This is a genomic window from Blastococcus sp. TML/C7B (genome assembly GCF_016612845.1).
In the GTDB taxonomy this organism is placed as follows: Bacteria; Actinomycetota; Actinomycetes; order Mycobacteriales; family Geodermatophilaceae; genus Blastococcus.
Map to the genome: position 1 here is coordinate 846,963 of NZ_JAEOAA010000001.1, position 454,068 is coordinate 1,301,030.

General features: G+C 74.6%; 425 protein-coding genes, 4 tRNA genes, 3 rRNA genes, 32 pseudogenes and 2 riboswitches (1 of these 466 cut by a window edge). Of the genes and pseudogenes, 247 read left to right on the plus strand and 217 right to left on the minus strand.

What is annotated here, in order from left to right; genetic code table 11:
* Both JKP76_RS04100 and JKP76_RS04105 read left to right on the plus strand, forming a co-directional pair.
* Positions 1–1,810: the 3' portion of a BTAD domain-containing putative transcriptional regulator gene (locus tag JKP76_RS04100; RefSeq protein ID WP_255522570.1), read on the plus strand. The gene continues 431 nt to the left of window position 1, outside the view; only the last 1,810 of its 2,241 coding nucleotides appear in the window; its start codon lies off the left edge, out of view; its stop codon occupies positions 1,808–1,810.
* Positions 1,711–2,448 (plus strand): hypothetical protein, encoded by a 738-nt coding sequence (locus JKP76_RS04105; RefSeq protein WP_200491434.1) that lies wholly within the window; start codon positions 1,711–1,713, stop codon positions 2,446–2,448. Before JKP76_RS04100 ends, JKP76_RS04105 begins: the two co-directional genes overlap by 100 nt.
* A gap of 114 nt (positions 2,449–2,562) precedes the next feature.
* On the opposite strand, the gene JKP76_RS04110 is transcribed toward JKP76_RS04105, so the two are convergent.
* Positions 2,563–3,327, minus strand: coding sequence for an SDR family oxidoreductase (locus JKP76_RS04110; RefSeq protein ID WP_200489668.1), 765 nt, complete (start codon positions 3,325–3,327; stop codon positions 2,563–2,565).
* Positions 3,328–3,444: 117 nt separating this feature from the next.
* Here JKP76_RS04110 and JKP76_RS04115 point away from each other — a divergent pair, with 117 nt between their 5' ends.
* Together JKP76_RS04115 and JKP76_RS04120 are read left to right on the plus strand one after the other, a co-directional pair.
* Positions 3,445–4,662: an arginine deiminase gene (locus tag JKP76_RS04115; protein ID WP_200489669.1), complete on the plus strand. Its 1,218-nt coding sequence runs from the start codon at positions 3,445–3,447 to the stop codon at positions 4,660–4,662.
* Positions 4,663–4,673: 11 nt separating this feature from the next.
* Positions 4,674–6,119 carry a M20/M25/M40 family metallo-hydrolase gene (locus tag JKP76_RS04120; RefSeq protein ID WP_200489670.1) on the plus strand — a complete coding sequence of 482 codons (1,446 nt, stop codon included), beginning with the start codon at positions 4,674–4,676 and terminating at the stop codon, positions 6,117–6,119.
* Between the two features lie 67 nt (positions 6,120–6,186).
* On the opposite strand, the gene JKP76_RS04125 is transcribed toward JKP76_RS04120, so the two are convergent.
* Together JKP76_RS04125 and JKP76_RS23230 are read right to left on the minus strand one after the other, a co-directional pair.
* Positions 6,187–6,993: a DUF5926 family protein gene (locus JKP76_RS04125; RefSeq protein WP_309232951.1), complete on the minus strand. Its 807-nt coding sequence runs from the start codon at positions 6,991–6,993 to the stop codon at positions 6,187–6,189.
* 39 nt (positions 6,994–7,032) lie between these two features.
* A pseudogene (locus JKP76_RS23230) lies at positions 7,033–7,314 on the minus strand (hypothetical protein); the annotation flags it as partial.
* On the opposite strand from JKP76_RS23230, the gene JKP76_RS20295 reads away from it, so the two are divergent.
* The 4 genes from JKP76_RS20295 (at position 7,216) to JKP76_RS04140 (ending at position 10,574) form a co-directional block, all read left to right on the plus strand.
* Entirely contained in the window at positions 7,216–7,725 is a 510-nt protein-coding gene (locus JKP76_RS20295) for a cytochrome P450 (protein WP_242471927.1), read from the plus strand. The pseudogene JKP76_RS23230 and the gene JKP76_RS20295 sit on opposite strands and share 99 nt — an antisense overlap.
* On the plus strand, positions 7,611–8,417 hold the full coding sequence (locus JKP76_RS04130) for a cytochrome P450 (protein ID WP_309232839.1): 807 nt from the start codon (positions 7,611–7,613) through the stop codon (positions 8,415–8,417). The genes JKP76_RS20295 and JKP76_RS04130 overlap by 115 nt, the downstream gene beginning before the upstream one ends.
* A 91-nt stretch (positions 8,418–8,508) precedes the next feature.
* Positions 8,509–10,125 carry a long-chain fatty acid--CoA ligase gene (locus JKP76_RS04135; protein WP_200489671.1) on the plus strand — a complete coding sequence of 539 codons (1,617 nt, stop codon included), beginning with the start codon at positions 8,509–8,511 and terminating at the stop codon, positions 10,123–10,125.
* Between the two features lie 83 nt (positions 10,126–10,208).
* Positions 10,209–10,574 (plus strand): zf-TFIIB domain-containing protein, encoded by a 366-nt coding sequence (locus JKP76_RS04140; protein WP_309232840.1) that lies wholly within the window; start codon positions 10,209–10,211, stop codon positions 10,572–10,574.
* A 10-nt stretch (positions 10,575–10,584) separates the two neighbouring features.
* Here JKP76_RS04140 and JKP76_RS04145 read toward each other — a convergent pair whose 3' ends face one another.
* Positions 10,585–10,893 carry a rhodanese-like domain-containing protein gene (locus tag JKP76_RS04145; protein ID WP_309229371.1) on the minus strand — a complete coding sequence of 103 codons (309 nt, stop codon included), beginning with the start codon at positions 10,891–10,893 and terminating at the stop codon, positions 10,585–10,587.
* 79 nt (positions 10,894–10,972) lie between these two features.
* Here JKP76_RS04145 and JKP76_RS04150 point away from each other — a divergent pair, with 79 nt between their 5' ends.
* Positions 10,973–11,485 (plus strand): PH domain-containing protein, encoded by a 513-nt coding sequence (locus tag JKP76_RS04150; RefSeq protein ID WP_200489673.1) that lies wholly within the window; start codon positions 10,973–10,975, stop codon positions 11,483–11,485.
* The gene (locus JKP76_RS04155) at positions 11,482–12,987 is read left to right on the plus strand and encodes a PH domain-containing protein (protein ID WP_200489674.1); all 1,506 of its coding nucleotides are present in this window, start codon (positions 11,482–11,484) and stop codon (positions 12,985–12,987) included. Before JKP76_RS04150 ends, JKP76_RS04155 begins: the two co-directional genes overlap by 4 nt.
* A 183-nt stretch (positions 12,988–13,170) precedes the next feature.
* Here the strand turns inward: JKP76_RS04155 and JKP76_RS04160 are convergent, their stop codons facing one another.
* The 6 genes from JKP76_RS04160 to JKP76_RS04185 all read right to left on the minus strand — a co-directional run bounded on the left by JKP76_RS04160 (position 13,171) and on the right by JKP76_RS04185 (position 19,158).
* Entirely contained in the window at positions 13,171–14,811 is a 1,641-nt protein-coding gene (locus JKP76_RS04160; protein ID WP_200489675.1) for a cation acetate symporter, read from the minus strand.
* Complete coding sequence (locus tag JKP76_RS04165; protein ID WP_200489676.1) at positions 14,804–15,184, minus strand: DUF485 domain-containing protein; 381 nt, start codon at positions 15,182–15,184, stop codon at positions 14,804–14,806. The genes JKP76_RS04160 and JKP76_RS04165 overlap by 8 nt, the downstream gene beginning before the upstream one ends.
* Before the next feature lie 176 nt (positions 15,185–15,360).
* A complete protein-coding gene (locus tag JKP76_RS04170) occupies positions 15,361–16,890 on the minus strand; it encodes a cation acetate symporter (RefSeq protein WP_200489677.1) in 1,530 nt (509 codons plus the stop codon).
* 31 nt (positions 16,891–16,921) lie between these two features.
* A complete protein-coding gene (locus JKP76_RS04175) occupies positions 16,922–17,293 on the minus strand; it encodes a hypothetical protein (protein WP_200489678.1) in 372 nt (123 codons plus the stop codon).
* A 3-nt stretch (positions 17,294–17,296) separates the two neighbouring features.
* Positions 17,297–18,037, minus strand: a complete 741-nt coding sequence (locus tag JKP76_RS04180; protein ID WP_200489679.1) for a LytTR family DNA-binding domain-containing protein — start codon at positions 18,035–18,037, stop codon at positions 17,297–17,299.
* Positions 18,034–19,158, minus strand: a complete 1,125-nt coding sequence (locus JKP76_RS04185; RefSeq protein ID WP_200489680.1) for a histidine kinase — start codon at positions 19,156–19,158, stop codon at positions 18,034–18,036. Before JKP76_RS04185 ends, JKP76_RS04180 begins: the two co-directional genes overlap by 4 nt.
* A gap of 189 nt (positions 19,159–19,347) precedes the next feature.
* Between JKP76_RS04185 and JKP76_RS04190 the strand changes: the two genes are divergently transcribed.
* Positions 19,348–20,658 (plus strand): Rieske 2Fe-2S domain-containing protein, encoded by a 1,311-nt coding sequence (locus JKP76_RS04190; RefSeq protein ID WP_200489681.1) that lies wholly within the window; start codon positions 19,348–19,350, stop codon positions 20,656–20,658.
* Here the strand turns inward: JKP76_RS04190 and JKP76_RS22080 are convergent, their stop codons facing one another.
* Positions 20,659–20,793: a hypothetical protein gene (locus JKP76_RS22080; protein ID WP_255522505.1), complete on the minus strand. Its 135-nt coding sequence runs from the start codon at positions 20,791–20,793 to the stop codon at positions 20,659–20,661.
* A gap of 102 nt (positions 20,794–20,895) precedes the next feature.
* On the opposite strand from JKP76_RS22080, the gene JKP76_RS04195 reads away from it, so the two are divergent.
* The 5 genes and pseudogenes from JKP76_RS04195 to JKP76_RS04215 all read left to right on the plus strand — a co-directional run bounded on the left by JKP76_RS04195 (position 20,896) and on the right by JKP76_RS04215 (position 28,184).
* A complete protein-coding gene (locus JKP76_RS04195; RefSeq protein WP_200489682.1) occupies positions 20,896–21,426 on the plus strand; it encodes a copper chaperone PCu(A)C in 531 nt (176 codons plus the stop codon).
* Positions 21,427–21,501: 75 nt separating this feature from the next.
* Entirely contained in the window at positions 21,502–23,379 is a 1,878-nt protein-coding gene (locus tag JKP76_RS23235) for a response regulator transcription factor family protein (protein WP_200489683.1), read from the plus strand.
* Between the two features lie 197 nt (positions 23,380–23,576).
* Positions 23,577–24,336 (plus strand): annotated as a pseudogene (locus JKP76_RS23875) (ABC transporter ATP-binding protein).
* Positions 24,337–25,115: 779 nt separating this feature from the next.
* A pseudogene (locus JKP76_RS23880) lies at positions 25,116–26,810 on the plus strand (FtsX-like permease family protein); the annotation flags it as partial.
* 174 nt (positions 26,811–26,984) lie between these two features.
* Positions 26,985–28,184, plus strand: coding sequence for an MBL fold metallo-hydrolase (locus JKP76_RS04215; RefSeq protein WP_200489685.1), 1,200 nt, complete (start codon positions 26,985–26,987; stop codon positions 28,182–28,184).
* Between the two features lie 4 nt (positions 28,185–28,188).
* Here the strand turns inward: JKP76_RS04215 and JKP76_RS04220 are convergent, their stop codons facing one another.
* From JKP76_RS04220 to JKP76_RS04245, 6 genes and pseudogenes are all read right to left on the minus strand, one after another.
* Complete coding sequence (locus tag JKP76_RS04220) at positions 28,189–28,524, minus strand: hypothetical protein (protein WP_200489686.1); 336 nt, start codon at positions 28,522–28,524, stop codon at positions 28,189–28,191.
* A 64-nt stretch (positions 28,525–28,588) separates the two neighbouring features.
* Positions 28,589–28,918 (minus strand): annotated as a pseudogene (locus JKP76_RS23885) (glycosyltransferase); the annotation flags it as partial.
* Complete coding sequence (locus JKP76_RS04230) at positions 28,915–29,529, minus strand: SAM-dependent methyltransferase (RefSeq protein ID WP_200489687.1); 615 nt, start codon at positions 29,527–29,529, stop codon at positions 28,915–28,917. The gene JKP76_RS04230 and the pseudogene JKP76_RS23885, both read right to left, overlap by 4 nt.
* Positions 29,526–30,278 (minus strand): PIG-L deacetylase family protein, encoded by a 753-nt coding sequence (locus tag JKP76_RS04235; RefSeq protein WP_200489688.1) that lies wholly within the window; start codon positions 30,276–30,278, stop codon positions 29,526–29,528. Before JKP76_RS04235 ends, JKP76_RS04230 begins: the two co-directional genes overlap by 4 nt.
* On the minus strand, positions 30,275–31,252 hold the full coding sequence (locus JKP76_RS04240; RefSeq protein WP_200489689.1) for an acyl-CoA dehydrogenase family protein: 978 nt from the start codon (positions 31,250–31,252) through the stop codon (positions 30,275–30,277). The genes JKP76_RS04235 and JKP76_RS04240 overlap by 4 nt, the downstream gene beginning before the upstream one ends.
* Before the next feature lie 51 nt (positions 31,253–31,303).
* Positions 31,304–32,158 (minus strand): Fpg/Nei family DNA glycosylase, encoded by an 855-nt coding sequence (locus JKP76_RS04245; protein WP_200489690.1) that lies wholly within the window; start codon positions 32,156–32,158, stop codon positions 31,304–31,306.
* 233 nt (positions 32,159–32,391) lie between these two features.
* Between JKP76_RS04245 and JKP76_RS04250 the strand changes: the two genes are divergently transcribed.
* A complete protein-coding gene (locus tag JKP76_RS04250) occupies positions 32,392–33,753 on the plus strand; it encodes a deoxyribodipyrimidine photo-lyase (protein WP_200489691.1) in 1,362 nt (453 codons plus the stop codon).
* Here the strand turns inward: JKP76_RS04250 and JKP76_RS04255 are convergent, their stop codons facing one another.
* Complete coding sequence (locus JKP76_RS04255) at positions 33,754–34,221, minus strand: DUF309 domain-containing protein (RefSeq protein ID WP_200489692.1); 468 nt, start codon at positions 34,219–34,221, stop codon at positions 33,754–33,756.
* Between the two features lie 120 nt (positions 34,222–34,341).
* Here JKP76_RS04255 and JKP76_RS04260 point away from each other — a divergent pair, with 120 nt between their 5' ends.
* The 5 genes from JKP76_RS04260 to egtE are packed head-to-tail and all read left to right on the plus strand — an operon-like array spanning position 34,342 to position 38,356.
* Positions 34,342–35,160 carry a DUF4397 domain-containing protein gene (locus JKP76_RS04260; RefSeq protein ID WP_200489693.1) on the plus strand — a complete coding sequence of 273 codons (819 nt, stop codon included), beginning with the start codon at positions 34,342–34,344 and terminating at the stop codon, positions 35,158–35,160.
* Positions 35,161–35,173: 13 nt separating this feature from the next.
* On the plus strand, positions 35,174–35,827 hold the full coding sequence (locus JKP76_RS04265) for a class F sortase (protein ID WP_200489694.1): 654 nt from the start codon (positions 35,174–35,176) through the stop codon (positions 35,825–35,827).
* A gap of 47 nt (positions 35,828–35,874) precedes the next feature.
* A complete protein-coding gene (locus JKP76_RS04270; protein ID WP_309229368.1) occupies positions 35,875–36,471 on the plus strand; it encodes a sigma-70 family RNA polymerase sigma factor in 597 nt (198 codons plus the stop codon).
* Entirely contained in the window at positions 36,452–37,189 is a 738-nt protein-coding gene (locus JKP76_RS04275; RefSeq protein ID WP_200489696.1) for an anti-sigma factor, read from the plus strand. Before JKP76_RS04270 ends, JKP76_RS04275 begins: the two co-directional genes overlap by 20 nt.
* A gap of 30 nt (positions 37,190–37,219) precedes the next feature.
* Entirely contained in the window at positions 37,220–38,356 is a 1,137-nt protein-coding gene (gene egtE, locus JKP76_RS04280) for an ergothioneine biosynthesis PLP-dependent enzyme EgtE (RefSeq protein WP_200491261.1), read from the plus strand.
* A gap of 36 nt (positions 38,357–38,392) precedes the next feature.
* Here egtE and JKP76_RS04285 read toward each other — a convergent pair whose 3' ends face one another.
* On the minus strand, positions 38,393–38,701 hold the full coding sequence (locus JKP76_RS04285) for a DUF4333 domain-containing protein (protein WP_200489697.1): 309 nt from the start codon (positions 38,699–38,701) through the stop codon (positions 38,393–38,395).
* 159 nt (positions 38,702–38,860) lie between these two features.
* Here JKP76_RS04285 and JKP76_RS04290 point away from each other — a divergent pair, with 159 nt between their 5' ends.
* The 3 genes from JKP76_RS04290 to JKP76_RS04300 are packed head-to-tail and all read left to right on the plus strand — an operon-like array spanning position 38,861 to position 40,844.
* A complete protein-coding gene (locus JKP76_RS04290; protein ID WP_200489698.1) occupies positions 38,861–39,223 on the plus strand; it encodes a GntR family transcriptional regulator in 363 nt (120 codons plus the stop codon).
* Entirely contained in the window at positions 39,220–40,152 is a 933-nt protein-coding gene (locus JKP76_RS04295; protein ID WP_200489699.1) for an ABC transporter ATP-binding protein, read from the plus strand. Before JKP76_RS04290 ends, JKP76_RS04295 begins: the two co-directional genes overlap by 4 nt.
* Complete coding sequence (locus tag JKP76_RS04300) at positions 40,149–40,844, plus strand: hypothetical protein (protein ID WP_200489700.1); 696 nt, start codon at positions 40,149–40,151, stop codon at positions 40,842–40,844. The genes JKP76_RS04295 and JKP76_RS04300 overlap by 4 nt, the downstream gene beginning before the upstream one ends.
* A 426-nt stretch (positions 40,845–41,270) precedes the next feature.
* On the opposite strand, the gene rrf is transcribed toward JKP76_RS04300, so the two are convergent.
* The 5 genes from rrf to JKP76_RS04325 all read right to left on the minus strand — a co-directional run bounded on the left by rrf (position 41,271) and on the right by JKP76_RS04325 (position 49,939).
* A 5S ribosomal RNA gene (gene rrf / locus JKP76_RS04305) occupies positions 41,271–41,387 on the minus strand.
* Positions 41,388–41,494: 107 nt separating this feature from the next.
* Positions 41,495–44,613, minus strand: a 23S ribosomal RNA gene (locus JKP76_RS04310).
* A gap of 492 nt (positions 44,614–45,105) precedes the next feature.
* A 16S ribosomal RNA gene (locus JKP76_RS04315) occupies positions 45,106–46,624 on the minus strand.
* The 16S, 23S and 5S rRNA genes sit together here, the layout of an rRNA operon.
* Before the next feature lie 407 nt (positions 46,625–47,031).
* Positions 47,032–47,661 (minus strand): alpha-ketoglutarate-dependent dioxygenase AlkB, encoded by a 630-nt coding sequence (locus JKP76_RS04320; RefSeq protein WP_200489701.1) that lies wholly within the window; start codon positions 47,659–47,661, stop codon positions 47,032–47,034.
* A 61-nt stretch (positions 47,662–47,722) separates the two neighbouring features.
* On the minus strand, positions 47,723–49,939 hold the full coding sequence (locus JKP76_RS04325) for a RecQ family ATP-dependent DNA helicase (RefSeq protein WP_200489702.1): 2,217 nt from the start codon (positions 49,937–49,939) through the stop codon (positions 47,723–47,725).
* A 79-nt stretch (positions 49,940–50,018) separates the two neighbouring features.
* Here JKP76_RS04325 and JKP76_RS04330 point away from each other — a divergent pair, with 79 nt between their 5' ends.
* Positions 50,019–50,852 (plus strand): histidinol-phosphatase HisJ family protein, encoded by an 834-nt coding sequence (locus tag JKP76_RS04330; RefSeq protein ID WP_200489703.1) that lies wholly within the window; start codon positions 50,019–50,021, stop codon positions 50,850–50,852.
* Between the two features lie 3 nt (positions 50,853–50,855).
* Here the strand turns inward: JKP76_RS04330 and JKP76_RS04335 are convergent, their stop codons facing one another.
* The 4 genes from JKP76_RS04335 to JKP76_RS04350 all read right to left on the minus strand — a co-directional run bounded on the left by JKP76_RS04335 (position 50,856) and on the right by JKP76_RS04350 (position 53,664).
* On the minus strand, positions 50,856–51,434 hold the full coding sequence (locus JKP76_RS04335; protein ID WP_200489704.1) for a hypothetical protein: 579 nt from the start codon (positions 51,432–51,434) through the stop codon (positions 50,856–50,858).
* Positions 51,412–52,530 (minus strand): signal peptidase I, encoded by a 1,119-nt coding sequence (locus tag JKP76_RS04340; protein WP_200489705.1) that lies wholly within the window; start codon positions 52,528–52,530, stop codon positions 51,412–51,414. Before JKP76_RS04340 ends, JKP76_RS04335 begins: the two co-directional genes overlap by 23 nt.
* Positions 52,531–52,593: 63 nt before the next feature.
* Entirely contained in the window at positions 52,594–52,986 is a 393-nt protein-coding gene (locus tag JKP76_RS04345) for a hypothetical protein (protein WP_200489706.1), read from the minus strand.
* Positions 52,987–53,241: 255 nt separating this feature from the next.
* On the minus strand, positions 53,242–53,664 hold the full coding sequence (locus JKP76_RS04350; protein WP_200489707.1) for an organic hydroperoxide resistance protein: 423 nt from the start codon (positions 53,662–53,664) through the stop codon (positions 53,242–53,244).
* Positions 53,665–53,774: 110 nt separating this feature from the next.
* Here JKP76_RS04350 and JKP76_RS23890 point away from each other — a divergent pair.
* Positions 53,775–53,939 (plus strand): annotated as a pseudogene (locus JKP76_RS23890) (TetR/AcrR family transcriptional regulator); the annotation flags it as partial.
* 196 nt (positions 53,940–54,135) lie between these two features.
* A complete protein-coding gene (locus tag JKP76_RS04360) occupies positions 54,136–54,342 on the plus strand; it encodes a hypothetical protein (RefSeq protein ID WP_200491435.1) in 207 nt (68 codons plus the stop codon).
* 73 nt (positions 54,343–54,415) lie between these two features.
* Here JKP76_RS04360 and rpsD read toward each other — a convergent pair whose 3' ends face one another.
* On the minus strand, positions 54,416–55,018 hold the full coding sequence (rpsD, locus tag JKP76_RS04365) for a 30S ribosomal protein S4 (RefSeq protein ID WP_200489708.1): 603 nt from the start codon (positions 55,016–55,018) through the stop codon (positions 54,416–54,418).
* Between the two features lie 64 nt (positions 55,019–55,082).
* On the opposite strand from rpsD, the gene JKP76_RS04370 reads away from it, so the two are divergent.
* The 7 genes and pseudogenes from JKP76_RS04370 (at position 55,083) to JKP76_RS04395 (ending at position 59,801) form a co-directional block, all read left to right on the plus strand.
* Entirely contained in the window at positions 55,083–55,874 is a 792-nt protein-coding gene (locus JKP76_RS04370; RefSeq protein ID WP_200489709.1) for a DUF2470 domain-containing protein, read from the plus strand.
* Between the two features lie 49 nt (positions 55,875–55,923).
* Positions 55,924–56,331: a DUF4345 domain-containing protein gene (locus JKP76_RS04375; RefSeq protein ID WP_200489710.1), complete on the plus strand. Its 408-nt coding sequence runs from the start codon at positions 55,924–55,926 to the stop codon at positions 56,329–56,331.
* Positions 56,332–56,421: 90 nt separating this feature from the next.
* A complete protein-coding gene (locus tag JKP76_RS04380; RefSeq protein WP_200489711.1) occupies positions 56,422–57,849 on the plus strand; it encodes a uracil-xanthine permease family protein in 1,428 nt (475 codons plus the stop codon).
* A gap of 256 nt (positions 57,850–58,105) precedes the next feature.
* A pseudogene (locus JKP76_RS04385) lies at positions 58,106–58,375 on the plus strand (GAF domain-containing protein); the annotation flags it as partial.
* A gap of 253 nt (positions 58,376–58,628) precedes the next feature.
* Positions 58,629–58,952, plus strand: a pseudogene (locus tag JKP76_RS23895) (GAF domain-containing protein); the annotation flags it as partial.
* A 195-nt stretch (positions 58,953–59,147) separates the two neighbouring features.
* Entirely contained in the window at positions 59,148–59,522 is a 375-nt protein-coding gene (locus JKP76_RS23900) for a methyl-accepting chemotaxis protein (RefSeq protein WP_375335642.1), read from the plus strand.
* A gap of 114 nt (positions 59,523–59,636) precedes the next feature.
* Positions 59,637–59,801 (plus strand): hypothetical protein, encoded by a 165-nt coding sequence (locus JKP76_RS04395; RefSeq protein WP_200489712.1) that lies wholly within the window; start codon positions 59,637–59,639, stop codon positions 59,799–59,801.
* Between the two features lie 48 nt (positions 59,802–59,849).
* Here the strand turns inward: JKP76_RS04395 and JKP76_RS04400 are convergent, their stop codons facing one another.
* A complete protein-coding gene (locus tag JKP76_RS04400) occupies positions 59,850–60,614 on the minus strand; it encodes a hypothetical protein (RefSeq protein WP_200489713.1) in 765 nt (254 codons plus the stop codon).
* Positions 60,611–61,498 carry an ABC transporter ATP-binding protein gene (locus JKP76_RS04405; protein ID WP_200489714.1) on the minus strand — a complete coding sequence of 296 codons (888 nt, stop codon included), beginning with the start codon at positions 61,496–61,498 and terminating at the stop codon, positions 60,611–60,613. Before JKP76_RS04405 ends, JKP76_RS04400 begins: the two co-directional genes overlap by 4 nt.
* 183 nt (positions 61,499–61,681) lie before the next feature.
* On the opposite strand from JKP76_RS04405, the gene JKP76_RS04410 reads away from it, so the two are divergent.
* The 3 genes from JKP76_RS04410 to JKP76_RS04420 all read left to right on the plus strand — a co-directional run bounded on the left by JKP76_RS04410 (position 61,682) and on the right by JKP76_RS04420 (position 64,485).
* Positions 61,682–62,830, plus strand: coding sequence for a sensor histidine kinase (locus tag JKP76_RS04410; RefSeq protein WP_200489715.1), 1,149 nt, complete (start codon positions 61,682–61,684; stop codon positions 62,828–62,830).
* Entirely contained in the window at positions 62,827–63,483 is a 657-nt protein-coding gene (locus JKP76_RS04415) for a response regulator transcription factor (protein WP_200489716.1), read from the plus strand. The genes JKP76_RS04410 and JKP76_RS04415 overlap by 4 nt, the downstream gene beginning before the upstream one ends.
* A 597-nt stretch (positions 63,484–64,080) precedes the next feature.
* A complete protein-coding gene (locus JKP76_RS04420; protein ID WP_200489717.1) occupies positions 64,081–64,485 on the plus strand; it encodes a hypothetical protein in 405 nt (134 codons plus the stop codon).
* A 60-nt stretch (positions 64,486–64,545) separates the two neighbouring features.
* On the opposite strand, the gene JKP76_RS04425 is transcribed toward JKP76_RS04420, so the two are convergent.
* Positions 64,546–65,658 carry an alkene reductase gene (locus tag JKP76_RS04425; RefSeq protein ID WP_207147501.1) on the minus strand — a complete coding sequence of 371 codons (1,113 nt, stop codon included), beginning with the start codon at positions 65,656–65,658 and terminating at the stop codon, positions 64,546–64,548.
* Positions 65,659–65,702: 44 nt separating this feature from the next.
* Between JKP76_RS04425 and JKP76_RS04430 the strand changes: the two genes are divergently transcribed.
* Positions 65,703–67,064 carry an alpha/beta fold hydrolase gene (locus JKP76_RS04430; protein ID WP_200489718.1) on the plus strand — a complete coding sequence of 454 codons (1,362 nt, stop codon included), beginning with the start codon at positions 65,703–65,705 and terminating at the stop codon, positions 67,062–67,064.
* An 80-nt stretch (positions 67,065–67,144) separates the two neighbouring features.
* Here the strand turns inward: JKP76_RS04430 and JKP76_RS04435 are convergent, their stop codons facing one another.
* A complete protein-coding gene (locus tag JKP76_RS04435) occupies positions 67,145–68,644 on the minus strand; it encodes an MFS transporter (RefSeq protein WP_200489719.1) in 1,500 nt (499 codons plus the stop codon).
* Between the two features lie 84 nt (positions 68,645–68,728).
* Between JKP76_RS04435 and JKP76_RS04440 the strand changes: the two genes are divergently transcribed.
* Entirely contained in the window at positions 68,729–69,178 is a 450-nt protein-coding gene (locus JKP76_RS04440; RefSeq protein WP_200489720.1) for a helix-turn-helix domain-containing protein, read from the plus strand.
* Positions 69,179–69,280: 102 nt separating this feature from the next.
* Here JKP76_RS04440 and JKP76_RS04445 read toward each other — a convergent pair whose 3' ends face one another.
* The 5 genes from JKP76_RS04445 to JKP76_RS04465 form a co-directional block, all read right to left on the minus strand.
* On the minus strand, positions 69,281–70,210 hold the full coding sequence (locus JKP76_RS04445) for an oxidoreductase (RefSeq protein WP_200489721.1): 930 nt from the start codon (positions 70,208–70,210) through the stop codon (positions 69,281–69,283).
* A gap of 19 nt (positions 70,211–70,229) precedes the next feature.
* A complete protein-coding gene (locus JKP76_RS04450; protein ID WP_200489722.1) occupies positions 70,230–70,784 on the minus strand; it encodes a hypothetical protein in 555 nt (184 codons plus the stop codon).
* Positions 70,785–70,787: 3 nt separating this feature from the next.
* Complete coding sequence (locus JKP76_RS04455) at positions 70,788–71,924, minus strand: serine hydrolase (protein WP_200489723.1); 1,137 nt, start codon at positions 71,922–71,924, stop codon at positions 70,788–70,790.
* A 155-nt stretch (positions 71,925–72,079) separates the two neighbouring features.
* The gene (locus tag JKP76_RS04460) at positions 72,080–72,973 is read right to left on the minus strand and encodes a sensor domain-containing diguanylate cyclase (protein WP_309230026.1); all 894 of its coding nucleotides are present in this window, start codon (positions 72,971–72,973) and stop codon (positions 72,080–72,082) included.
* An 81-nt stretch (positions 72,974–73,054) separates the two neighbouring features.
* A complete protein-coding gene (locus tag JKP76_RS04465; RefSeq protein ID WP_304504699.1) occupies positions 73,055–74,545 on the minus strand; it encodes an ABC transporter ATP-binding protein in 1,491 nt (496 codons plus the stop codon).
* 65 nt (positions 74,546–74,610) lie between these two features.
* Here JKP76_RS04465 and JKP76_RS22925 point away from each other — a divergent pair, with 65 nt between their 5' ends.
* Together JKP76_RS22925 and JKP76_RS04470 are read left to right on the plus strand one after the other, a co-directional pair.
* On the plus strand, positions 74,611–74,769 hold the full coding sequence (locus JKP76_RS22925; RefSeq protein ID WP_304504700.1) for a hypothetical protein: 159 nt from the start codon (positions 74,611–74,613) through the stop codon (positions 74,767–74,769).
* Between the two features lie 220 nt (positions 74,770–74,989).
* Complete coding sequence (locus tag JKP76_RS04470) at positions 74,990–75,397, plus strand: MarR family winged helix-turn-helix transcriptional regulator (RefSeq protein WP_200489724.1); 408 nt, start codon at positions 74,990–74,992, stop codon at positions 75,395–75,397.
* Between the two features lie 53 nt (positions 75,398–75,450).
* On the opposite strand, the gene JKP76_RS04475 is transcribed toward JKP76_RS04470, so the two are convergent.
* Positions 75,451–76,233, minus strand: a complete 783-nt coding sequence (locus JKP76_RS04475; protein WP_200489725.1) for a helix-turn-helix domain-containing protein — start codon at positions 76,231–76,233, stop codon at positions 75,451–75,453.
* A 125-nt stretch (positions 76,234–76,358) separates the two neighbouring features.
* Between JKP76_RS04475 and JKP76_RS04480 the strand changes: the two genes are divergently transcribed.
* Together JKP76_RS04480 and JKP76_RS22085 are read left to right on the plus strand one after the other, a co-directional pair.
* Positions 76,359–76,736, plus strand: a complete 378-nt coding sequence (locus JKP76_RS04480) for a nuclear transport factor 2 family protein (protein ID WP_242471184.1) — start codon at positions 76,359–76,361, stop codon at positions 76,734–76,736.
* Between the two features lie 126 nt (positions 76,737–76,862).
* Positions 76,863–76,988 (plus strand): hypothetical protein, encoded by a 126-nt coding sequence (locus tag JKP76_RS22085; RefSeq protein ID WP_255522506.1) that lies wholly within the window; start codon positions 76,863–76,865, stop codon positions 76,986–76,988.
* 98 nt (positions 76,989–77,086) lie between these two features.
* Here JKP76_RS22085 and JKP76_RS04485 read toward each other — a convergent pair whose 3' ends face one another.
* A complete protein-coding gene (locus JKP76_RS04485) occupies positions 77,087–77,560 on the minus strand; it encodes a DUF1992 domain-containing protein (protein WP_200489726.1) in 474 nt (157 codons plus the stop codon).
* Between the two features lie 47 nt (positions 77,561–77,607).
* Entirely contained in the window at positions 77,608–78,180 is a 573-nt protein-coding gene (locus JKP76_RS04490) for an NADPH-dependent FMN reductase (RefSeq protein ID WP_200489727.1), read from the minus strand.
* A gap of 138 nt (positions 78,181–78,318) precedes the next feature.
* Between JKP76_RS04490 and JKP76_RS04495 the strand changes: the two genes are divergently transcribed.
* The 3 genes from JKP76_RS04495 (at position 78,319) to JKP76_RS23240 (ending at position 82,771) form a co-directional block, all read left to right on the plus strand.
* Positions 78,319–79,785 carry a SulP family inorganic anion transporter gene (locus tag JKP76_RS04495; protein WP_200489728.1) on the plus strand — a complete coding sequence of 489 codons (1,467 nt, stop codon included), beginning with the start codon at positions 78,319–78,321 and terminating at the stop codon, positions 79,783–79,785.
* 73 nt (positions 79,786–79,858) lie between these two features.
* Positions 79,859–80,872 (plus strand): ATP-dependent DNA ligase, encoded by a 1,014-nt coding sequence (locus JKP76_RS04500; protein WP_200489729.1) that lies wholly within the window; start codon positions 79,859–79,861, stop codon positions 80,870–80,872.
* A 30-nt stretch (positions 80,873–80,902) separates the two neighbouring features.
* Positions 80,903–82,771, plus strand: coding sequence for a sensor domain-containing diguanylate cyclase (locus JKP76_RS23240; protein ID WP_200489730.1), 1,869 nt, complete (start codon positions 80,903–80,905; stop codon positions 82,769–82,771).
* Between the two features lie 36 nt (positions 82,772–82,807).
* Here JKP76_RS23240 and JKP76_RS22930 read toward each other — a convergent pair whose 3' ends face one another.
* The 5 genes from JKP76_RS22930 to JKP76_RS04530 all read right to left on the minus strand — a co-directional run bounded on the left by JKP76_RS22930 (position 82,808) and on the right by JKP76_RS04530 (position 87,040).
* A complete protein-coding gene (locus JKP76_RS22930; RefSeq protein ID WP_200489731.1) occupies positions 82,808–83,812 on the minus strand; it encodes a sensor histidine kinase in 1,005 nt (334 codons plus the stop codon).
* 141 nt (positions 83,813–83,953) lie between these two features.
* Positions 83,954–84,439 carry a bifunctional 2-polyprenyl-6-hydroxyphenol methylase/3-demethylubiquinol 3-O-methyltransferase UbiG gene (locus JKP76_RS04515; protein ID WP_200489732.1) on the minus strand — a complete coding sequence of 162 codons (486 nt, stop codon included), beginning with the start codon at positions 84,437–84,439 and terminating at the stop codon, positions 83,954–83,956.
* Positions 84,440–84,777: 338 nt separating this feature from the next.
* Positions 84,778–84,930, minus strand: a complete 153-nt coding sequence (locus JKP76_RS04520) for a hypothetical protein (RefSeq protein WP_200489733.1) — start codon at positions 84,928–84,930, stop codon at positions 84,778–84,780.
* Between the two features lie 56 nt (positions 84,931–84,986).
* A complete protein-coding gene (locus JKP76_RS04525) occupies positions 84,987–86,108 on the minus strand; it encodes a class I SAM-dependent methyltransferase (protein WP_200489734.1) in 1,122 nt (373 codons plus the stop codon).
* A 5-nt stretch (positions 86,109–86,113) separates the two neighbouring features.
* Positions 86,114–87,040: a haloalkane dehalogenase gene (locus tag JKP76_RS04530; RefSeq protein ID WP_200489735.1), complete on the minus strand. Its 927-nt coding sequence runs from the start codon at positions 87,038–87,040 to the stop codon at positions 86,114–86,116.
* An 88-nt stretch (positions 87,041–87,128) separates the two neighbouring features.
* Between JKP76_RS04530 and JKP76_RS23245 the strand changes: the two are divergent.
* Positions 87,129–88,161: pseudogene (locus JKP76_RS23245) on the plus strand (NADP-dependent oxidoreductase).
* Positions 88,162–88,293: 132 nt separating this feature from the next.
* Entirely contained in the window at positions 88,294–88,677 is a 384-nt protein-coding gene (locus JKP76_RS04540; protein WP_200489736.1) for a rhodanese-like domain-containing protein, read from the plus strand.
* Here JKP76_RS04540 and JKP76_RS04545 read toward each other — a convergent pair.
* Positions 88,587–89,174 (minus strand): GNAT family N-acetyltransferase, encoded by a 588-nt coding sequence (locus JKP76_RS04545; protein WP_309230028.1) that lies wholly within the window; start codon positions 89,172–89,174, stop codon positions 88,587–88,589. The two genes, JKP76_RS04540 and JKP76_RS04545, sit on opposite strands and share 91 nt — an antisense overlap.
* Before the next feature lie 217 nt (positions 89,175–89,391).
* Positions 89,392–89,495: riboswitch (TPP riboswitch) on the plus strand.
* Here JKP76_RS04545 and JKP76_RS04550 point away from each other — a divergent pair.
* From JKP76_RS04550 to JKP76_RS04565, 4 genes are all read left to right on the plus strand, one after another.
* Positions 89,492–90,112 carry an ECF transporter S component gene (locus JKP76_RS04550; RefSeq protein ID WP_200489737.1) on the plus strand — a complete coding sequence of 207 codons (621 nt, stop codon included), beginning with the start codon at positions 89,492–89,494 and terminating at the stop codon, positions 90,110–90,112. Its footprint overlaps the riboswitch before it by 4 nt.
* Positions 90,113–90,150: 38 nt before the next feature.
* Entirely contained in the window at positions 90,151–91,557 is a 1,407-nt protein-coding gene (locus JKP76_RS04555; RefSeq protein ID WP_309230029.1) for an ABC transporter ATP-binding protein, read from the plus strand.
* Entirely contained in the window at positions 91,554–92,318 is a 765-nt protein-coding gene (locus JKP76_RS04560; protein ID WP_200489738.1) for an energy-coupling factor transporter transmembrane protein EcfT, read from the plus strand. Before JKP76_RS04555 ends, JKP76_RS04560 begins: the two co-directional genes overlap by 4 nt.
* A gap of 143 nt (positions 92,319–92,461) precedes the next feature.
* Complete coding sequence (locus tag JKP76_RS04565; protein ID WP_309230031.1) at positions 92,462–92,863, plus strand: ATP-binding protein; 402 nt, start codon at positions 92,462–92,464, stop codon at positions 92,861–92,863.
* Between the two features lie 7 nt (positions 92,864–92,870).
* Here the strand turns inward: JKP76_RS04565 and JKP76_RS04570 are convergent, their stop codons facing one another.
* Both JKP76_RS04570 and JKP76_RS04575 read right to left on the minus strand, forming a co-directional pair.
* Entirely contained in the window at positions 92,871–95,405 is a 2,535-nt protein-coding gene (locus tag JKP76_RS04570) for a SpoIIE family protein phosphatase (RefSeq protein WP_309230032.1), read from the minus strand.
* Positions 95,406–96,094: 689 nt separating this feature from the next.
* A complete protein-coding gene (locus JKP76_RS04575) occupies positions 96,095–96,946 on the minus strand; it encodes a hypothetical protein (RefSeq protein WP_200489741.1) in 852 nt (283 codons plus the stop codon).
* Positions 96,947–97,474: 528 nt separating this feature from the next.
* On the opposite strand from JKP76_RS04575, the pseudogene JKP76_RS22100 reads away from it, so the two are divergent.
* From JKP76_RS22100 to JKP76_RS04585, 3 genes and pseudogenes are all read left to right on the plus strand, one after another.
* Positions 97,475–97,993 (plus strand): annotated as a pseudogene (locus JKP76_RS22100) (amino acid permease); the annotation flags it as partial.
* Between the two features lie 101 nt (positions 97,994–98,094).
* Complete coding sequence (locus JKP76_RS22105) at positions 98,095–98,694, plus strand: amino acid permease (protein ID WP_309232841.1); 600 nt, start codon at positions 98,095–98,097, stop codon at positions 98,692–98,694.
* 94 nt (positions 98,695–98,788) lie between these two features.
* Positions 98,789–99,739, plus strand: a complete 951-nt coding sequence (locus tag JKP76_RS04585) for a nucleoside hydrolase (protein WP_200489742.1) — start codon at positions 98,789–98,791, stop codon at positions 99,737–99,739.
* On the opposite strand, the gene JKP76_RS04590 is transcribed toward JKP76_RS04585, so the two are convergent.
* Positions 99,736–100,422: a GAF and ANTAR domain-containing protein gene (locus JKP76_RS04590; RefSeq protein WP_200489743.1), complete on the minus strand. Its 687-nt coding sequence runs from the start codon at positions 100,420–100,422 to the stop codon at positions 99,736–99,738. The genes JKP76_RS04585 and JKP76_RS04590 overlap by 4 nt on opposite strands.
* A 130-nt stretch (positions 100,423–100,552) precedes the next feature.
* Here JKP76_RS04590 and JKP76_RS04595 point away from each other — a divergent pair, with 130 nt between their 5' ends.
* Complete coding sequence (locus JKP76_RS04595; protein WP_200489744.1) at positions 100,553–101,068, plus strand: ATP-binding protein; 516 nt, start codon at positions 100,553–100,555, stop codon at positions 101,066–101,068.
* 40 nt (positions 101,069–101,108) lie between these two features.
* On the opposite strand, the gene JKP76_RS04600 is transcribed toward JKP76_RS04595, so the two are convergent.
* From JKP76_RS04600 to JKP76_RS04625, 5 genes are all read right to left on the minus strand, one after another.
* Positions 101,109–101,747: a flagellar brake protein gene (locus JKP76_RS04600; RefSeq protein WP_200489745.1), complete on the minus strand. Its 639-nt coding sequence runs from the start codon at positions 101,745–101,747 to the stop codon at positions 101,109–101,111.
* Positions 101,748–101,845: 98 nt separating this feature from the next.
* Complete coding sequence (locus tag JKP76_RS04605; RefSeq protein ID WP_309230033.1) at positions 101,846–102,553, minus strand: NYN domain-containing protein; 708 nt, start codon at positions 102,551–102,553, stop codon at positions 101,846–101,848.
* Positions 102,554–102,687: 134 nt separating this feature from the next.
* Complete coding sequence (locus JKP76_RS04610) at positions 102,688–104,784, minus strand: EAL domain-containing protein (RefSeq protein ID WP_309232842.1); 2,097 nt, start codon at positions 104,782–104,784, stop codon at positions 102,688–102,690.
* A 124-nt stretch (positions 104,785–104,908) separates the two neighbouring features.
* Complete coding sequence (locus JKP76_RS04615) at positions 104,909–106,540, minus strand: acyl-CoA dehydrogenase family protein (RefSeq protein WP_200489747.1); 1,632 nt, start codon at positions 106,538–106,540, stop codon at positions 104,909–104,911.
* A gap of 61 nt (positions 106,541–106,601) precedes the next feature.
* The gene (locus JKP76_RS04625) at positions 106,602–108,320 is read right to left on the minus strand and encodes a competence/damage-inducible protein A (RefSeq protein WP_309232843.1); all 1,719 of its coding nucleotides are present in this window, start codon (positions 108,318–108,320) and stop codon (positions 106,602–106,604) included.
* Positions 108,321–108,435: 115 nt separating this feature from the next.
* On the opposite strand from JKP76_RS04625, the gene JKP76_RS04630 reads away from it, so the two are divergent.
* Positions 108,436–109,155 (plus strand): hypothetical protein, encoded by a 720-nt coding sequence (locus tag JKP76_RS04630; RefSeq protein ID WP_200489748.1) that lies wholly within the window; start codon positions 108,436–108,438, stop codon positions 109,153–109,155.
* An 18-nt stretch (positions 109,156–109,173) separates the two neighbouring features.
* On the opposite strand, the gene JKP76_RS04635 is transcribed toward JKP76_RS04630, so the two are convergent.
* From JKP76_RS04635 to efeU, 5 genes are all read right to left on the minus strand, one after another.
* On the minus strand, positions 109,174–110,514 hold the full coding sequence (locus JKP76_RS04635; protein ID WP_242471502.1) for a serine/threonine-protein kinase: 1,341 nt from the start codon (positions 110,512–110,514) through the stop codon (positions 109,174–109,176).
* A 269-nt stretch (positions 110,515–110,783) separates the two neighbouring features.
* The gene (locus tag JKP76_RS04640; protein WP_200489749.1) at positions 110,784–112,424 is read right to left on the minus strand and encodes a protein kinase; all 1,641 of its coding nucleotides are present in this window, start codon (positions 112,422–112,424) and stop codon (positions 110,784–110,786) included.
* Between the two features lie 250 nt (positions 112,425–112,674).
* Positions 112,675–113,976: an iron uptake transporter deferrochelatase/peroxidase subunit gene (gene efeB, locus JKP76_RS04645; RefSeq protein ID WP_200489750.1), complete on the minus strand. Its 1,302-nt coding sequence runs from the start codon at positions 113,974–113,976 to the stop codon at positions 112,675–112,677.
* Positions 113,973–115,127, minus strand: a complete 1,155-nt coding sequence (efeO, locus tag JKP76_RS04650) for an iron uptake system protein EfeO (protein ID WP_200489751.1) — start codon at positions 115,125–115,127, stop codon at positions 113,973–113,975. The genes efeB and efeO overlap by 4 nt, the downstream gene beginning before the upstream one ends.
* The gene (efeU, locus tag JKP76_RS04655; protein ID WP_200489752.1) at positions 115,114–116,019 is read right to left on the minus strand and encodes an iron uptake transporter permease EfeU; all 906 of its coding nucleotides are present in this window, start codon (positions 116,017–116,019) and stop codon (positions 115,114–115,116) included. Before efeU ends, efeO begins: the two co-directional genes overlap by 14 nt.
* Positions 116,020–116,204: 185 nt before the next feature.
* Between efeU and JKP76_RS04660 the strand changes: the two genes are divergently transcribed.
* Positions 116,205–116,996 (plus strand): enoyl-CoA hydratase-related protein, encoded by a 792-nt coding sequence (locus tag JKP76_RS04660; RefSeq protein WP_200489753.1) that lies wholly within the window; start codon positions 116,205–116,207, stop codon positions 116,994–116,996.
* Here the strand turns inward: JKP76_RS04660 and JKP76_RS04665 are convergent, their stop codons facing one another.
* The gene (locus tag JKP76_RS04665) at positions 116,997–117,272 is read right to left on the minus strand and encodes a hypothetical protein (protein ID WP_309230035.1); all 276 of its coding nucleotides are present in this window, start codon (positions 117,270–117,272) and stop codon (positions 116,997–116,999) included.
* Between the two features lie 59 nt (positions 117,273–117,331).
* Here JKP76_RS04665 and JKP76_RS04670 point away from each other — a divergent pair, with 59 nt between their 5' ends.
* A complete protein-coding gene (locus JKP76_RS04670; protein ID WP_200489754.1) occupies positions 117,332–117,970 on the plus strand; it encodes an MBL fold metallo-hydrolase in 639 nt (212 codons plus the stop codon).
* Positions 117,971–117,996: 26 nt separating this feature from the next.
* On the opposite strand, the gene JKP76_RS04675 is transcribed toward JKP76_RS04670, so the two are convergent.
* The 3 genes from JKP76_RS04675 to JKP76_RS04685 all read right to left on the minus strand — a co-directional run bounded on the left by JKP76_RS04675 (position 117,997) and on the right by JKP76_RS04685 (position 119,191).
* Complete coding sequence (locus tag JKP76_RS04675) at positions 117,997–118,263, minus strand: GlsB/YeaQ/YmgE family stress response membrane protein (RefSeq protein WP_200489755.1); 267 nt, start codon at positions 118,261–118,263, stop codon at positions 117,997–117,999.
* Positions 118,264–118,300: 37 nt separating this feature from the next.
* A complete protein-coding gene (locus tag JKP76_RS04680) occupies positions 118,301–118,576 on the minus strand; it encodes a GlsB/YeaQ/YmgE family stress response membrane protein (RefSeq protein WP_309230037.1) in 276 nt (91 codons plus the stop codon).
* A gap of 159 nt (positions 118,577–118,735) precedes the next feature.
* Positions 118,736–119,191 carry an SRPBCC domain-containing protein gene (locus tag JKP76_RS04685; protein WP_200489756.1) on the minus strand — a complete coding sequence of 152 codons (456 nt, stop codon included), beginning with the start codon at positions 119,189–119,191 and terminating at the stop codon, positions 118,736–118,738.
* 110 nt (positions 119,192–119,301) lie between these two features.
* Here JKP76_RS04685 and JKP76_RS04690 point away from each other — a divergent pair, with 110 nt between their 5' ends.
* Positions 119,302–119,862 (plus strand): TetR/AcrR family transcriptional regulator, encoded by a 561-nt coding sequence (locus JKP76_RS04690; RefSeq protein WP_200489757.1) that lies wholly within the window; start codon positions 119,302–119,304, stop codon positions 119,860–119,862.
* A 36-nt stretch (positions 119,863–119,898) separates the two neighbouring features.
* Here the strand turns inward: JKP76_RS04690 and JKP76_RS23250 are convergent, their stop codons facing one another.
* The gene (locus JKP76_RS23250; RefSeq protein WP_200489758.1) at positions 119,899–121,449 is read right to left on the minus strand and encodes a CYTH and CHAD domain-containing protein; all 1,551 of its coding nucleotides are present in this window, start codon (positions 121,447–121,449) and stop codon (positions 119,899–119,901) included.
* A gap of 132 nt (positions 121,450–121,581) precedes the next feature.
* Here JKP76_RS23250 and JKP76_RS04700 point away from each other — a divergent pair, with 132 nt between their 5' ends.
* Positions 121,582–122,367 (plus strand): DUF2382 domain-containing protein, encoded by a 786-nt coding sequence (locus tag JKP76_RS04700; protein WP_200489759.1) that lies wholly within the window; start codon positions 121,582–121,584, stop codon positions 122,365–122,367.
* Between the two features lie 2 nt (positions 122,368–122,369).
* Here JKP76_RS04700 and nhaA read toward each other — a convergent pair whose 3' ends face one another.
* From nhaA to JKP76_RS04735, 6 genes are read right to left on the minus strand one after another with little or no spacing between them, the layout of a single operon-like run.
* The gene (nhaA, locus tag JKP76_RS04705; RefSeq protein WP_309232844.1) at positions 122,370–125,780 is read right to left on the minus strand and encodes a Na+/H+ antiporter NhaA; all 3,411 of its coding nucleotides are present in this window, start codon (positions 125,778–125,780) and stop codon (positions 122,370–122,372) included.
* A 40-nt stretch (positions 125,781–125,820) separates the two neighbouring features.
* Positions 125,821–127,017 (minus strand): pyridoxal phosphate-dependent aminotransferase, encoded by a 1,197-nt coding sequence (locus tag JKP76_RS04715; RefSeq protein ID WP_200489761.1) that lies wholly within the window; start codon positions 127,015–127,017, stop codon positions 125,821–125,823.
* Entirely contained in the window at positions 127,014–128,453 is a 1,440-nt protein-coding gene (locus JKP76_RS04720) for an RNB domain-containing ribonuclease (RefSeq protein ID WP_200489762.1), read from the minus strand. The genes JKP76_RS04715 and JKP76_RS04720 overlap by 4 nt, the downstream gene beginning before the upstream one ends.
* A gap of 53 nt (positions 128,454–128,506) precedes the next feature.
* Positions 128,507–128,722 carry an RNA-binding S4 domain-containing protein gene (locus JKP76_RS04725; RefSeq protein ID WP_200489763.1) on the minus strand — a complete coding sequence of 72 codons (216 nt, stop codon included), beginning with the start codon at positions 128,720–128,722 and terminating at the stop codon, positions 128,507–128,509.
* 5 nt (positions 128,723–128,727) lie between these two features.
* Positions 128,728–129,453: an MOSC domain-containing protein gene (locus JKP76_RS23255; protein WP_200489764.1), complete on the minus strand. Its 726-nt coding sequence runs from the start codon at positions 129,451–129,453 to the stop codon at positions 128,728–128,730.
* Position 129,454: 1 nt separating this feature from the next.
* Entirely contained in the window at positions 129,455–130,372 is a 918-nt protein-coding gene (locus tag JKP76_RS04735) for an aldose epimerase (protein WP_200489765.1), read from the minus strand.
* A gap of 163 nt (positions 130,373–130,535) precedes the next feature.
* On the opposite strand from JKP76_RS04735, the gene JKP76_RS04740 reads away from it, so the two are divergent.
* Complete coding sequence (locus JKP76_RS04740; RefSeq protein WP_200489766.1) at positions 130,536–132,359, plus strand: NAD(P)/FAD-dependent oxidoreductase; 1,824 nt, start codon at positions 130,536–130,538, stop codon at positions 132,357–132,359.
* Positions 132,356–133,558: a cytochrome P450 gene (locus JKP76_RS04745; RefSeq protein WP_200489767.1), complete on the plus strand. Its 1,203-nt coding sequence runs from the start codon at positions 132,356–132,358 to the stop codon at positions 133,556–133,558. The genes JKP76_RS04740 and JKP76_RS04745 overlap by 4 nt, the downstream gene beginning before the upstream one ends.
* A 65-nt stretch (positions 133,559–133,623) precedes the next feature.
* Here the strand turns inward: JKP76_RS04745 and JKP76_RS04750 are convergent, their stop codons facing one another.
* A complete protein-coding gene (locus tag JKP76_RS04750; protein ID WP_200489768.1) occupies positions 133,624–134,082 on the minus strand; it encodes a GNAT family N-acetyltransferase in 459 nt (152 codons plus the stop codon).
* Between the two features lie 72 nt (positions 134,083–134,154).
* On the opposite strand from JKP76_RS04750, the gene JKP76_RS04755 reads away from it, so the two are divergent.
* The 3 genes from JKP76_RS04755 to JKP76_RS04765 all read left to right on the plus strand — a co-directional run bounded on the left by JKP76_RS04755 (position 134,155) and on the right by JKP76_RS04765 (position 137,956).
* A complete protein-coding gene (locus tag JKP76_RS04755) occupies positions 134,155–135,342 on the plus strand; it encodes an acyl-CoA dehydrogenase family protein (protein WP_200489769.1) in 1,188 nt (395 codons plus the stop codon).
* 91 nt (positions 135,343–135,433) lie between these two features.
* Positions 135,434–135,877, plus strand: coding sequence for a DUF1707 domain-containing protein (locus tag JKP76_RS04760; RefSeq protein ID WP_200489770.1), 444 nt, complete (start codon positions 135,434–135,436; stop codon positions 135,875–135,877).
* An 87-nt stretch (positions 135,878–135,964) separates the two neighbouring features.
* Positions 135,965–137,956: an acetoacetate--CoA ligase gene (locus JKP76_RS04765; RefSeq protein ID WP_200489771.1), complete on the plus strand. Its 1,992-nt coding sequence runs from the start codon at positions 135,965–135,967 to the stop codon at positions 137,954–137,956.
* A gap of 124 nt (positions 137,957–138,080) precedes the next feature.
* Here JKP76_RS04765 and JKP76_RS04770 read toward each other — a convergent pair.
* A tRNA-Leu gene (locus JKP76_RS04770) sits at positions 138,081–138,166 on the minus strand.
* A 212-nt stretch (positions 138,167–138,378) separates the two neighbouring features.
* On the opposite strand from JKP76_RS04770, the pseudogene JKP76_RS22130 reads away from it, so the two are divergent.
* The 10 genes and pseudogenes from JKP76_RS22130 to pknB all read left to right on the plus strand — a co-directional run.
* Positions 138,379–138,507 (plus strand): annotated as a pseudogene (locus JKP76_RS22130) (FhaA domain-containing protein); the annotation flags it as partial.
* An 82-nt stretch (positions 138,508–138,589) separates the two neighbouring features.
* Positions 138,590–139,153 carry an FHA domain-containing protein gene (locus JKP76_RS22135; protein ID WP_255522507.1) on the plus strand — a complete coding sequence of 188 codons (564 nt, stop codon included), beginning with the start codon at positions 138,590–138,592 and terminating at the stop codon, positions 139,151–139,153.
* A 76-nt stretch (positions 139,154–139,229) separates the two neighbouring features.
* On the plus strand, positions 139,230–139,691 hold the full coding sequence (locus tag JKP76_RS04780) for an FHA domain-containing protein (protein WP_200489772.1): 462 nt from the start codon (positions 139,230–139,232) through the stop codon (positions 139,689–139,691).
* The gene (locus JKP76_RS04785) at positions 139,688–141,145 is read left to right on the plus strand and encodes a PP2C family serine/threonine-protein phosphatase (RefSeq protein ID WP_200489773.1); all 1,458 of its coding nucleotides are present in this window, start codon (positions 139,688–139,690) and stop codon (positions 141,143–141,145) included. The genes JKP76_RS04780 and JKP76_RS04785 overlap by 4 nt, the downstream gene beginning before the upstream one ends.
* Positions 141,145–142,542, plus strand: coding sequence for an FtsW/RodA/SpoVE family cell cycle protein (locus tag JKP76_RS04790; protein ID WP_200489774.1), 1,398 nt, complete (start codon positions 141,145–141,147; stop codon positions 142,540–142,542). The genes JKP76_RS04785 and JKP76_RS04790 overlap by 1 nt, the downstream gene beginning before the upstream one ends.
* Positions 142,539–143,981 (plus strand): penicillin-binding protein 2, encoded by a 1,443-nt coding sequence (locus JKP76_RS04795; protein ID WP_200489775.1) that lies wholly within the window; start codon positions 142,539–142,541, stop codon positions 143,979–143,981. Before JKP76_RS04790 ends, JKP76_RS04795 begins: the two co-directional genes overlap by 4 nt.
* 65 nt (positions 143,982–144,046) lie before the next feature.
* Positions 144,047–144,496, plus strand: a pseudogene (locus JKP76_RS22140) (serine/threonine-protein kinase); the annotation flags it as partial.
* A gap of 82 nt (positions 144,497–144,578) precedes the next feature.
* Positions 144,579–144,701, plus strand: a pseudogene (locus JKP76_RS23260) (hypothetical protein); the annotation flags it as partial.
* 312 nt (positions 144,702–145,013) lie between these two features.
* Positions 145,014–145,727 carry a PASTA domain-containing protein gene (locus JKP76_RS23265; RefSeq protein ID WP_309232977.1) on the plus strand — a complete coding sequence of 238 codons (714 nt, stop codon included), beginning with the start codon at positions 145,014–145,016 and terminating at the stop codon, positions 145,725–145,727.
* Between the two features lie 148 nt (positions 145,728–145,875).
* Positions 145,876–147,843: a Stk1 family PASTA domain-containing Ser/Thr kinase gene (gene pknB, locus JKP76_RS04805; RefSeq protein WP_200489776.1), complete on the plus strand. Its 1,968-nt coding sequence runs from the start codon at positions 145,876–145,878 to the stop codon at positions 147,841–147,843.
* 169 nt (positions 147,844–148,012) lie between these two features.
* On the opposite strand, the gene JKP76_RS04810 is transcribed toward pknB, so the two are convergent.
* On the minus strand, positions 148,013–148,696 hold the full coding sequence (locus JKP76_RS04810) for an aminodeoxychorismate/anthranilate synthase component II (RefSeq protein ID WP_309232845.1): 684 nt from the start codon (positions 148,694–148,696) through the stop codon (positions 148,013–148,015).
* 34 nt (positions 148,697–148,730) lie between these two features.
* The gene (locus tag JKP76_RS04815) at positions 148,731–149,459 is read right to left on the minus strand and encodes a DUF881 domain-containing protein (protein WP_309230041.1); all 729 of its coding nucleotides are present in this window, start codon (positions 149,457–149,459) and stop codon (positions 148,731–148,733) included.
* A 149-nt stretch (positions 149,460–149,608) separates the two neighbouring features.
* Here JKP76_RS04815 and crgA point away from each other — a divergent pair, with 149 nt between their 5' ends.
* A complete protein-coding gene (gene crgA, locus JKP76_RS04820) occupies positions 149,609–149,884 on the plus strand; it encodes a cell division protein CrgA (protein WP_200489779.1) in 276 nt (91 codons plus the stop codon).
* 438 nt (positions 149,885–150,322) lie between these two features.
* Here the strand turns inward: crgA and JKP76_RS04825 are convergent, their stop codons facing one another.
* Positions 150,323–151,483 (minus strand): thiolase family protein, encoded by a 1,161-nt coding sequence (locus tag JKP76_RS04825; RefSeq protein WP_200489780.1) that lies wholly within the window; start codon positions 151,481–151,483, stop codon positions 150,323–150,325.
* Positions 151,484–151,771: 288 nt separating this feature from the next.
* On the opposite strand from JKP76_RS04825, the gene JKP76_RS20345 reads away from it, so the two are divergent.
* Positions 151,772–151,990, plus strand: coding sequence for a PH domain-containing protein (locus JKP76_RS20345; protein WP_309232952.1), 219 nt, complete (start codon positions 151,772–151,774; stop codon positions 151,988–151,990).
* Positions 151,991–152,155: 165 nt separating this feature from the next.
* Here the strand turns inward: JKP76_RS20345 and JKP76_RS20350 are convergent.
* From JKP76_RS20350 to dnaA, 16 genes and pseudogenes are all read right to left on the minus strand, one after another.
* Positions 152,156–152,749: pseudogene (locus JKP76_RS20350) on the minus strand (rhomboid family intramembrane serine protease); the annotation flags it as partial.
* 134 nt (positions 152,750–152,883) lie between these two features.
* Positions 152,884–153,417, minus strand: coding sequence for a peptidylprolyl isomerase (locus tag JKP76_RS04840; protein WP_200489782.1), 534 nt, complete (start codon positions 153,415–153,417; stop codon positions 152,884–152,886).
* Positions 153,418–153,469: 52 nt separating this feature from the next.
* Positions 153,470–153,964 carry a DUF1059 domain-containing protein gene (locus tag JKP76_RS04845; protein WP_200489783.1) on the minus strand — a complete coding sequence of 165 codons (495 nt, stop codon included), beginning with the start codon at positions 153,962–153,964 and terminating at the stop codon, positions 153,470–153,472.
* 149 nt (positions 153,965–154,113) lie between these two features.
* Positions 154,114–154,186 (minus strand) — tRNA-Ala (locus tag JKP76_RS04850).
* A gap of 25 nt (positions 154,187–154,211) precedes the next feature.
* A complete protein-coding gene (locus tag JKP76_RS04855) occupies positions 154,212–154,355 on the minus strand; it encodes a DLW-39 family protein (protein ID WP_200489784.1) in 144 nt (47 codons plus the stop codon).
* 74 nt (positions 154,356–154,429) lie between these two features.
* Positions 154,430–154,503, minus strand: a tRNA-Ile gene (locus JKP76_RS04860).
* Between the two features lie 50 nt (positions 154,504–154,553).
* Complete coding sequence (locus JKP76_RS20355) at positions 154,554–155,513, minus strand: DUF3566 domain-containing protein (protein WP_242471186.1); 960 nt, start codon at positions 155,511–155,513, stop codon at positions 154,554–154,556.
* A 105-nt stretch (positions 155,514–155,618) separates the two neighbouring features.
* Positions 155,619–158,087: a DNA gyrase subunit A gene (gene gyrA, locus JKP76_RS04870; protein ID WP_200489785.1), complete on the minus strand. Its 2,469-nt coding sequence runs from the start codon at positions 158,085–158,087 to the stop codon at positions 155,619–155,621.
* A gap of 86 nt (positions 158,088–158,173) precedes the next feature.
* Positions 158,174–160,209: pseudogene (gene gyrB, locus JKP76_RS04875) on the minus strand (DNA topoisomerase (ATP-hydrolyzing) subunit B).
* Between the two features lie 266 nt (positions 160,210–160,475).
* Positions 160,476–161,897 (minus strand): APC family permease, encoded by a 1,422-nt coding sequence (locus JKP76_RS04880; RefSeq protein WP_200489786.1) that lies wholly within the window; start codon positions 161,895–161,897, stop codon positions 160,476–160,478.
* 270 nt (positions 161,898–162,167) lie between these two features.
* Positions 162,168–163,130: a hypothetical protein gene (locus tag JKP76_RS04885; RefSeq protein ID WP_200489787.1), complete on the minus strand. Its 963-nt coding sequence runs from the start codon at positions 163,128–163,130 to the stop codon at positions 162,168–162,170.
* A gap of 24 nt (positions 163,131–163,154) precedes the next feature.
* Entirely contained in the window at positions 163,155–163,655 is a 501-nt protein-coding gene (locus JKP76_RS04890; protein ID WP_200489788.1) for a DciA family protein, read from the minus strand.
* A gap of 79 nt (positions 163,656–163,734) precedes the next feature.
* The gene (recF, locus tag JKP76_RS04895; RefSeq protein WP_200489789.1) at positions 163,735–164,898 is read right to left on the minus strand and encodes a DNA replication/repair protein RecF; all 1,164 of its coding nucleotides are present in this window, start codon (positions 164,896–164,898) and stop codon (positions 163,735–163,737) included.
* A gap of 50 nt (positions 164,899–164,948) precedes the next feature.
* Positions 164,949–165,947, minus strand: coding sequence for a phosphogluconate dehydrogenase (NAD(+)-dependent, decarboxylating) (gene gnd / locus JKP76_RS04900; protein ID WP_200489790.1), 999 nt, complete (start codon positions 165,945–165,947; stop codon positions 164,949–164,951).
* Positions 165,948–165,987: 40 nt separating this feature from the next.
* On the minus strand, positions 165,988–167,139 hold the full coding sequence (gene dnaN, locus JKP76_RS04905; protein WP_200489791.1) for a DNA polymerase III subunit beta: 1,152 nt from the start codon (positions 167,137–167,139) through the stop codon (positions 165,988–165,990).
* A gap of 1,027 nt (positions 167,140–168,166) precedes the next feature.
* The gene (gene dnaA, locus JKP76_RS04910; protein ID WP_200489792.1) at positions 168,167–169,900 is read right to left on the minus strand and encodes a chromosomal replication initiator protein DnaA; all 1,734 of its coding nucleotides are present in this window, start codon (positions 169,898–169,900) and stop codon (positions 168,167–168,169) included.
* 641 nt (positions 169,901–170,541) lie between these two features.
* Between dnaA and rpmH the strand changes: the two genes are divergently transcribed.
* The 8 genes from rpmH to JKP76_RS04950 all read left to right on the plus strand — a co-directional run bounded on the left by rpmH (position 170,542) and on the right by JKP76_RS04950 (position 176,232).
* On the plus strand, positions 170,542–170,679 hold the full coding sequence (gene rpmH, locus JKP76_RS04915; RefSeq protein WP_040338882.1) for a 50S ribosomal protein L34: 138 nt from the start codon (positions 170,542–170,544) through the stop codon (positions 170,677–170,679).
* Position 170,680: 1 nt separating this feature from the next.
* The gene (gene rnpA / locus JKP76_RS04920; RefSeq protein WP_200489793.1) at positions 170,681–171,070 is read left to right on the plus strand and encodes a ribonuclease P protein component; all 390 of its coding nucleotides are present in this window, start codon (positions 170,681–170,683) and stop codon (positions 171,068–171,070) included.
* Complete coding sequence (gene yidD / locus JKP76_RS04925; RefSeq protein ID WP_200489794.1) at positions 171,067–171,420, plus strand: membrane protein insertion efficiency factor YidD; 354 nt, start codon at positions 171,067–171,069, stop codon at positions 171,418–171,420. The genes rnpA and yidD overlap by 4 nt, the downstream gene beginning before the upstream one ends.
* Entirely contained in the window at positions 171,413–172,489 is a 1,077-nt protein-coding gene (yidC, locus tag JKP76_RS04930; RefSeq protein ID WP_200489795.1) for a membrane protein insertase YidC, read from the plus strand. The genes yidD and yidC overlap by 8 nt, the downstream gene beginning before the upstream one ends.
* An 80-nt stretch (positions 172,490–172,569) precedes the next feature.
* Complete coding sequence (locus JKP76_RS04935) at positions 172,570–173,175, plus strand: protein jag (protein ID WP_200489796.1); 606 nt, start codon at positions 172,570–172,572, stop codon at positions 173,173–173,175.
* Positions 173,172–173,846 carry a 16S rRNA (guanine(527)-N(7))-methyltransferase RsmG gene (rsmG, locus tag JKP76_RS04940; RefSeq protein ID WP_200489797.1) on the plus strand — a complete coding sequence of 225 codons (675 nt, stop codon included), beginning with the start codon at positions 173,172–173,174 and terminating at the stop codon, positions 173,844–173,846. Before JKP76_RS04935 ends, rsmG begins: the two co-directional genes overlap by 4 nt.
* A 111-nt stretch (positions 173,847–173,957) precedes the next feature.
* On the plus strand, positions 173,958–174,992 hold the full coding sequence (locus JKP76_RS04945) for a ParA family protein (RefSeq protein WP_242471187.1): 1,035 nt from the start codon (positions 173,958–173,960) through the stop codon (positions 174,990–174,992).
* Between the two features lie 25 nt (positions 174,993–175,017).
* Positions 175,018–176,232, plus strand: a complete 1,215-nt coding sequence (locus tag JKP76_RS04950; RefSeq protein ID WP_242471188.1) for a ParB/RepB/Spo0J family partition protein — start codon at positions 175,018–175,020, stop codon at positions 176,230–176,232.
* On the opposite strand, the gene JKP76_RS04955 is transcribed toward JKP76_RS04950, so the two are convergent.
* The 12 genes and pseudogenes from JKP76_RS04955 to JKP76_RS05000 form a co-directional block, all read right to left on the minus strand.
* Complete coding sequence (locus JKP76_RS04955; protein ID WP_242471189.1) at positions 176,172–177,068, minus strand: D-alanine--D-alanine ligase; 897 nt, start codon at positions 177,066–177,068, stop codon at positions 176,172–176,174. The two genes, JKP76_RS04950 and JKP76_RS04955, sit on opposite strands and share 61 nt — an antisense overlap.
* 96 nt (positions 177,069–177,164) lie before the next feature.
* Positions 177,165–178,589 carry a PLP-dependent aminotransferase family protein gene (locus tag JKP76_RS04960; protein WP_200489798.1) on the minus strand — a complete coding sequence of 475 codons (1,425 nt, stop codon included), beginning with the start codon at positions 178,587–178,589 and terminating at the stop codon, positions 177,165–177,167.
* Positions 178,590–178,871: 282 nt separating this feature from the next.
* Positions 178,872–179,567 carry an N-acetylmuramoyl-L-alanine amidase gene (locus JKP76_RS20360; RefSeq protein ID WP_309232953.1) on the minus strand — a complete coding sequence of 232 codons (696 nt, stop codon included), beginning with the start codon at positions 179,565–179,567 and terminating at the stop codon, positions 178,872–178,874.
* 61 nt (positions 179,568–179,628) lie between these two features.
* Positions 179,629–180,060: pseudogene (locus tag JKP76_RS20365) on the minus strand (peptidoglycan-binding protein); the annotation flags it as partial.
* Between the two features lie 140 nt (positions 180,061–180,200).
* A complete protein-coding gene (gene trxA, locus JKP76_RS04970) occupies positions 180,201–180,527 on the minus strand; it encodes a thioredoxin (RefSeq protein WP_089338036.1) in 327 nt (108 codons plus the stop codon).
* 86 nt (positions 180,528–180,613) lie between these two features.
* Entirely contained in the window at positions 180,614–181,594 is a 981-nt protein-coding gene (gene trxB, locus JKP76_RS04975; RefSeq protein WP_200489799.1) for a thioredoxin-disulfide reductase, read from the minus strand.
* A gap of 83 nt (positions 181,595–181,677) precedes the next feature.
* Positions 181,678–183,324, minus strand: a complete 1,647-nt coding sequence (locus tag JKP76_RS04980) for a protein kinase family protein (protein ID WP_200489800.1) — start codon at positions 183,322–183,324, stop codon at positions 181,678–181,680.
* A gap of 82 nt (positions 183,325–183,406) precedes the next feature.
* Entirely contained in the window at positions 183,407–184,510 is a 1,104-nt protein-coding gene (gene murJ, locus JKP76_RS04985) for a lipid II flippase MurJ (protein WP_309232846.1), read from the minus strand.
* Between the two features lie 118 nt (positions 184,511–184,628).
* Positions 184,629–185,093, minus strand: a pseudogene (locus tag JKP76_RS22145) (lipid II flippase MurJ); the annotation flags it as partial.
* A gap of 284 nt (positions 185,094–185,377) precedes the next feature.
* On the minus strand, positions 185,378–186,049 hold the full coding sequence (locus tag JKP76_RS22150) for a DUF6049 family protein (RefSeq protein ID WP_309232954.1): 672 nt from the start codon (positions 186,047–186,049) through the stop codon (positions 185,378–185,380).
* Positions 186,050–186,110: 61 nt separating this feature from the next.
* Positions 186,111–187,784 (minus strand): annotated as a pseudogene (locus tag JKP76_RS04995) (hypothetical protein); the annotation flags it as partial.
* Complete coding sequence (locus JKP76_RS05000; RefSeq protein WP_200489803.1) at positions 187,781–188,257, minus strand: NUDIX hydrolase; 477 nt, start codon at positions 188,255–188,257, stop codon at positions 187,781–187,783. The pseudogene JKP76_RS04995 and the gene JKP76_RS05000, both read right to left, overlap by 4 nt.
* A 105-nt stretch (positions 188,258–188,362) precedes the next feature.
* Here JKP76_RS05000 and JKP76_RS20370 point away from each other — a divergent pair, with 105 nt between their 5' ends.
* Positions 188,363–190,729 carry a CCA tRNA nucleotidyltransferase gene (locus tag JKP76_RS20370; RefSeq protein WP_309232847.1) on the plus strand — a complete coding sequence of 789 codons (2,367 nt, stop codon included), beginning with the start codon at positions 188,363–188,365 and terminating at the stop codon, positions 190,727–190,729.
* Between the two features lie 6 nt (positions 190,730–190,735).
* On the opposite strand, the gene JKP76_RS05015 is transcribed toward JKP76_RS20370, so the two are convergent.
* Entirely contained in the window at positions 190,736–192,076 is a 1,341-nt protein-coding gene (locus JKP76_RS05015; protein WP_309230049.1) for an MFS transporter, read from the minus strand.
* Positions 192,077–192,095: 19 nt separating this feature from the next.
* Here JKP76_RS05015 and JKP76_RS05020 point away from each other — a divergent pair, with 19 nt between their 5' ends.
* The gene (locus tag JKP76_RS05020; protein ID WP_309232848.1) at positions 192,096–192,743 is read left to right on the plus strand and encodes a YqgE/AlgH family protein; all 648 of its coding nucleotides are present in this window, start codon (positions 192,096–192,098) and stop codon (positions 192,741–192,743) included.
* A gap of 125 nt (positions 192,744–192,868) precedes the next feature.
* On the opposite strand, the gene JKP76_RS05025 is transcribed toward JKP76_RS05020, so the two are convergent.
* From JKP76_RS05025 to JKP76_RS05035, 3 genes are all read right to left on the minus strand, one after another.
* On the minus strand, positions 192,869–193,618 hold the full coding sequence (locus JKP76_RS05025; protein ID WP_200489805.1) for a hypothetical protein: 750 nt from the start codon (positions 193,616–193,618) through the stop codon (positions 192,869–192,871).
* Between the two features lie 129 nt (positions 193,619–193,747).
* Positions 193,748–194,827 carry an inositol-3-phosphate synthase gene (locus tag JKP76_RS05030; RefSeq protein ID WP_200489806.1) on the minus strand — a complete coding sequence of 360 codons (1,080 nt, stop codon included), beginning with the start codon at positions 194,825–194,827 and terminating at the stop codon, positions 193,748–193,750.
* Complete coding sequence (locus tag JKP76_RS05035; protein ID WP_309230052.1) at positions 194,815–195,507, minus strand: PadR family transcriptional regulator; 693 nt, start codon at positions 195,505–195,507, stop codon at positions 194,815–194,817. The genes JKP76_RS05030 and JKP76_RS05035 overlap by 13 nt, the downstream gene beginning before the upstream one ends.
* Before the next feature lie 232 nt (positions 195,508–195,739).
* Between JKP76_RS05035 and JKP76_RS23270 the strand changes: the two genes are divergently transcribed.
* The 3 genes from JKP76_RS23270 (at position 195,740) to JKP76_RS05050 (ending at position 200,440) form a co-directional block, all read left to right on the plus strand.
* Positions 195,740–196,150, plus strand: a complete 411-nt coding sequence (locus JKP76_RS23270; RefSeq protein ID WP_200489807.1) for a DUF5318 family protein — start codon at positions 195,740–195,742, stop codon at positions 196,148–196,150.
* Positions 196,151–196,330: 180 nt separating this feature from the next.
* Positions 196,331–198,895 (plus strand): transglycosylase domain-containing protein, encoded by a 2,565-nt coding sequence (locus JKP76_RS05045; RefSeq protein ID WP_200489808.1) that lies wholly within the window; start codon positions 196,331–196,333, stop codon positions 198,893–198,895.
* 87 nt (positions 198,896–198,982) lie between these two features.
* Positions 198,983–200,440, plus strand: coding sequence for a glycosyltransferase 87 family protein (locus JKP76_RS05050; protein WP_309230054.1), 1,458 nt, complete (start codon positions 198,983–198,985; stop codon positions 200,438–200,440).
* Here JKP76_RS05050 and JKP76_RS05055 read toward each other — a convergent pair.
* Positions 200,424–201,245, minus strand: coding sequence for a deoxyribonuclease IV (locus JKP76_RS05055; RefSeq protein ID WP_200489810.1), 822 nt, complete (start codon positions 201,243–201,245; stop codon positions 200,424–200,426). The genes JKP76_RS05050 and JKP76_RS05055 overlap by 17 nt on opposite strands.
* Positions 201,246–201,295: 50 nt before the next feature.
* Complete coding sequence (locus JKP76_RS05060) at positions 201,296–201,625, minus strand: hypothetical protein (protein WP_200489811.1); 330 nt, start codon at positions 201,623–201,625, stop codon at positions 201,296–201,298.
* On the opposite strand from JKP76_RS05060, the gene JKP76_RS05065 reads away from it, so the two are divergent.
* The 8 genes and pseudogenes from JKP76_RS05065 to JKP76_RS05100 all read left to right on the plus strand — a co-directional run bounded on the left by JKP76_RS05065 (position 201,615) and on the right by JKP76_RS05100 (position 209,066).
* Positions 201,615–202,406, plus strand: a complete 792-nt coding sequence (locus JKP76_RS05065; protein WP_200489812.1) for a hypothetical protein — start codon at positions 201,615–201,617, stop codon at positions 202,404–202,406. The genes JKP76_RS05060 and JKP76_RS05065 overlap by 11 nt on opposite strands.
* A gap of 218 nt (positions 202,407–202,624) precedes the next feature.
* On the plus strand, positions 202,625–202,912 hold the full coding sequence (gene rpsF, locus JKP76_RS05070; RefSeq protein ID WP_200489813.1) for a 30S ribosomal protein S6: 288 nt from the start codon (positions 202,625–202,627) through the stop codon (positions 202,910–202,912).
* 2 nt (positions 202,913–202,914) lie between these two features.
* The gene (locus JKP76_RS05075; RefSeq protein WP_200489814.1) at positions 202,915–203,415 is read left to right on the plus strand and encodes a single-stranded DNA-binding protein; all 501 of its coding nucleotides are present in this window, start codon (positions 202,915–202,917) and stop codon (positions 203,413–203,415) included.
* A gap of 39 nt (positions 203,416–203,454) precedes the next feature.
* Positions 203,455–203,692 (plus strand): annotated as a pseudogene (gene rpsR / locus JKP76_RS05080) (30S ribosomal protein S18).
* Between the two features lie 11 nt (positions 203,693–203,703).
* The gene (rplI, locus tag JKP76_RS05085) at positions 203,704–204,150 is read left to right on the plus strand and encodes a 50S ribosomal protein L9 (protein ID WP_200489815.1); all 447 of its coding nucleotides are present in this window, start codon (positions 203,704–203,706) and stop codon (positions 204,148–204,150) included.
* A gap of 619 nt (positions 204,151–204,769) precedes the next feature.
* A complete protein-coding gene (dnaB, locus tag JKP76_RS05090) occupies positions 204,770–206,140 on the plus strand; it encodes a replicative DNA helicase (protein ID WP_200489816.1) in 1,371 nt (456 codons plus the stop codon).
* Positions 206,141–206,205: 65 nt separating this feature from the next.
* Positions 206,206–207,183 (plus strand): DUF2804 domain-containing protein, encoded by a 978-nt coding sequence (locus JKP76_RS05095; RefSeq protein ID WP_200489817.1) that lies wholly within the window; start codon positions 206,206–206,208, stop codon positions 207,181–207,183.
* Positions 207,180–209,066 (plus strand): Ig-like domain-containing protein, encoded by a 1,887-nt coding sequence (locus JKP76_RS05100; RefSeq protein WP_200489818.1) that lies wholly within the window; start codon positions 207,180–207,182, stop codon positions 209,064–209,066. Before JKP76_RS05095 ends, JKP76_RS05100 begins: the two co-directional genes overlap by 4 nt.
* 69 nt (positions 209,067–209,135) lie before the next feature.
* On the opposite strand, the gene JKP76_RS05105 is transcribed toward JKP76_RS05100, so the two are convergent.
* Together JKP76_RS05105 and JKP76_RS05110 are read right to left on the minus strand one after the other, a co-directional pair.
* Positions 209,136–210,338, minus strand: a complete 1,203-nt coding sequence (locus JKP76_RS05105) for an acyl-CoA desaturase (RefSeq protein ID WP_200489819.1) — start codon at positions 210,336–210,338, stop codon at positions 209,136–209,138.
* A gap of 25 nt (positions 210,339–210,363) precedes the next feature.
* Complete coding sequence (locus JKP76_RS05110) at positions 210,364–211,473, minus strand: ferredoxin reductase (RefSeq protein ID WP_200489820.1); 1,110 nt, start codon at positions 211,471–211,473, stop codon at positions 210,364–210,366.
* A 92-nt stretch (positions 211,474–211,565) separates the two neighbouring features.
* Between JKP76_RS05110 and JKP76_RS05115 the strand changes: the two genes are divergently transcribed.
* Genes JKP76_RS05115 through JKP76_RS05130 form a run of 4 tightly spaced genes read left to right on the plus strand, consistent with a single transcriptional unit; the run spans position 211,566 to position 215,548 of the window.
* The gene (locus tag JKP76_RS05115; RefSeq protein ID WP_200489821.1) at positions 211,566–212,774 is read left to right on the plus strand and encodes a CdaR family transcriptional regulator; all 1,209 of its coding nucleotides are present in this window, start codon (positions 211,566–211,568) and stop codon (positions 212,772–212,774) included.
* A gap of 10 nt (positions 212,775–212,784) precedes the next feature.
* Positions 212,785–213,369, plus strand: a complete 585-nt coding sequence (locus JKP76_RS05120) for an alpha/beta hydrolase (RefSeq protein WP_200489822.1) — start codon at positions 212,785–212,787, stop codon at positions 213,367–213,369.
* Positions 213,366–214,670 (plus strand): CoA transferase, encoded by a 1,305-nt coding sequence (locus JKP76_RS05125; protein WP_200489823.1) that lies wholly within the window; start codon positions 213,366–213,368, stop codon positions 214,668–214,670. The genes JKP76_RS05120 and JKP76_RS05125 overlap by 4 nt, the downstream gene beginning before the upstream one ends.
* The gene (locus tag JKP76_RS05130; protein WP_200489824.1) at positions 214,667–215,548 is read left to right on the plus strand and encodes a hypothetical protein; all 882 of its coding nucleotides are present in this window, start codon (positions 214,667–214,669) and stop codon (positions 215,546–215,548) included. Before JKP76_RS05125 ends, JKP76_RS05130 begins: the two co-directional genes overlap by 4 nt.
* An 83-nt stretch (positions 215,549–215,631) precedes the next feature.
* Here the strand turns inward: JKP76_RS05130 and JKP76_RS05135 are convergent, their stop codons facing one another.
* The 3 genes from JKP76_RS05135 to JKP76_RS05145 are packed head-to-tail and all read right to left on the minus strand — an operon-like array spanning position 215,632 to position 219,162.
* Positions 215,632–216,237 carry a bifunctional 2-polyprenyl-6-hydroxyphenol methylase/3-demethylubiquinol 3-O-methyltransferase UbiG gene (locus JKP76_RS05135; RefSeq protein ID WP_200489825.1) on the minus strand — a complete coding sequence of 202 codons (606 nt, stop codon included), beginning with the start codon at positions 216,235–216,237 and terminating at the stop codon, positions 215,632–215,634.
* A 10-nt stretch (positions 216,238–216,247) separates the two neighbouring features.
* On the minus strand, positions 216,248–217,804 hold the full coding sequence (locus tag JKP76_RS05140) for an FAD-binding oxidoreductase (RefSeq protein ID WP_200489826.1): 1,557 nt from the start codon (positions 217,802–217,804) through the stop codon (positions 216,248–216,250).
* Positions 217,801–219,162: a DNA polymerase IV gene (locus tag JKP76_RS05145; RefSeq protein WP_200489827.1), complete on the minus strand. Its 1,362-nt coding sequence runs from the start codon at positions 219,160–219,162 to the stop codon at positions 217,801–217,803. The genes JKP76_RS05140 and JKP76_RS05145 overlap by 4 nt, the downstream gene beginning before the upstream one ends.
* Positions 219,163–219,192: 30 nt before the next feature.
* Between JKP76_RS05145 and JKP76_RS05150 the strand changes: the two genes are divergently transcribed.
* From JKP76_RS05150 to JKP76_RS05165, 4 genes are all read left to right on the plus strand, one after another.
* Positions 219,193–219,738, plus strand: a complete 546-nt coding sequence (locus JKP76_RS05150; protein WP_200489828.1) for a DinB family protein — start codon at positions 219,193–219,195, stop codon at positions 219,736–219,738.
* 269 nt (positions 219,739–220,007) lie between these two features.
* Complete coding sequence (locus JKP76_RS05155; RefSeq protein ID WP_200489829.1) at positions 220,008–220,373, plus strand: NfeD family protein; 366 nt, start codon at positions 220,008–220,010, stop codon at positions 220,371–220,373.
* A complete protein-coding gene (locus tag JKP76_RS05160) occupies positions 220,370–221,404 on the plus strand; it encodes a flotillin family protein (RefSeq protein WP_200489830.1) in 1,035 nt (344 codons plus the stop codon). Before JKP76_RS05155 ends, JKP76_RS05160 begins: the two co-directional genes overlap by 4 nt.
* Positions 221,405–221,574: 170 nt before the next feature.
* Positions 221,575–221,895 carry a flotillin domain-containing protein gene (locus JKP76_RS05165; RefSeq protein WP_200489831.1) on the plus strand — a complete coding sequence of 107 codons (321 nt, stop codon included), beginning with the start codon at positions 221,575–221,577 and terminating at the stop codon, positions 221,893–221,895.
* Positions 221,896–222,000: 105 nt separating this feature from the next.
* Here the strand turns inward: JKP76_RS05165 and JKP76_RS05170 are convergent, their stop codons facing one another.
* The 3 genes from JKP76_RS05170 to JKP76_RS05175 form a co-directional block, all read right to left on the minus strand.
* Positions 222,001–224,370, minus strand: a complete 2,370-nt coding sequence (locus tag JKP76_RS05170) for an SNF2-related protein (protein WP_309232955.1) — start codon at positions 224,368–224,370, stop codon at positions 222,001–222,003.
* Positions 224,330–225,253: an SWIM zinc finger family protein gene (locus tag JKP76_RS23275; protein WP_309232849.1), complete on the minus strand. Its 924-nt coding sequence runs from the start codon at positions 225,251–225,253 to the stop codon at positions 224,330–224,332. Before JKP76_RS23275 ends, JKP76_RS05170 begins: the two co-directional genes overlap by 41 nt.
* A gap of 126 nt (positions 225,254–225,379) precedes the next feature.
* A complete protein-coding gene (locus JKP76_RS05175) occupies positions 225,380–227,116 on the minus strand; it encodes a helicase (RefSeq protein ID WP_200489833.1) in 1,737 nt (578 codons plus the stop codon).
* Positions 227,117–227,185: 69 nt separating this feature from the next.
* On the opposite strand from JKP76_RS05175, the gene JKP76_RS05180 reads away from it, so the two are divergent.
* Both JKP76_RS05180 and JKP76_RS05185 read left to right on the plus strand, forming a co-directional pair.
* A complete protein-coding gene (locus tag JKP76_RS05180; protein ID WP_309230056.1) occupies positions 227,186–228,034 on the plus strand; it encodes an alpha/beta fold hydrolase in 849 nt (282 codons plus the stop codon).
* A 120-nt stretch (positions 228,035–228,154) separates the two neighbouring features.
* Positions 228,155–228,589: a DUF4190 domain-containing protein gene (locus JKP76_RS05185; protein ID WP_200489835.1), complete on the plus strand. Its 435-nt coding sequence runs from the start codon at positions 228,155–228,157 to the stop codon at positions 228,587–228,589.
* A 10-nt stretch (positions 228,590–228,599) separates the two neighbouring features.
* On the opposite strand, the gene JKP76_RS05190 is transcribed toward JKP76_RS05185, so the two are convergent.
* On the minus strand, positions 228,600–230,276 hold the full coding sequence (locus JKP76_RS05190; RefSeq protein ID WP_200489836.1) for a GGDEF domain-containing protein: 1,677 nt from the start codon (positions 230,274–230,276) through the stop codon (positions 228,600–228,602).
* Positions 230,277–230,408: 132 nt separating this feature from the next.
* Here JKP76_RS05190 and JKP76_RS05195 point away from each other — a divergent pair, with 132 nt between their 5' ends.
* The 5 genes from JKP76_RS05195 to JKP76_RS23905 all read left to right on the plus strand — a co-directional run bounded on the left by JKP76_RS05195 (position 230,409) and on the right by JKP76_RS23905 (position 235,150).
* Entirely contained in the window at positions 230,409–231,260 is an 852-nt protein-coding gene (locus JKP76_RS05195) for a helix-turn-helix domain-containing protein (protein ID WP_200489837.1), read from the plus strand.
* On the plus strand, positions 231,257–231,676 hold the full coding sequence (locus tag JKP76_RS05200; protein WP_200489838.1) for a VOC family protein: 420 nt from the start codon (positions 231,257–231,259) through the stop codon (positions 231,674–231,676). Before JKP76_RS05195 ends, JKP76_RS05200 begins: the two co-directional genes overlap by 4 nt.
* A 22-nt stretch (positions 231,677–231,698) precedes the next feature.
* Positions 231,699–232,034, plus strand: coding sequence for a YnfA family protein (locus JKP76_RS05205; RefSeq protein ID WP_200489839.1), 336 nt, complete (start codon positions 231,699–231,701; stop codon positions 232,032–232,034).
* Positions 232,035–232,216: 182 nt separating this feature from the next.
* Positions 232,217–232,903: a TetR/AcrR family transcriptional regulator gene (locus JKP76_RS05210; protein ID WP_200489840.1), complete on the plus strand. Its 687-nt coding sequence runs from the start codon at positions 232,217–232,219 to the stop codon at positions 232,901–232,903.
* A 219-nt stretch (positions 232,904–233,122) separates the two neighbouring features.
* Entirely contained in the window at positions 233,123–235,150 is a 2,028-nt protein-coding gene (locus JKP76_RS23905; protein ID WP_200489841.1) for an MMPL family transporter, read from the plus strand.
* 634 nt (positions 235,151–235,784) lie between these two features.
* Here the strand turns inward: JKP76_RS23905 and JKP76_RS23280 are convergent.
* Positions 235,785–236,819, minus strand: a complete 1,035-nt coding sequence (locus JKP76_RS23280; protein ID WP_309232850.1) for a sensor domain-containing diguanylate cyclase — start codon at positions 236,817–236,819, stop codon at positions 235,785–235,787.
* A 144-nt stretch (positions 236,820–236,963) separates the two neighbouring features.
* Between JKP76_RS23280 and JKP76_RS05230 the strand changes: the two genes are divergently transcribed.
* The 3 genes from JKP76_RS05230 (at position 236,964) to JKP76_RS05240 (ending at position 239,189) form a co-directional block, all read left to right on the plus strand.
* Positions 236,964–237,899 carry a hydroxymethylglutaryl-CoA lyase gene (locus JKP76_RS05230; protein ID WP_200489843.1) on the plus strand — a complete coding sequence of 312 codons (936 nt, stop codon included), beginning with the start codon at positions 236,964–236,966 and terminating at the stop codon, positions 237,897–237,899.
* Complete coding sequence (locus JKP76_RS05235) at positions 237,896–238,405, plus strand: flavin reductase family protein (protein WP_309230057.1); 510 nt, start codon at positions 237,896–237,898, stop codon at positions 238,403–238,405. Before JKP76_RS05230 ends, JKP76_RS05235 begins: the two co-directional genes overlap by 4 nt.
* A 67-nt stretch (positions 238,406–238,472) precedes the next feature.
* Positions 238,473–239,189 carry a hypothetical protein gene (locus tag JKP76_RS05240; RefSeq protein WP_200489844.1) on the plus strand — a complete coding sequence of 239 codons (717 nt, stop codon included), beginning with the start codon at positions 238,473–238,475 and terminating at the stop codon, positions 239,187–239,189.
* A gap of 32 nt (positions 239,190–239,221) precedes the next feature.
* On the opposite strand, the gene JKP76_RS05245 is transcribed toward JKP76_RS05240, so the two are convergent.
* A complete protein-coding gene (locus JKP76_RS05245; RefSeq protein ID WP_200489845.1) occupies positions 239,222–239,656 on the minus strand; it encodes a hypothetical protein in 435 nt (144 codons plus the stop codon).
* A complete protein-coding gene (locus JKP76_RS05250; protein ID WP_200489846.1) occupies positions 239,649–240,011 on the minus strand; it encodes a hypothetical protein in 363 nt (120 codons plus the stop codon). The genes JKP76_RS05245 and JKP76_RS05250 overlap by 8 nt, the downstream gene beginning before the upstream one ends.
* A gap of 187 nt (positions 240,012–240,198) precedes the next feature.
* Between JKP76_RS05250 and JKP76_RS05255 the strand changes: the two genes are divergently transcribed.
* The 9 genes and pseudogenes from JKP76_RS05255 (at position 240,199) to ngg (ending at position 249,362) form a co-directional block, all read left to right on the plus strand.
* Positions 240,199–241,215, plus strand: coding sequence for a siderophore ABC transporter substrate-binding protein (locus JKP76_RS05255; protein WP_200489847.1), 1,017 nt, complete (start codon positions 240,199–240,201; stop codon positions 241,213–241,215).
* Between the two features lie 37 nt (positions 241,216–241,252).
* The gene (locus JKP76_RS05260; RefSeq protein ID WP_200489848.1) at positions 241,253–242,272 is read left to right on the plus strand and encodes an ABC transporter permease; all 1,020 of its coding nucleotides are present in this window, start codon (positions 241,253–241,255) and stop codon (positions 242,270–242,272) included.
* Between the two features lie 181 nt (positions 242,273–242,453).
* A pseudogene (locus JKP76_RS23910) lies at positions 242,454–242,507 on the plus strand (hypothetical protein); the annotation flags it as partial.
* A 67-nt stretch (positions 242,508–242,574) separates the two neighbouring features.
* Entirely contained in the window at positions 242,575–243,273 is a 699-nt protein-coding gene (locus JKP76_RS20380; protein ID WP_200489850.1) for an iron chelate uptake ABC transporter family permease subunit, read from the plus strand.
* A complete protein-coding gene (locus JKP76_RS05275; protein ID WP_200489851.1) occupies positions 243,270–244,028 on the plus strand; it encodes an ABC transporter ATP-binding protein in 759 nt (252 codons plus the stop codon). The genes JKP76_RS20380 and JKP76_RS05275 overlap by 4 nt, the downstream gene beginning before the upstream one ends.
* Positions 244,029–244,199: 171 nt before the next feature.
* Positions 244,200–245,687, plus strand: coding sequence for a S8 family serine peptidase (locus JKP76_RS05280; RefSeq protein WP_200489852.1), 1,488 nt, complete (start codon positions 244,200–244,202; stop codon positions 245,685–245,687).
* Positions 245,688–245,813: 126 nt separating this feature from the next.
* A pseudogene (locus tag JKP76_RS05285) lies at positions 245,814–247,013 on the plus strand (N-acetylglutaminylglutamine amidotransferase); the annotation flags it as partial.
* Positions 246,959–247,600, plus strand: coding sequence for an asparagine synthase-related protein (locus JKP76_RS23915; RefSeq protein WP_375335643.1), 642 nt, complete (start codon positions 246,959–246,961; stop codon positions 247,598–247,600). The pseudogene JKP76_RS05285 and the gene JKP76_RS23915, both read left to right, overlap by 55 nt.
* Before the next feature lie 10 nt (positions 247,601–247,610).
* Entirely contained in the window at positions 247,611–249,362 is a 1,752-nt protein-coding gene (ngg, locus tag JKP76_RS05290; RefSeq protein ID WP_200489853.1) for an N-acetylglutaminylglutamine synthetase, read from the plus strand.
* 94 nt (positions 249,363–249,456) lie between these two features.
* Here the strand turns inward: ngg and JKP76_RS05295 are convergent, their stop codons facing one another.
* Positions 249,457–250,548, minus strand: a complete 1,092-nt coding sequence (locus JKP76_RS05295) for a CaiB/BaiF CoA-transferase family protein (RefSeq protein WP_200489854.1) — start codon at positions 250,546–250,548, stop codon at positions 249,457–249,459.
* 74 nt (positions 250,549–250,622) lie between these two features.
* Here JKP76_RS05295 and crcB point away from each other — a divergent pair, with 74 nt between their 5' ends.
* The 10 genes and pseudogenes from crcB to JKP76_RS05340 all read left to right on the plus strand — a co-directional run bounded on the left by crcB (position 250,623) and on the right by JKP76_RS05340 (position 263,002).
* Positions 250,623–251,075, plus strand: coding sequence for a fluoride efflux transporter CrcB (gene crcB, locus JKP76_RS05300; protein ID WP_309230061.1), 453 nt, complete (start codon positions 250,623–250,625; stop codon positions 251,073–251,075).
* Positions 251,072–251,431 (plus strand): CrcB family protein, encoded by a 360-nt coding sequence (locus tag JKP76_RS05305; RefSeq protein WP_200489856.1) that lies wholly within the window; start codon positions 251,072–251,074, stop codon positions 251,429–251,431. Before crcB ends, JKP76_RS05305 begins: the two co-directional genes overlap by 4 nt.
* 30 nt (positions 251,432–251,461) lie before the next feature.
* A pseudogene (locus JKP76_RS05310) lies at positions 251,462–252,514 on the plus strand (trehalose-6-phosphate synthase); the annotation flags it as partial.
* An 88-nt stretch (positions 252,515–252,602) separates the two neighbouring features.
* Positions 252,603–252,953 (plus strand): trehalose-6-phosphate synthase, encoded by a 351-nt coding sequence (locus tag JKP76_RS22945; RefSeq protein ID WP_304504720.1) that lies wholly within the window; start codon positions 252,603–252,605, stop codon positions 252,951–252,953.
* Positions 252,954–253,015: 62 nt separating this feature from the next.
* Positions 253,016–253,693, plus strand: coding sequence for a trehalose-phosphatase (gene otsB, locus JKP76_RS05315; RefSeq protein ID WP_309232957.1), 678 nt, complete (start codon positions 253,016–253,018; stop codon positions 253,691–253,693).
* 206 nt (positions 253,694–253,899) lie between these two features.
* Positions 253,900–255,504 (plus strand): methyl-accepting chemotaxis protein, encoded by a 1,605-nt coding sequence (locus tag JKP76_RS05320; RefSeq protein ID WP_200489858.1) that lies wholly within the window; start codon positions 253,900–253,902, stop codon positions 255,502–255,504.
* A gap of 264 nt (positions 255,505–255,768) precedes the next feature.
* Positions 255,769–257,415, plus strand: coding sequence for a methyl-accepting chemotaxis protein (locus JKP76_RS05325; RefSeq protein WP_242471191.1), 1,647 nt, complete (start codon positions 255,769–255,771; stop codon positions 257,413–257,415).
* A gap of 307 nt (positions 257,416–257,722) precedes the next feature.
* A complete protein-coding gene (locus JKP76_RS05330) occupies positions 257,723–259,318 on the plus strand; it encodes a methyl-accepting chemotaxis protein (RefSeq protein ID WP_242471192.1) in 1,596 nt (531 codons plus the stop codon).
* Between the two features lie 250 nt (positions 259,319–259,568).
* Complete coding sequence (locus JKP76_RS05335; RefSeq protein ID WP_200489860.1) at positions 259,569–261,179, plus strand: methyl-accepting chemotaxis protein; 1,611 nt, start codon at positions 259,569–259,571, stop codon at positions 261,177–261,179.
* Between the two features lie 224 nt (positions 261,180–261,403).
* Positions 261,404–263,002, plus strand: coding sequence for a methyl-accepting chemotaxis protein (locus tag JKP76_RS05340; protein ID WP_200489861.1), 1,599 nt, complete (start codon positions 261,404–261,406; stop codon positions 263,000–263,002).
* 32 nt (positions 263,003–263,034) lie between these two features.
* Here JKP76_RS05340 and JKP76_RS05345 read toward each other — a convergent pair whose 3' ends face one another.
* On the minus strand, positions 263,035–263,823 hold the full coding sequence (locus JKP76_RS05345) for a hypothetical protein (protein ID WP_200489862.1): 789 nt from the start codon (positions 263,821–263,823) through the stop codon (positions 263,035–263,037).
* On the opposite strand from JKP76_RS05345, the gene JKP76_RS05350 reads away from it, so the two are divergent.
* From JKP76_RS05350 to JKP76_RS05405, 12 genes and pseudogenes are all read left to right on the plus strand, one after another.
* Complete coding sequence (locus tag JKP76_RS05350) at positions 263,816–264,730, plus strand: methyl-accepting chemotaxis protein (RefSeq protein ID WP_375335625.1); 915 nt, start codon at positions 263,816–263,818, stop codon at positions 264,728–264,730. The two genes, JKP76_RS05345 and JKP76_RS05350, sit on opposite strands and share 8 nt — an antisense overlap.
* Before the next feature lie 224 nt (positions 264,731–264,954).
* Positions 264,955–266,553 (plus strand): methyl-accepting chemotaxis protein, encoded by a 1,599-nt coding sequence (locus tag JKP76_RS05355; protein ID WP_200489861.1) that lies wholly within the window; start codon positions 264,955–264,957, stop codon positions 266,551–266,553.
* A gap of 98 nt (positions 266,554–266,651) precedes the next feature.
* Entirely contained in the window at positions 266,652–268,289 is a 1,638-nt protein-coding gene (locus JKP76_RS05360; protein ID WP_200489863.1) for a methyl-accepting chemotaxis protein, read from the plus strand.
* A 149-nt stretch (positions 268,290–268,438) separates the two neighbouring features.
* A pseudogene (locus JKP76_RS20385) lies at positions 268,439–269,326 on the plus strand (Hpt domain-containing protein); the annotation flags it as partial.
* Between the two features lie 292 nt (positions 269,327–269,618).
* Entirely contained in the window at positions 269,619–270,911 is a 1,293-nt protein-coding gene (locus tag JKP76_RS20390) for a chemotaxis protein CheW (RefSeq protein WP_309232852.1), read from the plus strand.
* A gap of 1 nt (position 270,912) precedes the next feature.
* A complete protein-coding gene (locus JKP76_RS05370) occupies positions 270,913–271,377 on the plus strand; it encodes a chemotaxis protein CheW (RefSeq protein ID WP_200489864.1) in 465 nt (154 codons plus the stop codon).
* 150 nt (positions 271,378–271,527) lie between these two features.
* Positions 271,528–272,424 (plus strand): hypothetical protein, encoded by an 897-nt coding sequence (locus JKP76_RS05375; RefSeq protein WP_200489865.1) that lies wholly within the window; start codon positions 271,528–271,530, stop codon positions 272,422–272,424.
* A gap of 356 nt (positions 272,425–272,780) precedes the next feature.
* Positions 272,781–273,908, plus strand: a complete 1,128-nt coding sequence (locus tag JKP76_RS05380; RefSeq protein WP_200489866.1) for a chemotaxis response regulator protein-glutamate methylesterase — start codon at positions 272,781–272,783, stop codon at positions 273,906–273,908.
* Entirely contained in the window at positions 273,905–274,678 is a 774-nt protein-coding gene (locus JKP76_RS05385) for a protein-glutamate O-methyltransferase CheR (RefSeq protein ID WP_200489867.1), read from the plus strand. The genes JKP76_RS05380 and JKP76_RS05385 overlap by 4 nt, the downstream gene beginning before the upstream one ends.
* A gap of 50 nt (positions 274,679–274,728) precedes the next feature.
* Complete coding sequence (locus tag JKP76_RS20395; RefSeq protein WP_242471193.1) at positions 274,729–275,634, plus strand: response regulator; 906 nt, start codon at positions 274,729–274,731, stop codon at positions 275,632–275,634.
* Between the two features lie 35 nt (positions 275,635–275,669).
* Complete coding sequence (locus JKP76_RS05400) at positions 275,670–276,032, plus strand: response regulator (protein WP_200489869.1); 363 nt, start codon at positions 275,670–275,672, stop codon at positions 276,030–276,032.
* Complete coding sequence (locus tag JKP76_RS05405) at positions 276,029–276,520, plus strand: hypothetical protein (RefSeq protein ID WP_309230064.1); 492 nt, start codon at positions 276,029–276,031, stop codon at positions 276,518–276,520. Before JKP76_RS05400 ends, JKP76_RS05405 begins: the two co-directional genes overlap by 4 nt.
* Positions 276,521–276,582: 62 nt before the next feature.
* Here JKP76_RS05405 and JKP76_RS05410 read toward each other — a convergent pair whose 3' ends face one another.
* Positions 276,583–277,047: an ATP-binding protein gene (locus JKP76_RS05410; protein ID WP_200489870.1), complete on the minus strand. Its 465-nt coding sequence runs from the start codon at positions 277,045–277,047 to the stop codon at positions 276,583–276,585.
* A 185-nt stretch (positions 277,048–277,232) separates the two neighbouring features.
* On the opposite strand from JKP76_RS05410, the gene JKP76_RS05415 reads away from it, so the two are divergent.
* Complete coding sequence (locus JKP76_RS05415; protein ID WP_200489871.1) at positions 277,233–279,002, plus strand: SpoIIE family protein phosphatase; 1,770 nt, start codon at positions 277,233–277,235, stop codon at positions 279,000–279,002.
* On the opposite strand, the gene JKP76_RS05420 is transcribed toward JKP76_RS05415, so the two are convergent.
* Positions 278,999–279,373 (minus strand): hypothetical protein, encoded by a 375-nt coding sequence (locus tag JKP76_RS05420; RefSeq protein ID WP_200489872.1) that lies wholly within the window; start codon positions 279,371–279,373, stop codon positions 278,999–279,001. The two genes, JKP76_RS05415 and JKP76_RS05420, sit on opposite strands and share 4 nt — an antisense overlap.
* Before the next feature lie 45 nt (positions 279,374–279,418).
* Positions 279,419–279,748, minus strand: a complete 330-nt coding sequence (locus JKP76_RS05425; protein ID WP_200489873.1) for a hypothetical protein — start codon at positions 279,746–279,748, stop codon at positions 279,419–279,421.
* A gap of 375 nt (positions 279,749–280,123) precedes the next feature.
* Here JKP76_RS05425 and JKP76_RS05430 point away from each other — a divergent pair, with 375 nt between their 5' ends.
* Positions 280,124–281,335, plus strand: a complete 1,212-nt coding sequence (locus JKP76_RS05430) for a DUF222 domain-containing protein (RefSeq protein ID WP_309232853.1) — start codon at positions 280,124–280,126, stop codon at positions 281,333–281,335.
* A gap of 71 nt (positions 281,336–281,406) precedes the next feature.
* On the opposite strand, the gene JKP76_RS05435 is transcribed toward JKP76_RS05430, so the two are convergent.
* Positions 281,407–282,600: an ATP-binding protein gene (locus JKP76_RS05435; protein WP_200489874.1), complete on the minus strand. Its 1,194-nt coding sequence runs from the start codon at positions 282,598–282,600 to the stop codon at positions 281,407–281,409.
* 184 nt (positions 282,601–282,784) lie between these two features.
* Here JKP76_RS05435 and JKP76_RS05440 point away from each other — a divergent pair, with 184 nt between their 5' ends.
* From JKP76_RS05440 to JKP76_RS05450, 5 genes and pseudogenes are all read left to right on the plus strand, one after another.
* On the plus strand, positions 282,785–283,156 hold the full coding sequence (locus JKP76_RS05440; RefSeq protein ID WP_200489875.1) for a phage holin family protein: 372 nt from the start codon (positions 282,785–282,787) through the stop codon (positions 283,154–283,156).
* A gap of 79 nt (positions 283,157–283,235) precedes the next feature.
* Positions 283,236–285,410, plus strand: a pseudogene (locus JKP76_RS22165) (NAD-glutamate dehydrogenase); the annotation flags it as partial.
* A gap of 211 nt (positions 285,411–285,621) precedes the next feature.
* Positions 285,622–286,941: pseudogene (locus JKP76_RS22170) on the plus strand (NAD-glutamate dehydrogenase domain-containing protein); the annotation flags it as partial.
* A 226-nt stretch (positions 286,942–287,167) separates the two neighbouring features.
* Positions 287,168–288,211: a hypothetical protein gene (locus tag JKP76_RS22175; RefSeq protein WP_375335626.1), complete on the plus strand. Its 1,044-nt coding sequence runs from the start codon at positions 287,168–287,170 to the stop codon at positions 288,209–288,211.
* A gap of 99 nt (positions 288,212–288,310) precedes the next feature.
* Positions 288,311–290,014, plus strand: coding sequence for a DEAD/DEAH box helicase (locus JKP76_RS05450; RefSeq protein ID WP_200489876.1), 1,704 nt, complete (start codon positions 288,311–288,313; stop codon positions 290,012–290,014).
* Here the strand turns inward: JKP76_RS05450 and JKP76_RS05455 are convergent.
* From JKP76_RS05455 to JKP76_RS05470, 4 genes are all read right to left on the minus strand, one after another.
* Complete coding sequence (locus JKP76_RS05455) at positions 290,011–292,170, minus strand: SpoIIE family protein phosphatase (protein ID WP_309229984.1); 2,160 nt, start codon at positions 292,168–292,170, stop codon at positions 290,011–290,013. The genes JKP76_RS05450 and JKP76_RS05455 overlap by 4 nt on opposite strands.
* 165 nt (positions 292,171–292,335) lie before the next feature.
* Positions 292,336–293,082 (minus strand): peroxide stress protein YaaA, encoded by a 747-nt coding sequence (gene yaaA, locus JKP76_RS05460; RefSeq protein ID WP_200489877.1) that lies wholly within the window; start codon positions 293,080–293,082, stop codon positions 292,336–292,338.
* A gap of 3 nt (positions 293,083–293,085) precedes the next feature.
* On the minus strand, positions 293,086–293,889 hold the full coding sequence (locus JKP76_RS05465; protein ID WP_200489878.1) for an exodeoxyribonuclease III: 804 nt from the start codon (positions 293,887–293,889) through the stop codon (positions 293,086–293,088).
* A gap of 139 nt (positions 293,890–294,028) precedes the next feature.
* Complete coding sequence (locus JKP76_RS05470) at positions 294,029–294,979, minus strand: acyl-ACP desaturase (RefSeq protein ID WP_200489879.1); 951 nt, start codon at positions 294,977–294,979, stop codon at positions 294,029–294,031.
* A 200-nt stretch (positions 294,980–295,179) separates the two neighbouring features.
* Here JKP76_RS05470 and JKP76_RS23285 point away from each other — a divergent pair, with 200 nt between their 5' ends.
* Together JKP76_RS23285 and JKP76_RS20405 are read left to right on the plus strand one after the other, a co-directional pair.
* Positions 295,180–296,499 (plus strand): LCP family protein, encoded by a 1,320-nt coding sequence (locus tag JKP76_RS23285; protein ID WP_309232854.1) that lies wholly within the window; start codon positions 295,180–295,182, stop codon positions 296,497–296,499.
* Complete coding sequence (locus JKP76_RS20405) at positions 296,417–296,698, plus strand: hypothetical protein (RefSeq protein ID WP_242471194.1); 282 nt, start codon at positions 296,417–296,419, stop codon at positions 296,696–296,698. The genes JKP76_RS23285 and JKP76_RS20405 overlap by 83 nt, the downstream gene beginning before the upstream one ends.
* Here JKP76_RS20405 and JKP76_RS05480 read toward each other — a convergent pair whose 3' ends face one another.
* Positions 296,699–297,088 carry a VOC family protein gene (locus tag JKP76_RS05480; protein WP_200489880.1) on the minus strand — a complete coding sequence of 130 codons (390 nt, stop codon included), beginning with the start codon at positions 297,086–297,088 and terminating at the stop codon, positions 296,699–296,701.
* Positions 297,073–297,384, minus strand: coding sequence for a helix-turn-helix transcriptional regulator (locus JKP76_RS05485; RefSeq protein ID WP_200489881.1), 312 nt, complete (start codon positions 297,382–297,384; stop codon positions 297,073–297,075). Before JKP76_RS05485 ends, JKP76_RS05480 begins: the two co-directional genes overlap by 16 nt.
* Positions 297,385–297,455: 71 nt before the next feature.
* Here JKP76_RS05485 and JKP76_RS05490 point away from each other — a divergent pair, with 71 nt between their 5' ends.
* Positions 297,456–297,983: an N-acetyltransferase gene (locus JKP76_RS05490; RefSeq protein ID WP_207147069.1), complete on the plus strand. Its 528-nt coding sequence runs from the start codon at positions 297,456–297,458 to the stop codon at positions 297,981–297,983.
* 79 nt (positions 297,984–298,062) lie between these two features.
* Entirely contained in the window at positions 298,063–298,263 is a 201-nt protein-coding gene (locus tag JKP76_RS05495) for a hypothetical protein (protein WP_200489883.1), read from the plus strand.
* On the opposite strand, the gene JKP76_RS05500 is transcribed toward JKP76_RS05495, so the two are convergent.
* The 8 genes from JKP76_RS05500 to JKP76_RS05540 all read right to left on the minus strand — a co-directional run bounded on the left by JKP76_RS05500 (position 298,260) and on the right by JKP76_RS05540 (position 308,476).
* A complete protein-coding gene (locus JKP76_RS05500) occupies positions 298,260–298,856 on the minus strand; it encodes a TetR/AcrR family transcriptional regulator (protein WP_200489884.1) in 597 nt (198 codons plus the stop codon). The two genes, JKP76_RS05495 and JKP76_RS05500, sit on opposite strands and share 4 nt — an antisense overlap.
* Before the next feature lie 8 nt (positions 298,857–298,864).
* Positions 298,865–299,581: an ABC transporter ATP-binding protein gene (locus JKP76_RS05505; protein ID WP_200489885.1), complete on the minus strand. Its 717-nt coding sequence runs from the start codon at positions 299,579–299,581 to the stop codon at positions 298,865–298,867.
* Positions 299,578–300,723, minus strand: a complete 1,146-nt coding sequence (locus JKP76_RS05510; protein ID WP_200489886.1) for an FtsX-like permease family protein — start codon at positions 300,721–300,723, stop codon at positions 299,578–299,580. The genes JKP76_RS05505 and JKP76_RS05510 overlap by 4 nt, the downstream gene beginning before the upstream one ends.
* A 165-nt stretch (positions 300,724–300,888) precedes the next feature.
* The gene (locus JKP76_RS05515; protein WP_200489887.1) at positions 300,889–301,350 is read right to left on the minus strand and encodes a DUF4383 domain-containing protein; all 462 of its coding nucleotides are present in this window, start codon (positions 301,348–301,350) and stop codon (positions 300,889–300,891) included.
* A 132-nt stretch (positions 301,351–301,482) separates the two neighbouring features.
* Positions 301,483–303,147 (minus strand): carbamoyltransferase C-terminal domain-containing protein, encoded by a 1,665-nt coding sequence (locus JKP76_RS23290; RefSeq protein ID WP_200489888.1) that lies wholly within the window; start codon positions 303,145–303,147, stop codon positions 301,483–301,485.
* Positions 303,148–303,231: 84 nt separating this feature from the next.
* On the minus strand, positions 303,232–304,896 hold the full coding sequence (locus JKP76_RS05525) for an ATP-dependent DNA helicase RecQ (RefSeq protein ID WP_200489889.1): 1,665 nt from the start codon (positions 304,894–304,896) through the stop codon (positions 303,232–303,234).
* A 182-nt stretch (positions 304,897–305,078) separates the two neighbouring features.
* Positions 305,079–307,037, minus strand: a complete 1,959-nt coding sequence (locus tag JKP76_RS20420; RefSeq protein WP_242471195.1) for an HNH endonuclease signature motif containing protein — start codon at positions 307,035–307,037, stop codon at positions 305,079–305,081.
* Positions 307,038–307,183: 146 nt separating this feature from the next.
* On the minus strand, positions 307,184–308,476 hold the full coding sequence (locus tag JKP76_RS05540; protein ID WP_200489890.1) for a DUF2786 domain-containing protein: 1,293 nt from the start codon (positions 308,474–308,476) through the stop codon (positions 307,184–307,186).
* A 79-nt stretch (positions 308,477–308,555) separates the two neighbouring features.
* On the opposite strand from JKP76_RS05540, the gene JKP76_RS23295 reads away from it, so the two are divergent.
* The 14 genes from JKP76_RS23295 to JKP76_RS05610 all read left to right on the plus strand — a co-directional run bounded on the left by JKP76_RS23295 (position 308,556) and on the right by JKP76_RS05610 (position 322,392).
* Complete coding sequence (locus tag JKP76_RS23295) at positions 308,556–308,948, plus strand: molybdopterin-binding protein (RefSeq protein WP_200489891.1); 393 nt, start codon at positions 308,556–308,558, stop codon at positions 308,946–308,948.
* A 72-nt stretch (positions 308,949–309,020) separates the two neighbouring features.
* Entirely contained in the window at positions 309,021–309,779 is a 759-nt protein-coding gene (gene modA / locus JKP76_RS05550) for a molybdate ABC transporter substrate-binding protein (RefSeq protein ID WP_309232855.1), read from the plus strand.
* Complete coding sequence (modB, locus tag JKP76_RS05555; RefSeq protein ID WP_200489892.1) at positions 309,776–310,579, plus strand: molybdate ABC transporter permease subunit; 804 nt, start codon at positions 309,776–309,778, stop codon at positions 310,577–310,579. The genes modA and modB overlap by 4 nt, the downstream gene beginning before the upstream one ends.
* On the plus strand, positions 310,576–311,628 hold the full coding sequence (locus JKP76_RS05560; RefSeq protein ID WP_200489893.1) for an ABC transporter ATP-binding protein: 1,053 nt from the start codon (positions 310,576–310,578) through the stop codon (positions 311,626–311,628). The genes modB and JKP76_RS05560 overlap by 4 nt, the downstream gene beginning before the upstream one ends.
* A gap of 44 nt (positions 311,629–311,672) precedes the next feature.
* Complete coding sequence (locus JKP76_RS05565) at positions 311,673–312,266, plus strand: NTP transferase domain-containing protein (protein ID WP_200489894.1); 594 nt, start codon at positions 311,673–311,675, stop codon at positions 312,264–312,266.
* A complete protein-coding gene (locus JKP76_RS05570; protein ID WP_309229980.1) occupies positions 312,263–312,685 on the plus strand; it encodes a molybdenum cofactor biosynthesis protein MoaE in 423 nt (140 codons plus the stop codon). Before JKP76_RS05565 ends, JKP76_RS05570 begins: the two co-directional genes overlap by 4 nt.
* Positions 312,686–312,710: 25 nt before the next feature.
* On the plus strand, positions 312,711–313,589 hold the full coding sequence (locus JKP76_RS05575) for a MoxR family ATPase (RefSeq protein WP_200489895.1): 879 nt from the start codon (positions 312,711–312,713) through the stop codon (positions 313,587–313,589).
* Positions 313,582–314,745, plus strand: coding sequence for a VWA domain-containing protein (locus JKP76_RS23300; RefSeq protein WP_309229979.1), 1,164 nt, complete (start codon positions 313,582–313,584; stop codon positions 314,743–314,745). Before JKP76_RS05575 ends, JKP76_RS23300 begins: the two co-directional genes overlap by 8 nt.
* Before the next feature lie 11 nt (positions 314,746–314,756).
* Entirely contained in the window at positions 314,757–315,878 is a 1,122-nt protein-coding gene (locus tag JKP76_RS05585) for an XdhC/CoxI family protein (protein WP_200489896.1), read from the plus strand.
* Positions 315,879–315,998: 120 nt separating this feature from the next.
* Positions 315,999–316,475 (plus strand): (2Fe-2S)-binding protein, encoded by a 477-nt coding sequence (locus tag JKP76_RS05590; protein WP_200489897.1) that lies wholly within the window; start codon positions 315,999–316,001, stop codon positions 316,473–316,475.
* Positions 316,472–318,967, plus strand: a complete 2,496-nt coding sequence (locus JKP76_RS05595; protein WP_200489898.1) for a xanthine dehydrogenase family protein molybdopterin-binding subunit — start codon at positions 316,472–316,474, stop codon at positions 318,965–318,967. The genes JKP76_RS05590 and JKP76_RS05595 overlap by 4 nt, the downstream gene beginning before the upstream one ends.
* 28 nt (positions 318,968–318,995) lie before the next feature.
* Positions 318,996–319,868, plus strand: a complete 873-nt coding sequence (locus tag JKP76_RS05600) for a xanthine dehydrogenase family protein subunit M (RefSeq protein WP_200489899.1) — start codon at positions 318,996–318,998, stop codon at positions 319,866–319,868.
* 9 nt (positions 319,869–319,877) lie between these two features.
* Entirely contained in the window at positions 319,878–320,708 is an 831-nt protein-coding gene (locus JKP76_RS05605) for an SRPBCC family protein (RefSeq protein ID WP_309232856.1), read from the plus strand.
* Between the two features lie 76 nt (positions 320,709–320,784).
* Positions 320,785–322,392: a GAF domain-containing SpoIIE family protein phosphatase gene (locus JKP76_RS05610; RefSeq protein WP_200489900.1), complete on the plus strand. Its 1,608-nt coding sequence runs from the start codon at positions 320,785–320,787 to the stop codon at positions 322,390–322,392.
* Between the two features lie 16 nt (positions 322,393–322,408).
* Here JKP76_RS05610 and JKP76_RS05615 read toward each other — a convergent pair whose 3' ends face one another.
* The 4 genes from JKP76_RS05615 to moaA form a co-directional block, all read right to left on the minus strand.
* Complete coding sequence (locus JKP76_RS05615) at positions 322,409–322,921, minus strand: histidine kinase (protein WP_200489901.1); 513 nt, start codon at positions 322,919–322,921, stop codon at positions 322,409–322,411.
* 65 nt (positions 322,922–322,986) lie between these two features.
* Positions 322,987–323,190 carry a hypothetical protein gene (locus JKP76_RS05620; RefSeq protein WP_200489902.1) on the minus strand — a complete coding sequence of 68 codons (204 nt, stop codon included), beginning with the start codon at positions 323,188–323,190 and terminating at the stop codon, positions 322,987–322,989.
* A 98-nt stretch (positions 323,191–323,288) separates the two neighbouring features.
* Complete coding sequence (locus JKP76_RS05625; protein WP_200491282.1) at positions 323,289–323,531, minus strand: MoaD/ThiS family protein; 243 nt, start codon at positions 323,529–323,531, stop codon at positions 323,289–323,291.
* 2 nt (positions 323,532–323,533) lie between these two features.
* Positions 323,534–324,589, minus strand: coding sequence for a GTP 3',8-cyclase MoaA (moaA, locus tag JKP76_RS05630; protein WP_200489903.1), 1,056 nt, complete (start codon positions 324,587–324,589; stop codon positions 323,534–323,536).
* 153 nt (positions 324,590–324,742) lie between these two features.
* On the opposite strand from moaA, the gene JKP76_RS05635 reads away from it, so the two are divergent.
* On the plus strand, positions 324,743–325,996 hold the full coding sequence (locus JKP76_RS05635) for an MFS transporter (RefSeq protein WP_200489904.1): 1,254 nt from the start codon (positions 324,743–324,745) through the stop codon (positions 325,994–325,996).
* Between the two features lie 74 nt (positions 325,997–326,070).
* Positions 326,071–326,901: an aldo/keto reductase gene (locus tag JKP76_RS05640; protein ID WP_200489905.1), complete on the plus strand. Its 831-nt coding sequence runs from the start codon at positions 326,071–326,073 to the stop codon at positions 326,899–326,901.
* Between the two features lie 101 nt (positions 326,902–327,002).
* On the opposite strand, the gene JKP76_RS05645 is transcribed toward JKP76_RS05640, so the two are convergent.
* Both JKP76_RS05645 and JKP76_RS05650 read right to left on the minus strand, forming a co-directional pair.
* The gene (locus JKP76_RS05645) at positions 327,003–328,448 is read right to left on the minus strand and encodes a hypothetical protein (protein ID WP_200489906.1); all 1,446 of its coding nucleotides are present in this window, start codon (positions 328,446–328,448) and stop codon (positions 327,003–327,005) included.
* Between the two features lie 36 nt (positions 328,449–328,484).
* Positions 328,485–329,294, minus strand: coding sequence for a DUF3097 domain-containing protein (locus JKP76_RS05650; protein WP_200489907.1), 810 nt, complete (start codon positions 329,292–329,294; stop codon positions 328,485–328,487).
* A gap of 347 nt (positions 329,295–329,641) precedes the next feature.
* On the opposite strand from JKP76_RS05650, the gene JKP76_RS05655 reads away from it, so the two are divergent.
* Entirely contained in the window at positions 329,642–330,547 is a 906-nt protein-coding gene (locus JKP76_RS05655) for a DUF2382 domain-containing protein (RefSeq protein WP_200489908.1), read from the plus strand.
* 55 nt (positions 330,548–330,602) lie between these two features.
* On the opposite strand, the gene JKP76_RS05660 is transcribed toward JKP76_RS05655, so the two are convergent.
* A complete protein-coding gene (locus JKP76_RS05660) occupies positions 330,603–331,913 on the minus strand; it encodes a M18 family aminopeptidase (protein ID WP_200489909.1) in 1,311 nt (436 codons plus the stop codon).
* A gap of 62 nt (positions 331,914–331,975) precedes the next feature.
* Between JKP76_RS05660 and JKP76_RS05665 the strand changes: the two genes are divergently transcribed.
* From JKP76_RS05665 to JKP76_RS05685, 5 genes are all read left to right on the plus strand, one after another.
* The gene (locus JKP76_RS05665) at positions 331,976–332,575 is read left to right on the plus strand and encodes an MOSC domain-containing protein (protein WP_309229976.1); all 600 of its coding nucleotides are present in this window, start codon (positions 331,976–331,978) and stop codon (positions 332,573–332,575) included.
* Positions 332,576–332,602: 27 nt separating this feature from the next.
* Positions 332,603–332,947: a phosphotransferase gene (locus JKP76_RS22185; RefSeq protein WP_200489910.1), complete on the plus strand. Its 345-nt coding sequence runs from the start codon at positions 332,603–332,605 to the stop codon at positions 332,945–332,947.
* Positions 332,934–333,278 carry a phosphotransferase gene (locus JKP76_RS22190; protein ID WP_200489911.1) on the plus strand — a complete coding sequence of 115 codons (345 nt, stop codon included), beginning with the start codon at positions 332,934–332,936 and terminating at the stop codon, positions 333,276–333,278. The genes JKP76_RS22185 and JKP76_RS22190 overlap by 14 nt, the downstream gene beginning before the upstream one ends.
* 71 nt (positions 333,279–333,349) lie before the next feature.
* Positions 333,350–334,021 (plus strand): hypothetical protein, encoded by a 672-nt coding sequence (locus JKP76_RS05680; protein WP_200489912.1) that lies wholly within the window; start codon positions 333,350–333,352, stop codon positions 334,019–334,021.
* A gap of 100 nt (positions 334,022–334,121) precedes the next feature.
* On the plus strand, positions 334,122–336,005 hold the full coding sequence (locus JKP76_RS05685; protein ID WP_200489913.1) for an AAA family ATPase: 1,884 nt from the start codon (positions 334,122–334,124) through the stop codon (positions 336,003–336,005).
* A 22-nt stretch (positions 336,006–336,027) separates the two neighbouring features.
* Here the strand turns inward: JKP76_RS05685 and JKP76_RS05690 are convergent, their stop codons facing one another.
* Positions 336,028–337,158, minus strand: coding sequence for an NDMA-dependent alcohol dehydrogenase (locus JKP76_RS05690; RefSeq protein WP_200489914.1), 1,131 nt, complete (start codon positions 337,156–337,158; stop codon positions 336,028–336,030).
* 158 nt (positions 337,159–337,316) lie between these two features.
* On the opposite strand from JKP76_RS05690, the gene JKP76_RS05695 reads away from it, so the two are divergent.
* The 3 genes from JKP76_RS05695 to JKP76_RS05705 all read left to right on the plus strand — a co-directional run bounded on the left by JKP76_RS05695 (position 337,317) and on the right by JKP76_RS05705 (position 339,416).
* On the plus strand, positions 337,317–338,750 hold the full coding sequence (locus tag JKP76_RS05695) for a bifunctional 3-(3-hydroxy-phenyl)propionate/3-hydroxycinnamic acid hydroxylase (protein ID WP_200489915.1): 1,434 nt from the start codon (positions 337,317–337,319) through the stop codon (positions 338,748–338,750).
* A 146-nt stretch (positions 338,751–338,896) separates the two neighbouring features.
* Positions 338,897–339,160, plus strand: coding sequence for a hypothetical protein (locus JKP76_RS05700; protein ID WP_200489916.1), 264 nt, complete (start codon positions 338,897–338,899; stop codon positions 339,158–339,160).
* 58 nt (positions 339,161–339,218) lie between these two features.
* Positions 339,219–339,416, plus strand: coding sequence for a hypothetical protein (locus JKP76_RS05705; RefSeq protein WP_200489917.1), 198 nt, complete (start codon positions 339,219–339,221; stop codon positions 339,414–339,416).
* Between the two features lie 4 nt (positions 339,417–339,420).
* Here JKP76_RS05705 and JKP76_RS05710 read toward each other — a convergent pair whose 3' ends face one another.
* The gene (locus JKP76_RS05710) at positions 339,421–339,882 is read right to left on the minus strand and encodes a GNAT family N-acetyltransferase (protein WP_200489918.1); all 462 of its coding nucleotides are present in this window, start codon (positions 339,880–339,882) and stop codon (positions 339,421–339,423) included.
* A 115-nt stretch (positions 339,883–339,997) separates the two neighbouring features.
* Here JKP76_RS05710 and JKP76_RS05715 point away from each other — a divergent pair, with 115 nt between their 5' ends.
* Complete coding sequence (locus JKP76_RS05715) at positions 339,998–340,516, plus strand: hypothetical protein (RefSeq protein WP_200489919.1); 519 nt, start codon at positions 339,998–340,000, stop codon at positions 340,514–340,516.
* Between the two features lie 78 nt (positions 340,517–340,594).
* Here the strand turns inward: JKP76_RS05715 and mftD are convergent, their stop codons facing one another.
* Positions 340,595–341,833, minus strand: coding sequence for a pre-mycofactocin synthase MftD (mftD, locus tag JKP76_RS05720; protein WP_200489920.1), 1,239 nt, complete (start codon positions 341,831–341,833; stop codon positions 340,595–340,597).
* A gap of 132 nt (positions 341,834–341,965) precedes the next feature.
* Positions 341,966–342,565 carry a mycofactocin system transcriptional regulator gene (gene mftR, locus JKP76_RS05725; RefSeq protein WP_200491284.1) on the minus strand — a complete coding sequence of 200 codons (600 nt, stop codon included), beginning with the start codon at positions 342,563–342,565 and terminating at the stop codon, positions 341,966–341,968.
* 134 nt (positions 342,566–342,699) lie between these two features.
* On the opposite strand from mftR, the gene mftA reads away from it, so the two are divergent.
* The 4 genes from mftA (at position 342,700) to JKP76_RS05745 (ending at position 346,297) form a co-directional block, all read left to right on the plus strand.
* Positions 342,700–342,816 (plus strand): mycofactocin precursor MftA, encoded by a 117-nt coding sequence (gene mftA / locus JKP76_RS05730; RefSeq protein WP_200489921.1) that lies wholly within the window; start codon positions 342,700–342,702, stop codon positions 342,814–342,816.
* Positions 342,817–342,844: 28 nt separating this feature from the next.
* Positions 342,845–343,141 carry a mycofactocin biosynthesis chaperone MftB gene (gene mftB / locus JKP76_RS05735; RefSeq protein WP_200489922.1) on the plus strand — a complete coding sequence of 99 codons (297 nt, stop codon included), beginning with the start codon at positions 342,845–342,847 and terminating at the stop codon, positions 343,139–343,141.
* On the plus strand, positions 343,138–344,370 hold the full coding sequence (gene mftC, locus JKP76_RS05740) for a mycofactocin radical SAM maturase (RefSeq protein WP_200489923.1): 1,233 nt from the start codon (positions 343,138–343,140) through the stop codon (positions 344,368–344,370). Before mftB ends, mftC begins: the two co-directional genes overlap by 4 nt.
* Positions 344,371–344,464: 94 nt before the next feature.
* Positions 344,465–346,297, plus strand: coding sequence for a bifunctional diguanylate cyclase/phosphodiesterase (locus tag JKP76_RS05745; RefSeq protein WP_200489924.1), 1,833 nt, complete (start codon positions 344,465–344,467; stop codon positions 346,295–346,297).
* Position 346,298: 1 nt separating this feature from the next.
* On the opposite strand, the gene JKP76_RS05750 is transcribed toward JKP76_RS05745, so the two are convergent.
* Both JKP76_RS05750 and JKP76_RS05755 read right to left on the minus strand, forming a co-directional pair.
* Positions 346,299–346,778, minus strand: a complete 480-nt coding sequence (locus JKP76_RS05750; protein WP_200489925.1) for a pyridoxamine 5'-phosphate oxidase family protein — start codon at positions 346,776–346,778, stop codon at positions 346,299–346,301.
* Between the two features lie 53 nt (positions 346,779–346,831).
* A complete protein-coding gene (locus JKP76_RS05755; RefSeq protein WP_200489926.1) occupies positions 346,832–347,209 on the minus strand; it encodes a YchJ family protein in 378 nt (125 codons plus the stop codon).
* 40 nt (positions 347,210–347,249) lie between these two features.
* On the opposite strand from JKP76_RS05755, the gene mftE reads away from it, so the two are divergent.
* Positions 347,250–347,945, plus strand: a complete 696-nt coding sequence (gene mftE, locus JKP76_RS05760) for a mycofactocin biosynthesis peptidyl-dipeptidase MftE (RefSeq protein ID WP_200489927.1) — start codon at positions 347,250–347,252, stop codon at positions 347,943–347,945.
* Between the two features lie 22 nt (positions 347,946–347,967).
* On the opposite strand, the gene JKP76_RS05765 is transcribed toward mftE, so the two are convergent.
* The gene (locus JKP76_RS05765; protein ID WP_200489928.1) at positions 347,968–348,960 is read right to left on the minus strand and encodes an iron-siderophore ABC transporter substrate-binding protein; all 993 of its coding nucleotides are present in this window, start codon (positions 348,958–348,960) and stop codon (positions 347,968–347,970) included.
* 109 nt (positions 348,961–349,069) lie between these two features.
* Here JKP76_RS05765 and mftF point away from each other — a divergent pair, with 109 nt between their 5' ends.
* From mftF to JKP76_RS05785, 3 genes are all read left to right on the plus strand, one after another.
* Positions 349,070–351,808 (plus strand): mycofactocin biosynthesis glycosyltransferase MftF, encoded by a 2,739-nt coding sequence (mftF, locus tag JKP76_RS20435; RefSeq protein ID WP_309232857.1) that lies wholly within the window; start codon positions 349,070–349,072, stop codon positions 351,806–351,808.
* Positions 351,809–353,056: an MFS transporter gene (locus JKP76_RS05780; RefSeq protein ID WP_309229973.1), complete on the plus strand. Its 1,248-nt coding sequence runs from the start codon at positions 351,809–351,811 to the stop codon at positions 353,054–353,056. It begins immediately after the preceding gene.
* A gap of 76 nt (positions 353,057–353,132) precedes the next feature.
* A complete protein-coding gene (locus tag JKP76_RS05785) occupies positions 353,133–354,224 on the plus strand; it encodes an SRPBCC family protein (RefSeq protein ID WP_200489930.1) in 1,092 nt (363 codons plus the stop codon).
* 74 nt (positions 354,225–354,298) lie between these two features.
* Here JKP76_RS05785 and JKP76_RS05790 read toward each other — a convergent pair whose 3' ends face one another.
* From JKP76_RS05790 to JKP76_RS05800, 4 genes are read right to left on the minus strand one after another with little or no spacing between them, the layout of a single operon-like run.
* On the minus strand, positions 354,299–354,919 hold the full coding sequence (locus JKP76_RS05790; RefSeq protein WP_200489931.1) for an alpha/beta family hydrolase: 621 nt from the start codon (positions 354,917–354,919) through the stop codon (positions 354,299–354,301).
* Entirely contained in the window at positions 354,916–355,059 is a 144-nt protein-coding gene (locus JKP76_RS20440; protein ID WP_242471198.1) for a hypothetical protein, read from the minus strand. Before JKP76_RS20440 ends, JKP76_RS05790 begins: the two co-directional genes overlap by 4 nt.
* Positions 355,032–355,586 (minus strand): HAD family hydrolase, encoded by a 555-nt coding sequence (locus JKP76_RS05795; RefSeq protein ID WP_242471199.1) that lies wholly within the window; start codon positions 355,584–355,586, stop codon positions 355,032–355,034. Before JKP76_RS05795 ends, JKP76_RS20440 begins: the two co-directional genes overlap by 28 nt.
* Positions 355,583–356,260 (minus strand): DedA family protein, encoded by a 678-nt coding sequence (locus tag JKP76_RS05800; protein WP_200489932.1) that lies wholly within the window; start codon positions 356,258–356,260, stop codon positions 355,583–355,585. The genes JKP76_RS05795 and JKP76_RS05800 overlap by 4 nt, the downstream gene beginning before the upstream one ends.
* A gap of 304 nt (positions 356,261–356,564) precedes the next feature.
* Here JKP76_RS05800 and JKP76_RS05805 point away from each other — a divergent pair, with 304 nt between their 5' ends.
* The 3 genes from JKP76_RS05805 (at position 356,565) to JKP76_RS05815 (ending at position 358,557) form a co-directional block, all read left to right on the plus strand.
* The gene (locus tag JKP76_RS05805) at positions 356,565–357,632 is read left to right on the plus strand and encodes an amidohydrolase family protein (protein WP_309232858.1); all 1,068 of its coding nucleotides are present in this window, start codon (positions 356,565–356,567) and stop codon (positions 357,630–357,632) included.
* Between the two features lie 92 nt (positions 357,633–357,724).
* Positions 357,725–358,075, plus strand: a complete 351-nt coding sequence (locus JKP76_RS05810) for a metalloregulator ArsR/SmtB family transcription factor (RefSeq protein ID WP_309229971.1) — start codon at positions 357,725–357,727, stop codon at positions 358,073–358,075.
* Positions 358,072–358,557: an SRPBCC family protein gene (locus JKP76_RS05815; RefSeq protein ID WP_200489933.1), complete on the plus strand. Its 486-nt coding sequence runs from the start codon at positions 358,072–358,074 to the stop codon at positions 358,555–358,557. The genes JKP76_RS05810 and JKP76_RS05815 overlap by 4 nt, the downstream gene beginning before the upstream one ends.
* A gap of 141 nt (positions 358,558–358,698) precedes the next feature.
* Here the strand turns inward: JKP76_RS05815 and JKP76_RS05820 are convergent.
* Positions 358,699–359,346: pseudogene (locus tag JKP76_RS05820) on the minus strand (MBL fold metallo-hydrolase); the annotation flags it as partial.
* Here JKP76_RS05820 and JKP76_RS22195 point away from each other — a divergent pair.
* The 6 genes from JKP76_RS22195 (at position 359,288) to JKP76_RS05845 (ending at position 365,702) form a co-directional block, all read left to right on the plus strand.
* Entirely contained in the window at positions 359,288–359,416 is a 129-nt protein-coding gene (locus JKP76_RS22195; protein ID WP_255522510.1) for a hypothetical protein, read from the plus strand. The pseudogene JKP76_RS05820 and the gene JKP76_RS22195 overlap by 59 nt on opposite strands.
* A gap of 9 nt (positions 359,417–359,425) precedes the next feature.
* Positions 359,426–360,934: a TldD/PmbA family protein gene (locus JKP76_RS05825; RefSeq protein ID WP_200489934.1), complete on the plus strand. Its 1,509-nt coding sequence runs from the start codon at positions 359,426–359,428 to the stop codon at positions 360,932–360,934.
* Positions 360,931–362,319, plus strand: coding sequence for a metallopeptidase TldD-related protein (locus JKP76_RS05830; RefSeq protein ID WP_200489935.1), 1,389 nt, complete (start codon positions 360,931–360,933; stop codon positions 362,317–362,319). Before JKP76_RS05825 ends, JKP76_RS05830 begins: the two co-directional genes overlap by 4 nt.
* Positions 362,320–362,569: 250 nt before the next feature.
* Positions 362,570–362,875, plus strand: coding sequence for a hypothetical protein (locus JKP76_RS05835; RefSeq protein ID WP_200489936.1), 306 nt, complete (start codon positions 362,570–362,572; stop codon positions 362,873–362,875).
* A gap of 288 nt (positions 362,876–363,163) precedes the next feature.
* Positions 363,164–364,192 carry a C40 family peptidase gene (locus JKP76_RS05840; protein WP_309229970.1) on the plus strand — a complete coding sequence of 343 codons (1,029 nt, stop codon included), beginning with the start codon at positions 363,164–363,166 and terminating at the stop codon, positions 364,190–364,192.
* Positions 364,193–364,232: 40 nt separating this feature from the next.
* Entirely contained in the window at positions 364,233–365,702 is a 1,470-nt protein-coding gene (locus tag JKP76_RS05845; RefSeq protein ID WP_200489938.1) for an APC family permease, read from the plus strand.
* A 6-nt stretch (positions 365,703–365,708) separates the two neighbouring features.
* Here JKP76_RS05845 and JKP76_RS23305 read toward each other — a convergent pair whose 3' ends face one another.
* Positions 365,709–366,284: a YdeI/OmpD-associated family protein gene (locus JKP76_RS23305; protein ID WP_309229969.1), complete on the minus strand. Its 576-nt coding sequence runs from the start codon at positions 366,282–366,284 to the stop codon at positions 365,709–365,711.
* A 101-nt stretch (positions 366,285–366,385) separates the two neighbouring features.
* On the opposite strand from JKP76_RS23305, the gene JKP76_RS05855 reads away from it, so the two are divergent.
* Genes JKP76_RS05855 through JKP76_RS05870 form a run of 4 tightly spaced genes read left to right on the plus strand, consistent with a single transcriptional unit; the run spans position 366,386 to position 369,945 of the window.
* Positions 366,386–367,126, plus strand: coding sequence for a histidine phosphatase family protein (locus tag JKP76_RS05855; RefSeq protein ID WP_309229968.1), 741 nt, complete (start codon positions 366,386–366,388; stop codon positions 367,124–367,126).
* Entirely contained in the window at positions 367,107–368,018 is a 912-nt protein-coding gene (locus JKP76_RS05860) for an NAD(P)H-hydrate dehydratase (RefSeq protein ID WP_200489939.1), read from the plus strand. The genes JKP76_RS05855 and JKP76_RS05860 overlap by 20 nt, the downstream gene beginning before the upstream one ends.
* A gap of 37 nt (positions 368,019–368,055) precedes the next feature.
* Positions 368,056–369,405: an NADP-specific glutamate dehydrogenase gene (gene gdhA, locus JKP76_RS05865; RefSeq protein WP_200489940.1), complete on the plus strand. Its 1,350-nt coding sequence runs from the start codon at positions 368,056–368,058 to the stop codon at positions 369,403–369,405.
* 9 nt (positions 369,406–369,414) lie between these two features.
* A complete protein-coding gene (locus JKP76_RS05870) occupies positions 369,415–369,945 on the plus strand; it encodes a gamma carbonic anhydrase family protein (protein ID WP_200489941.1) in 531 nt (176 codons plus the stop codon).
* 96 nt (positions 369,946–370,041) lie between these two features.
* Here the strand turns inward: JKP76_RS05870 and JKP76_RS20450 are convergent, their stop codons facing one another.
* The 9 genes and pseudogenes from JKP76_RS20450 to JKP76_RS05910 form a co-directional block, all read right to left on the minus strand.
* Positions 370,042–370,527, minus strand: a complete 486-nt coding sequence (locus tag JKP76_RS20450) for an alpha/beta fold hydrolase (protein ID WP_309232859.1) — start codon at positions 370,525–370,527, stop codon at positions 370,042–370,044.
* A gap of 97 nt (positions 370,528–370,624) precedes the next feature.
* Positions 370,625–371,116 (minus strand): annotated as a pseudogene (locus JKP76_RS20455) (alpha/beta fold hydrolase); the annotation flags it as partial.
* A gap of 16 nt (positions 371,117–371,132) precedes the next feature.
* On the minus strand, positions 371,133–372,425 hold the full coding sequence (locus JKP76_RS05880; protein WP_200489942.1) for a bifunctional o-acetylhomoserine/o-acetylserine sulfhydrylase: 1,293 nt from the start codon (positions 372,423–372,425) through the stop codon (positions 371,133–371,135).
* A 44-nt stretch (positions 372,426–372,469) separates the two neighbouring features.
* A riboswitch (SAM riboswitch) is annotated at positions 372,470–372,588 on the minus strand.
* Between the two features lie 176 nt (positions 372,589–372,764).
* A complete protein-coding gene (locus tag JKP76_RS05885; protein ID WP_200491289.1) occupies positions 372,765–373,517 on the minus strand; it encodes an amino acid ABC transporter ATP-binding protein in 753 nt (250 codons plus the stop codon).
* A 38-nt stretch (positions 373,518–373,555) separates the two neighbouring features.
* Positions 373,556–374,509: an amino acid ABC transporter permease gene (locus tag JKP76_RS05890; protein WP_200489943.1), complete on the minus strand. Its 954-nt coding sequence runs from the start codon at positions 374,507–374,509 to the stop codon at positions 373,556–373,558.
* A gap of 17 nt (positions 374,510–374,526) precedes the next feature.
* Positions 374,527–375,450: an ABC transporter substrate-binding protein gene (locus JKP76_RS05895; protein WP_200489944.1), complete on the minus strand. Its 924-nt coding sequence runs from the start codon at positions 375,448–375,450 to the stop codon at positions 374,527–374,529.
* Between the two features lie 85 nt (positions 375,451–375,535).
* A complete protein-coding gene (locus JKP76_RS05900) occupies positions 375,536–376,066 on the minus strand; it encodes a hypothetical protein (protein WP_200489945.1) in 531 nt (176 codons plus the stop codon).
* Complete coding sequence (locus tag JKP76_RS05905) at positions 376,063–376,962, minus strand: mechanosensitive ion channel family protein (protein WP_309229967.1); 900 nt, start codon at positions 376,960–376,962, stop codon at positions 376,063–376,065. The genes JKP76_RS05900 and JKP76_RS05905 overlap by 4 nt, the downstream gene beginning before the upstream one ends.
* 87 nt (positions 376,963–377,049) lie before the next feature.
* On the minus strand, positions 377,050–377,856 hold the full coding sequence (locus JKP76_RS05910; RefSeq protein ID WP_200489946.1) for a thioesterase family protein: 807 nt from the start codon (positions 377,854–377,856) through the stop codon (positions 377,050–377,052).
* Positions 377,857–378,230: 374 nt separating this feature from the next.
* On the opposite strand from JKP76_RS05910, the pseudogene JKP76_RS22200 reads away from it, so the two are divergent.
* From JKP76_RS22200 to JKP76_RS22210, 3 genes and pseudogenes are all read left to right on the plus strand, one after another.
* Positions 378,231–379,007 (plus strand): annotated as a pseudogene (locus tag JKP76_RS22200) (BCCT family transporter); the annotation flags it as partial.
* Between the two features lie 91 nt (positions 379,008–379,098).
* Positions 379,099–379,500: pseudogene (locus tag JKP76_RS22205) on the plus strand (BCCT family transporter); the annotation flags it as partial.
* 67 nt (positions 379,501–379,567) lie between these two features.
* A complete protein-coding gene (locus JKP76_RS22210; protein WP_255522511.1) occupies positions 379,568–379,798 on the plus strand; it encodes a BCCT family transporter in 231 nt (76 codons plus the stop codon).
* 66 nt (positions 379,799–379,864) lie between these two features.
* Here the strand turns inward: JKP76_RS22210 and JKP76_RS05920 are convergent, their stop codons facing one another.
* Positions 379,865–380,869, minus strand: coding sequence for an ABC transporter substrate-binding protein (locus tag JKP76_RS05920; RefSeq protein ID WP_200489947.1), 1,005 nt, complete (start codon positions 380,867–380,869; stop codon positions 379,865–379,867).
* Between the two features lie 126 nt (positions 380,870–380,995).
* The gene (locus JKP76_RS05925; protein WP_200489948.1) at positions 380,996–382,471 is read right to left on the minus strand and encodes an MFS transporter; all 1,476 of its coding nucleotides are present in this window, start codon (positions 382,469–382,471) and stop codon (positions 380,996–380,998) included.
* A gap of 132 nt (positions 382,472–382,603) precedes the next feature.
* Here JKP76_RS05925 and JKP76_RS05930 point away from each other — a divergent pair, with 132 nt between their 5' ends.
* Positions 382,604–383,167 carry a TetR family transcriptional regulator gene (locus tag JKP76_RS05930; RefSeq protein WP_309229965.1) on the plus strand — a complete coding sequence of 188 codons (564 nt, stop codon included), beginning with the start codon at positions 382,604–382,606 and terminating at the stop codon, positions 383,165–383,167.
* Positions 383,168–383,176: 9 nt separating this feature from the next.
* Here JKP76_RS05930 and JKP76_RS05935 read toward each other — a convergent pair whose 3' ends face one another.
* From JKP76_RS05935 to JKP76_RS05965, 8 genes and pseudogenes are all read right to left on the minus strand, one after another.
* Positions 383,177–384,019 (minus strand): ABC transporter ATP-binding protein, encoded by an 843-nt coding sequence (locus tag JKP76_RS05935; RefSeq protein ID WP_200489949.1) that lies wholly within the window; start codon positions 384,017–384,019, stop codon positions 383,177–383,179.
* Complete coding sequence (locus JKP76_RS20460) at positions 384,016–384,558, minus strand: iron chelate uptake ABC transporter family permease subunit (RefSeq protein WP_309232958.1); 543 nt, start codon at positions 384,556–384,558, stop codon at positions 384,016–384,018. The genes JKP76_RS05935 and JKP76_RS20460 overlap by 4 nt, the downstream gene beginning before the upstream one ends.
* 70 nt (positions 384,559–384,628) lie before the next feature.
* Positions 384,629–385,051, minus strand: a pseudogene (locus tag JKP76_RS20465) (iron chelate uptake ABC transporter family permease subunit); the annotation flags it as partial.
* Positions 385,052–385,099: 48 nt separating this feature from the next.
* Positions 385,100–386,158, minus strand: a complete 1,059-nt coding sequence (locus JKP76_RS05945; RefSeq protein ID WP_200489950.1) for an iron ABC transporter permease — start codon at positions 386,156–386,158, stop codon at positions 385,100–385,102.
* A 78-nt stretch (positions 386,159–386,236) separates the two neighbouring features.
* Complete coding sequence (locus JKP76_RS05950) at positions 386,237–386,731, minus strand: glutathione peroxidase (RefSeq protein ID WP_200489951.1); 495 nt, start codon at positions 386,729–386,731, stop codon at positions 386,237–386,239.
* Between the two features lie 36 nt (positions 386,732–386,767).
* On the minus strand, positions 386,768–387,163 hold the full coding sequence (locus JKP76_RS05955) for a DUF2237 family protein (RefSeq protein ID WP_200489952.1): 396 nt from the start codon (positions 387,161–387,163) through the stop codon (positions 386,768–386,770).
* Between the two features lie 64 nt (positions 387,164–387,227).
* A complete protein-coding gene (locus tag JKP76_RS05960) occupies positions 387,228–387,728 on the minus strand; it encodes a hypothetical protein (protein ID WP_200489953.1) in 501 nt (166 codons plus the stop codon).
* Positions 387,725–388,072 carry a PadR family transcriptional regulator gene (locus JKP76_RS05965; RefSeq protein ID WP_200489954.1) on the minus strand — a complete coding sequence of 116 codons (348 nt, stop codon included), beginning with the start codon at positions 388,070–388,072 and terminating at the stop codon, positions 387,725–387,727. The genes JKP76_RS05960 and JKP76_RS05965 overlap by 4 nt, the downstream gene beginning before the upstream one ends.
* Positions 388,073–388,155: 83 nt before the next feature.
* Here JKP76_RS05965 and JKP76_RS05970 point away from each other — a divergent pair, with 83 nt between their 5' ends.
* The gene (locus tag JKP76_RS05970; RefSeq protein ID WP_309229963.1) at positions 388,156–390,117 is read left to right on the plus strand and encodes an acetoacetate--CoA ligase; all 1,962 of its coding nucleotides are present in this window, start codon (positions 388,156–388,158) and stop codon (positions 390,115–390,117) included.
* Between the two features lie 140 nt (positions 390,118–390,257).
* Positions 390,258–391,517: an acyl-CoA dehydrogenase family protein gene (locus JKP76_RS05975; RefSeq protein WP_200489955.1), complete on the plus strand. Its 1,260-nt coding sequence runs from the start codon at positions 390,258–390,260 to the stop codon at positions 391,515–391,517.
* A gap of 150 nt (positions 391,518–391,667) precedes the next feature.
* On the opposite strand, the gene JKP76_RS20470 is transcribed toward JKP76_RS05975, so the two are convergent.
* From JKP76_RS20470 to JKP76_RS05985, 3 genes and pseudogenes are all read right to left on the minus strand, one after another.
* Complete coding sequence (locus JKP76_RS20470; RefSeq protein ID WP_309232959.1) at positions 391,668–391,952, minus strand: DUF3459 domain-containing protein; 285 nt, start codon at positions 391,950–391,952, stop codon at positions 391,668–391,670.
* 310 nt (positions 391,953–392,262) lie between these two features.
* A pseudogene (locus JKP76_RS20475) lies at positions 392,263–393,405 on the minus strand (alpha-glucosidase); the annotation flags it as partial.
* A gap of 17 nt (positions 393,406–393,422) precedes the next feature.
* A complete protein-coding gene (locus tag JKP76_RS05985) occupies positions 393,423–393,812 on the minus strand; it encodes a VOC family protein (protein WP_200489956.1) in 390 nt (129 codons plus the stop codon).
* 136 nt (positions 393,813–393,948) lie between these two features.
* Here JKP76_RS05985 and JKP76_RS05990 point away from each other — a divergent pair, with 136 nt between their 5' ends.
* The 3 genes from JKP76_RS05990 to JKP76_RS06000 all read left to right on the plus strand — a co-directional run bounded on the left by JKP76_RS05990 (position 393,949) and on the right by JKP76_RS06000 (position 395,653).
* Positions 393,949–394,341 carry a VOC family protein gene (locus JKP76_RS05990; RefSeq protein ID WP_207147471.1) on the plus strand — a complete coding sequence of 131 codons (393 nt, stop codon included), beginning with the start codon at positions 393,949–393,951 and terminating at the stop codon, positions 394,339–394,341.
* A 78-nt stretch (positions 394,342–394,419) separates the two neighbouring features.
* The gene (locus JKP76_RS05995) at positions 394,420–394,797 is read left to right on the plus strand and encodes an FKBP-type peptidyl-prolyl cis-trans isomerase (protein WP_200489958.1); all 378 of its coding nucleotides are present in this window, start codon (positions 394,420–394,422) and stop codon (positions 394,795–394,797) included.
* A 157-nt stretch (positions 394,798–394,954) separates the two neighbouring features.
* Positions 394,955–395,653 carry a DsbA family oxidoreductase gene (locus JKP76_RS06000; protein ID WP_200489959.1) on the plus strand — a complete coding sequence of 233 codons (699 nt, stop codon included), beginning with the start codon at positions 394,955–394,957 and terminating at the stop codon, positions 395,651–395,653.
* 73 nt (positions 395,654–395,726) lie between these two features.
* Here JKP76_RS06000 and JKP76_RS20480 read toward each other — a convergent pair whose 3' ends face one another.
* The 3 genes and pseudogenes from JKP76_RS20480 to JKP76_RS06010 all read right to left on the minus strand — a co-directional run bounded on the left by JKP76_RS20480 (position 395,727) and on the right by JKP76_RS06010 (position 396,949).
* Complete coding sequence (locus JKP76_RS20480) at positions 395,727–396,029, minus strand: hypothetical protein (RefSeq protein ID WP_242471928.1); 303 nt, start codon at positions 396,027–396,029, stop codon at positions 395,727–395,729.
* Between the two features lie 118 nt (positions 396,030–396,147).
* Positions 396,148–396,627, minus strand: a pseudogene (locus tag JKP76_RS20485) (NAD(P)H-dependent flavin oxidoreductase); the annotation flags it as partial.
* A gap of 127 nt (positions 396,628–396,754) precedes the next feature.
* On the minus strand, positions 396,755–396,949 hold the full coding sequence (locus tag JKP76_RS06010) for a hypothetical protein (RefSeq protein ID WP_200489960.1): 195 nt from the start codon (positions 396,947–396,949) through the stop codon (positions 396,755–396,757).
* A gap of 73 nt (positions 396,950–397,022) precedes the next feature.
* Here JKP76_RS06010 and JKP76_RS06015 point away from each other — a divergent pair, with 73 nt between their 5' ends.
* The 6 genes from JKP76_RS06015 (at position 397,023) to JKP76_RS06040 (ending at position 403,846) form a co-directional block, all read left to right on the plus strand.
* The gene (locus tag JKP76_RS06015; RefSeq protein WP_200489961.1) at positions 397,023–397,352 is read left to right on the plus strand and encodes a helix-turn-helix transcriptional regulator; all 330 of its coding nucleotides are present in this window, start codon (positions 397,023–397,025) and stop codon (positions 397,350–397,352) included.
* On the plus strand, positions 397,349–397,849 hold the full coding sequence (locus tag JKP76_RS06020) for an SRPBCC family protein (protein ID WP_200489962.1): 501 nt from the start codon (positions 397,349–397,351) through the stop codon (positions 397,847–397,849). The genes JKP76_RS06015 and JKP76_RS06020 overlap by 4 nt, the downstream gene beginning before the upstream one ends.
* Before the next feature lie 198 nt (positions 397,850–398,047).
* A complete protein-coding gene (locus JKP76_RS06025; protein WP_200489963.1) occupies positions 398,048–399,262 on the plus strand; it encodes an MFS transporter in 1,215 nt (404 codons plus the stop codon).
* Complete coding sequence (locus JKP76_RS06030) at positions 399,262–401,187, plus strand: acVLRF1 family peptidyl-tRNA hydrolase (protein ID WP_200489964.1); 1,926 nt, start codon at positions 399,262–399,264, stop codon at positions 401,185–401,187. Before JKP76_RS06025 ends, JKP76_RS06030 begins: the two co-directional genes overlap by 1 nt.
* A gap of 224 nt (positions 401,188–401,411) precedes the next feature.
* On the plus strand, positions 401,412–401,591 hold the full coding sequence (locus JKP76_RS06035; protein ID WP_200489965.1) for a hypothetical protein: 180 nt from the start codon (positions 401,412–401,414) through the stop codon (positions 401,589–401,591).
* Positions 401,592–401,791: 200 nt separating this feature from the next.
* A complete protein-coding gene (locus JKP76_RS06040; RefSeq protein ID WP_200489966.1) occupies positions 401,792–403,846 on the plus strand; it encodes an AAA family ATPase in 2,055 nt (684 codons plus the stop codon).
* Between the two features lie 10 nt (positions 403,847–403,856).
* On the opposite strand, the gene JKP76_RS06045 is transcribed toward JKP76_RS06040, so the two are convergent.
* Together JKP76_RS06045 and JKP76_RS06050 are read right to left on the minus strand one after the other, a co-directional pair.
* Complete coding sequence (locus tag JKP76_RS06045) at positions 403,857–404,687, minus strand: YhjD/YihY/BrkB family envelope integrity protein (protein ID WP_200489967.1); 831 nt, start codon at positions 404,685–404,687, stop codon at positions 403,857–403,859.
* A 28-nt stretch (positions 404,688–404,715) separates the two neighbouring features.
* The gene (locus tag JKP76_RS06050; protein ID WP_200489968.1) at positions 404,716–404,889 is read right to left on the minus strand and encodes a hypothetical protein; all 174 of its coding nucleotides are present in this window, start codon (positions 404,887–404,889) and stop codon (positions 404,716–404,718) included.
* A 287-nt stretch (positions 404,890–405,176) separates the two neighbouring features.
* Here JKP76_RS06050 and JKP76_RS06055 point away from each other — a divergent pair, with 287 nt between their 5' ends.
* The 3 genes from JKP76_RS06055 to JKP76_RS06065 all read left to right on the plus strand — a co-directional run bounded on the left by JKP76_RS06055 (position 405,177) and on the right by JKP76_RS06065 (position 408,158).
* Positions 405,177–406,235, plus strand: coding sequence for a C40 family peptidase (locus JKP76_RS06055; protein ID WP_200489969.1), 1,059 nt, complete (start codon positions 405,177–405,179; stop codon positions 406,233–406,235).
* A 115-nt stretch (positions 406,236–406,350) separates the two neighbouring features.
* Positions 406,351–406,677, plus strand: a complete 327-nt coding sequence (locus tag JKP76_RS06060) for a DUF3817 domain-containing protein (protein WP_200489970.1) — start codon at positions 406,351–406,353, stop codon at positions 406,675–406,677.
* A 35-nt stretch (positions 406,678–406,712) separates the two neighbouring features.
* Positions 406,713–408,158, plus strand: coding sequence for a serine hydrolase (locus JKP76_RS06065; RefSeq protein WP_242471200.1), 1,446 nt, complete (start codon positions 406,713–406,715; stop codon positions 408,156–408,158).
* On the opposite strand, the gene JKP76_RS06070 is transcribed toward JKP76_RS06065, so the two are convergent.
* On the minus strand, positions 408,143–408,571 hold the full coding sequence (locus JKP76_RS06070) for a pyridoxamine 5'-phosphate oxidase family protein (protein WP_200489971.1): 429 nt from the start codon (positions 408,569–408,571) through the stop codon (positions 408,143–408,145). The genes JKP76_RS06065 and JKP76_RS06070 overlap by 16 nt on opposite strands.
* 341 nt (positions 408,572–408,912) lie before the next feature.
* Between JKP76_RS06070 and JKP76_RS23310 the strand changes: the two genes are divergently transcribed.
* The 7 genes from JKP76_RS23310 (at position 408,913) to JKP76_RS06105 (ending at position 416,208) form a co-directional block, all read left to right on the plus strand.
* Entirely contained in the window at positions 408,913–409,164 is a 252-nt protein-coding gene (locus tag JKP76_RS23310; RefSeq protein ID WP_309229961.1) for a DUF3253 domain-containing protein, read from the plus strand.
* Between the two features lie 185 nt (positions 409,165–409,349).
* Positions 409,350–410,513 (plus strand): pyruvate dehydrogenase (acetyl-transferring) E1 component subunit alpha, encoded by a 1,164-nt coding sequence (pdhA, locus tag JKP76_RS06080; protein WP_309229960.1) that lies wholly within the window; start codon positions 409,350–409,352, stop codon positions 410,511–410,513.
* Positions 410,510–411,514 (plus strand): alpha-ketoacid dehydrogenase subunit beta, encoded by a 1,005-nt coding sequence (locus JKP76_RS06085; protein WP_200489972.1) that lies wholly within the window; start codon positions 410,510–410,512, stop codon positions 411,512–411,514. Before pdhA ends, JKP76_RS06085 begins: the two co-directional genes overlap by 4 nt.
* A 1-nt stretch (position 411,515) precedes the next feature.
* Positions 411,516–412,928 carry a dihydrolipoamide acetyltransferase family protein gene (locus tag JKP76_RS06090; protein WP_200489973.1) on the plus strand — a complete coding sequence of 471 codons (1,413 nt, stop codon included), beginning with the start codon at positions 411,516–411,518 and terminating at the stop codon, positions 412,926–412,928.
* Between the two features lie 159 nt (positions 412,929–413,087).
* Positions 413,088–413,549 carry an SRPBCC family protein gene (locus JKP76_RS06095; protein ID WP_200489974.1) on the plus strand — a complete coding sequence of 154 codons (462 nt, stop codon included), beginning with the start codon at positions 413,088–413,090 and terminating at the stop codon, positions 413,547–413,549.
* A gap of 193 nt (positions 413,550–413,742) precedes the next feature.
* A complete protein-coding gene (locus tag JKP76_RS06100; protein WP_200489975.1) occupies positions 413,743–413,910 on the plus strand; it encodes a hypothetical protein in 168 nt (55 codons plus the stop codon).
* A 240-nt stretch (positions 413,911–414,150) separates the two neighbouring features.
* On the plus strand, positions 414,151–416,208 hold the full coding sequence (locus JKP76_RS06105; RefSeq protein WP_200489976.1) for a sensor domain-containing diguanylate cyclase: 2,058 nt from the start codon (positions 414,151–414,153) through the stop codon (positions 416,206–416,208).
* An 8-nt stretch (positions 416,209–416,216) separates the two neighbouring features.
* Here the strand turns inward: JKP76_RS06105 and JKP76_RS06110 are convergent, their stop codons facing one another.
* The 14 genes and pseudogenes from JKP76_RS06110 to JKP76_RS06160 form a co-directional block, all read right to left on the minus strand.
* Positions 416,217–417,047 carry a tyrosine-protein phosphatase gene (locus tag JKP76_RS06110; protein WP_309229959.1) on the minus strand — a complete coding sequence of 277 codons (831 nt, stop codon included), beginning with the start codon at positions 417,045–417,047 and terminating at the stop codon, positions 416,217–416,219.
* A 32-nt stretch (positions 417,048–417,079) separates the two neighbouring features.
* Positions 417,080–417,961: a 3-methyladenine DNA glycosylase gene (locus JKP76_RS06115; protein WP_200489977.1), complete on the minus strand. Its 882-nt coding sequence runs from the start codon at positions 417,959–417,961 to the stop codon at positions 417,080–417,082.
* A gap of 26 nt (positions 417,962–417,987) precedes the next feature.
* The gene (locus JKP76_RS06120; RefSeq protein ID WP_200489978.1) at positions 417,988–418,149 is read right to left on the minus strand and encodes a hypothetical protein; all 162 of its coding nucleotides are present in this window, start codon (positions 418,147–418,149) and stop codon (positions 417,988–417,990) included.
* 204 nt (positions 418,150–418,353) lie between these two features.
* Positions 418,354–418,566, minus strand: a complete 213-nt coding sequence (locus tag JKP76_RS20495) for an acyl-CoA dehydrogenase C-terminal domain-containing protein (protein WP_309232960.1) — start codon at positions 418,564–418,566, stop codon at positions 418,354–418,356.
* Between the two features lie 322 nt (positions 418,567–418,888).
* Positions 418,889–419,428, minus strand: a pseudogene (locus JKP76_RS20500) (acyl-CoA dehydrogenase family protein); the annotation flags it as partial.
* 46 nt (positions 419,429–419,474) lie between these two features.
* On the minus strand, positions 419,475–420,200 hold the full coding sequence (locus JKP76_RS20505) for an acyl-CoA dehydrogenase family protein (protein ID WP_242471202.1): 726 nt from the start codon (positions 420,198–420,200) through the stop codon (positions 419,475–419,477).
* Between the two features lie 154 nt (positions 420,201–420,354).
* Positions 420,355–420,723, minus strand: coding sequence for a LapA family protein (locus JKP76_RS06130; protein ID WP_309229958.1), 369 nt, complete (start codon positions 420,721–420,723; stop codon positions 420,355–420,357).
* The gene (locus tag JKP76_RS06135; protein WP_200489979.1) at positions 420,720–420,890 is read right to left on the minus strand and encodes a hypothetical protein; all 171 of its coding nucleotides are present in this window, start codon (positions 420,888–420,890) and stop codon (positions 420,720–420,722) included. The genes JKP76_RS06130 and JKP76_RS06135 overlap by 4 nt, the downstream gene beginning before the upstream one ends.
* A gap of 38 nt (positions 420,891–420,928) precedes the next feature.
* Positions 420,929–421,375 carry a hypothetical protein gene (locus JKP76_RS06140; RefSeq protein WP_200489980.1) on the minus strand — a complete coding sequence of 149 codons (447 nt, stop codon included), beginning with the start codon at positions 421,373–421,375 and terminating at the stop codon, positions 420,929–420,931.
* Between the two features lie 49 nt (positions 421,376–421,424).
* A complete protein-coding gene (locus JKP76_RS06145) occupies positions 421,425–422,051 on the minus strand; it encodes a TetR/AcrR family transcriptional regulator (RefSeq protein ID WP_309229957.1) in 627 nt (208 codons plus the stop codon).
* A gap of 163 nt (positions 422,052–422,214) precedes the next feature.
* Positions 422,215–422,349, minus strand: a complete 135-nt coding sequence (locus JKP76_RS22220; protein WP_255522513.1) for a hypothetical protein — start codon at positions 422,347–422,349, stop codon at positions 422,215–422,217.
* A 92-nt stretch (positions 422,350–422,441) separates the two neighbouring features.
* Positions 422,442–423,350 carry a metal ABC transporter solute-binding protein, Zn/Mn family gene (locus JKP76_RS06150; protein ID WP_200489981.1) on the minus strand — a complete coding sequence of 303 codons (909 nt, stop codon included), beginning with the start codon at positions 423,348–423,350 and terminating at the stop codon, positions 422,442–422,444.
* A gap of 70 nt (positions 423,351–423,420) precedes the next feature.
* Positions 423,421–423,570, minus strand: coding sequence for a hypothetical protein (locus tag JKP76_RS06155; protein ID WP_200489982.1), 150 nt, complete (start codon positions 423,568–423,570; stop codon positions 423,421–423,423).
* A gap of 84 nt (positions 423,571–423,654) precedes the next feature.
* A complete protein-coding gene (locus tag JKP76_RS06160; RefSeq protein ID WP_200489983.1) occupies positions 423,655–424,578 on the minus strand; it encodes a ribokinase in 924 nt (307 codons plus the stop codon).
* A gap of 154 nt (positions 424,579–424,732) precedes the next feature.
* Between JKP76_RS06160 and JKP76_RS06165 the strand changes: the two genes are divergently transcribed.
* Genes JKP76_RS06165 through JKP76_RS06180 form a run of 4 tightly spaced genes read left to right on the plus strand, consistent with a single transcriptional unit; the run spans position 424,733 to position 427,629 of the window.
* Positions 424,733–425,074: a DUF3140 domain-containing protein gene (locus tag JKP76_RS06165; protein ID WP_200489984.1), complete on the plus strand. Its 342-nt coding sequence runs from the start codon at positions 424,733–424,735 to the stop codon at positions 425,072–425,074.
* 10 nt (positions 425,075–425,084) lie between these two features.
* The gene (locus JKP76_RS06170; protein ID WP_200489985.1) at positions 425,085–425,876 is read left to right on the plus strand and encodes a methyltransferase domain-containing protein; all 792 of its coding nucleotides are present in this window, start codon (positions 425,085–425,087) and stop codon (positions 425,874–425,876) included.
* The gene (locus JKP76_RS23315) at positions 425,873–426,901 is read left to right on the plus strand and encodes a type III polyketide synthase (protein WP_200489986.1); all 1,029 of its coding nucleotides are present in this window, start codon (positions 425,873–425,875) and stop codon (positions 426,899–426,901) included. Before JKP76_RS06170 ends, JKP76_RS23315 begins: the two co-directional genes overlap by 4 nt.
* Positions 426,902–426,951: 50 nt before the next feature.
* Positions 426,952–427,629: a response regulator transcription factor gene (locus JKP76_RS06180; RefSeq protein ID WP_309229956.1), complete on the plus strand. Its 678-nt coding sequence runs from the start codon at positions 426,952–426,954 to the stop codon at positions 427,627–427,629.
* On the opposite strand, the gene JKP76_RS06185 is transcribed toward JKP76_RS06180, so the two are convergent.
* From JKP76_RS06185 to JKP76_RS06215, 7 genes are all read right to left on the minus strand, one after another.
* Entirely contained in the window at positions 427,626–429,266 is a 1,641-nt protein-coding gene (locus tag JKP76_RS06185) for a GAF domain-containing protein (RefSeq protein ID WP_200489987.1), read from the minus strand. The genes JKP76_RS06180 and JKP76_RS06185 overlap by 4 nt on opposite strands.
* A gap of 80 nt (positions 429,267–429,346) precedes the next feature.
* Positions 429,347–429,901, minus strand: coding sequence for a universal stress protein (locus JKP76_RS06190; RefSeq protein ID WP_200489988.1), 555 nt, complete (start codon positions 429,899–429,901; stop codon positions 429,347–429,349).
* A 174-nt stretch (positions 429,902–430,075) separates the two neighbouring features.
* Positions 430,076–430,146, minus strand: a tRNA-Gly gene (locus JKP76_RS06195).
* A gap of 71 nt (positions 430,147–430,217) precedes the next feature.
* A complete protein-coding gene (locus JKP76_RS06200) occupies positions 430,218–431,459 on the minus strand; it encodes a phosphotransferase (protein WP_200489989.1) in 1,242 nt (413 codons plus the stop codon).
* A 29-nt stretch (positions 431,460–431,488) separates the two neighbouring features.
* On the minus strand, positions 431,489–432,454 hold the full coding sequence (locus JKP76_RS22950) for a methyl-accepting chemotaxis protein (RefSeq protein WP_200489990.1): 966 nt from the start codon (positions 432,452–432,454) through the stop codon (positions 431,489–431,491).
* Position 432,455: 1 nt separating this feature from the next.
* Positions 432,456–433,034 carry a PAS domain-containing protein gene (locus JKP76_RS06210; RefSeq protein WP_200489991.1) on the minus strand — a complete coding sequence of 193 codons (579 nt, stop codon included), beginning with the start codon at positions 433,032–433,034 and terminating at the stop codon, positions 432,456–432,458.
* Positions 433,035–433,203: 169 nt separating this feature from the next.
* The gene (locus JKP76_RS06215) at positions 433,204–435,909 is read right to left on the minus strand and encodes a S8 family serine peptidase (protein ID WP_200489992.1); all 2,706 of its coding nucleotides are present in this window, start codon (positions 435,907–435,909) and stop codon (positions 433,204–433,206) included.
* A gap of 163 nt (positions 435,910–436,072) precedes the next feature.
* Between JKP76_RS06215 and dcd the strand changes: the two genes are divergently transcribed.
* Entirely contained in the window at positions 436,073–436,657 is a 585-nt protein-coding gene (dcd, locus tag JKP76_RS06220; protein WP_200489993.1) for a dCTP deaminase, read from the plus strand.
* On the opposite strand, the gene JKP76_RS06225 is transcribed toward dcd, so the two are convergent.
* The 3 genes from JKP76_RS06225 to JKP76_RS06235 all read right to left on the minus strand — a co-directional run bounded on the left by JKP76_RS06225 (position 436,654) and on the right by JKP76_RS06235 (position 441,686).
* Positions 436,654–437,958, minus strand: a complete 1,305-nt coding sequence (locus JKP76_RS06225; RefSeq protein WP_200489994.1) for an MFS transporter — start codon at positions 437,956–437,958, stop codon at positions 436,654–436,656. The genes dcd and JKP76_RS06225 overlap by 4 nt on opposite strands.
* 121 nt (positions 437,959–438,079) lie before the next feature.
* Entirely contained in the window at positions 438,080–440,377 is a 2,298-nt protein-coding gene (locus tag JKP76_RS06230; RefSeq protein ID WP_200489995.1) for a (Fe-S)-binding protein, read from the minus strand.
* Positions 440,378–440,684: 307 nt separating this feature from the next.
* A complete protein-coding gene (locus tag JKP76_RS06235; protein WP_200489996.1) occupies positions 440,685–441,686 on the minus strand; it encodes a type IV toxin-antitoxin system AbiEi family antitoxin domain-containing protein in 1,002 nt (333 codons plus the stop codon).
* 281 nt (positions 441,687–441,967) lie between these two features.
* Between JKP76_RS06235 and dnaK the strand changes: the two genes are divergently transcribed.
* The 7 genes from dnaK (at position 441,968) to JKP76_RS06270 (ending at position 448,914) form a co-directional block, all read left to right on the plus strand.
* Positions 441,968–443,830 (plus strand): molecular chaperone DnaK, encoded by a 1,863-nt coding sequence (dnaK, locus tag JKP76_RS06240; protein WP_200489997.1) that lies wholly within the window; start codon positions 441,968–441,970, stop codon positions 443,828–443,830.
* Complete coding sequence (grpE, locus tag JKP76_RS06245) at positions 443,827–444,522, plus strand: nucleotide exchange factor GrpE (RefSeq protein WP_200489998.1); 696 nt, start codon at positions 443,827–443,829, stop codon at positions 444,520–444,522. Before dnaK ends, grpE begins: the two co-directional genes overlap by 4 nt.
* Before the next feature lie 22 nt (positions 444,523–444,544).
* Complete coding sequence (dnaJ, locus tag JKP76_RS06250) at positions 444,545–445,759, plus strand: molecular chaperone DnaJ (RefSeq protein WP_200489999.1); 1,215 nt, start codon at positions 444,545–444,547, stop codon at positions 445,757–445,759.
* A gap of 92 nt (positions 445,760–445,851) precedes the next feature.
* Positions 445,852–446,205 carry a heat shock protein transcriptional repressor HspR gene (locus JKP76_RS06255; RefSeq protein WP_200491299.1) on the plus strand — a complete coding sequence of 118 codons (354 nt, stop codon included), beginning with the start codon at positions 445,852–445,854 and terminating at the stop codon, positions 446,203–446,205.
* Positions 446,202–446,681: a MarR family transcriptional regulator gene (locus JKP76_RS06260; protein ID WP_200490000.1), complete on the plus strand. Its 480-nt coding sequence runs from the start codon at positions 446,202–446,204 to the stop codon at positions 446,679–446,681. Before JKP76_RS06255 ends, JKP76_RS06260 begins: the two co-directional genes overlap by 4 nt.
* A gap of 104 nt (positions 446,682–446,785) precedes the next feature.
* Positions 446,786–447,274, plus strand: a complete 489-nt coding sequence (locus JKP76_RS06265; RefSeq protein ID WP_200490001.1) for a MarR family winged helix-turn-helix transcriptional regulator — start codon at positions 446,786–446,788, stop codon at positions 447,272–447,274.
* 53 nt (positions 447,275–447,327) lie between these two features.
* Positions 447,328–448,914, plus strand: coding sequence for an MFS transporter (locus JKP76_RS06270; protein WP_242471203.1), 1,587 nt, complete (start codon positions 447,328–447,330; stop codon positions 448,912–448,914).
* Positions 448,915–448,977: 63 nt separating this feature from the next.
* On the opposite strand, the gene JKP76_RS06275 is transcribed toward JKP76_RS06270, so the two are convergent.
* Both JKP76_RS06275 and JKP76_RS06280 read right to left on the minus strand, forming a co-directional pair.
* The gene (locus tag JKP76_RS06275) at positions 448,978–449,412 is read right to left on the minus strand and encodes an OsmC family protein (RefSeq protein ID WP_200490002.1); all 435 of its coding nucleotides are present in this window, start codon (positions 449,410–449,412) and stop codon (positions 448,978–448,980) included.
* A gap of 85 nt (positions 449,413–449,497) precedes the next feature.
* Positions 449,498–449,953 (minus strand): MarR family winged helix-turn-helix transcriptional regulator, encoded by a 456-nt coding sequence (locus JKP76_RS06280; protein WP_200490003.1) that lies wholly within the window; start codon positions 449,951–449,953, stop codon positions 449,498–449,500.
* A gap of 191 nt (positions 449,954–450,144) precedes the next feature.
* On the opposite strand from JKP76_RS06280, the gene clpB reads away from it, so the two are divergent.
* The 3 genes from clpB to JKP76_RS06295 all read left to right on the plus strand — a co-directional run bounded on the left by clpB (position 450,145) and on the right by JKP76_RS06295 (position 453,538).
* Positions 450,145–452,736, plus strand: a complete 2,592-nt coding sequence (gene clpB / locus JKP76_RS06285; RefSeq protein ID WP_200490004.1) for an ATP-dependent chaperone ClpB — start codon at positions 450,145–450,147, stop codon at positions 452,734–452,736.
* 86 nt (positions 452,737–452,822) lie between these two features.
* Positions 452,823–453,074, plus strand: coding sequence for a hypothetical protein (locus JKP76_RS06290; protein WP_200490005.1), 252 nt, complete (start codon positions 452,823–452,825; stop codon positions 453,072–453,074).
* A gap of 2 nt (positions 453,075–453,076) precedes the next feature.
* Positions 453,077–453,538 (plus strand): hypothetical protein, encoded by a 462-nt coding sequence (locus JKP76_RS06295; protein WP_200490006.1) that lies wholly within the window; start codon positions 453,077–453,079, stop codon positions 453,536–453,538.
* Here JKP76_RS06295 and JKP76_RS06300 read toward each other — a convergent pair whose 3' ends face one another.
* Positions 453,539–454,000: a hypothetical protein gene (locus JKP76_RS06300; protein WP_200490007.1), complete on the minus strand. Its 462-nt coding sequence runs from the start codon at positions 453,998–454,000 to the stop codon at positions 453,539–453,541. It abuts the gene before it with no gap.
* Positions 454,001–454,068 lie beyond the last annotated feature (68 nt).

The window sequence follows — 454,068 nt, forward strand, 5'->3', positions numbered from 1 at the left end:
CGCGATCGCCGAGCAGGTCACCGGCGGGCGTTCGGCGGTGGTCGTCGTGGAGGGCGAGGCGGGCATCGGCAAGACCCGGCTGGCCGAGGCGGTCGCCGACGGCGCCCGGCTGCTGGGCTGGCCGGTCGCCTGGAGCCGCTGCGCCGACGACGCCGGCGCACCCGCGCTGTGGCCGTGGACCCAGGTGCTCGAGCAGCTGGGCCAGCCCGAGCTCGACCCGGCCCCCGCCACCCCCGGGGACGACGCCGACGCCGCCCGGTTCCGGCTCTTCCAGGACCTGCGCGCCCGGCTCACCGCGGCCGCCTCCCGCCCGGTGCTCGTCGTCCTCGACGACCTGCAGGGCGCGGACACGACGTCGGTCGCGCTGCTCGGCCTGCTCGCCCGCCACCTGCCCCGCGCGCCGGTGCTGCTCGTCGTCACCGCCCGGACCGTCGGGGAGCAGCTGCCCGAGGCGGTCGCCGACTGCCTGGGCCGGCTGGCCCGCGAGCCCACCGCGGCGTTCCTGCGGCTGCGCGGGCTGGACGCCGAGGCCGTCGGCGCGCTGCTGGCCGCGCAGCTGGGCTCCCCCGGCGACCGGGCGCTGGCCGTCGCGGTGCACGACCGCACCGCAGGCAACCCGTTCTTCGTCGTCGAGCTGTCCCGCTGGATGGTCGGCGCCCACGACCTGCACCTGGACGACGTCCCGGTGCCGCCGTCGGTCGGGGAGGTGCTGCGCACCCGCCTGGCCCGGCTGCCCGAGGGCACCCGGGAGGTGCTGGAGCTGGCCGCCGTCGCCGGCCGGGAGGTGTCGCTGGACCTGCTCGAGGCGGCGGGCACCCCGGCCGAGGACGCGCTGGCCGCGATGGACTCCGCCCTGGCCGTCGGCCTGGTCGTGGAGGGCGGCCGGCCGTGGCGCTGGCGGTTCACCCACGCGCTGGTGCAGGAGGTGCTCGCCGGCGACCTGCCCGCGATGCGGCGGGCCCGGTTGCACGCGCGGATCGGGGAGGCGCTGGAGCGGCGGCTCGCCGGCACGACCGACGACGGCCTCGTGGAGCGGCTCACCCACCACTTCGTCGCGGCGCTGCCGGTGGTCGGGCCCGGGCCCGCGCTGCTCTACCTGTCGGCGGCGGCCCGCGCCGCCCGCGCCCGGCTGGCCCACGGCGAGGCGGCGGCGCACGGCCGGCAGGCCCTGGCGCTGCTCGACCCGGAGGCCCCCGACGCCGCGCGCACCCGGCACGACCTGCTCACCGCCCTGGGCAACGACCTGCTGCGCAGCGGCCAGCTCACCGAGGCGCGCGGAGTCGTGGCCGAAGCGATCGGGCTGGCCCGGCAGCTGGGCGACCGGGAGTGCCTGGCCGAGTCCGCGGCGGTCTGGGGCAGCGTGACGCTGTGGAACTGGCGGCCGCACGGCGTGGTCGACGCCGACATGGTGGGCGTGCTGGAGGACCTGCTCGCCGAGCGCGACGGGTACGACGACCCCACCACCGCGCGGCTGCTGGGGACCCTGGGCGTGGAGCTGGCGTTCGGCCCGGACGACCGCGGGGTGCGGGCGGCGGAGCGGGCCGTGGAGATGGCCCGCCGGATCGGCGCGACCCGGAGCTGCTCGGCCGCACGCTCAACAACTTCTGCCTCGCCGTGTGGGGGCGCCCGGGTGCCGCCGAGCTGCGGCTGGCCGCCACCGACGAGGCGCTGGCGCTCACCGGCCGGGGGCTGCCGCGGCGGACCGAGTTCATGGCCTACCTGCACCGGGCCGCGATCCGGCTGCACCTGGGCGACTCGGCCGGGTTCGAGGCCGACCACGACTCCGCCCGGCGGATGGCGGTCTCGCTGAGCGGCCCGGAGGTGCGCCCGCACGTGCTGTGGCAGGCCGGCGGGCTGGCCTGGCTGCGCGGCAACGCGGCGCGCGCCGAGGAGCTGACCACCGAGGCCTACGAGCTGTTCCGCCGCGTGACCCCGCACGCGCGGCACGCCTACGCAGCGCACCAGTTCACCCTGCGGCGGGCGGACCACCGCGAGGCCGACGCGCTGCCGCTGCTGGTCGAGACCGGCGACGAGGGCAACCCGCTGCTGCAGGAGATGGCGGTCCTGTCGGCCGCCGAGTCCGGCGACGTCGCCGAGGCCCGGCGGCTGCGCGCCCGCTGGGGGCGGACGCTGGTGCGCGACTGGGCCAGCGACGTCGCCCTCTACCTGCAGGCGGAGAGCTCGCTGTGGCTCGGCGACGAGCCGGACTGGGCGGCCGCCGCGGAGTCCCTGCTGCCCTACCGCGGCCGCCAGGCCGTGCTCGGGACGCCGTCGCTCACCCTGGGCGCCTACGACGAGCTGCTCGGCCGGATCGCCGAGCGGCGCGGGGACGTCGACGGCGCCCGGCGCTGGTGGGCCGCTGCGCGGGAGCAGGGCGAGCTGGTCGGCTGCCCCCACCAGGTCGCCCTGGCCGCGTCGCACCTGTCCCGCGTGCCCGCCCCCGCCTGACCCCCCCCGGTCCGCGCCACGATCAGGGAACCTGATCGTGGCGCGTCCTCCCTCACCGTGGGAGCTGAGGGAGGACGCTCGATGATCAGGTCACCTGATCATCGCGGGGGGCGCTCAGGTCGCGATGCCGCCGTCCACCGGGATGATCGTGCCGGTGAGGTAGGAGCCGGCGCGCGAGCTCAGGAAGACCGCGATGCCGGCCATGTCGTCGGGCCGGCCGATGCGGCCGAGCGGGACGCGCTTGTTCATCTCGTCGCCGGCGGCGGCCAGCGTGGCGGCCATCATCTTCGACTCGAACGGCCCGGGGGCGACGGCGTTGACGGTGATTCGCCGCGGCGCGAGCTCCTTGGACAGGTTGCGGGTCAGCTGGTGCACCGCGGCCTTGGAGGTCGAGTACGAGTAGGTGCGCGCCGCCGAGGGCTGCAGGCCGGCGATGCTGCCGATGTTGATCACGCGGGCCGGGTCCTCGTGCGAGGCGGCCTTCTCCAGCAGCGGCAGGAACGCGCGGGTCACGAAGAACGGCGCCTTCAGGTTCAGGTCGAGCACCTTGTCCCAGGCGGACTCGGGGAACTTCTCCAGGTCCTCACCCCACGTGGCGCCGGCGTTGTTGACCAGGATGTCGACCTGCTCCTCGCGCTTGCCGACCTCCTCGGCCAGGCGGAGGCACTCCGACTCCTTCGACACGTCGGCCGGGATGGAGATCGCGGTGCCGAACTCCGCCAGCTCGGCGACGGCGGCGTCGCCGGCGTCGGCCTTGCGGGAGCTGATGTAGACGCGGGCCGCGCCGGCCTGCAGGAAGCCCCGGGCGATCATCAGGCCGATGCCGCGGGTGCCCCCGGTCACCACCGCCACCTTGCCGGTCAGGTCGAACAGGTCCACGCCGCACCTCCGTCGTCGGGTCCCCGGCTGCGCTGCCGGCCCGTTCCGCACCCTAGCGAGGCGCTCCGGCGGCCTCCCGCGAGCGCCCGCGCGGAGGCGCTGTGCCAGCCTGCCTGCATGACCCCCGCTACGGGCGCGACCAGCGAGGTCGGCACCCTGCAGACGGTGCTGCTGCACCGGCCCGGCGACGAGCTGCGGCGGCTCACCCCGCGCAACAACGACGAGCTGCTCTTCGACGGCGTCCCGTGGGTGGACCGGGCGCAGGAGGAGCACGACGCCTTCGCCGCCGCGCTCACCGACCGCGGCGTGGAGGTGCTGCACCTCGACCGGCTGCTCGCCGAGATCCTCTCCTTCCCCTCGGCCCGGGCGGAGCTGATCGGCGCGGCGGTCGACGACCCGCGGCTGGGCGCCAGCCTCCAGCGCGCCGCCACCCGCCACCTGGCCTGGCTGGACCCCGACGCACTGGCCGCGACGCTGATCGCGGGCCTGGCGCACGACGAGCTGCACGGCGGCCGCGGGCTGGCCTACGAGGTCATGGACCGCTCGGACTTCGTCGTCCCCCCGCTGCCCAACCTGCTGTTCACCCGCGACTCCTCGGTGTGGATCGGCGACGAGGTCGCGGTCACCTCGCTGGCCATGCCGGCCCGGCACCGCGAGAGCACGATCACCGCGGCCATCTACACCCACCACCCGCGGTTCGCCGGCAGCGAGCAGCTCTACGGCGCGGACCTGGAGCACCTGGAGGGCGGCGACGTCCTGCTGCTGGCCCCGGGCGTGGTGGCCGTCGGGGTCGGCGAGCGGACGACGCCCGGCGGGGCCGAGCGGCTGGCGCGGCGGCTGTTCGCCCGCGGCCTGGCGCACACGGTGCTCGTCGTCCCCATCGCCCAGCAGCGCGCCACGATGCACCTGGACACCATCGCGACGATGGTCGACGTCGACGCGATGGTCATGTACCCGGCGGTCGCCGACTCGCTGCGGGCCTGGACCGTCACCGCCCCGGACGGCGTGGCCGACGACGCCGACCCGGTGGAGCTGGCGGTGCGCGGCCCGCGGCCGTTCGTCGAGGCGGCCGCCGAGGCGATGGGCATCGACAAGCTGCGGGTGATCGACACCGGGCTGGACCCGGTCACCGCCGAGCGCGAGCAGTGGGACGACGGCAACAACACCCTCGCCCTGGCGCCGCGGCTGGCCGTCGCCTACGAGCGGAACACCGTCACCAACGCCGCACTGGAGGCCGCGGGCATCGAGGTGGTCCGGATCGCGGGCTCCGAGCTCGGCAGCGGCCGCGGCGGCCCGCGGTGCATGTCCTGCCCCGTCGCCCGGGCGCCGCTGTGATCCACTCGGGCATGCGCGCATCCCTCGCCCTCACCGGGACGACGGCCCTCGCCGCGGCCGTCACCACCGCCGCGCGGCGGGTGTCCCGCTTCCGCCCGACCGCCGGCGCCGCCGAGCCGGTGGACCTCGCCGGTCTGGACGCCGACGCCGCGGCCGGCCGGCTCGCCGAGCTGATCCGCATCCCCACCGTCTCCTACCGCGACCGCGCGGAGGTCGACGAGGAGGCGTTCGCCCGCTTCCGCGCCCGGCTCGCCGAGCTCTACCCGCGCACGCACGCCGCGCTGGAGCGCGAGCAGCTGGGCGACGGCGCGCTGCTCTACCGTTGGCGCGGGACCACCGACGAGCCGCCGCTGGTGCTCATGGCGCACTACGACGTCGTCCCGGTCGAGGGCCAGGACTGGACCCGCGACCCGTTCGCCGGGCTGATCGAGGACGGCGTCGTGCACGGCCGCGGCGCGATCGACGACAAGGGCTACCTGGTCGCGATCCTCGAGGCCGTGGAGGCGCTGGTCACCGAGGGCTTCACGCCCCGCCGCGACGTCTGGCTGTCCTTCGGCAACGACGAGGAGGTCACCGGGGTCGGCGCGCAGCTCGCCGTCGCGGCGTTCACCGAGCGGGGCATCCGCCCGTGGGCGGTGCTCGACGAGGGCGGCGCGGTGGTGACCGGCATGTTCCCGGGCGTGCCCGGGCAGGTCGCCGTCGTCGGGCTGGCGGAGAAGGGCCGGCTGGACGTCGAGCTGGTGACCACCGATCCCGGCGGGCACGCGTCGTCCCCGACGCCGGGCGGGGCGCCGGCCCGGCTGGCCAAGGCGATCACGGCGCTCGACGAGCACCCCTTCCCGGCGCGGATGAACGACGTCGTCCTCGGCATGGTCGACGCCGCCGGCCGGTACGCCTCCGGGCCGCTGCGCGCGGTGTTCGCGCACGCCGGGTCGCTGGGCCCGGTGCTGGCGCGGGTCCTCGCCGGGGCGGGCCGGGAGGCGAACGCGCTGGTCCGGACGACGGTGGCGGTGACCCGGCTCGAGGGCAGCAAGGCCGGCAACGTGCTGGCCACGACCGCGAAGGCGCACCTCAACATCCGGATCGCGCTCGGCGAGACGGTCGGGACGACGGTGGAGCGGCTGCGGCGGGTGATCGGCGACCCGACGGTCGAGCTGCGGGTGCTGCCCGGCGGCGCGGACCCCTCACCGGTGTCCGTCGTCGGCAACGACGCCTACGAGGCGGTCGCCGCCGCCGCGCGGGCGGCCTACCCCGACGCCGTCGTCGCCCCGTACCTGATGGTGCAGGCCAGCGACTCGCGGCACTTCGCCGAGATCTGCGACAGCGTCTACCGGTTCATGCCGTTCGCCGTCACCCGCGAGGAGCTGGCGGCGCTGCACGCCGCCGACGAGCGGATCTCGATCGCGGCGCTGCACCGCGGCGCCGGCTTCGTCCGGCACCTGCTCCGCAGCATCTGAACGGCCCTCCGGTACCGGAGGGCCGGGCCGCCGGGGGACGTCCGGTACCGGACGTCCCCCGGGGGCGTCAGCGGATGGTGATCTGGCGGGAGAGCAGCCCGGCGCGGGCGCGGCGCTCGTCGGCGTTCAGCGGCTCGGTGACCGCGAGCGCCTCCTCGAGGCGGGCCTGCCACTGGGTGGCCGGCTCGATCCACTCCTCCGCGGGGGTGTCGGCGGGCAGGTCCCACACCGGCACGACCAGCCCGTGCGCCCGGAAGGCGCCGGCGTAGCGGGTGCCCTCGCCGAGCAGCATCGGCTCGCCGGCCGCCCGCAGCCGGGCCAGCGCGTCGAGCAGCTTCTCCTCGGGCTCGGGGCGGACCCAGCGCAGGTGGGCGCGCTCGTCGGTCGGCCGCACCCAGTAGGCGGCGTCCAGGCCGGCCAGCCGCACGGTCGGCAGGATCGCCTCGTTGGCGTGCTCCAGCCCGGCCTGCACCGCCGGGTTGGGGTCGGTGCCCTCCAGCCAGAAGCCGAAGTCGTCGTGCACGGTCACCTCGAAGGGCGCCGAGGCGTCCAGCAGCTCCTGCAGCCGGGGGCCGGCCGAGCCCGCGCCGCCGATCGGGCCCGGGTCCACCGGCGCGCCTGCCGGGGCCTCGAGCGCGGCGGCCAGAGCGGTGCCGAGGTCGCGGCTCACGTCGTCCGAGGAGGTCTGCAGCTGGACGCCGAGCATGATCTCGCCGCTGGCCCGCACCAGGGCGGGCGCGCCGCCGGGGAGGACGCTGGCCAGGGTGACGTCGCGGCCGTCCGTCGTCCTCAGCGCCGCGGTCGCCGCCGGCACCAGCTCGCGCAGCGCGACCCAGTCGGCCTCGCCGGGCAGCCCCTCGAAGGAGCGGATCACCGGGGGCGCGTAGCCCGAGCCGTGACAGTGCTTGTAGCGGCGGCCGGAGCCGCACGGGCACGGCGCCTTCGGGTGTGACGCCCTCCTGCGCGGCGGCGGGGGCGGGAGTGCGCTTGCGGGAAGCCATGCGGCCAGCGTAGGTGGGCCCCTCGAGCGCCCGCCCGCCCCGCCCGTGGACGGGTGTGACGGGCGTCGTTGCCCAGGCTTCCTAGGCTCGCGGGCGTGACCGCCGCACCACTCGACCTCACCGATCCCGCTGTCGTCGCAGACCCCTACCCGGCCTTCGCGCGGGCCCGGGCGCAGGCGCCCGTGCAGTGGCACGAGGGCCTGGGGCTCTGGCTGGCCTTCACGCACGCGGAGTCCAACGCGGTGCTGCGCGACCGGCGGCTGGGCCGGATCTGGCAGGACAAGGCGCCGGCCGAGCGGTTCGAGAGCTTCAACCTGATCCACCGCAACGCGATCCTGGAGATGGAGCCGCCGGCGCACACCCGGCTGCGGCGGCTGATCAGCTCGGCGTTCGCCCGCGGGCACGTCGAGCGGCTGCGCCCCTGGGTCGAGGAGCTCGCCCGCACGCTACGGTCGACGAGCTGGTCGAGCGCTCCGGCGGGAGCGAGCCGGTGGACCTGCTGGCCGGCATGGCCGAGCAGCTGCCGGTCGCCGTCATCGCCGAGCTGCTGGGCGTGCCCGAGGCCGACCGCCCGCTGCTGCGCCCGTGGTCGAACGCCATCGTGAAGATGTACGAGTACGGGCGGACGACGGAGACCGAGGACTCCGCCGAGCGCGCCGCCGACGAGTTCGTCGCCTACCTGCGCGACCTCGCTGCCGAGCGCCGGAAGGACCTGGGCGAGGACCTGGTCAGCCACCTGGTCTCCATGCGCGACGCCGACGGCGACAAGCTCACCGAGGACGAGCTGGTCACCACCTGCATCCTGCTGCTCAACGCCGGCCACGAGGCGACGGTGAACGTGAGCGGCAACGGCACCCTGGCCCTGCTGCGGCACCCCGACCAGCTGCAGCGGCTGCGGGAGGACCGCGCGCTGCTGCCGACGGCGATCGAGGAGTTCATGCGCTACGACTCCCCGCTGCAGCTGTTCGAGCGCACCGCCACCGAGGACGTCGAGATCGGCGGCGTCACCGTCGAGCGCGGCCAGAAGATCGCCGCCCTGCTGGGCGCGGCCAACCGCGACCCCGCCGTCTTCGACGCCCCCGACACCTTCGACGTGGGCCGCACCGACAACGGGCACATCACCTTCGGCGCCGGCATCCACTTCTGCATCGGGGCGCCGCTGGCCCGGGTCGAGCTGCAGGCGTCCTTCGGCGCGCTGCTGGACCGGACGACGACGTTCGAGCTGGGCGGCGAGCCGGTCCGCCGTCCCGAGTTCGTGATCCGCGGCCTGGAGACCCTCCCCGTCGTCCTCGGCTGAGCCCCATCAGGGCAGAAATGGCCATTTCTGCCCCGTCCGACCGCCGGGCCCCGGCTGGATCGTGAGCGCCGTCACTGGCAGGATCCGAGCCATGCGCGGCCTGATGCAGGACAGCCCCCTCACCATCGACACGATCTTCCGGCACGCCGAACAGCACTACGGCGACGTGCCGATCATCACCAACGGCCCGAAGGGCGTCACCCGCAGCACCTACGGCGAGTGGGCGGACCGCACCCGCCGGCTGGGTGGCGTCCTCGACACCCTCGGCATCAGCGCCGACGGCCGGGTCGGCACGTTCGGCTGGAACAGCCAGCGGCACCTCGAGCTGTACTTCGCCGCCCCGTGCACCGGCCGCGTGCTGCACACGCTCAACATCCGGCTCTTCCCCGAGCAGCTGACCTACATCGCCAACCACGCCGAGGACGAGGTCGTCTTCGTCGACCGCTCGGTCTTCGGCCTGTTCTGGCCGCTGGTCGACACGATGACCACGGTCCGGCACGTCGTGGTCATGGAGGACGGCGGCGACGCCGAGCTGCCCGACGACCCGCGGATCAGCGACTACGAGACCCTGCTGGCCGCCGCGTCCCCGGTCGACTTCGACGTCCGGGACGAGAACCTGGCCGCCTCGATGTGCTACACGTCGGGCACCACCGGCAACCCGAAGGGCGTCGTCTACTCGCACCGCTCGACGGTGCTGCACACGATGGCCGCGCTCTCCCCGAACGCGTTCGGGCTCAGCGTCCGCGACGTCGCCATGCCGGTCGTCCCGATGTTCCACGCCAACGCCTGGGGCATCGCGCAGGCCGCGCCGGCCGCGGGCGCCGCGCTGGTCTTCCCCGGCCCGATGATGCAGCCCGAGGCGCTGGCGAACCTGATCGTCGACGAGGGCGTCACCTTCACCGCCGGCGTCCCGACCATCTGGCAGGGCGTGCTGCCCTTCCTCGCCGGCAAGGAGCACCAGCTGCGCGAGATCGGCTGCGGCGGCTCCGCGGTGCCCAAGGCGCTGAGCGAGGCCTACCGCGAGCAGGTCGGGCTGCCGATCCTGCAGGCCTGGGGCATGACCGAGACCTCGCCGGTGGCGTCCTCCGGCGTGCTGCCCAGGCGCCTCCAGGACGCCGACGACGAGACCAAGGCCAACGTCCGCGCCCGCGCCGGCATCCCGCTGTTCGGCGTCGAGGCCCGCATCGTCGACGCCGACACCCTCGAGCCGCAGCCCTGGGACGACACCGCCACCGGCGAGCTGCAGGTCCGGGGCAACTGGTGCGCGAAGGAGTACTACAACCCCGACGCCGGCGTGGAGCTCTCCACCGCCGACGGCTGGATGAAGACCGGCGACGTCGCCGCGATGAGCGCCGACGGCTCGATCCGCATCGCCGACCGCACCAAGGACCTGATCAAGTCCGGCGGCGAGTGGATCAGCTCGGTCGACCTCGAGAACGCGATCATGAGCCACCCGAAGGTCGCCGAGGCCGCCGTCGTCGGCGTCCCGCACCCGAAGTGGGACGAGCGCCCGCTGGCCTGCGTCGTCCTCAAGCAGGGCGAGACGGCGACCGAGGAGGAGATCCTCGAGCACCTCAAGCCGCTGGTCGCCAAGTGGTGGCTGCCCGACGCCGTCGAGTTCATCGACGAGGTGCCCAAGACCAGCGTCGGCAAGTTCTCGAAGAAGGACCTGCGCGCGAAGTTCGCCGAGTACGAGCTGAAGGCCTGACCCCGGTTGATCATCGCCTGCGCGCCCGCGCCGGCGGCGCGTCACCCCATGTCGGGAGCACGCAGGCGATGATCAACTGACGGGTGGCCACTGCCGGTAGCCTCGGCGCCATGCAGCTGCTGTGCCCGAAGTGCCACAACGTCATGGCGCAGTACGAGCGCAACCGCGTGCTGGTCGACCAGTGCACCGAGTGCAAGGGCCTGTTCCTCGACCGCGGTGAGCTGGAGAACCTGATCGCGGCCGAGCGCGCCTACCTCGACGCCGAGGAGGGCCGCCCGGTCGCGCCCCCGCAGGCCGCCCCGCCGCCGGTGCGCGACCCGTACGACCGGGACCCCCGGTACTACGGCGAGCACCGCTACGACGAGCGCTACTACGGCCGCGGCTACGACGAGAAGTACGCGAAGAAGAAGCGCCGCAAGAGCATCCTCGAGGAGCTCCTGGACTTCTGAGCCGCGGCGGTCAGCGGACGAAGGGCTCCTCGCCGGTCTCGCTCACCATGGGCTTGCCGGCCGCCTGCCACTCGCCCATGCCGCCGGCGACGTTGACGGCGTCGTAGCCGTTCTGGTTCAGCCACGCGGCGACCCGCGCCGAGCGGCCGCCGCCGCGGCAGGTGACGTAGAGCGGGTCGCCCTCGGGCAGGTCGTCGAGCCGGCCGGGCACCTGGCCCATGGGGATGTGCGTCGCGCCCTCGATGTGGCCGTGCACCCACTCGTCGTCCTCACGGACGTCGAGGACCACGGCGTCCTCGGGCAGCTCGCTGACGGACACGGTCGGAACCTGCTGCGGCATCACGCCCTCCATCGTGGCACGGGCCGGCGCGCGGCCGCGGGCTGCGAGGATGGCCGCGATGACCGCCGCCCCCTCCCCCGTGCGGGAACCCGCCTGGTCGCTGCCCCGGTCCGCCGTCGGCCTGTGGCTGACCGAGAGCCTGATCACCGCGGCCGTCACCGTGGCGGTGGTGGTCGCGCTGCTGGTGTGGGTCCCCGACGACCTGGGCGGTCCGGAGCCGTTCCTGCGCTGGGCGGTGCCGATCGTGACGGCCCTCGACGTCCTGGTCGTCGTCGGGATCCGCCCCTGGTTCAAGCACCGCACCTACCGCTGGGAGGTGACCGCGGAGGCCGTGCACACCCGCACCGGCTGGCTGAGCCGGACCTGGACGCTGGTGCCGGTCTCCCGCATCCAGACCGTCGACGTCACCCGCGGGCTGCTGCAGCAGGTGTTCGGGCTGGCCAGCGTCGCGGTCTACACCGCCTCCAGCCAGGGCACGGTGCGCATCTGGCACCTCGAGCACGGGATGGCCCAGCGGGTCGCCGAGGACCTCACCGCCCGGGCCGAGCGCACCCGGGACGCCGCCACGTGACCGACCCGGCGCCGGCACCGCCCGCGCCCGCCGCGACGGCCCGCCGCACGTCGCCGCGGGTCGTCCTGGTGCACACCCTCACCTTCCGCCAGGCGCGGCGGCTGCTCCCCTACGCCATCCCCGCGCTGGCCGCGATCGGCCTGGGCGGCGGCCGGTGGACCGTCGCCGGGCTCGTCGTCGGCGTCACCCTCGTGTCCCTGGTGACGGCGGCGCTGTCCTGGTGGCGGTTCAGCTACCTGGTCGGGCCGGGCGCCGTCGTCGTCACCCGGGGGCTGGTGCAGCGCTCGGTGCGCGCCGTGCCCACCGACCGGATCCGCGGGGTCGAGGTCGAGGCGCCGCCGGTGCACCGCCTGCTCGGGCTGGTCCGGGTGCGCATCGACGCCGCCGCCGGCGGCACCGGCAGCTCCGAGGAGGAGCTGCTGGTCGACGGGCTGCCCCCGGCCGAGGGCGACCGGCTGCGGACGGCGGTGCTCACCCGGCGCGCGCGGGCGGCCGCCGGGCCGGAGGACGACGACGCGACCGCGCCCCCGGAGCCGGCCGAGGAGGAGTTCGCCCGCTTCGACAACCGCTGGCTGCTGTACGCGCCGCTGGTCGGGGGCTACCTCGCCGTGCCGCTGGCCGCGGTGGGCGCGCTGTCCCGGGTCGTCGACGAGCTGCCCGCCGGCACGCTGCCCGACGTGGACGGGCCGGCGCTGGACTCGGTCGGGGCGGCCGCGGTGGTCGCCCTCGTCGCGCTGCTGCTGCTCGCGGTCGGGGCGGTGGTCGGCGCCGCGGTGGTCAACTGGGGCTTCCGCCTGGTGCGCCGCGGCGACTCGCTGGTCGCGGTGCGCGGCCTGCTCACCCGCCGGCACACCGAGCTGGAGATCGACCGGATCCGCGGCGTGGCCGTCGCCGACGGCGCCGGGATGCGGCTGGCCCGCGCGGCACGGGTGAACGCGCTGGTCACGGGCCTGGGTGACGCCCAGCGTCGCGGCCAGCTGCTGCCGCTGGGTCCGCGCGCCGAGGCCGAGGCGCTGGCCCGCCGGCTGGTGCCCGACCCCGGCCCGCTGACCGCCCACCCGGCCGCGGCCCGGCGACGCCGGATCACGCGCGCGCTCACCGGCGGGCTGCTGGTCACCGCCGCCGGGGCGGTGCTGACGGCGACCTCCGGATGGTGGCCGCTGCTCGTCGTCGGCGTCGTCCTCACCGCGCTGGGCGTGCCGCTGGGGCTGGGGCGCTACGCCTCGCTCGGGCACGCGACCGGGCCGAGCTCCTTCGCCGTCCGGGTCGGGTGGCTGGTGCGCGAGCGCGCCGTCCTGGAGCGGCGGGCCGTCGTCGGCTGGCAGGTGAAGCAGTCGTGGTTCCAGCGGCGGGCCGGGCTGGCCTCCGTCGTCGCCTGCGTGGGTGCCGGCCGGGGCGGCTACATCGCACTCGACATGGCCGCCGACGAGGTCGCGGACTTCGCCGTCGCCGCTTCCGAGCCCTGGGCCGAGCAGCTCCTGCCCGCACCTCCCGCTCGTTGATCATCGTCATGTGGCTGCCAGCCACGCCGTGCGCGCGGGCCGGATGACGATGATCAACGAGGCAGGCGATCGGAGCGGATGCGCGCCGGCGTCCTCCCTCACCGCCGAGCGTCCTCCCTCACGGTGTGCGGTGAGGGAGGACGCTCGACGATCAGGTCACCTGATCCCAGCGGGATGCCGGGGTCAGTGCTGGACGGCCTTCTCCGCGCCGATGCCGGTGAACGCCCGCACCTCGAGCTCGGCGTTCTTCAGCTCGTCCGGGCGCTCCTTGGAGAGCCTGGACCCGAGCCAGCCGAGGAAGAACGACAGCGGGATCGAGACCAGGCCGGGGTTGTTGAGCGGGAACCAGGAGAAGTCGACGTCCTGGATGAGCGAGGTGCTCTTCCCGGTCAGCTCGTTCACCGGCGCCCCGGAGACCACCGGCGAGAAGATGATCAGGCCGATGCAGGCGATCAGCCCGCCGTAGATCGACCACAGCGCGCCCTGGGTGGTGAAGTCCTTCCAGAACAGCGTGTAGAGGATCGTCGGCAGGTTCGCCGAGGCGGCGACGGCGAAGGCCAGCGCCACCAGGAAGGCGATGTTGATGCCGGCCTGCAGCGCGAGGATGCCCAGCCCGATCGCCACCGCCCCGATGACGACGGCGGTGATACGGGCGACCCGCACCTCCCCGTTGGGCGGCACCTTGCCCCGCTTGATCACCGACGCGTAGACGTCGTGCGCGAACGAGGCCGAGGCGGTGATCGTCAGGCCCGCGACCACGGCGAGGATCGTGGCGAAGGCGACGCCGGCGATGATGCCGAGCAGCACCGTGCCGCCGAGCTCGAAGGCCAGCAGCGGCGCGGCCGAGTTCACCGCACCGGGTGCGGCGAGGATCTCCGCGGGGCCGACCAGCGCACCGGCGCCGTAGCCGATGACCAGGCTGAACAGGTAGAAGATGCCGATCAGCCAGATGGCCCACACGACCGAGCGTCGGGCGTCCTTGGCGGTGGGAACCGTGTAGAAGCGCATCAGCACGTGCGGCAGGCCCGCCGTGCCCAGCACCAGCGCCAGGCCCAGCGAGACGAAGTCCAGCTTCGAGGTGTCGGTCAGGCCGTACTGGGCCCCGGGCGCGAGCACGTCGCGGCCCTCGACGGCGAGGTCCTGCGCCCCGCCCAGCAGCGAGGAGAGGTTGAAGCCGTACTCGGCCAGCACCCACACGGTCATCACGAACGCGCCGGCGATCAGCAGCGTCGCCTTGATCATCTGCACGTACGTGGTCCCGCGCATGCCGCCGACCAGCACGTAGAAGATCATCAGCGCGCCGACGAGCGTCACGACGAGGGCCTCCGCGGCGTCACCGCTCACCCCCAGCAGCAGCGCCACCAGGCCGCCGGCGCCGGCCATCTGCGCCAGCAGGTAGAACAGCGACACCGCCAGGGTCGAGATGGCCGCCGCCATCCGCACCGGGCGCTCCCGCATCCGGAAGGCCAGGACGTCGGCCATGGTGAAGCGGGCCGTGTTGCGCATCAGCTCGGCGACCAGCAGCAGCGCCACGAGCCACGCCACCAGGAAGCCGATCGAGTACAGGAAGCCGTCGTAGCCGTAGACGGCGATCGCGCCCGCGATGCCCAGGAACGACGCGGCCGACAGGTAGTCACCGGCGATCGCCAGGCCGTTCTGGGTGCCGCTGATGTTGCGGCCGGCCGCGTAGTAGTCCGCGGCGCTCTTGTTGGTGCGGCTGGCACGGAACGTGATGAACAGCGTGACCAGCACGAACGCGCCGAAGATCGAGATGTTGACGGCCGGTTCGCCGATCGTGCTCTCGGCGGCGAGGAGGTCAGACACGGGTCGCCCCCCGGGTGTCGCCGGCGCCGGTCGCGTAGTCGTGCCGCTCGAGCCGCTCGCGCATCTCGTCGGCGATCGGGTCGGTGTTCCGGTTGGCGTGCGACACGTACAGGTGCGTGATCGCGAACGTGGTCACGAACTGGGCCAGGCCCAGCAGGACGCCCAGGTTCACGTTGCCGAAGACCTCGGTGGCCATGAAGTCCGGCGCGTACGTGGAGAGCAGGACGTAGAGCAGGTACCAGGCGAAGAACGCGAACGTCATGGGGAAGGCGAACCGCCGGAACCTGCGCTTCAGCTCGGCGAACTCGGGTGAGTTCTGCGCTTGCAGGTACTCCTCGGGCGTCAGCTGACGCCGTTCCGCGGGTTCGGTCACGGGGCGACCTCCAGGTCAGCGTGGGCGGGCGGTACACCCGGCAGGTGTGAGCCCCGTCACGGTAGGAGCGCGAGCCCCCGTCCGCGGACCGGAACCGCGCCGCTGCGCCGAGCGGTCACCGGCGCTCGCCGACCGGCAGGTCCGGCGGGACGAGCGGTCACCGCCGCGAGCGCGGCTCAGCGGGGCGGGGTGCCCCGGTCGAGCTGCACGGACTCGGGGGTGTGCAGCCGCACCATCGTGCGGGCGGCGTGCGGCGGCACCCGGCGGGGCGTGGCCAGCGACGCGGTCACCATCGTGAGGAAGGCCAGCGGGACGGTCCACGCCGCCGGCTGCGACAGCAGCGCACCACCCCAGCCCTCCGGGCCGACGCCGAGCAGCGTGGCCAGCACCGCCCCGCCCGCGCACCCACCGCCGACGAGCATCCCGGCGATCGCGCCGAGGTCGGTGAGCCGGCGCCACCAGATGCCCAGCACGAGCAGCGGGCACAGCGTGGAGGCCGCGAAGGCGAACGCCAGGCCGACCGCCTGCGCGACGCCGACCCCCTCGGTCACCAAGGCCAGGCCCAGCGGCACGAGGACGGCGACGACGGCGCCGGCCTGGAAGGCGCGCACCCCGCCGAACCGGCGGCCCATCACGTCCTGGCTGATCACGCCGGCCACCGCGACGGTCAGCCCGGAGGACGTCGAGAGGAACGCGGCGAACGCCCCCGCCGTCGTCAGGGCCGACAGCAGCTCGCCCGCCGTCCCGGCCAGCATCCGGGACGGCAGCTCGAGCACCACCGACTCCGCCCGCCCGGTGGCGACGAGGTCCGGCGCGTAGAGCCGGCCCAGGCCGCCGTACACCGGCGGGAGGAGGTAGAAGAGGCCGAGCAGCGCCAGCACGAACAGCGTCGTCCGGCGGGCCGCCGCCCCGTCCGGGTTCGTGTAGAAGCGGACGACGACGTGCGGCAGGCCCATCGTGCCGAGGAACGTGGCGATGATGATCGAGTAGGTCGTGTAGACCTCGTGCTCGCCGCCGGCCAGCGGCGACACCCACGAGTCGCCCGGGCGGGCGGGATCCACCACGTCGACCGACGCCGGCGAGACCGCGCCGTCGCCGAGCCAGATCGCGGCCATGAACAGCAGCGGGAACAGCAGCGCGGTCAGCTTGAGCCAGTACTGGAAGGCCTGGACGAAGGTGATGCTGCGCATCCCGCCGAACAGCACGTTGACCAGGACGACGGTGGCGACCAGCACCCCACCCAGCCACGGCCCCGTGCCCGTGGTCGAGGCCAGCGCGAGCCCGGCGCCCTGGAACTGCGGCATCAGGTACAGCCAGCCGATCGCCACGACCAGCAGCGCGGAGAGCCGGCGCACCCCGCGCGACTCCAGCCGGCTCTCTGCGAAGTCGGGCAGCGTGTACGCCCCGGAGCGGCGCAGCGGGGCCGCGACCAGCACGAGCAGCACGAGGTAGCCCGCCGTCCAGCCGACCGGGTACCAGAGCATCTCGGTGCCGAAGGCGAGCACCAGGCCCGCGACGCCGAGGAAGGAGGCCGCCGACAGGTACTCCCCGCCGATCGCCGAGGCGTTGAGCCCCGGCCGCACCGTGCGGGAGGCCACGAAGAAGTCGCTGGTGGTCCGCGAGAACCGCCAGCCGTAGGCGCCGACGGCCAGGGTGACGACGACGACCGCCGTCACGCTGACGACGCTGAAGCCCGCGGTGCTCATCCGCGCTCGGCGCCGCGACCCGCCGGCCGGGTCACGAGCGGTCCAGCACGTCGGTGAACGCCCGCTCGTTGCGCTCGGCGGCGCGGACGTAGAGCCAGCCCACCAGCAGCAGGAACGGGTAGGCGGCGAAGGCCAGCAGGAACCACGGCAGCGGCACGGCCAGCACCTCGACGTCGGAGAGGTCGGGGACCAGCCAGAACAGCAGCGGGATGCCGCCGACGAAGACCGCGAGGGCGGTGAGCGCGAGCAGCGCCAGCCGCAGCTGGGAGCGCACCAGCGAGGACATGTAGACCTCGCCGAGCCGGGTCTGGGCGTCGATCTCGCGGGCCGGCGGCACCCGCTGCGCGCGGGCGGCGCTGGTGCGCGGGCTGGTGACCCGCACGCGGCGGGCGGTCTCCGACACCGGTCACCCCCTGCCCGCGGTGCCGGGGCGGGCGCGGCGCACCAGCAGGTCGCGCAGCTCCCGGGTGTGCCGCCGGCTCACGCCCAGGTGCGTGCCGCCGACGACGACGGTGCACCGCCCGCCGTCCATCCGGACCTCCTGCACGTGCTGGAGCGCCACCAGCAGCGAGCGGTGGATGCGGACGAAGCCGGCGTCCTTCCACTCCTCCTCCAGGGTGGTCAGCGGCACCCGCACCAGGTGGCTGCCCGCGGCGGTGTGCAGCCGGGCGTAGTCGCCCTGCGCCTCGACGTAGCCGACGCTGGACCGGGGCACGAAGCGGGTCACCCCGCCGAGCTCGACGGCGATGTCGTCGTCCGCCACCGGGGGGACGCCGGCCCGCGCGCCCACGACCCGGCGGACCGCCTCGCCGAGCCGGGCCTCGCGCACCGGCTTGAGCACGTAGTCGACCGCCCCGAGCTCGAAGGCGTCGACGGCGGAGTCGTCGTGGGCGGTCACGAAGACCACCGGCGGCGGCGTCCGGAACCGGGAGAGCACCCGCGCCAGGTCGACGCCGCTGAGCCCGGGCATCCGGATGTCGAGGAAGACGGCGTCCACCCCGCGCTCCTGCAGCAGCCGCAGCGCCTCGGTCGCCGAGTCGCAGGTCAGCACGGCCTCGATCCGCTCGTCCCGCTCGAGCAGCCAGCGCAGCTCCTCCAACGCCGGTCGCTCGTCGTCCACCACCAGGACGGTCAGCCGCTCGCTCACGGGTGCACCCCCGGCGCGAACTTCGGCACCCGCACGCTCACCTTCGTCCCCACCCCCGGCGCGGTCTCGACGACGAGGCCGTAGTCGTCGCCGAACGCGGTGCGCAGCCGCGCGTCGACGTTGCCCAGGCCCACCGAGTCCACCGACACGTCACCGGCGAGCGCGCGGCGGACCTTCTCCGGATCCTCCCCGACGCCGTCGTCCTCCACCGAGATCAGGCACTCCCCGCCCCGGTCGGTGGCGATGATCGTGACGGTGCCGGTACCCGGCTTGTGCTCCAGCCCGTGCCGCACGGCGTTCTCCACCAGCGGCTGCAGGCACAGGAACGGCACCGCGACGGGCAGCACCTCCTGCGCCACCCGCAGCGTCACCTGCAGCCGATCGCCGAACCGCGCCTTCTCCAGCACCAGGTAACGCTCGATCGAGCGCAGCTCCTCGGCCAGCGTCGTGTACTCGCCGTGCCGGCTGAACGAGTAGCGGGTGAAGTCGGCGAACTCCAGCAGCAGCTCGCGGGCCTGCTCCGGGTCGGTGCGCACGAACGAGGCGATCGCGGTCAGCGAGTTGTAGATGAAGTGCGGGCTGATCTGCGCCCGCAGCGCCCGCACCTCGGCCTCCATGAGCCGGGTGCGGGAGGCGTCGAGCTCGGCGAGCTCCAGGTTCCCCGACACCCAGTGCGCCACCTCGGCCACCGCGCGGACCAGCCCCGCCGACGCCGAGGGGGTGAAGGCCTGCAGCGTGCCGACCACCCGGTCCTCGACCACCAGCGGGCTGACCACCACCTGCCGCAGCCCGCACCCGGGGTCGTCGCACGGGAAGTCGGCCCGGTCGCGGACCACCGTGCCCCCGGACTCGAGGACGGCGGCCGCCAGCGCGGCGGTGTCCCGCTCGTGGTGCCCGGAGCGGCCGTCCCAGGCCAGCGTCGCCACCGTGTCGGTGAGCGCGACCGCCGGCACCCCGAGCAGATCGCGCAGGTGCCGGCTCGCGCGCTCCGCCGACCCGCTGGTCAGGCCCTGGCGCAGCTCCGGCGCGGTGAGCGAGGCCGAGTGGAGGGTCCGGAACGTGGCGTGCTCGGCCTCGGTCCCGAGGTGGCCGCGGCGCAACCAGCGCAGTGCATCCCGCATGGCAGTCGGGGCGGTGCCCCAGCCTCCCTCCGCGAGCCGTGCCCGGCTGCTCCTGCCGGACCACGGACACGCGACCGTAGATCGTGAGAGCTGGCTCACACCAGCTCCTCGGTCGGCGGTTCCCCGGAACGTGCGCACCACGCCGCACGGGCGTAACCGCCGGGAAACCGGCCCCTGCTGCACTGCGGCATGCGTACGAGCGGAGAGAGCGCGGCCGGCTGGTTCCCGGTCGCCCGCGCCGACGAGGTGGGGACGACGCCGCTGCCGGTGAGCGCCGGGGGCCGGGCCTGGGTCGTCGTGCGGCTGCGCCACGGCGGGGAGGTGAGCGCGTTCCCCGCCCGGTGCCCGCACCGGCTGGTCCCGCTGGCGACGGCGGCGGTCGTCGACGGGCGGCTGCAGTGCGCGGCGCACGGCTGGCGGTTCGACGGCGAGGGCCGCTGCGCGGAGATCCCGTCGCTCGGGGCGGGGGGCACGCCGCCACCCCGGGCCGACCTCGCGGGCCCGTGGGCCGTGGAGGAGCGGGCCGGCTGGGTGTGGCTCGCCCCCGACCGGACGGCGCACCGCGCACCGGCCCGGCCCGGAGGCGTGCCCGCCGTCGAGCCGCGGCGCGAGCCGCCCGCCCCGGTGGGCCCGGTGTTCGGGAACCTCGACCCCTCGCTGGAGCACGCCTGGCACCCGGTGGCGCTGTCGACCGAGCTGCGCGACGGCGGCTGGCTGCAGGTCCGCCTCCTCGGCCGCACCTGGACGCTCTCCCGCCGAGCCGACCGGCTGGCCGCCGAGCCCCCGGCGGCCGGCGTCCGCGAGCGGCTCGGGCTGCTCTGGCTGGCACCGGCCGAGCCGCACGACGTCCCGCTCGAGGTGCCCGAGGCCGGCGACCGGTCCTTCGTGGCCGGGTGGCTGCCGCCCCTGCGCTCCCCCGGGCCGGCCGGGCCGCTCGCCGACACGTTCCTCGACGCGACGCACGGGCCGTTCGTGCACCCCTCGACCCTGGCCGCGCTGCCGGAGACAGGCCCGTACGAGCTGGTCCGCGAGCCCGGCGGCTTCCGCAGCGTGCAGGAGCAGGAGGTGGACAACCCGGTCGACCCGGGCGTCGCGACCGGCGAGCGCCCGCTGCGTCAGCGCCGGCGCACGACCTACGTGCACCGTGCGCCGTTCCAGCTGCGGCTCCGGCAGGAGTTCCTCGACTCGGGGGCGACGACGACCCTGCTCTACCTGCTCCAGCCCGAGGACGCCGACTCCACCCGGATCTACGTCCGGCTCATGCTCGCGGCCGGCCCGGGGCAGCGGTTGCCCGCGCCGGCCACCGTCGTCGAGCAGGTGGCACTGCAGCAGCAGGTGCTGGAGGAGGACATCCGCTCCCAGGCGGCCCTGCTGCTGCCCGGGCTGCCGCTGGACCCGCGCGACGAGGTGCACGTACCCGCCGACGCGCGCGGCGTCGCGTTGCGGCAGGCGCTCTGCGACTTCCTGGTCGCGGGCCGGCGGGGCCGGCTGGCCGCCTGATCAGTCGGCGGGCAGCAGCGCGCCGCACTCGGCGCAGCGCGTCGGCGGGTCCTCCTCGGCCAGCCGGCCGCACTCGGGGCACACCCGGCGCAGCCAGCAGGCCGGGTCGCCGCCCTCGTCGTCCGGTCCGGTCATGCGCGCTCCTGACGATCCCGTTGCGGTCCGGTGACACCGCAGTCGTCCCGTGCGCGCCCGGGTACCCCTCCCTCGCCCGTTCCAGACGAGAGGAAGTGCTCCATGCCAGCGCACACCCGCGCCGCGGCCGCGCTGCTCGCGGTCGGCCTGCCGCTGACCGCCTGCAGCGAGGCCACCCCGCTCGACGTCCCCGGCGAGGAGGTGCGCGGTGGCGCCGTCGGTCCCGACGCCGACGTCACCGACGACCTCGGACTGCGCCAGGTGCAGCTCGCGTGGCCGGCCGACGGTGTCTACACGCCCGGGGAGGACGCCGAGCTGTACCTGGCCGTCACCAACACCGGCAACCGCCCGGCGGAGCTGGTCGAGGTCCGGGGACCGGACTTCGACGACGCCGAGCTCCCGGGCGACGGCACGCTCACCGTCGACCAGCAGGACACGGTGTACGTCGGCGCCGAGGGCGCGCCGTCGATCGTCCTCGAGGACCTCGACCGCTCGCTGCGCTCGTCGCAGTCGATCCCGGTCACCTTCGTGTTCGAGGACGCCGGCACGGTGACCGTCGACGTGATGGTGGCCGCCGAGGGCCAGGAGGTCCGGCCGTTCGACTTCGCCGACCCCGCCGAGGACCCCACCTGATCAGACCAGGGGTGGAGACACTGTTCCCTCCTGAGGACGACGAGACCGCTCCCGGCGCTGCCTAGGCTCGACGCCGTGGAGAACCCCCTCGACCGCCCGGGCGACCGGGTGCGCCGGCACCCGTTCGCGGTCGACGCGGCGTTCGCGGGCGCGGTGTGGTTCTTCGCCGTCCTGCTGCCGGTGGACGCCTACTGGCAGTCGCGGGGCACGGCCCTCCTCGTCGGCACCTTCCTGGTGGTCCCGCTCGCCTGGCGCCGCCGCGCCCCGGTCGCGGCCGGCGCGGCCGTGGTGGCCGTCGGGCTGCTGGAGCTGGTGCTCTCCCCGGACTTCCTGGCCGCCAACGTCGCGGTGCTGATGATGATCTACGCGCTGGCCGCCTACGCGCCGCGCTGGGCCGCCTCGGCCGGGATCGGTGCCGGACTCGTGGGGGCCCTGCTCGCCTCCCTGCGGTACTGGAACTACGACATGACGACGTCGTTCGTCCCCGTGGCACTGGCGATCGGGGTCTCCGTCGTCGCCGCGTGGGCGCTGGGCAACCTGCGGCGGGCCCGGCTGGAGCAGGTGGCCGCCCTCGAGGAGCGGGCGCAGCTGCTCGAGCTGGAGCGGGACCAGGAGATGCGGCTGGCCGCCACCACCGAGCGGGCGCGGATCGCCCGAGAGCTGCACGACGTCGTCGCCCACTCGCTGTCGGTGGTCATCGCCCAGGCCGACGGCGGTCGCTACGCGGGACGGACCGATCCGTCCGCCGCCACCGACGCCCTGGAGGCGATCGCCGCCACCGGCCGCCAGGCGCTCACCGACATGCGCTCGCTGCTCGGCGTGCTGCGCGAGGGCGGCGGCGAGGAGTACGCCCCGCAGCCCGACGTCGCCGCCATCCCCGCCCTGGTCGAGGACGTGCGGGCCAGCGGCCTGGACGTCGACCTGATCGTGGAGGGCGAGCCGCAGCCGCTGCCGGCCGGCCCGCAGCTGGCGGCCTACCGGATCGTCCAGGAGTCCCTGACCAACGTGCTCAAGCACGCCGGCCCCGCGTCGCGGGCGTGGGTGCGGCTGCAGTGGCGGCCCGACGCGCTCGAGCTCTCCGTGCTGGACGACGGCCGGGGCGCGTCGGCGGCGATGGTGTCCTCCGACGGCGACGGGCCAGGGGCTGCGCGGCATGGCGGAGCGCGCCCGGCTGCACCGCGGGCGGCTCGAGGCCGGGCCGCGGCACGGCGGCGGGTTCGGCGTGCACGCCGCGCTGCCCTACGGTGCGGGGCGATGAGCGCACCGATCCGGGTCGTCGTCGTCGACGACCAGCAGATGGTCCGCGCCGGCTTCCGCATGGTCATCGACAGCCAGCCCGACCTCACCGTGGTCGGCGAGGCCGGCGACGGCGGCAGCGCGGTCCGGCTGCTCCGGGAGACCGCGGCCGACGTCGTCCTCATGGACATCCGCATGCCCGGCACCGACGGCATCGAGGCGACCCGGCAGGTCACCGCGCTGCCCGAGGGGCCGCGGGTCGTCGTCCTCACCACGTTCGACCTCGACGAGTACGTCGTCGCCGCGATCGGCGCCGGGGCCAGCGGCTTCCTGCTCAAGGACGCCCCGCCCGAGGAGATGCTCGCGGCGGTGCGCACCGTGCACGCCGGCGACTCGGTGATCGCGGCGTCCTCCACCCGGCGGCTGCTGCAGCACGTCGCGCCGATGCTGCGCGGCGCCCCGGCGTCCGCGCCGGGCGGGGGCGACGCCGCCGCCCTGGCCGAGCTCACCCCGCGCGAGCGGGAGGTGCTGGTGCAGATGGCGCTGGGTGCCTCCAACACCGAGATCGCGCAGACCTTCGTGGTCAGCGAGGCGACGGTCAAGACCCACGTCGGGCGGGTGCTGCACAAGACCGGCTCCCGCGACCGCGTGCAGGCCGTCGTCCTCGCCTACCGGACCGGCCTCGTGCAGCCGGCCGACCTCCTCCGCGACGCCTGACGCGCTCCCCCTCTCCGCTTCCGGTACCGGAAGTCCCGGGCTCCGCCCTGGGGATGACGGCGGGGTCCGCCCTGGGGAGCACCGGGGGCGACCGGGAGATGGCCCTGCGCTCCGACGCGGGGGGACGGCGCGGCGCGGGAGCGTGATCACCGTTGCCGCATCCCCCGCACCGGAGGTCCGAAGTGTCCGTTCCCGTCATGACCGTTCCCGGCGAGCCGCGCTCGGCCGGCACGAGCGCCGCCGTCCGCGCCACCGGGCTGCGCAAGACCTACGGCAGCGGCGAGACGGCGGTGCACGCGCTCGCGGGCGTCGACGTCGCCTTCGCCGCGGGTGAGTTCACCGCGATCATGGGGCCGTCGGGCTCGGGCAAGTCCACGCTCATGCACTGCCTGGCGGGTCTGGACACCGCCACCACCGGCGAGGTGTGGCTCGGCGACACCGCGCTGACCAGCCTGCGCGACGACCAGCTGACCACGCTGCGCCGCAAGCGGATCGGCTTCGTCTTCCAGGCGTTCAACCTGCTGCCGGTGCTCGACGCCCGCGAGAACATCGTGCTGCCCATGCAGCTGGGCGGGCTGCGGCCCGACCCGGCGTGGTTCGACGCCGTCATCGCCCGGCTCGGGCTGCGCGAGCGCCTGGGCCACCGCCCGCACGAGCTCTCCGGCGGCCAGCAGCAGCGGGTCGCACATCGCGCGGGCGCTGCTGCCCCGGCCCGACGTCGTCTTCGCCGACGAGCCCACCGGCAACCTGGACTCCCGCTCGGGCGCGGAGGTGCTCGGCCTGCTGCGCTCCAGCGTCAAGGAGACCGGCCAGACCGTCGTCATGGTCACCCACGACCCGTCCGCGGCCGCCTACGCCGACCGCGCGGTCCTCCTCGCCGACGGCCGGCTGGCCGGCGACCTCGCGGACCCCACCGCCGAGTCGGTGCTCGACGCGCTGCGCGGGCTGGGGGCCTGACCCCGATGCGCTCCGTCGTCCTCGCCCAGCTGCGCACCCACGCGGCCCGGCTGATCGCCTCCACGCTCGCCGTCGTCATCGCCGTCGGCTTCGTCGTGGCCACCCTGGTCCTCAACGAGACCTCCCGCAGCACCGTCCTGGACAGCGTCGGCGCCCGGTACGTCGACGCCGCCGCCGTCGTCAGCACGACCTGGGACCGGCCCTTCACCGACGACGACGTCGCAGCGGTCGCCGCGCTCGCCCCGGTCGGCGCCGTCGCCCCGAGCTACGAGGTAGGCGTCCAGGCCGCCCTCCCGGGGCGTCCGGGCGCCCAGTACGTGTCCGTGGAGTCCATCGCCGACGCGCCGCAGCTGCGCTGGCAGGAGCTGAGCGCCGGCCGGCTGCCCGCGGGCGACGGCGAGATCGCCGTCAGCGAGCGCGCCCGCGCCGAGGTCGGCGACGTCGTGTCCGTCTCCACGTACGACGGGGACGGCGAGCCGTCCGAGTCGGAGGCCACCGTCACCGGCATCGTCGACCTGCGGGGCGACCCCGAGGCCGGGCTCTACGCCCGGGGGTTCGTCACCGAGGAGCAGGCGCGCGCGTGGGGTGCGACCGACGTGATCGTCCTGCGCGTCGCCGCCGGCCCGGGCTTCTCCGCCGACCAGGTCTTCGACGAGGTCGCGACCGCCGCCCCCGACGGCACCGTCGTACGTACCGGGGAGGAGCAGGCCGAGAAGGCCGCCGCCGACCTGATGGGCAGCTCCACCGCGCTGGCCGCCGTGCTGCTCGTGTTCGGCACCGTCGCCGTGGTGGTCGCCGGGCTGGTCATCGCCAACACCTTCGCCGTGCTGCTCGCCCAGCGGACCCGTGAGCTGGCGCTGCTGCGCTGCGTCGGCGCCACGGCCCGCCAGGTCCGCCGCAGCGTGCTGGGCGAGGCGCTGGCCACCGGGCTGGTGTCCTCGGTCGTCGGCGTCGTCCTGGGCATCGGGCTGGCCGCGGGGGTCTCCGCGCTGGTCGGCAGCAACTCGGCCATCCCGCTGTCCGGCGTGGCCGTGCCCCTCTACGCGGTGCTGACCGGGACCGGCGTCGGCACCGTCGTCACCGTGCTCGCCGCGCTCGCCCCGGCGCGCGCCGCGACGAAGGTCGCGCCACTGGCCGCGCTGCGCCCGGTCGACGCCGCGCCGCTGCGCTCCCGCCCGGGCCTGCTGCGGCTGATCGCGGGCCTGCTGCTGCTGGTCCCCGGCGCCGGGCTGCTGGCCGCCGGCGTGCTCACCGCGTCGGTGCTGGTCGCGCTGCCCGGCGGGGTGCTCAGCTTCCTCGGCGTCGTGCTGCTCGCCCAGCGCGCCGTTCCGCCGGTCGTCGCGGCCGCGGGCCGGCTGGCCGGCCGGTTCGGCGGCGTGCCCGCCCGGCTGGCCGCGGGGAACGCCACCCGCAACCCCCGTCGGACGGCGGCGACGGCCACCGCGCTGCTCATCGGCGTGACGCTGACCAGCGCGTTCGTCGTCGGCGCGGCGTCGACCAAGGCCACCGCGCAGGAGGCCCTGGACGCCGAGTTCCCCACCGACGTCGTCGTGCAGAGCTACGACGCGGAACTGGAGCCGTCGGTGGCCCGCGCGCTCGCCGACCTCGACGGCGTGGACCGCGCCGCCACGGTCATCGGTGGCAGCGTCACGGGGCCCGACGGCGAGGAGGTGTTCGTGCAGGGGGTCGACCCGGCCGAGGCCACCACGGTGCTGCGGTCCACCGACAAGGTGGACCTGCCCTCGACCGGCGTCGCGGTGCTGCCGGAGTGGGCGTCCGACGCCTGGACGGTGCAGGACGGCGCGCCGGTCACCTTCGAGGTCGACGGCGCGAAGGTCACCCTGCAGGCGCAGCTCACGACGCTCGACCAGCCGCTGCTCCTGGAGGCCGACGCGCTGCGCTCGCTGGTCCCGGACGCCGGCACCGCCGAGCTGTGGCTGCTGCTGGACGCCGCCGATCCCGACGCGCAGACCGGCACCGTCGACGACGTCACCGACCTGGTGGCCGAGCGGGACCCGGAGGCGCAGGTCACCGGCATCGTCACCATGCGCGCCGAGCTCGACGAGGTGCTGGACATCCTGCTGCTCGTCGTCACCGGGCTGCTCGCCGTCGCCGTGGTCATCGCGCTGATCGGGGTGGGCAACACCCTCGCGCTGTCGGTGGTGGAGCGGCGGCAGGAGAACGGCCTGCTCCGCGCGCTGGGGCTCACCCGCCGGCAGCTGCGCGGGCTGCTCGCCTGGGAGTCGGTGCTCGTGGCCGGCGTCGCCGCGGTGCTGGGCGTGCTCATCGGCGGCGCCTACGGGCTGACCGGCGTCGCGTCGGTGCTCGGCGAGCAGGGGGAGATCGTGCTCGACGTCCCGTGGCTGCAGGTGGCCGCGATCGTCGTCGTCGCCACGCTGGCCGGGCTGCTCGCCTCGGTGCTGCCGGCCCGCACGGCCGCCCGCACCTCCCCGGTGGCCGCCATCGCCGCCTGACCCCTGGGCCTCCCGGCCACGATCAGGTGACCTGATCGTCGAGCGTCCTCCCTCAGCGCGCACCACGAGGGAGGACGCTCGCCGGTGAGGGAGGACGCCGCCCCCGCCCCGCCCCCCGTGTGAGGTTGCACGTGGAACCTCCGCCGCCCCGCCCGCGGCTGGGACACTGGACCCGTGCCCCTCCTCCGCCGTGCCGCCGTCACCGCCGCCGTCCTCGCCGGTCCGGTGGGCTGGCTGACCGCCGCCGCCTGGGGCCTGCCGACGGCGCTCGGCGCGCACCGCCGCCGGCTGCGCCCGGTGGTCGCCGGCTCGCCGCACTTCTCCGACGGCGCGTTCCGCAACACCCTGCCCACGCCCGCCCTCGCGCCCGCCAACACCCGCGACGGCCTGCTCCGGCAGTGGCACGAGGAGCGGCACGTCGGGCTGCCCGGCGGCCCGATCCCGCTGGTGCACGCCGAGCTCCCGGCCGAGGCCGCCGAGCTCGCCGTCACCTGGTTCGGCCACGCCAGCGCGCTGCTGGAGGTCGACGGGCGCCGGGTGCTGGTCGACCCGGTGTGGGGCCACCGCGTCTCGCCGTCCCCGGTCTTCGGGCCGACCCGCCTGCACGAGCCGCCGGTGCCGCTGGAGGAGCTGCCCCCGGTCGACGCCGTCCTGATCTCGCACGACCACTACGACCACCTCGACCTGCCCACGGTCCGGGCGCTGCTGCGCACCCAGACGGCGCCGTTCGTCGTCCCCCTCGGCATCGGCGAGCACCTGCGCACCTGGAACGTGCCCGAGGAGCGGATCGTCGAGCTCGACTGGGACGGCGTGCACGAGGTCGCCGGGCTGACGCTCACCTGCACCGAGGCCCGCCACTTCTCCGGCCGCTACCTGCACCGCAACACCACGCTGTGGGCGTCGTGGGCGATCGCCGGCCCGCGGCACCGCGTGTTCTTCGGCGGCGACACCGGCTACACGCCCGCCTTCGCCGCGATCGGCGCGCGACTGGGCCCCTTCGACCTCACGCTGCTGCCGGTCGGCGCCTACAACGACGCCTGGCACGCCATCCACATGGACCCCGAGGAGGCCGTCCGGGCGCACGGCGACCTCGGCGGGGCGGTGCTGCTGCCCATCCACTGGGCCACCTTCAACCTGGCGTTCCACCGCTGGGCCGAGCCGGTGCAGCGGCTGCTCGCCGCCGCCGGCCCGCGGGAGGTCGCCGTCGTCGTCCCCCGGCCCGGCGAGCGGGTCGACGTCCTCGCCCCGCCCCCGCTGCGGGACTGGTGGACGGCGGTCGGCTCGGCCGCCGACGGGCATGGCGACGCCGCCGGGGTGGGCAGCTCCGTGCTGGCCCGGACGCTCACGAGGCTCACCGCGCTCCTGCCGGGCTGACCGGTCACCCGGTCGCCGCGTCGGTGGCCAGCCGGTCCAGGTCGGTGCCGAAGCCACCCTCCGCGCGCGGGGCACGGCGCGACGAGGTGGCCACCGGGCTCACCGGGGTGCGGAGCACGACCCGTCCGGCCCCCACCAGGGCCTCGACCAGCGCCACGTCCTCGGAGACCGCCAGCGGCGGAAAGCCCCCGGCGGCGCAGTAGGCGCTGCCCCTCACCCCGAGGTTGGCGCCGTGCACGTGCGGGTGCGCGACGAGCCCCGCGCCCTGCCAGGCGTCGTAGGCGGCCAGGAAGCGCTCCGGCACGTGCCCGGGGAGGCCGGACCAGTCCGTCACCTCCACGGTGCCGACGACGGCGTCGACCCCCGACCGCGCCGCGGCCCCGCTGGTGCACCAGCCAGTCGCCGGGCACCCGGCTGTCCGCGTCGGTGCACGCCAGCCAGACGCGGTCGTCGGCCAGGCCGCGGGCGGCCGCCTCGTCCAGCACGGCCACCATCCCGGCGTGCCGCGCGGCGCCGACGTTGCCCGCGTCGGTGACCACGACGCGGGCGCCGGCCGCGCGGGCGATCGCGGCGGTGCCGTCGGTGCACCGGTCGGCGACGACGACCACCAGCACCCGCACGCCCGCCGCCTCCGGCTGCCGCGCGGCCAGCGCCAGCGCGTCCAGGCAGGCCGGCAGCAGCAGCGCCTCGTCCCGGGCCGGCACCACCACGCCGATCAGGACCGGGTCGCTCACCAGAGGTCCTCGGCCGCGGCCACCGAGGCGGCCCGGAGGTCCGCGGCCGGTGCCCGCACCCAGCAGTCGAGCAGGAAGTCAGGCTCCTCGTGCCCGGCGACGACGGGCCAGTCCAGGCCGGCACGCAGGGCGGCGTGCACCGCGTCGCCGGTCTGCGGGTAGCCGGCCACCTCGTGCCGCCAGTGCACGGCCAGCAGGGTGCCACCCGGCCGCACCGCGGCGCGCACCTGGCCGAGCAGCAGGTCGAGGTCGGCGGGGTCGAGGTAGTAGAGGACCTCGGAGAGCACGAGCAGGTCGACGGCGGGCAGCGCGTCGCCGGGGACCGCCCGGTGCTCGACGGTGACGCCCGGGAGGTCCGCCACGCGGCGGCCGGCGCGCTGCACGGCGGCGACGCTGGCGTCCCAGCCGGTCAGCCGGTCGCACCGGGACGCCAGCGCGGCGGTCAGCTCCCCCACCGAGCAGCCGACCTCCAGCCCCTCGAGGTAGCGCTCGCGCGGCAGCACCGCCGTCGTGAGGGCGTACTTGCGCCGCTCGTACCAGCGAGTACGCATCGACCAGGGGTCGTCGGCGTCGGCGTACATGCCGTCGAAGAAGGACGCGGGGAGGGTCATCTCCAGAGCACCTCGTGCGGTCGGCCGAAGTGCGCCAGGAACTCCGGGAGCAGGACGACGGCGTCCGCCGGGTCGGGACCCAGGGGAGCGATCTGCGTGGTGAAGCAGTCGATCGCGGTGCTCTTGGCGGCCCGCACCGCGCGCGGCAGCGCCACCTGGTGGGCACTATCCCAGGGGACCCGAGGATCGCCGGGGGCCGCCCAGTGCCAGGTCCACACCGGGTACTGCCAGACGGGCAGGCCCCGCCGGGAGCCGGCCACCACCGCGGCACGGCCGACCGCGTCGTGGTCGGGGTGCCCGTCCCCGCTCCAGGTGGTGAGGACGGCGTCGGCCCCCTCGAATGCGGCCGTCAGCGCGTCGACGAGCTCGGTCTCGTGCGCGGCGACGGCGCTGTCGGGCAGCCCCAGCCGGGTCGTCCGCGCGTCGCCCAGCCCGAGCGCGGCGAGCGCTCGTCCGGACTCGTCGACGCGGGCCCTGGCCAGGTCGGCCGGTGCCCTCACCGCGCTGCCGGGGTGGCTGGCCTCGCCGTCGGTGACCGCGACCAGGTGCACCCGCACGCCGGCGGCGGCGAGCAGCGCCATCGTCCCGCCGACGCCGAGCACCTCGTCGTCCGGGTGGGCGGCGCACACCGCCACCTCGCGCCATGCGGGGTCCCACGTCCACGCGGGCCAGGAGCGCCCCGGCAGCCACCCGGCCCAGGCCCCTTCCGGCGTGGCGTCGGGGCGGTGACCGGCCGCGGGGACGGTCACGAGCCGGCGCGCAGCAGGTCGGCCAGCACCGCGAGGTCGCGCTGCCCGTGGTGCTGGCGCAGGTAGACGGCCAGGTCCGCGGCGTGCGCCGCGTAGCGCGCGTCGTGGGCGGCCGGGCCGGCGCCGAGCGCCCCGGCGACCGTCTCGAGCACCTCGGTCCCGGCCCGCGCGACCAGGCCGCGCACCCGGTGCGCCCGCCGCGCGGCGGTGCCCGCGCCGTCCGCCGGATCGGCGTCGATCTCGGCGGCGGCGACGGCGAGCGCGGCCTCCATCCCGGACAGCAGGACGTCGACGGCGCCCCAGGCCGCGTCCCGGTACGGATCGGGCGAGGCGGCCACCACCGCCTCGAGGACCGCGGCGACGCCGGCCGCGCCGCCGGCCCACACCGCCGCCACCCCGATGCCGCCGTGCCAGAAGCCGGGCCGGTCCAGGTAGGCGCGCGGGCCGCCGATCTCCGACGCCGGGACGTCGTCCAGCAGCACGTCGGCGGTGTCGCTGCCGGCCATGCCGGGGGCGGCCCACCGGCCGGGTGCCGGGGCGACACCGGGCGAGGAGAGGTCGACGAGGAACAGCCGCCGCCCGTCGTCGGCGTGCGCGGTGACCAGGGCCGCGGTGCACACCCGCGCCCCCGAGCACCACTGCTTGCGCCCGTCGAGGCGCCAGCCGCCGGGGCCCCGGCGGGCAGTCACCCGGCCCGAGGGCGGCTCGGCGGCCCAGACGCCGAGGCGCTCCCCGCTCGTCACGGGCGGGCCGCCCAGCTCGGCGAGGACGGCCACGGCATCGGCGTGCCCCTCGGCGAGGCGGGCGAGGGGCAGGTCGGCGGCGCCCAGGTCGCGGAGGGCCCGCCAGCGCCCGGCCGTGTCGCCCGACCCCGGGAGCGGCAGGGACCAGCCGCCGTCGATCAGCGCCACGAAGGCCCCGGCCGTGGCCGCGACGGCCTCCTCGGACGACGCGGGGAGGGCGGCGGCGGTCACCGGGCACTGCTACCCCCGTCGTCGCCGCCTTCACGCATCGGGTCGGCGGCGTCAGCGCAGGAGCTTGGACATCCGCCGGTCGGCCAGCGGCTTGCCGCCGGTCTGGCAGGTGGGGCAGTACTGCAGCGAGGTGTCGGCGAAGCTGACCTCGCGCACCGTGTCGCCGCAGACGGGGCACGGCAGCCCGGTGCGCGCGTGCACCTGCAACCCGGAGCGCTTCTCGCCCTTCATCGTCGCCGCGCGCTGCCCGACCTGGCGTTCGAGCGCGTCGGTGAGCGTGGCGTGCACGGCATCGTGGAGACGGACCAGTTCGTCGTCCTTGAGCTTGTCGGCGCCCTTGAACGGCGAGAGCCGCGCGGCGTGCAGGATCTCGTCGGAGTAGGCGTTGCCGATCCCGGAGAGCAGCGTCTGATCGGTGAGCGCGCCCTTGAGCTGCCCCGACCGGCCGGCCATGAGGGCGGCGAAGGTCTCCCGGTCCACCTCGAGCGCATCGGGACCCAGCCGGGCGATGCCCGGCACCTCGGCCGGCGTGCGGACGACGTAGATCGCCAGCCCCTTGCGGGTGCCCTGCTCGGTGAGGTCGAACCCGTTCCCGTCATCGAGGTGCACGCGCAGGGCGAGCGGGCCCTTGCCCGGCTTGGGCGGCGCCGCCGGCAGGTTCTCCCGCCAGTGCAGCCACCCGGCCCGCGCCAGGTGGACGACGAGGTGCAGCCCGGAGACGTCGAGGTCGAGGAACTTGCCGTGCCGCGAGGCACCGGTGATCTCCAGCCCGCCGAGCGCGGACAGCGGCGGGTCGAAGGTCTTGATCGCCTGCACGGCGGCCAGGTCGGCGCGGGTCAGGACCCGGCCGACGGCGTTCGCGCGCAGGAAGGCGGCCAGCGCCTCCACCTCGGGCAACTCGGGCATCCCGCCATGATCGCCCGGATGTGCGCGCTCCGCCGTCGCCCGGTGCGCGGTTCGTGCACATACCGCCCCATCGGAGGACGACGGACGACGGTTCGTGCACATACCGCCCCATCGGAGGACGACGGACGACGGTTCGTGCACATACCGCCCCATCGGAGGACGACGGACGACGGTTCGTGCACGACACGCCGTTCGGGAAGCGGGTGGCGCACGACCTTCCTACGCTCGGCCGGGTGCCGACCTCGCTGCTGTGGTTCCGCCGGGACCTGCGGCTGCACGACCACCCCGCGCTGCTGGCCGCCCGCGACGCGGCGGGCCCGGACGGCGACGTCGTCCCCGTGTTCGTGTTCGACGACCGGCTGTGGGGGCCCTCCGGCGAGCCGCGCCGCCGGTTCCTGCTCGACTGCCTGGCCGCGCTGGACGCCGACCTCGACGGCGCGCTGGTGCTCCGCTCCGGGGACCCGGCCCGCGTCCTCCCGCAGCTGGCCCGCGAGGCCGGCGCGACCACCGTGCACGTCAGCGCCGACACCGGCCCCTACGGGCGGCAGCGCGACGCCGCCGTCGAGGGCGCGCTGGACGACGTCGGGCTGGTGCGCACCGGCTCGCCGTACCTGGTCACCCCCGGCCGGGTCACCAAGCGGGACGGCTCCCCGTTCCAGGTCTTCTCCCCCTTCGCCCGCGCGTGGCGGGAACACGGCTGGCGCGCGCCGGCCGGCCCGCCCGAGGGCGTCCGCTGGCGCACCGGCGTCCGCTCGGACGACCCGCCACCAGCACCGGAGACCACCGCCGACCTGCCGGACGCCGGCGAGCGGGCCGCGCTCGACGCCTGGGCGCGGTTCCGCGACGAGCGGCTCGGCGGCTACGCCGAGGGCCGCAACCTGCCCGGCACGAACGGCACCAGCCGGATGTCGGCCTACCTCAAGTACGGCTGCATCCACCCGCGCACGCTCGCCGCCGACCTGGCCGGCGAGCAGTCGGAGTCCGCGCGGCGCTACACCGACGAACTGGCCTGGCGGGACTTCTACGCCGACGTCCTGTGGCACCGCCCCGAGTCGGCCCGGGAGTACCTCAAGCCGGAGTTGCGTGCGATGGGCTACGACAGCGGCCCGGACGCCGAGGAGCTGGTGCGCGCCTGGCAGACCGGCCGCACCGGCTTCCCGATCGTCGACGCCGGCATGCGGCAGCTGCTCGGCGAGGCCTACGTGCACAACCGGGTGCGGATGATCGTCGCCTCGTTCCTGGTCAAGGACCTGCACCAGGAGTGGACGCTCGGCGCCCGGCACTTCATGCGGCACCTGGTCGACGGTGACCTCGCCAGCAACAACCACGGCTGGCAGTGGGTCGCCGGCACCGGCACCGACGCCTCGCCCTACTACCGCGTCTTCAACCCGATCACCCAGGGCAAGAAGTTCGACCCCGACGGCAGCTACGTGAAGCGGTGGGTGCCGGAGCTCCGCGACCTCGAGCCGAAGCACGTGCACGAGCCGTGGACGGCGCCCGGCGGCATCCCGGCCGGCTATCCCGAGCCGGTGGTCGACCACGCGCACGAACGGCAGGTCGCCCTCGACCGCTACGCCCGCGTCCGCGCCGGCTGATCAGCCGCGCAGGCGGGGCGCGGCGACGGCGGCGTCGCGCACGCCCGAGGGATCGGCAGCCAGGGCCCGGCCCCAGCCCACCAGACCGTCGACGTCGATCCCGTGCGGCGGCGCCCCGGCATAGGGGACGACGTTGCCGACGCCGCGCTCCAGCAGCGTCGTCGCGCCCCGGGCGTTGCCGCGCGCGGCGTGGGTGAGCCCGACGGCCAGCTGCGCCAGCCCGCGCCACAGCTGCCGCTCCTCCGGGACGGCGGACTTCCACGCGTCCTCGAGCACCTCGTGCGCGTGGAACGGGCGCCCGGCGTCGAGCAGCTCCTGCGCCTCGGCGAGCGCGACCAGCGGCTCTCGCACGATCCCCTCCGGCGCCCGCGGCTCGCCCACGGCGTCGTGCGGCAGCGGCCGGCCCAGCGCGTCCCGCGGGCGGGCGTTGCGGGCACGGCCCTCGGCGTCCCGGTCGCGGCTGGTCACGCGCCCATCCTGCACCCGACCGGGGGAACAGAAGAAGTTTCGCTCTCAACTGCATCCGGATCCCGGAGGGCCCGGGAAGTAGCGCATGACAGGCACCACCCCCCTCTGGAAGGACGATCCATGAGCACCCTGCGCACCCTCGGCAGCGCCGCCGGCGCGGCTGCCGTCGTCGGCGGTCTGGTCCTCGTCGCCACCCCGGCGACCGCGGCCGACACGGCCACCGTCTCGATCCTGCACGGCGTCCCGAACACCCCCGTCGACGTCTACGCCAACGGCGAGCGGCTGATCGACGACTTCCAGCCCGGCACCCTCACCGACCCGCTGACCCTCCCGGCGGGCGCCTACGACCTGGCCCTGTTCCCGGCCGACGCCCCCGACGGCTCCGGCGAGCCGCTGCTCAAGGCCGACGACGTCGCCGTCCCGGCCGGTGCGAACGCCACCGTGGTCGCCCACCTCAAGGAGGACGGCAGCCCGACGCTGACGCCGTTCGTCAACGACACCTCCGCCGTCCCGGCCGGCCAGGCCCGCGTGACCGTGCGGCACACCGCCGCCGCGCCCGCCGTCGACGTGCGCGCCGGTGGCACCCCGGTCGTCGAGGGCCTGACCAACCCCGACGAGGCCACCCTGACCGCGCCGGCCAGCACGATCACCGCCGATGTCGTGCTCGCGGGCACCGACACCGTCGCCATCGGCCCGGCCGACCTGACCCTGGCCGAGGGCACCTCGACCATCGTGTACGCCTGGGGCAACGGTGAGGCCGGCTACGACCTCGCCGTCCAGACCATCGACGGCATGCACTCGATGCCCGCCGGTGTCCCCGGTGGCTCGGCCGGCCTGGCCGACCAGGACAGCTCGCTGCCGGCGGTCGCCGCGCTCTCGGTGGCCGGCCTCGCCGTCGCCGGCGCCGGTGCCCTCCGCGTCGCCCGCAACCGCGGCTGACCGGGTAGATCCGATGCGACCCGCCGCCGCCTCCGCCGTCCTGGGCCTCGCCCTGGCCGTCGGCGCCCCCACCGCCTGGGCGCTGACCCGGCCGGAGGCGGCGGCGGGCATCCCCGTGGAGCAGGCCCTCCCCGCGCCGGCCGCCCCCGCCGGCGCGGGGGGCCTGCCCGCCCTCCCGACGGTCACCGCCCGGGACGCCGCCCCCGCCGCGGCCCGCACCGCCCCCGCACCGGTCCGCGTCAGCGCGCCGGCGTGGGGCGTGGACGCCCCCGTCGACGCCGTCGGCATCGCCGCCGACGGCCAGATGGAGCTCCCCGAGGACGTCGCGCGGGTCGGCTGGTACCGGTTCGGACCGGAGCCCGGTGCCGAGGGCTCCGCGGTGATCGCCGGCCACGTCGACGACCGGGAGCAGGGCGCGGGAGCGCTGTACCCGCTCCAGGACGCCGCGGTCGGCGACGAGGTCGCCGTCACCGACGCCGCCGGCGCGGTGACCCGCTGGCGGGTCGTCTCCCGCGAGGTCATCACCAAGCAGGCGCTGCCGCTGGACCGGCTGTTCGCCCGCGAGGGCGCGCCGCGGCTCACCCTGATCACCTGCGGCGGGCCGTTCCTGCCGGAGTTCCGCAGCTACCGCGACAACGTCGTCGTGGTGGCGGAGCCGATCCCGTGAGCGGGGCGCTGGCCCTGCGGGAGCCGATCATGGGTAGCGTTCAGGCCGTGGGACACGTACCGGGGACGCGCAGCGTCGTCGACCCGGACGACGCGGAGATCGGCCGCCGCTTCGCCGCGGGTGAGGAGCAGGCGCTGGCCTGGGCCTACGAGCAGTGGGCCGGGCAGGTGCACGGCATGGCCGTGCGCGCCTTCGGCCCCGGCCCGGACGCCGAGGACGTGACCCAGCAGGTGTTCGTCGCCGCCTGGACCGGCCGCGCCCGCTACCGCCCGGACGACTCGCCCCTGCCGGCCTGGCTCGTGGGCATCTGCCGGCACAAGATCGCCGACGCCTGGGCCAAGCGGGACAAGCAGCGCCGCGAGGCCGAGGCCGCCATGACCGAGGCGCAGGCCCGGCCCGGCGGCCCGGTGACCGCCGGCGTCGACGCCGCCGCCACCGACCGCGTGCTGCTGCTCGACGAGCTGGACCACCTCGGCCAGCCGCAGCGCGGCATCATCGAGCTCGCGTTCTTCGAGGACCTCACCCACGCGCAGATCGCCGAACGGACCGGCCTGCCGCTGGGCACGATCAAGAGCCACATCCGGCGCACACTGGAGCGCCTGCGGACCCGGTTGGAGGTGGACGGTGCAGCACTGCACGCCTGAGCAGCTGGCCCTCGCTGCCCTCCGGGAGACCCTGCCGGCCAACGAGGACGCCCATCTCGCCTCCTGCGGCTCCTGCCGCGCCGAGGTGACCGCGCTGCGTCGCGCCCCCGAGCTGCTCGCCGTCCCGCACCTCGCCGCTCCGGTCGACGACGTCCCGCCACCCCCGCAGGTCTGGCAGGCCATCGCCGCCGCGACCGGCGTGACCGCCACCCCCGCGGACCACTCGCCCGTCCGGGCCGCGCCGGCGACCCCGGCCGCGGACCCGGGGGGCACCGTGGTGCCGTTCCGCTCCCGCCGGCGACCGGTCCTGCTGACGGCGGCCGCCGTCGTCGCGGGTGCCGTGGTCGGTGCCGGTGCCGTCACCGCTGTGCAGTCGACGGGGGAGGACGGCGACTCCGTCACCAGCGTGGCGCTGGACCTGCTGCCCGAGGCCTCCGGCACCGCGGACGTCGTCGTCCGGGGCGACGGGTCGCGCGTGCTCCAGGTGGACCTGGACGCCCCGGCCCTCGAGGACGCGTACTACGAGGTGTGGGTGATCGACCGGTCCGTGCAGGGCATGCTCCCGCTCGGCGTCGTCACCCCGGGCACGCAGACGGTGGAGCTGCCCGACGGCCTCGACCTGTCCGAGTACCCGCTGGTCGACGTCTCGGTGGAGCCGCTGGACGGCGACCCCACCCACTCGGGCGTCTCGGTGGCTCGAGGGGATCTCGACGCCTGACCGGGCGGCTCGCCTAGCGTTGCCCCCGTGATGTCCTCGCCCGCCGGCTCCCTCCCGCACGACGACCTCGCCGCCGGCTGGCGGAAGGCGCGCCCGCGCCCCGCCGGACGGCACCTGGACAGCGCCGCCAGCGGCCGGCAGGGCTCCCGGGCGCTGGAGGCCGCGGCGCACCACGCGCGGCACGAGGCCGAGCTGGGCGGGTACGTCGCCCAGGCGGCCGCGGAGAACCTGCTGCAGCAGGGCCGCTCGGTGCTGGGCGGGCTGGTCGGCATGGCCGCCGCCGACGTCGCCTTCGTGGAGTCCGCGCGCGGGGCGCTCGCCGCCCTCCTCACCGGCTGGCGGCTGCCCGCCGGCACCAGGGTCGCCTGCCTGCCCGGGGAGTACGCGCCGAACATCGGGCTGCTGGGCGCTTACGCGCTGCGGCCCGAGCCGCTGCCGGTCGACGACCTCGGCCGCGCCGACCTCGAGGCCCTGGAGCGGCAGCTGGGCGCCGACCCGCCCCGCTTCGTGCACCTGGACCACGTCCCCAGCCACCGCGGGGTCCGGCAGCCGGCCGCGGAGATCGCCGCGCTGTGCCGCGCCGCGGGGGTGCCGCTGGTGCTCGACGCCGCGCAGGCGCTCGGCCACGTGGACACCGACGTGGGCGCCGACGTCGTCTACGGGACGTCGCGGAAGTGGCTGGCCGGCCCCCGCGGCGTCGGCGTGCTCGCCGCCCGGCCCGCGATCGCCGCGCAGCTGACGCCGGTGATGCCCGGCGCCGACGACCTGCCGCCGATGCGCGCCTTCGAGAGCGGCGAGGGGCACATCGCCGGGCGGATCGGGCTGATCGTCGCCGTCGGCGAGCACCTGGCCGCCGGCCCGGACCGGGTCCGCGAACGGCTGGCCGGGATCGGCCGGCACACCCGCGAGCTGCTCGACGGCCGGGGTGGCTGGACGGTGGTCGAGCCGGTGGACGAGCCGACGGCCACCACCACGCTGCGCCCGCCGGACGGGGTCGACGTCGTCGCCACCCGGGCACGCCTGCTGGCCGACCACGGGATCGTGGTCAGCGCCCTGGGCCGCGAGCGCGCACCGGGGGAGATGACCGGCCCCGTGCTCCGCGTCTCCCCGCACCTGGACGTCACGGTCGAGGACCTCGAGGCCCTGGCCGCCGCTCTCCCCGGCTAGGCCTCCCCGGGCCGGGCGGCCCCGGCTGGTCCTGGGCTAGTCGTCCTGGGGCTCGTCGTCCACCGTGACGCCGAGCTTCGTGTCGCCGTCGGTCGAGGTGACGGTGACCGTGACGCCGTACGTGGTGGGGTCGTCGCCGGCGGTCAGGGTGCACCGCGTCGACGCGCCCTCCTCCTTGTCGAGGGCGTCCGGGCACTCGATGTCCGGGCGGGTCCCGACCTCCCCCTCGAGCGCATCCTCGGCCGTCTCGGCGACCTGGTCCGAGGAGAGCGTCCCGACCCCGCAGGCGGACAGCACTGCCAGCGTCCCGCCCGCCACGAGGGTGAACAGCAGGCGACGGGCCACGGGGTCCTCCAGGGGTGTGCACGGGTGTTGCGGCGACCCTAGTGCGCGCCCGCCCCGACCCCTCCGGAGCCACCTACCTTGCGGAACCGCTCCCATCGCTTCTATGGTTCGTTACATGAGTAATGAACCCAGGGACCAGGCGTCCCGCGGGGTCGGCTCGTGAACGAGGAGGCCGGACCCATCTTCCGGCAGGTCGCGGCCGAGATCGAGAACGCGATCGTCGACGGCTCCCTCGCCGAGGAGAGCCAGGCCCCCTCGTCCAACGAGCTGGCCGCCTTCCACCGGATCAACCCCGCGACGGCGGCCAAGGGCCTGAACCAGCTGGTCGCCGACGGGGTCCTCTCCAAGAGACGAGGAGTCGGGATGTTCGTCGCCCCGGGCGCACGCGAGCAGCTGCTCAAGCGCCGGCGGACCGAGTTCGCCGACCAGTACGTCCGCCCGCTGCTGACCGAGGCGCAGAAGCTCGGCATCAGCACCGCGGAGCTCACCGCCATGCTGACCACCCCGGAGGACCCGCGATGACCGCGCCCCGCACCACGGCGGTGGCCACCGTCGACGACGTCACCATGCGCTTCCGCGGGCACACCGCCCTGGACGCCGTCACGACCGCCGTCGAGCAGGACTCGATCACCGGCCTGCTCGGCCGCAACGGCGCCGGCAAGACCACGATGATGCAGCTGCTCACCGGCCACCGCGTGCCGACGTCGGGCCGCATCGAGGTCTTCGGCGCGCAGCCGTACGAGAACGACGACGTCCTGCGCCGCACCTGCTTCATCAAGGAGGGGCAGCGCTACCCCGACCACTTCCGGGTCCAGGACGCCCTCGGCGCCGCGGCGATGGTCTTCCCCGAGTGGGACGACGACCTCGCAGCCTCGCTGCTGCGCGACTTCGACCTGCCCGTCAAGCGGCCGGTGAAGAAGCTCTCCCGGGGGATGACCTCGGCGGTCGGCATCATCATCGGGCTGGCCTCGCGCGCCCCGTTCACCCTCTTCGACGAGCCCTACCTGGGGCTGGACGCCGTCGCCCGGCAGCTGTTCTACGACCGACTGCTCGCCGACTACGCGGAGCACCCGCGCACGATCATGCTCTCGACGCACCTCATCGAGGAGATCGCGCCGCTGCTCGAGCGGGTGCTGCTCATCGACCGCGGCAGGGTCCTGCTCGACGCCGACACCGAGTCGCTCCGGGGCAGCGCCGTCACGGTCACCGGCCCGGTGGGCGCGGTGCAGGCCTTCGCCCGGCAGCACGACCCGCTGCACACGGAGACCCTGGCCGGCTCCAGCCGGGCGGTCGTCCGGATCGGCGGAGCCGCCGACCGCCGCGCGGCCGCCGAGCAGGGACTCACCGTCGAGCCCACCAGCCTGCAGCAGCTCGTGGTCGCGATGAGCCTGCAGACGCCCGCCACGCGCGCACCCATCCACCCCGTCGACCTCGAGGAGGTCTCCTCGTGAACCGCGTCCTCCGCGCCGGCCGCATGCACCTCGTCCACCCCCTGGTGATCCTCGGGATCCCCTGGCTGGTCGTGGGGATCAGCTTCGCGATCAACGTGGCGGTCTGGCACCTGACGCCAGCCGGCGAGGACGACGGCGGCTTCTCCGGCGGCATCCTGGCGCTCTACATCACCGTGCTGGTGGTCTACGTCCAGGCGGTGACCCAGCTGCTCCCCTTCTCGATGGGCATCAGCCTGAGCCGGCGCACGTTCTACCTCGGGACGGCGCTCGTGGCCGCGGCCCAGGCCCTGCTCTACGGCCTGTCGATCGCCGTCCTCGTGGCGATCGAGAACGCGACCGACGGCTGGGGCGCAGGACTGAGCTTCTGGGCACCGGGGGTCTTCGAGGTGGACGACGTGTTCCTGCAGATCCTCGCGTCGGGGGCTCCGATGCTGGCGTTCATGTCCGTGGGCATCGGGATCGGCATCGTGCACCAGCGGTGGGGTCAGACCGGCACCTGGGGCTTGATGATCGGCACGCTCGTCTTCTTCGGCGGCCTGGCGATCCTGATCAGCCTCCTAGAGGCGTGGCGGACGGTCGGCGACTGGTTCGCCGACCAGTCGACGCTCGCGCTCACCGCCGGCCTGCCGCTCGCCATCGCCGCCGTCGTGGCGCTGATCTCCTACCCCGGCATCCGCCGCGTCGTGCCGTAGCCGGACGTCACCGCACTCTCGAGCCCTCGTTCCGTCACCGTGACGGAACGAGGGCTCGCCACTGCGCCACGCGCGCAGCACGCGAGCAACGCCCGGCACCGGGGGAGCGCTCACCACTCTCTCGGAGCGGTGCTCCCCGCTCCCGACCCGCCCGTACTTTCGGTACCGAAAGTCCCCTCCCAGCCGGGACTTTATGTACCGAAAGTCCCCTCCCGGCCGGGACTTTCTGTACCGAAAGCCCCCTCCCAGCCGGGACTTCATGTACCGAAAGCCCCCTGGCGGCCGGGACTTTCTGTACCGAAAGTCCGCTGGCGGCCGGGACTTTCTGTACCGAAAGTCCCCTTCCGGCCCGAACGTGGTGCAGGGGTTTCCGGGGGACGACGAAGGGGCCCCAGCACGGATGCTGGGGCCCCTTCGGGAATGGTTGTCCGGCGGCGTCCTACTCTCCCACCCCGTCTCCAGGGCAGTACCATCGGCGCTGAGAGGCTTAGCTTCCGGGTTCGGAATGTTGCCGGGCGTTTCCCTCTCGCCATGGCCGCCGTAACTCTGTGAACTTGAACCATGCCTGGTTCGTGCGTTCAGAACCGCACAGTGGACGCGAAGCAATCTTGTTATCCGGCTCTTACTCACACAGGCCCGAGTGGGTGTGTGTGGTCAAGCCCTCGGCCTATTAGTACCGGTCAGCTCCACACCTTGCGGTGCTTCCACTTCCGGCCTATCAACCCGCTGGTCTGGGCGGGGGCCTTACCCGGTTGACCCGGTGAGAGACCTCATCTTGAAGCGAGCTTCCCGCTTAGATGCTTTCAGCGGTTATCCCTGCCGAACGTAGCTAACCAGCAGTGCACCTGGCGGTACAACTGGCACACCAGAGGTTCGTCCGTCCCGGTCCTCTCGTACTAGGGACAGCTCTTCTCAAGTCTCTTACGCGCACGGCGGATAGGGACCGAACTGTCTCACGACGTTCTAAACCCAGCTCGCGTACCGCTTTAATGGGCGAACAGCCCAACCCTTGGGACCTACTCCAGCCCCAGGATGCGACGAGCCGACATCGAGGTGCCAAACCATCCCGTCGATATGGACTCTTGGGGAAGATCAGCCTGTTATCCCCGGGGTACCTTTTATCCGTTGAGCGACACCGCTTCCACATGCCGGTGCCGGGTCACTAGTCCCAGCTTTCGCTCCTGCTCGACCCGTCGGTCTCACAGTCAAGCTCCCTTGTGCACTTGCACTCGACACCTGATTGCCAACCAGGCTGAGGGAACCTTTGGGCGCCTCCGTTACATTTTGGGAGGCAACCGCCCCAGTTAAACTACCCACCTGACACTGTCCCTGATCCGGATCACGGACCGAAGTTAGACATCCAATTCGACCAGAGTGGTATTTCAACGATGACTCCACGAACACTGGCGTGCCCGCTTCACAGTCTCCCACCTATCCTACACAAGCCGAACCGAACACCAATATCAAGCTATAGTAAAGGTCCCGGGGTCTTTCCGTCCTGCCGCGCGTAACGAGCATCTTTACTCGTAGTGCAATTTCGCCGAGCCTGTGGTTGAGACAGCTGAGAAGTCGTTACGCCATTCGTGCAGGTCGGAACTTACCCGACAAGGAATTTCGCTACCTTAGGATGGTTATAGTTACCACCGCCGTTTACTGGCGCTTGAGTTCTGAGCTTCGCCTTACGGCTAACCCGTCCCCTTAACGTTCCAGCACCGGGCAGGCGTCAGTCCGTATACATCGTCTTACGACTTCGCACGGACCTGTGTTTTTAGTAAACAGTCGCTTCTCACTGGTCTCTGCGGCCACCCACCGCTGCCCCGCGCAAGGCGGTTGACAGTAGATGGCCCCCCTTCTCCCGAAGTTACGGGGGCATTTTGCCGAGTTCCTTAACCACAGTTCGCTCGATCGCCTTGGTATTCTCTACCTGACCACCTGAGTTGGTTTGGGGTACGGGCCGCTCGGAACTCGCTAGAGGCTTTTCTCGGCAGCATAGGATCATCCAATTCGCCTCATTCGGCTATGCGTCAGGTCTCACCCTGTATGCGGGACGGATTTGCCTACCCCGCGGGCCACACCCTTGCACCGGTACTACCACTCACCGGTAGGACTACCTTCCTGCGTCACCCCATCGCTTGCCTACTACCAGTCCGGGTCCCAGCCTCCCCACACTCGCCTCACAAGTGAGGACCGGTGGATCGGGTGGTTAGCATCGCTGGGTTCAGCATGGGCGTTCCTTCGCGGGTACGGGAATATCAACCCGTTGTCCATCGACTACGCCTGTCGGCCTCGCCTTAGGTCCCGACTCACCCTGGGCGGATTAGCCTGGCCCAGGAACCCTTGGTCTTCCGGCGGGGGAGTTTCTCACTCCCCTCTCGCTACTCATGCCTGCATTCTCACTCGCGTGGCGTCCACGGCTGGATCACTCCGCCGCTTCGACCGCCACACGACGCTCCCCTACCCATCCACACACCTGGCCGGCCCACACAAGGACCGACAGGAAAAGCATGAATGCCACGGCTTCGGCGGTGTGCTTGAGCCCCGCTACATTGTCGGCGCGGAATCACTTGACCAGTGAGCTATTACGCACTCTTTCAAGGGTGGCTGCTTCTAAGCCAACCTCCTGGTTGTCTCTGCGACTCCACATCCTTTTCCACTTAGCACACGCTTAGGGGCCTTAGCCGATGATCTGGGCTGTTTCCCTCTCGACTACGAACCTTATCGCCCGCAGTCTCACTGCCACGCTCTCACTTACCGGCATTCGGAGTTTGGTTGACGTCAGTAACCTTGTGGGGCCCATTAGCCATCCAGTGCTCTACCTCCGGCAAGAAACACGTGACGCTGCACCTAAATGCATTTCGGGGAGAACCAGCTATCACCGAGTTTGATTGGCCTTTCACCCCTACCCACAGCTCATCCCCTCAGTTTTCAACCTAAGTGGGTTCGGTCCTCCACGCGGTCTTACCCGCGCTTCAACCTGGCCATGGGTAGATCACTCGGCTTCGGGTCTAGGGCACGCGACTGAATCGCCCTGTTCGGACTCGCTTTCGCTACGGCTACCCCCCACGGGTTAACCTCGCCACGTACCACTAACTCGCAGGCTCATTCTTCAAAAGGCACGCAATCACCCCGGACCGAAATCCTAAGGCTCTCACGGCTTGTAGGCACACGGTTTCAGGTACTATTTCACTCCCCTCCCGGGGTACTTTTCACCTTTCCCTCACGGTACTTGTCCGCTATCGGTCACCAGGGAGTATTCAGGCTTAGCGGGTGGTCCCGCCAGATTCACACCGAATTTCACGGGCTCGGTGCTACTTGGGATGACGCTCGGGAGAGCACATGTTTTCGTGTACGGGGCTCTCACCCTCTACGGCGACCCCTTCCAGAGGCCTTCCACTAACACGTGCTTTTCTCACTCCCTGAGTGCTCGGCAGAACACTCGGAACGGTCCCACGACCCCGACCACACAACGCCTGCCGGCTATCACATGCGATCGGTTTAGCCTCATCCGCTTTCGCTCGCCACTACTCACGGAATCACGGTTGTTTTCTCTTCCTGTGGGTACTGAGATGTTTCACTTCCCCACGTTCCCTCCACACGCCCTATGTGTTCAGGCGCGGGTCACACCACATGACTGGTGCGGGGTTCCCCCATTCGGAAATCCTCGGATCAACGCTCGGTTGACAGCTCCCCGAGGCTTATCGCAGCCTCCTACGTCCTTCATCGGCTCCTGGTGCCCAGGCATCCACCGTGTGCCCTTAACAACTTGGCCACACAAAAATCCCACACAACAGCGCCCGGAAGGACACCCGTCGTGCGGGCCTACAAGAACTCTCATGCAAATAAGAGTCAAAAAGATGCTCGCGTCCACTGTGCAGTTCTCAACGTACGACCAGACACCCTCCACACGACCCCGCCAGACCCGGCACCCCCACGAGGGGCCGGCGGTACGAGAAACAGGAAGGCCCTGACACGAAGAACCCGATCACCCCCGCGCACGGGGATGGTCCGCTCCCTCAGGACCCAACAGCGTGCCTACGACCAACCCACCACCACCACCCCGTTCCCCACACCCCTACCCGTCCCGAAGAACACGAAGAGATGCCGTACTAGGAGCAGCACCAGCTGCCGGCCGAACTGGTCAGCGTTCCACCCTCGAGCACCACCCAGGCACCCCGCGCACCCCCCGAAACTGGAGGGCACATCCTGGCCTGGCATGGCTCTGCACCGACAAGCTGATGCTTGCCGGCGAGTTGCTCCTTAGAAAGGAGGTGATCCAGCCGCACCTTCCGGTACGGCTACCTTGTTACGACTTCGTCCCAATCGCCGATCCCGCCTTCGACGGCTCCCTCCACAAGGGTTGGGCCACCGGCTTCGGGCGTTACCGACTTTCGTGACGTGACGGGCGGTGTGTACAAGGCCCGGGAACGTATTCACCGCAGCATTGCTGATCTGCGATTACTAGCGACTCCAACTTCATGGGGTCGAGTTGCAGACCCCAATCCGAACTGAGACCGGCTTTTTGGGATTCGCTCCACCTCGCGGTATCGCAGCCCTTTGTACCGGCCATTGTAGCATGTTTGCAGCCCTAGACATAAGGGGCATGATGATTTGACGTCATCCCCACCTTCCTCCGAGTTGACCCCGGCAGTCTCCTATGAGTCCCCACCATGACGTGCTGGCAACATAGAACGAGGGTTGCGCTCGTTGCGGGACTTAACCCAACATCTCACGACACGAGCTGACGACAACCATGCACCACCTGTGCACGGCCCTTACGGACCCACCATCTCTGGAGGATTTCCGTGCATGTCAAGCCTAGGTAAGGTTCTTCGCGTTGCATCGAATTAAGCAACATGCTCCGCCGCTTGTGCGGGCCCCCGTCAATTCCTTTGAGTTTTAGCCTTGCGGCCGTACTCCCCAGGCGGGGCGCTTAATGCGTTAGCTGCGGCACGGAACTCGTGGAATGAGCCCCACACCTAGCGCCCAACGTTTACGGCGTGGACTACCAGGGTATCTAATCCTGTTCGCTCCCCACGCTTTCGCTCCTCAGCGTCAGTTGTTGCCCAGAGACCCGCCTTCGCCACCGGTGTTCCTCCTGATATCTGCGCATTTCACCGCTACACCAGGAATTCCAGTCTCCCCTGCAACACTCTAGTCTGCTCGTATCGACTGCAGGCCTGAGGTTGAGCCTCAGGTTTTCACAGCCGACGCAACAAACCGCCTACGAGCTCTTTACGCCCAATAATTCCGGACAACGCTTGCACCCTACGTATTACCGCGGCTGCTGGCACGTAGTTGGCCGGTGCTTCTTCTGCAGGTACCGTCACTTTCGCTTCGTCCCTGCTGAAAGAGGTTTACAACCCGAAGGCCGTCATCCCCCACGCGGCGTCGCTGCGTCAGGCTTTCGCCCATTGCGCAATATTCCCCACTGCTGCCTCCCGTAGGAGTCTGGGCCGTGTCTCAGTCCCAGTGTGGCCGGTCACCCTCTCAGGCCGGCTACCCGTCGTCGCCTTGGTAGGCCACTACCCCACCAACAAGCTGATAGGCCGCGGGCCCATCCTCAGCCGATAAATCTTTCCACCACCAGACCATGCGGTCAGCAGTCACATCCGGTATTAGCCCCAATTTCTTGAAGTTATCCCAGAGCTGAGGGCAGGTTGCCCACGTGTTACTCACCCGTTCGCCACTGATCCCCCACCGAAGCGGGTTCACCGTTCGACTTGCATGTGTTAAGCACGCCGCCAGCGTTCGTCCTGAGCCAGGATCAAACTCTCCGTAGATGAATTTGAACCGGCTGAGAACCGAGAGCTAGCACTCTCGATATCAATCAACCAAAGGAATCCCAGCCGGAAACACAAAGCCCCCGGCACGGGGTATTACTTGGCACTGACTTTCGGCACGCTGTTGAGTTCTCAAAGAGCGGACGCGCACAAACTCGACCCTTCCGGGCTCCGTCTGCGGCTGGATGTCCAACACTACGCCGGTTTCCGTTGCCCCCGCCAGCGGCGGGTCCCGGTCCGGCGGAGCCTCAGCTCCGCGCGGCGCATGGAGAACACTACACGCCCTCCAGGGGGCCCTGCAGGGGGGGTCCCCCGGGGGTCCGTGGCGAGCCTCCGGGGACACCGGATCCCCGGGATTCCGGGCTTTCTGCCGTGCACGGACGTCGCGGAACGTGCTGGCGGAGGCGTCAGGCGACCCCTCGCGGGCGGAACTGGACGCTGACCCGCGGGCCCACCGGCTTGGCCGTCTTGGGGATGCAGTGCTCCCACGTGCGCTGGCAGGTACCGCCCATGACCACGAGATCGCCATGACCGAGGGGGAACCGGAGGCTCGGGCCGCCGGCGACCGGGCGCAGGAGCAACGGGCGCGGGGAACCGAAGGACACGATCGCGACCATCGTGCTGCCCGAGCGGCCGCGGCCCAGGCGGTCGCCGTGCCAGGCGACGCTGTCCCGGCCGTCCCGGTACAGGCACATGCCGGCACTGACGAACGGCTCGCCGAGCTCGGGTCCGTAGTGGACGTCCAGCGCCGTGCGGGCCGTGGTGAGCAGCGGGTGGGGCAGTACCTCGCCGGCGCCGTACCAGCGGAGCAGCCGCGGCACCGCCACCTCGCGCTCGTACATCTGGCGCCGGTCCTCGCGCCAGCCGATGTCCCCCAGCAGCACCTCGAGGACCTCGTCCGAGCCGGACACCCAGCCGGGCAGGTGGTCCACCCAGGCGCCGGCGCTCAGCTCGTGCCGCTGCACGCGGCCGGCCAGGGGTGTCAGCGTGGCCTCCTCGGCCACGTCCCACATCGACGGCTGATGGGCGAGCGTCATGCCCGGGACGCTACTCCGACTTTTCGCACATGTGTGCGAAAAGCTGTGGACGGACGTCCGGTCAGGCGGTGAGCGCGAGGGCGAAGGGCAGGACGGCCGACGCCCCGGCCCGGCGCAGCTCCCGGCCGGCCACGGTCATCGTCCAGCGGGAGTCGGCGAGGTCGTCCACGAGCAGCACCGGTCCGGAGAGCTCGGCCAGCCGGTCGCGGAGCTCGGGGCCGACGACGATCCGGTCCCACACGGCGGCCAGCCGGAAGGCGCTGTTCCCGCCGGGCTGGCCGGTCGGACCGCCGTGCGCCAGGGACAGCTCACCCAGGTAGTCCAGCCGGCCCATGCGGGCCAGCCCCTGCGCGACGCCGGTGACCAGCCGGGGCCGGCGGCGCGAGGGCACCGCGACGACGGCGACGGGGCGCTGCGCCCAGTCCCAGGCGGCGAGCACACGGGCGCAGGCGCGGAGCAGCTCCTCGTCCGGAGGGACGTCGGCGAGGTTGTGCTGCAGAGGCACGTCGAAGGCGGCGTCCGGGTCCTCCTCGATGCCCGGGGCCTCCAGGTCCACCACGCCGCCCACGCCGTCGTCACCGAGGAGGGTGCGCAGCCGCTGCCCCCAGCCCAGGTCGGTCAGCCGGGCCACGGCCCGGCCGGGCTCGAGCTGCTCGCCGGCGGCGATCTTGCCCTTGACGTCCACGCCCAGGCGGTCCGCGCCGGTGGGCCACTGGGCCCGCGGCGCGAGCTCCACGCCGGGCCGGTCGAGCGCCGCGGAGGCGGCCTCCGCGGCGGCCTCGGGCACGTCGGTCGAGTACCAGGGGCCGGCGCAGACGTCGCAGCGCCCGCAGGGGGCGGCCGTCGGGTCGTCCAGGGCGGACTGGAGGAAGGCCATCCGGCACTCGGCCTCGTCGACGGGCTTGGCGTAGGCGAGCATCGCCCGCTGCTCGGCCTCGCGCGTGCGCGTGACGCGGGAGTAGCGGTCGGCGTCGTACACCCACGGCCGCCCGGTGGAACGCCACCCGCCCTGCACCCGCTCGACCGCCCCGTCGACGGCCAGCACCTTGAGCAGCAGCTCCAGCCGGGAGCGGCGCACGTCCGCGACGGTCTCCAGCCGGGCCACCGACCAGGCCTTGCCGTCGGCCATCGCGCCGAGCACGGCGGCGGCGTGGTCCTCCCGCGGCATGGAGGACGTGGCGAACCACTGCCAGATCGCGATGTCCTCGGGCCCGGGGAGGAGCAGCACGTCGGCGTGTTCGACGGCGCGGCCGGCACGGCCCACCTGCTGGTAGTAGCTGACCGGCGAGGACGGCGCCCCCAGGTGGACGACGAAACCGAGGTCCGGCTTGTCGAAGCCCATGCCCAGCGCGGAGGTGGCGACCAGCGCCTTGACCCGGTTCTCGCGCAGCGCCTCCTCGGCGTCCTTGCGGTCGGCGTCGTCCAGCCGGCCGGTGTAGGCGCGCACCTCGTGGCCCGCGTCCCGCAGCAGGGCGGCGGTCTCCTCTGCCGCGGCCACGGTGAGCGTGTAGACGATCCCGCTGCCCGGGAGGTCGCCGATCCGGGCGGCCAGCCAGGCGAGGCGGGCGCGGTCCGAGGGCAGCCGCAGCACGCCCAGCCGCAGCGAGTCGCGGGAGAGCGGCCCGCGCACCGTCGTCACCTCGACCCCGCCGGCGCCCAGCTGCTCGGCGACGTCGTCCACCACGCGCTCGTTGGCGGTGGCGGTGGTCGCGAGCACCGGCGTCCCGGACGGCAGGGTGCCGAGCAGGTCGCGGATGCGGCGGTAGTCGGGCCGGAAGTCGTGGCCCCAGTCGGAGACGCAGTGCGCCTCGTCGACCACGACCAGACCGCAGCGGGCGACCAGCCCGGGCAGCTGCTCCTCGCGGAACCGCGGGTTCGTGAGCCGCTCGGGGGAGACGAGCAGGACGTCGACGTCGTCGGCGGCGAGGCGGGCGGCGATGTCGTCCCACTCGGTCATGTTGGCGCTGGAGATCTCCACCGCGCGGATGCCTGCACGCGCAGCGGCGGCCACCTGGTCGCGCATGAGCGCCAGCAGCGGGCTGACCAGCAGCGTCGGCCCCTTGCCGCGGCGGCGCAGCAGCGCGGTGGAGACGAAGTAGACGGCGGACTTGCCCCAGCCCGTGCGCTGCACGACCAGCGCCCGCTGCGAGCGCTCGACCAGCGCCGACACCGCGGCGTCCTGGCCCTCGCGGAAGACGGCGTCGGGGCGGCCGGTGAGCTCGCGGAGGACGGCCAGCGCCTCGTCGGCGATCTCGGACGTGGGCGCTGCGGTCGTCATGCCCCGACAGTAGGCACCGGGGACAACAGGACGGGCCCGCGAGCGGAACCGGTGGACAGCGGTGGAGAATCCACAGGCGATGGCACACCAGGGGCAGCGACCGCCGGACAACCACGTCCACACGCACTGGTCCTGGGACACCGCCGACTCCTCCACGATGCGCAAGGCCTGCGAGCGGGCCGTGCAGCTGGGCCTGCCGGCGATCGCGTTCACCGAGCACCTCGACTTCACCGTGTGGGACCCCGACGACCGGGCCACCGACGAGGGCCTGGTCGAGCGGCACGCCTCCCGGCACGCGGAGATCGACGTCGAGGGGTACTTCGCCGAGCTCGAGGACGTCCGCGGTCGGTTCCCCGAGCTGCGCATCCTGTCCGGCGTCGAGACCGGCGAGCCGCACCTGTTCGGCAGCAGCGTCGCCTCCTACCTGCGGCAGGCGCCGGTCGACCGCATCCTCGGCTCGCTGCACTCCCTCTCCCAGGGCGGCCGGCTGTACGGCGTCGGGCACCTGCTCTGGCAGGACGACGACGGCACGATGCGCCGCTACCTGGCCGAGCTGGTGGACATGGTGGAGAGCAGCGCCGTCTTCCAGGTGCTCGCGCACGTCGACTTCCCGCGCCGCTACTGGCCCGGCGGCACGCACCGGTACGTGGAGAAGGAGTTCGAGGAGGAGTACCGGGCCGTCTTCCGCGCGCTGGCCCGCTCCGGCCGGGCGCTGGAGATCAACACCAGCAGCCCGCTGGCCTCGGCCGACCAGATGCGCTGGTTCCACGAGGAGGGCGGCGAGGCGGTCAGCTTCGGCAGCGACGCGCACAGCCCGGCCGCCGTGGGGCAGAAGTTCGACCTGGCGGTCGACGTCGTGGAGGCGGCGGGCTTCCGTCCCGGTCGCGACCGGTTCGACTTCTGGCGGCGCTGAGCCTCAGGCGACGCGGGGCAGCGGCACCGTCATGGGCGCTGCCGCCCGGACCGGAGGGGGCGGCGGGGGCGGCGTCCGGGTGATCGCGGTGTCGGGAAAGACGAAGCGGTAGGTCGTCTCGTTGTCCTGGACGGCGAACACCTGGCCGTCGGGGCCCGCGTGGTGCAGCACGAGCCCGTCGACCCGCTCGGCGACGCGGCGCAGGGCGCGGGCGTCGGCGACGTCCACGACGCTGCGGCCGGCGCTGAGCCCGGTCACCGGCAGGATCCGCCCGGCGTTGCGGACGGCGAACTCGTCGGCGGCGTCGCCGGCGCGGGGCCGGCCGATCCAGCCGGCGACGGCGGTGACGACCACCGCGAGGACCAGGACGATGACGGCGATGAGTCGGGCGGCGCCGATGGGCAGGTCGACGCCGAGCAGGCCGAACGAGCGGGCGACCTCCGTGTCGACGGACACCGCGACGGTGCCGGTCGGGGCGAAGGAGCCCTCGGACGGCGGCCGCAGCGCCACGGTGTCCATGGCGAAGGTGAGCGGCGCCAGCTCGCCCGCGGTGAACTGCTCACCCTGCACCGTGCCGGTCACGTCGAGGACCGGGGTGACGAGGATGCTCGCGGAGCCGGCGGTGGCCCCGATCTCCGCGTTGTGCCGGCCGACGAGGGCGGCGGCGAGCGTGGGGTCCAGCTCGGCCGACGCGGTGGCCGTGCCGTCCAACGACCGGGGCCGGGCGGCCGCTGGCGAGGGGGGCGCTCCAGCCGTCGGAGGTCGCGACGGAGAGGTCCAGCCGCACGCTGCCGTCGACGGTGTCGAGGCCGGGGGCGTCGACGGTGTGCGCGAAGGACACCGTCAGCGCGTCGACCAGCTTGGTGTAGACCGGATCGCCCGTGGTGACGGCGCCGGTCGGGTAGGTGGTCCCGACCTCGGCCGGCCCGGCGTAGGTGAAGGTGCCCTGCTGGGTGACCGGCTGGCTGCGGGCCTCCGTCTCCGTGGACGGGAGGCCGAGCAGCAGCACGCCGGAGCCCGCGGCGAGCAGGGCGACGGCGCCCGCGCCCACGGCGACCTGGCGGGCCTGGGCGCGCGTCGGCATGGAGAAGGACGCCGGCAGGGCCGGCGACGCGGGGCGCGGGAGGGACGGTCGCGCGAGGGACGGCAGGGAGGGGAAGGACGGGAGGGCGACAGCAGGCAGGGCCCGGGCGGCGCGGTGCCGTGGGGCCTTGCGGCCCGGGCGCTTGCGTCGGTGGTTGCCGAACACCCCGAAGATGCCGGCGAGGACGAGGGCGAGGGACCACGGCGAGGCGATCGCGGCCAGGACCTTCCCGCCCTGGGGCACCTGGCGGAACAGCGTGCCGAGGAGCTCGTCGGCGGTCGGCCGGTCCTGGTCGAGCCAGTCGTTGTTGTCGCCCTGGAAGACGAACCGGTCCCCCTCGACGGCGACGATCCGGTGCATGACGACGGTGTCGAGGGTCTCCGAGTAGTAGGCCGCGACGTCGCCGACCTCGTAGGAGTCGGCCGGCCGGAGCACGGCGAGGTCACCGGTGGAGAAGCCCGGTTCCATGCTGACGCCGTGGGTGGTGACGTACGTGGTGGAGCCGCCGAGCTGTGCGGGCCAGAACAACCAGGCAGCCGCCAGCACCAGCGCGGCGATCGCGCTGGTGCTGGCGGCTCTGGTTGCGGCGTTCATGCTCGCTTCCGGCTCAGGGGACGTGCGGACGGCGTCGAGCCGCCCGGCCGGGCCGATCAGGGGTTACTTCGCGACCACGGTCAGGGCGACCTTCGTGATCTCCTCGACGACGACGTCGCCGGCCTCGCAGGTGACCAGGTAAGGCGCGGCGCCGCCGGCGGACGGGGTGCAGTCGAACGGCGTGGTGGCGATGCCGTCGCCGGTGATCGTCAGGTACGAGTTCGTGTCCTCGACGTCGGTGGTCACGGTGAAGACGACCTCGTGGAGCTTGGTCGCGTCCGTGGACAGCACGTTGTAGGCGACGTTGCTGACGGTCACACCGCTGACCGCGAGCTCGCCGTAACCGACCTGGTCGTCAGCCGTCGCGTCCGGGTTGAACGTGTTGCTGTTCGTGAAGGCGGAGGTGGCGATGCCGGCGGTGGCGACCGCGACGCCGGCGAGCAGAACGCGCGACATGCGCATGGGGAGTGTCCGTTCTCTCAATGGCGCAGATCCCCGCGCGGGTTCTCACCCGGTGTGGCGGTGCCTGTGCCCGTCATCCTTGACAGGGCACCTTTCGGCACGGGGTCGGTCCGTGTTAACTCCTGTCCCACAAGAAATCCGGAGTTCCCACGTCGACCCGACGGGGCGCTGACCAGCGCACGACGACAGGGGCCCGGGACCGATCGGTCCGGGGCCCCTGTCGTGCGGGAGAGCGGTGCCGCGTGGCGGTCAGGCGACGGTCGTCTCCAGGGTCACCGGGACGTTGCCGCGCGTGGCGTTGGAGTACGGGCACACCTGGTGGGCGGCCGCCACGAGCTGCTCCGCGGCGTCCTGGTCCAGGCCGCCGAGCTCGACGGAGAGCGTGATCTCGAGGCCGAACCCGCCGGCCTCGTTCGCGCCGATGCCGACGTCGGCCGTGACCGCCGAGTCGGTGAAGGCCACCCTCTTCTCGCGGGCGACCGCCTTCAGCGCGGAGTGGAAGCAGGCCGCGTAGCCGGCGGCGAACAGCTGCTCGGGGTTGGTCGCCCCGCCCGGGCCGCCCATCTCCTTCGGGATCGCCAGGTCGAGGTCGATCAGCCCGTCCGAGGAGCGGGTGTGGCCGTTGCGGCCCTCGCCGGTGGCGGTCGCGGTGGCGGTGTAGATGGCGGGCACGGGTCCTCCAGGACGTCGACGGGGCAGAACGGTCGTTCTGCCTCGGCTCCACCTGATCACGATGACGTCCAACCCGCAAGACAGAACGTTCGTTCTGCTAGCCTGGCCCCGTGACAGCCCCGGTCCGCAGCTCCGCCGCGCGCGACCGCCTGCTCGCGACCGCGTCCCGCACCTTCTACGGCGAGGGCATCCGCGGGGTCGGCGTCGACCGCATCGTCACCGAGGCCGGCGTCACGCGGGCCACCTTCTACCGGCACTTCCCCGGCAAGGACGACCTCGTCGTGGCCTACCTCGAAGCCGTCGACGTCGCCGTCCGCGGGCGGGTGGGCGAGGTCCCGGACACCACCGAGGGCGCCGCGGACCTGGTCCGGGCCCTCGCCGGCGGGATCGGGGACGAGCGTCTGCGCGCGCGGCTTCCGCGGTTGCCCCTTCATCAACGCGGCGGCCGAGTTCCCCGATCCGGAGAGCCCCGTGCACCGCGCCGTCGTCGTCCACCGGGAGTGGCTGGCGGGGACGGTCACCCGCGCCTTCGCGACCGCCGGTCACCCCGACCCGGCCGAGGCGACGCGGCGCTTCGTCATGCTCCGGGACGGCGCGATGGTCGCGGGCTACCTGGCGGACCCGGAGGCGGCGCGGGCGACGCTGCTCGCCGCCGTCGAGGACCTGCTGCCCGCCTGAGCCGCCACGAGATCTGCACACTCGGGGCTTTCCCCTCGGCCGGGACCCCGAGTGTGCAGATCTCGCGGAAGGGTCAGCGGGAGTAGTACTCCACGACCAGCTGCTCCTCGCAGATCACCGGGACCTCGTCGCGGCTCGGCGTCCGCTCGTAGCGGGCGACGAGGTCGGCGAGCGTGACGGTGAGGTACGCCGGCGGCTCGGCGTGCGCGCCGGAGGCGGCGACGACGAAGGGCTCCTTCGCCCGCGAGCGCTCGGCGATCTGCACGAAGTCGCCCGGCCGGAGGCGGTAGGAGGGCCGGTCCACCCTCGTCCCGTTGACCAGCACGTGCTGGTGGGTGACGAACTGGCGCGCCTGGTAGATCGTGCGGGCGAAGCCGGCGCGCAGGACGGTGGCGTCCAGCCGCGACTCGAGGTCCTGGATCAGCGCCTCGCCCGTCTTGCCACCCGACCGCTTGGCCCGGTCGAACGCCGCGCGGAGCTGGCTCTCGCTGATGTCGTACTGCGCGCGCAGCCGCTGCTTCTCCTTGAGCCGGGTGGAGTAGTCGCTGTCCTTGCGGCGCTTGCGGCCGTGCTCGCCCGGCGGGTACGGACGGCGCTCGAAGTAGGCGACCGCCTTGGGCGTGAGCGCGATGCCGAGGGCTCGGCTGATCCGGATCTTGGGCCGGGGAGTGTTCACGGGTACCTCCGTCTTTGGTTAGGCTAACCTTACTCACGTTCCCGAGAGTCATCGAGGTGCTCCCATGACGGCTGGTCCCAGGCCGAGCCGGTTCGCCGCCGGCACCCCCGCCCCGGTCACCGCCCCGCCCGGCGCCGGCGGGCAGCCCTCGCCGGCGGAGCGGGCGCGCACCGTCGCCGCCCGGTCCGCGGCCGCGCTGCACGTCCTCGGCACGGGGACGACGCCCGCCCTGGCCGCCACCACGACCGGGGACGGGCGCACGTTCGTCGTCGTCCCGACGTCGGGGCCGCTGGTGCGTGCGCTGGCCGGCTCCCCCGTCGGCGACCTCCCCGCCCGGTTGACCGTCACCGACCGGGCCCCGGCGGCGCTGCGCCGGCCGGTGCGGGCACTCGTGGAGCTGGCCGGGTGGCTCACGCCCGTCCCGGACCGCGACGTCGCCGCCGCCGTCCTCGCCTTCGCCGACAGCTGCCCGTGCGAGGCGCTGTTCGAGGTCGGGCTCACCGCGACGCTGCTGCAGCTGGACGTCGCCGACGTCGTCCTGCACGAGGCGCACGCCGTCGACCACGTCGAGCCCGAGGACTTCGCGGCGGCCGCGGTCGACCCGGTCACCGCGGCCGAGGCCGACCTGCTGACCGGGCAGGCGGCGGCACTGGCGCGGCTGCGTGCGCGGGTGCAGGCCTGGGCCGGGCGGCGGGACGACGTCGCCCTGCTCGGGCTGGACCGCTTCGGCGTCCGCTTCCGCGTGGAGTCGCTGCGCGGCGGCTACGACGTGCGGGTGGCCTTCCCCGAGCCGCTGACCAGCAGCGACGGGTTCGCCGACGCCGTCGGCGGGTTGCTGTGCTGCGCGCTGGACTGACCGCCCGCCCGCGCTGGTCGGGACGGCCCCGCTGTGCGACGGTCCTCCGATGACCTCCTCCGACGGCGGCCGCCGAGGCCTGCAGATCACCCTGAGCGCCCTCGCGGCCATCCCCCTCGCCTCCGGGCTCGCCGGCGCGCTGGTCGGGCCCTCCTCGATGCCGGGCGCCGCGGGCCCGGCGACGCCGGACGTCGAGAGCGAGTACCGCTACGCGCACGCCATCTACGCCGCCGCCGCGCCGCTGATCTGGTCGGCGGTGCCGCAGGTCGAGCGCCGGGGCGCGCTGGTGCGCGGCGTCTCCGGCGCCCTCTTCGCCGGCGGGGTGGTGCGGCTGCTCGCCTGGCGCCGCACCGGCCGGCCCTCCCCCGCCCTGGTCGGCGCGGCCGCCCTCGAGCTGCTCGGGACCCCGGTGCTGGTCGCCTGGCAGCACCGCGTGGCACGACGCGCCGGGCGCTGACCGACCGCGCGGAGGCCGCGGCCGGGGTGGTGCGACGATGCGCGTCGCCCGCACCGGTCGCGGGCGTCCGTGCAGGTCGAGGAGGCACCGATGGCGTTCGGCTGGAAGCTCTACGGGGACGGCAAGACCCTGCCGCTGGGTGAGGCGGTGGCCCCCGACGAGCGGTTGACCTGGCCGCGCACGGTGGGCATCGGCGCGCAGCACGTCGTCGCCATGTTCGGGGCGACGTTCGTCTTCCCGCTGCTCATGGGCCTGGACCCCAACCTGGCGATCATGATGAGCGGGGTCGCGACGATCCTGTTCCTGCTCGTCGTGCAGGGGAAGGTGCCCAGCTACCTGGGCAGCTCCGCCTCCTTCGTCGGCGGGGTGGTCGCGGTGCGCGCCGCGGGCGGCTCGGACTCCGACGTCCTGGGGGCGCTGCTGGTCTCCGGCGTCGTCCTCGCCCTGGTCGGCCTGGTCATCCACCTCGCCGGCGTGCGCGTGATCAACAAGGTGCTGCCGCCGGCGGTGACCGGCGCGGTCGTGCTGCTCATCGGGTTCAACCTGGCCCCGGTGGCGACGTCGACCTACTGGCCGCAGGACCAGTGGGTGGCGCTGGCGACCATGGCGTTCGTCGTCGTCGCCTCGCTGCTGCTGCGCGGCTTCCTGGCCCGGATCTCGATCCTGCTCGGCCTGGTCTTCGGCTACCTGCTGTCGATCCTGCTCGACTGGGCGGCCGGCCCGCTGAGCTCCACCGATGCCGACCGGGTGGACTTCACCGCGGTCGGTGACGCCTCGTGGTTCGGGCTCCCGGACTTCACCGCGCCGTCGTTCTCGGTGAACTACTCGCTGCTGGTGCTGCCCGCGGTGATCGCGCTCGTGGCCGAGAACGCCGGGCACGTGAAGGCGGTCGCCGAGATGACCCGCCGCGACCTGGACCCGGTCATCGGCCGCGCCGTCGCCGCCGACGGCCTCACCACGGTGCTGGCGACGGCGGTCGGCGGCTCCCCCACCACCACGTACGCGGAGAACATCGGCGTCATGGCCGCGACCCGCGTCTACTCGACGGCCGCGTACTACGTGGCGGCCGTCGTCGCGATCGGCCTGGGCCTGGTGCCGAAGTTCGGCGCGCTCATCAACGCGATCCCCGGGGGCGTGCTCGGCGGGATCACCGTCGTCCTCTACGGGATGATCGGCCTGCTCGGCGCGAAGATCTGGAAGGAGAACCGGGTCGACTTCGCCAACCCGATCAACCTCGTGCCGCTGGCCGCGGGCATCGTGATCGCCGTCGGCAACTCCGGCAACGCCGCTCCGCTGCTGCAGATCACCGACGACTTCTCCCTGGGTGGCATCGCGCTCGGCACGCTCGTCGCCGTCGTCGGCTGGCACCTGGCCCGCGCGCTGGCGCCCGCGGAGATGCGCGAGTCGCTCACCCTCGAGGGCCCGCACCCCGCCGCCGGATCGACCTTCGGGCACGTGCACGGCGCCGAGGACGACGGCGTCCGGCCGGCCGGTGGGGCCGGTCGCACGACCACCTGAGCGGCATCGCGTTGCGCGCCATGAACTAGCGCCCCGTCATTGGTACGACTCCACCCCCCGCCCGCCGATACCCGCTACGGCGGCGGGGGGCCCGGTCGCCTCCCGAGCCGAGAAGGACCGATGAGCCGACGCACGCGCACAGCCAGCCCCGCCGCGGCACCCGTGCCCGTCCCCCGCGACGTGGAGGCGGTCGAGGCGGTCATCGACGCCCTGGAGGGCGGGTGCTGCCGACAGCGCCGACGCGCACCGCACGATCGTGACCACGCTGGCCCGCGAGCTCGACCTGGACTACGGCGCCGCCTGGCTGGTCGACCCCGACCGGGGCTTCAGCCTGGTCGCCGAATCCGGGCGCTCGGCGCAGACGATGCGCGCCGCCCGGATCGAGCGGCTGATGCCCGGCGAGGGCCTGGCCGGCGCGGCCATCCGCACGCAGGACCCGGTGCTGGCGAACGAGACGACCGACCCGGCGCTGTGCGGGCGGTGGAAGGCGGCGCAGTCCGCCGGCGCGACGCGCGGCTGCGTCCTGCCGATCGCCGACGAGACCGGCCGGATCGTCAGCCTCTACGAGTTCTACAACGACCAGGAGCTGCCGTTCTTCGGCGGCCGGCAGTCGAAGTGGCGGGCCCTGCGCGGCCTGCTCGTGCACGCGCACCGGGCGGCGCTGGCCAAGGCCCACCTGCAGGAGACGCTGCACGACCGGCAGGCGGTGACGACCCGTCGTCACCGAGATCGGCGCGGCCACGAGCCAGGAGCAGGCGCTCCGGGTCGCCCTGGACACCGTGCGCAGCGCCTTCGGCTGGGCCTACGGCTCGTTCTGGGCGCTGGACGAGGAGTCCGGCGTCCTGCGCTTCCAGCAGGAGTCCGGCTCGGCCGGCGAGGAGTTCCGCGCCGTCACGCTGAGCGCCAGCTTCGCCGAGGGCGTGGGCCTGTCCGGTCGCGCCTGGCGGGCCCGCGAGCTGGTCTTCGTGCCCGACATCGGGCAGGTCACCGACTGCGTGCGCGCGCCCGCCGCGCAGCGCGCGGGCGTGAAGTCCGGCGTCTGCTTCCCCCTGATCGTCAACGGCCGCGTCATCGGCACCATGGACTTCTTCGTCACCGAGACCATCGAGCTGTCGGACTCGCGGCGGGCCTCGCTGCGCAACGTGCAGCAGCTGGTGTCGCAGCGGCTGGACGTGCTGCGCCGCAACGAGGAGAGCGCGGAGAACGCCCGCGAGCTGCTGGTCACCGTCGCGCGGCTGCGCGAGGCGGCGAACGAGGCCGGCCGGGTGGCGGAGAGCGCGGTCAGCCAGGCCTCGGCCATGACCGGCGACGTCGTCGCGCTGGACGAGGCGTCGGCCGCCGTCGGCGAGGTCATCCGGATCATCTCCGGCATCGCCGACCAGACCAACCTGCTCGCGCTCAACGCCACCATCGAGGCGGCGCGCGCCGGCGAGGTGGGCAAGGGCTTCGCCGTCGTGGCCAGCGAGGTCAAGGACCTGGCCCGGGAGACGGCGAAGGCCACCCAGCGGGTGGCCGACCAGATCGCCGGCATCCAGTCCAGCTCGAAGGCCGTCGCCGAGGGCATCCACACGACCGGCGAGATCATCGGCCGGCTGGACGAGGTGCAGCACCGGATCGGCGAGGTGCTCGGCGAGCAGGAGCGCATGGCGCAGCTGATCGAGGCCGCGGGCTGAACCGAGCCGGCGTCAGCCGCGGCGGGACGTCCAGCCCTGCTCGCGCAGCCGCTCGAAGCCGTCGAGCAGGACGTCGAGGGCGAACTCGAACTCGAACTGCTCGTCACAGCCGCCGTGCTGTTCGGCCTGTACGCGCAGACGTCCGCCGTCGCCCTGGTGGCCGCGATCCCCGTCGCGGCCTGGGAGCTGTGCCTGGCCGTCCGGCTGATCGTCACCGGCCTCGCGCCGACGGCGGAGCCTGCCCGGGAGCCGGCGCTGCCGGTTCCGGTGCCCGCATGAGCCCGGCGCCCATGGCCGGGGAGGAACCCCGGCCATGGGCGCGGTCGCTCACTGAACGGGCCGACGGGAGGTGAGCACCCAGCCGGCGACGGAGGCGACGACGACCCAGCCGGCGAGCACCGCGATCGAGCGCGCCTCGGCGTCCCCCTGCGCCAGCACCGTCGTCGCCTCGGCGGGGTCCAGCCACTGCGCCAGGTCCGGGTTCCAGATCCGCACCAGCGGCAGCACGCCCATGATCAGCAGGTACAGCGACGTGAGGGCGGCCGGCGTGTTCGCCGTCGCCGCCCCGGCACCCGCGCCGATCACCGCGAAGGCCGCGCCGGCCCCGACCGCCGTCACCAGCGCCTGACCGGTCCCGTCCCAGTTCAGGTCGTCCACGCCCACGGCGGCGATGACCGCCAGCGAGGACCCGGCGGACACCGCGGCGAGGGTGGCACCCAGCACGGCGACCGCGGCCGTCTTGGCCGCCAGCACCCGTCCGCGCTGCGGGACCAGCAGGAACGTCGTCTGCACGGTGCGGTGGGTCCACTCTCCCGCTGTCGAGATCACGCCGAGCGCCAGCAGCACCAGCCCGGTCATCGAGCCGACGATGCCGATCGGGCCGGCCGCCCAGCCGAACTCCGCATCCGTCGCGGCCAGCGCCACGCCGACCGGTCCGAGCAGGGCAGCGGACGCCGCGAACGCCCGGCCCGAGCGGTGCGACAACGATTTGCGCATCTCCAGGCCGACCAGGGTGGGCAGGGACGGACCGGTCCGGCGCGCCTCGACGGAGCTGCCGAGCGAGGGCGCGGGGGAGGTCAGGACGGTGGTCACGAGAGAGTCCCTTCGGGCCAGGTGAGCTGGAAGAACAGGTCCTCGAGGCCGCGCTGCACGGGGCGCAGGTCGAGGAGGACGTGGCCCCCGGCAGCAGCCACCGCGCCGATGTCGCCGGGCCGGGCGCCCGGGACGACGAGCGCGCCGTCGTCCCCCGGTTCCACGTGGAACCCGGCCGCCTCGAGGGCCGCACGGAGGGCGGCGGTGTCCCCGGCCCGGACGACCGCGCCGTCCGGGCCGAGCAGGGAGGCGACCGATCCGTCGGCGACGACGCGCCCCCCGCCGATCACCAGCAACCGGTCGACGGTGTGCTCGACCTCGCCGAGCAGGTGGGACGAGAGCAATACCGTGCCGCCGCGCGCCGCGTGCCCGCGGAGCAGGTCGCGCATCCAGCGGATGCCCTCCGGGTCCAGGCCGTTGACCGGCTCGTCGAACACCAGCACCGGCGGATCGGCCAGAAGCGCCCCCGCGATCCCGAGCCGCTGCCGCATGCCCAGCGAATAGCCGCCGACCCGCCGGCGGGCGGCGTCGGCGAGGCCGACCTGCGCCAGCACCTCCTCCGCGCGCTCCGCAGGCACGCCGAGGGCGGCGGCCAGGAGCCGCAGGTGCGTCCGCCCGGTGCGCCCCGGGTGGACGGCGGAGGCGTCGAGCAGCGTGCCGACGACGGCCCCCGGGTTGGGCAGCTCGCCGTACGGCCGGCCGTCGACGGTCGCCGAGCCGGCCGACGCCGGCACGAGGCCGGTCATCATCCGCATCGTCGTGGTCTTGCCGGCGCCGTTCGGGCCGAGGAAGCCGGTGACGGTCCCCGGTTCGAGGGTGAACGAGACGTCGTCGACGACCGTCCGGTCGCCGTACCTCTTGGTCAGTCCGCTGACCGTGATCATGGATTCCTCCGCAGCTCGTCGAGGTGAGGACGACGAATCTGCCGAGCCGGCGCCGTCTCCCGCGTCGGCCGCGGGCCGCGACCCCGGGTCCCCGGACGGCGCGACGCGGTCATCCGAAAGTCGACCGGGCCGGGGACTCGCGGGCGACCCGCCACGATCCGACCCGGATCTACGCTCCGCCGCATGAGCCTCCGCGACCGCCTGTGGCCGGGCCTCGGCGCGCGCGGGATCTGGCTCGAGGTGCACGTCGCGGCGACGTGCGCGGCGGTGGTGGCCTTCGAGGTCGCCGCCCTGGACCCCGGCCCGGTGGGAGCGCTCCTGCTGATCGTGATCGGCGTCGCCCTCGGCCTGCTGCTCCTCTTCCTGCGCCGGAGGGCACCGCTGGTCCCGTTCGCCGTCGGCGCCGCGCTGAGCACGATCGGCATCGCCACCGGACTGCTGATCTCGGCCTACGCCGTCGCGCGGTACGTCGCCTCGTGGCGCACCCGGGCGATCGCGGGCACGCTCGCGGCCGTCGCAGCCGCCCGGCCGTGGGAGGTCGACAGCGCGAACCAGGCCGTCGGCGCCGTGGGGACGGCCGCGCTGCTCGTCCTCCTCCCCGGCGCGCTCGGCATCTGGCAGCGCACCCGCGCGCAGCTGCTGGCCGCCCTGCGCGAGCGGGCGGAGCGCGCCGAGGCCGAGCGGGAGCTGCTGGCGCGCGACGCCGTCCTCACCGAGCGGACCCGCATCGCGCGCGAGATGCACGATGCCGTCGGGCACCGGGTCAGCCTCATGGTGCTGCAGGCCGGCGCGATCGAGATGGCGGCACGGGACCCCGACCGCGTCGGGCAGCTCGCCGGGCAGGTGCAGACCGCCGGACGCCGGGCGCTGGACGAGCTGCGGCAGATGGTGGGGGTGCTGCGCGCCGGCGACGTCGACGAGGAGGCGCCGCTGGGCCCCCAGCCCGGGCTGGAGGACCTGCCCCGGCTGGTCGCGCAGGCGCAGGAGGCGGGCATGGCGGTCGAGCTCGCGCTGCCCGACACCGATGTCGGCCCGCTCGCCGGCCGCGCCGCTTACCGGATCGTGCAGGAGTCGCTCACGAACGCCGGCCGGCACGCCCCCGGCGCCGCCGTCCACGTGACCGTGACGCGGACGGGATCCGAGCTCGCCGTCCGCGTGGTCAACGGACCGCCGGACGCTCCCGCGGCAGCGTCCGGCGACCACGGGAGGACGTCGGGCGGCGGCTTCGGGCTCGTGGGGCTGGGCGAGCGGGTGCGCACCCTGGGCGGCCGGCTGACGGCGGGGCCGCGGCTGGACGGCGGGTTCTGCGTCGAGGCGGTGCTGCCCGCGTGATCCGCGTCCTGCTGGTCGACGACGAGGAACTGGTGCGGTTCGGGCTGCGCACGGTGCTGGAGTCCGTCGGAGGCTTCGAGGTGGTCGGCGAGGCAGGCGACGGCGTCGACGGTGTGCGGGCCGCCCGCGAGCTGGCTCCCGACGTCGTCCTCATGGACATCCGCATGCCGCGGATGGACGGGCTCGCCGCGACCGAGCGGATCCTGGCGCTGCCGAGGCCGCCGCAGGTCGCCGTCCTGACGACCTTCTACCTGGACGAGTACGTGTACGCGGCCCTCGCGGCCGGTGCCGCCGGCTTCCTGCTCAAGGACACCCCGCCGCGGGAGATAGCCGCGGCGGTACGCGCCGTCGCCGACGGGACGGCCACGCTGTCGCCCCAGGTGACGGCGGCGCTGATCGAGTCCTACGTCCATCGCCGGGCCGCGCCGCGGCGGGCCGAGGCGTTGCGCCGGGTCGCCGAGCTGTCCGACCGCGAGCGGGAGGTGCTGGCGCTGCTGGGCACCGGCGACTCGAACGCCGAGCTCGGCCGGCGGATGTTCGTCAGCGAGGCGACGGTGAAGACCTACGTCTCGCGGCTGCTCACGAAGCTGGACCTGACCAACCGCACCCAGGCCGCGATCCTCGCCCACGAGGCCGGGTTGCTGGAGGGCTGAACCGGCGCGCGGCCTTGCCCCCCGCCCCCGGGAGCCCGACCATTCCCGGCAGGGGACGGGGGACGGCGATGAGGTGGGTGGAGCGGGTCGCGGACGGGCAGACACCCGGGCCGCCCCCGGCGCTGGCCGCTGTGAAGACCTACCGCTACCTGCGGCTGGCGATGGTCGCCGTCGTCGTCGGCCTGGGCGTCGCCGTCGTCCACGAGGTGCTCCGGGTCGAGGGCACCTGCTGGCAGACCTCGCTGAGCGGCTACTACTACACGCCGGTCCAGAACGTCCTGGTCGGAGCGCTCGTCGCCATCGGGCTGTGCCTGGTCGCGCTCAAGGGCAGCACCGACGTGGAGGACGTGCTGCTGAACGTCGCGGGCGTCTGCGCCCCGTTCGTCGCCGTGGTGCCGATCGCCGAGCCCGGATCGTGCGGGGTCGTCACGGACGGTCTGAACAGGAACCTGAACGTCGCGAACAACGTCACGGCGGTGCTCGCCGTCGTCGGCATCGCGCTGGCGACGCTCGCCGTCCTCTGGATGCGCAACCGGAGCCGGACGACGGAGGAGCCGCCCCCGACCCGGATCGAGCTGCTCGGGCTACGCGGGGTCGGTGCTGCTGTTCGGCGCGGCCGCCGGTGTCTTCGCGCTGCGAGCGGAGGCGTTCGACCGCTACGGGCACGCCGTCGCCGCGATCACGATGTTCGTGCTCGTCGTCGCCGACGTCGCCGTCAACGCGGTGAACCTGCACCGCGGGCGCCGGGGCACGCACGCGCCGGTCCGGCGGATGAACCGCTACGCCTGGATCGTGCTGGGCATGGTCGGCTTCGCGGCTGCCAGCGGAGTGCTGGGCCTGCTCGGCGTCGAGCACTGGCTGCTGGTCCTCGAGGCCGGCCTGATCGGCTGCTTCGGGGTCTTCTGGGGCCTCCAGACCGTCGAGCTCTGGAACCAGGGGTTGCGCCCCGCGCCGCCCGCCGCGCCGCCGGCGGAGGCTCCGACCGAGGCGAGCACGCACTGAGGGCGGTCCCGACCCGGTCGGGAACCGCCCTCAGTGCGTGCTGATCGAGGAACTGGCGGGTCAGCCGACCTGCTGGAGCGTCGGGTAGTCGTTGTAGCCCTCGGCGCCGTCGGCGTAGAAGAGGTGCGGCTGGGGCGCGTTCTCCGGGTGCTCGCCGGCCCAGCGCTCGACCAGGTCGGGGTTGGCGATGACCGGGCGGCCGACGGCGACGGCCTCGGCGTGCGCCTCCTCGATCAGGCCGATCGCCTCCTCGCGGGTGGTCACCGTGCCGAAGCCGCTGTTGGCGACGAGCGGCCCGCCGAAGCGCCGCCGCAGCTCCTGGACCAGGTCACCACCGGGCTCGGCGTGCAGCACCGACAGGTAGGCCAGGCCCAGCGGGCGGAGCTGGTCGAGCAGCGCGCCGTAGGTGAGCAGCACGTCGGCGGCGTCGGTCTCGAAGGCGCCCTGGATGTTGTGCTGGGGGGAGATCCGCAGGCCGACCCGGCCGGCCCCGATCGCCTCGGCCACCGCCGTCACCACCTCGACGACGAAGCGCGCACGGTTCTCGGGCGTCCCGCCGTAGGCGTCGGTGCGCTCGTTGGACGCCGGCGACAGGAACTCGTGCAGCAGGTAGCCGTTGGCGCCGTGCAGCTCCACGCCGTCCAGCCCGGCGGCGATCGCGTTGCGGGCGGCCTGCACGAACTCGTCGCGGAGCCGGCCCAGCTCGTCGCCGGTCAGCGCGTGCGGCACCGGGTAGGGCTGCTTGCCCGACGGCGTCCGGACCTCGCCCTCGATGGCGATCGCCGACGGCGCCTCGGCCTCGCGACCGCCGATCACGTCGGGGTGGGTCACCCGGCCGGCGTGCATGAGCTGCATGACGATCGTGCCGCCGCGCTCGTGCACCGCGTCGGCGACCGCGCGCCAGCCGGCGATCTGCTCGTCGGTGACGATGCCGGGCTGCCCCGGGTAGCCCTGCGACTGCGGGTTCGGCCAGGTGCCCTCGGTGATGATCATGCCCAGGCCCGCGCGCTGCCGGTAGTGCTCGGCGATCAGCTCCCCGGGCACGCCGGTCGCGCTCGCACGCAGACGGGTGAGGGGCGCCATGACGACGCGGTTGGCCAGCGAGAGGTCGCCGAGGGCGACGGGTGAGAACAGGTCCACACGGGGTCGAAGGCGGGTCCGCACGGAGCGCATTCCGTCGTGCGACCTTCGTCACCATCTGCCCTAGGGTGCAGCGCATGATCCACATCGCGGGCCGTCGCCCGCTGCTGGCCGTCGTCCTCGCGGCCGCCGTCGCGCTGACCGGCTGCTCGTCGGACGACGACGGCGGCGCGTCCCCGGCCGCCGGGTCCGAGCCGGCGCCCGAGGTGGTCGAGGGCACCGACCCGCTGCCGCCGCTGCCCGACGACGTCGCCCTGCCGATCGTGTTCGTGCACGGCTTCGCCGGCTCCGCGCAGCAGATCGAGTCCAACGCGATGCGGTTCGTGGCCAACGGCTACCCCGAGGACCGGATCGTCGCCTACGACCACGACGGCGCCGGGCTGGACATCCCCGCCTACGCCGCCGGCCTCGCCGAGGTCGTCGACGACACCCTCGCCGAGTTCGGCGTCGAGAAGGTCTACCTGATCGGCCACTCCCGGGGCACCTTCGTGTCGAACCTCTTCCTCGGCGATCCCGCGCAGGTGGCGAAGGTGGCCAAGTACGTCGCCATCGACGGCCGGCCCTGCCCCGAGCCGCAGCCCGTCCCCTGCATCGCGCCGGTGCAGCCCCAGTTCCCGGGGCAGTCGCACGTGGAGGTGGCGACGTCGAAGGAGTCCTTCGCCGTCCAGTACGAGTTCCTCGTCGGCGAGGCCCCCGAGGTGGTCGACATCGTGCCGCAGCGCGCGCCGGTGGAGATCTCCGGCCGGGCGGTCAACTTCCCGGCGAACACCGGCCGTGACGCGACGCTCGACATCTGGGCGATCGACCCCGGCACCGGCGCCCGCACCGGGGACGAGCCGCACGCCAGCACCGAGCTGGGTCCCGACGGCGAGTTCGGCCCGATCGAGCTCGAGAACGGCGCCCACTACGAGTACGCGCTGAGCTCCGGCAGCTCCCCCGTCGTCCACCACCTGTACCTGCAGCCCTACGTGCGGAGCAGCGCCTTCGTGCGGCTGCTCTCGTCCGAGCCCGACGGCCCGGTGCGGCAGAACACCAACGTCGGCGAGGACCACGTGGCGCTGGTGATCATGCGGATGCGCGAGTGGCACGCGGAGGGCGACGCCGACGTCCTCGAGCTGAGCGTCGACGGCGGCGAGCCGGTGGACGTGATCACCGACTACGTGGGCAACGCCGCGATCGGGCTGCACGTGCACGACGACGCCGCGACCCCCGGCGAGACGACGCTGGCGAAACTGCCCTACTTCGGCGAGCAGCCGTTCCAGAGCGGCATCGACGTCTTCCTGCCGGCCGCGCCCGACGCGTCCGGGACGGTGACCGCCCGCAACCTGCCCCGCGGCGACGCCGCCCGGCCGCAGACGCTCAACGTGCCGAACTGGCCCTCGTCCGGGCACACGGTGAGCCTCGTGTTCGCCGACTGGGCGGTCGACGGCGCGGCCTGACCGGAGCCGCCCCGGGCACGTCCTCCCTCAGCTCCGAGCGTCCTCCCTCGTGGTGCGCGGTGAGGGAGGAAGCGCTGGGATCAGGTTCCCTGATCCCAGCGCGGGCCCGGGACCCCGTCGGCCGGGGCGGGCGTGGGCGCGGGCACCGCGACCGGGGCGGGCACCTGCAGGTCGGCGTGGTGCCCGCGGCCGACGGCGAGCGCCAGCAGGCTGGAGACGAGGGCGAGACCGACGGTGAGCGCCCACCCGCGCTGGGCGCCGGCGAGCTCCCCAGCGCCCCCGGCCACCGCCGCGAGCAGGATCGAGACGCCCAGCGTGGCGCCGATCTGCCGGAACGCGCCGAAGGTCGCCGTCCCGGTCGCCAGGGACGCCGGCGGCAGCGACGACGACGCCGCGGCGGAGAAGTTGGTGAGCGTCAACCCGACGCCGATGCCGGTGAACACCTGCCCGGGCAGGAAGTCGGCGACGAACCCGCTCTCCGGGCCGACCTGGAGGATCCAGTACAGCGCGCCCATGGCGAAGATCGCCGTCCCCGCGGCGGCGACCGGCCCGCAGCCGATGCGCGCGCCGAGCCGGCCGGCGGGGATCGCGGTGATGGCGGCCAGGGCCGGGCCCGGGATCAGCGCGAAGCCCGCCTCGATCGAGGAGAAGCCCCAGCCCTCGGTCAGCCACAGCACGTTGCCCAGCAGCATCCCGCCGAAGCCGGCCATGAAGAACGCCATCGCCAGGTTGGCGAGGGTGTAGGAGCGGACCCGGAACAGCGCCAGCGGCAGCACGGGGACGACGCCGCGCGGCGCCCGGGCGGCACGCAGCGCGACCAGCGCCCCGGCGACGGCGGCCCCGGCGAACGCGCCGACGACGACGCGGCTGCCCCAGCCGCGGTCGGGCGCGTCGACCAGCGCGTAGGCGAGCAGGCCCACCGAGGCGACCAGCAGCACCGCGCCCACGAAGTCGGGTCGGCGGGTCTCGGTCTCGTCCTTCGACTCCGGGAGCACGCGCAGGCCCACGACCAGCGCGGCGATGCCGATCGGGATGTTGACCAGGAAGATCCAGCGCCACGAGAGCTCCAGCAGCAGCCCGCCGATCGGCGGCCCCAGCGCGGCGGCCACCCCGCCGACCATCGACCACACCGCGATCGCCGTCGCCCGCCGGGCCGGGGGGAAGGCGTGCAGGAGCAGCGCCAGCGACGTCGCCGTCACCATCGCCCCGCCGACGGACTGCACCACCCGGAACGCGACCAGGCTGGGCACGCCCCAGGCGAACGCGCAGCCCAGCGAGCCGGCCAGGAAGGTGGCCAGGCCGGTGAGGAAGACGCGACGCCGGCCGATCCGGTCGGCGATCCGGCCGGCCGGGGCGAGCAGCGCGGCGAACACGATCGTGTAGCCGTTGAGCACCCAGGACAGCGCGCCGGTCGAGCTCTCGAAGGTCTCCCCGAGCACCGGGAACGCGATGTTGACGATGAACAGGTCGAGCGAGGAGAGGAAGACCGCCGCCGAGACCACGAGCAGCACCAGCCCCGGGCTGCGCACGAGGGCTGCGCCCGCCGGCCCGGTCGTCGTCGGCTCGGTCGTCGCGCTCATGGCACCGCCCCGTCCTCGGTTCGCCAGCCGAACCGACTGCGCCGGACCGTACACGAGTCGGTTCGGTATGCGAACCTTGGAACTGTGACGAGCCGACTGGACGAGCTGCCGGGACGACGGTGCTCGATCGCGGGCGCCCTCGACGTCGTGGGCGACCGGTGGGCGCTGCTCGTCGTCCGCGAGGTGGCGCTGGGCGTGCACCGGTTCAGCGAGATCCGGCAGGGCACCGGCGCGCCGCGCGAGCAGCTCACCGCCCGGTTGAACGGCCTGGTCGAGGCCGGGGTGCTGGAGCGCAGGCAGTACTGCGACGCCCCACCGCGCTGGGACTACCACCTGACGACGGCCGGCCGGGACCTGTGGCCGGTGCTCCAGGGGCTCATGCAGTGGGGCGACCGCTACGTCGCCGACGAGCCGCCGGTCGAGCTGCGGCACGCCGGGCACCGCATCACCGCGTCGTGGGTCTGCGACGTCTGCGGTGAGCGGATCGGCCGGGACACCGAGCGGCACGTCCGGACGGCGCACGAGCCCGGCTGACGCCGTCCCCAGTACCTGACGCCGTCCCGCACGTGCGGGGAAACAGGCCCTCCCCGGGCCCCGCCAGGGCCAGGTTCCCCGCAGCTGGCCCCGGGCCGCCGGTCAGGCGGGCGGCACCTCCAGCGGGATCCCCGTCTCGCGCTCGGAGACCGCCCAGAGGACGTCGATCTGCTTCGCCAGGTCGAACCGGCGCAGGACCGGACGGCGGACCGGGGCCCCGTGCGAGCCGAACCGCGGGGCGTAGAGCTCTCCGCCGGCCGCCGCGGGGTCGGTGGCCGCCCGCAGCTGCGGCCGGGCGCCCTCGAGCGGCGTCATGCCCGAGCGCGCCGTGACCGCGTGCCCGAACGCGCCCGCCCAGCCCCCGCCGCCCTCGCGCACCGTGCGCGCCTGCAGGTCGGTGTTCGACAGCCCCGGGTGCGCGATCAGCGAGGCCGCCGCGACACCCGCCCGCGCGAAGCGCTGCTGCAGGCCCAGCCCGAAGTGGTAGTTGGCCATCTTGGCCCGCGCGTAGGAGCCCCAGGCCCGGTACCGCCGCGTCATGTGCGGGTCCGCCGGGTCCAGCGGGCCGCCCATGAACCGCGCGGTGCTGGTCACCGTCACCACCCGGGCCGCCGGCGCACGCAGCAGCGCCGGCAGCAGGTGCGCGGTGAGCGCCCAGTGCCCCAGGTGGTCGACGCCGAGCTGCATCTCGAAGCCGTCGGCGGTGGTGCGCTGCGGCATCGCCATGACGCCGGCGTTGTTCACGAGCAGGTCGACCCGCTCGTGCGCGTCGAGCACCGCCCGCGCCGCCGTCGCAACGACCGACAGGTCGCCCAGGTCCAGCGGCACCACCTCGAGCGAGGCCTCCGGGACGCGCTCGCGGATCCGCGCGGTCGCCGTCGCGGTCTTCTCCGGGTCCCGGGCGGCGACGACGACGTGCGCCCCCGCGCCGGCCAGCGCCAGCGCCGTCTGGAAGCCCAGGCCGCCGTTGCCGCCGGTCACGACCGCGGTGCGTCCGTGCAGGTCGGGGATGTCCTTCTCGGTCCAGGCCACGCGCCGATCCTTCCCCAGGTCAGCGCAGCCGGCCGGTCGCGCGCAGCTCGACGGCGGTGAGCACCTCCCAGCGCACCGCGGAGCTGCCCGGCCGGATCAGCCGCCAGTAGCGGGCGAACGCCCTCCGGCTGGCGTCGTCGGTGGCCCGCACGCGGGTCTCCGAGGCGAGCTCGGTGCCGTTGCCGCGGGGCGTGAGCCGGAAGTCCACGGCCGCGACCACCCAGCCGGGCTCGTCCCACGCCCGCAGCTGCGCGGCGTCGAGCGCGGGACCGGACTCCCCGCCGGTGAGGTGCCAGGGCTGCAGCAGCCCGCCGGCGACCACCGACGTCGGGGGCTCGGACGCGAGCAGCGGCACCGGCAGCGCGTCCAGGAAGGGCCGGTCGTGCAGCTGGCCCAGCCCGCGCCCGGAGAGCACCACCGGCAGGAACCGGGCGGCCGACAGCACGAGGGTCACCGGCAGCCCGGAGAGCCGGACGGCGTGCAGCGCGTCCCAGACCACCTCGGGCGGCGCGGCGATCCACCGCGCCTGCCGGGTGACGTGCTGCGGCCGCGGGACGACGTCGTCGAGCCGCACCGGTCAGGCCAGTGCGGCGTAGACGGCGCGCACGTAGGCCTCGCTGCGCGGCGAGCCGATCAACCCGCCGCCCATCCTGTTCATCATGTAGCTGATCGTGAGCCGGCGGTCGAGGTCCATGATCACCAGCGACCCGCCCCAGCCGCCCCAGAAGAAGGTGCGTCCCTCGGGCAGGTAGGGCACCGCTGGGGAGCCGAGGCAGAAGCCGGTGCCCCACCGGAAGGGGGCGCCGAGCACGAGGTCGACGCCGTCGGCCTGCTCGTCGAAGATCCGCTCGATGGTCGCCGGTGAGAGCAGCCGGACGCCGTCGGCCTCCCCGCCCAGGCTCAGCACCCGGAGCGCCTTCATCACGCCGCGGGCGTTGGAGTGCCCGTTGAGCGCGCCCAGGTCGGCGGCCCGCCACTCCGGCGAGTTCGCCGCGGCGGCCGAGGCCTTGGGCCCGGTGAACGTCTTCACGGCGACCGACTCCGGGTCCGGCGCAGCGCCGCCCCCCTCGGGCCGCGGCGGCGCGACGACGGGGGCGATGCGGGAGACCTCGGACTCGCGGGCGCCGATCTGGAAGTCCGCGCCCAGCGGGTCGGCGATCCGGTCGGCGACGAACTTCTTGAACGTGGTGCCGGTGATCCGGCGGATGACCTCGCCGACGAGGTGGCCCTGGTTGTTCGCGTGGTAGCCCGAGGCGGTGCCCGGCTCCCACCACGGCCGCTGCTGCGCCAGCCGCTCGGTGGCCGACGTCCAGTCGTACATGTCGCGGATCGAGAAGGGGCGCTCCCAGCCGGAGACGCCGGAGGTGTGCGAGAGCAGGTGCCGGACCAGCACGCCCTTCTTGCCCTTGGCCGCGAACTCCGGCCAGTAGTCGGCGACCGGCGCGTCCAGGTCCAGCTCGCCGCGGTCGGCCAGCATCAGCGCGGAGAGCGCGAGCACGCACTTCGTCGTCGACCAGACGTTGACGATCGTGTGCTCGGACCACTCCTGGGTGCGCTCGGCGTCGCGGTGCCCGCCCCAGACGTCGACGACGGTCTTCCCGTCCAGGTCGACGGCGATCGACGCGCCGAGCTCCTCGCCCGCGTCGAGCTGCTGGGCCAGCGCGTCCCGCACGCCGGCGAACCGCTCGTCCCACCGGCCGTGGACCTCGGCCATGCCACCTCCCGGTTCCCGGGACGGCGCCGCTGCCGTCCGCTGACCCATCCGACCACGGCACCCCCGGCACCGCGAGGCGCCCGCTCCCGGCCGACCGGGCGCACGGATGCGTCGTTCCCGGGGGCCGGATGACGCATCCCCGCGCCTGGAGGCGGTCAGTCGCGGGGGGTGCGGCGGCGGTGGTGGCTCTTGGCGCCGTACATCGCGCGGTCGGCGCGGGCGATCACCTCGTCGGGCGCCTCTCCCGGCCGGCCCACGGCGATGCCCACGCTCACCCCGACCGATTGCTGGGGCAGCCCGCGGAAGGGGGTCGGCACGGTGACCGCCACGTGCCGGGCCAGCTCGGTGAGGGCGTCCTCGTCGGCGGCGGGCCGGAGCAGCACGAACTCGTCCCCGCCGAAGCGGGCCACGAGGTCACCGGGCGAGGAGAGCTCCACCAGCCGGCCGGCCACCTCGGCGAGCACGCGGTCACCGACCTGGTGGCCGTGCTCGTCGTTGACCTGCTTGAACCGGTCGAGGTCGCAGAACAGCACGCCCACGTCGGGTCCGTCCGGGGTGTCCAGGGCGGCCTGCAGCGCGTCGAACAGCGCGGCCCGGTTCGGGATGCCGGTCAGCAGGTCGGTCTGCGCCCGGTGGTGCAGCCGCTCCTCCCGCTCCCGGTCCACGGTGACGTCGATGCCGATGGTGCCGATCGCGTAGGGGCGGCCGTCGTCGTCGAGGAGCACGGTGTTCCGCATCGCCACCCGCCGGCGCCCGCCCTCGCCGGTGATCCAGTCGGCCTCCTGCGGGTGCGCCTGCCCGGTCGCGATCGCGCGGGCGACGGCGTCCTGCGCGAGCTCCAGGTGCTCCGGGGCGACGTAGACCTCCCAGAAGCGCTGCCCGAGCAGCTGCTCGGGCGTGCGCCCGGTGAACCGCTGCAGCGCCGGGTTGGCGAACAGGATGCGGGTGTCGGCGCCGATGACGCAGACCAGCGCCTCGGTGGCGTCGATGAACGCCGCCACCAGCGCCGGCGCGCCGGCGCTCGCCCGCTCGTGCTCCTGCCCGGTCACCAGGCAATTCTTCCCTGGCGGACGCGCCCCGACACCCGGTTCCGGAACCGGGCACCCGTTCGGGGGCACCGGCCGTCGTCCTCAGCCGGCGAGGACGGCCTCCGCGCGGGCCAGGCCGGCCAGCCGGGCGTACCGCCCGCCGAGCGCCAGGAGCTCCTCGTGCGTGCCCTGCTCGACCACCCGCCCGGCGTCCAGGACGACGATCCGGTCGGCGTCGCGCACGGTCGAGAGGCGGTGGGCGATCGTGATCGTCGTCCGGCCGCGGCTGGCCTCGTCGAGCGCGGCCTGCACGGCCCGCTCGGTCTCGTTGTCCAGCGCGCTCGTGGCCTCGTCGAGCACCAGCACCGCGGGGTCGCGCAGCAGGGTGCGAGCGATGGCCAGGCGCTGCTTCTCCCCACCGGAGAACCGGTGGCCGCGGGCGCCGACGACGGTGTCGTAGCCGTCGGGCAGCGCGGCGATGACGTCGTGCACCTGCGCCCGGCGGGCCGCGGCGACCATCTCGTCGTCCGTGGCGTCCGGCTTGGCGTGCCGCAGGTTCTCCCGCACCGTGCCGTGCAGCAGGTAGGTCTCCTGGGAGACGACGCCGACGATGCGGGCGAGGTCGGCCAGCGCCAGGTCCCGCACGTCGACGCCGTCGACCAGCACGCGGCCGGTCGTCGGGTCGTTCAGCCGGGCGACGAGGGAGGCCAGCGTGCTCTTGCCCGAGCCGGTCTCGCCGACCAGCGCCAGCGAGGAGCCGGCAGGGACCACGAGGTCGACGTCGGCCAGCGCCGGGCGGAGCGCGTCGGGGTAGCGGAACCCGACGTGGTCGAACCGCACCTCGCCGCGGACGGCGGCGGGCTCGACGGCGACCGGCTCGTCGGGGTCGTCGATGTCGACGGGCAGTTCGAGGTACTCGAACACCCGGCTGAACAGCGCCATCGAGGCGGTGAGGGAGACGCCGATGTCGAGCAGCTGCATGAGCGGGCGGAACAGCGCGCCCTGCAGCGTCGTGAACGCGACCAGGGTGCCGATGGTCATGCCGCCCGACGTCGCCGGCAGCCCCGCCGCCAGGTAGATCAGCGCCGGGATGCCGGCGAACACGATGCTCATCGTGGCCATCCGCCAGCGCCCGGCCAGCTGGGAGCGCACCTCGAGGTCGACGAGGAACGCCGAGGTGCCGGCGAAGCGCTGCGACTGGGCCGGGCCCGCGCCCAGCGTCTTGCCGAGCAGCACGCCGCTCACCGACAGCCCCTCCTCGACCTGCGAGTGCAGGTCGGCGAGGTGCCGCTGGCGCTGGGCGGTGATCTCCCGGCGCATGCGGGCGACCCGGCGGGTGAGCCAGACGGCCGGCGGCAGGACGACGAGGGAGAGCAGCGACAGCCGCCAGCTCAGCACCGCCATGGCGACGGCGGTACCGATCACCGTGGTGGCGCTGGAGGCGAACGACGTCGCGGTCGAGGTGACGACGGACTGCATGCCGCCGATGTCGTTCATCAGCCGCGACTGGACCTCGCCGCCCTTGGTACGGGTGAAGAAGCCCAGCGACTGGCGCTGCAGGTGGGTGAAGACCGCCGTCCGCAGACCGTGCATGACCCGCTGGCCGACGGTGGTCGGACAGCCAGGTCTGGACGACGCCGAACACCGCCGTGAGCACGGTGACCGCGAGCATCCCGCCGACCGCCCACAGCAGCAGCGGCACGTCCTGCCGGGGGATGGCCTCGTCGATGACCAGCCGGATCAGGAACGGGGTGCCCAGCGCGACCACCGAGGAGGCGACGATCAGCGCCACCACGACGGCGAGCTGGGCGCGGTAGGGCCGGAAGAGCGCGGCCACCCGGCTCCACCGGACCGGCGAGCGCGCCAGCTGGGCGCGGTCGGCCGGGTCGGGCTTGCGGCCTCCGGGGCCGCCTCCGCCGGGGCCGCTCCCGCGGCCGCCGGTCATCATCATCGTCTCGCTGATGGCGACACCTCCTGAACAGTTGCTGAGGTTACCTCATGGTCTGGTAACCGCCGCACCTCCGCTACTGTTCCCCCGTGGCCGAGGACGCGACGGGCGAGCTGCTCCTGCAGGTGGCCCGCGCCCAGCGCCGGCGCTGGCGGGAGGCGCTGGCGCCCTGGGACCTCTCGCCGCACCAGGCCCGCGCGCTGGGCGTCGTCGTCGAGCGGGGCGGCGTCCGGCCCTCCGACCTCGCCGAGGCGCTGCACATCGCCCCCCGCTCGGCGACCGAGGTGGCCGACGGGCTGCAGGAGCGCGGGCTGGTCGAGCGCACCCGCGACCCCGGCGACCGGCGGGCGGTCGTCCTCCGCCCCACCGACGAGGGCCGCCGGATCCGCGCCGAGGTCGCTCGCGCCCGGGCCGCCGACACCGAGGCGCTGCTCTCCCGGCTCACCCCCGACGAGCGCGCCACCCTCACCCGCCTGCTGACCGCGCTGCTCGACTGATCCGCCGCCCCCCGACGTCGCCGTCCAGGGTTCCGGCCCCCGGGTGGTCGCGATCAGCGGCTGAGCGCCGCGGCGGTCGCGTCGTCGGCCGGGAGGAACGCCTCGACGCTGAGCTCGGCGGCGGTGAGGTCGACGGCGGTGCCGAACGTGGTGACCGTGCTGAGGAAGCTGAGCACGGCGCCGTCGTCGCCGGTGCGGAGGCGCAGCGGGACGGCGATGCCGTCGGGCGGGCTGCGGTCCAGGCCGCCGGGGAGGGTCAGCAGCTCGCGGTGCAGCGCGGCCAGCGCGAGGTCACCGGCGAGGTGCGCCTCGCGGCCCAGCCGGTGCAGCACGTGCCGCCGCCACTGCGGCAGGTTGAGGATCCGCGGCGCCAGCCCCTCGGGGTGCAGGCTCAGCCGCAGCACGTTGACCGGCGGCTCCAGCAGGTGCGGCGCGACGCCGTCGAGGAGCGCCGACAGGGCGCCGTTGGCGGCGACCAGGTGCCAGCCGCGGTCGACGGCGAGCGCCGGGAACGGCTCGTAGGCGGCGAGCACGCGGTCCAGCGCCTCGCGGACGACGGCCATGTCGGGATCGCCCAGGTCGCGGCGGCGGTAGGCGGGCGCGAACCCGGCGGCGGCGAGCAGCTCGTTGCGCGCGCCCAGCGGCACCTCGAGCTGCTCGGCCAGGTGCAGCACCATCTCGCGGCTGGGGCGGGCCCGCCCGGTCTCGACGAAGCTGAGGTGCCGGGCCGAGACGCCCGCCTCCACGGCCAGGTCGAGCTGGCTGAGCCGGCGGCGACGGCGCCAGGAGCGCAGCAGCTCGCCGACGGGGACCTCTCCTGCGACGGCGGTGGTCACGGCGCCGACGCTAGCGACGACGGCTGCGCGGTGTCCCTTACCTGGGAGGTAATCGCAGCACCTACCGCGGCGCGGCCACGGTGGTCCCGTTCCTGAACACCACCGCCCCGAGGAGCTGTTCTGCCATGACCGCCATGACCGTCACCACCGCCCACGCCGACCGCTACCTGGCCGCCTGGAACGAGACCGACCCGGCCGCCCGCCGGGCCATCGTCGCCGAGGTGTTCAGCGCCGACGTCCGCTACACCGACCCGCTGGCCGACGTCCGCGGCACCGAGGCCCTCGCCGCGACCATCGGCGCCGTCCAGCAGCAGTTCCCCGGCTTCGTGTTCCGGCTGCTCGGGCCGGTCGACCCCCACCACGACCAGCTGCGCTTCACCTGGGAGCTCGGGCCCGAGGGCGCGGAGGCGCCGGTTGTCGGGTCCGACGTCGCCGTGCTGGACGCCGAGGGCCGGATCAGCGCGGTGCTCGGGTTCCTCGACCGGGTGCCCGCCGCCGCCTGACGCCGTCCTCCCTGCCCGTAGCGCGTCCTCCCTCACCGCCCACCGCGAGGGAGGACGCGCTGGGATCAGGTTCCCTGATCCCAGCGGGCCGAGCGGGATGCCGGGCGGGGCGGCAGGATCGACGGCGTGACCGAGCCGCGTGAGGACGACGAGACCAACAACCTGCACCCGGGCCAGCACGACGAGGGCGGGCACGGGGGCATGGCCACCCGCGAGCACGACGCCAAGAAGGACGACGCCGACCAGGACTGACTGCGCCGGCACGTCCTCCCTCGCCGTAGCGCGTCCTCCCTCACCGCGCACCACGAGGGAGGACGCTCGACGATCAGGTCACCTGATCCCAGCGGGGATCAGCGGCGCCACCAGCGGCGGCGGGCCGGGGGCGGGGGTGGTGCGGCGACGGGCGGGGGCGGCGGCGGGCGGTCGCGGTGCCAGCCCGCGACCAGCGCCTCGACGTCGGCCAGCCCGGGGACGGCGGCCCAGCGGCTCTCCGCGGGCAGCCGCCAGAAGGCCTCGACGCGGGCGTTGTAGTCCTCGGCGACCGCCCGGACCTCCGCCTCGGTGGCCAGGCCGGCCACCCGCGCGGGCAGGTCGTCGCGCTCGCGCCGCAGCCGGAGCCCGGCCGGCAGCATCGCGCCGGTGTCCACGCCCTCGCGGCGGGCCTTGGCCAGGGCCCAGTCGTAGGCGGTCTCCTCGCGGTCGAGGTTCTGCAGCGGCCGGCCGGCGCCCGGCAGCCCGGTGAAGTCGCCGCGCTCCTGCGCCTGGGCGATCTGCCGGTCCACCCACGTCTCGAACGACATCCCCGGCGGCTTGCGCTCGGTCACGCCGACCATCGTCCCCGCGGCCGGGCCGGTCCCGCCACCGCCGGCGGTCAGGCGGTGCGCAGTGCCCGGAGCCCGGCCGTCACCCGCAGCAGCTCGTCCAGCATCGCCTTGCCACCGGCCTCCAGCTCGACGTTGGGCACGAAGACGTCCTCCTCGTCGATGAAGCGCGCGAAGAACGGCACCGAGACCGCCTCGACGACCGGCACCATCCGCAGCGCGCCCAGCACCGGCTTGAGCGCGGCCGAGGCCCGGAGCCCGGCCGAGGCGCCGCCGTAGGTGACCAGCCCCGCGGCCTTGTCGGCCCACTCGGCGGACAGGAAGTCGAGAGCGTTCTTGAGCGCTCCGGGGAAGGAGTGGTTGTACTCGGGCGTGACGAACGCGAACGCGTCCGCGCGGTCCACCGTCTCGCTCCAGGCGCGGGTGTGCGGCTGCTCGTAGCGGCGCAGGCGCGGGTGGTGCGGCTCGTCGAACAACGGGAGCCCGACCTCGGCGAGGTCGACGAGCTCGACGTCGAAGCCGCCGTGCTCCGCGGCCAGCTGCTCGATCCAGCGGGCGACGGCGATGCCGCGCCGGCCGGGACGGGTGCTGGCGGCGACGACCTGCAGGACGGGACGGCTCACGGGTGCTCCTCGCGGGGGACGGCGGTGACTCCGGGGGGAACGGCCGGGCGGCCAGACGGCTTCCCGGACCGTGCGTGACCCGTGACGCACCGTGCGCCCCGGCCGGGAGGCCCCTCCGGCGGGCAGGATGGGCGCACCATGCCGCTGCCCGCCCTCCGCGCCACCCGACCCGCCTGGCTCACCCCGCGGGTGGCCCGCACCGAGATCCTGGCCGGGCTGGTGGTCGCCCTCGCGCTCATCCCCGAGGTCATCAGCTTCTCCGTCCTGGCCGGGGTCGATCCCCGCGTCGGGCTGTTCGCCTCGTTCACGACGGCGGTCGTCATCGCGTTCACCGGCGGCCGGCCTGCGATGATCAGCGCGGCGGCCGGGGCGATCGCCCTGGTCATCGCCCCGCTGGTCGCCTCGCACGGGGTGGAGCACCTCATCGCGGCGGTCATCCTCGGCGGCGTCGTCCAGATCCTGCTGGGCCTGGCCGGCTTCGCCCGGCTCATGCGGTTCATCCCGCGCAGCGTGATGGTGGGGTTCGTCAACTCGCTGGCGATCCTGATCCTCAGCGCCCAGCTGACCCACCTGGTCGACGTGCCGTGGCTGGTCTACCCGATGGTCGCCGCCGGGCTGGCGATCATCTACCTGTTCCCCCGGCTGACCACCGCCGTCCCGGCTCCCCTGGTGGCGATCGTCGCCCTGACCGGCCTCGCCGTCGCCGCCGGGCTGGACCTGCCCGGCGTCGGGGACGAGGGCCGGCTGCCCGACGGCCTGCCGTCTCTCGTCCTCCCTGACGTCCCGCTGACCTGGGAGACGCTGCGGATCATCACCCCTTACGCCTTGGCGATCGCGTTCGTGGGGCTGATGGAGTGGCTGATGACGGCGAAGCTCGTCGACGACATCACCGACAGCCACTCCGACAAGACCCGGGAGACGTGGGGCCAGGGCGTGGCCAACGTGGTCACCGGCTTCTTCGGCGGCATGGGTGGCTGCGCCATGATCGGCCAGACGATGATCAACGTGAAGACGGCGGGCGCCCGGACCCGGCTGTCGACGTTCCTCGCGGGCGTCTTCCTGCTCGTCCTCGTCGTCGCCCTGGGCGACGTCGTCGCGGCCATCCCGATGGCGGCGCTGGTCGCGGTGATGATCTTCGTGTCGCTCACCACCTTCGACTGGCACAGCCTGCGGACGCTGCCCCGGATGCCGCGCAGCGAGACCGCGGTCATGGTCTCGACCGTGGCCGTCGTCGTCGCCACCTCGAACCTGGCCGTCGGCGTCGGCGTCGGCGTCCTCGTCGCCTGCGTGCTCTTCGCCCGACGGGTGGCCCACCTGGTCGAGGTCACCGCCACCACCGACGGGCGCGGCCGGCGGGTCTACGCCGTGCGCGGGGCGCTGTTCTTCGCCTCGAGCAACGACCTCGTCTACCAGTTCGACTACGCCGGCGACCCGGCCGAGGTCGTCGTCGACCTCTCCGGGGCGCAGGTGTGGGACGCCTCGACGGTCGCCGCGCTGGACGCCGTCACGCACAGGTACGCCACCCGGGGCAAGCAGGTGCAGATCGTCGGCCTCGACGAGCAGTCCGCCGTCCGCTTCGCGCGGCACACCGGCCGGCTGGGCTGAACCCCGCGCCCGATCGGGTGTGACCTCGCCCGGAGGGGATGCGCGCGGAAGGGCCGGAGGCCAGGCTGGTCCGGTGCCGCAGACCGCCCCCGGCCTCCCGGGCCTCCCGCCCGGGCTGACCGGGCCGGTGGGCGTGCAGCTGGCCAAGCCGGTGCGGGCGATCCCGCCGGTCAACGCGCTGCCCGGCGGCTGCCGGTACGAGCCCAAGTGGGACGGCTACCGGCTCGTGGTCGTGCGGACCGGGAGCGGCACGCGGCTGTGGTCCAAGCAGGGCCGCGACCTCACCGACCGGTTCCCCGACGTCGCGGCCGCCGCGCTCGCCCAGGTGCCGGCCGGCACGGTGCTCGACGGCGAGGTCGTCATCTGGCACGCCGACCGGCTGGACTTCGGCCTGCTCCAGCAGCGCATGGTGACCTCGGCCGGCCGGCTCGCCGCGCAGGTCGCCGCGCACCCGGCCTCCTACGTCGCCTTCGACGTACTCGCCCTGGGCGGCACCGACCTGCGCGAGCAGACCCTGGGCCGCCGGCGGGCCGAGCTGGAGACGCTGTCCGCGCGCTGGGCGCCGCCGATGCAGCTCTCCCCCAGCACCGCCGACCCGGTGCTGGCCCGCGAGTGGTTCGACGACTTCCGCGCCGCCGGCGTCGAGGGCCTGGTCGCGAAGGGAGCCGGCACGCGGTACGCCCCCGGCCGCCGGGAGTGGCTCAAGGTCAAGAGCTGGGAGAGCACCGAGGTGGTGGCCGGTGGCGTCATCGGCCCGCTGGACCGGCCGAGCCAGCTGGTCGCCGGCCGCTACCGGGACGGCGAGCTCGTGGTCGTCGGCCGGACCGTGCCGCTGGACCCCCGGCAGAGCGCAGAGCTCGCCGCCGTCCTCCGGCCCGCGGACGACGACCACCCGTGGCCCGACCGCGTCGGCACCGGCCGCTTCGGCGGAGGCCGGCTGTCGGTGCCGCTGACCCGCGTGCGCCCCGACGTCGTCGTCGAGGTGAGCGCCGACGCCGCCCTGCAGGCAGGGGTCTTCCGGCACCCGTTGCGGTACCTCCGCGTCCGCGCCGACCTCCGGGTCGAGGACCTGCCGCCGCTGGCCTGAGCCGCCCGGCGGCCCTCCTCCCCCTCGCGGGTGAAGCCGCACAAGATCATCTACCGGCGGGTCGATGGGATCGGCGTGAGGAACTCCGCCGACCCCGTCGCGCGCTCCGCCTGGCGGCACGCCGGTCTTGTCGCGATCGCCGTGGTCGTCATGATGGTCGTCGACCCCCGGGGGGCCTGGCGGGCGGCCGCCGAGGCCGCGTTCTTCGCCGTCGGCCTGACCGCCGTCCCGGTGGCCCTGCGCGTGCACCGCACCGGGGCCGTCGCCGCCTGGCTCGGCCTGGCCAGCTGCATGCTGCTCTTCGGGGTCAGCAGCCTCGTCGACATCCCCGTGTTCCTCGGCGGCCCCCCGTTCCTGGGCGTGATCGAGGTGTCCCTCGACGTCATCGCGTACGGCTGCCTGCTGGTGGCCGCGGTGGCCCAGCTCGTCGCCGGCCGGCCGTGGCGCCGCCTGGAGACCTGGGCGGACGCCCTCGGCCTGCTGCTCGGCGGGGCGCTCGGCGTGCTGGCGTTCGCCGGGACGACCGGGATCGACGGCGTCGGCGCCGGCCTCCCGCTGCTCACCGCCGTCGTCCTGCTGGTCGGCGTGCCGCTGGCCTTCTCGGGCTCCAGCCGCTCGACCAGCGCCCGGGCGCTGCTCACCGGCGGGCTGTGCATCGTCGTCGGGTTCGCCGTGCAGCTGGGCACCGGCGTCCCGGACGAGGCCACCGTCTTCGACGACGTGACCCTGTTCGCCATCGCCACGATCGTGCTGGCCGGCCGGCACCCGTCGGTCGCCCGGCTGGGCCAGCGGGCCGAGGTGGATGACGTCGTCACCACCGGCCGGGTCGTCAGCCTCGGCGCGACCCTGCTGGTCAGCCCGGCCCTGCTGCTCATGCTGGGCATCCACCACGGCGGGCAGGCCTACCTGCTCAGCGTGGGGAGCGCGGCGCTCACCGGGCTGGCGCTCTGGCGGGTCGCCGGGCTCACCCGGGAGCGCGAGCTCACCCGGGCCGCGCTCGCCGAGAGCGAGGCCCGCCTGCAGCTGCTGCTGGAGAACTCGGCCGACGTGATCGCGATCGTCGACGCCACCGGCGTGGTCACCTACATGAGCCCCGCCGTCCAGACGCTGCTCGGCCGGCCGCCGGCGCACTACGTGGGCCGCACCGCCGTCGAGCTGGCGCACCCCCGCGACCGGGCGCGGCTGCGCGACGCGGTGGCCACCGCCGGCCGGGCCGGATCCCCCGGCGCCGGCGCCGTGGACGCCGACCTGCGCCTGGAGCACAGCGCCGGCGGCACCCGCTGGGTGGAGATGCGGCTCAGCGGCCGGGTGGACGCCGTGAACATCAGCGGCTGGGTGGTGAACCTCCGCGAGGTGACCGACCGGAAGCTGTTCGAGGAGGAGCTCCGGCGCCAGGCGCAGACCGACCCGCTGACCGGGGTGCTCAACCGGGGGGCGTTCTCCGAGCGGCTGGCCGCCGCCACCGCCGCCATCGACCCGGCCGCGCCGCCGGCGGTGCTCTTCGTCGACCTCGACGACTTCAAGGCCGTGAACGACACCCTGGGTCACGCGGCCGGCGACGACCTGCTGCTCACCGTCGCCGCCCGGCTGGCCGGCGACGTGCGCGCCGAGGACGTCGTCGCCCGGCTGGGCGGGGACGAGTTCGCCGTGCTGCTGGTGGACGCCGACGACGCGCGCCTGGCCGAGGTGGCGCAGCGGCTGCTGGACTCGCTGCGCGCGCCCATGGCGCTGGGCGGCACCACGCTGACGGTCACCGCGAGCATCGGCGGCGCGCTCGGCAGGCCCGGCGACACCCCGGATCGGTTGCTGCACCGGGCCGACACCGCCATGTACGACGCGAAGCGCGCGGGCAAGGACTCCGCGGCGCTGCTCGGCGGCGAGGCGGCCCAGCCGGTCTGAGCCGGCCGGGCGCGTGCGGGATCAGCGCACGCGGGCTCAGCGCAAGCGGGAGGCCAGCCGCACCGTCAGGCCGGTCGGGCCGGGCAGCAGGTCGACGTGGTCGAAGAGCTTGCGGGCCAGCCACAGGCCCATGCCCCCGCGGCCGAGGTCCGGCCCGTGCGCGGGCCGGAAACCCGCGAGCAGGTCGGCGAAACCGGAGCCGTGGTCGGTGATCGTGACCACGAGGTCGCGGTCGTCGGCCCACACCCGGGCCGACACCGGGGGCCGGCCGTGCCGGAACGCGTTCGCCGCGATCTCGGCGGCGGCCAGCAGCGCGTCCTCCCGCTGGTCCCGGTCGCGCACCACCCGCGCGAGGACCGCGCCGATGTCGTGCCGCAGGCCGGCCAGGGTGGGGGCGTCCTCGATGACGAGGACCGGCGGCACGTCCTCGACCGGCTCCCTCGGGAGCGGTAGCGCCGGCACGTACTCGGCGGGGTCCTGGAACCGCGGGTTGGCCACCCACGCAGCGCCGTCGACGAGCAGCGGGTGGGTGGCGGCGGCGCTCTCCACGACGGCCGCCGGCAGGTACCGGCGGTCGTACAGGCAGAGCGACGCGAGCGGGGCGTCGGACCCCAGGACCCGGTTGGCGACGGACTCGAAGCGCTGCCCCTCGCGCCAGCCGGCCGGGTCGTCCCCGAAGTCGATCCCCGACAGCACCCGGAGCCGCCCGCTGCGGCTCGCGCTCGCGCGCTCCAGGTAGCTGATGCCGGTGCTGAACGCATCAGGGGCGCGGTTGCCCAGCAGCGTCAGCCGCGGGTCGTTCTCGACGTCCCGCAGCCGCTCGTCCAGTGCGCCGGCCACCACCTCGGCCATCTCCGGGCGGCAGCTCAGCACGACCAGGTCGCCCGCGCGCAGGCCGTTCTCCAGATAGGGGACGGCGACGGCGAGCAGGTCCGCGTCGGACCCGACGACGGCCGCCGCGTGCGTCACGGTCGTCGACGGCGGCGTGCGGGGGCCGGGCACCACGGGGTGCCGCGTCACCTCGCCCGCAGTGGAATCCACCGACCCTCACCCTGTCCGGGGCCGGATGTCGCCGGCCGCATCCGCCCAGTCTCGGCCATGCCCGCCGCCCGTGCGGACCCGGGGCACCCTAACCGCTCCGGCGCCCGCGCGCCGGGTGGTCGGACGACGGGGGGCAGCAGGTCAGCCCGGCACCAGCCGGTAGAACCGGAAGAAGTCGTGCTCGACGGGCAGCACCTCCACGTCGGCGAACCCGGTCTGCCGGGCGTAGCCGCGCGGGGTGGCCGGCCGCACCACGGTGGAGGTCTCAGCGACCCGCTCGTCGACCACCAGCACCGTCCCGTCCGGCCGCACCATGGTCCGCATCGCGGCGAGCACCGCGACCGGGTCGGCCAGGTCGTGCACGCACTCGAACGCCGTCACCAGGTCGTAGCTGCCGTCGCCGGTGCGCTCGCCCGCATCGGCGAGGGAGAAGGTGACGCGGTCGGCCACCCCGGCGGCGAGGGCGTTGCGCTGCGCCTGCTCCAGGGAGGGTGCGTCGACGTCGAAGCCGTCGACCCGCACCGCCGGACAGCCCCCTGCGATCCCGATCGAGGACCAGCCCAGCCCGCACCCGACGTCGGCGACCCGGCCGCCTCCGCGCAGCACGGCGTCGACCTCCGGCAGCACTTCGGCGACCAGGGGCCCGACGAAGAACGGCCGGTTCGCCGCCGCCTGGCCCTCGCGCGCCTCCGGGCCCTCTGGGCCCAGCTCAGCCCACCGCCGGTGCGGTAGACCTCGGCCAGCCGCGGCAGGTTGCGGGTGAAGGCCATGGCCAGCCTGGCCAGCGGCGCGGCGTACCCGGGGTCGTCGTCGTCCACCAGGACCGCGCGGTGCTCCTCCGGCAGCGCGTAGCAGCGGTCGTCCGGCGGCGCCGCGACGTGGTCCACCATCAGGTAGCCGGCGACGGCCTGCTGCTCCAGCCACTCGCGCGCGTAGCGCGGATCGGTGCCGGTGCGGGCGGCGAGCTACGCGGCGGTCGCCGGGTCGTCGGCGAGCGCGCCGTACCAGCCCAGCCGGCAGCCGAGGTCGACCGCGGCCGCCTCGAACGCACCGATCACCGCCGCGAGCAGCCGGTCGCCCAGCGCGGAGGGCGCGCTCAGCTCCGCCATGTCCGTCATGCCCCCACACCGTGCCTCGGGCACCCGCCGCCGACAAGGGGTCCGGCGGCGTGGGGTCAGCGCCGGGTGGACACCGTGACGGTGAACTTCGGCGTCTGCTCGGCGACCCGGGTGGGGCCGACGACGCGGGTCAGCGCCGGCTTGTAGCGCAGCGCGCTGTTGTAGACAGTCCACAGCTCCCCGCCCGGCCGCAGCACCCGCGCCGCGGCGGCGAACAGCCGGTCCGCGGCGGTCGTGACGACGGCCGCGCCCACGTGGAACGGCGGGTTGCAGACGATGAGGTCGACGCTGCCGGCGGGCACGGTCTCGGCCGCGTCGTCGCGGACCACCCGGATGCGGTCGCCGAGGCCGTTGGCGGCGGCGGTGGCACGGGCGGAGGCGACCGCGGCGGCGGACTGGTCGGCGGCGAGCACCCGCAGCGCGGGCCGGGCGGTGGCGAGCGCGGCGGCGAGCACCCCGGTGCCGCAGCCCAGGTCGAGGGCGACGTCGGCGCCGGGCGCCATGGCGTCGAGCCGGCCCAGCAGCGCCCGCGTGCCGATGTCCACGCGCGTCCCGGCGAAGGCGGCGCCGTGCGCGCACACGGTGAGCCCCAGGTCGGGGTGCTCCTGGCGGCGGGGGAAGGACGCCGTCCCGGGGCGCGGGCCGCGGGCGACGAGCACCCGCGACTTCTGCCGGGCGAGCGTCGCGGAGACCTCGGTGAACGAGTCGCCGAGGACGTCGTTCATCGCGCGGGTCATGTGCTTGACCCGGCCGCCGACGAGCACCGTCACGTCGGGGGCGGCGACGTCGGCGATCCGCTCGGCGATCTCGCGCAGCGCGTCCAGCGCCTTCGGGGCCTGCACCAGCACCACGCGGGCGCCGGCGGCGACCTCCTCGAGCGGCAGCGAGCGGTAGGTGCCGGCCAGGCCGGTGCGCTCGGCGTTGCGGGCCAGCGCCCGCTCCCCCACGAGCAGGTCCTGCGCCACCCGGACGTCGCGGGCGCCGTGCAGCGCCACCGCGCCGAGGGTGAGCGCCCCGTAGGCGTCGTCGACGACGGCGACCTCGCCCGGCCCGCAGAGCGCGAGCGCGGCCGCGCCCTCGTCCAGCAGCAGCCGGTCGGTCGCGTCGACGGCGACCAGCTCCGGCGCCTCGACGTCGGGCGCCCGCCGCAGCGCGGCGAACAGCTCGGGGGCGGACATGGCCACTACTGCCCCTCGGGGAGCGGGGTGGCGGCGATCAGGTCGGCGACGACGCGGGCGAGCTCCGGCCCGACGTCCTCCTGCAGGAAGTGGCCGCCACCGACCAGGGTCGGGTGGGTCCGCCCCTGGGCGCCCGGGACCAGCTTCTGGAACACCCGCTCGCCGCCGCGGGTGATCGCGTCGCCGTCGGAGAAGGCGGTGAGGAAGGGCTTGTCCCAGCGGGAGAGCACCTCCCACGCCGCGCGGTTGTCGGCGGCGGCCGGGTCGTCGGCGTCGGCCGGGACGAGGGCCGGCAGCACCCGCGGGCCGGCGGTGTACCGCTCGTCGGGGAAGGGCGCGTCGTAGGCGGCGACCACGTCGGCCGGCAGGTCGCTGGTGCAGCCGTTGCTCACCACCCGGCCGACCTGGAACTGCGGCGACTCCTGCGAGAACCGGCGCCACGCGAGGAACGCCTCGGTGACCGGGCGGTCGCCGGTGGGCAGCCCACCGTTGGCGATCACCACACGGGCGAAGCGCTCCGGGTTCTCGGCCACCAGCCGGAGGCCGATGAGCGCGCCCCAGTCCTGCCCGACGAACGTCACGTCGCGCAGGTCCAGCTCGTCGAGCAGCGCCTGCCGCATCCACGCCACGTGCCGGGCGTAGGTGTGGTCGGTGCGCTGCGCCGGCTTGTCCGAGCGGCCGAAGCCGACCAGGTCGGGGGCGACGACGCGCAGCCCGGCGTCGACCAGCACCGGGATCATCCGCCGGTACAGGAAGGACCACGACGGCTCCCCGTGCAGCAGGAGGACGGTCTCGCCGTCCGCCGGCCCCTCGTCGACGACGGCGACCCGCAGCCGGCCGCCCTCGCCGTCGTCGACCTCGACGTAGCGGGGCGCGTAAGGGAACTCCGGGAGGTCGGTGAACCGCTCCTCGGGCGTGCGCAGCGTCTCCATGCATCTCACCCTGCCAGGCGCCCCGGGCTCGCGCGGGGTCCCGCTCGAGCGGTCGCCCCCCGCGCGAGGCCGCGGGGCGGGCGCAGGCATGATCGCGGGTGTGTCCCTAACCACACGCGAGTGGCAGCTGGCGGCCCGTCCGCACGGTGAGCCGAAGCCCGAGGACTTCCGCCTGGTCGAGCTCGAGCGGCCCGACCCCACGGACGGCCAGGTCGTCGTCCGGATGCTGGCGATGTCCGTCGACCCGTACATGCGCGGCCGGATGAACGCGGGCAAGTCCTACGCCGCCGCGTGGGAGGTCGGCGAGACCATGCAGGGCGGCGCGATCGGCCGCGTCGTCGACAGCCGCTCCGCCGACGTCCCCGAGGGCGCGCTGGTCTCCACCAACGCCGGCTGGCGCGACATCGCCGTCCTGGACGCCCGTGCGGTCCAGGTCCTCCCCGAGCTCCCCGGCATCCCGCCGAGCTACCACCTCGGCGTCCTGGGCATGCCCGGGCTGACCGCGTGGGCCGGCCTCTTCCGGCTCCGCCGAGTTCAAGGCCGGCGACGTCGTCTTCGTCTCCGGTGCCGCCGGCGCCGTCGGCAGCATCGTGGGCCAGCTCGCCCGCCTGCACGGCGCCGCCGCCGTCATCGGCAGCGCCGGCACCCCGGACAAGGTGCGCTGGCTGACCGAGGAGCTCGGCTTCACCTCGGCGTTCGACTACCACGACGGCCCGGTCGCCAAGCAGCTCGCGCAGGCCGCGCCCGACGGCATCGACGTCTACTTCGACAACGTCGGCGGCGAGCACCTCGAGGCCGCGATCGGCGCCTTCAACGAGTTCGGCCGGGGCGCGCTGTGCGGGGCCATCTCCGCCTACAACGCCACCGAGCCGCCGCCCGGGCCGCGCAACATGAGCCTGATGGTCGGCCGCAAGCTGAGCCTGCGCGGGTTCATCGTCGGCGACCACTACGACATGCGCGACGAGTTCATCGAGAAGGTCACGCCACTGGTGACCTCCGGCGAGCTGGTGGTCCGCGAGACCGTCCGCGAGGGCCTGGACCAGGCCGCGGCGACCTTCATCGACCTCCTGCGCGGCGGCAACACCGGCAAGATGGTCGTCAAGCTGGCCGACGACGTCTGACCTGCTCGCCGGTCGCCCGCTCTGCGGGCCGGTTCCGGACGTTGCGGTCGCGATCGCGGCGGCAACGTCCGGAACCCACCGGCAGAGCGAGGCAGCATCGTTGCGGTCCTCGCATCCGGCGACCCCGGCTTCGTGCTGCCGGACAGCCGCGGCGCGCAGGCCTGGGCGCAGGGCCACGTGCCCGGCGCGGAGATCCCCCGCCGGGCCGCCACCGAGCTCGACCCGGCGGTGCCGGTCGTCGCCTACTGCTGGGGACCCGGCTGCAACGGCGCCACCCGGGCCGGCCTCGCGCTGGCCCGGCTCGGGTTCCGGGTGCGGGAGATGATCGGCGGCTTCGAGTACTGGGCCCGGGAGGGCCTGCCGGTGGCGACGGCGGACGGCGTGTCCGCGCGCCCGGCCGACCCGCCTCACCGCCCCGGCCGGGGTCAGCTGCGGCTGCTGAGCCCGGGTGCGGGGTCGTCGGCCAGCCGTGACCACAGCAGCTCGTCATGCGTCGCGCCGTCGCCGTACCGGTAGGAACGCCGCAGCCGGCCCTCGCGGGTGAAGCCGGCCTTCTCGGCGACCCGCCCCGAGGCGGTGTTCTCGACGGCGTGGCAGAGCTCGACCCGCTCGATCGGCAGCGTGGCGAACGCCCACCGGCACACGGCGTCGACGGCGACCGCCGCCAGGCCCCGCCCCCGCGCCGCCGGCGCCGTCCAGTAGCCGACCGAGGCGCCGCCGTGGAAGCGGTCGATCGAGTGAAGCGACACCGACCCGAGGACGACGTCGTCCCGGCCGGGCTCGACGAGCGCCCACGAGGCGTGGTCGCCGGAGCTCCAGTCCAGCCGGCGGCCCAGCAGCACGAGGGCGTCGGTGCGCGAGGCGACGCCGCCGCCGTTCCACAGCCGGATGTCGGGGTCCTGGAACGCCGTCCACACCTCGTCGACGTCGTCCTCCCGCCAGGGGCGCAGCCGCACCGGGCCGGCGGGGAGGACGACGGGCTCCAGGGGCTCGGGGAGCGGGGCTGCGGACACCTCCCGATCGTCGCCGCACCCCCCGCCCCGCAGCGACCCGGGGGACTTTCGGTACCGAAAGTCCGGGGAGGGAAGGGACTTTCGGTACCGAAAGTCCGGGGGGGAGGGACCTTCGGTACAGAAAGTCCGGGGAGGGGAGGGACTTTCGGTACAGAAAGTCCTGGTGGGGACGGCGCGCACGGGCTGGTCTACGCTCGGCGGCACAACTGAACACACACATTCACAGCAGGGGAGCGCTTCGGCGCTGAGAGTGCGGGATCCCGCAGACCCTCGAACCTGATCCGGGTCATGCCGGCGCAGGGAGTCTGGAGGAACACATGGCCGATCAGGCCGTCCACCCGTCGTCCACCGGTGCCGCCGATGGGCGGGGCACCAGTCGCTGGCGCACCGTCGACATCGTCGTCACCGCCGTCCTCGGCGTCGCCTTCGGCGTCGTCTTCTGGGCGTGGGGCCTGCTCTGGGCGGCGCTCGACGCGCCGTTCACCGCGTTCCCGCCCGGCCAGGCCGTCATGTACGGCGTCTGGCTGATCCCGGCGGTGCTCGCGCCGCTGGTCGTCCGCAAGGCCGGCGCGGGGCTCTTCGCCGAGTTCCTCGCCGCCGTCGTCTCCGCGCTGCTCGGCTCCGCGTGGGGCACGCTCGTGCTGCTCCAGGGCCTGGTGCAGGGCGTGGGCGGCGAGGTCGGGTTCGCCGCGTTCGGCTACCGCCGCTGGGGCTGGCCGCAGGCGCTGCTCGCCGCGCTCGGCGCGGGCGTGGCGGCGGCGCTGTTCGACCTCGTCAACTACTACGCCGACTGGTCGGCGACCTGGCAGCTGAGCTACGTGGCGCTGGTCGCGGCCAGCACCGTGCTCATCGCCGGCGTCGGCGGCACCTGGCTGCGGCGCTCGTTGGCCGCGACCGGCGCGCTCTCGGCCTTCCCGGCCGGCCGCACACGGGTCTGACCACGGACGGCAGCACGGCGGCCGCCGGGCCGGCCGCCGTGCGGCTGACCGGCTGGGGGTTCCGCTACGCCAGCCGGCACGCCTGGGCCGCGCGCGCGGTCGACCTGCGCGTGCAGCCCGGGGAGCGGGTGCTGCTCACCGGCGCCTCGGGCGCGGGCAAGTCCACCCTGCTGCACGCGCTCGCCGGGCTGCTCGGCGAGGAGCAGGGCGAGCAGGCCGGCGAGCTGGCCGTCGCCGGGCGGACGGCGTCCGAGGCCCGCTCGGGGACGGCGATCGTCTTCCAGGACCCCGACGCGCAGCTGGTCATGACCCGGGCCGGGGACGACGTCGCCTTCGGGCTGGAGAACGCCGGCCTCCCCGCCGACCGGATCTGGCCGGCCGTCGACGCCGCGCTGGCCGCCGTCGGCTTCCCGTACGGCCGCGACCGGGCCACCGCCGCGCTCTCCGGCGGGCAGAAGCAGCGGCTGGTGCTCGCCGGCGCGCTCGCCGGGCGGCCGGGCCTGCTGCTGCTCGACGAGCCGACGGCGCAGCTCGACCCGGACGGCGCGGCGATCGTGCGGGCGGCCGTGGACCGGGCGGTCGCCGACCGCGCCACCACGCTGCTCGTCGTCGACCACGACGCCGGGGCCTGGCTGCCGCTGGTCGACCGCGTCGTCGAGCTGCTGCCCGGCGGTGGCGCCGTCGAGCACGGGCCGGGCTGGGCGCCGGCCCCGCTGCGGGTGCCGGTCCGGACGTCCCGGGCGGCCGGGGAGGTGCTGCTGCGCGCCGAGGCCGCCGGCTTCACCCACCGCGGCGGCACCGCCCCCGCGCTCCCGCCCACCGACGTCGCGGTGCCCGCCGGCCGGACGCTGGCCGTCACCGGACCCAACGGCGCGGGCAAGTCCACCCTCGCGCTGCTGCTCGCCGCGCTGCGCGGCCCCACCACCGGGCGGGTGACCGCGGGGCCGTCCCTGACCGCGGGCCTGCCCCGGCCCGCCCGGCCGCCGCACCGCTGGCGGGCCGACCACCTCGTGCGGCGCATCGGCACGGTCTTCCAGCACCCGGAGCACCAGTTCCTCACCGGCCGGGTGCGGGCCGAGCTCGCGCTGGGCCCGCTGCGCAGCGGCGCCGGCGACGACGCCGCGCACCGCCGGGCCGACGAGCTGATGGAGCGGCTCGGCCTGGCCGCGCTCGCCGACGCCAACCCGTTCACCCTCTCCGGCGGCCAGCAGCGCCGGCTGTCGGTGGCGACGGCGCTGGCCACCGCGCCGTCGGTGCTGGTGCTCGACGAGCCCACGTTCGGGCAGGACCGGGACACCTGGAGCGAGCTGGTCACCCTGCTCGCCGAGCAGCAGGAGGCCGGCCGGGCCCTGGTGCTGGTCACCCACGACGCCGCGGTCGTCTCGGCCCTGGCCGACGACGTCCTCCGGCTGGGCCCGGCGGCGCAGGAGGTGGTGACCGCGTGAGCTCGCCGCTGGCTCTCGGCCCGGTGCGTCCGGTGCCGCTGTCCGCGATCAACCCGGTCGCCCAGCTGGGCGCGCTCGGCGTCGTCCTGCCCGTGCTCCTGGTGAGCGGGGACCTGCTCACCCCGCTGGTCCTGCTCGCCGCCGAGGTCTGCCTGCTGCCCGCGGCCGGCCTGGGCCGGCCCCGCGCCCTGCTCGCCCGCACCTGGCCGCTGCTCCTCGGCGCTGCGGGCGTCGCCTGGGTGAACGTGCTGTTCGGCGACGCGGACGCCGGCGGGTGGTCCTCGGCGGTCGCGCTGGCGGTGCGGGTGCTCGCCCTCGCGCTGCCCGGCGTCCTGCTGGTCGCCTCCACCGATCCGGTGCGGCTGGCCGACGCCCTCACCCTGCACTGGCGGGTCTCCACCCGGTTCGCCTACGGCGCGCTGGCCGCCCTCCGCCTGGTGCCGCTGCTGGCGACCGAGTGGCAGACGATCCGGCAGGCCCGCCGGGCACGGGGCATCGAGCCCGGGCGCAACCCCGTCGCGCACGCGCGGCTGTTCGCGGGGACGGCGTTCGGGCTGCTCGTCGGGGCGGTCCGGCGCGGCACGCGGCTGGCCACGGCCATGGATGCGCGTGGCTTCGACTCGGGGGTGCCGCGGAGCAACGCCCGCGGCTCGCGGCTGCGCGCCCGGGACGCGGCCTACCTGGTCGGCGCCGTCGTCGTCTGCCTGGTCGCCGTGCTGGTCAGCGTCCGGGCGGGCAGCTGGCACCCCGTGCTCGGCTGACCGGCCGACCCCTCGGGGTGACGTACGTCGCATCCAGGTTTGGCGGCGGACTGCCGAGCCCATACACAGGTGTTCGGCGAGCCATGTCCACGGCGGCCGAGGATGCGAGGGGTCAGCACGTGACGGGGCAAGCGGCAGATCGCGTGTGGCCGTCCGCTGCCCCTCCGGCAGCCGAACCCCTCCTGCACTGGCAGCTCGGCGAGGTCGCCGAGCTGCCCCGGATGCGGGCCGACGTCCGCGCCACCGTGGCCGACCAGGTCGAGCCGGACGTGCTGGACCAGCTCATCCTGGCGCTGGACGAGATGGCCTCGAACGCCCTGCGGCACGGCGGTGGCCGGGTCGAGGCGGCCGTCCGGCTCACCGACACCGGGTACCTCATCGAGGTGTCCGACTCCGCTCCCGCGCAGCCGCCCACCCCGGCGGTGGACCGCGACCCCAGCCAGGGCGGCCTCGGGCTGTACCTGATCGCCCGCATGGCGCTGCGCCACGGCTGGTACGCCGGCCGCAGCGCCAAGCACGTCTGGGCGCTGCTCCCCCGCGGCTGACCCGCGGTCAGCCGATGCCGGGCGGCAGCTGCTGCGGCCCGGCCTCCCGGGGACGCGGCCGGTCCTCCGGGTGCAGCCGGATCGCCACCAGCGCGACGTCGTCCTGCAGGCCCTCCGGGCGCAGCCGGCGGATCACCTCGTCGCACAGCTCGGCGAGCGGGCGGTCGGCGAGCTGCGCGAACGCCTCCCGCAGCCGGGCGATGCCCTCGTCCAGCGGCAGGTCCCGGCCCTCGACCAGGCCGTCGGTGTAGAGCAGGATCGTCGCCCCCCGCCGGACGGTGAGCACGGACTCGGTCCGGCGCGCGGTCGGGTCGACGCCGAGCATCAGCTCCGCCCGCTCGGTGGCGAGCTCCTCGATCCGACCGTCGGGGTGCAGCACCAGGGGCGGCGGGTGCCCGGCGTTCGACCAGCGCAGCCGGGTGAGGCCCTGCGCGCGCTCCTCGGGGGTCTGCTCCGCCCGGGCGATCGCGGCGGTCGCCATCGTCCCCATGCCGAGCCCCTGGATGGCGGCATCCAGACCGGTGAGGACGGCGGCGGGGCCGATGCCGTCCCGGTAGGCGATGCCGCGCAGCATGCCGCGGAGCTGGCCCATCGCCGCCGCGGCCGCGGTGTCGTGGCCGACGACGTCCCCGATGACCAGCACGGTGCTGCCGTTCGGCTGCAGGAAGGCGTCGTACCAGTCGCCGCCCACCTCGGCCGCCTCCACGGCGGGCAGGTACCGCACGACGATCTCGGCGTGGTCCGGCTCCGGCGGGTCGGTCAGCATGCTGCGCTGCAGGCCCTCGGCGAGCCGGCGCTGCTGCTCGTAGAGGCGGGAGTTGTCCAGCGCCAGTGCGACGCGGTCGGCGATGTCGCGCAGCGTGGCGACGTCGTCGGCGTCGGCCCGCTCGCGATCGGCCGACCGGTAGACGCTCAACGCGCCCAGGGTGCGCCCACGGGCGACGAGCGGCAGCGTGACGGCGGTCTTCGGGGCGAGCGCGTCCAGCACGTCCTTGACCTCGCCGGGCGGCAGGAAGCGGCCGACCGCCTGCTGGACGTCGGGCACCTCGCGCAGCTGCCCGGAGGCCAGCGCGCGGAGGATCGGGGCGTCGGGCGGCAGGGCGGCCAGCCGCAGCGCGGCGTACCTGCGGACGGCGCCCCGGAGCTCCGGGTCGCGGTGCCAGCCTGCGACGTCGCGCATCCGCCCGTCTGCATCGACCAAGCTGGCGATCACCCAGTCCCCGCTGATCGGGACGAGCGCCTCGGCCACCCGCTGGACCGCCTGCTCCTCACCGGCCCCGCTGGCCAGCCGCTCGGCCATCGCGCCGGTGGTCTCGGCGACCAGCCGCAGCCGCTCCGCGCCCCGACGCGCCCGTTCCTGCGCGGCCCGTCGGTCGGACACGTCGAGGAAGGAGACCGACAGCCCGTCCGGGCCGGGCCACGCGCGCACCTCGAACCACGCGTCGAGCGGTGCCGGGTAGTAGGCCTCGAAGACCTGCTCCCGGCCGGTGGACACGGCCTCGCGGTAGCGGCGGCCGAACTCCGCCTCTGAGGCGTCCGGGAAGGCGTCCCAGACGACGGCGCCCAGCAGCTCCTCGCGGGTCGTCTGCAGGACCCGCTCGGACTCGGCGTTGAGGTAGGTGAACCGCCACGCGCGGTCGAGGGTGAAGAACGCCGACTTCACCGACTCCATGACGCGGGCGACCCGCGCGTCCGCGGTCCGCTGCGCCGTCGTGTCGTACCCCGCCCCCACCACGCGGACGGCGATCCCGGCGTCGTCGGCCAGCGCCCGGCCGCGGCCCTGGATCCAGCGGGTCTCCCCGGAGGGCAGCACGACGCGGAACTCGGCGTCGTACTCCCCGACGCCGTCGATGGCCTCCTGCAGCGCCTCCATCGTCCGCTCGCGGTCGTCGGGGTGGCAGCGCTGGGCGAAGGCGTCGATCGTCTCGTCGAAGGAGTCGCGGTCGAAGCCCATCAGCTCCTTGAGCCGGTCGTCCCACACCAGCCGCCCGCTGACCAGGTCCCAGTCGAAGCTGCCGATGCCCGCGGCGTCGATGGCCAGCTCGAACGCCAGCCGGCTGGACTCCATCTCGCGCACCTCGGCGGCCAGCTGCAGCTCGATCGCCACCGAGTCACCGAGCTGGCGGAGCAGCGCGACGTCGGCGTCGCCCCACGGCCGCGGCTCGCGGCCGAAGGCGGACAGGGCACCCACCACCTGGCCCTCGAAGACCGTGAGCGGGATGCCCAGGTAGGCGCCCACCTCCCCGGAGGCCACCGGCGGCAGGGCGGCCAGCCGCGGGTCGCGGTGCGCGTCCGGGGCCACGACCGGGTCCGGCGAGGCGGCCGCGGTCACGCCGCAGAGGGACTCGGTCAGGGGCACGCGGATGCCCACGGTGCCCTGCGGGAGGCCGGTGCCGCCGAGGACCAGCTCGTCGTCACCGAAGAGCGACACCTGGGCGGCGTCGGCACCCAGCAGCTGCACGGCCAGCGCGGTGAGCCGCTGCAGCGCGGCAGAGCCCACGGCCGTCGCCTCGAGCCGGCGGACGGCGGACACCCGGTTCACGGCGGTGGTATCGACCGTGGGATCGACCGAGGTCACGTTCGTCGTCCCCCCTCGCCGGCATCCGTCCACGGCGCCGGAAGCGGCCCGCCGGGGGCCATTCTCCCCGGCGGGGCCGAACGGCGCGGACCCGGGACGCAGCAGAGCGGCGGGCACCGCCCGCGGAGGCGTTCCGGGAGGTGCCCGCCGCTCGGCGGATCGTGCGGGTGGTGCGAGCTCGTCGTCCTCCGCGGCGCCCGGGCCGGCTGCTCCCGGACCGCGCCGGTCGTGGTGCGGGGCCGGACCCGGGGCTGCATCGGCGCCGCCCGGCCAGGTGCTGCCGGTCAGAGACCCGTGCGGCTCACGCAGGCGGACGTGAGCGCACCGGGTACCGGCAGGGCCTGTTGGTCTCACCGCGGCGGATCCGGATCCGGCAGCCGGCCCCTCGTCGGTGCGCGCCTCCGGGGAGGGTCCGCGCGCTGCGTGCTGCAGTCGGCGGGGGATCGAGGCGCGGAACGTCGGGCGGAGCAGCGGCCGGCGCCCGGAGGGGCACCGTCGGGGTGGGCCAGGAGTGCGCCGAGGACGGCCCGGGAGGGTCGCACTCGGACGACCGAGGCGCGGTCGCGGTCCCCGGCATGAGGGGGACGGTCGCGGCGTGCTCGGGTGGAGCGGAGGACGGCGTCCACGGCCGGTTCTCCGTGGATCGCGCGGGGTCAGCCGGTCGCGGGAGGCGTCCGGCGGGGTTCGGCGCGGGAGGACGGGTCCCCCCGGGCGCGGGCCGGCCCGGCGCGCGCCCCACCCGCGGGCGAGCGGGCGGCGGGAACGGTCCGTCCCGCACCGGGTGTCGCGGTCCGGGCCACGGGCACCGGCCGGGCGACGGCGGCGGAGCGGGCAGGGGCGGGGGTGCGCCACGCCGGGGGCTGCGGCCAGCCGGGGGGCGGCGGTGCCCACCCGGGCCGGACGGGGCCCACCGGTGCGGGAAGCAGCGCCACGGCGGGGGAAGGCGCCGCGGGCCGGATCGTGGGGGTGCTGGGCAGCTCGCGCAGGACGACCGGGGCGTCGACCCGGGTCGGCGCGGGAACCTCCACGGGGGCCGGGCGGCCCCACGCGAGGTGCTCGCCGTGCGGGCCGGCACCCCAGTGGGCGGCCCGCCGGGTGAGGGCGTGCAGCCGCCGACGCAGGGACACCGACGGCGCGGGCTCGGGCGTGCGCCAGGCCAGGTGCTCGCCGTTCGCCCCGCCGCCCCACAGCGCGATCCGGCGGGTGAGGTCGCGCAGCCCCGCGACGGGGCGGCGCACGCGGTCGGGCACGACGGTCACGGTCGGCGTGCGCGGCGCGGGGACGACGGGCAGCCGGGCGGGCCGGGCCGAGGGGGCCAGCTGCATCGTGCGCAGCGGCACCGGGCGCACCGTCGCGCGGAAGGCGGCCGTGTGCACCGGCCGGGACCGCCGGCCCGCGTCGGCGCGGTCCAGCACGGCGACGAGGCCGGACAGGGAGCCGCCCGCGTCGGGAGGGAGCGCGCCCCGGCGTGCCAGCGCCATCGCGCTCGCCTCGCTGCTGCTCATGTCGCCTCCAGGTCGTCGTCCGCGACCGGGGAAGGTGTCGCGGACAAGGAGAAAGCTAGGCAGTCGGGCCGCGCGCGACGGCCGTCCGGGACACGTCCTGGAGGGCGCGTGACCGAATAGTTGCGCGGGGGTCCCGCGGCGGCCGGTGACCCGTCCCCCGGGCCGTGCCCTTGTCGACAAGCAGGCGGGTTCCGAGCGTGGAACGGCACACCGACCCCACCGGTCACTCCGGCGCGGGCCGCGCCGCGCCCGCGTGTCGCGGTACCGGGGCGGGCCGGTACCGGTGCCGCCACACCGCGCGGACGACGCCGCTCCCCCGATCGGGCCACCCGCCGAATTGCCGCCCGCGCGGCACGCTCCGAGACTCGGCCCGTGCATGATCACGAGCAGGGCGCCACGGCCACCTCCACCGAACCAGGGCCAGCGGGCGACGACACCCGCCTCAAGCGGTCGGTGACGGGGAAGCTGCTGTTCCTGTTCATCCTCGGCGACGTCCTGGGCGCGGGCATCTACGCCCTGTTCGGCGTGATGGCCGGCGAGGTCGGCGGCGCGGTCTGGGCCCCGATGCTGGTCGCCCTCGTGCTCGCCATGCTCACCGCGGCCTCCTACGCGGAGCTGGTCACGAAGTACCCCAGGGCCGGCGGCTCGTCGGTGTTCGCCGAGCGGGCCTTCGGCAGCCCGCTCGTCTCCTTCCTCGTCGGCTACTGCATGCTCGCCGCCGGCGTCACCAGCGCGGCCGGCCTCTCGCTGGCCTTCGGCGGTGACTACCTGGGCGTCTTCCTCGACGTGCCGGCCGTCCCCGCCGCCGTCGTCTTCCTCGTGGTCGTCGCGCTGGTCAACGCCCGCGGCATCAAGGAGTCCGTGCGGGCCAACGTGGTCATGACCGTCATCGAGGTGTCCGGCCTGGTCCTGGTGGTCATCCTCGGCGCCCTGGTGCTCGGTCGCGGCGACGGCGACGTCGGCCGGGTCACCGAGTTCCCCGACGGCGTCGGGGTCGCCTCCGGCGTGCTGGCCGCGGCGCTGATCGCCTACTACTCCTTCGTCGGCTTCGAGACCTCCGCCAACGTGGCGGAGGAGGTCCGCGACGTGCGGCGGGTCTACCCGATGGCGCTCTTCGGCGCGCCCTGCTGGTGGCCGGCGTCGTCTACGTGCTGGTCGGGCTCGCCGCGGCGGTCGTGCTGCCGGCCGACCAGCTGGCCGACTCCTCCGGCCCGCTGCTCGAGGTCGTGCGCGCAGCCGACGTCGGCGTCCCCGACGAGCTGTTCAGCGCGATCGCGCTGATCGCCGTCGCCAACGGCGCCCTGCTCACCATGATCATGGCCAGCCGCCTGGTGTTCGGGATGGCCGAGCAGGGGCTGCTCCCCCGGCCGCTGGCCCGGGTGCTGCCCGGCCGCCGGACGCCGTGGGTGTCGATCCTGGTGACGACGCTGGTGGCGATCGCGCTCACGCTCACCGGCGACCTGGGCGAGCTGGCCAACACCGTCGTCCTGCTGCTGCTGTTCGTCTTCCTCAGCACCAACACCGCCGTCCTCGTGCTGCGCAAGGACCGGGTGGAGGCCGACCACTTCCGGGTGTGGCCCGTCGTCCCGGTGCTCGCCGTCGCCTCCTGCCTGCTGCTGCTGTGGAAGCAGGAGGCCGGGACCTGGCTCCGCGCGGCGATCCTGCTCGCGGTCGGCGTCGTCCTGTACCTGCTGGCCCAGGCCCCGTGGTGGAAGGCGACGCACGAGCCGCTGCGCGACGAGAGCTGACGCGAGAGCGGGGTTCCCGGGGTCCGGCGAGCCGCGCGAAGCCCCGCGACCCCGCCCTCGGGGGAGGAGGCGCGGCCACTGGCAGGATGCGTCGGTGACCGCCCGCATCCCCCTGGTGATCGACACCGACCCCGGCATCGACGACGCGCTGGCGATCCTGCTCGCACTGGCCAGCCCGGAGGTCGACCTCCGGCTGGTCACCACCGTGCACGGCAACGTCGACCTGGCGCTGACGACGGAGAACGCGCTGCGGGTGCTGCACCTCGCCGGACGTTCCGACGTGCCGGTGGCCGCCGGGGCGCAGGCCGCGCTCATCCACCCGCAGCCGGAACGGGCGGGCCACGTGCACGGCGCCGAGGGCCTGGGCGGGGTGCAGCTGCCGCCGTCCCCCGCCCGCGTCGACCCGCGTCCCGCCGTCGTCGCGCTGGCCGAGCTGCTGATGAGCTCGCCGGAACCGGTGACCGTCGCGCCCATCGGGCCGCTCACCAACATCGCGCTGCTGCTGGCCGTCTACCCGGAGGCCGCCGCCCGCATCGGCCGGCTGGTCGTCATGGGCGGCTCGGCCGCGCGCGGCGGCAACGTCACCGCCGCGGCGGAGTTCAACATCTGGTCCGACCCCGAGGCGGCCGCCGCCGTGCTCGGCTCGAGCCTGCCCACGGTCATGGTCGGGCTGGACGTCACCCTGCCCACGGTGCTGACCGAGGAGGGCATCGCCCGGTTCGCCGCGGCCGGCCCGATCGGCGCCACGGCGGCCGCGATCCTGCAGCAGTACCTGGACCACGCGCGGGGCGCCTACGGCACCGCCGGGGTGGTCGTGCACGACGCGCTGGCGCTCACCGAGGCGATCGTCCCGGGCACGGTCGGCACCGTCCGCCGGGACGTCGTCGTCGACACCACCCTGGGCGCCGGTCGCGGGCAGACCCTCGTGGACCGGCGGGCGGTCGCGACCTCGCCGTCGGCGGTCGAGGTGGCCGAGACCGTCGACAGCGCGGCCGCCGTCGAGTTCCTCGTGTCGCGGCTGGCCCGCCTGGACGCGGGGGCCTAGCCCGCCCGGGTCGACGCCACGATGCCGACGGCGATCTCCCGCAGCTTGCGGTTGTAGCGCTGGGAGGCGTCGCGCAGGATCTCGAACGCCGCGTCGCCGTCGACGCCCCGCTGCGCCATGAGCACGCCCTTCGCCTGCTCGATGACCGCGCGCGACTCCATCGCGATCTGCAGGTTCCGGCTCTGCTCGGACAGCCGGTGGTGGGCGGTGGCGTTGACCACCGCCACCGCGATCGCCTCCGCGACCTCCCGGGCGGTGCGCAGCGATTCGTCCGGGAGGAAGGCCTCCGGCCGCGAGGAGTACACGTTCAGCGCGCCGATGACGGTGCCCTGGTAGGGCAGCGGGACCGACAGCGAGCTGCGGACGCCCTGCTCGCGCACGCGCGCGACGTAGCTGGGCCAGCGCTGCTCGGTGTGCGTGTCGTCGATCCGCAGCACCACCCCGCCGCGGCCGGCGTCCATGCAGGGCCCATAGCCCTCTTCGTACTGCAGCTCGTCGGCGGCCAGGGCCATCTCGCCGGAGTGGGCAGCGGTGAACGGCTTGTCGCCGCGGAGCAGCGTCGTGGAGACCGACTCCGCACCGGGTACGCCACGGGCTGCGATGACCGTGATCTCGCCGAGGGTCTCCTCGAGGGAGCGGTCGGCCAGCACCACCCGGCTCAGGTCGCGCATGAGGTCGTCCACCCCGGCATTGTGCCCCGGACCGCCCGGTGTTCCCCGCCCCCCTTCGCGCGTGGGGGCGTGATCGGTCAGGATGGTGGCGCTGCCGGGGGACCTCCCCGCGGCGCGTGCGCAGCAGACGCGAGGAGATGGCATGGGCGACGAGCCGGTCCGGGAGGCGTGGCCCACGGCGCCCGTCCCCTCCGTCCCCGGCGACGTCTGGCACTGGCAGCTCGAGGCGATGCACGTCGTCTCCCGCGTCCGCTCGGACCTCCGCGCCCGCATCGCCCACCCCTCGGTGGCCTCCGCGTCGACCGAGGACGCCCGCGACGGGCTGCTGCTGGTCTTCGAGGAGCTCGCCTCCAACGCCCTCCGCCACGGGGGCGGGGACGTCCGCGCCCTCGTCGTCGCCGGCGCGGAGGGCTGGCTGCTCGACCTGAGCGACGAGGCCCCCGAGAAGCCGCCCGTCCCGGCCATCGACCGCGACCCCGCCCTGGGCGGGATGGGGCTGCACCTGGTCACCCAGCTGTCCTCCAGCTTCGGCTGGGAGCAGCGGCCCGGGCGCAAGCACGTCTGGGCCCGGCTGCCGTCGGGTCGCGCCGCGGCCCCCGAGCAGGCGCAGCGCGACCGGCTCCCCGAGCCGCGCTCGGGTGACTCCCGCCGGGACTGAGCTCGAGCGGCGACCCCTCCGGGGCCACCTCCGCACGGCCTCACTCCACGGAGCGGGCGCGCTCCTCCCGCAGCACCTGGAACACGCGGCGGCGCACCCGGTCCTGGTCCTTCTCCTGGATGCCGACGAACCGGAGCGACATCATCCAGCGGGCACCCCGGGCCTGGGCGCGCACGACCTCGGCCTTGGTGCTGATCGCGCCGTCCTCCAGCTCGAACGCGAGGGTCAGCGTGGCGCCGGCCTCGGGGAGCATGCCGAAGCCCTCGAACCGCGCGCGCATGCCGTTCTCGCTGAGGTCCAGGGTCTCGCCGGTCAGGTCCAGCCCGCCGATGCCGGCGGTGACCTCGAGGCCCACCCGGCCGCGGACGGCGGTGCGGCGCTGGCTCTCCTCGGCCGGGCCGGTCACCCGGAGGCGCCAGCGCACCACCGTGCCGGTCTCGACCTCGATCACCTCGGCCGGCAGCGCGCGCCGGGTGGCGCCGGTCCTCCAGAAGACCTCGACGGAGTCACCCGGGCGGACGACGGACTGCTCCACGTACTCGCCCGCGGAGGGGCGGACGGTGACCACGCCGTCGCTCACGTGCTCCACCCGGGAGCTGATCGAGATGCCGTGTGCGGCGAGCGTGACGTCCGCCTCGGACTGCTCCTCGGAATGGTCGACACCGGGAACGCGCGCCATGGAAGTCTCCGTTCGTCAGTTGCGGACCCTGCGGACCCTCAACCGTGGACCGGACCCTTTCGCGAGAACGGTAACTGCCGTTCTCCGTACCCTCGGGCTCAGGGGCGGCGCGCCGCGTAGGAGCTGACGAACTCGCGCAGGCTGCGGGTGGGGCGCAGCCAGGCGCCGTCGGCGGGCAGCGCGTCCAGGCGCACCCGGTCCAGCGGCTCGACGAACGCGCCGGGGACGTCCTCGATGTCGATGAACTCCAGGACGTCGGAGCTGATCGCGTAGCCGGCCACCTCGCTGAACGCGACGACGACGACGTGGGTGCCCTGCCGCGCCAGCTGCTCCAGCGGCTCGGCGAAGTTCCGCCCGTCGCCGGAGAAGACGATCAGCCGGCGCAGCTGGTGGCTGTGCTCGCGGACCGCGATGTGGTCGAGCATGTCCTGGTCGATGTCGTCGTTCGGCTGGAGCTTGGGCCGGGCGAACACCGCGTACCCGAACCCGCGCAGCGCCTCGACGAACCCGCGCAAGGACCCGGGCTGCGGCGGGATGTTGGCGAAGACGCACGCCTCGACCTCGGGCACGGGGCCCGCGCCGTCCTCCGCGCCCGCGACGAACCAGGCGGCGATCGCGTCGAACCGGGGTCGCGAGTCCTTCGTGGGGCGCGCGCCGATGACCGTCGACAGGGTCATGTCGATGTTCGGGGCGTCCCAGATGAGCAGGTCCAGCGGCGGGCGGCGGCGACCGTCGTCGCTCGCGGCGCCCTCGGCGGGCAGCGGGGTGGCGACGACGTCGGCGGGGGCGGAAGGGCTGTCCGGCACGGGAGCAGTCTGCCCTTGCGGAGCTCGACCCGTCGCGGACGGCCCCGGCGACGGCGTTCCGGCGGGCGGGCGGCCGGGCGGGACGGACGGCGGGCCGGCCGGCGCCGTGGCCCGGCGGATGGTGCGGCGCACGTTCACGGGGCGGTCGGCACCGAGGTCGCGGCGGCGGCGATCGCGCAGGCGTCGCCCCCGGCCTCCTGCACCGACCGGACCCAGCGCGGGACGTCGTCCCCGGGCATGGCGTGCCCGAGCAGCCAGCCCTGGACCAGGTCGCAGCCGGCCTCGCGGACCATCCGCAGGTGCTCGACGGTCTCCACGCCCTCGGCCACCGACCGGATGCCCAGCGTGCGGGTGAGCGCGACGATCGCCGCGAGCACCGCGCCGCCCTCGCCGCCGGTGACCCGCTCGGCGGCGACCAGCAGCGAGCGGTCGATCTTCAGCGTGCCGATCGGCAGGGAGAACAGCTGGGCCAGCGACGACCAGCCGGTGCCGAAGTCGTCGATGGCGACCCGCACCCCGGCACGGCGGAGGACGGTGAGCTGGTCCTCGGCGCGGGTGGGGTCCTCGGCGATGCTGGTCTCGGTGAGCTCGAGGACGAGCTGGTCGGCCGCCAGGCCGGACTCGCGCAGCGCCAGGCGGACGTCGCGGACCAGGGTCTCGGCCGAGAAGTGCCGGGCGCTGATGTTGACCGCCATGCGCAGCGGCAGGCCTTCGGCGGCCCAGGCGGCGGCCCGCCGCGTCGTCTCCCGCAGCAGCCAGCGGGTGATCGGGATGATCTGCCCGGTCTCCTCGGCGACGGCGAGGAAGGTGTCCGGGGCGAGCAGGCCGCGCTCGGGGTGCTGCCACCGCACCAGCGCCTCGACGCCCTCCACCTCGCCGGTGTCGAGCCGGACCACCGGTTGGTAGTGGACGACGAGCTGGTCGATCGCCTCGTCCCGCAGGCGGGTGGCGACCTCCAGCCGCCAGCGCGCGGCCTCCCGCAGCCCGGGCGAGAACAGCCGCACCCGGTCGCGGCCCATGCTCTTGGCCGCGAACATCGCCGCGTCGGCGTCGCTGAGCAGCTGGTGGGGGTCGCGGGCGTCGGGCTGGGCGACGGCGACCCCGACGCTGGCCGAGAGCGGGACCGAGATGCCCGAGGCCGGGAAGGGCCGGGTGAAGGTGCCCTGGAGCCGGAAGGCGAGGTCCGCGGCATCGGAGGTGTGGCAGCGGTGCGCCAGCACGACGAACTGGTCGCTGCCCAGCCGCCCGACGGCGTCACCGGGCCGCAGCGCGCCGGCCAGCCGGTGGCCGACCTGCCGGAGCAGCTGGTCGCCGATGCCGTGGCCCAGTGAGTCGTTGATCGTCTTGAAGCCGTCGAGGTCGAGGACGATGAGCGCGGCCCCCGCGCCGTCGTCGTCCGGCCCGGCGGCCAGGGCCTCGGCGGTGAGGTCGAGCAGGGTGCTGCGGTTGGGCAGGCCGGTCAGGTCGTCGTGGCGGGCCCGCCAGGCGAGCGCCTGCTCGCCGCGCACCCGCTCGGTGACGTCGGTGTGCGTGACCACGACCCGCGTCGAGTGCTCGACCCGCGAGGCCTGCATGCGGAACCAGCCGGTGGTGGTCGGGGTCGACCGCGCGTACTCGTGCTCGAAGGTGTCCGCCCTCTCGGCCGGCGCGGCGACGAGCGCGCGGATGCCTGCGGCGATCGCCTCGGCGTCCGCGGGTGCCAGCCCGCGCTGCACGGCCGCGAGGTAGTCCGAGCCCGGGACGCCGAGGCCGAGCTCGGGCCGGGCGCGGCTGTCCATCCAGGCGCGGTTGCCGGTGACGATGCGCCCGCGCTCGTCGACCAGCACCGTCGCCGACGGCAGCGCCTCGAGCACGGAGGTGAGCCGGCCGAGCTCGGCCTCGCGCTCGGCGTCGGCGCGGTGCCGGGAGTCCACGTCCCGGAAGAAGACCGAGATGCCGGGTGGGTCCGGGAAGACGCGGATCTCGTACCAGCGGCCCTGCGGCTCGTAGAAGTAGTCGAACTCGCGGGCGACGCCGTCGCCGAGGGTCTGCTGGTACCGCTCCTCGGCGATGGTGTTCACCGTGGCCGGGAAGCAGTTCCGCGCCCGGCGCCCCAGCAGCTGGTCGGCACGCCGTTCCAGCAGCAGCTCGGCGGCCGCGTTGACGTAGGTGAAGCGGCCCCCGGCGTCGAGCCGGAAGACGGCGTCCGGCACCGCGGCGAGATCCGGCCGCGACCCGTCGTCTGAAGCCACGCTCCCCGCACTCCGTCCGCTGGCGCTCGATGGTCCGCGTATGCGGAGGTTACGGCACAGAACCGTCCCGGGCCGGGCCCAGGAGGCCGGGGTCCGACCCCCCGAGCCTACTGCCCCGAGCGCCTCAGCCGGGCGTTCCGATCGCCGCGCGGCTGACCAGCGCAGCGACGTCCGCGGACGCGGGGAGGGTGCCCAGCACCGCGCCCCAGTCGCCGCCGAGCCGGGACGCGCAGAAGGCGTCGGACACCGCTGCCGGGGCGTGCCGGAGGAGCAGCGAACCCTGGAGGCAGAGCGCGAGCAGGCCGGCGATCCGGCGGGCCCGCAGCGGCAGCCGCTCGGGGTCCCCGAGCTCCGCTGCGAGTCGCTTCACCGCGTCGTCGAAGCGCGGGTCCACCCCCCGGGCGAGGTCGATCTCCTCGATCACCGCGGCGAGCGACTCCGAGGAGCGGCCCACGGCCCGGAGGACGTCCAGGGCGATGACGTTGCCCGAGCCCTCCCAGATGGAGTTCAGCGGCGCCTGCCGGTAGAGCCGCGGCAGCCCGGAGTCCTCGACGTAGCCGTTGCCGCCCAGGACCTCCATCGCCTCCGCGACGACGCCGGGCGTGCGCTTGCAGACCCAGAACTTCGCCGCCGCGCCCGCCAGCCGCAGGAAGGCCGACTCCCCGGCGTCGACGGCGGCGGCGAGCCGGACGGCGAGCGCAGTCGCGGCCTCGCTCTCGACCGCGAGGTCGGCGAGCACGTTCTGCATGAGCGGCTGGTCGACCAGGAGCGCGCCGAAGGCGGCGCGGTGCCGGGCGTGGTAGCCGGCCTGGGTCAGGGCGGCGCGCACCGTGGCCGCCGAGCCGAGCACGCAGTCCAGCCGGGTCATGTTGACCATCTCGATGATGGCCGGGACGCCGCGGCCCGGTTCGCCGACGAGCCAGCCCGTCGTGCCGTCGAACTCGACCTCGCTGGAGGCGTTGGACCGGTCGCCGAGCTTGTCCTTGAGACGTTGCACGTGGAACACGTTCCGCGATCCGTCGGGGAGCACCCGCGGGACGAGGAAGCAGGAGACGCCCTCGTCGAGCTGGGCCAGCACGAGGAACAGGTCGCTCATCGGTGCGGACGTGAACCACTTGTGGCCGGTCAGCCGGTGGGTGCCGTCCGGCTGGGGCACCGCCCGGGTGGTGCCGGCCCGCACGTCGGAGCCGCCCTGCTTCTCGGTCATGCCCATGCCGGCGATCAGCCCGCGCTTGCCGGTGGGCTCGGCCAGCCCGAAGTCGTACTCCGTCGCCGTGAGCCCCGGCTCGAGCCGCGCGGCGAGCTCGGGCGCCCGGCGCAGGGCGGGGACGACGGCGTAGGTCATCGTCGTGGGACAGGCGTGGCCCATCTCCACCTGCGTCCAGCCCACGTAGCCGACCGCCCGGCGGACGTGGGCGTGCGCGTCCCCCTCGGCCGCGGCCCGCCACGGCGCCCCGGCGAGCCCGTTGCCGACCGCCGTGCGCATCAGCTCGTGCCAGGCCGGGTGGAACTCCACCTCGTCGATCCGGTGGCCGTAGCGGTCGTGCGTGCGCAGCCGCGGCGGGTTCTCGTTCGCCAGCCGCCCCCATTCCTGCGCCTGCTCGCTCCCGGCGAGCCGGCCCAGCCCGGCGAGGGAGTCCAGGGTGGCCCGGTCGGCGTGCCGCACGCAGGCCTCGGCCAGGGCGGCATCCCCCGCGATCGGGTCGTGCCCGACCAGCGGGGGCACCTGGTTGGTCACCTCGTGGGTGGCGGGCATGCCCGCACCGTAATCCAGCGGGCCGTCCGGCGGCGGCCCCCGACCGCTCGCCCGCGGGGGGTCAGGCGCGGACGAGGCGCCCGAGGGCCAGGCGGGCGGCCGGGGCGTACCCCAGGACCAGCGGAGCCGGCCCGGACAGCCGCAGCCCGGTCGTCGTCCCGCCGCCGGGGCCCTCGGCGACCCAGTGCAGCAGCCGCACGTGCAGCGGCCCGACGGCGACCCGCCACGACCACCGGCTGGCGGCCTCGTCGACGTCCTCGACTGCGAAGGGCGCCGACACCCCCAGGGGGCCGCGCACCCGGCCGGCGAGACCGGGGGCCAGCCGGCCGGCCGGGAACTCCACGCCGGTGATCTGCGGCGACCAGCCCGGCCAGCGGGCCGGGACGGCGTACCGCTCCCAGACCTCGGCGGGCGGGGCGGTGCCGGTCGCGTGCAGGGTCAGCGTCGTCACCGCCGGGATGTGCCCCGCGGGGGCGCGCCGGACACCCGCACCGTCAGGCCGGGGGACCGCCGACCAGCAGTTCGCGCGCAGCAGGTGCAGCGCCATCGTGACGGAGCGTTCCCGCACCGCCGTCCGCGAGCCGCGCAACCGCAGGGCGCGGGCGACCTGCCCGTCCGGGCCGACGACGCACACGTGCACGGTGCCGACCGGCTTGTCCGCGGTGCCGCCACCGGGGCCGGCGACTCCGGTGATCCCGACGCCGACGTCGGCACCGAAGCGGGCCCGGGCGCCCTCGGCCAGGGCCGCGGCCACCTCCGCGCTGACCGCACCGTGCGCCTCGATCAGCGCGGCAGGCACGTCGAGCAGGGCCTCCTTGGCGCTGTTCGCGTAGGCGGCGACCCCGCCGAGCAGGAACGCCGACGAGCCGGCGCGGGCGCTCAGCCGCCCGGCGAGCAGCCCCCCGGTGCAGGACTCCGCGGTGGCGACGGTGAGCCCCCGCTCGACCAGCGCGCCGGCCACGACCTCGTCGAGGTCCGGCCCGGTGGAGAAGATCGTGTCGCCGTGCCGCTCGGAGAGCACCGCGAGCAACCGGTCGTAGGCGGGCTGCGCGTCCGGGCCGAAGCGGGTGACGATCTCCAGCTCGCCCTCCCGCAGGCACGTGGTGATCTCCAGCCCGCCGAGCTCGTCGTCCGCGTCGCGCAGCGTGGCGGCCAGCTGGGCCTCGAGCGTGCCCCACAGCCGCACCGTCTCCTGGCGCAGCTCCGGCGCCCCGGTGAGCAGGGCGGCGACCGGCGCGGCGGCGAGCGCGGCGGGCCACATGCCGCGCAGCTCGCCCGGCGGGCCGGGGAGCACGACGACGACCGGGCCGGTCCGCCCCTCCGCGGGCGGGACGACGAGACCGGGCGCGGTGCCGACCGGGTCCAGGACCGTGGCGCCCGCGGGCACCCGCGCCTGCTTCCGGACGCCCTCGGCGGTCGACACCGGGTCGGCCCGCCAGCCGCGCAACGCCATGAGCCGGTCGACGACGGCGGCGATCCGCTGCTCGAGCTCGGGGTCCACGTCCGAGGGGCACCCCTGGTACGCGCCGACCACCTCGGCGGTCAGGTCGTCGGCGGTCGGCCCGAGCCCGCCGGTGGTGAGGAGGAGGGGGACGCCGGTGCCGGCGAGGAAGGCGAGGGCGTCGCGCAGGTCGTCGGGCCGGTCGCCCACCACGACGACGTGCCCGACGTCGACGCCGAGCTCCCGCAGCCGCTCGGCGAGCCACGGCCCGTTGGCGTCGGCGACGCGGCCGGTGAGGACCTCGGTCCCGGTGACGACGATGCCGGCGCGGATGCTCACCCGACCGACCCTAGGGCGCCGCCCTCCGGTGCGCCCGGGGCGCCGGGCGCCGGGCCCCGGTTACGGTGCGGGGGCGGCCGGCCCGACGGCCGACCGACGCCAGCGAGGAGGATCCGTGAGTTCGCCGACCGACCCCCAGCCGCCCGCCGAGCCCGCGGTCCCGGCCCCGCCGAGCACGCAGGAGATCCCGGTCGCGGCACCACCGGTCAGCGCGCAGACGCTGCCCCCGCACCCCGGCGCCACGACGCCCTCGCCGGTGCAGACGGTGCAGCCGACCGGCCCGGTCGGCCTCGTGCCCGGCCTGCCCGGGGCGCTGCCCCCGATCCCGCCGCCGGCTCCGGTCCCCGCCGCGACCGGCCCGGTGCCGCCCGTGGCGGAGGACCCCGCGGTCGAGGAGCTCCCGAGCGCGGTGACGCGGGAGGCGCCGGCCTCCGAGGCGCCGACCGAGGTCGTCGCCGACGCCCCGGCGACCCCGCGGGACCGGTCGGCGCTGATCGGGCTCGGCCTGGTGGCCGCCTCGCTCCTCGCGCTGGAGCTCGGCCTCGGGCTGCGCTTCGGCGGCGAGTCGTTCTGGTCGGACATCCCGCTGTGGTCGGCGTTCGCGACGGTCTGCGCGGTCCTCGGCCTGGCGGTGTCGGCCGCGCTGCTCCCGGGCAGCCGGCGGCCGAGTGCGGCGAGCAGCTGGCGGATCGCCGCCGGTGGCGTGGTCGGCCTCGCCGTCTTCTGGGTGCTGGTCGTGCTGCCCGTCGTCGCCACCGACCGCGGCTTCCTGCTCACCGCCGCCCTCGGCCTGCTGGGCGCGGCGGTCTGGACCGGGCCCGCCCGCACGGGCTGACCCCGCGGGCGGTCGCGCTCAGCCCTTGCCGCGCCCGGCGTTCCCGGGGCCGTCGCTGCCGTTGCCGTTGCCGTTGCCGTTGCCGTTGTTCTTCCCCGGGCCGCTCGGTGGCGAGCCCTGGGGACCGCCGCCGGACGCCGGCCCGCCCCCGGGCGCCTGGACGGCCGGGCCGGGCTCCGGCGCGGGCGGACCCGGGGCCGACGGCGGCGGAGCCGGGGTCGTCGCGCCGCCGGGGGCGGCCTCGGCGACCGGGCTCTGGGCACTCGCGGGCGCAGGCGCGGGACTGCTCGCCGCCACCTCCGTGACGACGGCGTCGTCAGGCAGCTGCTCCCGCCCCTCCGCGTAGGCCAGCGCCACGAGCGTGCCCCGCTCCACCGCACCGGTCGGGGAGACGCGGCTGACCGTGCCCGCCGCACCCGGCGCGAGCGGGTCGGCGGTCCGCTCCACCCGCAGCCCGAGCCGGCCGAGCTCGGCCTCGACGTCCTCGACCGGCCGGCCCAGGAGGTCGGCGGCGGCCAGCAGCACCGTGTCCGCGCTCTCCGCGGCCGCCGGTGCCGGCGGCACCCCGCGGTCGCCGGCCACCTGCAGGGCCGCGATCCCGATGCCCGCGCCGACCAGCAGCGTGGCCAGCGGGGCCAGCACGCGGGCCCGGCGCCGGGCGGCCCCGGCCGGCGCGACCGCCGCCAGCGGCGCGGTGACCGGGGGCGGGGGCGGCAGCGGGCGGCCCGCGAGCACGTCGTCGATCGCGGCCCGGAACGCGGCGCCGTCCCGCAGCCGCCGCTGGGGGTCCTTCACCGTGGCGTGCCCGATCAGCGCGCGGACCTGCTCGGGGACGTCGTCGGGCAGCGGCTCGGGCTCGTCCCGCAGCTGGCTGAGCGCGATCTGCACGGAGTTGTCCCCGTCGAAGGCGCGCCGCCCGGCCAGGCACTCGTAGCCGATCAGGCCGAGGGCGTAGACGTCGCTGGCCGCGCCCGCCCGGCTGCCGGCGGCCTGCTCCGGTGAGAGGTAGTGCGCGGTGCCGACGACCTGGCCGGTCTGGGTGAGCGGCACGCTGGACGCCGAGACCGCGATGCCGAAGTCGGTGATCTTGACCGTCCCGTCGCGTGCCACCAGGACGTTGCCCGGCTTGACGTCGCGGTGCACCAGCCCGGCGGCGTGCGCCGCCGCCAGCGCGTCCGCGGCCTGGCGCAGCACCGCGAGGGTGCGCGGCACGTCCAGCCGCTCCTCGCGGGCGAGGAGCTCGGCCAGGGACTCGCCCTCCACCAGCTCCATGACGAGGAACGCCATCCGCTCGCCGGTGAGGCCGTCGTCCAGCTCGCCGTAGTCGTGGAGGGCGGCGATGTGCCGGTGCGCGACCAGGGCGGCGTGCTGGGCCTCCGCCCGGAAGCGGGCGAGGAAGGTCGGGTCGCCGGGTGAACTCGCTGCGCAGCACCTTGACCGCGACGGCCCGCGACAGCACGGTGTCGCGGGCCCGCCACACCTGGCCCTGCCCGCCGGTGGCCAGCAGGACGTCCAGCTCGTAGCGGCCGCCGAGCAACCGCCGTCCGGGCTCCGCCACCGATGTCACCTCGCGTTCCGTCGTCCTCCTGTCGTACCCGGCCTCCGGGGACCCCGCGACCGGGGTACGTCTACGGGGTGACGGGATCCGTCGCGCCGGTCGTGGTGGGCGGCGCGGAGGTCGTCGTCGTCGGGGGCGGTGTCGACGACGACGGCGGCGTGTCCGACGTCGTCGGGGGCGTCGTCGGCGTCGTCGGCGTGGTCGTGGCGGTACCGCTCGTGCTGCCCGGACCGGAGGTCCCGGTCGTCGGCGCGGACGGCGCGGTCGTCAGCCCCGCCTGCAGCGTGGGCTCCGGGTCGCCGGTGCCGGCGACCGTGCCGACCTCGGTCACCTCGGCCGGAGCCGGTGCGTCGTCGGTCGGGTAGGCGTCGTCGGGGGTGGCCGGGCCGCCGACACCGGTGCTCGACCGCGGCGGCGGGACGGCGTAGCGGACGACGACGACGTCTCCGGCCCGCAGCTGCCGGCCGGTCGGGGACAGGCCGGTGACCTGGTCGCGCGCCACGGCGGCCGTGATCTCGGCCTTGAGCTCGACCACGAGGCCGAGCGCGGTCAGCTCCTCGGCCACCTCGCCGACCGGGCGGCCCACGTGGTCGGCCGCGGTGAGCAGCAGGCTGCCGCTGTCCCGGGTCTGCGCCGCCTCCGCGGTGCCGGAGGGCGGCCCGTCGGAGAACCCGCGCAGCACCCCGGTGGCGATGCCGGCGCCGGCGACGAGGGCGACCAGCGGGGCCAGCGCCATCGCCACCCGCCGGCCACGGCGGGGGGCCGGCGGACGCCGCACGCTCGCCTGCGTCGGTGGGCCGGCGAGCGCGCCCGGCGCGGGCGGCAGCGCGGCGAGGCCGGTCGTCGGCGGCGGCGGCAGGTCGGTCGGCTCGCCACCGGCCAGGACGTCGTCGACCGCGGCACCGAACGCGGCGCCGTCCGGGAAGCGGACGGCCGGGTCCTTGACCAGGGCGCGGGTGATCAGCGTTCGCAGACCGGGCGGCAGGTCGGCGGGCAGCGGCTCGGGGTCCTGCTGCACCTGCTTGAGCGCGATGGTGACCGCGTTGTCGCCGTCGAAGGCCGGGCGGCCGGTGAGGCACTCGTAGCCGATCAGCCCGAGCGCGTAGACGTCGCTGGCCGGGGAGGGGTGCCGGCCCTCGGCCTGCTCGGGCGAGAGGTACTGCGGGGTGCCGATCACCTGACCGGTGCGGGTGAGCGCGACGCTGCGGGCCGACCAGGCGATGCCGAAGTCGGTGATCTTCACGCTGCCGTCGGGGCGGACCAGGATGTTGCCGGGCTTCACGTCCCGGTGCACCAGGCCGGCGCGGTGCGCCTCGGCCAGGGCGAAGGCCGTCTGCTGCAGCAGCCGCAGCGTCGGCTCGGTGCCCAGGGCGCCCTCGCGGGCGAGCAGCGCCGAGAGGGGCTCGCCCTCGACGAGCTCCATGACCAGGTAGGCCAGCGTCTCGCCCGTGCCGTCCTGGGCGGTCTCCTCGCCGTAGTCGAAGACCGCGGCGACGTTCGGGTGGCTCAGCGAGGCCGCGTGCTGCGCCTCGGCCCGGAAGCGGGCCAGGAAGCTGGGGTCGCCGGTGTACTCGCTGCGCAGCACCTTGACCGCGACCGAGCGGTGCAGGGCGGTGTCGACGCCGCGCCAGACCTGACCCATCCCGCCCGCGGCGATCAGCCCGAGGAGTTCGTAGCGGTCACCCAGGCACCGTCGTCCTGGTTCGACCACGGGGGGTCACTCCTGTCCACGTTCCGCCGGCTGGTGCGGGGACACCGCACCACCGGACGGTTCGTCCGGGCACAGCTCCCCCGACCCTCCGGTGTCCAGACCGGGTCCGGTCTACACATGCGGAGGGGCGGCCCCATGATCGCCCGGGTGGAGAGCCGTTCCCCAGCACCGCCGAGGTGACCCGGACGACTCCCCCGGCGCGCCCGGCGTGCCCGTTGCTGCCCGTAGCCGGTGGATGACCGGTGTCGGTTCAGCCCTCGAAGAGCGCGCGCCCCCACCAGTCGTCGTCGCCCTGCACGCCCGGCGGGCAGGCGAAGACCGCCGACGACGTGTGCCGGATGTACTCGTTCATCGCGTCGAGCCGCAGGTTGCGCTGCACCTGGACGAAGCCGGTGGCGGGATCGCGCTGGTAGGCGATGAAGAACAGCCCGGCGTCGAGCCGGCCCAGCCCGTCCGAGCCGTCGACGAAGCTGTACCCGCGCCGCAGGATCGCCGTCCCCGAGTTCGTGGGGTGGGCGAGGAAGACGTGCGAGGTCTCCGGGATCGCGAACTCGCCGTCGACCTGCTTCGTGAAGTCGACCGGGTCGAACTCCGCCTGCTGGCCCAGCGGCGCGCCGCTGCCCTTGGTCCGCCCGATGGTCCGGTGCTGCTCGTCCAGCGACGAGGTGTCCCAGGGCTCGATGAGCATGCGGATCCGGCGGGTGACCAGGTAGGAGCCACCGGCGAGCCAGTCCGCGCCGCTGTCGCCGTCGGCCACCCACACGAAGCGGTCCAGCCCGGCCGACGCCTCGGCCTTGAGGTTGTTCGTGCCGTCCTTGAAGCCGAAGAGGTTGCGCGGGGTGTCCTGCCCGGTGCTGGTGGACGACGTCCGCCCGAAGCCGAGCTGGGACCAGCGCACGCTCACCACGCCGGCACCCAGGCGCACCAGGTTGCGGACGGCGTGCACCGCGACCTGCGGATCGTTCGCGCAGGCCTGGATGCAGAGGTCGCCGCCGCTGATCTCGGGCCGCAGCTGGTCGCCGGGGAAGGCGGGCAGCTCGGTCAGGGGGGCGGGGCGGCGGGCGGCCAGCCCGAACCGGTCGGTGCCGTCGGCCGCGGTGAACAGCGTCGGGCCGAACCCGATGGTCAGCGTCAGGCCCGAGGGCGGCAGCCCGATCGCCTCGCCGGTGTCGTCCGGGGGCGCGTACCGCTCGCCGTCCACCGCCCCGACCGGGCCGGCGTCCCGGCCCGCGGTCATGCGGCGGGCCGCGTCGGTCCAGGCCTTCAGCACCGCGACGAGCTCGTCGCGGTCGTCGGTGGTGACGTCGAGGGCGACGAAGTGCAGCCGGTCCTGCGCGGGGGTGACGATGCCGGCCTGGTGCGGGCCGGTGAAGGGGACGGCGTCGTCCGCGCGGGGGCCGCCCGGTGCCGGCTCCTGCGCCGTCGACCGGCCGATCAGCCCGCCGGTCGCCCCGGCCGCCACCACGCCGGCGGTGCCCGCCCCCAGCCAGCCGAAGAGCCGCCGCCGGGAGACCCCCGCCGGCTGCTCCTCCGGTCCCTGCTGCTCGGTCATCGCATCACCTGCGGGCGACGACCGCCGCGACCTGGCTGACCGACTCGGTCAGGGCGGTGATGCGGTCGCTGAGGCCCTTGAGCTGGTCCTGGGGTGAGCTGGTCGTGCAGCATCCAGCCGTCGCCGGCGCGGTACTGCCCGAGCTCGGCCTCGGTCTCGGCGAACCGCTCGTCGATCTCGGCGACCAGCTCGGGGTCGGCCTCCTCGAGGAACGGCCGCAGCGCCTGCACGGCGGCCTGCGAGCCCTCGACGTTGGCCGCGAAGTCCCACAGGTCGGTGCGCGAGTAGCGCTCCTCCTCGCCGGTGATCTTGCCGGTGGCGACCTCGTCGAGGAGCGCCTTCGCGCCGTTGGCCAGCTGCAGGGGCTCCAGCGTCGTCTCGTCCGCCAGCTCCACGACCCGCCGGACGTCGGCCAGGAGGTTGTCGGCGTAGGGGCCCATGGCGGAGACGTCGCCGGTCACCCACAGCGCCTGCTCGATGCGGTGGAAGCCGGTGAAGTCCTGGCCCTCCTCCTGGTCGCCCTCGCGGCCGTCGATCAGCGGGTCGAGGTCGCCGAAGATCTCCGCCACCGGCTCGATCCGCTCCCAGTAGGTGCGCGCCACGGGGTACAGCGCCTTCGCGCCCTCGACGTCGCCGGCCTTCACGGCGTCCACGAAGGCGGTGGTCTGCTCGATGAGCGCGCCGGTCTGGCTCTGCACGTAGCGCTGGTAGTCGACGCCGGCCTGGGCGAGGGACTCGTCCTCGGACAGCTGGGCCGCCTCGCCGGTGACGGTGAGCGGGTTGCGGATGCCGTCGCCGATCATCCCCGGCTTGCAGACGGTCTCGTACTCACCGGCCGGCAGCTCCACGAGCAGCGGCCGGCTCAGGCCGGGCGCGATGTTCTCGATCTCGGCCATCACGCGGTCGCCCTCGGCGTACACGTAGAACTCGGTGACCTTGCTGCCCTCGTTCGTGATCTCGAACTCGTGCGTCCCCGCGGGCAGCTCGTCGGCCTCGACGTCGCACGCGTCGTCGGACGCGGCGACGGGGATGGTGTCGGCCGGCGTGCCGCCGCCGCCGTCGCCGCCGTCGTCGGACCCGCCGCAGGCGGCGGTGAGGACGACGAGGGCCAGGGCCGGCAGGAGGGCGAGCCGGCGGTCACGCAGGGACATGCGGGGAGGTCTCCGAGTTCGTGGGGGTCGTTGCCGAGGAGGAGCCGGGGGCCGCACCGCCGCGGGGAGCGGCGGGCGTGCGCGCGGGCCAGAGGAAGAGGACCAGCACCGGCACGAGGTAGACCACGTAGGCGATCGTCTCGAGCACGGTCGGGGCCGCGGTGATGTTGAACATCCCGGCGAGGGCCGCGCCGTACCAGCTGCCGGGGTCCAGGACGCCGGAGATGTCGAACGCGATCACGTCCAGGCCCGGGAGGACGCCGGCCTCCTGGAAGTCGTGGATGCCGTACTTGAGGATGCCGGCCGCGACGAAGACCAGGAGCACCCCGCTGACGGTGAAGAACCGCTGCAGGTTCACCCGGATCGCGCCGGCGTAGAGCCCCGCGCCGAGGAGGATCGCGGTGAGGACGCCGAGGGAGATCGCGACCAGCGGGGTCGCGGTCGAGGAGGCCCCCTGGGCGGCCGCGTAGAACAGCAGCGCCGTCTCCAGGCCCTCGCGGATGACCGAGACGAACGCGATGCCGGCCACCGCCAGGGCGCCGGCGCCGACCGCCGTCTCGAGCCGGCCGGTGAGCTCGCCCTTGAGCCGGCGCGCCGTGCGGCGCATCCAGAAGATCATCCAGGTGACCAGGACGACGGCCAGCACCGAGGCCACCGCCTCGAACAGCTCGCGCGAGCGGTAGTCGGCCAGCAGCGAGGTCTCGGTGTAGGTCAGCAGGCCGCCGAAGATCACCGACAGCGCCACGGCGACGGCGACGCCGCCCCAGAGCGGCAGCAGCTCGCGGCGGCGACCGGACTTCACGAGGTAGGCCACGAGGATGCTGACGACGAGCGTCGCCTCGAGGCCCTCGCGCAGGCCGATCAGGAAGCTGGCGAGGAACGCCTGATCCATGCGGGAACCGATCGTCGACGGGCCGGCCCCGTCCGGACGGACGAAGGGCAGGCATACCTTAGTCCCGCCGGTTCCGTCGTGCACCACCCTGTGCCGGATCGGCCGAGGGCCGGGTGCGGTCGTGACAAGGTGGGCGGCGAGGGGCGCCCGGCCGCCCGACCACTGCGCGCGAGAGGCGGACGACGATGCCCGAGACTGTGACCAGGGAGGACTCCGCGGGAGTCGCCACGATCACCATGCTGCGCCCGGGGTTGTCCACCACGATGCGCCGGGAGCTGCTGGAGGTCGTCCGCGCCGTCGAGGCCGACGAGTCGGTGCGGGCGGTGCTGTTCACCGGGACCGGCCGCGCGTTCTGCGTGGGCCAGGACCTCCACGAGTCGCGCGCGCGCCGGGCGGGCGAGGAGCCCGAGGGCGATCCCGACGCCCCCCTGCCGGTGCTCGTCGAGGAGTACAACCCCCTGGTGCTGGCGCTCTCCGGGCTGCGGGTGCCGCTCGTCGTCGGCATGAACGGGGCGTGCGCGGGCGCGGGCCTCGGCCTGGCGCTGACCGGTGACCTCCGGGTGGCCGCCGCCGGCGCGAAGATCACCACGGCGTTCGCCGGCGTCGCGCTGTCCAGCGACTCCGGGGTGGCCTCACGGCTGGTGCACTGCGTGGGCGGGGCGCGCGCCGCCGAGCTGCTGCTCCTCCCCGAGCCGTTCCTCGCCGAGACGGCACTGCAGTGGGGGCTGGTGCACCGCGTCGTCCCGCCGGAGCAGGTGCACGCCGAGGCGTGGGCGCTGGCCGCGCGGCTCGCGGCCGGCCCGACGGTGGCTTACCGGGCGATCAAGACCGTCCTGGCGACGGCGGCGACCGACTCGCTCGAGGAGACGCTCGCGCTGGAGGCGCGGCTGCAGACCGGCGCCGGCCGGGCCGCCGACCACCGGGAGGCGGTCGAGGCGTTCCTGGCCAAGCGGCCGCCGGTCTTCACCGGCCGCTGATCAGCGGGCGAGGACGGCGCACACCGGGCACACGTCGGCGCCCGTGCGGGGCCAGTCCTGCGACCGGTCCACGCGCGCCAGCGACCCGCAGAGGGTGAGCTCGCAGGCCTCGTCGAGCTCGGCCACCGGCCGGTGCAGCTCGACGGCGTGCCAGAGCGCGGCGGTGGCGCCGTGGGCGCGGCTCTGGGCAGCGGCGTGCGCGGTGGTCTGCAGCATCATGCGGAGGACGTCGGCACCCGCGCGGGGCGGGGTGACGGCCCGGTGCGGCGCGCTCACCCGGAAGGGGGAGGGCGCCAGGGCACGCGCCGGAGCCCCGGCCGGGGCAGGATGCGGGCATGGAGCTGACCAAGCACGGCCACGCGTGCGTCGTCCTCGACGACGGCGAGCGTCGGCTGGTGATCGACCCGGGGGCCTTCACCGAGGACGCCGCGCTGGAGGGCGCCTCGGCCGTGCTCGTGACGCACGAGCACACCGACCACTTCGTCCCCGACCGGTTGCGGGCCGCGCTGGAGGCGGACCCCGCGCTGGAGATCTGGACCAACAAGTCGGTGGCCGCCCAGCTCGACGGGCCGGCCGGGCGGGTGCACGTCGTGGGCCACGGCGACGCCGTCACGGTGGCCGGCGTCGAGGTGCGGGTGCACGGGGAGCTGCACGCGGAGATCCACCCGGACATCCCGCGGATCGCCAACATCGGGTTCCTGGTCGGCGGGCTGGTCTTCCACCCCGGTGACGCGCTGACCGTCCCGGACGAGCCGGTGGCGACCCTCCTGCTGCCGATGCACGCTCCGTGGTCGCGCACGGCCGACCTCATCGACTACGTGCGGGCGGTGCACGCCGACCAGGCGTTCGCGGTGCACGACGGGCTGCTCAACGACACCGGCCTGGGTGTGGTGACCGGGTTGCTGGGAGAACGGGGGCCGGGGACGCCCACGCCGTTCAGCCGGCTGGCCCCGGGGGACACCGTCGAGCTCTGAGCCCGCCGGCGCCCCCCGGGTGCGCGTCAGCGGACGGCGCCGCGCTTCGAGCCGGCGGAGATGCGCTCAGCCACGCCGATGAGCAGCACGGCGGCGATGACCGCGAGCACGAAGCCCGTGACGTTGAGCTCCCAGATGTCGCCCTTGTTGAAGGCCTGGGCGATGAGGCCACCGATCAGCGAGCCGACCAGGCCCAGGGCGAGGGTCGCCAGGATCCCGAGGTGCTGCTTGCCCGGGACGATGAGGCGGGCCAGGGCGCCGATGATGAGCCCGGCGACGAGAAAGCCGATCATTCTTGTCTCCTCCAGATGCTGTCGGTTGGGCGCGGTGTCAGCGAACGGCGCGGTTCCTGTTCGACAGGGCCTCGGCCACACCCACTAGCAGGACCGCAGCAATGACGGCGATGATGAAGCCGACGACGTTGAGCTCGAAGATGCCGGTCTCGTCGTTGAAAAGACCGCCAATCGCTCCACCGATGAATGCGCCGACCACACCCAGCAGCAGAGTGGCGACGATGCTCATCCGCTGCTTGCCCGGCTTGATGAGGCGAGCGAGCGCTCCGATGACCAGGCCCACGACGAGCAAACCCAGAATGTCAACCAGCACGGCGATGTCTCCCTTGTTCGACCGTCCACGCGGTCCCGGCACGACGCCAGGTGCGGCTCCGGTGCACGGAGGAGCCGGTACCCCCGGAGTCGATCACTGATGCACCGTTCGCCCGATCGGGCGCCGATCGTGATCTGCCCGTGTCGCGGGCCGGGCCCGTCAGGAGCCGCGGGCGACCAGGGCCACGTGCGCCGGCACCTTGTCCAGCTCGGACTCCACCGTGCGGCGCACCATCGAGCGCGCCGCCCTGCCGAGCAGCCAGCGGGCCGGCCGGCTGCCCCGCCGGGGCCGGTGGGTGACGGTCATGGTCACCCGCGTGCCACCGGTCGCGGTGTCGGCCAGCTCGATCCGCGTCGTCCAGGTCTCGGGCGTCAGCTCCAGCTCGGTCCCGACCTGCCGGCCGGGCACCCACTCGACGATCCGGCCCCGGGGAGCCCCGGCGGGCGGCTCCCCCTCCAGCCGGCCGGCGACGGCGACGAACGTCGTCCGCCGGCCGCTGCCCTCGACCACGTAGGAGACGTCGCAGACCGGGCAGTAGGGCTGGAGGACCGCCAGCGCGCGCCAGACGTCGGCCCGCGGCTCGGGCACCTCGCGCGTACCGGTCGCCGTGCTCATGCGCCCGACCGTACCCGCCGGTAGCCCTGTGCCCCCTCGAGCACGGATCCGCAGGTCAGACGGCGGAGCGGCGGCTGGCAGATCCGTTCCCCAACCCGCACCATCGAACGATGACCGGGACAGAGGACTGGCGGGTACGCCGGTGGGCGGCCACCCACCGGCGCATCTTCACCGCTGCCCTCGCCCTGTTCGAGGACTTCGGCTTCGAGCAGGTCAGCGTCGGGCAGATCGCGACGGCGGCGTCGGTGTCCGTGCCGACGTTCTACGCGCACTACCCGAGCAAGGAGCACCTGATCATGGCGCTCCCCACCGCCGAGCAGGTGGAGGCGTTGCTCGCGAGCCAGCCGGGCGAGCTGTCGGTGGGCGAGAAGATCCGCCGGGCCGCGCCGCTGTGGTTCGCCTCGATGCCGCCGGACGAGTACGAGGAGACGCTGCTGCGGTGGCGGATCATCGCCGGCACCCCCTCGTTGCGACGCCGCGCCGCGGAGTTCGAGCGCGAGACGGCCGGCATGATCGTGGGCGCCCTGCCGACGTCGGGCACCGCGGAGGTCGTGCAGGCCGGCGCCTACCTGGCCGCCTTCACCACGGCCCTGCTGGCCTGGGCCGACAGCGGTGGCGAGCGGAAGCTGGACGAGGTCTTCGACGAGGCGTTCGGAGCGCTCGGCGGCTGACCCGGGCCCGATCGGGCGCGGGTCCGGCTGCCGGGGTCAGCCGCCCAGGCGTTCGGCGAGGGCCGGCCAGCGCTCGGCGAACACCCGCTCGGCGTCGCGGGCGCGCTCCTCCGCGCGGCCCAGCAGCAGGCCGTAGGTGAAACCGGGCTCACCGGCGGCGTGCGCGCTCACGGCCAGCTGCCGCGCGTGCGACGCGACGACGACGAGGTCCTGGAGGGCGCCGAGCAGCCGCTGGGTCCGCTTGGCCGTCCGCGCGACGTCGCGGGCCGGATCGCCGAGCACGGGCGCGAGGGCCTGCGCGGTGAACCGGGCCCGGCGGGCCCGGCGGCGGACGGCGTGCAGCTCCTCGGTGCGCTCCGCATCGGTCAGCGTCGTCGCGTGCGCCGCGGCCGAGCGCACCCGCCGGGTCTCCCGCCGCAGCACGGCGGGCAGCACCTCCACGGCGGGCCCCGAGGCCCGGGCCGTGAGCGGCGGCGCGGCGAGCAGGGCGTCCAGCGCGTCGAGCAGCTCGAGGTGCCGCCGCTCGGCCACGAGGTCCGCGGCCCGGGCGCGACCGCGCTCCGCGGCGGCGATCTCGCTCGCCTGCAGCCGGGCGGCCACCGGACCCAGCACCAGCTCCGGGGGCAGCTCCGCCACGGAAGCGCGCAGCCCGGCGAAGGCCACCTGCTCGTCCCGCGCCTCCGACAGCCGGGCGGCGAGCCAGCGGAGCTCCTCCCGCAGCGGGTCGGTGGCGGTGCGGTCGACCAGCGGGCGGAAGGCGGCGAGCAGCCCGCGCAGCCGGCGGCAGGCGATCCGCATGCGGCGCAGGCCGTCGTCGGCACCGGTGCGCAGCCCGACGTCCGCCAGCTGGAGCGCGCGCACCTCGTCGGCCAGCGCGGTCAGCGCCACCTCGCCGGCGGACGGTCCGGCGGGCCGGGCCGCCTTCCCCTTCTTCTTCCGCTTCGCCGGCCGCTCGTCCGCCGGCGGCTCGGGCTCGTCGTGCTGCCCGAGGGCCCGGGCCAGCTTGGAGGCCCGATCGGTGGTCGCGGCACCCGCGGCGACGAGGCGCTCCCCCACCCGCCCGAGCAGCGCGCGGTCCCCCTCGATCAGCTCGACCTCGACCTCCCGCCAGCTGCGCACCTCGGCCGTGCCGTCGGGGCCGCTGAGCCGGGTGGCGCTCACCGTGTCGTCGGCGACCTCGGCGAGGGGGCGGCCGTCGGCGTCCCGCAGCACGGTGACCACCCGGCGGGTGCGGAGCTGGGCCACCGGGCCCGGGACCGCCGAGCGGAGGACGCCGGCCAACGGCGCGGTCACCGCCTTGGGCGGGCGCCGGGTCGCCCGGCCGAGGGGCTGGTGCAGCTCCCTGCGGGCGCCCTCGGTCGCGGGCAGCTTCACGTGCCAGCCGGCGTCGGTCCCCCCGGTGCGCCGGCGCAGGGTGATCCGGGCCCGGGCCAGCCGCAGGTCGGCGGTGTCGAAGTACCGGGCCTCGAGCCGGTGCTCGACCGGCGCGTCCGCCGAGGCCACGCCCTCGACCCCGGCGAGCTCGGGGACGACGTAGGTCAGCGGGACGTCGAACTTCGTCTCGATCTCGAGCTGCTCGGCGGCCACCCGAGCACCGTACGGCGGGCGGGGAGGGCGCCGGAGACCGTCCTCCCCCGCATGTTCACCGGCCCGGTGCGCTGGGCACGCCTCCGGGACGCAGGCGCCCGCGAGGGGACGCCGCGCCCCGGGAGGTCGGCCATGGTCAGCGAACGAGACGTGTCGGCGGCGATCGGCAGCACCGCCTACGGCAGCGACGGCGAGCCGGTCGGCACCGTGGAGACCTTCTACGACGACGACCGCACCGGTGCGCCCAGCTGGGTGTCGATCGCCAGCGGACTGCTGGGCACCCGGCGGGCGCTGGCGCCGGCCGGGGACGCCACCTTCGCCGACGGTCGGCTGCAGCTGGGCGTGCCGGCGGACGCGGTGTCCCGCGCGCCGCGGCTGGGCGGCGAGCACCTCTCCCTCGAGGAGGAGGCCGAGCTGCGCGCCCACTACGCCCGGGCGCTCGCGGAGAGCACCGGCGCCGACGGGGCGGAGCCGGACGACGAGGCGCCCCGGCCGGACGAGGGCGGGATGGTGCGCGTCGAGGAGCAGCTCCGGGTGGGCACCGAGCGGACGGCGGCCCGCCGCGTGCGGGTCGTGAAGTACGTGATCACCGAGGAGGTGCAGGTGACCGTGCCGATCCGCCGCGAGGAGATCCGGATCGAGGAGCTGCCCCTGGACGCCGGCGGAGACGACGAGCTGGTGACCGAGGGCGAGTCCCTCGACGGCGGGGCCCCCGACGGGGGGCGCACGGCGCCGGCGGGCCTGCCCGACGAGCTGGTGCTGCACGCGGAGCGGCCCGTCGTCGGCGTCGAGGTGGTGCCGGTCGAGCGGGTGCGGCTGCGCACCGAGCTGGTCGAGGGGCAGGAGACGGTCTCCGGCACCGTCCAGCGCGAGCGCATCGCCGTCGACGAGGAGCGGACCCCGCGCGCCGGCCGCTGACCTCAGCCGGGGGGCCGGCCGCCCGCCACCCGCAGCAGCTCGTCGCCGCTCGGGTCGACGAGCACCCGGCCGTCGGGGGCGAGCACGACCGGGACGCCGTCCGGCGGCTCGAGCTCGTCGAGCATCGCCCGGGCCGCGGCGTCCTCCGCCGGGTCCAGCCAGGTGTGCCCGATGCCGTGGTCGGCCAGGACGTCGCGGAGCCGGTCGCTGGCCGGCCAGCGGCGGTCGCCGAGCACCCGCATGCCGGTAGCCCGGCCGATGAGCATGGCCCGCCGGATGAGCAGGGCGCGGGTGATCAGCTGGGAGAGCTCCCGGTCGCCGGCCATCGCGGCGCGCAGCCGGTCCACCGTCAGGGTCAGCACCTCACCGGGCGCCGCGCCGACGACCGAGCGGACGGCGGGCTGCCCGGCGAGCATGTTGAGCCCGCCGAGGAAGCGGTGCGGGCCGACGACCGAGACCACGCGCGGCCCCTCGTCGGCGCCGTCGGCGTCCTCGACGACGGCGACCGTCCCCGACAGGACGACGACGAAGTCCCACTCGGCGCTGCCGCCGCGCACCAGCACGTCCCCGGTCGCCGTGGGCCGGCGCCGCCCGTAGCGGCGCAGCACCGCCAGCTGCCGGTCGGTCAGCCGCGGCGAGGAGCCGTCGACGTCCGGGGTCTCCGCGGCACCGTCCAGCCGGGCCACCTCGGCGACGGCGTCCATCCGTACCGGCGGCGACCACGGCGGCGGGCCGGCCGGCGCCGGCGGGAGGGGCCGGCGCTCGGCCGGAGCGCCGCGCGGATCGGTCTCGAGCAGGGCGGCGGCCAGCGCGTCGGTGGTGGTCGGCCCGTCGTGCCGGACGCCGTTGACGAAGAACGTCGGGGTGCCGCGGACGCCGCTGGCCTCGGCGCTGGCGACGTCGTCGCGGATGCGCGCGGCGTGCGTCGCCTCGCCCAGCTCGCGGGTGAAGCGCTCCAGGTCCAGGCCGAGCGCGGCGGCGTGCTCGAGCAGGTCGGCCGCCTCCAGCCGGTCCTGGTGGGCGTACAGCCGGTCGTGCATCGCCCAGAACGCGCCCTGGGCGCCGGCGGCCTCGGCCGCCTCGGCGGCGAGCTCGGCGTGCGGGTGCACGTCGACCAGCGGGAGGTGGCGGAACACGTACTGCAGCTCGTCGGCGAAGCGCTGCCGCAGCTCGCCGACCACACCCGTGGCCCGGCCGCAGAACGGGCACTCCACGTCGCCGTACTCGACGAGGACGAGCGGCGCGTCGACCGGGCCGCGGACGTGGTCGACGGCGGGGTCGAGCAGCGTCGGCCGCGCCGGTCCGTCCGGGGAGGTCCGGCGGCCCAGCAGCCGGAAGACCAGAGCGCCCAGGAGGGTGGAGACCACCGCGGCGGCGAGGATGCCGATGGTCGCCTCCTCGCGCATCGCCTCGTCGTCGAAGGCCAGGTCGGTGACGAACAGCGAGACGGTGAACCCGAGGCCGGTGAGCGCGGCGCCGCCCCACACCGCGCCGAGGGTGACGCCGCGGGGCAGCGGGCCGAGCTTCAGCTTCACGGCCAGCGTGGCCGCCAGCCCCACACCCAGCAGCTTGCCGACGACGAGGCCGGTGAAGACGCCGAGCGTGACCGGCGAGGTCACCGCCCGCTCCAGCAGCTCGGCGTCCACCCGCACCCCGGCGTTGGCCAGCGCGAACACCGGGACGACGAGGTAGGTGGTCCACGGGACGAGGACCGCGCCGATCCGCTCGTTGGGCGAGACGGCGCGCTCGACCGACAGCTTCGCCTGCCGCGCGATGCCCGGGTCGGGCGACTGCCGGAAGGCGCGGGTGAGGACGCCGGCCTGCTCCACCTCGTCCCGACGCGGCGGGTAGGCGCTGACCAGCAGGCCGAGGACGACGCCGCCGATGGTCGCGTGCACGCCGGACTCGTGCATCGCCACCCACATGACGACGCCGACGGCGAAGTAGGCCGGCCCGCGCCAGACCTGCAGCTTGGACAGCCCGATGAACACCAGCACGCACAGCCCGGCCACGGCGAGGGCACCGAGGTCCAGGTCGTCGGTGTAGAAGACCGCGATCACCGACAGCGCGCCGATGTCGTCGACGACGGACAGCGAGAGCAGGAAGACACGCAATTGGATGGGGAAGTGCCGGCCGAAGACGGCCAGCGCGCCCAGCACGAACGCGGTGTCCGTCGCGATCGGGATGCCCCAGCCGTGCGCGCCCGGGCCCCCGGCGTTGAACGCGTAGAAGATCAGCGCCGGGACGGCGAGCCCGCCGACGGCGGCCAGCGCGGGCACGGTGAGCCGGCTGCGCTGGGCCAGCTCGCCCATCGACAGCTCGCGGCGGACCTCCATGCCGATGAGGAAGAAGAAGAACACCATCAGGCCGTCGTTCACCCAGTGCCGCAGGTCCTGGGTGATGCCGGCGTCCCCGAGCCGGACGGCGAACTCGGTGTCCCACAGCCGGTCGTAGGAGCCGCCCCACGGCGAGTTCGCCCAGAGCAGCGCGAGGACCGTGGCGAGGACGAGCAGGGCCGCGCCGGCCAGACCGGAGGAGATCAGCCGCCGCACGGAGCCGGACAGCTGGCCGCCGAGGTGGACGCTGCGGGACCGGCTGGCGCCGTCGGCGGGGGTGCTCACGACGCGGGCAGCGCGCCGGACCCGCCGTCCTGTTCCCGCCGGTCCGGCAGGAACCTGAACCGCTCGCGGGTGGCGGCGGACCTCGGCGGCGTCGACGTCGGCGAGCACGAGGGTTTCGACGCCGGCCGCCGTCGCCAGCAGCTCACCGGTCGGTCCGATGATGCGGCTGTCGCCGGCATGCTCGGTGCCGTCCCCGGCAGTGCCGACCCGGTTGCAGCCGACGACGTAGGCCTGGTTCTCGATGGCGCGGGCCTGGAGCAGCGCCGTCCAGTGCAGCCGCCGGGCCGCCGGCCAGTTGGCGGTGACCAGGTAGACGTCGGTCTCCGGCGCCGCGCGCCAGAACACGTCGGCGAAGCGCAGGTCGTAGCAGACGAAGGGGGTGATGCGCAGGCCGCCGATGGTCACGGTCAGCGGGCCCTCGCCGGCGCGGAAGCGCTCGTGCTCGCCGCCGTGGGTGAACGGGTGCAGCTTGCGGTACCGGTGCACCGTGCCGTCCGGGCCGGCCAGCACGAAGGAGTTGTAGGGGAGCGGGTGGTCCTCGGCGATCTCCGGGCAGCTGCCGCCGACCCAGATGCCGTGGGCAGCCGCCTGCTCGGCCAGGAACGTGGCCGACGGGCCACCCTCGGGCTCACCGATGCCCGGGGTCATGGAGAAGCCGGTCGAGAAGGTCTCCGACAGCACCACCAGCTCGGCGCCGGCCGCCGCCGCGCGGGCGACCTGCGGCGTCAGCCGGGCGACGTTCGCCGCCCGGTCCTCCCAGACGATGTCGTGCTGCACCGCCGCGATCCTCACGCCCACCCTCCCCCGGGGCAGAAATGGCCATTTATGCCCCTCATGCCGGCCTCCCCATCGCGGCGAGCCGCTCGACCGCCTCGCCGAGCACGGCATCGGCCTTGCAGAACGCGAACCGGACCAGGTGCCGGCCCAGGTGCGCGTGCTCCGCGGTGTAGAACACCCCGGACGGCACGGCCACGACCCCGGCGCGGGCGGGCAGCGCCCGGCAGAACGCCAGGCCGTCGCCGTCGGGCTGCACGCCGCGGACGTCGACCGTCGCGAAGTAGGTCGCCTCCGGGCTGATCACCGGCAGGCCGGCCGCGCGCAGCCCGGCCACCAGCACGTCCCGGCGGTACTGCAGGTCGCGGGCCGCGCCCGCGAAGTACGCGTCGGGCAGCCGCAGCCCGGCCGCCACCGCCGGCTGGAACGGCCCGGCGTTGACGTAGGTGAGGAACTGCTTCGCGGTGCGGACGGCGGTGACCAGCGGCGCGGGCCCGCAGATCCAGCCCACCTTCCAGCCGGTCACGTTGAACGTCTTCCCCGCGCTGCTCACCACGAGCGTGCGCTCGCGCATGCCCGGCAGGGTGGCCGGCGAGATGTGCCGGGCACCGTCGAACACCAGGTGCTCGTAGACCTCGTCAGTGAGCACCAGCAGGTCGTGCTCGACCGCCAGTTCGGCGAGGAACGCCGACTCCTCGCCGGTCAGCACCGTGCCGGTGGGGTTGTGCGGGGTGTTGAGCAGCAGCAGGCGGGTGCGCGGGGTGATCGCCGCCCGCACGTCGGCGGGGTCGAACGCCCAGTGCCCGCCACCGGCGGCGGGCGCGGTGAGCGGCACCGGGCGCAGCACGCCGCCGGCCATCGCGATCGACGCCGAGTAGCTGTCGTAGACCGGCTCCAGCAGCACCACCTCGTCGCCGGGCTCGACCAGCGCCAGCATGGCCGCGGCCAGCGCCTCGGTGGCGCCCACGGTGACCAGCACCTCGGTGTCCGGGTCGTAGGCCGTGCCGGTGAACCGCTGCCGGTGCTCGCTGATCGCCGTCCGCAGCTCCGGGGTGCCGGGGCCCGGCGGGTACTGGTCGGCGGCGGTGCCGATGGCGGCCCGGGCGACCTCGAGCACCTCCGGCGGGCCGGGGTAGTCGGGGAAGCCCTGGCCCAGGTTGATCGAGCCGGTGGCCACGGCGAGCGCGCTCATCTCGGCGAAGACCGTCGTCCCGAAGCCCTGGAGGCGGTCGGCGAGGTACGGGGTGCGGGTCACGGCGCGCCCACCGCGGTGAACCGGACGGTGCGCCCGGTGACGTCGGCCTGCTCCAGCCGGACGCGGATCCGAGTGCCGGGCCGCAGGCCCTCCCCGGTGCAGCGGCCGCGGATCGCCAGGTCGTCGAGGACCACCGTGCCCCGGCCGTCCTCGGCGTCGACGACGACGGCGGTGAAGGTCGCGCCCTCCCGGCCGCGCAGCAGCCACGCCTCGGTGGCGTCGATGACCGCGCGCTCGACGTCGCGGGTCCGCCGGTCCGAGGCAGCCATGAGCGCGGGGAGCTCGGGCAGCGCCGCGCGCAGCTCGTCCGACGGCGGGAGCCCGGCCGCCAGCGCGAGGCAGACCTCCGTGCCGAACCGGTCGACCAGCCGGCGCAGCGGTGCGGTGACGTGCGCGTAGGGGGCGCCGACACCGCCGTGGCCGGGCTGATCGGGCGCTGCGCCGCCGTCGAACGCCGTGTAGGCCGCGCCCCGCAGCAGGGTGACCGCCTCCTCCAGGAACGCCGCGTGCCCGGGGCGCGCGGCGTCCAGGCCGCCGATGACCTCCCCGGGCAGCGCACCCGCCGGCCAGTCGACGCCGAGCGCCGGCGCGAGCCGCCGGAGCCGCTCGACGTCCGCCGGCTGCGCCGGTGGGAGGGTCCGCAGCAGCCCGACGCCGCCCTCGAGCATTAGCGTCGCGGCGCAGCGGCCGGTGAGCAGCGAGATCTCGGCGTTCCAGCCCTCGACCGGCAGCTCGCCGCGCAGCGCCAGCGTCCAGCCGCCGCCCGCCGCCGCCTCGACCTCCTGGTCGGGGGTGCCGAGCTCGATCGCGCCGCGCTCGACGGCCCGCCGCTGCAGCAGCGCGCCGACGGCCGGCAGCAGGGCCAGCGGCTCGGGCAGGGTGCCGGCGTCGGCCTGCGCCTGCACGGCCGGGTAGTCCAGCTGCGCCCGGCTGCGGACGCGGGCGCGGCGCAGGTCCACCCGCACCGGCTCGCCGTCGGCGTCCAGGTCCATCGTCCACAGCGCGGCCGCGCGGAGCTCACCGGGCAGCAGGCTGGCCGCGCCCTCGCTCAGCACCGGCGGGTGCAGCGGCGTCCGGCGGTCGGGGCTGTACAGCGTCTGGCCGCGGCGGCGGGCCTCGCCGTCCAGGGCGCCACCGAGGTCGACCACCGCGCCGACGTCGGCGATCGCGTAGCTGACCCGGTAGCCGTCGCCGCGCGCCGCCAGGTGGACGGCCTGGTCGAGGTCGCGGCTGCCGACCGGGTCGAGGGTGACCAGCGGGACGTCGGTCGCGTCCAGCTCGGGCAGCCGGGGCTGTGCCGCCCGCCGCCCGGCCTCGGCCAGGACCGCCGCGGGGAACTCCTCGGGCACCTCGAACTCGGCCCGGATCGCCGCGAAGTCCGGGCACTCCGGTGCCGCGGCCGGCCAGCGGGGGACGCGGAGCGGGGCGCGGACCATGCGCTCAGCCTGGCAGAGCGGCCGCGACCGCGGGAGGTTCCACGTGGAACCGGTCAGCGGACGCGGACGTCCCCGAAGCCCTCGATGGAGACGACGTCGCCCGCGCGCAGCTGCCGGCCGCGCCGGTCCTCGGCCTCGCCGTTGACCCGGATGTCGGTCGTGGCGAGCACGTCCTTGACCTGCGCGCCGGTCGGGACGGCGTCGACGAGCTTGAGCAGCTGCCCGAGCCGGATGGTGTCCTCACCGGGTCGCAGGTCGACGGTCCGCATGCCGGTCAGTCTGCCGCCGGCCCCAGGACGTCGCCGACCCGGACCCGGCCCGGCTGCGTGATCGCCGCGCGGACGGCCAGCATCCCGTCCCGCTCGCGGTGGATCGTCTTGAGCACCGAGGTGTCCCGCTCCAGCCCGCCGGGCTGCGGGCGGGTGGTCATCACGCAGCGGGCGATGGGGGCGCCGATGCGCAGGCCCAGCTCGCCGAGGGAGAGCTCCTCCCCGCGCAGGTCGTCCTCCCCCGCGCCGTCGAGCAGCACGTTGGCCCGGAACCGCCGCCGGTCCCAGCCGCCCAGGGTGCCGGTCGAGACCAGGGAGAGGCGGATCCGCGGGCTGTCGTGGAACGGGCCGGTGGCGCCCTGCCACTGCGCCCACTCGACCGGGCCGTCCGGGGTCTCGTCGCCCGGGTCCTCGTAGGTGGGCGCGGCGCCGTCGTTCTCGGTCGCCGCGCGCAGCTCGACCCTTCGGCCCAGCCAGTCCGACAGCACCCGCTCGTCGGCGGTGACCGTGCCGTCGGGCAGCACGACCTCCACCCCGCCGTCAGCGGTGACGCGGGCCGCGCCGAACAGCAGCTCGGGCACCCGGCGCGCGGTCAGCCCGAGGCCGGTGTCGCGGTCGAACAGCGCCCAGCCGCGGTCCCGCGGGATGCCCAGCGGGCCCACGTGCGTCTCGCCGAGCAGCTCGCCCTGCAGCGACTTGACCGGGTAGCGCCAGAGCTCGAGGACGCGCACCTCAGCCCGCCGGGGTCCAGGCCACCGTCCACGTGCCGGCCCAGGTCTCCCCCGGCTCGAGGACGACGACGTCCACGCCGTCGGCCAGCGCGTTCGCCGGGCAGCTCATCGGCTCCAGCGCCAGGCTGCGCCGCCGCTGACCGTCCGGCAGCGTGTCGCCGCTGTAGACCAGCAGCCACGGCCACGCCTCGTCGACGGCGAGCTCCAGCTCCCCCTCGGCGCCGCGCAGGCGGGTGCGCGCCCAGCCGTCGGCGTCCCGGTCCAGGTCGGTGAGCGGGGTGTCGAACGCGCGCTCGCCGATCCGGCCGACCGCGCCGTCGAACGCGCGGCGCTCCCCCGTCGGCAGGCCGCCGTCGACGACCAGCTCGGTGCGGCCCGGCAGCTCGACCTCGGCGTCGGCGATGCCGCCGTCCTCGGTGGCGCCCACGGAGAAGTAGGGGTGGAAGCCGGCGCCGAAGGGGGCGCGGCGGTCGCCGTCGTTGCGCACCCGCAGGGTCACCGCGAGCCGGTCCGCGGTCAGCGCGACGTCCACCGCGGCGGCCAGCCGGAACGGGTAGCCGGGGCGCGGCAGCACCGTCGTCCCGACCGTGGCGGTGTCCGCCGTGCTCGCCAGCACGTCCCACGGCTGCCAGGTGACCAGGCCGTGCTGGGCGTTCGGCGTCTCCGGCGAGGCGACCTCGAGCTGCAGCTCCTCACCCTCCCACGTCCAGCGACCGTCGCGGATCCGGTTCGGCCACGGCAGCAGGACCCCGCCGCGGCGGCCCGGGAGCGTGCCGCCGGCCGGATAGCCGTCGAACACCTCCCAGCCGCCCACGGCCAGCCGGCGCAGCGTGCCGCCCCGGAGATCGATCGCGAGGGTGGCGTCCCCCGCCGTCAGCTCCACCTCGCGCGGCTCGGACGCGGGCCAGATGTCGGGCATGCGGTCACCTCACCACAGAACCGGTGCCGAGAGGGCGTCGGTCGTGGTGGTTGGTGACGGCAACTCCGCGCCGTGAGAGTGTTCGGGCGAGTGTGGTGCGGCGCACAGCAGGGCCGCGCCGGTCGCCCGGGCCGCGGGGCCCGTTCGCGGAGGGAACGCCTGGATGACGACGTCGACCCGAGGGCCGGTGCGCCCGGACGGAACGCCGATCGACAAGGAGGCGGTCCGCCGCAAGTACCTCGAGGAGCGCGACAAGCGGCTGCGGGCCGACGGCAACGACCAGTACCTGCGGCTCACCGGCGAGCTCGCCGGGTACCTCACCGACCCGTACACCCCGCGGACGGAGCGCGCGCCGAAGACCGACCACGTGACCGTCGCCTTCATCGGCGGCGGCTTCGCCGGGCTGGTCACCGGCGCGCGGCTGGCCGAGGCCGGCGTCCCGGTGCGGATCGTCGAGAAGGGCGGGGACTTCGGCGGCACCTGGTACTGGAACCGCTACCCCGGCGCCCAGTGCGACACCGCGTCGCTGATCTACATGCCGCTGCTCGAGGAGACCGGCCACGTGCCGACCGAGAAGTACGCGCACGCGCCGGAGATCCTCGAGCACTGCCAGCGCATCGGGAAGCACTACGGCCTGTACGACGACGCGCTGTTCCACACCGAGGTCACCGACCTCGAGTGGGACGCCGCGGCCGCCCGCTGGATCGTGCGCACCGACCGCGGTGACGCCTTCACCGCGCAGTTCCTCGCCATGGGCACCGGCCCGCTGCACGTGCCGAAGCTCCCCGGCATCCCGGGCATCACCACGTTCGGTGGCCACAGCTTCCACACCAGCCGGTGGGACTACGCCTACACCGGCGGCGACGCCTCCGGTGCGCCGCTGGACCGCCTGGCCGACAAGCGGGTCGCGCTCATCGGCACCGGCGCGACCGCCGTGCAGGCGGTGCCGCACCTGGCCGGCGCCTGCGCCGAGCTCTACGTCTTCCAGCGCACGCCGTCGTCGGTCGACGTGCGCGGCAACGGGCCGATCGACCCCGAGTGGTTCGCCTCCATCGCCACACCGGGCTGGCAGCGGCGCTGGCTGGAGAACTTCACCGCCACCCAGACCGGCGCCGGCGACGGCGAGGACCTGGTGATGGACGGCTGGACCGACCTGGCCCGGCGCATGCGCGAGCGCGTGCTCTCGCTGCCGCCCGAGGAGCAGACCCTGGCCGGCATGCAGGCGGCCATGGAGGACGCGGACGTCGAGAAGATGGAGGAGATCCGCGCCCGCGTCGACGCCGTCGTCGCCGATCCGGAGACCGCCGAGGGGCTCAAGGCCTGGTACCGGCAGCTGTGCAAGCGGCCCTGCTTCCACGACGAGTACCTCGACGCCTACAACCGCCCGGGCACCCACCTCGTGCACACCGACGGCAAGGGCGTCGAGCGGATCACCGAGGACGGCGTGGTCGCGAACGGCCGCGAGTACGAGGTCGACTGCATCATCTACGCCTCGGGCTTCGAGGTGGGCACCGACTACACGCAGCGGGCGGGTTACGACGTCACCGGGCGGGACGGCGCCCGGCTGTCCGAGCGCTGGGCCGACGGCATGCGCACGCTGCACGGCACCCACGTGCACGGGTTCCCGAACCTGTTCGTCGTCCAGCCCACCCAGGGCGCCAACCTGATCAGCAACGTCCCGCACAACCTGACCGAGTCCGGGCGCACCATCGCGGCGATCGTGCGGCACGCCCTGGACACCGGCGCGCGCGAGGTCGAGGTGACCGCCGAGGCCGAGCAGGCGTGGGTCGAGCTGCTGCTCACGCACCCCGGGCGGGGCGTGATCGGCTCGCCCGACTGCACGCCGGGCTACTACAACAACGAGGGCCGGGACGCCGGCCTGCGCGCCAAGCTCAACGTCGGCTACCCCGCCGGGGCGGCCGCCTACTTCACCTACCTGGAGGGCTGGCGCTCCTCCGGCGACTTCGAGGGGCTGATGTTCCGGTGACGGATCTGGAGAACCTGGTCCGCGGCATCGACGTCGCGGACCCGTACCCGCTCTGGCAGCAGCTGCTCGACGGCGGCCCGCTGGTGGCTCCCGACGGCTCCATGGCGCTGCTCACCCAGCACGCCCACTGCGACGCCGTCCTGCGCTCGCCCGTGGTCAGCGTCGACCGGAAGAACAGCCGCCAGTGGCAGGAGGTCGCCGCCACCCTGCCGCCCGAGGAGCTCGCCCGCCTGGACCGGCAGCGCAGCTTCCTCTTCCTCGACCCGCCGGACCACACCCGGCTGCGGCGGCTGGTCAGCAAGGCGTTCACCCCGCGGACCGTCGCCGAGCTGACCCCGATGGTCGAGAAGCTCGCCGAGGACCTGCTCGACGCCGCGGTCGCGGACGACCGGTTCGAGGTCGTCGGGGCGATCGCCTACCCGCTGCCGGTCACCGTGATCAGCCGGATGCTCGGCGTCCCCGAGGCCGACCACGTGCGGTTCGCCGGCTGGTCGGACGTGCTGGCCAAGAGCCTGGACGACGGGCCGATGACCGAGCACCCCGACGACGCCCGGGAGCGGCGGCACGCCGGGGACGAGTTCCGCGCGTACTTCACCGCCCTGTGCGCCGAGCGGCGGGCCGATCCGCGGGACGACCTGCTCAGCGCGCTGGTGCAGATCGAGCACGAGGGCGACCGGCTGACCACCGACGAGCTGCTCAACACCGCCCAGCTGCTGCTGGTCGCCGGGCACGAGACGACCGTCAACCTGATCGCCAACGGCACCCTCGCGCTGCTCCGGGACGACGAGCTGCGCGCGCAGGTGGCCGCCGACGAGAAGACCGCCGCGGGCTTCGTCGAGGAGGTGCTGCGGCTGGACCCGCCGGTGCAGATGACCGGCCGCACCGTGCTCGAGGACCTCGAGGTGCCCGGAGGCGTGGTCCGCGCCGGCGGCCGGGTGGTGCTGCTCATCGCCGCCGCGGGCCGGGACCCGCGTCAGCACCCCGACCCGCTGCGCATGGACCCGACCCGCACCAGCCCGCACCTGGCGTTCAGCATCGGCGCCCACTACTGCCTGGGCGCGCCGCTGGCCCGGCTGGAGGGCCGGGTCGCGCTGCAGGCGCTGGCCCGCCGGATGGACGGCGCCCGCCTGGGCGAGCTCACCTACAAGCCGAACCGCATCCTGCGCGGCCCGGCCACGGTCGAGGTCCTCCTCCCCTGACCTCCGCGAGATCTGCACACTCGGGGCTTTCGGGCGCCTGAATGCCCCGAGTGCGCAGGGCTCGGTCAGGGCAGGGTGCGCTCGAAGAACAGCGAGTGCTCGGCGTCCGGGTCGTCGACGTACACCCCGAACGCCCCGATCGGCCGGTAGCCGGCGCCGCTGTAGAGCGCGACCGCCTCGGGCTGCCGCGGGCCGGTCTCCAGCCGCAGCGTCGCCCAGCCGTGCGCCCGGGCGGCGTCCTCGAGCCCGGTCAGCACCGCCCGGCCCACGCCACGGCCGCGCGCCGTCGGCACCACGTACATCCGCTTGACCTCGGCCGCGCCGTCGCCGAGCGGGCGCAGCGCGCCGCAGCCCACCGGCGTCCCGTCGTCGTCGGAGGCCAGCAGGACGACGGCGACGTCGGCCGACGACGGCGGTGACCCCGGCTCGAGCTTGCCGCCGTAGCGGGCCCGGATCTCGGTCTGCTGGTCACCGGCCAGCCGCTGCACCACGGCGTCGTCCCAGGGCCGCTCCTCGATGCGCACCCGCCCATCCTGGCCAGCGCCCGGCCGCGCGTCCGCAGGTACCGTCCGGGCACGCCGTCCAGGAGGAGAACCGTGCCCGTCGAGCGCGACCTGCCCACCCCCGAGGCCGAGGACCTGATCGCCCTCACCCGCGAGATCGCCGACGCCGAGCTCGCGCCGCACGCCGCGGCGCACGAGCGCGAGGAGGTGTTCCCCCGCGCGGTGTTCCGCCTGCTGGGCGAGGCCGGCCTGATGGGGCTGCCCTTCGGTGAGGACGTCGGCGGCGGGGGCCAGCCCTACGAGGTCTACCTGCAGGTCGTCGAGGAGCTCGCCGCCCGCTGGGCCAGCGTGGCGCTGGGCGTCAGCGTGCACACGCTGTCCTGCTTCCCGATCGACCGCTTCGGCACCGAGGCCCAGCGTCGCGAGCTGCTGCCGGACATGGTGGGCGGGCAGCTGCTCGGCGCCTACTGCCTCTCCGAGGCGCACGCCGGCTCGGACGCCTCGGCGCTGCGGGCCAGCGCCCGGGTGGCCGGCGAGGGCTGGACGGCGTCCGGCGAGAAGGCGTGGGTCACCCACGGCGGGCAGGCGGACTTCTACTCGACGTTCCTGCACACGCCGGACGACGGCGGATCGCGGGAGGGAGGCGGGCGAGGGCAGAGCATCTCCTGCTTCCACCTGACCCCCGACCTGCCCGGCTTCGGCGCCGCGCCGCCCGAGCAGAAGATGGGGCTGACCGGCTCCACCACCGCCGCGATCCGGCTGGACGACGTCCCGGTGCCCGCCGACCGGCTCGTCGGCGAGCGCGGCCGCGGCATGGGCATCGCCCTCGCGGCGCTGGACTCCGGGCGCCTGGGCATCAGCGCCGTCGCCGTCGGGCTGGCCCAGTCCGCCCTCGACGTCGCCGTCCGGTACGCCGTGGAGCGCGAGGCGTTCGGCCGCCCGATCGCCCAGCACCAGGGCGTGCAGTTCCTGCTGGCCGACATGGCGGCCGCCGTGGAGTCCGCACGGGCCACCTACCTGGCCGCGGCGCGGCGCAAGGACGCCGGCAAGCCGTACTCCCGGCAGGCGAGCATCGCCAAGCTCATCGCCACCGACGCGGCCATGAAGGTGACCACCGACGCCGTCCAGGTGCTCGGCGGCGCCGGCTACACCCGCGACCACCCGGCCGAGCGCTACATGCGCGAGGCGAAGGTCATGCAGATCTTCGAGGGCACCAACCAGATCCAGCGGATGGTCATCGGCCGGCACCTCACGAACGCCGTCGTCCCGCCGGCCGGGTGAGCCGGTCGTTCCACGTGGAACCCACCGGCAGGTGGACGACGCCGCCGCACGGTGCGCCGATACTGGAGGCCACCGCCCCAGGGAGTGCTCGATGCCCGAACCGCACCTGCGCGCCGCCGATGCCGACCGCGCCGCCGTCGCCGCCACCCTGGGCGAGCACATGGCCGCGGGCCGGCTCACCGTCGCCGAGTACGAGGACCGGCTGGCCCGGGCCTACGCCGCGCGGACCTACGGCGAGCTCGCCGAGCTGACCACCGACCTGCCCGGCGCCGTCCCGGCGCCCCGGTCGGGCGCGAGCGCGTCGCCGTCGCCCGACCGGGGCGCCGTGCACGGCTGGGCCGGCGATCCGCACTCCTGGCGCTCGTGGGCGAGCACGACGGCGCTCGTGGTGGCCATCTGGGCGATCACCTCACTGGCCAGCGGCTCGTTCCTCTATTTCTGGCCGATCTGGGTGGCCGGCCCGTGGGGCGCGGTGCTGCTCGTGCAGTCCCTCGGCGGGTGGGGCGACGACGGGCGGGAGCGGCGGCGGCGCTGAGCGGATCGTGCCCGGCGTCACAGCCGGGTCCCGGCCGCCGCTAGCGTGGGGCGGCCCGATCCGATCCCCACCCCGGGAGGCACCCGCGTGGAAGATGGCCCCACCGTCCAGGAGCGCACCGGCGAGGTGCTGTGGGCACCGACGCCGGAACGGCAGGAGGCCTCGCGGCTGACCGCGTTCGCCCGCCGGCTCGAGGCCGAGCACGGCGTCCGGTTCGAGGACTACGACGCGCTGTGGCGCTGGTCGGTGGAGAACCTCGAGGAGTACTGGGCCGCCGTCTGGGACTTCTTCGACGTGGCGCCCGGGACCACCTACGACGCGGTGCTCGCCGACCGGTCGATGCCCGGCGCCGTCTGGTTCCCCGGCGCCCGGCTCAACTACGCCGAGCACGTGCTGCGGCGCGGCGAGGGCCGCGGCGGGGAGACCGCGCTGGTGGCGGTCGCCGAGGACGGCACGGTCGCGGAGACCACGTGGGCCGAGCTGATCGAGCAGGTCGGGGCGGTGGCCACCGCGCTGCGCAGCCGCGGCATCGGCCCGGGCGACCGCGTCGTCGGCTACCTGCCCAACATCCCGCAGGCCGTCGTCGCCTTCCTCGCCGCCGCCAGCGTGGGCGCCATCTGGTCGGCGTGCGGGCCGGAGATCGGGCTGCAGAGCGCGATCGACCGCTTCGCCCAGCTGGAGCCGGCGCTGCTGATCGCCGTCGACGGCTACCGCTTCGGCGGGCGGGAGCACGACCGCCGCGAGCTGGTGGACGGCCTGGCCGCCGCGATGCCCTCGCTGCGCGAGGTGGTGCACGTGCCCGTGCTCGGCACGCGGGAGGACGGCGACGGCTCGCGCTGGGCGGACCTGCTCACCGAGCCCGGTGAGGCCGCGCCGGCCCAGCTGCCCTTCGACCACCCGCTGTGGGTCGTCTACTCCTCGGGCACGACCGGGCTGCCCAAGGGCCTGGTGCACGGGCACGGCGGGATCCTGCTCATGGCGCTGGCGCAGAGCGGGCTGCAGAACGACCCGCAGCCCGGCGACCGCGGCATGTCCTACACCTCCACGACCTGGATCATGTGGAACAGCATGGTCAGCGGGCTGCTGACCGGCAGCACGGCGGTGCTCTACGACGGCAATCCGATGTACCCGTCGGTCGACCGGCTGTGGCAGCTGGCCGAGGAGCACCGGCTGACCAGCCTGGGCGTGAGCCCCGGCTACCTCCAGGCCTGCGAGAAGGCCGGGCTGCACCCGGGGCGCGACCACGACCTCTCCGCGCTGCGCAGCCTCGGCGTCACCGGCTCGCCGCTGCCGGCGGCCTCGTTCCGCTGGGTCTACGACGAGCTGGGCCCGGACTTCGTGCTGCGGGTGTTCAGCGGCGGCACCGACTTCGCCGCGACGCTGGTGGGTGGCTCGCCGTGGCTGCCGGTCCACCTGGGCGAGATGTCCGGGCGGGCGCTGGGCTGCCACGTCGAGTCGTGGGACGACGAGGGCCGGCCCCTGGTCGACGAGGTGGGCGAGCTGGTGATCCTCTCCCCGATGCCCTCGATGCCGCTGAAGATCTGGGGTGACGACGACGGGCAGCGCTACCACGACGCCTACTTCGACACCTATCCCGGCGTGTGGCGGCACGGCGACTGGCTGACCGTCACCAGCCGCGGCACCTGCCTCATCCACGGCCGGTCGGACTCCACGCTGAACCGGCACGGGGTCCGCATGGGCAGCTCCGACATCTACCAGGCCGTGGAGGCGCTGCCCGAGGTCGCCGAGGCGCTGGTGCTCGGCGTCGAGCAGCCCGACGGCGGCTACTGGCTGCCGCTGTTCGTCCGGCTGGCCGAGGGCGCCGTCCTGGACGACGAGCTGGTCGACCGGATCCGCTCCGCCGTCCGCACCCAGGCCTCGCCGCGGCACGTGCCCGACGAGGTGATCGAGGTGCCGGCGATCCCGCACACCACGACCGGCAAGAAGCTCGAGGTGCCGATCAAGCGGATCGTCCAGGGCGTGCCGGTGGAGAAGGCCTGCAACCTCGGCGCCGTCGACGACCCGGCCGCGGTCACCTGGTTCGCCGACCTGGCCGCCCGCCGCCGCGCGGAGGCCTGACCGCCCGACGGTGTGCACGAGGCGGCAGTTCCGGGCCCGGGAACTGCCGAGCAGCGCACACCGTCGCCGGCGGGGCCCCCCGGGAACGACGAAGGCCGGCCCCTCTCGGGACCGGCCTCCGTGCTGGTGGGCAAGGGGGGAGTTGAACCCCCACGTCCTTTCGGACACACGGACCTGAACCGTGCGCGTCTGCCATTCCGCCACTTGCCCTGGCGAGCGCAGACATTAGCAGCCCCTCCGGGCGCAACCTCGGCAGGGGGGCCGTCGTTCCCAGGCAGCCACCACAAACGTGTCGGCGACGCGCGTTGGCCGGTCCGGGGTGCGCCGCCCGGCTACGATCACGGCGAGCACAGGAATGTCCGGCCGACCGCGAGGGAGCGACTGTGGGTGTGCTGCAGCGCTTCGAGCGGCGGCTCGAAGGCATGGTCGGCCTGGCGTTCGCCCGCCTGTTCAAGGGCAAGGTGCACCCGGCCGAGATCGCCAAGGCCCTGCAGCGCGAGGCCGACGAGCAGCGCTCCGTCCTCGCCGAGGGCCGCGTCCTCGCCCCGAACGTCTACGTCGTCCGCCTCGGCGACACCGACTACGACCACCTCGCGCAGTGGTCCGACCTAGCTGGCCGGCGAGCTCGCCGACATGGTCTCCGAGCACATCGACGACGAGGGCTACTCGATCTTCGACGCCGTGCGGGTGCACCTCGAGCTGGACAGCGACCTGCCGACCGGCGTCTTCGAGGTCTCCTCCGAGGTCGCCGACCCCGCTGCGCACGACGCCCGCGGGAGCCTGTCGCCCGCCCCGCCCGCGCCCGGCCACCCCCCGCTCCCGCCGCTGCCCCCGCTGCCGCCGCTGCGCGGCCACGTCGGCGACACCGGCCGCGGCGCGCCGCCCGCCGGCCGCCCGGGTCGCGGGCTCGTCACGCACGCGCTCGTCGTCGACGGGCCCGGCACCCGGCACGAGCTGTCCACCGGGCGCAACGTCATCGGCCGCGGCACCGAGGCCGACATCCGCCTCCCCGACACCGGCGTCAGCCGCAAGCACGTCGACGTCGTGCTGGACGGCGACGTCGCCACCGTCGAGGACCTCGGCTCCACCAACGGCACCCTCGTCAACGGCCGCCGGGTCACCCGCCAGCCGCTGTCCGACGGTGACGTCATCCGGATCGGCCACTCGGTGCTGGTGTACCGCCGGGACGGCGCGTGACGAGGTCGCCGAGGTCACGCATGAGCACCGCGGTACCGGGCACGGACTCGCCGATGGCGAGCGAGGTGACCGGCTGATGGCCGAGATCGTGGTGCAGGCGTTCCGGTTCGGCTTCCTGCTGCTGCTGTGGCTGTTCATCTTCGCCGCGTTCCGCGTCGTCCGCGCCGACCTGTTCGGCGGCCGCGTCGGCCGGGTGGCCTCCGTGCCGCCCCGGGCCGCCGCCCCCGCCAGGAAGCGCGGCGGCAAGGGCCCGCGCACGCTGGTCGTCACCGCCGGCCCGCTGACCGGCACCAAGATCACCCTCGGGGAGCAGCCCATCCTGATCGGCCGCGCGGACGACTCCACGCTCGTCCTCACCGACGACTTCGCCAGCTCCCGGCACGCCCGCCTGACCAACCGCGGTGGCCAGTGGTATGTCGAGGACCTCGGCTCCACCAACGGCACCTATCTCGACCAGCAGCGGGTCCAGGGCCCGCTGCTGATCAGCCCCGGCCAGCCGATCCGCATCGGCCAGACGGCGCTGGAGCTGCGCTCATGAGTCTCGTCCTGCGCTACGCGGCGCGTTCCGACCGCGGGCTGATCCGCGGCAACAACCAGGACTCGGTCTACGCCGGCCCCCGGCTGCTCGCCGTCGCCGACGGCATGGGCGGGCACGCGGCCGGCGACGTCGCCAGCAAGGTGGTCATCGCCGCCCTGCAGCACCTCGACGACGACACCCCGTCCGGCGACATGCTGCAGGCGCTGCGCCAGGGCGTCTTCGACGGCAGCGAGCACCTCCGCGAGGTCATCCGCGACTCCCCGCAGCTCGAGGGCATGGGGACGACGCTGACGGCGATCCTGTTCGCCGGCGGGCGGCTGGCGCTGTGCCACGTGGGCGACTCGCGCGCCTACCTGCTGCGCGACGGCGAGTTCTCGCAGATCACGCACGACGACACGTTCGTCCAGACGCTGATCGACGACGGCCGGATCACCGCCGAGGAGGCCAACAGCCACCCGCAGCGCTCGCTGCTGCTGCGCGCGCTCAACGGCCAGGAGGTCGAGCCCGACCTCTCCATGCGCGAGGCGCGCGCCGGTGACCGCTACCTGCTGTGCTCCGACGGCCTCTCCGGCGTCGTCAGCGAGGAGACCCTCGCGCAGGCGCTGACCGACCCCGACCCGCAGACCACGGCCGACCGGCTGATCGAGCTGGCGCTGCGCAGCGGCGGGCCGGACAACATCACCGTGATCGTCGCCGACGTCGTCGACGACGACGGCCGCGGCGTGCTCATGGAGCCGGTCGTCGACGGCGCCGCCGGTGACTACATCGGGCAGCGCCAGGTCGACCCGACGTCGGCCGCCGGCCGGGCCGCGCTGGCCGATCCCGCACCGCCGCCCTCGCCCCCACCCGCACCGCCGACGGGCGGTGGCCCCTCCGCCCGCCGCCGCCCGCTGCGACTACTCCTCGGGGCGGGGATCCTCCTGGCCGTGCTGGTCGCCGGGGCGATCGGTACCTACGTGTGGGCGCTGCAGCACTGGTTCGTCGGCGTCGACGAGCAGGAGGGGACCGAGCAGGTCGCGGTGTTCCGCGGCCTGGACGTCTCGCTGCTCGGCCTGGACCTCTACCGGGTCGACCGGGACGCCGACCTGCCGGTCACGGACCTGACCCCGGCCGCCCGCAACCGCGTGCAGGGCGGCATCACCGCCGACGACGCCGCGGACGCCGACCGCATCGTGGCCGCGCTCCGCGACCAGCGGCTGCCGGCCTGCCGGACCGCCGAGGACGAGGAGGCCGCGGAGTCGACCGAGGCCGCCCCGACCGGAGCACCGCAGCCCGAGGCACCGCAGCCCGAGGCGCCGCAGCCCACCGACGGCGCGCCCGTGCCCGGCGAGACGCCCGCGCCGGCGGTGCCCGGCGTCGAGCCCACCGCGCCCGAGAGCACCTCCGATGCCGGCACGTCGGCCGCGACGACGCCGTCGTCCCGGCCGGGGGTGGACTGCCGGGAGGCGAAGTGATGGCCGGACCGACGACCGATCCCCGGGCCGCCGCCCCCGGCACACCGGTGCCGACCCGTCGCGGCACCGAGGCCCTGCTGCTGGCCTTCGCCGTCGCGATCACCCTCGCCGCGCAGTGCATCGTCGACCTGACCGTCACCGGCTCGCTGCGCCCGGAGCTGGCCACCTTCGGCCTCTGGTTCACCGCGCTGTGGACCGCCGCGCACCTCGTCGTCCGCAGGTTCGCGACCTACGCCGACCCGCTGCTGCTGCCCTGCGTCGCCGTCCTCACCGGGCTCGGCCTGGTGATGATCCACCGGCTGGACATCGCCGACGCCGACGCCGGCGCGGACGCCCCCGTGCAGCTGCTGTGGGCCACGATCGGGATGCTGCTGTTCGTCGGCGTGCTGCTCGGCGTCCGCGACCCGCGGCTGCTGGCCCGCTACGCCTACATCCTCATGCTGCTGGGCCTGGTGCTCCTGGCCATCCCCGCCGTGCTGCCGTCGTCGATCTCCGAGGTCTACGGCGCCAAGCTGTGGATCCGGGTGGCCGGCTTCTCCATCCAGCCCGGTGAGTTCGCCAAGATCTGCCTGGTCGTCTTCTTCGCCGCCTACCTGGTGGACAAGCGCGACGTGCTGGCCCTGGCCAGCCGCAAGGTGATGGGCCTGGAGCTGCCGCGCGGCCGCGACCTCGGCCCGGTCATCGTCGTGTGGGTCGTGTCGATCCTCGTGCTGGTCTTCGAGCGCGACCTGGGCAGCTCGCTGCTGCTGTTCGGCATCTTCGTCGTGATGCTCTACGTGGCCACCGAGCGCGCCAGCTGGCTGGTCATCGGCCTGGTGCTGTTCGCCGGCGGCGCCACCATCGCCTACAAGGCCTTCGGCCACGTGCAGGCCCGCGTGGACACCTGGCTGGACCCGTTCGCCTACTACGACGGCTCCGGATACCAAGTGGCGCAGTCGCTGTTCGGGCTGGGCACCGGCGGGCTGTTCGGCGCCGGGCTGGGCGGCGGGCGCCCCGACGAGGTGCCGATCGCGAAGAGCGACTTCATCGCCTCGGCCATCGGCGAGGAGCTCGGGCTGTTCGGCCTGGCCGCGGTGATCATGGTCTACCTGATCCTGGTCGAGCGCGGCCTGCGCACCTCGCTGATCGTCCGCGACCCGTTCGGCAAGCTGCTCGCCGCGGGCCTGTCCTTCGCCGTCGCCTGGCAGCTGTTCGTCGTCCTCGGCGGGGTCACCGGCCTGCTGCCGCTCACCGGCTTGACGACGCCGTTCCTCGCCTACGGCGGCTCCTCGCTGGTGGCCAACTTCGGCCTGGTGGCGCTGCTGGTGCGGATCAGCGACACCGCGCGCCGCCCGGCCGCACCGCACGTGGCCCCCCAGCGGCTCACCGACGCCCCGACCGAGGTGGTCCAGCCGTGAACGCCCCGCTGCGCCGGGTGGCGATCAGCGTGCTGGTGCTGTTCACCCTGCTGATCGTCAACATCAACTACATCCAGGTCGTGCGCTCGGAGGAGCTGCGCGAGGACGGCCGCAACACCCGGGTGCTCGCCGACGAGTACTCGCGGGAGCGCGGCGCGATCATCGTGGACGGCGAGCCGATCGCGATGTCCACGCCGACCGACGACCGGCTCAAGTACCTGCGCCAGTACCCGCAGGGCGGGCTGTACGCCGCCGTCACCGGCTTCTACTCGGTCATCTACGGCGCCACCGGCATGGAGCGGGCCGAGAACGCGCTGCTGGCCGGCACCGACGACCGGCTGTTCGTGCGGCGCCTCTCCGACCTGTTCACCGGCCGCGACCCCTCGGGCGGCGACGTCGTCCTGACCCTGGACCCGGCCGTGCAGGAGGCCGCGATGGCCGGCCTCGAGGGCCAGGTCGGGGCGGTCGTCGCGCTGGACCCCGCGACCGGCGCGATCCTAGGGCTGGCCAGCACGCCCACGTTCGACCCCAACCTGCTGTCCAGCCACGACCCGGCCGGGATCCGCGACGCCGCCGCCCAGCTCGAGGCGGCGGACCCCGACCCGCGCGGCAACCAGGCCATCGCCCGGCGCTACGCCCCGGGATCGATCTTCAAGGTGGTCGTGTCGGCCGCGGCGCTGGAGCAGGGCTACACGCCGGAGACCGTCGTCCCGGCGCCGCAGACGCTGCGGCTGCCCGGCACCAGCACCGATCTGGAGAACTACAACGGCTCGGCCTGCAGCGAGAGCGGCGAGCAGCCGCTCATCGACGCGCTCACCATCTCCTGCAACACCGCCTTCGCCCAGCTCGGCATCGACCTCGGCGAGGACGCCGTCCGCGAGATGGCCGAGGCGTTCGGCATGACCGGCGAGCGTTTCGAGGTGCCGCTGCGCGTCGAGGGGAGCACCGTCGGGGACATCGAGAACGACGCCGCCCTGGGCATCAGCTCGATCGGTCAGCAGGACGTGCAGATGACCCCGATGCAGGCCGCGATGATCGCTGCCGCCGTCGCCAACGACGGCACGCTCATGAAGCCCTACCTGGTCGACCAGCTGCTCGCCCCCGACCTGACCGTCATCGACGAGACCGGCCCCGAGGAGCTCTCCGAGCCGGTCTCGGGCGCGGTCGCCGACCAGCTCACCGAGATGATGCTCAGCGTCGTCGACAACGGCTCGGGCCGCGGCGCCCGGATCCCCGGCGTGCGGATCGCCGGGAAGACCGGGACGGCGGAGAACCAGGGCCCCGACCACAACTGGTTCATCGGTTTCACCGCCGGCGACGAGCCCCGGATCGCCGTCGCCGTGTTCGTGCGCAACGGTGGGGGCACGGGCGGGGACACGTCCGCGCCGATCGCCCGCCAGGTGATCCAGGCCTACCTCGACGGGCAGGAGGGTCGATGACGCTGGCCACCGGCAGCCTGCTCGCCGGCCGCTACGAGATCACCGCCCCGATCGCCGTCGGCGGCATGGGTGAGGTGTGGAAGGCCCGCGACCGCGTGCTCGACCGCACCGTCGCGGCCAAGGTGCTCAAGAGCGAGTACACCGACGACCCGAGCTTCCTGGCCCGCTTCCGCAACGAGGCGCGGCACACCGCGGCGCTGTCGCACCCGAACATCGCCTCGGTCTACGACTACGGCGAGACCGTCGACGACACCGGCACCAAGAAGCTGGCCTTCCTCGTCATGGAGTTCGTCGAGGGCCAGCCGCTGGTGCAGATCCTGCACGACGAGGGCAAGCTGCCGGTCGACTGGACGCTGCACGTGCTCGAGCAGTCGGCCGAGGGGCTGTCGGCCGCGCACCGGGCCGGCGTCGTCCACCGCGACATCAAGCCGGGCAACCTCATGGTGCGGCCCGACGGCGTCGTCAAGCTGACCGACTTCGGCATCGCCCAGGCCCGCGACGCCACCCCGCTCACCCGCACCGGCATGGTCGTGGGCACCGCCCAGTACCTCTCCCCCGAGCAGGCGCAGGGCATGGAGGTCAACGCCGGCCTCCGACGTGTACTCGCTGGGCGTCGTCGCCTACGAGTGCCTGACCGGCGGCCGGCCGTTCGACGGCACCTCGCAGGTCGCGATCGCGCTCGCGCACATCAACCGGCCCCCGCCGCCGCTGCCCGCCTCGGTGCCGCCGGCGGTGCGGCTGCTCGTGGAGCGCGCGCTGGCCAAGGACCCGGCCGACCGGTTCCCCGACGGCGGCGCCTTCGCCGAGGCGATCCGGCGGGTCGCCGCCGGCGGCACGCCGGCGCCCGTCCCGTTCAACCCGCCGACGGCGCCGACCCAGGTCGTCGACGCCGGGTTCCCAGAAGGTCGGACCACCGTGCTCGCCGCCCAGACCGGCGCGCTGACCGGCACCCGCGCGCTCCCCCCCACGACCGGCCCGGTGCCGCCCATGCCACCGCTGCACGGCACGGTCGACGACGACGACGACTGGCCGGTGCACGACGCTCCCCCGCCCGCCGGCGGCCGCCGCCGCTGGCTGTGGGCCGTCGCCGCGCTCGTCGTCCTCCTGCTCGTGGTCGGCGGCGGGCTGCTGCTGACCCGGGGCCTCGGTGACGACGGCGACCGCTCGGCCGCACCGACCGGCACCCCGACCGGGTCCGCGCAGCCCGGCGAGGGCGTCGCGCTGGCCCCGGCGTCGGCCTACGTGGGCCGGGACGCCGACGAGGTCGCCGACGAGCTGGAGGCCCTGGGCCTGACGGTGACGCAGGAGAGCGCGCCCGACTCGCTCCTCGCCGGGCTCGGCCTCGAGCTCGACGAGGGTGCCGTCGCCGCCATCACGCCGTCCGGGCAGACAGTGCCGCCGGAGACCGAGGTGACGCTGCGCGTCGCCGAGGACGGCTGGACGGTCGAGGACGACGAGCCGGGCGAGCAGCCCGCGCCGGCGCCCGAGCCGGAGGAGCCGAGCACCGCACCGACCACGACGGCGGCGCCCACGACGACCACCGCACCCACGTCGTCGGCACCCACCACGAGCACTGCGCCGACCACCACGCCCCCGACGACCACCCTGCCCGGCCAGCCCGGCGAGGAGCCCCCGCCGAGCCCGCCCGCTGACGGCGGCGGAGGCGGGGGAGGGGGCACCGGCGCACCGGGCCCGGGGACCGGTGGGACCCAGCCTGGTGCCGCTGCTGCGGGAGTGGCGGAGTGACCTGGTCGAACCCTCCCGGTTCCCCGGGATCGCGCCGCCGCGCCACTAGGCTCGCCGTCGGCATCCTGCCCGCAGCGCGCCCCGGCCGTTGCCCGCGTGCCTCGGACCGTCCCCGGACGGCGCACGCTCCCGTTCGAGAGGACCTCCGATGACGACGCCGCAGGTGCTCGGCGAGCGCTACGAGATCGGCGAGGTGCTCGGCCGCGGCGGCATGGCCGAGGTGCACCACGGCCGCGACCTGCGGCTGGGCCGCGAGGTGGCGGTCAAGGTCCTGCGCAACGACCTCGCCCGCGACCCCTCGTTCCAGGTGCGCTTCCGCCGTGAGGCGCAGGCGTCGGCCTCGCTCAACCACCCGGCCATCGTCGCGGTCTACGACACCGGCGAGGACCGCACCGCGCTGGGCGCCACCCCGTACATCGTCATGGAGTACGTCGAGGGCGAGACGCTGCGCGACGTCATCCGCCGCGAGGGGCACCTGGACCCCGAGCGGGCCATGACGCTGGCCGCCGACATCTGCGGCGCCCTGGACTTCAGCCACCGCAACGGCATCGTGCACCGCGACGTGAAGCCCGGCAACGTGATGATCACGCCCCAGGGCACCGTCAAGGTGATGGACTTCGGCATCGCCCGCGCCGTCTCGGACTCCGCGGCGACGATGACCTCGACGGCCGCCGTCATAGGGACCGCCCAGTACCTCTCCCCCGAGCAGGCGCGCGGCGAGAGCGTGGACGCCCGCTCCGACGTCTACTCGCTGGGCTGCCTGCTCTACGAGCTGGTCACCGGCGCCCCGCCGTTCACCGGGGACTCCCCCGTGGCGGTCGCCTACCAGCACGTCCGCGAGGACCCCCGGCTGCCGTCGTCGATCAACCCGGCGATCCCCGCCGACCTCGACGCCATCCTGCTCAAGTCGATGAGCAAGAACCCGGCCAACCGGTACCAGTCGGCCGCCGAGATGCGCAACGACCTGCTCCGGTCGCTGGCCGGCCAGCGGGTCGAGGCGACGCCGGTCATGGGCGACGCCGAGAAGACCGCGATCATCGGCGCGGCCCCGGCCGGGTACGGCGGCTACGACGAGTGGGACGACGAGGACGAGCAGGCCCGTCGCCGCAAGCGCCGGATCATCATCGCCGTCGTCTCCGCGCTGGCCGTGCTGCTGCTCGGCGGCGCCATCGCCGCGGCGCTCGCGATGGGCGGCGACGACCCGGAGCCGCCGGCCGTGGCGCAGGTGCAGGTCCCGCCGCTGCAGAACCTGCCCGAGGCCGACGCCGTCGCGGCGCTCACCGAGGCCGGCCTGGAGGTCGGCACCCGCACCCCGCGCGAGGTCACCGACTCGGCGCAGGTCGGCCTGGTGCTCGACAGCGACCCCGGCAGCGGCGCCCAGGTCGCCGAGGGCTCCGAGGTGGATCTCGTCATCGGCACCGCCCCGGACACCCTGCTGGTGCCCAGCCTCATCGGCCTGGACGAGGAGCGGGCACGCGCCACGCTCGAGGACCGCGGCTTCACGGGGACCGTCAACGTCCGGGACGAGGAGTCGCTCGAGACCGCCGGCTCGGTCGTCTCGGTGAGCCCCGACGAGGGCCAGCCGGTGTCGCCCGAGGGCACGATCACCCTGGGCATCTCGACCGGCAGCCTCGACCTGCCCGACGTGCTGGGCCGCAGCGAGGCCGACGCCCGCAAGGCGCTGACCGACGCCGGGTTCCGCGAGGCGCAGATCAGCACCGAGCAGGTCGACTCGCCGCAGCCCCCGGGCACCGTCGTCGCCACCACCCCGGGCGGCGGGAGCACGGCGTCGGCGGACACGCGCATCGTCCTGCAGGTCTCCGGCGGGCGCGGGAACATCGTCGTCCTCAACGTCGCGGGGCAGTCGCCGTCCACGGCCGAGACGAACCTGCGGGCCGTGGGCTTCACCAGCTTCCAGCGCGAGTCCGCCCCCAACGACGGGTCCGTGGACGCCGGTGAGGTGCTGACCACCGAGCCGCCGCCCGGCACCGCCGTCCCGGCGGACACGGTGATCATCCTGCTGATCGCCGAGGCCGCTGCCCCCGGCACCGGCGGTGGCGGTGGCGGTGGCGGCGGCGGTGGTGGCGGCGCCGGAACGGGCGGCGCCGGCAACTGAGCGACCGGATGACGAAGGGCTCCTCCCAGCCGGGAGGAGCCCTTCGCCGTTCCCGGGCCCCCGCGCTGGGATCAGGGAACCTGATCGTGGCGCGTCCTCCCTCACCGCCCACGCTGAGGGAGGACGCTCGATGATCAGGGACCCTGATCGTCGAACGGGTGCGGGAGGGTCAGGCGGTGGCGGCGTTCAACCGGTCCGCGGCGGCCGACGCGGCGGCCAGGGCGTCCGGGTCCGGGGCCAGGCCGCAGGTGGTCAGCCAGGTCGCGAGCATCCGGTGACCGCCCTCGGTGAGCACCGACTCGGGGTGGAACTGGACGCCCTCGATGGGCAGCTCGCGGTGCCGCAGCGCCATGACGATGCCCGAGGGCGTCGACCCGGTGACCTCGAGCTCCGCGGGCACCGTGGCGGCGTCGACGGCCAGCGAGTGGTACCGGGTGGCGGTGAACGGCGAGGGCAGGCCGGCGAGGACGCCCACGCCGTCGTGGACCACCTGGCTGGTCTTGCCGTGCAGCAGTTCCGGCGCACGGACGACGTCGCCGCCGAACGCCTCGGCGATCGCCTGGTGACCGAGGCAGACGCCCAGCACGGGCACGCCCTGCTCGGCGGCGGCGTGCACCATCGGCACGGTCACGCCGGCATCGGCAGGGGTCCCGGGCCCGGGGGAGAGCAGCACGCCGGCGACGTCGAGGTCGGCCAGCTCGTCCACGGTGACGGCGTCGTTCCGCCGCACGATGCAGCGCACGCCCAGCTGCCCCAGGTACTGGACCAGGTTGTAGACGAAGCTGTCGAAGTTGTCGACGACGAGGACCGGGCGCTCGGTGGCGGTCCCGGTGGGGCGGCTCTCGGCGGGCACGGATCTCCCGGGGTGGGCTCGGTCGGGCGCTGGATCAGCCCGCGGCGGCGTACTGCAGCGCCAGGGGCCCATCGTAGGCGGGCAGCTCCACCGAGGGCCGGTCGCGCACCTCGAAGGTGAGCCCGAAGGCGTCCGCGGCCTCCTGGAACACCCTGACCTGCGGAGAGGCGGCCAGCCGCTGGCGCACGGCGGGAGCGTCGACGACGGCGCTGATGACGAACGGCGGCGAGTAGGTGCGGCCCTGCAGCAGCAGGGTGTTGCCGACGCACCGGACGGCGCTGGTGGCGATCAGCCGCTGGTCCATCACCGAGACGCCGGTGGCGCCGGCGGACCACATGGCGTTCACGACCGCCTGCACGTCGGACTGGTGGATGACCAGGTCGTCGGGCCGGACGCCGGCGGGGAGGGTGCCGTCGGCGCGCCGGGGGGCGTCGTCGAGCGTGACGACCATCCCCGGGCCGCTCACGGCGGCGAGCCCGGCCGCGGGGATCACGGCCTCACCGGCGGCGCGGGCGTCGGCGACGGCGCCGTCGCGGGCGGCCGCCTGCTCGGTGAGCCGCTCCGAGCGGCGCTGCAGCTCGGCCAGGCGCTGCTCCTGGACGGCGATGGCGTCGTCCCGCTCGCGGATCAGGGCGGCGAGCTCGGTGACCTCCCCGGCGCGCAGGTCGGTGCCCTGGGCGGTGCTGCCCGAGGTGGCGAACAGCAGGCCGGCGGCGAGGGCCACGACCGGCACCAGGGCGCCCCACGGCGACAGACGGGCCACGGGCACCTCCTGCGTCGCTCCCGGCGCGCTCCGCCCCTCGGAGGAGGGTCTCCGCCACCGTGGCGGCGTCGTCGCGCTCCTCCCACACCTTAGGCTGGACGGCGACACGGCCGGTGAGGACGCACCCGGCCTTCCGGAGGGAGCAGCACGTGCCCAAGTCCAAGGTGCGCAAGAAGTCCGTCTACACCCCGCCCGAGGGCGTGCTGCAGGCGCGCTCGGCGGAGAAGGCCCGCCTCGCCCAGCCGAGCCCGCGCTGGTACGTGGGGCTCATGGTCGGGCTGATGCTCGTCGGCCTGCTGTGGATCGTCGTGTACTACGTCGCCGGCGACGAGATCCCGTTCATGGTGTCGCTGTCGGCCTGGAACTTCGCCATCGGTTTCGGCGCGATGGTGGCCGGGCTGATCATGTCGATGCGCTGGCGCTGACCCCGGCAGGCCCCTCGGCGGCCCTCGTCCCACCCGGGACGGGGGCCGTCGTCGTTCCTGGGGACATGTGCACAGCCGATCACCGCCGTCCACAGGTCGACATGGCGGCCCACCCCCAGGGTTGTCCACCGGATGTGGAGGGACGGGACCGGCCCGTACCGCGCTGACCTGCGACGATGTCCGGCGTGGGACGGGTGTGACGGATCGTCCATGCGCGTAACTACACCACTGTGAGTCTGTCCCCAGCTGTGCACGCAGCTGTGGACGAGTCGACTTGTCCGCCGCTCCGAGGCGGTGGTGTCGCTGCCCTCTACCCGCTCTGACCTGCGATGACACCCTAAAATCGGCCGATCACAGCAGCCTGGGGACGACGACAGCCCCCGGAGCCTGGGGCTCCGGGGGCTGTCGGGTGCGGTCCTCAGGACCGCGGGGTGCGGATCAGGCGTCGATGAGCTCGAGGATGGTGGCGTTGGCCATGCCGCCGCCCTCGCACATCGTCTGCAGGCCGTAGCGGCTGCCGGTGTTGCGCATCCGGTGGATGAGCGTGGTCATCAGCCGGGCGCCGGAGCCACCGAGGGGGTGGCCCAGGGCGATCGCGCCGCCCATCGGGTTGAGCCGGCTCGTGTCGGCTCCGGTCTCGACGGCCCAGGCCATCGGCACGGGCGCGAACGCCTCGTTGACCTCGTAGACGCCGATGTCGTCGATCGACAGGCCCGAGCGGTCCAGGACCTTCTTGGTGGCCGGGATCGGGGCGGTCAGCATGATGACCGGGTCGTCGCCGGCCATGACCGTGGTGTGGATGCGCACCAGCGGGGTGAGGCCCAGCTCGCGGGCCTTCTCGCTGGTGGTGATCAGCAGGGCGGCCGAACCGTCGGAGATCTGGCTGGCGTTGCCCGCGCTGATGACGCCGTCCTCCTTGAACGGGGTCTTCAGCGAGCCGAGCTTCTCCAGGGTGCCGCCGGGGCGGATGCCCTCGTCGGCGCTCACGATGCCCTCGGCGGTGGTGACCGGGGAGATCTCCTCCTCGAAGGCGCCGTCGGCCTGGGCCTTGGCGGCCTTCTCGTGCGAGGCCAGGGAGAACTCGTCGAGCTGCGTGCGGGAGAAGCCCCAGCGCTCGGCGATCATCTCGGCGCCGATGCCCTGGTTGATCGGCTGGCCGGCGTAGCGCTCCATGAACTTCGGGCCCATCGGGCGGCCGGCCCCGGTGGCCGGGTTGCTGGCCGAGCCCATGGGGACGCGGCTCATCATCTCCACGCCACCGGCGACGACGACGTCGGCCTGGCCGCTGATGACCGTGGCGGCGCCGAAGGCGACGGCCTGCTGCGACGAGCCGCACTGGCGGTCGACGGTGGTGCCGGGGACGGCCTCGGGCCAGCCGGCGGCCAGCGCCGCGCTGCGGGCGATGTTGAAGGTCTGCTCGCCGACCTGGCTCACGCAGCCCCAGATGACGTCCTCGATGACGGCCGGGTCGATGCCGGCGCGCTCGACGAGGGACTCCAGCACGTGGGCCGACAGGTCGACGGCGTGCACCCCGGACAGCCCTCCGCCCCGCTTGCCCACCGGCGTGCGAACGGCGGCACAGATGACGGCATCCCGCATGGACCTACTCCTCAGACGACGATTCGGGCGCGCCCGAACGGTCGGCCCTGACCGTCATCGTATGACGTGGGCCTCTCCTGGCAAGGTCCCCTCGTGACCTGGACCACCCGGACGGTAGAGACGGTGACCGCCGCGGCCCTCGGCGCGGCCCTCGCGGCCGGAGCGCTGCTCGTCGGCGACGCCCCCGGCCGGCTGCTGCTGCTCCTCGCCGCGACCCTGCTCCTGGCGCTCGCCGTCCGCGACCTGCTGCAGCGCCCGCGGCTGGCGGCGGGGCCCGACGGCGTGGCCGTGCGACGGCTCTCCGGCCGCCTGCACCTGCCGTGGGGCCGGCTGCGCGTGCGGGTGCGGGAGACGCGCCGCCTGGGGCTGCGGACGGTCACCCTCGAGCTGGACACCGCCTCGGGCCCGGACGACGACGGCGTCCTCGTCGTGCTGGGCCGGCGCGACCTGGGCGCCGACCCGGCCGCGGTCGCCGCGCGGCTGCACGAGCTGGACCCCAGCCGCTAGAAGTTCAGCACCGTCAGGGTCGGCACGGTCAGCGACACCACGAGCAGCACCGCCGCGAGCAGCGCCACCCCGGGGTATCTGCAGCTGGGGCCGCCGGCGCAGCACCCAGAGGATCCCGCCGGCGAGCGCGCCGGCGACCAGCCCGCCCAGGTGCCCGAGCAGGGAGATGCCGGGCAGGAAGCTGATGAACACGTTGATGGCCAGGAGGGTGAGCAGGCCGCGGACGTCCTGCCGGCCGGCCAGCATGAGCACGCCGAGCGCGCCCAGCAGGCCGTAGATGGCGGCCGAGGCACCGGCGACGACGACCCGCGGGTCACCCAGCAGCTGGATGGCGACCGCCCCGCCGAGCGCGGAGGCGACGTAGAGGGCGAGGTAGCGGGCCCGGCCGATCTGCCGTTCCAGCTCGGAGCCGAAGACGAGCAGCGCGAGCATGTTCACGGCCAGGTGCACCGGTCCGATGTGCAGGAAGGCTGCGGTGATCACCCGCCACCACTCGTCCAGGTAGTGGACGCCGGCCGGCCACTGCGCGAGGTCGACGAAGACCGGGGAGCGCTGGTTGTCCGCGGGCGAGTTGCCGACGGAGGCGGCCGACACCGCGGTCACGACGAACATCGCCACGTTGACGGCGATGAGCGCGAGGGTGACGACACCCCAGCGGCGACCGGCGGCGCGCAGGCCACCGCTGCGCGCGGTGCGGACCGAGGCGTTGCCGGCGGCCACGCACTCGGGGCACTGGAAGCCGACCGAGGCCGGGATCATGCACTCCGGGCAGATGGGCCGGCTGCACCGCGTGCAGGCGATGCCGGTGGGCCGGTCCGGGTGCCGGTAGCAGGTGGCGGGCGGGGGCACCGGCCGGTCGAGCCGGCCGGCACCCCCGTCGTCCGGGGTGGTGGTCAGCTGCGCTGCACCTCGACGGACTGGATCACCACGTCCTCGAGGGGCTTGTCGCCCCGGGCGGTCGGCACGGCGGCGATCTTCTCGACGACGTCGCGGCTGGCCTGGTCGGCCACCTCGCCGAAGATCGTGTGCTTGCGGTTCAGGTGCGGGGTCGGGCCGACGGTGATGAAGAACTGCGAACCGTTGGTGCCGGGACCCGCGTTGGCCATGGCCAGCAGGTAGGGGCGGTCGAAGGAGAGCTCGGGGTGGAACTCGTCGCCGAACTGGTAGCCGGGGCCACCGAAGCCCTGACCGAGCGGGTCGCCGCCCTGGATCATGAAGCCGGAGATGACGCGGTGGAAGATCGTGCCGTCGTAGAGCTTGTCGGTGGTCTTCTGCCGGGTCTCGGGGTGCGTCCACTCGCGGGCGCCCTCGGCGAGGTCGGCGAAGTTCGCCACCGTCTTCGGGGCGTGGTCGGGGAACAGGTCCACGGTGATGTCGCCGTGGTTGGTGTGCAGGACCGCGCGGCGGGCGGGAGTCGATTCAGTCACCCCTCCACTCTCCCACCGCGCGGCCCGGCGCGGCCTCCCGGGCCGGGAACCGTCACATCGTGAGGACCATGGCGACGTCGAGGTTGCGGAAACCCGTCTCGCCCTCGGTGACCTCCTGCATCTGCTTGGCGAAGTCGGAGGTCACCGGGTGCTCGGAGTTCCGCATCGCCGCGGCGTGGTCCGGGAAGGCGACCACCTCGACGTAGGTGTCGGGGCGGTCGCGGTCGGCGGCGACGATGCCCCAGCGGGCGGTCGTCTCCCCGCCCATGCGCTCCCGCCACAGCTCGACGAGGTTCCGGAAGCCCCCGAGGTCACGGGCGTGGAACTCGACGAACTGGAGGAAGGCGCCGTCGTCGACGGTCAGGGCGTTATCCGGCCGCATGGCCTCCCGCAGGTCGCGGCGCAGCTCGTCGCCGTCGGTGTGCCCGTGGGTGGCGACGGCGTGCGCGGCGGCGAGCTCCAGGAGCTCGTCCTCCTCGGCGCTGATCGTCACCGTGCAGTCGGTGTCGCTGGGAATCGACCGGCAGTCGATCGTCTTGCGTGCCACAGCTCCTCCTCGGTGCCGGGCCGGCCCACGGCGCGCGGGCCGGGTGCCGCTCACCGTGGCGCGAGCAGAGGCCAGACGACAGGGGCCGAGGGCCCGGCGGCTACCACGTGAAACGTGCCCACCAGGGGCGCGGGAGGCGGATCAGAGGGTGGAGACGAGGGGAATCGAACCCCTAACCCCCGCCTTGCAAAGGCGGTGCTCTGCCAATTGAGCTACGTCCCCGGCGGGGCCGGAGCCCCGGGGTTGATCAGCGTGCGGTGGGGGTGCTGACGGCCTGGGGGCCGCTGGTGGCCTCGCGCCAGAGGTCGGCCTCGACCTTGCCGCTCGACCGCTTGCGGAGGGCGGCGACGGCACCGACGGCCGCCGCGACCAGCGCCAGCTTCTTCAGCACGCGACGACCTCCTCGGGCGCGGGAGCGCCGACTCGATGCGGGCCCTGCGGCGCCCGAGGACGCCGGCACACGGGTGGGCCTGGGAGGACTTGAACCTCCGGCCTCATCCTTATCAGGGATGCGCTCTAACCGCCTGAGCTACAGGCCCGTGAACCTCCGAAAGCGTACCTGGCCCGGATCGAGGCCCCGACGCGGGGTCTAGTCGCGCTCGGAGAGGGTCAGCTCCAGGCCGCCGACGAGGTCGGAGCACATGTTGTAGATGAACGTCCCGACGGTGCACAGCGCGGTGAGCAGCACGACGTTGATCGCGCCGATGACGGCCGCCCCACCGAAGACGACGCCGGGGGTGAGCACCTCGCTGCTGCCCTCGGACCCGCTGTCGGTGCCGAGCTGGCCGAAGAGCTCGTTGAGGGTGTCGAACACCCCGAGGGCGTTGAGGACGCCGTAGAGCACGCCGACGGCGACCATCCAGATGAAGAACAGCGCAATCGACAGGACCAGCGAGATCTTCAGCGCCGACCAGGTGTCGATGTGACGCAGCTGGAGCCGGGCCCGGCGGGGGCCGCGGGCGGTGGTCCGCCCGGTCTTGCCCTTCGCGGGGCCGGTCGTGGAGGTGCCCGTCGCGCCGGGCGCGCCGGCACCGGCGGGCTGCACCGGGGGGACGCCGGGGGCGCGCTGCGCGCCGGTGGCCGGGCCGGTCGGTGCGCCGGCGGGGGGCACCGGGGGTGCGGCCGGAGCCGAGGCCGCCGGAGCCGAGGGCGCCGAGGGCGCCGAGGAGCTGCTACCCCTCGCCGGGCCGGCCGGTGAGGACGCGGTGCGGGCTCCGGCGGCCCGCGCGGCCTGCTGCGTCCCCGTCGTCGGGATGGCCTGCGTCCCGGTGGTCGGGACGGCCTGGGTGCCCGCGCCGGCGGCGGGCTGAGCGCCGGTCGCCGGCTGGGCCACCTGGGCGCCGGTGGCCGGCTGGGCGACCTGGGTGCCGGTGGCCGGCTGGGCGGCAGCGGCGCTGCCGGACTGCTTCCCGGCGCCGGGGATCGCGTGCGTCCCGGTGTCGGTGGGTGCCGGCGCCGAGCCGTCGACCGGGGTCTCGGCCGCCGACCCGCCGGCCGTCTCGCCGCTGCGGGATCCGGTGCGCACCGAACCGTCGGGTCGGTCGCTCATGCCAGTCTCCCCATCGCCTGCGGCACGGACCGCTCCCTCGCGACCGGCTCCCGGGCGACGCTCGCGCGCGCCCGGGACCCGATCAGTTCAACGCCTGAGGTCACCCTAGGCCGACGGCTCGTCGTTGTCCGTCGTACGGGCGATTGCCACGATGGACACGTCCTCCGGCAAGTTCATGAGCTTGACGCCCATGGTGGCGCGGTCCTTGTTGTGCCGCACCCCGTTGACCGGCGTCCGGATGACGCCGCCCCCGGAGGTGATGGCGTACAGCTCGTCCCCGAGGGTGACCGCGAGCGCACCGACGAGCGCGCCCTTGCGGGCCTTCGGGTCGGCGGTGAGCACGCCCTTCCCGCCGCGGCCCTGGTTCGGGTAGTTCTCGATGCCGGTGCGCTTGGCGAAGCCGCGCTCGGTGGCGACGAGGACGTCGACACCCTCCTGGACGACCATCATCGACAGCAGCCGGTCGTCCTCGGCCAGCGAGATGCCGCGCACGCCCTCGGTGGCACGCCCCATCGGCCGCAGCGCGGTGTCGTCGGCGGTGAACCGGATCGACATCGCCTTGCGGGTCACCAGCAGCAGGTCGGACTCGCTGTCGATCAGCGCGGCGCCGACCAGCTCGTCGCCGTCCCGCAGGTTGATGGCGATGACGCCGCCCTGGCGCGGGGAGTCGAAGTCGGTGAGCCGGGTCTTCTTCACCTGCCCGCGGGCCGTGGCCAGGACCAGGAACGGGGCGACCGTGTAGTCCTTGATCTGCATGACCTGGGCGATCTTCTCGTCCGGCTGGAACGCCAGGATGTTCGCCACGTGCTGGCCGCGGGCCGTGCGGTTGGCCTCGGGCAGCTCGTAGGCCTTCGACCGGTAGACCCGGCCCTTGTTCGTGAAGAACAGGATCCAGTCGTGGGTGGAGCCCACGAAGAAGTGGTCGACGATGTCGTCCTGCTTGAGCGCGGCCCCCATCACGCCCTTGCCGCCGCGGCGCTGCGAGCGGTAGAGGTCGCTCTTCGTCCGCTTGGCGTACCCGGTGCGGGTGATGGTGACGACGACCTCCTCCTCCGCGATGAGGTCCTCCATCGAGACGTCGCCCTCGTTCGCCACGAACTGGCTGCGGCGGTCGTCGCCGTACTTCGCGACGATCTCGGCCAGCTCGTCTCGGACGATCTGCCGCTGCCGCTCGGGGGAGTCGAGGATGGCCTGCAGGTCGGCGATGCGGGCCTCGATCTCGGCCAGCTCGTCCATGATCCGCTGGCGCTCCAGCGCGGCCAGGCGGCGCAGCTGCAGGTCCAGGATCGCGACGGCCTGGATCTCGTCGACGTCGAGCAGCTCCATCAGGCCGGAGCGCGCCTCCTCCGCCGACGGGCTGCGGCGGATGAGGGCGATGACCTCGTCGAGCAGGTCGAGGGCCTTGGCGTAACCGCGCAGGATGTGCGCGCGCTCCTCGGCCTTGCGCAGCCGGTACCGGGTGCGCCGCTGGATGACCTCGATCTGGTGGTTGACCCAGTTCCGCACCAGCTCGTCCAGCCGCAGCGTGCGCGGCACGCCATCGACGATGGAGAGCATGTTGCAGCCGAACGACGTCTGCAGCTGGGTGTGCTTGTAGAGGTTGTTGAGCACGACCTTGGCGACGGCGTCGCGGCGCAGGGTGATGACCAGCCGGCGGCCGACGCGGTCGGAGGACTCGTCGGCGATCTCGCTGATGCCCTGGAGCCGGCCCTCCTTCACCAGTTCGGCGATGTTCTCGGCCAGGTTGTCGGGGTTCACCTGGTAGGGCAGCTCGGTGACGACGAGCTGCACCCGGCCCCGGGAGTCCTCCTCCACGGTGACGACGGCGCGCATCTTCACCGAGCCGCGGCCGGTGCGGTAGGCGTCCTCGATGCCCTCGCGGCCCACGATCAGGCCGTAGGTCGGGAAGTCCGGGCCCTTGACCCGCTCCATGCAGGCGGTGAGCGCTTCCTCGGCCTCGGCGTCGGGGTGGTCGAGGATCCAGTAGGCGGCCTCGGCGACCTCGCGCAGGTTGTGCGGCGGCATGTTGGTCGCCATGCCGACGGCGATGCCGGCCGACCCGTTGATCAGCAGGTTCGGGATCCGGGCCGGGAGCACGACCGGCTCCTGGGTGCGCCCGTCGTAGTTGCCCTGGAAGTCGACGGTCTCCTCGTCGATGCCGGCGAGCATCTCCATGGCCAGCGGGGTCAGCCGGCACTCGGTGTACCGCATGGCGGCCGCCGGGTCGTTGCCCGGGGAGCCGAAGTTGCCCTGCCCGTCGATGAGCGGGTAGCGCATCGACCACGGCTGGGCGAGCCGGACGAGGGCGTCGTAGATCGCCGAGTCACCGTGGGGGTGGTAGTTGCCCATGACCTCGGCGACCGGGCGGGCGCACTTGACGTAGCCGCGGTCGGGCCGGAAGCCCTGGTCGTACATGGCGAACAGCACCCGCCGGTGCACCGGCTTCAGGCCGTCGCGCACCTCGGGCAGCGCGCGCCCGACGATGACCGACATCGCGTAGTCGATGTAGCTGCGCTGCATCTCCTGCTGGAGGTCGACCGCTTCGATGCGGTCGCGGGGAGGGGTCTCTGTCACGGTTCAGGTCTCCACAGGTGGGTGCACAGAGGTGGACAACGTCGCTGCTCGACGGGCGGTCCCCGCCAGGTGCGGGGACCGGCCGGTCACACGTCGAGGAAGCGGACGTCCTTGGCATTGCGGGTGATGAAGCTGCGGCGGGCCTCGACGTCCTCGCCCATGAGGATGCTGAAGATCTCGTCGGCGGCCGCGGCGTCCTCGAGGGTCACCTGGCGCAGGATCCGCGTCTCGGGGTTCATCGTGGTCTCCCAGAGCTCGCTGGCGTTCATCTCGCCGAGCCCCTTGAACCGCTGGATCATCTCGTCCTTGACCTTGCGGCCGCTCTCGGCGCCGGCCTTGACGACGGCGTCGCGCTCCTTGTCGCTGTAGGCGTACTCGTCGCCCACCTTGCCGCCCCACTTGATCTTGTACAGCGGGGGCTTGGCGAGGTAGACGTACTGCCCCTCGACCAGCGGGCGCATGAAGCGGAACAGCAGCGTCAGCAGCAGCGTGCTGATGTGCTGGCCGTCGACGTCGGCGTCGGCCATCAGCACGATCTTGTGGTAGCGCAGCTTGGTGATGTCGAACTCGTCGTGGATGCCGGTCCCGAAGGCGGTGATCATCGACTGGACCTCGGTGTTCTTGAGGACCCGGTCGATGCGCGCCTTCTCGACGTTGATGATCTTCCCGCGGATGGGCAGGATCGCCTGGTACATCGAGTCGCGGCCGGACTTGGCCGAGCCACCGGCCGAGTCGCCCTCGACGATGTAGACCTCGGAGTTGCTCGGGTCGGTGGAGCGGCAGTCGGCGAGCTTGCCGGGCAGGCCGCTGACCGAGAGCAGGCTCTTGCGGGCCAGCTTGCGGGCGTCCTGCGCGGCGCGGCGGGCGCGGGCGGCCGACGACGCCTTGTTGATGATCGTCTTGGCCTCGGTCGGGTTCGCCTCGAACCAGTGGCCGATCTGCTCGTTGCAGATCTTCTGCACGAAGCCCTTGACCTCGGTGGTTGCCCAGCTTGGTCTTGGTCTGGCCCTCGAACTGCGGGTCCCCGAGCTTGACCGAGATGATCGCGGCGAGGCCCTCGCGGATGTCCTCACCCGTGAGCTTCTCGTCCTTGCCCTTGAAGAGCTTCTTCTCCTCGGCGTACCGGTTGACGATCGAGGTGAGCGCCGTCCGGAAGCCCTCCTCGTGCGTGCCGCCCTCGTGGGTGTTGATCACGTTGGCGAAGGAGTAGACCGACTCCGAGTAGGCCTCCGACCACTGCATCGCGACGTCGACCGACATGGGCATGTCGTTCTTGCCGGTGCCCTCGGCGGCGAAGCTGATGACCGACTTGTGGATCGGCGACTTCTTGGCGTTGATGTGGCCGACGTAGTCGATCAGGCCGCCGTCGTAGCGGTAGGTGATCTCGGTGGGCTCGAAGGCCTCGACCTCGGCAGCCGGGTCGGGGGCGATCTCGGCGACCGAGACCTCGTCGGCCAGGCCGGTCTCGACCTTGCTGTGGCCCGGGCGCTCGTCGCGCAGGACGATCGTGATGCCCTTGTTGAGGAAGGCCATCTCCTGCAGCCGGCGGCTGATCGTGTCGAACGAGTAGGTCGTCGTCTCGAAGATGTCGCCGTCGGCCCAGAAGGTGACCGCCGAGCCGCGCTTCTTCGTGCTGCCGACCTGCTCCAGCGGACCGGGCTTGGCCATGTCGTAGCGCTGGAACCACTCGCCGCCGTCGCGCCAGACGTTCACCTCGAGCCGGGTGGACAGCGCGTTGACGACGGTGACGCCGACGCCGTGCAGACCGCCCGAGACGCCGTAGCTCTTGCCGTCGAACTTCCCGCCCGCGTGCAGGACGGTCATGATCACCTCGAGGGTGGGCCGCTTCTCGACCGGGTGCATGTCCACCGGGAAGCCACGGCCGTTGTCCTCGACCCGCACGCCGCCGTCGGCCAGCAGGGTCACCCGGACGGTGTCGCAGTAGCCGGCCAGCGCCTCGTCCACCGCGTTGTCGACGACCATCCCACACCATGTGGTGCAGGCCGCGCTCGCCGGTGGAACCGATGTACATGCCGGGGCGCTTCCGGACCGCCTCGAGACCCTCGAGGACGGTGATGGAGCTGCCGGAGTAGGCGTTCTCGGTCTGCGGTGCTGCGACCACGGGGGGCCTTCCTTTCGCGCAACCGGCACGCGTTCCCCCGGGTGCGGGTGGGGGGTGACGCGCAGAACGGCTCTGGCCCTCAGGGGCGCAGGACGACGCTGGGCCGGTTGCTGGCGGTTTCTGCTCCCGAGGATACCGGGTCCACCGACAGGAATGCCGCCGTCCACGCCCTCACGTCGTGTCTGCGGCCCTTCGGACCCGTCTCCCACCACAGATGCTGCCCCCGGTATCGACACGCCGTCCTCGGGGGCCTCACCCGGTCGGGCTCAGTTCTTGGGGCCCGCGGGGCGGTCGCCGCTGAGATTGCTCGGGTCGAAGGAGGCCCGCTCGGCCCCGGTCCGGCGGTTCACCAGGACGGTCACGAACCACAGGACGACGCCGATCGCCAGCAGGATCCCGGCGATCCGGTACTGCTCCGCGGGACGGCCGGCCCACGGCGTCGCGAGATACCCGCAGGCCAGCGCGCCGATGACCGGCAGCACCGTCGGCGTGCGGAAGTGGTCGGCGTCCACGGGGTCGCGGCGCAGCACCAGCACCGCGACGTTGACCACCGTGAAGACCAGCAGCAGGAGCAGCGCCGTGGTGCCGCCGAGCGCGGGGACCGCCCCCACGAAGGTGATCAGGCCGAAGGCCAGCGCGGTGGTGAACAGGATCGCCGTCGTCGGCGTCCGGCGGCGGGCGTGCACCCGGCCGAGCAGCGGCGGCAGCACCCGCTCCCGGCTCAGCCCGTAGACCAGCCGGCTGGCCATGAGCATGTTGATCAGCGCCGAGTTGGCGACGGCGAACATGGTGATGACGCCGAAGAGCCCGATCGGGAAGCCCGGCGCGCCGGCCTCGACCACCTGGAGCAGCGGGGTCTCGCCCTCGCTGAGCCGGTCCGGCGGCACGAGCGCGATCGCCGAGATCGACACCAGCACGTAGATGACGCCGGTCGCGACCAGCCCGCCGAGCAGCACCTTCGGGAAGATCCGCCGCGGCTCCTTGCACTCCTCGGCCATGTTCACCGAGTCCTCGAAGCCGACCATGGCGAAGAAGGCCAGGCCGGTCGCGGCGATGACGCCGCCGAGCACCGACCGCTCGCCGGTGTCGAACTCCGTCACCCGCGAGAAGTCGCCCTCCCCGCCGCCGAGGGCCCAGACGCCGACGCCGATGACGATCAGCAGGCCGGTGAGCTCCACGCAGGTGAGGACGACGTTGGCCTTGACGCTCTCGCCGACGCCCCGGTGGTTGACCAGCGCGACCAGACCCATGAAGCCCAGGCCGATGAGCGTGATCCCGAAGCCGTCACCGAGGTCGAGGTCGAACACGCTGGCGAAGTTGGCGCTGAAGGCCCGGGCCGCGGTCGAGGCCGAGGTGATGCCCGAGCTCATGACCGCGAAGGCGACCAGGAACGTCAGGAAGTGCACCCCGAACGCCTTGTGCGTGTACAGCGCGGCGCCGGCGGCCTGCGGGTACTTCGTCACCAGCTCCAGGTAGCTGAACGCGGTGACCAGGGCGACGAGGAAGGCCACCAGGAACGGCAGCCAGACCACCCCGCCCACCTCGGCGGCGACCTGCCCGGTGAGCGCGTAGATCCCGGTGCCCAGGACGTCGCCGATGATGAACAGCAGCAGCAGGCCCGGGCCCATCACGCGCTTGAGCGCGGGCTGGCCGTCGGTGGTGCGTTCGTCGGTGGCGGCGTCGGCCATCGGGCCCTCCTGGGACGTCGTGCTGCGCCGGCGGGCGCCGTCGAGCGCGTCGATCGTCCGCCCTGTCCGCCGGCTCCGCGATCCGGGGGATCACCCGATCGGAGCGGCCCCCCGACCCCGCGCCCGTTCCACGTGGAACACGGCGCCCGCGGCGTCCCGTCGTCCTCCCCCGGCGCCCGTCGTCCTCCCTCCCCGTAGCGCGTCCTCCCTCCCCGCGCACCGCGAGGGAGGACGCGCTGGGATCAGGTCACCTGATCCCAGCGGGGGGCGTCAGTAGCCGGCGGCGAGGGCGGTGACCAGCGCGGTGAGCAGCCGGGCGTGGTGCTCGATCAGCTCGGGGCGGTGGCCGTCGGGGCGGATCGCGGCGAGGTGGCCCGCCGCCGTCCAGAACTCGTCGCCGTCGTCGGTGCCCAGGAGCAGCCCGTGGACCGCCGGGTCCGCGGCGAGCCGGCGCACCTGCGGGCCGTCCTCGGCGGCGAGCAGGGTCCAGCGGCGGTCGAAGTCGGGGTTCTCGATGGGGATCTGCACCATCCCGCCGACGCGGTGCTTCCACAGCCGCGCCGGGGAGAGCCGCAGCGCCTGCGGTGCGCCGAGCAGCGGCGCGGCGGTGATCGCGTACTCCGGCACCAGGTGCCGGCCGGAGGCGTAGACGGCGTCGAACGCGACCAGCTCCAGCGATCCCGCGCGCCCGCGCAGCACGCTGCCCGGGCGGTGGTCCTTGGTCAGCCGGACCGGCGCGGAGGTGATCAGCTCCTGGAGGGCGGCGTCCTCGGGAGCGCTGCCGTCGGAGATCGTCCAGCCGCGCTGCAGCGCCCAGCCCTGCGCGCCGACGACGTCGCCCTGGTAGGTGAACGCCCGCTCCATCTCCGGATCGCTGCGCCGGCGGCCGCCGAACAGGCCGCGCCTCGGGGGCTCCGGCTGCGCGGGGGCCTGCTGCGGCGGCGCCCACGAGGGGTCGACGCCGGCCGCGCCGCGCGCCGGGTCGGGTGCGGGCCGGTCGGGCTCGGCCGCGGGCAGGTCCCACCCGGCGGGCTGCCAGGTCGCGGGGTCGACGGGCGCCTCGTCGCGCGGCTGCCGGCGGCGGTCGGCGAAGTTCGGCTCGTCCGCGGCGGGCTCGTCCGGGGCGGGCGACGGCCGGTCCTGCGCGGGGTCCTCTCCGCCGAGGTGGGCCGGCTCCTGCCAGTGGCGGCCGGTGTCGTCGTCGAACCCGTCGCGGTCCCGGGGCGTGCTCATCGCTGACCTTCCGTCGTGGTGCGGCTATCCGTACGTGTCGCGGGGCCCCCGGCCGCGCACGGAGCGCGGGCCCTTCTTCCAGCTGGGGGCCGTCGGTCCGACAACGCGCAACCGGGTCACGACGTCCCCGCCGACCCCGGCGCGCAGCTTGCCGAGGATGGTCGGGGCGAGCAGCCGCAGCTGGGTGGCCCAGGCGGTGGACTCCGCCACGATCAGCAGCTCGCCCTCCGTCAGCGTCTGCGGCGCGCAGTGGGCGGCGATCTCCGGGCCGACCAGCGCCTCCCACCGGCCGAAGACGGCGCCGGTGCGCGTGCGCTCGGACCAGTCCTGCTGGCTGACCAGCGAGTCGACCAGCCGGCCCAGCGGCTGCGGGTCGTCGGCACCGGGACCGGGGCCGCTCCAGCTGCGCCGCGGCCCGGCGATCCGCCGCCGGGTCGGCCGCGGGCGGGAGGCGGACGCCGCGCGGGCCGCCTCGAGCGCGGCGCGGGCGATGTCGCTCGGCCGGGCCGGCTTCTCGTCGCTCATGGCTCGACTCCGCGCTCGTTCCGCTCCTCGCTCGCCGGCGCTCGCTGCGATGCTCGCTCGCCCGTCGTCCTCGCGTCGCTCATGACGCCACCTCCCCGGGGTCGAGCACGCGCACGGTACCGGCGCCGACCTCCACCCGGCCGCCGCGCAGCTCCGGCGGGACGTCCTCCAGCACCGCGGCGGTGATCAGCGTCTGCTCCGCGGAGCGGGCCACCTCGGCCAGGGCGGCGCGGCGCTCGGCGTCGAGGGTGGCGAAGACGTCGTCGAGGATCAGGATCGGGTCCTCGCCGTCGGCGCGCAGCAGCGCGAAGGTGGCCAGCTTGAGCCCGAGCGCCAGCGACCAGGACTCCCCGTGGCTGGCGAACCCCTTCGCCGGTGCCGGCCCCAGGTGGATGACCAGGTCGTCGCGGTGCGGGCCGACCAGCGTCATGCCGCGGTCCAGCTCGTCGCCGCGGCGCTCGGCCACCCGCTCGCGCATCGACGCGGTCAGCTCGGCCGCCGTGGGCAGCACGCCGTCCGGTCGCATCGCCGCACCGTCACCGGCCAGCGGGGTCGTCGACGAGTAGCCCAGGCCCGCGGCCAGCGCGCCGTCCCCGGCGACCTCCGCGTAGGCGCGGGCGAGCTGCGGGGCGAGGTCGGCGATCAGCCCGAGGCGGGCGGCCAGCAGCTGGCCGCCGAGGTCGGTGAGGTGGCCGTCCCACACGTCGAGGGTCTCGATCGCCTTGCCGCGGGGCAGCCGCGCGGTCTTGAGCAGCGCGTTGCGCTGCTTGAGCACCCGGTCGTAGTCGGCGCGCACCCCGGCCAGCCGCGGCGTGCGGCTGACCAGCAGCTCGTCGAGGAACCGGCGCCGCTCGGTCGGGTCGCCGCGGACCAGCGCGAGGTCCTCGGGGGCGAAGAGCACGGTGCGCACCATGCCGAGGAGGTCCCGCGGGCGCTGCATGGGCGCCCGGTTCACCCGCACCCGGTTGGCCCGGCCCGGGTTGATCTCGATCTCGACCAGCAGCTCGCGGTCCCCGCGGCGCAGCGCGGCGCGCACCACCGCCTGGCCGGCGCCGTGCCGCACCAGCGGGGCGTCGGACGAGACCCGGTGGCTGCTCATCGTCGCCAGGTAGCCCACGGCCTCGACCAGGTTGGTCTTGCCCTCGCCGTTGCGGCCGACGAACACCGTCGGCCCCGGGGCCAGCGGCAGGTCGACGGCGTCCCAGCTGCGGAAGGAACCGAGTTGCAGGTGGCGGACGTACACCTCGGCCCTTCGGCTCGCGGGGGTGGTCGGACGGGGGACGTGCGGGGGGGTCAGGCGGGGCGCTCGGCCTCGGCCTGCTGCACCGCGCGGACGGCGTGGCCGCCGAACTGGTTGCGCAGCGCCGCGACCGCCTTCATCGTCGGCGAGTCCTCCTGGCGGGAGGAGAAACGGGCGAACAGCGACGCCGCGATCGTCGGCATCGGGACGGCGTTCTCGATCGCCTGCTCCACCGTCCAGCGGCCCTCGCCGGAGTCCTCGGCGTAGCCGCGCACCCGCTCGAGCGAGGGGTCCTCCTCCAGGGCGCGCACCAGGAGGTCCAGCAGCCAGGAGCGGATGACGGTGCCCTGCGTCCAGGACTTGATGACGCCGGGCACGTCCTCGATGAGGTCGACGGCCTCGAGCAGCTCGTAGCCCTCGCCGTAGGCCTGCATCAGCGCGTACTCGATGCCGTTGTGGACCATCTTGCTGAAGTGGCCCGCACCGACCGGGCCGGCGTGCACGAAGCCGGCGTCGCCGGGCACCTCCTGACCGGACTCGTCGGTGGGCGCCGGCGGCTTGAGCGCGTCGAAGACCGGCTGGACCTTGGCGACGTCCTCGGCGGTGCCGCCGACCATCAGGGCGTAGCCGTTCTCCAGGCCCCACACGCCGCCGGAGACGCCGGCGTCGACGTAGCCGATGCCCTTGTCGCGGCACAGCACGTCGTGCACCTGGTCGTCGGTGTACTTGGAGTTGCCACCGTCGACGATGACGTCACCCGGCTCGAGCAGCTCGGCGAGCTCCTTGACGGTGGCCCGGGTGGGCTCCCCCGAGGGCACCATCACCCAGACCACGCGCGGGGCGGACAGCGCCTCCACCAGCGCCGGCAGGCTGTCGACGTCCCGCTTGCCCGGCGCGTGGTCGTACCCGACGACCTCGTGGCCGGCGCGGCGGATCCGCTCGGCCATGTTGCCACCCATCTTGCCCAGCCCGATCAGCCCCAGCTGCACGTCTGCTCCCTCGGTGACATGGCTCCGTGGCCTCGGTTGGAAGGCCCCGTCGCAGGGTCCCACGCCGAGCGGAGCGAGGCATGGGGGGCGACGGGGTCCTCCATCAGCCCGGCAGGCGCACCGGCATGATCAGGTACCGGTAGCTGCCCGGCCGCGGCGCGGGGGCGTCGTCGCCTTCGGCGGGCTCCTCGACGCCGGACAGGACGGCGGGCTTGAGCGGGCTGGTGAAGTCCATCCGCGCCCGCGGGGTGTGGACGGCGGCCAGCCCGTCGAGCAGGAACGTCGGGTTGAAGCCGATGGTCAGCGGCTCGCCGTCGAACTCGACGTCGCAGCGCTCCTCGGCCTGGCCCTCGTCGTCGGTGCCGCCGGCCCGCAGCGTGACCTGGCCCGGGGTGAACTCGCAGCGCAGCGGGGTGCCGCGCTCGGCGACCAGGGCCACGCGCTTGGCGGCGTCGGTGAACAGGCCGACCGGCAGCGTGGCGCTCGAGGCGGACTCGCTGGGCATGATCGCCCGGTACTTGACGAACTCGGCGTCGAGCAGCCGGGTCGTGGTCTGCCGGTCCTTGCCCGACAGGCCCAGGATCCCCTCGCCGGAGCTCCCCGAGGAGAGCGAGACGGTGATCTCCGGTCCGCTGGTCAGCGTCTTCGCGGCGTCGGCGAGCGTGCGGGCCGGCACGAGGACGGCGGCGGAGAGACCCGGGGTGTCCGGGCGCCAGGCGAACTCGCGGACCGCGAGCCGGTAGCGGTCGGTGGCCGCGAGGGTGATCTGGTCGCCCTCGATCTCCAGCCGGACGCCGGTGAGCATGGGCAGCGTGTCGTCCCGCCCGGCGGCCACGGCCACCTGGCCCACGGCCTCGGCGAAGACGTCGCTGTCGACGGTGCCGGCCGACGAGGGCATGGACGGCAGCGACGGGTAGTCCTCGACCGGCAGGGTCGGCAGGCTGAACCGGGCGTTGCCGCAGGTGATGGCCAGGCGCGGGCCGTCGGCGGTCACGTCCACCGGGTGCGGCGGCAGCGCGCGGGTGATCTCGGCGAGCAGCCGGCCGGGCACCAGGACCCGGCCGCTCTCGGTGGACTGGACGTCGGCCTCGGCGCGCGCGGACACCTCGTAGTCGAAGCCGGACACCGACAGCTGGTTGCCGTCGACCTCCAGCAGGATGCCGGCGAGGACGGGCACCGAGGGGCGCGGCGGCAGGCTGCGCGCCGTCCACGCGACGGTGTCGGCGAGCACCTCTCGTGCCACCCGGAACTTCATCTGTCCATCCACCCGATCTCTTCTGCGTCCACGGTGCGCCGGGCGGGGAGGGCAGGCCTCCGCGCCGGTGCGCTGCTCATGGTGCCTGCTGGGGTGCCCCGGGGGGAAACCCTGTCCCTCGATGAGTGCCCGTGCAGCTCTGCTCGTTCCTGCTGAGAGCTCCGCGGGGCCTGCCCGAGCGGAGCGTCCCCACCCTGAATGTGGTTCGAGAAATCCTGGTTGAAATACCTCATCCTCGTCATCACAGGTGTGGAAGCTGGGGATCCGACCCGTTTGCGCAGGTCACGGCCCGGATGGCCCTGTTGGCCCGATGTGGGCGGTGACCGTGCAGCTGTTGTCGACACGTGGACAAGACGACGCCCGTGCACAGCGACCGCTCCCCGTCCACCTGCACTCCCCTGGTTGCCCCCTGTCCGTCCCCATCCCCTGTGCATCGCGGTCGATGACGCCTCCCGAGGGGCCGGCGAGCGCCTGCGACCGGGTCCGGTGCCGCTCTCGTGCTCGCGCGGCCCGCTGCGCCCGGCTGAGGGGATACGTGCAGGTCAGCGACGTGCCAGCAGGTGCGGGTGGGTCGCCGTCCGTTCCGGGCCGGCGTGGTCCGGTCGACATGGCGGACCGGCATCGGGACGGATCTCCCCAGCCTGTGCACATGTCTGGGGACAACTTCTCGACGTGTCGACGCGATCGCCGGTGACCGACCGCCGTCCGTCGCTCCGTACCTGGGATTTCTCCGTCCACCGGGATCCGCACAACTGTGGACAGCGACTTGTCGACCCCGAGCGACGAGGGGGCCCGGAGGGTCCCCGAGGAGCGAAGGACCGCGCGGCAGAGAACCCGACCCCACGACGCAACTCGCGGTCCGGAACGCACGCCGCCCCGCGAGGCGGCCTCGCCGAGGCGGGCCCGGAGGGTCCCCGAGGAACCGCAGAGCAGGGCTCATCGGCACAGGGGAACGGCACGTGGCCGCGGTGCGGTCCGGAGGACCGCGATCGTCAGGGCCGCGGTGCGGTCCGGAGGACCGCAGACATCACTGCCGGGCGCGGCTCTTGATCCGCGCGGTCAGCTCGGTGACCTGGGTGTAGGTGGCCCGCCGCTCGCTCATCAGGTTGGTGATCTTCTTGACGGCGTGCATGACGGTGGTGTGGTCCTTGCCGCCGAAGGAGGCACCGATGCGCGGGAGGGAGAGCTCGGTCAGCTCGCGGCACAGGTACATGGCGATCTGACGGGCGTTGACCAGCGTGCGGCTGCGGTTGGAGCCCTGCAGCTCCTCCATCGTCACGGAGAAGTACTCGGCGGTGGCGGCCATGATGATCGCCGCGGTGATCTGCGGGCCCTGCTCGTCGCTGATCAGGTCCTTGAGGACGAGCTCGGCCAGGGGCAGGTCGACCTGCTGCTTGTTGAGAGAGGCGAACGCGGTGACGCGGATGAGGGCGCCCTCGAGTTCGCGGATGTTGGTCTGCACCTTGCTGGCGATGAACTCGAGCACGGCGTCGGGCACCTGGAGCCGCTCGCCCCACGCCTTCTTGCGCAGGATGGCGATGCGGGTCTCGAGGTCGGGCGCCTGGACGTCGGTGATCAGGCCCCACTCGAACCGGGTGCGCAGCCGGTCCTCCAGCGTCGTCAGCTTCTTCGGCGCGCGGTCGGAGGTGATGACGATCTGCTTGCTGGCGTTGTGCAGCGTGTTGAAGGTGTGGAAGAACTCCTCCTGCGTGCGCTCGGCGCGCTCGAGGAACTGGATGTCGTCGATCAGCAGGAAGTCGATGTCCCGGTAGCGCCGGCGGAAGTCCTCGGCCCGGCCGGAGTGCACCAGGTTGATGAACTCGTTGGTGAACTCCTCGGTGCTGACGTACCGCACCTTGACGTTGGGGAACATCCGCGCGGCGTAGTGGCCGATCGCGTGCAGCAGGTGGGTCTTGCCCAGCCCGGACTCCCCGTAGATGAACAGCGGGTTGTAGGCGCGGGCGGGGGCCTCGGCGACGGCGACCGCCGCGGCGTGGGCGAAGCGGTTGCTGTTGCCGATGACGAAGCTGTCGAAGACGTACTTGGGGTTCATGCCCGGGTCCAGGCCGGCGGGCCGGCTGGTCTCCGGGCGCCGGCCGCGGCCGGATGCCGAGCGACCGCCGCGCTGGTCGCCGTCGGCGGAGGCGAACGGGAGGACGTCGGCGGACTCGCCACCCCGGTCGTGGGTGCTCGAGCCGGGGTCGGTCGGCCCCCAGGGGGTGGTGCTCCAGTCCTCGGGTGCGCCGCGGTCGACCGGCGGGCGGCCCCCGTCGAGCGGGCGCAGCTCGCGCACCTCGGGGGCCCGGCCGGCGGTCTCCTCGGAGGAGTCGCGGTCCCAGGGGGCGGTGCCGACGACGTCGGTGCGGACGCCGAACGCGCTTCGCCCGTCGTCGGCGCGGTCGCGGGTGGCCTGGTCCTCGGCGGCGCGACGGGCCTCGAGCTCGGCGGCGGACCACGGACGGCGGGTCGGCTCGGGGTCGTCCTGCTCGTCGGCCTGCGGCGGCGCGTCCTCGAGCTGGATGGCGACGCGGATGTCGCGGCCGAACTGCTCGGACAGCGCCTCGGCGAGCACCCGGCGCATGCGCGACTCGAGCACGGTCTGGGTGAACTCGTTCGGTGCGGCGAGCACCGCGGTGTCCTCGACCAGCCCCAGCGGGCGGGTGAGGTTCAGCATGGCGTTCTGCTGCGGGGAGAGGCTGGTGGCCAGCCGCTCCCGGATCTGGTCCCAGACCGTCGCCAGGTCCAGCGTGGCGTCCGCCATGCCGTCGTCCTCCCCATGGTGTCGACCCCGGTGGCCCGAGCCCCTCGCTGCCACTCCCGTCAGCGTGCCGCCTGCCGGGTGTGGATGGTGCGTTCCCCGGCGGGCAGTGCGGACGCTCGTGTTCCACACGAGTGTCCACAGGCTGTGCACGAGCGGGGGCACCGGCTCCGGGGCCGGTGAGGGCCCCGGCAACCGACCAGCGTTTCCGCTGGTCAACGCCCCGTCGTCGGAGCTACGGGCGCAGAGGGGGCTGGGATGACCTTCGGGTCGGCCCGCGCGCCGTGACCCTGTCGTCCGGTGCGGGGCGACGGCGACGCTAACAGCCCCGTCCACAGCCCGGCAACGACGCGGTCGCCGCTCCGGGCGCGTCGCGACGGCGCGTCGTTCCCCCGCCGGGGCATCATGGGCGGTCCGGATCGCTCCCGGCCACCGTCGGGCGGGATTCCTCGGTTATGCTGTCCGGAGTCCGTGACGGCTCCTGCTGCCATGCCCGCCCTCGCGCGCGGCTGGTGGGCGGTGGGCCCGTTCCGGAAGACCAGCTTCCGGGGTCCGGAGCGGTGCGGCTCTCGCCGTCCCGCCCGCCCCCTGCGCGTCCGCCCACCGGTGGCGCGCACCGCCGAACGTGATTGTGGGAGTACCTCGTGAGCAAGCGCACCTTCCAGCCGAACAACCGTCGCCGGTCCAAGACCCACGGCTTCCGGCTGCGGATGCGCACCCGCGCCGGCCGGGCGATCCTCGCCGGCCGCCGGCGCAAGGGTCGCGAGAAGCTCTCCGCCTGACGTGCTGCCCGCGCAGGCACGCCTGCGCCGGCGCCCGGAGTTCACCGCGGTCGTCCGGTCCGGTCGACGTGCCGGGCGGCCGACCATGGTGCTCCACCTCCTCCCCGAGCGGCCCACCGCGGCCGCTCCCCCGTCGCCGTCCCGACCCGTGCACCCCGCCGGTGCACGGGCCGGTTTCGTCGTGGGCAAGTCGGTGGGCAACTCCGTGGTGCGCCACCGCGTGACCCGCCAGCTGCGGGCCGTCGTCCGCGCCGAGCTCGACCGGCTGCCCGCCTCGGCCGACCTCGTCGTCCGGGCCCGCCCGGAGGCCGCGACCGCCGGCTCCGCGGTGCTGCAGCGCGACCTCCGCAGCGGACTGGACCGGCTCCTCGGCCGCCGGGACGGCCGGTGAGCGGCCGCGCGCCGGTGCGCCGCGCCCTGCTGGCCGCGATCGGCTTCTACTCGCGGGCGATCAGCCCCGCCCTGCCGCCGCGCTGCCGCTTCTACCCGACGTGCAGCGCATACGCCGCCGAGGCGGTCGAGCGCCACGGCGCCGCCCGCGGGAGCTGGCTGGCGCTGCGCCGGGTCCTCAAGTGCGCCCCCTGGCATCCCGGCGGCGTGGACCCGGTGCCGACCGCCCCCGGAACCAGCGAGCCCGCCCGGGCGTCGAGCACTGCGGTGCCCGCGTCGGCGGGAGCCGCCCCCGACCGTGCCACCCCGCCGGCCCTGTGCCGGGCGAACGAGGAGATCTCCGTTGCTTGACTGGCTGTACACCGCCATCTCCTGGGTGATGGCCCGGTGGCACGACCTGCTCTCCACCTTCCTGGACCCCGCGGGCGGCCTCACCTGGGCGCTGTCGATCATGCTGCTGGTCGTCACCGTCCGGCTGCTGCTGTTCCCGCTGTTCGTCAAGCAGGTGAAGTCGCAGCGGGCGATGCAGGAGCTGCAGCCGGAGATCGCGAAGCTGCGCAAGCAGTACGGCAGTGACCGCCAGGGCATGAGCCAGGCGATCATGGCGCTGCAGAAGGAGCGCGGGGTCAACCCGCTGGCCGGCTGCCTGCCGATCCTGCCGCAGATCCCGATCTTCATCGCGCTCTTCCACGTGCTGCGCCGGCTCGCGCCGGGCGCCGACGGCCTCTACAGCTGGTCGGACGAGCTCACCGACCAGGCGGCCAGCGCCGACCTGTTCGGGGCGCCGATCTCCGCGTCGTTCAACATGGACGGCGCCAAGGAGGCGGCCATCCTGGCGCTGCCCGGGGTCACCTACGGCAGCATCCGCACCGTCGCCCTGATCCTCATCCCGATCATGTGCATCACGACCTTCTTCACGCAGAAGCAGATCATGAAGCGCTCCGGCCCGGTCGAGGGCCAGGCCGCCACCGTGCAGAAGCTGCTGCTCTACGGCATGCCGCTGAGCCTCTTCGTCACCGGCTTCTTCTTCCCCATCGGCGTGCTCATCTACTGGGTCGTCAACAACTCCTGGACCTTCGGCCAGCAGTTCTTCATCCTGCGCAAGATGCCGCCGCCCGGATCCCCCGCCGCGAAGGCCAAGGCCGCCGCCGACAAGCCCGCCATCGACCCGAAGGCCCTCGCCCCGAAGCCGGGCGCCAAGCCGGTCCGCCCGAAGCAGGGCCGGCCCGCGACGATCGCCCCGGAGAGCACGGTCGACACCGGCGCCGCTGACGGCGACGGCGTCCCCGGCGCGAACGGCGCGACCGCGTCGGGTGCCGCCGACGGCCGCCCGGCCGGAGCGGCGGGCAACGGCCCGCGCGGCGGCGCCGGCCGCGCCGGCCAGGGCCCCGCGAACCGGGGCAAGCGCAAGCGCCGCTGACGGCGCACCCCGGACCGACGGTCCGGACACCGACCACCGGGCCCGCCCCGGATGCCCGAACCCACAGTGGAGGAACCTCCGTGAGTGCCCCGCAGCAGCCCACCACCGACAGCGCCCCCGCGCTCCCAGACGCGGACGCGGCCAGCGACGACGCGCTCGTCGGGCCCGTCGACGTCGAGACCGGCGGGGCGGGTGAGGCCCCCGGGTCCACCGCGCCGCGTGGGGAGGCCCTGCTCGTCCAGGAGGGCGACGTCGCCGGCGACTACCTCGAGCGGCTGCTCGACATCCTCGACGTGGACGGCGACATCGACCTCGACGTGGAGGGCGACCGCGCCTCGGTGGCGATCGTCGGCGGCCGGCTGAACGACCTGATCGGCCCGGACGGCGCCACCCTGGAGGCGCTCCAGGAGCTCACCCGGCTGGCCGTCGCCCAGTCGACCGGCGTCCGCAGCCGGCTGATGCTGGACGTCGGCGGGTTCCGCGCCAAGCGGCGCACCGACCTCACCGCTCTGGCGGGCGAGACGGCCCGCCGGGTCGCCACCAGCGGCCAGCCGGAGCGGCTGAGCCCGATGAACCCGTTCGAGCGCAAGGTCGTCCACGACGTCATCGCCGGGGTCGCCGGCGTGCACAGCGAGTCGGAGGGCGAGGAGCCCAACCGCCGCGTCGTGGTCCTGCCGGACGCGTGAGCGACCCCGCCGTCGGCACACCCGCTCCCCCACCCCCGCCCGGGGTGGCCGGGGAGGTCTTCGGGGACGCCCTGCCGGGGGCCCGTGCCTTCGTCGCGAAGCTCGCCTCCGACGGGGTCACCCGGGGCCTGATCGGGCCCCGGGAGGTGCCGCGGCTGTGGGAGCGGCACGTCCTGAACAGCGCGGCGGTCGCCGAGGCCGTCGCCGAGGGCGCCCGCGTCGTCGACGTGGGCAGCGGAGCCGGCCTGCCGGGCATCCCGCTCGGCCTGGCCCGCCCCGACGTGACGCTCACCCTGGTCGAGCCGATGGCGCGTCGGGTGGAGTTCCTGCAGGAGGCCGTCGCCGAGCTCGCCGAGCACCAGCGCTCACCCTGGCGGGTGCTCCGCGGCCGCGCGGAGGAGCGCTCGATCGCCCAGGCCGTGGGGCCGGTCGACGTCGTCACCGCCCGGGCGGTCGCCCCACTCCCCCGCCTCGTGGGGTGGTGCCGTGGACTGCTGCGCCCGGGCACACAGCTGGTCGCCCTCGTCGGCGCCCGGGCGCTCGAGGAGCTGCCCTCGCTCGTCCCCGAACTCGAAGCGGCGGGCATGCGCGACATCCACCCGCGGGCGGTCGGTGCGTCCCTGGGGTCGGCTGCCACTACCGTGGTGGTCATGACGCGTGGGGCGCGGTGACCGTCTCTCCCCCGAGAGGTCGGAGAGCGTTGCCACCGTCGTCCTGTTCCACGTGGAACAGGTGCAGTAACCCGACCCGTTCCACGTGAAACGCCACCAGGAAGGACTGCGATGACCGACCCGGGCGAGCGGCTGCGGAGCAGTCTCGCCGCAGACCAGTCCTCCTCCGGTTCCGCGACGGACTTCGACAGCCCCATCGCCATGGAGGCGCTCCGGGCGACGCGCGTCCTGCACGCCGCCGACCAGGACCCGTTCCCGGCGCCGTCGCGGATCCGCGTCATCACGATCGCCAACCAGAAGGGCGGCGTCGGCAAGACCACCTCGACGGTGAACCTGGGCGTCGCGCTCGCGCTGTACGGGCTGCGGACGCTGGTCATCGACCTGGACCCGCAGGGCAACGCGAGCACCGCCCTCGGCGTGGACCACACCGTCGGGACGCCGTCGATCTACGACGCCCTGGTCGGCGACAGCACGCTCACCGAGGTCGTGCACCCGACGACGGCCAGCCCGCACCTGCTCTGCGTGCCGGCCACGATCGACCTCGCGGGTGCCGAGATCGAACTCGTCTCCGTCGTCGCGCGCGAGCACCGGCTGAGGCGGGCGATCGAGGGCTACATCGCCGCGCTCCCCCCGGAGAAGCGCCCGCACTACGTCCTGATCGACTGCCCGCCGTCCCTGGGGCTGCTCACGCTGAACGCGCTCGTGGCCGGCGACGAGGTGCTCATCCCGATCCAGTGCGAGTACTACGCGCTCGAGGGCCTGGGCCAGCTGCTCAACAACATCGACCTGGTCCGGCAGCACCTGAACCCGGGCATCTCCGTGCGCACCATCCTGCTGACCATGTACGACGGGCGGACCAAGCTCGCCGATCAGGTGGCCGACGAGGTGCGCAACCACTTCGGCGACGTCGTGCTGGACGCCGTCATCCCGCGGAACGTGCGGGTGTCCGAGGCGCCGGGCTACGGGCAGTCCGTGCTGACCTACGACCCGGGCTCGCGCGGCTCGACGAGCTACGTCGAGGCGGCCCGCGAGCTGGCGCACCGCGGGTTGGACCTCCCCCCGGTTGACCGCTCGGGCACCCCCGCCGCGGCGACGGCGTTCGCCGTCGCCGATGCCCCCGCAGCAGGCACGCAGGACGGCCAGTGAGTGCGAACGTGAGCGAGGAGCAGCGATGAGCAAGCGCGGTGGACTGGGTCGCGGGCTGGCCGCCCTCATCCCGACGGGCCCGCCGCCGTCGGCGCCGGTCCCGGCGGTCGAGCCGCAGCCCACGGCGGCTCCCGCCGGCGAGCAGGGTGAGGCCGGCGAGGGGCACCCCGCCGAGCAGCGGCCCAGCTCGCCCGTCAGCCTCGTGCCGCCGCCGGCCGAGCCGGCTCCTGCCGCGACGCCCGCGCCCGCAGCTGTCGACGACGGGGCGCTCGGCGTCCCCGGCGCGCAGCTGCGCGAGGTCGCGGTGGAGGACGTCGTCCCCAACCCGAAGCAGCCGCGGCAGGTCTTCGACGACGAGGCGCTGGAGGAGCTCAGCCACAGCGTCAAGGAGTTCGGGCTGCTCCAGCCGATCGTCGTCCGCGAGAACCCCGCGACCGACGGTGCCGGTGTCACCTACGAGCTCATCATGGGCGAGCGCCGGCTCCGCGCCGCCCGCGCCGCCGGCCTGGAGAGCGTGCCGGCGATCGTCCGGGACACCACCGACGACGCCATGCTGCGGGACGCGCTGCTGGAGAACATCCACCGCGTCCAGCTCAACCCGCTCGAGGAGGCGGCCGCCTACCAGCAGCTGCTGGAGGAGTTCGGCGCCACCCACGAGGAGCTGGCCAGCAAGATCGGGCGCAGCCGCTCGCAGGTCACCAACACCATCCGGCTCATGAAGCTGCCGGTGAAGGTGCAGACCCGGGTCGCCGCCGGCGTCATCTCCGCCGGCCACGCCCGGGCGCTGCTCGGCCTGCCGGACGCCGACGCGCAGGACGCCCTCGCCACCCGCATCGTCGCCGAGGGCATGTCGGTGCGGGCCACCGAGGAGGCCGTCGCGATGGCCGCCGCGGAACGGCCCACCGCCAAGCGCCGGGCCCGCAACATCTCCGCCCCCGGGGTGGAGGAGCTGGGCTCGCGGCTCTCCGACCGGTTCGAGACGAAGGTCAAGATCCAGATCGGCCGGTCCAAGGGGAAGATCGTCGTCGAGTTCGGCTCGGTCGACGACCTCCAGCGGATCATCGGCGTGATGGCCACCGGAGATCACCGGGCGCCGTACGGAGCCCTGACCAGGCCTGTCATGGAGAACGCCCCCATAACGTCACAGACGTTATGGGGGCGTTGTCGTCGAGCGGGTGATCAGCGGGCGCGGCCCGCCCGCGCCGAGAGCAGCCGGGCGATGACGTCGCCGAGCTCGTAGCCGGCCGCCTCGACGGCCATCGGGAACATCGACGTCTCGGTCAGCCCCGGGGAGACGTTCACCTCGAGGAAGTGCACCTCGCCGTCCGGGGTGATGATCGCGTCGGTGCGGGACAGGTCGGCGAGCCCGAGGACCTCGTGCACCCGGACCGCCACCTCCGCGGCGCGCGCGGCGACGTCGTCGTCGAGTCGGGCGGGCGCGTGGTACTCGGTGAGGCCGGGGGTGTAGCGGGCGGTGTAGTCGAAGACGCCGGACTCCGGCTCGATCTCCACCGCGGGCAGCGCCTGCGGGCCGTCGCCGAGGTCGATGACGGCCAGCGCCACCTCCACGCCCTCGACGTAGCGCTCCACCATGACGGTGTCGCCGTAGGCGAAGCAGCTCACCATGGCCGCGGGCAGGTCCTCGACCCGGTTGATCCGCTGCACACCGAGCGCCGAGCCACCCGAGGCGGGCTTGACCATGAGCGGCAGGCCCAGGCGGGCGACCATCAGGTCGAGCACGGTGCCCGCGCCCAGCTCGCGGAAGGTGCTGTGCGGCAGCGCCACCCAGTCCGGGGTCGTGAGCCCGGCGGAACGGACGACGGACTTCGCGGCCGGCTTGTCCCACGCCAGCCGGCAGGCGGCGGCCGGCGAGCCGACGTAGGGCACCCCCGCGAGGTCGAGCACCGCGCGCAGGGCGCCGTCCTCACCGGTCGCGCCGTGCAGCGCGATGAACACCGCGTCCGCGGGCGCGGCGGCGAGACCCGGCAGCAGCTCGGCGTCGGCGTCCCGCAGCTCGGCGTCCAGACCGGCGCGGGTGAGCTCCTCGACCACCTGGGTGCCCGAGGAGAGCGACATCCTCGCGCTCGAAGGTCAGCCCACCGGCCAGGACGACGGCGCGCAACGGGTGCGCCTCCTCGGCCGGAGCGGGCGCCGGGGCGGGTGCGGACTCGGTCATCGGCCGTCCTCGTAGGCGTTGCTGTTGGCGGGCCCGACGATCGTGCCCGAGCCGGTGAACGGGGCGTCACCCGCCGGCCGGACCGCCCGGAACGAGCCGGTGTCCACGGCGTCGAAGGTGCTGTGCAGGTCGAGCTCGGCCTCGATGACGCGGGCCAGCCGGCGCACGCCCTCGCGGATCTGGTCGGGCTCGGGGTAGCAGTAGGAGAGCCGCATGAACTCCTGGCCGCTGCCGTCGGCGTAGAAGCCGATGCCCGGCACGTAGGCGACCAGCGCGTTCACCGCGCGCGGCTGCATGAGCTTGGCGTCCAGGCCGCGGGGCAGCTTCAGCCACACGTAGAAGCCGCCGTCGGGCCTGGTCCAGGTGGTGCCGGCCGGCATGAGCGCCTCGAGGGAATCCAGGCAGGCGTCCCGCCGCTCGCGGTACAGCTCGGTGAACAGCTTGATCTGCTCGCGCCACGGCTGGGTGTCCAGGTAGCGCGCGACCGCGTACTGGGTCAGCGACGGCGGGCAGAGCACCTGCGCCTCGGTGGCCAGGACCAGCTTCTCGCGGACGGCGAGCGGCGCCAGCACCCAGCCGACCCGCAGGCCCGGGGAGAAGGTCTTGGAGAACGACCCCAGGTAGATGACCCGCTCGGCGTTGCGGGCGCGCAGCGCGCGCATCGGCTCGTGCTCGAAGCCGAGCAGGCCGTAGGGGTTGTCCTCGATGATCAGCAGGTCGTACTTCTCGGCCAGCGCGACGATCGCCTCGCGGCGCGGCTCGGTCAGCGTGACGCCGGCCGGGTTGTGGAAGTTCGGCACCGTGTAGAGGAACTTGACCCGGTCGCCGCGGGCGCGGCAGTCGATCAGCGCCTCCTCCAGCGCCTCGGGGATCAGCCCGTCGTCGTCCATCGCGACGTGCCGGACGGTCGCCTGCGCGGACTGGAACACCCCGAGCGCCCCGACGTAGGACGGCGCCTCGGCGAGGATGACGTCACCGGGGTCGACGAAGACGCGGGTGACGAGGTCCAGACCCTGCTGCGAGCCGACGGTGACGACGACCTCGCTGGCCGACGCGTCGTGGATGCCCTCCAGGGCCATGACGTCGCAGATCCGCTCGCGCAGCCGCGGATCGCCCTGCCCCGAGCCGTACTGCAGCGTCTGGGCGCCCATGCCGGAGACCAGGTCGCCGATCATCGAGCCGACGGCGTCGAGCGGGAGGGCGGTGACCGCGGGCATGCCGCCGGCCAGGGACACCACCTCGGGCCGGCTGACCACGGAGAACAGCGCCCGGATCTCCGAGCTCTTCATCCCGTGGGTGCGTGCTGCGTAGCGGTCGGCCAGCGGGTCCAGCCGCGGATGCCGCGGTGAGGGGTGGGCGGCACCGCGGTGCGCGCCCTGCTGTCCGGAACCGGCCGACGAGCCGGGCGGGAGAGTGGCCACCCCCGGAGTCTAGGCCCGCCCTCCACCGAGTTCCGGGAGGCGATGAGACCGACCCGTCACAGTGACATCGTCGTCCTCCGGACGACACCGCGGCCACGTGCCGTCCCCCTGCGGCGGCGAGCGCGTCGGTCATCCCTGCGCGGGACCCTCCGGGCCCCACTCGGGCTGCGCACTGCCGACTGCGCCCGCCGTCGTCGTCCTCCCTCAGCTCCGAGCGTCCTCCCTCACCGCGCACCACGAGGGAGGACGCTCGACGATCAGGTGACCTGATCGTGGCGGGGGTCAGAGGTCGCCGGGGAGGGCGAAGGTGCCCGTGGGAGGGTCGGCCTCGGCGGGCAGGAAGAGCCGCTGGACGGCGGCGAGCACGCCCTGGGCGATCGAGCCGCGCAGGCGGGCGTCGAGCAGCAGCAGCCGGTCCACCGGGTGGGAGAGGTAGCCGACGTCGAGGCGGACGGCCGGCATCCGGCTCATCCGGAGCAGGTCCCAGGTCTTGGCGTGCGAGTCCAGGTCGAGCAGGCCGGTGCGGGCGACCACCTCGCGGCGGGCGAGGTTGGCGAACTGCTCGCCGACGGTGGACGACGCCCCGGAGCCGGTGCCGTAGTAGAAGCTGGCGACCCCGCGGGCGTGCTCGGACTCGTGCGCGTCCACGTGCAGGGAGAGGAAGAGGTCGGCCCGCGCGTCGTTGGCGAAGGCGGTGCGCTCGGTGGCCGTCGGGTTCTGGTGCCGGCCGCGGGTCAGGTAGACCGTGGCGCCGGCGGCCGCCAGCCGGCCCTCGATCCGCGAGGCGAGGTCGAAGACGAGGTCGGCCTCGGTCGTCTCGCCGTGCGTGTGGCCGGGGTCCTCGCCGCCGTGGCCGGGGTCGATGACGATCCGGCGGCGGATGAGGTGCGGCCCGCTGTCGACGAACGACGCGCTCTGCCGCAGCAGCTGGGGGCGGCCACCGGTGACCTTGCGGCCGAGCTGGCGCAGCGCGCGCAGGTGTGGCCGGGCCGCAGGTGCCGTCGGAGGTCAGGCCGTAGTCGCGCTGGAAGGCCCGCAGCCCGGTCTCGGTGTCGACGCCGAAGACGCCGTCCACCGGGCCCGCGTCGTAGCCGAGCTCGTGCAGCCGCTCCTGCAGGTTGATGACGTCGTCACCGCGGACGGCGCGCTCGGGGTCGTAGCGCAGCAGCCGGTCACCGAGGGACCAGCGGGCCTCGTTGAGTGCGCGGTAGGTCTCCTCGCCCACCCGGCCGTCCACCGACAGCCCGCGGTTCTGCTGGAAGTGCCGGACGGCGAGCTCGGTCGCGGCGTCGTAGACGGCGGCGTCGAGCGCGACGTCGGGGAGGGTGGCCGTGGCCTGCGGTGGGTGGGGCGCGGCGCTGCCGTCGCCGTCGGGCAGCAGCCCCAGGCTGCGCAGCGCCGTCTGCACGTCGGCCACCGCGGCTCCACGATCGCCGAGCCTCAGGATCTGCATACCGGTGTTGGCTCCCATCGTGCCCACGATTGTCGTCCCCGGCCCCCGTCCCGGCCCAGCGGGGGTACCCCGGAACGGCCACGGGTCCACCTGCCCGGGTGGGCGGGTGGACCCGTTGGGTTCCGCGGAGTCGTTCCCCTGCGCCGCAGGGGTCCGGCTCAGATGTAGTCGGCGAGGTCGCTGAGGATCGCGCCCTTGGGCTTGGCGCCGATGATGCTCTTCACCGGCTTGCCGCCCTGGAACACCGTCATCGTCGGGATCGACATGACCTGGTAGTCGCGCGCGATCTGCGGGTTCTCGTCGATGTTGAGCTTGGCGATCGTCAGCTTGTCGCCGTGCTCGGCGGCGATCTCCTCCAGCACGGGGGCGACCATCTTGCAGGGGCCGCACCACTCCGCCCAGAAGTCGACCAGGACGGGCTTGTCGCTGCCCAGCACGTCGCTGGCGAAGCTGGTGTCGGTGACCGTCACGGTGTTGCCTGCCATCGGTCGTTCTCCCTCTCGGTCGCTTGCTCGAAGTCCTGCGGGAAGAACCCGCGGGACGGTGGTTCTATGCCCGGTCGGCCGGGCGCTCAGCGCTCGTCGAAGGTGTCGGCGAGCCAGCGCTCGGCGTCGATCGCTGCGGCGGCACCGGTGCCGGCCGAGGTGATCGCCTGTCGGTAGATACGGTCGACGACGTCGCCGCAGGCGAAGACGCCGTCGATGTTGGTGCGGGTGGTCGGGTGCTCGACCTGGATGTAGCCCTCGTCGTCGAGCTTGAGCTGCCCGACGAACAGCTCGGTGCGCGGGTCGTGGCCGATGGCCACGAACAGGCCGCTCACCGGCAGGGTCTCGGTGGCGCCGGTGGTGGCGTCGGTGAGCTCGACCGAGGAGACGGTGCTGTCGCCGTGCACCTCGGTGACCTGCTTGCCCAGCGCCCAGCGGATCTTCTCGTTGTCCTGCGCGCGCTTCTGCATGATCTTGGAGGCGCGCAGCTCGTCCCGCCGGTGGACGACGGTGACGCTCTTGGCGAAGCGGGTGAGGAAGGTCGCCTCCTCCATCGCCGAGTCACCACCGCCGACGACGGCGATGTCCTGGTCGCGGAAGAAGAACCCGTCGCAGGTGGCGCAGGCGGAGACGCCGCGGCCCAGCAGGCGCTGCTCGTTCTCCAGGCCCAGGTACCGGTACTTGGAGCCGGTGGCCACGATGACCGCGTGCGCGCGGTGCACCTCGTCGCCCACCTTCACGATCTTCGGGGTGGCGGTGAGGTCGACCTCGGTGACGTCCCTCGGGACCAGCTCGGCGCCGAACTTCTCGGCCTGCGTGCGCATGTCGTCCATGAGCTGCGGGCCCTGGATCCCCGCGGGGAAACCGGGGAAGTTCTCGACCTCGGTGGTCGTCATCAGCGCGCCGCCGAACTGCGAGCCCTCGAACACCAGCGGGTGGAGGTTGGCGCGCGCGGCGTAGGTGGCGGCGGTGTAGCCCGCGGGGCCGGACCCGATGATGATCAGGTCGCGGATGCCGTCGTGCTCGGCCGGCGGGATGACGGGGTCGACGATCTCTTCCGTCGTCACGGCGGGACCGGGGGTGGGGGAGTCACTCACAGGCGGCACAACGACGATCGTAGGTGCGGCATTCCGGGCCGCACCCCGACGGGTCAGCCCGCTGCCTGGACGGTGACCTCGCCGATCTCGCCGGTGAACCCGTCGCCGCTCTCGACCAGCCCGGTGATCCACAGCAGCACGTACCGGGCCTGGACCGGCTCGTCGAACCGCAGGTCGCTGGACTCCTGGAGCGTGCCGGAGGCGACCTGCTCGTAGCCGTCGAGGTCGTCGGCCCGGGTGTCCGCGGTGCGGATCTCGACGGTCGCGCCGGGACGGGGGGTGGTGACGGTGACGCCGGCGAGCGGCTGCGAGGAGCCCAGGTCGTAGACGATGCCCATGCCGGACTTGAGGTTGCCGAAGGCCGCCGAGCCCCGGTAGGTCACGGTGGACCAGGTGGTGCCCGGGTCGCCGTCGTAGGTCAGCGGGACGTCGCCGTCGTTCTCCGGCTCGCCGTCGCCCTCGGGGTCGAAGACCTCCGCGCCCTGCACCGTGGCGGCGGGGCCGGCCGGAGCGGCGTCGTCGCTCCCGGAGGCGCCGGCGGTGGGCACGCTGATCGAGGGCGTCGAGCCCTCGTCGACCGAGCCCGCGACCGACAGCAGGCTCGTGCCGACCCACCAGGCGAGCCCGATGACGACCAGCAGGGCGAGCAGGGGCAGGCCGACGACGAGCAGGCGGCGCCGGCCGCGGCCCTCGTCGTCGTCCTCGTCGTCGTACCCGGAGCCGGTGGGCGGACCGGTGTAGAGGTCCTCGCCCAGCGGGGGGAGGGCGCGGTCGTCGGACCGGGTGCCCGCGTAGGCGCCGGCGACGGGCGGGACCGAGCGGGCGTCGACGGTGTCGCCGTGCACGGCCGCGGCGACGACGGTGTCGCCCGCGCCGGGCGGGCGGACCGGCGGGACGGTGCCGGGGGCCGAGGGCCCGACCGGGTCGGGACGCTGCTCCTCGGCCGGCCGCTGCCGGTCGCCCCACGGCTGCTCGGAGCGCACGCCGGCGCCGGGGCGGGTGCGCGGCCGGTCGGCGAGGATCGCGGCCATCGCGGCGACGCTGGACAGCGCCTGGCCGGGCTCGGTGGAGCGCGCCCGCCGGGCCAGCGCCACCAGGTCGGAGGGGCCGCGCAGGGGCCGGGGCTCGGCCTCGCCGGGCCGCAGGCCGGTCAGGCACACCTCGAGCAGCGCGCCGAGGGCGGCGACGTCGCCGTCGATGCTGCCGCTCGCGGCGGGTACGCCGCGCAGGCCGACCAGGCCGTTGGGCCGCAGCACCACGTTGTCCGGCGTCAGCCCGCCGACCGCCAGGCCGACGCGGTGCGCCTCGGCGACGCCGTCGGCCAGCCGGCGCAGGACGGTGCGGATCTCCCGCTCGGGCAGCGGGCCCTCGGCCAGCCGCTCGGCCAGCGGGACGCCGTCGATCCACTCGTTGACGACGTAGGCGGCGCCGCCGGGGGCCTGCGGATCGCCGCTGCCCTCCGAGGCGTCGTAGACCATCGCCAGCGCGGGGGTGGCCAGGCCGCCGGCGGTCAGCGCGCGGGTGATCCACGCGTGCGCGGCGGGGCCGGCGGGGGTGTGCACGCGGACGGCGACGTCGCGGTTCAGGATCCGGTCCTTGGCCCGCCAGGTCTGGATGACGCCGGTCTCGGTCTGCTCGTCGGGACCCACCTGGTCCAGCGGCCGGTAGCGATCCGGGAGGCCGGTGACCGTGGACGTCATCGACACTCCGACCCCCTGTCCTGCTGCGGCGGCCGGTGCGGCCCACCGGCATCGGCGCCGCCTCCCTGCGAGGACGTGCGGGTCATCCGCGTCCGATGCGGGCCCTGACGGCTGCCAGGGGTCCGCGGAGCTCCGGTACGCGGGCGACCACGAGACCTGCGAGAGCCGCGGCGCCGATGACCACGGTACCGACCGCCACCCGGCCGAGCGACCCTGCGGTGGACGATCCGAACAGGTCGTCGGTCACGATCAGGACAAGGAGGCCGAGCAGGGCCGCGGCCAACGACGCCGCGGCGACCCGGGCGACCTGGAGCAGGGTCGCGCGGGTGCGCAGCGCCCCGAGCCGCCGGCGCAGCGCGAGGTCCCCGAGGACCCAGCCGGCGAGGTAGGTGATGCTGGTCGCGAGCATCAGCCCGGCCACCACGTGCTCCGGCCCGACGACGGCCGGCACGAGCAGCAGCAGCGGCACCCGGACGGCGACCATGCCCAGCTGGATCAGCGTGGGCGTGCGGGCGTCCTTCATCGCGTAGAAGACGCGCAGCTGGAGCAGGGTGACCGCCATGGGCAGCAGCCCGAAGGCGCCCAGGGCCAGTGCGGTGCCGATCGCCTCGGCGTCGGCGACCGAGGTGTTGCCGCGGGCGAAGGCGACGACGCCGAGAGCCGGGCCGAGCACGGTGAGCAGGGCGGTCACCGGGAGCAGCCCGAGCGCGGAGAGCCGGGTGCCGAGGGAGAGGTCGGAGACGACGCCGGGAACGTCGTGCCGGGAGGCCGCCCGGCTCATGCGCGGCACGAGCGCGGTGAGCAGCGCGACGCCGATGATCCCGTAGGGCATCTGGAACAGCAGGCTGGCGTTGGCGAAGCCGTAGGAGCCCAGGCCGCCCTCCCGGCCGGCGGCGTTGGCCACCCGGGTGGCGACGACGACGCCCACCTGGCTGATCGCCACGTAGCCGATCACCCACAGGCCGAGCGAGCCGGCCTCCCTGAGCCCGGTGTCGCGCAGCCCCCAGCGGGGTCGCAGCGGGACGCCGGCCCGCGACAGGAGCGGCAGCAGCACCAGCGCCTGGACGGCGATGCCCAAGGTGGTGCCGATGCCCAGCAGCCACACCTGCCCGGAGGTGATGGTCACCGGCGTGAGCTCGCCGGGCCCGCTCGCCGCGATGAGCAGGCCCCCGGTGGCGATGACCACCAGGTTGTTGAGGACCGGCGCCCACGCGGGCGGGCCGAAGACCCCCCGGGAGTTGAGGGATCGCCTGCGCCAGGGCGCCCACGCCGTAGAAGACGATCTCCAGCAGCAGGATGCGGGCCAGCCAGTTGGCCAGGCTCACCTGGTCCGGGTCGTCGCTGATCCCGTAGAGCCGGGTCAGGAGCGGCGCAGCCAGCACCGCCAGCGCGGTGACGACGACGAGCCCGGCGGTGGCGATGGTGGCCAGCCGCTGGGCATAGCCGACGCCGCCGTCGCGGTCCCGCTCCTGGGCGTGCACCAGCAGCGGGACGACCACGGAGGTCAGCACCCCGCCGAGGAGCAGCTCGTAGACGATGTTCGGCAGCGTGTTGGCGGTGTTGTAGGCGTCGCCGACCAGCGCGATACCCAGGGCCGCGGTGAGCACCATCGTGCGGGCCAGGCCGGTGATGCGGGAGACCAGCGTGGCCACGGCCATGGTGCCCGCGGCGCGCAGGATGCCCCCGCTGGCGCCGGGCGCGCCCTCGCGCTGCTCGACGTCGTCGTCGGTCTCCTGCTCCGCGCGGGGCACCGGCGGCAGCACCGGCATCGGGAAGACCTGGGTCTCGTCCGCGGCCGGCACCCAGCGGTGCCGCAGCGGCGGCAGCGGGGGGACCGGCGTCCCCTCGGCGCGCGGGCGCCGGCCCGGCTGCAGCGGCGGCTGGCCACGGCGCACCGGCGGGGGCACCGGCGGCAGTGCGTGCCGGCCGTCGTCGGGGACGGCGAAAGGGGCGCCCTCGGGCGGGGTGGCGCGGTAGGGCGCGGGCGGCAGCGGCCGCCCCACCGGCGGCCGGGCCCGGTCGGGCACCTGCTGCTCGTCGTCGGGAGGGGTGCTCACACGGGGCTCCGCGTCGGGATGCCGTCGGGGCCCAGCGGCGGCCCGCCGGCCTCGGCGCCGGCGGCGCGGGCCCGGCGGCGCAGCACGAACACCACCAGCCGGCGGAGGAACAGCAGCCCGAGCAGGGCGGCGGCCCCGATGGTGATGATCAGCGAGATCGGCCCGTAGGCGGTGCTGCGCACCTGGAGCTGCACGCGCTCGCCGAGCGGGGCGCCGCCGGGGGTGGTCAGCGTGGCCGTGACCGCGAAGCCGCCGGACTGGCCCACCGAGGTCGGCACCTGCAGCACCGCGCGCTCACCCGGCGCGAGCACCCGGACGCCGATGTCGCCGATGGACAGCGCCCGGTTGCCGCGGGCCCGCACCTCGGGCAGCACCCGCACGGCGAAGGGCAGGTCGTTGCGGACGGTGAGTACTAGGGGCGCGTCGCTGGAGGCCAGCGTGTACGTGCCGTCGGCCGGCGCCAGCAGGGTCACCTGGCCACGCATCCGCTGCATCGTGGCCGCCAGGTCGACGGCGGCGTCCCGGAAGCCGCCGGGGTCGGTCCGCCAGGCCACCGAGGTGCCGCGGGCGGTCGCGGCGTCGAACGCCTGCAGCGCGGTGCCGGCGTCGCCCTCGACGGCGCGCGCCAGGTCGTCCCGCGAGGCGGTGGCGTCGCGGACGGTCAGCAGCCCGGCCGGGTCGAGGCGGGGCGGCGTCGTCGCCCGGCTCGACCAGCTCGCCGTCCTCGGTGGGGGTGCCGGCGGTGAGCGACTCGAGGGTCGTGGCGCGCAGCCAGGGCAGCGTGGCGGTGTCGGCCATCATCGCGCCGGCGCTGTCGGGCCCGGCGTCGACGTCGCGCGGCGCGGCGACCAGCACGGTCTGCTCCGTCCCGGGCGGCGCCTGCGCGGTGAGGACGCCGAGCTCGGCGAGGTAGCGCTGCTCGGCCAGCCGCGGGCCGCCCTCGGCCACCTCGCCGAGGCCGACGACGTGCCCGAGCCGGGCGTCGGCGACCAGGCCGCCGACCGGGCCGGACGGGGAGCCGACGGTGACGGCGGCCGCGGCGGTGGGGTCGCCCAGGCCGATGGCGGAGTTCCCGGTGCTGACGGCGTCGGGGCCGAGCACCACCTGCTCGATCCCGCCCTCCTGGAGGCGGGCCAGCGTGCCTGGGAGCAGGGTGCCGCCCGGCGCCCAGGCGAGGTCGGTGCGCGGCTCGACGTCGAGCGCCTCGGCGAGGATGCGTGCCCCGGCCCCCTCGTCGGGGGCGGTGGGCCCGGCGGGGGCCTCGGACTCCGCCGCGGGTGCCGTCGGGGTGCCGGTCGGGGTCCCGTCCGCAGCGGCGGGCGGGTCCTGGGCGGTGCCCGCCCCGGTGCCGGGCAGGCTGCGGGTGACGACCTCGCCGAGGCCGGCCCGCTCGAGGGCGTCGGCGTCGACGTCGCCGTAGGGCAGGGCGACGACGGCGTGCACCGCGGCCACGGTGCGCAGCCGGGCCAGGAACTCCCTCGCGGCGTCGGTGCCGGCGCCCTGCCCGCCGGGGACCTCGTAGGGGCCGGCGGCCATGACCTCGAGCTCCTCGATCAGCGCCGGGTCGATCGCGAGGGTCACCGGCACGTCCGGGACGGGGGTGGCCGAGCCCGGCGGCGTCGGCGTGGGCAGCCGCTCGACGACGCTGAGCGCGCGGTCGAGCCGGCCCTCCGGGGAGACCGACTCGGCCAGGTCGTCGTCGGCGAACCGGCCCGACGCGGTCCGGTGCGTGCGCTCGGTGAGCGGCCACAGCCAGGCGACGGCGGTGCGCGCCACCGGCTGGAGCGGCTGCTGCACGACGAAGGTGGACAGCTCGCCGACGCGGCGGACGTCGCCGTCCACGCTGCCGTTGACGTTGAGCAGCACGGGGTAGACGCCGTCGCGGTCCAGGCGCAGCTCGGCGGAGTCGACGGTGTAGCTGAAGGAGACGGTCTCGCCGGCGGGGACGAGCTCCGGGCCGTCCTGGAAGGGCGCGACGACGGCCGAGGGCTCGTCCCCGTCGGCGTCCGCGTCGGCCAGGTCGGCCCGGCTGAGCAGGACGTCGCCGCGCTGGAGGCGGATGGTGACGCCCTCGATCGGCGTCGTCCCGGTGTTGGTCAGGAAGCCGCGGACGGTCACCAGGGACCCGGGGGTGACGGTCCGCGGCTCGAAGCCCTTGACGTCGACGCGGATCGGGCGGTCGGGATCGCTGTCGTCGTCGTCGCTGGGCGCCGCGGCGAGCACCGGCGGGGCCGTGGCGGGGGCGGGTGCCGCCGACGCGGGCGGGGCCAGCGCGCACACGGTGCTGAGCAGGACGGGCAGGAGGGCGGCGCGCAGCAGCGCCCCGCGCCGGGCGCCGGGGCGGTCGGGACCGGGGGCGACGGCAGGGCGGCCACCGGTGCCGCCGGCGGCCGGCCGGATCACGCGGTGTCGGCCAGCAGACCGGGCGCACGCTCGACGAGGGCGCGCTCGTCGGCGTAGGCGAGCCGGCCGCTCAGCTCGTCCAGCGGCACCCAGGCCACCTCGGTCACCTCGACGTCGGCGTCGGAGAGCGCGCCCCCGACGGCCCGGAGGAGGAAGTGGTGCACCGTCTTGTGCACGCGGCGGCCGTCGGCGACGAACCAGAAGTCGATGATCCCGAGCGGGGCGACGACCTCGCCGATGATCCCGGTCTCCTCCTCGACCTCGCGGACGGCGGTGTCCTCGGGGGTCTCGCCGGCCTCGATGTGACCCTTGGGGAGGGACCACAGCAGGCGGCCGCGGCGGTCGGTGCGGCCGATGAGGGCGGCACGGGGCCCGTGCACGCCGTCGTCGGAGACCACCAGGCCCCCGGCGGAGGTCTCGTCGACCCGACGCAGCCGGCGGCCGGGGCGCCCTCGTCCGCCGGTCCCAGCCATGCCAGGAGGGTAGCGCGACAACTCGCACTACTCTGGTCGGTCGTGTCCGTCCCACCCGTGAGTCGTCCGGACGGGACCGGTGGGTCGCGTCCCGCCGCCGAGCCCGTGCCGCCCGCCGTCCAGCAGACCGTGCGCGACCTCGTGGACCTCTCCCCCGTCCTGGACGAGGTGGGGCGGCGCTTCGCCGCGGCCGGTTTCCAGGTCCACCTGGTCGGCGGTTCGGTGCGCGACGCGCTGCTGGCGGCGGCGTCCGGGCGGCCGGGGCTGCCGGGCGACCTGGACCTGACGACCGACGCCCGGCCGGAGCAGACGCTGGAGGTGCTGCGCGGCTGGGCCGGTTCCACGTGGAACACCGGCATCGCCTTCGGCACGGTGGGCGCGGAGGTCCGCGGCGAGCGGCTGGAGATCACCACCTTCCGGGCCGACCGCTACGACCGCGAGTCCCGCAACCCCGAGGTCGCCTGGGGTGACTCGCTCGAGGACGACCTGGCCCGCCGCGACTTCACCGTCAACGCGATGGCCGTCTCCCTGGGCCCGGACCGCACGGTGACCGACCCCTTCGGCGGGCTGGGCGACCTGATCCGCCGCCGGCTGCGCACCCCGGCGGCGGCCGAGGAGTCCTTCGCCGACGACCCGCTGCGGATGCTGCGCGCCGTCCGCTTCGTCGCCCAGCTCGGCCTCACCCCCGAGGACGACGTCGTCGTCGCCATGACGGCGATGTCGGCGGAGCTGGGCCGGATCACCGCCGAGCGGGTGCAGGCGGAGCTGTCCAAGACCCTGCTCCAGGACTCCCCGCGGGGCGCGCTGGAGCTGTTCGTCGCCACCGGGCTGGCCGACGTCGTGCTGCCGGAGCTGTCCGCGCTGCGGATGGAGATCGACGAGCACCACCAGCACAAGGACGTCTACTCCCACTCCCTGACCGTGCTGGACCAGGCGATCGCGCTGGAGAAGGCGGACCCGGACGCCCCCTCCCCCGACCTGGTGCTCCGACTGGCCGCGCTGCTGCACGACATCGGCAAGCCGGCCACGCGGCGGCACGAGGAGCGCGGCCGGGTCTCCTTCCACCACCACGAGGTGGTCGGCGCCAAGCTGGTGCGCAAGCGGTTGGTCGCGCTCAAGTACCCGAAGGAGGTCGTGGAGCAGGTCTCCCGGCTGACCTTCCTGCACCTGCGCTTCCACGGCTACGGCCGCGGCGAGTGGACCGACTCCGCGGTGCGCCGCTACGTCACCGACGCCGGCCCCCTGCTCCCCCGGCTGCACAAGCTGGTGCGCTCGGACTGCACGACCCGCAACCGCCGGCGGGCGGCCGCAGGCTGGCCGAGACCTACGACTCGCTGGAGCTCCGCATCGCCGAGCTGTCGGCGGCCGAGGACCTCGCGCGGGTGCGGCCCGACCTCGACGGCAACGCGATCATGGAGCTGCTGGGCGTGCCGCCCGGCCCGGAGGTCGGCCGGGCGTGGCGCTTCCTCAAGGAGCTGCGGCTCGAGCGCGGCCCGCTGGACCGGGACGAGGCCGAGGCGGCGTTGCGCGAGTGGTGGGCGGGCCAGCAGGGCTGAGGTCCTGACGCCCCCGGCGTGCCGGGTGCGCGAGGGGCGCCGCAGCGCCGACAGTGCTGGTGTGAGGGCTTTCCGTCGGCTGCTGCGCGGGGCCGGCGTCGTGCTGGTCCTGCTGGTGATCGTGCTCGGCGCCGGCGTGCTGAGCGGCCCGGGCGGGCTGCCGTGGGCGGTGCGGGTGACCGCGCTTCCGGCGCCCGCGCCGCCGTCCCCGCCCCCACCCCCGGAGCCGGAGAAGCCCCGGGACCGGCCGCCGGCCGGGCTCGAGGTCGCTGAGTTCCCGCGGGGGGTGCCCCAGCCGCCGCCGGCCGGCGGCGGCACGTACGCCTTCACCGGCCTGCAGGGGGACGGCGTCACCCCGGTGGCCTACGACCCCTGCCGGCCGATCCACTACGTGCTGAACGGGCTGGGTGCACCGCCCGGCGGCGAGCCGATCGTGCACGCGGCCGTGGCGCGGATCAGCGAGATCACCGGCCTGGTCTTCGTGCACGACGGCGCCAGCGACGAGCCGATCGCCGTCGACCGCCCGGTCTACCAGCCTGAGCGGTACGGCGACCGCTGGGCGCCGGTGCTCATCGGCTGGCAGTCGGAGCAGGAGGAGCCCGCGCTCGCCGGCGACGTCGTCGGCCAGGCCGGCAGCGCCGCGGTCTCGCTGGGCCGCAGCCCGAGCATCTACGTCACCGGCACCCTCGTCCTGGACGCCCCGCAGATCGCGCCGGTGCTGGAACGCCGGGGCGGCCGCGCGGTCGTGGAGGCGATCGTGCTGCACGAGCTGGGCCACCTGGTCGGCCTGGCGCACGTCGACGACGCCACCGAGCTCATGTACCCGCAGGTGCAGCAGCAGGTCACCGACCTCGGCGCCGGCGACCGCACCGGGCTGGCCCGGCTGGGCGCGGGAGCGTGCGTGCCGCAGCTCTGAAGGGGGTCAGCCGCGGACGGGGGCGGGGGTGCGGCGGCGCAGGCCCAGGAACGCCACGACGGCGAGCAGGTACCCGGCGCCGATCGCCAGCAGCACCGGCACCGAGCGGCCCGACTCGGGCAGCACGAACGCGGCGGCCACGACGGCCCCGACGAAGGCGACGTTGAACAGGGTGTCGTAGACGGAGAACACCCGGCCGCGGACGTCGTCCTCGACGTCCTCCTGCAGGGTCGCGTCCACGCAGATCTTCACGCCCTGGCCGACCAGGCCCAGGACGAAGCCCCCGGCGAGGACCGCCGGCGGTGAGAACGGCAGCCCGAGCAGCACCTGGGCCACCCCGCCGACCAACAGCAGCCCGACGGTCCAGCGGACCCGCCCGGCGCGGCGCACGGCCGCCGGGGTGACGAACGCGGCCAGCAGCGAGCCGGCCGCGATCGCTGCCACCAGCTGGCCCAGCCCGGCCAGCCCGCCCCGGACGAGGCCGGTGGCGTCCTCGAACGGGCCGCGGTGCAGCAGCAGCGTCATGAGGGTGAACAGGCCGAAGCAGACCCGGTGCAGCCCGATCGCGGCCAGCGCCGCGGCGACGCGGGGCAGCCCCCAGGCGTACCGGGCGCCGGCGACCATGCCGGCGACGACGTGCCGGGCCGCCGGCTGCTCGGCACCCGCGTCCGGCCCCAGGTAGCGGCGGTCGAAGCCCGAGACGACGGCGGAGGCGGCGAGGTAGGGCAGCGCCGCGGCCAGCGCGATCGCGGCGTACCCGGCGTCGCCCGAGCCGGTGAGCGGCAGCAGGAGCAGCGCCGTGCCGCCACCGGCCACGGTGGCGATCGACCCCGCCGTCGTCGACAGCGCGTTCGCCGGCACGAGGGCGTCGGTCGTGTGCGGCAGCCCGGCCGACAGCGCGGCCAGCACGAACCGGTTGACCGAGAAGACCGCCAGCCCCGCGAGGTAGAACGGGACGCCGTCGACCCCGCCGAGGATGACCGCCGCGACGACCGCGACCAGGGCGGCGCGCAGCACGTTGGCCCGCAGCAGCACCGCCCGCCGGCTCCAGCGGTCCAGCCACACGCCGGCGAACGGGCCGAGCAGCGACCAGGGCAGCAGCAGGACGGCGAACCCCGCGGCGACCTCCAGCGGGTCCGCGGCGCGCTGCGGGTTGAACAGCACCGTGCCCGCCAGCGCGGCCTGGAAGACGCCGTCCCCGAACTGGGCCAGCAGGCGGGTCGCGAACAGCCGGCGGAAGTCGCGCCGGGCGAGCAGGGAGCGCACCGTGGCCCCCTCCTCCCGCACCCGGCCAGCGTAGGAGGACGGCGGGACGACGACGACGCCGGCGGCCCGGAGGTGGGGCACACTGGGGACGATGACGCCGGTGCCCGATCCCGAGTCCGGCCCGCCCGCGCGGCCCGGGACCGGTCGTCGGCGCGCGCCGGTGCCGGCGCTGTCCATCGGCGACCTCGACGACGTGCGCCCCGGCTCGTTGCTCGTGGCCATGCCCGGGCTCTCCGACCCCACCTTCGCGGGCTCGGTGGTCTACGTCCTCGACCACTCGGAGACCGGCACGCTCGGCGTCGTCCTGGGCAGCCCGAGCCAGGTGGAGATCCGGGACGTGCTGCCCGGCTGGCGCGACCTGGCGGTCGAGCCCGGCGTGTTCCACGTGGGCGGGCCGTGCGAGACCGACACCGCGCTGTGCCTCGCCCGCTGCCCCGCGCCGGGGCCGCCGGCCGGCCTCGGGCTGCGCCCGGTCGCCGACGGGATCCACCTGATCGACCTCGACGTCGACCCCGAGCCGCTGACCGGCTGCGTGGCCGGGCTGCGGGTCTTCGCCGGTTACGCGGGCTGGTCGCCCGGGCAGCTGGCCGGCGAGCTCACCGAGGGCGCCTGGGCCGTGGTGCCGGGCTCGCCGGACGACGTCCTGGCCGATATCTCGGGCCCGGAGCTGTGGCGCGCGGTCGTGCGGCGGCAGCGCGGGCGGCTCGCCGTGCTGAGCACCGCGCCGGCCGACCCGACGGTGAACTGAGGGTGGCTGCCGGAACGCCGCGCATCTGGTAGGAAGTACCCGGGAAGGGGCGGTCTGGGGAAGAGGCCGCCCCTTCCCACTTGTCTGCCCGGGCCCGGATGGGCCCTATAGGCGCCCTACAGGCCCTAGAGGCCGATGGCCCCGGCGAGCTCCGGGTGCTCGGCCAGCGGTGCCGACTGCGCCTCCCCCGGCAGGTCCAGCGCGCGGGGGCCGTGCTCGGCCAGCGTCGTCATCGCCTCCAGCTCGCCGTCGGCGGCCGGCAGCGGCGTCGCGAACTGCACGAGCAGGTCCTCGGTCGAGGAGACCGCCACCGTGCGCTCGCCGGGCAGGCCGAACAGGTCGGTCGGGCGGCCGTCGATCGAGCGCCGCCCCTCCCAGCTGTAACCGCCGGCCAGGAAGCCGGCCGGGTCGTCGCCGTCGTCGGCGGCGAGGCCCAGCACGATGCCCACCAGGACGTCGACCAGCGGGGGCTCGGCCTCGCCGGCCTCCACGGGGCGGGTCAGGAAGGTCGCGCCCGAGCCGCCCAGCGCCTCGGTCGCGCCCGGGACGTCGCCGAACCACAGCTGATCGCGGGAGAAGAAGACCGTGCGCACGAGGTCCACGCCGTCGGCGCTGGTCACCGCCGTCGCCCGACCCGTCCCGGCGCGGAAGTCGACCTCGCCGGTGAGCGTCAGGACGGCGCCGTCGCCGAAGGGCGCGGTCACCACGAAGTCGGCGCCGCCCTCGGCGCGGTTGCGCTCCAGCAGCGCGGCCAGCACCGCCGCCTCGTCCCGCGTCACGGCGTCCCCGGCGTCGCGCCGCCCGCCGTCCCCCGCGCACCCGGTCAGCAGCGCGAGGGCCACCGCCGCGGCGGGGAGCAGGGTCCGGGGCCGCATGGCCGCCAGCGTAGGCAGCGCGCGGCCCGCAGCCCCGCAGACGCGACGAGGGCCCGCACTCCGGGTGGAGTGCGGGCCCTCATGCGGTGCTGGGATCAGTGCGGTGCTGGGATCAGTGCGGTCCCGGGATCAGCGCTCGATGTCGCCGCGGATGAAGGCCTCCACGGCGTCCCGGGCCTGGCTGTCGTCGTACTGCTCCGGCGGGGACTTCATGAAGTACGAGGACGCCGACAGGATCGGGCCACCGATGCCACGGTCCTTGGCGATCTTCGCGGCACGGACGGCGTCGATGATGATGCCGGCCGAGTTCGGGGAGTCCCAGACCTCGAGCTTGTACTCCAGGCTCAGGGGGACGTCGCCGAACGCGCGGCCCTCGAGGCGGACGTAGGCCCACTTGCGGTCCGAGAGCCACGGCACGTGGTCCGACGGGCCGATGTGCACGTTGTCCTTGCCCATGTCCCGGTCGACCTGGCTGGTGACGGCCTGGGTCTTGGAGATCTTCTTGGACTCCAGGCGCTCGCGCTCGAGCATGTTCTTGAAGTCCATGTTGCCGCCGACGTTGAGCTGCATCGTGCGGTCCAGCTGCACGCCGCGGTCCTCGAACAGCTTGGCGAGCACGCGGTGGGTGATGGTGGCGCCGACCTGGCTCTTGATGTCGTCACCGACGATCGGCACGCCGGCGGCGGTGAACTTGTCCGCCCACTCCTTGGTGCCGGCGATGAAGACCGGGAGGGCGTTCACGAACGCCACACCGGCGTCGATCGCGGCCTGGGCGTAGAACTCCGCGGCCTGCTGCGAGCCCACGGGGAGGTAGCAGACCAGGACGTCGGCACCGGACTCGCGCAGGGCGGCCACGACGTCGACCGGCTGCTCGTCGGACTCCTCGATCGTCTCGCGGTAGTACTTGCCGAGCCCGTCGAGGGTGGTGCCGCGCTGGACGGAGACGCCGAGCGGCGGGACGTCGCAGATCTTGATGGTGTTGTTCTCGCTGGCGACGATGGCCTCGGAGAGGTCGCGGCCGACCTTCTTGGCGTCCACGTCGAACGCGGCGACGAACTCCACGTCGGAGACGTGGTAGTCGCCGAAGCGGACGTGCATCAGGCCGGGCACGGACGTGGACTCGTCCGCGTCGCGGTAGTAGTGAACGCCCTGCACGAGCGACGCGGCGCAGTTGCCGACGCCGACGATGGCGACCTTCACGGAGCCCATGGCTCTCCTTCCCCTGGACCCTCAGCGGGTCCGACGGACGCGGACCGGGTGCGGTCCGCGGATGACGGTGCAGGGGCCGCCGGTGCCGGGGCGTCGCCCGGCTCCTCGCGTCCTGCTGTGCTCCCCGACGCCTCACGGCGTTCGGAATCGATCAGCTCCGAGAGCCAGCGGACCTCCCGGTCCACCGATTCCAGGCCGTGGCGCTGCAGCTCGAGGGTGTAGCGGTCGAGCCGCTGACGGGTCCGCGACAACGAGGACCGCAACCCTTCGCGCTGCCGCTCGACGGTGCGACGGCGGCCCTCGAGGATCCGCAGTCGCACGTCGGAGGCCGTGTGCCCGAAGAAGGCGAGGCGGACCCCGAAGAGCCCACCGTCGTCGTACGCCTCCGGCCCGGTCTGGCTGACCAGGTCGTGGAAGCGCTCCTTGCCCTCCGCGGTGATCGTGTAGACCACCTTCCCGCGCCGGCCGGTGAGCGCCGGGGCGTCCGCCGGGAGCAGCGCGTGCGGCGTGGGCTCGTCAGCGCTGATGAGCCCGGCCGCGCGCATCCGCTTGAGCGCGGGATACAGCGAGCCGTAGGAGATGCTCCGCAACCCGCCGAGCACCTGCGCGAGCTGCTTGCGCAGCTCGTAGCCGTGCATCGGCGCCTTGTGCAGCAGACCGAGGATGGCGAACTCGAGCACCACGCCTCCTCGGTCCCACGGTCGATGTATCGAGACGATACAACGACATGTGACATTGCGACCCTCCGGGTCGCACCGCGGCCAGGAGTCGTCCCCCGGCTGGGTGGAGCGCGTCCGTCGCGCCTGCGCGGGACCCTCCGGGCCCCACTCGGCACGACACGGCGCCGGTGTGCCGCGTGTAGCACGGCTCACGAACCTGCCCGTTCACAGGTCCGGCACGTACATTGGCGCGGTGCCCGGACGTCGATCCGTCGTGGACTACTCGCTGCAGCGGCGAGCCGTCCTGGCCGACGTGCACTCCGGGCGCACCGGCCTGTTCGAGGTGTGCGACGCCAGCCCGTACCTCTCACGGGCGGCCAAGTACCACGGCGAGGCGACGGAGACGCCCTGCCCGGTGTGCCGCCGACAGCGCCTCACCCGCGTGAACTACGTGTACGGCGACCGGCTCGGCCCGGTGTCCGGGCAGGCCAAGTCACCCGTCGAGCTGGCCCGGATGGACGCCGCGCAGGAGGAGTTCACCGTGTACGCCGTCGAGGTGTGCCGGAGCTGCGGCTGGAACCACCTCGAGTGCTCCTACGTCCTCGGGGTCGAGCCCGCCCCGGGCCGGCCGCAGCGCGGCCGGCGCCGGACCGCCACGGACTAGCCACCCGCGCGGGAGGGTTCACCGTCACGGCGGACCCCTCCGTCACACCAGCCCCTGGCGGGGCGAGCACCACGCGGGCCTCCCCCGCGCCCACAGCTGAAGACGCAAGGCTGCCACCACGCACGACCGCGACCGGGCACCGCCCGCCGCCCACCACCAGTTCAGGAAGGGGTTCACCGCGTGCCGACCCACGACGAGACCTCGCCCGTCGGACCGCGCGCCGGTTCGGTGCGCCGTCCGGCTCCCACCCGCACCCGCAGCACGGGGGGTGGTGGCGGGTCCGCACGCGGGGGCTCCGGCGCGCGACGGCCGGCGGGTCAGCCGGCCGGCCGGCCCCGCACCCCGGCCGCGCGCAGCGGCGGCGCGGGCGGCGGGCGACCGCCGTCCTCCGGTGGCCGCCCGCCCGGCTCCGGCGGCGGCCGTCCGCCGGGGTCCGGTGGCCCGCCCGGGTCCGGTCGCCCGCCGGGCTCCGGTGGCCGCCCCTCCGGCAGCGGCAAGGGCCGGCCGGCGCGCACGAAGAAGCAGCGCCGTCGGCGGCGGCTGAAGATCGGCGCCGGCATCATCGGCGGGCTGGTCGTGCTGCTCGGCGTCTTCATCGGCGTCGTCTACGCCAGCACCGAGGTGCCGAGCCCCGACTCGATCACCAACGCCCAGACCACCGTCGTCTACTACGCCGACGGCACTACCGAGATGGCGCGGCTCGGCGACGAGAACCGCACCAACGTGCGGCTGGACCAGGTGAGCGAGGCCGCGCAGAACGCGATCCTGGCCGCGGAGAACCGGGACTTCTACAACGACCCGGGCATCTCGGCGACCGGCATCGCCCGCGCCGCCTGGAGCAACCTGACCGGCGGCTCCACCCAGGGTGGCTCGACGATCACCCAGCAGTACGTGAAGAACGCGATCCTGCAGAACTCCGAGCAGACGTTCAGCCGCAAGTTCCAGGAGCTCTTCCTGGCGATCAAGCTGGACAACAACTACTCGAAGGAGCAGATCCTCGAGAACTACCTGAACACCATCTACTTCGGCCGCGGCGCCTACGGCATCGAGTCGGCGGCGAACACCTACTTCGACGTGCCGGCCTCCGAGCTGACCGCCCAGCAGGGCGCCGTGCTGGCCGTGCTGATCCGCAGCCCCGGGGCCTACGACCCGGAGACCAATCCCGAGGGTGCGCAGGACCGCTGGGGCCTCGTGCTCGACGGGATGGTCGGCGAGGGCTGGCTGTCGGCCGAGGAGCGCGCGCTGTCGGTCTACCCGCCGGTGCTGCCCAAGGTGGCGCCGTCCATGGGCATCCCGTCGGGCCCCGAGGGACTGATCGTCAGCCGGGCGCTCGCCGAGCTGCGCGGCAAGGGCTACACCGACGACCAGCTCTACGGCGGCGGCCTGAAGATCGTCACCACGGTCGACCAGCGCTCGCAGGAGCTCGCCGTCAACGCCGTCAACACCGTGATGGAGGGCGAGAACCAGGAGGTGCTCCGCGAGGCGCTGGTGGCGGTCGACCCGCGCACCGGTGCGGTCAAGGCCTACTACGGCGGGCCCAACGGCACCGGCACGGACTACGGCATGAACCAGCGCCAGCCCGGCTCGTCGGTCAAGCCCTACGTGCTGGCCACCGCCCTCGAGGAGGGCATCAGCGTCACCGCCCGCCGCGACGGCAGCGCGTCGAAGACCTTCCCGGACCGCCCGGACAAGCCGGTGCGCAACTCCGGCGGCGCCTCCTGCCCCTCCTGCACCCTGGAGGAGGCGATGAAGCGCTCGCTCAACACCACGTACTACGGCCTCACCTACGAGCTCGGGGCGGAGAAGGTGCGCGAGACGATCCTCGCCGCCACAGGCCTGCCGGAGACGTGGGAGAGCGGCAGCGACCTGTTCCGCGGCAACCGGACGCTGGCCGACCCGCAGACCGCGGGCGTCGACGCCGGTCTGGGCATCGGCCAGTACGACATGCGACCGATCGACCAGGCGGTCGGCTTCAGCACCTTCGCCAGCGGGGGCATCCGCCGCGACGCCTACTTCGTCGCGAAGGTGACCGACAGCGAGGGCACGGTCCTGCTGGAGAACGCCGGCCAGGCCGGCGAGCAGGTCATGGACGCCCGCGTGGCCAACGACGTCACCTACGCGCTGCGCGACGTCGCCAGCTACTCCAAGCGACCGCTGGACGACGGCCGCGAGGTGGCCAGCAAGACCGGCACCGTCGGCTCCTCCGACGAGGAGAACGCGGACGCCTGGATGGTCGGCTACACGCCGTCGCTCACCGCGGCGGTCTGGATGGGCACCGACGCCTACGAGCCGATCCGCAACGCCCAGGGCAGGATCATCTACGGCTCCGGGCTGCCCGGCGCGATCTGGCAGCAGTTCATGGACGGCGTCCTCGAGGGCACGCCCAAGGAGAAGCTGCCGTCCTCGCCGTCGATCAAGGGCGACACCGGCGAGGGCGTGCCCGAGCCGACCCAGGAGGCGCCGGCCGAGCCGACCGGAACCGCCACCGAGACGGCCACCCCGACGACGTCGGCGCCGACCACCACCGCCCCGCGGCAGCCGGTGGACTCCGACGGCGACGGCGTCCCGGACGAGCAGGACTACGCCCCGAACGACCCGAACGTCTCCACCCGGCCGACCTACACCGGGCCCAGCACGAGTACACCGCCGACCCAGGGCCCGGGCACCCAGGGGCCGCCGGTCGCGCCGGGCGTGCCGGGCGGGCCGGGCGGACCGGGTGGTCCGGTGCTCCCCGAGAACGGCTGACCGGTCCCGCACACTGAGCGGGTGAGCAGCACACCGACGGGCCCGTTCGCTTCCGCGGGCGGGCCCGCGGCGTCCCCGGACCGGGTTGTGCCGACCTGGACCGATCCGGTCGCCGCACAGGCCAGCGAAGCGGTCGGCGGCCCGTGGGGGCGGCACGCGGTCACCGGGCGGGCGCTGTTCTGGACGCCGCTGCGGGTCTGCCTGCTGTTCGCCGTCCTGGCGCTGAGCCTGGCGTGGGTGAAGCAGGAACCGTGCGCCGACGGCGACTGGACCGGCTCCCCGCAGTACACCCACTTCTGCTACTCGGACACCGTTCCGCTGTTCGGCGTCTACGACCTGGACTCCGGAGCGCTGCCCTACCTGGACACCTCGGTCGAGTACCCGGTGCTGACCGGCGCGTTCATGGTCGCGGCAAACGCGCTGGGCGGGGCCTACGAGGCGCTCGCGGAGACCACCGGCCTGCTGCCCGAGGTGCCCCCGGTGCAGGCCTACTACGTGGTGACCTGCCTGCTGCTCGCGATCTGCGCGCTGGTCACCGTCCGCGCCGTGCAGGGCGTCTCGGGCCGGCGGCCGTGGGACGCCGCGATGATCGGGCTCTCCCCGCTGCTGGTCGTGCACGCCTTCACCAACTGGGACCTGTTCGCCGTCGCCCTGGCCGCGCTCGGCATGTGGGCGTGGGCCCGCCGGATGCCGGTCACCGCCGGCGTCCTGCTGGGGCTGGGGGTGGCCGCGAAGTTCTACCCGGTGCTCGTCCTGGGGGCGCTGTTCCTGCTCTGCGCCCGTGCGGGGCTGCTCCGCACCTGGCTGCGGACGGCGGTCGCCGCAGGGGTGGCCTGGCTGGCGGTCAACCTGCCGGTCGCGCTGGCCGCCCCGGAGAACTGGGGCCGGTTCTTCGAGCTGAACAGCTCCCGCGAGGCCGATCCGGACTCGCTGTGGAACATCGCCCTGCACCTGACCGACGACCGCATCCTGGACGGCCCGCTCGCCCCCGGGCAGACGCCGGTCGTGCTCAACGGCGCCGTCGCCATGACCACGCTGCTCATGCTCACCGCGGTCACCTGGCTGACCGTCGCCGCTCCCGTGCGCCCGCGGCTGCCCCAGATCGCCTTCCTGCTCGTCGCCGGGTTCCTGCTCCTCAACAAGGTGTGGAGCCCGCAGTACTCGCTGTGGCTGCTGCCGCTGGTGGTGCTGGCCCGCCCGGCCTGGCGCTCGCTGCTGGCATGGCAGGCCACCGAGGCGCTGGTCTGGGTCACGCGGATGCTCTGGTACCTCGGCCCCGAGGACAACGGCATCGCCGTCGAGTGGTTCCTGCTCGCCGTCGTCATCCGCGACGTCGCCGTCCTGGTGCTCGTGGCGCTGGTGGTCCGCGACGTCCTCGACCCCGACCGCGACATCGTGCGCACCAGCTGGCCCGGCGTCGACGACCCGGCCGGGGGCCCGCTGGAGGACTCCCCCGCCGACCACCGGCTGGGCGCGCGCCGCCCCGCCCGCACCGCCGCGGAGCCCGCCGGGGCGCCGCCCGGGCCGGTCACCGGGCGGGGCTGAGCGCCTCCCGCAGCAGGGCGATCTCCCCGGCGTGGCCCGCCGCGTCGCCCGGTGTCTCCAGGACGACCGGGCAGCCCGCGGCCCGGGCCACGTCGAGCAGCAGCTCCGTCGGGATCTCGCCGTCGCCCAGGGGGGCGTGCCGGTCGCGGCTGGAGCCCGCCGGGTCCCGGCTGTTGTTGAGGTGCACCAGGTCGATCCGGCCGGTGATCGCGCGGACGTCGTCGACGACGGTGGTCAGGTCCCAGCCCGCGGCCCAGGCGTGGCAGGTGTCGAGGACGAACCCGGCGCCGAAGTCGCCGAGCGCCTCCCACAGCCGGGCGACGGCGTCGAGGTCGCGCGCCATGGCGTTGCCACCGCCGGCGGTGTTCTCGATCAGCAGCGGCAGCGCGAAGCCGCCGTCCTTCTCCTGGTAGGCGAAGGTCTTGCGCCAGTTGTCGACGCCGACCGCGGGGTCGTCGGTGGCGAGCACGTGCCCGCCGTGGACGACCAGGCCGATCGCGCCGAGTGCCGCGGCCGCCGTGGCGTGCTGGCCGAGCAGCTTGCGGCCCGGGACGCGGATCCGGTTGTTCGTGGACGCCACGTTGAGCATGTACGGCGCGTGGACCACGACGGTGACGTCGGCCGCCCGGAGCTCCGCCTCGTCAGGCCGGGGACGGGGCGCCTTGTAGCTCTGCGGGTCGGTCAGGAACAGCTGGACGACGTCGGCGTCCAGCTCGGCGGCACGGGCCAGCGGCCCGCCGTCGAGCAGTTGCCCGTCCTCGTCGAGCCCGGAGCCCACGTGTACGCCGATCGGGTGGTTGGCCACGCCTGGCGACAGTAGTTCGCGACCGGATCCGGGTTTAGCCGTAACCGCGATCACACATCATCGTTCAGCAGCGTGACGCTGGTTACCCAGCAGTAGGTCGAGTCGGAGGTACTACGCAGATGGCAACCGGTCGCATCCACCGGACGGCACGGCGCGGTGTCGCCGTCGCGGTTCTCGGCTGGCTCTCCGTCGCCGCGGCCTCGGTCGTGCTGGCGCCGCCCGCCGCGGCCGCTCCCGCCGTCACCGTGCCCATCCGCGACCTCACCCCGCCGATCGTCTCCGTCGACGGCGGCGGCTCGGTCACCTTCGTCAACGAGATCCAGGGACAAGCCGGTCCAGGTCGGCGGGGGCGGGCTGCTGCCCACGCTGGTGAGCGTCACCGCGAAGACCGAGGTCACCCTCGGCCTGCCGTCCGGCAAGCGGGTGCTCGCCCCGGGCGCCTCGGTCACCGAGACGTTCGCCTCGACCTGCCTGACCTGCTCGATCACCTACACCCACAAGCTGCAGAGCAACGCCTCGCTCACGTCGATCCTCACCGACACCGTGCTGGGGTTGCTGCCCCCGCTGCCGGCGCCCACGCCGTTCGTGGTGAACACGCTGGTCCCGCTGCCGAACCTGCCCGGCGTCAACCTCCCGCAGCTGCCCCCGCTCACCCTCCCGGCGCCACAGGCCGGTGGTCTGCTGCCGGTGCCGAGCACGCCGGGCACCCAGCCGGCACCAGCGCCCGCGCCCACTGCCACGCCGGCGGTGCCCGAGCAGCCGGCCGCGCCCGCCGTCGAGGGCGTGCCGGGCAGCCAGTACGCGTACGCGACCGGTGCCGGGGCCGCCCAGCTGCGCCCGGGGGCGGGGTCGGCCGCCGCGGCCTTCGACCCGGCCCGCTTCCTGGCCGAGCGCGGCACGACCCGCTCGACCGGGACCGGGACCGGCGGCTCCGGCGGGCTGGCGGGCAGCTACGACGGCGCGACCGTCCCGGTGTTCGGCCAGCTGGCCGGCCTGAACGGCACCGGGCTGGACGAGGACGGCGAGCAGCTCGACACCACCGCCGACACCGCCTCCGCGGCGGAGCCGCTGCCGGCAGCAGCGCTGGCCGCCGTCGTCGCCCTGGCCGCCGCCGGCGCGGCGCTGGTGCGCACCCACCAGGCCGCGCGCGCCTCGCGCTGACCGACCGGCACGCACGCGGCCGCCGTCCCCGGCAGGGGGCGGCGGCCGCTGCCGTCCGGGGCTGCCTGTGGACGGCGCCGGGGCGGTCCGGTGATCACTGGTAGCCTGGGCCCGCGCGTTCCGGCTCTCCACGAGCTCGTCGGGACGCGCAACGCATGCACAACCCTCCTGCCGCAGATCCCCTGCGGCCGCTGAGACCAGAGGAGGTGGGGTTCTCCGTGCGCAATTACGAACTGATGATCATCCTCGACCCCGATCTCGAGGAGCGCACCATCGCGCCCTCGCTCGACCGGTTCCTGACCGTGGTCACCAACTCCGGTGGCACCGTCAAGACCGAGATCTGGGGTCGTCGTCGGATGGCCTACGAGATCAACAAGCAGGCCGAGGGCATCTACGCGATCGTCGACATCCAGGCCGAGCCCGCCGCCGTCCAGGAGCTGGACCGCCAGCTGAACCTGAACGAGTCGGTGCTCCGCACGAAGCTGATGCGCCCCGAGGCTCACTGAGCATGGCCGGCGAAACCGTCATCACCGTGATCGGCAACCTGACGTCGGACCCCGAGCTGCGGTTCACGCCGTCGGGTGCCGCCGTCGCCAACTTCACCGTGGCCTCGACGCCGCGCACCTTCGACCGCCAGTCGCAGGAGTGGAAGGACGGCGAAGCGCTGTTCCTCCGGTGCAACGTGTGGCGCCAGGTCGCCGAGAACGTCGCCGAGTCCCTCACCCGCGGTTCGCGGGTCATCGTCAGCGGGCGGCTCAAGCAGCGCTCGTTCGACACGAAGGAAGGCGAGAAGCGCACCGTCATCGAGCTGGAGGTCGACGAGATCGGCCCCTCGCTGCGCTACGCCACCGCGAAGGTCACCAAGGCCTCCCGCGGTGAGGGTGGCGGCGGCGGCTTCGGTGGGGGCAGCGGCGGTGGCGGCGGCTTCGGTGGCTCCAGCGGTGGTGGCGGCGGTGCGAGCGACCCCTGGTCGACGCCGGCCGGCCCCTCCGACGAGCCGCCCTTCTGATCCTTCGATCCCTGTTCCACTGAACTCTGGAGTACTCCGGTGCCCAAGCCACCCATTCGCAAGGCCAAGAAGAAGGTCTGCCAGTTCTGCAAGGACAAGGCGACCTACGTGGACTACAAGGACACGACGCTGCTGCGGAAGTTCATCTCCGACCTGCGGCAAGATCCGTGCCCGCCGCGTCAGCGGCAACTGCAGCCAGCACCAGCGGGACGTCGCCGTGGCCGTGAAGAACAGCCGCGAGATGGCCCTGCTGCCCTACACCTCGACGGCGCGCTGATCATGTCGACGATGAAGCTGATCCTCACGCAGGAGGTCACCGGTCTCGGGTCCTCCGGCGACACCGTCGAGGTCAAGGGCGGCTACGGCCGCAACTACCTCCTGCCCCGCGGGCTGGCCATCAAGGCCACCCGGGGTGCCGAGAAGCAGGTCGAGTCCCTCCGCCGGGCGCGTGCCACCCGCGAGGTGCGCTCGCTCGAGGAGGCGCAGGCCGTGGCCGGCCAGCTGTCCGGCCTCAAGGTCCGCGTCCCGGCTCGCGCCGGTGACGGTGGCCGCCTGTTCGGCCGCGTCACGACCGCCGACGTCGCCGCCGCGGTCACCGCGGCCGGTGGCCCGGAGCTCGACCGCCGCCGGATCGAGCTGCCCAGCAGCATCAAGACCACGGGCCAGCACGCCGTCACCGTGCGCGTGCACCCGGAGGTCAGCAGCACCCTGGCGATCGAGGTCGTCGCGGGCTGAACCGCCTGAGCGCGCCCTGAGCGCGTGCAGCGTCCCCGAGGGGCGTCGGACTCCGGTCCGGCGCCCCTCGTGGCGTTTCCGGGGCGCTGAGCCGCCTCGTGCACCCGCGCCACCGGCTCCTCTCGCAGCGAGATCGGCGATCTCGCGCTGTCGGAGCCCCTTAGCGCGCGAGATCGGCGATCTCGCGCTGTCGGGCGCCGGGAGCGAGCGCTGCGGGAGGGGTGCTCGGGTGTGGACGGGACGGTCCCGTCCGTCACGGCGACACCACGCGTGCCAACGCGGAAAAAACTTTCGGGGAACTTCCCGTCCACAGCCCGGGGACGGCGTCGGCGCAGGTGGGGCGCTCGTGGTGGGGACCCGCCCCCACGCCGTCCCCCGCCGTCTCCACATGTCGACACGCCTCCGTCCACCGACTTGTCCACATGTTGTGCAGATCGAGGTGTTGGACGCCGCCGCTCCGGGTTCCTAACGTCGTCCCCAGCTCTCCGGGCTCGAAGTGTCAGTGCCCGGCGGTAGCAATTCCCCGAACACGCGTTCGGTCCGGCGTGCCCGCCGAACTCCCGGCTTCCCCTCGGTGAGCGGCGGTGCGGGCGCGCCTGCAGGAGAAGGAGGACGACCCGTGGCGGTGGCCGACGAGTACAGCCGGCCGATGGCGTCGGCGCCGGAGTACGACCGGCAGCCGCCGCAGGACGTGCAGGCCGAGCAGTCGGTGCTCGGCGGCATGCTGCTGAGCAAGGACGCCATCGCCGACGTCGTCGAGGTCCTGCACGGGGCCGACTTCTACCGCCCGGCGCACCAGATCATCTTCGACGTCGTCCTGGACCTCTACGGCCGTGGCGAGCCCGCCGACGCGATCACCGTGGCCGCCGAGCTCAACCGCACCGACCAGTTGTCGAAGATGGGCGGCGCGGTCTACCTGCACACGCTCATCGCCTCGACGCCGACGGCGGCCAACGCCGGCTACTACGCCGCGATCGTCGCGGAGCAGGCCGTGCTGCGCCGGCTGGTCGAGGCCGGCACCCGCGTGGTCCAGCTGGGCTACGGCGCCGCGGGCGGCCGGGGCGACGTCGACGACATCGTCGACCGCGCCCAGCAGGAGATCTACGACGTCACCGAGAAGCGGATGAGCGAGGACTACTCCCGCCTCGCCGACGTCCTCCAGCCCACCATGGACGAGCTGGACGCCATCGCCTCCCGGGGCGGCACCGCGCGCGGCGTCCCCACCGGCATCCGCGACCTCGACGAGCTGACCAACGGCCTGCAGTCCGGCCAGATGGTCGTCATCGCGGCCCGGCCCGGTGTCGGCAAGAGCACCCTCGGGCTGGACATCGCCCGCTCGGCCGCGGTGAAGCACCACATGCCCGCCGCCATCTTCTCGCTCGAGATGAGCAAGCACGAGATCACCATGCGTCTGCTGTCCGCCGAGGCGAAGGTGCCGCTGCACCACATGCGCGCCGGCTCGCTCAGCGACGAGGACTGGTCGAAGCTGGCCCGCCGCATGGGCGAGATCGCCGACGCCCCGCTCTACATCGACGACTCGCCGAACATGACGATGATGGAGATCCGGGCCAAGGCGCGCCGGCTCAAGCAGCGCAACGACCTCAAGCTGATCGTCATCGACTACCTCCAGCTGATGACCTCGGGCAAGAAGGTCGAGAGCCGCCAGCAGGAGGTCTCGGAGTTCTCCCGTGCGCTGAAGCTGCTGGCCAAGGAGCTCGAGCTCCCGGTGATCGCGATGTCGCAGCTCAACCGTGGCTCGGAGCAGCGTCAGGACAAGAAGCCGATGCTGTCCGACCTCCGCGAGTCCGGCTCGATCGAGCAGGACGCCGACATGGTGATGATGATCCACCGCGAGGACATGTACGAGAAGGAGTCCCCGCGGGCCGGCGAGGCCGACATCATGCTGGTCAAGCACCGCAACGGGCCCACCGCGAACGTCACCGTCGCCTTCCAGGGCCACTACAGCCGCTTCGTGGACATGGCCAACTGACCCGTCCCCGGCACGTCTGGTTCCACGGGAAACATCGCGCACCGGCCGCCCGCTAGCCTGCCGCGGTGCCCACCAGCGAACGCGAGATCACCGAGCCCGTCGACCTGTGCGGCCCCGACGGGCGGCTGAACCCGGCCGCGGTGGGCTGGAGCCGGACGCCGCTGCACCGCGCCAACCTGCGGGGCTGGGGGCGGGCGAAGCGCTGGGAGTACTGGGGCGTCATGACGCCGACCCACGTCCTCGGTGTCACCGTCTCCTCGCTGGACTACGCCGCGCTGTACAGCCTCTACGTGCTCGACCGGGCCACGGGGCACGAGATCGAGCGGGCCGACATCGTGCCGCTGGCCAAGGGCGTCGTGCTGCCGGAGCGCACCGGCACCGCCGCCGGCCGCGGCAAGACGCTCGCCTTCGACTTCGGCGGCACCCCGGCGGCGACCACGCTGAAGGGCACCGCCCCCGACGTCGACTTCGACCTCACGGTGCACCGCGCCCCGGACCACGAGGCGCTCGCCGTCGTCGTCCCGTGGAGCGCGAAGCGCTTCCAGTACACGGTGAAGGACGTCGCACTGCCGGTCACCGGCTCCCTCCTGGTCGCCGGCATCGAGGTGCCCGTCGGGGAGGGCTCGTTCGCCGTCCTCGACTCCGGCCGGGGCAAGTGGCCCCGCTCCATCACGTGGAACTGGGCCGCCGGCAGCGCCCCGGGCGGCCGCGGGCTGACCGTCGGCGGGAAGTGGACCGACGGCACCGGCTCGACGGAGAACGGCGTGCTGGTCGACGGCCGGCTGCACAAGATCGGCGAGGAGCTGCGCTGGGAGTACGACCGCACCGACTGGGAGCGCCCCTGGCGGATCTCCGGCGAGACGGTCGACGTCACCTTCCACCCCTTCCACGAGCGCTCGGCCGCCACCGACCTCACGGTCATCTCCTCGGAGACCCACCAGTGCTTCGGTGAGTTCACCGGCTGGGCGACCACCGACGACGGCGAGCGGGTGAGCGTCGACGGCCTGGTCGGCTGGGCCGAGGAGGCCCGCCAGCTCTGGTGACCCCCCGCCCCCGGCACCGCATGACGTCCGCCGCCGCCGCGCTGCTGCTGGCCGCGGCGCTGGCGGTCACCGCGACGCCCGCGGCCGCCGCCCCGCGGACCGCCGAGCCGCAGGGGCTCTTCCCCACCGACGCGCTCACCGTGCCCGATCCGGGGCAGGCCACCGGCCGGCGGATCGCGCTGCCCACCGGCGGCTGCGAGGGCGAGCAGCAGTGCGGCCTGGCCCGCCGGCTCAACCAGCTGGACGGCTTCGACCTCGACCCGCGGATCTCGGTCCGCTTCAGCGCCCCGGTCGACCCGGCCGAGATCGCCGAGCTGCTCTCCGTGGAGGACGAGGACGGCGTGCGCACCGGGGTGGACCGCGTCGTCTACGACCCGGCGACCTCCACCGTGCACGCCTCCCCGGAGCGGCAGCTGGCGCCGGCGACGACCTACCGGCTGGTGCTGGCCGAGGGGCGCGGGAACGCGGCCGCGGAGACCACCTTCACGACCCTGAGCGCCCCCGACGGGCTGCAGGACCTGCAGCGGCAGATCGACAGCGGGGAGGCATCGAGGCGGCTCGGGATCCGCCCCGGGCTGCGGGTGGAGGGCGTCTTCGCGGTCGGCGGGGCGGGCGGCGCCGTCGTCAGCCGGCTGCCGGACCGGGCGCCGGGTGCGGACCGGAACCCGGTGCCCACCGCCCAGCTGCCCGAGGGAAGCCGCATGGTCGTGGGCTCCTTCCTCGCGCCCAGCTGGCTGCAGCCCGACGGGACCATCCGGCAGGCCCCCACCGCCGGCCCCGGGCCGGGGCCGGTGACGGCCGAGCGGCTGCCGTTCGTGGCCGTCCTGCCGCCCGGTCAGGCGCCCCCCGGCGGCTGGCCGGTGACCGTCTTCGGGCACGGCTACACCGGCTCCACCGACGCGATCGGCCTGGCCGCCACCCTGGCCGCCCGGCGCGGCACGGCGATGATCGCCACCGACGTGGTCGGCCACGGCGCGGGGCCGCGCAGCGCCTGGGAGTTCGTCGAGGGCGGCCGCACGACCGTGCTGCCGGCCCACGGCCGCGGCGAGGACCAGGACGGCGACGGCGTCATCGAGGGCGGTGAGGGCTCCCGGGCCACCGGGGACGCCGCGGCCGTGTGGTTCCGGGACGCGCTGCGCCAGACGACCGCCGACCTGGTCACCCTGGTCCGATCGCTCGGCGGCACCGACGTCGACGGTGACGGCGCGGCCGACCTGTCCGGCGACGGTGTGACCTACCTCGGGCAGAGCTTCGGCGGCGTCTACGGCGCGCTGCTGGCCGGGGTGGACCCCGCCGTCACCCGGGCGGTGCTCGACGTCCCCGGCGGGCCGGTGGTCGAGTTCTTCCGGCTGTCGGACCACTTCCGGCCGATCGTCGGCCGCGCCCTGGCCGACGCCGGCCTCCTCGACGACGCGGACGACGGCTTCGACGAGCAGCTGCCCCTGCGCGGGCAGCCGCCGGTGGTCGCCGACGCCGCGGCGCTGGCCCTCCAGGACCACCTGGCCCGCGTCGCGTGGCTCAACCGGCCCGGCAGCCCGGAGACCTTCGCGCCGCTCGTCGAGCCCGACCGGGTGCTCGTGCAGGCGGCCTTCGGGGACGGGCTGGTGCCCAACCCCACCACGTGGACGCTGGTCGAGGCGGGCGAGCTGTGGGACCGGACCAGCCTCTTCCGCAACGACCGCACCGCGACCGCCGGGTTCGACCCGCACGCCTTCCTGCTCGACCAGGGGCTGTTCTGGATCCCCGGCCTGCAGGGCCTCGGGCAGGCGATGACGTTCCTGGCCGACGGCCGCGTCGTCGACCCGGACGCCGAGGGGGACGTCTGGGAGGTGCCGGTCGCCGATCCGGGGGTGCTGCGCGCGCTGAACACCGGCCCCCGCTGACCCCTGCAGGACGCCGGAGGCCCGGGACCGCGGTGCGGTCCCGGGCCTCGGGGTGGTGCGGACGAGCGATCAGGCGGCGGCGGGCCGTGCCTGCATCGCGCGGCGCACCTTCTTGCCACCGGTCGTCATCTTCCAGAGCTTGCCCAGCTGGGAGGGCAGGTTCGCCGGCGTCGTCTCGGCCAGCCAGTCGTTGGGCAGCGAGAGCCGGATGACCTTGTGCCACGCGGAGGCGACCTGCTGCGGCAGCGGCGCGGAGTGGTAGGTCAGGTCGTACCGGTCGAAGATGTCCTTCACCTTCGGGGCGATCTCGGCGTAGCGGTTGCTCGGCAGGTCGGGGAACAGGTGGTGCTCGACCTGGTGGCTCAGGTTGCCGGTCATGATGTGCATGGCCTTCGACCCGGAGATGTTGGCCGAGCCGAGCATCTGCCGCAGGTACCACTCGCCGCGGGTCTCGCCGTCGATCGAGGTCTTCTCGAAGGTCTCGACGCCCTCGGGGAAGTGCCCGCACATGATCACCGAGTGCGACCAGAGGTTGCGGACCACGTTGGCGGTGAAGTTCGCGGCCAGCGTCGAGACGAACGAGGGGCCCGAGAGCAGCGGGTGCAGCAGGTAGTCCTTGCCGGCCTGCTTGCGGATCTTCTTGACCACCTGGCGGGCGCGGGCCCGGAACTCCGGGTCGTTGCGGCGCCGCTTCGACGACAGGTTCTTGCCCAGCTCGAGGTCGTAGGCGGCGATGCCGTACTCGAAGCAGCAGGCGTTGACGAAGTTCCACAGCGGCTGGCCCAGGTACAGCGGGTGCCAGGGCTGGTCCTCGTCGACGCGCATGATGCCGTAGCCGAGGTCGTTGTCCTTGCCGATCACGTTCGTGTACGTGTGGTGCAGCTCGTTGTGCGAGTGCTTCCACTGGTCGGCCGGGCTGGCGCTGTCCCACTCCCAGGTCGTGGAGTGGATCTTCGGGTCGCGCATCCAGTCCCACTGGCCGTGCAGGATGTTGTGCCCGATCTCCATGTTCTCGAGGATCTTGGCGACCGACAGGCCGACGGTGCCCACGATCCAGGCCGGCGGGAAGAACGAGGCCAGCAGGACGGCGCGGCTGCCCAGCTCGAGCTTGCGCTGGGTGTCGATGACCTTGCGGATGTAGGCGGCGTCGGACTCGCCGAGGCTGTCGCGCACCTCCTGGCGGATCGTGTCCAGCTCCTTGCCGATGAGCTCGATGTCCTCGGCGGAGAGGTGGGCGATCGGGTTCTCGGGCTTCTTCTGGATGGCGGTCATGTCCGGCTCCTCTGCTGTGGATCGGTCAGTGGTCGATGGCGCAGGCGCCCGCGGGCGCGCTGATGCAGGTCTGGACGAGGACGCCGTCGCCGATGTCCTCCGCGGTGGTGATCTCGCCGGTGCGCAGGTCGCGCACGGCGCCCTCGCGCAGGGGCAGGACGCAGCCGAAGCAGATGCCCATGCGGCAGCCGCTGGGCATGAGGACGCCGGCCTCCTCGGCGGCGTCGAGGATCGGGGTGGTGCCCTCGACCTCGACGGTGGTGCCGTTCGTCGTGAACGTGACGGGGCCGCCCTCGCCGGCACCGGCGAGGATCCGCGGGCGGAAGCGCTCGGTGTAGAGCCGGTCGGCGATGCCCGCTGCGGCCCAGTGCTCCTCGAGCGCCTCGAGCATGCCGACGGGGCCGCAGGCCCAGGTGGCGCGCTCGTGCAGGTCGGGGACGAGCTCGGCGATCGACCGGGCGTCGAGCATGCCGGCGCTGTCGGTGTGCTGCTCGATCAGCCGGATCCGGCCCTCGGCGGCCATCTGCCGCAGCTCCGCGCCGAAGACGACGTCCTCGGCGGTCGGGGCGGAGTGCACCAGCACGGTGTCGGCGAGCCGGTCCGCGGCGTTGCGCAGGATGCCCATGACCGGGGTGATCCCGGAGCCGGCGGTGACGAACAGCGCCTTTTCCGGCGCCTGCTCGGGCAGGCAGAACTCACCGGTGGCCTGGTCCAGCTGGATGATCGTGCCGGGCTGCACCCGGTGCACGAGGTGGTTGCTGACCTTCCCCTCCGGGATGGCCTTCACGGTGATCGTGAAGCACCCGTCGCCGCGGCCGAGCACCGAGGTGATCGAGTACGCGCGCCACTGGCGGACGCCGTCGATGTCGATGCCGATGCGCACGTACTGGCCGGGGCGGTGCGGCTGCCAGTCCCTGCCGGGGCGGATGACGATGCTCGCCGCGTCCCGCGTCTCGGGCAGCACGGCCTCGATCCGGCCGCGCAGCGCGGCGCCGGAGCGGAGCGGGTCGAACAGGTCCAGGTAGTCGACGGGCAGCAGGGGCGTGGTCACCAGCTCGGCCAGCCGCACAGCACGCTTCCGCAGCGAGGCCAGGGGCGACCGCACCGAGTCCGGGCGGGGAACGGTCGTCGTCATACACCGACTGTGTCCGACTCCTGGATCAGTTACCTGTGTTCCCGACGTGAATCAACCGGTACGTTCTGTTCGCTGCGAACAAAGGGGGCGGGATGACCGGCGAGCTGACCGTCATGCCGGATGCCGTCGCCCGGGCCATGCGCGCCGAGCTGCCCTCGGTCGCCGAGCAGACCGTCGCCGAGATCATCGTCGAGGTCCCCAGCTACGCCGACGCCTTCTCCGGCCGGATGGGCCAGAAGATCCGCAACGCCGTGGAGCTGACCCTTGCCGGCTTCCTCGAGCTGGCCACCGCCGGGACAGGTGTGGACCCCAGCACGCCCATCGGCCCGGCGCTGGCCGCGGCCTACGAGCTGGGCCGCGGCGAGGCCCGCGACGGCCGGTCCATGGACGCGCTGCAGGCGGCCTACCGCGTGGGCGCCCGCGTCTCGTGGCGGGAGATGAGCGCGACCGCCGTCCGCGCCGGCCTGTCGGTGGAGCACATGGCGCGCTTCGCCGAGCTGGTGTTCGCCTTCATCGACCAGCTCTCGGCGGCCAGCGTCGCCGGGCACAGCGACGAGCTGGCGACGACGGGGCGGGTCCGCCAGCGCTACCTCGAACGGCTGGCCACCCTGCTGCTGGCCGGGGCGCCGGCCGACGAGCTGCTGGCCGCGGCCGAGCGCGCCGGCTGGACGCCCCCGCGCACGCTGACCGCCGTCCTGCTGCCCGAGGAGCGGGTGCGCGGCGCCATGGTGTCGCTCGACCCGCGGACCCTGCGGGCCACGGTCGAGCTGCCCGAGCTACCCGAGCGGGTCGGCGAGGGCGAGCTGGTCGTGCTCCTGGTCCCTGACGCCGAGGGCCGGTCCCGGCCGGCCCTGCTGCGCTCGCTGGACGGCCGGGGCGCCGTCGTGGGGCCGGCCCGCCCGTGGCCGGGGGCCGCCGACTCGCACGCCCGGGTGGTCCGCGCGGTGCAGCTCGGCCTGACCGCGGGCGGCACCGAGCCGCTGGACACCGACTGCCGGCTCACCGAGCTGGTGCTGCGCGCCGACGAGACGGCGCTGGCCGACCTGCGGGAGCGCGCCCTGGCCCCGCTGGCCGACCTGGGCGAGAGCGCCCGGGAGAAGCTCACCGAGACGCTGCGCTCGTGGCTGCTGCACCAGGGCCGCCGCGACGCCGTCGCCGCCGAGCTGTTCGTCCACCCCCAGACCGTCCGCTACCGGATGGGCCAGCTGCGCGAGCTGTACGGGGACCGGCTGGAGGACCCCCGCGCCGTGCTGGAGCTGGTCCTCGCCCTCGGGGTGCACGATGGGACGACGACGACGTGAGGGGTCCGGCGTGAGCGTCCTGATCGTGCACGGCTGGCAGAACCACCGCCCGGAGGGGCACTGGCAGCGCGAGCTGGCCGGGAAGCTGGCCGCGGACGGGCACGAGGTGCGCTACCCGCAGTTCCCGTCGCCCGACGAGCCGGTGCTCGCCGACTGGCTGGCGCTGCTGCGCGCGGAGCTGGCCGCCCTCGGGGCCGACGGCGGCGAGCGGGTGCTGGTCTGCCACAGCCTCGCCGTCCTGCTCTGGTGGCAGGCGGCGCCGTCGCTGGGGGCGCTGCAGGCCGACCGGGTGCTGCTCGTCGCCCCGCCGGCGGCCGACGTGCTGCGCGGCTTCCCGGAGGTGGCCGCCTTCGCGCCGCCGGGCATCGAGACGACGCCGCTGCCCGAGGAGCTGCGCGCGCGGGTGCGGCTGGTCGCCAGCGACGACGACCCGTACTTCCCCGGTGGGGCCGCCGCGCTGTACGCCGACCGGTTCGGCCTGGACACCGACGTGGTCCCCGGCGGGCAGCACCTCGACCTGCCCGCCGGCTACGGCTCCTGGCCCTCGGTGCACGCCTGGTGCACCGACCCCGCCACCCGGGTGGTCGCGCGGTGAGGGGGCTGCTCGCCGAGGTCGCGGCCGCCACCGGGCTGCCCGCCGGGCCGGTCGAGGTGAGCGGCACCCCCGGCCTGGGCGGTCCGCTGGCGGTCGACGAGCTGGTGACCGGCGCCGTCGCCGCGCAGCTGCTGGCCGCCCGGGCGCTCCGCGGCGACGACGCGCCGGTGCGGATCGACGGGCCGCACGTCGGGCTCGCGGTGCGCAGCGAGCGGTACGCCCGGCTGGCCGGGCGGCCGGTGGGGCTCGGCTTCGCCCCGCTGTCCCGCTTCTTCGCCACCTCCGACGGCTGGGTGCGGCTGCACGGCAACTACGCCCACCACCGGGCGGCCGCGGCGACCGTCCTGGGCTCGGAGGACCCCGCGCAGGTCGCGCGAGTGGCGACCCGCTGGCGGGCCGAGGAGCTGGAGAGCGCGGTCGTCGCGGCCGGTGGTGCGGCGGCCGCCGTCCGGACGCCGGAGGGCTGGGCCGCGTCGGAGCCCGGCCGGGCGGTGGCCGGGCTGCCGCTGCTGGAGCTGCGCCGCAGTGCCGAGGCCCCGCCCCGCCGTCCGCCGCTCGAGGGGCTGCGCGTCCTGGACCTCACGCGGGTCATCGCCGGCCCGGTGGCCACGCGGGTGCTCGCCTCGCACGGCGCGGACGTGCTGCGCGTGGACGGGCCGCAGCTGCCCGACCTGCCCGGCGGGCTGCTGGACACCGGCGTCGGCAAGCGGCACGTGGTGCTCGACCTGGCCGCGGCCCGCGACCGCGCCACGGTCGAGGAGCTGCTCGCCGGGGCCGACGTCGTCGTGCAGGGCTACCGGCCGGGTGCGCTGGACGCCTTCGGCCTGGACCCCGCCGCGCTGGCGGAGCGGCACCCGCACCTCGTCGTCGTCCGCATCTCCGCCTGGGGACTGCACGGGCCGTGGGCCGGCCACCGCGGCTTCGACTCGCTGGTGCAGGCCGCGAGCGGGATCGCGACGGTCTGCGGCTCCCCGGAGCAGCCCGGCGCACTGCCGGCGCAGGCCCTCGACCACGCGACCGGCTACCTCGCCGCCGCGACCGTGCTGGCCGGGCTGGTGCGGCAGCGGGCCGAGGGCGGCGGCTGGCACGGGGAGCTGTCGCTGGCGCAGACCGCGCGGTGGCTGCTGGACGCGCCGCGCGACCCGTCGTCCCCGGCGCCGGACCCCGATCCCGCGCCCTACCTGCAACGCCTGGACTCGCCGGGCGGGCCGGTCGAGGTCGTGGCCCCGCCTGGTTCCCCGCCGTGGACGTCGGCGGCCGTGCTGCCGCCGGTCACCGAACCGGCCTGGCGCGAGCGGTGACCGTCGACCTGGCCGCGGCCGGTGCGTTCCTGGCCGCGCACGGGCGGCTGCTCGACCGGCGCCGCTTCGAGCTGCTCACCGGCGCCGGGGACGCCGACGCCGTCGTCGCGGCCGTCGACGGCTACCGCAACCCCGACGGCGGCTACGGCTGGGGCCTGGAGCCGGACCTCCGCTCGGCGACCAGCCAGCCCGGCGGCGCGCTGCACGCGCTGGAGGCGTTCGCCGACCTGGCACCGGTCGCCACGCCCCGCGCGGCGCAGGTGTGCGACTGGCTGGCGTCGGTCTCCCTGCCCGACGGCGGCGTGCCGTTCGCGCTCCCGGTGCCCGATCCCGCGGCGTGCGCGCCGTTCTGGGTGCAGGCGGACGCGGCGACGTCGTCGCTGCAGCTCACCGGCGTGATCGCCGCGACCGCGTACCGGGTGCCCGGCCTCGACCCGGCCACGACCCCCTGGCTGGCGCGGGCGACGGCGTACTGCCTGGATGCGATCCGGGAGCTGGACGCCTCGGTGCACGCGATGGAGCTGGCGTTCGCGGTCCAGTTCCTCGACGCGGCCGGCCGCTCGGTGCCGGAGGCCGCCGACCTGGTCGACCGGGTGCGGCCCTGGATCCCCGCCGACGGGCTGCTGCACGTGGCCGGCGGGGCCGAGGGCGAGTTCATGCGACCGCTGGACTTCGCGCCGTTCCCCGGCGGCCCGGCCCGCGCGCTGTTCGCGCCGTCCGTGGTCGAGGCCGAGCTGGACCGGCTGGCCGCGGGGCAGCAGGACGACGGCGGCTGGACCGTCGACTTCGACAGCTACTCACCCGCGGCGGCGCTGGAGTGGCGCGGGCACGCCACCGTGCGGGCGCTCGTGCTGCTGCGCGCCAACGGACGCCTCTGAGGTGTCGTCTCCGGGCCACGCTGTGCGCGAGTCGGCAGTTCCGGGCTCCCGACCTGCCGACCGGCGCACACCGTCGGCGGGCCTCAGACCGGGCGGAGCACCGCGACGAGGAAGTCCGCGTCGGGGGTGAACGGGCGCAGGTCCCAGGTGGACAGCAGCAGGTCCTCGGCCCACCCGGTCGCGCGGGCGTCGGCCAGGAACTCGTCGAACTCGTAGCCGCGGCCGGCGCCGAAGCCGAAGACCGCCCGGCCGTCGGCGGCGATCACGTCGCGCAGCCGGCGCAGCACCTGCCGACGGGTGCTCTCGGCCAGGAACGCCATGACGTTGCCCGCGCAGACGATCGCGTCGAAGGCGCCGTCGACGCCGGCCGCCCGCAGGTCCAGCTCGGCGAGGTCCTGCACCAGCCAGCGCGGGCCGGGGTGGTCCTCCTCGGCGGCCGCGATCAGCACCGGGTCGCCGTCGACCCCGACCACGCGGTGCCCGACCTCGTGCAGGTGGGCGCCCACCCGGCCCGGGCCGCAGCCGGCGTCGAGCACCCGCGAGCCGCGCGGCAGCATCGCGTCGACCAGCCGCGCCTCGCCGACGAGGTCCACGCCCTGGGCCGCCAGCGCCCGGAACCGCTCGACGTAGGCGGTCGAGTGCGAGGGGTCCTCCTCGGTCATCCGCATCCACGCGCTCTGCTCGGTCACGCCCCCCGTTCTACACGGGGTCGACGAGCACCCCCGGGTTGAGGACGCCGGCCGGGTCCAGCGCGGCCTTCGCGGCCCGCAGCGCGACGGCGAACGGATCGGGGCGCTGCCGGTCGTAGCCGGGGCGGTGGTCGCGGCCGACGGCGTGGTGGTGCGTGACGGTGGCGCGCAGCCGGGTCAGCACCTCCATCGCGGCGGTCTTCACGTCGTCCCACATGGCGACCTCGGAGCCTGGCCGGCCGACCCCGACGACGGTGAAGTACGGCGCCGGGCCGTCCGGGTAGACGTGCGTGAACCGGCAGTTGACCAGGCCCGGCGCGCCGGTGACCTCGCGGACCGCGGCGCCCACCTCGGCCTGCACCGTCGCGTAGAGCTCGTCCACGCGGTCCCACGTGGTGGCGGTCTCGAAGGTCTCGACGACGGCGCTCATCCGCGCCAGCCCGTCCCGGCCGTAGGGGGCGCGCAGGAACGACGACCGCCAGGCGTCGGCGGCGGCGTCCCGGGGGCCGTCCGCGCGGGGTGCGACGACCCCGCCGTGGTCGCTGGCCAGGTCGGTGAGCTCGGCCAGCCGCGACTCCACCGGGTGGTGCGCGGACTCGACGCCCAGCACGAGCACGCAGCTCCCGTCCGCCGAGGCGCCCGAGGTGGCGGCCTCGCCGGCGTCGAGCAACCGGCAGTTCGCGGGGTGCAGGCCGGCCTGCGAGACGGCGCGGACCGCGCCCGTCGCGGTGGCCATGTCGCGGAAGGTCACCGACGCGGAGGCCTTGAACCGCGGCCGGTCCTGCAGCCGCATCCAGGCCTCGGTGATGACGCCGAGGGTGCCCTCCGAGCCGAGGAACATCCGGTCCGGCGAGGGCCCGGCGCCCGAGCCGGGCAGCCGCCACGACTCGCTGACGCCCACCGGCGTCACCACGCGCATCGACTCGACCAGGTCGTCGATGTGGGTGAGGACGGTCGCGAAGTGCCCGCCGGCGCGGGTGGCCAGCCAGCCGCCGAGCGTGGAGAACTCGAAGCTCTGCGGGTAGTGCCGCAGCGTCAGCCCGTGCGGGCGCAGCTGCTCCTCGAGCACCGGGCCCAGCGCACCACCCTGGATGCGGGCCGCCCGGCTGGTCCGGTCGATCTCCAGGACGCGGTCCAGCGCGGTGAGGTCCATCGACACCCACGGGCGCTCGCCGCGGTACTCGACGCCGCCGACCACCGAGCTGCCGCCGCCGAAGGGCACCACGACGACGCCGGCCGTCGTCGCCCAGTCGAGCAGCCGGACGACGTCGGCCTCGTCCGCGGGGTGCGCGACGGCGTCCGGCGCCCCGGGCAGCTCGCCGGAGAGCGCGCGGACGACGTCCCGGTAGGCCTTGCCGTAGGCGTGCCGGGCCCGGTCGTCGTGGTCGGTGGTGACCGGCAGCCCGTCGGGGGCGGTCACCCGGGAGGTGGGCAGGACGACGTCGGCGAGCGCCGGGACCGGCCGCGGCCGGTCGGGCAGCCCGGGCAGCGCCGCCGCGCGGGCGGTGCACTGCTCGTCGGTCAGCGCCTGGTCCTCCGTGCCCCAGCCCCACCACGACCTCGTCACCCGCCGCAGTCTGCCGCAGGGTCCTCTCGCCAGTCCGGCGGGTCCGCCGGGTGCAGCAGCGGGTCGTCCGCGGCGAGCGTGCGCACCGGACCGGGCGCGGTGAGCGGCCCCTCGAAGCGCACCGTCACCCGGCCCAGCCCGCGGCCCCACACCCAGCCGGCACCGAGCTCGTCGTGCCGCACGTCCTGCCCGGGCCACCAGCGCTTGTCCGCCGGCAGCGGCTCGGGCGGCAGGTCGACCGCGGTGCTGGTCTCCTCGGCGGCCGACACCGGTGAGCCGTCGTCCTCCTCGGCGAACAGGTCGCCCTGCGCGTAGAGCGAGAGCCCGGAGACCCCGACGCCGAGCAGCCGCAGGCCGCCCTCGGCACCGGCGTCGGCGAGCAGCCGGCGAGCGACGGCGGCGATCTGCCGGGCGTCGTCGGTGGGCTGCGGGAGCGTCTGCGAGCGGGTGAGGGTGGTGAAGTCGTAGCGGCGGAGCTTGAGGGTGACCGTGCGGCCGGAGAAGGCGGAGTCGCGCAGCCGCTTGCCGACCCGCGTCGCCATGGAGTCGATCTCCCGGCCCAGGACGGCGAGGTCGGTGAGGTCGCGCTCGAAGGTCTCCTCGTGCGAGACCGACTTCGCCTCGCGGTCGGGGACGACGGCGCGGTCGTCCTCGGCGCGGGCCAGCGCGTGGAGGCCCGCGCCGTGCGCGCGCCCGGCCAGCGCGACGAGGTCGGCGAGGGAACGGGCCGCGAGATCTCCCACCGTCTTGATGCCGACCTGGTGCAGCCGCTCCGCCGTCGCCGGGCCGACGCCGCCCAGCGTGGTCACCGGGAGCGGGTGCAGCAGGTCGAGCTCGTCGCCGGGCGGGACGACGACCAGCCCGTCGGGCTTCTGCAGCTCCGAGCCGATCTTGGCCATCAGCTTCGACGAGCCGATGCCCACCGAGCCGGTCACGCCCCCGGTGGCCGCGGCGATCCGCTCCTTGAGGGCCCGGCCGAGTTCCGTCACACCCGCGACCGACAGGTCGTGCCCGCCGGCGGCGAGGTCGACGTAGGCCTCGTCGATCGAGACCGGCTCGACCAGCGGTGACAGCTCGCGGAGCATCCCCATCACGACGTCGGAGGTCCGGCGGTAGGCGGCGAACCGGCCGCCGAGGAACGCCGTCCCCGACGGGCAGCGGCGCCGGGCCTCGGCGGTGGACATCGCCGAGCGGGCACCGTAGGCGCGCGCCTCGTAGGACGCCGTCGCCACCACACCCCGGCCGCCCACCCCGCCGACGACGACCGGCCGCCCGCGCAGCGAGGGCTTGTCGCGCTGCTCGACGGCGGCGAAGAAGGCGTCGAGGTCGAGGTGCAGCACGCTCGCCTCCCGCCTCACCCCTCCATCCTCCCCGCTACGTTCGATCCCGTGACGGACGGCGGGCAGGGCGAGCACGACCGCGTCGAGCCGCCGCCGGCGGGCGACGAGCTCGCCGTGCTGACCGGGTTCCTGGACTACCAGCGCGCGACGCTGGCCTGGAAGACCCGCGGGCTGGACGCCGAGGGCCTGGGGGTGACCGTGGCCGCCTCCACCGTGACGCTGGGCGGGCTGCTCAAGCACCTCGCCTTCGTCGAGGAGATGTGGCTCTCCCGGCGGCTGCTCGGGCGCGACTGGGGCCCGGCGTTCGCCGACGTCGACTGGGACGACGACCCGGACTGGGAGTGGCACTCCGCGGCCGACGACACCCCGGAGCAGCTGCGCGCGCTGTGGTCGGGCGCCGTCGAGCGGTCCCGGGTCATCCTGGCCGAGGCGGTGGCCGACGGCGGCCTGGACCGGCTCGCCGCCGCGAGCTCGCCGGACGGCACCACGCCCAGCCTGCGCTGGATCCTCGTGCACCGGATCGAGGAGTACGCCCGGCACAACGGGCACGCCGACCTGATCCGGGAGTGGATCGACGGCGAGGTCGGCGAGTAGCCGGTTCACCCGACTGTGGACAGCCGTGGCGTGGGCGTACCGGAACTGCGAAGCTGCAGGTCGGACGGGGACGAGGAGGGCGCGCGGAGTGGCAACGGTCTTCCTCGTCCTGGGTGCCGTCGGCCTCGTCGTCCTCGTGGTCTCGCTGTTCGTCGGTGAGCTCGACCTGGGCCTGGGCGACGCCGAGGGGCCCTTCTCGCTGCCGGCGATCGCGGCGCTGATCGGCGGCGTCGGCTTCGGCGGTGCCGCCGCCACGGCGCTGCTCCCGGATGACCTGCCCGACGGCGCGGCCGCGCTGCTCGCGGCCGCCGCCGGTCTCGTCGTCGCAGGTCCCCCTCGCCTGGGGTGCGATCCGGCTCTCCCGCGCGCTCACCGACATGCCGACCGAGCCGACGCTCACCCGCCACTCGCTGATCGGCGCCCAGGGCGTCGTCGTCTCCGCCGTCCCGAGCACCGGGTACGGGGAGGTCCGGCTCGCGCTGGCCGGGCAGCAGCTCAAGTACTCGGCCCGCAGCGCCGTCGCGCTGCCGGCCGGCACGCCCGTCTACGTGATCGACACCCTCAGCGAGACCGCGGTCGAGGTCGTCTCCACCGCTGCCGACCCCCTTCCCCTGCCCGGAGGCGACCCCTCGTGACGCTGCTCTACGCCATCGGTGGCCTCGCCGCCCTGGTCATCCTGCTGGTGCTGCTCGTGCTCTCCCGGATCAAGGTGGCCGGCCCGAACCAGGCCTTCCTGGTCACCGGGCGGCAGGGCCGGCAGATCACCGACGCCGCCGGCGTGGTGTCGCGGGACAGCTCGGGCCAGAAGGTCGTCATGGGCGCCAGCGTCTTCGTGCTGCCCGTCGTCCAGAAGCTGCACACGATGGACCTGTCCAGCCGCCGGATCCCGGTGGGCATCCGGGGCGCGGTGTCCAAGCAGGGCGTGAAGTGCGACCTCGAGGGCGTCGCGATCGTGAAGGTCGGCGGCACCGAGGACTCGATCCGCGCCGCCGCACAGCGGTTCCTCAACCAGCAGGAGGGCATCGACACCTTCACCTCGGAGGTGCTGGCCGGTGCGCTGCGCTCGATCGTGGGCCGGCTGACGATCGAGGAGATCATCCGCGACCGCGCGGCGTTCGCCTCCGCCGTCGCCGAGGAGGCGGAGTCCTCGCTGACCGGGCAGGGCCTGGTGCTGGACACCTTCCAGCTGCAGGACATCCAGGCCGAGGGCTCCTACCTCGCCGACCTGGGCCGCCCCGAGGCCGCGCGGGTGCTCAAGGAGGCCAGCATCGCCGAGGCGCGCGCCCGGCAGGCCGCGCAGCAGGAGCAGCTGCTGGCCGACGAGGCGATCGGCGGTCGCCCAGCGGCAGCTGGCGCTGCGCCAGGCCGAGATCACCGCCGAGACCGACGCCGCGAAGGCCCGCGCCGCCGCGGCCGGGCCGCTCGCCCAGGCCGCGCAGGACCAGGCCGTGCTCATGGAGCAGGAGAAGGTCGCCGAGCGGACGGCGTCGCTGACCGAGCGGCAGCTGGACACCCAGGTGCGCCGCCCCGCCGACGCGCAGCGGTACAAGGTCGAGCAGGAGGCGGAGGGCCGCAAGAACTCGGCGATCCTCACCGCCGAGGCGCAGCGGCAGGCGACGATCGCCGCGGCCCAGGCCGCCGCCGAGCAGGCGAAGCTCTCCGGTGAGGGCGAGCGGGCCCGCCGCTCGGCCCTGGCCGAGGCGGAGGCGATCGAGGGCGCGAAGCGCGGTGAGGCCGAGAAGCTGCGCCGCCAGGCCATCGCCGACGCCGTGGAGCGCGAGGGTGCCGCCGAGGCGGCCGCGATCCTCGCCCGCGGCCAGGCCGAGGCCGACGGCGATGGACGCCCGCTCCGACGCGTTCGCCAAGTACGGCGAGGCAGCGATCCTGGAGATGCTGGTCAAGGTGCTGCCCGACGTCGTGGGCGCGGCGTCGGCCCCGCTGGCCGGCGTGGACAAGATGACCGTCATCTCCACCGACGGCGCGGGTTCGCTCGGCAGGTCGGTCGCCTCGAACGTCGCGCAGGGGCTGCAGCTCTCCGGCGACCTCACCGGCATCGACGTCGCCGCGCTGCTCCGCCGCCTCGGCGGCGCCCCTGGCACCGAGCCGGTCAGCATCCCGGTCACGGGCGACGGCGCGAACGGCAACGGGCTCGCCTGACCCGGGCCCACTGTGCGGGCGTTCTCCGGACGTTGCCGGGACGATCGCGCCCGCATCGTCCGGAACGGGTCCGCAGAGTCGCGCCTGCGGGGGCCGGGCGGGACGTCAGCTGAGCAGGCCGCGGACGTCGTCGGCGGTGAGCGCCCCGGAGCTCAGCGCGCCGTCGTCGACCACCCGGGAGAACAGCGCCGACTTCCGCGCCTTGAGCTCCATGACCTTCTCCTCGATCGTGCCGACGGACACCAGCCGGTAGACGATCACCGTCTTGTCCTGGCCGATGCGGTGCGCCCGGTCGACCGCCTGCGCCTCGGCGGCCGGGTTCCACCACGGGTCGAGCACGAAGACGTAGTCGGCCTCGGTGAGGGTGAGGCCGAAGCCGCCGGCCTTGAGGCTGATCAGGAACACCGGCGCGGTGCCCGTGCGGAAGTCCTGGAGCACGGCGTCCCGGTCGCGGGTGCGCCCGTCCAGGTACACCCAGTCGATGCCCTCGGCGGTCAGCCGGTCGCGGATGCCGCGCAGGAACCGGGTGAACTGGCTGAACACCAGCACCCGGTGCCCTTCGGCGACCACCTCCCGCAGGTGCTCGAGGAAGGTGTCGGCCTTGCTGGAGCGGACGTCGGCGTAGGCGGGGTCGACCAGCGCGGGGTCGAGGCTGAGCTGCCGCAGCAGCGTGAGCGACCGGAAGATCGTCATCCGGTTCTTCGACATGTCCTCGACCAGGCCGAGGATCTTGCTCCGCTCCCGCTGCAGGTGGGTCTGGTACAGCTTCTCGTGGCGCGGGTTGAGCACCACCTCCAGCACCTGCTCCTGCTTGGGCGGCAGCTCCGCGGCGACCATCTCCTTGGTCCGCCGGCGCACCAGCGGGCGGATCCGGCGGCGCAGCACGGCCAGCTTCTCCGCGTCCCCGTCGCGCTCGATCGGCACCCGGTACTGCTCGGTGAACCGCTGCGGGTCGGGGAACAGCCCCGGCGCCACGATCGACAGCAGCGCCCACAGGTCCATGACGCTGTTCTCCAGCGGCGTGCCGGTCAGGGCCAGCTTGACCGGGGCCCGGAGCCGCCGCGCGCACTGGTAGGTGCGGGCCCGGTGGTTCTTGACGAACTGCGCCTCGTCGAGCACCAGCCCGCGCCACGGCAGCTCCGCCCAGGCGTCCTCGTCGATCCGGAACAGCGCGTAGGAGGTGAGGACGACGTGCGCACCGGCCACCCGGTCGCGCAGCGGCGTCCCGGCCTTCCGCTCGGTCTCCTCGACCACGGCCACCCGCAGGCCGGGGGCGAACCGGGCGGCCTCCCGCGCCCAGGTGGAGACCACGCTGGTCGGCGCCACCACCAGCACCGGTGAGCCGTCCAGCTCGCCGGCCTCGAGCGCGCGGACCAGCAGCGCGAGGGTCTGCAGCGTCTTGCCCAGCCCCATGTCGTCGGCCAGGACGCCACCCAGCCCGTGCTCCCACAGGAACGCCAGCCAGCCGTACCCCTCGAGCTGGTAGGGCCGCAGCTCGGCCAGCAGGCCGGCCGGCGGTGGCGGGGGATCGGTGAGCTCGACGTCGAGCAGACCGCGCACGGCGCGGTTCCACCGCTCGCTCTGCTCGTCCACGACCCCGAGGGCGAGCAGCTGCTCCCACAGCGACGCCTGGTAGCGGCTCACCCGGGTGCCCTCGCCGGGCACGTCCTGCAGCGCGCGGGCCTCCTCGATCAGCAGCCGCAGCTGCTCGAACTCCGGGCGCTGCAGCGAGAAGTAGGTGCCGGTGATCAGCAGCAGGCGGGTGCGCCCGGCGGCGAGCGCCTTGTACAGCGTCTCGAACGGCACGCTCTGGCCGTCGACGGTGACGCTGACCCCCAGGTCGAACCAGTCGGACTCCCCGGTGTCGCGGACCGAGAAGCTGATCTGCGGCGCCGCGGTGGAGAAGCGGTAGTCCGGCGGGGTGCCCACCACGGTGACCTCGACGTCCGGGTCGGCGCGCAGGGCGGGCAGGACCTCCGTGGTGAACTCCAGCGCCTCCATCCCGCTCAGCTCGGCCGTCTCGGCGAGCAGGCCGCCTGGCGTCCACAGCTCGGGCAAGGCACCGACCGGGCCGGGCAGCGCCTCGACGAGCGACCGCTCGGCCGCCGCGTCCCGGCCGTCGCCCCGGGTGGACGGCGAGTCCGGCGGGAAGGACCGCTCGGGGCCGTAGCGGACCGCCCAGGTGACGCAGGCCGCGGCATCGCCGGGGTAGCGGACCTCCACGGCCAGCCGGGGCGGGACGACGTCGGGCAGCTCCACCGAGCCGTCGGCGGACATCACCGGGACCGCCTGCCGCAGGCCCGGGAACCAGTCCCGCCGGAAGCGGTCGACGTCCCCGGCCGGGATGGTGATCGCCCCGCCCCGCGCGACCAGGCCCGCCAGAGCCGGTGGGGCCGGCGTCGAGAGGCGGGCCAGCACCAGGCCGGGGCCCTCGTCACCGGGTGGCCCGTCGAGGGTGACCCCGTGCGGGGGCATGCCGAGGAAGGACAGCGCGCCGGGGGCGACGGCGTGGCCGTCGACCCGGAGGACGGCGGACAGCTCGGTCGCGTCGCCGCTCCGGCGCAGGTCGACCGCGATGTCGGCCCCGTCCGCCGCCAGCACCACGGGCCGGGGCGGGCGGTCGGCGGTCATGAGCTGCACGCCGTCGCCGACCGCCTCGGCGAGCAGCCGCCACAGGGCCCGGGCCGAACTCGTGCAGGTACACGTCGACCGGGGCGTAGGAGTAGTACTGGTTGCGCGCCGCCGAGTGCGTGGCGTGCAGCGCGCGCAAGGCTGCCAGGTGCGCCGGGTCCCACCCGGCCCGCGCGCTGTCGTACTGCAGCTGCTTCCAGGAGATCCCGCTGCGCACCCAGTTCCCGCGGGCGCCGGGGATGACCGGCCGCAGCCGCACCAGCCGCTGCCGCACGCCGGGAGAACCGACCGAACCGCGGCCACCCTCGGCCGTCTCGAACTGCAGGCCGATCGGCACGGTGCTGGCGGGCGCGGCGTCGGCGGCCGCGGACACCAGCTCCTCGAGCTGCTGCTCCCAGCCGGGGACGCCGGGCCGCCCGCCGCCGACGGGTCCCACCCGCGGCCGCAGCGCCAGCAGCACCGCGACGGCGTGCTTGCAGTCGTCACCGACCGGGCAGGTGCACGCCCCGATCCAGCCCGTCCGGCCGCCGTCGGTGCGCACCACCGTCGTCCGGTAGGGAGCGGGGTCGCCGCCCTGCACGTGCGCGGTGGCCCGGCGCCCGTCCTCGGTCAGCTTCAGGCCGAGCACGCTGCGCCGCGCGTAGGGCCGGGCCCGATCCAGGGTGGCCGGGCCGACCGCGTGGGTCAGGGCCTCGTCGGTGACCACCTCCTGCCAGCCACCGAGCACCCGGCCAGGTTACGACCGACCTCCGACGGTCCGGCCGACGTCGACGACCCTGCGGGCCGGTTCCGGGCGGTGCGGCCGCGATCGCGCGCGCATCGTCGGCAACGCGCCGGCAGAGTCGCCGCCCGGTCAGCTCTCGCTGAGCGCCGTCCCGGGTAGCCAGTCGGCGTCGAGCAGCTCGGCGATCTCCTGCAGCGCCGAGGTGTCCGCGCCCGCCGTCGAGCCGGTGACCGCCAGCCGCTCCACCATCACGCGGGCGACCTGCTCCTCCACCGTGTCCTCGGCGAACGCGACCAGCCACGGCGAGGTGCGGCCGTCGCGGTGCGTGCGGCCGGTGACCTGCCGGGCCTGGATGCCGGAGAACCGCGGCTGGTGGAACAGGCCCACCCGCGGCAGCTCGGAGGCGTGCGACCCGTCGGGCAGCAGCTCACCCGCGTGCAGGCTGATCGAGGCGGTCACGGTGAACACGCAGACCTGCGCCCCGCCCCGCTGGAAGCGCAGCCGCTCGGCCTCGACGTCGAACCGGTCGCGGCCGTAGATGCCGGCCACCTCGATCCCGGCCGAGAGCAAAGCCTCCCGGATCGGATCGGCCGCCGTCTCCACGAACTCGACCGACACCGCCACCTGGCGCTCCGCCTCCACCTGCGCCTTCACCCAGTCGACGGTGGCCTGCACCCGGATCAACCCGGCCTTCTGCCGGAACCGCAGCAGCGCCGCGCGCCCGCGGGCGGTCTGCCGTGCCCTGCGGGCCAGCTGCATCTCCGCCCGGAACTCCGACCACTCGGCCTCGTAGGACGCGCGCTCCGCCGGGGTGAGCGCGACCGGCGCCCCGCTCACCGAGACCGGCCCCCAGGGCGCCGGCCGGTGCAGCGTCGCCGGCGGATCGGTGTCGGCGAGCCAGCCCTGCAGCGTGGTGAGGTCGGCCCGGCGCTCGTCGGCGTCCTCGGTCCACTGCCAGCCGTAGCGGCCACGTTCCACGTGGAACCCTCGCGCGGCCAGCCGCGCCGGGAGGTCGACCCAGTCCTTGAGCGGCTCCCCGTGCTGGACGGCGAACTGCGGCGCCAGGTACGGCAGCTCGAGCGGCGTGTGCGCCGGCGTCGCGGTGCAGGCCAGCACGTACGGGGCGTCCTTCACCCGGCCCGCGCCGGAGACCGCCTTCCAGTGCTTCCAGCGCTGCGTGGTCGTGTGCCGCACCATGTGCGCCTCGTCGGCGACGACGACGTCGAACCGCGCGCCGGTCGCCCGCTGCACCGCGGCCACCTTGCCCAGCCGATCCCACGTCGTGACGCACCAGCGCAGCCCGCCGTCGCCGAACCCGGCGATGGAGCGCGACCAGTGCGGGATGGTGATCGCCGCGGGCCGGTCGGCGACGACCAGCACCCGCGTGACGTCGCGCTGCTCGGCGATCGCCTTGACCGCCAGGATCGCCGTCCCGGTCTTGCCGACGCCGGGGTCGTCGCCGAGCAGGAACACCCGGCCGCCCGCGGCGGCGTGCGCGGCGACGACGTCCGCGCCGTCGCACTGCTGGTCGCGCGGGGTCAGCGGGCGCCCCTCGGGCAGCGGGCGGGGCCCGTCGTTCAGCTCGTCCTCGACGAACCGCTCGAAGCTGTACGGCGGGGGGTCGTAGGGCACCAGGGCCGCGGGCAGCTCACCGCCCACCCAGACGTGCGCCTGCAGGCCGGCGTGCCAGGTGGCGCCCGGCGCCGGGGCGCGGAAGGGGACGGCGAGCACCCACACCCGCTCCCCCGGGCCCGCGACCGGCAGCTCGGCGGCGGGCTTCGCCGCCGCCCGCTTCCGAGGCGTCGCCGCGCGGGTGCGGGCCGCCGCCGCCCGCGTGGTCGTGCTGCGCCGTCGTCGTCCGGGCATGCCGGCACCTCCCCCTCGTCCCCGGGGCACGGTAGGCGGCGCCACCGACGGGCTGGTGGGATGGGCGTCGTGAACGACGACCTGCGGCTGCACTCGCGCACCCTCGGCGAGGCCGGCCCGCGGGTGGTGTTCGTGCACGGGCTGTTCGGCCAGGGCAAGAACTGGACGACCGTCGCCAAGGGGCTCGCCGACCGGCACCGGGTGACGCTGCTCGACCTGCCCAACCACGGCCACTCCCCCTGGACCGAGCGCGTCGACTACGTGGACATGGCCGAGCTGGTCGCCGCCGAGCTGGCCGGGTTCGGCGAGCCGGTGACGCTGGTCGGCCACTCGATGGGCGGCAAGGTGGCGATGACGCTGGCGCTGCGCCGGCCGGAGCTGCTGCGCGCGCTCGTCGTCGTCGACATCGCGCCGGTCGAGTACCCGCTGCAGGGCGGGCGGACCGACGACGCCGACGAGGAGGCCTCCCCGTTCGGCGCGTTCATCGCCGCGATGAAGGCGATGGACCTGGGCGCCCTGCAGACCCGCGACGACGCCGACGCCGCCCTGCGCGCCGCCGTCCCCAGCCGGATGGTGCGCAGCTTCCTGCTGCAGAGCCTGGTCCGAGAGGGGCGGGGTGCCGACGGCGGCTGGCGCTGGCGGCTCAACCTCGACCTGCTCGAGCGCGACCTCGGCGAGCTGCGCCGGTTCCCCGATCCGCCGGCCGGAGCGAGCTACGACGGGCCGGTGCTCTGGATCGCCGGGGCGAACTCGCACTACGTGCTGCCGCAGGACCGCGCCCGCATGGACGAGCTCTTCCCGGCCACCCGGCTGGTGCGGATCAAGAACGCCGGCCACTGGGTGCACTCCGAGCAGCCCGAGGTCTTCCTGCAGACGCTGCAGGTGTTCCTCGACGCCGTGGAGCGCGCGGAGGGCTGAGCCTGCCCCCTGGGGGTGGTGCGGCCGCGCGCCTCGTCGGCGCCGGACCGTTCTGACCGCAGGATGGCGGGAACGCCCGGGGATCGGTACCCGCCCGGGCCCTCGAGCAGGAGCGAGCAGATGACACACCCCGGCCCCGAGCAGCCCGGCACCGACCCGCACGGCGGCCCGTGGCAGCAGCCCGCTCCGGGGCAGCAGCCGTACGGCCAGCAGCCCCCGCCGCCGTACGCCGGTCAGCCGCCGTACGCGGGCTACCCGCCGGCCTACGGCCAGCCGCCCTACGGCCAGCCGCCCTACGGCTACGGCTTCCCGCCGCCGCGGCGCACCAACGGCATGGCGGTCGCGTCGATGGTGCTGGGGATCCTCTGGATCTACTGGATCGGCAGCGTCCTGGCGCTGGTGTTCGGCTACATCGCCAAGCGGCAGATCCAGGAGCGCGGCGAGTCCGGCGGTGGCATGGCGACGGCGGGCATCGTGCTGGGCTGGATCGGCATCGGCTTCCTCGCCCTCGCCGTCGTCGCCGGGATCGCCTCGTCGTCGTCGTACGGCTACTGACCCCGGCGGGTCAGGCGTCCAGCGCGCGGGCGCGGCGGCCCGGTCGCCTCGGCGCGGGCACGACGACGACGGGCTCCCCGCGGTCGGCCTGCTTGGAGCGGTACATGGCCTGGTCGGCCTCCCGGACGAGGGCGTCGGCGTCCCACCCGGCCCGGCCGCAGGCCACGCCGATGCTGGCGCGCAGCTCCACCGTCCCCCGGGAGAGGACGGCCGGGCCGTTGAGGGCGTCGCGCACCCGCCGGCCGAGGGCCTCCGCGGTCGCCTGACCCGCGTGCCCGCTGCTGACCAGCAGGAACTCGTCTCCGCCCAGCCGGCCGACGACGTCGTCGGGCCGGACGAGCTGGGCCAGCCGCTGGGCGGTCAGCCGCAGGAGCTCGTCGCCGGCGGCGTGCCCGTAGGTGTCGTTGATCGGCTTGAACCGGTCGAGGTCGACGAAGACGACGGCCGTGAAGGTGTCGGAGGAGGCCGCGAGCGCCCGCTCGAGGGCGGTCAGGGTCGAGGCGCGGTTCGCCGCACCGGTGAGCGGGTCGGTGGTGGCCCGCAGCACCAGCTCCTCGCGGGCGCGGACCTGCAGGGTGACGTCGGTCAGCGACAGCAGGGCACCGGGTGCGCCCTCCCGGTCGCCCAGGCCGACGATGCCGACGGTGCAGATCCGCGGGTCCTCCGTGCCCGGCGGGGAGAGGGGCACCTCCAGCTCGGCGTCGTCGCCCGTGTCCAGGGCGGCGACCAGCGCGGCCTCGAGGGCGGCGCGGTCGGTCTCGCGCAGCGCGGTCACGAGCGCGGTCAGCCGGTCGCCCTCGGCGCAGCCGAGCAGCGCGTCGTAGCGCTCGTTGGCGAACACGACCGAGCGGTCGGCGGCCAGCTGCAGGATGGCCACGGGGAGGCTCTCGGCCACCCGGCGCAGCAGCCGTTCCTGCTGGCGCAGCGCCTCGTGAGCGGCCATCTCGTCGGAGATGTCGTTCATCACCGTGACGACGACGGAGTCGGCCGGGTCCTCCGCCGCCACGTACTGGTTCTCCAGCTCCAGCCAGGCCCAGCTGCCGTCGGCCCGCAGGTGCCGCAGCCGGACCCGCTGTGACGCCTGCGTGGAGAGCAGCTCCATCCAGTTGCTGATGGCGCGTTCCTGGTCGTCGGGGTGGATGAAGTCCGAGGAGCGGCGGCCCAGCAGCTCCGACTCCGCCCAGCCGAGCATGCGCGGGGTGCGCTCGTCGACCTCGATGAAGTTCGCCAGCACGTTCTTGCGCACCACCGCCGTCCGGGGCAGGCGCGACACGGTGAGCCAGGCGCGCTCGTGGTCCCCCGGCGCCGCTTCCTCGGGCAGCTCGCCGTCGGCGATGTCGAGCGTGCCGAGCAGGACGCCGTGCTCGGGGCGCAGGTCGACGAAGGTCAGCACCACGGGCTGGTCGGGGTCCTGCCGGGTGCGCACCGTGGCGACGGCGTGGCCGAGGGCCAGCACCCGTTCCCAGGCGGCGACGACGGTGAGCCGGTCCTCGGGCAGGACGACGTCGAGCATGGTGGCCCGGTTGGACGGGGCCTCCAGGAACCGTGCGGCGGGCACGTCCAGCGACTCCGGTGCCGGCACGAGCACGCCGTCGGAGGCGATCGCCGCGAAGACCGCACGCGGCAGGCGGCGCAGGAGCTCGGGCAGCTCCGCGTTCCCCTCGAGGGATGGACCGTCACTGGTCATGCCCTCTCGAACGGAACCGGCCGGCCTCGCCTTGAACTGTGACGTGGAACTCCATCCGGAGGGGTGAGGCCCGGCGGGACGGCGGTGGCCGGGCCCGGTGACAGCGCTCCGGCCTGCGGGGATGCTGGCGTCGTGAGGCAGGAGTCGGTCGTGCACGCGGTGCACCCGCGGCTGCGCCCGTACGTCGCGGCCGCGGTCGGCTACCGGCACGAGGGGCTGCCGCCCGGGGAGCACCGCGGGCTGCCCTCGCCGTTCCTCACGGTCGTGATCACGCTCGACGAGCCGCTGCGGATGGCGGCCCACCCGGATCCCATGCAGCCGCCCGGCAGTTACGACGCGCTGGTCGGCGGGCTGCACACCCGGCCGGCCCGGATCGCGCACCCGGGGCGGCAGGCCGGCATCCAGCTCTCGCTCACCCCGGCCGGGGCCCGGGCGCTGCTGGGCTGCCCGGCCGGCGCGCTGGCCTCGCTGGACTGCCCGCTGGACGCCGTCCTCGGCGCGCTCGGCACCGAGCTGGTCGACCGGGTGCGGACGGCGTCGACCTGGCCGGCGCGCTTCGCCGTCCTGGAGGAGGCGCTGCTGCGGCAGGTGGGGGACGGCGCGCTGCGGCCGGAGCTGGCCGAGGCCTGGCGGCTGACGACGGCGACGGCCGGGCGGCTGCCGGTGGCCGAGGTCGCCGCGCGGGTGGGCTGGTCGGTGCGGCACCTGGAGCAGCGGTTCCGCGGCGAGACCGGCCTGGGCCCCAAGGAGGCGGCCCGCGTCGTCCGCTTCGACCGGGCCCGGCGGGCGCTGGCCGGACGCGCCGCGGCCGGGCGGCCGCTGGACCTCGCCGGGCTGGCCGGCGCCGCGGGCTTCGCCGACCAGGCACACCTCACCCGCGAGTGGCGGGCCTTCTCCGGGCTGCCGCCCACGCGCTGGCTCGCCGCGGAGTTCGGATTCGTGCAAGACACCGCGGCGCTGTCGGCGGCACTCTCCTCGGCATGACCGCCTCCTCCAGCACCCCGCCGCCCACCGTCTGGCCCGCCTTCCGCGCCCGCGACGCCCGCGCGCTCATCCGCTTCCTCGTCGACGCCTTCGGCTTCGAGGAGACCGCCGTGTACGGCGAGGGGGACGTCGTCGCGCACGCGCAGCTCTCCTGGCCCGAGGGCGGTGGCGTGATGCTCGGCTCGGTCCGCGACGAGCCGGACGACGCGTGGCCCGCCGTCCCCGGCACCGCCGCCTGCTACGTCGTCACCGCCGATCCGGCCGCCGTCCACGCGCGCGCCGTCGCCGCCGGCGCGACCGTCGTCCGCGAGCCGAACTCGACCGACTACGGGTCGGAGGAGTTCTCCGCCCGCGACCCCGAGGGCAACCTCTGGTCGTTCGGCACCTACGCCGGGGAGCCGCGCCGGGCCCGGTGAGCCGCCGCTCTACGGTCGGCCGGTGACCGTCGCGCGTTCCGTCCTGCTGTTCGTGCTGGCCGCCGTCGCCGAGATCGGGGGCGCGTGGCTGGTGTGGCAGGGCGTCCGCGAGTCCCGCGGGTGGCTGTTCATCGGCGCCGGCGTCATCGCCCTGGGCCTGTACGGCTTCGTCGCCACCCTCCAGCCCGACGCGAACTTCGGCCGGATCCTCGCCGCCTACGGCGGGGTGTTCGTCGCCGGCTCGCTGCTCTGGGGCATGGCCGTCGACGGCTTCCGGCCCGACCGGTACGACGTCGTCGGCGCGCTGCTGTGCCTCGTCGGCGTCGCGGTGATCATGTACGCCCCCCGCACCGCCTGACCCGCCGCCGCTTCCCCGCACCCGTCCTGCCCGGTCCCGCGCCGGCAACTGCGCGGTACTTGGCCCTCCAGAAGCCGGCGGAACGCCACGTTCCCCGCACTTGGCGCACGGGGTGGGACGTCGGCCACATCAGGCCGGCTCGACCTCTCGATGCACTCGTGCATCCAATACATTCGTGCATCGTGAGCACCGACATCGTGGAGGCGCGGCCGAAGCGGCGCCGCGCCGAGACCGTCGAGCGGCTGCTGGACGCCGCCCTGGAGACCTTCGCCGAGCTGGGCTTCGCCGGGGCCAGCGTCGAGGACGTCTGCCGCCGCGGCGGGTTCACCCGCGGCGCCTTCTACTCGAGCTTCAGGACCAAGGACGAGCTGTTCGCCGCCCTGTTCGCCCGGGAGACCGGGCGCGAGCTGGCACACGTCGAGCAGCAGCTGGCCGGGCTCGAGCACGAGGACGACCCGGTCGCCGCGGCCGTCGAGCGGTGCCTGTCCACCTTCCGCGCCGACCGCGACTGGGTGCTCGCGCAGGCCGAGTTCGCGCTGCACGCCGCCCGGCACCCCGAGGCCGCCCGAGCGCTGCGCGCCCACGAGGAGGTCCTGCTGGCCCGGGTGACGGCGATCATCGACGACACCCTCGGCCGCACCGGCCTGCGCCTCACGCTGCCCGCCGACCGGCTCGCCCGGATCCTGCTCGCCCTGCACGACGGCCTCGCCCTGCGCGACGTCGTCCGCGCACCGGACGCCGACGACGCAGCACACGCCGACGACGCACCGCACGCCGACGACGCGGCGCACGCCGACGCCGACCTCGAACGCACCGCGCTGCTGCACCTGCTGCGCGCCGTGACCGACCGACCGGGAGAGAACCCCTGATGGCCACCCTGCTCGCCCGCCTGGGCTCAGCGTCCTTCCGGCACCGACGGCTGGTCGCGACGGCGTGGGGCGTGCTGGTGGCCCTCGTCGTCACCCTGCTGGTCACCGTCGGCGGCGCCTTCGACGACCAGTTCACGATCCCGGGCTCGGAGTCGCAGGAGGCGCTGGAACCGGCTCGACGAGCTCTCCCCCGAGGCGGCCGGCGCCGGCGCGCAACTGGTGTTCGTCGCCCCCGAGGGGCAGGCGGTCACCGATCCGGCCTTCACCGCCGCGATCGAGCAGACGCTGGCCGCCGCCGCCGAGGTGGACCAGGTCGGCACCGTGCTGAGCCCTTTCGACACCCTCTCGCTCAGCGCCGACGGCCGGGCGGCGCTCGCGCAGGTCCGGTTCGACGTCTCCCCCGAGCTGCTGGCCGACGACGCGCTCGACGCCCTGGTGACGACGACGGAGCCCGCCGAGGAGGCCGGTCTGGAGACCGCCGTGGGCGGGGACGCGTTCGGCACGACCGGGGTGGAGGTGGGCCCGCTGGAGTTCGTCGGCGTCGGGGTCGCCGTCCTGGTCCTCGTGCTCACGTTCGGCTCGCTGCTGGCCGCGGGCATGAACCTCGGCATCGCGCTGACCGGCATCGCCGTCGGCATGGGCGGGCTGCTGCTCACGTCGAACCTGGTGACGCTCTCCTCGACCGCCCCCACCCTGGCGCTGATGATCGGCCTGGCCGTCGGCATCGACTACACGCTGTTCATCCTGTCCCGGCACCGCACCCAGCTCGCCGGGGGCATGGCGCCGCTGGAGTCCGCCGCCCGCGCCGTCGGCACCGCCGGCTCCGCGGTCGTCTTCGCCGGCCTGACCGTGATCATCGCGCTCTCCGGGCTGGCCGTCGTCGGGATCCCGTTCCTCACCGTCATGGGCATCGGCGCCGCCGGGACCGTGGCGGTCGCCGTGCTGGTTGCGCTCACGCTGCTCCCGGCGCTGCTCGGCTTCGCCGGCGAGCGGCTGGTCCCGAAGGCCGGTTCCCGGGCGGCCCGCCGCGAGGAGGCCGACGCCCGCGAGTCCAGCGGCGTCGGCGGCTCGATGGGTGCCCGCTGGACCCGGCTGATCACCCGGCGGCCGCTGGTCACGGTGCTCGCCGCGCTCGCCGGGCTGCTCGTCCTGGCGCTGCCCGCCCCCCAGCTGGAGCTGGCGCTGCCGGACAACTCCGCGGCCGCCGAGGACACCCCGCAGCGGCAGGCCTACGACCTGGTCAGCGAGTTCTTCGGCCCCGGCGTCAACGGGCCCCTGGTCGTCCTGGTCGAGGGGCTGGACCCGGCGACGGCGGAGGGCGCGCTCGGCGACGTCGTCGGCGCCATCGCCGGCACCCCGACGGCGACGCCGGGCGAGTTCGAGGGCGGCCTGGACGGCGTCCGGTTCGCCTCCCCCACGCCGCTGCCCGGCGGGACGGCGGCGATCGTCAGCGTCATCCCCGAGACCGGCCCGCAGGACGAGGCCACCCACGACGTCGTCGCGGAGCTGCGCGCGCTGGCCGGCGACCTGGAGGAGCGGACGGGGGCCGAGCTCGCCGTCACCGGGCAGACCGCCGTCGCCATCGACATCTCCGACCGGCTGGCCGGGGCCCTGCTGCCGTTCGCGCTGGTCGTCGTCGGGCTGGCGTTGGTCCTGCTGCTGCTGGTGTTCCGCTCGGTCCTCGTGCCGATCAAGGCCACCGTCGGGTTCCTGCTCTCGGTGGCCGCCTCGTTCGGCGCGGTGGTCGCGGTCTTCCAGTGGGGCTGGCTGTCCGACGCGCTCGGCGTCCCGACCACGGGCCCGGTGATCAGCTTCCTGCCGATCATGCTCATGGCGATCCTGTTCGGCCTAGCCATGGACTACGAGGTCTTCCTCGTGTCCCGGATGCGCGAGGAGTTCGTGCACGGCGCCGCGCCGCGCGACGCCGTCGTCACCGGCGCCCGGCATGCGTCGCGGGTGGTGGTCGCCGCCGCGCTGATCATGTTCTCGGTGTTCGCCAGCTTCGTGACCATCGACGACGTCACCGTGAAGGCGATCGCGTTCGGCCTCGCCGTCGGCGTCCTGGTCGACGCCTTCCTCGTGCGCATGACGCTGGTCCCCGCCGTCCTGGCGCTGCTGGGCCGGGCCGCGTGGTGGCTGCCCGCCTGGCTGGACCGGCTGCTGCCCGACCTCGACGTCGAGGGCGCGGCGCTGGCCGACGGCCCGGTGCCGACGACGACGCGCGAGCCGGCCACCGCGTCGCGCTGACGCCCACCCGGCACACTGACCGGATGAGCGTCGACGGGTCGCAGCAGGACGGGTCTCCGGAGGACTACCCGGGGCCGCCGTCCTACGGCCCGCCGCCCGGGTACGGGGCGCCGGGCTACGGCCCGCCCCCCGGCTACGGCCAGCAGTACGGCCAGAACCAGTACGGCCAGAACCCCTACGGCCAGCAGTACGGCCAGCCCCCGTACGGCCCGCCCCCGGGGTACGGGCAGCAGCCCGGCTACGGCCCGGGGTACGGCCCCGGCTACCCGCAGGGATACGGCCAGGGCTACCCGCCGCCCGGGTACGGCCAGCCCCACGGCTCCTGGCCGGGCCGGGTGCCTGCCTGGCCGGCCGGGCCGGGGCGCCCGAGCGTGGCCACGGCCGCCGCCGTCCTCGGCTTCGTCACCGGGGGGCTGACGATCCTGGTGACCCTCGGCTTCCTCATCGGGCTGTCCTCGGGGCAGGACGAGGCGGCGTTCCTGCTGCTGATCTTCTCCGGCCTGGTCGTGGCACCCGGGCTGATCACCGGCGGCGTGCAGCTGATGTCCGGGAAGTCCTCGGACGTGCTGTTCTTCTCCGCCCTGGCCGCGGCGATCTCGCTGCTCGTCATCGGCGTGCTGGGCTCGGCCACGCTCTACGGGGACGACGCCGACACCGTCGTCGCCGTCGTCGTGCTGGGGTTCTCGCTGCCGGTGGTCACCGCGATCCTGGCCCGGGTGCAGCACACGGTGGGCTGGGTGCGGTCGCGCCGCTGAGCGCTCAGCGCGAGCGCGGCCGCCCGCGGCGGCGGCGCGCCTTGTCGGCGTACATCGCGTCGTCGGCGGAGCGGATCACCCGCTCGTGCACCTGGCCCGGGTCCTCGCCGCCGGGCGCGGAGCCGATCCCGATGCTGAGGCCGATGGCGACCTCCTGGCCGCTGAGCTTCCAGGGGAGCGGTCACCGCGGCGCGCAACCGGCCGGCCAGCACCTCGGCGTCGGCGAGGTCGGTGTTCTCGCAGACGATGCTGAACTCGTCGCCGCCGAGCCGGGCGGCGGTGTCGCTGGCCCGCAGCACCGAGCGCATCCGGTCGGCGAACGCCTCGAGCACGAGGTCGCCCATGGGGTGGCCCAGCTCGTCGTTGATCGCCTTGAAGCCGTCGAGGTCCATGATCAGCACGCAGGTGGGCGTGCGCTCGCGGTGACCGCGCTCGAGGGCGTGCCACAGCCGGTCCTGGAACAGCAGCCGGTTGGGCAGCCCGGTGAGCGGGTCGTGCAGCGAGCGGTGCACCAGCTGGGCCTCGAGCGCCTTGCGCTCGGTGATGTCCTCGAGGATCACCACGAGGTGCGCGGGCTGGCCCTCCGGCGTCTCCTCCACCCAGGAGGCGGTGAGCTGCACGGGGACGACGGCGCCGTCGCCCCGGACCAGCCGGGTCTCGTGCCGCAGCGGGCGGCCGCGGTCGCCCAGCAGGTGGGCGTGCGCGGCCCGGGCCGCCGGGGCCCCGTCGGGGTGGATGAGGTCGAGCAACGACGTGCCGTGCAGCTCCTCGGCGCCGCGCTCCAGCAGCGCGCAGAGCGCCGGGTTCACGTCGACCAGCACGCCCTCGGGGGTGGTCAGCGCGACCCCCATCGGGGCGTTGGCGAAGGCGCTTCGGCGGTCGGCAGGGGGCAGGGCGTCCACCACCTCGATCACATCCCCACCTCCGACACGGACACCCATCTTGCGCGACGGGTTGGGCGAAAGGCACGGCAGGCGTCACGGAACCGTTCCGGGTCGCCTCATCGGGGGACCACGGACGGGTGCAGGATGCACGGGGGGTCACATCAGGAGGCAGCAGTGCACGAGTTCGACCTGGTCCTGCCCGCGGAGGTCGACGTCCGCGAGGTGGGCATGCGCGACGGCCTCCAGCTCGAGGCGCCCGTCCCGCTCGACGCCAAGCTGGAGATGCTCGACGCGCTCGTCGCCACCGGCGTCCGCCGGATCGAGGTGACGTCGTTCGTCTCGCCCAAGGCCGTGCCCGCGCTGGCCGACGCCGACCGGGTCGCCGCCGAGCTGGACCGCTGGCCGGGTGTGCACTGGTCGGCGCTGGTCGCCAACCCGCGCGGCGCCGTCCGGTCGGTCGACGCCGGCGTCGCCGACCTCGAGTACGTGGTGTCGGCCGCCGACGGGCACAGCCGGGCCAACGCCGGCCGCTCCACCGCCGAGGCGGTCGCCGCCGTCGGCGAGATCGCCGGGCTCGCGCACGGCGCCGGCGGCTCGCTCGAGGTCATCATCGCCACCGCCTGGGACTGCCCCTTCGACGGGCGGACCCCGATCGCCCGCACCGTCGACGTCGCCCGCGCCGCCGTCACCGCCGGCGCCGACCAGCTGTGCCTGGGCGACACCATCGGGACGACGACCCCGCTGCGCGTCGTCCAGATGCTGGACGCCGTCCGCCGCGCCTGCCCGGGGATCCCGGTGGGCGTGCACTTCCACGACACCCGCGGCACCGGTCAGGCCAACGCGCTGGCCGCGGTGCAGGCCGGGGTGACCCAGCTGGACGCCTCCATCGGCGGGCTCGGTGGCTGCCCGTTCGCGCCGGGGGCCAGCGGCAACATCGCCACCGAGGAGCTGGTCTACATGCTGGAGGAGTCCGGCGTCCGCACCGGGCTGGACCTCGACGCGCTGCTGGTGGCGGCCGCCGCGACCGAGCGCGCCGTCGGGCACGAGCTGCCCAGTTCGCTGTACCGCGCGGGCGGGCGCTCCGTGCCGCGCACCGCGGACGCCCCGTGAGCGCCGCCGGCGAGCCGCAGCGGATCGTCGACCCGCGGGTGATGCGCGACGTCCTGGGCCACTTCGCCTCCGGCGTCACCGTGCTCACCGCGGTCACCGCCGAGGGCCCGATCGGCTTCACCTGCCAGTCGTTCAGCTCGCTGTCGCTGGACCCGCCGCTGGTCGCGTTCGCCCCCGCCCGCTCCTCGCGGACCTGGGCGCAGCTGCGCACCCTCGGCCGGTTCTGCATCAACGTGCTGGCCGAGGGGCAGGACGACGTCTCGCAGAACTTCGCCCGCTCCGGTGCCGACAAGTTCGCCGGGGTGCCGTGGACGGCGAGCCCGCACGGCGCACCGGTCCTGGACGACGTCGTCGCCTGGATCGACGGCGAGCTGTGGGCGGAGTACGACGGCGGGGACCACACCATCGTCGTCGCCCGCGTGCTCGACCTCGGCGCCTCCGCCGACCGGCGCCCGCTGCTGTTCCACCGCGGCTCCTACGGGCTGCTGCACCGCCCGGAGGGCTGACCCCGCGGGTGTGACGGGGCGGCCCGGCGGGCACCGCTGGGGGCGGACACCGCGAGGAGGGACCGCCATGGGACTGCTCGACCGGCTCTTCGGCCGCCGCCCGCAGCAGCACGCCGCGCCGTACGGGGCCCCGGGGCACCCGGACCGGGCCCCGGGCCGCTACGCCCGTCAACCCGACGGGCAGCCGCTGCCGGACGAGCAGGCCGTCGCCCGCTACCGCTACCTGCTGCGCACCGCGCCGCCCGAGCAGATCGAGCAGGCGCACGCGGAGGCGTTCGCCCAGCTCACCACCGACCAGCGCCAGCAGGTGCTCGCCCAGCTGGCCGCAGTCACCCCGGCCGCCGAGCGCCCGCGCACCGACGACGTCGAGACCCTCGCGCGGGTGGCCACCCGCGCGGAGATGCGGCAGCCCGGCACGCTCGAGCGGGCGCTCGGCGGCTACGGCCCCGGCTATGGCGCCCAGCCCGGCTACGGCGGTGGCTACGGCGGGCGCCCCGGCTACGGGTACGGCGGCGGGATGGGCATGGGCGGCATGATCGGCGGCAGCCTGCTCGGCACCATCGGGGGCCTGGTCATCGGCTCCGCGGTCGCCGACGCGCTGTTCGACACCGGCCTGGGCGACGGCGGCCTGTTCGGCGGTGGCGACGAGGAGGCCTACGCGGAGGGCTACCAGGACGGCGCGGACTCCGGCGACTACGGCGGCGACCACGCGGGCGGCGACTACGGAGGGGACTTCGGAGGTGGCGACTTCGGGGGTGGCGATTTCGGGGGTGGCGACTTCTGAGCTGCGCGCCTGCCGGCTCGAGCCTCCTGGACTCAGTGCCCCGCCGGGCCCGCCGCCCGGCGCCGGAGCAGCAGCCACAGGCCGAGCACCGGCAGCACCAGCGGGATGAACAGGTAGCCACGGCCGTAGCCCGACCACACCGTCTCGTCCGGGAACGCCGCCGCGTCGGCCAGCGACAGCGTGCCCACGACCAGCACCCCGACCAGCTCGATGCTGATCGCGACCAGCGCCACCCGGCGCCCCCGCGGCCCGCGCGCCAGCGCCACGGTCGCGACGAGGTAGATCACCGCGGCCAGCGCGGACAGCAGGTAGGCCAGCGGGGCCTCGTCGAAGCGGGTCGCCAGCTGCACGGCGGCCCGGGCCCCCGCGGCGAGCGCGAAGACGGCGTACAGCGCCACGAGCACGCGGGCCGCGCCGGATCCGGAGCCCGCCTCGGCGGGCGCCCCCAGCGCGCGGTCGTCAGGCACCCGTCGCCTCCCAGAGCTCGAGCAGCCGCCACACCATGACACCGACCGAGGCGCCCGCGACGGCGAGCACGGTGCCCGCCCAGCGGCTCACCTCGGAGCGGGCCCACAGCACTCCGGCGACCGGGATGAGCACCGCGCCGGAGAGGTAGCCGAGGAAGGTCGGGGGGTCGGCGGGGGTGTCGCCGTCCATCGCGAGCAGCGCGGCTCCGGCCTGCAGGAGCAGCAGCGCCTCGAGGACGCCGGCCAGCACCAGGTGCACCAGGCCGGTGCGCCGGCGGGCGAGCGTCGAGGCCAGCCCGGCCACCACCAGCAGCGTCGCCACGACGGTGATCGCGACGACGAGGGGGAGCTGCACCCGCTCATCCTCCCGCGCGGCTCCGCCCGCCCCGCGCAGGGGCGGGCGGAGCGTCGCTCAGCGGTGCACCGAGGACATGTCCGGGGCGACCGGGCGGCCGACCCCCCTGCCGGGCATCCGGAAAGGGTGTGGCAGGTTAGGCGCGGCTTACTTAGGCATACCTACCCTCACTCCCGACAGGAGCACGATGCGCACCGCCGTCCGGCCGCTCGCGGCCCTCGCCCTCCCCCTGGCCGCCGTCCTGGCGCTCTCCGCCTGCGGGGAGGACGCCGCTGCCGGGACCGCCGCCGACGACGCGGGCACCGTCTCCTTCACCTGGGACCGGAACGTCAACGCCGCCGACGAGGACGCCGACCCCGAGCTCGAGGAGACCACCGTCGAGGTCCGGAAGAATCCGGAGAGCATCGTCGTCTTCGACATGGCCAGCCTGGACACCATCGGTGCCCTCGGCGGCGAGGTCGCCGGGGCACCCCTGGACTCCGTGCCGGACTACCTCGAGAAGTACCTGGCCGACGACGCGTTCAACGCCGGCACGCTCTTCGAGGCCGACCTCATCGAGGTCGAGGCGCAGCAGCCCGACCTCATCGTCATCGGCGGCCGCTCGTCGGCGCTCTACGACGAGCTCAGCGAGATCGCCCCGACGGTCGACCTCAGCCTGCGCGGCACGTACCTGGAGAACCTCGAGCGCAACGCCACCTTCCTCGGGGAGGTCCTCGGCGCCGAGGACGAGGCGGCGGCCGCGATCGCCGAGATCGCCGACGGCCTCGAGGAGGCGCGCGCCGTCACCGCCGACGCAGGCACCGGCCTGGGCCTCATGGTCTCCGGCGGTCAGCTGAGCGCCATGGCGCCGGCGGGCGAGGGCACCGACGCCCGCGGCGCCCGCGGTGGGCTCATCTACGACGCGTTCGGCGTGCAGCCGGTGGTCGACGACATCAAGGCCGCCACCCACGGCGAGCCGGTCTCCTTCGAGTTCCTGCTCGAGACCAACCCTGACCACCTGTGGGTCGTCGACCGCGACGCCGCCACCGGTGAGGCCGGCGCGCAGGCGGCCGAGGCCGTGCTGGACAACGAGATCGTGAAGCAGACCAAGGCGGCGCAGGCCGGCCAGATCGTCTACCTGGACCCGGTCGCCTGGTACGTGGTCTTCGGCGGCATCGACACCACGAAGATCATGATCGACGACGTCCTGCAGATCGCCGGATGACCGGGCCGGTGCCCCCCCGGCGCCGTCGCTGACCGACGTGACCGTGCTCGACCGCCCCCTGACGAGCACCCTCCCCCGCCTGCGGCCCCGCCGCACGTGGGTGGGGGTGCTCGTCGGCGTGCTGCTCGCCGTCCTCGCCGTCCTCAGCCTGTTCGTCGGGGTCTCCGACGTGACGCCGCTGTCGGTGCTCCGCGGGGACACCGACGGCCACGCGGCCTTCCTGCTCGTCGCCAGCCGCATCCCGCGCACCCTGGCGGTGCTCCTCGTCGGTGCCTCGCTCGGCATCGCCGGGCTGATCATGCAGATGCTCGTGCGCAACAAGTTCGTGGAGCCGGGCACCACCGGGGTCAGCGAGTTCGCCACCCTCGGCATGCTCGTCACGATCGTGTTCTTCCCGGGCCTGGCCGTCGTCGGGAAGATGGGCGTCGCCGCCGTCTTCGGCCTGGTCGGCACCTGGGTGTTCCTGCGGGTGGTCCGCGTCGTGCCGGTGCGCCAGCTGGTGCTGGTGCCGCTGGTCGGGATCATGCTCGGCGGCGTCGTCGCCGCGGTCACCACGTTCGTCGCCTACCGGCTGGACCTGCTGCAGTCGCTGGGCCAGTGGTCCCAGGGCAGCTTCGCCACGGTCATGCAGGGCCGCTACGAGTTCCTGTGGATCGCCGGGGCGATGGTCGTCGTCGCCTGGATCGCCGCCGACCGGTTCAGCGTCATCGGCCTGGGCGAGGAGTTCGCCACCAACCTCGGCCTGGACTACCGGCGGGTGGTCGCCATCGGCATGGTGGTGGTCGCGGTCATCACCGCGGCGGTGCTGGTCACCGCGGGCATGATCCCGTTCCTCGGCCTGGTGGTCCCCAACGTGGTCAGCCTGATCATCGGCGACAACGTGCGCCGCGCCATCCCGTGGGTCGCCGGCCTCGGTGCCCTGCTGGTGCTGGCCTGCGACCTCGTCGCCCGCGTCGTCCGCATGCCCTACGAGATCCCGCTGTCGGTGGTGGTCGGCGTCGTCGGCGCCGTGCTGTTCCTCTGGCTGCTGCTGCGGAGGGGGAGCCGTGCTCGCTGACCCGACCGCCCCGGCGCGCCCGCCCGCGCCCGCCCGGCTCGCCGGCGCCTGGGCGCGGCCCGCCGTCCGGCTCGCCGTGCTGGCCGCCGTCGTCCTCGCGCTGGTCGGCGCCTACCTGTTCACCGACGTCCCGGGCTCGCTGTCCTTCGCCCTGGAGCACCGCAGCCGCACGGTGCTGGCGATGCTGGTCGTCTCGACGGCGGTCGGCGTCTCGACCGTCGTCTTCCACACCATCACGCAGAACCGCATCCTGACGCCGTCGATCATGGGCTTCGACGCCTTCTACGTGCTGATCTCCAACGGTGATCGTCTTCTTCTCCGGGTCCGCGGCGTTCCTGGCGTTCGACGAGCTCACGCTCTGGCTCACCCAGGTCGCGGTCATGGTGGCGTTCAGCGTGCTGCTGTTCACCTGGCTGTTCGGGGGCAAGCGCCGCTCGATCCACCTGATGCTGCTGGTGGGCATCGTGCTGGGCACGTTCTTCCGCGCCTTCACCGAGTGGATGCAGCGGATGCTGGACCCGCTGGACTTCCAGGTGCTCTCCGATGCGATGTTCGCCTCGCTGACCCGGCCGGACGAGACGCTGCTGGCGCTGAGCGCCGTCCTCGTCGCGGTGGGTTGCGCCGCGGTCGTGCCGCTGCGGCGCACCCTCGACGTGCTCACCCTCGGCGAGCCGACGGCCGTCGGACTGGGCGTGGACCACCGCCGCGTCGTCATGGTCCTGTTCGCCGCCGTCTCGGTGATGATCGCGGCGTCGACGGCGCTGGTCGGGCCGATCCTGTTCTTCGGCCTAATCGTGGCCAACCTGGCCTACTCCTACGCCGGCTCCTTCCGGCACGTCTGGACCCTGCCGACGGCGGTGCTGCTCGGCATGGTCTGCCTGCTCGGCGGCCAGCTCGTCCTCGAGCGGCTGCTCGGCTACGGCGGCACCCTCTCCACCGTCATCGACTTCGCCGGTGGGCTGTTCTTCCTGTACCTCGTCCTGCGGAAGGGGGCGCGGTGATCGCGCTCGAGCACGTCACGAAGCGCTACGGCAGCACGACGGTCGTCGACGACGTCTCGCTCGCCTTCGGCGAGGAGGGGGTGACGGCGCTGATCGGCCCCAACGGCGCCGGGAAGTCGACGCTGTTCTCCCTGGTCGGCCGGCTGCTCGCCCCGGACGCCGGCCGGGTGACCGTCGACGGGCAGGACGTGGCGACGACGCCGTCCAGCCGGCTGGCGACGACGCTGGCGGTGCTGCGCCAGGACAACCACGTCGCCGCCCGGCTCACCGTGCACGACCTGGTCGAGTTCGGCCGCTTCCCGCACTCGCGGGGCCGGCTGACCGTGCACGACCGCGAGCACATCGAGCGGGCGATCGACTACCTCGACCTCGGCGCCTACCGGGACCGGTTCCTCGACGAGCTCTCCGGCGGCCAGCGGCAGCGGGCGTTCATCGCGATGGTGCTGGCCCAGGACACCCGCTACGTGCTGCTCGACGAGCCGCTGAACAACCTGGACCTGCGGCACATGACCGAGATCATGCGGCTCATCCGGCGCATGGCCGACGAGCTCGGCAAGCGGGTGGTCATCGTGCTGCACGACATCAACTTCGCCGCGACCTACGCCGACCGGATCGTCGCGATGCGCGACGGAGCGGTGGTGGCCGACGCCCCCGCCCGCGAGGTCATGCGCCCCGAGGTGCTCGGCGCGGTCTACGACACCCCGGTCGACGTGCGCGAGATCGACGGCAAGCCGGTCGCCCTCTACTACGGCTGACCCCCGCGCTGGGATCAGGGAACCTGATCCCAGCGCCTCCTCCCCCACGGTGCACCACGAGGGAGGACGCGCTCCGGTGAGGGAGGACGACGTCGGGGCGCCGGGGTAACCGCGCGGCGACGGCGTCGTTGGGACAGGGCGCACACCGTCGTGCTCCCGCCTGGAGGGCCCATGCGCCGCTCGTCCCGCCGTCTCCCCCGCCGCCTCGCCGGTGCCCTGAGCGGGGCGGTCGTCGTCGCCGCGCTGACGGCGCCGTCGGCCTCGGCCGCGCCCCCCGAGGCACTGGCACCGGTCCAGGACTTCCTGGCCGACCAGCTCGCCGGCCTCGCCGCCGGGGTCCCGACGACGGTGCTGGTGCACGGCACCGACATCGCCGCCGCGCGCTCGGCGGTCGAGGCTTCCGGCCTGGTCCCGGTCACCGAGTTCGAGAAGATCGGCGTAGTCGTGGCCTCCGGCACCGCCGACCGCGTGGAGCAGGCCCGCCGGCAGCCCGGCGTCACCTACCTCGAGGGCAACGCCCCGATCGAGTTCGCGCAGGAGACCTCGAACACCGCCACCCGCGGCGCCGAGGCCGTGGCCACGCTGACCGGCGCCGACGGTAGCCCGCTCGACGGCAGCGGCGTCTCGGTCGCGGTCATCGACTCCGGCGTCGACTCGAACCACCCCTACCTCCGCGACCCCGACGGCAGCAGCGCCGTCGTCGCCAGCCTGAAGAGCCTGTGCCTGGTCGAGGCGACGCCGACGACGGACTGCGTCGTCCCGGTGCCGACCGTGCTGGACACCGACACGCTCTCCCTCGGCGGGCACGGCACGCACGTGAGCGGCATCGTGGCCGGCCGGCCGACGACGCTGTCGGACGGCGCGCGGCTGCAGGGCGCCGCCCCCGGCGCGAGCCTGGTCAGCATCTCCACCGGCGCGGTGCTGCTCATCGTGGGCGCCGACTCCGCGCTGAACTGGGTGCTGGAGAACCACGAGGCGCCGTGCGGCGCGGGCGTCTCCCCCGAGGTGTGCCCGCCGATCAAGGTGACCAACAACAGCTACGGCCCGACCGGCGGTGGCGCGTTCGACCCGAACTCCGCGACCGTCAAGCTGCAGCGAGCGCTGGCCGCCGAGGGCGTGGTCACGGTCTGGGCCGCGGGCAACGACGGCGGCGACGGCTCGGCCTCGCTCACCAACCCGCCCGGCCAGGACCCGACCGGCGGCATCCTCTCGGTCGCCTCCTACTCCGACCAGGAGACCGGCACCCAGGACGGCGCCGTCAGCGAGTTCTCCTCCCGCGGCGCGGCCGCCGACCCCTCCACCTGGCCCGACCTCTCGGCCCCTGGCGACACGATCACCTCGGCCTGCCGGCCCTACCTGCCGATCTGCGCCACCGGCCTGGACTTCCGCAACGGGCCCGGCCTGCTCGACCTGGGCACGTTCAACACGATCAGCGGGACGTCGATGGCCGCTCCGCACATCGCCGGCATCGTCGCCCAGCTCTTCCAGGCCGACCCGACGGCCACGCCCGCCGAGATCGAGGCGGCCCTCACCGGCACCGCGCACCGCTTCGGCGACGGCGCGCCCTACGTGTCGGTCGGTGGCCGCACCACCTCCTACGACAAGGGCGCCGGCCTGGTCGACGTCGTCGCCGCCGTCGCCCGCCTGACCGGGAGCTGAACTCGCCGGGAAAACCCCAGGGGCGGAGATGGCCATTTCCGCCCCGGGGGTGTTCCACGTGGAACGGTCGCGTGATCTTGCTCTCGGAGGGGCGTGAAGGGCGCCGAGCGGGTTAGATCGTTCTGCATGTGCGGCCTGTGCGGAGAGATCACCTTCGACGGAACGACGGCGGACACGACCGCCGTCGCACGCATGGTGGAGGCGCTGGTCCCGCGCGGACCGGACGGCCAGGGTTCGTGGAGCAACGGCCGGGTCGCGTTCGGGCACCGCCGGCTGTCGGTCATCGACCTCTCCACCTGCGGCTCGCAGCCGATGGTCGACAACGAGCTCGGCCTGACCGCCGTCTTCAACGGCTGCATCTACGACTACCAGGAGCTGCGGGCCGAGCTCGAGGGCCACGGCTACCGCTTCTTCTCGCACAGCGACACCGAGGTGATCCTCAAGGGCTACCACCACTGGGGCCCCGACGTCGTCTCGCACCTGCACGGCATGTTCGCGTTCGTCATCGCCGAGCGGGACACCGGCCGCGTGGTCATGGCCCGCGACCGGCTGGGCATCAAGCCGCTCTACCTGGCCGAGACGCCGGGCAAGCGGCTGCGGTTCGCCTCCACGCTGCCGGCGCTGCTCAAGGCCGGGGACGTCGACACGAGCATCGACCCGGTCGCGCTGCACCACTACCTGACCTGGCACGCCGTCGTCCCGGCGCCGCGGACCATCCTCAACGGCGTCCGCAAGCTCCCGCCGGCGACGCTGCGGATCATCGAGGCCGACGGGACGAGCACCGAACGCCGCTACTGGAACGCCACCTACGAGCGCCGCGCCGAGCACGCGACCTGGTCCGCCCGCGACTGGGAGGACGCCATCGAGGAGGCGCTCCGGGTGGCCGTGCGCCGGCGCCTGGTCGCCGACATCCCGGTGGGCGTGCTGCTCTCCGGTGGCCTGGACTCCAGCCTGATCGTCGGCCTGCTCGCGCAGGAGGGGCAGACGGGCCTGGCCACCTACTCGATCGGCTTCGAGTCAGTCGGCGGGCACGAGGGCGACGAGTTCGCCTACTCCGACGTCATCGCCGAGCACTTCGGCACCGACCACCACCGCATCCGCGTGGGCGCCGACGAGCTCGCCGGCGCGCTGGGCCACGCCATCGGCGCGATGGCCGAGCCGATGGTCAGCCACGACGTCGTCGCCTTCGACCTGCTCAGCGAGCGGGTGTCCCAGACGATCAAGGTGGTGCAGTCCGGGCAGGGGGCCGACGAGGTCTTCGCCGGCTACCACTGGTACCCGCCGCTGGCCGGTGTCGGCCGCGAGCAGGCCGTGCAGACTTACGCGAAGGCCTTCTTCGACCGCGACCACGCGCAGATGCGCGGCGTCGTCTCCGACCGGTACGTACCCTGGCCGAGGACCCGAGCCTGGCCTTCGTGCGCGCGCACATGGAGGCGGCCGGGGCGGAGACGGCGGTGGACGCCGCGCTGCGGCTGGACAGCGAGATCATGCTGGTCGACGACCCGGTCAAGCGCGTCGACAACATGTCCATGGCCTGGGGCCTGGAGGCCCGGGTGCCCTTCCTGGACCACGACCTGGTGGAGCTGGCGGCGTTGTGCCCGCCGGAGCTCAAGCTGGCCGACGGCGGCAAGGGCGTGCTCAAGGCGATCGGCCGCCGGATCATCCCGCCGGAGGTCATCGACCGGCCCAAGGGCTACTTCCCGGTCCCCTCGATCACCCACCTCGAGGGCAAGGTGCTCGGCCTGGTCCGCGACGCGCTCACCAGCGACGCGGCCCGCGACCGCGGCCTGTTCCGCGACGAGTACGTCCGCGAGCTGCTCGCCGACCCCAACGGGGAACTGACCCCGCTGCGCGGCAACAAGCTCTGGCAGCTGGGCCTGCTCGAGCTGTGGCTGCAGAGCCACGTGGTCTGAGGTGTCCGGCATGACCCGCCTCGCCGGCCACCGGCGCCGCACCCCGGTCAGCACCCCGCCCATGACCGACCGGTCGTGGCGCGAGCCCTCGGAGCACCAGCGCCAGGGCATGCGGGCCGACGTCGTCCTCGACATGGGCTGGGGCCGGCTCGTGATGGGGCAGACCTTCGGCGACCTGCGCGGCATCGTCGACGCCCTGCGCGCGGAGGAGAGCGGCGAGCGGGACATCTGCATCTACCCGCGGGACCCGCACGTGCTGGTCGGACTCGCCCCCGACGAGCTGTTCATCGACCCGAGCTACACCTACCGGCTGGACCTGCACCGCTACCGGCCGCGCCCCGAGCTGATCCGCGACGTCTTCGTCCGGACTGCGACCTCCCGCGCGGACATGGACGCGATCAACGAGATCTACGCGCTCAACGGCATGGTCGTCGGGGAGTCCGACGTCATGTGGTCCAACCACCGGACCCGCGCCTTCACGTACCTGGTCGCCGAGGACCAGCGCACCGGCCGCGTCATAGGCACGGTCACCGGCGTCGACCACGCCCTGGCCTTCGACGACCCCGAGGCCGGCACCAGCCTGTGGTGCCTCGCCGTCCACAACCAGGATGCCCCGCCCGGCACCGGCGAGGCGCTGGTGCGGGTGCTCGCCGAGCGGTACGTCGGCCGCAGCCGCGCTTACCTGGACCTCTCGGTCATGCACGACAACGAGGCCGCGATCCGGCTCTACCGCAAGCTCGGCTTCTCGCGGGTCTCCGCGGTCTGCGTCAAGCGCAAGAACCCGATCAACACGCCGCTGTTCGCCGCCCGGCCCCCGGGCCTGGAGGAGCTCAACCCGTACGCGCTGATCATCGCCGAGGAGGCGCTGCGCCGCGGCATCCGCGTCGAGGTGACCGACGCCGAGTGGGGCGAGCTGCGGCTGTCGGTCGGCGGGCGGACCGTCGTCACCCGTGAGTCGCTGTCGGAGTTCACCACCGCGGTGGCGATGAGCCGCTGCGACGACAAGCGGGTGACCCGCCGGATCATGGAGCGCGCCGGTGTGCGCGTCGCCCGCGGCGCGCTGGCCTGCGACGGCGAGCTGGACGACGCGCTGGCCCTGGTGGCCGACGTGGGCGCCGTCGTCGTCAAGCCGGCGCGGGGCGAGCAGGGCCGCGGGATCACCGTCGGGGTGGAGGACGAGGAGGCGCTGCGCCGCGCCGTCGACCACGCCCTGCAGTTCTGCCCCGACGTCCTGGTCGAGGAGCTCGTGCCCGGCCAGGACCTGCGGGTGCTGGTCATCGACCGGGCGGTCGTGGCGGCCGCCGTCCGCCGTCCCGCCGAGGTCATCGGCGACGGCCGCAGCACGGTCACCGAGCTGATTCGGGCCACCAGCCGCCGGCGCGAGCGGGCAACGGGCGGTGAGTCGCGCATCCCGCTGGACGCCACGACCACCGAGGTGGTCGCGGCGGCCGGGTACGGGATGGACGACGTCCCCCCGAACGGGGAGCGCATTCAGGTGCGGCGCACGGCGAACCTGCACACCGGCGGCACGATCGACGACGTCACCGACCAGCTGCACCCGGAGGTCGCCGCCGCCGCCGTCCGCGCCGCCGAGGCGCTGGGCATCCCGGTGACCGGCATCGACTTCCTGGTGCCCGACGTCGCCGGGCGGGACTACGTCTTCATCGAGGCCAACGAGCGCCCGGGCCTGGCCAACCACGAGCCGCAGCCGACGGCGGCGAGGTTCGTGGACCTGCTGTTCCCCGAGACCCGCCGCCGCTGACGCCCGTCGCTGGGATCAGGTGACCTGATCGTCGAGCGTCCTCCCTCGCGGTGCGCGGTGAGGGAGGACGCTCGGCGGGAAGGGAGGACGCCGCTCAGAGACCGAGCTCGGCGCGGATCTCGTCACTGTGCTGGCCGGCGCGCGGAACGGAGCCCACCGAGCCGGGGGTCGCCGAGAACCGGGGGGCGACGGCGGGCTGCACGGTGCCGTCGACCTCGACGAACACCTCCCGCTCGCGGTTGTGCTCGTCCTGCGTGGCCTCGAGCAGCGACCACACCGGCGCGACGCAGGCGTCGGTGCCGGAGAAGACCTGCCACCACTCGTCGCGGGTCCGGCTCGCGAACAGCTCGGTGAACCGCTCGCGAAGCGCCGGCCACTGCTCGGGCTTGTACCGGTCGGGGAAGGACTCGTCACCGGCCACGCCCAGGCCCTGGAGGAGGGCGGCGTAGAACTGCGGTTCGAGCGCGCCGACGGCGAGGAACTGGCCGTCCGCGCAGCGGTAGACGTCGTAGAACGGCGCGCCGGTGTCGAGCAGGTTGACGCCCCGCTCGTCCTGCCACCCGCCGGTGGAGAGCATCCCGTGGATCATCGTGGTGAGGACGGCGGTGCCGTCGACGATCGCGGCGTCGACGACCTGGCCGGTCCCGGTGGCCCGGGCGTGCAGCAGCGCGGCCACCGCGCCGAGGGCGAGGAACACGCCGCCGCCGCCGAAGTCGCCGAGCAGGTTGATCGGCGGCGCCGGGCGCTCGTCGGGGCGCCCGCTGGCACCCAGGGCGCCGGTGAGGGCGATGTAGCCGATGTCGTGGCCGGCGCTGTGCGACAGCGGGCCGGTCTGGCCCCACCCGGTCATCCGGCCGTAGACCAGCGCCGGGTTCTCCGCGAGCAGCGCGTCGGGGCCCAGGCCCAGCCGCTCCATGACGCCGGGGCGGAAGCCCTCGAGCAGCACGTCGGCGCGCCGCACCAGCGCGCGGACGACCTCGAGGTCGGCCGGGTCCTTGAGGTCCAGGGCGATCGAGCGCTTGCCGCGGTCCAGCAGCGAGGTCGCGCCGAGGCCTCCCCCGCCGCCCTTGCGGTCGATGCGGATCACGTCGGCGCCGAGGTCGGCCAGCAGCATGCCGCAGAACGGCCCCGGCCCCAGTCCGGCGAACTCCACCACGCGTACACCCGAGAGCGGACCCACGCCCATCTCCTCTGCGCCCCGGGGCCACGCCGTCGTGCCCCCACCTCGGTGGCATGCTGCCCGATGTCGGTCCAGGTGTGGTGACGGGGGGCACAGTGGGCGCCTACGTCGCCGCCGCGCTCGGGGGCGCCCTGGGTGCCCTGGCCCGCTGGGGGGTCGCCGAGGCGCTCCCCCACGAGCCGGCCGCGTGGCCGTGGGCCACGCTGCTGGTCAACCTGGTCGGCTGCCTGGTCCTCGGCGTGCTCGTCGGCCGGCTCTTCACCCGCACCGCGAACCCGCCGTGGCTGCGCCCGTTCCTCGGCACCGGTGTGCTGGGCGGCTTCACCACCTACTCGGCCTTCGCGGTGGAGACGGTGCAGCTGACCGAGGCGGGGCGCCCGGCGCTGGCCGCGGGGTACGTCGTCCTGTCCGTCGCCGGCGGCGTCGCCGCCGCGGGGCTGGGTGCGGTGGCCGGCCGGGCGCTGACGCGCCGTGCCCCGACGACGACGGCCCCGACGACGACGGCCCCGACGACGACGGAGCCACCCCGATGACGCCGCTGCTCGTCGTCCTGGGCGCGATGGCAGGGGCACCCCTGCGGCTGCTCGCCGAGCGGGTCGCGACCGCCCGCCGCGGCCCGGGGTCGGTCGCGGGGACGGCGGTGGTCAACGTCGCCGGCAGCGCCGTCCTCGGTCTCCTGCTCGGGCTGGCCGACGCCCCCTCCTGGCTGACGGCTCTGGTCGGCGTCGGCTTCTGCGGCACCCTCACCACGTTCTCCACGTTCGGTGCCGACGTCGTCCGGCTCGGCGAGCAGCGGCGACCCGGACCGCTGGTCGCCTACCTCGCCGGCACGCTGGTGCTCGGCATCGGCGCGGCGGCGGCCGCGTACGGGGCCGCCGGCCTGCTCTGACCGCCGCCTGTCGGTAGGGTTCCCCTCGGTATGACCGATCCCTCAGGAGAACAGGTCGGGGCCGAGAGCCCCGTCGTCGTCGTCGCCAACCGCCTCCCCGTCGACCAGGTCACCGACCCCGACGGCAGCACCCGCTGGCAGCGCAGCCCGGGCGGGCTGGTGACCGCGCTGGAGCCCTTCGTGGCCGGCCGGGGCGGCGCCTGGGTCGGCTGGTCGGGCTCGGCGGGCGAGGCGCCCGAGCCCTTCGAGTCCGGCGGCATGTCGCTGATCCCGATCCCCCTCACCGAGGACGAGGTCGACCGCTACTACGAGGGCATGTCCAACGCCTCGCTGTGGCCGCTGTACCACGACGTGGTCGAGAAGCCGGAGTACCACCGCGCCTGGTGGGACACCTACGTGCAGGTCAACAAGCGCTTCGCGGAGCGGACGGCGGAGATCGCCGCGGAGAACGCGGTCGTCTGGGTGCACGACTACCAGCTGCAGCTGGTGCCGGCGATGCTCCGGCAGCAGCGGCCCGACCTCACCATCGGCTTCTTCCTGCACATCCCGTTCCCGCCCTACGAGCTGTTCACCCAGCTGCCGTGGCGCTCGGCGATCGTCGAGGGGCTGCTCGGCGCCGACCTGGTGGGCTTCCAGCGGCCGGCCGCGGCCGCGAACTTCGTCCAGCTCGCCCGCCGGCTGCACGACCTGCCCGCCCGCGGGCCGGTCGTCGAGTACGACGGCCGGACGGTCGCCGCCCGGGCGTTCCCGATCTCGATCGACGTCGCGTCCTTCGACGAGCTGGCCCGCTCCCCCGAGGTGCTCGCCCGCGCCGCGGAGATCCGCGAGGAGCTCGGCAACCCGTCCAAGATCATCCTGGGCGTGGACCGGCTGGACTACACCAAGGGCATCGGCGTCCGGCTCAACGCCTTCGAGGAGCTGCTCGAGGACGGCGCGGTCGAGGCGCCGGACACGGTCCTGGTGCAGGTGGCCACGCCCAGCCGCGAGCGCGTCGAGCACTACGTGCACATGCGCGAGACGATCGAGCAGCAGGTCGGCCACATCAACGGCGTCTTCGGCTCGATCGCCGGCCCGGCGGTGCACTACTTCAACCAGTCGATGCCCCGCGAGGAGCTGGCCGCGCTGTACCGCGCCGCCGACGTACATGCTCGTGACGCCCTACCGCGACGGCATGAACCTGGTCGCCAAGGAGTACGTCGCCGCCCGCGGGGACCTCGGCGGCGCCCTGGTGCTGTCGGAGTTCGCCGGCGCCGCCGCCGAGCTCAAGCAGGCTTTCCTGGTCAACCCGCACGACATCGCCGGCGTGAAGAGCCAGCTCCTGCGTGCGCTGCGCATGGAGCCCGCCGAGGGCGCCAAGCGGATGCGGGCCATGCGACGGCACCTGGCGAAGAACGACCTGGACCGCTGGGCGAGCTCGTTCTTCCAGGCGCTCCACGACCAGGCCGACGGTCAGCCGACCGGCCGCTCGATCGGGCGGGAGTCCGCGCCCTTGTCGAACGGCCGGGGCGGAGCCCAGGGGTGAGCGGCCTCCCCGACGGACTGGCCGCGGCGCTGCGGGGGTTCGCCGCCCGGCGGCCGCTGCTGGTGGCCAGCGACTACGACGGCGTGCTGGCGCCGCTGGTCGACGTCCCGTCGGAGGCCGTGCCGCAGCCCGGCGCCGCCGAGGCGCTGGCCCGGCTCGCCGCGGCCCCGGGCGTGACGGTCGCGCTGGTCAGCGGGCGCGGGCTGGCCGACCTGCAACGCACCAGCGGGCTGACCGGGGAGCTGCGCTGGATCGGCAGCCACGGCGCCGAGTTCGACGGCCCGCTGACCGGGGAGCTCGCCGAGCGGCGCGACGCCCTCGCCGCCCGCTTCGCGGACCTGGTGGCGGGCACGCCCGGGGCGCGGCTCGAGGTGAAGCCCGCGGCCGTCGCCGTCCACGTGCGGCAGGTGACCGACCGCCCGGCCGCGGCCGCGCTGCTGGCGGCCGCGGGTGCACTCGTGGATCCGTCACTGACGGTGAAGCCGGGCAAGGACGTGCTCGAGGTCGCCGTCACCGACGCCGACAAGGGCTCGGCGCTGCGCCGCCTGGCCGCGGAGCTCGGCGCCGCCGGCGTCCTCTACCTCGGGGACGACGTCACCGACGAGGACGCCTTCCGGGCGCTCGGCGCGGACGACGTGACGGTCAAGATCGGCGAGGGGGTCACCGCGGCCGCGCACCGGGTCCCCGACCCCGCCGCCGCGGTGCAGCTGCTGGAGTTCCTGGCCGACGCACTGGCCTGACCAGCGCTTCCTGCACCATTCCGCCGAACCCGGCGACCATTCCGGCAAGTCGACACATGGTCATTCCGGGGACGGTGACCACGGCCCGTCGTCACGATTGGGAAATCGGGCTCGAATGGTCTGGTGGAAATGTGGGCGGAGTCACCACACTTTCGCGCACCGACCCGGCCGCCCGGCCGTTTCCTCCGCTCCCCCGAAGGTGTGCCATGACGACTCCCGCCCCGCCCCGCGCCGCCCGGCGCACCGGCTGGTTCGCCGACCGCCCGCTGGCCGTGAAGTTCGGGGTGCTCATCGGCGTCGTCGTGCTGGCCCTGGCCGGGCTGGTCGGCGCGGCCCTCCTGGGCAACGCCGCCGTCCGTGACGGGAGCTCGGAGCTCGCGCACCTCAACGAGGCGGGCGAGCTGGTGCTGCAGCTCGACACCCGCGCCAGCGAGCTCAAGGTGGACGGCTTCAAGGCCGCCGTCCGGCCCGACCCCGAGGCCCAGCTCGAGGAGCTCGCCGAGGACATCGCCACCCCCGAGGCGCTGCTGGCCGAGCTCGCGCAGGTGCCGCTGACCGGGGACGCCGCCGCCGCGGTCGACGGGCTGGCCACGAGCTACGAGGCCTACACCGACGCGATCACCCTCTTCGTGAACGGTGCGATCGTCGACCAGGCGGCCGCCCGGCTCGCCTGGGAGGACATCCAGACGGCCAACGACCTGACCGACAGCGCCGTCGGGACGGCGAAGGACGCGCTGCTCGCCGAGAGCGCCGAGGCGCAGGTGCGCCTCGACGACGCGATCGCCCGCTCGCAGCTGACCTCGCTCGCCGTGGCCGGCGTCGGCCTGCTGGTGGTCCTCGGCATCAGCCGGCTGACGATGCGCTCGGTGACCCGGCCGGTGCAGGCGGTCCAGCGCTCGCTGCGGGCGCTGGCCGCCGGCGACCTGACCGTCGGGACCGGCGTGACGTCGAAGGACGAGCTGGGCCGGATGGCCGCCGACCTGGACGCCGCCCAGGCGGCGCTGCGCGAGGTGATGGCCGGTGTGGCCGGGTCCGCCCAGGCCGTGGCGGCGTCGTCGGAGGAGCTGTCGGCGTCCTCGGCGCAGATCTCGGCGTCGGCCGAGGAGACCAGCACGCAGTCGGGCGTGGTCTCCACCGCGGCCGAGGAGGTCTCCCGCAGCGTGGAGACCGTGGCCGCCGGTGCCGAGCAGATGGGCGCCTCGATCCGGGAGATCGCCAGCAACGCCGCCGAGGCCAGCCAGGTCGCCGCCCGCGCGGTCAGCGCCGCGGAGCACACGACGGCCACCGTGGCCAGGCTCGGCGAGTCGTCGGTGGAGATCGGCAACGTCGTGAAGGTGATCACGAGCATCGCGGAGCAGACCAACCTGCTGGCGCTCAACGCGACCATCGAGGCCGCGCGGGCCGGCGAGGCGGGCAAGGGCTTCGCCGTCGTCGCCAACGAGGTCAAGGAGCTGGCGCAGGAGACGGCGAAGGCGACCGAGGACATCGCGCGCCGGGTGAACGCCATCCAGGGCGACACCACCGCGGCGGTGGCGGCGATCGAGGAGATCAGCACGATCGTCGCTCAGATCTCCGACCGGCAGACCACGATCGCCTCGGCGGTGGAAGAGCAGACGGCGACGACGAACGAGATGAGCCGCTCGGTGCAGGAGGCGGCCTCCGGATCGGGGCAGATCGCGGAGAACATCGTCAGCGTCTCCACGGCGGCGGACTCCACCACCCAGGCGCTCGCCCAGACGCGCACGGCGGTCGACGAGCTCTCCCGGATGGCGTCGGACCTGCGCACGACGGTCGGCCGGTTCACCTACTGATGCCGCCCGCCGATCGGCGCACCTGCTGATCGGTTCGACTGCTGATCCGTTCTACTGCAGAGCACCCGGTCACCGCATTCCCGTTGTCGACAAAGGGACGACGGGAATGCGGTGACCGACCATTCTGCGCCGTGTTCTCCGACACGCCTGAGGCGCGTGTGAATCCGGACCATCCAGTGCCACATCCTGTGCTCGGACGCATTTCGCGTCATTCAGAGAGCGGCTCCCATCCCGCCGCTGCAGCGCCGAGCGAGGAATACCGACATGTCGAAGGCACGAAGCGAGCGGTTCCGCGAGAACGGTCCCCCGCGCCACTGGTACCGGGACCGCGGCATCGCGACCCGCATCTTCGCGATCAGCGCCGCGCTGATGATGGGCACGCTCGCGGCCACCGTGGCGGGCATCCACGGGACGCAGCGGGTGGGCGAGCTGCACGAGCAGGCGACGGCGGCGGTCGGGGTCCAGCGGACCGTCGAGGCGGCCCGGTACGACCTGCTCTGGGCGGCCAACTGGCAGAACATCACCGCCTGGAACGCCCGGGTGGTCGGCGGCCCGACGGCTGCCGCGCCGGGCGGGGACAACCTGGCCAACTACCGCGACGGCGCCGAGGGCTTCGAGCGGCTGTTCGACATCGACCGGGCCGAGCTGGACGCGCAGGCCGAGGCCAGCCTCGACGTCATCCAGGAGAACTGGACGGCGATGAGCGGCTACAACGAGCAGATCTTCGCGCTGTGGGCGCAGGGCCGGCTCGACGAGGGCGACGCGCTGTCCACCGGCGACAAGTGGGACGTCTTCTACGTCCTGGACCAGGCGATGACCGAGCTGGTCGACTCGGTCGACGCCCGGGTGGCGAGCACCGAGGCCGAGGTCGTCGACGCCAAGCGGGAGACCGTGCTGCTGTCGGTCGTCGTCTCGCTCGTCGCCTTCGTGCTCGGCGGCGGCCTGGCGTTCGCCGTCTCGCGCGGCATCGTGCGCGGCGTGCGCGAGGTGCAGGGCGGCCTGGAGCGCCTCGCAGCCCGCGACCTCACGGTGCGGATGCCGGTCCGTGGTCACGACGAGGTGGGCCAGATGACGGCGGCGCTCAACACCGCCGCCGACGCCATGTCCTCGACGATGGGCGAGATCGTGGCCGCCGCGGGTGCCGTGGCCGCCTCGTCGGAGGAGCTCTCCGCGTCCGCCGCCCAGATCTCCGCCGGTGCCCAGGAGACCAGCGCGCAGTCCGGTGTCGTGGCCGGCGCTGCCGAGGAGGTCAGCCGCAGCGTGGAGACCGTTGCTGCGGGCGCGGAGCAGATGGGTGCGAGCATCCGGGAGATCGCCAGCAACGCCGCGGAGGCCTCGGAGGTCGCCGGCCGGGCGGTGCTCGCCGCGGAGCGGACGACGGCCACGGTCGCCAAGCTGGGTGAGTCCTCGGTGGAGATCGGCAACGTCGTGAAGGTGATCACCAGCATCGCCGAGCAGACCAACCTGCTCGCCCTGAACGCCACGATCGAGGCGGCACGGGCCGGCGAGGCGGGCAAGGGCTTCGCCGTGGTCGCGAACGAGGTCAAGGAGCTGGCCCAGGAGACGGCGAAGGCGACCGAGGACATCGCCCGCCGGGTGCTGGCCATCCAGGGGGACACCACCGCTGCGGTGAGCGCCATCGAGGAGATCAGCAGCATCGTCGCGCAGATCTCCGACCGGCAGACCACCATCGCCTCGGCGGTGGAGGAGCAGACGGCGACGACCAACGAGATGTCGCGCTCGGTGCAGGAGGCGGCCTCGGGTTCGGGACAGATCGCGGAGAACATCACCGGGGTCAGCGCCGCCGCGGACTCCACCAACCAGGCGTTGAGCCAGACCCGCATCGCCGTCGACGAGCTGTCGCGGATGGCGGCCGACCTGCGCACCTCCGTCGGGCGGTTCAGCTACTGATCCCGGCGGCCTGCGGCCGCGACCCAGCCGAGAGCGCACGGCCTCCGGGCCGTGCGCTCTCCGCATTCCCGGGGACCGCGTGTCGACATGGGGAGAACGGTGAATCGGTAGCGCGTCGACAATTGTCGACTTCGTTGCCGAATCGTGTCGAGGAATCGTGGTTCCGACACGCACCGGAATGGTTACGGCAACCATTTCCTGCCCTCTAGGTTCTGCCCGGAGCCGGCACCTCCCGGCACTTCCCACTCGTTCGACGACGGGTCGGGCAACCCTTGCGAGTGCGGAACGGAAGCGTGTGGCAATGGCGATGGCGAAGGGCAGGAGCGCCCGGAGGGGTCTCACGGACCTGTCGATCTCGAGCAAGATCCTGGCCTCGGTGGCCGTCGCCGTCGTGGCCGGCACGTCGGTCGGCGCCGTCGGCATCGTCTCGCTGGACGCCGCGGCGGACAACGCCGCGGACAGCTACGAGCAGAGCACCCGCGGCCTGGTCGAGGTCGGCGAGATGCGCGCCCAGCTGCTGACGCTGCAGCTGGACCAGGCGATGGCCTACCTGCAGCCCAGCGCCGAGCTGAAGAGCCAGTACTCGACGTCGTCCGCGGCCGCGGGCGTCGCGGTGGGTGACGCCGTGCAGCGCTACCTCGAGACCGACCCCACCCCGGCGCAGCGCGCGACGGCGCAGGACGTCGTCGACACCTACGCCACGTACACCAACCTGAACGACCAGCTCCTGCGGACCACCGACCAGGAGCTCATGGGCAGCCTCTACGCCCAGACGCAGCCGCTGATCCCCGAGATCGGCACGGGCATCGACGCCCTGCTGGCCTCCGAGACGGCGGAGGCCGAGGCAGCCGCCGACGCCGCGGCCGACACCGCATCTTCGGCGCGCGTGCTCCTGATCGCCGTGATGGCGGCCGGCTCGTTGCTGGCCCTGGGGCTCGGCTGGCTGGTGGCGCGGGCGATCCGGCGCACCCTGCTCGCCGTCCAGCACGTCGCCGAGGGCTTCGCCGCCGGTGACCTCACCCGCAGCACCGGCGTCGACCAGCGCGACGAGCTCGGCCGCACGGCCGCCGCTCTGGACGCCGCGCAGGTGGAGCTGCGCTCGGTCATGTCCGCCGTCGTCGCGTCGGCGGACGCCGTGGCCGCCAGCTCGGAGGAGCTGTCGGCGTCGTCGGCGCAGATCTCGGCCTCGGCGGAGGAGACCAGCGCCCAGTCCGGCGTGGTTTCCGGCGCTGCGGACGAGGTGAGCCGCAACGTGCAGACCGTGGCCGCGGGCGCGGAGCAGATGGGCGCGAGCATCCGGGAGATCGCGTCCAACGCCGCGGAGGCCTCGGAGGTCGCCGGCCGGGCGGTGCTCGCCGCGGAGCGGACGACGGCCACGGTCGCCAAGCTGGGCGAGTCGTCGGTGGAGATCGGCAACGTGGTGAAGGTGATCACGAGCATCGCCGAGCAGACGAACCTGCTCGCCCTGAACGCCACGATCGAGGCCGCGCGGGCCGGCGAGGCGGGCAAGGGCTTCGCGGTGGTCGCGAACGAGGTGAAGGAGCTGGCGCAGGAGACGGCGAAGGCGACGGAGGACATCGCCCGCCGGGTGCTGGCCATCCAGGGGGACACCACCGCTGCGGTGAGCGCCATCGAGGAGATCAGCAGCATCGTCGCGCAGATCTCCGACCGGCAGACCACCATCGCCTCGGCGGTGGAGGAGCAGACGGCGACGACCAACGAGATGTCGCGCTCGGTGCAGGAGGCGGCCTCGGGGTCGGGGCAGATCGCGGAGAACATCACCGGGGTCAGCGCCGCCGCGGACTCCACCAACCAGGCGTTGAGCCAGACCCGCGTCGCCGTCGACGAGCTGTCGCGGATGGCGGCCGACCTGCGCACCTCCGTGGGACGGTTCAGCTACTGACCGGCCTCTGAGCTCCTCCGACGTACCATCCGCGACGGGGTGGCGGCCCGCACCGGCCGCCACCCCGTCGTCGTCGTGACGGGTGTCGACAAACGGTCGCGCACAATGCGGTCACGGGCCATTTTCTGCGTCGTTGCGGCACTCGGTGCCACGCGGGGCTCACGATCGGACGGAATGGCGCGGCGGCCCGCCGCGCCGGTGCCGACCGAGGCGGTCGGTGCCACCCGTACGACGAAGGACGGCAGCACCCATGCGCACCACCCCCCGATCGATGGCCGACCGCTGGGCCGACCGGTCCGTCGCCACCAAGGTGCTGACGGCGGTGAGCGTCGGCACGCTGGTCGCGATCCTCATCGGCGTGCTGGGCATCGCCTCGCTGAGCTCGGCCGCGCAGCGAACCGAGGTCATGTACGAGGCCAATGTTCAGGGCGTCTCGAATGCCGCGGCCCTGCGCAACGCCCTGCAGAACGTGCGGCTGGCCAGCCGGGACGCCGCCCTCGCGATCGATCCCGCGACCGCCATGAACGAGCTGGAGGCCGTGCCCGGCTACGTGAGCCGGTTCGACGAGGTGCTCGCCGACTACCGCGCCGGCGCGGCGTCGACCGAGACCGCGGCGCTGCTCGACGACGTGGAGGCCGGCTTCGACGAGTACGTCGCCGGGATGGACACCGTCGCGGCGCTCCTGCAGGCGCAGGACCTGCCTGGCTGGCGGCAGTACAACGGCACCGTCCTCAAGCCGGTCTCCGACCGCGTGCAGGCCAGCGCGCAGGCGCTGCTCGACCTCGAGCGCGCCGAGGCCGCCGATGCGGCGACCGCGGGCCGCGACGAGGCAGGTTCGGCCCGGACCCTCTCCGTGGTCGTCATGGCCGTCGGTGCGGTCGTCGCCTTCGGTCTCGGCCTGGTCGTCGCCCGGGGAATCGCCCGCAACGTGCGACGCGTCCAGGACGTGGCGACGGCGCTGGCCGACGGCGACCTGACCCGCACCAGCGGTCTCGCCTCCGAGGACGAGCTCGGGCGCATGGGGCAGGCGCTGGACACGGCCGTGGGGTCGCTGCGCGAGGTCATGGCCGGTGTGGTCGGTTCGGCCGACGCGGTCGCGGCGTCGTCGGAGGAGCTGTCGGCGTCGTCGGCGCAGATCGCCGCCGGTGCGGAGGAGACCTCGGCCCAGGCGGGGGTCGTCTCCGGCGCCGCCGAGGAGGTGTCCCGCAACGTGCAGACCGTGGCCGCCGGTGCGGAGCAGATGGGTGCGTCGATCCGCGAGATCGCGTCCAACGCCGCGGAGGCCAGTGACGTGGCCGCCCGCGCGGTGGTCGCGGCGGAGACGACCACCGCCACCGTGGCCAAGTTGGGCGAGTCCTCGGCGGAGATCGGCAACGTGGTGAAGGTCATCACCTCGATCGCCGAGCAGACCAACCTGCTGGCGCTGAACGCGACGATCGAGGCGGCGCGGGCCGGTGAGGCGGGCAAGGGCTTCGCCGTGGTCGCCAACGAGGTGAAGGAGCTGGCGCAGGAGACGGCGAAGGCGACCGAGGACATCGCCCGCCGGGTGCAGTCGATCCAGGGCGACACGACGGCGGCGGTGGCCGCGATCGAGGAGATCAGCACGATCGTGGCGCAGATCTCCGACCGGCAGACCGCGATCGCCTCGGCGGTGGAGGAGCAGACGGCGACCACCAACGAGATGTCGCGCTCGGTGCAGGAGGCCGCGGCCGGCTCGGGCCAGATCGCGGAGAACATCACCGGCGTCTCCACGGCGGCGGACTCGACCACGCAGGCGCTGACCCAGACGCGGACGGCGGTGGACGAGCTCTCCCGGATGGCCGCCGACCTGCGCACCACGGTGGGCCGCTTCACCTACTGAACCGCGCGGGAGGGGTGACGACGAATGGGTCGCCACCCCTCCCGTCGCACCATTCCGTACACCGATCGACCGGTGACGGGAATGGCTGCTTGTCGACATCCGCGAGGAGGTCGCCGACCTTTCTCCGGCGTCGAGTTGCGACACGCGCCGCAATAGCGGATCGCACCGTCCGAAATGCCCCAGGCTCCTGCTCGTCCGACCCGTCAGTCACAGCAGGAGCTCCCGTGAACAGCAGCCCCACCCCCCGCCGTCGGTGGTTCGCCGACCGGCCCATCGCGGTCAAGATCGGGGCGGCCATCGCGGTGCTCGCGCTGGTGGCCGTGACGATGACCGTCATCGCGGTCACGCGGATTGGCTCGCTGAGCGCGGCCTCGGCCGAGATCAACACCAACGTCACCTCGCTGGCGGACCTGGCCAACATCCAGCGCAGCTGGCAGGGCGACCGGGCCCGCTACAACCAGTACGCGCTCGCCGACGAGACGACGCGCGCGGCGCTGGAGACCGACCTGGCGGAGCGGCGTCAGACCATCGAGCAGCAGCTCGACGACTACGCCCAGTACACGGTCAACAAGGAGGCCTTCGCGGTCTTCCGCGGCCACCTGGACGACTACTACGCGGCCGCCGAGGGCCAGCTCCTGCCGGCGGCCCGGGCCGGGGACCTCGTGACCGCGGGACAGGTGATCGCCGGACCGCTCCAGGACGCCGCGGACCTGGCCATGGACGAGTACCAGGCCGCTCAGGACCGGCGGGTGGCCGCGGGCCAGGAGGACACCGATGCGGCGGAGAACATGGCGTCGTCGGCCGTGCTCACGCTGTGGATCGCCCTCACCGCGGGTGTCCTGCTGGCGGGCGCACTGGCCTTCTACGTCGTCCGGCAGATGGTCCGCACGGTGAAGGACGTGCAGGCATCCGTGGTCGCGCTGGCCGAGGGTGACCTGACCGCCGTGCCGCCCGTGCACTCGCGGGACGAGCTGGGCCGGATGGCCGAGGCGCTGGGCGAGGCCCAGAGCCAGCTGCGGCTCGTGATGGCCGGCGTGGTGAGCTCGGCCGACGCCGTCGCGGCCTCGTCCGAGGAGCTCTCCGCCTCGTCGGCGCAGATCTCGGCCTCGGCCGAGGAGACCAGTGCGCAGTCGGGCGTGGTCTCCGGTGCCGCCGAGGAGGTCTCGCGCAGCGTGCAGACCGTCGCCGCGGGCGCGGAGCAGATGGGCGCCTCGATCCGCGAGATCGCCAGCAACGCCGCGGAGGCCTCGGAGGTGGCCGCCCGCGCGGTCACCGCAGCCGAGACGACGACGGCCACGGTCACGAAGCTGGGGGAGTCCTCGGTGGAGATCGGCAACGTGGTGAAGGTGATCACCAGCATCGCCGAGCAGACCAATCTGCTGGCGCTCAACGCGACCATCGAGGCCGCACGTGCCGGTGAGGCGGGCAAGGGCTTCGCCGTCGTCGCGAACGAGGTCAAGGAGCTCGCCCAGGAGACGGCCAAGGCCACGGAGGACATCGCCCGCCGGGTGCTGGCCATCCAGGGCGACACCACCGCCGCGGTGAGCGCGATCGAGGAGATCTCGAGCATCGTCGCGCAGATCTCCGACCGGCAGACCACGATCGCCAGCGCGGTCGAGGAGCAGACGGCGACCACCAACGAGATGTCGCGCTCGGTCCAGGAGGCCGCCTCCGGGACCGTTCAGATCGCGGAGAACATCACCGGCGTCTTGACGGCGGCGAACTCCACCACGCAGGCGCTGACCCAGACGCGCACCGCGGTCGACGAGCTCTCCCGCATGGCCGCCGACCTGCGCACCAGCGTGGGCCGCTTCACCTACTGAGGGACGTCAGGGCGGGGTGACCGGCACGCCGGTCACCCCGCCCACGACGCCTGACCCTCCCGGCACATCGACCCGCTCCAGAAGGACAGAACCGCCATGCCGCACAGCACGACCAGCCCAGCACGTCGGAGGAGCCTCGGCGTCCGCAGCAAGATCCTCGCCGTGGGCGCCGCGGGGATGGCGGCCGCCGTGGCGGTGGGCGGCTTCGCGATCGCCGGCCTCGGCGCGCCGGCGACAGCCTCGACGAGGTCACCGCCCTCGCGGACGCGGCCGACTTCGTGCAGAGCGTCCAGACCTACAACGCCGACGTCAGCGGGTGGCAGGTCTCCTACGCGTGGGACGCCCGCCGGCTGGGCGGCGTCGCCGCGGTGCAGCCGACCGAGGGTGGCAACCGGGCCGGCTTCCTCGACATCAGCGAGAAGCTCCGGGTGGAGCTCTCGGACGCCCCGACGGAGGTGCTCACCGACGACGAGCGCGCCGTCGTCGAGCAGATCGACGCCCGGTGGGACGACTTCTTCGCGCTGGACGACCAGGCCGCCGCCCTGTACGCGCAGGACACCCTGGGAGGCCATCGACGCCGCGGACCAGGTGATCCTGCAGGACGGTTCGGCGTCTACTACGACCTGCTGGACCTGACGAGCACCCTCCGGGAGTCGCTCGACGACCGCCTCGCCGACGCCAGGACGGCGGCGGACGAGCAGCAGGCACGGACCACCCAGATCATGGTGGGCGTCATCGTCCTGGGTGCGCTCGTCCTCGCCGTCGCGCTCGCCTGGCGCGGCGCAATCCCGGCCGCTCGGCGCGGTCGTCGACGTGGCCACCGCCCTGGCGGCCGGCGACCTGACCCGCACCAGCGGTCTCGCCTCCGAGGACGAGCTCGGGCGCATGGGGCAGGCGCTGGACACGGCCGTGGGGTCGCTGCGCGAGGTCATGGCCGGTGTGGTCGGTTCGGCCGACGCGGTCGCGGCGTCGTCGGAGGAGCTGTCGGCGTCGTCGGCGCAGATCGCCGCCGGTGCGGAGGAGACCTCGGCCCAGGCAGGGGTCGTCTCCGGCGCCGCCGAGGAGGTGTCCCGCAACGTGCAGACCGTGGCCGCCGGTGCGGAGCAGATGGGTGCGTCGATCCGCGAGATCGCGTCCAACGCCGCGGAGGCCAGTGACGTGGCCGCCCGCGCGGTGGTCGCGGCGGAGACGACCACCGCCACCGTGGCCAAGTTGGGCGAGTCCTCGGCGGAGATCGGCAACGTGGTGAAGGTCATCACCTCGATCGCCGAGCAGACCAACCTGCTGGCGCTGAACGCGACGATCGAGGCGGCGCGGGCCGGTGAGGCGGGCAAGGGCTTCGCCGTGGTCGCCAACGAGGTGAAGGAGCTGGCGCAGGAGACGGCGAAGGCGACCGAGGACATCGCCCGCCGGGTGCAGTCGATCCAGGGCGACACGACGGCGGCGGTGGCCGCGATCGAGGAGATCAGCACGATCGTGGCGCAGATCTCCGACCGGCAGACCGCGATCGCCTCGGCGGTGGAGGAGCAGACGGCGACCACCAACGAGATGTCGCGCTCGGTGCAGGAGGCCGCGGCCGGCTCGGGCCAGATCGCGGAGAACATCACCGGCGTCTCCACGGCGGCGGACTCGACCACGCAGGCGCTGACCCAGACGCGGACGGCGGTGGACGAGCTCTCCCGGATGGCCGCCGACCTGCGCACCACGGTGGGCCGCTTCACCTACTGAACCGCGCGGGAGGGGTGACGACGAATGGGTCGCCACCCCTCCCGTCGCACCATTCCGTACACCGATCGACCGGTGACGGGAATGGCTGCTTGTCGACATCCGCGAGGAGGTCGCCGACCTTTCTCCGGCGTCGAGTTGCGACACGCGCCGCAATAGCGGATCGCACCGTCCGAAATGCCCCAGGCTCCTGCTCGTCCGACCCGTCAGTCACAGCAGGAGCTCCCGTGAACAGCAGCCCCACCCCCCGCCGTCGGTGGTTCGCCGACCGGCCCATCGCGGTCAAGATCGGGGCGGCCATCGCGGTGCTCGCGCTGGTGGCCGTGACGATGACCGTCATCGCGGTCACGCGGATTGGCTCGCTGAGCGCGGCCTCGGCCGAGATCAACACCAACGTCACCTCGCTGGCGGACCTGGCCAACATCCAGCGCAGCTGGCAGGGCGACCGGGCCCGCTACAACCAGTACGCGCTCGCCGACGAGACGACGCGCGCGGCGCTGGAGACCGACCTGGCGGAGCGGCGTCAGACCATCGAGCAGCAGCTCGACGACTACGCCCAGTACACGGTCAACAAGGAGGCCTTCGCGGTCTTCCGCGGCCACCTGGACGACTACTACGCGGCCGCCGAGGGCCAGCTCCTGCCGGCGGCCCGGGCCGGGGACCTCGTGACCGCGGGACAGGTGATCGCCGGACCGCTCCAGGACGCCGCGGACCTGGCCATGGACGAGTACCAGGCCGCTCAGGACCGGCGGGTGGCCGCGGGCCAGGAGGACACCGATGCGGCGGAGAACATGGCGTCGTCGGCCGTGCTCACGCTGTGGATCGCCCTCACCGCGGGTGTCCTGCTGGCGGGCGCACTGGCCTTCTACGTCGTCCGGCAGATGGTCCGCACGGTGAAGGACGTGCAGGCATCCGTGGTCGCGCTGGCCGAGGGTGACCTGACCGCCGTGCCGCCCGTGCACTCGCGGGACGAGCTGGGCCGGATGGCCGAGGCGCTGGGCGAGGCCCAGAGCCAGCTGCGGCTCGTGATGGCCGGCGTGGTGAGCTCGGCCGACGCCGTCGCGGCCTCGTCCGAGGAGCTCTCCGCCTCGTCGGCGCAGATCTCGGCCTCGGCCGAGGAGACCAGTGCGCAGTCGGGCGTGGTCTCCGGTGCCGCCGAGGAGGTCTCGCGCAGCGTGCAGACCGTCGCCGCGGGCGCGGAGCAGATGGGCGCCTCGATCCGCGAGATCGCCAGCAACGCCGCGGAGGCCTCGGAGGTGGCCGCCCGCGCGGTCACCGCAGCCGAGACGACGACGGCCACGGTCACGAAGCTGGGGGAGTCCTCGGTGGAGATCGGCAACGTGGTGAAGGTGATCACCAGCATCGCCGAGCAGACCAATCTGCTGGCGCTCAACGCGACCATCGAGGCCGCACGTGCCGGTGAGGCGGGCAAGGGCTTCGCCGTCGTCGCGAACGAGGTCAAGGAGCTCGCCCAGGAGACGGCCAAGGCCACGGAGGACATCGCCCGCCGGGTGCTGGCCATCCAGGGCGACACCACCGCCGCGGTGAGCGCGATCGAGGAGATCTCGAGCATCGTCGCGCAGATCTCCGACCGGCAGACCACGATCGCCAGCGCGGTCGAGGAGCAGACGGCGACCACCAACGAGATGTCGCGCTCGGTCCAGGAGGCCGCCTCCGGGACCGTTCAGATCGCGGAGAACATCACCGGCGTCTTGACGGCGGCGAACTCCACCACGCAGGCGCTGACCCAGACGCGCACCGCGGTCGACGAGCTCTCCCGCATGGCCGCCGACCTGCGCACCAGCGTGGGCCGCTTCACCTACTGAGGGACGTCAGGGCGGGGGTGACCGGCACGCCGGTCACCCCCGCCCACGACGCCTGACCCTCCCGGCACATCGACCCGCTCCAGAAGGACAGAACCGCCATGCCGCACAGCACGACCAGCCCAGCACGTCGGAGGAGCCTCGGCGTCCGCAGCAAGATCCTCGCCGTGGGCGCCGCGGGGATGGCGGCCGCCGTGGCGGTGGGCGGCTTCGCGATCGCCGGCCTCGGCAGCGCCGGCGACAGCCTCGACGAGGTCACCGCCCTCGCGGACGCGGCCGACTTCGTGCAGAGCGTCCAGACCTACAACGCCGACGTCAGCGGGTGGCAGGTCTCCTACGCGTGGGACGCCCGCCGGCTGGGCGGCGTCGCCGCGGTGCAGCCGACCGAGGGTGGCAACCGGGCCGGCTTCCTCGACATCAGCGAGAAGCTCCGGGTGGAGCTCTCGGACGCCCCGACGGAGGTGCTCACCGACGACGAGCGCGCCGTCGTCGAGCAGATCGACGCCCGGTGGGACGACTTCTTCGCGCTGGACGACCAGGCCGCCGCCCTGTACGCGCAGGACACCCCGGAGGCCATCGACGCCGCGGACCAGGTGATCCTGCAGGACGGGTTCGGCGTCTACTACGACCTGCTGGACCTGACGAGCACCCTCCGGGAGTCGCTCGACGACCGCCTCGCCGACGCCAGGACGGCGGCGGACGAGCAGCAGGCACGGACCACCCAGATCATGGTGGGCGTCATCGTCCTGGGCGGCGCGCTCGTCCTCGCCGTCGCGCTCGCCGTGGCGCGGCGCATCACCCGGCCGCTCGGCGCGGTCGTCGACGTGGCCACCGCCCTGGCGGCCGGCGACCTGACCCGGACCAGCGGCGTCGTGCAGGGCGACGAGGTCGGCCGGACCGCGGCGGCGCTCGACGAGGCCATCGGCACCCTGCGGGTGGTGCTGGGCCAGGTGGCCGGCTCGGCCGATGCGGTGGCCGCGTCGTCGGAGGAGCTGTCGGCGTCGTCGGCGCAGATCTCGGCGTCGGCGGAGGAGACCAGCGCGCAGTCCGGCGTGGTGTCCAGCGCTGCCGAGGAGGTGTCGCGCAGCGTCCAGACCGTCGCTGCGGGTGCGGAGCAGATGGGTGCCTCGATCCGCGAGATCGCGTCCAACGCCGCGGAGGCCAGTGACGTGGCCGCCCGCGCGGTGACCGCCGCGGAGCGGACCACCGCCACGGTGAGCAAGCTGGGGGAGTCCTCGGCCGAGATCGGCAACGTGGTGAAGGTCATCACCTCGATCGCCGAGCAGACCAACCTGCTGGCGCTGAACGCGACGATCGAGGCGGCGCGGGCCGGTGAGGCGGGCAAGGGCTTCGCCGTGGTCGCCAACGAGGTGAAGGAGCTGGCGCAGGAGACGGCGAAGGCGACCGAGGACATCGCCCGCCGGGTGCAGTCGATCCAGGGCGACACGACGGCGGCGGTGGCCGCGATCGAGGAGATCAGCACGATCGTGGCGCAGATCTCCGACCGGCAGACCACGATCGCCTCGGCGGTGGAGGAGCAGACGGCGACCACCAACGAGATGTCGCGCTCGGTGCAGGAGGCCGCGGCCGGCTCGGGCCAGATCGCGGAGAACATCACCGGCGTCTCCACGGCGGCGGACTCGACCACGCAGGCGCTGACCCAGACGCGGACGGCCGTGGACGAGCTCTCCCGGATGGCCGCCGACCTGCGCACCACGGTGGGCCGCTTCACGTACTGAACCGCGCCGTCCCACCCGGGACGGCGGGTGCCGATAACAGCTCAGACGGCCGCGGCGGGCGGCGGATTCACCTTGACTCCCCCGCCCGCCGCGCCGAAACACCACCGGGACGAACGCGTCCCGGCGCGAAGCAGAGAGAAGGACAACCCGTGGACGGTCTGGACGACATCGTCGAGGAGTTCCTGGTCGAGAGCCACGAGAACCTCGACCAGCTCGACTCCGACCTGGTGGCGCTGGAGCAGGAGCCCAACTCCCGCGAGCGGCTGTCCAGCATCTTCCGGACCATCCACACCATCAAGGGCACCAGCGGCTTCCTGGCCTTCAACCGGCTGGAGGAGGTCACGCACGTCGGCGAGAACATGCTCTCCCGGCTGCGGGACGGCGAGCTGGCGCTGACGCCGCACCGCACCACGGTGCTGCTGCAGATGGTCGACACGGTGCGCGCGCTGCTGGCCTCCATCGAGGCCAGCGGCGGCGAGGGCTCGGTCGACGTCTCGGCCGCCGTCGCTGCGGTCACCGCCGCGATGGAGGACGCCCCGGCGCCGGCCGCCGCGCCGGTCGAGGCAACCGTCGAGGCCCCCGCCGAGCCGGTCGCAGCCGCGACCGCCACCACGACGGCGACCACGACGGCGACCAAGCCCGCCGCCAAGCCCGCCGCCAAGACCGCCCCCAAGACCGCCGCCAAGGCACCCGCCAAGCGCGCCCCTCGCGGCAAGGCCGCCGTCCCCGCGCCGGCCCCCGTACCCGCCGACGAGCTCATCGAGGACGTGACCACCCCCGTGCCCGAGATCCGGTCCGAGGAGCCCACCCCGGAGCCGACCCCCGATCCGGCCCTGGACGCCACCCCGGACGCCCCCGAGCAGGAGGCGCCCGCGGCCGAGGGCACCGGCGGTCAGCCGCGCCGCGCCGTCGCCGACAGCACCATCCGGGTCGACGTCGACCTGCTCGACGAGCTGATGCTGCTCGTGGGCGAGCTGGTGCTCACCCGCAACCAGATCGTGCAGAACGTCGCGCGGCAGACCGACACCGACCTGATCCGGGCCTCGCAGCGGCTGAACCTCATCGCCAGCGAGCTGCAGGAGGGCGTCATGAAGACGCGCATGCAGCCGATCGACCACATCTGGTCCAAGCTCCCGCGGGTCGTCCGCGACCTCGGGGCGAACCTGAAGAAGTCGATCCGCCTGGAGATGGAGGGTCGCGAGACCGAGCTCGACAAGACCCTGCTCGAGGCGGTCAAGGACCCGCTGACCCACCTGGTCCGCAACTCCGTCGACCACGGCATGCGAGGCGCCCGAGGCGCGCAAGAAGGTCGGCAAGCCCGCCGAGGGCGTGCTCACCCTGCGCGCCCGCCACGAGAGCGGCCAGGTCGTCGTCGAGGTCGCGGACGACGGCGCCGGCATCGACCCGCAGAAGGTCGGCGCCAAGGCCGTCGAGCGCGGCGTCGTCACGCCCGAGGCGCTCGCCCGCATGAGCCCGCAGGACATCCTGCAGATGATCTTCCTGCCGGGCTTCTCCACCGCCGCCGCGGTCACCAACGTCTCCGGTCGCGGCGTCGGCATGGACGTGGTCAAGACCAACATCGAGTCCATCGGCGGCACCATCGAGGTCGAGTCCGACCCCGGCATCGGCACCGTCTGCCGGCTGCGCATCCCGCTGACCTTGGCGATCGTCCCGGCGCTGACCGTCGAGTGCGCCAGCGACCGCTACGCCATCCCGCAGATCAGCCTGCAGGAGCTGGTCAGCCTGGACGCCGAGAAGGCCGCCAACGCCGTCGAGGAGGTCGGCGGCGCGCAGGTCTACCGGCTGCGCGGCGAGCTGCTCCCCCTCGTCCGGCTCACCGACGTCCTGGGCCTGACCTCCGAGCGGCACGACGGCCACGTCGTCATCGCCGTCCTCCGCTCCGAGGGCCGGCGCTTCGGCCTGGTCGTGGACCGGGTCATCAACACCGAGGAGATCGTCGTCAAGGCGGTCGGCGGGCAGCTCAAGCAGATCGGGCTCTACTCCGGCGCCACCGTGCTGGGTGACGGCACGGTTGCGCTCATCCTCGACGTGCAGGCCCTGGCCCGCCGCGCCCTGCGCACCGAGACCGCCGAGCGCCAGGAGTCCCGCGCGTCGGTGAGCTCCGCGGCCGCCGCCGAGACCGAGCGGCAGCGGATGCTGCTGGCCTCCATCGGCGGGGGGCGCCGCGTGGCGATCCCGCTGGACACCGTCACCCGGCTCGAGCAGGTCCGGGCCGACGCGGTGGAGAAGGTCGGCAACCGCGAGGTGGTGCAGTACCGCGGCGCGATCCTGCCGATCGTCCGGCTGGACCGGCACCTGGGCGCCTACGGCGAGAGCGACCGCGAGGTGCTCGAGGTGATCGTCTACGCCGACTCCGGCCGCAGCGTCGCGATCGTCGTCGAGGAGATCCTCGACATCGTCGACGGCGAGGCCGCGGTGCGCAGCGACATCGACGACCTGGGCCTGCTGGGCTCCGCCGTCCTGGGGGACCGCGTGACCGAGCTGCTCGACGTCCGCGCCGCCATCCTCGCGGCCGACCCGGCGTTCTACGCCGGCCACGCCGCCTCCTCCCCCGACCCCGCGACGCCGGCCGGCGTCCCCGGCTCCTACCTGGAGGTCTGACGTGACCCTCACGACCGACTCCGCCGCGGACGCGGTGGCCCCGGCCACCAGCGGCCAGCTGGCCACCTTCCGCCTGGACGGCGACCTCTACGGCGTCGAGGTCGCGCACGTGCAGGAGGTGCTGCGCAGCCAGCAGCTCACCCGCGTGCCGCTGGCGCCCAGCGCCGTCGCCGGCCTGATCAACCTGCGCGGCCAGGTGGTGACGGCGATCGAGCTGCGCGAGCGGCTCGGCCGCCCGGCCCGCCCCGAGGGCACCGACGCCGTCGTCATCGTCGTCCGGCTCGACGGCGAGGCGGTGAGCCTGCTCGTGGACTCCATCGCCGACGTCGTCGACGTGGACGCCGCGGACTTCGAGGCGCCGCCGGACACGCTCGAGGGTCCGGCCCGCGACCTGATCCGCGGCGCCTACAAGCTCGACGGCTCGCTGCTGCTGGCGCTGGACGTGCACAAGGCCGTCAGCGCCTAGTCACTCAATGCAACCGTCCGGTGACGCATCTTCACCGGACACGCGGCCGTCATCCCGACATGGTCCTGCCATGGGGTGACGGCCGCGTGGCGTTCCGCAGTCGTTACCGCCAGCATGGGGTGTCCGATCCCCGGTCCTGGAGGCGCTGCCGTGCCCTACACGTTGGTCAGTGCCGCCACCCTCGGGTTCGACCTGGTCCGCCTCCCGGCCGGCCGCCAGGTGGCGGGCGTGCTGCTCTCCGCCCTGCAGGCCGACGACGCCGCGCTGGCCCGCCTCGGCGCCGCACACCCGGCCCGCGGGCTGGAGCACGGCCAGCGGCTGACCCTCGCCGTCCGGTCCCGCCGGGCCCGCGAGATGGCCGTCTCCGTGCCGCACGTGCGCACCGCCGCGGCCGGGGCCCGCGCCGCCGGCGATCGGGCCGCGATCCTGGTCGAGCAGCTCGAGCAGGGCACGATCGGTGACGCCCCCACCCTGGAGCGGCTGCTCCGCGACGACGTGCTGAGCGGCGAGCACCCTGCCGCCGGCCTGCTCGACGCCGGCCTGCTCGCCGAGGCCGCCGACGTCCTCGCCGACGCGGCCGTCGGCTACTGGGCCGCGGGCGTGCTCCCGCCCCTGGTGCGCCGCGAGCTCACCGCCTCCTACGACCGGGTGGCCGACACCGCGCCCCCGGCCGGCCCGGAGAGCCTCGACCTGGGTGCGCCCGGGGCCGAGCTGACCGCGTTCCTCGACGGGCTGCGCGCGCTGGACGACGCCGGCCGGGCCCGCTGGCGGGCCGCGGTGGACGAGGGCCGCGCCGAGCGCCGCCCGTGGGCCACCGCCATGCACGAGGCGTCCTGGGCCGCGCACGTCTCCGGCCGGACCCGCGTGCTGGCCACCGCGCAGCTGCACGCCGTCCAGGCCTTCCTCGACGCCGGCTTCGACCGGCACGACGGCGCGGCCGGTGCGTGGAACGCCGTCGCCGGGTGCGTGCAGGGCATCGCGATGGCCGACCTGCTCGACGAGGGCGCGCTGACCGTCCTGCGCGCGCCCCTCACCCGCGCCGCCTGAGCCCCCTCCCCCGCCGTCGCGGGCCGCGGCCGGGGCTGCCGACGGCGGGAACCCGCAGGTCCGCGGGCTGCTCCCGAAAGGGCCGGGGCCATCGTCCCGGAATTGTCGACAAGGCACCGAGATGCCTTTTCGACCGCCATTCGTGCGGTCATCCGGGAATTGCGTAACGGTTGCGTCCGTCGCCTTTTCTTTCCCCGTGGTGCGGTCGATGCTCCTGGTGCGGATGTGACGACGGGAAAGCCCCGGAATGCGCATCCCGCAGTCGGCCGGCCCTGCTCAAGAAGCGGGGGAACGGTGCCGATGGAGCAGTGATCAGCCTGTCGGGCTGCGCACCGGCAGGAACCAGGAGGACGCACGTGAAGCCCATCCGGGTGATGGTGGTCGACGACTCGGTCGTCGTCCGCAAGATCGTCACCGACGTGCTGTCCGAGGACCCGGGCATCGAGGTGGTGGGCACCGCCGTCAACGGCAAGGTGGCCCTGAGCAAGCTCGCCGCGCTGGCCCCCGACCTGATCACGATGGACATCGAGATGCCGGAGATGAACGGCATCGAGGCGGTCCGCGCGATCCGCGGCAGCCGCAACCGCGTCCCGATCATCATGTTCAGCACGCTCACCGAGCGCGGCGCGACCGCCACCCTCGACGCGCTCTCCGCGGGCGCCAACGACTACGTCACCAAGCCGGCCAACGTCGGCAGCGTCGCGCAGTCCATGGAGAGCGTCCGCGAGCAGCTCATCCCCAAGATCAAGGCGCTCACCGGCCGCCCCGTGGGCCCGGTCCGCACCGCCGCGCCGATCCCCCCGCCGCGCCCGGCCCCGCCGCGCGCCACCCCGACCAAGAAGCCCGCCGTCCTGGTGATCGGCTCCTCCACCGGTGGACCGGAGGCGCTGGCCAAGCTGCTGCCGCAGCTGCCGGCGACCCTCCCGGTGCCGGTCCTGGTCGTGCAGCACATGCCCCCGGTCTTCACCCGCCAGTTCGCCCAGCGCCTCGACCGGCTCTGCGCGCTGCGGGTGGTCGAGGCGACCGACGGCGTGCCCCTGCAGCCGGGCACCGTGCACCTGGCCCCCGGCGACCACCACCTGCTGGTCCGCCCCGGCCGCGGCGCGCACACCACCGGCCTGACCCAGGGCCCGCCGGAGAACTTCTGCCGCCCCGCCGTCGATCCGTTGTTCCGCTCCGCCGTCGCCGCCTACGACGGCGCGGTGCTCGGCCTCGTGCTCACCGGCATGGGCTCCGACGGCCGCAACGGCGCCGCCGAGATCCGGGCCGCCGGCGGCACCGTGCTCGCCCAGGACCAGGCCACCTCGGTCGTCTGGGGCATGCCCGGCGCGGTCACCCAGGCCGGCCTGGCCGACGAGGTCCTGCCGCTGGACCGCATCGCCGAGGCGCTCGGCCGCCACCTGTCGGGCGTCCCCGCCCGCGTCCCCTCCCCCGCCACCGCACCGGTGCCCGGCCGCGCCGTCCTGTCCGGAGGCATCCGATGACCCTCACCACGACGAGCTTCGACTGGGTGCGCCAGCTGGTGCACAAGGAGAGCGCGATCGTCCTCCAGCCCGGCAAGGAGTACCTGGTGGAGGCGCGGCTGCTGCCTATCGCCCGCCAGGCCGGCCTGAGCGACGTCTCCACCTTCGTCGAGAAGGTGCGGACCCGTCCGGACGCCGACAGCACCCGCCGGATCGTCGAGGCGCTCACCACGAACGAGACCTCGTGGTTCCGCGACGGTGACCCGTTCACGGCGCTCACCTCCACGGTGCTGCCCTCGCTGCTCAGCGCGCGCGGCCCCAACGAGCGGCTGCAGATCTGGTCGGCGGCCTGCTCGAGCGGGCAGGAGGCGTACACGATCGCGATGCTCCTGGAGGACGCGCTGCCCAACGCCGCGTCCCGGATCTCGATCACCGCCACCGACATCTCCCGCGAGATGGTCGAGCGCACCCGGGCCGGCCGGTTCAGCCAGCTCGAGGTCAACCGCGGGCTGCCCGCCCCGATGCTGGTCCGGCACTTCACCCGGGCCGGCAACGAGTGGGAGGTCGCGCCGGCGCTGCGCCGCATGGTGACGGCGAGCCAGTGCAACCTGGCCGCGCCGCTGCCCCGGATGGGCCCGTTCGACGTGGTCTACCTGCGCAACGTGCTCATCTACTTCGACCTGCCCACCAAGCAGGCGATCCTCCGCCGGGTCCGCGAGCTCATGCGTCCCGACGGCTGGCTGTTCCTCGGCGCGGCTGAGACCACGCTCGGGGTGGACGACTCCTGGTAGCGGGTCGTCGTCGGCCGCAGCTCCGCCTACCGCCCGTCGAAGGGGAAGTGATGCGTGCTCTGGTGATCGACGACTCGCGCGCGATGCGCCGGATCGTCTCCGGGATCCTCGGGGATCTCGGCTACGAGACACAGCAGGCCGGGCACGGCCGCGAAGGCCTGGACGTGCTCGAGGGCCTGGGGCGCGAGGAGCTGCCCGACCTGGTCTGCGTCGACTGGAACATGCCGGTCATGGACGGGCTGCAGTTCGTCTCCGCCGTCCGCTCCAACCCGGGCTGGCGCTCGATGACGATCATGATGGTCACCTCCGAGAGCGAGCACACGCAGATCGTGCGCGCCCTGGCCGCCGGCGCCCACGAGTACGTGATCAAGCCGTTCACCGCCGACGCCATCGCGCGACAAGCTCGCGCTGCTCGGCCTGCTCCCCCAGGAGGCCGCGCTGTGACGACCCTCGACTCCGGCGAGCGCCGCCGCGGCAGTGACACCCGCCCGCTCATCACCGAGCTGATCGACGAGGGCACCGTCGAGTCGATCGCCCAGGAGGCCTGGATCTCCCTGGTCGGCGAGGACGAGGTGCTCGTCCCGCTGCCCGGCGGCCCGGCCACCGACCCCGTCTCCAGCTGGGTCGACGTCGTCGGCCCCTGGACCGGCAGCGTCGTCCTCACCACCGGGCGCCGCACCGCCGAGGAGCTCACCCGCGCCCTGCTGCGCGAGCACTCCCCCGCGGTGCTCGAGGAGGAGGACGTCGCCGACGCCTTCGGCGAGATCGCCAACGTCGTGGGCGGCAACGTCAAGGCCGCGCTGCCCGGGCCCTCCGGGCTGAGCCTCCCCGACGTCGGATCCGCCCCCGCGCTCCGCAACCCCGCCGACCTCTGCCGCGTGGAGCTGCAGTGGCGCGGCGAGCCCGTCTCCATCTCCGTGCAGGGAGCGCTCCCGCCGCTCCCCGCCCCCCGCTGACCCGCACCTGCTCGCCGGAAGAACGAGGTACCGCTGTGAAGATCCTGATCGCCGACGACAGCCGCGTCATGCGGCAGATCGTCATCCGCACGCTGCGGCAGGCGGGCTACGACGACCACGACATCGTCGAGGCCGAGGACGGCGCCGACGCGCTGGCCAAGGTCGGTTCCGAGAAGCCCGACCTGGTCCTGTCGGACTGGAACATGCCCAACATGACCGGGATCGAGTGCCTGCAGGCCCTGCGCTCGTCGGGCTCCGCCGTCCCGTTCGGCTTCGTCACCTCGGAGGGCTCCCCGGAGATGCGCGAGCGGGCCGCCAACGCCGGCGCGCTGTTCCTCATCGCCAAGCCGTTCAACGAGGAGACGTTCCAGGAAGCCCTCAGCGGGGTGATCGCGTGACCGCCGCCGGCACCATCCCCCTGCCCGCGGCCAAGGACGTCCGCGACATGCTCACCGGCCTGGTGGGCAAGCCCGTGGCCGTCACCCCCGGCGCCCCCGTCACCCCCGCGCCCGACCGGCCGGTCTCCGTGGCCGTCTACGTCGACCCGCACATGAACGTCAACGCCCTGTGCCTGATGGACCTGGGGGCGTCGGCCTACACCGGCGGTGCCCTGGCCCTGCTGCCCCCCGGGGGCTGCCAGGACGCCGTCGAGGAGGACGGCGAGCTGACCGGCATGCAGGTCGAGGCGCTGCACGAGGTCGTCAACGTGCTCGCCGCGCTGTTCAACACGCAGGGCGCGCCGCACTCCAAGCTGCACAAGCTCTACGCCCCCGGCGAGGAGCTGCCCGGCGACCTGGCCGGCATGCTCGCCGCCTTCAACCGGGTGGACCTGGCCATCGAGGTCCCCACCTACGGCAAGGGAGCTCTCTCGCTCGTCCTGCCGTGACAGAGACGCCCCGGGGCGGCGCCGGAACTCGCGTTCCCGCCGCCCCGGGCGCATGTCCTCCCTCAGGCGGGGACGGACTCCCGGTCGTCGACCGTGCTGGGCAGGCAGGCCCACACGTGCTTGGCGCCGGTGTCGACGTACCAGCCGTGCGCGACCGCCAGCCGCGCCACCAGCTGCAGCCCCATGCCGCCCTGCGCCGGGTCGCGGTCCACCGTCGGCGCCGGGACGATCTCGGGCGCCCGGTCGCTCACGTCCAGCAACCAGCCGCCGGAGCCGGCGATCACCGTGGCGACCACCGGCGTCTCGCCGTGCCGCAGCGCGTTCGAGGCCAGCTCGTCGAAGGCCAGCACCAGCTGCTCGCTGGAGCCGTCCCCGTCGTCGTCGTGCGGGAACCCGGCGTCCCCGAGGCGGCGGCGGAGACCCTTCCGGGCCGCGGGCAGCTCGGCGAGCGCGCGCAGGTGCCAGCGCCACACCTCACCGCGGCCGTCCGGCAGGGGTCGCAACGGCCAGGCCAGTCGACGCGCCATGCCTCTCCCTCGATCGCCCTGTGCTGGACGCCTCGGGGAATGCCCCCGAGGGCGGCCCGGAAAACCGCCGGAGGGGCGTGTCGTGGCCGTCCGGGGCCGTGGTCCTGCTCACCAGGGGTGATTTCCGCGGCCTCCCGGCCGTCGCTCGTGAGGCGGCGACCCCGGCATGGGGCACAGTGGGCGCCGTGATCCCGGACGAATCGGCCCCGATGCCGGGCGACCTGCTGCTGCAGGCCGTCGCCGGCATGCAGCGGCCGATGTTCGTCCTGGACGAGGAGTGGCGGTTCCGCTACGTCAACCCGGCCGGCGCCCGGGTGCTCGACCGGACGGTCGAGGGGCTGCTCGGCCGGGACATCTGGCTGGAGTTCCCCGAGGCCGTGGGCGGGCCGTTCGAGGCGCTCTACCGGGAGGTGCGGGCGACCGGGGGCACCGGCGGCACCGAGGCGTGGTTCGGCCCGCTGGGCAAGTGGTTCCGCGCCGACGCCTTCCTCACCGGGGCCGGGCTCGTCGTCACCTACGACGACGTCACCGAGCAGCGCCGCATCGCCGAGGAGCGGGCCGCGGCGGTCGACGCCCGCGAGCAGGCGGCCGCGGCCGCCGCCTCCGCCGCGCGCGACGCCGAGCGGGCCGGCCGGCACCTCATGCTGCTGGGCGACATCAACCTGGCCATGACCTCCACGATCGACACCGACGAGGCCGTCCAGCGCTTCGCCGAGCTCGTCGTCCCGCAGCTGGCCGACTGGTGCATCGTCACCGTCCTCGACCCGGACGGGACGCGCCGGGACGTCGGCCGCGCGCACCGCGACCCGGAGCTGGCGCCGGCGATGCACCGCTATGCGGACCTGCGGATCGCGGGCACCGCGGCGACGGCGCCCGTGCAGGCCCTGCTGCGCGACCCGAAGCCGATCGTGCTGCCCGAGCTCACCCCCGAGTTCGTGCACGCGATGGTCCCGCTCGAGGAGGCGCGGACCGCGCTGGAGCCGCTCGCCCCGGCCGCGGCTGCGGCGTTCCCCCTCGTGGCGCGCGGTGAGGTGATCGGTGGCATCACGCTGGTCAACGGCCGCGACCGCGGCGCGCACACCCCCGTCGAGCTGCGGACGGCGGAGATCGCCTGCCGCCGCGCGGCGCTCGCGCTGGACAACGCCCGGCTCGCCGCCGCCCAGCAGCAGGTGGCCGAACGGCTGCAGCTGAGCCTGCTCTCCCCGCCCGTGCAGCCCGACGCCCTCGAGCTCTCCGTGCGCTACCGGCCGGCGACGCAGGGCATCGCGATCGGCGGCGACTGGTACGACGCGTTCCTGCAGCCCGACGGCGACACGGTGCTGGTCATCGGCGACGTCATGGGGCACGACATCGACGCCGCGGCCGCGATGGGCCAGGTCAAGACCCTGGTGCGCGGCATCGGCTACGACCGCCGGGACGCCCCCGCCGGGCTGCTGCGTCGGGTCGACCACGCGATGGTCGGGCTGGACGTGCCGGCGATGGCGACGGCGCTGGTCGCCCGGATCGAGCTCGGCGTCGACGACGACGGCCGCCCCGCCCGCCGGCTGCGCTGGGCGACCGCCGGGCACCCCGATCCACTCCTGCTGCTCGACGACGGCACGGTGCTCGACCTCTCGGCGCCGGTGGGGCCGCCGGTCGGCATCGGCTGGCTGGGTCCGCGCACCGACGCGACCTGCCCGCTGCCCGACGGCAGCACGCTGCTGCTGTTCACCGACGGGCTCTTCGAGCGGCGCAGCATGCTGCTGGACGAGGGGCGTGACGTGCTGCGCGACCTCGTCGCCCGCTCGGCGGGGCTGCCGCTGGACGAGCTGTGCGACCGGCTCCTGGCCGGGATGCTCGGCCCCGACGTGGAGGACGACGTCGCCGTCCTGGCAGTCCGGGTGCACCCGCTGGCCGCCGAGCGGCCCGCGGAGGCCGGTCCGGAGGTGCTCCCGGTGGCGCTGCCCGCCCCTTAGGCGAGGCTGATCGCGAAGGCCGTGAGGAAGCCGACCGTGGTGATCAGCCCGGTCCAGGCGTGGGTGTCCTCGAACGCCTCGGGGATCATCGTGTCGGCGATCATGGTGAGGATGGCGCCGGCCGCGATCGCCGTGATGACGGCGACGGCCTCGGGTGGTGCGCCCCCGAGCAGGGCGTAGCCGAGCAGCGCCGCCAGCGCGCTGACCAGCGCGATGCCGCCCCAGACGCCGAAGACGTAGCGCGCGGAGCGCCCGCTGTTCTTCATGCCCGCGGCGCTGGACAGGCCCTCGGGCACGTTGGAGATGAAGACGGCGGCCAGCACCGACAGGCTCACCGACCCGCCACCGATCAGTCCCAGCCCCAGGACCACCGATTCGGGGATGCCGTCGAGCAGCGCGCCGATGGCGATCGCCGCTCAGCTGCCGGACTGCTCGGACTCCGACGGCTGCTGGGCCCCCGACCGCTTGCGGTGGCGGGCACCGCGTCGGGCGAGGAGGAGGTTGGCGGCGAGGTAGACGACCGCGCCGGTCAGGAAGCCGATGGCGGTGGCGGTGAGCCCCCCGGTGTCCGCCGCCTCCTCCATGAGGTCGAACGCGACGGCGGAGATGAGGACGCCGGAGCCGAAGGCCATCACGGAGGCGACGACCTTCTGCGGCACCCGCACGAACCAGGCGATCAGCGCGCCGAGGACCAGCGCACCCCCGCCCAGCAGCCCCCACAGCCCCGCTTCCGCCCACGTCGGCACGGGCCGAGCCGTGCCCCGCGGGCGGCCGGACCAACCCCGGGGCGCCCGCCGGACCAGCGAGAACTGTCAGACCCCGTCCGTAGCTTCGTGGTGTGCAGACGTTGGCGGGGACCTCCGTGGTGGAGGGGATGCTCATCGACTGGGTGGCTGCCCGGCCGGAGGCGCACCTGGACCTGCCGGCCGAGTGGCTGGATGACGTGCAGGTGGCCGGGGAGCTGGGCCGGATCGAGCGGGACCGGGCGCGGCAGACCGCGCGGGAGGCGCTGCTGATCCTGCGGTTGGCGGAGCTGCGTCCCGACACCGACGACCCGGCACCGGGGACGGCCGGGTGCGCGGCGGCGGAGTTGGCGGAAGACCGATCCGGAGTTCGCCGGGGTGAGCGAGTTCTTCGTCGAGGAGGTGGCGCACGCGCTGAACCTGGGGCGGGGGACGGCGGCGTTCCGGGCGCGGCGGGCGTTCACCTGGCGGGACAACCTGCCGGCCACCTTCGCGTTGTTGCGGCGGGGGGAGATCGACGAGCGGCGGGCCGGGGTGCTGGCCGATGCGCTGCAGGCCACGACGCCGGCGCTGGCGCAGGCGGTGGAGGCCGCGCTGCTGCCGGGGGCGGGGGAGTTGTCGCTGGCGCGGCTGCGGGAGCGGGCGCTGGCGCTGCTGGCCGAGCTGGACGCGGCGGCGGTGGAGGAGCGGCGGGCGGAGGCGCAGCGGGCCGCCGACGTGCGGGTGGCGCCCACCGTGGACGGCATGGCCACGCTGACCGGTGAGCTGACCGTCGAGGAGGCGGCGGCCTGCTACGCGGTGATCGACCAGCTGGCGGCGATGGCGAAGGCCGACGGCGACGAACGGCCGATCGGGCAGATCCGCGCGGCGGTGATGGCGATGCTGATCCTGCGTCCGGCCGATCACGGGCTGGGTGGGGTGTCGGTGCAGCTGACCGTGACCGCCGCTTTGGACGGTCTGGCCGGGGACACCGCCGCGGGCGGTGAGGTCGCGGGGTTCGCGGTCACCGCCGCGCAGCTGCGCGAGCTGCTGGCCCGGGTGGAGGCGCTGGGGTTGACCACGCCGGCCGGGGGGTCGCTGTCGTTCGCGCTCACCGATCAGCGGGGGCGGCTGCTGGCCACGGTGACCGCCGGGGAACTCGCCCGCCTGGCGGCGAAGGGCTGCCCGCAGCACCCCGACGCCGACGCCGACGCCGACGCTGACGATGGCTGTGGCTGCGCCGTGCTGGGGGTGCCGGAGGACACCGCCGGCTACGAGCCGCGGGCGGGGCAGCGGCGGTTCGTCGCCACCCGGGACCGGCGCTGCCGGATGCCGAACTGCGGGCAGCGGGTCGGCTGGGCCGACCTGGACCACGTGGTCGCGCACGCCGAGGGTGGGGCGACGTCGTGCGCGAACCTGTGCTGCGCCTGCCGCTCCCACCACCGGCTGAAGACCTTCGCCCGCGGCTGGCGGTTCCGCATGGACCCCGACGGCACGCTGCACGTGACCAGCCCCTCGGGCATCACCCGCACGACCCGCCCACCGGGCCTGCGCCCACCGGAACCACCACCCTCACCACCCGACCCCGCCGACGACCCGCCACCGTTCTGACCACGTCGTCGCTCCCGGTGTCGTCGCAGCGCCCGCCGTAGGGCAGAAAGGCCATTTCTGCCCTACGGGGGTCAGTCGGGGTGGCGCAGCAGGTAGCGGCCGAAGTGCGGCACGGTGAACGCGATCTGGCCGCGCTCGGCGGAGTACACGAGGCCCTTCTTGATCAGCGAGTCGCGCGCGGGGGAGAGGGACGCGGGTTTGCGGCCGAGGGAGACCGCGACCTCGGACGTCGCCACCGGGGCCCCGCCGGGGCCGCCGAGCTCGGCCATGGCGTGCATGTACTCGCGCTCGGCGGGGGTGGCCCGGTCGTAGCGGGAGCCGAAGAAGCCCACCGCGAGCTCCGCCTCGGCGACCGGCGCGGCCATGGCGACGTCGTCGGTGGTGATGGGGGAGGCGGCCGCGACGTCCCAGGTGACCTTGCCGTATGCCTGGACGAAGTAGGGGTAGCCGTCGGCGGCCTCGTAGAGGGCGTCCAGCGCGCCCGGCGCGAACTCGACGCCCTCGCGCTCGGCGGGGGCGATCAGGGCGCGGTCGGCAGCGTCCCGCTCAAGCCGGTCGATGCGCAGGTACCGGAACAGCCGCTCGGAGTAGCTCTTCGAGGCGCTCAGCACGGCCGGCAGGTGGGGGAGGCCCGCGCCGACGACGATCAGCGGCGCCCCCTGCTGGGAGAGCTCGTGGCAGGCGGCGCAGATGGCGGAGACGTCGTCGGGCTGCACGTCCTGCATCTCGTCGATGAACAGCGCGATCCCGCTGCCGATGTCGGCGGCGACGCCGGCCGCGTCGCTGAGCAGCTCGACCAGGTCGATCTCCATGTCGCCGGAGTCGGCCCGCCCGGTCGCGGCGGGAACGTCGATGCCGGGCTGCCAGCGGTCGCGGACTTTGGCGTCGGCCGGCGTGACCCGTTGCGCGAACGCCTTGACCACGCCGAGCACCTCGGCGACGGACTCCTGGTCGCCGTGCCGGGGGCCGAGCTCGCGCAGCGCCATGTGCAGGGCGGAGGAGACCGGGCGCCGCAGCGACTGTTCCGGCCGGGCCTCGATCTTGCCGGTGCCCCAGCCGCGCGAGATCGCCGCCGACCGCAGCTGGTTGAGCAGCACGGTCTTGCCGACGCCGCGCAGCCCGGTGAGCACCAGCGAGCGCTCGGGGCGGCCGTGCGCAATCCGCTCGAGCACCACGTCGAAGGCGGAGAGCTCGGTGTCGCGGCCGGCCAGCTCCGGGGGGCGCTGCCCGGCGCCGGGGGCGTAGGGGTTCCGCACGGGATCCATGTCGAGCACGGTATGCCGTCGTCTAGCGATCGCCCTAGACATCGGTAGAACGACCTAGCGCGTGTCGCGGACGCCGACCGGGAGCCGTCGAGGTCCGTCTGCGGCCGTCTAGACACGACTCTAGAGAGCCCGAGACGGGCGCAGATCCCCGTACTGGACGCCGGCGAGCGCTAGCGTCGCCGTCGTGATCAAGTTCTTCCTCAAGGTGGTCATCCTCGGCGCGGTCTTCTACGGGCTGACCTACTTCGAGGTGCTCCCCGGCCTCCACGTCGACCCGAACCCGGACGGCCCGCTCGGCGAGTACGGCACCTACCTGTGGATCGGGCTGATCTTCGGCGTCGTCAACGCGATCGTCGGGCCGGTGCTGCGGCTGCTCTCGCTGCCGTTCGTGCTGCTGACCCTGGGCCTGTTCCTGCTGGTCATCAACGCGGCGCTGCTCGGGCTCACGGCGGCGATCACCGACCGGCTCAGCATCGACGGCTTCGGGACGGCGATCATCGGCGGCCTGATCCTGGCCGTCGCCGGCTGGGCGGCCGACCAGGTCCTCGACCGCTGAGCCTCGACCGCTGAGCCCCGGCCGCTGAGCCCCGGCCGCTGACCTGCTGACCCCGTTCCGGCGCAGTAGCGTCCGGACCATGGCGAGCACCCCCGGCTCCCTGACCGAGCTGGCCGCCCTGGAGGCGGCCCGCGAGCAGAAGCGGCGCCTGCTGGAGGAGGCCGCGCGGGCGGCGGTGGCCGAGCTCGGCCCGGACGCCGAGTTCCCCGCGGGCTGCACCGCCGACGACGTCCCGGCGCTGCTGCGCCGCTACTACTGGAGCGAGCCCTCGGCCGAGGTCCTCGGCCGGGCACCCCGCGAGCTGGCCGCGCTGGCCCTGGGGCACGTGACGGCGGCGCGGACCCGCCCGTCCGGTGGCGTGCTGGTCGACGTCGTCCGCTCGTCCGAGGGCGTCGCCGTCCTCCGGCTGGTCACCGACGACATGCCGTTCCTGGTCGACTCGGTCACCGCCGAGGTGGTCCGGCAGGGCGTGGAGATCGCGCACGTCGTCCACCCGGTGCTCGTGGTGCGCCGCGACGTCCGCGGCCGGCTGCTGGCCTTCTGCGACAGCGCCACCCCGGAGGGCTGCGGCGCCGACGCCGTCGCCGAGTCGTGGATGGCGGTGGTGCTCGACGGGCCGCTGGACGACGAGGCGGAGGGCGACCTCGTGGCCGGCCTGCGCACGGTGCTCGACGACGTGCGCGCGGTGTTCGAGGACGGCCCGCGGCTGCGCGCCCGGCTGCTGGAGCTCGCGAGCGCCCTCGACGGTCTCCCGGCCGTCCCGGCGGCGGCCGACCCCGCGGACGCTCCCGATCCCGCCGACGACCCGGCCGAGGCGGCTGCGCTGTTGCGCTGGGCGGCCGAGGGCAACGTCGTCCTGCTCGGCGCCCGGGACGTCGACCTGGGCCCGGCGGGGGAGGAGCGCCGCCCGGCCCGGCCCGTGGCCGGCAGCGGGCTGGGCGTGCTGCGCAGCGACCCCGCCCCCGGCCGCACCGGCACCACCCCGGAGGCCGCCTCGGTGCCCGGCCGGCACCTGCTGACGGTGACCAAGGCCGACGCGCGCTCGACGGTGCACCGCCGCACCTGGCTGGACCTGATCGCGGTCACCCTGCCCGCCGGGGACAGCGGCGGTGACCGCGCCGGCGGCAGCCGGCAGCACCGCTTCGTCGGGCTGTTCACCTCCACCGCGTACTCCGCCGGCGTGCTCGACGTCCCGCTCCTGCGCCGCCGCGTCGCCGAGGTGATCGCCCGCGCCGGGGTGCCCGCGGACAGCCACACCGGCAAGGAGCTGCTGGAGGTCCTGGAGACCTACCCGCGCGACGAGCTGCTCCAGCTGGGCGCCGACGAGCTGCTGCCGGTCGCCGACGCCGTCCTCCACCTCCAGGAACGCCGGCAGACCCGGCTGTTCCTGCGGCAGGACGCCGCCGGCCGCTTCTGGTCGGCGGTCGTCTACCTGCCCCGCGACCGGTACACGACCGAGGTCCGGCTGGCGATGCAGCAGCTGCTGCTGGAGCGGCTGGGGGGCACCAGCGTCGAGTTCACCGCGCGGTCCACCGAGTCGGTGCTGGCCCGGCTGCACTTCGTCGTCCGGCTGCCGGTCGGCCGGACCGGCCTCCCGGCGCCGGCCGGCGTGGACGCCGACGCCCTGCAGGCGGCGCTGGCCGCGGCGGCCCGCAGCTGGACCGACGACCTCGCCGACGCCCTCACCGCCCGCCACGGCGCCGAGGGGGAGCGGCTGTTCGCGCGGGTGGCGGACGCCTTCCCCGCCGCCTACCAGGAGGACTTCCCGGCCGACCGCGCCGTCGCCGACCTCGAGGTGCTCGACGGGCTGGCCGCGGGGGAGCTGTCGCTGCGACTCTGGGTGCCGGCCGGCGCCGCCCCGGGGGAGCGCCGGCTGACGATCTACCGCGCGGGGGAGCGGCTGCTGCTCTCCGACGTGCTGCCGCTGCTCCAGCACATGGGCGTCTCCGTCGTCGACGAGCGGCCCTACGAGATCGACCGGATCGGCAGCCGGCTGTCCTGGATCTACGACTTCGGGGTCGCCGTCCCGGCGGGGAGCGCGACGGGGGAGCTGCCGCTGCTGCGCTCGCTTCCCGAGCGGTTCACCGACGCCCTGGACGCCGTCTGGCGCGGCGACGCCGAGGACGACGGCCTCGGGGCGCTGGTGCTGCTGGCCGGGCTGAACTGGCGGCAGGTCGGCGTCCTGCGTGCCTACGTGCAGTGGCTGCGCCAGGCGGGGCTGCCGTTCAGCCAGGCCTACGTCGAGTCGACGCTGGCCGCCCACCCCGACGTCGTGGCGCGGCTGGTGGCGCTGTTCGAGGCCCGGTTCTCGCCGCGGGTGGCCGGGGGCCGCGAGGAGCGGCAGGCGGTGCTCGCCGACTCGCTGCGGCAGTCGATCGGCGAGGTCGCCTCGCTCGACGCCGACCGCGTGCTCTCCCGCCCTGCTCGCCGCGATCACCGCCACCCAGCGGACGACGTACTACGCGATGTCCGCCCCGCCGCATCCCGTGCTGGCGCTCAAGCTGGACCCGGCGTCGGTGCCCGACCTGCCCGAACCGCGCCCGGCCCGCGAGGTGTGGGTCAGCTCGCCGCGGGTGATGGGCGTCCACCTGCGGTTCGGCGCGGTCGCCCGCGGCGGGCTGCGCTGGTCCGACCGCCGGGAGGACCTGCGCACCGAGATCCTCGGCCTGGTCAAGGCGCAGATGGTGAAGAACACCGTCATCGTGCCGACGGGCGCCAAGGGCGGGTTCGTGGTGAAGCGCCCGCCCGCCGATCCCTCCCGCGAGGCGCAGCTCGCCGAGGGCCAGGCCTGCTACCGCATCTTCATCGGCGCGCTGCTCGCGCTCACCGACAACCTCTCCGAGGGCAGCGTCGTCCCCGCCGAGCGGGTGGTCCGGCACGACGGCGACGACACCTACCTCGTCGTCGCCGCCGACAAGGGGACGGCGACCTTCTCCGACCTGGCCAACTCGATCGCCCTCGAGCGCGGTTACTGGCTGGGCGACGCCTTCGCGTCCGGGGGCTCGGTCGGCTACGACCACAAGGCCATGGGCATCACCGCCCGCGGCGCCTGGGAGTCGGTCACGCGGCACTTCCGAGAGCTGGACCTGGACGTGCAGCGCGAGGAGTTCACCGTCGTCGGCATCGGCGACATGTCCGGCGACGTCTTCGGCAACGGGATGCTGCTCTCCGAGCACATCCGGCTGGTCGCCGCGTTCGACCACCGGCACGTGTTCGTCGACCCCACGCCGGACGCCGCGCCGTCCTACGCCGAGCGGCGGCGGCTGTTCGCGCTGCCCCGCTCGTCGTGGGCGGACTACGACGCCGGGCTGATCAGCGCCGGTGGCGGGGTGTGGCCGCGGACGGCGAAGTCGGTGCCGGTGTCGCCGGAGATGCGCGGCGCCCTCGGCCTGGCCGACGACGTGACGGCGCTCAGCCCCGAGGAGCTGATCCGCGCGGTGCTGCTGGCGCCCGTCGACCTGCTGTTCAACGGCGGCATCGGCACCTACGTGAAGGCCGCCGGCGAGAGCGCCGCCGACGTGGGCGACAAGGCCAACGACGCCGTGCGGGTCGACGGCCGGCAGCTGCGCGCACGGGTGGTGGGGGAGGGCGGCAACCTCGGGCTCACCCAGCGCGGCCGGATCGAGTACGCCCTGGCCGGTGGGCGGGTGAACACCGACGCGATCGACAACTCCGCCGGCGTCGACACCTCCGACCACGAGGTCAACATCAAGATCGCGCTGAACGCCGCGGTGGACGCGGGCGCGCTGGACGCCGAGGGCAGGGCGGCGCTGCTGCTGGAGATGACCGACGAGGTGGCCGCCGCCGTCCTCACCCACAACCACGCGCAGAACGCGGTGCTGGCGGGGGAGACGGCGACCGCGCGGCAGATGCTCGACGCGCACGAGCGGTTCCTGCGGGCCCTGGAGCGCTCCGCGCCGGCTGCAGCGTGCGGTCGAGGCGCTGCCCGACGACCGGCAGCTCGCCGAGCGCCGCCGCGACGGGCACGGCCTGACCGGCCCCGAGCTGTCGGTGCTGCTCGCCTACGCCAAGCTCGACACCGGTGCGGCCGTGCTCGACTCGACCCTGCCGGACGACCCCGCGTTCGGGCACCTGCTGGCCGGCTACTTCCCCCGGCCGCTGCGCGAGCGCTTCCCCGACGCGATCGCCGGGCACCCGCTGCGCCGCGAGATCGTCGCCACCGCGCTGACCAACCGCGCCGTCGACGTCGCCGGCGTCACCGGGCTCTACCGGCTCGCGGAGGAGACCGGCGTGCCGGCGGCCACCGCCGTCCGGGCGCACGCGATCGCCCGCGCCGTGTTCGACGTCGACCGGCTGTGGGACGCCGCCCGCCCGCTGGACAACGCGGTGCCCGCCGCCGTCCAGGTGGAGCTGCGGGCCGAGGTCGGCCGGCTGGCCGAACGGGGTGCCCGCTGGCTGCTGCGGCAGCGCGACGTGACCGCCGAGCCGCCGCTGCCCCTGGGAGCCGTGACGGACCGGTTCGCAGCCCCGGTGGCCGCGGTGCGCGCGGGCCTGCCCGGCTGGCTGCTGGGCGCGGAGGCCGAGGCGCACGCCGCCCGGACCGCGCAGCTGCAGGAGGCCGGGGTGCCCGCGGAGCTGGCCGCCGAGATCGCCGCCGCGCCGCTGCTGCCCGCAGCCCTCGACCTCGCCGTCGTCGCCGAGCGCACCGGGGCGCCGGTCGACCTCGCGGGCCGGGTCATGGCCTGCCTGGCCGAGCGCCTGGGCCTGGTGCCGCTGCGCGAGCTGATCACCGCGCTGCCGCGCGACCGGCGCTGGCCCTCGATGGCGCGGGCCACCCTGCGCGACGACCTGGCGCTGGAGCAGGCCTCGCTCACCGAGGACGTGCTCACCCTGCGCGCCGGGGACGACGACGACCCGCGGGCGCTGGTCGCGGGGTGGGTGGAGGGCTGGGACGCCGCGCAGGAGCGCGCGGCCGCCCAGCTGGCCGACATCGCCGGCGGCGAGCGGCAGGAGCTGGCCGAGCTGCTCGTCGCGGTGCGCACCCTGCGCGGCCTGCGTCGCCGCCGCGAGGCCCGCCGGCTGCCCCGCCCGTGACGCTATCGGGGCGTCTCGGGTCGTCTAGCGGTGCAGCTAGAGATCGGTAGAAGGGGTCAGAGGGGATCCCGGGCCCCGGGCAGGGGACCATGGACGGCGATGAACACCGACGCACCGACGACCGACCCGCAGGACGACGGCTCCCAGGACGGCCCCACCTTCGCCGACCTCGGCCTGCGCCCCGAGCTGCTCCAGGCGCTCACCGCCCTCGGCTACGAGGAGCCCACGCCGATCCAGCTGGAGGCGATCCCGCTGGTCGCGGAGGGGCGCGATCTGCTGGGCCAGGCCGCCACCGGCACCGGCAAGACGGCCGCTTTCTCGCTGCCGGTGCTCCAGCGCCTCGAGGCGCACCGCGGCGGCCGCGCCCCGGTGGCGCTCGTGCTGGTGCCCACCCGTGAGCTCGCCGTCCAGGTGTCGGAGGCCTTCCACCGCTACGGCAAGGACCTCGGCGCCCGCGTGCTGCCGGTCTACGGCGGTGCGCCGATCGTCCGCCAGCTGCGCTCGCTCGAGGCGGGCGTCGACGTCGTCGTCGCCACGCCCGGACGTGCGCTGGACCTGCTCAACCGCGGCAGCCTGCGGCTGGACGAGATCGCCACCGTCGTGCTCGACGAGGCCGACGAGATGCTCGACATGGGCTTCGCCGAGGACCTCGACGCGATCCTCGACGCCACCCCGGAGCAGCGGCAGACCGTGCTCTTCTCCGCCACGATGCCGCGCCGGCTGGACGCGCTGGCCCGCCGCCACCTCCGCGACCCCGCCCGCATCACCATCGCCAAGGAGCGGGCGGCGGCCGGCGAGGCGCCGCGCGTGCGGCAGACCGCCTACGTCGTCCCCCGCGGGGCGAAGCCTGCCGCGCTCGGCCGGATCCTCGACATCGAGGCGCCGACGGCGGCGATCGTCTTCTGCCGCACCCGCGAGGAGGTCGACACCCTCACCGAGACGCTCAACGGCCGCGGCTACCGCGCCGAGCCGCTGCACGGCGGCATGAGCCAGGAGCAGCGGGACAAGGTGATGGGCCGGCTGCGCAGCGGGACGGCGGACCTGCTGGTCGCCACCGACGTCGCCGCCCGCGGCCTGGACATCGAGCAGCTCACCCACGTCGTCAACTACGACGTCCCCTCGGCGCCGGAGTCCTACGTGCACCGGATCGGCCGCGTGGGCCGGGCCGGGCGCGAGGGCGTGGCCATCACGCTGGCCGAGCCGCGCGAGCACCGGATGCTCAAGACGATCGAGAAGGTCGCCGGCGCGACCATCTCGGTGCAGACCGTCCCGACCGTCGCCGACCTGCGCGCCCGCCGGCTGGACCTCACCCGCGCCGCGCTGCGGGAGAGCCTGCTCGGCGACGAGCTGGACCGCTTCCGCGTCGTCGTCGAGACGCTGGCGGACGAGTTCGACCTCATGGAGGTGGCGCTGGCCGCGGTCAAGCTGGCGCACGAGGCCGTCGGTGGCGCCGACGACGACGAGGAGATCCCGCAGGTCGGCTTCCGGCCCGAGCGCGACAACGCCCGCGGCGCCGGTGGCAGCGGCGCCCGCGGCGAGCGGCCGGCCCGCCGCGGACCGGCCGGCCCGACGGCGAAGCTCTTCGTGGGCCTGGGCCGCGAGGCCGGCATCCGGCCCGGCGACCTGGTCGGCGCCATCACCGGCGAGTCGGGGCTGCGCGGCAAGGACATCGGCTCGATCGAGATCCACCAGCGGTTCGCCCTGGTGGAGATCCCCGAGCCCGCGGCCGACGAGGTCGTGCAGGCCCTGCGGGCCACGATGATCAAGGGCCGCAAGGCGACCGTCCGGCGCGACCGGGCCTAGGCCTCGGCGGGATCCGGGGGAACGGTCGGCGGCACGCGGTTGGGACCCGCCACGGCCGGACGGGGCCGGTCCTGCGGGTGCAGCCGCACGGCCACCAGTGCGACGTCGTCCTCGGGCCTGCCCTGCACCAGGCGCTCGATGAGCTCGTCGAGCAGCTCGCCGAGAGGACGGTCGGCCAGCTGGGCGAGCTCGTCCCGCAGCCGGAGCAGGCCCTGGTCGAGGTCGGCGTCGCGGCGCTCGACCAGCCCGTCGGTGTAGAGCAGCACGGTGGAGCCGCGGTCGAGGGCGACCACCGACTCGTGCCGATCGGTGGTGGCGTCGACGCCGAGCATGAGGTCGCCCACCCAGGGGGCCAGCTCCGCGACGCTGCCGTCGGGGTTCGCGACCAGCGGCGGCAGGTGCCCGGCGTTGGCCCACCGCATGCGGGTGATGCCGCGCTCGACCTCCTCGGGCGTCTGCTCGAAGCGGGCGACGGCGGCGGTGGCCAACGTGTCCACCTGGAGGGTCGCCATCGCGGCGTCCAGCCCGCGCAGCACCTCGACGGGGGCGGCGTCGCTGTAGGTCGCGATGCCCCGCAGCAGCGAGCGCAGCTGGCCCATGGCCGCGGCCGCCTCGGTGTCGTGCCCGACGACGTCGCCGATGACCAGCATCGTCGTCCCGCAGGGCTGCAGGAACGCGTCGTACCAGTCGCCCCCGACGCGAGCGGCCTCGGCCGCCGGCAGGTAGCGCACGGCGATCTCGGCGTGGTCGGGCTCGGGGGGCTCGGTGAGCATGCTGCGTTGCAGGCCCTCGGCCAGCTGCTGCTGCGCGCTGAACAGCCGGGCGTTGTCCAGGGCCAGGCCGGCGCGGTCGGCGACCTCCTGGGCCACGGTGACGTCGTCGGCGCTGGGGGAGTTCCCCTCGGCGTAGAAGAGCGTGAGCAGACCGACCGTGCGGCCCCGGGCCCGCAGCGGCAGCGCCACCTCGCTGCTGGGCGCCAGCAGGGTCAGCAGCTCGCGCGCGGGCCCATCGGCCAGCACCGTGAGGACGTCGCGGCCGCGGAAGGTCGCCGCCTCACCGGTGTGGAGAGCGCGGGCCACGGGAGCGGTCATCGGCATCGCAGCCAGCCGCACCTCGCGGTACCGCTCCAGCAGGGGCCGCGCCCGGGGGTCGACGTGCCAGCTGCCGACGTCGCGGGGGGCGCCGTCCTCGCCGATCACGGTCAGCAGGCAGAAGTCCGCCAGCGCCGGGACCACGAGCCGGGGGATCCGGGCGGCGGCGACCACGGTGTCCAGCGTGGACGCCAGCTCGGCGCTGACCTGGGCGAGGATGGCGAGCTGCCGGGCCGACCGCTCGGCGCGCTCCTGCGCCTGCCGGCGCTCGGTGACCTCCAGGAAGTAGACGGAGAGGCCGTCGGGCGTCGGCCAGGCCCGCACCTCGAACCAGCCGTCCAGCGGCGCCGGGTAGTAGGCGTCGAAGGCGACGGGCTCACCGCTGCTGACGGCCTTCCGGTAGCTCTCCTCGAAGACGCCGCCGACCGTCGCCGGGAAGGCCTCCCAGATGATCTGACCCAGCAGTTCGTCGCGGCTCTGCCCCAGGAGCCGCTCGGCCTGGGCGTTCACGTGGGTGAACCGCCACTCGGGGTCCAGCGAGTAGAAGCCGGCCGGCATGGCCTCGAGCAGCCGGGTCACGCGGGTGGCGACCTCGCGCTCGCCGGTGGTGTCGTAGGCGGCGCCGATGAGGTGGTCGGTGCGGCCGTCCGGACCGGGGAGGTGGCGGCCGCGGGCGTGGATCCAGCGCGTCTCGCCGTCGGGCAGCACGATCCGGTACTCGACGTCGTACTCGCCGACGGTGTCGACGGCGGCCTGCAGCGCGTCGGCGTGCCACTGCTCGTCGTCGGGGTGGACGCGGGCGGTGAAGGCTTCCAGCGACTCCGTGAAGGTCGACGGGTCGTAGCCGAACATCCGCTGCAGCTGCTCGTCCCACAGCAGCTTGCCGGTGGCCGGCGCGAAGTCGAAGGTGCCGACCTCGCCGGCCTCCTTGGCCAGCTCCCAGCGCAGCCGCTCGTTCTCGTAGCGGCGCTGCAGGGCCGCGAGCTCCGCGCGCACCTCCGCCAGGGACGACCCGGCTGCCGGACGAGCGCCGGCGGCGGTCGTCCGGTCGGGGGATGCGTCCACGAGGAGCCCTTTCGCCCGGGGCGACCCGGTCCGGTGGGGAGGGAACCCGGTGCTGGAGCCCCCGCCGTACCGCGAACGGTATGCCACGGGGTGGGGCGCGGTGAAACAGCCACCGGGGAGGCGTGTCCGGTGGCCGGGATCAGTCGGCCGGATCCGGGGGTGGCATCAGGTGGTCGGGACGACCAGCGAGAGCGCCGTCCCGCCGTCGTGTTCCACGTGCAACCCTGCGCGCCGGAGCAGCCGGCGCAGGCCGGTCACGTCGGAGAGCTCGGCCGTCGTCGTCGCGAGCAGGCGGGCCAGCCTTCCCTTGTGGGCCTTGTTGAAGTGCGAGACCACGGCCCGGGTGCCGTCGGGGCGCTCGCTCAGCACCTGGACGGCGACCGCGCCCTCGACCGGTGCCAGCGCGGCGTAGGCGCCGCTGCGCAGGTCGACGACGAGACCGGTCTCGGCGGCGAGCGCGGGGCCGAGGACCGGCCGCCACAGCGCGCGCAGGGTGGGCAGGCCGGGGAGCGCGGAGCCCGCCGAGAGCCGGTACGCCGGGATGCGGTCACCGCCCCGGACCACCCCGAACAGCGCCGAGCCGACCGCCAGCCGCGCGTTGGCGCGGGCCCGCTGCGCGCGGGTGAGCGAGCCGACGTCGAGGGCGTCGTAGAGGACGCCGGTGTACCGCGTCAGGGCCGGCAGCGTGGGGCTGGTCCACAGCGCGGCGTTGCGGGCGATCTCGTCGTCCTGCTTCGCCGAGACGCCGAGCGCGGCGCGGGACGCCGGGACGTCGTCGGCCAGCTTCACCAGCGCCTCGGCGAGCTCGGTGCGGACGCCGGTGAGCTCCGGCGCGGTCAGCGCGGCGAGGTCGAGCGGTGCGCCGTCCCCACCGGGGTGCTTGGTCTCCGACGGCGGGAGGAGGACGAGCACCGATTAGTCCCGCAGGTCGACGAGCACGGGAGCGTGGTCGCTGGCGCCCTTGCCCTTGCGCTCCTCGCGGTCGATGAGCGCGCCGGTCACCCGGCCGGCCAGCGCGGGGGAGCCCAGCACGAAGTCGATCCGCATGCCCTCGCGTCGCGGGAAGCGCAGCTGCGTGTAGTCCCAGTAGGTGTAGACGCCGGGACCCGGCGCCAGCGGGCGGACGACGTCGGCGTACCCGGCGTCGACGACGGCCTGGAAGGCGGCGCGCTCGGGCGGGGAGACGTGCGTGGAGTGGGCGAAGACCGACATGTCCCAGACGTCGTCGTCCTGCGGGGCGATGTTCCAGTCGCCGACGAGCGCGATCGGCGCCTCGGGGTCGTCCTTCACCCAGCCGCCCGCGGCGACCCGGAGCGCCTCGAGCCACTCGAGCTTGTACTGCAGGTGCGGATCGGCCAGCGTGCGGCCGTTCGGCACGTAGAGGCTCCAGATCCGGACGCCGCCGCACGTGGCGGCCAGCGCCCGTGCCTCGGGCGCGGGGTCCACGCCCTCCTTGGACGACCACGACGGCATGCCGGGGAAGCCGACCTCGACGTCCTCGAGCCCGATCCGGGACAGCACCGCGACGCCGTTCCACTGCGAGTGGCCGACGTGCGCGACCTCGTAGCCGAGCGCGCTGAACACCATCTCGGGGAACTGGTCGTCCCGGCACTTGGTCTCCTGCAGCGCCAGCACGTCGACGTCGTGCCGCTGCAGGAACGCGGCCACCCGGTCCGCTCGCGTCCGGATGGAGTTCACGTTCCAGGTCGCCATCCGCATGGGGCCATGGTGTCTGGTCGTGCCGAGTGGGGGCCCGGAGGGTCCCCGCGCAGGCGCGACGGAGGCGCTCAGCTCAGCGGGGGGACGGCTCGTGGCCGCGGTGTCGGCCGGAGGCCGACGATGTCATAGCCCCCGCTCCTCACACCTGGACGGGCACCTCGCCCTTGGCGGCCATGCGGGCGCGCATCCGCTCGCGGCTCTCCACGAACTTGTCCGCCTGGGCGTCCAGACCGGCCATGAACTCGGCGAGCTGCTCGCGGGCCTGCTCGCCCTCGGGGCCGAGGTCGCTGCGCTCGAAGACCTTCCAGGTGCGCAGGATCGGCGCGACGACCTCGTCGTGGTGCAGGCGCAGGTCGTAGATGCCGGCCTTGGCGATGATCGTGGAGTTCTTCCGGAAGTTCGCCATGTTCGCGCCGGGCATCTCGAAGTTCATCACCTCGGTGGCGACGGCCTTCATCGTCTCGTCGGGGTCGATGTCGAACGCCGCGGTGACCAGGTTCCGGTAGAAGATCATGTGCAGGTTCTCGTCGGTGGCGATGCGGGCCAGCAGCTTGTCCGCGATCGGGTCGCCGGTGGCCTTGCCGGTGTTGCGGTGCGAGACGCGGGTCGCCAGCTCCTGGAACGAGACGTAGGCGACCGCCTCCAGCGGGCTCTTGTCGCCGGAGTCGTAGCCGGTGGTCATGTAGTCCATCCGGGCCCGCTCGAGCTCGACCGGGTCGACGCCGCGGGTGACGACGAGGTAGTCGCGCAGGGCGACGCCGTGCCGCCCCTCCTCGGCCGTCCAGCGGCCGACCCACTGGCCCCAGGCGCCGTCCCGGCCGAAGCGGGTGGCGATCTCCCGGTGGTAGCTGGGCAGGTTGTCCTCGGTCAGCAGGTTGACGAACATCGCGGCCTTGGCGGTCTGGTCCAGCCGGGACTGCTCGGGCGACCATTCCTCGCCGCCGAGGAAGGCGAAGTTGCGGCCCTCGTCCCACGGCACGTAGTCGTGCGGGTGCCACTCCTTGGCCATCCGGATGTGCCGGTCCAGGTTCTCGGCGACCACCGGCTCGAGCTCGGTCAGCACCGCTGCCTGCGGGGATGTCTGGGGCATGAGGACCTCCGGGTCGATTCGACCTACGCCGTCGTAACCTACGCGGCCGTAACCATCGGGTCACGTACCCGGGGGGTGCCCACCCCGCGGCCCGGGCACGCGCCCGGGCCTGCTCCCGGCGTGTCGCCCGGTCGGGGGTACCCGGCAGGTGATCGCCCCGATCCCGGGCCGGGGGCCCGCATCGGTGGGACCATGGCGGGGTGCACCGGGCCGGCAGCTTCCGCGCCGCCCTCGGCTGGACCGCGCTCAACGCCCTCCTGCCCGGCACCGCCTTCCTCGCCGCCGGCCGGCGCGTGCTCGGCGGCGTCGTCCTCGGCGTGTTCCTGCTGCTCGCCGCGGGCGGGGTGTGGGTCGCGACCGGGGGGCAGCGCTCCGCGCTGCGGGCCGCCGTCGACACGTCGTCCCTGCTGTGGATCGTGGGCGGCGTCGCGCTCGGCGCGCTGCTCTGGAGCGCCGTGGTCGTCACGGGCTACCTGGCCGTGCTGCCGCGCGGCACCTCGCGGGGGCGCCGGGTCGTCGGCGGCGGGCTGGTGCTGCTGCTGGCCGCCGCGGTGCTGGCGCCGGCGGCGCTGGCCGGGCAGGTCGCCCTGACCCAGCGCGACCTGATCAGCGACGTCTTCACCGACGACGGCCGCTCCGCGACGGTCGACCAGGACGACTCCGACCCGTTCGGCGACAAGGAGCGGATCAACGTCCTGCTGCTCGGTGGGGACGGCGGCGAGGGCCGCGACGGCGTCCGCACCGACACCGTCATCGTCGCGAGCATCGACACCGACGACGGCGAGACGACGCTGTTCAGCCTGCCGCGCAACCTGGAGGACCTGCCGTTCCCGGAGAGCAGCCCGCTGGCAGACCTCTACCCCGACGGCTTCGACGCCGGCAGCGAGAGCGAGAGCCTGCTCAACGCCGTCTACCGCAACGGCCCGGCCATGCACCCCGACGTCCTGGGCCCGACGGACAACCCGGGTGCGGACTGGCTGAAGCTCGGCGTCGGCGAGGCGCTCGGCCTGGACATCGACTACTACGTGCTGATCAACCTCGACGGCTTCAGCCGGCTGGTCGACGCGCTCGGCGGGATCACCGTCGACGTCCAACTACTGGGTGCCGATCGGCGGCGAGCCCACGCTGGGCACGCTGCCCGACGACTACATCGCGCCCGGCCCGAACCGGTTCATGGACGGCGCCACCGCGCTGGCGTTCGCGCGCGGCCGGTTCGGCCTCACCGACTACGACCGGATGGACCGGCAGCGCTGCACGATCGACGCGATCATCGACGCCGCCGACCCGATCACCCTGCTGCGCAAGTACCAGCAGCTGGCGCGCACCACGAAGGACGTCGTCTTCACCGACATCCCGCGCTCGGCGCTGGGCGACTTCGTGGACCTGGCGTTCCGGGTGAAGGACGCCGACATCCGCAGCGTGGTCTTCGACGACTCGGTGATCAGCCCGGCCTACCCCGACTACGACAGGATCCGCGGCACGGTCTTCCTGGCGCTCCAGGGCGGTGCGGCCGGGGATGACGCGCCCGACGGCCCCACCTCGGCGCCCACCCCGTCCTCGCCCGCGCCGTCCCCGCCGTCGTCGCCGTCCGCACCGCCGACGGCCGGCGACGACGACGCCGACGTCGTCCTCAGCGACGTCCGCGACGCCTGCGCCTACGACCGCGAGGCGGCCGAGCTGGCGCTGCTGGCCGGAGAGCCGCCGACCCGCAACGGCTAGCTAGCCCTGCATCGCCGCGATCTGGAGCAGGTTGCCGCAGGTGTCGTCGAGGACGGCGGTGGTGACCGGCCCCATCTCGGTGGGCGGCTGGGTGAAGCGGACGCCGAGCGCGGTCAGCCGGTCGAACTCGGCCTGCACGTCGGGGACGGTGAACGAGTTGTAGGGGATGCCGTCGGCGACCAGCCCCTGCTTGAAGGCCTGCGCCGCGGGGTGCTCGTCGGGCTCGAGGACCAGCTCGACGCCGTCGGGCTGCTCGGGGGAGACGACGGTGAGCCAGCGGTGGACGCCCATCGGGACGTCGTTCTTCACCACGAAGCCGAGGACGTCGGTGTAGAACCGCAGCGCCTTCTCCTGGTCGTCGACGAACACGCTGGTCAGGGTGATGCGCACGGGTCCTCCTCGGGGTCGGGGTGCTCACGGGGTGGGCGCCACCGGTCGGTGATGGCGCGCAGCGGTGCGGTGTCCAGGTCGTGGAACTTGTAGCGGCCCTCGCGCCGGGTCCGCACCAGCCCGGCGTCCTCGAGCACGGCCAGGTGCTGCGAGATCGCCTGGCGGGTGGAGGAGAGGCCGTGCCGCGTGACGAGCCGGTTGACCAGCTCGAACAGCGTCTGGCCGGAGCGCTCCTGGAGCTCGTCGAGGATGGCGCGCCGGGTGGGGTCGGCGAGCGCCCGGAATACATCGCCCACGGGCGCCACCATAGGCAAGCGTCTGCTTGCCTGACAAGCCCCCGACGCCGGGTCCGGAGCGGCGCGGGAGGATGGGGGGCGTGCCCGCCGCCGACGTCCGTGCCGTGACCACCGTGGACGACGCCCTGCGGGCCGAGCTCCTCGCCTGCTGGGTCGACGTCACCAACGCCGGGGGCGCGGTCGGGTTCGTCGCCCCGGTGACCCCGGCCGACGTCGCGCCGGTGCTCGACCGGCTGCTCGAGGGCGTCGGGTCGGGGCGGGACGTGCTGTGCGTCCTCACCGCCGGCGGGGGGACGGCGGGCTTCGCGGCGCTGGTCGGCTCGTCGTCGCCGCTGCGCCGGCACTGGGGCACCGTCCTGCGGGTGCAGGTGCACCCGTCGTTGCAGGGCCGCGGCCTGGGCCGGGCGCTCATGGAGGGCGTGCACCGCATCGCCGCCGACCGCGGGTGGGAGTTCGTCACCCTCGGCGCCCGCGGCGGCACCGGCGTCGAGGCGTTCTACAAGGGGCTCGGCTACGCCGAGGTGGGCCGGGTGCCCGGCGCGGTCCGCGTGGCGCCCGGTGACGACCGCGACGAGATCCTGCTCGCCCGGGCCCTCTGACCGATCTGCGCGGGCCGACCGATCTGCGCGGGCCGACCGACCTGCGCGCGCCGTCCGGGGCCTCTGGTAGACCGGGGGCATGACCGCCGGCACCCCTGACCGCGCCCGCCAGATCGCCTTGTTCGTCGTCGGCGTCGCCGTCGTCCTGCTGGTCTCGTCGGTCACCTGGTTCGGCAGCGACCGCGCCGGATGGGGGATCGCGCAGCTCGTCGTCGCCGTGCTGGTGGGGGCCGCCGGCGCGGTGATGTACCGGCGGGCCGGAGGCGGCCGGGCGCGCTAGCCGCTCGCGGGCGCCCGGGCGCTCGAGGCGACGAACGGCTCCAGCAGCGCGGAGGTCGTCGCCCACACCCGCTCCAGCCCGGCGCCGTCCTCGATCTGCCGGGACGCGGTGCGCACCATGGCGTCCACCTGCTCGGCCACCAGGTGCACGTCGGGCACGCCGAGGGCGGTCAGCGCCTCGACCAGGGGATCGAGCAGCTCCTCGTGCATGGCGCGCGCCCGCTCGCCGGTGACGTGCCCCGGCGCGATCGACGCCAGCGCCGCGATGACGGTGTGCTCGCCCTCGGCGACCTGGGCGAGGCTGGCGCGGGCGTAGGCGAGGACCGCGGCGGCGGGCGAGGCCGCGGCGTCCATCTCGGACCGCAGCCGGGCCAGCCAGCGCGGGGTGATGTCCTCGACCAGCGCGCCGAGCAGGTCGTCGGCCGACGTGAAGTACTCGTAGACGCTGGACCGCGCCAGCCCGGCCCCGGCGGCGACCCCGCTGAGCGTCGGGGGCCGCCCGGTCTCGGTGATGACCGCCCGGCCGGCGTCGAGCAGGGCGCGCAGCTGCGCGGCCCGGTGCTCGGCGACGGTGGCCGCCCGGATGCGGGGCACGTGCCTCCTCAGCTGACGGCGGATACCTCCGACAGCTTCCCATCCACCATCTCGAGCACGCGGTCGCAGGCACCCAGGACGTCGTGGTCGTGGGTGACCATGACCGTGGCGACACCGTGCTCGTGCGTCTCCTCGGCGAGCAGCGCGACGATCTCGCGGCTGCGGGCACGGTCGAGGGCCGCCGTCGGCTCGTCGACCAGCAGCACCGACGGCCGGCTCACCAGCGCCCGGGCGATGCCCACGCGCTGCCGCTCGCCGCCGGAGAGCTGGTGCGGCCGGTGCCGGGCCCGGGCGCCCATGCCGACCCGGTCCAGCAGCTGCTCGGGGGTGCGCCCCGCGACCGCCGGGCGCCCGGCCACCTTCAGCGCGAAGCGCAGCTGGTCGATGGCCGTCAGCGCCGGGATCAGGTTGCCGGACTGGAAGACGAAGCCCACCTGCTCCCGGCGGTAGCGCGCGAGGTCCCGCCGGGAGGCGGTCGTCAGGTCGGTGCCGTCGATGCGCACCTCGCCGCTGTCCGGGCTGATCAGCCCGCCGGCGACGGCGAGCAGGCTGGACTTGCCCGACCCGGAGGGGCCGACCACCGCGACGAGCTCGCCGGGCGCCGCGGAGAACGAGACGTCGTCCAGCGCGGTCACCTCCGCGTCACCGTCGCCGAGGCGCAGGGTCACGCCGGCGAGGGTCAATCCGGTGGTGGTCCGGCCGGCGGTGGTCTGGCCGACGGTCATCGCTGTCCTCCGAGGGCGGTGAGCGGGTCGATGCGGGAGATGCGGGTCGCGGCCGCGGCCGCGCCGAGGAGGCCGAGGACGACGAGGGCGAGCGCGGCACCGGTGATCGGGCCGGCCTCCAGGGCGAAGGGCATGGCGCTGCCGGAGAGCAGGGCGCCGACGCCGAGGCCGACGAGCACCCCGACACCCGTGGACACGACCAGCACGACGGCGGCCTGCGCCACGGTGTCGCGGACGAGGTAGCCCGACGTGGCGCCCATCGCCCGGATCACCGCGAGCTCGTGCCGGCGGTTGATGGTCCAGACGGTGAAGAACGCGCCGATGACCAGCGCGGAGATGACGAACAGGAACCCCTCGATCAGGCTGAGCGTCGAGGTCTCGGCCGTGTAGCCGGGGGAGCCGCCGAACGACTCCTCGAGCGTCAGGGTCCGGGTGTCGGCGGCCTCGTCGCCGGCCGCCACGTCCAGGTCGGTGCCGTCCTCGGCGGCCAGCGCCACCGCGGTCGCCTCGGTGTAGGCGCCCTCGCGGGGCTCCTCGCCGGGACGCGCGCCGGCCTGCACCTCCTGCCAGGTGCGCAGCGGGACGTACGCGACGTCGACGTGGCCGTAGGTGTGCTGCTCCCCGAGGGCGCCGACGACGGTGAGCTCGGTGCCGAGGCGGTCGAGCACGATCGTGTCGCCGATGGTCACGCCGTCGTCGACGAGCGTGCCGCTGATCACGATGCCGGTCGGGTCGTCGCCCAGGTCGGCGCCGTCGGCGGGGGTGGGGGCGAGGAAGGAGTCCGTCTCCACGCCGAAGAGAGCGAGGTCGACGGGGGTTCCCACGCCGTCCGGTGCGACCGCGCTGCCGTTGACCAGGGCGTTGCCGAACGGCGCCGCCTCGGCGACCCCGGGCTGCTCCGCCCAGACGTCGACCTGGTCGAGGGTGACGACGCTGCGAGAGAAGGCGGAGTCGGTCTTGCTGTCCGCCGCGAAGGCGAAGGCCGTGACCGGCAACCGCTGCAGGCCCGAGACGCCGTCGTTGACCAGCCCCGTGGAGAGGCCGGAGAGCAGGACGACCAGCAGGGCGATGAGCGCCACGACGGCGCCCATGAGGCTGAAACGGCCGCGGGCGAACAGCAGTTCGCGGGCGCCGAGGAACATGGGAACCCCCTGCGCCGCATCGGGGAGGCGATTTGCCGACGGCGCATCGGGAACTTTACCGACGTCGTGTCGGGAAAGACCCTTGGGGCGGGGTGTCGTGCGACACCAGCCGGAACGCAGCGGAGCCGGACCCCCGGCGGGGATCCGGCTCCGGAGCGGATCAGGTCAGACCGTGCGCCGGTTGTCGACGGCGGTCCGGACCGGGCCCAGTGCGATGACCAGACCGACCAGCGCGGTCAGGAGGTGCAGCACGTTGTCGGCGGCGTTGAGGTTGAGGAAGTCCCAGTCCTCGCCGACGGCGAACAGGCCGTAGATGAAGGCCGCCCCGTACCCGATGGCCAGCAGCCAGCCGTAGGTGCGTGCGCCGGCGAGCGTGCGGGACAGCGCCAGACCCACGGCGCCGATGAGGATGTGCACCACGTTGTGCATCGGGTTGATCATGAACCCGAGCAGGTTCTCGTCCATGTGGTGGACGTCGGCACCGTTCTCGTTGCCGAAGAAGTTGTCGAACCCGGTGATGAAGAAGCCGATGACGCCGATGAGCAGGTAGACGGCGCCGAAGGCCAGGCCCAGGATCTGCGGCCACGTCAGGCCCCGGTCGGCCCGGGGGGTGTGCGAAGCGGACATGCTGATCTCCAGGGGCAGTCGGTGTCCCGCCGCGATCGCGACGGAACCTCCCGGTACCCCAACCCGACGCGGGAACGCCGATCGCCGGTACGCGTCACCCGATCGTGACCGGTTCCCGGGTCGCCGGGCCCCTCAGCCGCCGGTGCGAGATGTCGGCTTCGGCCGGCGGACGACGAACGGGCCGATCGCCAGCAGGTCCACCGGCGCGGAGCCGAAGCACTCCAGGGCGTCCCGCGGGTCGTCGACCATCGGCCGCCCGGCGGTGTTCAGGCTGGTGTTGACGACGACGGGGATGCCGGTGCGCCGCTCGAAGGCGGAGATCATCCGGTGCACGAGCGGCTGCCGCTCCGGGTCGATGGTCTGGATCCGCGCCGTCCCGTCGACGTGGGTGACCGTGGGGATGCGCTCGCGCCACTCCTCGGCGACGTCGTGCACGAAGAGCATGTACGGCGAGGGGATCGGGCCGCGGCTGAAGATCTCCGGCGCCCGCTCCAGCAGCACCATGGGGGCGACCGGGCGGAACTGCTCGCGGCCCTTCACGTCGTTCATCCGCTCGAGGTTGGCCTCGTGCCCGGGGTGCGCGAGCAGCGAGCGGTGCCCCAGTGCGCGGGGGCCGTACTCGCTGCGGCCCTGGAACCAGGCGACGATGCCGTTGTCCGCGAGCACCTCCGCGACGGCCTCGGCGACGTCGTCCGGCCGCTCGTAGTCGATCGCCGCCGTCCGCAGCACCTGCTCGATCTGCTCGTCGCTCCAGCCCCGGCCCAGCGCCGCGCCCGGCATCGGCCGGGTGTCCTCGCCGAGCTCGCGGGCCACGTGCAGCGCGGCGCCCAGGGCGGTGCCGGCGTCGCCGGCGGCCGGCTGCACCCAGACCTGCTCGAACGGGCTCTCGGCGAGGATGCGGGTGTTGGCCACGCAGTTGAGCGCGGTGCCGCCGGCGAGGGTCAGGGTCTTCTCGCCGGTCTGCTCGTGCACCCAGCGGGCCAGGTCGACCAGCACCTCCTCGAGGCGGGTCTGCACGCTGGCGGCGAGGTCGGCGTGTGCCTCGGTCCACCGGTCGCCCGCGGCCAGGCGCGGCGCGAACTCCGAGAAGTCGATCTTCTCCGTGCGGAAGCCGCCGTCGTCGGTGGCGCGGATGAGCTCCGCGAGGTCGCCGAGGAAGCGGGGCTTGCCGTAGGAGGCCATCGCCATGACCTTGAACTCGTCGGAGCTGCGCAGGAAGCCCAGGTGGTCGGTGAGCTCCTCGTACATCAGGCCCAGGGAGTGGGGGAGCGCCTGCCCGGCGAGGACCTCCAGCTGCCCGTCCACGTAGCGCCCGGCGAGGTGGCTGTGCGCCTCGCCGCGGCCGTCGAGGACGAGGACGGCGTTGTCCCGGCTGCCCGCCCGGCCCGGAGCGGCGAGCCCGGCCGACGCCGCGTGCGCGACGTGGTGCTTGACGTAGCGGACCTTCGCGGGGTCCAGCCCGGGCAGCGCGTGCGCCAGGAAGTCCGGCGCCATCTCGGCGTACCGCTTGCGCATGGTGTCGCCGTCGTCGAACAGGCCGGTGTCCTCCGGCGTCGTCATCAGGCCGGGGTCGAAGGAGTAGGCGACCGCGTCGAGCTCCTCCGGCCGGATGCCGGCCTCCTTCAAGCACCAGGCGGCCGACAACTCGGGCAGCTCCCACGCGCTCCACGGCAGGGGGCGCTTGCCGTGCTTGCGCCGGCTGAACCGCTCCTCCTCCGCGGCGGCCACGACCTCCCCGTCGACGACGAGCGCCGCCGCGGGGTCGTGGTAGATCGCGTTGATGCCGAGGACCTTCACGCTGGGGCTCCTCTCCGCCGCCTGCGCTGATGATGGCGTCGGACGCCCTGACCCGCAGGTCGAAGCGGTACCGCCCGGTTCGCCTCAGGGGCGGACGCGGAGCAGCTCGTTGTCGACGACGGCGGCGAGGCCGAGGGTCTTGTAGCCGACGTCGTCGAACAGCACGGTGATCCGGTCGTCCTCGACGCGCATGACCACGCCGTTGCCCCACTCGGTGTGCTCGACCGGGGTCTCGACGGGGAACGGGGTGTCGTGGTCGTCGGGACCGGGGTGCTCCTGCGCGACGCCGGAGGAGCAGTTGTCGCAGTTGCCGCAGGGCTCGTCGAGCTGCTCGCCGAAGTAGCCGAGCAGGAACTGGCGCCGGCACTCGGTGGTCTCGGCGTAGCCGCGCATCATCTCGACGCGGCTCTGGTCGACCTTCTCGTGGTGCTCGGCGAGCTCGCGGGCGGCCGCGGCGGCCTCCCCGGGGCTGGGGGCGTCCGGCGCGGGGTGGGCCGCGCCCTCCTCGTCGATGACGACGGCCTCGACGGCTTCGAGCAGGTTGAGGTCGCGGACCAGCGGGCTGGCGGCACGGCCGGTCTCCTCGCGGAGGGTCTTGACGTCGACGCCGTCCTGCAGGCCCGCGGCGGGGGCGGCGGAGACCAGGCCGGCGACCTGCTGGAGCTCTTCCTCGGCGGGGGTGCCGGCGGCGAAGAAGCGGCGCAGGCCGAGGTCCTCCTGGCGGTAGACGAGCACGGCCAGGGCGGGGTCGCCGTCGCGGCCGGCGCGACCGATCTCCTGGTAGTAGCTGTCGACCGAGTCGGCCGGCTCGGAGTGGATGACGAAGCGGGTGCCGGGCTTGTCGATGCCCATGCCGAAGGCGGTGGTGGCGACGACGACGTCCAGCTCGTCGTCCATCCAGGCGCGCTGGGTCTCCTCGCGGTCGCCCTTGTTCAGGCCCGCGTGGTAGTGCCGGGCGCGCAGGCCGCGGTCGCGCAGCGCGTCGGCGATGGTCTCGGTGCCCTTGCGGGTGGCGCTGTAGACGATGCCGGGGCCACGGCCCTCGCCGATCTCGGCGAGCACGCGGTCCAGGACGCCCTGCTCCTTGCCGTGCGCGTCGGCGTGGTGGTCGACCTCGAGCCGGATCTCGGGGCGGTCGAAGCCCGCGACGACGACGGCGGGGTCGGTCATGCCGAGCCGCTCGACGATCTCCGCGCGGACCGGCGGGGCGGCGGTGGCGGTGAGCGCCAGGACGGTGGGGGAGCCGAGCTGCTCGACGGCGGTGCCGAGGCGCAGGTAGTCGGGGCGGAAGTCGTGGCCCCAGGCGGAGACGCAGTGCGCCTCGTCGACGACGAAGAGCGCGGGCTTGGCCGCGGCGAGCGCCTCGACGACGTCGGGCTTGGCGAGCTGCTCGGGGGCGAGGAAGAGGAAGCGGACCGTTCCGTCACCGAGGTCCGCGAGGGCCGCGCGCTGGTCGCCGACGGACATCGTGGAGTTGAGCTGCGCGGGGCGCCCGGCCTGCTCCTGGAGCTCGGTGAGCCGCTCGACCTGGTCGCGCTGCAGGGCGATGAGCGGCGAGACGACGACGACCGGTCCGTCGAGGAGCTGCCCCGCCACCTGGTAGACGGCGGTCTTGCCGGCACCCGAGGGCAGGACGGCGAGGGTGTCCCGCCCGCCGACGACCGCCTGCATCGCCTCTTCCTGGCCGGGGCGGAAGGAGTCGTAGCCCAGCACGTCGCGGGCGAACTGCCGGATCCGCCGGGTGCGCACGGATGCCGTGGCACCTGCCGGGTTGTCTGCGCCTACCGGGTTGTCTGCACCCGCTGGGTTGCCTGCGCCTGCGGTGTCGTCGGGATCGCCGGGGAGGTCTTCGGCGGGGGTGGTCTCGGGAGAGGCGGTCGGCACCGGCTCCCCCTCCCCGTCGCCCGGGCTCGGCAAACCGTGCCGGGGTCTCACCACCGGCGCGCCGCGGTCGGGCGGGGGGCGCCGTGTGGACGTTCCCGCGGGAACGTCCGGATCACCCGGCCGCCGGCCCGCGCTCGGCATCCCGTCGGCGGACCACCTCGCGGTGCCCCATCAGGACGCTGATCGCCCAGGCCATGTCGAGTCGCTCGTAGTGGGCGTCGCCGGGCATCGGGCGTGCCGGCGCGCCGTCCGGGAAGAGGATCCGGTCCAGCCCGTCCAGCCCGTCCAGCCCGTCCAGCCCGTCCAGCCCGTCCCGCCCGTTCAGCCCGTCCCGCCTGTCCGCGCCGGGGGACGCAGGGCCGGTGGCACCACGGATGCGCCAGGCGTGCCGCGGGCCGCCGGGCCCGGCGGGTGGGCGACCCGCCCGGCCGGGAGCGCCGGGGTGCGTGGGCACCGGTCGGCCGCGGCGGTGATCGGTGCGTCGGCGGCCCGCCGCGCGCCCGGCCCGCCTGCCGAGCGGTTCGCCGTAGGCATCGGTGGCCAGCACCGGTCGCGGCGGGGGCACCGCCGAGGAGCTGGTCGAGGTCCGCGTCCACGGGTGTGGTCGGGGGTGCGGTGTCCGAGGGGCGGGGACCGACGGTCGTGTCGAGGGGGTGCACGCCGGCGAAGACCTCCGCCCGGTCGGGCGAGCTGCCGGCGGCGCCGTCCGCGTCCGAGCTCTGAGCACCTGCCAGGCCGCCGACGAAGGCGGCGTCGGGGCCGCCCCACACGCGCCGGCCGTCAGGGGTCAGCACGACGAGCCGTCCGTCGCGCCGGCTGACCACGAGGCCGTGGTCGTGGACCAGGCCGTGGTCGACGTCGCACAGCAGCACCATGTTGTCGATGTCGGTCCGGCCGCCGAAGATCCAGTGCCGCATGTGGTGGGCGTGCAGTCGCTCGATGCGGGTCTCGGGGCAGCCGGGGCGGGCGCAGCCGCCGTCGCGGCGGTACAGGGCGCGCCGCTGGGCCTTCGTCGCGCGGCGCTGCCGGCGTCCGACCGCGAGCGGTTCCCGGCCGCGTTCCAGCATCGTCACGACGGTCGCCTCGCAGAGCAGGCGGCGGACATCAGCGCCCGTGATGGCCGGCCCGCCCTCGACGTACGCCCGGCCGGCCGCGGCGTCGTCGGCGATGACCGCGGCGTCGACGTGCACCACCACCTCGCGCCGTGGCGGGTCGCCGGGCCGGCGGTGGCCGCGTGCGGCGCCGGCCTCGACGAGCTCGGCCAGGGCGGCGATGCGGCGGGCCGTGGTGCGCTCGCGAACGCGGCCCACCGCGGCATCCTCGGCGCAGCGCTTCTCGATCTCGCGGTCGACGGTGCCCCCGGCCGCCCGGATCGCCTCGTGGCGGGCGGTCGCCTTCGTCGCCTGGGCCCGTTCGCGCCGGGCGTCCCGCTCCGCGCGGGCCTCGATCCGGGTCATCAGGGCTGCTCCGGCCGGCCCGGGCATGCGGACCTCGAGCGTCAGGAAGCCGTCGTCGTCGTACCAGTGCTCGAAGGACTGCAGGTCCTCGGCGCCGACCCCCCGGGAGCCCGTCCCGGGGTCGCCGGCTGCGGCGGCGTCGGCGCGGCGCCACTGGCGGCAGAAGCGCTCGGTCTGCGAGGCGGTGGCGCAGAGCGCGAACTCGACCAGCGAGGCCTCGCAGTCCGGCGCCGCGATGCGGGTGAGCGCGCGGACCTTCGAGTACGACAGCCGCCCGGCCGCGAACTCCTCCTCGATCAGCGGGAGCCCGCCCAGCGCTCGCGCGACCCGGACGTGCTCGCGGGCCGCGCCGGGCCCGAGGCCGCACTGCCAGGCGAGCCAGTGGGCGCAGGACAGGATGCCGACGCCGTGCCAGCCCCCGCGGCGGTCGAACTCCGCCACCAGTCGCAGCCAGGTCGCGGTGGCCGCCGCCAGCCGCACCGCGCCGGTGGTGATCGCCGCGGCCAGCTCCGCCAGCGGCGTCTCGTCTGCCTGATCATTCGATCGCATGTTCGAACGGTAGGGGTGTGGTCCGACAGTTTCCGCTGGTCGGCGGCGGCCCGATGTCCGGCGACGAGGCGACGAGCGGTGGCCGGACGTTCCCGCGGGAACGTCCGGCCACGCAGCGGGGCTCGGTGGCGGCGCGGGCGGGCGGGTCAGCCGAGGGGCGGGCGGCGGGAGCCGACGTCGGCGCGTTCGGCCGCGGACTGCCCGGCGAGCCACCCGCCGGCGTCGACCGACGCCCGGCTGCGGCTGGTGCGCAGCTTCGGGAAGAGCTGGGCGAGCGCGGTGTCGACGGCCTCCGTGCGCGAACGGAGCACCGGCAGCAGGTCCACCTCGCGCTCCGCCGCCGCAGCGGTGGCCTCGGCGGTGGCGCGGCGACGGGCCTCCTGCAGCCGCTCGCCCACCCGGTGCGCGTAGCCGAGGAGGAACGCCCGGCGGAACGCGCGCGGCGAGGCGGAGGGCCCTCGGGTCCGCTCGGCGGCGGCCAGCCCCTGCGCGACCTGCAGCAGCAGCGAGGTGAACAGCAGCTCGACGGCGTCCAGGTCGGCCCGCGCGCCCACCACCGTCGCGATGCCCAACCCCTGGTACCAGACCATCCGCGCGTCGTTCGCCTCCGCGACCGCGCCCAGCAGCTGCACCTTCGCCCGCACGTACGGGTCGGCGACGTGCACCCGCCGGGTGCCCACCTCGCCCGCCGGCAGCTCACCCTGCAGCACCGCGGCATCCACGGCGTGCCGGGTCATGAGCTCCTGCGCCTTGGCGGTCAGCGCCTCGGCCTCCTCGGCGAAGTCGGTCGCCTCCGCCTTGGCCAGCAGCCCGCGGATGACGCGCAGGGCGCGCTCCTCGCCGGCCGCAGCGGTCGGCCCTGGCCTCGCGCCGGGAGGGGATGCCCGGCGCCGAGCGTCACCCCACCGCGACGGCGGCGGCACCAGCAGCTCGATCCGCGGCGAGCCGCGCAGCACCCCGAGCAGCTGGAGCGCGATCCGCCAGGCCTCGGCCGCCGACCGGCGCTCGGAGCGCTGCCACCCGGCCACCACGGCACCGGCCCCGTCGGCGGTCGGATCCCCGGCAGCGGCACCGCCGTCGAGGGCGCCCAGCTCGCGCAGCTGCTCCACCCAGGCCTCCGGGGCCCGCTCCGCCGCCGCAGTCCGCCGCGCGTGCGCACCGATCAGCGCCACGACCAGCGGCACCGACCCGGCCGTCGCCTTCCGGCGGGCCGCGTGCGCGACGTCGGCCGGCTGCCACCCGCGCTCCCACGTCCCGTCCAGCGCCTCGAGCAGCCCGGCCTCGACCAGGGCGGCCGTGACCGAGCCGTCGCCGTCCAGCGCGACCCCCCGCGCCGCCAGCGCGCCGGCCAGCTCGGTCGCGCTCCCGGGGTCGGCGAGCAGCGGGGCGCGGTGCCGGAGCAGGTCGGCGAGCCAGGCGTCGTCCATCACGTCGGGCATGCTGCCCGCCCGGCCGACGTCCGGCCCGGGCGGCTGTGGACGGCGGCGTCCCGTCCACAGGCACGTCTAGGGTCGGCACGTGGCCGCCACCTACCGGATCGCCGAGGCGGCCGCCCTGCTCGGCGTCAGCGACGACACGGTGCGCCGCTGGATCGACAGCGGCCGGCTCCCGGCCGCACGCGACGGCGGCCCGGCCGTGGTGGAGGGCGCCGACCTCGCCCGCGTCGCCGCCGAGATGCACGAGCCGCCGGAGCCCGGCGTCACCCGCTCCTCCTCCGCCCGCAACCGGCTGACCGGCATCGTCACCCGCGTCGTCCGCGACACCGTCATGGCGCAGGTCGAGATCCAGGCCGGCCCGTTCCGCGTCGTCTCCCTCATGTCCCGCGAGGCGGCCGACGAGCTCGGCCTCGAGGTGGGCGTCCGGGCCGTCGCGACGGTCAAGGCCACCCAGGTGAGCGTCGACGTCCCCTGAGCGGGCGGGAACCGCACGCGCGGAAGCGGTGAGCCGCTAGGGTTCCGCGCATGCGGATCGGACGCGCGGCCGGTGCCGCGCTCGCGCTGGCGGTGCTCGCCGGCTGCGCCGGCAGCGGCGGGTCCGTCCACCAGGGACGACGGCGGGATCGGCGGCACGCTGACCGTCTTCGCCGCCGCCTCGCTCACCGACGTCTTCACCGACCTGGGCGACCGGCTCGAGGCGGAGCACCCGGGTCTGGCGGTCCAGTTCAACTTCGCCGGCAGCGCCCAGCTGGCCACCCAGCTCACCCAGGGCGCACCGGCCGACGTCTTCGCCAGCGCGAACGAGCCGCAGATGGCCGTCGTCACCGACGCCGGCCTGACAGACGGCGAACCGCAGGTCGTCGCGGAGAACGTGCTGGAGATCGTCGTCCCCGAGGGCAACCCGGCGGGGATCACCGGCCTGGCCGACTTCGCCCGCGCCGAGCTCGCCCTAGCCGTCTGCGCGCCCACCGTGCCGTGCGGCGCCGCGGCCACGGCGGTCTTCGACGCGGCGGGCATCACCCCGCGGCCGGACACCCTCGAGGAGGACGTGAAGGCCGCGCTCACCAAGGTGCAGCTCGGCGAGGTCGACGCCGCGCTGGTCTACGCCACCGACGTCCTCGCCGCGGGTGACGCGGTCGAGGGCCTGCCGTTCCCCGCGGCCGAGTGGGCGGTCAACGCCTACCCGGTGTGCGTGCTGCGCGACGCGCCCAACCCCGCGGCGGCGCGGGCCTTCGTCGACCTGGTCGCCTCCGACGAGGGGCAGCGCGCCCTGGCGGCGGCCGGTTTCCGGCGACCCGGCCCGTGAGCAGGCGCGACGGCGGCGTCCCGCTGCCCCTCCTCGTCCCCGCGGCCCTCGGCACGCTCTTCCTCGTCCTGCCGCTGCTCGGCCTGCTGGTCCGGACGCCGTGGTCCGACCTCGGCACCCGGCTGACCGACCCCGCCGTCGGGCAGGCGCTGCGGCTCTCCCTGGTCAGCGCGACGCTCGCCACCGCCGTCTCGCTCGTCCTCGGCGTCCCGCTCGCCTGGGTGCTGGCCCGCTCGCGCATCCGCGGGCGCAGCGTCCTCCGGGCGCTGGTCACCGTGCCGCTCGTGCTCCCGCCGGTCGTCGGCGGCGTCGCGCTGTTCCTGGTGCTGGGCCGCAACGGCATCGTCGGCACCTGGCTCGACCAGTGGTTCGGCCTCACCATCCCGTTCACCACGACCGCGGTGGTGATCGCCGAGACGTTCGTGGCGATGCCCTTCCTCGTCATCAGCGTGGAGGGCGCGCTGCGCGCTGCCGACGCGCGCTTCGAGGACGCCGCCGCCACCCTCGGCGCCGACCGCTGGACCACCTTCCGCCGCGTCACGCTGCCGCTCGTCGCGCCCGGGGTGGCTGCCGGCGCCGTCCTCTGCTGGGCGCGGGCCCTGGGCGAGTTCGGCGCCACGATCACCTTCGCCGGCAACTTCCCCGGGACGACGCAGACGATGCCGCTGTCGGTCTACCTGGCGCTGCAGAGCGATCCGGAGGCCGCCATCGTGCTGTCGCTGGTCCTGCTCGCCGTCTCCCTCGCCACGCTGCTCGTGCTCCGCGACCGCTGGCTGGGCCGCGCGGAGGCCGCGCCGTGACGCTCGCTGCCGAGGTGCGCGTGCGACGCGGGATGTTGCACGTGGAACTCGACGTCGCGGTCGACGACGGCGAGGTGCTCGCCGTCCTCGGCCCGAACGGGGCCGGCAAGTCCACGCTGCTGCGGGTGTTGGCCGGCCTGCTGCCCCCGGACGGCGGCCGGACCGCGGTCGACGGCGCGATCTGGGACGACGTCGCCGCCGGCACGCACCTGCCCCCGCACCGCCGGCGCCTCGGCATGGTCTTCCAGGACCACCTGCTGTTCCCGCACCTGACCGTCGCCGACAACGTCGCCTTCGGCCTGCGCACCCGCGGCGTCACCCGCTCCGAGGCACGCCGCACCGCCACCGCCTGGCTGCAGCGGGTCGGCCTGGCGGAGTTCGCCCGCTCGAGGCCCGCGCAGCTGTCCGGCGGCCAGGCGCAGCGGGTGGCGCTGGCCCGCGCGCTGGCACCGGACCCCGCGCTGCTCCTGCTCGACGAGCCGCTCTCCGCGCTGGACGCCCGCACCCGGCTCACCGTCCGCGCCGAGCTGCGCCGCCACCTGGCCGAGTTCGGCGGCAGCACCGTCCTGGTCACCCACGACCCGGTCGACGCCATGGCGCTGGCCGACCGGGTCGTCGTCGTCGAGGACGGGCGGGTGGTGCAGGCCGGCCGGCCCGCCGAGGTGGCCCGGCACCCGCGCACCGACTACGTCGCCCGGCTGGTCGGGCTCTCGCTGCTGCCGGGCACGGGGCGCGGCACCGCGGTCTTGCTGGACGGCGGCGGGGAGGTCGCCGTCGCCGAGGAGGTGACCGGGCCGGTGTTCGCCGCCGTCCGCCCGGAATCGGTCGCCCTCCACCTCGCCCGGCCCGAGGGCAGCCCGCGCAACGTCTGGCCGCTGCGGCTGGCCGGCGCCGTGCCGCACGGGACGACGGTCCGCTGCGAGCTCGAGGGCGCCGTGCCGCTGGTCGCCGACGTCACCGCGACCGCCTTCGCCGAGCTCGGCCTGACCCCGGGCGCGCAGGTCTGGGCGTCGGTCAAGGCCTCCGAGGTCGCCGTCTACGCCCGCTGAGAGGGCAGAGATGGCCATGTCTGCCCTCTGGGAGAGTGGCGGGCATGACCTGCGCCGCCGTCGTCCTCGCCGCCGGGGGCGGCCGCCGCTACGGGATGCCGAAGGCGCTGGTCGAGTACGAGGGCAGCCTGCTGGTCGAGCGGGCGGTGCGGACGGCGCGGGCGGCCTGCGACGTGGTGCTCGTCGTCCTCGGCGCGCAGGCGGTCGACGTGTGGCGGGCTGCGGACCTCGAGGGCGCCACCGTCGTCGCCAACAAGGACTGGGAGACCGGCATGGCCTCCTCGCTGCGCACCGGCCTGGACGGGCTGCGCGGCTTCCCGGGCACGGTCGACGCCGCGCTGATCACGCTGGTCGACATGCCGGGCATGACCCCGGAGGCGCTGCGGGCCGTCGCCGCGCACGCAGCCCCCGACGCGCTCGCCGTCGCCACCTACGACGGCGTCCGCGGCCACCCGGTGCTGCTCGGCCGCGAGCACTGGGCCGGCGTAGCGGAGTCCGCGACCGGCGACGAAGGCGCCCGCCGCTACCTGGGCGCGCACTCGGGTCCCGACGGCGGGGTGATCGAGGTCGACTGCACCGGCCTGGCCGATCCGGCCGACCTCGACGTGCCCCCGCCCGGGGTACCTTCGGCGCCGTGACCGCCGGGCGGATAGCGAGAGTCGTCGACGCGCCGCTGTCCGTCGCCGAGCACGAGGACGCCGTGGCCGACAAGGCCGCGGGCGCCGTCGTCAGCTTCTGCGGGGTCGTCCGCGACCACGACGGCGGCCGGTCGGTGACCGAGCTCGAGTACGTCGGCCACCCGACCGCCGGGCAGGTCATCCGCGAGATCGCCGACGAGTTCGCCGCCCGCGAGGGCCTGCACGCCGTGGCGGTCAGCCACCGCGTCGGGCTGCTGGGCATCGGCGACGTCGCGCTGGCGTGCGCGGTCAGCGCCTCGCACCGGGGCACGGCGTTCGCCGCCTGCGCCGAGCTGGTCGACGTGGTGAAGGAACGGCTGCCCATCTGGAAGCGCCAGGTCTTCACCGACGGCGAGGAGGAGTGGGTCGCCTGCCCCTGAGGGGGATCGGTGGGATGCTCGCGGCGTGACCTCCCTCACCAGTCCGGACGAGCTCGCGGCCGCGCTCGAGGGCACCGGCTACCTGCCCGACGAGGGCCTGGCGACGGCGGCCTACCTGGCGCTGGCGATGCACCGGCCGCTGTTCCTGGAGGGGGAGGCCGGCGTCGGCAAGACGGCCCTGGCCCACGCGCTGGCCGAGGTCACCGGCCGGCCCATCTACCGGCTGCAGTGCTACGAGGGGCTGGAGGCCAGCCAAGCGCTGTACGACTGGGACTTCGGCCGCCAGCTGCTGCACCTGCGCGCCGCCGAGGCCGCGCACGCCGCCGACAACCCCGACGCGCTGGAGGCCTCCCTCTACGACCGGCGGTTCCTGCTGGCCCGCCCGCTGCTGCAGGCGCTGGAGGACTCGCCGTCGGTGCTGCTCATCGACGAGATCGACCGCGCCGACGACGAGTTCGAGGCGTTCCTGCTCGAGGTGCTGTCGGACTTCACCATCTCCATCCCCGAGCTCGGCACCGTCCGGGCGACGACGCCGCCGCTCGTGGTGCTCACCTCCAATCGCACCCGCGAGGTGCACGACGCGCTCAAGCGGCGCTGCCTCTACCACTGGCTCCAGCACCCCGACTTCGACCGCGAGGTGGCGATCCTGCGTCGCCGGCTGCCCGCGGTGACCGAGCAACTGGCCCGCGAGGTGGCCCGGGCGACGGCGCGGCTGCGCACGCTGGACCTGCTCAAGCCGCCGGGCATCGCCGAGGCGATGGACTGGGCCACCGCGCTGCACACCCTCGGCGCCCGCGAGCTGGACCCCGACACCGCGGCCCGCACGCTCGGCGCGGTGCTCAAGTACCGGGAGGACACCGAGCGGGTGCAGCAGCAGGTGCGGGAGGTGCTGGCCGGTGGCTGACACGCGGGCGGTGCGGGCTGACACGCGAACTGGGACGCCGGCCGGGACGCGCACGCGGGACGTCGTCGACACCGTCCTCGGCTTCGCCCGCACCCTGCGCGCGGCCGGGGTGGCGGCCTCCCCCGACCGCGTGGAGGCGATGCTGGCCGCGGTCGGGCACCTCGACGTCCTGGACGCCGGCGACGTCTACTGGGCCGGCCGGCTGACCCTGTGCTCCGGCCCGGACGACCTGGACCGCTACGACGCCGCCTTCTCCGCGTGGTTCGGCGGCGAGCGGGCCCGGGCGCCGCGCACCGCCGCGCCCGAGGTGCGCGTCGTCTCCGCGATGGCCCCGCTCGACGTCGGCCCGGGCGGGGGCGAGGAGTCCCCGGGGAGAGACGAGCTGGCCGTGCGGGCCAGCGCCGCCGAGGTGCTGCGGCACCGGGACGTCGGCGAGCTGACCGCGGCCGAGCGGGCGCACCTGCGCCGGCTGTTCACCGTGCTGCGGCCGGCCGCGCCGATGCGGCCCTCGCGCCGCCGCCGGCCGAGCCCGGCCGGCTCCGTCCACGCCGCGCGCACCGTGCGCCGCGCGCTCCGGGACGGCGGCGAGGTGACCCGCCTGCTGCACCGGCACGCCGCGCCGCGGCCCCGCCGGGTGGTGCTGCTCATCGACGTCTCCGGCTCGATGAGCCCCTACGCCGACGCGCTGCTGCGCTTCGCGCACGTCGCGGTGCGGGCGCGGCCGGCGTCCACCGAGGTGTTCACGGTGGGCACCCGGCTGACCCGGGTCACCCGCGAGCTGCGGCTGCGCGACCCGGACCGCGCCCTGGCCGCCACCGGCTCGGCGATCCCGGACTGGTCCGGCGGGACGCGGCTCGGCGAGGTGCTCAAGGCGTTCCTGGACCGGTGGGGCCAGCGCGGCACGGCCCGCGGCGCCGTCGTGGTCGTGTGCAGCGACGGCTGGGAGCGCGGCGGCACGGATCTGCTCGGCGAGCAGATGGCGCGGCTCCAGCGCCTGGCGCACGCCGTGGTGTGGGTGAACCCGCACAAGGGCCGCCCGGGGTACGAGCCCCTCGCCGGCGGCATCCGGGCGGCGCTGCCCTCGGTCGACGCGTTCGTCGCCGGGCACAGCATGGCCGCGTTCGAGGAGCTGACGGGAGTGATCCAACGTGCCTGAGGTGGACGGCGATGCGTGACGTCCTCGACGACCTGGTGGGGTGGTGGCAGGCGGGGCAGACCGTCGGCATGGGCACCGTCGTCGCCACCTGGCGCTCGGCCCCGCGCCCGGCCGGCGCGTCGATGCTCGTCGGCCCGGACGGGACGGCGGTGGGCAGCGTCTCCGGCGGCTGCGTCGAGGGCGCGGTCTACGAGGAGGCGACCGACGTCGTCGAGACGGGGGAGGTGGCGCTGCGCCGCTACGGCGTGAGCGACGACGACGCCTTCGCGGTCGGCCTGACCTGCGGCGGCATCCTCGACGTCTTCGTCGAGCCGGTCTCCCGCGAGTCCTTCCCCGAGCTCGGTGAGATCAAGGAGTCCGTCGACCGGCACGAGCCGGTCGCCGTCGTCACCTGCGTGAAGGGCGGCGACGACCGGGTGGGCCGGCGCATGGTGCTCTGGCCCGACCGGGCGTCGGGCAGCTTCGGGCTGCAGCGCCTGGACGACGCCGTGGCCGCCGACGCCCGCGGCATGCTCGTCGCCGGCCGCACCGGGATGCTGCACTTCGGCCACGACGGCGAGCGCCGCGGCGACGACCTCGAGCTGTTCGTGAACTCCTTCGCGCCGCCGGCCAGGATGGTCGTGTTCGGCGCGATCGACTTCGCCGCCGCCGTCGCGCGGGTCGGCGCCTTCCTCGGCTACCGGGTGACGGTGTGCGACGCCCGGCCGGTGTTCGCCACCCCCAAGCGCTTCCCGGACGCCGACGAGGTGGTCGTGGAGTGGCCGCACCGCTACCTGCAGGGCGAGGTGGACGCCGGGCGGATCGACGAGCGCACCGTGCTGTGCGTGCTCACCCACGACCCGAAGTTCGACGTCCCGCTGCTGGAGGTCGCGCTGCGGCTGCCGGTCGCCTACGTCGGGGCGATGGGGTCGCGGCGCACGCACGAGGAGCGGCTCGAGCGGCTCACCGACGCCGGCCTGAGCGCGTCGGAGCTGGCCCGGCTCTCCTCGCCGATCGGGCTGGACCTCGGCGCGCGCACGCCCGAGGAGACCGCCGTCTCGATCGCGGCGGAGATCATCGCGGGCCGCTGGGGCGGCTCGGGAGAGCGGCTCACCGGGACCGCCGGCCCGATCCACCGCACCGCCGACCGCTGACCTGCGGGAGGACGCGCCGGTAGGTGTGGCCCAGATCACGTCCCTCGGGTAAGACTCGGGGCACGTGACCCGGCCGGGACCCGGCGGTCACGCCGCAGCAGCGATCCGAGCGGAGGACTCGTGACCCAGATTTCGGTACGCGTCGACGGGGCGTCCTACACGGACGAGGTCGAACCGCGCACGTTGCTCGTCCACTACCTGAGGGAGCAGCTCGGCAAGGTCGGGACCGTCGTCGGCTGCGACACCAGCAACTGCGGCGCCTGCACGGTGCACCTCGACGGCGAGGCGGTGAAGAGCTGCACGGTGCTGGCCGTCCAGGCCGACGGCAGCGAGGTCACCACCATCGAGGGGATCGCGCAGAACGGCGGGCTGCACCCGATGCAGAAGGCGTTCCACGAGCTGCACGGCCTCCAGTGCGGCTACTGCACGCCGGGCATGATCATGGCCTCGATCGACCTGGTCGGCGACAACCCCGACCCCAGCGAGCACGAGGTGCGCGAGGGCATCGAGGGCAACCTCTGCCGCTGCACCGGCTACCAGAACATCGTCCGCGCCGTGCAGCAGGGCGCGGCCGAGATGCGCGGAGCGCAGCAGTGACGGCCGTCGAGGACCGGCCGGCGACCGCCGGACCGGCGAAGGAGGTCGGGCAGGCCCGCGCGCGCAAGGAGGACGCCCGGCTGATCACCGGCCGGACGGCCTGGACCGACAACATGGTGCTGCCCGGGATGCTGCACCTCGCCGTCGTCCGCAGCCCGGTCGCGCACGCCAAGCTCCTGTCGGTCGACGTCGAGGCGGCCCGCTCGGCGCCGAACGTCGTCGCCGTGTTCACCGGCCGCGACCTGGCCGAGGAGCAGGGCTCGATCCCGTGCGCCTGGCCGGTCACCGACACGATGGTGAACCCCGGGCACCCCTCGGTCGCCGTCGACGAGGTCAACCACGTGGGCGAGGCGGTCGCGGTCATCGTGGCGCGCAGCAAGACCGCCGCCCAGGACGCCGTCGAGCTGGTCGACGTCGACTACGACCCGCTACCGGTCGTCCTTGACATGGAGCAGGCGCTGGCCGACGGCGCCGCTCTCACCCACGACCACGTCTCGACCAACGAGAGCTTCCGGTGGATCTTCGAGTCCGGCGAGGCGGGCACCGGCGGGAGCACCGACGAGGCGTTCGCGGGCGCCGAGGTCGTCGTCAGCCGGCGGTTCGTCCAGCAGCGGCTGATCCCGGCGTTCATGGAGCCGCGCTCCACCGTCGTCCAGCCGCAGGGCGACAACTTCACCATGTGGTCCTCGACCCAGGTGCCGCACATCCTGCGGATCATGCTGGCGATGACCACCGGCATCCCGGAGCACAAGCTGCGGGTCATCGCCCCGGACGTCGGCGGCGGCTTCGGCGGCAAGCTGCAGGTCACCCCGGAAGAGGTGCTCACGCTCCTGGTGGCCAAGCGGCTCGGCAAGCCGGTCAAGTGGACCGAGACCCGCAGCGAGTCGCTGATGAGCGCCCACCACGGCCGCGACCAGGTCCAGTTCATCGACATCGCTGCCGACCGCGACGGCACCGTGCGGGGCCTGAAGGTCCACCTCCTCGCCGACATGGGTGCCTACCTGCGGCTGGTCACCCCGGGCGTGCCGATCCTGGGCGCGTTCATGTTCCCGGCGATCTACAAGTTCCCGGCCTACCGGTTCGACTGCCAGGGCGTCTTCACCAACAAGACGCCCACCGACGCCTACCGCGGCGCCGGCCGGCCCGAGGCGACGTTCGCGATCGAGCGGATCATGGACGAGCTCGCCGTCGAGCTGGGCATGGACCCGCTGGAGCTGCGCCGGAAGAACTGGATCCGGGCCGAGGAGTTCCCGTTCACTACGGTCGCCGGCCTGGAGTACGACAGCGGCGACTACGAGCAGGCCACCCGGCAGGCGCTGGAGCTGCTCGGCTACGACGAGCTGCGCGAGGAGCAGCGCCGCCGCCGGGAGTCCGGCGACCCGGTCCAGCTCGGCATCGGGTTCTCCACCTTCACCGAGATGTGCGGCCTGGCGCCCTCGCGGGTGCTCGGCTCGCTCTCCTACGGTGCCGGCGGCTGGGAGCACGCCTCGATCCGCATGCTGCCCACCGGCAAGGTCGAGGTGGTCACCGGCTCCACCCCGCACGGGCAGGGGCACGAGACGGCGTGGAGCCAGCTGGTCGCCGACGAGCTGGGCGTGCCGTTCGAGGACGTCGAGGTGCTGCACGGCGACACCGCGATCTCCCCCCGCGGCATGGACACCTACGGCTCCCGGTCCCTGGTGGTCGGTGGCGCCGCGGTGGTCAACGCCGCGCAGAAGGTGGTCGCCAAGGCCCGCACCGTCGCCGCCCACCTGCTGGAGGCCAGCGAGGACGACCTCCAGTTCGAGGGCGGCACGTTCTCCGTGCGCGGCACGCCGGGCAGCGGCGTCTCCATCCAGGAGATCGCGCTGGCCACCTTCGCCGCGCACAACTTCCCCGACGGCGTGGAGCCGTCGATCGACGCCGACGCCACCTTCGACCCGGTCAACTTCTCCTTCCCGCACGGCACGCACGTCTGCGCGATGGAGGTCGACACCGAGACCGGGATGGTGACGATCCGCAAGTACGCCTGCGTGGACGACGTCGGGACGATCGTCAACCCGCTCATCGTGGAGGGGCAGATCCACGGGGGCCTGGCCCAGGGAATCGCGCAGGCGCTCTACGAGGAGGCCGTCTACGACGACGACGGCAACCTCACCACCGGCACCTTCGTCGACTACCTCGTGCCCTCGGCCGCCGACCTGCCGCACTTCGACACCGGCAACACGGTGCACGCGGCACCCGGCAACCCGATCGGCGCCAAGGGGGTGGGCGAGGCCGGCTGCATCGCCTCCACGCCCGCCGTCGTCAACGCCGCGCTCGACGCCGTCCGGCACCTCGGGGTGTCCGACATCCTCATGCCGCTCACCCCCGAACGCGTCTGGCGGGCTCTCCACCAGGGCGGGGACGGCGGGGATCGCGCTCCCGCGGGCACCAACGCCTACGGCGGCGCGCAGACCGAGACCACCGCCGGCGTCTCGACGCCGGAGTCCCGCCTGGGAGGCGACCGATGATCCGCCGAGTCGACGAAGGAGACGAGCAGTGATCCCCGCGGCCTTCGACTACGCCCGGCCCACCACGGTGGACGAGGCGCTGCAGGCGCTGGCCGCGGGGGGCGAGGACGCCAAGGTCCTCGCCGGCGGGCAGTCGCTCATCCCGGTCATGCGGCTGCGCCTCGCGGCGCCGTCCATGGTCGTGGACCTCACCCGGGTGACCGAGCTGCGCGGCGTGCGGGAGGAGGGCGGTGACGACGGGGCACTGGTGATCGGCGCGATGACCACGCACTCCGACGTCGTCTCCGACCCGCTCATCGCGCAGCACGCGCCGCTGATCGCCCAGGCGACCGAGACCGTCGCGGACCGGCAGGTCCGGCACCGCGGCACCTTCGGCGGGGCGCTGGCGCACGCCGACCCCGCCGGCGACCTGCCGGCGGTCGCGCTGGCCCTGGACGCCGAGTTCGTCCTCGCCGGGCCGGGCGGGCGGCGCACCGTGCCGGCGCGGGAGTTCTTCGTCGACTACCTGACGACGGCGCTGGCCGAGGACGAGCTGCTGGTCGAGGTGCGGGTGCCGAAGCTGGCCGGCCAGTGGGGCATGCACTACGAGAAGTTCAACCGCGTCGCCCAGGCGTGGTCGATCGTCGCCGTCGCGGCGGCGGTGCGGCGGGAGGACGGGCACATCGCCGAGGCGCGGATCGGGCTCACCAACATGGGCCCGACCCCGCTGCGGGCGACGGCGTCCGAGCAGGCGCTGGCCGGCGCGGTCGCCGGGGCCGACGCCGTGGCCGAGGCTGCCCGGCACGCCGCCGAGGGAACCTCGCCCAGCGACGACCTCAACGCCAAGGCCGACTACCGTGCGCATCTCGCCCAGGTGCTCACCCGCCGGGCGGTCAGCGCAGCGGCCGGTCTCCAGACGTAGGGGTGTCACGTGCAACTCGAGAACTCGTTCACCGTCCCGGTTCCCGTCGACGAGGCGTGGCGGGTGCTGCTCGACATCGAGCGGATCGCCCCCTGCATGCCCGGCGCCGTCCTGGACTCGGTCACCGGTGACGACTTCACCGGCCGGGTCAAGGTGAAGCTCGGCGTCATCACGATGACCTACCAGGGCAAGGCCTCGTTCGTGGAGAAGGACGAGGCCGCGCACCGCGCCGTCATCGACGCCCGCGGCAAGGACCAGCGGGGCAACGGCACCGCGGCCGCCGTCGTCACCGCGACGCTGGCCGAGGAGGGCGACCACACGCGGGTCGACGTCCTCACCGACCTGAACATCACCGGCCGCCCCGCCCAGTTCGGCCGGGGCGTCATGACCGACGTCGGCAACAAGCTGCTCGGCCAGTTCGCCGACAAGCTCGCCGCGCAGCTCGGCGAGGGCGACCGGGTGGAGGCGCCGGCGCCCGTGGCGGCGGTCGCGGCACCTGCGTCCGAGGCGGCCACCACCGAGCCCGCCGTCGAGGAACCGGTCGCCGAGGCGGTGCGGTCGGTCCCCTCGATCGCCCGGCCGATCGACGAGCCGGCGGCGGCGCCTGCCCCGGCACCCGCGCCGGCCGCGCGGCAGGCGGAGCCGGAGGCGATCAACCTGCTCGAGGTCGCCGGCGGGGCCGCGGCCGCCCGGTTCGCCGGGGCCTGCGGCCCTGGGCCTCGCCCTGCTGCTGCTGGGTTACCTGCTCGGCCGGCGCCGCCGCTGACACCCCGGGAGGAGCGGCGGTGCGCGGAATTCGCGCTGTGGGGACTTGAGTGTGCACGACCCGGCGTGGCATAACTGAACCGCGACGGTCTCCGCCGCCGCACCTCTCCGGGCATCCGCGCGGTGATCGCGCGACCGGAGGGAGCCGGAGATGAGCCGACCCGACGGCGACCGCGTGCTCTCCTCGATGCCGGTCGGCTTCATGTCCGTCAGCGCCGACTGGGTGATCACGCACATCAACCCGGCTGCCGAGCAGTCCCTGCGGCTGGCGGCGAGCGACCTGGTCGGCCGCGACTACTGGGAGGCCTACCCGGCCAACCTGGACAACGAGTTCGGCCGCACCTACCGGGCGACGATGATCGACCGCGTGGTGCGGACCATCGAGTCCTTCTACCCGGAGCCGCTCAACCGCTGGTACGACGTCGAAGCCCAGCCGGTGGACGACGGCGGGCTGTACTTCTACTTCTCCGACGTCACCGACCGGCGGGTGGCGCAGGACCGGCTGGCGCTGCTGGACCGCGTGGGCGCCGAGCTGGCTGGCACGCTCGACATCCGGGCGGCGGCGGCCCGCATCCCGGAGCTCGTCGTCCCCGTCCTCGGGCACGGCGCCCTGGTCACGCTTCTGGACGAGGACGGCCGCCCGCGCAGCGTCGGCTCGTGGCACGTCGACCCGGCCGCGCGCGGCGCGGTCGAGCGGTACGCCGAGGTCCGGCTGGCCGACCTGCCCGCCGACGCCCCGATCCTGCGGGCCCTGCGCGGCGGCGAGACGGTGCTCCTCACCGCGGCCGAGGCCCGGGCGAGCCTGCCGGAGGGTGAGGCGCGGCCGCTGCTGGCGTCGTTCGGCATCGGGTACGGGATGACGCTGCCGCTGCGCGGGCACGCCCGCGTGGTCGGGGCGCTCACCCTCATGCTGCCCGGCACCGAGCCGCCGGAGGAGCGGCACGTCGCCACCGCCCGGCAGGTCGCCGACCGCATCGGGCTGGCGCTGGACAACGCCCGCATGTACGACCAGCAGCGGCAGCTCGCCGAGGGCCTGCAGCGCAGCCTGCTCACCGCCCCGGTGCAGCCGCCGCACGCGGAGATCGTGGTGCGGTACACCCCGGCCGCCGAGGCCGCCCGCGTCGGCGGCGACTGGTACGACGCGTTCGTCCAGCCCTCGGGGCGGTCGGTGCTGGTCATCGGCGACGTCGTCGGCCACGACACCGAGGCGGCCGCGTCGATGGGCCAGCTGCGCTCGCTGCTGCGGGGCATCGCCAGCTACAGCGACGGCTCCCCGGCCGAGGTGCTCCGCGGCCTGGACGGCGCCATGGACCAGTTGCGGGCGGACACCTACGCGACGGCCGCCGTCGCCAGCTTCGAGCCCGCCGACGGCGACGGCGCGGCACCGGGTGCGGTCCGCATGCGCTGGTCCAACGCCGGGCACCTGCCGATGCTCGTGATCCACCCCGACGGGACGCTCGCCGAGCTGGGGGAGTGGCAGGGCGACCTGATGCTCGGGGTCGACCCCGGTGCGCTCCGGCGGGACAGCGAGGTGCGGCTGGCCGAGGGGACGACGGTGCTGATGTTCACCGACGGGCTGATCGAGCGCCGGACCCGCGACCTGGACACCGGGATGGCGCGGCTGCGCAGGATCGCCGGCGAGCTGGCCGACCGGCCCCTGGCCGAGCTCTGCGACGAGATCATCGAGCGCATGGTGGACGGCCGCGCCGAGGACGACGTCGCCCTCGTCGCGATCCGGCTGCGGGTCCGACGCGACTAGACATCACTGGACGCTGCTAGCCGACGCCGGAGCCGCCGACCGGGCGCTCGGGCAGCGGCGGCGGGTCCATCCCGGCCGCCATGAGCGTGCTGAGCATGCGGGCGGCGGCCTCGACCACCCGCAGCTCGCGCACCGCGCTGCGCGGTTTGGCGCGGAACGCCACCCCGCACAGCGTGCCGAACAGGGCGCCGTCGGCACGCACCAGCGGCACGCCCACGTAGGCCGCTACGTCGGCGATCGAGCCGGTCGTGCGGGAGGCGTACGCGGGGACGGCCGCGGTGACGGTGGCCAGCCGCGGCGCGCGTCCCTCCGTCATCTGGCGGCAGAAGCTGCGCTCCCAGGGCAGCTCCATGCCCGGTGCGGCGGCACCCTCGGGGTGGGCCAGCAGGATCACCTGGCGCTCGTCGACGACCTGGGTGACCAGCCAGACGTCCCAGCCCACGTACCCGGCGAGGAAGCGCAGCGCCCCCTCCGCGGCCGAGCACCAGTCACGCCACGGGGCGACGTCGCCGAGGTGATCCGGAACCATGTCGGCACATTCCGCCTCCGCGCCCCCGGCGTCAACCGGAGCGTGCGCCGGTCAGCGGACGCCGGTCAGCGGACGCCGGCGAGCCCGTCGTCGTCCGGGTCCTCCGGCCGGTCGGCGCGCTCGAGGGTCTCCTCCTCGGCCTGCGCCTCCATGAGGTGCGCCTCGCCGGCGACGGTGGCCGCCGCATCCCCGTGGGACTCGCCGTACACCTGCTCGGCGCGGCCCAGCAGTTCCTCGGCCTTGGCCTTGGCCTTCTCGAAGATGCTCATGCGCCCATCCTCCCGCCCGTCACCCGCTGTAGCACTGGTCGGGCTCCGCGGCCCGATCCGCTCCTCGCTCGTTCCTCGCTGCGATGCTCCCGGGCCTGTCACCCTCCGGCGAACGGGGGCAGTACGTCCACGACGGCGCCCGGTGAGAGCTCCAACGACCGGTCCCGGGTCTGCGTTCCGTCCACCAGGAACGAGCAGGCGGTGAGGACCTTGGCCATCCGGGCGCCGTGGGTGTCGACGATCTGGCCGACCAGCTGGTCCAGCGAGGCGGCCTCGCGGATCTCGGTGTCCACGCCGGAGGCCGCGCGGGCGCCGGCGAAGTAGCGCACGGTGACGGGCATCCTCACCCCCCGATCGCGGACATGGGCCGGGTCGGCTGCAGGAACGACGGGTCGTCGATGCCGTGCCCGGGCAGCTTGCCGAGGGTGGCGATCCGCCAGCGGTCGGCGATCTCCTGGTCGGTGGCCCCCTCGCGCAGCGGCGTCCGCAGGTCGGACTCCTCGCGGGCGAACAGGCAGTTGCGGATCTGGCCGTCGGCGGTGAGCCGGGTGCGGTCGCAGCTGCCGCAGAACGACCGGGTCACCGACGCGATGACGCCGACGGTGGCCGGCCCGCCGTCGACGAGCCAGCGCTCGGCGGGCGCGGAGCCGCGGGCCTCGGTGTCCGGCGTGAGCGTGTGGGCCGCGGACAGCCGCTCGAGGATGTCCTCGGCGGTGACCATCTCGCCGCGGGTCCAGGCGTGGTGGGCGTCCAGCGGCATCTGCTCGATGAACCGCAGCTGGTAGCCGTGCTCCAGGCAGAAGTCGAGCAGCGGGACGGCGTCGTCCTCGTTCATGCCGCGCAGCAGGACGGCGTTGACCTTGACCGGCGTGAGCCCGGCGCGCTGCGCGGCGGCCAGCCCGGCCAGGACGTCGTCGAACCGGTCTCGGTGGGTGAGCTGCTTGAACCGGTCGCGGTCGACGGTGTCCAGGCTGACGTTGATCCGGTCCAGCCCCGCCGCGGCCAGTGCCGGCGCGACCCGGGCCAGGCCGATCGCGTTCGTGGTCAGGCTGACCTCGGGCCGCGGCGTGAGCGCGGTCGCGCCGGCGACGATGCCGACCAGGCCCGGGCGCAGCAGCGGCTCGCCGCCGGTGAACCGGACCTCCTCGATGCCGAGGTGCTCCACGCCGATGCGCACCAGCCGGACGATCTCCTCGTCGGTGAGCACCTCGACCTTGGGCAGCCAGTCCAGGCCCTCGGGCGGCATGCAGTAGGTGCAGCGCAGGTTGCAGCGGTCGGTCAGCGACACCCGGAGGTCCGTGGCCACCCGGCCGTGCCGGTCGACCAGCCCGCCGGAGCCCGGCGCCGGGGGCGGCACGGCGCGCCGGACCACCGGGTCGGGGAGCTCGGCGCCGGTCATGGGGCGAATGTATCCCTGTGGGACGACGGATGCCGGGGCCGGAAATGCGGCGGTGCCCGGAGCCGTCCCGGAGCTAGGCTCCCGGCTGCCACCCGAGGGACCGGCGGAGCTCTGGGCCCGCACTCGCCCGTGGCCAGGAAGCGCGAGCAGCCCGTGTCACCCCGCACCGTCTTCGATCCCTACCGCCGCCTGTTCGCCGTGCCCGGCGCGCGGGCGTTCGCCCTCGCCGGCTGGGTCGCCCGGCTGCCCGCCCCGATGCTGGGGCTGGGCGCGGTCCTCCTGGTCCAGGAGGCGTCCGGCAGCTACGGCCTCGCGGGCGCCGTCTCCGGCACGCTGGCGCTGAGCTTCGCCCTGGCCGGCCCGCAGTGGGCCCGGGCCATGGACCGCCGCGGGCAGGGCGTCGTGCTGCGGGTCGCGATGGCGGCGATGCTGCTCACCGGCGTCGCCTTCGCCGTGGCGGTGCAGACCGGCGCCCCGCGGTGGAGCTGGTTCCTGCTGGCCGCGTTGACCGGCGCCTCGGCGCCCAACGTCGGCTCGATGGTGCGCGCCCGGTGGTCGGCGGCGCTGGACCCCGCGGGCCGGCAGACGGCGTTCGCCTTCGAGGCTGTCGTCGACGAGGTGGTGTTCATCGTCGGCCCGCCGCTGGTGACGCTGCTGGCCACCCTGGTCGCGCCGGAGGTCGGCTTCCTCACCGGCATCCTGCTGGGCGTGGCCGGTGGCCTGGCCCTGGCCTCGCTGCGCGCCAGCGAGCCGCCGCTGCACCCGCGCGAGACGCCGTCCTCGGGCCGGCACCGCTCCGTGCTCACCCCGGCGCTCCTGGTCGTCGCGCTCACCTACCTGGCCGTGGGGGCGGTGTTCGGCGCGATCGACGTCGTCGTCATCGGGTTCGCCGAGGCCGAGGGCGCCAAGGCGTTCTCCGGTCTGGCGCTGGCGGTGTTCGCCCTCGGCAGCCTGGTCGCGGGCCTGGTCTACGGGCTGGCCCGCCCGGCCGCGTCGCTGGCCGGACGGTTCGTGGCGACGGCGGTGGCCTTCGCCCTGGCCGCCCAGCTGCTGTGGGCCGTGGGCTCGCTGCTGCTGCTCGCCCTCTGCGGCTTCCTCGCCGGGCTGACCATCGCGCCGGTCCTGGTGTCGGGCACCTCGCTGGTCGAGTCCCGGGTGGGTCGGGGCGTGCTCACCGAGTCGCTGGCCTGGACGATCACCGGCCTCACGCTCGGCGTCACCGCGGGCTCGGCGCTGGCGGGCGCCGCCGTCGACGCGTGGGGCGCGGAGCGGGCGTTCGCCGTGCCGGCCCTCGCCGCCGCGCTCGCCGGCGTGCTCGCGCTCGTCGGGGCGCCGCTGCTGCGGGAGCGGGCGGCTGTGTCGGCCGCGACCCCGGTGGAACGGGTGAACGCCGCGACGCAGGGGTAGGCGGTGGACGGCCCGATCGCGCACGACCCGTCGCGCGGGGGCCGTTTCCCGTCGAGAGGACCTTTCCTGTGGCCGTGCCCACCATCGCTCTGAACAACGGCGTCGAGATCCCCCAGCTGGGGTTCGGCGTCTACCAGGTCCCGCCGGAGGACACCGCCGACGTCGTCGCCCAGGCGCTCGAGGTCGGCTACCGGCACATCGACACCGCGGAGATGTACGGCAACGAGAAGGGCGTCGGCGAGGCCATCGCCCGCTCCGGCATCGACCGCGGCGAGATCTTCGTGACCAGCAAGCTGAACAACGGCTTCCACCGCCGCGACGACGCGCTGCGCGCCTTCGACCGGACCCTGGCCGACCTCGGCACCGACCACCTGGACCTGTTCCTCATCCACTGGCCGCTGCCCGGCATCGACGTCGACTTCGTCGAGACCTGGAAGGCCATGGAGGAGATCTACGCCGGGGGCCGCGCCAGGGCCGTCGGCGTCTCCAACTTCCAGGCGCACCACCTGCGCCGGCTCTTCGACGAGACCGAGGTGCGGCCGGCGGTGAACCAGATCGAGGTGCACCCCTACCTCGCGCAGGACGAGCTGCGGGCCTTCGACGCCGAGCACGAGATCGTCACCGAGGCGTGGTCGCCGATCGCGCAGGGCAAGGTGCTCGACGACCCGGCCATCACCGCGATCGCCGAGCGCCTGGAGCGCACGCCGGCGCAGGTCGTGCTGCGCTGGCACGTGCAGCGCGGCGACGTCGTCTTCCCGAAGTCGGTGTCACGCACGCGCATGGAGGAGAACTTCGCGCTGTTCGACTTCGAGCTGTCGACGTCGGACATGGCGGCGCTGACCGGGCTGGACCGCGGCGAGCGCACCGGCCCCGACCCGGACACGTTCAACTACATCCCCCGCTGACCTGATCCACCCCACCCCGGCGAGATCGCCGATCTCGCACGTTCCCGGGCCTCCGGGCGTGCGAGATCGGCGATCTCGCCGGTTCGGGAGGGGAGGAGCACCTAGCCGGAGGTGGCCAGGACGGCGCCGGCCGCGTCGTAGGCCGTCACGGTGAACGGCGCCGTGCCACCCGGCGGTGGGAACACCGGCAGGTAGGTGCCCCAGACCCGCTCACCGGGGCGCGGCCCGTCGGCGGCGAGCACGGCGTCCCGCGTGCTCCCGTCGACGGCGGTCACCGTGACCCGCGTCGTCCCCGGTGGGGCCACGCCGCCCACGATCCCGGAACCGAAGCCGCTGACGGCCAGCTCGCCCAGCGGCGGTGGCAGCACCGACCCGCCGTTGCCGCCGCCGGAGGTGAGATCGAAGGAGCAGGTGCTCCACTCGCCCCAGCTGGAGTAGGGGTTCGGTGCCAGCTGGAACACCCAGCGGGAGTTCCCCTCCACCCCGCTCGTGTAGCCGCTGTCCGACGGGCAGGGCGACTCCACCGCGGTCGGCGGGCGGCTCTGGATCTCCCCGTCCAGCGCCTCGAACTCCTCCCACGTCCCGACGCGGAGGGCCTCGACGACCTGGTCGAGGACCTGCTCCCGGTCCCCGGCCCGGTCCCTGTCCGCGCCCATGGTCACGACGACGGAGATGACCAGGCCGTCCTCCGCCCAGACCCGCCCCCGTGCGTCGGGGTCGCCCACGTTGGCGCCTTGCAGGTCGCCGGCAGAACCCGGGTTGCCACGGACCGTGGTCCCGCTGGCGTCCTCGAGCCAGAAGCCCCACAGCGCCGCGAGGCGCGGATCGGCCCGCACGGCGTTCACGGTGACCTGGGTCCCGTCGCCCCGGAGGAACATGTGCACCCCCGCCCCGGATCCGGGCCGGTCCTGCGCGCTCCCGGCGATGAGCGGCTCCAGCCCGGCGGGCACGGCGTCCGCGGCGAGCGCGGTGGTGGCCGATGCGAAGTCCGCGCCGCGCGCGGCCGCGACGAGCTCGTCGTCGTCGATCCCCCGGCCGACGACGAACTCGGTGTAGTCGTTGCCCTCGAGCACCACCCAGGTCCGGTCGGAGTCGGGCACCACCCGACCGGGGAGGTCGCTGCCCAGGTCGACCTCCTCGCCCGGCGCCTCGTAGCCCGGGCCGGCGATGGTGGCCGACCCCGTGCTCGTCCCGACCAGCACGACCGGCCCGTCCAGGGTGTCGGCCAGCGCCGGATCGCCGTAGAGCGTCGCGCGGGCCGGCAGGTAGTCGCCTGCGGCGTCGTTGAACCAGAGGTCGTCCTCCGGTGGCCGGTAGCTGAGACCGGTGAGCAGCAGCCCCTCGGGAACGGCGTCGATGATCACCGGCGCCTCCAGCGGGAGCGCGTCGACGACCAGTTCGTCACCCCCTGCCCCCGGACGCGCGGGGCCCTCGCCCGCCACGGACCCGGGCGCGCCGGCGTCGTCACCCGTGTCCGCGCACCCGCTCACGCCCGCCACCACGAGGGCGGCCAGCACCGCCGTCCGCACCCTGATCCGCGAGGTCACGGGCGCATCGTGCCCGCGACAGGTCTCGGCGGGGTCTCAGTCGGTCGTGACGAAGTCGATCAGCTCCTCGACCCGGCCGATCAGCTGCGGCTCCAGGTCGGTCCAGGTGCGCACGCGGGCGAGGATGCGCTGCGCCCAGACGTAGCCGGTGTCGTCCTCCCAGCCCAGCCGCCGGCAGACGCCGGTCTTCCAGTCCTCGCCCTTGGGCACGGTCGGCCACGCCTCGATGCCGACGACGGACGGCTTCACGGCCTGCCAGATGTCGATGTACGGGTGGCCGACGACGAGCGCGTGGGCGCCGGTGACCTGCTCGGCGATCCGCGACTCCTTCGACCCGCGCACCAGGTGGTCGACCAGCACGCCGAGGCGCCGTCCCGACGAGGGGCGGAACTCCCGCACGATCCCCGGCAGGTCGTCGACGCCGTGCAGCGGCTCGACGACGACGCCCTCGATCCGCAGGTCGTGGCCCCAGACCTTCTCGACCAGCTCGGCGTCGTGCTTGCCCTCGACGTAGATGCGGCCCTCGCGCGCGACCCGCGCCCGCGCACCGGCGACGTAGGTGGAGCCCGAGGCGCTGCGCGCGGGCCCGGTCGCCGCCGCCTGCTTCGGCCGCACCAGCACGACCGGCCGGCCGTCGACCCAGAAGCCCGGCCCCAGCGGGTAGCCCTTCACGCGGCCGAAGCGGTCCTCGAGGTGGACGACGTCCTTCTCGCAGCGCACGACGGCGCCCACGAAGCCCGAGCTCGGGTCTTCGACGACGAGGTCCTTCTCGGCCTCGACGGTGGGCACGGGCTTCTTCTGCGTGCGCGGGTGGACGAGGTTGTCGTACGGCGAACGGGGAGGCACTCGACGACGCTAGGCAGACCCGCGCGCCGCGCCCGGGACGACGCGCCGGGCGGGTGCGCTGCCGCGCTCGGGCGGACACGCCCGACTGGGCCCCGGTTGCTCAGCGTGAACGACCGATCGAGTCGGTTGCGTCTCGCAACCGAACGATCTCGCGCGACCCCCGCGCGCCGCTCAGCAGCACGGATACCCCCGATGCCGCTGCGATCGTCACTCCGCGTCACGGGTATCCCGGTGGCGTTCCGGTACGGCTCGGGACACCGGATGGGGCGCGATCGTTTCGCCCGGCACCTCCCGGTCACCCAGACGGGTGACCGGAACACCCGCATCCTGATGGGAGCGCACCCGCGATGATCGGTACCGAGACCCTCGACCGCGTGATCGGCAAGGACGTCTACGACGAGTCCGGCCAGAAGATCGGCTCCGCCGGGGAGGTGTACCTGGACGACGAGACCGGCCGCCCCGAGTGGGTCACCGTGCGCACCGGCCTGTTCGGGACCAAGGAGTCCTTCGTCCCCATCCGCGACGCCGACCTCACCGACCAGGGCCTGCGCGTCCCGGTGAGCAAGGACCGCGTGAAGGACGCCCCGAAGATCGACACGGACGGTCACCTCTCGCCGCAGGAGGAGCAGGAGCTCTACCGCTACTACGGCATGGGCGCCGGCGGCACGGGAACCGAGACGACCGGCCGTGAGCACCTGGCCGGCACCGAGTCCACCACCGGCATGGCCATGGAGGACACCTCCGGCCGGCACATGGCCGGCACCGGCACCGTGGGCACCGACCGCGACACCAACCGGCACGGCACGGTCGGGCACGACACCTCCGGCCCGACGACCGACGACGCCATGACCCGCTCCGAGGAGCGCATGACCGTCGGCACCACCCGTGAAGAGGTGGGCCGGGCGCGGCTGCGCAAGTACGTGGTCACCGAGAACGTGACCGAGAGCGTGCCGGTCACCCGCGAGGAGGTCCGCGTCGAGCGCGAGCCGATCACCGACGCCAACGCGGGCCGGGCGATGGACGGCCCGGCGATCAGCGAGGAGGAGCACGAGGTCACGCTGCACGCCGAGCGGGCCGTCGTCGAGAAGGAGGCCGTGCCGGTCGAGCGCGTCCGCCTGGACAAGGAGACCGTCACCGAGCAGGAGCAGGTCTCGGCCGACCTCCGCAAGGAGGAGATCGAGGTCGACGGCGTCCGGGAGGGCGTCCGCGACGACGCCCGGGAGGGCTTCCGGGACGACGAGCGACGCCGCTGAGCGACCCTGACCTGCGGCGGCCGGCCGGACGATCAGCCCCGGCCGGTCGCCGTGCTCAGTCCGCGAGGCAGGCGGTGAGCGCGTCCACCATGAGCGGGACGTCGAGCGCCGAGGCGACCTCGCGGCAGGAGTGCATGGCCAGCTGGGCCATGCCGACGTCGACGGTCGCGATCCCCAGCCGGGTCGCGGTCAGCGGGCCGATCGTGCTGCCGCACGGGAGGTCGGCGCGCATGACGAAGGACTGCGACGGGACGCCGGCCTCCGCGCAGCGCTCGCGGAACCAGCCGCCGGTCGCGGCGTCCGTCGCGTAGGCCTGGTTCGCGTTGAGCTTCACGACCGGCCCACCGCCCAGCCGCGGCTGGTGGGCCGGCTCGTGGCGCTCGGCGCGGGTCGGGTGCACGCCGTGCGCCATGTCGGCCGAGACCAGCACCGAGCGGGCGATCGCCCGGTGCACCGCCTCGGCGTCGCCCGGGTCGGTGGCGGTGGCCAACCGGCGGACGACGTCCTCGAGGAAGCTGCCCCGCGCTCCTGCCATCGAGCCGCTGCCGACCTCCTCGTGGTCGTTGCACACGAGCAGCTGGGTCCGCTCGCCGGCGGGCGCCGCCAGCAGGGCGAGCAGGCCGGCGTGGCAGGAGGTCAGGTTGTCCAGGCGCGGGGCGGCGATCCAGCTGCCGTCGGCGCCGGCCCGCGCGGCGGGCTGGGTGTCGGCGAGCACCAGGTCGTGCCCGACGACGTCGCCGGGGGTCGCTCCCGCCGCGGCGGCGACCGCCTCGAGCAGGCCGGGCTCCTCGCCGAGGTCGCCGTCCCACACCGGCACCAGGTGCCGCTGGGGGTCGAGGGTGAGGCCCTCGCGCACCGAGCGGTCCAGGTGGATGGCCAGCGACGGGAAGCGCAGCGGCGCCCCGGGCAGCCGAACCAGCTCCGTTCCCCCGCCGCGGAGGACCACCCGGCCGGCGACGGTCAGCTCGCGGTCCAGCCAGGTGTGCCACAGGCCGCCGCCGTAGGGCTCGACGCCCACCAGCCGGTACCCGGCCTGCCGGACGTCGGCGTGCGGGCGGACCTTGAACGTCGGGCTGTCGGTGTGCGCGCCGACGAGCCGCATCCCGGTGTCGCCGAGGGCGCCGCTGCCGAGCCGGAAGGCGATCAGGCTGCCGGCTCGGACGACGAAGTGCCGGCCGCCGGCGCTCACCCGCCACCGCTCGGCCTCGGCCAGCTCGGTGAAGCCGGCGGCGGTCAGCCGGCGGGCCAGCTCGGCGACCGCGTGGCCGGGGGAGGGCGAGACGTCCACGAACGCCCGCAGGTCGTCGCCCAGGGCCAGCTCGTCGCGAGCGGCGGAGTCGGGGGTGGGGGCGTCCGGCGTCGGCATGCCCGCCATCGTGCCCGACGCCGGCCGGCACGGCCCCGGCCGCCGGTGGGATGCTCCCGGTCGTGTCCCCGCCCACCGGGGCAGAGATGGCCATTTCTGCCCTTCCGCACGTCTACGACGTCGAGATCGTCGGGCTGGTGGCCTCGCCCGCGCACCGCTACGACGGCCGCCCGGGGCCGGCCCTCCCCCAGCAGGACGGCGACCGGCGGACGGAGGTCGAGGTGCGGGCCGGCCACGGCGTCGTCGGCGACCGCTACGCGGGCCGCCCGGCGCACCGCGACGCCCAGGTCACCGTGCTGGCCGCCGAGGCGGTGGACGCGCTCGCCGCGGAGCTGGGCGCGGGCCCGTTGGATCCACTGCTCGCCCGGCGCACCGTCGTCCTACGGGGCGCGGAGGTCGAGGCCCTGCGGGGGCAGGAGTTCTCGCTCGACTGCGGCGCCGGCGAGGTGCGGCTCCGCGGCGGACGTCCGGCCAACCCCTGCGCCTGGCTGGACACCGCGCTCGCGCCCGGCGCCCACCGCGGGCTGCGCGGCCGGGCCGGGATCCGCTGCGCGGCGCTCCGCGACGGCGTGCTGCGGCTGGGCCCCGCCGTCCTCCGCTCGGCCGTGCCGCTGGACCCCGCGGCGGCGGGCCGGGCGGTGCGCCCGGCGCGCCCCCGCTGAGGACGGCGCTCTGCCAGACTCCCGGCCGTGCAGCTGCTGGGCGCCGGCCGGGACGCGGACGTCTTCGCCCTCGACGGCGGCCGGGTGCTGCGTCGCTACCGCGACCCGGGGAAGACGGCCGACCGGGAGGCCGCCGTCATGGCACACGCGCGCAGTCACGGCCTCCCGGTGCCGGAGGTGTTCGACGTCGACGGCCCCGACCTGGTCATGGCGCGGGCGACCGGGCCGACGATGACCGCCGCCCTGGCGCGCCGGCCCTGGACGCTGCCGGCGCAGGCCCGCGCGCTGGCCCGGGTGCACCGGCTGGTGCACGCGGTGCCGGCGCCGGACTGGCTCGACCGGCCGGTGGGAGGGCCCGGTGGGGGAAGGTGACGCCCTGCTGCACCTGGACCTGCACCCGGACAACGTGCTGCTCACCGCCGACGGGCCGGTGGTCATCGACTGGACCAACGCCGCGCGTGGCCGGCCGGAGGTGGACGTCGCCGACGCCTGGCTGGCGATGTCCGTGGGCAGCGTGCCCGGCGGCCGCCTGCAGGCCGCCGTCGTCGGGGCCGCGCAGGGCACGTTCGCCCGGCTCTTCCGCCGCGCCGCGGGCCTGGACCTCGCCGCCGCGCTGCCGGTGGCGGCCGCCCGCCGGCTGGCCGACCGCAACCTGGGCGAGGGCGAACGCGCAGCTGTCCGGCGCCTCGCGGACCGCGGGTGAGCGCTGCGTCACTGCTTCCTGGCAGGATCCTGGGCGCCCCGGATCACCAGGTCCGCGTCTCGAGGAGTCCCATGCGCATCCGTTCGCTCACCGCCCCCGCCGTGCTGGTCACCGGCGCGCTCCTGCTCACCGCGTGCGGCGGTGACAGCCCGCTGGAGGGGAAGACCGGCTCCGAGGTGGCCGAGCTCGCCGCGGACGCGCTCGAGGAGTCCGGCGCGGTGCACATGGCCGGCACGATGACCACCGACGGCGAGGAGGGCGAGGTCGACCTCCAGCTCCAGGACGACGACGCCTCCGGCACGATCACCCTCGGCGGGGTCGAGATCGAGCTGATCAGCGTCGACGGCGACGTCTACATGAAGGCCGCGCCGGAGTTCTGGGCGTCCTTCGGCATGCCCGAGGAGGCCGCCGCGGAGTTCGACGGCAAGTGGGTGGCCGTCCCCGGCGACGCCGCCGAGGGCTTCGCCGACTTCTCCCTGGCCGGCATCGCCGACGAGCTGCGCTCGGGGGAGGACGTCAAGGACGAGACCCGCAAGGACGAGCTGGACGGCGACGACGTCGTCATCGTCGAGCAGGAGGACGGCAGCCAGCTGACCGTCGCCGACGACGACCCGGCCTACCCTCTGCAGATGAAGGGCGGCGACGACTCCGAGGGCACGGTGACCTTCAGCGACCACGGCGAGAAGAAGGACATCTCCGCGCCCAAGGACGTCCTCGACCTCGAGAGCGTCATGGGCGGCTGACCAGCCGCTCAGCCGGACCGGCCGGGGCCCCTCGGGTCCCGGCCGGTCCCGTCGCCCCGCATCCCCGGCGGCCGTCGAGCCGCGCCCCCAGGAAGGCCCCATGACCGTCGAACGCCCGACCGAGCCCCCGGTCCCCGGCCCCGTCGTCGGGCTGCGGCGCGAGCGCGAGGTGCTCTCCGTCGCGCTCGCCACGCACCGGCACGTCGTCCTGGAGGGCCCGCCGGGCACCGGCAAGTCCACCCTGCTGCGCGCCGTGGCCGCCGAGACCGGTCAGGACGTCGTCTTCGTCGAGGGCAACGCCGAGCTCACCCCCGCCCGGCTGATCGGCCAGTACGACCCCTCCGCGGTCCTGGCCGGCGGGTACCTGCCGGAGAACTTCACCGACGGCCCGCTGCTCACCGCCATGCGCGGCGCGGGCCTGCTCTACCTCGAGGAGCTCAACCGGATCCCCGAGGAGACGCTCAACGTCCTCATCACGGTGCTCACCGAGGGCGAGATCGCCGTGCCGCGGCTGGGCACGGTGCACGCCACGTCGGGCTTCCGGCTGATCGCCGCCATGAACCCGTTCGACGCGATCGGCACCGCCCGCGTCGGGCAGGCGATCGCCGACCGCATGTGCCGCGTGGTCCTCGACTACCAGCCCGAGGAGGCCGAGCGGGCCATCGTCGCCGGCGTCACGGGCGCCGCGGAGCCGCAGATCGCGCTGGCCGTCGGCCTGGTGCGGGCCACCCGCGCGCACCGCGACCTGCGCACCGGCTCATCGGTGCGCGGCGCCATCGACCTGGTGCTGCTGCTCGACGGCCTGCTGCGGATGCGCGGCGAGCAGCTCGCCGGCGGCCGCGAGACCGCCCGCGATGCCACGCACGCCGCGCTGTCCGGCCGGATCCGGGTCACCGAGGGCGTCGAGCGGACGCCGGAGGCCGTGCTCGACGAGATCCTGGACGACGTGTGGCCGGTGGGTTCGGTGCCACCGGAGCCCGGTGGGGGCAGCCCCGGCGAGGCCCCCGATCTCGCGGGTGGTGGTCAGGGAAAAGCGCCGGGCCCGTCGGCTGAGACGGGCACCGAGCAGCCCAGCATCCCGCGGCGCGACGCCGCGTCCCGGCGCGGCCCGTCGTCCACCGGCCGCCGGGAGATGCAGCTGCGGCACCAGGCCTTCTCCGAGGTCAGCCCCGAGGTGGGCGAGCTCGACGAGGACGCCTTCGCCGGGCTGATGGGGGCCGACCCCGACGCCGCGGCCGCCCTGCTGGCCGATCTGGCCACCGCAACCGACCGCGAGCTGCGCTCGGCCGCCCGCCGGCTGGCCGCCCGGGTGTTCGTGCAGGTGGGTCGGGTGGGCACCACCCGGGCGCGCGGCACCCGGCGGCTGGTGCCGACCCGCCGTCCCGAGGGCGACCTCGACCTGGACCGCACGCTGGACCGCTGGTCGGGCATCTGGCCGCCGGCCGCCGAGGACCTGGTCACCCGCAACTGGACCGGTTCCCGGCGCGCGGTCTGCCTCGTGGTCGACCGCTCGGGCTCGATGCAGGGGCTCGGCGTGGCGATCGCCGCGGTCGCGGCCGCCGGGGTCGTGCTGGCCGCGGACGAGCGGCTGCAGACCAGCGTGCTGACCTTCGCCGACGACCTGACCGTGCTGCAGGCGCTGGGCCGGCACCGGGCCGCGGAGGACGTCGTCCTCGACCTGGTGGGGCTGCGCGGGCACGGGAAGACCGACCTCGCCGTGGCGCTGCGCGGCGCCCGGCGTCAGCTGTCCCCGGCGACGGCGGACGAGCGGGTCGTCGTCCTGCTGTCGGACTGCCTGTCGACGGCGGGGGAGCCGGCCGAGACGGCGCTGGCCGGCATCGACCGGTTGCACGTGCTCTGTCCGCTGCCCAGCGGCGAGGCGCTGGACGCCGCCCGCCTGCTGGCCGCGCGCGGGAACGGGCGGATGGAGCCGGTCCGGTCGCTGAACGACCTCGGGCCCGCCCTCACCCGCTTGCTGGGGTGAGGACGGGCCCGAGGGCTGCGACCTACAGGTTCCGGTCGGCGTCCGTGTAGACGATCATGCCGCGGATGTTCTTGCCGTCGCGCATGTCCTGGTAGCCCTGGTTGATGTCCTCGAGCTTGTACTTCGTGGTCACCAGCTCCTCGAGCTTGAGCTGCCCGGCCTGGTAGAGCGAGAGCAGCTCGGGGATGGCGTTGCGCGGGGCCATGCCACCGAAGATGGCGCCCTGCAGGTCCTTCTGCATGAGGGTGAGGTCGAACAGGCTGAGCTTGACGTCGACCTTGTCGAAGCTGCCCATGCCGGTGACGACCGCGCGCCCGCCCTTGCCGGTGATGCTCATGGCGGCGGCGACGTCCTCGCCCTGGATGTCACCGACGGTGATGATCACCTTCTCGGCCATCCGGCCCCAGGTCAGCTCGTTGATCTGGGGGGTGGCCTCCTCGATGCTCGCGTAGGTGTGGGTGGCGCCCATCTCCATGGCCCACTCGCGCTTCTGCGCGACCGGGTCGATGACGATGACGCGCTTCGCGCCGGCCGCCGCAGCGCCCTGCACGGCGTTCATGCCGACGCCGCCGGCGCCCATGACGACGACGTTCTCACCGGGGCGGACGTCGGCGACCTTGGTCGCGGAGCCCCAGCCGGTGGTGACGCCGCAGCCCACGAGGGCGGCGATCTCGAGCGGGATGTCCGGCTCGATGCGCACGACCGAGGCCTGGTTCACGGTGATGTAGGGGGAGAAGGTGCCGAGCAGGCACATCGGCGAGACACCCTGGCCCTTGGCGGTGACCCGGTGGGTGCCGTCGGAGATCGCCTTGCCGCCGAGCAGGTGGGCGCCGAGGTCGCAGAGGTTCTGCTGCCCGCGCGAACACGGCGGGCACTTGCCGCAGGCGGGGATGAAGGCGGTGACGACGTGGTCGCCCTCCTTCAGGTCGGTCACGCCGGGGCCGACCTTGACGACCCGGCCGGAGCCCTCGTGGCCGCCGAGGCTGGGGAAGCCGACCGGGGTGGCGCCGGTGACGAGGTGCTCGTCGGAGTGGCACAGGCCGGAGGCGGCCAGCTCGACCATGACCTCACCGGCGACGGGGTCAGCGACCTCGATCTCCTCGACCGACCACTTCTCGCCCACGCCCCACAGAATCGCGCCCTTGGTCTTCAACAGATGTCCCTTCGATCCGAGACCCACCAGAGGTGGCGGGTTCGCAGCACGACAGTGCTCCGGGTCACTCTTAGCACCTCGGCCCCACCCGTCAAGGTCGGGGGGCCCGTCCCCGCGCCCGGATGACGACTCACCGGGGACCCGGTGACACTGGGCGCGTGTCCGGCGAGCCCGTGGTCGTGGTCGGCGCCGGGCCCGTGGGGTTGACGGCGGCGCTGCTGCTCGCCCGCCGCGGCCTGCCGGTGCTGGTGCTCGAGCGGCACCGCACCCCCTACGCCCTGCCCCGCGCGGTGCACCTGGACGACGAGGTGTTCCGCGTGCTGCAGGACGCCGGCGTCGCCGACGACCTGGCGCCGCTGACCCGTCCGATGGCCGGGTTGCGGCTGGTCGACGCCGCGCGCGCGGTGCTGGCCGAGTTCCGCCGGCAGCCGGGTGCCGGGGCGAACGGCTGGCCGCCCGGCTCGCTGGTGCACCAGCCCGACCTGGAGGCGCTGCTGGCGGCCGCCGTCGCGCGCACGCCCGGCGTCGAGCTGCGCCGCGGCTGCGAGGTCACGGGCCTGTCCGGGGACGACGACGGCGTCACGCTGGCCGTGCGGGACCGGGACGGCGGTGCGGACCGGTCCGTCCGCGCGGCGGCGGTGCTGGGGTGCGACGGCGCCAACAGCACCGTCCGCGACCTGATCGGCGCGCGCATGCGCGACCTGGGGCCGGCCGACCGCTGGCTGGTGCTCGACGTCCGGTCGCCCGCGCCGTTGCCGCTGTGGCCGGGGGTCACCCAGGTCTGCGACCCGGCGCGTGCCGCGACGTCCATGCCGGTGACCGGCGACCGGTACCGCTGGGAGTTCCGCCTGCTGCCGGGGGAGACCGCCGCCGAGCTGGTGGAGCCCGCCCGCCTCGCCGGGCTGCTCGCGCCGGTCGACCTCGCGGCGGTGGAGGTGGTGCGGGCGGTCGAGTACACCTTCCGGGCGCAGCTGGCCGACCGCTGGCGGGCCGGGCGGGTGCTGCTGGCCGGCGACGCCGCCCACCTCACGCCGCCGTTCGTCGGGCAGGGCCTGGGGCTGGGCCTGCGGGACGTGCACCAGCTGAGCTGGAAGCTCGCCGCCGTCCTCGCCGGGGAGGCCGACGACGCGCTGCTGGACAGCCACCGGGCCGAGCGCGAGCCGCACGCCCGCGCGCTGATCCGGCTGGCGCTGCTGCTCGGCCGGCTGATGACCGGGGGCGGCCGGGGCGCGGCGGTGCTGCGGCGGGCCGTGCTCGCCGTCGTCCGCAGGATCCCGGCGGTGGCCCGGCTGGCCACCGACAGCAGGACGCCGCCGCTGCGCGGGCCGCTGGTGGACCGGCGCGGCCGGGCGGGACGACGGCTGGCGGGCTCGCTGGCGCCGCAGCCCTGGGTGGAGGTCGACGGGCGCCGGTGCCGGCTGGACGACGTCCTCGGTGTCGGGGCGGCGACGCTGACCGCGGAGCTGTGCGTGCGGCGGGCGGACGGCAGCGAGGTGCAGGTGCAGGACCCGTCGGGCACGCTGCGGCGCTGGCTGGGCGGCGCGACCGCGGCGCAGATCCGCCCTGATCGGATCGTCACCGCGGCGCGCTGAGCTGCGCCGCGCGGCAGGGGTGGCCGCGCGCCACCGCACGTACGAGGCACCATCGGGGGATGCGCGCGCGACTCGACGATCCGGAGGACCAGTCCCCCAGGGCAGTGGGGCGGCGCGTGCGTCGCGCCGCGTCGGGGAGCGGTCCGGTGCCCGACGACCCGGACGAGCGCGAGGCCGCCCTCGAGCTCGCCGAGGACCACCTCCGGGTGCTCGACCGGCAGCGCTACTGGGCGCCGGCCCTGTTCGTGCTGTGCGCCGTCCTCGCCGTGGGTGTGGCGCTCACCGGGCCCGCGTGGGTGTGGGGAACGGTCCCGGTGTGGCTGGCGGCGGCTGTCGGGCACTCCTACCTGCGCGCCCGCGTGCACCGCCGCGTCGCGCTCCTCGCTCCCGGAGCGCCCGGGCGGGACTGATCCGGACGGATTCCGCGGATGCCGGTAGCTCGTGGCGCGGCGGGGTACCGGAACCGCCATGAACATCGACAAGGACCAGATCCTGCAGCTGCTGAAGTCTCAGGGCGACGACGCCAAGGCCCAGCAGGCCGACTCCGAGCTCCCCGACCAGGTGGACACCGACAAGGACGCCGGGCTGCTCCAGAAGTTCGGCATCGACCCGATGGACCTGATCAAGAAGTTCGGCGGCGGCAAGCTCGGCGGCCTCCTGGGGTGACCCGTCAGCCGGGCTCGCCCCCGGTGGACGTCAGGAACAGCCGCGACGACGCGAAGCCCAGCCGCTCGTAGACGGGCACGGCCCGCGTGCTCGAGTGCACCGACACGTGCGCCGCCCCGAGCCGGACGGCGTGGTCCCTCGCGGCCCGCACGAGCGCCGTCCCGATGCCCTGCCCGCGCCGTGCCGGCAGGACGAACACGCTCTGGACGTCGGCCGAGAGCCGCGTCGTCGTGCCCGGCCGCGGCACCCTCGGGACGAGCGCCAGCCATGCCATCCCGGCGACCTCCGAGCCGCCGGGGCGCGCGACGAAGGCGACGTGCGAGCCGGCGTGGTCGGCCCACCAGGCACCCAGGTCGAAGGCGAAGGCCTCGACCGACTGACGTGCCTGCTCCTCGGGTGCCGCGTTCAGCCAGAGCAGGCGCGCCAGCTGCGGAACGTCCTGCGCTCCTGCACGACTCACATCCACGCGCCCAGTCTGTCCTGCCGGGTGCCCGCTGCGGGGTCCGCCGGGGCTCGCCCTCGCGTCACCCGATCCGGGCGGCGCGGTCGCCGCCGGTGCCGCCGACCTGCACGATCGCCGCATGCGCGATCGGCTCCTGAACGCCCCGGCCTGGGGGCTCGGTCTGCTCAACGGGGCGCTCTTCGGCCTGTTCTGGACCGCGTTCACCCGCTGGTCGGACGGTGACAGCTGGACCTCTGCCCTCGTCCAGGGCGCTGTCATGGGTCTGGTCTTCGGCGTCGTGATGGGCCCGCTCCAGCACCGCCAGCAGCGAGGTGTCCGGGATGTCGCCGCGCGGTCGCCCGAGGGCCTGTCGCGGCGGGTCCGCCGGGCCGCGCTGCGCGGACCGGTGCCCGCCGAGCCGGCGGTGCGCCAGGCGGCCAGCGGTCTGATCGGCGCCCAGCTGGTCCACCTCGACCGCCAACGGCGGTGGGCCCCGGCCTTCTTCGTCCTGATGGGGGTGCTCTCGGCGTTCCTGGCGATCACCGGCAGCCCGTGGTGGTGGGCCGCCGTCCCCGCGTGGGCGCTCGCGGCCGCCGGCCACCTCTGGATGCGCGCCCACCTGCGCCGCCGGGCCGCGCTGCTGTCCGAGGTGTCCTGACACGCCGACTGCGGGGAAAGCGGCCCTCGGGACGTCGCCCGGAGGCCGCCTTCCCCGCAGTGGGGGAGGCGGGAGCGGTCAGGCGTCCCGGCGGGCGGCGGCCGGCGAGGTGCTCAGCGTCGCGTTGGCGACGGCGGAGTCGCCGAGCTGGCGCTCGAAGCCGGCCGGGATGACCAGGTCCTCGCTGCTGAGGTCGGCGACGTTCGACTTGCCCAGGCCGATCATGGCCGAGCCGAGACCGTCGCGGAGCAGGTCCAGCACGTTGCCGACGCCGGCCTCGCCGTTGGCGCCGAGGCCCCAGAGGTAGGCGCGGCCGATCATGACGGCCTTGGCGCCCAGGGCGAGGGCCTTGGCGACGTCGCCACCGCGGCGGATGCCGCCGTCGAGCAGGACCTCGACCTGGTCGCCCACGGCCGCCGCGACCGAGGGCAGCGCGCGGATCGAGGCCGGGGTCCCGTCGAGGTTGTTGCCGCCGTGGTTGGAGACCGAGATCGCCGTGACGCCGGCGTCGACGGCGCGCTTGGCGTCGTCGACCCGCATGACGCCCTTGAGCATGAACGGCTTGTCGGCGCCCCACAGCTCGCGCAGCCAGGCGACGTCCTCCCAGGTCGGCATGGGGGACTGCATCCACTGGCCGTAGGCCTCGAAGAACGTCGGCGCCGGGTCGCCGGGGGTGGCGACCATGTTCGGCACGGTGAGGTCCGGGATGCGCATGGTCTTGGCGAACTGCCAGGCCCAGCGCGGCTTGGTGATGACCTGCGGGGCGTACCGGCGCATCGCCTCGAAGTTGATCTTCTCGGGGATGAACGGGCTGCCCCAGTCGCGGCCGTAGGAGAACGACCAGTCCAGCGTGGCGATGAGCCCGGCGGCGCCGGCCTTGCGGGCGCGCTCGACCTTGGCGGCCATGACGTCCCGGTCGCCCACCCAGTAGAGCTGGAAGAAGGTCTTCGGGTTGGCCGCGATGACCTCCTCCATCGGCTTGCTCGCCATGGAGGACAGGCCCATGGCGGTGCCGCGCGACGCGGCGGCCCGGGCGACGTCGACCTCGCCGCCGGGGGTGACGGCCTGGACGCCGGTCGGGCTGATCATCACCGGCAGCGCGAGCTCCTGGCCCATGACGGTGACGGCCATGTTCTTCTCGTTCGCCAGGCCGGCGGTGTGCGGGGCGAAGCCGATCTCGGCGAAGGCGGCGAGGTTGTCCTCGGCGGTCAGGCCGCGCTCGGAGCCGGCGACCAGCGCGCCGTAGACCCCCTTGGGCAGCCGCTTCTTGGCGCGTCGCTGCGCCTCGGCCACTGATTCGAACCAGGGGTTCGCCATCGTGCACTCCTCGTTGTCGGCTCGTCGGTCCGGCGACGGCGTCACCGGTGGCACTGAGTGCCACAGTACCCCGGTGAGAGCCCCGTCACGCCCGGATCCCGCGAGCGGGCTCATCCCGGAGGGTCAGCGGGGTCAGCGGCGCAGTGCGAGGAAGCCGCCGGCCATCTCCTCCAGCGCGACCCGGAGCTGGTCCACGAGCGAGCTCGCCTCGTCGGCGAGCCAGGCCTCGAACGCCGTCGTCGCCGCGGCCCGGGTGCTGGCCGCGACCAGCCGGGGCACCAGCCGGTCGGGTGACTCCCCGGTGCGGACGGCGACGTAGCGGGCCACCGCGCGGTCGACCTCGGCGAACCGCAGCTGCGAGTGGGCCAGCAGCGCCGGCTCGGTGAGGATCAGCTGCATCCGCTCGCGCAGGAGGTGCAGCTGGGAGTCGGGGTAGGCGTTCACCTCGACGTAGGCCGCGCAGACCGAGGCGAGCACCGGCTGCCCCGGGTCGCCGGCAGCCAGCAGCGCCTCGAGGCGGGCGACGTGGCCGGCGAAGTCACCCCACACCGCGTCGGCCTTCGTCGCGAAGTAGCGGAAGAACGTGCGCCGGCTGATGCCCGCGGCGTCGGCCACCTCGTCGCTGGTGACGTTCTCGAACCCGCGCGAGGCGAACAGGTCCAGCGCGGCCCGCTCGACCCGGGCGCGGGTGGCCTCCCCCGGCGTCCCGGCGGGCACGACCTCGGGCTGCATCACGATCTGATCATGCCGTTCCGGGAGGCGGGGTGGATGCTGGGCGGGCAGTCGGGTGCCCCCCTTGATCGGTGGCACTCAGTGTCATTAGTGTGCCCCTCACCTGCCCGTTCAGCGATCCCCCGGAGGTCCCCATGCCCGAGACGACGAGCACCGACGTCGAGACCACCGCCCCCGCCGCGGACGAGGCCCTCGTCGAGGAGTCGCTGGTGGAAGAGGTCTCCATCGACGGCATGTGCGGCGTCTACTGATCGCGTCGGCACCCCTGTGACCGCGGCGGTGTCCTCTGCCGAGGTCGCGTTCGACCCGGCCGGGCCCTGGCGGCGCGCCCGCTCGGTCGCGCTGCGGCCCGAGCCCTTCGGCGCGCTGGTCTACCACTTCGGCAACCGGAAGCTCTCCTTCCTGAAGTCGAAGACCCTGGTGTCCGTCGTCGAGGCGCTCGCCGACCACCCGAGCGCGACCGCCGCGCTCACCGCCTGCGGCGTGACCGAGGCCCAGCGCCCCGCCTACGAGAAGGCGCTGGCCGATCTCGCCCGCTCGCAGATGATCGAACCGAACCCCGAGGGGACCCCGTGACCGCCCTCCTGCCGCCCCGCCCCGCCGCGCCTCCTCGGCCGACCGGCGGTCGTCTGATCGACCAGTTCGAGTACGGCCTGGACGCCCCCATCTGCCTGACGTGGGAGCTCACCTACGCCTGCAACCTGGCGTGCGCGCACTGCCTGTCCTCCTCGGGACGGCGCGACCCGCGCGAGCTGTCGACCGCCGAGGCCGAGGCGGTCATCGACGAGCTGCAGCGGATGCAGGTCTTCTACGTCAACGTCGGCGGCGGCGAGCCGACCGTGCGGCCGGACTTCTGGCACCTGCTCGACTACGCCATCGGCCACGACGTCGGCGTCAAGTTCTCCACCAACGGCATCAAGCTCGACAAGACCCGCGCCGCCCAGCTGGCCCGCACCGACTACGTCGACGTGCAGATCTCCCTGGACGGCGCCACCGCCGAGGTGAACGACCGCGTCCGCGGCACCGGCTCCTACGCGACCGCCATCCGCGCGCTGGAGAACCTGGCCGAGGCCGGGATGAAGGACTTCAAGGTCTCCGTCGTCGTCACCCGGGAGAACGCCGGGCAGCTCGACGAGTTCAAGGCGCTGACCGACTCCTTCGGCGCGCAGCTGCGGATCACCCGGCTGCGGCCCTCGGGCCGCGGCGCCGACGTGTGGGACGACCTGCACCCGACGATGGCGCAGCAGCGCGAGCTCTACAACTGGCTGCTCGCCAACGGCGACGGCGTCCTCACCGGCGACTCGTTCTTCCACCTGTCGGCCTTCGGCGAGGCCCTGCCCGGGCTGAACCTGTGCGGCGCCGGCCGCGTGGTCTGCCTGATCGACCCGGTCGGCGACGTCTACGCCTGCCCGTTCGCCATCCACGAGAACTTCCTCGCCGGCAACGTCCGCGACGAGGGTGGCTTCCAGCGGGTCTGGCAGCAGAGCGAGCTGTTCGCCGACCTGCGCAACCCGCAGACCGGCGGCGCCTGCACCAAGTGCGCCCACTTCGACGCCTGCCGCGGCGGGTGCATGGCGGCCAAGTTCTTCACCGGCCTGCCCCTCGACGGCCCCGACCCGGAGTGCGTGCAGGGCTACGGCGAGACGGCGCTGGCCGCCCGCGACCTCGAGCTGGTCACCCCGCGCAGCCACATCGACCACTCGCACAGCGGTCCGGTGCGCGGCCAGCCCACCCTGCTCGGCATCCCGTCGATCCCCGCGAAGATCTGCGACGAGTCCCCCCTGGCCGGCCTCGACCTGCGCTGACCCCGCCCGCGCGACCACCGGCCGCTCCCACCCCGTAGGGGGAGGGGCGGCCGGTGGGCTGCGGAACCGGATCGGCCCCGCCGATCAGGACGAGGTGATCCTCGAACTCCCCGCCCGGGCCGCCCGCCTCCTCCCGTCGGGCCGCCGCCTGCCCGAGGAGGTCTGGCAGAGCCGCCACCGCGCCATCGTGCGACTGGCGATCGGCTCCGCGTTCTGCCTGGTCCTGCTGGCGTGGGTGTGGGGGTTCGGGCAGCCGGCGGCCGTCGCCGTCCTCGCCGCCGTCGCCGGACCCCTGCTGTTCGCGCTGCCCCGCTTCGGCCGGGCCACCCGCTCGGCCGCGACCACCGTCAGCCTCATGGCGGCGTGCGGCGCGCTGGTCCACCTGTGGGGCGGGGTCACCGAGGCGCACTTCTCGTTCTTCGTCATGATCGGCGTCGTCGCGCTCTACCAGGCGTGGGTGCCGTTCGGCATCGCGATCGTCGTCGTCGCCGCCCACCACGGGGTGGTCGGCACGCTCTTCCCGCACGCGGTCTTCGGGCACGGCGGCAACGCGAACCCCTGGCTGTGGGCCGGCATCCACGCCGCCTTCGTCCTCGCCGCGAGCCTGGCGCACCTCTCCTCGTGGCGGCTCAACGAGGAGCAGGTGCTCAGCGACCCGCTGACCGGCCTGGCCAACCGCACGCTGCTCGAGGAGTTCACCCACCGGCTGCTCGCCCGCGGCGGCGCCGTGAGCCTGCTGTTCATCGACGTCGACGACTTCAAGGCCGTCAACGACGGCCGCGGGCACGCCACCGGCGACGAGCTGCTGCTCGTGCTCGCCGAGCGGCTGCGCAGCTGCGTCCGCCCGGGCGACGTCGTCGCCCGCATCGGTGGTGACGAGTTCGCCGTCGTCGTGGACGGCGGCCCGGAGGTCGCCCGCGCCGTCGGCGAGCGGGCCCTGGTGGCGCTGTCGGTGCCCGTGCCGCTGGACGACGGCCTGCTCACCGTGCACTGCAGCATCGGGGTCGCCGCCTCGTCCGACGTCACCGAGCGCACGGCCGGCGCGCTGCTGCGCAACGCCGACCTCGCCATGTACCTGGCCAAGGCCCAGGGCAAGAACCGCCTGGTCGTCTACGCCGACGGGATGGCCGAGGCCGCCCGCCGCCGCGCGGACCTCGCCCAGGACCTCGCCGTCGCGGCCGGCGCCGGCCAGCTGGAGGTCCACTACCAGCCGACCATCCGCCTCCGCGACGGCCGCACCACCGGCTTCGAGGCCCTGGTGCGCTGGAACCACCCCGAGCGCGGTCTGATCCCGCCGGTCGAGTTCATCCCGCTCGCCGAGGAGACCGGCGCCATCGACGGCATCGGCGCCTGGGTGCTCCGCCAGGCGCTACGTCAGGGCGCTGCCTGGACGGCGGAGACCGGCGACCCGGTGCGCATGGCCGTGAACCTCTCCCCCCGCCAGTTCCACGACGGCAGCGACGTGATCGCGCTGGTCGTCGCGGCGCTGGAGGAGACCGGCTTCCCCGCCGAGCAGCTGACCCTGGAGGTGACCGAGGGCGTGCTCGTCCGCGACGGCGACGCCGTGGTCGCCCAGCTCCAGGCGCTGCGGGCCCTGGGCATCCGCATCGCCATCGACGACTTCGGCACCGGCTTCTCGGGGCTGTCCTACCTGCGGCACCTGCCGGCCGACATCCTCAAGATCGACCGGAGCTTCGTCACCGACCTGCCGCGCGGCCGGTCGGCGGTCACCCTGATCACCTCGATCGTCGAGCTGGCCCGCACGCTGGGCCTGGACATCGTCGCCGAGGGCGTGGAGACCGAGGACCAGCGCCGGGCGCTGGCCGACCTGGACTGCGGCTCGGCCCAGGGCTACCTGTTCGCCCGGCCCGAGCCCGCCGACCGCGCGGGCGCAGCCCTCGCCGCCGGCGTGCCCGTCCGGAGCTGACCTAGAGGTCGACCTTCTCGTTCTCGCCGCCGTCGATCCGCTCGCCGGTCGCCTTGGCCTTGACGAAGCTGAAGGCGGTGGCCAGTCGGCCGCCGGGGCTGTCCCAGTACTCGGCGGAGTCGCCCTCGACCTTCAGCAGGACGACCGACGGGTCCTCCGGGCCCTGCGGGAACCAGGCCTCGACGGCGCCGTTCCAGAGTTCCTTCTTCTTCGCCGGGTCGTCGACGACGGTGGCGGAGCCGGTCAGCGAGACCCACGTCCCGCCGGAGCCGACGCCGACGTTGACCTGCGGGGTGGCCCGGATGTGCTGCACCGGGTGCGAGTCGCGCTCGGCGAAGAACCACAGGTCGCCGTCGAACTCCACCTCCTGCAGCGTCATCGGCCGGCTGGTCAGCTTGCCCTCGGGCGTGGTGGTGGTGAGGAAGCCGAACCGCTGACCCTGGATCAGCTCGGCGACCTTGCGGGTGTCCTCTGCGCTCATGGCAGGCACCGTGCCCAGGCTCGCGCCGGGCGACACCCCGGACGGCGGCACCGTCAGACGGCGTCCAGGTAGCGCCAGGCGCCGTCCTCGCGCACGAAGCGGCTGACCTCGTGCTGCGCGCCGCGTTCCCCGCCGGCCGACCAGTGCGCGCGGAACTCGACGGTGCCCTCGGTGGCGAGCAGCCCGCCGCCGTCGACGGCGAGCACGTCCAGGCCCAGCCAGCGGACGCCGTCGTCCAGCTCCAGCTCCGCCGGACGGGTGCGCGGGTGCCAGGTGGCGCGCAGGTACGCGGCGTCGCCGACGACGAAGGCGCTGTACCGCGAGCGCATGAGCCGCTCGGCGGTGGGCGCCGGCGTGGTGCCCGCGTGGAGGGGGCCGCAGCACTCGTCGTAGGGCAGGCCCGATCCGCAGGGGCAGCGCCGGTTCGCCATGCCGGCATTCTGCCCCGGGGGCGGTCCCTAGGCTGCCGGCGTGACTGACCTCGCCCGTGCCGTGTGGCCGCGGATCCCCTCGTCGGCACTGCTCGTCGTCCCGCTGGGCTCGGTCGAGCAGCACGGGCACCACCTGCCGCTGGCCACCGACACCTCGGTCGCGACCGCCGTCGCCCGGCAGGCGCTGCCCGGGCTGGACGGTGCGCTGCTCGCCCCCGCGGTGCCCTACGGCGCCAGCGGCGAGCACGAGGGGTTCCCCGGGACGGTGTCGATCGGCACCGAGGCGCTGACGGCGCTGCTGGTGGAGCTGGGCCGCTCGGCCTGCCGGTGGGCGCCGCGGCTGCTGGTGGTGAACGGGCACGGCGGCAATCTGGACGCGCTGCGGGCCGCGGTGCCGCTGCTGCGGTCGGAGGGCCGGGACGTCGCGTGGTTCCCCTGCGGGGTGCCGGGCGGGGACGCGCACGCCGGGCGGACCGAGACGTCGCTGATGTTGCACGTGGAACCGGACGGGGTGCGCGAGGCGGACGCGGTGGCCGGGGAGACCGCGCCGGTGGCGGAGCTGCTGCCGCGGCTGCGGGCCGGGGGCGTGCGGGCGGTGAGCCCCACGGGCGTGCTGGGCGACCCGGCGGGCGCGTCGGCGCCGGAGGGTGCGGAGCTGCTGGCCGCCATGGGCCGGCGGCTGGTCGAGGCGGTGCGCGGCTGGACCGTGGACCCCGCCGGGCGGCTCGGGGGCTGAGCCGCCCGGCGGGGGAGGACGGTCAGGCCAGGGCGTCGGCGAAGAGGGGAACCGTCTTCTCCAGGGCGTAGAGGATGCCCGGTGCCGTGCCGATGGAGAACGCGTTGGCCAGGGTCTCGTCCTCGAGGACCACGACGTGGCCGTCGCGGACCGACGGCAGCGCCTGCCACAGGGGGTTGGAGGTGAACTCCGAGGCCTCCACGTAGATCGGGAAGGCGACGGTCAGCCCGGCGTCCAGGAGCGAGACCTGCTCCTCGCTCACGGGCACGAAGAAGTTGTCCGTGGCCTGCTCCTGGATGGCCGGCTTGTTGACGAAGCCCAGCTCCTCCATGAAGTCGACGCGGGCATCGCCCTGCACGTAGGCGCCGAAACCCTCGGAGGTGAAGGCGGCGACGGCGACCTCGGTGCCCTCGAACTCCGGGTGCGCGTCGGCGGCCTCGGTGAAGGCGTCGGCCACCTCCGCGGCGAGCTCCTCGGCCTCGTCGGACTTGCCCAGGGCCTGGCCGACGATCTCGAGCTGCTGCTGCCAGGTGGTCTGGTAGGCCTCGACGCCCTTCGGCATGCCGACGGTGGGCGCGATCTGGCTCAGCAGGTCGTAGCGGTCCTGCGTGCCGTCGGACTTGGTGTCCAGGATCAGGTCGGGTTCCAGGGCCGCGATCGCCTCGAGGCTGGGCTCCAGCGTCTCGATGATCTCCGGGGCCTCGTCGTACAGGCCCTCCGACCACGGGCCGACGCCCTCGCCGCCGAAGGCCAGCCAGTCGCTGGCGCCCACCGGCTGCACGCCCAGGGCCAGCGCGGTCTCGGCGTCCCCCCAGCCGAGGGCGACGACGCGGAGGGGCTCCTCCTCGATCTCCACGTCCCCGAAGGCGGTCTCGACGGTCACCGGGAAGGCGCCGGAGGAGCTGCCCCCGCCGCTGCTGCCGGAGTCGGAGTCGTCGTCGGAACCGCAGCCGGTGACGACGAGCGCGGCGGCGGCCAGCAGGGCGGCGCCGCGGAAGAGGGGGCGGGGGGTCATGCGGGGCTCCTTCGGAGGATCAGGTAAGGCTGACCTAAACACATCGTGGTCGAGCCGTGTGCGGCGGCCGTCCTCCGGAGCCGCGCGGGCGGCGGGGGAGACTGCCCCGGTGACCGCACCGGCAGCGCTCCCCGGGGCGCCGGGCGCCCGGCTGCCCGACGGCTTCGCCGTCCGCCTCGATCCGCGGGTCACCCGCCGCGACGGCGGGGCGACGCTGCTGGGCGGATCTCCGCTCCGGCTGCTGCGGCTCGCGCCGCGGGCCCGCGCGCTGCTGGCCGGTGACCGGCTCGTCGTCCGCGACGCCTCGACCGCGGGTCTCGCCGCTCAGCTGCTCGACGCCGGGCTGGCGCACCCCGACCTCACGCCCTCGACCCAGGCAGCCGACGTGACCGTGGTGGTCCCGGTCAAGGACCGGCCGGTCGAGCTGGCCCGGCTGCTCGCCGCGCTGCGCGCGGACCCGGTCACCGCGGGCCTCCCGCTCGTCGTGGTCGACGACGGCTCGGCCGACCCGGTGCAGGCCGGGGACGCCGTCGTCGTCCGGCACGCGACCGCGCGCGGGCCCGCCGCCGCGCGCAACGCCGGGCTGCGGGCGGCGCGGACACCGCTGGTCGCCTTCCTGGACTCCGACTGCGTGCCGCGGCCGGGCTGGTTGGCGGTGCTGCTGCCGCACCTGGCCGATCCCCGGCTGGCGCTGGTAGCCCCGCGGATCGTCCCGCTGCCCGGGAGCGGCTGGCTGCACGGCTACGAGCAGGTCGAGGGCGTGCTGGACATGGGGCCGCGGCCGGCGCCGGTCCGGCCGCTGACCGGGGTGTCCTACGTGCCGAGCGCGGCGCTGCTGGCCCGGCGGGCGGCGCTCGGGGACGGCGGCTTCGACGAGGCGATGCGGGTCGCCGAGGACGTCGACCTGGTGTGGCGGCTCGCCTCGGCCGGCTGGCGGGTGCGCTACGAGCCGGCCGCCGAGGTCGCCCACCAGCACCCGGTCGGGACGGCGGAGTGGCTGCGCCGCCGCGCGTTCTACGGCACGGGCGCGGCCCTGCTGGCCGCCCGGCACGAGGGCCTGGTCTCCCCGCTCGTCGTCGCCCCCGACGTCGCCGCCGCGACGGTGCTGGCGCTCACCGGCCCGCGGGCCGGCCGGGTCGTGGCCGGCGGGCTGCTCGCCGCCCGGGCGGTGCGGCTGGCCCGCCGGCTGGCGCGGCCGGGGAGCGGCCGCCGGTCGCGCTCGCGGCGCTGCTCACCGCGCGGGCGACCGGCGTCTCGGCCCGCGCGACGGCGCGCGCCGTCACCCGCCACCACTGGCCGCTGGCGGTCGCCGCGGCCGCGGTGTCCCGGCCCGTGCGGCGCCGGCTGGTGGCCGTCGCCGTCGTCGAGGGGCTGCTCGCCTGGTGGCCGCACCGGCGGCGGATCGGACCGGTCCGTCACCTCGCCGCGCGCCGACTGGACGACCTCGCCTACGGCGCCGGGCTGTGGACCGGGGCGCTCCGCGCGCGGTCGGCCGCGGCGCTGCTGCCGACCCGGCCGCCGCGCCCGTGACACGCCGCGATCCCGCCGAACCGGAATGCCCGGCGGCCGCGCCGCCTTGCGCCCACCTGTGACCACGCTGCAGGAACGACCGGCCTCCGCGCCCACGGCGCCGGTGCCCGGCGCCGCCCGCACCGCGCTCCTGCTGGGCGCGTTCGTGGCCATCGGGCCGCTGACCATCGACATGTACCTGCCGGCCCTGCCGACGATCACCCGCGAGCTGGAGACGACGTCGGCCGCGGTGCAGCTGACCCTCACCGGCACGCTCGTCGGGCTCGCGCTCGGGCAGCTGGTGCTCGGCCCGCTGTCGGACGCCTACGGCCGGCGCCGCCCGCTGCTCGCGGGCACCGCGCTGCACGTGCTGGCGTCCCTGCTGGTGATCGTCGCCCCGAACCTGGCCGTGCTCGGCGCCCTGCGCGTGCTGCAGGGCGTGGGGACGGCGGCCGGTGCGGTGATCGCCCTCGCGATCGTGCGCGACCTCTTCGACGGCCGGGCGGCCGCGCGGATGCTCTCCCGGCTGTTCCTCGTGCTGGGCGCCGCACCGGTGCTCGCGCCCACCATCGGCGGCGAGATGCTCCGCTTCACCTCGTGGCGCGGGATCTTCGCGCTGCTGGCGGTCTACGGCGTCGTGCTGGTCGTCGTCGGCGCGCGGCTGCTGCCCGAGACCCTGCCCGCCGAGCGCCGCCGGTCCAGCGGGATCGGAGGCACGCTGAGGGGCTACCGCGAGCTGCTGCGCGACCGCCCCTACGTGGGGCTGGTGCTCGTCGCCGGGCTGACGATGGCCGGCCTGTTCAGCTACGTCTCGGGCTCTGCCTTCGTCTACCAGGGCGAGTTCGGCCTCGACGAGCAGCAGTTCGGCCTGCTCTTCGGCGCCGGGGCCGTCTGGCTGATCGCCGCCACCCAGCTCAACCCGGTCCTGCTCGGCCGCTGGTCGCCGGCGCAGATCCTGGTCGCCGGCACCGTGGCCGGAGCGCTGGCCGGCGCCTTGCTGCTGGTCCTCGCCCTGACGAGCACCGGCGGGCTGTGGGGCGTGGCGCTGAGCCTGTGGGCGGTGCTCTTCGCCTGCGGGCTGGCGCTGCCCAACGCGCCGGCGCTGGCGCTCTCCCGGCACGGCGAGGCAGCCGGCACGGCCGCGGCCCTGCTCGGCGCCGTCCAGTTCGGCGTGGGCGCCCTGGTCTCCCCCGTCGTCGGCCTGCTCGGCAACGACGCCGCCGCCATCGGCACGGTGGTGGTGACGGCCCTGGCGCTGGCGATCGCCCTGCTGCTGCTCGTCGTCCGCCCCTGGGAGCTGCCCGTCGACTCCGACGCCGAGCCGGTCGCGGTGCACTGAGTGACCGCTCCGACCCTCTCCACCGGGCGCGTGGCCGCCGCGATCGTGGCCCTCGCGCTCGGCGGCTTCGCCATCGGCACCACCGAGTTCGTCACCATGGGGCTGCTGCCCGACGTGGCCGAGGGCGTCGGCATCGACATCCCCACGGCCGGTCACGTCGTCTCGCTCTACGCGCTGGGCGTCGTCGTCGGAGCGCCGGTGATCGCCGCGCTCGGCACCCGGCTGCCGCGGCGCGGCCTGCTCATCGGCCTGATGGTGCTGTTCGTCGCGGGCAACGTGCTGACCGCCCTCGCCCCGGGCTACGGCGCGCTGCTGGGCGCCCGCTTCCTCGCCGGGCTGCCGCACGGCGCGTACTTCGGCGTTGCCTCGCTGGTCGCCGCCTCGCTCGTGGCCCCGCGCCTGCGCGGGCGGGCGGTGAGCTCGGTGATGCTGGGCCTGGCCGTCTCCAACGTCGTCGGCGTGCCGGCGGCCACCTGGCTCGGGCAGCAGCTCGGCTGGCGCAGCGCCTACTGGGCGGTCGTCGTCATCGGCGTCCTGACGATCGTCTCCGTCGCCGCGGTGGTCCCGGCGTCGCCGCGGAACCCCGGTGCCACGGTCCGCACGGAGCTGGGCGCGCTGCGCCGTCCGCAGGTGCTGCTCACCCTGCTCGTGGGCGTCGTCGGGTTCGGCGGCATGTTCGCCGTCTACAGCTACGTCGCGCCGCTGGTCACCGAGGTGACGGGCATGTCCCGCGGCTCCATCCCGCTGGTGCTGCTGGTGTACGGGACCGGCATGGTCGTCGGGACGGCGGTCGGCGGGCGGCTGGCCGACCTGGCGCTGTTCCGGTCGCTGGTCGGCGCGAACGTCGCCATCGGCGTGGTGCTGGTGCTCGTCCCGCTGGCCGCCCGGACGCCGGTCACCGTCGTCGCGGCGATGTTCCTGATCGGCGCCGTCGCCTCGGTGCTCGTGGTCTGCCTGCAGCTGCGGCTCATGGAGGTGGCGGGCGACGCCCAGATGCTGGGCGCGGCGCTGAACCACTCGTCGCTGAACGCCGCCAACGCCCTCGGCGCGTGGCTCGGCGGGCTGGTGATCGCGGCCGGCGCCGGCTACACGGCGCCGGGGCTGGTCGGTGCCGCGCTGGCGGCGGCCGGGCTGATGGCGCTCGCCGTGTCGGCCGTCCTGCGTCGCCGCGAGCTCGCCCGTGCCCTCCCGTCCCACGCGGCGCAGGCCGCTCACGGCGCGCCGGTGCCGGAGCAGGTCGGGCGGTAGCGTCGGCAGCCGCCGGTCCGTACCCGTCCGTCCCGCCCGGGGGCCGGCGGTTCGCAGCCCCCAGGAGGGTCCCGACGTGCAACTGGAGAACTCGTTCAGCGTGCCGCTGCCCGTCGAGGAGGCGTGGCGGGTGCTGCTCGACCTCGAGCGGACCGCGCCGTGCATGCCCGGCGCCACCCTGGACTCGGTCACCGGCGACGACGTCAGCGGCTCGCTCAAGGTCAAGCTGGGGCCGATCAACCTGACCTACCAGGGCAAGGCGTCGTTCACCGAGCGGGACGCGGCGGCCCACCGGGCGGTCATCGACGCGCGCGGCAAGGACCAGCGCGGCAACGGCACGGCGACGGCGACGATCACCGCGACCCTGGTGGCCGAGGGCCCGGGGACCCGCGTGGACGTGGTCACCGACCTGACCGTCACCGGGCGCCCGGCCCAGTTCGGCCGCGGCGTGATGACCGACGTCGGGGACAAGATGCTCGCGCAGTTCGCCGAGAAGCTGGCCGCCCGGCTGGAGGCCCCCGCCGCTGCTCCCGCTGCCGAGCCCGGCCCGGTGGCCGCGGTCGCCGCGACGGCGACCGGCGCGGTCGAGGAGATCGCCGCCTCCGTGGAGCAGCTGCCCGCGGAGAGCGCGCCCGCGAAGGCTGTGAAGAAGGCCGCGGCGGCCACGAAGAAGGCAGCCGCGAGCGCCACCGAGAAGGTCACCGAGCCCGCGACGAAGGCCGAGCCCGCCACGAAGGCGGAGCCCGCCACGAAGGCGGAGCCCGCCACGAAGGCGGAGCCCGCCAAGAAGGCGGCGGCGAAGAAGGCGGCCCCGGCGAAGAAGGCGGCCCCTGCGAAGAAGGCCGTTCCCTCCACGAAGTCGGCCCCGGCGGCCCTGGCGGCGAAGAAGGCCCCGGCCCCCCGGCCGAGCAGCCCGCCGTCCGGCCCCTCCGCGCCGCCGGCCCGGCCCGCCACCGGAGCCCCCGTCCGCAGCGTGCCGTCGGCCGGGCCGCGGCCCGTTCCCCCGGCCGCGACGGCCCCGGTCGCCCCGGTCGCGAAGCCGGAGCCCATCGACCTGCTGGAGATCTCCGGCTCCGGCCCGGTCGCCCGCTACGCGCGGGTGGCGGGCGCCGCAGCCGCGCTCGTCGCCGTCGTCCTGCTGGTCCGCCGCCGGCGCCGCCGCTCATGATCAGCGCGCGCTGAGGGCTGCCCCGAGGTGCGTCGGAGCGACCCTCAAAGCGTGGTGATCACGCACGATCCCGGTCAGGCCGGGAGCACCTCGGTCAGCCACGACATCGCCGCGGCCGCGACCAGGCCCGGGTTCTTCTTCAGCGAGTGGTCGCCGGGCACCGCGTAGACCGAGGCCAGCCCGGAGCCGGCCAGCGCGGCGGCGATGTGCTCGGGCCGGCCCATCGCGTCGGTCTCGCCCTGGACGACGACGATCGGCACCGCGACTCCGGTCAGCTCCGGGGCGCGGCTCTTCTCCGGCCTGCCCGGCGGGTGCAGCGGGAAGGCCAGCGCGAGCACGCCGGCCGCGCCCTCGGCCGCCGCCGTCCGGCAGGCCACCCGCGCTCCGGCGCTGCGGCCGCCGAGCACCAGCCGCCCGGGCAGCCGGTCGGTCAGCCGCAGCCGGTCCAGCACCGCACCCCACGCCTCGTCGAGCCGTGGCGGGGCGGGGGCGATCCGCTTGCCGGCCACCCGCCAGGGCTGGTCCACCCGGTGCACCAGCCAGCCCGCGTCGGCCGCCTCCGCGGCGAGCGCCGCGAGATCGGGCGCCTCCGAGCTGCCGCCGGCCCCGTGGCCCAGCACCAGCGTGCCCGCGCCGCCGTCGCCGGAGCTCACCACCCGCGCGGGCCCGTGCGGGGTGTCGACCAGCTCGCTCATGCCGGCAGCGCCAGCAGCGCCTCGACCGCGCCGGCGAGGTCGGCGGCCTGCACGTGCGGCGGCTCGTAGACCGGCGGGTACACCCGCTCGCTGCGCGGGAACCACGCCCCGGTCAGCCCGGCCCGCTGCGCGCCCAGCACGTCCCCCAGCCGTGCGCGGCGACCAGCGCCAGCCGGTCGGGGGCGACCCGGCACCGGCCGGCGGCCCACAGGTAGACCTCGCGGGCGGGCTTCCAGGCGCGGATCGACTCGCTGCTCAACGACGCCTCGACCAGCGGCGTGACCCCGCCGCGGGCGAGCCCCGCCTCGGCCACGCCGGGGGAGCCGTGGGTCAGCGTCACCACGCGCACGCCCGCCTCGGTCAGCCGCCGCAGCGCCGGCTCCACGTCGGGGTGCGGCGAGAGCTCCCCGAAGGCCTCCAGCACCCCGGCGCGGGCGTCCGGCCCCAGCGCGGCCTCCTGCTCCAGCGCCGACGCGAACGCCTCCCGGAAGGAGCACCAGTCGCCGACCACGGTCGCGGCCGCGCCGGTCAGCAGCGTGCGCGCGAACACCGCGCCCAGCAGCGACGCGGGCTGCCCGGCCTCCACCAGGGCGGCCCGCACGGGCGCGAGGTCGAGCAGCGTCTCGTTGACGTCGAAGGCGACGACGGCGGGGCGCCGGCGGCTCATGCCGAGTCGCGCTCGTCGGCCGGCAGGTGCGAGCCCGCGGACGGCGGACGGCGCAGCCCGCCGCTGGCCTTCTTGTAGACGAACCACACCACCGCGACCACGACGGCCACGACCACCGCGTAGTCCAGGAAGTGCAGGTTGTCCCGCACGAAGTCGCCGGCCGCGACGCCCAGCCCGATGAGCACGCTGTTCCAGATCAGGCTGCCGGCGGCGGTGAAGAGCAGGAACTGGCCGATCGGCATGCGGACGACACCGGCCGGCACCGAGATGAAGCTGCGCACGATCGGCACCATGCGGCCGAAGAAGACCGCCGAGCGGCCGTGCCGCTCGAACCAGGCGAAGGTCTTGTCGACGTCCTCGGTCTCGACCAGCGGCAGCCGGTCGAGGAAGGCGTGCGAGCGGCGCGGGCCCAGGGCGCGGCCGACGTAGTAGAAGAAGATCGCGCCCAGGATCGAGCCGAGGGTGGCGAAGAGCACGACCGGGACGATGTTCATCTCGCCGTCGTTGATCAGCACGCCGGCCAGCCCGAGCACGGCCTCGCTCGGGATGGGCGGGATGACCGTCTCGGCCAGGATGGCCAGCCCCACCCCCACCGGGCCCAGCGAGTTCACCAGGTCCAGCAGGAACCCGGTGATCCCACCCTCGTCGGAGGCGGCGGCGGTGAGGAAGTCCATGACGCCCACGGTATCGGCGGCCCCGGGGCGCTGCCGCGACGCCGAGGGCCCGCGCGGCTAGCGTCGCCAGCTATGCGTCAGCGCTTCACCGCCCGGGCGGTCGTGGTCGGGGACCGCGCCGGCACCGTCGTCCCCGATGCCGTCGTCGACGTCCGGGACGGCTGGATCGAGTGGGTCGGGCCGGCCGCCGAGGCCCCCGCCCGGGGCGACGCCGAACCGGTCGAGCTCCCCGGCCTGCTCATGCCGGGCATGGTCAACACCCACTCGCACGCGCCGATGGTGCTGTTCCGCGGCCAGGGCGAGGGTGCTGCCGCTGGACCGGTGGCTGCAGGAGGTGATGTGGCCGCGCGAGGCGCGGCTCACCCCCGAGGACGTCGAGGTCGCGATGACCGCGGCGTCGGCGGAGATGCTGACCAACGGGATCACGACCAGCGTCGAGATGTACTTCGAGGCGGAGCGGATCGCCGCGGCCGTCGGCGCCACGGGCGCCCGCGCGCTGGTCCTCGCGACGCTGATCCCGATGCCGGGCCTGCCGCCGGTCGAGGAGCAGCTGGCCGACGCCGTGCGGCTGAACGAGTGCGCCCCGGACGACGGCAGCGTCGAGTACGGGATCGGGCCGCACGCCGCCTACACCGTGCCGCTGCCGGTGCTGCGCGAGGCGGCCCGGCTCACCCGCGAGCACGGCATGCTCCTGCACCTGCACGTCGCCGAGACCGCCACCGAGGGCGACGACCTGCTGGCCGCGCACGGGCTGTCGGTGCCCTCCCTGCTGGCCGCGCACGACGTCCTCGGCGGCCGGGTGCTGGCCGCGCACTGCGTGCACATGGACGACGGCGACCTCGACCTGTGGCAGGAGTACGACGTCGCCGTCGCGCACTGCCCGGCGAGCAACGCCAAGCTGGCCAGCGGCGTGATCCGGCTGCGCGACATGCTCGACCGCGGTCTGCGGGTGGGCCTGGGCACCGACGGGCCGGCGTCCAACGACTCCCTCGACCTGCTCGCCGACGCCCGCCTGGCCGCGGCGATGGCCCGGCTGCGCGAGCGGTCGGCGACCGCGCTGACCGCCGCCGAGGCGCTCTGGCTGGTGACCGGCGCGGCCGCCGACGCGATCGGCCGCGCCGACCTCGGCGTGCTCGAGGCCGGCCGGCGCGCCGACCTGGTGCACGTGGACACCCGCGACCTGGTCTTCGAGCCGGTCGGCGACCCGGAGGACCTGCTGGCGCACCTGGTGTGGTCAGCCGACGGCCGGCACGTGCGCGACGTGTGGGTCGGGGGCAGCCGGGTCGTGGCCGACGGCCGCGCCACCCGCGTGGACGCCGACGCGCTGCGCGCCGACGTCGTCACCCGGGCCGCCCGTCTCGCCGCCGGCTGACGACCGGATTGTTCAACCGGACGGTTGACCACGGCGCCTCGACGGGTCTACCGTCGTCCTCAACCGAAAGGTTGAGCAAGGAGGAGGACCTGGTGGCGGATCCGCTCTCCCGGGTGTTCTCGGCCCTGGCCGACCCCACCCGGCGGGACATCGTGGCGCGGCTCGCGGTCGCCGACGCCACGGTCAACGAGCTCGCCGCGCCCTACGACGTGACCGTCCAGGCCGTCTCCAAGCACCTCAAGGTGCTGGAGGACGCCGGTCTGGTGAGCCGGAGCCGGGAGGCCCAGCGCCGCCCGGTGCACCTCGAGGCCGAGGTGTTCGACCTGATGACGAAGTGGATCGAGCGCTACCGGCGCCAGGCCGAGGAGCGCTACCGCCGTCTGGACGACGTCCTGCGCGACATGCCGGATGCCGTCCTCCCCCAGGAAGGAACCGCGTCATGACCAGCACCACGCAGCACGAGACCCAGATCGTCGTCGACCCCGACGTCCCGCTCGTCCGGATCATCCGCGAGTTCGACGCGCCGCCCGCGAAGGTGTTCCGAGCGCACGTCGACCCGGAGCTGTTCGCCCGGTGGACCGGCCCGAAGGGCATGGAGATGCGGATCGACCACCACGACTGCCGCACGGGCGGCTCCTACCGCTACGTGATGTCGCAGGACGGCGAGGAGTACGCGTTCAACGGCGCCTTCCACGAGGTGCGCGAGGACGAGCTGATCGTCCAGACGTTCGCCTTCGAGGGCATGCCGGACGACGTCGCCCTGGAGCGGCTGGTGCTCGAGGACCTCGGGAACGGGCGCTGCCGGCTCACCTCGACCTCGCTGGTCGACTCCTTCGAGGGGCGCGACGCGTTCGTGGCCAGCGGCATGGAGGTCGGCGTGAACGAGGGGTACGAGAAGCTGGACGACCTCCTGGCCGCCGGCTGACCGCGGATCTAAGGCCCGCAGGCTGATCGTGTCGCCGCGCTGCACGGTGCGGACCGCGCCGGGCAGCTCGCGGCGGGCGACCTCGGCGACGAAGTCCCCGAGCGGGCTCCGGAACCTGTCGTAGTCGTCGTAGTGGACCGGGACGGTGACCGGGGGCCTCAGCAGCTCGACGAGGTCGGCACCCTGCCGGGCGTCCATGGTGACGGTCAGCCCGAGCGCCCTGGTGCCGCCCAGGTGCGGGATGAGGACGTCGAGCGGCCCGCACCGCTCCAGCACCTCGCCGAGGAACGGCCGGTAGAGGGTGTCGCCGCTGATGTAGCCGCGCCAGGAGACCGCGCCGTCGGCCCCGGCCAGCTCGAGCACGCTGCCCATGACCTGCGGCAGCACCCGCGCGAGCGGGCCGGGGCCGTGGACGCCGGGCACCGAGGTGACCCGCAGCGTCTCCTCGCCGCGGGTGAACGCGTGGGTCTGCCACGCCCGCAGGTCCGCCGTGCCGGTGAACCCGCGGTCGGCGAGGCACGTCGCGGCCTCGGGCGTGGTCACCACCGGGGTCTCCTTGGGCAGCGAGCGCGTGGCGATGCGGTCCCAGTGGTCGCCGTGCATGTGCGAGAGCAGGATCCCGTCGAGCTCCGGCAGCTGGGTGGGCTGCAGCGCGGGCTCCGTCAGCCGCTTAGCCCGCAGTCCGTAGCCGAGCCGCGCCCGCTGGCCGCGGTGCAGGAAGTTCGGATCGGTGAGCAGCGTGAACCCGCCGATCCGCAGCAGCATCGTCGCGGTGCCGCCGAAGGTCATGGTGACGTCGGCGGGCGGTGCTGCGGGCTCGGCCATGGACGACGCCCTACCCCGGCACCCGCGCTGGTAGACAGGGGCGGTGCCGCGCTCCGTCGACGAGACCTTCCTCGCCCTCCCGCTGTCCGCGCTCACCGACGCCGCGCTCACCCGCGCGGTGGACCTGGGCTGCGAGCACGCCGACATCCGGGTCGAGCGGATCCGCACGCAGACGATCAGCCTGCGCGACGCCCGCCCGGAGGCGGTGACCGACGGCGAGGACCTCGGCCTGGCCGTGCGGGTCGTGCACGAGGGCACCTGGGGGTTCGCGGCCGGCGTCGTCCTCACCGCGGCCGAGGCGGTGCGGCTGGCCGAGCAGGCCGTCGCCGTCGCCCGGGTCTCCGCGGCGATCAACACCGACCGCGTCGAGCTGGCTCCCGAGCCCGTGCACCCCGACGCCACGTACGTCTCGGACTACGAGATCGACCCGTTCGACGTCCCGGACGCCGAGAAGACCGGGCTGCTGGCCGAGTTCTCCGAGCGGCTGCTGGCCGCCGACGGCGTCGAGCACGTGCAGGCGAGCTGCATGCACGTCAAGGAGCAGAAGTACTACGCCGACACCGCCGGCACCCGCACCCGCCAGCAGCGCGTGCGCATCCACCCCGACCTCACCGCGCTCACGGTCGACCGGGCCACGGGTTCGTTCGAGAGCATGCGCACCCTCGCCCCGCCGGTCGGCCGCGGCTGGGAGTACCTCACCGGCAGCAGTTGGGACTGGGCCGGCGAGCTCGCCGAGATCCCCGAGCTGCTGCGCGAGAAGACCAAGGCGCCCTCGGTGGAAGCCGGCCGCTACGACCTGGTCATCGACCCGTCCAACCTGTGGCTGACCATCCACGAGTCGATCGGGCACGCCACCGAGCTGGACCGGGCGCTGGGCTACGAGGCGGCCTACGCCGGCACCTCGTTCGCGACCGTGGACAAGCTCGGGACGCTGCAGTACGGCTCGCCGCTGCTGCAGATCACCGGCGACCGCACCACCCCGCACGGCCTGTCCACGGTCGGCTGGGACGACGAGGGCGTCGCCGGCCAGGAGTGGGACATCGTCCGGGACGGCGTGCTCGTCGGCTACCAGGTCGACCGCAACATGGCCCGGCTGCGCGGGCTGGACCGCTCGAACGGCTGCGCCTTCGCCGACTCGCCCGGCCACGTGCCGGTGCAGCGGATGGCCAACGTCTCGCTGCGCCCCGCGCCCGACGGCCCCTCCACCGAGGAGATCATCGGCGGGGTGGAGCGCGGGATCTACGTCGTCGGCGACAAGAGCTGGTCGATCGACATGCAGCGCTACAACTTCCAGTTCACCGGTCAGCGCTTCTACCGGATCGAGGACGGCCGGCTGGCCGGCCAGCTGCGCGACGTCGCCTACCAGGCGACGACGACGGACTTCTGGGGCTCGATGTCGGTCGTCGGCGGGCCGCAGACCTACGTCCTCGGCGGCGCCTTCAACTGCGGCAAGGCCCAACCCGGGCAGGCGGCGCCGGTGAGCCACGGCTGCCCGACCGCCCGCTTCGACCAGGTGTCGGTGCTCAACACGGTCCAGGAGGCAGGACGATGAGCGCCCTCAGCGCGCAGGAGCTGGTCGAGCGGTGCCTCGCGGCGTCGACCGCCGACGGCCAGATCACCTTCGTCACCGAGCACTCCGAGGCCAACCTGCGGTGGGCCGCCAACAGCCTGACCACCAACGGGGCGATGCGCTCGCGGTCGGTCGTCGTCGTCTCGTTCGTCGACGGCGGCGCCGGGATGGCGGCCGGCTCGGTCGCCCGCACCGGGACGCCGGACGTCGCCGCGCTGGTCGCGGCCAGCGAGCGCGCGGCCCGCGACGCCGGCCCGGCCGAGGACGCCGTCCCGCTGGTCGCCGAGGCGCCGCCGGGTGCCGGCGACTGGGCGGGCGACCCCGCGGAGACCTCGATCGAGGTGTTCGCCGACTTCGCGCCGGCGCTGGGCCAGGCGTTCGGCGAGGCGCGCGACCGCGGCGAACTGCTCTTCGGCTTCGCCGAGCACTCGATGAGCACCACGTACCTGGGCAGCTCCACCGGGCTGCGGCTGCGCACCGACCAGCCCACCGGCCGGGTGGAGCTCAACGGCAAGAGCCCCGACTTCGCCCGGTCGGTGTGGTCCGGCGCGAGCACCCGCGACTTCCGCGACGTCTCGGTGGCGGCGCTGGCCGCCGACGTCGAGAAGAAGATGGGCTGGTCGCAGCGGCGCGTCGACCTGCCGGCCGGCCGCTACGAGACGTTGCTGCCGCCCTCGGCGGTCGCCGACCTGATGATCTACCTCTACTGGACGATGGAGGCCCGGGACGCCGACGAGGGGCGCAACGTCTTCGCCCGCACCGGCGGCGGCAACCGGATCGGCGACCGCCTGTCCGAGCTGCCGCTCACCCTGCGCAGCGACCCCGACTACCCCGGGCTGGAGGCCGCGCCCTTCCAGGTGGTCTCCGCGTCCTCGGGGGCGGCGTCGGTGTTCGACAACGGCCTGGCCTCGCCGGCGATCGACTGGATCACCGACGGCGTCCTCACCAACCTGGTCCGGCCGCGGGCCTGGGCGCTGAAGCAGACCGCACCCGCCACGGTCGCCGTCGACAACCTCGTGCTCGAGGACCGCTCGGCCACGGCCACCGCGGAGGAGATGGTGGCGGCCACCGAGCGCGGCCTGCTGCTGACCACGCTCTGGTACATCCGCGAGGTCGACCCGCAGACGCTGCTGCTCACCGGGCTCACCCGCGACGGCGTCTTCCTCGTCGAGAACGGCGAAGTCACCGGCGCGGTGAACAACTTCCGGTTCAACGAGTCGCCGGTCGACCTGCTCGGCCGGGCGGTCCAGGCCGGCCGGACCGAACGGACGCTCCCGCGGGAGTGGAACGACTGGTTCACCCGCACGGCCATGCCGGTGCTCCGGGTGCCGGACTTCAACATGAGCTCGGTCTCGCCCGCGAGCTGAGCGGGACCCCATCCGTCACACCTGTCACCGGGAGCCTTCGGGCCGGTGCAGATCCGCCAACCGGCCGGGCGAGACGTGGGGAGAAATGTCGGGGACGGCCCGTAGGGGTGGGATTACCGTGGGTGTCGAAAGCCGAGCCAACGAAGTGCTTTACCGCAGGGGTCACCCTGCCGAAACCTCTCGTAGCTCGTTTTCTTGTCAGGCACACGGGCCCGGCTCTGCGGAACGGGCTGTCGAGGGGAGGACTCCCATGAGCAGGAGTCACAAGCCGTCCGTCTTCCAGGTCGGCAAGGTCCGCGACGACGGGCACACCGTCGTCATCTCCGGCTGGGGTCTGGGCCTGTGCGCCTCCGCCTGCGCGTGCCACCGGCACCCGTCGGCCGGCAACCTCGCCATCGACGAGGACCAGGCCGGTGGCCGGCTGGGCCTGGTCAGCTTCGCCGAGGGCGGCTGCGACTGCTGCGAGGCGTGGACCGCCGACGAGCTGTCCGCGATCCTCCGCGACTTCCGGACCGTCGCCGGCCTCCAGCAGGTGCAGGAGCCGCTCGCCGGCTGAGCACCACCCCGTCCGACGCGGACCCCGGGGCAGAAATGGCCATTTCTGCCCCGGGGTCCGTTCGCTTCTCCGGGTCCGTTCGCTTCTCCGGGTCCGGACGGTCCGCGGGTGGCGCGGGAGGGGTCGCGGGGACGGATGAGGAGCGTGGGGCGGACGAGGCGAGCGCACCCCTTCCCGTCCAGCGCGCCGTCGGCTACGAGCGGAGACCGTCTCCCTACGGTGCGTACTGACGCGCAACGGAGAGTGCCCTTCCCCGGCACCGGCGCATCAGCTGATCGGAGGCCGACGGTGCAGTCCGCCCGCACGACCCCCCGACGCCGTCCCCGGGTCGCCCTGGCCCTCGGGGCCGCGCTCCTCGCCGCCGCCACCGGCGTGCTCGCGCCCACCCCTGCGGGTGCGGCGCCGAGCACCGCCGCCGAGGCCGGCGAGCTGATGCGCACGACCGCCCAGGAGCTCACCGCCCTCGACGAGCAGCTGCACGAGGCCGAGCTCGCCGTGGCCGCCCAGCAGCAGGCCGCCACGGCCGCCGCCGAGCAGGCCGCCGTCGCGCACGAGGCCCTCGCCGTCTTCGAGCCGCAGCTGCGCGCCATCGCCCAGAGCGGCTACACCGGCAAGACGCAGTCGCGCATGGCCGCCTTCCTCACCGGCAGCTCCGTCGACGTCGTGGTCCAGCAGATGACCACGCTCGACCTGATCGCCGCGCGCACCAACGCCGTCATCGCCCAGGCCGCCGCCGCGCAGAACGCCGCCCGGGCCGCGCAGGCCGCCGCCGACGAGGCCGCCGCCACCGCGGAGGCCGGCGCCGAGCAGCTGCGGGCCCAGAAGGCCGAGGTCGAGCGGCGCGCGGCCGCCTACCGCGCGGACTTCGACCGGCTCTCGGCTGCCGAGCAGGCTCGGGTCACCACCGCCGTCGCCGGCCGCGCGATCGAGGCCCCCGCGGCCGACGAGCTCCCCGTCGTCCCGGGCTCGGCCGCCGCCGTGGCCATCCAGACGGCGCTGGCGCAGGTCGGCGACCGCTACGCCAGCGGCGGCACCGGGCCCGACGCCTTCGACTGCTCGGGCCTCACCTCGTACGCCTACGCCGCCGCCGGCATCACGCTGCCGCACTCGAGCCGGGCGCAGTCCACCCTCGGCCGGCAGGTCTCCCGCCAGGAGCTCCAGCCCGGCGACCTCGTCTTCTACTACACGCCGATCAGCCACGTGGCGCTCTACATCGGCAACGGCATGGTGGTGCACGCCCGCACCTACGGCTCGCCGGTCGCGGTGACCAGCGTCGACCAGCGCGGCTACCGGTTCGGCGTGCGGCTCGGCGGCTGACGCACAATCGTGCGGTGACCGCCTCGACCAGCGCCCGCGGGTGACCGCCACCGCGACCGACCCCCGCGCGACGGCGACCCTCCGTCCCGACGCCGTCGGCTTCCTCGACACCCTCGTCATCGGCCTCGCGGCCACCTCGCCGGCCTACTCGCTGGCCGCCGTCCTCGGGCCGATCGTGGCCCTGGTCGGGGTGCACGCACCCGGCGTCCTGCTGATCTCGTTCCTGCCGATGCTGCTCATCGCCGGGGCGTTCGCCGCGCTCAACCGGGTCGACCCCGACTGCGGGACGACGTTCTCCTGGGTCACCCGGGCGCTGGGCCCGTGGACCGGGTGGATCGGCGGCTGGGCGATCGCGATGACCGGCGTCCTCGTGCTGGGCTCGCTGGCCGAGGTGGGCGTGCGGTTCACGCTGCTGGCCGTCGGGCTGGACGGCTGGGCGGAGTCGACGCCCGTGGTCATGGCGCTGTCCGCGCTGCTCGTCGTCGTCATGGCGGCGATCTGCGTCCGCGGCACGGAGCTCTCCGCCCGGCTGCAGAACGGGCTGATCGTGGCGCAGACGGTGGCGCTGGCCGTCTTCGCCGTCGTGGCGCTGGCACGCGGCCTGTCCGGGGACAGCCCGTTCGGCGGGCTCACCCCGCAGTGGTCGTGGCTGGACCCCTTCGGCTCCGGCGGGGCGGCGCTCACGGGCGGCCTGCTGCTCGGCGTCTTCGCCTACTGGGGCTGGGAGTCGGCGGTCAACCTCACCGAGGAGACCCGCGACCCGCTGCGCGCGCCCGGCCGGGCCGGCATCTGGTCGACCGTCGTCCTGCTGGTCACCTACCTCGGGGTGGCGACGGCGATCCTCGCCTTCGCCGGCACCGGCTGGCTGGCCGGCAAGGCCGACGAGGAGGAGGCGGTCTTCGCGCTGCTCTCCGGCCGGGTGCTGGGCGGCTGGGACTGGGTGGTGCTGCTGGCGGTGGCGACGTCGGCGATCGCCTCGACCCAGACGACGATCATCCCCGCGTCGCGCACCGGCCTGTCCATGGCGCGCCGGGCCGCGCTGCCGCGCCGCTTCGCCTCGATCTCGCCCGCGCACCGCACGCCCGACGTCTCCACCTGGTGGGTCGCCGGCGTCGGGGTGGTCTGGTACCTCGGGGTCGGCCTGATCAGCGAGAACGCGCTGTTCGACTCGATCACCGGGCTCTCGCTGCTCATCGCGCTCTACTACGCGCTCACCGGCCTGGCCTGCGCCGTCTACTTCCGCCGGCAGCTGCTGGCGAGCGTGCGGAACTTCCTGCTGCTGGGCGTCGGCCCGCTCACCGGCGCGGCGATGCTCGGCTGGCTGCTGGTGCTCTCGGTCCGCGACCTCGCCGACGCGGAGAACAGCTACACCGGGCAGGCGTGGCTGGGCGTCGGCCCGCCGCTGGTCATCGGCGTCGGCGTGATGGCGACCGGGGTGGCGCTGATGCTGTGGTGGCGCCGGCGGGACACGATCTTCTGGCGCGAGCGACGCAGCACCTTCCCGGGCTGAGCGGGCTCAGCCCGGCGGGCCCCCGGCCAGCAGCTGCACGGCGGCCGCGATCCGCTTCGCGCGGGTCGCGTCCGTCGCCGCGGTGTGCACCCGGTGCAGGACCGAGTACCGGTCCTGCCCGCTCAGCGCGTCGAACGCCGCCCGCGCGGCGGGCTCGGCGTCGAGAGCGGCGGCCAGGTCGTCGGGCACGGTGATGGTGGCCGGCCCGGAGTAGGCCCGCGCCCACCGGCCGTCGGCCTTCGCCGCCTCGACGACGGCCAGCCCCGCCGGCCGCATCCGCCCCTCGGCGGTCAGCCGCTCGACGGTCGCGACGTTCTTCGCCGACCAGATGCTCCGGGCCCGCCGCGGGGTGACCCGCTGCAGGTAGAACCGGTCGTCCAGCCGGTTGGCGCGACCGTCGATCCAGCCGAAGCAGAGCAGCACCTCGACCATCTGCTCCCAGTCCACCGACGGGATGCCGCTGCCCTTCTTCGCGATCTTCACGTACATGCCGGGCGCGGAGGCGGCGTGCTCCTCCAGCCAGGCCTCGAGCTCGGCCTTGTCGGCGAACGCGTGCACCGGGAGGTCCGTCGGCGACGTCACGCGGTCATCCTGCCCGCCGGGTCCGACGGTTTCGGGAGCCCCGCGCGCGGCTACCGGCGATCGGGTGCCCGCACGGTGCGGCGCGGAGACGGGGGTGGCGGGTGGCGAGCCGGGAACCGGGGCCGTCGGTGCTGTGGCTCGTGCGGCACGGCGAGAGCATGGGCAACGTCGCCGACGCGCACGCCCAGCGCGCGGGGGCCGGCCGGCTGGACCTCGACGTCCGCGACCCCGACGTCCCCCTCTCCGACACCGGCCGCGGCCAGGCCGAGGCGCTCGGCGGCTGGCTGGCGGCGCTGCTGGAGGACCAGCGGCCGACGGCGGTGCTCAGCTCCCCCTTCGAGCGGGCCCTGACCACCGCGCGGCTGGCGACGGCGGAGCTCGGCCTGCGGGTGCGCACCGACGAGCGGCTGCGCGAGCGCGACTTCGGCGCCTTCGACGGCATGACCGGTGCCGGCATCCGCGACCGGTTCCCCGACGAGGCGGCCCGGCGCGACCTGCTCGGCAAGTTCTACTACCGGCCGCCGGGCGGCGAGAGCTGGGCCGACGTGGCGCTGCGGATCCGCAGCCTGCTGGCCACCGAGGGGCTGCGGCACGACTGCGAGCGGCTGGTGATCGTCGCCCACCAGGCGGTGATCATGGTGTTCCGGTACGTCCTCGAGGAGCTCACCGAGGGGGAGCTGCTCGAGGTGGACCGCGAGGAGCAGGTCGCCAACGCCTCCCTCACCCGCTACGAGCGCACCGACGACGGCGGCTTCGCGCTGGTCGCCTTCAACGAGGTCGACCACCTGGTCGCCGAGGACGAGGACGTCACGGAGGAGCCCGATGCCGCCCCGCAGCCCTGACCCGACCACCGTCACGCCCGAGGTGCTGCGCGGGTGGCCGCTGCCCGAGCCGACCGGCGGCAAGAACGCCCGCGGCTCGATCCTGGTCATCGGCGGCAGCACCGAGACCCTCGGCGCGGTCCTGCTGGCCGCCGAGGCGTCGATGCGCGCCGGCGCCGGCAAGCTGCAGGTGGCCACCGTCGCCTCCATGGCGCCGCACGTGGCCACCGCGCTGCCCGAGGCGCTGGTCCGCGCGCTCCCGGAGACCGACGGCGGGGCGATCGGCCCGGAGGCGGCCGACGTCGTCCGCGACCTGGCCGAGGGCGCCGACGCCGTCCTCATCGGGCCGGGCATGGCCGACACGGAGGCGACCCAGGCCTTCGGCGAGCGGCTGCTGCCGCACCTGCGCGGCCCGCTGGCGCTCGACGCGCTCGGCCTGGCGGTGGTGACCGCCGACGACGGCTGCGTGCACCACCTCGAGGGCCGGGTCGTGCTCACCCCCAACCCGACCGAGGCGGCCTACTCGCTGCACGTCGAGGAGGAGGAGATCGACGGCGACCCGGCCGGGTCCGCGGCCGCGCTCGCCGCCCGGACGAAGGCCGTCGTGGGGCTGGGCGGGGCGACCTCCTGGATCGCCGCCCCCGACGGGCGGCTGTGGCGGGACGACAGCGGCAACGACGGGCTGGGGGTCTCCGGCTCCGGCGACGTGCGGGCCGGCATCACCGGGGGCCTGCTCGCCCGCGGCGCCACCCCCGAGCAGGCGGCGGTGTGGGCCGCCTGGCTGCACGGTCGCTGCGGGGAGCGGCTGGCGTCGTCCGTGGGCCGGCTGGGCTTCCTCGCCCGCGAGCTGCCGGGGGAGGTGCCGCGGGCCCTGGCGGAGGTCGCGCCCGGAGCCGCGGACGCCCGCGCGTAGGTTGGTCCCGTCGTCGGATCAGCGGTCGGAGGCCCCAGTGCACGTGGACGTCCCTGCGAAGGTGCAGGAGATCTACGCCGAGGTGCTCCGGCGCAACCCCGGCGAGGCGGAGTTCCACCAGGCCGTCCACGAGGTGCTCGAGTCGCTGGCCGTCGTCCTGGGGCGGCACAGCGAGTACGCCGAGATGAAGACGATCGAGCGGATCTGCGAGCCCGAGCGGCAGATCATCTTCCGCGTGCCGTGGCAGGACGACCGCGGCGAGGTGCAGATCAACCGGGGCTTCCGCGTCGAGTTCAACTCCGCGCTCGGCCCGTACAAGGGCGGCCTGCGCTTCCACCCCTCGGTGAACCTGGGCATCGTCAAGTTCCTGGGCTTCGAGCAGGTGTTCAAGAACGCGCTCACCGGCATGCCGATCGGCGGCGGCAAGGGCGGCTCCGACTTCGACCCCAAGGGCCGGTCGGACGCCGAGGTGATGCGGTTCTGCCAGTCGTTCATGACCGAGCTCTACCGGCACCTGGGCGAGTACACCGACGTGCCGGCGGGCGACATCGGCGTCGGCGCCCGCGAGATCGGCTACCTGTTCGGGCAGTACAAGCGGATCACCAACCGCTACGAGTCCGGCGTGATCACCGGCAAGGGCCTGGGCTGGGGCGGTGCGCTGGTGCGCACCGAGGCCACCGGCTACGGCGCGGCGTTCTTCGCCGACGCGATGATGCGCGCCCGCGGGGAGTCCTTCGACGGCCGCCGCGTGGTGATCAGCGGCTCGGGCAACGTCGCCGTCTACGGCATCGAGAAGGTCCACCAGCTCGGCGGCACGGTCATCGCCTGCTCGGACTCCGGCGGGTACGTCGTCGACGAGAAGGGCATCGACCTCGAGGTGCTCAAGCAGGTCAAGGAGGTCGAGCGGGCCCGCATCAGCGAGTACGCCGACCGGGTCGACAGCGCGCACTACGTCGCCCAGGGCAGCATCTGGGACGTCCCCTGCGAGGTGGCGATGCCCAGCGCCACGCAGAACGAGCTCGACGGGAAGGCCGCCCGCACGCTGGCGCGCAACGGCTGCCAGTACGTCGTGGAGGGCGCCAACATGCCCACCACCCCGGATGCGGTCTCGCTGTTCCGCGCCGCGGGCATCGGCTTCGCCCCGGGCAAGGCGGCCAACGCCGGCGGGGTGGCCACCTCCGCGCTGGAGATGCAGCAGAACGCCTCGCGGGACCGCTGGACCTTCGAGCACAGCGAGCAGCGGCTCGAGGAGATCATGCGCGGCATCCACGCGCGCTGCCACGAGACCGCCGAGGAGTACGGCGCGCCCGGCGACCTGGTGCTCGGCGCCAACGTGGCCGGCTTCCTCCAGGTGGCCGAGGCGGTGCACGCGCACGGCCTGATCTAGGTTCGCCGGGTGGAGAACTTCATCGGCGCCCTGGACTTCGGCTCGCCCGCCATCGACGACGAGGCGTTCGTCGCCCCGACGGCGGTGGTGGTGGGCGCGGTGACGATGGGCCCGCGGTCGAGCATCTGGTACGGCGCGGTCGCCCGGGCCGACGCCGAGGTCATCGAGATCGGCGCCGACTCGAACATCCAGGACGGCTGCACCCTGCACTCCGACCCCGGGTTCCCCCTCGTCGTGGGCGACCGGGTGTCGGTGGGCCACCGGGTGGTGCTGCACGGCGCCCGCATCGACGACGACGTCCTCGTGGGCATGGGCAGCGTGATCATGAACGGCGCGCACATCGGTTCGGGCTCGATCGTCGCCGCCGGCGCCGTCGTCACCCAGGGCAAGGTCTTCCCGCCGCGCTCGCTCATCGCCGGCGTCCCCGCGAAGGTCATGCGCGAGGCGACCGACGACGACCAGCTGCACATCGCCTACAACGCGAAGGCCTACAGCGAGCGGCTCGACGGCGCCCGCCGGGTGCGGCGCCTCGAGCGCTGACCCGACGCCGAGACCTGCGAACTCGTGGTCATCGGCCGCCGATCGCCACGAGTTCGCATGACTCGGCGCAGCTGCCGGCGTCGGCCGCTGGGCTGATCAGCCGGCCAGCAGCTCGCCCAGGAGGGCGCCGACGGCCTCGACCTCCACGAGGAAGCCGTCGTGCCCGTAGGGGGACGGGATCAGCCGCAGCGGGACGCCGAGGGCATCGGCCACCCGCTGCTGCAGGGCCGGCGGGTACAGCCGGTCGGTGTCGATCCCGGCGACGACGGTGCGCGCGGTGACCCGGGACAGCGCCGCCTCGACGCCGCCGCGGCCGCGGCCGACGTCCCAGGAGTTCATCGCCTCGGTGAGCACCACGTAGCTGCCGGCGTCGAACCGGCCGACCAGCTTGTCGGCGTGGTGGTCGAGGTAGGAGCCGACGGCGTAGCGGCCGTCCTCCTGCACCCGCGTGCCGAAGCGGGCGTCCAGCTCGAGCGCGCTGCGGTAGGTGAGGTGCGCGATCCGCCGGGCGATGCCCAGCCCGTCGACCGGCGGCTCGGCGGCGTCGTAGTCCCCGCCGCGCCACCGCGGATCGGTGCGCACCGCCGCCTGCTGCGTGGTCTGCGTGCCGATCTGGTCGCCGGTTGGCCGCCGCCCCCGAGGCGAGGAAGAACAACCCGCCCACGCGCTCGGGCAGGGCGACGGCCCACTCCAGGGCGCGCATGCCGCCCATCGAGCCGCCGACGACGCACGTCCAGCGGCCCACGCCGAGCGCGTCGGCCAGCGCCACCTCGACCTGCACCTGGTCGGCGACGGTCACCTCGGGGAAGCGCGAGCCCCAGCGGGCGCCGTCCGGTGCGAGCGAGCCCGGTCCCGTCGTCCCCTGGCAGCCGCCGAGGACGTTGGCGCAGACGACGAACCACCGGTCGGTGTCCAGCGGGCGGCCGGGGCCGACCAGCCCCTCCCACCAGCCCCCGGTCGGGTGCCCCGGCCCGGCGGGGCCGACGACGTGGCTGTCGCCGGTGAGCGCGTGCTCGATCAGGACCGCGTTGCCGCCGTCGGGCGCGAGGGTCCCCCACGTCTCGTAGGCGACCCGCACGGCCGAGAGCTCACCGCCGCGCTCCAAGACGACGGCGGGCAGGTCGAGGAAGAGCCGGTTCCCGACCGGATCCCCCTCGACCCACCCGCCCATGCTACGTCCGGACCCGTCAGGCCGACTTCGCGGCCCGGAACCCGGCCTCGAGGTCGGCGAGGATGTCCTCGATGCCCTCCAGGCCCACGGCCAGGCGCACCAGGCCGGGGGTGACGCCCGTGGTCAGCTGCTCCTCCGGGGTCAGCTGCGAGTGGGTGGTCGACGCCGGGTGGATGACCAGCGAGCGCACGTCACCGATGTTCGCGACGTGGCTGTGCAGCTCGAGGGCCTCGACGAACTTCTGGCCCGCCTCCTTGCCGCCGTGCAGCTCGAAGGTGAGGACGGCGCCCGCGCCCTTGGGCGCGTACTTCTGCTGCGCGGCGTGCCACTGGTTGGTGGGCAGGCCCGCGTAGTTGACCCGGTCGACGGCGTCGTGCGCCTCGAGGAACTCGGCCACCTTCTGCCCGTTCGACACGTGCCGCTCCATGCGCAGCGACAGCGTCTCGATGCCCTGCACCACCAGGAAGGCGTTGAACGGGGAGATGGCCGGGCCCAGGTCGCGCAGCAGCTGCACGCGCGCCTTGAGGGCGTAGGCCGGCGCACCCAGGTCGGCGTAGACGACGCCGTGGTAAGTCGGGTCGGCCGTGGTGAACATGGGGTGCTTGCCGCCGCGCCAGTCGAAGGTGCCGCCGTCGACGATGAGGCCGGCGATCGCGGTGCCGTGGCCGCCGAGGTACTTCGTGGCCGAGTGGACGACGATGTCGGCGCCGAACTCGAACGGGCGGATCAGGTACGGGGTGGCGATCGTGTTGTCGACGATCAGCGGCACGCCGTTGCGGTGCGCGACGCCGGCCACGGCCTCGATGTCGAGGATGTCGCCCTTCGGGTTGCCGATCGTCTCGGCGTAGAAGGCGCGGGTGTTCTCCCGGACCAGGGCCTGCCAGGCCTCCGGGTCGTCGGGGTCCTCGACGAAGGAGACCGTGATGCCGAGCTTGGGCAGCGAGTGGTGCAGCAGGTTGTACGTGCCGCCGTACAGCGAGGCGGAGGCGACGACGTGGTCGCCGGCCTCGGCCAGGTTGAGGATGGCGAGGGTCTCCGCGGCCTGGCCGGAGGAGACCGCGAGCGCGGCGACGCCGCCCTCGAGCGAGGCGACGCGCTGCTCCAGCGCGTCCTGCGTCGGGTTCATGATCCGCGTGTAGATGTTGCCCATCTCGGCCAGCGCGAACAGGTCCGCGGCGTGCTGGCTGTCGCGGAACTGGTAGCTCGTGGTCGCGTAGATCGGCAGCGCGCGGGCGCCGGTCGTCGGGTCGGGGCTGGCTCCGGCGTGGATCTGCCGGGTCTCGAAGCTCCAGTTCTGCGGGTCGCTCATGTGCGCCGTCTCCTCTCGCTCAGGAGATCCCGCGGCGCACGGGAGCTCCGTCCTTGCCCCCGCGGCGGGCGCCGCGCGAGCCGGCTCTTCCCCTGGAGCACCTCAGACGGAGTAGGAGGTTGCCGGGCAGTCAGCCAGGTGCTTCGCACTGCCTCTCGTGAGCCGACGTGATCTTAGGCATCCCGTTGTCCCACGTGAAACACCGGCCCCACGCCCGCCCCGCGCCGGTGACGCCAGGATCAGGTGACCTGATCGTGCTGCGTCCTCCCTCAGCGCAGACCGTGAGGGAGGACGCCCGATGATCAGGTCACCTGATCGTCGACGGGTGGCTGCAGGGGCTCAGAGCACCTTGGAGAGGAACGAGCGGGTGCGCTCGTGCTGCGGGTCGGTGAGCACCTGCCGCGGGTCGCCGGCCTCGACGACGACGCCGTCGTCCATGAAGACCAGGCTGTCGCCGACCTCGCGGGCGAAGCCCATCTCGTGCGTGACCACGACCATCGTCATGCCGTCCTCGGCCAGGCCGCGCATGACGTCGAGGACCTCGCCGACCAGCTCGGGGTCCAGCGCCGACGTGGGCTCGTCGAACAGCATCAGCTTGGGCTGCATCGCCAGCGCGCGGGCGATCGCGACCCGCTGCTGCTGGCCGCCGGAGAGCTGGTTCGGGTAGTTGTGCACCCGGTCGCCGAGCCCGACGCGCTCCAGCAGGGCGGCGCCGCGCTCGCGGGCCTCGGCCCGGCCCACGCCCTTCACCTGCACCGGCGCCTCGGTCACGTTCTCCAGCGCGGTCTTGTGCGGGAACAGGTTGAAGCGCTGGAAGACCATGCCGATGTCGCGGCGCTGGGCGGCCACCTCGGAGTCGCGCAGCTCGTGCAGCCGGCCGCCCTTCTCGCGGTAGCCGACCAGGTGGCCGTCCACCCACAGCCGGCCGGCGTCGATCCGCTCCAGGTGGTTGATGCAGCGCAGGAACGTCGACTTGCCCGACCCGGACGGGCCGACGACGCACATGACCTCGCGCGGGGCGACCTCGAGGTCGATGCCCTTGAGCACCTCGACGTGCCCGAAGCGCTTGTGCACCTGTTCTGCGCGCACCATCGGTGGAGCTGCGGGCGACGGGCTGCTCACGGCGCTGCTCAATGCGTGCTCCCGATCTCGGTGGCCCGGCGGGCGGCCCGCTGCTGCCGCGTCTCGCGCACCCCGAAGCCGCGGCTGAACCGCTTCTCGAGGAAGTACTGGCCGATCATCAGCAGGCTGGCCAGCGCCAGGTACCAGAGGATCGAGGCCACGGCCATCGGGATGACCTGGAAGGTCCGGCTGCCGATGGCGCGCAGCTGGAAGTTGAGCTCGTTGGTCACCGGCACCGCGATGAGCAGCGAGGTGTCCTTGAGCATCGCGATCGTCTCGTTGCCCATCGGCGGGATGATCACCCGCATCGCCTGGGGGAGCACGATCCGACGCATCGTCTGGGCGCGGCTCATGCCCAGGGCGGCGGCGGCCTCGGTCTGCCCGGGGTCGACCGACTGGATGCCGGCGCGGACGATCTCGGCCGCGTAGGCGCCCTCGGAGAGCGCCAGGCCCAGCAGCCCGGCGATGAAACCCCGGAAGATGTCGTTGCCGTCCAGGCTCAGGAAGCGCCAGTCCCCCTCGAAGCCGAACAGGTCCATGATCTGCTGGTCGAAGGGGATGCCGATGTCGTACGTCGAGTACAGCGCCCCGAGGCTGGCCGAGAAGAACAGCAGGACGATGCGCGGGATGGCGCGGAAGAACCAGATGTAGACCCAGGCCGCCCCCGACACGACCGGGTTGGCCGACAGCCGCATGACCGCCAGCACGATGCCCAGCGCGATGCCGATGACCATGGCCAGCACGGTCATGATCAGCGTCGTCCGCGCGCCCCGGAGGACGGCGTCGCTGAACATGTTCTCGACCATGAAGTCCCACTGGAACACCTCGTTGGTGACCAGCATGTTGACGAACATGGCGGCGAGCACCGCGATGACGGCGGTGGCGATCCAGCGGCCGGGGTGCCGCACCGGCACCGCCCGGATGGCCTCGGGCGGTGCCGGTGTCGTGCTCGTGTCGGGCATCGGTCGGGGGAGGGGGATCAGCCGGCCGGGTTGACGGCCGGGGTGTCGATGGCGCCGGCCTCGACGCCCCACTTCTCCAGGATCTCGGCGTAGGTGCCGTCCTCGATCAGCGCGGCGAGCGCGTCGGCCAGGACCTGGGCGAACTCGGTCTGGGCCTTCGGCACGACGTAGCCGTAGGGGGCGGAGTCGTAGATGTCGCCGAGCAGCTCGAGCTTGCCGTTGGTCTGCTGGACGGCGTAGGCCATGACGGGGGAGTCGGCCAGGCTGGCGTCGACGCGACCGGAGACGAGCGCCGCGGTGGCCTCGTCCTGGCCCTCGAACTGCTGGATGTCGATCGCGTCCTTGCCGGCGGCCTCGCAGTCGGCGGAGCGGGCGGTGATGTCGTCGACCTGGACGGTGCCGCGCTGCACGGCGACGGACGCCCCGCAGGCGTCGTCGGCGTCGACGCCCTCCGGGTTGCCCTCCTGCACGGCCCACTGGGTGCCGGCGGAGAAGTAGCTGACCATCGTGGCCTCGGCCAGGCGGTCGGGGTTGATCGTGAACGAGGAGACGCCCGTCTCGTACCGGCCCGAGCCGACGCCGGCGATGATCGAGTCGAACGAGGCCGACTCGAACTCCGCCTCCAGGCCGAGCTTCTGGGCGACGGCGGAGAACAGGTCGACGTCGAAGCCGACGATCGTCTCGCCGTCCTCGTCGATGAACTCGCTCGGCGCGTAGCTGGTGTCGCTGCCGACGGTGATCGTCCCGTCCTCGCTGATCTCGGCCGGGACGCGCGAAGCCAGGTCGTCGTCGACCTCGACGGCGGGGGTGCTCTCGTCGGCCGGCGAGCCGGACGACGACGAGTCGTCGGAGTCGTCACCGCAGCCGCTGAGGATCAGCGCGGCGGTGGTGGCGGCGGCGACGGCGGTCGCGGCGCGGCGGGTCAGGGAACGAGCGGACACGGGCAGGGTCTCCTTCGGGCGGGGCAGGGGCTAGATCTTGCCCTGCGCTGCGCCTCCCCGTCGCGCGAGGTCCGTACCGCTTCGGTCACGGTCCTGGCGGGGACGTCGTCGTCGGGGTGGCCGGCTCGGTCGTCCCGCCGGTGGTCCCCGTCGGCTGCGGGGTCCCCGGAGCGGTGCTCGAGTCGCTGCCCGGCGTCGTCGTGCCGGGGCTCGAGGACGTCGGTGCGCTGCTCGTCGTCGGCGTGCCGGTGCCCTCCCCGGGCTCGTCGGTCTCCCCCGGACCGGTCGTCGGGGCCGGCTCCTCGGTGGGCTCGGGCGAGGTCGGCTCCTGCGGCACGACCGGGACCACCGGGGCCTCGACGTCGCTGCTGCCGCCGGCCGGCGCGGTGCCGGTCGTCGTCTCGTCCGGCCGCACGGTGAGGTAGAGGGCGAAGACCAGGACGAACAGCACCGACAGGACCACCGTGGAGGTCCGGGCGCGGCCGAGGTGGTCGGGGAGCGCGCCGCCGGGCTGCCACCAGCGGGCGGCCGCGGGCGGGGTCTCCCCGCCGGTGGGGGCGGTGCTGACCGTCGGCGTCGGGACCTGGTCCGGCGTGGTCTGGTCCTGCCCGCTCACGCGTCCTCCCCCTCGCGCACGAGCTGCGCGGTCGGTGCGTCCCCGGCGGCAGGCGGCGGTACCACCTGCATGCCCTGGTCGCGGAAGGCCAGCACGATCCGCACCCGCAGGTCGCGGCCGACCTCGAACTGCTTGCCCGGCAGGGTGCGCGCCACGACGCGGACGTTGACCTCGTCCAGGCCGAGGCTCTCCACGCCCATGACGGTCGGCGGGTCCAGCAGCAGCGGGCGCATCGCCGGGTCGCGGAAGGCGTCCCTGCCGACCTCGCGGAGGATCTCGTTGACCCGGTTGACGTCGGCGTCCGACGGCACGGGCACGTCGATGACCGCTCGGGCCCAGTCGCGGGACAGGTTGACGACCTTGACGATCTGGCCGTTGGGCACGGTCACGACCTCGCCGTTGGCCGAGCGCACCCGGGTCACGCGCAGGGTGACGTCCTCGACGGTGCCGGTGGCCGGGTCGCCGCCGCCGACCACCTGGATGGAGACGACGTCACCGAAGCCGTACTGGCGCTCGGTGATGATGAAGAAGCCGGCCAGGACGTCGCCGACGACGCGCTGCGCGCCGAAGCCGAGCCCCACGCCCAGCACGGTCGCGGGGGCCACGAGGCCGGTGACCGGCACGCCGAGCCGGTCGAGCACGAAGAAGACGGCGACGGCGTAGATGAGCACGACGGCGGTCCAGGTGACGACCTGGGTGAGCGAGTGCCGGTGCTTGGCCGCCTCGGAGCGGACGAGCGCGTCACCGCCGGTGGAGCGCTCGTCGATCCCCTGGGTGACCCGGCTGCCGACCCAGCCCACGAACCGGGCCAGCAGCACCGACCCGAGGACGATCAGCACCACCTCGAGCCCTCGCCCGGACAGCCAGTCCAGGACGTCCCTCAGCGCGTCGCCCACCTACAGGTCCTCCTCGTCGATCTCGTCGTCGTCCACCCTGGTGCGCCCGGGGGACGGTGGCCAGCGGTCGTGCCCGACCGGGAGCCGTCAGCGCGGCTCCACGAACAGCGACTGGGTGGAGCGGCCGACCGCCCCCTCGGCGTCGAAGAGGACCGCCGAGCACTGCGCGGCGCCGGAGTCGCCCAGCACCGTGGTCGCCGCCATGCCCAGCCACTCCCCGCGCGGCGGCCGGTGCAGGGCCACGCCCAGGTCCACGTTGGCGAAGGTGGCGCTGCTCCAGTCGAGCACCGCGGAGATGCCGCTGGCCGCGTCGGTCATGACCAGCAGGTGCTGCAGCGGGGTGATCGGTTCGCCCTCCACCAGGGTGCACTGCGGCCGCGTCCACGCGGTGGCCGGCCCCGGGGAGTTGAAGCTGCCGCGGGCGAACCGCCAGCTCAGCGCCTTGTGGTAGGCGACGTCGCTGCGGAAGAACGCGGCCTCCTCGCCGGCGGCGGCGTCCGGGCCGGCGGGTGCGGGATGCGGCACCTCCGGCGCCGAGCCCGGGACGGCGGCCGGCAGGTCGTCGCTGCGGGTGCGCATCCGCCAGGCCGACAGCCGCATGAGAGGGCGGCCGTCACCGGCGTCGAGCACCGCCTCGACGAGCTCCACCCGGCGGCCCGGCCGCACGACCGAGGTGCTGATCCGCACCGGGCCGACCGGCACCGGGCCGAAGATGTCGTAGGTCAGCCGCACCGTCTGGCCCTCGGCGATCCCGCTCGCCCGCTCCGCGGCCCGCGCGAGCAGCGCGGCCGGCGGGCCCGCGTGCTGCAGGCCGGGGTCCCACGGCCCGATGGTGAGGGCGGTGGCCTCGAACCCGTCGGCGGTGGGCTCGTACAGGGCGCCGGGCAGCTCCATGCCACCAGTCTCCCGTGCCGGTCCGGCACCGCCGGGGACCACCCGGTCGGGGGAGCCCGGGCCCCCCGCGCGACCAGTCGGTTTGCGAGCGCCGCCGCGTGCGCGAACCGTAGGGGGAAAGGTGCCCCGGCTCCCGCCGGGCAGCGCCCACGAACCGAGGAACGGAGGGGCGCCGACCGGCGCCGAACACCACAGTGACCCAGAACCCGACCACGTCCCCACCCGCTCAGGGGGCGGACGACCTGCCGGATGCCCCGAGCGGGGCCTCCGCCGTGCACCCCGCCCTGGCCCAGCCACCCGCGGTCGCCGCCGACCGCGGCGGCCGGCTGGACACCGTCGTCTTCGGGATCTCCGCCGCCCTCGCCCTGGCCTTCGTGGCCTGGGGGTTCCTGACGCCCTCGGGGCTGGGGTCGGCCAGCGGCTCCGCGCTGACCTGGGTCGAGGAGAACCTCGGCTGGCTCTTCGTCGTCCTGGCCTCGGGTTTCGTCGTCTTCGTGCTGTGGCTGGCCGCGAGCCGGTACGGCCGGATCCCGCTGGGCCGGGACGACGAGCAGCCCGAGTTCCGCACCACCTCGTGGATCGCGATGATGTTCAGCGCCGGGATGGGCATCGGGCTGATGTTCTTCGGCGTCAGCGAGCCGCTGACGCACTACGTCTCGCCCCCGCCGCGCACGGTCGACGCCGAGACGCCCGAGGCGATCTCGACCGCGATGGCCACGACGCTGTTCCACTGGACGCTGCACCCGTGGGCGATCTACGCCGTCGTGGGCCTGGCCATCGCCTACGGCACCTTCCGCCGCGGCCGCCCGCAGCTGATCAGCTCGGCGTTCGCCCCGCTGTTCGGCCGGCGCAGGACCGAGGGCCCGGCGGGCAAGCTCATCGACGTCCTGGCGATCTTCGCGACGCTGTTCGGCTCGGCGGCCTCGCTCGGCCTGGGCGCCCTGCAGATCGGCAGCGGCGCGGAGATCATCGGCTGGTTCGGGGACGTCGGCAACGGCGCGCTGGTCGCCATCATCGCCATCCTGACCTGCGCGTTCGTCGCCTCGGCGGTCTCCGGGGTGGCCAAGGGCATCCAGTGGCTGTCCAACATCAACATGGTGCTGGCCGGGGTGCTCGCGCTGTTCGTGTTCGTCGTCGGCCCGACGGTGCTGATCCTCAACCTCGTGCCCGGCGCGATCGGCGCCTACTTCTCCGACCTGGCCCAGATGGCCCGGCCGCACCGAGGCCAGCGGCGGCGACCCGATGGCCGAGTGGCTGCGCGGCTGGACGGTCTTCTACTGGGCCTGGTGGATCAGCTGGACGCCGTTCGTCGGGCTGTTCATCGCGCGGATCAGCCGCGGTCGCACCATCCGCCAGTTCGTCACCGGCGTGCTGCTCGTGCCCAGCACGGTCAGCCTGGTCTGGTTCGCGATCTTCGGCGGCGCCGGCATCGCGGCCCAGCGGGACGGCGCGGACGTCGCCGGCCAGTCGACGTCCGAGGGGCAGCTGTTCGGCGTCCTCGACACCTATCCGCTGGCGACCGCCATGACGATCCTGGTCATGGTGCTGGTGGCGATCTTCTTCGTCTCCGGGGCCGACGCCGCCTCGATCGTCATGGGCTCGCTGTCGGAGCGCGGAACGCTGGAGCCCTCGCGGAAGACGGTCGTCTTCTGGGGCGTCGTCATGGGCGCCGTGGCCGCGATCATGCTGCTGGTCGGGGGGGACGAGGCCCATGACCGGGCTGCAGAACCTCACGATCATCGCGGCGCTGCCGTTCGCGCTGGTGATGGTGGGGCTGGCCGTCTCGCTGGCCAAGGACCTGCGCAGCGACCCGATGGTGCTGCGCCGGACGGCGGCGGTCGAGGCCGTCGAGCAGGCCGTCGTGCACGGCATCCGGCACCACGGCGACGACTTCGTGCTCTCCGTGAAGCCGGCCCCGGACGGCGCGGAGCGACCCTCCTGACCGCACGACCCTCCTGACCGCACGGGGCCGCCGGGATCGCACGATCCCGGCGGCCCCGTCGGTGGGTCAGGGCGTGACGTCCTGCGCGCCGGCCAGCCAGCCGGCGAGCTCGTCCATGTAGGCGGCCTGGGCGGCGTAGTCCATCCCGATGTACTTCCACGGGTGGACCTGGCCGGCCTGGGCCGCGGGCAGCAGGTTGTAGGTGGGCTGCTCGGCCATCTGCTCCGGCGGGAGCGCCCCGCGCAGCGAGTACAGGATCAGGTCGCTCGGGTACTGGGTCACGGTCTCCCAGCCGGCGGTCTGCCAGTAGTAGTCCTCGCCGCCCGGGTCGACGAACTGGACGCCGAGCTCGCCGTACATGCGCAGCGACGGCTCGTCGGGCGCCTTGGCCATGTAGAAGCCCTCGTCGGCGTAGGCGGCGACGGGCAGCACGGTGAGCCCGCCCGCGGCGGCCTCGGTCAGCGCCGCGCTCGCGGCCTCGAAGTCCGCGCGCGCCGCGGTGACCTCGTCGCTGCCCATGTCCGCGCCGAGGGCCTCGGCCAGCTCGGCGGTGCGCTCGATGACGTCCGCGGCCGAGCCGCGCCAGGCGATGGCGATGATCGGCGCGATCTCCGCGACCTGCTCCTGCTGCTCCACCGACTCGAAGCCGTACAGCGGCTGGCTCTCGTCGAGCGTGCCCTCGGAGTCGGTCGGGTAGACGGTGGTGACGATGACGTCCGGCGCCGCCGCGGCGAGCTGTTCGAGGTCGATGTCGCCGTAGCTCTCGCCGAGGATCTCGACGTCGGAGAGGTCGCGGCCCTCGAAGGCGACGTCGTCGGCCGTGGAGGTCTGGCCGAAGGTGGCGACCGGCGCGATGCCGTAGTTCCACAGCGAGGACACGACGTCGTTGAGGCCGGCGACGCGCTCGGGGGCCTCGTCGAGCTCGACGGTGTTCCCCAGGTCGTCGGTGAACGACCATCCCGCGCCGGAGGACGCGCCGTCCGCGCCCTCGTCGTCGGAGGAACAGGCGCTCAGGCCGACGACGGCGAGCGCGAGCAGGCCACCGAGCAGGCGGCGGGATGTGCGGGCCAACGGGTTCTCCTCGGGTTCGGGGATGCGTGATCATCCCTCTGCGCCGCGAAGGTTAGCCTGGCCTAAGTCGCCCGTGGGAGGGGGTCCGGTGCGGGGCGGGCCCGGGCGCCGCCCCGCACCGGCGTCTCAGGCGCGGACGGGGACGGCCCGCTGCTCCTGCCCGGCCTCCGCCGTCGCGGCCGGGATGACCAGCGCGACCAGCGCCCCGAGCAGCGCGGCGCCGGCGCAGATGCCGAACAGCGTGCGGTAGGCGCTCAGCGAGGGCAGGTCGAACCCGCCGAGCGAGATGGTCTGCGCGGCCAGCAGGGTGCCGCCGATGGCGCTGGCCAGCGAGCTGCCGACGCTGCGGGCCAGCGTGTTGAGCCCGTTGGCCGCGGCGAGCTCGTGCGACGGTGCGGCCCGCAGGATCAGGCTCGGCATGGCGGCGTAGGCGATGCCGGTTCCGGCGCCGGCGACCGTCGTCCAGATGACGATCTCGGTGAACGAGCCGGTGAACACGATCCGGCCGAGGAAGCCCAGCGCCACGACGGCGCCGCCGATCGCCAGCGTGATCTTCGGGCCGAAGCGGGCCGAGAGCATCGCCGAGACCGGGGACAGCGCCAGCATGGCCAGACCGCTGGGCAGCATGGCCAGCCCGCTGGCGAGCACCGAGGAGCCGAAGCCGTACCCGGTCGAGGGCGGCGCCTGCACGTAGGTCGCCGTCCCGATGAAGGAGGCGAACAGGGCGAAGCCGATGCACAGCGAGGCGATGTTGGTCAGCAGCAGCGAGGGCCGGGCGTTGACCACGAGGTCCACCAGCGGCGAGGCGACCCGCCGCTCGACGACGACGAAGACGGCGAGCAGGACGGCGGCGAGGACCAGCAGGCCGATCGTCCGGCCGTCGGCCCAGCCCCAGGTGGTCGCCTCGGCCAGCGGGAGCAGCAGGCTGACCAGCGCGGCGGCGAGCAGCAGGGCGCCCGGGAAATCCATCCGGCCGCGTCCGTTGCGGGCCACCTCGGTGAGCGCGAACCAGATGCCGGTGAAGCCGGCGGCGCCGCCGACGGCGCAGATCCAGAACAGCACGTGGTAGTCGGAGTGCTCGGCGACGAGCGCGGCGAGCGGCAGACCCAGGGCGCCGCCGATGCCCAGCGTGGCGCTGACCAGCGCGATGCCCGAACCGGCGCGCGCGGCCGGGAGCACCTGCCCGATCAGGCTGATGCCCAGCGGGATGGCGGCCGAGGAGAGGCCGGTGACGAGGCGGCCCACGATCATGACCTCGATCGAGTCGGCCAGCGCGCAGATCACCGAGCCGACGACGAGGGCCAGGGTGGCGACGAGCAGCATGCGGCGCTTGCCGTAGAGGTCACCGAGCCGGCCGAACACGGGCACCGCCACCGCGGCGACCAGCAGCGTCGAGGTGAGCAGCCACTCGGTGCCGGTGGTGCTGCTCTGCAGGTCGCGCTGGATGGCACCCAGCACCGGGATGAGGATCGACTGGGTCAGCGAGACCAGCACGCCGCACACGGCGACGACCGCGAGCGCGGCCACCTGCTGGGGGTGCCAGGCGTCGTCGGCCCCGGGTTCGGCGGCGGCCGCCGGGGAGGTCGTGGGGGCGTGGGACATGCAGGCTCCAAGCAGGACGGGTTTCGTGGCACAAACTGCCACGCGGCATGCTATGCCGCGAGGGCCCCGTCGTCCTGGCGGAACCTGTGGAGCTCGTCACGCGTCCAACCGGGGACGGGGAGGAGGTGGTCCGTGGACGGGCTGCGCGAGCGCAAGCGGGCGGCCAGCCGCGCCCAGACCGTCGACGCCGCGATGCGGCTGTTCGCCGAGCACGGCTTCGACAAGGTCACCGTGGCCGACATCTGCGCGGCGGCCGACATCGCGCCGCGGACCTTCTTCCGCTACTTCCCGACCAAGGACGACGTCCTGGCCGAACCCAGCCGCGTCATGGCCGACCGGGTGGCCGACGACATCGCCACCGCCCCCGACGACCTGGACCAGGCGGGGGTGCTGCACTGGGCGCTGCGGCGGCTCGGCGAGTCCGTGACCGCCGACGACGGCCGGCTGGACGCGCACCTGCGCACGCTGGCGCAGGTCGCCCGCGAGCGCGGCGCCTCACCGGTCTCCCGCCTCTCGGACCAGGAGCGGCGGCTCACCGAGCGGCTCGTGGCCCGCAGCGGCGGGGTGGCGGACTGGCGCACCCGCCTCCTGGTGGGGCGCGCCGTCACCGCGTTCCGGGTGTGGCTGGACGACGTCCGCAGCGGCGAGGGCGGCGATCCGCTGCAGCACCTCGACGAGGTGCTCGCCGCGGCGTGAGCGGCCGGCTCAGCGCAGCCGGCGCACCGGGACGACCATCGGCGTGCCGGTCACCGGGTCGGGCACGATCCGCGCCTCGAGGTCGAACACGTCGGCCAGCAGCTGCTCGGTGAGCACCTCGGCCGGCGTGCCGGAGGCGACCAGCACGCCGTCCTTCATGGCCACGAGCCGCTCGGCGTAGCGGGCGGCGAGGTTCAGGTCGTGCAGGACGACGGCGACCGTGCGGCCCCGCTCGGCGTGCAGCCGCCCGACCAGCTCGAGGACGTCGATCTGGTGGGCGAGGTCGAGGTAGGTGGTCGGCTCGTCCAGCAGCAGCAGGTCGGTGCCCTGCGCCAGCGCCATCGAGATCCAGGCGCGCTGCCGCTGCCCGCCGGAGAGCTCGTCGACCGCGCGGCCGGCCAGCTCGGCCATGTCGGTCCACTCCAGCGCCTCGGCGACGACCGCCTCGTCGTCCCGGGACCACTGCCGCACCCAGCTCTGGTGCGGGTGCCGGCCGCGGGCGACCAGGTCGGCGACGGTCAGCCCCTCCGGCGCGATCGGCGACTGCGGGAGCAGACCCAGGACCTTGGCGACCTCGCGGGTCGGCGTCCGGGCGATCGACCGGCCGTCGAGCAGCACCTGGCCGCCGGTGGGGCGCAGCAGCCGGCCCAGTGCACGCAGCAGGGTGGACTTGCCGCAGCCGTTGGGCCCGACGATCGCGGTGAACGAGCCGTCGGTGAGCTCGAGGTCCAGGTCGTGGACGACGACGGTGTCGTCGTAGGCCAGCCGCACGTGGTCGGCGGCCAGCCGCACGCGCGCCGCCTCCGGGGCGGGGGCCCCCTGCGCTGCCGGGGTCACGGTGTGCGCCGTCATAGGGTGGATCGCCGCCTTCCGCGGACCAGGAGCCAGAGCAGGTAGGGCGCGCCGATGACGGCGGTGAGGATGCCGACCGGCAGCGCCTCGGGGAGCACGGTGCGGGTGACCAGGTCCGCGCCGACGACGAGGACGGCGCCCAGCAGGCCCGACGCCAGCAGCGGCGGGCGCGAGCCGCCGGTCAGGCGCACCGCCACCTGGGGGACGACGAGCGCGACGAAGGTGATCGGGCCCGCGGCGGAGACGGCCGCCGCGGTGAGCGCGACGGCGAGCAGGACCACCGCCGTCTGGGCGATCGGGAGGCGCAGGCCCAGGCCGCGGGCGGTGTCGTCGCCGAACTGGAGGACGCTCAGCGCCCGGCCGGTCGCCAGCGCGAGCGGCAGGAGCACGGCGAGGGCCAGGGCGAGGGGCACCGCCTGGTCCCAGGTGCGCGCGTTGAGCGAGCCGGTGACCCACACGTACGCCGCGGCGGCGTCGTAGATCTGCGCGTTGGTGAGCAGCCAGTCGACCAGCGCGCTGCCGACCGACCACAGCGCGATGCCGACGAGGAACCAGCCGGTACCCGTCGAGGCCCGCCCGCCAGGCCAGCACGAACAGCAGCAGCCCGGTGACCAGCCCGCCGATCAGCGCGGCGATCGGGACGCCGAAGCCGCCCAGCACGGCGCCGGCCGAGCTGGTGCCGCTGAGCACGATGGCCGCCACGGCGCCGACGGAGGCGCCGACGGTGATGCCCAGGGTGTCGGGGGAGGCCAGCGGGTTGCGGGCGAAGGTCTGGAACAGCGCGCCTGCGATGCCGAGCGCCAGCCCGACCAGCAGCCCGACGACCACCCGCGGCGCGCGCAGCTGCCGCACGATGAACTCCTGCGGGCCCTCGTCCAGGCCCAGCAGCGTGCGGACGACGTCGGTGACCCCGATCGGGAAGTCGCCGCGGCCGATGCTCACCGCCGAGACGAGCAGCAGGACGACCAGCGCCACGAGCGGGACGAGCACCTGCCGCCAGCGCAGCACGGTCGAGACCGGCCCGATCCGCACCGCCGTGCGGCCGCGCGGGCCCGCTGACCGGGCGCTCCAGCGTGGCGCTCACAGGGCCATCGTCCGGCGACGGCGCACGAGCGCGATGAAGAACGGGGCGCCGACCAGCGCGAGCACGATGCCGACCTGGAGCTCGCCGGGGCGGGCCAGCACGCGGCCCAGCACGTCGGCGGCCAGCAGCAGCGCGGCGCCGGCGAGGGCAGAGCAGGGGACCAGCCAGCGGTGGTCGGGGCCGGTGAGCGCGCGGACGACGTGCGGCACGACCAGGCCGACGAAGGCGATCGGCCCGCAGGCCGCCGTCGCCGCGCCGCAGAGCAGCGTGATGGCGGCCAGGCCGACCGCCCGGGCCAGCCAGATGCGCTGGCCGAGCCCGCGGGCGACGTCCTCGCCGAGGCCGAGCAGGTTGAGCGCGGGGGCGTTGACCAGCGCCAGCACGACGCCGACGGCGATGAACGGCCCGACCTGCCAGGCGACCTCCTCGCCGCGGCCGGCCAGCGCGCCCACCTGCCAGAAGCGGAAGTTGTCCAGGGTGCGGGAATCACTGACCACGAACGCCCGGACGATCGCGTACAGCAGCGCCGAGAGGGCCGCGCCGGCCAGCGCGAGCGTCACCGGCGTCGCGCCGCCGCGGCCGGCCGAGCCGATCGCGTAGACGAGGACGGTGCCGATCAGCGCGCCGGCGAAGGCGAACCAGACGTACCCGGCGGGCGAGGCGACGCCGAACACCGCGATGGCGAGGACGACGGCCAGCGAGGCGCCGGCGGTGACGCCGAGCAGCCCCGGGTCACCGAGCGGGTTGCGGGTGTGGCCCTGCATGAGCGCGCCGGACATGCCCAGCGCGGCGCCGACCAGCAGGCCGAGCACGGTGCGCGGCACCCGCAGCTGCCGGACGATGACCGCGGCCTCGTTCGTCGGGTCGGTCTCGAACAGCGCGCGCCAGACCTCGCCCGGGGCGAGCGAGCGGGTGCCGACCGCGATGCTGGCCAGCGCCGCGGCCAGCACGAGCCCGACCAGGCCGAGCAGCACCAGCGTCCGCCGGGCGCGCTGGGTGCGCACCGAGGTGCGGGCGGCGCCGCTCCGCGCGGGAGCGTCGGCCGTGGCGGTCACACGAGCTCCCAGGGACGGACGGCGAGATCTGCAGTAAGGCTAACCTCACTGCCCCGCTGTCCGGCCGGGAGCGGCGCGTCAGCCGGGGAGGACCGACTCGATCGCGGCGCGCACCTCGGGGGCGTCCGGCGTCGTCATCGGGCGGAACCGGGCGACGACGTCGCCCGTGCCCGAGATCAGCCACTTCTCGAAGTTCCAGGCGACCTCGCCGGCCGTGCCCTCGGCGTCGGGGACGGCGGTGAGCTGCTGGAACAGCGGGTGCGCCCCCTCGCCGTTGACCTCGACCTTCTCCGTCATCGGGAAGGTGACGCCGTAGGTGCTGGAGCAGAACTCGGCGATCTCCTCGGCGGTGCCCGGCTCCTGGCCCATGAACTGGTTGCACGGCACGCCGACGACGGTGAAGCCGCGCGGCGCGAGCTCCTCGTGCAGCGCCTCCAGTGCGGCGTACTGCGGGGTCAGCCCGCACTTGCTGGCCACGTTCACGAGCAGCGCCGGCGTCCCACCGGTCAGCTCGCGCAGCGTGGTCGCCTCGCCTGCGAGGGTGGTCAGCGGCACGTCGAGGAGGTCGCTCATGACCGCCGCAGCACCGCCGGGACGGCGTTCATTCCGTCATTCCAGGGCGCTGATGTCGTCGGGGACGTCGACGGCGTGCTGCCGCAGCGCCTCGATCGGCACCACCTCGAGCGCCCGCTGGTTGGTCGCGGCCAGGACCACGCCCGCGGCGGCGCCCGCCTGGTAGGCCTGCAGCCACCGGACGGCGACGACGCACCACCGGTCGCCGGGGCGCAGGCCCGGGAAGCCGTACTCGGGGCGCGGGGTGGACAGGTCGTTGCCGAGCGAGCGCTGCATCTCCAGGAACTCGGCGGAGACGACGACGCAGACGGTGTGCGAGCCGAGGTCCTCCGGGCCGGTGCTGCAGCAGCCGTCGCGGTAGAAACCGGTGAGCGGCTCGGTGCCACACGGTTCCAGCAGGCCCCCGAGCACGTTCTTCTCGTCTGCGGGCACGGTGGCTCCTGTCTCCGGTGGCACGTCTCCGGTCAGGATGGCCGACGGGTGCCCGGCCCGCCGGTCAGGAGGCCGCGGCGATGACCACCGCCGCGAGCACCACCGGGAGCGCGAGCGAGGCGCCCATGGCCCAGGGCACCCAGCGGGGCAGCGGTGCGAGGTCCTGCCCGGTGCGGGGATCGCGCGCGGGCGACGCCGAACGGCGCAGGTGGCCGAGGGTAGGGGCGAGGACGACGACCGCGACGCCGAGCAGAGCCCAGGTGGGGAGCGGCCCGACCGGGTCGCCGCCCATCAGCCCGAGCAGGCCCGTGGCGAGCGACCACCCACCGACGAGGCTGCCGACGGCGACGAGGACGTCGGCGCGGCTCCAGCGCGTACGGGCCCGGCCGGAGACGCTCGCCGCGTACTCCTGCGGCGGTCCGAAGGCCTCGCGCGGATCCTCCCCGCTGTCGGCGACGTGGCTCTCGACCTCCGCCACGATCTCGCCGATCCGGTCGCCGGGGATGTCCCGCATGCGCAGCGCCAGGATCAGATCGCCGCGGTACGTGCCGGCGTCGGAACTCATCGGGCCTCCTCCAGGGACGGGAGCAGGGCCGTGGCCTGCTCGGTGAACAGCCGCCATGCGGCGGTGCGCCCGGCGAGCTCCGCCCGGCCTGCCTCGGTGGCCGCGAAGAACTTCCGCCCGGGCCCGGCGGCGCCTTCCCGCCAGGAGGACCGCAGCAGCCCGTCCTGCTCCATCCGGTTGAGGAGGGGATACAGCGTGCCGCCCTTGACCGGACCCAGGCCGGCCTCGCGGAGCTGCTGGGCGATGGCGTACCCGTAGGTCTCCTCCTCGGCCACGACGGCGAGGACGCACAGCGGCAATGCCGCGCGCAGCCAGTCGGAGGGCCAGGGGGTCTCGGAGGGCACGGCTAGACGGTAAGACCTACTAGTCAGCGACGCAAGCTAGTGAGCCGTGGCGGAGCGCGGCGTGGCAGTGGCAGGGTGCGGGCGTGAGCGACGTCCTGTGGCAGCCCACTCCGGAGACGATGCGGGGAACGCGGATCGCGGCGTTCGCGCGCTGGGTCGAGCAGCGCCGCGGGCTCTCCTTCGGCGACCCGGTGGACTACGACGCGCTGTGGCGCTGGTCGGTGGAGCACCTGGACCAGTTCTGGGGCGACCTCGCGCGGTGGACCGGCGTGCTCGACGTCCCGGACGCCGCCGTGCTGCCCGACCCGGGGATGCCCGGGGCGGTCTGGTTCCCGGGCACGACCGTGAACTACGCCGAGCAGGTCTTCCGGCAGAGCACGCCCGACCACCCGGCGATCATCGCGACCGCCGAGGACACCGAGCCGGCCGAGATCTCGTGGGCCGAGCTGCGCGGGCAGGTCGGCGCGTTCGCCGCGACCCTGCGCCGGCTCGGCGTCGGTCCGGGGGACCGCGTGGCCGGCTACCTGCCGAACGTCCCGGAGGCGGTGGTCGCGTTCCTCGGCGCCGCCGCCGTGGGCGCGGTGTGGTCGGCGTGCGCGCCGGACTTCGGCACCCGCGCCGTCCTGGACCGGTTCGCGCAGATCGAGCCCACCGTGCTCGTGGCCGTCGACGGCTACCGGTTCAACGGGCGGCCGTTCGACCGGCGGGAGGTCGTCGCGGAGCTGCGCGCCGCGCTGCCGAGCGTGCGGACGACGATCGCCGTCCCTCGGCTGTTCCCGTCCGAGCCGCCCGACGGAGCGCTGAGCTGGGCGGACGCCGTCGCGGACACGCAGGAGCCCCGGTTCGAGCCGACCGCCTTCGACCACCCGCTGTGGATCGTCTACTCGTCCGGCACGACCGGGTTGCCGAAGGGCATCGTGCACGGGCACGGCGGCGTCGTGCTCGAGCAGCGCAAGGCCGCCGAGCTGCACATGGACGTCGGCGTGGGCGACCGGTTCTTCTGGTACGCCTCGACCGCCTGGATCATGTGGAACATCGCGACGTCGACGCTGCTGAGCGGCTGCACGCTCGTCGTCCACGACGGCGCGCCGGCCTACCCGGGCCCCGACGCGCAGTTCGCCCTGGCCGCGCGGACCGGGATGACGTACCTGGGCACCAGCGCCGGCTACCTCTCCGCGTGCGAGAAGGCGGGGCTGCGGCCGGGCCGGGACCACGACCTCTCCGCGCTGCGCGGCGTCGGCTCGACCGGCTCGCCGCTGCCGGCCGCCGCCTTCCGCTGGGTCTACGACGCCGTGGCCGACGACGTGCTGCTCGGCTCGCTGTCGGGCGGCACCGACGTCGCGACCGGGTTCATCGGCAGCTCGCCGCTGCTGCCGGTGACCGCCGGGGAGCTGCAGCGCCCGCTGCTCGGCGTCGCCGCGGCGGCGTGGTCGGCCGACGGCGAGCCGGTGACCGGGGAGCTCGGCGAGCTGGTGATCACCGAGCCGATGCCGTCGATGCCGCTGCGGTTCTGGAACGACCCCGGCGACGCCCGCTACCGGGCCGCCTACTTCGAGCCGTGGCCCGGGGTGTGGCGGCACGGCGACTGGATGGAGGTCACCGAGCGCGGCACCTGCGTGATCACCGGGCGTTCGGACTCCACCCTCAACCGCGGCGGCGTCCGCATGGGCACCGCCGACATCTACGCCGCCGTCGAGTCGGTGCCCGAGGTGGTCGACTGCGTCGTCCTCGGGGTGGAGCAGCCCGACGGCGGCTACTGGATGCCCTTGTTCGTGCAGCTGGCGCCGGGGGTCTCCCTGGACGACGCGCTGGTTGCCCGGCTGCGCGCCGTCATCCGGGAGCAGGCCTCGCCGCGGCACGTGCCCGACGAGGTCCTCGCCGTCCCCGCGGTGCCGCACACGCGCACCGGCAAGCGCCTGGAGGTGCCGCTCAAGCGGTTGTTCCAGGGCGTCGACCCGGCCAAGGCGGTCAACGTCGGCACCGTCGACGACCCCGCCGCCGTCGAGCACTACGTCGCGCTCGCCCGGCAGCGCCGCACCCCCTGAGGGACTTTCGGTACCGAAAGTCCCTCCGGGGTCGGCGCTGGTGAGGCTGGTCACCTGCGCGGATGAGCTCGGACTGCGGCGGATAGGACCAGCCCCCAAGGTGGACCTGATCATCCGCCCGGACCGAGTGGAGACCGACGATGACGTCGAGCGAGACCGAGACCCTGCTGCCCCCGCCGCCGGCGCTGCTGCCCCCGTGGCACACGCCCGAGCGCGAGGAGCTGCAGTTGCAGGCCCGCCGGTTCGCGATGGACGAGGTGCTGCCGGTCGCGAACGAGCTCGACCCGCAGAAGGGCCTGATCCCGGCCTCGCTGCTGGGCCGGCTGGCCGAGCTGGGCTACTTCGGCATCACCGTGCCGGCCGAGCAGGGCGGCCTGGGCCTGGGCGTCTTCGAGTACTGCATGGTCAGCGAGGAGCTGGCCCGCGCCTGGATGTCGTCGGCCAGCATCCTGGCCCGCTCCCAGGGCCTGGGGACGGCGGTGCCCGACGCCGACCGGCGCGAGGAGCTCAGCCGGCGCAGCGCCCGCGGCGAGTGGATCGGCGCCATCGCGCTGTCCGAGCCCGACGCCGGGTCCGACCTCGCCGGCGTCTCCACCCGCGCCGTCCTCGAGGGCGACGAGTGGGTGGTGACCGGCCGCAAGCGCTGGTGCGGCAACGCCGAGGCGGCCGACTTCATCCAGGTGCTGGTGCGCGAGCGGGACCCGGAGGAGGGGGAGTCCCGCTCGGCCGGGCTGATCAACCTGCTGCTGGAGAAGAAGCGCGGCGAGTTCCCGGAGGGGCTCACAGGGCACCCGATCGACAAGATCGGCTACCACGGCTTCCTGACCTGGGACCTCACCTTCGACGGCGTCCGCATCCCGAAGGACAACATCATCGACGAGGCCAAGGCGGCCCGGGAGGACAGCGGCGAGGAGGGGGAGGCGGCCAAGCAGGCTGGCTTCGCCGAGGCGCAGAAGTTCCTCAACACCGCGCGCGTGCACACCGCCGCCCGTGCCGTCGGCCTCGCCCGCGCCGCGCTGGAGGACTCGATCCTCTACCTGCAGGAGCGCGAGCAGTTCGGCCACCCGATCGGCGACTTCCAGGCGCTGCGGTTCGCCGTCGCCGAGATGGCCGCGCAGATCGAGCAGGCGCGCAGCTTCTACCGGCAGGTCGCGCACCTGATCGACCTGGGGCTGCCGGTGGCCAAGGAGGCCTCGATGGTCAAGCTCGAGGCCACCGAGATGTCGGTGCGGGTGACCAACCAGGCGATGCAGCTGCACGGCGGCAACGGCTACACCACCGAGCGGCAGGTCGAGCGGCACTGGCGCGACGCCCGGCTGACCACGATCTTCGAGGGCACCAGCGAGATCCAGAAGCGGATCATCAGCGACCGCCTGCTGCCGCGCTCGCCGCTGAGCTGAGTCGCGATTGCGCCCTGTTCCACCTCTCCGCGCGCGGTGAGACGTGGAACAGGGCGCACCGGTCGGGCTGAGCGGCGGCGACGCGACCGTTCGTGCACGAACCGTCGTCCCGGGCCACCGGAGACGACGGTTCGTGCACAAGACGCGGGGTCAGGGCAGCCGGAGCACGCGCGCCTCCCAGGGGCGCAGCACGGCGGGGTCGTCCTCGGGCAGGTTGCCGAGCACCAGCTCCGCGTCGACCACCTCGGGCAGCAGCGACGACAGCCGGTAGGTGGTCCGGCCCACGTTGCAGACGACGAGCAGCGTTCCGCCGTCCCGGGAGCGGGTGAAGGCGTACACCTCGTCGTGCTCCGGCAGCAGCAGGTGGAAGTCGCCGAGGGCCACCACCGGGTCCTCGTGCCGCAGCGCGATCAGCCGCCGGTAGTGGGCGAGCACCGACGTCGGGTCGTCCCGCTGCGCCGCCGCGTTCCACTCGACGTGGTCGGGGTTGACCGCGAGCCACGGCCGGCCGGTGGTGAAGCCGGCGTGGGGCGAGTCGTCCCACTGGACCGGGCGTGCGGGCGTTGTCGCGGCTCGACGTCCGCAGCGCGGCCAGGACGTCGGCCGGGTCGTGCCCCGCGGAGACGGCGTGCACGTGGTGGTTGAGCGACTCGACGTCGGCGAACTCCTCCAGCGAGCGGAACGGGTAGTTCGCCATCCCGAGCTCCTGGCCCTGGTAGACGTACGGCGTCCCGCGGTGCAGGTGCAGCAGCGTGGCCAGGCAGGTGGCCGAGTCGCGGCGGAACTCGGGGGAGTCGTCCCCGAAGCGGGAGACCGCGCGCGGCTGGTCGTGGTTGTCCCAGTAGAGCGAGTTCCACCCCACCTCGGCCAGCCCCGTCTGCCAGCGGCCGAACGAGGCCTTGAGGTCGCGCATCCGCAGCGGGTGGACCTCCCACTTCGAGGTCCCGTGGTCCAGGCCGACGTGCTCGAACTGGAACACCATGTCCACCTCGGCGCGGGCCGGATCGGTGAACAGCCGGGCCTGCTCGACGGTGACGCCGGGCATCTCGCCGACGGTCAGCAACGCCTCCGGGCGCCCCGCGAAGACCTCGCGGTGCATCTCCTGGAGGAACTCGTGGATCCGCGGCCCGCAGATGAACGAGGCGTACCCGCTGCCCAGCGCCGAGCCGGGGATCGGCGGCCCGTCGTGCAGCGAGCCGTCCGGGGCGACGTCCTTGCTGATCATGTTGATGACGTCCATGCGGAAACCGTCGACCCCGCGGTCGAGCCACCACCGCATCATGTCGTAGACCGCGTGCCTGACCTCGGGGTTCTCCCAGTTGAGGTCGGGCTGGCGGCGGTCGAACAGGTGCAGGTAGTACTCGCCGCTGGCCTCGTCGAGGGTCCATGTCGGCCCGGAGAAGAACGACTGCCAGTTCGTCGGCTCCGCCCCCGGGTCACCCGCCGCGAATCCCGGCCGCGGCGGCCGCCACCAGTACCAGTCCCGCTTCGGTGACGTCCTCGATGCCCTGCTCTCTTCGAACCACGGGTGCGCGTCGCTGGTGTGGTTGACCACCAGGTCCATCACCAGCTTCATCCCGCGCGCGTGCAGGGCGGCGATCAGCTCGTCCAGCTGCGCCAGGCTGCCGAAGAGCGGGTCGATGTCGCGGTAGTCGCTGATGTCGTAGCCGTTGTCGGCCTGCGGCGAGGGGTAGACCGGCGAGAGCCACAGGACGTCGACGCCGAGGTCGGTCAGGTGGTCCAGCCGCTGGAGGATGCCGCCCAGGTCGCCGACGCCGTCGCCGTCGGAGTCCATGAACGAGCGCGGGTAGACCTGGTAGACGACGGCGCGGGTCCACCACGGCGCGGGCTCGGCGCCCGTCGGGAAGGGCGAGGGTGCGGAGTCCATGCGACCGTCTGCCCCGATCAGGACGCCGGGAACCCGTGGTGCACGGCCTCGACGTTGTTGCCGTCGGGATCGCGCAGGAAGACGCCGTAGTAGCCCGGGTGGTACTCGGGCCACTCCCGCGGCTCGTGCAGGATCTCCGCGCCCGCCTCCCGTGCTGCCGCATAGACGGCGTCGACGGCCTCGCGCGACGGGGCCGCCAGCGCGAGGTGCACGGGGCGGTTGTCACCCTCCGCCAGCGGCGACGTCCACAGCTGCGGCTGGCCGCCCGGGCCGGCCAGGCCGATCACCGGGCCGTGCGGGGTGTCGAAGCGCATGGCCTCCCGCACGCCGCAGGAGGCGAAGACCTGCTCGTAGAAGGCCGCTGCAGCGGCGGCGTCGGCGCACTGCAGACCCAGGTGGTCGATCATGGCCGGACGGTAGCGGCGGGGCCCGGCATCCGGCCCCCGCCGGCGCCCGCCGATGAGAACCGTCGTCGTCGGTCGTCGTACTGCTGACGGCGCGCGTGGGCGCGCCGCCCCGCGGACCGAGGAGACCCCCGTGCGCATGATCTTCGTGAACCTCCCCGTCGCCGATCTGGCCCGGGCCAAGGCCTTCTACGGTGGGCTCGGCCTCGAGTTCGACGAGCAGTTCAGCGACGAGCGGACGGCGTCGGTCGTCATCAGCGAGCAGATCGTGGTCATGCTGCTCACCCGCGACCGGTTCGCCGACTTCGTGCCGGGAGCGGTCGGCGACCCGGCCGCGGCAACGACGCAGCTCAACGGCCTGTCCGTGGACTCGCGGGAGGAGGCCGACGACATGCTCGCCCGTGCCCTGGCCTCGGGCGGCAAGCCGTTGCAGCCGGCGCAGGACCACGGGTTCATGTACGGCACCAGCTTCACCGACCCGGACGGGCACGTCTGGGAGACCATCTGGATGGATCCTTCTGCCGTGCAGTGACCGCCCGGGCGGGCCGGCGTCCCCGCTGCTTGGATGGTCGCGGCACCGGGACGGCCCCGGCGCCAGCGAGGAGGCATCGTGGCCGAGTTGACCCGTCCGGACGTCGAGCCCCCCACCGGGCCCGCCCCCGACGACCTGGTGATCGAGGACCTCGTCGTCGGTGACGGCCCCGAGGCCAAGGCCGGCGACCTGATCAGCGCCCACTACGTCGGCGTCACCCACGACGGCGGCGAGCAGTTCGACGCCTCCTGGGACCGCGGCGACCCGCTGGAGTTCCGCCTCGGCGTCGGCATGGTCATCCAGGGCTGGGACGAGGGCATGCTCGGAATGAAGGTCGGCGGCCGCCGCCGGCTGACCATCCCGGCGCACAAGGCCTACGGCGAGCGCGGCGCGGGCGGCGTCATCAAGCCCGGCGCCACCCTCGTCTTCGTCGTCGACCTCGTCGGCGTGCGCTGACCCCGCGACCCCCCCCCGGATCACAGCGCGTCCAGGAGACGTTCCCGCCTGGCGCCGAGCGGGTCCGTCGCGCCGGGTGGGACCCCCCCCGGGCCCCACCCGGCGCGCCCTCCGCCCGCGGGAAATAGTTCCGCCGTGCAACGGCGTTGGGTCGGGCATGCGCGTAGAGGTGTGGTCCGACGTCGTCTGCCCGTGGTGCTACGTCGGCAAGCGCCGGCTGGAGACCGCCCTGGAGCGGTTCCCGCACCGTGACCAGGTCGAGGTCGTGTGGCGCTCCTTCCAGCTGGACCCGACGGTCCCCGAGGGCGAGACGCACCCGACGCTGCCCGCGCTGGCCGCCAAGTACGGCGTCCCCGCGGAGCAGATGCGCGAGAACATGCGCGGTCTCGAGGAGCTCGCCGCCGCCGAGGGGCTCGAGTACCACCTGGCCGACGGCATCAGCGGCAACACGCTGCTCGCCCACGAGCTGCTGCACCTGGCCGCCGAGCACGGCAACGAGAAGCGCAACGAGCTCAAGGAGCGCCTGCTGCACGCCTACTTCGAGGAGCAGCGCTCGGTCTTCGACGTCGACTCGCTCGTGCCGCTCGCCGTGGAGGTGGGGCTGGACGAGGCCGAGGTCCGCGAGGCGCTGGCCGACCGCCGCTACCGGCACGCGGTCATCGAGGACAGCGCGACGGCGGTCGAGCTCGGCGCGCGCGGCGTCCCGTTCTTCGTCGTCGACCGGAAGTACGGCGCCGCCGGCGCCCAGCCCGCCGAGCAGCTGCTGCAGATCCTCGAGCGCGCCTGGGCCGACGCCAACCCGTTGATCACCGTCCCCGCCGCCGAGGGCTGCGAGGACGGCACCTGCGCCGTCTGACCGGCGGATGTGCGCATAACGGCCTCTCCGGCGGCGCAAGACCCCGGTTCGTGCACATCCGGCGGCTCGGGCGCTAGCCGAGCAGGCCCGGGACGGCGCGCAGGGCCGTCTCGGCGTCCGCGGTCAGCTCGCGGACGACGTCGGTCGCCGACCGCTCCGCGCGCACCATCCCCACCGCCTCGCCCGCGTAGAGCGGGGCGTGCGCGGGGTCCCCGGTGCGCCGGCCGTCGACGACGAGCTGCCGGGCGGCGTCGTCGGACACCAGCTCGGCCTCCCGCCCGTGCCAGGCGCGGGAGAAGTCGTTGACCAGCGCCCGGCCGGGCCAGCGCTCCGGCCAGGCGATGCCCTCGGCGACGTCGAAGGCGCGGGTCAGCACCGTGCCGTCGCCGTCGGCCTCCCGGATCCGCAGGCGGGCGGGCCGCGCCGTTGAGCCCCTCCGTGCACGACAGCAGCGCCGTCCCGATCCACACCCCGGCCGCGCCGGCGACCAGCATCCCGGCCATCGCGCGGCCCGTCGCGATCCCGCCGGCGGCGAGGACCGGCAGGTCGGTGAGCGCGAGCACCTCCTGCAGCAGCGGCAGGAGCGCGCGCTGCCCGGTGTGCCCACCGGCCTCCGTGCCCTGCGCGACCAGGACGTCGACACCCGCCTCCAGGGCGCGGTGCGCATCGGCGACGGTGTTCACCTGCGCGACGACGGCGATGCCCGCGTCGTGCAGCGGCGCGACGTAGGGCGCCGGGTCGCCGAAGGACATCGACACCAGTGCCGGGCGTGCGGCCAGCGTGGCGTCGAAGAGCTCCGGCCGGTCCGCGAGCGTCCAGATCATCAGCCCGACGCCGAAGGGGCCGCCCTCGGCGGCGCGGGCGCTCTCCGCCGTCACGAACTCGGCGCTGTGCCGGCCGCTGACGCCGACCATGCCGAGCCCGCCGGCCCGGGAGACGGCCGCGGCGAGGGCGCCGCCGGAGACGCCGGCCATCGGCGCACCGACGACCGGCGTCGCGAGGTCGAAGCGGCGGGTCAGCGGGGTCTGGATCACCGGCCCATCGTGCCGCAGCGCAGCGATGGCGCCCCCCGGCACCGGCGCGCGGGGGTGGACCGATCCGTCACACCGCCGGGTCGGCGTACGGGCCGCCGGCCGCCTGCTCCTCCTCGTCGGCGGCGATCTCGTCCTCGCCGGCCACGAGCGGGTCGTCCCCGGCCGAGGCGAGGTCCTCGCCCTGGCCCATCGCGCCGGGATCGGCCTGCAGCGTGCGGGGGTCGTTGAGCGGATCCGGGGTGTCGGGATCGGTGACGGTCATGCCCGGCGCATGCCCCGACGGCGGACGGTGGAACCCCTCCCCTTCGCGTAACCCATGTGTTACGCATGCACCCGTGGACGCCCTCGCCGCGCTGGCCGACCCGGTCCGCCGGGAGCTCGTGCGGCTGCTCGCCCACGGCGAGGTGCCCGCGGGGGAGCTCGCCGAGCGCTTCCCGGTCAGCCGGCCGGCGGTCAGCCGGCACCTGCGCGTGCTGCGGGAGGCCGGCCTGGTCACGGTGCGGGCCGAGGGGAAGCGGCGGCTCTACGCCCTCGACCCGCGGCCGCTGCGCGAGCTCGACGACTGGCTGGCGGCCTACCGCGACCTGTGGGCGCAGCGGCTGGACGCACTGGACACCGAGATCGCCCGCGGTCGGCGGGCACGGAGGGACGGAGGACCGGCATGAGCGCGGACCGGCGACGGGGGACCGTCACCCGCCTGGACGACGGACGGCAGCGGCTGGAGTTCCGCCGCGAGTGGCCCGATCCGATCGAGGACGTGTGGGCCGCGCTCACCGAACCCGACCGGCTGGTGCGCTGGATCGGCACCTTCGAGGGGGAGCGGGCCGTCGGCGCCACCGGCACCTTCACGATGACCCACGAGGCCGAGCCGGCCGGCGAGCCGATGCGGATCCTCGAGTGCGACCCGCCCCGCCGCCTGGTGGTCGAGTGGGTGCAGCAGGACAGCGACGCGTGGCGGGTGGACCTGGACCTCACGCGGGAGGGCGACCGCACCGTGCTGCGCTTCGTGCAGGTCTTCGGCCCCGACGCCGACGTCGTGGACTACGCCATGGGCTGGCACTGGTACCTGGACAAGTTCGGCGCCGAGGTGGAGGGCACGTCCGGGCCGGGGGACTGGGACACCTTCCTCGCCGCGACCGGCCCCGCCTACGGCCGCGCCTGACCCCTCCGGGGAGGCACGCCCCGCGCCGTCCGTGACGCGGTGTGACGTGCGCGATAGCGTGCCGGGGATCCGTCCGCCGACAACGGCGTCGGCGGCCGGATCGACCGCTCCGCGCACCGCCGCGCTCGATCGGTGACCCCGCCGGGGGTCGGTTAGCGTGGAAGAGCCGCAACCGGTTCGACGGAGGCTCTTCCCCACGTGGCGAATCCCTACCTGCAGGTGCTGCGCACGCCGCACGCCCTGCCCATGGTGCTGGCTGCCTTCCTGGGCCGCTTGCCGCTGTCGATGGTGGGGCTGGGCTGCGTGCTGCTGGTGGCTGCCGAGACCGGTTCCTACGGCCTCGGTGGCGCGGTCGCCGCGGTCGGCGCGGTGACGACGGCGGTGTCCGGCCCGTTCATCGGCCGGCTCTCCGACGCCCACGGCCAGCGCCGGGTGCTGCTGCCCGTGGTGACGGTCTTCGTCGCCTCGGGCACGCTGTTCCTGCTCGCCGTCCGGCGGGACTGGCCGCTGCTGCTCGTCTTCGCCTCCGCCGGGCTGGCCGGCGCCTGCCTGCCGCCGGTCTCCTCGATGATCCGGGTGCGCTGGACCCACCTGCTGCGCGGCAGCCACCGGCTGCCGACCGCACTGGCCATGGAGTCCGTCGTCGACGAGATGGTCTTCGTCCTCGGCCCCGTGCTGGTGGCGATCCTGTCGACGACGGGGCACGCGACCTCGGGCCTGGTCACCGCGTTCGTGCTGGCGACCGTGGGCAGCCTGCTGTTCGCGGGGCAGCGGCGCACCGAGCCGCAGCCCACGGCCCACGAGCACCGCAGCAGCTCCTCGGCGATGCGGTCCGACGGCCTCAAGGTGCTGTTCGTCGTCGCCGCCGGGGTGGGGACGGTCCTCGGCACCCTGCAGGTCTGCCTCGTCGCCTTCGCCGACGAGCTGGACGCCGAGCCGATGACCGGCGTCCTCATCGCCGGGCTCGCGGTCGGGTCGATGATCAGCGGCATCGGCTGGGGCACGGTGCACTGGCGGCTGCCGCTGCGCCACCGCCTGGCGGCCGTGCTGGTGCTGCTGACGCTGCTCAGCGCCCCGCTGGTGCTGGTCCGCGACGTGTGGCTGATGCTGCCGTTCGTGGTGCTCGCCGGGATCGCGGTCTCGCCGTCGCTCATCAGCGCCTTCACCCTCGCCGAGCTGCTCGTCCCCCGGGCGTCGGTCACCGAGGCGTTCACCTGGATCGGCACGGCGCTCGCGCTGGGCGTGGCCGTCGGCGCCTCCGTGTCCGGCAAGATCGTCGACGTGTCCGGTGCGAACGCCGCCCTGTCGGTGGCGACGCTCGCGGCGGCGGTGGCCGCCCTCGTCGTCGCACTGGGCCAGCGGGCGCTGCACGTGCCCGCCGAGCACGCCCCCACGCCCGCGCTGGCCCGCTGATGGACGAGCGGTACGAAATCGCCGGTGCGCTGGTGCGCGACCGGACGGTGCGCGCGCCCCTGCACCACGGCACCGACGACGGCGCGGCGATCGAGGTCTTCGTCCGCGAGCTGGTGCACCCGGAGAAGCGGGACGCCGACCTGCCGCTGCTGCTGTTCCTGCAGGGCGGTCCGGGCGGGAAGTCGCCCCGGCCCACCCGCGGCGGCTGGATCGCCCGGGCGCTGCGCGACTTCCGCGTGGTGCTGCTCGACCAGCGCGGCACCGGGCGCAGCACGCGGATCACCGGCGCGACCGTGCAGCGGTTCCCGGACGCGGAGACCGCCGCCGACCACCTGGCGGCCTTCCGGGCCGACGCGATCGTCGCTGACGCCGAACTCGTCCGCGCCACCCTCTACGGCGGGCGCCGGTGGACCACCCTCGGCCAGAGCTACGGCGGGTTCGTCACACTCACCTACCTCTCCACCGCCCCGCAGGCGCTGGACCGCTGCCTGGTCACCGGCGGGTTGCCGGCCCTGCAGCCCGACGCCCGCGCGCTGTACCGCCGGACCTACCCGCGCGTCGCCGCCAAGGTGGCCCGCTTCTACGCCCGCTACCCCGCCGACGTCGCGCGGGCCGGAGCGGTCGCCGACCGGCTCGCCGCCGCTCCGGTCCGGCTGCCGGACGGCGACGTGCTGTCGGTGCGCCGGCTGCAGACCGTCGGCCAGGTGCTGGGCACCCAGGCCGGCGCGGAGGAGCTGCACTGGCTGCTCGAGGAGGCGCTGGACGACGGCGCCCCGGGCGGGCTGTCCGACACCTTCCTCGACCAGGCTCGCCCGCCGGACCGCGTTCTGGGACAACCCGCTCTACGCCGCCCTCCACGAGAGCATCTACGCCGGGCCGGGCGCCACCGGGTGGGCGGCGGAGGCCGAGCGGACGCCGGAGTTCGACGGCGACCGCCGTCCGCTGCCGTTCACCGGCGAGATGATCTACCCCTGGATGTTCGACGAGATCGCCGCGCTGAGGCCCTTCGCGGCCGCCGCGCACGCGCTCGCGGACCGGGCGGACCTCCCGCCCCTCTACGACCCGGCGCGGCTGGCGGCGAACGAGGTCCCGGTCGACGCCGCCGTCTACTTCGACGACATGTACGTCGACGCCGACCTCTCGCTGGAGACGGCGGCGGCCGTGGGCAACGTGCGCACCTGGGTCACCAACGAGTTCGAGCACGACGGGCTGCGCACCGGCGACGTGCTCGACCGGCTGCTCGGCCTGCGCGCGCGGTGACCCGTCCCCGGCCGGCCCCGGGTGGCGGACGGCGGCTGGGCGTCGCCCCCGAGCGGCTGGGCCGGTGGCTCGACGGCGTCGCCGAGCGGCACGGGACCTTCGCCGACGTCGTCGTCGGTGAGCACGGCATGCTCCGGCTCACCTGCGCGGACACCACGTCGGTCGCGCTCCGGGCGCCGTTCGGCTGGACGCCGGGCACGCCGGCGCTGGCGAGCTTCACCGCTGCCGCGCGCGCCGACCGCGTCGCGGCCGTGCTGCTCGTGCGGCGGGGCCGGTGGGCCGTCGGCGTCTTCGACGGCGAGCGCCTGGTGGTCTCCAAGGTCGACGCCCGCCAGGTGCAGGGCCGGACGGCGGCCGGCGGCTGGTCGCAGCAGCGGTTCGCACGCCGCCGCGGGAACCAGACCGACGCCGTCGTGGGCGCGGCCGCGGACACCGCGGCCCGGGTGCTGCTGCCGCACGCCGCCGAGGTGGCCGCGCTGTTCACCGGCGGGGACAGGGGGCTGGTCGACGAGGTGCTCGCCGATCGCCGGCTGGCCGTCCTCGCCGCGCTCCGCCGCGAGCCCGCGCTCGACGTCGGCGAGCCGACCAAGGCCGTCCTGCTGACGACGCCCGGGCTGTTCCGCGCCGTCGAGGTCACGATCGTGGAGCCCGACGACCGCTCCTGAGGGTCCGCATTTCGTGCCGGAATGGTGCGGTAATGGTCGAAGAATGGCGAAACGTGCGCTGTGCCACAGCCGAGAAGTGTCGTGGGCCACTCTCGCCCGCGTGACGTGACCAGCATCGCAGGAGAGCGTGGCATCCATTCGGGAAATCTGCCGTTAACTGGTAAAGGAACGACCAAGCGTGGCCGATGCGAATCACGACCACCGACATCCGTCAGGAGAGAGTCATGGGAACGCACACCGCTTACAAGCCCAGCACGCTCGGCAACATCCCGATGAGCTTCGCGCCGATGCTGTACGCCGACCCGTCGTACTTCCAGGCGGACCGCGCCCCTGGTGCCTCCTACCAGGGTGAGGGCGTGCGCTTCATCGCCAAGCTCGGCCGGATCCTCCGCGCGCACAGCTGAACCATTCTCCCCCGCCCCGGAATGGGGCCGGGAACGCGACGACGCGAGAACTGCTCCGAGGAGCGGGTCTCGCGTCGCTGTCGTTCCCGGGCCATTTCGGCGAGGGTGCGGGCACAACCGGTTCCGGATCGCTCGAACGACGGGCCGCGGGCCGAAAGGCCCTCGACCACCTGTGCCGCGCGGCGTAGCGTCCTCCGACCGTGTCTCCCGTCGCACGTCCCGAGACCCATCCCGCCCCCGACCCCGTCCTCGCCGCCGAGCGCGCCCACCTCGCGCGCGCCGAGGAGTGCCTCGCGCTCATGCGGGAGGCCACCACCGCCGTGACCGACGCCGGCGTCGACGCCTGGGCCTCCGAGCGCCTCGGCGCGGCCCGCGCCGAGCGGCTCCGGCTGCTGGCCGCCGACCCCGGCGTCCCGCCCTTCTTCGGCCGCACGGACGGCCAGGGCCCGGCGCCCGAGACCTTCCACATCGGCCGCCGGCACGTGCGCGACGACGCCGGCGACCCGGTCGTCATCGACTGGCGCGCGCCGATGAGCCGGCCGTTCTACCAGGCGACCCCCGCCGATCCCCAGGGCGTGGCCCGCCGACGCCGGTTCGGCTTCGCCGAGGGCGAGCTCACCGGCTACGAGGACGAGCGCCTCGACACCGGCGACGCCGGCCCCGGCGAGTTCCTCCGCGCGGAGATCGAGCGGCCGCGCAGCGGGCCCATGCGCGACATCGTCGCCACGATCCAGCCCGACCAGGACGACATCGTGCGGGCACCGCTGGCCGAGTCGATCTGCGTGCAGGGCGCCCCGGGCACCGGCAAGACCGCCGTCGGGCTGCACCGCGCGGCCTACCTGCTCTACACGCACGGCGGCCAGCTGGCCCGCACCGGCGTCCTCGTCGTCGGCCCCAACCGGGCCTTCCTCCGCTACATCGAGCAGGTGCTGCCGACCCTCGGCGAGGTGGACGTCGCCCAGTCCACCGTCGCCGACCTCACCGCCCGGGTGCCGGTGCGCGCCGTCGACGGCTCGGCGGCCGGCGTCCTCAAGGGCGACGTGCGCATGGCCGAGGTCCTGCGGCGGGCGCTCTGGGGCGAGATCCGCAAGCCGGTCGACGACGTGCTCGTGCCGCTGGCCGGCCGGCGCTACCGGGTGACCGTCGAGCGGCTCAAGCGCTACGTCGACGACCTGCGCCGCCGGGCGCGCGGCAGCGACGACCAGCAGCTGCTGCACTACGCGGCCGCCCGCGAGCGGCTGGCGATGCTCCTGGCCGGCGACGCCCGCCGGCAGAAGGAGGAGGCCGGCGGCAGCCCGACCGACGCCGAGACCCGGCGGGCCGCCCGCAGCGCCGAGGTGCGGGCCTTCTGCGACGCGGTCTGGCCGGCGCGGGACGCCGCGGGGCTGGTGGCGGCGCTGCTCGGCGACCCCGCGCTGCTCGCCCGCGCCGCGCGCGGCGTCCTCGACGAGGAGGAGCAGGCGCTGCTCGCCTGGCCCGCGCCGCCGCGGTCGGTCCGCACGGCGCCCTGGACGGCGGCCGACGCGGTGCTCGTCGACGAGGCCGCCGGCCTGCTCGAGCGGACGCCGGGCTTCGGCCACGTCGTCGTCGACGAGGCGCAGGACCTGTCCCCGATGCAGTGCCGGGCCGTCGCCCGCCGGCTCGCCGCCGGATCGCTGACCGTGCTCGGTGACCTCGCCCAGGCGACCAGCCCGTGGTCGGCGCCCGACTGGGAGCAGACGCTCAGCGGGCTGGGCCGCCCCGGCACCGTCGTCCGCCCGCTGACCCGCGGCTACCGGGTGCCGGCCGAGGTGCTCGACTACGCCAACCGGCTGCTGCCGGTCATCGCGCCGGGGCTGCCGGCGGCGACCGCCGTCCGCGGGGAGCCCGGCTCGCTGCGCGTGCACCCGGTGACCGACCTCGCCGGCCCGCTGACCGGCGTGGTGGCGGAGCTGGCCGACCAGCCCGGCTCCGTCGGCGTCGTCTGCGCCGACGACGACGTCGCGGACGTCGTCGCGCTGCTCGTCGCCGCCGGTCTGCCCGCCGCCGCGCTCGGCGACGACGGCGAACCCCCTGCCCGGCTCGCGGTCGTGCCGGCGACCCTGGCCAAGGGGCTGGAGTTCGACGCGGTCGTCGTCGCCGACCCCGCGGCCATCGTGGCCGCCGAGCCGCGGGGGCTGCACCGGCTCTACGTCGTCCTCACCCGGGCGGTGAGCACGCTGGTCGTGCTGCACCGCGGGGACCTGCCCGCCGAGCTCGCGGACGTCGCGGGCTGAGCGGAGCCCCTCAGCCCGCGACGACGCCGGAGCGGCGGGCGAGCAGGTCGTCCAGCGAGCCGGTGAGCAGCCAGCCGGAGAGCACGACCAGGTGCAGCAGCCACAGCCAGAACCCGAGCGCGACGACACCGCCGACGACGGTGAGCCCGCCGAACGGGGCGCCGAGGTCCAGGGGCAGCGACAGGAAGAGCACGAACCCCTGGAGGAAACCCGACACGCAGGCCGCGGTGAACAGCGCGCCGCAGACCAGCGCGGGCCAGCGCACCTGCCCGCCACCGACGACCCGGAAGCCCCAGGCCAGCGGCAGGGTGAGGGCACCCAGGCAGGCGTAGAAGCCGACGGCGGTCCGGCCGACCGTCGCCCAGGCGCCGCCGTCGTCGGCGAGGTCGGCCATGGCGCCGGCGGCCAGCAGCAGCGGGTAGAGCAGGAAGGGCGTGACGAGCAGCAGCGGCAGGGCGTACAGCCGGCCGCGCCAGGCGGTCATCCCCTCCTCGCGGCGGCTGAAGCGCAGCAGCGCGCGGCGGAGCCCCTCGCCGTAGAGCGACATGGGCAGCAGTGCGAGCAACCCCTGCAGCGGGCCCAGGCCGACGCCGGCCTCGACCAGCCGCGCGACGGCGTCGGGTGCGCCGAGCTCCGGGGGCAGCAGGTCCGACAGCCGGCCGCCGAGCTCGCGGACGCGCTCGGCGGAGGTGAGCCGGGCGGTGAGCGAGAACGCCAGCACGAGCAGCGGGACGACGGCGATGCCCGCGTAGAAGGTCAGGCCCGCCGCGATCAGCGCCAGGTCGCGGCCCTGGAGCCGCCGTCGCACCCCGCTGAGCAGGGACCGGATCCAGGGGCGCACCGCTAGAGGGTGCCAGGCGGCTCCGCGGTCACCCGACGTCGTCGTTGCTGCCGGTCTCCTCGCAGCTCGCGTCGTGCGGGTTGCTCGCGTCCTGGCTGGTGGAGTCGCAGTTGGTCTCGCCGCGCTGCACGTCGGTGTTGTCGCCGCAGGCGACCAGCGATCCGGCGATGGCGAGGAGGACGAGGGGGCGGCGCAGATCCATGCCCCCGGTAGTGCGCGTCGGCGGGCCGTCCGAAACGGCTCCGGACCGGATCTGCCGCGGCGTGTCGGTCCTCACACGTTCCGCGAGGGTGGACGGGTCCGTCACGCATCCGCGCAGGCCAGCGCCCTGCCGTACCCCCGCCCCTCGGACGGCAAACCACACAGTTGTATTTCGCCCATTGTCACGGCCCGGTAACAGCTTTACGGTCTGTGTGCCCGCCGGGGCGTTCCGTCACCGCCTGGGTGCCAGCCCGCCGGACCACCGATCGATCGGAGAGCCGCCCGCTCATGGCGACCCCTCTGCTTCCCGCCCGCGGACGCACCGCCCGCCGGGCCCTCGTGGCCCTCGCCGGCGCCGCCGGGATCCTGTTCGCGACCGTGCCCGCGTCGGCTGCTCCCGCGAACCCGACGACCGCCGCCGAGGCCGCCGAACTGGTCGCCGCCCGGGGCCACGAGCTCGAGGTGCTCTCCGAGCAGTTCAACGAGGCGCGGGAGAACCTGGCCGCCCAGCAGGCCGCCGCCCAGGCCGCGCAGGCCGAGCTGGAGCGGGCCACCGCCGTCCTGACCGAGGCGCAGCGGAGCGTCCGCGGCGTCGCCCGCAGCGCCTACACCGGCTCGGGGCTCAACTCCTTCCAGGCGCTCATGGTGAGCGGCTCGGCCGACGAGTTCGTCAACCGGATGTCCACGCTGCAGATGGTCGCCGGGCACCAGAACCAGCTGCTCGACGTCGCGGCCGAGGCCAACGCCGCCGCCGCCCGGGCCCAGGCGGAGCTCCAGGCCTCCGCCGCCGAGGCGCAGCGCCAGTACGACGCGGTCTCCGGGCAGAAGACCGAGCTCGAGCGGCAGATCGGCGAGTACCGCGCGATCCACGACCGGCTCGGTGCCGAGGAGCGCCGGGCCGTGCTGGCCGCCGCGCAGGAGGCCCACCGGGCCAGCCGCAGCGAGCGCACCGAGCCGATCGCCGCCGCGTCGGCGCCGGTGGTGGCCGACGGGGCCGCCGCGCAGGTCGCCATCACCACCGCCATGGCACAGCGCGGCAAGCCCTACGTCTGGGCCGCCGGCGGGCCGGGCTCGTTCGACTGCTCCGGCCTCACCCAGTACGCGTTCAGGGCCGCCGGCATCTCCCTGCCGCACTCCAGCCGGCTCCAGGCGCAGATGGGCCAGGCCGTCGCCCGCGCCGACCTGCGCCCCGGCGACCTGGTGTTCTTCTACAGCCCGGTGAGCCACGTGGGCATCTACATCGGCAACGGCCAGATGGTGCACGCGCCCACGTCGGGCGACGTCGTCAAGGTCGCCCCGGTCGACGTCATGGGCGGCTACGCCGGCGCCCGCCGCATCTCGGCCTGATCCACCGGGCACTGCCGCGAGGATCACACCCCGGCCGGGGACGCACCGCCGCGGCCGCCCGTTGAGCCGTCGACCGACGAGCACCGCTCCCGCCGATCCCCGAGGACACCTCCCGATGAACCCCCGCACCGTCGCCACCGCGTTCCGCGTCGTCGCCGTCGCCGAGGCCTTTTCCTGGGTCGGCCTGCTGATCGGGATGTTCGTGAAGTGGGTGCTGGAGACCTCCGAGGTCGGCGTCCAGGTCTTCGGGCCGATCCACGGCGGGATCTTCGTGGCCTACGTGCTGGTCACCCTGGTGGCGGCCCGGGTCCTGCGCTGGTCGCCGGTCACCGCGCTGCTGGCGCTGGCCGCCTCCGTGCCGCCGCTGGTGACGATCTGGTTCGAGCGCTGGGCCACCCGCACCGGCGCGCTGCCGTCCGGGGACGCCGTCCGCACCAGCTGACCTGCACGGACGCCGGCGGCGCTACCGTCGCCGGCATGCCCGATCCCGTGCTGCCCGCGACCGCCCGCACCCTGCTCGCCCGCGTGGCCCGCACGCAGCGCGACGGGCGCGCCCCCAGCCTGGTCGCCGGCGTCGTCCGCGACGGTGGGCTGGCCTGGTCGGCCGGCCGCGGCGACGTGCCCGAGCCGCACGACGACGTCCAGTACCGGCTCGGCTCGATCAGCAAGACCGTCACCGCCGTCCTGGTGATGCGGCTGCGCGACGAGGGCCGGCTCGCCCTCGACGACCCGCTGGATCGGCACCTGCCCGGCACGCCGTTCGGGGAGCGCACCGTCGGGCAGCTGCTCTCGCACCTGGCCGGCGCCTCGGCGGAGAGCCCCGGCGGCTGGTGGGAGCGGGTGCCCGGCGGCTCGCTGGCGGACCTCGGACTGGCCGACGACGACGTCGTCCTCGGCGCCGCACGCCGGTTCCACTACTCCAACCTGGGGTTCGGGCTGCTGGGTGAGCTGGTCGCCCGGGCGCGGGGGACGTCCTGGGACGACGCGGTGCGGGCCGAGGTGCTGGCGCCGCTCGGGATGTCCCGGACCACGCCGCGCCCGTCCGGTGCCGCCGCCCGCGGGCAGGCCGTGCACCCGTGGGCCGACGTCGTCCTGCCGGAGCCGGAGCACCACGCGGGCGTCATGGCCGCCGCCGGCCAGCTGTGGTCGACGCTGGCCGACCTCGGCCGGTTCGCCGCCTTCCTGCTCGGCGACACCGCCGACGTCCTCGACCCGGCGACGCTCGAGGAGATGACCGAGCCCGCGGGCGTCGACTCCTCGGCGCCCGGTTGGTCGGCGTACGGGCTGGGCCTGCAGGTCCTGCGCGTGGACGGGCGGACGCTGGTCGGCCACGGCAGGCTCGATGCCCGGCTTCCTGGCCGGCGTCTTCGTCGACCGGGACGAGCAGATCGGCGCGGTCTCCCTGGCCAACGCCACCGCGGGGGTGGAGCCGGTCGTCTTCGGGCTGCTGGCCGACCTGCGCGCCGCCGAGCCGCGGGTCGTCGAGCCCTGGAGCCCCGCGTCGTCGCCGGTGCCGCTGGAGGTCCTCGGCGTCTGGTTCTGGGGCGTGACGCCCGTGGCGCTGCGCGCCGTGCCCGGCGGCCTGCTGCACCTGGGCCCGCTCCCCGGCCGCGGCGGGCGGGCGAGCCGGTTCCAGCAGCGCGACGGCCGCTGGGTCGGCCTGGACGGCTACTACGCCGGCGAGACGCTGCGGATCGCCGCGGACCACCTCGACCTGGGCACGTTCATCTTCACCCGGACGCCCTACGACCCGGCCGCGCCCGTGCCCGGCGGCGTCGACGAGGCCGGCTGGACGGCCTGACCCCCCGGGCCGCGCCACGATCAGGGAACCTGATCGTGGCGCGTCCTCCCTCAGCGTGGGAGGTGAGGGAGGACGCTCGACGATCAGGTGGGCTGATCATCGCGGGTCACCGGGTCGGGTAGAGGCCCGCGGCGTAGGCGTCGGAGGAGTAGTAGCGCTCCAGCTCCTCCAGCGGCTCGTCCTTCCGCTCGAGCGCGTGCGCGATCCGCGCCCGGGAGGGGACGGCGTCGGGCGCCCAGCTCTCCGGCTCCCACAGCTGCGAGCGCAGGAACGCCTTGCCGCAGTGGTGGAACACCTGCTCGATCTCGACGACCACCGCCAGCACCGGCCGGTGCCCCTTCACGACCATGGTGTCGAGGAGCTCCGCGTCGGTGACCAGGCGGGCGCGGCCGTTGATGCGCAGCGTGTCGGTGCGGCCGGGCAGCAGCGAGATCAGCCCGACGTGCGGGTTGGCCAGGATGTTGCGGTAGCCGTCGGCGCGGCGGTTGCCCGCGCGCTCGGGCACCGCGACGGTGCGGTCGTCCAGGACGCGCACGGAACCCCGGCGGATCGCCCTTGGGGGAGACGTCGCAGCTGCCGTCCGCGCCGCTCGTGGCGATCAGGCAGAACGGGGACGCCGTCAGCCACTCCCGGTCGACGTCGGCCAGCGCCGTCCGCTCCTTGGCCAGCGCCGCGGGCACCGGCTCGCCGAGCAGGGCGCGCAGCTGCTCCTCGGTGGTGATCTCCTCCATGCCGGCATCCTGCCGCCTCCTCCGGGCGACATCGCCGATCTCGCACGTCCCGGGGGTCCGCAGCGTGCGAGATCGGCGATCTCGCCGGGGTGTGCGGCCCGCCCCTGCGCTGGCGGTGCGGCCACGAGCCGCGCACGCTCGGGGCGTGGACGACGACGCGCGGCTCGAGCAGGCGATCGGCGAGCTGCTCGACCTGCGCCGCGCGGGCGCCACGATCTGCCCCTCGGAGGCCGCCCGCCGGGTGGAGCCGGAGGCGTGGCGGGACCTCATGCCGGCGGCCCGCGCCGCGGCCGGGCGGCTGGCCGCGGCGGGCGAGGTCGAGGTGACCCAGGGCGGGCAGGTCGTCGACGTCGGCACCGCCCGCGGGCCGGTCCGCATCCGCCGCCCGGAGCGCTGATCAGGGCGGTCCGGACGGCGCGAACCATGCGAACTCGTGGTGATCGGCCGCTGATGGCCACGAGTTCGTAGGGCTCGCGCGCGGGCCGTGGCAGGATGTGTGAGCGGCGCCACACCCCGGCGCCGGCAGGCGTCCGCACGGTTCCGGTGACCCCGGCCAGGGCGGCGAACGGCGAGGAGCGAGCGGTGACCGCTGTGCGCAACGAGATCGAGGCCGAGACCGACCGGGCCGGGGACGACCCCGGCCCCCTCCCCGGGGCGGGCGCGCCGCACCTCCCGCAGCAGCCGGACCTCGTGCAGTTGCTGACGCCCGAGGGCGAACGGCTGGAGCACCCGGAGTACCCGCTGGAGGTCTCCGACGCGGAGCTGCGCGGCTTCTACCGCGACATGGTGCTGGTCCGCCGGTGGGACGCCGAGGCGACCGCGCTGCAGCGGCAGGGCGAGCTGGGCATCTGGGCCTCGCTGCTCGGCCAGGAGGCGGCCCAGCTCGGCGCCGGCCGCGCCCTGCAGGACGGCGACATGGCCTTCCCGACCTACCGCGAGCACGGCGTCGCCTGGGCCCGCGGGGTCGACCCGCTGCACGTCATGAGCCTGTTCCGCGGCGTCGACAACGGCGGCTGGCACCCCCGCGAGCGGGGCTTCGCGCTGTACACGATCGTCATCGGTGCCCAGTGCCTGCACGCCACCGGCTACGCGATGGGCGTGCAGCGCGACGGCGCGGAGTCCGCCGTCCTGGCCTTCCTCGGCGACGGCGCCACCAGCCAGGGCGAGGTCAACGAGGCGATGGTGTTCGCCGCCAGCTTCGCCGCCCCCGTCGTCTTCTTCTGCCAGAACAACCAGTACGCCATCAGCGTCCCGCTGGAGCGGCAGTCCAAGGTGCCCCTCTACCGGCGGGCCGCGGGCTTCGGCTTCCCCGGCGTCCGGGTCGACGGCAACGACGTCCTCGCGGTCCTGGCCGTCACCCGCGCGGCGCTGCGGGCCGCGCGCGAGGGCCAGGGCCCGACGTTCATCGAGGCGTTCACCTACCGGATGGGCGCGCACACCACCTCCGACGACCCCACCCGCTACCGGCTGGCCCACGAGGTGGAGGAGTGGAAGCTGCGCGACCCGATCGCCCGGCTCAAGGCCTACCTCTCCCGGAGCGGCCTGGCCGACGCCGCCTTCTTCGACGGTGTCGAGGCCGAGGCCGACGAGCTCGCCGGGCGGATCCGCCGCGGCACCGTCGAGATGCCCGATCCGCCGCCGACGGCCATGTTCGACGGCGTCCACGCCGAGATGACGCCGCCGCTGGCCGCCCAGCGCGCCGCGTTCGAGGCCTACCAGGCCTCCTTCGAGGGCGGTGCGGCATGACCGCCGAGCTGCTCGAGGCCTCCCCGACCCGGACGCTGACGATCGGCAAGGCCCTCAACGAGGGCCTGCGACGCGCGATGGAGGACGACCCGACGGTCGTGCTCATGGGCGAGGACATCGGCCGGCTCGGCGGCGTCTTCCGCATCACCGACGGCCTGCAGAAGGACTTCGGCGAGGCCCGCGTCGTCGACACCCCGCTGGCCGAGGCCGGCATCGTCGGCACCGCGGTGGGCCTGGCGATGCGCGGCTACCGGCCGGTCGTCGAGATCCAGTTCGACGGCTTCGTCTTCCCCGCCTACAACCAGATCGTCACCCAGGTCGCCAAGCTGCACGCCCGCTCCCGCGGGACGGTGCCGATGCCGATCGTTATCCGCATCCCCTTCGGCGGCGGGATCGGCGCCGTCGAGCACCACAGCGAGAGCCCCGAGGCCTACTTCGCGCACACCCCCGGGCTCAAGGTGGTCGCGGTCAGCAATCCGGTCGACGCCTACTGGGGCATCCAGCAGGCGATCGCCTGCCCCGACCCCGTGGTCTTCCTGGAGCCGAAGCGGCGCTACTGGGACAAGGCGCCGGTCGACACCGCCGCCGACCCCGAGCCGCTGTTCCGCGCGCGGGTGGTCCGCGGTGGCGACGACGTCACCGTGCTCGCCTACGGCCCGATGGTGAAGACGGCGCTGCAGGCGGCCGAGGCGGCCGCGGAGGAGGGGCGCTCGCTGGAGGTCGTCGACCTGCGCACCCTCTCGCCGCTGGACCTCGACCCGGTGATCGCCTCGGTGCGCCGTACCGGCCGCTGCGTCGTCGTGCACGAGGCGCCGGTGACCCTCGGTCTCGGCGCGGAGATCGCCGCCCGCGTGACCGAGGCCTGCTTCCACTCCCTGGAGGCCCCGGTGCTGCGCGTCGGCGGCTACGACGTGCCCTACCCGCCGTCCAAGCTCGAGGAGGACTACCTCCCCGACCTCGACCGGGTCCTGGACGGCATCGACCGCGCGATGGAGTTCTGAGATGACGCACGCGACGCTGCGCCGGTTCGCCCTGCCCGACGTCGGCGAGGGGCTGACCGAGGCCGAGCTGCTCCAGTGGCTGGTCGCCGTCGGCGACACCGTCACCGTCAACCAGCCGCTGTGCGAGGTGGAGACGGCGAAGGCCGCGGTGGAGCTGCCCTCGCCGTACGCCGGCGTGGTCGTCGAGCTGCTGGTCGAGGCCGGCGCGACGGTCGACGTCGGCACGCCGATCATCACCGTCGACACCGGCGGCGGGACGGCGGCGGAGCCGCCAGAGGCGCCGCAGCCCGGCGGGCTGATCGGCGAGACCACCGCGAACGGCCGGACGGCGGTGCTCGTCGGCTACGGCCCGCGCAGCACCGAGGCGCGCCGCCCCCCCCGCCGGACCGCCGTTCCCGAAGCCGCCGGACCGCCGCTGCTGGCCACCGCCCCGGACGCCCGCAGCAAGCCGGTGCGCCACGGCGGGCTGGAGGTCGGCCGGCAGGCCGAAGCCGCCGCGATCCGCGAGGACGCCGCCTCCTCGGCCGCCGTCGCACCCGGCCGCCGTGGCCCGCGGCCCCTGGCCAAGCCGCCGGTGCGCAAGTACGCGAAGGACCTCGGCGTCGACCTCGCGCAGCTGACCGGCACCGGCCCGGGCGGGGTCATCACCCGCGCCGACGTCGACGCCGCCCGGACGGCTCCCGCTCCCCGGGCAGACATGGCCATTTCTGCCCCGCGGGGGGAGGAGCGGATCCCCGTCAAGGGGGTGCGCAAGCACACCGCCGCGGCGATGGTGGCCAGCGCGTTCACCGCCCCGCACGTCACCGAGTTCCTCACCGTCGACGTCACGCGGATGATGAAGCTGCGCCGGCGGCTGGCCGAGCGGCCGGAGCTGGCCGGCGTCCGGATCAGCCCCCTGCTGCTCGTGGCCAAGGCGGTGCTGCTGGCGGCGGCGCGGCACCTGCTGGTCAACAGCTCCTGGGACGAGGCGGCGCAGGAGATCGTCGTCCACGGGCAGGTGAACCTGGGCATCGCCGCGGCCACCCCGCGCGGTCTCGTCGTCCCCAACGTGAAGGACGCCGGGCGGCTCTCGCTCGCCGAGCTGGCCGGCGCGCTGGCCGAGCTCACCGATACCGCACGCGCCGGCCGAACCGCGCCGGCCGACCTCACCGGCGGCACGCTCACGATCACGAACGTGGGCGTCTTCGGCGTGGACACCGGGACGCCGATCCTCAACCCCGGCGAGGCGGCCATCCTGGCGTTCGGCGCGATCGCCGAACGGCCGTGGGTGCACAAGGGGGAGGTGCGCCCGCGGCAGGTCACGACCCTCGCGCTCTCGTTCGACCACCGGATCGTCGACGGCGAGCTGGGGTCGCGGTTCCTCGCCGACGTCGGGGCGCTGCTCGCCGACCCCGGAACCGCGCTGGCGTTCTGACGCGGCCGGCGGGCTCGGGGTCCCCGGGTCCTGGTCCCCGGGTCCTGGTCCCCGGGCCCCGGATCCCCCGGTCGGGGGGTCGACGTGGTGGGACGTGTCGGAGCCGGGTGCCCGGGGTAGGTCGTGCGCGACCGATCAGACGACACGAGGAGCGAGACCGTGGCCAGCGTGCAGGAATCCGTCGACGTCGACGTCCCGATCCGGGCCGTGTACGACCAGTGGACGCAGTTCGAGTCCTTCCCCCACTTCATGGGCGGAGTCGAGAAGATCACGCAGATCGATGACACGCACACCCACTGGGTCACCAACATCGACGGCGTGAAGCGCGAGTTCGACGCCGAGATCACCGAGCAGCACCCCGAGGAGCGGGTGGCCTGGACCAGCACCTCCGGTGAGGCCAAGCACGCCGGGGTGGTCACTTTCCACCGGCTGGACGACACCAAGACGCGGGTGATGATCCAGATCGACTGGGAGCCCGAGGGCCTGGTCGAGAAGGCCGGCGCCGCCCTGGGCTTCGACGACCGCCAGGTGAAGGCCGACGCGAAGAAGTTCAAGGAGTTCATCGAGAGCCGCGGCACCGAGACCGGTGCCTGGCGCGGAGACGTCCAGCGCCCCAGCTGACCTCTCCGCGCACGCCTCGACGGCGCCCGTCCTCCTCCCGGAGGGCGGGCGCCGTCGTCGTTCCGGGGCCGGACGTGAGCGGACTCACCCGGCGGGATGACAGATCGTCGGTGTCGCTGGTGACTGACCTACGATCCATCGGAATAATGAGGGCATCGCCCGCACTGTCATAGGTGCAGGCACACCACGACCGATGAAAGAGGCACCGACGATGAACAGCGTGACGTCTTCCTGGCGGCAGCGGCGTCAGGCGGCGCGCACCCGCCGCGCGATCGACCAGGCGCTGGCCCGCAGCAGCAGCCCGGCGATGCGTGACGAGCTCCTCACCATGGCGAGCGCCACCTCGTACACCCGCCGCTGAGGCGGCCGCGCCGCCTCGCGGCGGCGCCGCACTCCCGACCCCGGACCTCTCGCGAGGCCGGGGTCGAATGCTGTCCGGGCCGGGCCTCCCACCCGTACGGGTGGTTCCGCTCATGATGGGACCGGTGCGTGCCGAAACCTCATCCGTGATGCGCGTGCGGACGGAGAGTGCCCCGGCCCGGCCCCTCGATCGGGCCTCGGCCGCGCCTCTGACGTGGGCCGATGCGCTGAGGAGTCCGCGGTGACCGCGGCTCGGTCGTCCGTCGCCACCGCGCGCGAGACCTCCGGCGTCACGACCGCCGGCCTGCTGACATACGTCGCCGTGCACGGCGAGCCCGACGCCGTCGCCCGCCTGCTCGAGCTGGCCGGCGTCTCCGAGACCGCCGAGGAGCTCTGCGACCAGTCCCGCTGGTTCAGCTACGCCACCCGCGTGCGGCTGTTCTCGGCGGCGACCGAGGTCCTCGGTGACCCGGACGTGATGTTCCACGTGGGTCAGGCGGCGCTGCGCAGCGGCATGGCGCACTCCCTCGAGCTGGTGCTGCGGGCGCTCGGATCGCCCCGCCAGGTCTTCCGCCGCCTCCCGCGCGCCGTCGCCAAGTTCACGACCGTCTCCTCTATGGAGATCCTCGAGATCACCGCCACCTCGGCCCGGTTGGCCCTGCACCTGCACGAGGGCTACGAGCACTCCGCCCTGGACTGCGACTTCTCCCGCGGCCTGGCCACCACCGTCCCCGAGCTGTTCGGGCTGCCCACCGGGGTCATCACCGCGGCGGAGTGCCGGACCGGGGACGGGCGCACCTGCGTCTGCGAGGTCACCTGGGAGCGCCGGTCCCGGCTGCGACGGCGCGGCTCCCGCGCGGAGGTCCACCGCGAGCTCGCGGCGCTGCGCGGCCAGCTGCGCACCCTCCAGGACACCGCCACCGAGCTGGCCGGCAGCGACGACCTCGACACCGTCCTGCGGCTGATCGTCGCGCGGGCCGGCCAGGCGGTCCTGGCCCCCGCCCACCTGCTCGCCGTCGCCGCCCCCGGTGGGGGTGCGCCCCTGGTGCACAGCGCCGGGCTCCCCGACGACGAGGCGCAGGAGCTCGCCCGCCGGCTGCTGGCCGGCGAGGACCTCGGCCCGCGCGCCGTCGTCGTCGACGTCGCGTCCGCGCGGCGCCGGCACGGCCGGCTGGCGGCCGTCTACCCCTCCGGTGACGGGTCGATGGCCGACGAGCAGGCGATGCTGGCCGCGTACGCCGCGCACGCGGCCGCCGCCCTGGAACTGCTCTTCGCCCTCGACGACGCCCGGCTCGAGGCCGATCGGGCCGGTGCTCTGCTCCACCTCGCGCACGAGCTCGCCGCTGCCGACGCCGTGGACGGGATCTGCCAGGTCGTCGCCAACGCGCTGCCGCGGGTCGTCGGCTCCGAGGGCGCCTCGGTCATGCTGTGGGACCCGTCGGCGGGGCAGCTGCGGGCCCGCGCCTCGGCGAACGTGGGCAAGCCCAAGCAGGCGGCCTTCTTCGAGACGCCCCTCAGCCCGGAGGACAGCCCCGAGGTCCTGGAGCTGCTCAGCAACCGCGAGCCGCGCCTCATCCGCGGCAGCGAGAGCAGCCCCGTCCTGCGCGCCCTGCTCGCGCAGATCGGCGTCGCCGACGTCATCGCGCTCCCGCTGGTCGCCGACGGCAACTTCCTCGGCATCGCCACGGCCAGCTGGACGTCGGCGGCCGCCCCGGAGGAGCTCACCGACGACGTGCTGGTCCGGCTCCGCGGTGTCGGCGACCAGGCGGTCTCCGCCCTGCAGCGGGCGCAGCTGCTGGAGACCGTGCGCCACCAGGCCCACCACGACGCCCTGACCGGCCTGCCCAACCGGGTGCTGTTCCTGGAGCGGCTGCTCGCCGAGCTGCCGTCGGCCGGGCCGGGGGCTCAGCTGGGCGTGCTCTTCTGCGACCTCGACCGCTTCAAGCAGGTCAACGACGCCCTCGGGCACGCGGCCGGGGACGAGCTGCTCCGCCAGGTCGCCGCCCGGCTGCGGGCCGCGATCCGCCCCTGCGACACCGTCGGCCGGCTCAGCGGCGACGAGTTCGCGATCATCCTGCCCGGCCTGGACGACGAGGCCGACGCGCACGGCCTGGCCGCCCGCGTCGTGGACTGCTTCGCCGAGCCGTTCCGGCTCGAGGGCCGGGAGGTGGCGGTCGGCACCAGCGTGGGCGTCGCCGTCCACCACCCCGGTGGGGACGCCGAGGAGCTGCTGCGCCGCGCCGACGCCGCCATGTACCGGCACAAGCAGGGGCAGGGCTCAGCGCGCCCGGCCGGCTGATCCCCCGGTCAGCCGCGCAGCCGGGCCCGCAGGGCGGCCTGCTCATCGGCGCCGAACCCGTGTTGCTCCAGCCAGCCGATCGGCCCGTCGTACCGCTCGTCGAGCAGCTGCAGCACCCGGTCCATGGTCTCGCGCCGCGGCGCGTGGGTCGCCGTCTCGCGCTTCTCCGTGTCGCCGCCGTAGGTGCGCGTCGCGGCCAGCCGCTCCATGATCGCGTCGATCACCTCGCCGCTGAGGCCGTAGTCGATGGCGATCTCCTCGTGCGGCACGCCGGCCACCGCGAGGGACAGGGCCACGACGACACCCGTGCGGTCCTTGCCGGCGGCGCAGTGCACGACCGATGCGCCGGGGACGGGCGCCGCCAGGGCGCGCAGCGCCTGGACGACGGCGTCGCCGCGCTGCGACAGGTAGCCGAGGTAGCTGCGGACCGGCGGCGGCTCGGCCTGGTCGTGCTCGGCCACCTGACGCGGCAGGATCGACTCCAGCCAGCCCGACGGCAGATCCGGGACCTCGGGCTCCTCGACCGCGAAGACGTCGGTGTACCGGCCGCGCTCGGGCAGCAGCGTGAAGTGCCGGTGGGTGACCTCCGGCCGGCTCCGCAGCGGCCCGCGGCCCTCGAGCAGCACCTCGGCGCTGGTCCGGAGGTCGATGACCTCCCGCACCCCGATCTGGCCGACGAGGCGCTGCACGTCCGCGTCGGTCAGGGTCTGCAGGTTGTCGCTGCGCAGGATGCGGTGCGGCACGGTGCGACCACCGTCGTGGGTGGGCAGCCCACCCAGGTCCCGGGTGTTCGCGGTGCCTTCGAGGTGGATCCAGCGGCCGTCGGAGAGGGAGCTCACGTCCCTGACCGTACGGCGCGGCACCCGCTCCCTCAGGCGGGGGTCAGGGCGTCGCAGACGGCCAGGAGCCGCCGGCGCAGCTCCGCGCCCCGGGCGGCGAACCCGCGCTGGGCCGCGGCGTACTCCGCCTTGCCCTCCGGCGTCTCGATCCGGACGGCGGCGTAGCCGGCGTCGGCGAGGTCGTACGGGGATGCGCGCATGTCCAGCTCCCGCACGTCGGCGGCCAGCGCGAAGCAGTCGGCCAGCAGCTCACCGGGCACGGCGGGACCGAGCTTGTAGGCCCACTTGTAGAGGTCCATCGTGGCGTGCAGGCAGCCGGGCTGCTCCATCGCGGGCTGTGCCTCCCGCGTGGGCTGCAGCCGGTTCCGGCCGACCGCCTCGGGGGTGAAGAAGCGGAACGCGTCGTAGTGGCTGCAGCGGATCTGGTGCCCCTCGACGACGGCGTCCGTGCCGGCGCGGCCGAGCCGCAGCGGCAGGGCGTGCCGCCGCTCGTCGGCCCGGTAGACCATCGCCCACTCGTGCAGGCCGAAGCAGCCGGCGAAGACCGGCCGGGAGGCGGTGGCGGCCAGCAGGCCGCGGACGAACCCGACCGTCGTCCCGCGGTCGGCCAGGTAGGCGGCCGCGTCCAGGGCGACGACGCCGTCGTCGCCGGTGCGGTACCAGCGCCACGCCGCGTGCGGGGCGGGGCCGTCGTCCGCCGGGGCGAGCGCGGCGCCGACGCCGGGGTGCCAGCGGCGCACCCGGCCCGGCGTCTCGGAGTAGTAGGTGAAGAGGAAGTCGTGCACCGGGTGGGTCTCGCCGCGCGAGCGGCGGTCGCGGTGCGGCACCGCCCAGCGGTCGATGCGCTCCTCGTGCGCCGCCGTCCGCGCCTGCCACTCCGCCGCCGGCAGCACGGTGAGGACGGCGGCGGTCACGCGGCCAGCCTAGGTCGTGCCCTCCCTCAATCCGCTTCGTTGCCCGGGCGGGCGACGCCGTCGTCGCGCTGGGCGTCGTCGTCGGTGGTGAGCGTCGCCGAGCCCTCGGGGGCGTCGCCGGGGGGCGGGGCGGTGCCATCGGTGGTGTCGGGGGAGTCGCGGTAGCCGGTGCCTTCGGGGTCGCTCATCCCCGGCCCATGCCCGCCGCTCCGAGCCTGAAACGAGCCCGGCGCCGTCCCCCAGGAGGGGAACGGCGCCGGCCGGGAACGGCTGGGAGCTGGAGTGGACCGGTCGCGGGGCCCGGAGGGTTCCCGGCCGGGACATGGGCAACGGCTCAGCTCAGACGGGGGACGGCTCCTGGCCGCGGTGTCGGCCGGAGGACGACGAGGTGCTCAGAAGCACTCCTCGTCGACCTCCATGAGGGAGTTGTCGGTGTTCTCGACGATGATCCGCTCGGAGGCCAGCCGCGGCAGCACCTGGCCGGTGAAGAAGCGGGTGGCGGCGAGCTTGCCCTCGTAGAAGAACCGGTCCTTCCCGCTGACGTCGCCGGCAAGCGCGGCCAGGGCGACCTCGGACTGGCGGACCAGCAGCCAGGCGGTGACCAGGCTCGCCGACGGCGAGCAGCAGGCGGCTGCTGTTCTGGCCGACCTTGTACAGGGCCTTCATGTCCTGCTGGGCCTCGGTGAGGTGGCCGAACATGGCGGTGAGCATGCCCTGGACCTCGCCCAGGGCGGCCGCCAGCGCGGCGCGCTCCTCCTTGAGCCGGCCGTTGCCCGCCTCGTTGTCGATCGTGGCCTGGATCTGGCCGGCCAGCCAGGTCAGCGCGACCCCGCCGTCCTTGACGATCTTCCGGAAGAAGAAGTCCTGGCCCTGGATCGCCGTGGTGCCCTCGTAGAGGGTGTCGATCTTGGAGTCCCGGATGTACTGCTCGATCGGGTAGTCCTGCAGGAAGCCCGAGCCGCCCAGGGTCTGCAGCGACTCCTGGGTGAGCAGCTGCGTGGCGCGCTCGCAGCCGAAGCCCTTCACGACCGGCAGCAGCAGGTCGTTGAGGCGCGCGGCGAGCTGGGCCTCCTCGCTGTCCGCGGTGCCCTCGGCCTCGGCGGCGGTCACCTGGTCGCGGAAGCTCGCGGCGTACAGGTACAGCGCGCGCATGCCCTCGGCGTAGGACTTCTGCAGCATCAGCGAGCGGCGGACGTCGGGGTGGTGGGTGATGGTGACCCGCGGGGCGTCCTTCGACGTCGCCGTCAGGTCCGCTCCCTGGACACGGGTCTTCGCGTAGTCCAGCGCCACCTGGTAGCCGGCCGAGAGCGTGGCGATCGCCTTGGTGCCGACGAACATGCGGGCGTATTCGATGATCTTGAACATCTGGGCGATGCCGTCGTGCACCTCGCCGACCAGCCAGCCCTGCGCCGGCACCGGGCCGTCGCCGAAGGTGACCTCGCAGGTCGTGGAGACCTTGAGGCCCATCTTCTTCTCGACGTTGGTGACGTAGGCGCCGTTGCGCTCGCCGAGCTCACCGGTCTCCAGGTCCACGTGGAACTTGGGGACGACGAAGAGCGACAGGCCCTTGGTGCCGGCCTTCGCGCCCTCGGGGCGGGCCAGCACGAGGGTGGATGATGTTGTCGCTGAGGTCGTGCTCGGCGGAGGTGATGAACCGCTTCACGCCGGAGATGTGCCACGAGCCGTCGGGCTGCTGCACCGCCTTGGTGCGGCCCGCGCCGACGTCGGAGCCCGCGTCGGGCTCGGTCAGCACCATCGTGGCGCCCCAGCCCTTGTCGATCATGATGCGGGCGAGCTTCTTCTGGTCCTCGGTGCCCAGGTCGTGCAGCGTCTGCGCGAAGGCCGGGCCGGAGCCGTACATGAAGACGGCGGGGTTGGCGCCGAGCACCATCTCGAAGGCGCCCCAGGTCAGGACGGCGGGCGCGCCGAAGCCGCCGAGCTCCTCGGAGAGGTCGAGGCGGAACCACTCGCCGGCGTTGAGCGCCTGGACCGACTTCTTGAACGACTCGGGCAGCGTCACCGAGTGGGTGGCCGGGTCGAACACCGGCGGGTTGCGGTCGGCGTCGGTGAAGGACGCCGCGATGGGGCCCTCGGCGAGCTTGCGGATCTCGGCCAGCACCCCGCGCGCGGTCTCGGTGTCCATCTGCGCGAAGGGTCCGGTGCCGAACCGGTCCTTGGTGTCGAGGAACTCGAAGAGGTTGAACTCGAGGTCCCGCAGGTTGGCGGTGTAGTGCGTCATGGTGCTGCTGCTCCCGTGCTCCGAGCCGGTGGACGGCGGTCCTACTCGCCGGTAACAACAGATGTTACCGGCCGGTAGCAGGGAGCGGGCGCGGCTGAGCGCGGGACACGCCCCGGAGGGGTGTCCCGCGCTCGGCGTGATCAGCCGCGGTCGGTCAGGTGCGGTGCCTCCGGCGGGTGCGCAGCACGAGGCTGGACAACCACCCCACGAGGGCGCCGAGCACCGCCGCGATCAGCAGCGCGAGCACCAGCGGGGCCTCGACGTCGGTGAAGACCAGGCTGATCTGCACGCTCTGGCCGTTGAAGACCACGAACAGGACCAGCACGACCGTCACGAACAGCAGCAGGCCGAGGGCCAGGGACCGGCCGATGGTCCGACCGGTCCGGCGGGTGCGGCCCGTCCCGGCCGGGGACGACGACGGCGCCGAGCCCGGGGGTGCCGTCGGAGGAGCGCCCGCCGCGTCGGGGAGGCCGACGCTCAGCGGGTCCCCGCTGGTCCCGGAGGTGGGGCCGGCGCCGGTCACCGCGCGTCCGGCTCGGTGTCCGCCGGCGGCCAGGCGGGACCGGCGATCCCGTCGGCGGGACCCCTCACGTCCCCGAGCGACTCCCGGTCCTCCCCGGGAGCCTTCTCGGCCCCCAGGGGCTGGGCCTCGCGGTCGGAGCCTGCGTCGTTCTCGTCGGGCATCGTCACCGCCCCGTCCTGCCCGCCGGGGCGGGCGGGGAAACGGATCAGCCCTCGTCGGCCAGGGACGGGCCGGCCTCGTGCCGGGGGTGGCCGGCCGTGCGCTCGCGCTGCTTCATGCGTGCCTCGAAGACGTGCCGGTCGCCGCCGGACAGCTCGTCCCGGGCGCGGGCGTCGTACGCGCGGAACGCACCCCAGTAGCCCTCGTCGAAGTCCTCGACGATCTGGAAGGTCCACCGGTCGGCGATGACGTTGCGGCCGACCAGGTCGCGGTCGAGATCCGCGGCCAGACCCGTCGCGCCGGCCTGCTCGAACAGCTCGACCGACTCCTGCAGCAGCCGGTCGGCCTTGCCGGTCAGCTGGTGGAAGGCGTAGAGGAAACCGCGGGCCTGGTCGACGGTCTCCAGGGCCTCGGAGAGCTTGCCCAGTGCCTCGACGGTGGTGTCGTCGAGGTCGGGCCGGGTGCGGTCGGGGGCGCTGGAGGAGTCCGTCACCGGACCATCGTGCGGGCCGGGAGCGGTTCCCGCGCCCGGGTGCCCCCGGTCAGGCGCGGGCGGTCGCGGCGTCGATGAGCTTCTCGGCGAGCCGGCGGCCGTGCGAGGCCGGGCCGTCGGGGCCGAGCAGGCCGCCGGACAGGTACATCCCGTCGATGATCAGGTGCAGCTGCGCGGCGAGGTCCTCGCCGTCGCCCGGCACGATCTGGTCGGTGAGCCGCTCCAGCCGGGTGTGCAGCTCGAACTTGTAGTCGGCCGCGGCGCTGCGGGCCGGGTGCTGCGGGTCGTCGTACTCGCTGCTGACGTTGGTGAACGGGCAGCCGCGGAACCCGGTGCGGGTGACGTCGCGCTCGACGGCGTCGACCACCGAGAGCAGCGCGGCCCGCGGGTCGCCCTCGAGGCGGATCAGCTCGGCGTCGATGAACCCGAGGACGGTCGCGGCCTTGCGGGTCAGGTAGGCCCCGACCAGGTCGTCCTTGCTCTTGAAGAGGCGGTAGACCGTCATCTTGCCCAGGCCGGTCTCGCGGACGAGCTCGTCCATGCCGACGCTGCGCGAGCTGCGGCTGGAGAACAGCCGCTCCGCGGTGTCGAGCACGATCGCCTGACGCTCCGCGCGGCTCCGGCGGACCGGGGTCGCGATGTCGTCGACGGCGGTGAGGTGCATGGCGGCGGTCACGTCACGGATGGTGCACCAGCCCGTGACGGAGCAGTTCGCGGCACGCCGACGATGGTCGCTCTGAGTGACGAGGGGACAACGGGTTGCGCGTGGCGCGATGGACGACTGGGACCGGTGTGATCACCGACGGTGATCAGCGACCCCTGATCCCCCCGGAACGGGCTCAGGCCCGGCGCACGCGCCGCGGGTTGGCCAGCATGCGGGAGACGGCGGCCGCCGTCGCGGTCCCGGTGGCCGGCTCGTCGGCCGTCGTCTGCGGGGTGGGGTCTGCCGGCCGGGTCTCGCGCTCGTCGTCCATGCCTGCCAGCCTGCCCCCATCCGGCTGCCCGGAACCGGCCGGGGGCCGTGAATCACCAGGTCGGAGGAGAGATCTGGGTCACGGCACCGGGCTCAGGCGTCCGGGTCCAGCGCCTCGGCCAGCGCGCCGAGCTGGCCCAGCTGCCACTCCAGGAACGGCGTGCCCTCGTCCGGCACCGCGGTGATCTCGACGACCGGCACGTCCGCGGCGTCGGCGGCGTCGCGCACCGCGTCGGGCAGGTCGCCGCCCACCTGCACGAGGACGTCCACCGACCCCTCGGCCAGCGCCGTCCCGAGGGCGGTCACGTCCTCCGCCCCGGGTGCCCCGCCGCTGCGCGCGGCCCGCGCGTAGCCCGCCGGGGTGGCGTCGGCGAGACCGAGCGCCGCGGCCATCGGCCCGAAGCCGGCGCCGGTCGCGGCGAACGTCGCGCCGTCCGCGTCCTCGCGCAGATCGGCGACCGCCTGGAGGTAGGGCTGGAGCGCCGTGGTCCAGGCGGTGTGCTGCGCGGCGAAGTACGGCGCGGCGTCGGGGGAGAGCCGGGCCAGCTCGCGCGCGACGGCCGAGGCCACCTCCGGCACGACGGCGGGGTCGTACCAGAGGAGGCCGCCCTCCCGCTCCGGCCCGCCGGCCAGCCCGCCCGCGCGCACCACGACCTGCGGGCCGGGCCGACCGTCCAGCGCGCCGGCGGCCCACGCGTCCGGGCCGCCGCCGTCGAGGACGACGAGGTCGGCCGCGCCGAAGGCGGCCCGGTCATCGGGTGCGAGCTCGGGGGTGCCGGCATCGGGGGCGATGGTGGTGACCGTCGCGCAGTCCCCAGCCACCTGCCGGACGACGTCGCTCCACGCGCCGACGGAGACGACGACGTCGAGGACCTCGCCGGGGCAGTCCGCGGCGTCGCCGGGGGTCACGGCCGCGTCGCTGCCGGGGGCGTCGTCGCCGCAGCCGGCGAGCACCAGCAGGGCGAGCGCCGTCAGCCCCGCGCGGAGGGTGCCGTGCCGCACGCATCCTCCATCGCCGTCGACCGAACCGTCCGCGAGTATGGCCGACCGGGCCGTCCGGTCGGCCGGGCGGTCAGACGTCCGGGGTGTCGGCGACCCCGTCGAGCTCCTGGCCCTCCGCCGGCTGGTCCGGGTGCGGTGTGGTGCCGGTGCCGTCGGCCTCGCGGGAGGGGGCGCCGCCGTCGGGCTGGTCGACGTCGGGGGCGCGTTCGGGCTCGGTCATCGCAGGTCCTCCTCGGAACCGGGGTGGTCGTCGACAGCCGGAGTGCCCGGGGTCCGGCGGGGGAAACCGCCCCGCCGGGAGCGGTCAGCGGACCTCGGTGGCGGCCGGCACCCGCGCGAGCACGTCCTGGACGTCGTCGTCCCCCGGCAGGGCGCCGCGCGCACCGGCGCCGGTGGTGGACAGCGCCGCGGCGGCGACGGCGTAGCGCACCGCGCCGGCCAGCTCCTCGCCGCGGGCCAATGCCTGCCCCAGGGCGCCGGTGAAGCAGTCGCCGGCCCCGGTCGTGTCGACGGGGTCGACGACCAGCGGCTCCTGGAGCAGCGCGGGACCGTCCGCGGGCACCACGAGGGCGCCGCGCGCGCCCAGCGTCACCACGACGGCACCGGCGCCGAGGCCGCGGGCCAGCGCGGCGAGCTCCGCCGGCGTCCGCTCACCCGGCTCGGTGCCGGCCAGCTGGAGCAGCTCGTGCTCGTTGGGGACCAGGACGTCGACCGCCTCGAGCAGCGCCTGCGGGAGGGCGCGCGGCGGCGCCGGGGTGAGGACGACGGTGCCGCGCGCGGAGGTGGCCGCGGCCAGCACCGTCTCCAGGGGCACCTCGAGCTGGAGCAGCAGCACGTCGGCGCGGTGCACCGGCTCGACGTCGACGTCGGCCGGCACCAGCGCGTCGTTGGCGCCGGGCGCCACGACGATGAGGTTCTCCCCGGTGCCCTCCTCGACCGGGATCGTGGCGGTGCCGGTGGGCAGCCCCGGCGTCCGGTGCACCCGGCTGACGTTGACCCGCGAGCCGGCCAGCGCCGCGAGCTGCCGGTCGCCCGCCGCGTCCTCGCCGACCCGCCCGACCATGTGCACCCCGGGCCCGAGCAGCCCCGCGGCCGCGGCCTGGTTGGCGCCCTTGCCACCCGGGGCGCGGGTGGCCGAGCGGCCGACGACGGTCTCGCCGCGGCCCGGCAGGCGGTCGACCGCGACGAGCACGTCCTCGTTGACGCTGCCGACGACGGTGACGGACACGGGGCCTCCTGGGTGGTCCGGGCTGGGGTGGTCCCGCTGGTGGTCCTGGGTCCGGCGGGCGGAGGACCAGCAGTACCAGACGGCGGTTTCCGCGCTCCCCGCCAGCGGTACCGGAGGGGCAGCGGTACCGGAGGACGACCCGAGCGGAGGACCGATGGCGACCGAGGACCCCGACACGATCCGGCGCGAGTTCGGCGAGGCGGTGAACATGACCGCCGGTGAGCTGGAGACCTGGCTGGACAGCGACGAGTCGCGCGCCGTCGGGCAGAAGGACGGCGACGGCGAGTCCACCGGGCACGCCTCGGGCCGTCGGATCGTCGCCCTGCTGCGCACGAAGAAGGCCGATCTGACCGACGACGACCTCGCGCACATGCGGAAGGTGCACGGCTACGTGCAGCGCCACCTCGCCCAGGAACCGGCGCGGGAGGAGATCGAGGCCTCCCGGTGGCGCTACTCCCTGATGAACTGGGGGCACGATCCGCTGAAGAAGGGGTGACCCCGCCTCCGTGAGCCGCGCCCGGAACGACCCCGCCCAGTACGACGACCTCGCCGACCAGTGGTGGGAGACCTCCGGCGGGTTCGCCGCCCTCCACTGGCTGGCCGCCTCGCGGGCCGAGCACCTCGCCCCCGCCCCGCGGCCCGGGGCGGTGCTGGTCGACCTGGCCTGCGGCGGTGGGCTGATGGCGCCGCACGTCGCCCGGCTGGGCTACCGGCACGTCGGCGTGGACCTGGGGGAGCCGGGCCTGCGGCTGGCGGCCCGGCACGGGGTGCGCCCGGTGCGCGGCTCGGTGCTGGCCGTGCCGCTCGCCGACGGCTGCGCCGACGTGGTCGTGGCCGGTGAGATCCTCGAGCACGTCGAGGACGACGTCGCCGTGCTCGCCGAGTGCGCGCGGCTGCTGCGGCCCGGCGGCACGCTGGTCCTCGACGCCCTGGCCGCCACCCGGATCGGCCGGCTGCTGATGGTCACCCTCGCCGAGCGGCTGCCCGGCGGACCGCCGCGCGGCATCCACGACCCGGCGCTGTTCGTCGACCGGGACCGCCTGCTGGCGGCCGCGGACCGGCTCGGGCTGGACCTGCGGCTGGTCGGGCTCCGGCCGTCGCTGCGCGACGCGGTCGCCTGGGTGCTGGGCCGCCGGGAGCTGGTGCGGATGAAGCCGATCCGCTCCACCGCCGTCGTCTTCGCCGGGTACGGCCGCAAGCGCCCGGCGGACGGCGCGGCGCAGGACGGGCACGGGGCCCGCGCCGCACGTACCGTCGGGAGCATGCCCAGCACGCGCGCTCCCCAGGCCGAGTCGTGAGCGACGCCGTCCTCACCGGGGCCGGATCGGCCCTGCCCGCCGCGCTGGAGCAGGAGGCGGCGTGGGACGGCTTCTTCGCCGACCACTACGCCGACGTCCGCGCCGCGGAGCGGATCTTCCTGGGCGCCGGGGTGCGCCGGCGGCACGCGGTGGCCAACCCGCTGGACGAGGACCTGAGCAGCTGGGGCACCGCCGCCCGCATGCAGCGCTACGTCCAGGAGGCCATGCCGCTGGGCAAGCAGGCCGTGGCCGGTGCGCTGGACGCCGCAGGCCTGGCGCCCGGCGACGTCGGGCTGTTCGCCGTCGCCACCTGCACGGGGTACGCCACGCCCGGCCTGGACATCCGGCTGGCCGCCGACCTGGGCATGCCGCCCGGCCTCCAGCGGCTGCTGATCGGGCACATGGGCTGCTACGCGGCCATCCCGGGGCTGGCCGCGGTGGGGGACTTCGTGGCCGCGCGGTCCCGGCCCGCGGTGCTGCTCTGCTGCGAGCTGACCAGCCTGCACGTGCAGCCGGCCGAGCGGGACCTCGAGCAGGTCGTGGCGCACGCGCTGTTCTCCGACGCGGCAGCCGCCGTCGTCGTCGAGCCCGGCGCGGGACGGGGCCGCCGGCTGGCGGGCGTCGTGGCCCGCACCGACGCCTCGACCTCCGACCTCATGACCTGGGACGTCACCGACCTCGGCTTCCGGATGGGGCTGTCCCCGAAGGTGCCCGGCGTGCTGTCCCGGCACGTGGGCGACGTCGTCGACGAGCTGCTCACCGGCGCGGGCCTGCGCGTCGAGGACGTCGCCGGGTGGGCCGTGCACCCCGGTGGCCCGAAGATCATCGACGTCGTGCGCGACGAGCTGGGGCTGGCCGAGGAGCACGTGGCGGCCTCCCGCCGGGTGCTCGCCGAGCACGGGAACTGCTCGTCGGCGACGGTGCTGCTCGTGCTCCAGGAGATGGCCGACGTCGAGGGCCCGGTGGTGGCCATGGCCTTCGGTCCCGGGCTCACGCTGTACGCAGCGCTGTTGCTCCCCGCCTGATACCGCCTACTGTCTGTGCCCCGGGTCACAGACGGGTGGGGGAGGCGGTCGTGCCCGAGCAGAAGGCCAGCGTGCGCGTCTTCCTGGTCGACGACCACGAGGTCGTCCGCCGGGGTGTCGCCGAGGTGCTGGAGGACGATCCGCACCTCGTCGTCGCCGGTGAGGCGGGCTCGGTCGCGGAGGCGCTGGCCCGCGTGCCCGCCGTCCGCCCCGACGTCGTCGTCCTGGACATGCGGCTCCCGGACGGCAGCGGCGCGGACCTGTGCCGCTCGCTGCGCCAGCGCGTCCCGGGCCTGCCCTGCCTGGTCCTCACCAGCTTCTCCGAGCACGAGGCGCGCGAGGCGGCGGTGCGGGCCGGGGCGACCGGCTTCCTGCTCAAGCAGGTGCGCGGCCCCGCGCTCGTCTCCGCCGTCCACACGGTGGCCGCCGGCGGGACGCTGCTGGAGGAGATCCCGTCCTCCCGGCCGCTCCCGCGCCCGCGCCCGCCGACGGTCGCGGGGGCCGACCGGCTCCCGCTGCTCACCGACCAGGAGCGGATCGTGCTGCGGCTGATCGGCGAGGGCCTGACCAACCGGCAGATCGGCGACCGCATGGGCCTGGCCGAGAAGACCGTGAAGAACTACACCAGCCACCTGCTGGCCAAGCTCGGGCTCGAGCGGCGCACCCAGGCGGCGATCCTCGCCACCGAGCTGCGGGACGGCGCCCCCGACCAGGCGTTTCCCGACTAGGCGGTGCCCCCGGCCAGGGGCACGGTCCACCGCACCTCGCTGCCCGACGGGCCGGCGCTGGTGGTGAGCCGCCCGCCGCGCCGCTCGGCGCGGTCGGCCAGGTTGGCCAGCCCGCTGCGCACGGTGACCTCGGGCAGCCCGCGGCCGTCGTCGGCGACCTGCACGCGGACCTCGTCGGTGACCGTGACGGTCACCGTCACCCGCTGCGCTCGGGCGTGCCGCACGACGTTGGTCACCAGTTCCCGCACCGCGGCGACGACGTCGTGCACCAGCCCGGCGGGCAGGTCCTCGACCTCGCCGTGCATGCGCAGGTCCGGCCGCAGGCCGTGGCCGTCCACCACGGAGCGGACGACGTCGACCAGCCGGTGCCGCACCCCGTCGGGGGAGGCGTCCTGGTGCTGCAGCTCGAAGATCGAGGAGCGGATGCGGGAGATGGTGCCGTCGAGCTCGTCCACCCGCTCGGCGAGCCGGGCCGCCAGCTCGGGCGAGTCCGCCTCCACCGAGCGGCCGATCCGGTCCAGCGCCAGGGCGGTGGCGAAGATCCGCTGCACCACGTGGTCGTGCAGGTCGCGGGCGATGCGGTCCCGGTCGGCCTGCACCTGGAGGCGGCGCTCGCGGCGCTGGCTGCGGACCAGCTCCATAGCCACGGTGGCCTGGGCGGCGAACTCTCCTGCAAGGGTGAGCAGCTCCGGGTCGAACGGCTCGCGGTGCCGCTCGCGCATCATCGCCAGGATGCCGAGGGCGGGAGGCCCGCCGACCGGGATGAACAGCGCCGGGCCGTACTCCCCGGAGAACTCGCCCGCCACCTCGGGTACGACGGAGGTGAGCTGTGCGTCCCCGACGTCGGGGAGGGCCCGGACGGCGCCGGTGGTCCGCACCTCGCCCAGGACGCCGCCCTGGACCGGTACGCACATGCCCTCGGAGTCCGGACCCCGCCGCCCCACGGCGGCGATGACGCGCATGTCCCCCGGGGCGTTCGGCTCGGGGACCAGGACACCGATGGCGTCCGCGCCCGACAGCTCAGAGATGCGGGCCGCGCCGGTGCGCAGCACGTCGTCCGGGACGGCGCCGGCCAGCACCGTGGCGGCGAAGTCCACACCGGCCTGCGCCCACGCCCGGCGCAGCTCGGCGCGTTCCAGCAGGCAGGCGTTCTCGATGGCGAGCCCGGCCACAGCGGCCGGGGACCGGGTCATCTCGGCGTCGGCGTCGGTGAAGGGACCGCCGGAGCGCTTCTCGGCCAGGTGCAGGTTGCCGAGGACGGCGTCGCCGACGCAGACCGGGACGCCGACGAACGAGCGCATCGGCGGGTGCCCGTCCGGGAAGCCCTGGAAAGCCGGGTGATCGGCCAGGTCGTCCAGCCGGAGCGCGACCGGCTCGGCGAGCAGCAGCCCGAGCAGCCCCTCGCCACGGCGCGGCGCACCGATCCGCCGCTGCGTCTCCTCGTCCAGCCCCTCGACGACGAACCGGTCGAGCCGCTCGCCGCCCGGGCTGAGCACGCCGAGCGCGCCGTAGGTCGCGTCGACCTGCCGGACGGCCGCCCGGAGCACCTCGCGCAGGGTGGTCTCCAGGTGGCCGCCGGAGGCCGCCGCGCGGACGGCGACGGCCAGCTCCGGGGCGTCGTGCGGCGGGTCGCTCACCGGCCCACCGCCCCGTCGGGCGGGGTCACGGCCCGACTGTAGGGGGCCCGCTCGCGGCGGGTAGGGGGTGCGGCTCCCGGTCAGGCGCCACGGGCCAGCCGACGGAGCGGCTGCCTGGGGACGGCGGGGCGCAGCAGCCGTTTGCCGTCGGCGCCGACCATGACCAGGTCGGCGCCGTGCATGGCGGCGTCCAGGGCCTCGAACACCGCCCGCTCGAGGAAGGCGGTGCGGGTGCGGCCGCTGATGCCGGTCTCGGCGACGGCGCGGAGGACCTGCGCCTCCAGGTGGTCGCGGGCGGCGTCCTGGGTGCGCTTCGTCAGCCGGGCGGTGCCCTCCAGCGGATCGCCGTCCGGGCCGTCGAGGACGCTGACGGCGACGACGGTCGCCTCGCGGCGGGCGGCTTCGCGGAGCGCCCACAGCAGGGCGCGGTGGCCGGCGGCGGTGCCGTCGACCTCGACGAGGAGCCAGGGGTTCTGCCGGCGGGGGCGGAGCGGGATGAGCTGGAGGTGCTCGACCGCGGACTGGTCGATGTCCGTGCGGGTGCTGCTGCGCGGGGTGGTGCCGGCGGGAGCGGAGTCGGGGTCCTGGTCCGCGGAGCGCTGGTCGGCGACTCCCGCGGAGCGGTACTGGCTCATGCGGCGATCGTGGCGGGGCGGAGCGAGCGGCCCCAGGGACCAAGGGCCCGGCGCTCGGATTCGAGAACCGAATCGACCGTTCGGACCGTCCAGCCACGGCGAGCCTGTTCGCTGGGTGACGGCGCTCTCACATCCCGGCGCCCGACGTCCGGGGATGGAGGAGGTGGAGAGGAGAGCGGGTGACGAGAATCGAACTCGCACTGTCAGCTTGGGAAGCTGATGTTCTACCATTGAACTACACCCGCGTACCGCTCTGGCCTGGGCTTTCACCCCGCAGATCCGCCGGCGCGCAGCCGGTCGAGCGATCGGGGCGAGACTACACGCTGCGCCCCCGGCGGCGGGAACCCGGTGCCCAGCGCTCGGCCAGCGCGACCCGCTCCTCGGTCCGCACCATCCACGCGGGCTCCAGGACGCGGAACGGGCCGGTGGCCAGCCCGAGCAGCGCGGCGGCCACCCGGGCCCGCAGCTGCGCGGCCGGCCAGCGGCGCAGCGCCGCCTCCACCAGCTCGTCGCGGTACCGGGCGGCGGGGGCGGACGTGGCCTGCAGGGCGAGGGGTGCCAGGAGGGTCGCCCAGTCGTCGATCCGGTGCCCGCGCCCCGCGGTGTCGACGTCGAGCAGCCCGACCACGGCGCCGTCGTCGACCAGGAGCTGGGCCTCGTGGAAGTCGCCGTGCACCGGCACCTCGGGGTGCTCGCCCGGATCCGCGGCGTCGAGGGCGGCCGCGAGCCGGGCCAGCCGGGGCCGCAGCTGCGGGGCGACCTGGCCCAGCACGGCGGCGTGCTCGAGGACCCGCGCCAGCGGGCCGGGGCGTTGCGGGCCGGGCACGGTCGCGGGGAGGGCGTCCAGCAGGGCGTCGATGGCCTCCGGCCCGGGCAGGGCGGCGGCCTCCCCGGCGAGCAGCACCCGCAGCGGGGTCCCGGCCAGCCCGCGCAGCACGAGGGCGCCGTCCGGGGTGCGGGCGAGCACCGGCGGCACCGGGACCGCGCCGCCGAGCAGCGCATGCCGCAGCGCCAGACCGTCGGCGGCGGACGGCCGGACGACCTTGAGGAACAGCGGGCCGGCGCCGGTCTGCACCTCGAGGACGGCCCGCCGCCCGGGCCGGTAGGAGCGTGCCCGCACGCGGACCCCGCCGTCGGCGACGCCCAGCTCGGCCAGCCGGGCGGCCGCCGCGCCAGGGCGGGCCGCCCAGGCCAGCGCCGGCAGGGCGGGGTCCCACGGCCAGCGCCACGCGCCGGCCGCGGTCCGCGCGCCGTCGACCGTGCCCTCGAGGAGGGTCGCGCCGTGCGGGATCGTCCCGCCCGTCGTCGCGGCGAGCCGCTCGCGGCTGCGCCGTCCGTCGGCCCAGGTGACCTCGGCGACGTACCGGACCGTCGCCCCGCCCCCGGCCCGCACGGTCGTGCCGGTGGCCCGCAACCGGATCGGCCGGCCACCGGCCGGGGCCAGGGCGGCCGCGCACAGCGCACCGGCCGGTTCGCCCAGCAGCAGCCGCAACGCCGGTGGCCAGCTCCGCCTGCGGGCCGGGGGAGCCACGGGCTCGAGCGGGGGCGGGAGGTGCACGGCGGTCACGCTAGAGCCGCGGCCACGCCCTACCGGCGCATCTCCGCCAGGAACGCGATCGCCTCGGTGCGCAGCCGCTCGGCCATCTGCGACAGCCCCATCGGCTCGGTGCCGCCGGCCAGGGAGGAGCCGTCGACGGCAGTGGCGATCCCGTCGACCAGCCCGTTCATGTCGTCGACCGTCGTCCCGACCGTGCTCATGCCGCCGGCGACGTCCTCGCAGGCCTGCCGGATCTGCTCGACCTGCGCGGTCACCCGCTCGGTCGCCCGGCCGGTCTGGTCGGCGAGGTCCTTGACCTCGGAGGCGACGACGGCGAAGCCCTTGCCGGCCTCGCCCGCGCGGGCTGCCTCGATCGTGGCGTTCAGCGCCAGGAGCCGGGTCTGGGCGGCCACCGAGTCGATCAGCGCGATGATCTCCTTGATCTCGGCGGAGGAGCGGGTCAGCGAGGTGATCGTCGCGCCCGCGGTGCCCACCTCGGTGCGCGCTGCCGACGCCGCCTGCGTCAGGCTGGCCGCCGAGGCGCTCATCTCCGTGGCGGCGGTCGCCACCTGCTCGGACATCGCCAGCACGACGGACTCGAACTCGTCGGCCAGCGACAGCCGGGAGGTCTGCGCCTCGGTGACCCGGCCTGCGGTCTGCTGCATCGCGTCGCGCGCGGCGTTGATGTCGGTGGCGCCCTTGCGGAACGCCCCGCGCAGCCCGGTGAGCAGCAGCCGCCGGTGGAAGCGCCCCTCGGCGGCCGCGCTGAGCGCTGCGGAGGCCTCCCGGACGTAGGCGTCGGAGACGTCGAGCGCCCGGTTGACGCCGTCGCGCAGCGCGGTCAGCTCCGGGATCTCGTCGGCGCCGGGCACGGGGAGGCTGCGGGCCTCGAGGTCCCCGCGGGCGGCGGCGTCGCAGGTCGCGGTCAGCTCGCGCACGAAGGCGCGGTAGACCGCGAGCTCCTCGGCGTCGGTGCGGCGGGCGGCCTCGGTGCGGCGCGGGAAGCGGCCGGCCATCTCAGCTCTCCTCGCGGTTGATGATCGACCAGACGAAGTCCTCGTAGGAGTCCGCCTCCGCGGCGACCAGCTGCTCCAGGAGCCGGGACGACGCCTCGACGGCCGCCCGGGCGGTGGGGTGGCGCTGCTCCTCGTCCAGGAGGTGCCGGTAGAGCGGGACCACCCGGGCCACGGCCGACGGCGAGGGCCGGCGCCGGTTGGAGTGGTAACCGACGATCCGGCCGCGGTCGTCGTAGGACGGCGTGACGTGGGCGAGCACCCAGTAGTGTCCGCCGTCGGCCGCCAGGTTGTTGATGTAGGCGAACACCTCGCGGCCCGCGGCGATGTCCTCCCAGAGCAGCGCGAACACCGCGCGCGGCATCTCGGGGTGGCGGATCAGGTTGTGCGGCTGCCCGAGCACCTGGTCCAGCGGGTAGCCGCTGACGCGCAGGAAGACGTCGTTGGCGTAGGTGATGACGCCGCGCCGGTCGGTCTTGGAGACGATGAGGTCGTCCTCGGCGAAGGCGCGCTCCACCCCCGTCGGCAGCACGCGCCGCCGGGCGCCCCGTGTGCCGTCGGGCGCCGCCTGGGTGTCCAGCACGCGCTCGCCTCCTCCGTGTCCGATCCGGTTCCTCATCTCTCCATCGGCACCCCGGGGCGCGGTCGGCACCCGAGCCGGGCATGTGTCGGACGACACCGCGCCCCGTCCGCACGGGGAAGTCGGACGGGGCGCGGTGGCTCCCGGGTGCGCCCTCAGGCGCGCGCGGCGGTCAGATCGCCACGCCCGTGCAGGACGAGGCGCAGTTCGTCGACCAGATCCAGGTCAGCGCGGCGAACGTCGTCGACCGGACGAGGCGCTGACCGTGCGGGCCGGTGCGCTCGACCGGGCCGCCGGACCCGGGGCCTGTGCCGGGACCGGTCCCCGGCGTCGTGCCCGGGTTCGTGCCCGTGCCCGGGTTCGTGCCGGTGCCCGGGTCGGTGCCGCTGCCCGGGTCGGTGCCCGAGCCGGGGGAGGAGGCACTGGACCGGTAGGTCAGGGCCGCCGGCAGGACCGAGGAGCGGCCGTCGGGGGCGAAGACCGTGACGTCGTAGCTGCCGGCCACGCGGGCGGGCACCCGGAACTGGATCCGGCTGGCCGACTCGGTGACGACCGCCGCCCGCGCGCTGGCGCCGATGAGCACCTGCGAGCGGGAGGGCAGCGCGGTGCCGGTCAGCGTGACCAGCGTGCCGCCCTCGACGGACACCACGGTCGGGCTGAGCGACGTGATGCCGAACGGCCCGATCGCCGGGTAGGTCGCGCGGTCCTCGGCGGGCGGGGTGGACGGGGTGGTGCTCCCGCCCGGCGTGCTCCCGCCGCCGGTGCCCGGGGTGGTGCCGGCCCCGGGGGGCGCGGGCGAGGCAGGGGTGGTCGGTGACGCAGGGGTGGTCGGCGCCGCCGGCGTGGTCGGGGACCCGCCCGGGGTGGTTCCGGGGGTCGTCCCCGAGCCCGGGTTCGTGCCCGGGTTCGTGCCCGTGCCCGGGCCGGGGCTCGTCCCGGGGCCGGTGCCCGTGCCGGGGTTCGTGCCGGTGCCCGGCGCGGCCGGGGTCGTGGGCGTGCCCGGGGTGGTCGGCGCGGTGCCGGTGCCCGGGGTGGTCGGTGCCGGGGTCCTCCCGCCGCCGGAGCCGCCCGATCCGCCCGGGGTGGTGCCGGGCGTCGTCGTCCCGGGGTTCGTGCCCGCGCCGGGTGACGTGCCGGGGCTGCCGGGGATGCCGGGGGTGCCGCCGCCCGGGGTGGGCGCGCTCTGAACGCCGACCAGCAGCGGCGCGGCCGTCGTGCGGCCGACCGCGGCGCCGTCGCGCAGCAGCTGCACGGTCAGCACGTAGCGGCCGTCCGCGAGCTCGGCGGAGGGGGAGAGGCCGAGGCCGTCGAGGCGCGGCAGGGTGCCGAGGTCGAAGACCGCCGTGCCGGTGTCGTCGGTCGCGACGGTGGCCCCGGCGAGCGTGACCGGCTCGTCGGCCAGCGCCCAGATCTCGCCCTCGAACTCCATGCCGAGGCCGAGGGCGATCGAGTAGGCGCCGCCCGCGGCGGTGCTGCTGCTGACGCCGATCCGCGGGGTGACCGTGCCCGCCGTCGCCCGCATCGAGGTGAACGCGTACTGCACCGATTCCGTCGGCGTCCCGGTGAGCGCGGCGACCGAGAGCCGCCCGCCGGTGACCGAGCGGCCGCGGAAGGCCGGCACCGGGTCGACGTCGTCGAGCAGCGACTGCTTGATCTGCGCGCCGGTGGCCGCGGGCATCGCGGCCCGGTAGAGGGCGACCGCGCCCGCGACGATCGGTGAGGAGAACGACGTGCCGTTGGCCAGCGCGTAGCCGCCGGTGTTCGAGGTGACCAGCACCTGGGTGCCCGGGGCGAAGAGGTCCACCCCGGTCGCGCCGTAGGCGGAGAAACCGCTGACGGTGTCCGCCGCCGTCGAGGCGCCGACGCTGACGACGTTCCAGTCGGTCAGGCTCGCCGGGTACATCGGGTAGCGGTCGCGGTCGAGGGCGTCGTTGCCGGCCGCGGCCACGACGAGGACGTCGTGCGCGGCGGCGTAGGCGACCGCCGACTGCAGCGCGGTCAGCGCGGTGCCGCCGACGCTGCCGCCCCAGGAGGCGTTGATGACGTCGGCGCCGTGGTCGACGGCGTACCGGATCGCCTCCGCACCGGCGAAGACGTCGACGGTGCTGCCGCCGCCGATGACCAGCGGCATGATCGTGATCCCGGGGGCGACACCGGCCAGGCCGATGCCGTTGCCGGCCCGGGCCCCGACCGTGCCCGAGACCATCGCGCCGTGGCTGCCGTAGGAGCCGTTGTCCACGTCCGGGCTGTTCGTGTACCAGTTCCAGCCGTGGCAGTCGCCGCGCTTGCCGTTGCCGTCGGTGTCGGCCGCGCCGCAGGGCTCCGCGGGGTTCACCCACAGCGAGCCGGCGAGGTCGGGGTGGTCGGAGTCGAAGCCGGAGTCGACGACCGCCACGACGATGCCTTCGCCGCGGGTGAGCTCCCAGCCGTCGGTGACGTCGATGTCGGCGTCGGGGACCACCGGGCTCTGGTTGGCCGCGTTGCTGCCGGTGTTCTCCAGGTGCCAGCCGTAGGAGCGGAAGTACGGGTCGGTCACGTCGCCCAGCAGCGGCACCGACGTCGACGGCTCGACCGCACCGACGCCCGGGACGGCCGCCAGGTCCGCCGGGACCAGCGCCCGGGTGGCGACCAGCGCCCGCCCGTCGCTGAGCGGCTGCGCGCTGACCACCCCGTCGACCGCGGTGAGCGCGGTGAGCAGCGCGTCGTCGGCGGTGCCGCCGGCCGCGGTGACGACTAGGCGGGTCAGCCCGTCGCCGGGCCCGTGGTCCTCGACCACCGGCACCGAGGGCCCGGCCAGCGCGCTGTACGTCGCCGCGCCGCCGTAGCCGAGCGCCAGCGCCGCGACCAGCAGCAGCGCCTGGAGCGGTGTGCTCCTCATCGATCGTCCCCCGCACGCCCCGCTCCCGGACCGTCCGGGCGCAGCCACCGGCACCGAGGGGCCGGCGGCAGACGTCATCGGGCTCGCAACGGCGCGCCCCGGCCCGGCCTTGAGCGGGTTCACCCGGACGGTGGGTACCGGCGCGGTGCCTAGACTCCGCGCCATGCTTCTGAGCGACCGCGACATCACGGCCGCGATCGCCGAGGGACGCCTCGGCATCGAGCCCTACGACAAGGGCCTCGTGCAGCCCTCGAGCATCGACGTCCGGCTGGACCGGTACTTCCGCGTGTTCAACAACTCGCGGTACACCCACATCGACCCGGCGGAGCAGCAGGACGACCTGACCACGCCGGTCGAGCCCGAGGGGGACGAGCCGTTCGTGCTGCACCCGGGCGAGTTCGTGCTCGGCTCCACGCTCGAGGTGATCAGCCTCCCCGACGACCTCGCCGCGCGGCTGGAGGGCAAGTCCTCGCTGGGCCGGCTGGGGCTGCTCACCCATTCGACGGCGGGCTTCGTCGACCCCGGCTTCTCCGGCCACATCACGCTGGAGCTCTCCAACGTGGCCAACCTGCCGATCACGCTGTGGCCGGGCATGAAGATCGGCCAGCTCTGCATGTTCCGGCTGACCAGTCCGTCGGAGCACCCGTACGGCTCGGCGGTCTACGGCTCCCGCTACCAGGACCAGCGCGGCCCCACGCCGTCGCGGTCCTACCGCAACTTCACCCGCGCCGAGACCCGCCGCCCCTAACCGGCGGCGTCCGGCCGGACGACGACGGGCGGCTCGGCCCCCGCCGTCCCCACCACGTCGCCGGACCGGGAGGCGGGTGACCAGCCCGGGACGGACCGGTCCACCTCGTCGTCGACGAACACCTGCCGGGTGGAGATCCAGCCGGCGACGGCGAGCACGGCGACCGCGACCAGCACCGTCACGAACATCCCGGTGTAGCCGCCGGTGATCCCGCGCAGCACCCCGACGAGCAGCGGCCCGCTGCCGGCGATCACGTAGCCCCACGACTGGGTCACCGTGGACAGCGCCGCGACCGTCTCCGGCGTGCGGGCGCGCAGGCCGATCAGCGCCAGCACCATCGAGAAGGTGCCCATGCCGACGGCGATCAGCGTCATCCAGAGCCAGGGCGCCGTGGTCGGCGCCTTCCAGAGCCCGGTCCAGCCGACGACGTAGGCGGTCACGAACACGGCCAGCAGCGGCCGCTGCAGCCGCGGGCGCACGGTGAGGGACGGGATGACCGCGCTCAGCGGCAGCCCGACGAGGGAGTTCAGGCCGAGCAGCAGCCCGGCCGTGCCGGCGGGGAGCCCCGAGTCGCGCAGGTACTGGGCCGACCAACCGATGACGACGTAGGCCTGCAGCGCCTGGACGCCGAAGAAGAGGGTCAGCGCCACGGCCGTGGGGCTGTGCACCAGGGAGCGCATGCGGACGGCGGAGTGGCCCGCCCGCGAGACGCCGGGCGCGGCCGGGACGCGCAGCCACACCCCCGCCGCCACGACCGCCGGCACCGCCCACACGACGAGCGCCCACCGCCAGCTGCCGGTCGCGTCGGCCACCGGCTGGGAGCCGACGGCGCCGAGGGTGGCGCCCAGGCCCATGGCGGTGCTGTACGCGCCGACGAGCGCGCCGGTGCGGGTCGGGAAGTGCCGCTTCACCAGGCTGGGCAGCAGCACGTTGCCCAGGGCGCCGCCGACCATGGCCAGCGCGGTGCCGGCGAGGAACAGCGGGAAGCCGGGGGCGGCGCTGCGCAGGGCCAGGCCCGCGGCCATCGCGACCAGGGCGCCGGCCAGCACGTGCGCGTCGCGGTAGCGCGCCGACAGCGCCGGCCCGGAGAAGCCGATCAGCGCGAAGCAGAGCACCGGCAGGGTGGTGATCACGCCGGCCAGGGAGCTGGAGATGTCCAGCCCGCGCTCGATCTCCTCGAGCACCGGGCCGACGCTGGTGATCGCCGTCCGCAGGTTGAGGGCGGTCAGGACGATCGCGACCGCGATGAGCACGCCGCCCCGCCGGGAGCTCGTCGCGGGTGGGGCAGCGGTGCGGGTCACCGGGGAATGGTCCTCCGCCCGCGGCCCCGCCGTCCGCCGGGGGTCGGCCGGGTGCCGGAACGGCGACGGCGCGCGCCCCCCTCCGCGGGGGACGCGCGCCGTCGTCGTCGGGCGGGTGCTGCTACTTCGGGTCGTGCTCCGTCGCGGCGGAGTCCAGGCCGACGACGTCGCCGGCCGCGGTGCCGACGTCGGGACCGGACGCCGCGCCCTGGACGCCCGCGGCAACCGGCTGCATCGAGCGCAGCAGGATCTGGCTGACGTCGAGGACCTCGACGTGCTCGCCGGCCTCGCCGTTCTGCTTCTTCGACGTGAGGGCGTCGGAGAGCATCGTGATGCAGAACGGGCACGCGGTGGAGATGACGTCCGGGTCGAGCTCGAGCGCCTCCTCGGTGCGCTCCATGTTGATGCGCTTGCCGATCTTCTCCTCCATCCACATGCGCGCGCCGCCGGCGCCGCAGCAGAAGCCGCGGTCCTTGCAGCGGTGCATCTCCTGCGTGGACAGGCCCTGGACGGACTCGAGGATCTCGCGCGGAGGCGTGTAGACCTTGTTGTGCCGGCCCAGGAAGCACGGGTCGTGGTAGGTCACCTTGCGGTCGATCGGGGTGACCGGGACGAGCCGGCCCTCCTCGATCAGCTGGCCGAGCAGCTGCGTGTGGTGGATGACCTCGTACTCGCCACCGACCTGCGGGTACTCCTTGCCCAGCGAGTTGAAGCAGTGCGGGCAGGTGGCCACGATCTTGCGGGTGCCGGGCACGCGGCCCTCGAAGACGCCGTTGAGGGTCTCGACGTTCTCCATGGCCAGCTGCTGGAAGACGAACTCGTTGCCCAGGCGGCGGGCCGGGTCACCGGAGCAGGTCTCCCCGTTGCCGAGGACGGCGAACTCGACGCCCGCGGTGTGCAGCAGCTCCGCGACGGCCTTGGTGACCTTCTTGGCGCGGTCGTCGACGGCGCCGGCGCAGCCGACCCAGAACAGGTACTCCACCTCGTGGGGCAGCGGGCCGTCGGCCATGCGCACCTCGAAGTCGAGCTCCTTGATCCAGTCCTCGCGGACGTTGCCGCCCATGCCCCACGGGTTGCCGCGCTTCTCCAGGTTGGTCAGCATCACGCCGGCCTCGGAGGGGAAGTTCGACTCGATGAGCACCTGGTAGCGGCGCATGTCGTCGATGTGGTCGATGTGCTCGATGTCCACCGGGCACTGCTCGACGCAGGCACCGCAGTTGGTGCAGCTCCACAGGACGTCGGGGTCGATGACCCCGCCCTCCTCGAGGGTGCCGACGAGCGGGCGGTGCGCCTGCGCGTCGTTGGTGCCCTCGATGCGGGCGTAGCCGCTGGCCCAGACCTGCTCGTCGCTGGGCTTGAGGATGTCGTAGTCCGGCGCGGTCTCGCTCGCCGTCTTCTCGCCGAGGAGGTACGGGGCCTTCGCGTAGAGGTGATCGCGGAGATCCATGATCACCATCTTCGGGCTGAGCGGCTTGCCCGTGTTCCACGCCGGGCACTGGCTCTGGCACCGACCGCACTCCGTGCAGGAGGTGAAGTCGAGCATGCCCTTCCACGTGAAGTCCTCGATCTTCCCGCGGCCGAAGACGTCGTCCTCGCCCGGGTCCTCGAAGTCGATCGGCTTGCCGCCCGAGGTCATCGGCAGCAGCGGGCCGAGCGCGGGGGCGCCGTCGGCGTTGCGCTTCGCGTAGATGTTCAGGAACGCGCTGAACCGGTGCCAGGCGACACCCATGTTCAGGATCCGGCTGATGACCACCAGCCAGGTGAGGCTGACGACGATCTTCACGAAGGCGACGACGGTCAGCAGGTCCGGGCTGTCCGGCAGGACCTCGGCGACCAGGCCGGAGACCGGGTGCGACCAGCCGGGGGCGTCGGTGAGGTCGGAGGAGACCTTGAGCGCGCGGATCAGCAGGATGCAGACGCCGACGGTGGCGACGATGAACTCGACGAAGTAGCCGCGGCCCTCGTTGCTGCCGGCGAAGCGGCTCTTCCGGCCCTGCCGGCGCGGGTGGTCCTTCTGGCGCCGGTAGATCAGGTAGATGATGCCGAGGATCGTGCCGGTGCCGATGATGTCGGCGAACAGGTTCCAGATGCCCCAGTTGCCGATGATCGGCAGGTGGAACTCGGGGTTGAAGACCTCGCCGAACGCCTCGACGAGGGCCAGGAACAGCCCGTAGAAGCCGACGAAGACGAACCAGTGGGCGACGCCGATGGACGACCACTTGAGCATCCGGGTGTGGCCCAGGGACTCGACCAGCGTCGTCTTCAGGCGGGTCTTGACCGGCCCCCAGCGGGTGCCGTCCGGCTGGCCGGTGCGGATGATCCGCACCATCGCCCGGACGGCCCGGTAGGCCATCACGGACGCGACGATCAGGAACAGGACGCTGATCGTCCCCAGGACGATCTGCAGCGGGCCCGTCATGTTTTCCTCCCCCGCACGCCTGGCGGCGTCGGTTGACTCCCGTGCGCCGTTGCGCGACGGCGAAGCTGTGGTGCACGCGCCGTCATCGTCGCCGGTCGGGGACCGGCGCGCGGTACGCATGCGGGCACGGCGTGCCCGCACGCTTCGCACGATAGCTGGCGCGCACGCAGGCTACTCGTGGCCGAGAGCACTCCTGCGATCACGATCCGGCCACCGCCCTCGCGCGCCCGCGGTGGGGTGGATCGCCGCCGCTCCCGCTACCGCCTCGTCGGTGCCGGTACCGCCTCGCAGGGCGGTACTCGGCCGCTCATCGCGGTAGCCGGCGGACGCCGCGCTCGCGGACGGTCGCGGTGAAGCGCCGCTCCGCCGGCCCGGGCGTCGCCAGTAGCGCGCGCAGGCGCTGCTCCATCGCCGGCCACCCGGGCCCGACGTCGGCGTCGATGACGCGGACGACGCGGATGCCGAGCGCCCGCAGCTCGTCCTCGCGGCGCTTCTCCTCCCAGAGCACCTGTCCCGGGCTGCGGTCCCGCCACGGATCGGTGTACTTCACCCGGCCGTCGAACTCGACCGCGACGGCGGCGTCGTCGAACCACCCGTCGACGACGGCGACGAGCCGCCCGGCCACCCGGATCTCGACCTGCAGCTCCGGCGTGGGCAGCCCGGCGCCCACGATGCGCAGCCGTCCCCGGGTCTCCAGAACCGACTCCGCCCGCCCGTCGGCCAGTGAGATGGCTCGGCGGGCGGCTGGACCGCCCGGCCACGTGCGTGCCCGCTCGGCCGCCCGTGCCAGGTCGGCCGCCGTGGTCTTGCCGACCAGCAGCGCCTGGTCCATCGCGATGACGGCGTCCTCGAGCGAGGTCTCCCGTGCGTGGTCGACGAGAGCGCGCGGCGGCGTCGCGACACGGAGCGGACCGCGCGCGCCGACCTCGTCGGGGTCGAGCGGTGACCGGGTCATGTGGAAACCGCGGCCGCGCCGGTTGTGTGCGGGATCGGTGAGCCGGACGACCCCGGCGGCGGGAGTGCGCGAGGGCAGGCCGTGCAGGTGGACCGCGGAGCCGTGGCTGATCGCGGCACCGGGGCGGTCGAGGTCGAGGAGGACGGCGAGGCAGTCGAGTTCGTGCCGCCACCCCTCCTCCTCGGCGCGCCCCAGCACGGCCGGCGTGGTGTAGACACCGCGGCGGAGCCGGACCCACCGGCCGGACGTGCACATCCGCTGCACCTCGTCGGCCCCGTAGCCCGCACGACGGGCGTCCGACGCCGTGACGACACCGCTCTGCCGTTCGGCGGCTGCGCGGAGGAGCGGATGCACCGGTGGAGTGTGCGGCGCACGGGGCGGCCTCGAGGGAGGCCCTGTGGACAACCGCCCGGGTACCGCCGTGTGCCCTCGGGTACCGCCGTGCAGTGCGGTACCGAGGCGGTCCGGCGGTAGTCATCGGGCGTCAGGAGTCGTACGACGCCCCGGGAACACGTCGCGGCACCCTGCCGTTATGGTGGGCAGGAAAGTTGAGCGGACCACGCGCAAGCTGGTGAGAGCCCTCAGCTACCGGACCAGCACCACCCTCCACAGCACACGGAAGAGAGGCCATCCCCATGGCACGAGCTGTCGGTATCGACCTCGGCACCACGAACTCCGTCGTCACGGTCCTCGAGGGCGGCGAGCCCACGGTCATCGCCAACTCCGAGGGCTCGCGCACGACCCCGTCGGTCGTCGCCTTCGCCAAGAACGGCGAGGTCCTCGTCGGCCAGTCGGCCAAGAACCAGGCGGTCACGAACGTCGACCGCACGATCCGGTCCGTCAAGCGCCACATGGGCACGACGTGGACCACCGACGAGATCGACGGCAAGAAGTACACCGCGCAGGAGATCAGCGCCCGCACGCTGCAGAAGCTCAAGCGGGACGCCGAGACCTACCTGGGCGAGCCGGTGACCGACGCCGTCATCACCGTGCCGGCCTACTTCGAGGACGCGCAGCGCCAGGCCACCAAGGAGGCCGGTGAGATCGCGGGCCTCAACGTCCTGCGCATCGTCAACGAGCCGACCGCGGCCGCGCTGGCCTACGGCCTGGACAAGGGCGAGACCGAGCAGACGATCCTCGTGTTCGACCTCGGTGGTGGCACCTTCGACGTCTCGCTGCTCGAGATCGGCGACGGCGTCATCGAGGTCAAGGCGACCGCCGGTGACAACCACCTCGGTGGCGACGACTGGGACCAGAAGGTCATGGACCACCTGGTCAAGACCTTCAACGCCTCGAACGGCATCGACCTGTCCAAGGACAAGCTGGCGATGCAGCGGATCCGCGAGGCCGCGGAGAAGGCGAAGATCGAGCTCTCCGGCGCGCAGTCGACGAACATCAACCTGCCGTACATCACCGCCGGTGCCGAGGGCCCGCTGCACCTCGACGTCACGATCACCCGCGCCGAGTTCCAGCGCATGACGCAGGACCTGCTCGACCGGGCCCGCGCGCCGTTCAACCAGGTGGTCCGCGACGCCGGCATCTCGGTCGGCCAGATCGACCACGTCGTCCTCGTCGGTGGCTCGACCCGCATGCCGGCCGTCAGCGACCTGGTCAAGGAGCTGACCGGCGGCAAGGAGCCCAACAAGGGCGTCAACCCGGACGAGGTCGTGGCCATCGGCGCCGCGCTGCAGGCCGGTGTCCTCCGCGGCGAGGTCAAGGACGTGCTGCTCCTCGACGTCACCCCGCTCTCCCTGGGCATCGAGACCAAGGGCGGGATCATGACCAAGCTGATCGAGCGCAACACCACGATCCCGACGAAGCGCTCCGAGATCTTCACGACGGCGGACGACAACCAGCCGTCGGTGCAGATCCAGGTGTTCCAGGGCGAGCGCGAGATGGCGATGTACAACAAGAAGCTCGGCATGTTCGAGCTCACCGGTCTGCCGCCGGCGCCCCGCGGCGTCCCGCAGATCGAGGTCGCCTTCGACATCGACGCCAACGGCATCGTCCACGTCACCGCGAAGGACCTGGGCACCGGCAAGGAGCAGTCGATGACCATCACCGGCGGCTCGGCCCTGCCCAAGGACGACATCGAGCGGATGATGAAGGACGCCGAGGCGCACGCCGAGGAGGACAAGAAGCGCCGCGAGGAGGCGGAGACCCGCAACCTGGCGGAGTCGCTGCAGTACCAGACCGAGAAGTTCCTGGCCGAGAACGGCGACAAGATCCCGGCCGACAAGAAGGACGAGCTCGGCGAGGCCCTCACCGACCTGCGCAGCGCGCTCGGCGGCTCGGACATCGAGGCGATCAAGACCGCGCAGGAGAAGGTCGCCCGGGTCTCCCAGGAGGTCGGCGGCGCGCTCTACGCCCAGGCGGGCGAGGCCGGCGCGGCCGGTGCCCCCGGCGCCGAGGCGGGCGAGCAGGCCGGTGCCCCGGCGGGTGACGACGACGACGTCGTCGACGCCGAGATCGTGGACGAGGACACCGACAAGCGATGACCTCCGGGGAAGAGCAGCCGCGGGTCGTCATCCGCGACAAGCGGCGCATCGACCCGATCAGCGGTGAGGTGCGGGCGCCGGCCGGCGAGCAGCCGGCCGGCGCCGGCCCCGCCACGCCGCCCGGCCCGACCGTCGCAGGGGAGCAGATGAGCGAGCACGACATGCCCGTGGAGGACCAGGCGCCGGAGCCGGTGGCCGCAGGGGGCGGGGACGACCTCGCCCAGCAGCTGGCCGAGCGCACCGAGGACCTCCAGCGGGTCACCGCCGAGTACGCCAACTACCGGCGCCGGGTGGACCGCGACCGCACCGTGGTCGTCGACCAGGCGGCCGAGCGGTTCGCCGCCGGCCTGTTCCCGATCGTCGACGACATCGAGCGGGCGCGGGACCACGGCGACCTGACCGGCGCGTTCAAGTTGGTCGCCGACCGCGTCCTGGGCCTGCTCGACGGCCTGGGCGTCGAGGCGTTCGGCGTGGCCGGCGACGCGTTCGACCCGTCGCTGCACGAGGCGGTCATGCACGACACGTCCCCCGACGTGGCGGTGCCGACGGCGACGACGGTGCTGCGGCAGGGTTTCCGCCGCGGTGAGCGCGTGCTGCGGACGGCGATGGTCGCGGTGACCGACCCGGAGAACCCGGTGCCCGCCGGCGACGGCGCGGCCCCGGCCGACCCGGACGCCGCGGCGTCCGGCTGATCGACAGGGAGGGGGGCACCCGATGAGCACACGGGACTTCATCGAGAAGGACTACTACGGCGCACTGGGCGTCTCCCAGAGCGCCGACGCGGCGGAGATCAAGAAGGCCTACCGCAAGCTGGCGCAGGAGCTGCACCCGGACAAGAACCCGGGCAACGCCGAGGCCGAGACCCGGTTCAAGGAGGTCTCCGAGGCCTACGACGTGCTCTCCGACCCGAAGCGGCGCGGCGAGTACGACGAGGCGCGGCGGCTGTTCGGCGCCGGCGGGGCCGGCGCTCGCGCCGGGTTCCCCGGCGGGGGCGGCTTCCCCGGCGGTGGGCAGACCTTCGACTTCGGCGACCTGTTCAACGGCGGCGCGGCCGGCGGCGCGGGTGCCGCCGGCGCGCGCGGCGCCGGGCTGGGCGACCTGCTCGGCGGGCTGTTCGGCGGGGCGGCGGGCGGGGCCCGGGCGCGCAGTCAGGCCGCCTCCGGCCCGGCCCGCGGTCAGGACGTCGAGACCGAGGCGACGCTCTCCTTCGAGGAGGCGGTCCTCGGCGTCACCGTGCCGCTGCGCATGCAGAGCCCGGGCAGCTGCCCGACCTGCGCGGGCAGCGGCGCGAAGCCCGGCACCAGCCCGCACACCTGCCCGGTGTGCCAGGGCGCCGGCGTGACCAGCCGCAGCCAGGGGGCGTTCGCGTTCTCCGAGCCGTGCCGCACCTGCCGCGGCACCGGCTCCGTCGTCGACGACCCCTGCCCGACCTGCTCGGGCAGCGGCATCACCAGCCAGACCCGGACGATCACCGTCCGCATCCCGTCCGGCGTCAAGGACGGCCAGCGCATCCGGCTGGCCGGCAAGGGCGCCCCGGGTCGGCGCGGGGGGCCGGCCGGTGACCTGTTCGTCGTCGTCCACGTCGCCGAGCACGCGCTGTTCGGCCGCAAGGACGCCGACCTCACGCTCACCGTGCCGATCACCTTCGCCGAGGCGGCGCTGGGGACGACGCTCACCGTGCCCACCCTCGACGGGACGGTCTCGCTCAAGGTGCCCGCCGGCACCGCCAGCGGCCGCACGCTGCGGGTGCGCGGGCGGGGCGTCCCGGGCAAGGGCCGCGCCGGCGACCTGCTGGTGACCCTCGACGTCGCGGTGCCGGTGCGCCTCACCCCGGCCCAGCGGGCGCTGATCGAGAACCTGGCCGCGGAGATGGACGAGGACCCGCGGCCGCAGATCACCGCGGCCCTCCAGGCGGGAGCCGAGCGGTGACCGGAGCCGTCGACCCCACCCAGGGGGCGGCGCGGTCCGTCGCCGAGGACGCGCCCGTGTTCGTCATCTCGGTGGCGGCCGAGCTCGCCGGCATGCACGCCCAGACGCTGCGCCAGTACGACCGACTGGGGCTGGTCAGCCCGGGGCGCACCGCGGGTGGCGGGCGGCGCTACTCGCCGCGGGACGTGGCGCTGCTCCGCGAGGTGCAGCGCCTCTCGCAGGAGGACGGCGTCAACCTCGCCGGGATCAAGCGGATCATCGAGCTGGAGTCGCAGGTCGAGGCGCTCCAGGCGCGCGTCCACGAGCTGCTCGACGAGCTCGAGCACAGCGAGCGCGGCCGGATCGCCGCCGAGGCCGCGATCTCCGCGGCCTACCGGGCCGACCTGGTGCCGCAGCGCCGGCCGAGCTCTGCCCTGGTCGTGTGGCGCCCGAGGAGCAGCCGGTGACCGAGGCCGACGCGCACGAGGCGTTCGTCGCCCTGGAGCGGGAGATCGGCCTGCTGCTGCGCCGCTCGCGGGCCATGTCCGCCCGGCTGGCCGGCCAGCTGCACCCCGACCTGGACGGCGCGGCCTTCGGCCTGCTGGCGCTGCTGCAGGACGCCGGCCCGCTGCGCGCCAGCGACCTGGTCGCCCGGCTGGGCCTGGACAAGAGCACGGTGAGCCGGCAGGTGTCCAGCCTCGTCGCCCTCGGCCTGGTCGACCGCAGCCCGGACCCCGACGACGGCCGCGCCCAGGTGCTGACGCCGTCCGCGGAGGGGGCGGCCCGGCTGGCGCTGATCCGCACCGCCCGGCGCGAGCGCTGGGAGTCCGACCTCGGCCACTGGCCGACGACCGACGTCGCCACCCTGGCCGAGCTGCTGCACCGGCTGAACCGGCTGGGCGAGGCCCGCGAGCGCGAGGACGGGGACGAGCCCACGACGTGACCGGGTGACGGCGGCCGCCGTGTGACGCGCGATTCGTTGCAGACCACAACCAACGGGTTTATGGTTGCACTCTGCACACGTCTCGACCGTCAGGAACCCCGCTCATGCCCATCAGTCCCGACACGCGGGACCGGCTGACCGCCAGCATCGCCCAGCTCATCCGCACGGGCCGGCACGTCAGCACGCGCGCCGCCGCCCAGCTCTACGGCGAGCTGCCCTCCTACGGCTGGACGCTGCTCCTGCCCCTCGAGCAGGACGGCGACCAGCGCTGCAGCGCCCTCGCCGCCCGCGCCGGCATCGACGTCTCCGTCGCCAGCCGGCAGCTCGCCGTCCTCGAGCGCTCCGGTTACGTCGAGCGCCACCCCGACCCGCGCGACGGGCGGGCCTCTCTGCTCCGCCTCACGCCGCAGGGTGCTGCGGCGCTCGCCGGCACGCGGGCCGTGCGCGCCGACTGGGCGCTGACCGCGCTCTCCGGCTGGGACGAGCGCGACGCCCGCCTGCTCACCGACCTGCTCGACCGGCTGCGGACCGACATCGAGGTCGCCCTGCCCGTGCACCCCGGCGCCCGGCAGCCCATCGGGGCCGACCGGTGACCCGCACCCGCCCCGCCGTCCACGAACGCTCGTCCCAGCAGTCCAGGAGATCCATGACCAGCACCGTCGACCGGCCGGCCGCCCCCGCGCCCGCCGAGCAGCAGGGCCAGATGACGCACCGGCAGATCCTCTCGGCGCTGTCCGGGATGATGCTGGCGATGTTCGTGGCGTTCCTGTCCTCGACCGTCGTCTCGAACGCGCTCCCCACGATCATCACCGACCTGCGCGGCTCCCAGGGTCAGTACACCTGGGTGGTCACCGCGACCCTGCTGTCGTCGACCGCCTCGACGCCGATCTGGGGCAAGCTCTCCGACCTGTTCAGCAAGAAGCTGCTGATCCAGCTCTCGATCGTCATCTTCATCGTCGGCTCGATGGCCGCCGGGCTGTCCCAGTCGGTGGAGACCCTCATCGCCTGGCGCGTGCTCCAGGGCCTGGGCCTGGGCGGCCTGCAGGCGCTGGTGCAGATCGCGATGGCGGCGATGATCAGCCCCCGCGAGCGCGGCCGGTACTCCGGCTTCCTCGGCAGCGTCATGGCCGTGGCCACCGTGGGCGGCCCGCTGCTCGGCGGCCTGCTGGTCGACACCAGCTGGCTGGGCTGGCGCTGGTGCTTCTTCGTCGGCGTCCCCTTCGCCGCGGCGGCGCTGGTGCTGCTGCAGCGCACGCTGCACCTGCCGGTCACCAAGCGGACCGTGCACATCGACTACATGGGTGCGGCCTTCCTCACCGCCGGCGTCTCCGCGCTGCTGATCTGGGTGACCCTGGCCGGTGGGAGCTTCGCCTGGGCCTCGACGGAGTCGGCGCTGTTCGTCGGCGGCGGCGTGGTCGCGATCGTCGCCTTCCTGATCACCGAGACGCGCGCCAAGGAGCCGATCGTCCCGCTGCGGTTGTTCCGCGAGCGCACCACGACGCTGGCGATCATGGCCAGCATCGCGATCGGCATCGCGATGTTCGGGTCCTCGGTCTTCCTCGGTCAGTACCTGCAGATCTCCCGCGGCTACTCGCCGACGGCGGCCGGTCTGCTCACCGTCCCGATGGTCGGCGGCCTGCTGCTGTCCTCGACGGTGTCCGGCCTGCTGATCACCCGCACCGGCCGCTGGAAGCGCTTCCTGGTCGGCGGCTCGATCCTGGTCGTCATCGCCTTCGGCCTGCTCTCGATGGTCGACCACGAGACGGACATGGTGCTGCTGTGCAGCTTCCTGTTCGTGCTGGGCGTCGGCATCGGCGCCACGATGCAGAACCTGGTGCTCGCGGTGCAGAACACGGTGGCCGCCGCGGACCTGGGTGCCGCGAGCTCGGCCGTGGCCTTCTTCCGCAGCCTGGGCGGCACGATCGGCGTCTCGGTGCTCGGCGCCGTCCTGACCTCGCGGGTCGGGACGATCATCCGCGAGGGCCTGCCGCCCGGCGCCGCCGAGGCCGCCGGCTCGAAGGACGTCGGGCTGGCCGACCTGGCCGACGCACCCGGGCCGATCCAGACGCTGATCCGCGTCTCCTACGGCGACGCGACGGGCCGGATCTTCCTGATCTCGGCGATCGTCGCGGTGGTCGCCGTCGGCGCCATCCTGCTCATCCGCGAGATCGCGCTCGGCACCGAGAGCGGCGAGGAGCGGCTGAAGCGGGAGCGCGCGGACATCCGGGGCTGACCGCCCCGGACGCGACGGCGGCCCGTCTCCCCGGGAGGGAGGCGGGCCGCCGTCGTCGTCGGATCAGTCCAGTGCCGCGTCGAGGGTGATTTCGGTGCCGGCGAGCGCCTTGCTCACCGGGCAGCCGACCTTCGCCGCCTGGGCCGCGGTCTGGAAGGCGTCGGCGTCGAGCCCGTCGACCTCGCCGCGGACGGTCAGCGCGATGCCGGTGATGGCCGAGGCGCCGTCCTTCTGGCCGAGGGTGACCTCGGCGGTCACCTCGAGCGCCGTCGGGGTGCCCCCGGCCTTGCCGATCTCGTTCGACAGCGCCATGGCGAAGCAGGACGAGTGCGCCGCCGCGATGAGCTCCTCGGGGCTGGTGGTGCCCCCGGCCTCGTCGGCGGCCCGCTTCGGGAACGACACCTCGTAGGTGCCGATCTTCGAGCTGGAGAGCTCGACCTGACCCGAGCCCTCCTGCAGGGTGCCGTTCCAGGCGGTGCGTGCGGTCCGAGTGGGCATGTCACTTCTCCCGTGCCGGGCGCCACCCGCTCCTGGACGGCGCGTCGCCCCGGGCCTTACCCCGGCACGCGCGCGGTCCACGCACTCAGCAGACGGCTTCTCCGCCGTTCACCCGCTCGATGAGCACCTGGAGCCGCGCCTTGAGCTCGGCGAACTCGCCGCTGTCGAAGCCGATCGCGCCGATCATCTCCCCGGAGATGGCCACGGCCTCGTCCTGCAGCGCGCGGCCGGCGTCGGTGAGCGCGATGGCGACCGAGCGCTCGTCCTCGACGCGGCGGTGGCGGGTGACCAGCCCGGCCGCGGTGAGCCGCTTGAGCAGCGGGGAGAGGGTGCCGCTGTCCAGCGCCAGGCGGGAGCCCAGCTGGCCGACGGTCTGGTGGTCCTCTTCCCAGAGCAGCATCATGACGAGGTACTGCGGATAGGTCAGCCCGATGGCCTCGAGCATCGGGCGGTACCGGGCGGTCACCGCCCGCGAGGCCGCGTAGAGCGCGAAGCAGAGCTGGTCGTCGAGCGCCACGCTCGGCGCCGGCAGGGCGGTCATGCGGCGAGTCTAGAGCGCGCCGGTCCAGAGGCCAGGGGCCTGCGCGGACGGGCCCACCGTCCGGGGCGGCGGGTGGACGCGACAGGGTTGAGTGGAACAGACTCAACTTCACGGTCGTTGCACCGGGCGATCACGAGGTCGCTGCGCCTGCGGCGGCCCGTGCACGACGACGAGAAAGGCACCGCCGCGCCATGGAGAGCAAGCTGACCACCCGTTCGCAGGAGGCCATCGCCGCCGCCCAGCGGCTCGCGGTCGCACGTGGCCAGGCCGAGCTGAAGCCGCTGCACCTGCTGGCCGCGCTGCTCGAACAGGACGACGGCATCGCCGGGCCCCTGCTCGAGGCCGTCGGGGCCGACGCCGCCGACGTCCGCGGCAAGGCTGACGCGGCCGTGCGCCGGCTGCCCAGCGTCACCGGGGCGACGGTCCCCGCGCCCGCGCCGACGCGGGAGTTCCTGCGGGTCATGAACGACGCCGGCGAGCAGGCCGGCGCCCTCGGCGACGAGTACATCTCCACCGAGCACCTGCTGGTCGGCCTGGCCGGCTCCACCGGCGAGGCGGCCGCGGTGCTCACCGCCGCCGGCGCCACCCGGGACGCGCTGCTCGCGGCGTTCCGCACCGTCCGCGGGTCGCGGAAGGTCACCACCCCGGATCCCGAGGGCACCTTCCAGGCGCTGGAGAAGTACGCCGTCGACCTCACCGCCCGCGCCCGCGAGGGCAAGATGGACCCGGTCATCGGCCGGGACACCGAGATCCGCCGCGTCGTGCAGGTGCTCTCCCGGCGCACCAAGAACAACCCGGTCCTGATCGGCGAGCCCGGTGTCGGCAAGACCGCGATCGTCGAGGGCCTGGCCCAGCGCATGGTCGCCGGCGACGTCCCCGAGAGCCTCAAGGGCAAGCGGCTCATGTCGCTCGACCTGGGCGCGATGGTGGCCGGCGCCAAGTACCGCGGCGAGTTCGAGGAGCGGCTCAAGGCCGTCCTGCAGGAGATCACCGACGCCGAGGGGCAGGTCGTCACCTTCATCGACGAGCTGCACACGCTGGTCGGCGCCGGCGCGACCGGCGAGTCGGCCATGGACGCCGGCAACATGATCAAGCCGATGCTCGCCCGCGGCGAGCTGCGGATGGTCGGCGCCACGACGCTGGACGAGTACCGCGAGCACATCGAGAAGGACGCCGCCCTCGAACGCCGCTTCCAGCAGGTGCTGGTGGGCGAGCCCAGCGTCGAGGACACCATCGGCATCCTGCGCGGGCTCAAGGAGCGCTACGAGGTGCACCACGGCGTCCGGATCACCGACGCCGCGATCGTCGCCGCCGCCACCTTGTCGGACCGGTACGTCACGGCCCGGTTCCTCCCGGACAAGGCCATCGACCTGGTCGACGAGGCCGCCAGCCGGCTGCGCATGGAGATCGACAGCCGCCCGGTGGAGGTCGACGAGGTGGAGCGCGCCGTCCGCCGCCTGGAGATCGAGGAGATGGCGCTGTCCAAGGAGGACGACGCCTCCTCCATCGAGCGGCTGGCCGCGCTGCGCGCCGACCTGGCCGACAAGCGCCAGGAGCTCGCCGAGCTGACCGCCCGCTGGCAGCAGGACAAGAGCGCCATCGGCCGCATCCAGGCCATCAAGGAGGAGCTGGAGCGGCTGCGGCTGGAGGCCGAGCGGGCCGAGCGGGACGGCGAGCTGGCCCGCGTGGCCGAGCTGCGCTACGGCCGGCTGCCGGAGCTGGAGAAGTCCCTCGCCGAGGCGGAGACCTCGGTGGAGACCGGCGACTCCATGCTCAAGGAGGAGGTCGGCCCCGACGACATCGCCGAGGTCGTGCAGGCCTGGACCGGCATCCCCGCCGGGCGGCTGCTCGAGGGCGAGACGCACAAGCTGCTGCGGATGGAGGAGGGCCTGCGCGCCCGCGTCGTCGGCCAGCCCGACGCCGTCCGCGCCGTCGCCGACGCCGTCCGCCGCGCCCGCTCCGGCGTCTCCGACCCGGACCGGCCCACGGGCTCGTTCCTGTTCCTCGGCCCCACAGGCGTCGGCAAGACCGAGCTGGCCAAGGCGCTGGCCGAGTTCCTGTTCGACGACGAGCGGGCGATGGTCCGCGTCGACATGAGCGAGTACTCGGAGAAGCACTCGGTGGCCCGGCTGGTCGGGGCACCCCCCGGCTACGTCGGCTATGAGGCCGGCGGCCAGCTCACCGAGGCGGTGCGCCGCCGTCCGTACACCGTCGTGCTGCTCGACGAGGTGGAGAAGGCGCACCCCGACGTCTTCGACGTCCTGCTCCAGGTGCTGGACGACGGCCGGCTCACCGACGGGCAGGGCCGCACCGTCGACTTCCGCAACACCCTCCTGATCCTCACCTCGAACCTGGGCTCGCAGATCATCGCGGACCAGTCGGTGCCCGAGGAGCGGCGTCGCGAGGCGGTGCAGGAGGTCGTCCGGGGGCACTTCAAGCCGGAGTTCCTCAACCGGCTCGACGACGTCGTCGTCTTCCGGGCGCTCGGCACCGAGGAGCTGGCCGGGATCGTCGACATCCAGGTCGGCGTGCTCGCCCGGCGGCTGGCCGCCCGCCGGCTCACGCTGCGGGTCACCGACGCGGCTCGGGAGTGGCTGGCGCTCAACGGCTTCGACCCGGTGTACGGCGCACGCCCGCTGCGCCGGCTGGTGCAGTCGGCCATCGGCGACCAGCTCGCCCGGGCGCTGCTGGCCGGCGAGATCCGGGACGGCGACGACGTCGTCGTCGACTGGCCGGCCGACGTCGCCGACGGCGACGCCGGGCTGAGCGTCACGCGCGGCTGAGCCGGGCGGCCCGCCGGGTCCCGTGTGGTCCGGCGGGCGCCCGCTCCGCCATGATCGGTACGCACACCGAGGCGGGGAGGCAGCGCATGACGTCCGACCAGGGCGGCCGGTACGGCGAGCCCGAGGGCGGCTCCGGCGCACCTGAGCCGGGCGGCTGGAACGCACCCCCGCCGCCACCGCAGGGCTGGAACGCGCCACCGCAGGGCTGGAACGCGCCGCCCCCGGGCTGGAACGCGCCGCCCCCGCCGCAGGGCTGGCAGCAGCCGGGGCAGCAGTGGCCCGGCTCCGGCGGCTACGTGCCCCCGCCCCCGCCGGGTACGCCCGAGCCGCGCCCCTGACCGTGCGCGCCGGGATCGGCGCGTTCGTCGCGACCGTCGTCCTCGGGCTGGTGGCGGCCGCGGTCATGTACGCGAACTGGGACCAGATCCTCGACGAGGCGATCGCCCGGGCCGGGGCGGGGCTCAGCGGCAGCGAGCGGGAGACCGCGCAGGACGTCGCCGAGATCGTCGTGCAGTTCAGCCTCGTCATCGGCGTCGTCTTCACCGCGGTCTACCTGCTCGTCATCTGGTTCGCCTGGCGCGGGCGCAACTGGGCGCGCGTGGTGCTCTGGGTGCTCGGCGGGCTGTCGATCCTCAGCGGCACCGCCGGGCTCGGCGGCGGGACCGGCGTCGGCTACGTCGACGGGCTCAACGTGTTCAGCTGGCTGCTCACGCTGGCCGGCGTCGTGCTGCTGGCTCTCCAGCCGAGCAACGCCTGGTACCGCTACACGGGCTGGCAGCGGCGGTACGGGCCGCGGCGCTGATCAGCCCGGCGCGCCCGCCATCCACTCGCGGGTGGTGCCGGCCAGCAGGCTGGTGACGCCCGCGACGGAGAGCACGAGCAGCAGCAGCGAGGCGATGCTCACCCCGCCGGTCGCCAGCACGCTGACCACGGTCAGCAGGGCCAGCAGCCCGGTGGCGCTCACGCCGGCCCACCGGGCCCAGCCCTGCCGGCGCGGCACGAAGACGGCGGCGACCGCCAGCACCACGCCCAGGACGGCGTACGGCACGAGCGAGAGCAGCACGAACTGCTCGGCCTCGGCGCGGGTGACGTCGTCGGCGTCCTCGACGATCCGGTCGACCGCGACGTCGAAGCCGAAGCCGAGCAGCGCCGCGTTGGCCAGCAGCAGGACGGCGAGCACCGCCATCACGCCCACGGCGACCCGGACCGACGGCGGTGTCACCGGAGCGGGCGCGGTGCCGCCGGTGGGAGTGGGCTTCGTCACCCGCCCAGCCTGGCAGACGCCGCGGGCCCGGCCGGGGAGATCCACCCGGTCGGGCGGCGGACGATGAT

What these genes read in the sequence shown, in the direction of transcription:
- JKP76_RS05155 (WP_200489829.1), top strand. Translation starts at nt 220,008, where the DNA reads ATGACCTGCCCGACGGCGCGGCCGCGCTGCTCGCGGCCGCCGCCGGTC.
- dnaA (WP_200489792.1), bottom strand. Translation starts at nt 169,900, where the DNA reads ATGGCGGACGCCACGCTGGACCTGGCGACGGTCTGGGACCAGATCCGG.
- JKP76_RS04785 (WP_200489773.1), top strand. Translation starts at nt 139,688, where the DNA reads ATGAGTCTCGTCCTGCGCTACGCGGCGCGTTCCGACCGCGGGCTGATC.
- JKP76_RS06270 (WP_242471203.1), top strand. Translation starts at nt 447,328, where the DNA reads ATGACCAGCACCGTCGACCGGCCGGCCGCCCCCGCGCCCGCCGAGCAG.
- JKP76_RS06275 (WP_200490002.1), bottom strand. Translation starts at nt 449,412, where the DNA reads ATGCCCACTCGGACCGCACGCACCGCCTGGAACGGCACCCTGCAGGAG.
- JKP76_RS04945 (WP_242471187.1), top strand. Translation starts at nt 173,958, where the DNA reads ATGACCGACCCGGGCGAGCGGCTGCGGAGCAGTCTCGCCGCAGACCAG.
- JKP76_RS06265 (WP_200490001.1), top strand. Translation starts at nt 446,786, where the DNA reads ATGCCCATCAGTCCCGACACGCGGGACCGGCTGACCGCCAGCATCGCC.
- JKP76_RS05765 (WP_200489928.1), bottom strand. Translation starts at nt 348,960, where the DNA reads ATGACCCCCCGCCCCCTCTTCCGCGGCGCCGCCCTGCTGGCCGCCGCC.
- JKP76_RS04325 (WP_200489702.1), bottom strand. Translation starts at nt 49,939, where the DNA reads ATGACGACCGCAGCGCCCACGTCCGAGATCGCCGACGAGGCGCTGGCC.
- JKP76_RS04230 (WP_200489687.1), bottom strand. Translation starts at nt 29,529, where the DNA reads ATGACCCTCCCCGCGTCCTTCTTCGACGGCATGTACGCCGACGCCGAC.
- JKP76_RS04955 (WP_242471189.1), bottom strand. Translation starts at nt 177,068, where the DNA reads ATGTCGCTCTCCTCGGGCACCCAGGTGGTCGAGGAGCTCACCCGCGCC.
- JKP76_RS05320 (WP_200489858.1), top strand. Translation starts at nt 253,900, where the DNA reads ATGACGACTCCCGCCCCGCCCCGCGCCGCCCGGCGCACCGGCTGGTTC.
- JKP76_RS04530 (WP_200489735.1), bottom strand. Translation starts at nt 87,040, where the DNA reads ATGGAGACGCTGCGCACGCCCGAGGAGCGGTTCACCGACCTCCCGGAG.
- JKP76_RS05305 (WP_200489856.1), top strand. Translation starts at nt 251,072, where the DNA reads ATGACGCCGCTGCTCGTCGTCCTGGGCGCGATGGCAGGGGCACCCCTG.
- JKP76_RS04575 (WP_200489741.1), bottom strand. Translation starts at nt 96,946, where the DNA reads ATGAGCAGCAGCGAGGCGAGCGCGATGGCGCTGGCACGCCGGGGCGCG.
- JKP76_RS22080 (WP_255522505.1), bottom strand. Translation starts at nt 20,793, where the DNA reads ATGACCGGACCGGACGACGAGGGCGGCGACCCGGCCTGCTGGCTGCGC.
- JKP76_RS05610 (WP_200489900.1), top strand. Translation starts at nt 320,785, where the DNA reads ATGAGCCGACCCGACGGCGACCGCGTGCTCTCCTCGATGCCGGTCGGC.
- JKP76_RS05490 (WP_207147069.1), top strand. Translation starts at nt 297,456, where the DNA reads ATGGGGGGCGTGCCCGCCGCCGACGTCCGTGCCGTGACCACCGTGGAC.
- JKP76_RS05755 (WP_200489926.1), bottom strand. Translation starts at nt 347,209, where the DNA reads ATGGCGAACCGGCGCTGCCCCTGCGGATCGGGCCTGCCCTACGACGAG.
- JKP76_RS04735 (WP_200489765.1), bottom strand. Translation starts at nt 130,372, where the DNA reads ATGCCCGACATCTGGCCCGCGTCCGAGCCGCGCGAGGTGGAGCTGACG.
- JKP76_RS04430 (WP_200489718.1), top strand. Translation starts at nt 65,703, where the DNA reads ATGATCCACATCGCGGGCCGTCGCCCGCTGCTGGCCGTCGTCCTCGCG.
- JKP76_RS05025 (WP_200489805.1), bottom strand. Translation starts at nt 193,618, where the DNA reads ATGCGGCCCCGGACCCTGCTCCCCGCCGCGGCGGTGGCCCTCGCGCTG.
- dnaK (WP_200489997.1), top strand. Translation starts at nt 441,968, where the DNA reads ATGGCACGAGCTGTCGGTATCGACCTCGGCACCACGAACTCCGTCGTC.
- JKP76_RS04465 (WP_304504699.1), bottom strand. Translation starts at nt 74,545, where the DNA reads ATGCACGGTCTGCGGACGGCGGTCTTCACCCACCTGCAGCGCCAGTCG.
- JKP76_RS06050 (WP_200489968.1), bottom strand. Translation starts at nt 404,889, where the DNA reads ATGGATCTGCGCCGCCCCCTCGTCCTCCTCGCCATCGCCGGATCGCTG.
- JKP76_RS04550 (WP_200489737.1), top strand. Translation starts at nt 89,492, where the DNA reads ATGGCCGATCAGGCCGTCCACCCGTCGTCCACCGGTGCCGCCGATGGG.
- JKP76_RS05685 (WP_200489913.1), top strand. Translation starts at nt 334,122, where the DNA reads ATGACCGTCGAACGCCCGACCGAGCCCCCGGTCCCCGGCCCCGTCGTC.
- JKP76_RS04340 (WP_200489705.1), bottom strand. Translation starts at nt 52,530, where the DNA reads ATGAACGCCGCAACCAGAGCCGCCAGCACCAGCGCGATCGCCGCGCTG.
- JKP76_RS04150 (WP_200489673.1), top strand. Translation starts at nt 10,973, where the DNA reads ATGACCGCCGCCCCCTCCCCCGTGCGGGAACCCGCCTGGTCGCTGCCC.
- JKP76_RS04380 (WP_200489711.1), top strand. Translation starts at nt 56,422, where the DNA reads ATGGCGTTCGGCTGGAAGCTCTACGGGGACGGCAAGACCCTGCCGCTG.
- JKP76_RS06030 (WP_200489964.1), top strand. Translation starts at nt 399,262, where the DNA reads ATGGACGAGCGGTACGAAATCGCCGGTGCGCTGGTGCGCGACCGGACG.
- JKP76_RS04980 (WP_200489800.1), bottom strand. Translation starts at nt 183,324, where the DNA reads ATGACGTCCACGGTCACCGGCCTCCCGGATCGCTACCGGCCGCTGGAC.
- JKP76_RS06120 (WP_200489978.1), bottom strand. Translation starts at nt 418,149, where the DNA reads ATGAGCGACCCCGAAGGCACCGGCTACCGCGACTCCCCCGACACCACC.
- JKP76_RS04185 (WP_200489680.1), bottom strand. Translation starts at nt 19,158, where the DNA reads ATGCGGGATGCACTGCGCTGGTTGCGCCGCGGCCACCTCGGGACCGAG.
- JKP76_RS04135 (WP_200489671.1), top strand. Translation starts at nt 8,509, where the DNA reads ATGCGCGGCCTGATGCAGGACAGCCCCCTCACCATCGACACGATCTTC.
- JKP76_RS04725 (WP_200489763.1), bottom strand. Translation starts at nt 128,722, where the DNA reads ATGCGGACCGTCGACCTGCGACCCGGTGAGGACACCATCCGGCTCGGG.
- JKP76_RS20355 (WP_242471186.1), bottom strand. Translation starts at nt 155,513, where the DNA reads ATGAGCGACCGACCCGACGGTTCGGTGCGCACCGGATCCCGCAGCGGC.
- mftR (WP_200491284.1), bottom strand. Translation starts at nt 342,565, where the DNA reads ATGCAGCCCGAGGTCGTGCCCGCCGGGACGCCGGGGGAGGCCACCCGC.
- JKP76_RS04295 (WP_200489699.1), top strand. Translation starts at nt 39,220, where the DNA reads ATGACCGCGCCCCGCACCACGGCGGTGGCCACCGTCGACGACGTCACC.
- JKP76_RS06035 (WP_200489965.1), top strand. Translation starts at nt 401,412, where the DNA reads ATGGGAACGCACACCGCTTACAAGCCCAGCACGCTCGGCAACATCCCG.
- JKP76_RS06000 (WP_200489959.1), top strand. Translation starts at nt 394,955, where the DNA reads ATGCGCGTAGAGGTGTGGTCCGACGTCGTCTGCCCGTGGTGCTACGTC.
- JKP76_RS04320 (WP_200489701.1), bottom strand. Translation starts at nt 47,661, where the DNA reads ATGACGCTCGCCCATCAGCCGTCGATGTGGGACGTGGCCGAGGAGGCC.
- JKP76_RS06280 (WP_200490003.1), bottom strand. Translation starts at nt 449,953, where the DNA reads ATGACCGCCCTGCCGGCGCCGAGCGTGGCGCTCGACGACCAGCTCTGC.
- JKP76_RS04405 (WP_200489714.1), bottom strand. Translation starts at nt 61,498, where the DNA reads ATGATCACGGTCAGCGGACTGACCAAGAGGTACGGCGACCGGACGGTC.
- JKP76_RS23900 (WP_375335642.1), top strand. Translation starts at nt 59,148, where the DNA reads ATGACCGGCGACGTCGTCGCGCTGGACGAGGCGTCGGCCGCCGTCGGC.
- JKP76_RS06090 (WP_200489973.1), top strand. Translation starts at nt 411,516, where the DNA reads ATGACGCACGCGACGCTGCGCCGGTTCGCCCTGCCCGACGTCGGCGAG.
- JKP76_RS05960 (WP_200489953.1), bottom strand. Translation starts at nt 387,728, where the DNA reads ATGAGTTCCGACGCCGGCACGTACCGCGGCGATCTGATCCTGGCGCTG.
- JKP76_RS05990 (WP_207147471.1), top strand. Translation starts at nt 393,949, where the DNA reads ATGATCTTCGTGAACCTCCCCGTCGCCGATCTGGCCCGGGCCAAGGCC.
- dnaJ (WP_200489999.1), top strand. Translation starts at nt 444,545, where the DNA reads ATGAGCACACGGGACTTCATCGAGAAGGACTACTACGGCGCACTGGGC.
- JKP76_RS06055 (WP_200489969.1), top strand. Translation starts at nt 405,177, where the DNA reads ATGGCGACCCCTCTGCTTCCCGCCCGCGGACGCACCGCCCGCCGGGCC.
- JKP76_RS05885 (WP_200491289.1), bottom strand. Translation starts at nt 373,517, where the DNA reads ATGGTGCGCGCAGAACAGGTGCACAAGCGCTTCGGGCACGTCGAGGTG.
- JKP76_RS05565 (WP_200489894.1), top strand. Translation starts at nt 311,673, where the DNA reads ATGACCTGCGCCGCCGTCGTCCTCGCCGCCGGGGGCGGCCGCCGCTAC.
- JKP76_RS04740 (WP_200489766.1), top strand. Translation starts at nt 130,536, where the DNA reads ATGACGACGTCGACCCGAGGGCCGGTGCGCCCGGACGGAACGCCGATC.
- JKP76_RS04825 (WP_200489780.1), bottom strand. Translation starts at nt 151,483, where the DNA reads ATGCGGGATGCCGTCATCTGTGCCGCCGTTCGCACGCCGGTGGGCAAG.
- JKP76_RS22135 (WP_255522507.1), top strand. Translation starts at nt 138,590, where the DNA reads ATGGTCTCCGAGCACATCGACGACGAGGGCTACTCGATCTTCGACGCC.
- JKP76_RS04260 (WP_200489693.1), top strand. Translation starts at nt 34,342, where the DNA reads ATGAGCACCCTGCGCACCCTCGGCAGCGCCGCCGGCGCGGCTGCCGTC.
- JKP76_RS04790 (WP_200489774.1), top strand. Translation starts at nt 141,145, where the DNA reads ATGGCCGGACCGACGACCGATCCCCGGGCCGCCGCCCCCGGCACACCG.
- JKP76_RS05655 (WP_200489908.1), top strand. Translation starts at nt 329,642, where the DNA reads ATGATCGGTACCGAGACCCTCGACCGCGTGATCGGCAAGGACGTCTAC.
- JKP76_RS04595 (WP_200489744.1), top strand. Translation starts at nt 100,553, where the DNA reads ATGGGCGACGAGCCGGTCCGGGAGGCGTGGCCCACGGCGCCCGTCCCC.
- JKP76_RS04950 (WP_242471188.1), top strand. Translation starts at nt 175,018, where the DNA reads ATGAGCAAGCGCGGTGGACTGGGTCGCGGGCTGGCCGCCCTCATCCCG.
- JKP76_RS05510 (WP_200489886.1), bottom strand. Translation starts at nt 300,723, where the DNA reads ATGTTCCTCGGCGCCCGCGAACTGCTGTTCGCCCGCGGCCGTTTCAGC.
- dnaN (WP_200489791.1), bottom strand. Translation starts at nt 167,139, where the DNA reads ATGAAGTTCCGGGTGGCACGAGAGGTGCTCGCCGACACCGTCGCGTGG.
- JKP76_RS05190 (WP_200489836.1), bottom strand. Translation starts at nt 230,276, where the DNA reads ATGACCAGTGACGGTCCATCCCTCGAGGGGAACGCGGAGCTGCCCGAG.
- JKP76_RS06165 (WP_200489984.1), top strand. Translation starts at nt 424,733, where the DNA reads ATGGCGACCGAGGACCCCGACACGATCCGGCGCGAGTTCGGCGAGGCG.
- JKP76_RS05985 (WP_200489956.1), bottom strand. Translation starts at nt 393,812, where the DNA reads ATGATCGACCACCTGGGTCTGCAGTGCGCCGACGCCGCCGCTGCAGCG.
- JKP76_RS05660 (WP_200489909.1), bottom strand. Translation starts at nt 331,913, where the DNA reads ATGCCGACGCCGGACGCCCCCACCCCCGACTCCGCCGCTCGCGACGAG.
- JKP76_RS04375 (WP_200489710.1), top strand. Translation starts at nt 55,924, where the DNA reads ATGACCTCCTCCGACGGCGGCCGCCGAGGCCTGCAGATCACCCTGAGC.
- JKP76_RS05705 (WP_200489917.1), top strand. Translation starts at nt 339,219, where the DNA reads ATGAACATCGACAAGGACCAGATCCTGCAGCTGCTGAAGTCTCAGGGC.
- JKP76_RS05200 (WP_200489838.1), top strand. Translation starts at nt 231,257, where the DNA reads ATGACCGCCTCCTCCAGCACCCCGCCGCCCACCGTCTGGCCCGCCTTC.
- JKP76_RS05680 (WP_200489912.1), top strand. Translation starts at nt 333,350, where the DNA reads ATGCGCATCCGTTCGCTCACCGCCCCCGCCGTGCTGGTCACCGGCGCG.
- JKP76_RS04190 (WP_200489681.1), top strand. Translation starts at nt 19,348, where the DNA reads ATGCGTACGAGCGGAGAGAGCGCGGCCGGCTGGTTCCCGGTCGCCCGC.
- rplI (WP_200489815.1), top strand. Translation starts at nt 203,704, where the DNA reads ATGAAGCTGATCCTCACGCAGGAGGTCACCGGTCTCGGGTCCTCCGGC.
- JKP76_RS04890 (WP_200489788.1), bottom strand. Translation starts at nt 163,655, where the DNA reads ATGAGCGACGAGAAGCCGGCCCGGCCGAGCGACATCGCCCGCGCCGCG.
- JKP76_RS04245 (WP_200489690.1), bottom strand. Translation starts at nt 32,158, where the DNA reads ATGCCCGAGTTGCCCGAGGTGGAGGCGCTGGCCGCCTTCCTGCGCGCG.
- egtE (WP_200491261.1), top strand. Translation starts at nt 37,220, where the DNA reads ATGTCCTCGCCCGCCGGCTCCCTCCCGCACGACGACCTCGCCGCCGGC.
- JKP76_RS05385 (WP_200489867.1), top strand. Translation starts at nt 273,905, where the DNA reads ATGACCCTCACCACGACGAGCTTCGACTGGGTGCGCCAGCTGGTGCAC.
- JKP76_RS05175 (WP_200489833.1), bottom strand. Translation starts at nt 227,116, where the DNA reads ATGCCCGGACGACGACGGCGCAGCACGACCACGCGGGCGGCGGCGGCC.
- JKP76_RS04525 (WP_200489734.1), bottom strand. Translation starts at nt 86,108, where the DNA reads ATGTCCGCCCCCGAGCTGTTCGCCGCGCTGCGGCGGGCGCCCGACGTC.
- JKP76_RS05925 (WP_200489948.1), bottom strand. Translation starts at nt 382,471, where the DNA reads ATGTCCCACGCCCCCACGACCTCCCCGGCGGCCGCCGCCGAACCCGGG.
- JKP76_RS05240 (WP_200489844.1), top strand. Translation starts at nt 238,473, where the DNA reads ATGGGACTGCTCGACCGGCTCTTCGGCCGCCGCCCGCAGCAGCACGCC.
- JKP76_RS05495 (WP_200489883.1), top strand. Translation starts at nt 298,063, where the DNA reads ATGACCGCCGGCACCCCTGACCGCGCCCGCCAGATCGCCTTGTTCGTC.
- JKP76_RS06255 (WP_200491299.1), top strand. Translation starts at nt 445,852, where the DNA reads ATGCACGCCCAGACGCTGCGCCAGTACGACCGACTGGGGCTGGTCAGC.
- JKP76_RS04105 (WP_200491434.1), top strand. Translation starts at nt 1,711, where the DNA reads ATGGCCTACCTGCACCGGGCCGCGATCCGGCTGCACCTGGGCGACTCG.
- moaA (WP_200489903.1), bottom strand. Translation starts at nt 324,589, where the DNA reads ATGACCGGCGCCGAGCTCCCCGACCCGGTGGTCCGGCGCGCCGTGCCG.
- JKP76_RS22950 (WP_200489990.1), bottom strand. Translation starts at nt 432,454, where the DNA reads ATGGCCGGCCGCTTCCCGCGCCGCACCGAGGCCGCCCGCCGCACCGAC.
- JKP76_RS05950 (WP_200489951.1), bottom strand. Translation starts at nt 386,731, where the DNA reads ATGAGCGACCTCCTCGACGTGCCGCTGACCACCCTCGCAGGCGAGGCG.
- JKP76_RS05410 (WP_200489870.1), bottom strand. Translation starts at nt 277,047, where the DNA reads ATGGCGCGTCGACTGGCCTGGCCGTTGCGACCCCTGCCGGACGGCCGC.
- JKP76_RS04760 (WP_200489770.1), top strand. Translation starts at nt 135,434, where the DNA reads ATGCCCGAACCGCACCTGCGCGCCGCCGATGCCGACCGCGCCGCCGTC.
- JKP76_RS05330 (WP_242471192.1), top strand. Translation starts at nt 257,723, where the DNA reads ATGGCGAAGGGCAGGAGCGCCCGGAGGGGTCTCACGGACCTGTCGATC.
- trxA (WP_089338036.1), bottom strand. Translation starts at nt 180,527, where the DNA reads ATGGCAGGCAACACCGTGACGGTCACCGACACCAGCTTCGCCAGCGAC.
- JKP76_RS06020 (WP_200489962.1), top strand. Translation starts at nt 397,349, where the DNA reads ATGAGCGCGGACCGGCGACGGGGGACCGTCACCCGCCTGGACGACGGA.
- JKP76_RS22945 (WP_304504720.1), top strand. Translation starts at nt 252,603, where the DNA reads ATGAACCTGGTCGCCAAGGAGTACGTCGCCGCCCGCGGGGACCTCGGC.
- JKP76_RS04700 (WP_200489759.1), top strand. Translation starts at nt 121,582, where the DNA reads ATGGTCAGCGAACGAGACGTGTCGGCGGCGATCGGCAGCACCGCCTAC.
- JKP76_RS06085 (WP_200489972.1), top strand. Translation starts at nt 410,510, where the DNA reads ATGACCGCCGAGCTGCTCGAGGCCTCCCCGACCCGGACGCTGACGATC.
- JKP76_RS05615 (WP_200489901.1), bottom strand. Translation starts at nt 322,921, where the DNA reads ATGGTTCCGGATCACCTCGGCGACGTCGCCCCGTGGCGTGACTGGTGC.
- JKP76_RS05465 (WP_200489878.1), bottom strand. Translation starts at nt 293,889, where the DNA reads ATGCGGATGGCGACCTGGAACGTGAACTCCATCCGGACGCGAGCGGAC.
- JKP76_RS04115 (WP_200489669.1), top strand. Translation starts at nt 3,445, where the DNA reads ATGACCCCCGCTACGGGCGCGACCAGCGAGGTCGGCACCCTGCAGACG.
- JKP76_RS05515 (WP_200489887.1), bottom strand. Translation starts at nt 301,350, where the DNA reads ATGTCCGCTTCGCACACCCCCCGGGCCGACCGGGGCCTGACGTGGCCG.
- JKP76_RS05360 (WP_200489863.1), top strand. Translation starts at nt 266,652, where the DNA reads ATGCCGCACAGCACGACCAGCCCAGCACGTCGGAGGAGCCTCGGCGTC.
- JKP76_RS22210 (WP_255522511.1), top strand. Translation starts at nt 379,568, where the DNA reads ATGACCGGGCTGCAGAACCTCACGATCATCGCGGCGCTGCCGTTCGCG.
- JKP76_RS05110 (WP_200489820.1), bottom strand. Translation starts at nt 211,473, where the DNA reads ATGACGACGACCGTTCCCCGCCCGGACTCGGTGCGGTCGCCCCTGGCC.
- dcd (WP_200489993.1), top strand. Translation starts at nt 436,073, where the DNA reads ATGCTTCTGAGCGACCGCGACATCACGGCCGCGATCGCCGAGGGACGC.
- JKP76_RS06230 (WP_200489995.1), bottom strand. Translation starts at nt 440,377, where the DNA reads ATGACGGGCCCGCTGCAGATCGTCCTGGGGACGATCAGCGTCCTGTTC.
- JKP76_RS06065 (WP_242471200.1), top strand. Translation starts at nt 406,713, where the DNA reads ATGCCCGATCCCGTGCTGCCCGCGACCGCCCGCACCCTGCTCGCCCGC.
- JKP76_RS05790 (WP_200489931.1), bottom strand. Translation starts at nt 354,919, where the DNA reads ATGAGCGAGCTGGTCGACACCCCGCACGGGCCCGCGCGGGTGGTGAGC.
- JKP76_RS05830 (WP_200489935.1), top strand. Translation starts at nt 360,931, where the DNA reads ATGAGCGCCCTCAGCGCGCAGGAGCTGGTCGAGCGGTGCCTCGCGGCG.
- pknB (WP_200489776.1), top strand. Translation starts at nt 145,876, where the DNA reads ATGACGACGCCGCAGGTGCTCGGCGAGCGCTACGAGATCGGCGAGGTG.
- JKP76_RS05335 (WP_200489860.1), top strand. Translation starts at nt 259,569, where the DNA reads ATGCGCACCACCCCCCGATCGATGGCCGACCGCTGGGCCGACCGGTCC.
- JKP76_RS06155 (WP_200489982.1), bottom strand. Translation starts at nt 423,570, where the DNA reads ATGACCGAGCCCGAACGCGCCCCCGACGTCGACCAGCCCGACGGCGGC.
- JKP76_RS05585 (WP_200489896.1), top strand. Translation starts at nt 314,757, where the DNA reads ATGCGTGACGTCCTCGACGACCTGGTGGGGTGGTGGCAGGCGGGGCAG.
- JKP76_RS20420 (WP_242471195.1), bottom strand. Translation starts at nt 307,037, where the DNA reads ATGCGATCGAATGATCAGGCAGACGAGACGCCGCTGGCGGAGCTGGCC.
- JKP76_RS04410 (WP_200489715.1), top strand. Translation starts at nt 61,682, where the DNA reads ATGAGCCTCCGCGACCGCCTGTGGCCGGGCCTCGGCGCGCGCGGGATC.
- JKP76_RS05860 (WP_200489939.1), top strand. Translation starts at nt 367,107, where the DNA reads ATGCCGCCCCGCAGCCCTGACCCGACCACCGTCACGCCCGAGGTGCTG.
- JKP76_RS05910 (WP_200489946.1), bottom strand. Translation starts at nt 377,856, where the DNA reads ATGGAGCTGCCCGGCGCCCTGTACGAGCCCACCGCCGACGGGTTCGAG.
- efeO (WP_200489751.1), bottom strand. Translation starts at nt 115,127, where the DNA reads ATGTCCCTGCGTGACCGCCGGCTCGCCCTCCTGCCGGCCCTGGCCCTC.
- JKP76_RS04435 (WP_200489719.1), bottom strand. Translation starts at nt 68,644, where the DNA reads ATGAGCGCGACGACCGAGCCGACGACGACCGGGCCGGCGGGCGCAGCC.
- JKP76_RS05030 (WP_200489806.1), bottom strand. Translation starts at nt 194,827, where the DNA reads ATGGGCTCCGTGAAGGTCGCCATCGTCGGCGTCGGCAACTGCGCCGCG.
- JKP76_RS05815 (WP_200489933.1), top strand. Translation starts at nt 358,072, where the DNA reads ATGACCAGCACCACGCAGCACGAGACCCAGATCGTCGTCGACCCCGAC.
- JKP76_RS04720 (WP_200489762.1), bottom strand. Translation starts at nt 128,453, where the DNA reads ATGGTCCGCGCCCCGCTCCGCGTCCCCCGCTGGCCGGCCGCGGCACCG.
- ngg (WP_200489853.1), top strand. Translation starts at nt 247,611, where the DNA reads ATGACCCGCCTCGCCGGCCACCGGCGCCGCACCCCGGTCAGCACCCCG.
- JKP76_RS06010 (WP_200489960.1), bottom strand. Translation starts at nt 396,949, where the DNA reads ATGACCGTCACCGATCCCGACACCCCGGATCCGCTCAACGACCCCCGC.
- efeB (WP_200489750.1), bottom strand. Translation starts at nt 113,976, where the DNA reads ATGACCGAGCAGCAGGGACCGGAGGAGCAGCCGGCGGGGGTCTCCCGG.
- JKP76_RS05450 (WP_200489876.1), top strand. Translation starts at nt 288,311, where the DNA reads ATGAACACCGACGCACCGACGACCGACCCGCAGGACGACGGCTCCCAG.
- JKP76_RS05715 (WP_200489919.1), top strand. Translation starts at nt 339,998, where the DNA reads ATGCGCGATCGGCTCCTGAACGCCCCGGCCTGGGGGCTCGGTCTGCTC.
- JKP76_RS04425 (WP_207147501.1), bottom strand. Translation starts at nt 65,658, where the DNA reads ATGCGCTCCGTGCGGACCCGCCTTCGACCCCGTGTGGACCTGTTCTCA.
- JKP76_RS05800 (WP_200489932.1), bottom strand. Translation starts at nt 356,260, where the DNA reads ATGGACTTCCTCACCGCCGCCGCCTCCGACGAGGGTGGGATCACCGGG.
- JKP76_RS04480 (WP_242471184.1), top strand. Translation starts at nt 76,359, where the DNA reads ATGACCGCCATGACCGTCACCACCGCCCACGCCGACCGCTACCTGGCC.
- efeU (WP_200489752.1), bottom strand. Translation starts at nt 116,019, where the DNA reads ATGGATCAGGCGTTCCTCGCCAGCTTCCTGATCGGCCTGCGCGAGGGC.
- JKP76_RS22220 (WP_255522513.1), bottom strand. Translation starts at nt 422,349, where the DNA reads ATGGACGACGAGCGCGAGACCCGGCCGGCAGACCCCACCCCGCAGACG.
- JKP76_RS05105 (WP_200489819.1), bottom strand. Translation starts at nt 210,338, where the DNA reads ATGACCGCCATCCAGAAGAAGCCCGAGAACCCGATCGCCCACCTCTCC.
- JKP76_RS04520 (WP_200489733.1), bottom strand. Translation starts at nt 84,930, where the DNA reads ATGACGGACATGGCGGAGCTGAGCGCGCCCTCCGCGCTGGGCGACCGG.
- JKP76_RS05000 (WP_200489803.1), bottom strand. Translation starts at nt 188,257, where the DNA reads ATGGCTGGGACCGGCGGACGAGGGCGCCCCGGCCGCCGGCTGCGTCGG.
- JKP76_RS05280 (WP_200489852.1), top strand. Translation starts at nt 244,200, where the DNA reads ATGCGCCGCTCGTCCCGCCGTCTCCCCCGCCGCCTCGCCGGTGCCCTG.
- JKP76_RS20395 (WP_242471193.1), top strand. Translation starts at nt 274,729, where the DNA reads ATGCGTGCTCTGGTGATCGACGACTCGCGCGCGATGCGCCGGATCGTC.
- mftD (WP_200489920.1), bottom strand. Translation starts at nt 341,833, where the DNA reads ATGGCGAACCCCTGGTTCGAATCAGTGGCCGAGGCGCAGCGACGCGCC.
- mftA (WP_200489921.1), top strand. Translation starts at nt 342,700, where the DNA reads ATGCCCGAGACGACGAGCACCGACGTCGAGACCACCGCCCCCGCCGCG.
- JKP76_RS06100 (WP_200489975.1), top strand. Translation starts at nt 413,743, where the DNA reads ATGAAAGAGGCACCGACGATGAACAGCGTGACGTCTTCCTGGCGGCAG.
- grpE (WP_200489998.1), top strand. Translation starts at nt 443,827, where the DNA reads ATGACCTCCGGGGAAGAGCAGCCGCGGGTCGTCATCCGCGACAAGCGG.
- JKP76_RS05890 (WP_200489943.1), bottom strand. Translation starts at nt 374,509, where the DNA reads ATGCCCGACACGAGCACGACACCGGCACCGCCCGAGGCCATCCGGGCG.
- JKP76_RS06215 (WP_200489992.1), bottom strand. Translation starts at nt 435,909, where the DNA reads ATGAGGAGCACACCGCTCCAGGCGCTGCTGCTGGTCGCGGCGCTGGCG.
- JKP76_RS05620 (WP_200489902.1), bottom strand. Translation starts at nt 323,190, where the DNA reads ATGAGCATCTTCGAGAAGGCCAAGGCCAAGGCCGAGGAACTGCTGGGC.
- JKP76_RS05625 (WP_200491282.1), bottom strand. Translation starts at nt 323,531, where the DNA reads ATGCCCGTCACCGTGCGCTACTTCGCCGGCGCCCGCGCGGCCTCCGGC.
- JKP76_RS04120 (WP_200489670.1), top strand. Translation starts at nt 4,674, where the DNA reads ATGCGCGCATCCCTCGCCCTCACCGGGACGACGGCCCTCGCCGCGGCC.
- JKP76_RS04495 (WP_200489728.1), top strand. Translation starts at nt 78,319, where the DNA reads ATGCCGCTGCCCGCCCTCCGCGCCACCCGACCCGCCTGGCTCACCCCG.
- JKP76_RS05795 (WP_242471199.1), bottom strand. Translation starts at nt 355,586, where the DNA reads ATGAGCCGCCGGCGCCCCGCCGTCGTCGCCTTCGACGTCAACGAGACG.
- JKP76_RS04885 (WP_200489787.1), bottom strand. Translation starts at nt 163,130, where the DNA reads ATGAGCACGCCCCGGGACCGCGACGGGTTCGACGACGACACCGGCCGC.
- JKP76_RS05540 (WP_200489890.1), bottom strand. Translation starts at nt 308,476, where the DNA reads ATGCCCGACGTGATGGACGACGCCTGGCTCGCCGACCTGCTCCGGCAC.
- JKP76_RS06290 (WP_200490005.1), top strand. Translation starts at nt 452,823, where the DNA reads ATGACGTCCGACCAGGGCGGCCGGTACGGCGAGCCCGAGGGCGGCTCC.
- JKP76_RS04780 (WP_200489772.1), top strand. Translation starts at nt 139,230, where the DNA reads ATGGCCGAGATCGTGGTGCAGGCGTTCCGGTTCGGCTTCCTGCTGCTG.
- JKP76_RS04690 (WP_200489757.1), top strand. Translation starts at nt 119,302, where the DNA reads ATGACCGGGACAGAGGACTGGCGGGTACGCCGGTGGGCGGCCACCCAC.
- JKP76_RS05075 (WP_200489814.1), top strand. Translation starts at nt 202,915, where the DNA reads ATGGCCGGCGAAACCGTCATCACCGTGATCGGCAACCTGACGTCGGAC.
- JKP76_RS05975 (WP_200489955.1), top strand. Translation starts at nt 390,258, where the DNA reads ATGACGTCGAGCGAGACCGAGACCCTGCTGCCCCCGCCGCCGGCGCTG.
- JKP76_RS04600 (WP_200489745.1), bottom strand. Translation starts at nt 101,747, where the DNA reads ATGGCGCGCGTTCCCGGTGTCGACCATTCCGAGGAGCAGTCCGAGGCG.
- JKP76_RS05880 (WP_200489942.1), bottom strand. Translation starts at nt 372,425, where the DNA reads ATGAGCGACCCGCAGAACTGGAGCTTCGAGACCCGGCAGATCCACGCC.
- JKP76_RS05255 (WP_200489847.1), top strand. Translation starts at nt 240,199, where the DNA reads ATGCGCACCGCCGTCCGGCCGCTCGCGGCCCTCGCCCTCCCCCTGGCC.
- JKP76_RS04660 (WP_200489753.1), top strand. Translation starts at nt 116,205, where the DNA reads ATGCCCGAGACTGTGACCAGGGAGGACTCCGCGGGAGTCGCCACGATC.
- JKP76_RS06190 (WP_200489988.1), bottom strand. Translation starts at nt 429,901, where the DNA reads ATGAGCCAGTACCGCTCCGCGGGAGTCGCCGACCAGCGCTCCGCGGAC.
- JKP76_RS05935 (WP_200489949.1), bottom strand. Translation starts at nt 384,019, where the DNA reads ATGACGGCGCACACCGTGACCCCGGCAGCGCAGGGGGCCCCCGCCCCG.
- JKP76_RS05170 (WP_309232955.1), bottom strand. Translation starts at nt 224,370, where the DNA reads ATGCCCCCGCACGGGGTCACCCTCGACGGGCCACCCGGTGACGAGGGC.
- JKP76_RS05115 (WP_200489821.1), top strand. Translation starts at nt 211,566, where the DNA reads ATGACCGGCGAGCTGACCGTCATGCCGGATGCCGTCGCCCGGGCCATG.
- JKP76_RS05165 (WP_200489831.1), top strand. Translation starts at nt 221,575, where the DNA reads ATGGACGCCCGCTCCGACGCGTTCGCCAAGTACGGCGAGGCAGCGATC.
- JKP76_RS04675 (WP_200489755.1), bottom strand. Translation starts at nt 118,263, where the DNA reads ATGATCGGCTTTCTCGTCGCCGGGCTCATCATCGGCGCCCTGGCCCGC.
- JKP76_RS04685 (WP_200489756.1), bottom strand. Translation starts at nt 119,191, where the DNA reads ATGAGCACGGCGACCGGTACGCGCGAGGTGCCCGAGCCGCGGGCCGAC.
- JKP76_RS05295 (WP_200489854.1), bottom strand. Translation starts at nt 250,548, where the DNA reads ATGGGCGTGGGTCCGCTCTCGGGTGTACGCGTGGTGGAGTTCGCCGGA.
- JKP76_RS04670 (WP_200489754.1), top strand. Translation starts at nt 117,332, where the DNA reads ATGGAGCTGACCAAGCACGGCCACGCGTGCGTCGTCCTCGACGACGGC.
- JKP76_RS05470 (WP_200489879.1), bottom strand. Translation starts at nt 294,979, where the DNA reads ATGCCCCAGACATCCCCGCAGGCAGCGGTGCTGACCGAGCTCGAGCCG.
- JKP76_RS04615 (WP_200489747.1), bottom strand. Translation starts at nt 106,540, where the DNA reads ATGCCCGCCACCCACGAGGTGACCAACCAGGTGCCCCCGCTGGTCGGG.
- JKP76_RS05835 (WP_200489936.1), top strand. Translation starts at nt 362,570, where the DNA reads ATGAGCAGGAGTCACAAGCCGTCCGTCTTCCAGGTCGGCAAGGTCCGC.
- JKP76_RS06060 (WP_200489970.1), top strand. Translation starts at nt 406,351, where the DNA reads ATGAACCCCCGCACCGTCGCCACCGCGTTCCGCGTCGTCGCCGTCGCC.
- JKP76_RS04455 (WP_200489723.1), bottom strand. Translation starts at nt 71,924, where the DNA reads ATGGCCGAGGTCCACGGCCGGTGGGACGAGCGGTTCGCCGGCGTGCGG.
- JKP76_RS04195 (WP_200489682.1), top strand. Translation starts at nt 20,896, where the DNA reads ATGCCAGCGCACACCCGCGCCGCGGCCGCGCTGCTCGCGGTCGGCCTG.
- JKP76_RS05750 (WP_200489925.1), bottom strand. Translation starts at nt 346,778, where the DNA reads ATGAGCGCAGAGGACACCCGCAAGGTCGCCGAGCTGATCCAGGGTCAG.
- JKP76_RS05435 (WP_200489874.1), bottom strand. Translation starts at nt 282,600, where the DNA reads ATGGATCCCGTGCGGAACCCCTACGCCCCCGGCGCCGGGCAGCGCCCC.
- clpB (WP_200490004.1), top strand. Translation starts at nt 450,145, where the DNA reads ATGGAGAGCAAGCTGACCACCCGTTCGCAGGAGGCCATCGCCGCCGCC.
- JKP76_RS04265 (WP_200489694.1), top strand. Translation starts at nt 35,174, where the DNA reads ATGCGACCCGCCGCCGCCTCCGCCGTCCTGGGCCTCGCCCTGGCCGTC.
- JKP76_RS04345 (WP_200489706.1), bottom strand. Translation starts at nt 52,986, where the DNA reads ATGTCGCGCGTTCTGCTCGCCGGCGTCGCGGTCGCCACCGCCGGCATC.
- JKP76_RS04170 (WP_200489677.1), bottom strand. Translation starts at nt 16,890, where the DNA reads ATGAGCACCGCGGGCTTCAGCGTCGTCAGCGTGACGGCGGTCGTCGTC.
- JKP76_RS05505 (WP_200489885.1), bottom strand. Translation starts at nt 299,581, where the DNA reads ATGACCGTCGGCCAGACCACCGCCGGCCGGACCACCACCGGATTGACC.
- JKP76_RS05185 (WP_200489835.1), top strand. Translation starts at nt 228,155, where the DNA reads ATGACACACCCCGGCCCCGAGCAGCCCGGCACCGACCCGCACGGCGGC.
- JKP76_RS04880 (WP_200489786.1), bottom strand. Translation starts at nt 161,897, where the DNA reads ATGGCCGACGCCGCCACCGACGAACGCACCACCGACGGCCAGCCCGCG.
- JKP76_RS04370 (WP_200489709.1), top strand. Translation starts at nt 55,083, where the DNA reads ATGACGGCTGGTCCCAGGCCGAGCCGGTTCGCCGCCGGCACCCCCGCC.
- JKP76_RS20505 (WP_242471202.1), bottom strand. Translation starts at nt 420,200, where the DNA reads ATGACGCACTACACCGCCAACCTGCGGGACCTCGAGTTCAACCTCTTC.
- JKP76_RS05325 (WP_242471191.1), top strand. Translation starts at nt 255,769, where the DNA reads ATGTCGAAGGCACGAAGCGAGCGGTTCCGCGAGAACGGTCCCCCGCGC.
- JKP76_RS04330 (WP_200489703.1), top strand. Translation starts at nt 50,019, where the DNA reads ATGGCACACCAGGGGCAGCGACCGCCGGACAACCACGTCCACACGCAC.